Below are 451,248 nucleotides of genomic sequence, written 5' to 3'. Positions count from 1 at the left end.
GACGCTGCTCGTCTACATCGTGTTCGGCGAACAGTTCGCGAAAGGCGTCGCTGGAGAATAATCACGGAGGTATTCACAATGGCACAACTCACACTGGACGAGGTAACGAAGACGTTCCAAGACGACGACGGCGAAATCATCGCGGTCGACAAGGTATCGGTCGACATCAAGGACGGCGAGTTCCTCTGTGTCGTCGGCCCATCGGGCTGTGGGAAATCGACGACGCTGCGGATGATCGCGGGGCTCGAAGACATCACACGCGGTGAAATCAGGCTGGACGGCCAGATCATCAACGACCAGCCGCCGGCCCGCCGGAACGTGGCCATGGTGTTCCAGTCCTACGCCCTGTACCCACACATGACTGTGCGGGAGAACATGGCGTTCGGGCTGGAGGAGTCGACAGATATGCCCGACGACGAGATCAACGAGCGCGTCGAAAAGGCGTGCAAGGACATGGGCATCTTCGATCTCATCGACCGCAAGCCCGGCGAACTCTCCGGCGGCCAGCAACAGCGCGTGGCGCTCGGTCGTGCTATCGTTCGAGACCCCGAAGTGTTCCTGATGGACGAGCCCCTTGCGAACCTGGACGCGAAGCTCAAAGCCGAGATGCGGACCGAACTCCAAGAGCTCCAGCAAGATCTGGACGTGACGACGGTGTACGTCACCCACGACCAGACGGAGGCGATGACGATGTCCGACCGCATCGCAATCCTCAACGACGGCGTCCTCCAGCAGTGTGCGACGCCGCTTGAGTGTTACCACGAGCCGAACAACCTCTTTGTCGCTGGCTTCATCGGCGAGCCGTCGATGAACTTCTTCCCGACGACGTTGGAGGGGTCGACGCTCAAAGGTGAGTGGTTCGAGTACGAACTCAGCGACGAGACGGTTGCCGCCGTTGAGGGCACGACCAACATCACGCTCGGCATCAGACCCGAAGACATCGAGTTCGTTCAGAGCGACGCCGGTCCGAACGTGTTTGATTCGACGGTCCATGTCGTCGAGCCACGTGGGAACGAGAACACGGCGCACCTGCAGTTCGACGAATCGATGGATGATCAGTTCATCGCGACAGTCGGTGGGATGAAACAGCTCAAATCCGGCCAGCGCGTCAAGGTTCGATTCCCCGAAAACGCCATCCACCTCTTCGACACGGCCAGTGGAGAGGCCATCCGGAACCGTACGCTCGACGAGATCGAAACGGTCGAATCCGTCGTCTGAGCGGAACCCGTCGTAGCCGTCCTTATTCTGCTGTTGGTCGCTCGTGAGCGTCTGCTGTCACGCCCAACGGTCGAGTCCGGTCTGGACGACCGAGTCGTCAATACGTTCGAACCCGCGGGCGACCTCGTCGGCGTCGACCTCCCACTGCTCGGTGACGAACGCACGGGCGGCATCGATATCCGGCTCGATGCCGTCCGGAATCTCGTAGTCGTCGGTCACTGCGGGGTCGAGAAACAGGTCCCGGATGCGGTCTGCGTGGTCGATGTGTTCCCCGCGGGCCGCAAGCACCGCGTAGAGGTCGCCATGCTCGTGGAGGTCTTTGACGGCTGTTTTGGGGCCGATACCTGAGATCCCCTCGTTGAAGTCCGTCCCCATCAGAATCGCCGCGTCGACCAGTTGCTCCCAGGAGAGGTCGTGGTGCTTGAGTGTGGCCGCAAAATCCATCAGTTCGGGATCGCCCTTCGAGGTAATCTGGCGGAGCGTCATCGGCGCACCGAATAGGAGCGCGTCGTAGTCTTCGGTCCCGACGTAGTCCACGTCGCCCCGCCGGGCCATCACCGACGCCTGCCCCTCGCCTTCTGCTGGGGCATCGACGATAGGCACGTCGAGCAGTTCCAGCAGGTCCCGCGTCGTGTCGACGATAGTGTCGGTCAGCCGTTGCGTGCGAGAGTCAAGCTTGGCGACGCGGGTGCTGTCGCCCGCTTCCCGGGCCGCCTCCAACTCGGATTCGTATTTCTCGCGTTGCTCGCGGCGCTTCTCGACCTCGTCGTCTTTGAGGTCCGTGACCGCGCCGTCGAAGACGAACACCGGCGTCATGTCGTGCTCGAAGAACTTCGGCAAGCCCTGCACGACGCCGATGAGGTTCGCCACCTCCTCGCCGTTGCTGGTGGTGTACTTCGACTCACTGGTGAACTTCACCGTCGTCGTCAGATAGCGATAGAGCCAGTTGTGGGCGTCCACGGCGACGACACTCCCGCCGAGATCGTCGAACGACACGTCCGACAGGGCCGCGAGCGACCGCAAATCAGCGTTTCCCATTGGCAGGCTTTTGGCCGACAGCGGTTTGAATCTCTCGGAGACGACGTGTTACTTCGTGATGGCACACAGTCAGCGTCGGTCGGGTGGCTCAGTCGGTCCGTGCGGACGGCTCCTCAGCCCACTCGTTGAGGACCGTTGGCGGGTCTGCGTTGGCCTTTGCCGCGAGGAACGACTCCTCAGCGGGCGAGAGGTCGCGCTCCCGAAACAGGTCCAGCCCGGCCTGATACCGGCCGGTACTGCGGTCGCCCGGCCAGACGAGGTCGAGTTCGGCCATCCCTGACTCCGCGCCGCTGAAGCAGAACCCGGCCCGGTAGGCGGCCTGATACGAAAACGGATTGTTGACGCCGATGGACACACGTTCGAAGCCCCGTTCCGTGGCCCGCTCCCGAACGAACCGGAGGAGACGGGCACCGAGCCGGTCGCCCTGCCAGTCCTGCCGGACGGTGATGTACCGGACACAGAGGGTGTCCGGGTCTGTCCGGTCGGCGTCGAACGCAGCTGCGGCCACGACGCCGTCGTCCCCGATGACAGCCTTCCCGGTCGAGGTCATGACGAATTTGCCCGCGTACGCGAACTGCTCGTAGTCCAGCCGGAGCCGGTGGCCGTCCTCGGGCCAGCCGAGCAGCGTGAACTCCATAGTCCAACTGAACGGGCCGCCGACTGTAATCAGTACTGGTCCCTGTTTTGTCACACCAACCGCCGTCGTCGTTGAATCCGGGAGAGGGAAGTGCTTGGAGTCGGAACTCCCTGTATGAGCGTCTCGACGGTGGGGAACGGTCGTATCGAACTGTCCGCTCGGACGGCGCTGGTCGCCGTCGGTGACCTGCTGGCGATTGCCCTGTTCGTCGGTGTCGGCGAGCTAACCCACGGTACCAATCCGATACTCAATCCAGGTCGGTTCGTTGGGGCGCTGACGCCCTTTTATATCGGCTGGCTCCTCGTTGCAGGACTTGGAGGACTGTACACCGCCGCCGCGACCGCGACGGTTCGTGCGGCTCTCGGCCGCACTATCGTTGGATGGGTGCTGGCAGTCGGGATCGCACAGGGACTTCGGTCAACGGCGATGTTCCCCGGTAATGCGGCGCTGACATTCGCACTCGTTTCCGTGCTTGTCGGTGGCACGCTGCTGTTACTCTGGCGCGGCGTGATTGCAGTCGCAAAATAGAGCGGCCTGCAGCAGGGCCACAGTGTCGATGACGGACTATCGCAGGTCGGCGACTTCGAGCGACTCTGTCGACTGAATCCATGCCTGGTGGTTCTCCCGGTCGTAAATTACGAACTCCTCGTCCCCGATGTTCAGTTCGGCGTATCGTCGTTCTTGGTCGTCGGTCGCGGCGTCCGTCGTGTTGTCCGTTGCGTTCGTGCTCATTGTCTCGTTTGGGAATCGGCGTTCCGTTTTTCTCCGATTTAACGTATCTTGGCGTACCTAATAAGCACACGGACCCAGTTATCATCGTAGAAAATAGAGGCCATTATCACACCCCGAACCCCCTAATCACGTTCTCAAATTCTGAAACCGGTAGTTAGGAAGTTCTATCCCGAGAAACAGATAACCGTTACAGCAGTCATCGTCTACCGGCTAGCAAACACCGCATTCCAGCTTTGTGGTGAAATCACATAGCCTGCGTTCGGCTGCGGGCCAACAACAACAGGTCACCCTTGCCCTTATATTGTGAACTGTTCACAGAAATAGCATCATATTAATCTTTCCCCCATATCCAACTCATAACTTATGAGATTGTTACCCAGCAGGTACTGAGTAAATTTGCAGGGGCCATTGAGTGTATTATCCCGTATTTTAGGGAAACATTCATATACTACGCTACCATAGAGTAGTTTATACTTATGACGGGATATTACGACATCATTCTCGGGCTCATTCCGCTCGCCATGGCCGGCATCACCGCCTTTCTGTTCGTTGCCGGCTTCGAACTGACGACGGCGATTCCGATGGCCTCTGTCGTAACAGTCGGTCTCATCGGCCATGCGATGTTCGTCCGTGCCCCCGTCGACCCGGTTCCGAACGACACGTCGACTCAGCAGGGCGCGCAGTCGGACCCGGTCCAGACCGCGGATTAGGCGCTGTCCCACCCGTCACATCTCCTGTTTTCGGTAGACTTCCCGTGACTGTGTACCCAGTTGAACAGACTGGCCCCCGCCGGGCAGTATAAGAGTCGGTCGCCCAAACGACGGAGTATGACGACAGATGCGACAGCGCTGTTCCTGCAGAGCGACGAAGTAGCTGACCTCGCTGAACCCACCGAGTACGTCGACGCCGTCAGAGATGGGTATCGCCAGCGCGGCGAGGGTGCCCCAGCGACTCCCAGAACGACGCTGTTCTCGGACGAGCCCGCGGGAATGTTGACGGGCTATCTCGCGATTCTCCCCGACACCGGTGCGATGGGCGGGTACACCTACGCGGCCGGTTTCAGCGGGCGAGACGCACACTTCACGCTCCCTATCTTCGACTCCAACAGCGGCGACCCGCTCGCCGTCCTTGACGGTGCGAGCATGAACCCCCACAAGACCGGCGCGGCCGGGGCGGTCGGTGTCGACGCACTGGCCCGCCGCGACGCCAGCGACCTCGCAGTCATCGGCAGTGGAGCACAGGCCCGCGGTCAGGTCCGTGCGACGGCGACAGTCCGAGACTTCGACCGCATCGAGGTGTACTCCCCGACGGCCAGTAGCCGGGAGTCCTTCGCCGCGGAGATGAACGACGCGCTGGACCCGACGGTGGCTGCTGTCGCGTCCCCAGCCGCAGCAATCGAGGGGGCCGATGTCGTTATCACCGCGACCAGCGCGAGCGAACCGGTGTTCGACGGCGACCTGCTCGAACCGGGAACCCACGTGACCGCGATGGGCCAGTACCACCCCGAGAAGAACGAACTGGACGCGACGACAATCGAACGCGCCACGTACGTTCCGGACCTGCGCGAGCGGGTGACACAGGACGCCGGATCGTTCATCAATGCCCTCGATGCGGGCGTCGTCGACGAGGATCACGTCCACGCGGAACTGGGTGATATCGTCGCTGGAAACGCCTCTGGGCGGCAGTCACCTGAGGAGATTACGGTCTTTGACTCCGGCGGCACGGCCATCGAAACCGTCGCTGCGGGCCATATGCTGTACGAGCGGGCGAAGGCAGACGGTCGCGGCGAGGAGATCGACTTTGCGCCCGCGAGCAAAGCCCTGACCGGCCGATAGCTGTCGTGAGAGTGCAGTTTAGAGGTACGGGCCGAGACCGAGAGCGTCGACCAGACTGATGCCCGCGGCGAGTGCACCGACGATGTAGCCGGCGATGGTCCCACCGTTCAAAAGCGGAAGTCCTGCGTGCGCACGTCCCTTCAGCACCATCCAGAGCAGTATCGTCAGGCCGACGTAGGACCCGACCATCGCGGTCAGCGCCGGCAACGGAACGCCGAACACCGACAGCACGTCCGATGAGGCGAAGAACGCGGCGCTGGCGACAAGTATGGACGGAATAATCGCGTCACCGAGGCCAATAAACAGCGCGTCGCGCTCCAGTGGGTCGGCGTGAACGTCGTCACTTTCGTCTGCTTTGCCAGTCTCTGTCGCTTCGTCGGGACGTTCCGCCGGCTGGCTCCCATCCACAACCGCCGGACCGCCCGCGTCAGTCTCGGATGCTGTGGTCGCCGGCTCCTCGGCCGCGTCGTTCGCCGCTGCCGATTCGTCGCTTTCCTCGGATTCCGCCGTTGGATCCGGCGCTGTTGCGTCGAGATAGGAGTACGACAGCGTCATCGGGATCACGAGGACGACAGGGACCTTGAGGTCCATGACGCCCGATGCCAGCGTGAGCATGTGCTCAGTTCCGTAGACGCTGATCGCATCGTACACGGCGAGGACAGTCAACAGGACGAGCGCCGGCAACACCCCGAAACTGATACCGAACAGGCCGGCGGCAGCAGCCCCCATCACGGCACCGGCGCTGTCGATGACATACCACTCGGGATAGACCAGCAGTGCCGTCCCGAGGCCCAGCGCTAACAGGACGGCACCGACGTTGAGGCCGGCGTACGTGAACACCGGCGGCACAAGCACCTGAAACACGTACAAAGAGAGCCAGGCCGCCGAGAAGACGATGAGTCCGCGGATGAGCTGGTCCACGTCGTAGCGGAAGGCAAGCAACATAACCGCCGTCGCAACCAGAATCGCTCCGATATACATGAGGCTGTTCGTGGGATCAGACGGGTCCTCGACAGCCTGGTAGCCAGCCGATTCGAAGGGCTGAACCAGCGCTAATGCGCCGAGTTGGACGAACAGGAAGATACCAGCAATAAGGCCACAACCGCCGAGGATTCGCCACCGTCGCTCCATGCACACACGTCCTGCAGGAACCGGTTTGAGCGTTACGAAGCAGAGGTGGACAGGCGTCGGCGGTTCGGAGGACTGTTACCGCGCGTACAGGACCGTGCCGACCAGCGCTGGGAGATGCACGCTGTCGCTCGGTGAGACTGCGAGGTACGGGCGTTCGACCGGACCGAACACGTCGACAACGGAGCCAACCGTCTGGAGCTCCTCGTCGACCACGGTGGTTCCCACTGACGCGTACTCGTCGTCAGGTGCCCGGACGACGGCCAGTCCCTGTGCGACCCGCGAGACAGTGCCGATGCGTTTCATTCACGGAGTGCCTGCATGTAGGCCGCTACGGCCCCGAGCAAGTCGCTTTTCGTCGCATCGTCCGCATCCTTGACGACGACTCGCCCGCGGCCTTCGTACTCGCGTGGATACGTCTTGTCCCGTTCGATGACCGCGTCGTAACCGACCTGCTGGACGGCTTTGGCGATCTCGTCGACAGTCGGGTCCTCCACAGCTAGATCCAGTGACACACGACGCCCATCGCTTCGCGAACGGTTGGCGTCGAGTGCCGCCGGCCAGATAACGTTCTCGACCATACCGGCAGTGGCCGCCCGTGGCATATATGGGTTATCGTCACCGTCGACAGTCGGGAACATGAACATCAGATGAAATATATGAAGAATCAAGCTTACATACCTCTGTAATCTATCCGTAGTATATGGTAAAGAAAGGGTTACTTGCTATCGCCGCCGTGGTGCTTCTCGTGGTTCTGGGGACGGGGGTCCTAGTCGGAGCACAGTTCGCAGGCGGGACAGCGGAGACAACGACACAGACAACCGATTCACAGAGCGGCGATGGCGGCGGTAATGACGATAGTTCAACGGCGACAGCGGGCAATAGTACGACGCCGACACCAACGGCAGAAACAAACGGAACAGCGACCGAGACAGCGACCCCACAGCAGGAGTCGATTCCGGCGCGGGAGTTCAACGAACAGAACGTCTCGGACTACGTCCGGCAGTTCCTTAACGAGGAACGCAAGGCTGCAGGCGTCCCAGCGTTCGAGTCGGGACTCCGGACGGAAAAGGATCTCAACGAGATGGCAAAGAGCCACAGCGAGCAAATGGCCGTCGAAGGGCAGGCGATCCACAAGGTCGACGGCGTCTCCAGTAAGGACCGGTACAAAAACACCGGCCTTTACGACCGGTGCACGTTCGACTCTGCAGAAGGCGAGTACATCGAGCAACCGGACCGAAACCGGTTCGAGGCGGTTGAGAAGACAGTCGCTGGACAAACGTACGAAGAGGGTGGCAAAGAGCGATTCCACGCTACCGACAAGGAAGTCGCCAGAAAGATCGTTGATGACTGGATGGCGTGGCCAGACTACCGCGAACGGCTCACGCTCCGCAACGCTAATCTCGTCGGTGTCGGTGTGGAGATAACCGATACCGGCAACGTGTACGTGACTGCCAACATCTGCGGCTAACGGCTGGACGGGCTAATCGGTACAGCGACTGTTCTGATGGCCGGGCCGTTTGTGAGCAGTGTCTTGCCGCCACCGCTCCACATCTCTGCTCGGGTTCTATATTTTCCCCAAATGCGAGCGTGTCGTCGTTCCCCCGCTTCTCTCTGTGGTGAACCGTTTGGAAACCGCTGGTGGCAGTACTCACTCAGTCAGCAGAGCTCCTCAACGTAATACTGTCTCTTGTGGGTGAACCGGAGGCTGTTATCCTATCTCTCACAAGACACTTACACAACCCATTTTACCAGCTATTATGAATCGTCGACAACTCCTCTCAATCTCAGCACTTTCCATACCTCTCTCGGGTTGTGTCGAGTGGGATTTTGATGGCACAACCGAAAATAACTCACCAGCACCGAAGGCGACAGATACGCCGAGCAAAACCGCCACTGAAACCGGGACGCCGCCTTCCGAGGTATCGACACCGGAATGTTGGCCATCGATGTGTGAAGGGTCGAAGCTCGTGGAAGTCCAAGTTGTCGGCGGGTTCTCGGGTGCCGTTGTGATAATAGCCATATGCCAGGACAAGGAGCTTTCAATTCACCCAGGGCAATCAGTCCAGATTAACCGCGATACGGATGCGCAGACCTGTCGAATTGTGTTATCTGTCGACGGCAAGCAAGCATTCAGTGAAACGGTCAACAGCCACCAAAGCGTGAATCTGACAGTGGATTCGGACGGCGAAGTAACTGAAAGATGGATCGTTCAGTAACGGACAGGCCCGCTTCAGTTCGCTCTCTTGTGGTACTTCGATTTGGTCGTGACTCCCGTTCCGTACGGAAACGTACGGTGTGCCGGGTGAACGTAATATTCCGTAGTTCGCCAGTTCTCGAAGCGAAAAAGCCGCTCAGTTACCGCGCTACTCGCCGCTGCCTTCGGAGCCGTTACCGCCGCTTTTCTGCTCTGCCAGCCAGTCCTCGTACTCGTCCTGCGGGACGACCTCAACGGTCCCGAGCATCTGTGAGTGGCCAGAGCCACAGTACTCGGCACAGTAGAGCTGGTATGTCCCGGTGTTACCCGCGTTGGTTCGGAGGCGGTTGTACTGGCCGGGGAACGCGTCGGATTTCAGCCCGAGCCCGGGAACGTGGAACGCGTGTAGCCAGTCAGTCGACGTGATCCGCAAGGATACGTCCTGATTGGCCGGTATCTTCATGTCCGTCGTGGTAGTCACCTCTGCCTCGCCGTCCCAGCTCGATTCGTTGTAGTAGAACGTCCAGCCGTACCGCTGGGCTTCGACGGTGATGAGTTCAGTGTCCTGTTCCTGTAGTTCGGCCTGGTCACCGGCCTCGGCGGTGACGTACGGGCTCGCCATCACCTGGTAGGAGGCGACGCCGACGAACAGGAGAATGATCGCCGTTGCGATGGTCCAAGTGACTTCGAGTCGGCGGTTCTCCTGCGTCGGAAGCGCCTCTTCCTGATTACGGAATCGCCAGACGGTGTAGATCAGAATCCCCTCGACGAGGACCGTAATCGGGATAGCGACGTACAGGAGGTTCATGTTCAGCCCCCAGATGAGGCTATCCGTCGTCGAGTCCTGAATCTGTGCGGCGGCGGCCGGCTCGGCGGCGAGCGCGAGCAACGCAGCACCGAACAGAGCGACCAGACCGGCGCGTTTCCGGGTCATGGATGCGGCTTAGGATTTCGGGGATAAATAACTGCTGTCTTCGCCGCAGGCTTCCGATTTGCAGCGATAGGGCAGCGGAGCGGCTCCGGACGGAGACAGCGGAATCGCGAGGTCTAAGTGGCCAGCATCGAAGGATACAATAATGGCAGAGAGCCGGACCTTCACCGGGCTGCTCGCCGCGACCGCTGTCGGCGTGTACTTGCTAGTTCTCGCCGGCGCGACGACAACGCTCACCGATGCGGCAGCAGCCTGTACTACTTGGCCGCTGTGTGACGGACCGGTCGACGTGACGAACACGGCCCTGTTAGTCGCCTGGGGGCATCGGCTCGTCGCAGCAGCCGTGGGACTCCTGGTGGTGGCTATGGCTGTAGTCGGGCTCCGATCCGGCTGTCGTGGCCGTGTCAAAGCAGCCATCATTCTCGGGGCTGCGCTGTACCCGGTCCAGATAGCGCTCGGCGCGATCGTCGCGACGAGCACCGAGACGGCACTCCCCGGCGCCCACCTCGCTCTGGGAATGGGCATCTTCGGCTCGTTCGTGCTGGCTCTGGCGTGGCACCTCGAAGCTGAGACGGGCAGTGATGACGAGACACCAGTGAAGAACCCGACACCCGCGCCGGAACCGACCGGAGACGACACCCCCGACCGGACCCCAGCGCTTACGTTCCGCGAACGGCTCGTCGGGACCGCGTCAGCGTACTTCCGTCTGATGAAGCCCCGGCTGATGTGGCTCCTGTGTCTGGTCGCTGCGGCCGGGATGGCACTCGCCGCCGGGCAGACGCTCACTGTTCGGACAGTGCTGCTCACGCTCGGGGGCGGCGTCCTCTCTATCGGCGCGTCGGGGACGTTCAATCACGTCCTCGAACGGGACATCGACAAGCGGATGGACCGGACCTCGGACCGTCCCATCGCGACCCACCAGATTCCGGTCCGGAACGCACTGGCTTTCGGCCTGCTCCTGTCGTTTGCCTCGCTATGGCTGTTCTGGCAGGTGAACGTACTCGTAGCGGTCCTCGGGCTGACTGCGATTGTGTTCTACAGCATTATCTACACGCTCGTCCTGAAACCCAACACCGTCCAGAACACCGTCATCGGCGGGGCCGCTGGCGCACTACCGGCGCTTATCGGCTGGGTCGCCGCCGACGGGTCGGTCGGCCTCCCGGGCGTCGTCCTTGCCGTCGTCATCTTCCTCTGGACGCCGGCACACTTCTATAATCTCGCGCTCGCGTACAAGGACGACTACGAGGCGGGCGGCTTCCCGATGATGCCGGTCGTCCGCGGCGAGACCGAGACGCGCAAACACATCGTCTACTATCTCGGGGCGACACTCATCTCAGCAGGTGTTCTGGGTGTGCTCACGCCGCTTGGCTGGCTGTACGCCGTCACGTCGGTGTTGCTGGGTGCGGTGTTCCTCTGGGCCGTCATCCTGCTCCACCGCGAGCAGACCGAAGCGGCGGCGTTCCGGGCGTTCCACGCGTCGAACGCCTACCTCGGGGCGGTCCTGATCGCCATCGTCGTCGACGCACTGGCACTATGAGCACCACGACAGCGACTCTCAGAGACGCGATACCGGACACGCGCTCGCTGGTAACCTGGGCAGCCGTATTGAACGCGGAGTTCATCCTTATTCTGGGCTACGTCGTCAACACGGCCCAGCCCGCAACGGGCCCGTTTCTGCTGGTGTTCCCGTTCATCTGGCTCAACATCGCCGGTCTCGTTGCCCTGCGAGTGCGACCGGAACTGACCAGCCGCCGCCGGACGGTCGGCAGTGCGGTTATCGCTCTCGGCTATCTGCTCGTGTTGGGGTACGTTGGCGGCGTGTACGGCACGGGCGGTCAGGGGACCGGTCTCCGGCTGGTCACGCAGGCCCCGCCCGGGTTCTCGCCGACGGTCGTGTTCAGCGGCGCGACCCTCAGTGTGGTGCTCATCCCGTGGAAAGTCGCCGGCTACCTGGCGCTGTCGTATCTGGTGTTCGTGACCGCTGTCGACGCAAGCGGCGGCGCGGTGGGCGGGGTCGTCGGCCTCTTTTCGTGTGTCTCCTGTGTCCTCCCGATTATCGCGTCGATACTGGGCGGGTTCGTCGGCGTCGGGGCGACGCTGTCACAGGCGGCCCTGTCCCAGTCGTACGGCCTCTCGACGGTGGTGTTCGTCACCTCGGTCGGGTTGCTGTACGGCGTCCACCGCTTCGACGTGACGCTCGTCGGCCGGCTCCGGGCACTGATCGACCGGCCATAGAGCTTTCAGGCAGACAGCCGTGAAAGCCGATATGAGCTCTGTCGAAATCGAATACTGCGTCCCGTGTGGGTTCCGCGAGCGAGCAGTACACGTTCAGCAGGCGATTTTATCCGGACTTGAGCGGGAACTCGACAGCGTCCGGCTCGTCATGGGCGACCACGGCGTGTTCAGAATCAGTGTCGACGACGAGACCGTCTACGACAAAGCCGAGGCCAGCGAGGAGTTCGACGTGGACGCTATCGTACGCGAGGTCCGATCGCACGTCATGTAACAGGGCATCGTGGTGCTGTCAGCGCAATCCCGTGGCGAGGCTGCCATCGGTTTGAGACGATTTACCGCACAACAAACTATTTATTGTTCTGCTGTGACATCTTCGGCAAATGGCGACGAAAACCGAGTTCTGTGACCACTGCGAAGACACCCAACCAGTCGTCACGGACAAGCCGTGGCTTCCGGCCGTCTGTCTGAGATGTGGCCGTAACGTGTAGCCGATAGCCGCGCGAGAACGGAACTGCTTTCGGCCACCCGACCGGACGAGGGCGCATGGACGAGGTACTGGTCGCGTCGGATGTCGGGCGGCGCTACGGCGATACGGTCGCACTTGACGGCGTTTCGCTGACGGCGACCACTGGAGAGGTGCTCGCGCTGGTCGGTCCTAACGGGGCTGGCAAGACGACGCTGGTGCGGGCGTTGACCGGAACAACAGATGCGACTGGCGAGGTACGGCTGTTCGGCCAGTCGCCCAGAACGGTCGCCCGTGACCGAATCGGGCTGTTGCCACAGTCGTTTTCGCCCCACGAGCGACTGACGGCGCGGGAACTACTCGAGTATTATGCTGGTCTGTACGACGATACCCGCGACGTCGAGGCTGTTCTCGACGATGTGGGTCTAGCCGACACCGCAAGCACGACATACGAGAACCTCTCGGGCGGACAGCAGCGGCGGACCTGTGTCGCGACGGCGCTGATTAACGACCCTGACCTTCTCGTGCTGGACGAGCCGACCACCGGCATCGACCCGTCTGGTCGTCGTGACCTCTGGCGACTGCTGGAGGGACTCGCCGACCGCGGCGTGACGATACTCGTCACGACACACTACATGGAGGAGGCCCAGCGGCTCGCGGACCGCGTCGGCCTCCTCGCCGACGGGACACTCATCGCACTTGACTCCCCGGAGCAGCTCGTGGCCGAACACGGCGGCGACAGCCAGCTCATCGTGGATGGGTCCTTCGACGAAGCTGCCGTCTCAGCCATCGACTACCCGGCGGAGACGGCGCTTCGAAACGGCCGGCTGGTCGTCTACGGTATCCGGCCGGAGTCTATCGGCAACATCACTGAGCAACTGGGGCAGGCGGGCATCGAGTACGACAGCCTGACCTGGAAACAGCCAGACCTAGAGGACGTGTACCTCGAACTCACCGGGACGGCCGTCGGCCAGCGCGGTGAACCACAACAGACGGGGCCGGTCGCGGGTGGTGCCCAATGAGCCGGCTGGGACGACTCACAGCGGAGACGCGCGCAGCGTCGCTGGCCTTCCTCCGGCGACGGACGGCCGTCTTCTTCACGTTCTTTTTCCCGGTCATCATCGTCGTCATCTTCGGCGTGCTAGTCCAGACCCAGCCGGGCGGTGGCGGGCTGTTCACGGAGCCGCCGAGCTTCTACGCTCCGGGGTATCTGGCCGTTGTCGTCCTGTTTACGCCACTCTCCCGCGTCGGTAGCGAGGTGGCCAGACACCGGGACGGCAATCGCTTCGAGAAATTGGCGACGACACCGCTGACCCGGACCGAGTGGCTGCTGGCACAGACGCTCGTCAACGTCGCCATCATCGGCATCGCCGGCCTGCTGATACTCGGCATGATGGTGTGGCTGACCGGCGCGACGATCCGCCCCTCTGTACTCCTGCTCCCCTTTGTCGGCCTCGGCGTCGCGCTGTTCTGTGCCGTCGGTGCGATGCTCGGCAGCCTTGCGGACTCACAGGACGGCGTCATTGCGGCGAGCAACGGCCTCGCGCTCCCGCTGCTCTTTCTCTCGGAGACGTTTGTCCCACAGACACTTCTGCCCGCGTGGCTGCCGACGTGGCTCTCGCCGCTGACGTACTTCTCGCGTGGCGTCCGTGCGGCGACGACTGGAACCGGCGAAGCGCTCGGCCCACTTGCTGTCCTCACAGTCTGTGCCGTCGTCGGCTTTGTAATCGGTGCGCGACTCCTCCCGCAGACGGACTGAGCTCCACCGGGACCTTTTACAGGCGTGCGACTGACGACAGCAGACCGGACAGCTCCGCTTCAGTCGCGTTCCCTGCTTCGATAGCGTCTTTGGGGTCACGACCCATCTCCTGAACGGCCTCAATGGCGCGGTCGGGGCCGTAGTCGTAATGATACACCAGCCACGCGGCGAGCACCTGTCCGGTGCGGCCGATGCCGGCCAGGCAATGAACGACGACCCGCTCTTCTGTTTCACAGGCGTCAACCAGGAACGGCAGGATCTCGTCGTGGAGGCGGTCTTGGGCGATAAGTCGGTGGTCGGGAACCGGTACGTGGCGGACTGATGACGCTCCGAAGGCCTCCCGATAACGCCGGAGATTGGCCCCAGCGTCGTCGAGCTGTTGCCCGGGAAGCAGACAGCAGATCCGCTCAATGTCGTGTGCCTGCATATGTGCGATCCAATCATCGAGCGCGTCCTGATGCGTGGCGGCCGTATGCCAGCCCGGCGCACAGGACCCGTAGACGTACTCTTCGTTGGAGGCTGCAGGCGCGAAGCGGTGTGGATTCACGATGGGCATAGCACCCGTTACCCTGCCTATCCTACCGATACCCTTCACTCTACCCACCCAATTCTCAGCTGTGATTCTCTGAATAGAACACTGTCTCCGCCAGACTGCTCTCCAGCTCCGACCAGTTTCAGTGGCCACGTTTATACTGTCAGTTCCCCCTACGTCGAGACATGGTGACGTTTCTTGCCGGCGGGACGGGAACGCCGAAGCTCCTCGCCGGTGCCGACGACGTGTTTTCGCCGGCGGCGACGACTGTCGTCGCCAACACCGGCGACGATATCGAGCTCGGAGGCCACCTCGTCTGTCCGGACCTCGATACCGTCCTGTTTCTCGATGGTGAGGTCCTCGACCGGGAGACCTGGTGGGGTATCGCCGACGACACCGCTGAGACACACACCGAGCTGACGCGGCTCGCCGACGCCGCCGGGCTCGACGGCGGACCGCGATACCTTCCCGATGACGCGCAGACTGCGGGACGGGACATCGCACGCTGGCGGCGCTTCTCCGGCGTTGCGGAGTTCATGCACATCGGCGACCGGGACCGCGCGGTCCATGTTACGCGCACCTCGCTGCTCGACGAGGGTCGCTCACTGACAGACGTAACGCGGACGCTCGCCGATGCATTCGGGCTGGAACGGACGCTGTTACCGATGAGCGACGACCCCGTCGCGTCAATCATCCATACGCCGAGCGGTCCGATGCACTTTCAGGAGTGGTGGGTCGGTCACGAGGGGGAGCCGCCGGTCGAAGATGTCGAGTTCAGGGGCGCAGAACAGGCCAGCGCGACGGACGCCGTTCTGACGGCGCTTGACGATACTGTTGTCATCGGTCCGTCGAACCCCGTGACCTCGCTTGGGCCGATGCTCGCCATCGACGACATCGAACGAGCACTGCACGAGACAACGGTCGTCGCCGTCTCACCGTTCATCGAGGATACGGTGTTCTCGGGGCCGGCGGCGGACCTGATGGCCGGTGTGGGGCTGGAGCCAAGCACTGCCGGCGTGGCCGAAGCCTACCCCTTCGCTGACGCGTTCGTGCTGGACGAGGGGGATTCGACGACACTCGACGTGCCGGTCGTCCAAACCGACACGACCCTCAATGATGCGGCTGACGCTAAACGGGTGAACCGTGCCGTCGAGACAGCTCTTTCGGAGGTGGCCTGATGTTCGAGCCACGCGTCGCCCTCGCAAGTCTCAGCGGCGAGGCTGACGCCTCGTGGGCCCGTGCAGTCGAGTCTCACGTCGGGTGTGCGTTCCTCGGCGGTATTGCGCTCGACGACCGGACCCGCGAGGCTGCACGAGTGATGACGGACCGCGACCGCTCCGAGTTTCTGCCGGACGATCCGGTCGCGTTCGTTGACGACCAGTTGGCTGCGCTTGCGGACGCACCGCTACGCCCGGCGTTCAATGTCCGGAGCGCGACGCTTGGCCCTGTCGAGCGTGCCGCCGCCGTCTGTCAGCGCCACGACGCTATCATCGAAATCAACGCTCACTGCCGGCAGGACGAGATGTGCGCTGCGGGTGCCGGTGAGTCGTTGCTTCGGGAGCCGGAGCGACTGGCGGCGTTCGTGGAAGCAGCAGCGTCGACAGGGGCGACGGTTTCGGTGAAGGGCCGTGCCGAACTCGACGGCGTCTCGCTCCCGGCCGTTGCCCGAGCCATCGAAGATGCCGGTGGTGATGTATTCCACGTCGACGCGATGGACTCGGAGTCAGTCATCGCCGACGTGGCTGACGCCACTGGCCTGTTCGTCGTCGCGAACAACGGCGTTCGCGGGACGGTGACCACACGAGAGTACCTCTCGTACGGTGCTGACGCCGTCAGCGTCGGTCGCGCGAGCGACAGGCCGGAGCTACTCGAGGAGGTCCGGGCGACGACAACGGAGTGGTTCGCATCGGAGGTGTCACCGTGAGCGAGCGGTCGGTCGGACAGAACGCCCAGTTGGCACTATTACTGGAGGTCTCCGGCACGCCGAAGCCCGGTAATGTCGACCGCCAGCGGGAGTACGACGACCTCCGGTTCGAGCACTTCATGGCCGGCGCTGTGGGCGCACGGAGGGGGCTTGACCGCGCGGCTGCGGGCGACCCTATCGGTCCTGCGTTCGAGACCGCTGTCGAGGGGATGGCCGGTCAATCCGGCGGGAACACCCAGTTCGGGGCACTGTTGGTGCTCACACCGCTGGCGGCCGCGGCGAGTGATGGCCGACTGTCGCCTTCCGGTGTCGATGCTGTGGTTCGTGGAACGACGGTTGAAGACGCTGCGGCCTTCTACCGCGCCTTCGAGCACGTCGATGTGGCCGTCGAGGACCCGCCCGACGGGCTGGAACCGCTCGACGTTCGCCGCGGAAGCGACGCGATTCCGGAAATCCGCGCGCGCGAGATGACGTTGTTCGACGTGATGGAGTCCAGCGCCGATACCGACGGCGTGGCCGCCGAGTGGGTCTCCGGCTTCGAACGCGTGTTCGAGGCCAGCGAGTGGTTACTGGATGGGTCTGGTCCGGTCGCCGACCGCGCGTCCGAGGTCTTCCTCGAACTCCTTGCGGCGGAGCCGGACACCTTCGTCGCCACGCGGCAGGACCGCGAAATCGCTGTAGAGGTTCAGGAGCGGGCACAGGCCGTTCTCGACGGTGACGAAGACGCAACGGATCTCGCCGAGGAGTTCGTCAGGTGTGATATCAATCCCGGAACGACTGCCGACCTCGTTGCGGGGTCGCTGTTCGTCGCGCTCGAACGGGGGCTCGAAGTGTGACCGGCGGCCCTTCGGCAGGCGATGGTCCCGAATCCAGTAATTCCGAGACACAGTGGCCTGTCACGCTCGCCGGCGTCTCCGAGACGGTCGTCACCACGCTGGGGCCGAACGAGCGCTGGAACGTCGCCGCACTTGGTGTCCATGCACCGGATGACGATGGGCCAGCTACGGCGACGACGTGGGGCCGAACCCGGACTTGGCGGAACTTTCGGGAGCGTGGTAGCGGCTACGTCCAGTTCACGCGCGACCCGGTCGATTTCGTCGAGGCGGCGCTGTCGGTTCGCGAGGAAGACGACCCTGTTATCGACAGCGCGGACGCCTGGGTAGCGGTCGATGTCGAACGGCGTGACTCCGGGAGTGAGGGGGACACACAGTGGGTCGAGTGGGCGCTACACCCCGTCGACAGCACCGTCGAGCGCCGTGTCGTCCCGACGACGAACCGTGGCCACGCCGCCGTCGTTGAGGCGACTGTCGCAGCCTCGCGGCTGGATGTACCAAGCTACGACCGTGAAACGCTGCTGGAACGACTCGCGTACTTCGAGTCCGTGGTCGAAACAGCCGGTGGTGAGCGCGAGCGGGCAGCCTTCGAGCGCGTACGCGTTCTGGTCGACGCCGACTGGTAGGGGACTCCGACGGAATTTGGGGCATACAGGCGACACACGACGGTCTGAGACAGGCTGTGTCGCACTCTTACAGGACCTGCCACAGTGACGCTCAGCGCACGGTTGCGGGTCGTCCCACCCCTACTGATAAACATTCGCGTGCGTAGTCCGTTCCGAACCCTTTTTGAGTGCGACCAAGCAAGTAGCGCGCATGGCAATCAAACCCGCCTACGTCAAGAAGACCGGGACGCTCCTCATGGAGCGATACCCTGACGCCTTCGGTGCAGACTTCGAACACAACAAAGATGTCGTCGAGGAACTGACCAACATCGAGTCCAAGGGTGTCCGCAACCGTATCGCCGGCTACGTCACCCGGAAAATGAACAACCCGGTCGAAGCGTAACTCGGTTCTTTCTCTCTGTCTCCCGCGGTACCTGAGCTACTGCTCTCTTCAGTCACAGCCCGCTACTGCTCGGGCTGAGCGCGCTGGCTGTCGCTCTGGCGTTTTCGGTGGATGATGCCCTGCATATTGGCGGTCCGGGCGGCGATGTCGCGGAACGACTCGCCAACGTCGCTGTCCTCGTCAAGCACAAGCGGTTCGCCAGTGGCGCCGCCCTCCCTGACTTCGGGGTCGAGCGGAATCTCGCCGAGGAACGGCATCTCCGTTTCGTCGGCAAACTCGCGGCCGCCGCCGCTCCCGAAGATGTCGTGTGTCCCACCACAGTCTGGACAGACGAACGAGGACATGTTCTCAACGATGCCAAGTACCGGCGTCTCGTGGCGACCGAACATCCGGAGTCCCTTCCGGGCGTCATCGAGGGCGACTTCCTCCGGCGTGGTGACGATGACGGCCCCGGAGACGGGCACCTGCTGGAGCATCGTCAGCTGCGTGTCCCCGGTCCCCGGCGGCAGGTCCACGACCATGTAGTCGAGTTCGCCCCAGAGCACGTCATCCCAGAGCTGCGTGAGGACGTTGTCGACCATCGGACCGCGGAAGATAACTGGGTCGTCCTTGCCGACGAGGAAGTCCATACTCATCAGCCGAATCCCGTGTTTTTCGACGGGAATTATCTCTTCGTCCTCTGTCGCCTGCGGCTGTTCGTCAGCGTCGAGCATCCGCGGAACGTTCGGCCCGTACACGTCGGCGTCGAACAGGCCGACGCGAGCGCCGAGCCGTGAGAGGCCGGCGGCGAGGTTCACCGCGACGGTTGACTTGCCGACCCCGCCTTTCCCCGAGGCGACTGCGATGACGTTCTTGACCTTCGGCAGTGGGTCCTCTGCTTCCGGGACACCGCGGTCGACGCTCGCCGAGAGGTCGATCTCGCGGTCAAGGTCACCCAGCGCCTCGCGGACCTCGTTCGCGATGCTCGTCTCCGTCGGCGAGTACGGCGCACCGAGCGCCAGGTCGATGCTGACTTGATCGTCGGTCACGTCGATGCTGTTGATCAGCCCGAGCGAGACAATGTCGTCCCCAAGGTCCGGGTCCTCGACCGTTCGCAGGCGCTCGCGTACGTCGTCTGTATTCATGCACGTGGATAGGCTCCGGAGATGCGATAAGGATTGTGACGCAGGGAAAGCGATGCCGACCAAAGGGAGGCGTCTCGGACCGAGCCGTGCGTCGAAGCAGCACTAGACCCTGGCCTGGACGTTGAAGCTGAACATGGTTGTCTTCGAATCCACCGCGGGGTACGTCCCCGAGATGGTCGACCACGTCGCCGCGAACGACGGACTCCAACTCAACTCATCGAGTACATGCCGGACTCGTCAACCGCCTTGAGTGGGCCAGTCGATGAGCCATTGGCCGCCGCCGACGACTGAGTCCCACCCACTAGCTACCTCGACGGCCGCCGGAAGGTGTAGCTGACCGCGTTGTCGTCGGCCGAAGCCCGTATTTCACCGCGCTTGTGGTCGAATCGGAGGCTGTCGACCGGTCCGTCGAACGCGTGCAGGGGCATCTCACCCTCGACGCGGCCCTCGGGGTCGACCGAGAAGTACGTCGACCCACTGAACTCGGCGGTCAGTGTCCCGTCCTGCGCTTCGGTCACCCGATCCTCGCCGGCGAACTGTTCGAGATGTTCTCGGAGCGCCTGGCGGTCGGTTGGGCCGACTGTGGTGCCGCCGTCAGTGGCGAATCGCGGTTCCATACTATGGAGAGGGGCACTGGCCACTAGTTGCTTCCGTTCGGGGTCAGTGTACCCTCACGGCTGTGAAACCCGATGCAATGATTTTATTACCAATAGAAAAAGAGAAAATATAAATCTCATGTCGGAAATAGATGCTATAGTACAGCGGTATCAGCGGCTTGAATATCTGGCCAACGCCGCGATACTAGTCGCCGTGCTGTCGCTGTGTTGGTTGATCTGGGAGTTCACTGCCCTCCCGGGTGCCGGTTTCTTCATCATGGCTCTCGGGGTCGGGCTACTCGTTCGACTCGTCAATACCGACGGGCAGACCGAATTCGTGACGGACAAATCACCGGAGTCGGTCCGCTCAGAGTTTCTCGGTCCGAAGCCGCCGACCATGGCACTCACCTGGGGACGGGCCACTGAAGTAACTGAGACCGACGATGGCTACAAATACACGGTCTCGCCGTTCGGACGGTCCCACGTCGCCAGATACGAGACGGCCGACACCGAGGACGGGCTGACGATTACGACGACGTACGACGGGGACCACTACGCAACTCAGGAGATCTCTATCCGACGCGAGGACGGCCACACTGTCGTCTCGGTTTCAGGGTCGACAAAGAAGCTGCGGGCGACTGAGTATCTACTGACGCTGCTTCAGGACATATACGGTAGGAAATCTATGGCGCAACTGGGATACGAGGTACTGTAGTAGCCATTGAAACTCAATGCACACCCGATCGCACGACAGCAGTGCGATTGGTGTGTAAACCATGTCAATTGTTACTATAGCTGTCGACGGCTATCTGACTGTGCGTCACTCTCACGCGCCCGGCCCCCTTCGTTGCGTTTAAATACAACCCCGGAATAGAATCGGATAGACTCGTGTAGGGGGGTCGGCCCCCGAGTCCGCGTGCTGCGGGCGCGAGTGTCATAGAACGCGTGTCGTGGTAGCCAAGCCTGGCCCAAGGCGCAGGGTTGCTAACTCTGTGGCGTACAGCCTCCGGGGTTCGAATCCCCGCCACGACGCTCACCCATCAGTACCTACATATGAGTGCAGAAGACCCCAACGCGGGCGAGGACGCGGATGCCGAAGAGGAGGAGGACATCCGCTATTTCGTCCGTATCGGACAGACAGACCTCGACGGGACGAAATCCGTCGAGCGAGCACTGACAGAACTGAACGGTATCGGCCACCGGGCCGCCCGAATTATCGCCCAGAAGGCGGACGTCGACCGGCGCGCTGTCTTCGGCAAGCTCGACGACGACGTCATCGAGCGCGTCGTCGACCGCGTCGAGAACTTCGCCGACGATGTGCCCGAGTGGATGACCAACCACCAGAAGGACTACTTCACTGGTGAGACCACCCACGAGACCGGTAACGACCTCCAGCTTACCCGCCGGCAGGACATCAACCGCATGAAGATGATCGACTCCTACCGCGGTGTCCGACACAAGCGCGGCCAGAAGGTCCGTGGACAGCGTACCAAGTCCACTGGCCGGACGGAGGGAACCATCGGCGTCAACGTCGAGGCGATCAAGGAAGAGCAGGCTGAGGAAGCCGCTGCGGAGGATGACGAATAATGGCGCTTGGTTCAAACACGAAGTTCTACGAGACGCCGAATCATCCCTTCCAGGGCGAACGTATCGCCGACGAGGCCAACCTCATCGGCCGCTACGGCTTGAAGAACAAAGAAGAGCTCTGGCGCGCACAGTCCGAGCTTCGTGGCTACCGCCGTGAGGCACGGAAGCTGCTGGGCAGCGCCGGCGAGCACGAGACCGAGTCCGAGGAGTTCCTCGCTCGACTCAAGCGCTACGGCATCCTCAACGAGCAGGACCAGCTTGACGACGTGCTGTCGCTTGACGTGACTGACGTGCTGGAACGCCGCCTGCAGACGGTCGTTTACCGCAAGGGCTATGCGAACACGCCCGAGCAGGCCCGCCAGTTCATCGTCCACGGACACATCGTGCTGGACGACGCCCGTGTCACCCGACCCGGCATGACGGTGGAGACCGCCGTCGAGAGTTCGGTCGGCTTCGACGAGCACAGTTCGCTGTCGGACGAACTCCATCCTGAGCGCGCGGAGGCCCAAGAATGAGTGAAGACACCGAAGACATCTGGGGCATCGCCCACGTGCACGCATCGTTCAACAACACGATCATCACCATCACCGACCAGACCGGCGCGGAGACGCTCGCAAAGAGCTCCGGCGGGACGGTCGTCAAGCAGAACCGCGACGAAGCATCGCCGTACGCGGCGATGCAGATGGCCGAGGTCGTTGCGGAGAAGGCCCTCGACCGTGGCGTCGAAGGCGTCGACGTTCGGGTCCGCGGTCCCGGCGGCAACCTCCAGACCTCGCCCGGTCCGGGTGCGCAGGCGACGATCCGCGCACTCGCCCGAGCGGGCCTGGAGATCGGTCGCATCGAGGACGTCACGCCGACCCCGCACGACGGCACTCGTGCACCCAAGAACTCCGGATTCTAACCAATGACACAGGACTACGAGGTTGAGTTCGTCGAACGCGGCGAGCGCGAGGCGCGGATCCTCGTGCGCGGCATCACGCCAGCCTTCGCCAACGGCATCCGGCGAGCGATGGTCGCGGACGTACCGACGTTCAGTATCGACACCGTCCGCGTCATCGAGAACACCAGCGTGATGTTCAACGAGCAGATCGGTCTCCGACTGGGACTGGTCCCGCTGACGACCGACCTCGACGACTTCGAGATCGGCGACGAGGTGACGCTGTCGCTGTCCGTCGACGGGCCGAGCACGGCCTACTCCAGCGACCTCGTCTCCTCGGACCCGATGGTCGAGGCCGCCGACGACAACATCCCGATCATCGACCTCAAGGAGGGCCAACGTCTCGAAGTCGAGGCAGACGCCATCCTCGATACTGGTCGGGAGCACGCCAAACATCAGGGCGGCGTGGCCGTCGGCTACCGACACCTCCAGCAGGTGGAGGTCGTTGGCGACCTCGGCGAGTTCGAGGACGACGATCCGAACATCCTGCGTGGCGTCATCGAAGAGCAGGCGGCCGAACACGCCGCCGGCGACGCCACCAACGGCGAACTCGTCGCGACAGATGAGTTCGACAACGACCTTCGGAACCGCTACCCCGGCAAGGACGTCGAGGTATCGGACGTGCCGAACGCGTTCGTGTTCCACGTCGAGACGGACGGGTCGTTCACCACCGAGGAACTGGTCCTGCGCGCGGTCGAGACGCTGCGTGACCGCGCGACCGAACTGAAAGACGCAGTCCAGCTGTAACGATACAATGCCCCGACACACCCCACCACTACCGATGACCGCCCGCTCCCCGAGCGCGAGGACCGAAAGGGGTTTTACGGGGCACGCAAAACGAACAATCGCGCGCAGGGATAGCCAAGTTTGGCCAACGGCGCAGCGTTCAGGGCGCTGTCCCGTAGGGGTCCGCAGGTTCAAATCCTGCTCCCTGCACTTTTCCCACAACGGAGGAATCATATGAGTAAGACGAACCCGAGACTCAGTAGTCTCATCGCCGACCTGAAGTCAGCCGCCCGCAGTTCGGGCGGTGCTGTCTGGGGCGACGTCGCCGAGCGCTTAGAAAAGCCACGGCGCACACACGCGGAAGTCAACCTCGGCCGTATCGAACGATACGCCCAGGAAGACGAAACCGTCGTTGTGCCCGGCAAGGTGCTTGGCTCCGGTGTCCTGCAGAAGGACGTCACCGTCGCCGCTGTCGACTTCTCCGGAACCGCCGAGACGAAGATCGACCAGGTTGGAGAGGCTGTATCACTCGAACAGGCAATTGAAAACAACCCAGAAGGCTCCCACGTCCGGGTGATCCGATGAGCGTCGCAGAATTCGACGCGGATGTCATCGTTGACGCCCGCGACTGTATCATGGGCCGCGTCGCATCACAGGTCGCCGAACAGGCTCTCGATGGCGAGACGGTCGCCGTCGTCAACGCCGAACGCGCCGTGATCACCGGCCGAGAGGAGCAGATCGTAGAGAAGTACGAGAAGCGTGTCGACATCGGTAACGACAACGGGTACTTCTACCCCAAGCGACCGGACGGCATCTTCAAACGCACCATCCGTGGCATGCTGCCCCACAAGAAGCAGCGTGGCCGCGAGGCGTTCGAGAGCGTCCGTGTCTACCTCGGCAACCCGTACGACGAGGACGGCGAGGTTCTAGACGGCACGTCGCTTGACCGACTGTCGAACATCAAGTTCGTCACGCTGGGCGAGATCAGCGAAACGCTTGGAGCGAACAAGACATGGTAACGAACACGTCTGGCAAGAAGAAGACCGCCGTCGCCCGCGCAACCGTTCGCGAGGGTGAGGGCCGCGTGCGTATCGACTCGCAGCCGGTCGAACTCGTCGACCCCGAGCTGGCGCAGCTCAAGATGCTGGAACCGTTCCGCATTGCCGAGGACGACCTCCGCGGCGAGGTCGACGTGGAAGTGTCCGTCGAAGGTGGCGGCGTCATGGGGCAGGCAGACGCCGCCCGAACCGCCATCGCTCGCGGACTTGTCGACCACACCAACGACGCCGAACTCCGTGATGCGTTCATGGAGTTCGACCGCTCGCTGCTGGTCAACGATGTTCGCCAGTCCGAACCCAAGAAGTGGGGCGGCCCCGGTGCGCGGGCCCGCTACCAGAAATCGTACCGCTAAGGTGATACAGGTATGATGGTACCGGTTCGGTGTTTCACGTGCGGTAACGTCGTCGGCGAGCACTGGGAAGAGTTCAAAGCACGCACCCGCGAGGCCGAGGAGCCTGAGGACCCGGAGAAGGTCCTTGATGAACTCGGCGTCGAGCGGCACTGCTGTCGCCGGATGCTCGTCTCGCACAAGGACCTCGTCGACATCGTCTCACCCTACCAATGAACGCACAGGAAAGCCGCTACGAGAAGGCCCGCAAACTCGGCGCACGAGCGCTGCAGTTGGCCCACGGTGCTCCCGTGCTCATCGAGACGGAACACACCCAGCCGATACTCATCGCCGCCGAGGAGTACGACGCTGGCGTCCTACCGTTTACGGTCAACAGGAGTGATTAACGATGACGCTCATCACTGACATCCGACTCCGCCGCGTCCTCGACTCCCGCGGGAACGCGACTGTCGAGGCCGACGTTCTCACCGAGAGTGGGGGCTTCGGTCGTGGCAAGGCACCGAGCGGCGCAAGCACGGGCGAGTACGAGGCCATCGAACTCCCCGCCAACGAGGCCATTGCCAAGGCCCGCGAGGAGGCACTCCCGCGACTCATCGGTGAGGTCCACGCCGGGAACCAGCGTGACGTCGACGCGGCGCTGCACGCCGCCGACGGCACCGACGACTTCTCCGGCATCGGAGCCAACAGCGCCGTCGCCATCTCCATGGCGGCCGCAAAGGCCGGTGCTGACGTGCTGGGCGCACCGCTGTACCAGCATCTCGGCGGCACGTTCCGGGGCAACGAGTACCCGACGCCGCTGGGCAACATCATCGGTGGCGGCGAGCACGCCGCGGATGCCACGAACATTCAGGAGTTCCTCGCAGCCCCCGTCGGCGCACCGAGCGTCGAAGAGGCTGTCTTCGCCAACGCTGCGGTCCACCAGGAAGTCCACGACATCCTGGCCGACCGCGACCTGCCAGCGGGCAAGGGCGACGAAGGAGCCTGGGCACCGTCGGTTTCGGACGACGAAGCGTTCGAGATCATGGACGAGGCCGTCGAGACCGTCGCCGACGACTTCGGCTTCGCAATCTCGTTCGGCCTTGATGTCGCTGGCGCGGAACTCTACGATGACGAGGCGGACGGCTACGTCTACGACGACGGCGTCAAGTCCACCGAAGAGCAGATAGAGTACATCGCCGGGAAGGTTGAGGAGTACGACCTCGTCTACGTCGAGGACCCACTCGACGAGAACGATTACGAGGCCTTCGCGGACCTGACCGCACAGGTCGGTGACCAGACGCTCGTCTGCGGCGACGACCTGTTCGTCACCAACGTCGAGCGCCTGCAGGCCGGTATCAACGCCGACGCCGGGAACTCCATCCTGATCAAGCCCAACCAGATCGGGACACTTACCGACGCTGTCGACGCCATCGAACTGGCAACGGCAAGCGGCTACGAGTCTGTCGTCTCCCACCGCAGCGGCGAGACGGAAGACACGACGATTGCACACCTCGCTGTCGCCACTGACGCACCGTTCATCAAGACCGGCGCGGTCGGCGGCGAGCGCACAGCCAAGCTGAACGAACTAATCCGTATCGAGGACAACGCAGTATGAGCGGCAACGAAAAAGAAGGTCTCGACGCGTCCGATTCCGACTTCGACCCGTCCGACGAGGACGACGAAGCGGTCGACGCGGAGACCGAAACGGAAGCCGAACAGCCCGCCGACGACGCCGAAGAGGCGACAGAGGCCGAACCAACTGATGACGACGCGGACGCCGACGAAGCGGCCGACGCCGACGAGGCCGCCGGCCCACAGCTGGACGAGGACGTCATGCCCGACGAGCAGTCGGAAGCCGACCTCCTCATCCCTGTCGAGGACTACCTCGGTGCCGGTGTCCACATCGGGACCCAGCAGAAGACCCAGGACATGGAGCGGTTCATCCACCGCGTCCGGACCGACGGGCTCTACGTGCTGGACGTCTCGATGACTGACGAGCGCATCCGCACCGCCGCGGACTTCCTGTCCAACTACGAGCCGGAGCAGATCCTGGCCGCATCGTCGCGCCAGTACGGCCGGTTCCCGGCCGAGAAGTTCGCCGAAGCGATCGGCGCGCGCGTCCGCACCGGTCGGTTCATCCCCGGCACGCTGACCAACCCCGACTACGACGGCTACATCGAGCCTGACATCGTGGTCGTCACCGACCCGATCGGTGACGCCCAGGCTGTCAAGGAGGCCATCACGGTCGGCATCCCGGTCATCGCGATGTGTGACTCCAACAACACCACGTCGAACGTCGACTTGGTGGTCCCGACGAACAACAAGGGGCGAAAGGCGCTGTCGGTCGTCTACTGGCTGCTGGCCAACGAGACGCTCGACCGCCGCGGTGCCGAGCCGACGTACGGACTCGACGACTTCGAGTCCGACATCTAACGTCGCTGAACTGTTTCGTTTTCCGGCCCGTTGCCGCACAAGTGGCGACGCCGGTGTCGCCAACACAAAACATACCATGAGCCCCGGAGTAGCTCCGGGAAATGGCAGAAGGAGACACGTTCGTCAACGCTATCATCGGTGCTGTCGCGACCGCACTGCTGAGTGGGTTCGTCCCGCTCGCACCGCTCCTTGGCGGTGGCATCGCTGGCTATCTCGAAGGCGGCGAGCGAGACGACGGCGTCCGTGTCGGATTGCTGTCCGGCGTCGTCGGGCTGGCGATATCGCTGGTCTTCTTCGTGGTCGTGTTCGTCTTCCTGACCGTGGTTCTGGCGCTCGCTCCCGAAGCGCTGGGCGTGTTCGGCGCGATGGGGCTGCTCGTGCTCGTTCTGGGAACGCTCACAACGGCTGCGTACTTCCTTGGTCTGAGTGCCCTCGGCGGCTGGCTGGGCAACTACGTCAGATACGACACGACCATCGGCGATTGATCGGCCAGCCGCGCTGGCGGTAACTACATCACTGGGGATGCAACTACTACGAACGTATATGCGTGAGTCGGTGACCAGCGCCGGTATCGGGGCTCTCGTCACGGTTGCGCTGTCGTTCATCCCTTTTTCATCGGTAGCTGGCGGTGCCGTGGCCGCAGCGAACCACGGCGGCGGCTACCGAACCGGGGTCTGGCTGGGAACGCTGGCCGGCGTCTGCGCGATGGTCCCCCTGCTTGCCCTCTTCATTCCAGCGCTGTACATCGCCGGCCTCCTCGGGTTCGGAATTCCGCCCGGAGCACCCGGATACGACCTGTTTCTGGCGCTCGTGTTCGCGTTCTTTCTGCTGTACACTGTCGGCCTCAGCGCCCTCGGTGGTCTCGGCGGCGTCTGGGTAAGGGGACACACCGACTGGAACCTAGACGCCGACCGCTGGCTCTAAACGTGCCTGAACCACGCTCTTTTCGACATTTGGCATACCATTCAAGCGTGTTCGACACTAACAGTAGCTGATGTCAAAGACGCCGCCCGGACCGAAGGGCGAACCGCTGTTCGGCAGTAGTCGCACGTACGCTCGGGACCCGTTCCGATTCATCTCGGCGCTAGAGCGGGCCTACGGCGACGTCGCCCGATTCGACATGGGGCCGATGGATACGGTCATGCTGTGTGACCCGACGGCGATCGAGCGCGTGCTGGTCTCGGAGGCCGACCAGTTCCGCAAGCCCGACTTCCAGGGCGACGCGCTGGGGGACCTGCTGGGTGACGGGCTGCTGCTGAGCGAGGGAGAGACGTGGGAGCAGCAGCGAAAGCTCGCGAACCCCGCGTTCTCGATGGCGCGACTGTCGGGGATGGCCGACCGCATCACCGACCACGCGGAGGACCGCATCGCCGACTGGTCCCACGGCGACGTCATCGACGCCGAGCAGTCGATGACCCGGGTCACGCTGGACGTGATTCTGGACCTAATGATGGGTGTCGAACTCTCAGAGCAGCGAGTCCAGACTATCGAGGAACAACTGCTGCCGCTGGGCCAGCGGTTCGAACCGGACCCGATCCGGTTCGCCATGCCCCAGTGGATGCCGATGCCCGACGACGCTGAGTTCGACCGCGCCGTGCGGACGCTGGACGAGGTACTGGACGACATCATCGCGGTCCGTCAAGAATCACTTGGGACGGCCGAGGACGGCCCGATGGATTTCCTGTCGGTGCTCTTGCGCGCTCGCGACGATGGAAACCAGTCGCCCGAGCAACTGCGCGACGAGATGATGACGATGCTGCTTGCGGGCCACGACACGACGGCGCTGACGCTGACCTACACCTGGTTCCTGCTGTCGGAACACCCCGAGGTCGAACAGCGCGTCCACGAGGAACTCGACGATGTCATCGGCGACGACCGGCCGGGGATGGAACACGTCCGCGAACTGGACTACCTCGAATGGGTAATTCAGGAAGCGATGCGGCTCTACCCGCCTGTGTACACCATTTTCCGGGAACCAACCGAAGACGTGACGCTGTCGGGCTACGATGTCGAGTCCGGGACGACGCTGATGGTCCCACAGTGGGGAGTCCACCGCTCTGAACGGTTCTACGACGACCCCGAGGTGTTCGACCCGGAGCGCTGGAAGCCCGAGCGAGCGAGCGAACGCCCGCGGTTCGCCTACTTCCCCTTCGGCGGTGGCCCGCGCCACTGTATCGGGAAGCATCTCGCCATGCTCGAAGCGCAACTCATCACTGCAACGACGGCCAGCCAGTACCGACTGGAGTTCCAAGGGGACACGCCGCTGGAACTGTTGCCGTCGCTGACTGCCCATCCGCGACAGAAAATGTCGATGCGCGTGCAGGAACGGTAGCGCAGACCCTGACGTGGCCACTCCGGTGTCGCCGTCGTCCCCCAGTACGGGATCGATGTGACAGCGACTTGGTCATCAGCTATTTACTGCAGAACCTCGTGTGAGCGTGCAGGAACAGCGGACCTGAACGTCTCCCCGGTGACCGATTTCAGCCACGGTCACTGTGGGAGAACTCCGTTCATAGCCGACTACTTGACCACCATGACACTGCTGCAGAACATCACTGGCGGCAATCGTCCCGCGCTGTTTGCAGTTGTCCTGCGACCGGACCTGTCCCAAAACAGTTTCCAGAGCCATATCGCTCCGGCTACTCTTGACCAGTGGAGCGACGTCTATCCCGGCGAAACGGCCGGACTCGAATGGGATACCGAATGACGTCTGAGACCGCTGTCAACGGGGACGACAGGGTTCAGGTCCTCTACGTCGGCACCGATTCGGAGGACGCCGAAACGCTGTCAACGGCGCTTGAACGCGAGAACGGCCGTTTCACGGTCGAAACGGCGCGCTCTGCTACCGAAGCTGTGGCGAGGCTGGCTGACGATACCGTAGACTGTCTCGTCTCCGACTACGCCCTGCCCGAACGGAACGGCATTGACCTTCTGGAAATGGTCCGCGACGAGTACCCGGCCCTCCCGTTTATTATCTACACCGCACAGGGGAGCGAGGCAGTCGCCAGCGCGGCAATTTCGGCCGGTGTGACAGACTACCTCAGGAAAGAGCCGGGTTCCGAGCAGTATGCCGGGCTGGCGAACCGAATAACGGACGCCGTCGACCACTACCGCTCACAGCAGGCTACCAGCGAGCAGAACCGAGCGCTCCAGAGCTACGAGCGGATGGTCAACTCCATGCAGGAGGCGGCCTGCATCTACGACGCCGAGGGCCGGTTCGAAATCGTCAACGAAACCATAGCAGAGTGGTACGACACGACGCGCGCTGCGCTCGAAGGACAGACCAGTAGACTCGTTCCGCGTATTCGAGCCGAGGGTAAGACAGACTGGTACCAGGAACTGCTCGACGGAACGCGGGAGCAACTTAGCGGCGAAATCGAAGCAGAGTTCCCCGGCCACGGACACGCGGTGGTCGCGTACCAGCTAACGCCGCTGGTCGTCGATGGTGTTATCGACGGCATCGTCTGCGTCGCTCGGGATGTCACCGATCGGAAAGAGCGTGAGCAGAAGCTACTCCGGAACAAGCGCGCGATAGACGAGGCTCCGGTCGGTGTCGTTATCACCGACCCCGGCCAGACGGACAATCCGCTGATATACGCCAACGACCACTACCGCGACCTGACTGGCTATTCGCTTCCGGAGTTGCTCGGGAAAAACTGCCGAATGCTACAGGGCGAGAACACCGATCCGGAGTCCGTCGCTACAATGCGGGACGCCATTGACGCGGAGGAGCGGGTGACGGTCGAACTCCGGAACTACCGGAAAGACGGGACCGAATTCTGGAACAGGATTCGGATCGCGCCGGTTCGCGACGACGGGACGGTCGTCAACTACGTCGGGTTCCAGCAGGATATCACGGAGCGGAAACGACGCGAGAAACGGTTAGAAGAAACGTCGTCGCGGCTGGAAGCCCTCTTCGAGAACTCACCGGACATGATCGACGTGCTTGACGCCGACGGAACGATCTGTGACGTGAACCAGCGGTTCTGCGCGGAACTGGGGTACGACGAAAGCGAGGTGCTTGGACGGTCGATCTGGGAGTTCGACCTGCTGTTCGACGCAGAGGACGTGCAGACCCAGCTTTCCGGGTTCAGTGTCGACGAGCGCCGCAAGTTCGAAGGCCTGTACGAACGCCGCGACGGGTCGACGATGCCGGTCGAAGTACATCTGCTCCGACTCAGCCTCGACGGCGACGACCGGTTTCTGGCGATCAGCCGCGATATCACGGAGCGCAAGGAACGCGAGCAGGAACTCGAACAGCAAAACGAACAGCTCGAACAGTTCGCCAGCGTCGTCAGCCACGACCTGCGGAACCCGCTGACCGTCGCGCGCGGACAGCTCGAACTACTGCGTGAGGAGTCCGATAGCGAGCATATCGACGCCATCGACGGGGCACACCAGCGAATGGATACGCTCATCGACGACCTGCTCACGCTCGCACGCGACGGCGCGTCACCTGCGTCGCCCGTCGTGGTCGACCTCGAACCGTTCGTCCAGACGTGCTGGCAAAACGTCGACACGAAAGCCGCGTCGCTCCGCACTGACATAGCCCGACCCATCCGCGCCGACGAGAGCCGCCTCCGCCAACTGTTCGAGAATCTCGTCCGCAACGCGATCGAACACGGCGGTGACGACGTGACTGTGATCGTGGGCGAACTGGCCGACGGCTTCTACGTCGCGGACGACGGTCACGGCATCCCTGTGGCCGACCACGGAGACGTGTTTGACGCCGGTTACTCGACGGCGGTAGAGGGAACCGGATTCGGCCTGAGCATCGTGAAACAGGTCGCCGACGCCCACGGCTGGACGGTCCGTATCGAGAGCGGGACCGACGGCGGCGCACGGTTCGAATTTACCGACGTTGCCACTGTGTCCGAATAGGGCTCCGACAGTCGTCCTGACCGGCGACTCCGAAAACGCCTAACGCCCGGGGTGCACACGAGCGGGTATGGTCACGTCGAGCGCTCCCGGGAAGGTGTACCTGTTCGGGGAGCACGCGGTCGTCTACGGCGAGCCGGCGGTGCCCTGCGCCATCGAGCGGCGGGTGCACGTGACGGCAACCGAGATCGACGAGGGATTACGTATCCACGCGAACGACTTGCAACTGGACGGCTTTACCGTCGAGTACTCCGGTGATGGGGAGAGCCATCCGGACGTGGATGTCGCCGAATCGCTCGTCGAAGCTGGGATGGGATACGTCAACGAAGCGGTCGCACAGGCCCGTGACGCGGCCGATGCGCCTGAAGCGGGCTTCGAGATATCCGTCGAGGGCGACATCCCGCTCGGGGCGGGGCTGGGCTCGTCGGCCGCGCTCGTCGTCGCGGCGATAGACGCGGCGACGAGAGAACTTGGCGTCGAACTGCCGGCGAGCGAAATCGCCGACCGCGCTTATCAGGTCGAACACGCGGTTCAGGACGGGCAAGCCTCACGGGCGGACACGTTCTGCTCGGCAATGGGCGGGGCGGTCCGCGTGGAGGGCGACGACTGCCGGCGGCTGGAGGGCATCGACACCCTCCCCTTCGTCATCGGCTACGACGGTGGGGCCGGCGATACTGGAGCATTGGTCGCCGGCGTTCGGGACCTCCGCGGGAGGTACGATTTCGCCGCCGACACCGTCACGGCAATCGGCGACATCGTCCGCGAGGGTGAGTCAGTGCTGGGAACGGGCGACTACGAACGGCTCGGGGAGCTGATGGATTTCAATCACGGACTGCTCTCGGCGCTGGGCGTCTCCTCGCGGTCGCTAGACTCGATGGTGTGGGCGGCCCGCGACGCCGACGCCCACGGCGCGAAACTCACCGGGGCTGGTGGCGGCGGCTGTATCGTCGCGCTGGACGAGACGGATGACGCACTCACGGCGCTGAAGTACACACCGGGGTGTGAGGATGTCTTCCGGGCCGAGCTGGACACCGACGGAGTCCGGCAGGAATGACAGTCGTCCTCAAACTCGGCGGGAGCGTCATCACGGAAAAAGATGAACCCGAGACGGTCGACCGAACCGCACTGTCGGCCGCGGTGTCAGCTATCGCCGACTCGGCAGTCGGCGAGGACATCGTCATCGTGCACGGCGGCGGGAGCTTCGGCCACCACCACGCCGCCGACTACGGCGTCAGCACGACCGAGGGAACTCACGACGTGGCGGGCGTACAGGCCATCCACGGTGCGATGTGCCGCCTCAACGCCGCTGTCGTAGATGCACTCTCCGAGGCAGGAGTTCCGGCTGTTCCGGTCCACCCGTTCTCGGCGGCCGCACGCGACGCCGACGGCGACCTCTCACTGCCGACGGCGCAGGTCACGACGCTGCTTGATGAGGGGTTCGTCCCAGTCCTTCACGGCGACCTCGTCGTACATACCGGCGCGGGCGCGACGGTTCTGAGCGGCGACGAACTGGTCGTCGAACTCGCGCCCGCTGTCGATGCTGACCGCGTCGGCGTCTGTTCGACCGTTCCTGGCGTGCTCGACGAAGACGGGGTCGTTATCGACCGCGTCGAGGCATTCGAGGCTGTAGCATCAGCCCTTGGTGGGAGCGATGCGACGGACGTGTCGGGCGGGATGGCCGGCAAGGTCCGTGCGCTGCTCGCACTCTCGGCCCCTGCGCTCGTGTTCGGCCCCGACGCGCTCTCTGCGTTTCTCGCCGGTGAGAGTCCGGGGACGACTATCGCTGGTGATGACGCTGGCTGACGGGACTACCAGTCTTGTCGTCAGTGAACTCTGCTCAGAGCGCGATTACTCGAAGTCAAACTCAAACTGGCCGACGGAGCGGTATCACTGCTTGCTCTCGACGGACAGGTAAGCTAAATATCACTTCCTCAACCGTCGTAACATATTTGTCCTCTGTTATCAATTATGCGACTATGTCTGCAGTAGGTCTGACCGACGTCTATCGATACGGAACGAGGTTTCTCGGGACATTACTTGTCGTCGCCGGCGTCGGTGGCGGCCTCATCGCTGCAGGGTACGTGTTGATACAGAACGGCTCGCTCGGCTCGCTCTCGGGGAACGCGGGCTATCGTGCGGTACTCGGCATCGTCGTCGGTGCGCTCGGTGGCCTCCTGTTGCTCTCCGGCGTGCTCGGCTTGACCCACAAGCTCATCGCCGACGCGACGATGGCGGGCACGCTCGCGGCCCAGACAGCACGGCGTGATACGAGTGATATGGCGGCCGCCAGTCCTCCAACAAGCGATCAGGCAGCAACTGAAACTGTCGATGGTAGTGCCGCAGCGGCTACCGAACCGACTTCGGAGTCCGACGAGCCGACGCCAGGGCCGGCTGGGCCTGAGCCGGCGGTTTCTCAGGATACCGAGCCGGCTGCTGACCCGGCTGCTGACCCGGCTGCCGAGCCGGCGACCGGCGAGTCTGAAGTTTCGGAACCGGTCGCGGACTCCGAGCCGAACACTGACTCGGCCGGTGACTCGGGAATCCACGCGCCCGCACAGCAACACCCTGACCCATCCGACGCAGCAGCGCCGTCTGCTTCCTCCGACACTGCAACGGCCGGGACTGACGACGCGCCGGTGACGGCGGCCGACGACGATCCGCTGGCAGATGCTGACCCAGCGACGGATGCTGGCCCGGTGACGGACGACGGCCCGGCGACTGATGAGGACGCTCTTGGAATCGACGACACACGGGAACCACCGTTAGCGGACGACGCGATGGACCCGGTGACGGACGAAGACGCGGTAGAGACAGCCCCGGCGGAGCAGGACGAACAGATATTGAACCAGCAGCCGGCCGAAAACGTTGCCGGACCAGAACCTGAAGCGGTGGACGACACCACTGCGGAGCCATCACCGTCGGACTTCGCCGGTGACTCGGAAACGGTAGAACCGCAGTCCGAACCCAGCGCGCAGTCGGATCGAGATCTGCTCGCTGAGGACGCCGCCGAGGAACCGGAGCCGAGCACGGAACCACAGGAGTGGACTCCGCCGGACCCTGCGGAGTTCGATACACGGAGCGAGGAACCCGCGGCGGCTGACGACTGGGGAGCGGACGAACCAGCGCCAGCCGACGACTGGGAAACCGAATCTGACGCCGATACCGAACCCACTGGTGCCGGCACGCCGGATACCGACGAGGCGGACCAGCATGACGCCGTGACTCAGGACACCCGATTACTCGACGAATCTGGTGAGAAAGACACGTCCGGTGGCCCGCGGACGACGGACGACCTGTTCGGTGGCGGCACTGGTGACGAGCAATCCGGCTCCGGGGTCGACGAGAGCGTGCAGGGCGAGGCGGAGCCTCAGGACGCGGACGCGACTGACGACGAGGACGCGACGCTCGCGGACGACGGTGTCACTGGCTTCGACGTTTCCAGTGACGACGACCCGCTCTCGGACCCCTTAGACGACGAGTAGCGACGAACCCACACCGTTTTAAGAAGCGCCGTTGTAGTCCGAAGTAACCGAGCGCACGGCCGCCCGTGGACTGCGGTTTGGCGGCCGGCAGACGGCGGATGTAAGTTGCGGGACGGAAGTCCCTCCCACTGCGGTTGCACAGGCTACGGGCGTACCCGACTGGCCTGGAGCGCCGACGCGGACGAAGTCGCCTACATTGCAGATACCGTCGTTGCCGTGCCCCACCGGATGCCCGCGGCCGGCTTTCCACTCGGAGCTACAACCATGGAAGTCGAAATTGCGACAATTGGCGGTTACGAGGCTGTAGGCCGACAGATGACGGCCGTCCGTGCAGGGGACGACGTCGTCATCTTCGACATGGGCCTGAACCTCTCGAAGGTACTGATTCACGACAACGTCGAAACGGAACGGATGCACTCGCTGGACCTCATCGACATGGGTGCCATTCCGGATGACCGGGTCATGTCCGACCTGGAAGGCGATGTGAAGGCTATCGTCCCGACACACGGTCACCTCGACCACATTGGTGCGATATCCAAGCTCGCCCACCGCTACGACGCACCGATCGTCGCGACGCCCTTTACTATCGAACTCGTCAAACAGCAGATCAAGAGCGAGGAGAAGTTCGGCGTCCAGAACGACCTCGTCAAGATGGACGCTGGCGAGACGATGTCCATCGGCGAGCGCAACGAACTGGAGTTCGTCAACGTCACGCACTCCATCATCGACGCCATCAACCCTGTCCTCCACACGCCGGAAGGCTCGGTCGTCTACGGGCTGGACAAGCGGATGGACCACTCCCCGGTCATCGGCGACCCAATCGACATGAAGCGGTTCCGCGAGATCGGCCGTGAGGGCGAAGGTGTCCTCTGTTACATCGAGGACTGTACGAACGCGGGCAAGAAGGGCCGCACGCCCTCCGAGTCCGTGGCGCGTCGCCACCTCAAAGACGTGATGGACAGCGTCGCCGACTACGACGGCGGTATCGTCGCGACGACGTTCTCCTCACACATCGCTCGTGTCAAGAGCCTCGTCGAGTTCGCCGACGACATCGGCCGTCAGCCGGTGCTGCTCGGTCGCTCGATGGAGAAGTACTCCGGCACCGCCGAACGGCTTGACTTCGTCGACTTCCCCGAGGACCTGGGGATGTACGGCCACCGAAAGTCCGTCGACCGGACGTTCAAGCGGATCATGAACGAGGGCAAGGAGAACTTCCTCCCGATCGTCACCGGCCATCAGGGCGAGCCACGCGCGATGCTCACCCGCATGGGCCGCGGCGAGACGCCCTACGAGCTAGACGACGGCGACAAGGTCCTCTTCTCGGCTCGGGTCATTCCAGAGCCGACCAACGAGGGCCAGCGCTACCAGTCCGAGAAGCTTCTGGGCATGCAGGGCGCACGCATCTACGACGACATCCACGTCTCGGGCCACCTCCGCGAAGAGGGCCACTACGAAATGATCGACGCGCTTCAGCCGAAGAACATCATTCCGGCTCACCAGAGCCTCGAAGGCTTCGCACCGTACGTCGACCTCGCCGAAAACATGGGCTACAAAGCCGGACGGGACCTCCACATCACCCGCAACGGCAACATGATCAAGCTCACCGAGTAAATCGATGTCCGAACGCCATCAGCAGGTCGAAGACGCGATTGTCGCCCGACGAGACCGGGTCAACGATGCCCTCCCAGAGGACCTTCCGGTACAGAAGCCGGACCACCTCTACGAGGCGTCGCGCTACCTGCTGGACGCGGGCGGGAAACGGCTCCGCCCGACGGTCCTGCTGCTGGTCGCGGAGTCGCTGCTGGATGTCGACCCGCTGACGGCAGACTATCGTGACTTCCCGACGCTCAGAGGCGGGCAGGCCGACATGATGTCGGCCGCCCTCGCCATTGAGGTCATCCAAACGTTCACGCTCATCCACGACGACATCATGGACGACGACGCGCTCCGGCGCGGGGTGCCCGCCGTCCACAAGGAGTACGACCTCTCGACGGCGATTCTCGCCGGCGACACGCTGTACTCGAAAGCGTTCGAGTTCCTGCTCGAAACGGGTGCGGCCCACGATCGGACCGTCGACGCGAACAAGCGACTCGCAACGACGTGTACCCGCATCTGCGAGGGCCAGTCCCTCGACATCGAGTTTGAGCAACGCGATGTCGTCACGCCCGAGGAGTATCTGGAGATGGTCGAACTCAAGACGGCCGTGCTGTACGGCGCGGCCGCCTCGATTCCGGCCACGCTGCTCGGGGCCGACGAGAAGACGGTCGATGCCCTGTACAACTACGGACTCGACGTTGGGCGGGCGTTCCAGATCCAGGATGACCTGCTTGACCTGACGACACCCTCGGAGAAACTCGGCAAGCAACGGGGCTCGGACCTCGTCGAAGAAAAGCAGACGCTGGTGACGCTGCACGCTCGCCAGCAGGGCGTCGACGTGGGCGACCTCGTCGACACGGACTCCGTCGAGGCCGTTTCGGAAGCCGAAATCGACGACGCCGTCGAGCGCCTGCGAGAGGTAGGGTCAATCGAATACGCCCGCCAGACCGGGCAGGACCTCATTGCGAGCGGCAAGCAGAACCTCGAAGTCCTGCCGGACAACGAGGCCCGCTACCTGCTCGAAGGCATTGCGAACTACCTCGTCGAGCGCGACTACTGAGCATGGACCAGACCCGGCGAGCCGTTCTCGCCGGTGTCGCCGGACTTTTCGCTGGCTGTGGAACGACGAGTCAGCGGACCACAACACCACGCCCGACAGCAACGGTGACCAGCACCACGGAGACGGTTCGCTACACGCATCTCCAGCCCTCCGGCAATCGTCACATTTCAGGTTCGGGCCGGTTCGACGCCGTCGACCCGATAGACATCGCCATTGAGGGCCACCCGAAGTGGCTCGTTGGATTGCCTGTCGAAGGCGGGAGTCTCTGGGTTGTTGTTCCAGAGGCAGGGGCACCAGAGGCGGTTCGGGTGGGTCAGGACCGAGTTGAATCGGTTGTCATCGAATCCGACCTGCCGGCGGGCCAGCCACCAGCCGTGGTTGTTCAGGACAACGGCGTTCGGTTCCTCACTGCCGATGAGACAGGACCCAACACCCACGCCGTCCAGTTTCCCGATGGTACCATCGCGACGGTGACCAAGTCCGGGGCCGTCCGCGTGGACGGTGACCTGCTCATCGAGGATGCTCTGCCCGACGCCCGAATCGTCTGGCAGGACGATGTCGCTGCTGTGCTCGCCGGTGCGACGGAGCGATACGACCACGGAGCGCTCGGTGACAACGTTGAGGCTAGCGCCATCGTTCTGTTTGTCGCAGACGGAAGTGGGACCATCCGCCGCCGAGTTCAACTGCCTGAACCAACGGTCGTCGAAGGTGTAGCACCGATTCTCGCGGACATTGACGACGATGGTGACCCCGAAGTACTCGTCACCGTCACCGGGCCCGATGAGGGCGCTCGGGTAGTCGCCTACGGACTGGACGGCGAGCGCGTCGCGACTGGGCCCGCAATCGGGACGGGCTTTCGTTGGCGCCACCAGCTCTGTGTCGCGCCGTTCTCCCCCGACGGGGCGCCCGAAATCGCCGTCGTTCGCACCCCACACATCGGCGGGACGGTGGAGTTCTACCGTATCGACGGTGCCCGGCTCTCAATCGCGGCCCGCTACGACGGCGTCTCCTCGCATGCATTCGGCTCGCGTATCCTCGACGGTGGACTCGCCGGAGATCTGCTCGGCGATGGCCGACAGACGCTGGTCGTTCCGACTCAGGAGCGCCGGAAGCTCGTCGCGCTCCAGCGGCAGGACGGCGTTCGGCAGGCAGCCCAGCGTGACATCGGCGCGCCGCTCGCCTCGAACGTTGCGGCGACACCGACTGGCGACGGCGGCTTGAGCATTGCCGTCGGTCGCAGTGACGGTGTCGTCCGCGTCTGGCAGTAGGGCGGCTGTTGACCCTGAATGGTGCTGGTCAGCAACTAAGACGTATCAGTTCCTAGGCAGTCGTGTGACTCGGTTCCTTCTCTACGGCGGCAAGGGCGGGGTCGGCAAGACGACCGTGGCCGCGGCGACTGGCTATCGGCTGGCGACGGCGGGCCACGAGACACTCGTTGTCTCCACCGACCCCGCGCACTCGCTGGCCGATGCCGTCGAGACCGAGGTCGGCGGCGACCCGACGGAAATCCGGTCGGGGCTGTGGGGCGTCGAGGTCGATCCACAGACGGGTATTGACCGTTACCGGTCACTGTTCGAGGCGCTGGCGTCGGAATTTTCCGATGCCGGCATCCGGATGGACGAGGAGGAAATCGCTGACCTGTTCACGACCGGCGTAATGCCCGGTAGCGACGAACTGGCGGCCATCGAGGGCATGGCGACGTACATCGAGAGCGACCGCTGGGACCGCGTGGTGTTCGACACTGCGCCGACCGGTCACACGCTTCGCCTGCTTGACCTCCCATCGGTGATGGACCGCGGCGTTGCCACGGCGATGGACCTCCGGGATCAGGTTCGTCGGAAAGTCAACACTGCCCGGACGATGATGTTCGGCCCGATGGCGAGCCGGCGCGACGACGGCCCGGACGACTTCACCGAGATGCGCACGCGGATGGAACGGGTCGGCACAGTGCTTCGAGACCCCAAACAGACCGCGTTCCGGGTCGTCACGATTCCCGAAACGATGGCCGTCCGCGAGACGGAGCGGCTGGTCGCGAAGCTCCGCGAGTTCGACGTGCCGGTGACGACACTCGTCGTGAACAAGGTCATTGAGGATGCTGGTGACTGTCAGCGGTGTCAGGGCAAGCAGGCAGTGCAGGAGGCGGCTATTGCACAACTTCGGGAGTCGCTGCCTGAACTGGCTATCTGGACGATTCCCGATCAGTCCGGTGAGGTGACCGGGATTGAGGCGCTGGAACGGGTCGCGGACTCGTTGGGTGCTGTTGAGTGACCACTCTTCGTTTGCGGGGAACCGTCCTGCGTAGAACACACAGCCCGTCTGCGAACCTACCAACCGGAAAACACATGCGGCCAGAGATGAGTTGCTTGCGTCATGAATCTGCGTCCGCTTCTTGCGGTGTTTCTCATTATCACTGTCGGCATCGTAGCTTCGCTACTCCTGTTTCCAACTCTTTCTGCCCACAGCGGCCCGCCCGATGTAACGACGACTGACACGCCGACGATTGATCCATCTGTTCCAGCACCATACCAAGGAACGAAAGCCGACCCCTCTGTCGTCATCCAAGTCGGTACAACTGGGAATGGGTTGCCGATTCAGGTTTGGAATGCTAGCCCGATGAATCAAACCGTATCCGTCGAACTAGTACATAATGACAGTGACTCTTCAGTCGTAACCCGTACAGAAACACTCCCACCGAACGGGACACTTTGGTTAGAAATTCCGTCTCCAGGGTACCTCCTCACAGTGACGGACGAGTCAACACAGACGACTGGAACGTACCCAGTAACAACTGACCACTTCGACTGTAATTCCCGGTTTGCAGAAATCCGTATCGATAGCAACGGAACAGTCGATCCTCGGACCGTCTCCACAAGTATGGGCTGTTGACGGTGCTCGCTGTACTAACCAGTGTGTCTGCACCCCGTACTGAGTGAAACGAATCGTTGTCGACATAGGGCTACGTGAACTGCTTGCTGACACCCCGCCCCCCATAGCTGGCCCAACCCGACGGCGTTTTGACCCTCCCAGTCGCAGGTCCCGGTAATGGACGACGAGCTGCGAGACCGAATCACGGAGGCGGCGGAGACGAGCGCCCTCCTCAACGCGGTCAAACACGACAGCGAGGCACAGGTCGGCGCAATAATGGGCCCGCTCATGGGCGAGAACCCGGAGTTCCGCGAGTACGGCGACGAGATACCTGGCGTTATCGCGCCGGTCGTCGAGCGAGTCAACGGGATGGATGCCGAGGAGCGCCGCGAGCGGCTGGCCGAACTCGCTCCGGAGAAACTCGAAGAGCTGGAGGCCGAGGACGAGGGCGAGGACCACCCACTGCCGGACCTACCCAACGCCGAAGAGTACGACACCGTTCGGATGCGCGTTGCGCCAAACCCCAACGGCCCGTGGCACATCGGCCACGCGCGGATGGCCGCCGTCGTCGGCACGTACAAGCAGCGCTACGACGGGGAGTTCATCTGCCGCTTTGACGACACCGACCCTGAGACCAAGCGACCGGATCTGGATGCCTACGACGCAATTCTGGACGCAATCGACTATCTCGGCTTCGAACCGGACGACGTGGTCAACGCCAGCGACCGCGTCGAGACGTACTACGAGTACGCTCGCAAGCTCATCGACAAGGGCGGGGCCTACACCTGCTCGTGCCCGCAGGGTGAGTTTTCGGACCTGAAGAACAACGGCGAGGCCTGTCCCCACCGGGATAAGGACGCCGAGACCACGCGCTCGGAGTTCGAGGCGATGGTCGACGGCGAGTACGACAGCGGCGAGATGGTCCTGCGGGTCCGGACCGACATTACCCACAAGAACCCCGCGCTGCGTGACTTCGTCGCGTTCCGGATGGTCGACACGCCCCATCCACGCGAGGCGGCCGAGCAGTACCGCTGCTGGCCGATGCTCGACTTCCAGAGCGGGCTGGACGACCACCTGCTGGGCGTCACGCACATCATCCGCGGCATCGACCTGCAGGACTCCGCGAAGCGCCAGCAGTTCGTCTACGACTACTTCGACTGGGAGTACCCCGAAGTCATCCACTGGGGCCACGTTCAGGTCGATGAGTACGACGTGCCCCTCTCCACATCGAGCATCGCCGAACTCATTGAAGACGGCGAACTGGCGGGCTGGGACGACCCGCGAGCGCCGACCGTCGCCAGCCTCGAACGGCGCGGCATCCGCGGTGAGGCCGTCGTCGATGCGATGATTCAGTTGGGGACGTCCACCTCGAACGTCGACCTGGCGATGTCGTCGATCTACTCGAACAACCGTGACCTCATTGACGACGACTCGGACCGGGCGTTCTTCGTCCGGGACAGCGACGACCACGGTGGCCTCGTCGAGCGTCAGATCGTTGGCGGGCCGGACGCCGGCGAACCGCCGTTGCACCCGGACTACGAGGAGCGTGGCCGCCGCGAGATTCCGGTGACGAACGGCGTCGCCGTCGAAGGTGACGACCTGCCGGCCCACGGCGAACGGATCTGGCTCAAGGGATACGGCTGTGTTCGCCACACTCGCGATGCCTTCGAATACACCGGCGACGACATCGACGCTGTCCGCGAGGAGGGCGTCGACGTGATCCACTGGACGCCGGCCGACGGCCCGCGGCTCCGCCTCCGGACGATGGACGGCGACGTGTCAGGTGTGGCCGAACCGGGACTGCTCGGCTACGACACTGACGACGTGGTCCAGTTCGAGCGTATCGGCTTCGTTCGACTCGACGAGGTTGCCGACGAGGCCGAAGCGGAGTCCGTCGCGTACTTTACACATCCCTGAGGCTGTCGTCGCGGTCCGTGGTCGGGTCCTCTGTCTCGACCCCGCTGAACTCGAAGCGAGCACCGCCGTCTTCGCTGTCGGTGACCGTTAGCTCCCAGCCGTGGGCCTCGGCAATCGTCTCTACTATCGCCAGACCGAACCCAGTGCCGTCGTCGTCGGTACTGTAGCCCGATTCGAGGACGTCGTCGCGCTGGTCCGGCGGAATCCCCGGGCCGTCGTCGGCGACGTAGAACCCCTCTGAGGTTGCGCCGAGCGTGATGGTAACCGTCCCTGCACCGTCGGTCGCCGGGCCTGCTTTGGGCGTGGAGTCGTCCCTGCCGTGTTCCACGGCGTTCTGGATGAGGTTCTGGAACAGTTCGGCCAGGCGTTCGCGGTCGGCCAGCACGCGTTCTGGCGGGTCCTGAACGCGGCGTTCAGCCGTGCTCGTGGGCGCGGCGTTCCACGCCTGTACGAACGTCTCCCGAAGCGCCACCGGTTCGGGATCGCTGATGTCACGCCCCTCGCGGGCCAGCGTCAGGGTGTGGTCGATAAGTCCCTCCATCCGGTCCAGAGCCTCCGCCGCGGCCGTTATCGACTCGCGAACCTCCGAGCCGGCGTCCTGCGAGGCCAGTTCCAAGTGGCCACTGGCGACCTGCAGGGGGTTCCGGAGGTCGTGGGAGATGAGGCTGGCGAACTCGTCCAGCCGTTCGTTCTGGAGTTCCAGTTGTCGCTCCCGACGCTTCCGCTCGGTGATGTCCGTCACCACGGAGACGCTGCCGACCACTGAGCCACTGAGGTCGCGAATCGGGGCGGCGGCAAGGCTCACGTCGACACGGCTTCCGTCTTTTCGTTCGAGTTCCGTCTCGTGGCCCGACAGGCGCTCGCCTTCGAGTACCCGGGCGTGACGTTCGGCCGTCCGCCGTCGGTTCTCCTCCGGGATAACCGGAACCTTGTCGCCCAACACTTCGTCGGCACGCCAGCCGAACAGCTCCGTCGCGGCGGGGTTCCAGACCTCGACCGTCGCGTTGGCGTCAAGTGCAACGATCGCGACCGGGGCAGCCTCGACGAGCGTTTCGAGCCGCTCAGTCGTCACTGCGAGTTCGGACTCGATTTCCTTTCGCCGCGAGATATCTCGGACGATACCGACGCGGCCGGACTCACCGCCGGCCAGCTCGATGTCCGCCGCGTCGACTTCACAGGGGACCTGTTCGCCGGATGCGGTCCGGATCAGGAACTCCCCCGACCCGTCGTCCATCGGTTCGGTTTCCATCTGCCCCAGCACCGTCTCGAAGCGTTCGCCGACGAGGCTGTCCTCGACGGTGCCGACCAGCTCGGCGAACGGGTCGTTGTACGTGACAAATTGGTCGTGCTCGTCGAGGACGTAGACGGGTTCGCTGACGCCCTGGAAAATCGTCTTGTACTGTGCCAGTCGCTGTTCGTGTTGTTTCCGCTCCGTGACGTCCCGGAGGACGACAAGCTGGCCAACGAGTCCGTCGAACCGGTCGGTAAACGGGGTCACTTCGAGTTCGACGAACCGCTGCTGACCGTCCACGGAAAGCGCGAGTTCCGCCCAGTCTGATTGCCCGTCGTCGACCGTGAGACCGTCCCAGGTCGGAATAACGGCGTCTACTTGCTGGCCTACGAGTGATTCTGTGGGGCCAGCGAGGAGGGTCTCGGCCGCCGGATTTGCATGGCTGATGCAGCCGTCGGTGTCCACGACGAGCGTTCCGTCGCCCATCTGCTCGACGATAGTTTCTTGCGCCGCCGGCACCGGGTCGAGTGTCTTGAACGTGTAGAGGCCGGTCGTCATCGCTATCCCGGAGACGCCCCAGGCGAAAATCGTGGCATCCTCAGGAATCTGCAGGAAGTACTGCTGGGTCAGTGCAACGGTCCACGGGGCCAGCGCCGCGATGAGAACAGCCGCGGCCTGTGTTCGGTACAGGTGTCGTGAGCGGACGAACAACTGAATAAGAACGATTGTCCCGGCAAGCGCCGCAATCAGAATCGTCGCTATGTGGGCGACGAACACTGCTGTGAGCCCAGCCCCCGGAGCCACCACCAGTGACCCCACAGAGCCGCTGGGCGGGAGGTCGAACAGCGATACGCCCGGGAAGACGAACACGCCCACAAGCACCAACAGGTCAAGCGATAGGAACCCGACAGCTCGCCGCGTCACCGACCTGTCGAAGTCGGCGTACTGCAACGCGGCGTACAGCCAGGTGATGGCGACTACGCCCTGGGCTATGGTCGCGACCTGCCGAGCGAGCAACTGGGTCGACAGCGCCATTGCAGTGATGTCGACGGCGTAGCTGGCAGCACCGACTGATAGAGCGAGGTGAAACACCACCATCGGCGTCCCGCCAGGGTCCTCCCGCTTGCGCCACGCGAGCAGTGAAAACACCGCGGAAAGGCCTGTCAGGACCCACAGGGCCGTCACGAATCGGCCGTACATCGTTCCGCTGAATATCGTCGCATCGTCACTTTATTTTATTGGTTAAGGGCGCATTGGTAGTAAAGAAGAACGGCTGTCTGTAGTCGGCTCCGTAGCACCCAGATTTGGCGCTTTAGTTCAACTGGGACCTGCGTGCGGTCGTTGCTCTTGAGCCCGCGGCAAGCAGATCGAAATCGAAGGCTGACCGTCTGGACGCAGGCGTCCCGCCCGATAACCGACTCTTTCGCTTTGTTCGGAACGAGGCACCTGACACTCAAGCCAGTTCCCAACAGACCGCGGTGCCGACGCGTCGTTCGACTCCGGGGCCGAGAGCTGATAGCGTCGGGCTTATGTCCGCGACGGCCCGACCAATGCCCGTGACAGAACGCGCCCCGGAGTCAGTGACAGTGCAGCGCGACATCCCGTTCCACGAGGTGGACGGTGAGACGCTGACGCTCGACCTGTACGACTCGCCAGCGGCCAGCGGCCCGAAACCGGTCGCCGTGCTCGTCCGCGGCGGCGCGTTCACGTTCGGCGACAAGGGCGAGTTCGCCCGGCACGCGCTCGACCTCGCCGCGGACGGCTTTCTGGTCGTCGAGCCGCAGTATCGACTCGCGCCGGAGTGGACGTTCCCGGCGGCGCTCGTTGATGTAAAGGCCGCTATCGAGTGGGCCCGGACGGAGGGAGAGGGCTACGGCGCGGACACCGACCGAGTCGTCGGTGTCGGCCACTCAGCAGGCGCAAACCTCGTCGTCCTGGCCGGGTTGACGGCGGACGAACCCGGGTTCGAACCCGAACTGTACCCCGGCGCGTCTTCGGCGCTGTCGGCCGCCGTCGGCTACGCCGGCGTCTATGACTTCCACGCGCTCGATACCGCGACTGATGTCCCAGCGGGTGAGGGCCATCGCGCGTATCTCGGCGGTGGACCCGACGACGAACCCGCGGCCTACGACCTCGCCTCGCCGGTCGGGCAGGTGAACGCCGACGCCCCGCCGACGCTGTTGCTCCACGGCACCGACGACGACGTCGTGCCGCCGGCCCAGTCCGAGTTGCTGGCCGACGCGCTCGGTCCGATGACCGACGTGGTCCACGAGACGGTGCCGTCGGACCACGGGTTCCCGTTCCACGGGGCCCACTACGATGACGTGTACGAGCGGACTGTCGAGTTCATCCGACGAATCGGTGTCGGCGGTCCGGACACTGCTGACACGGCCGGTACAGGCGAGAAAACCGGCTTACCCGGAGGCGACCTGCCGGGACCGACCGACCGCATCGACGACCTCGGACCGGCGGACACTCGTGGACCGGATCGCCGCGACGGCCCCGGATTCTGACGGTCAGGTCGAAAAGTTAAGTAGCTCCCAAAAGTGAGATAAGATACCAATGGCCATAGACCCGGAGTTCGAGGAGAACCGCGACGTTGTCGAACAGCACGACGGACACGATGTCTGGGGACCGGTCGACGAGCCCGAGGAACTGGGCATCCACGGGACACACGTCGCCGTCGACTTCGACATCTGCATCGCCGACGGCGCGTGTCTAGAGGACTGCCCCGTCGACGTGTTCGAGTGGGTCGACACGCCGGACCATCCGGAGAGCGAAATCAAGGCCGACCCGGCTCACGAGGACCAGTGTATCGACTGTATGCTCTGTGTCGACGTGTGTCCGGTCGACGCCATCGACGTTGACCCAGGCCGCGCTGGTCGTATCTGAGCTACCGGACTGTCCTGTTTTCGCGGGATTGCAGCATTCTACACCTCAAATATAACTGCACATAGCTGTCAGCCTGTCGTCATACAGCGTGTTGTCCAGATTCTACCGCCCCTGAGACAGCGCCGCCTACCTGTCATCCAGATTTGTAAACATACATTTATTATAGATTCTTGTGTGAGATACACTCACGAGGGTCGTGATACCATGCATACAGTCGTCATGACAAAGGGCGTACCGGACTTCCGCGAGGGACAGGTGTCGTTCGACGAGGATGGCCATCTCGAACGGGGGAAGACACCGACAGTGATGAACCCCAACGACAAGCACGCGCTCCGGGCGGCGTTCCAGACGAAAGTCCGCAACGGCGGGCACATCTCGCTGATGAGCATGGGACCGCCGGGGTACAAAGAGGTCTTACAGGAGGGAATGCGGGACGTGTACGCCGACGACCTGTACCTCCTCTCGGACCGTGAGATGGGGGCCGCAGACACCTGGGCCACCGCGATGACCGTCGCCACCGGCCTCCAGAACCTGGACGAACAGCCGGATTTGGTGTTTGCCGGGTTCAAGACGGCCGACGGCGAGACCGGCCACACTGGCCCCCAGACCTGCTGGTGCCTGGACTGGCCGATAATCACCCACGTTCTCTCGCTCGATATCGACGAGGACGCCGGTACCGTTCGGGCGAAGCGGCTGGTCGACGGCGACATCTCCGAGATTGAAACAGTCGAAGCGCCGATGCCGTGTTTCATCGTCGCCGACCCCGAATTCGAACCGACCTACCGGAAGGCGAGCCATCGGCTGAACCACAAGGACCTCCGCGAGGAGACCCAGCAGCGGGCCGAGGAGTACGAGGACCACCTCACGGTCTGGGATCACGAAGACCTCAACCTCGATCCGGACTACATCGGTCTGGACGGCTCGCCGACCATCGTCTCCGGCGTCGACCCGATTCCCAAGGCTCCTTCCGAGCGGGAGGCGACGATGATCGAAGCCGACGAGCGTGAGGGATTAGAACCGGTGCTGGACGAACTTACCCCCTACGCGGCGGGTGACTGACCATGCCTGAAATCGACCCCACAGAACACGAGATCGCCGAGCTAGGCCCGAAACTCAAAGACGTCGACGACGCCGACGAACTGCGGGCGATGCTGGAACTGGAGGAAGACGGTGAGGATCGGGTCCCGGTCAAGACGCTCATCGAGGATCGCATTGAAAAAGTCGAAAGCGAGGACGACGGCGAACTCGATCCGGAAGCCGTCGACCTCTCCGATCTCACCGTCGCCGACGTGGCGAACATGGTGCGAGAGGTCGACGACGCGGATGTCCTCCGGGACTTGCTCGAACGCGAGAAAGCAGGCCAGGACCGCAAGACGGCGAAATCCCAGATAGAGAGTCGAATCGAGTCCGTCGAGGGGACCGAAGAGGCTGAGGGCGAGGCGGTGACAGAGGTCGAGTACGTCCCGCCGGAAGAGAAGTACCCCGAACTCGACCACCCGACCAACGACAAGCAGTGGGTCGAGGGAACCGACGGCGCGGAGTACCGCGATATGTGGGTCTACTGTGAGACGCAGGCCGGCGACCTCGTGGACGTTTCGAAGGAGATGCTCGGGAAGGCTCGCGAACTGATGGACGACTACAACGCAGCGTACGATGAAGAGGAGCGCGTCGTCGCCGTGCTCATCGGGGCCGACGCCAGCGACCACGTCGAGGATGTCATCGCCTGTGGCGCGGATCTCGTCGTCTATCACGAGGACGACCGCCTCGACCGCTTCCGCCATCAGCCTTACACCGAAATCTTCTGTGACATGGCCAGAGCAGGCGGCGATCTGGCCGCCGAAGGCCGTGAGGAGGTGGCGTGGAAGGACTACCACGAGCCGCGATACACCGTCTTCCCGGCGACGAACAACGGTCGGGACCTCTCGGCGCTCGTTCAGGGCGAACTTGACTCCGGGCTGGCCTCCGATTGCTCGGGGCTGTACATCGAGAGCGCGATGATATCCAACCCCGCGAAGGTCGGCACCGCCGGCGACAAGAAGGAGTTCGAGCGCGTGCTCCACATGAAGCGCCCGGACTTCTCCGGGTTCGAGTACTCGACGATTCTCTGTATCGACAAACCCCACCGGGATTTCCACCCGCAAGGGGCGTCGGTGATTCCGGGGAGCTTCGAGATGCCCGACCCGGACTACGAGCGCGACGGCGAGGTCGTCGACTACGAGATGGACCTTGACGACGACTGGTTCACAGTCGAGGTCGAGGAGTACGACCGCCTCTCCGGCGGTGTCGACCTCACCGGCCACGACGTTATCGTCGCTGTCGGGCGCGGCATCGGCGACGACCCGACGCGGGGCATCGAGCAGGCGCTGGACCTCGTCGACGCCTTCGAGGACGCCGATCTGGGGCTCTCACGAGGCGTCATCACCTCGTCGTACTCCTTCGACGGCCACGTCGAGCAGTACGTCACCGAGGAGCGCCAGATCGGCGAATCCGGGCAGGAAGTCGAACCCGACGTGTACATCGCCGCAGGTATCTCCGGTGCCATTCAGCACAAGGTCGGCTGCGACGAGTCCGAGACAATCATCGCCGTCAACACCAATCCAGACGCCGACATCCGGGACTTCTCGGACTACCTCATCGAGGGCGACCTGTTCGAGGTGTTGCCGCAGTTGACTGAGGCGGTCGAAGCCGGGGAACTGGGTGCGATGATGGAGGCCAGCGATGACTGACACCTACGAGGAGTACGAGGCAGTCGTCGTCGGCTGTGGCCCGGGCGGGGCCGCCGCGGCGGCGACGCTCGCCCGAAACGATGTCGAGACGCTGGTGCTCGAACGCGGCGTCGACGCCGGCTCGAAGAACGTCTCCGGCGGACTCATCTACGCCGAGGAGTCGGCCCCCTACACTATCGACGGACTGTTCCCGGACTTCCGCGAGGAGGCGACGGAGCGACCGGTGACGGAGAACGTCATCCACAACATCGCCGGTGACAGGGTGAAATCCTTCGACATCGGCGACTTGCATCACCACGACACGGCGTGGGCCGACGCGGTGTTGCGCCGGAAGATGGACTCGTGGCTCGCTCAGCAGGTCCACGAGCGCACCCGGGAGACAGGCGGCGGTTTGCTGACCGAGGTCCACGTCACCGGCCTGTTGCGCGAACGGGGCGAAATTGTCGGCGTGACGACCGAGGAACTGGACCCGATCAAGGCCGACATCGTCGTGGCCGCCGACGGCGTCAACTCCGAACTCGCCCGCGATGCCGGGCTGATGGACTGGGACGAGCCCGAGGAGTGGTTCCAGGGCGTCAAGGCCGTCGTCGACATGGAGCCGGAGGTCATCAACGACCGCTTCGACGTGGCTCCCGATGACGGCGCGGCCCACCTGTTCTCCGGCGACCTGTTCGACGGCGTCCGCGGCGGCGGCTTCCTCTACACCAACGAGTCCTCGCTGTCTATCGGCACTGTGTTCCACCTGGATTCCATCGCCGAGGAGCGGGCGGAGCCCCACGACCTGCTCGACAGCCTGCTCACGCATCCGCTCATGGCCCAGTGGCTCGGCGACGAATACGACGAGCGGGAGTACAGCGCGAAACTCGTCCCGGACTCGAAGAAGGCGGCTCATCCATCGCCCCACGAGGACCGTCTCGTGCTGGTCGGCGACGCCGCCGGTCAGATGCAGGCACAGGGACCCATTATCAAAGGGATGAACCACGCGGTCACTGCCGGGGCGCTGGCCGCCGAGGCGTTCGCCGACGCGAGGGCGCGGGGCGACCCGTCCCAGGCCGGCGAACTGTACGAGAAGAAGCTCCACGATGAGGGCGTGATGAACAAGCTCCGGCCGACCGGATACACGGTGTTCGGACAGCTCGGCGAACTCGGCCCCGTCGACGACCTCTCGAACGCTATCGCCGAGTCCACCGTCGGCCGGTTCGGAGTCCGCGCGGCGGCCGGACTGCTCGAACGTGCCTACTCGTCGCCGCGCATGGTGTCGATGATTCCCGACACTAAACTGCCCTACGTGACGCTGCCGACGGTCATTGCCGAGGAACTGGGTGAGCCGGTGACCGACGAGAACACCGTCTCACCCCCCGATCTGGGCGACCGCATCGGCGACTTGACCTACGACGTGGGTGACCCGCACATCGAACTGGTCGACAAGTCGTTCGAGGCCTCGGGCACCGCCGTGACGGCCTGCCCGGTCAGCGCCGAGGACTTCGGCGGCGGCTGTTACCGCGACGAGATGGTCCAGACCAACGGGAGCGAGGAACACCTCGTGAGCCTCGACACCCAACCCTGCGTCGAGTGTGGCACCTGTGCCATCGTCGCCGACACCGAGTGGGAACACCCCGCTGGCGGGAAAGGCGTGGAGTTCAATCAGGGGTGACCCGTTCGGTGATGAGTGGCCAGTACGACGACCGCCTTCGGGCGCTCTCCCGCCGAGCGGAGCAGACCCGCGAGTCGCTGGACCCCGACCCGCCGGACGAGGAGCGCGCGATGGAAATCATTCGGGACGGGTTCGGACCCACAGTAGCTCTGTACTGTGAGGCCCGGACGGGTGAGTCGTGGGTCCGCTTCTCCGAGGCGGAGTTCGAGCGGCTGGAACGGGCGATGAACGACTGGCTTGACTGCTACGCCGCCTGCTACGGCGTGGAGTTAGCCGGCACCTACAGCGTCAGAGCGGCCGCAGAGCTGCTCGTGGATACGCATAACGCCCCTGACGTGGCAGTTCTTTTGACCGGTGTTCCGGAGCAGTAGCTGCCGTTTACTGAGAAGTACATGGTTTTTGATAAAGGATTAAGTACTGTGTCGTGGTAGCAGATAACATGGAGCTAACAGAGCCACTGCATTTCGACCACGAGGACCGACGGGACATCTACGAGTACGTCGAATCACACGGGTCTGTCGAACCGAGAGCGGCTCGGTCGGCGCTACAGATGGACCCGCGGCCGTTCGGCCACCACGTCGCGATACTCAAACGCGACGGCGTACTGGAGGAGATTGACGGGCAACTCCGCGTCGCCTACAACGATACCGTCGAAGAAGAGTTCGAGGCCGACGACATCGAGTTCACCATCCGTCAGGCGCGACAGGAGGACCTGACCGGTCTTGTTGGGGCCATCCGGGCCGCAATCGGCGGCGGTGAGTACGTCGACGCGGAGACCGTCGCCGACGTGGTAGACAGCGAGGGTGTGTTACTCCGGCACAACGAACTGGAGTCGCGCATCTTCTTCGTCGCCTGCATCAACGACGACGTGGTCGGGTGGGTCCATCTCAAACATCCGGAAGTCGAGAAGCTCAGCCATACGGCAGAGCTGACGCTGGGCGTCCTTGACCGGTATCGCGGCCACGGTATCGGCTCACAGCTGCTCGCCCGGGGCACTGAGTGGGCGGCGTCGAACGGCTACGAGAAACTGTACAACTCTGTCCCATCGACGAACGAGGATGCGATCGAGTTCCTCGAAGGCCACGGGTGGGACACTGACGCCATCCGCGAGGATCACTACAAGTTCGGCGACGAGTACGCCGACGAGGTGATGATGGAAATCGACCTTTAACTCGGCCCCAGCGTCCGAATCGTCTTCCGAGCCAGCTCCCCGTCGACCTGCTGTGGCACAGTTAGCAGAAGCCGGTCGATGACATCTCTGTCCGCAATCTCATCCCGTTTCTCCCGCGCCTGTTCCGGCGTTCCGGCGATGCCGAGGTCAGCCGTCATTTCGTCAGCGACGAGCTCCGTCGCTTCGCCGCGGTCACCCGCCTGCCAGGCGTCGGCGATGCGTTCCGCCCGGTCTGGATACGTCTCCGCGACAGCACGGCGATACCCCTCGCCGCTGCCGACGTAGTAGGCGATGTGCTGCCGGAGCTCCTCGCTCGCTCGCTCTGAATCCTCGTGGACCACTGCCGGCACGTACGGCGCGACGGTGATGTCGTCCGGGTCGCGGTCAGCATCGTGTGCCGTCTCCGCGATGTAGTCGAACGCCGACTCTAGTTCGGAGAACGGGATCATGTGTGGGAGCCAGCCGTCGGCGAGTCTGGCGACGACGCGCCTGTTCGCCGGCCCGAGCGCGGCGTGGTACACCGGTACGTCACGGTCTAGCGGCGGCACCCCCCTGACCGAGACCGCCTCACCGTCGTAGGTCACCCGCTCGTCGCCCGTCATGAGCTGTTTGATGATATCGATCGTCTCGTGGGCGCGACGGACCGGTCGCTCGAACTCCATGCTGTGCATATTCTCGATGGACCGGGCTGTACTCGTCCCTAGCCCTAGCACTGCCCGCCCGTCCGAGACCCGGTCGAGGGTCGTCGCTGTCATCGCCAGCACGGCTGGTGACCGCGAGAAGACGTTGAGTATCGCGCTGCCGATCTCGATGTCGTCGGTCCGTGTCGCGATATCCGTGAGTTCGACAACGGAGCTAGCGCCCCACAGTTCGTTCAGCCAGACTGAGTCGTAGCCGTGGTCTTCGGCTTCGACGGCTAGGTCGATTGTGCTGTGGTCATCAACGCGTGGCACGACGACTCCTAGATGCATGGTGTGACCGACTGTTGGAAACCTAATAAAGAATCGTGTTAATACCGTCCCAGCGCCTCACAGCTACCGCCGCGCTCACTCCTGGCCGATCATCCGCTCCTGCTCTTGCCAGTACTCTTCGCGGAGTTCGTACTTCTGGATTTTCCCAGTCGCCGTTTCAGGAAGCGAGTCACGGAAGTCGATGCCTGCGGGGATCTTGTAGCTCGCGACGCGTTCTCTGAGGAATTCGAGGATATCCTGTTCAGTCGCGTCGCCGTCGGCCGTCGGGACGACAATTGCCATCGGTGTCTCGCCCCAGTCCTCACTCGGAGCCGGAATGACCGCGGCTTTCAGCACATCGGGGTGGTCGTACAGTTCGTCTTCCAGTTCGATCGAGGAGATGTTCTCGCCGCCAGAGATGATGATGTCCTTCCGGCGGTCCATGATCTGTATCATCCCGTCCTCGTCCCACGCCGCGAGGTCCCCAGTGTGGAAGTACCCCTCGGCGCGGTCGTTGAATGCTTCCTCGGTGATCTCGGGTTTGTTGAGATAGCGGTCCATTACCTGGTTGCCCTGCACCACGACCTCGCCGATCGTCGCCCCGTCGCGTGGCACGTCGGTCCCGTCCTCGTCGACGATTCGGATGTCGGTACACAGCGTCTCTGAGCCCTGCTTGACCTTGAGTTCACGGCCCCGTTCGGCGATGCGCCGCGGGGAGTTGCTGGTCGTGATGATCGGGGCCGTCTCGGTCAGGCCGTAGATGTGGAGGATGCGCCAGCCGAACTCGTCTTCGACGCGCTCGATGGTCGCCGTTGCCGGGGCACTGCCGGCTGTCGCGATTCGCACGTCGCGGTCACCCTGCGTCACGACGTCGCCGTCGTTGGCCCGGTAGTGCTGGATGAGCTTGTTCAGCACCGTCGGCGCACCGCACATGAACGACACGTCGTACTCACGGACCCGGCGGAAGGTATCCGCGGCGTCGAAGGTCCGCTGACAGACGTGCGTCCCGCCGGTTCCGGTGATGGCGTAGGTGTGGCCCCAGCCGTTGCAGTGGAACATCGGGAGCGTCCAGAGGTACGTGTCGTCGTCGCGTATCTCCATGTGCTGATTGAGCACCAGCGAGTGCCAGCTTTCGGTCCGGTGGGTCCTGACCACGCCTTTCGGGTCTCCCGTCGTGCCGGACGTGTAGTTGATGCTGGCGTCGTCGTCCTCGGTCATCTCCGGCCGGTCCGGTTCGACTGTCGGCTGGCCGTCGAGGACATCGCCGTACCCCTCCCAGTCCCCGTCGATACGGTCGGGCTCGTAGCCGATGAACGTCTCCGCAGGGATGTCGTCCCGTACCGGCTGGACCTTCTCCGCGAAGTCGTAGTCGGCGATGACCGTCGCGGCTTCACAGTCGTTCAGAATATACTCGATTTTCGCGGGGTCGAGCCGGTAGTTCAGCGGGACGAACACCGCGCCGAGTTTGTTCGTCGCGTACAGCGTCTCGATGAAGTAGTGTGTGTTCGGCGCGAGGAGGGCCACGCGACTCCCCGTCGAGACGCCCCGGTCCGACAGCGCGTGTGCCAACTGGTTGACCCGCTCGTTTACCTCAGCGTACGTGTACTCGGTGCCGTCATGGGCGACGATACCGGTCACGTCGTCGTAGATGTCCGCTGCACGATCGATGAAGTCGGTGGTGAGCATCTCGCGTTTCATGATAACATGACTCAATTGTCGTATTCAAACCCAATTATTATTATATTTTCTTCGTGAACGTTTGACACCCTCTTAGTTCGGTACCTACGTGTGAATTAAACCGCCAATTCCGACGCCAGCGGCCTACGGCCACCTGTCCTCGTGGCCGTCCATCGGCGCGGGAACGACGCCGTCTTTCTGCGCCCAGACACGGGCGTGGGCCGGACACACGTCTCGGTTCGCGTCCCACGGGATGTGGAGTTCGACCGCGGCCTCGTTTTCGCAGCCGTCCTCCGCACACTGTGTCATAGAAGCGCGACGGCAATCATGGTGACCAGTATCGACGCGGTCAACAAGGCCTGAACGACGCCGGAAGCCAGCATTCCGACGGTGGTTACCAGCGCAGCCTTCGCGCTTCCTCTGGCGTCCTCCTGCCGATAGAACTCGACGACGAACACCGTCCCGGCGACGCCCAGCAGGATGCCGAGCGGGCCGGTGACGAAAAAGAGAACGAGCGCTACGACGCCGGCGAGGGCTGCTGTCCAGTTCGATGCCCCACCGACGCGCGCGGCGACGGCTCCGCCCGCGATATCGACGGCCCACGTCAGCAGTCCGACCAGCGTCAACAGGGCTAGCAAGAGCGTCCCGGGTTCGGTCATGCCGCTGGCGACCCAGTACAGGTACACGCCGGCGAGCGAGACGAGCGCGCCGGGGACCTGCGGTGTGAGGCTGCCGATGACGCCGCCGACCAGCAGGGCGAACGCGAGTACAAACAACAGCGTTTCGAGGCCGAGCAGGCTCATAGGTGTCTGTCGAGTTCCTCCTGTACCCAAGGGTCGCCGTACAGACGCGTCAACCTTTCGACTATTCCGCCGAGCGTGCGCATACACTCACGTTCGGAGACGAACGCCAATTCCTCGGCGACAGCTGACCATGGATGTGCCTGCAAGACCTTTCGGACAAGCAGGCGTTCCTCCCGCGGCGAGAGCGCGGTCCCGTCGGCCGGGTCCGACAGGTGTTGGCGGGTGAGCTGACGGAACGGCTCCGGATTCGTGTCGAGGACCGACGCGCCGCCGGGGACGCCGGCGACCAGTCGCCACTCCCACTCCGAGAGCGATACCGGCCGCTCGCCGTCAGTCGCTCGAAGTACGGCCCGAACCACGTCGGGGCCACAGTCGTCGAGTGGGTCCGACAGCACCGCCGCGATTCGGTCCTGAAACCACTCTCCGTGGCGCGTCGCGAGCGCCGCCCCGTCGTCGGAACAGGGGTCGAGCATCACGACGGAGTACTCGCCGCTCGTCGCGTTCCGCGAGGTTGCGAGGTGCACGGTGTTGTAGCCGTTGTCCGCCCAGAAGCGGACGAGTTCCGGTGTTGCACCGTAGCTGACCCCGAGCCAGTCCATGTGGTTGGCGAACTCCGCCCTGATTTCCGAGAGGAGTTCGGAGCCGAGTCCACCGGACCGGACCGCGGCGTGGGTCGCGATGCGGAGGACTCGCTGGCCGACCGGAACCCCGGCGGCTTCGTCCCGGAGTTGCGTCGACAGCACGTCCGGGAGCATATTCCCGCGGACCCGTCCACCCTCGTACATCGTGGCCCGGGTCGACGCCGAGAGCCCGCCTTCCTGTGCCAGCAACGCCACTGCAACGACGTGGCCTTCGTGGGTCAGCGCCCGGACGGTGAGGTTCGGTGCATCGAGCAGTCGGGCCAGGTCCGAGGGTTCCGTCCGGTAATGGGCCAGCACGAGCAGGCCGAAGACCTCCCGGAGCAGGTGCTCGTCAGCGAGCAGGTCGGCTGCCGAGAGCCGGCGGTACTCCACGGTCTCCGGCGTTGCATCCGCAATTAGCTGGTCGACCGGCGGGCGAGCGTCCAGCAACAGCGCCCGGAACGCCCACACCTCCACGGGGTCGGCGTCCCCGTATCGAATGGGCGTCGTCATCGACACGTCGGTGAGGGCGTGGTCGCTCTCGGAAAGCCGGTCACGGAACCGGACGGAGAATCCTCGTCCCGCGCCCTCGTACCCGTGGACCGTCGTCGTGAAGGCGACCGCCGGGGCGTCGAGGAACTGTTCGAGCCGTCTGACCGACAGGGCTGCGGCCTCGTCGACGACGACCACGTCGGGGTCGTCCGGAAGCAATGCCGCTTCGTCCGGCGGCGCATACCGCACACAGCCCGCCCCTGCAACGCTGAGCCGCTGGGGGTCTGACGAACGGTCGCGCGTGAAGTCGACGCCGAGCGTCTCCAGCAGGTGTTCCGCCCGCGTGAACACCTCGGCGGCGCTCCGGTACTGCGGCGCGGTCACCAGTACGTCCGTGCCCGCCGCGGCAAGGTTTCCGGCTGCCAGGCCGGCGGCGCTTGATTTGCCCCGACCACGGTCCGCTTCGACCACGACCGCCGCACCGTCCTCCCGCAGAGACTCGAACGCCCGCACCGCGTCCCGCTGGTCGTCGGTGAGACACTGGGCGTACGTCTCGGAGCGGAACCACGCGTCGGCGGGCTGAGTCGGGTTCGGAACTGGACGGCTCTGTGGCGGGTCCGTCAGACCGTCCTGCTCGACGGTGCCCGTATCGGTGTCGACGATAGCGACACCTCGGTGTGCTCGCAACGTTTCGACGAAGCGGCGGCGGAAGTGGCCGCTCACGTCCTCGACGCCGAACGGCGGGACTGCGAGCGAGGCGTCGAACCCGTCGCGTTCCTCGGGCCACGTCTCCAGCGGCGGCGTGAGGAGGACGTAGAGGCCGCCGCCGTCGACAGCACCGACGGTCCGCCCGACTGCGTCCGGCCGCAGTTCCTCGTGCGCATCAAGGACGACAGCCGTCCGCGTCCGACCGAGAAGCTCCTCGGCGCGGGACTGCTCGTGGTGTTCACAGTCGAGGAACGGCTCCGGCCCGACGACAGTCGTCTCCGCGCTGGAGATGTCTGCCGCGTCGAGCGCCGCTGCCGCTCGCTCTCGCGTCCGGTCGGGGTCGCCCGCCAGCACGAGCAGCCGGCGCTCGTTCGCACGGCGGGCCTCCGCTCGGAGCGAGCGCGCGATGTCCATACCGGAGGTGGCGGACGCGCCAGTATGGACCTGACGGTCACGGCGCTCCCCAGGTGCGCTTTTTATTGGACCGGACACAGTGGCCGGCATGGCTCCCCTCCAGACCCCGCTCTGTTCCGAGATCGGTATCGACCACCCAGTCGTGCAGGCACCGGTCGGGAGCGTCTCGACGCCGTCCCTGGCCGCGGCGGTCGCTGACGCGGGCGGCCTCGGGATGCTGGCGATGTCGTGGCGCGAGGCCGACGCAATTCGTGACGCGTACACGGACGCTGCAAACGCGACTGACGGCGTGGTCGGCGTCAACGTCGTCCTCGATGAGTCGACGGGCGTGCTCCCACCGTCGGCGTGTCTCGATGCCTGTCTGGACGCGGGCGCGTCGGTCGTCTCTTTCTCCTTCGGCGACGCCGAACCGTACGTCGACCGGGTCCACGAGGTCGGCGGGACGGTGATGGTCACGGTCGCGAGCGCCGCCGAGGCCAGGGCTGCCGTCGACGCCGGGGCCGACGTGGTGGTCGCACAGGGCCGGGAGGCCGGTGGCCACGTCCAGAGCGACGTGACGACTTTCGCGTTGCTCCCGCGGGTGGCCGACGCGGTTCCGGTCCCGGTCGTCGCGGCCGGCGGTCTCGGCGACGGCCGCGGCCTCGCGGCGGCGCTGACGCTTGGAACAGATGGCGGTTGGTTCGGCACTCGGTTCGTGGCGACCGAGGAATCAGGCGCGCACGAGGCATACCGGCAACAAATCGTTGACGCGCCAGAGACGGCGACGCGGTTTACCGACCTGTTCGACCGGGGCTGGCCGGACCAGCCACACCGAGTCCTCGAAACCGACGAGGTCCGACAGCAGGCAGGACATGACTTAGATGAAATCGACGACGCCAGCGACCCCGAACAAATTGCACAGATGCCCGACGGCGAGCCGATTAGTCGGTTTGCTGATATGCCCCCGCTTACGGGGATGACTGGCAATGTCGAAGCCCTCCCACACTACGCCGGCCAGAGCGCCGGCCTCGCACAGGACGTACGGCCCGCCGGTGAGGTGGTGGCCCGTCTCGTCTCGGACGCGCGGGCCGCGCTGGCCGATGCGTCGGCGGCCGCGGAATAGGCAGACCCCCCGACAGCACCCGTGTGGCGGGCTGGCACGGGATTTCGGCTTCGAAAGCGCTTTTAGGGCCGGTAGCACAGAATGGGGTACAGCCTGCGCCGAGTTGATGATGCTCCCAGCCTTTTCAGGATACACACCATCACGGTGTGACGGGCCTCGCGGCCCGGACATGGCGGGGGAGCCTGAGCTCGCGCGCAGGAGGTGAACATACAAATGCCAGTATACGTAGATTTCGACGTTCCCGCGGACCTCGAAGACGACGCCCTTGAGGCGCTCGAGGTTGCCCGGGACACAGGCGCAGTAAAGAAGGGTACAAACGAGACGACCAAGTCCATCGAGCGCGGCTCCGCTGAGCTCGTCTTCGTCGCTGAAGATGTCCAGCCCGAGGAAATCGTCATGCACATTCCGGAGCTTGCCGACGAGAAGGGCGTTTCCTTCATCTTCGTCGAGCAGCAGGACGACCTCGGTCACGCCGCCGGGCTCGAAGTCGGCTCGGCCGCCGCAGCCGTCACCGACGCCGGTGAGGCTGACGCCGATGTCGAGGACATCGCCGACAAGGTCGAGGAGCTTCGGTGAGGTGACCTCGGATGAGCGCTGAGGAATCCGAAAGCAGCGGTTCCACGCCCGCCGAGGTTATCGAAGTCGTGGGCCGGACGGGGATGCACGGCGAGGCCATGCAGGTCAAGTGCCGCATCCGCGAAGGCGAGAACCAGGGGCGCATCATCACGCGCAACGTTCTCGGCCCGGTCCGCGAAGGTGACGTGCTTCAGCTCCGCGAGACGGCTCGCGAAGCCGACACCATCGGAGGGCAGTAACCATGCCCCGGACACGCGAATGTGACTACTGCGGCACGGACATCGAACCCGGCACGGGCACGATGTTCGTCCACAAGGACGGCGCGACGACGCACTTCTGTTCCTCGAAGTGCGAGAACAACGCCGACCTGGGCCGCGAGGCCCGCAACCTCGAATGGACCGACACCGCCCGCGGTGACGCCGGTGAGGTCGAGGACGAGGTTGAGGACGAAGATGAAGAAGTGGAAGCGGACGCTGACGAGGCAGACGCCGAAGAGGTTGAGGACGAGGCTGCCGAAGCAGACGCTGAAGAAGCTGATGCCGACGCCGACGAGGCCGAAGACGACGCTGACGAGGAAGCTGAGGAGGCTGAGGCCTGATGTCCGAACACGAGCGCACGTTCGTGATGGTCAAGCCTGACGGCGTCCAGCGCGGCCTCATCGGGGACATCGTCTCCCGCTTCGAGGACCGCGGCCTGAAGATGGTCGGTGGCAAGTTCATGCAAATCGATCAAGAGCTCGCCGAGGAGCACTACGGCGAGCACGAGGACAAGCCATTCTTTGACGGGCTCGTCGACTTCATCACCTCTGGGCCCGTGTTCGCGATGGTCTGGGAAGGTCAGGACGCGACCCGGCAGGTCCGCACCATGATGGGCGAGACGGACCCCGCCGAATCGGCTCCCGGCACCATCCGTGGTGACTACGGGCTCGACCTCGGTCGGAACGTCATCCACGGCTCCGACCACGAGGACAAGGGCGCAAACGAGCGCGAAATCGAGCTGTTCTTCGACGACGACGAACTCGTCGACTGGGACCAGATCGACTCGTCTTGGCTGTACGAGTAACGCCAGGTCGACCGCCGCGTTTTTTCGAGCACAACCACCTTGAGGACGGCGTCCGTATCGCCAGTATGAGCCTGACGCTCTACCAGCTCGACGGCTGTCCGTATTGTGAGAAGGTCGCGGACCGACTGGACGACCTCGGAATCGAGTACGACAGCGTCTGGGTCGAGGCGCTACACTCGAAACGCGACGAGGTGAAGCGGGTTTCCGGTCAGCGAGGGGTCCCGGTTCTGGTTGATGAGGACCGCGGTGTCACGATGGCTGAGTCCGACCGCATCCTCGAGCTTATCGAGACGACTTACGCGCCTGAAGCCCAGTCGGCGTAGAGATAGCGAGCGGCCGCGCCGAGGCTCGCAAACACCAGCGGGAGGAAAAACAGCAGAATGAGCAGCCATAGCACCGCAGGCGCGGCCTGTCCCTCACCGCCGCCATCGAACATGACCGTCCGGACGAACACGAAGCTCCCAGCGAATCCCGTTGCGACATAGCCGAAGCCGATGCCGGTTCCGACGAGCGCCGCTTCCTCGAGCAGGCTGTCCGACCGGGCATCGCCGCGATAGCGCTCGAACAGCGCGCCGACGACGAGTAGCGAGACAATCGGAATCAGGAAATAGACTATCGGCGGGATGCTCGCTCCCTGTGCGCCGTACAGGACGTTCCGGGCGGCAGAGCCGTACACTTCCGCGTCCGATGCCGTCACCAGCGTCGGCACGTGGTGGGCGTTGTATAGTATGAACCCGTACTGGACCAGCCGGTCCGACAGTTCTGGCAGGTCGACCGACGACGGGCCGACGAGAAACAGCAGGGCGACGAGCAGATACTCGACAGCCAGCGTCCCGGCTGCGACGCCGGCCGCGCGGAGCCACGGAAACGTTCGGAGGCTTTCGGCTAGCAGGTGACTCTCCGGCTGTGGCTGTTCGGCGGTCGCAGTCGGTGGTTCGTCGACCAGCGACTCGTCGACCGATGCTCCGGCCCCGTCGTCGCCCGCCTCGTCGGTCCCATGTTCAGTCACGTCTAGCCGTATCAACTTCAATGACGAAAAAAAGGGTTCCGGTGGTCGCTACTCTGACTCGAAGTCAAGCGCCGCGCCGTTGATGCAGTACCGCTTCCCGCTCGGCTCCGGTCCGTCGTCGAACACGTGGCCCAGATGACCGCCACACTCGGCACAGACGACTTCCGTTCGCTCCATCCCGTGGCTGTTGTCCGCCCGTGTTTCGACGTTGCCTTCCTGATACACGTCCCAGAAGCTCGGCCAGCCGGTTTCTGATTCGAATTTCCTGTCGCTATCGAACAGTTCCGTCCCACAGCCGGCACAGGTGAACACGCCCTCGTCTTCTACGTCAATGAGGTCGCTGCTGAACCGCGGCTCTGTTCCGGACTCGCGGAGGATTCGGTACTCTTCGTCGGAGAGTATTTCGCGCCACTCTTCGTCGTTGTCCGGGAGTTCTTCTTCGGATTCACTCATGCTCTGCCGTACGCCCTCCAGCGGTAAAAGCGTAAAGCCAGGGGTGGGATTTGAACCCACGAACTCTCGATTACAAGTCGAGTGCTTGGACCACCCAAGCTCCCCTGGCACGGTTGCATACCTGCGTTGTGTGGGGACCGTTTAGAGAGTATCGTTTTCGGTCGGCTTTTCGAGCTCGATCCGGTGTGGTGCGTAGCCGTGTGCGCGGTAGAACTGTCGGGCGGACTCGTTGTCTGCCATCGCTTCCAGCGCAAGGATATCTGCACCGGCCTGGTGGAGTAGCTCTTCCCCCGTAGCGAGCAGTTCGCTACCGATTCCCTGGTTCCTGTGGACCGGTTCAACGAAGATATTCTCGATGATGCCCCGCGTCTCGTCTTGTTCGTACCGGCCGCTGTCGATGGTCACCATGACGAACCCGACGACGTGCCGGTCTATGCGAGCGAGACAGACGTTCTCGGCGACAATGCGCTGTACGACCGTCTCTCGGACCGCGGTTCGGTTCCGGTCCCCGAACAGATGTGACCCGTGGGCACGCTGGCTCTCCGCCAATTGGACCCACAGGTCGACGATGGTGTCCACGTCATCCATCGAGGCGGTGGCGATTTCCACGGTGTTATTCCGTGTTGTACGGTCAAAACAGTTCGGCTACGCCGCAGTATCCGTCTGTTGCGGTGAGAGAAATCGGCTGAAGTGGCTCAGACATCCCGGCAGTCCGCACAGAGGAGTTGCCCGTTGAACGAGGCGAGATTCCGCGTAAACGTGCTACAGGCGGAACAGATGCCCTGACTGTCGAACGAATCCTCGGCGGCGGACTGCATTCCGTCGGTGGTGGCTTCCTGACCGGTCGTCGCAACTGTCGAGGTCTGTTCGACGACCTCTGTCGACTCGCTCTCTAATCTCGCAGTCGAGAGGATATCGTGCTCGGTCAGTGTCCCGAGCGGCTCTCCGTCAGCCGTTACCAGAAGGAACTCGGCGGAGCGTGTCGCCATCCGGTCCCGTGCCGCCGGGAGTCCAGCATCGGGACCGATTGTCGGAATGGATTCACGCATCACGTCACCGACAGTGGCAGTCTCCGGGTCGCCACCGTCGACGATGTATCCCAGCACGTCTCTGTCCGTCGCGACGCCGACTGGTTCGTTCCCCCGTAATACGAGAATCGGGTGCTGATCCTCCCGTATCAGTAGCTCCGTCGTTTCAAGGAGGTCATCGGACTCGCTTGCGCCGACGTACTCTCTGTTCATAACCTCCCGCACAGTGACCTCACCGTTCATGTGCCTAAGTACCACACGACCGGTCTAAAAGATACCTCCACTACGTTTATATCGCGTGGTTCACAACTTACTCGGTTGTCTCGGTTTCGATGGTGACGGCCTCACCGGTCGCCCGACAGGTCTCTAATGCGTGCTTGGCGTCCATCCCGGCCGTAGCTGCCGTCCGCCCGCGTCCGACACCGACTTTCAGCTCCACGTCGACTTCTTCGCGAACGTGGTTGATTGCGTCGTGGTAGTCCGCTTCGTCCAGGTCCGGACAGACCGCGATGACGTTGTCGCCGCCGACGAAAAACGACAGCGAGTCGTGGGCCTCGCGCATGTACTTCATGAGGGCTGCGTAGCCCTGTTCGATCTGGATGAACGTGTCGAACTCGTTGAGTTGGTCGGTGTACTTCTCGGTGGCGTCGTCGACATCGAAATGCGCGAGCTGTACGTCTGTGGGCTTCCGGAACTCCTCGTCGATCGTCTGTCCGCGTAACACTTCACGCCGGCCCTTGTCCTGTGCGCTACCGGCCTCCTGTAGCTGCTCCGTCGCCGTTCCCAGCGCCGAGACAGGTGTCGTTCCCGTCGCGACAGAGAGGCTCATCGTCACCGGGTAACGATTGCCGACGGATTCCTGAATGAGTGCGTGTGCTGCCTCGTCCAATCCGTTCGTTACGGCGATCATGTTGTCGAACCGCGAGAAGAAGATGTAGCCGTCGCGGTTCCCGACCAACTGTGCGAGGTCAGCGTACAGCCGGGACTGGAGCGTCTGTAGGTCGACTTCACGGCGGGGCTCAGGCGTCACAGTCCACGGCCCGTAGTTATCAATCTGTATATGGGTGATCTGGGTGTTGGTCACTGTCCATCGTTCGTTTAGAAGCAACGGGTATTGCTCTGTCGAAATTAACCGGCAGAGCGGACTGAAGGCCGGTCCGACCGGTGTCGGATCCCAGACATGGGAGCCGATTCAACGGGGGTCAGTCGGCACCGCGTCGGGGCGCTGTATCTCGACGGTTCCGATCATCGAATCGTACGCGACGACGTCCGTTGCCGTTAGTTTCGGGAGGTGCTCGGTGAACAGTTCCTCGGTGAGCTCGTCCCTCGCAGTGTCCGGGACCGCTGCTGGCTCGATGTCACGCTCGACCGCGAGAACCGCTGCCGCGAGGTCTGACACGACTACTGGCTCATTGCGGTCAGCCAGTATCGAGAGCGCGCGCCGACGAGTGTCGTTCGACAACAGGTCAGCAACAACCTCCTCGGGAAGCCCGTGTCCGGTGCGGTCACCGTTTGAAGATGTCGTCGCCATACGCGACGCTACACCGGCCTCCCACAAGTATGTGTCGTGCCCACACACTACACAGTTAGGCCTGTTCGAGTCTGTACGGCCACCAGTCCGCCTCGCGTAGCGCGCGCCCAAGCGATTTGTGGAAGTCCGGGAAGTCCTCGAACTCCTCTTGATCGACATAGTCGAAGATGTCCGCCACGCTGACGACCGTCTCGTAATCGATCCGAACCGGGTGGTCTCCGTACTGTTCGACGTACTCCTCGGCGGTCAGCGGGAAGTCTTCGTCCTCGTTGACTTTCTTCGCCAGCACAGCGTGGCCGTACTTGCGCCGGCCCTCGCTTCCTTCCTCGCCGTCCGGATCGTGTGGCCAATCCATACGCGAGTCTCTGGACACTGGCACAAAAAGGGTTTCTCTCCCCGCCTACAGTTCGAAGCCGCTGTCGTTCCGGCTGCCACCCCGTCGGAGGAGCGCGATGACGACACCGAACAACAGCAACGCACCGAGGAGTCCGCCGATGACCAGCATCGTGCTGATACCCATGACTGTCGCCGGAAGCGGTCCGAGTCCGCTGTCACCGTCAACTGCGGGTTCGGTCTGGACCGCTGGCTCCGTTCCCGTCGGTTCCGTTTCTGGTTCAGCGCCGCCGTTTCCATCGGTCTGGACCTGGCTCTCGGTTACCTGAATCTCGCCGGCGTTGACATCGTTGAAGCCGATCTGGAACGTCCCTGGCGTCGTCACGACCGTCGACAGAGTCACTGTCTGTTCGGTGTCGGCCGGCACAGTCACCGCTGTTTGGTTGACGACCTCGTCGTCTACCCGCATCTGTGCGTCGTACGTGCCTTCGATACTGCCGTCGTTGGAGACCGTCGCTTCAACGACGACCCGTTGCCCCTCAGGGGCCTGCTCGCTGACGACTGATGTTCGCGTGATGCTGAATGCAGGCTCGATCTTCCCAATCGCGTAGGCCGATGCGCCCGCCGTGTCCGCCTCGTAGACGACTTGATCGGACCGCTCCTCAACAACGCTCGTCTCAGCGGCTTGCCACGATCCGTTCACACGGTGATACACGCGGACCGCCGAAGCATCGATGCCGGCCGACTGGAGGTTCGAGCGGTTCAACACGAACTGCATCGACGACGGCTGAACCCCTGCTGACGAGCCAACGGTAACCATACCGAACACCGATGCATCGTCGTTATCGGGTACTGTGATATCTGCGTCCGTGGGGTCTGTATACTCGGTTACGTTCTGTGTGAACGACCGCTGGGATGCGTTTACGGTCCACGTCTGGACAGCGAACGTCCGGTTCATCGCACCCGGCATCTCGACTTCGTATGGCTTCGCCGTTGGCACTGCGCCGCCACGGACCTCGGTTTGTCGGCTGGTCGCATCCTGTCGTCTCGTCATTGCAGTCGCCTTCTTGACTTGAAGGCGCCCAGCCGACCGCTCTGGACCTTTAACCGTAATCTGATATGTCCCAGGCGTGTTAAACGTTAGCGCCCGTGTCCGCTTGGCCGATGACCCGGAATCGACGGCCACCCGCTCAGTCGCTTTCGTCGTTCCGTTCGCCACATACTCAACGCTCATCGCACCCCCGGAGCTCCCAGTGTTCTTGACCGTCGCGGTGACGTTTACCGATTCACCGGCCAGTATCGTGTCTACTTCTTTCGATGCGCCGGATACGAACAGTCGTGGTGCAGCAGCAACAGGACCTGCCACCGTCGCTGCGAGGAGGAGGGCAACGACACAGACCGCGATGAGGCTCGGAAGATGCTGCTTTGGGGGCCTCTCTTCACGTACCATTACTCAAATATAATCCAGACCATCGACATAAAACCGCCCGATTGCCTCGATTCGGTAAACGGTCCCTACGAGTCAGAAGGCAGCGGATTCTGTAGCTTCCCGTTGCAGCGTCTGTTACTCGCACAGTCTGCTGCTACGGGTTTCGGTTTAATCCAGACAAGACGGTCGCACTCACTATGTTCGTGCGCTGCGACTTGCAGGGCTCAAATCGCCAGTGTGTACCGATGGCTCCTCGCGTATTCGCTCGGAGCAATACGGTGGGACTGGGATTTGAACCGAGCCGAGACGGTCCTGCTCACGTCGTTGCGCGGGCTGCGACTCGTCGGCTTCAAATCCCAGCTGGCGTAGTTGCCACTTACGGTTTGTTCGTGGCAAAATACGGTGGGACTGGGATTTGAACCCAGGAATCCGTGAGGATACCTGCTTTCAAGGCAGGCGCAATAGGCCGCTCTGCCATCCCACCGCAGTCAAGCATATTCGGTGGGCCTTCTAAGACCTGTCGGTCTCTCGGACCACGCTCGGCTCCCCGTCCTCGTCGACAACACGGACTCCGAGGTCATCGAGGAACGCTGTCGTCCGTTGCGGTACGACCCGACCAGCCCGGTTCCGGGCCCGGAGCAGCGGCACGATGGTTTCGAGATCCGCTCGGGTTTCGAGGACGGCTGACGGCGGGAGAAAGTCCACGTCGAGGCCGGCATCCGCAGCACGCTCGCCGATCGTTTCGACCGTTGGGGTGGCGTAGCTGTCCTCGAAATCAATCGGCTCGCCGAAGCCGGCGTAGTAGACGCGGCCGCCCGCAGCGGGGCCAAGAACCACGCCGCTAGACCGGAGTTTCATCGCCGCGCTGTCGATGAGTTGCCGGTTCAACAGTGCTGCTGTCGGTTTGACGGCGGCGACAGTTGCGACATCTTCTTCATCAAGGAGGTGCGTCACTGTGTTCCCGACCCGACCGGCGAACGTCGAACCGACCTGAACCTCGAATCGGGCGTTACCCGGTGATTCAAGAGCTTCTGTCACTGGCTCCCGCACCGCAGCTTCGGGGTCGACGTCGTCCGGGACCTGTTCCGAGGGACGGTAGTTCACCAACAACTCGGCACCGCTGATCTCCACCGCACGACAAACGTCAAGCAGCATGGCTTCGTATAGCTCGGCGGCCTCGGCGTCGTCTACAATGCCGCCCGCCAGCTCCTGTAACACGAACCCTTCGACTGGCGGGTCAGCCAGCACAGTTACCGTAGTCATACTGTCTTCTCGGCCCGACTGTGATTAGTCGCTTGTGTTCCGACGCAGCTACAGAACAATTATAAGATGTGAGCAGTATTTGATATCTAAGAGAAACTATATGGAGGAATCCCAGACCTACAGATGCGATGGATGTGGGTCGGAGTATCGGGTTCTCGGGGAACCACAACCCAAGATTGTGTGCCGCGACTGCGAACGCGAAGCCACGCTGTCCGGGACCGCAGCGGCACAGCGGGCGTACCATGTCGGCTACATGCGGTATCGTGAGGCACGCCGCCAGCTATCCGATGCGCTGGCGACCGTCGAAGACGAGGAGATGGCGCTCGCTCGTGGGGGGTTCGACAGTGCCGCGTCGGACTTCGAGGAAAGCGTCGAGGAGTTCACGACGGCTGTTCGCGAAGCGGACGACGACTCGCTGGCTGAGTTGTCGGAACGGGCGCGTAAGAAAGCGACCTGCCTCTGGCAGGCCGCCGAGTGGCTCAGCGGCATGACTTACGCCAGCGAACAGGGTGAATCGACACAGGCGAGCCAGTACCGCCACGACGCCGAAAACCGGTTACAGGCAGCAACTGAGTACGGGACAGTGTCGAGCCCGGAAGAGTTGCTCCAGACCACTGACACCGAAGTCCAGTCCGATACCTGACTACCGCCCGCGTCGGCCCTTCGTTTGCCGGTAGTCCTGTCCGAGCGTCTCGCTGAAGTGTTCCAGAAAGGCCGTCCGCTGTTCGTCGGTCTGTTCGCTCGGCGGAATCATCGGAAGAATCTCGAACCCGCGGCCGCGGATCGTCGTCGCGTGACGGTCCTCGATGTCGAGTTCGTCCTCGCTCATCGTCGTGTACTCGAAGGCTAGCTCTTCGAGCGGCCGTTGACCGACCGGCAGCAATATCTCGGGGTTGATCATCCGTATCTCGCTGTTGAGATACGGCTCACAGTTGACGACCTCCTCGTCAGTCGCCTCCCTGTCGGGATGGCGACAGCGGGTGACGTAGGTCAGGAAGGTGTTCTGTAACTGCGGTCTGTCGGCGTCCGGGTCCGTGCACATATCGACCGCGGCGAGGATGTCGAGCAGTTCGCGCTCGCTCTCCCCGGTGAAGGGGAGACCGGACTCATCGGCGCCGACTGCGGGTGAGTCGCCGAGGACGATGAACTCGGCACCCACGTCGCCGTAGCCGTGGACGACGTTCTCGCGCGTCTCACACAGCGCGGGGCAGTTCTGGCACTCCTCGTCCATCCCGAACGGGTTCGATTTGGACTCCTGTTGTGCGTCCATCTTACTCGTCGTCGATGGTTTTTGCGTGGGTGTCCGCGTCCTCTGGGTCGTTCTGTGGGCTGGACGGGTGGTAGTCGGTGTCGTATTCGCCTGGCCGGTCGTCGAGTCGGTCGGGATTGATGCGGCCGCCGAGCAGCATGAAGTCAAGGACTGTACAGGCGAGCATGGCCTCGACGACCGGGACCGCCCGCGGCGGCAGGACCGGGTCGTGGCGGCCGGTAACGGTAATTTCTTTGCCTTCGCCGGTCTCCCAGTCGACAGTCTTCTGGGTCTTGGGAATCGACACCGGCGCGTGCCACGACACTTCGCCGTAGATGGGCTGGCCGGTCGTGATGCCGCCCTGGATGCCGCCGTGGTCGTTGCCGACGGGCGTGGGGTGGCCCTTCACTCGCGGCTCGTCGCCGCTCGCGCTCTCCGAGGCTGTTGCCTCGCTGTCGTCGAACTCCCAGTTTTCAGTGTACTCACTGCCCTTGGTCGTCCGAGCCTCGCGGCCGATGCCGTACTCGAAGTCGTTGACCGCCGGGATGGAGTACATGGCCTGGCCGAGCCGTGACGGGAAGCTATCGAACCGGGGTGCGCCGAGGCCGGACGGGACGCCGCGACACTCGAAGTAAATCGCGCCGCCGATGGAGTCGCCCTCCTTCTGGTGCTGGTCGGCCACGTCGCGCATCTCCTCGGCGGCCTCGGGGTCGGCACAGCGGACCTCGTTCTCCTCGCTGTGTTCGAGCATATCCTCGAAGGTCACCGGACCAGCCTCCACGTCACCGATCTGGCAGACGTGGGCCTTGATCTGGACATCGTAGTCGGACTGTTCGAGCACCTGCTTGGCGACGCCGCCGGCGGCGACCCAATTGACCGTCTCGCGGGCCGACGAGCGGCCGCCGCCGCCCCAGTTCCGGGTCCCGAACTTCGCGGAGTAGGTGTAGTCGCCGTGTGACGGCCGCGGAGCTGTGATGAAAGGTTCGTACTTCCCCGAGCGGGCGTCCTTGTTCTGGATGACCATCCCGATAGGCGTCCCTGTTGTGTAGCCGTCCTGAATCCCGGAGTTGATCGTCACCTTATCGGGTTCGCCCCGGGAGGTGGTGATCATCGACTGGCCGGGCTTGCGCCGGTCGAGGTCTTTCTGTATCTCCTCCTCCGAGAGTTCGACACCCGCCGGAACGCCGGAGACGGTACAGCCCATCGCCTCCCCGTGAGATTCTCCATAGGTCGTCATGCGGAACAGACGACCGAACTCGTTACCGTTCATTACAGTGGTGTCGGGGTTGGGGGCATTTGAACCTTGTAGATGCGCCCGTCAGTCGTCGAGCCACCTGACACGGTCGAGGAACTGCACCGTCTTCGCTCCCCTGACCTGTTTCTCGAAAACCGCATCGAATACCTCGTCTGTGTCGTCAGGCCGGGGCTCCCAGGTGTACCGTACCAGCGTTACGTCCGGATACTTCGCGTTGACCGCACGAGCGAAGTTGCCCTCTGACGAGGCAGTGCGCCGGCGTCCGACCACCACGCAGTCGAACTTGCGGTCGGCCAGCACTGTCATCGCCCGGTCGGTGTTCGGTGTCGTTACTAGTTCGACTGCCTCGCGCTCGTCGGCAATATCGGCCTGCAAATCAAGCAACAACTGGTCGTCATCGACGTAGAGGACTGTCATGGGGGCCGCAGTGGACTGTTCGGAAGCGCTCGTTTGATTCACAACGTGTGTTGTAAATACCTCTCGAAACGTATAAGCTCACTCATTTATCAAATTAACAATACTATTTCATTACAAAAGCTGACGCGCTGGTGACCCGATACCTTACCGCTCGACAGCAGCGCCGAGCGATTCGAGCACGTCGAAGAAGTCCGGGAAGGACACGTCGACGTGCTCCGCGCCGGTCACCGTCGTCTCGCCGTCGGCGACGAGACCCGCCACGGCCAGTGACATGATAATGCGGTGATCCGCGCAGCCCTCGACGGTCGTGCCGACGAGGTCGCTGTCCGCACCGTAAACGAACAGTTCGTCCTGGTGTTCCTCCACCTCTGCGCCCATCTTCGTGAGTTCCTCGGCCATCGCACTCACGCGGTCAGTCTCCTTGTACCGGACGTGCTCGGCGTCGGTAATCCGGGTGACGCCGTCGGCAGCGGCCCCAAGCGTCGCGATGGTCGGCAAGAGGTCCGGCGTGTCCTCGACGCCAACCTCGATGCCGGTCAGGTCTGACTGTGAGACGGTGATTTCGCCGTTTTCCCTGTCCCAGTCGAGGTCGGCCCCCATCCGGTCGAGGATGTCGACGATGGCGGCGTCGCCCTGCGCGCTGGGGAACGCCGAGGTGACGCGCAGGCCGTCCTCGGCGGCGAGTGCGCCGGCCGCGAGCAGATAGCTCATCGACGAGAAGTCCCCGGGGACGTTGTAGTCGCCGCCCGCTGGCGTGTAAGACTGGCCACCGTCGACGGTGAACCCGGCGTCGGTCTTCTCGGCGTCGACGCCGAAGGCTTCCAGCACCTCCAGCGTGATGTCGACGTACGGCGACGACTTCAGCTCGGTCGTCAGGTCGATGTCGATGCCGTCCGGCGAGACAGCACCGGCCATCAACAGCGCAGTGATGTACTGCGAGGATACGTCGCCGGGGATCTCCACTGCGCCGCCGTCGATGCCGCCGCCAACCACGAGCGGGGCCTGCCCGTTCCGGCGCGTCGACTCGGCGTCGCCGTCCAGTTGTTCGACGGCGTCGAGCAGTGGCCCCTGCGGGCGCGACCGGAGGGACTCGTCACCAGTCAGTACCCCGAGGTCGTCTTGCAGTGCGGCCGTCGCGGTGACCAGTCGCATCGTCGTCCCGCTGTTGGCACAGTCGATGACGTCGTCCGGCGTGCTCGGCCGGCCGTCGAAGCCCGTGACCTCGACCGTCGATTCGTCCGCTGCCAGCGAGACGCTGCCGCCGTAAGCCTCGACCGCTCGCATCGTGGCCTTCGTGTCCGCACTCACGAGCGGGTCGTGGACCACTGCGCCGTCCGCGTAGCCCGCGGCCAGCACCGCCCGGTGCGTGTAGCTCTTCGATGGCGGCGCTTGCGCCGTCCCCGCGACCGTCGATTCGGCAATCGTGATGTCCATGCCCGGTCGGTAGCGGGCGTTCGACAAGAGACTACCGCTCCAACCCAACCAGGGTGAGAGCAACGACCTTGTGGCTGGCAGCGGTACCACCGCTATGGCCCCAGCGATGGACAGCGCGACCGCTGTCGTCACAGGTGCGAGTAGAGGTATCGGCGAGCAGATAGCCCACGCGGTAGCGAGTGCAGGCGCACATACGGTCATCTGTGCTCGCGATGCCGAGGCTCTTGAGCGGGTCGAAGCTGATATCCGGGACGCTGGTGGCTCCGTGACCGCGATTCGCACGGACGTACGTGATGAGTACGACGTTGAACGGCTGGTCGAAACTGCCATGCGGGAGGGAGGCGCAATACAGTACGTTGTCGCCAACGCCGGCGTCTACCACGGAACCGCCGGCGAGACGCCGCTCACCGAGGAATCCTACACTGCCTTCGACGACCATATCCGGACGAACGCCCGCGGTGTGTTCTCAACGATTCGGGAGGCCGTTCCGCACCTCGGCCCGGACGCCCGCATCGTCGTCCCGACGGGCGTCGTCGCCCGCGAGGGGATGCCCGGCTACGGTTCCTACGCGGTTTCGAAAGCTGCCGCAGAGGCTATTGCTCGCGGATTCGCGGCCGACCTCGATACGCCAGTCGGCGCAGTCGACCCCGGACAGGTCGCCACGGACCTCTCCGGTGGCGGCGGGCGTGACCCAGAATCAGTCGCCGAAATGGTTCTCTGGGCGCTCCGCGATGCGGACCCGTCAGCGCTGGACGGCGATGTCCTCGACTGGGGCGACTATCGGTCAGCGACGCGGTAGCCGCCACCGATGGGTTTATTAGTAACAGGCGGGTGATTGTAGATAATGTCTATTAACTCAAACTCGATTTTTAATAATGCTGGCCGGATATCCACCGCCGGCATCGCGAGTGTCGTCGGTCTGGTGATCCTGTCCGGCGTCGCAGTCACCGGCGGGGCGAGTAAGGTTCTGGTCATCTCCTGGGTCGCGTTTGTGGCGATGGCACTGGGCGCGTGGCTCGGAGCACGGGCCGACGAAACGAATCCCTACCGACTGGTCTGGGGCTACGGCCTCGCGAGCGGAGCGATGGTCACGTCGGCGGCCATGTTCCTCGTCCCGCAGGCGATGGGACTGGGCGGCCAGGCCGGCGCAGCGCGAATCGGCGGCGTCGGCATCGCCGCTGGACTGGTCACCGGCTACGGCACCCACACTATCGGCCACCGACTGACCCACGTCGAGACCTCGTTCGACATGACGACGCTCGCCATCGCCGCCCACGCCCTCTCGGCCGGGCTGGTCATCGGGCTGGTCTACGCCTCGATGCCCGAACTGGGTATCCTGCTCGGCCTCGCCATCGTCTCGCACAAAGGGCCGGCCGGCTACGCCGCCGCCCGGCGGCTCGGACGTAGCGACAAGTCCACGACTGCCCTGTTGCTCCCCGCGGCCGGCGTCGGCCTGACGGCGATCCCGTCCGCGCTCTTCCCAATCCCGGAGTCAGCGCTTCTCAACGCGGTCGTCTTCGGGTTCGCCGCTGGCATCTTCCTCCACGTCGCAATGGATTTCCTGCCGAACTGCGAAGCCGGCAGCGAGATCGATGAGGTCTGTGAACTCCACGACCACTCGCACGACCTGCTCGACGAACTCCGGACACACGCCGTCGGGTCAACAGTGGTCGGCGCGGCCGTCATTGTGCTGGCGTGGGTCGCCATCTGAACGCGTGGTTGTCGTCACCGCACGGGCATCGTCACGGCGACACTTGTCCCGTCGGTATCAGCCCGGATATCGATATCGCCACCGACGTAGCTGACGAGCCAGTACGCGAACCACAGCCCTAGCCCGGACCCGTGTTCGAGTGGCTTTTCTTCCGCCGCTTCGATGACCCGGCGCTCCTGGTCCGGGACGCCCGGCCCGTTGTCCGATACCGTCACTGTCGCTGTCGTGTCGTGGCGCTCCGCCCGGATTGTCACTCGCGGTGCCGATGCATCGGAGTGCTTGATACCGTTCTCGATGAGTTCCTGTAACGCCGGGACAACCTTTGCATCTATCGTCGATGACGGGAGCGAGTCGTTTTCGACGACGAACTCGGCGTTGGGGTATGCTGCGGCCAGCCCGTCTGTGATATCGCTGAGAACGGCTTCGAGTTCGCGCTCGACATCGTCGGTAACCGAGTCCGCGAGCAGTTCCTGCACGTGGTGGGCTTTCTCGCTGATATCGAGCAGGGACTGAACGTTCCCTTTGATCGTCTCAAGGTGGGCAAGCGCGTCGTCGTCGTCGACTAACTCTGAAAGAATATCTGCACGTCCGCTGATCGTCGTTCCGTTGTTCCGGAGATTGTGCCGAAGAATCCGATGAAAGACGGTGAGTTGTTGCTCGCGCAGTCGACGGCCGGTGATCTCGTCCTGCATCCCGACGAACCCCTGTATCGTCCCGTCCGCGTCTTGGATCGGAGCGATGGTCTGGTTGATGATGAACCGCTCGCCGGACTTTCGCTCGTTTACGATCTCGCTCGTCCAGACCTCGCCGCGACAGATCGTGTCCCAGAGCCGCTCGTAGAACTGTTCGCCCTGCTCACCGGATTTGAGTATCCGTGGCGTCCGACCGATCGCTTCCTCAGCGCTGAATCCGGTGAGTTCCTCGAACGCCGGGTTAACGTACTCGATAATGCCGTTCGTGTTCGTTATCAGGATCGCATGCCCCGCGTGCTCGACAGCGTTTCTGAACCGCCGGAGTTCGTTGTTTTGCTCCCTGAGGTTTTCGGCGAGGTCCTCGGTATGGCTGCGCCGCGCGAGGAGGTTCGCGATAGTTCGAAAGAGCGCCTGCGTATCCACCGGCGCTGTCACGATATCGTTTACCACGAGTGGCTGTTCCGCAGCGTCGATATCGGGGAGGTCAATCCTGACCGGGGTCTCCTCGCGACGGACCAGAATCACGGGGCAAAACACCGGATCTGCCCGGCTTTTGTACTGTTCTATCGCTGCTCTGTATTTCGGAAACGACGACTCATCGACGATGTGGAGATCGGCCTCCCGGAACTCGTCGTCTGTGATCGGCGTGTGGTGTTCGGCGATGACGGAGGCGAGTGCGTTCCGGTTACCATCGCCGGCCAGCAGTAACTGGATGTCAGCCATCGGTGGTTAGCGAGTGGACGACTGATTGTTGCCGTCGCCATGCTGTTCAGGGACGCCCTCAAACACGCCGTGTATTCCTGAGACGGGGTTGCCGACCTGTAGGCCGTCGGCGGTTATCTCGAACCGGCGAGGCACGGTTTCGAACCCACCGACGCGCTTTTTCAGTGCGCCGACGACGCGCTGGAGTTCGCCTGCGACCTCGATGTAGTTCTGGAAGACGATGTTGTCAGCGAGGTAGCTGACGTTCTCGCTCGTCGGCTCGTGCAGCCCGGTCACGTCTCTGCGCTGGTCGATCAGGATTACAGCCGTGTTCCCGCGCGTGAGCTGCTGTGTCAGGGCGTGGAGCCGCCGACGCAGTTCCACGTCGTCTTGGCCGCGCTTGATCGCGTTCTTGTAGCCCGCGATGCCGTCGATAACTACGAGTTCGGCCCCACGCTCCTCGGCTTGGGCCTTGACGCGGTTTGCGAACTCCTCGGGCGACAGCGCCAGCGATTCGACCTCCTCGACGAGAAGTGTCCCCTCGTCACGTAACTCCGAGAGCGGTATCCCGAACGTCTCACAGCGGTGGCTGAACGTATCGATTGACTCGTCGAACAGGTACGCGAGCGCTGGGGACCCGTCTGCCGCTGCGGAGGCCAGGAACTCCGTCGCTGTCGTCGACTTGCCGACACCAGAGGGGCCGCTAAGAATCGTCACTGTCCCGCGTTCGAGTCCGCCATCGAGGAGCGAATCCAGTTCCGGAACCCCGGCGGAAAACTGCGTGGGGTCGAACGACCGCGTCCGCTGTTCCGGTTCGAGCGCCGGATACACTTCGACGCCGGAGTCGCGTATCTCCAGTCCGTGTGAGCCGTCCTGCTGGCCGATGCCGCGGTGCTTGCGCAGTCGAATCCGCCGACCTGCCTTCTCGTCGCCGTAGCTGAGTGAGATAATGCCGTCGCTGAGCGACCTGAGTTGCGTGTCCATCTGATTGCTCGGCGTCTTGGTCGCCAGCACGGTCGTCTCCCTGTCCTGCAGGAAGCGCGCGAAGGCGATGACGCGCTTGCGAAACTGGTACTCGGTCGGTTCGAGATACTGGAAATGCGTGATGGGGTCGATGAGAACACGGTCCGGGTCAACCCGCTCGATAGCCTCGCGGATATCCGAAATCAGGTGCCCGTCCTCGATGTCTTGCGGCTTGACCACGTCGTACGACTCGGCCTCCTCGAAGAACTCCGAGTCGGGGCCGACATCGAGAAACGTCGCGTCGCCGATATCGATGCCGAGTTCGGCAGTATTCGCCAGCAGATCGGCGGCAGACTCTTCAGCGTGAATGAACAGCACGTCGTCGCCGGCTTCGAGCCCTGCTTCGAGAAACTGCGTGCCAAGTAGTGTTTTGCCGGTTCCGGGCGGCCCGATAACGAGATAGAGCCGCCCTTCCACCAGCCCGCCTCTGAGAAGCGAATCAAGGCCGGAGATACCGCTAGAAAGCTGCGTGAACTGCCGCTCGGAAGAGGACATAGAAGGAGGTATCGGACGGCCGGTAATAAGCATCTCGCGAGAATACCGGCGTGACAACCGGGGACAGTCCACGAATCATCGATTTGGTCGCCTCGCTTTTTCCCCACTCGCGTCGCTCGTGGTCGACCTAGTCCTCGCCAAGCAACTGCCTCGCCAGAATCGGGACAAAGGTCCCGATGTCGGTGACCATCCCGACTGCCTGTGCGGAGCCGCGGTCGAGGAGCTGTGTCACCGTCGCGGGGTTGATGTCGACGCAGACGACCCGTGTCGTCGAGGGGAGGCAATTCCCGACGGCGACCGAGTGCAGCAGCGTCGAGAGCATCAGCACCATGTCGGCTTCGTGGGCCTGCTCTCGGATGGCGTTCTGGGCCTCGACGGCGTCGGTAATCGTGTCCGGGAGCGGGCCGTCGTCACGGATAGAGCCCGCGAGGACGAACGGGCGGTCGTTATCGATACACTCGTACATTACCCCGGACTCGATGGTTCCGGATTCGACGGCCTCCTCGATACCGCCCTCACGGATGACCTCGCTGATTGTGTAGATGTGGTGCTTGTGGCCGTGGCGGGGATGGTCAAGGCTCTCGGTGTCCATCCCGAGCGATGTGCCGTAGATGTCCCGCTCGATGTCGTGGACGGCGAACCCGTTGCCGGCCGAGAGCATGTCGACGTAGCCCTCTCGAACGAGGCGAGCAAGGTCCTCCCGCGCCCCGGAGTGGATGAGCGCCGGCCCACAGACCGCCATCACATTCCCGCCCTCTTTCTTCGTCTCCTCGATTGCGTTCGCGATCTTGCGGATGGTCGACTCCGACGGCCGCTCCGAGGAGACGCCGCCCTGCATGAAGCCGAACGCGCCGCCAGAGTCGCGGGGCCGCTCCGGCGGCTGGACCTTGATACCGGTCTCGTCGGTAACGACCATGTCGCCCTCTTCGATGGCGTTGAGAACTTTCGTGTAGGCACGGGGGCCGTCTCGCGGCGTCTCGTCGCCGCCGCTCGACTGTTCCGAGGCGCGTTGCGCCTCGCTGGCGTCGCCGTCCTCGACAACCACAGCACAGTCCATCTCCACGTCCTCGACCTCTATCCACTCGCCGTTGTGGCGGATGAACGTCGGATGGTTCGTCGTCGAGTAGAATCCATGTGGGACGACCTGGTCGTCGGGCGCGGGGACGAGCGTGGCGTCTTTCGGGTCCGAAGGGTTGACGCCGTGCTGGTGGAGTTCGTGGACAATCGACTGTAGTTGGGCCTCGTCGTCGGCCTCGACGAGCATTCGGGCGTAGGACTCCTCGTCTTTGTGGCGGCCGATATCGAACTCCTGGACGGAGAAGGAGCCGCCCAGGTCCATGATGATGCCGAAACAGGACTGCATCATCCCGGAGTCGATGATGTGGCCCTCTAGCTCGACTTCGCGAGAGACGGTCATGGCCAAGACATGGAGGCAGGTGTGTAAGACGGTTTTGGGTCTGCGCGACCCCGTGGCCCGGCTACTGCCCGTCAACGTGTCGTTGCACAGCCCACGATCCCCCTGCGCTGGTCTCACACAAGCGATCGAAGAAGCGCTGTAGCCCGTCGGACTCCGTGGTCGGCAAGACGTGCAGTCGGACCGTCCCGTCGCGGACCGCGACGCGGAACACGTCGGTCGTCTCCTCGTCGCGGACCAGCCACAGCGGCATCGGCAGGTCGTGGAAATCACCGTAGCGGTACGGCCCAGCCGCAAGAATGTCGACGACTGTCTCGGCGAGGTCCGGCGTCGCCTGCTCCTGTTCCGGGATGAGTCGGAACTCCGTCCCGCCCTCGTATTCGACCCCGCTCCCGTGGGGAAAGCGCCGCTGTGGGTGGGCTGGGATGCTGAACGAGGGGTCCGTGGTCATCTGTCACGTAGTTGGGCGCTTTCGGATTTAAATTCGCGGGCCGTGCAGGGCCCGGTAGTATATTCTCCCCTGCGACTGTGGCGACCCGACGTGGTCTCGGGTCTAGCATGACCGGTGGCGAACTAAAGTCATGAGAGTGAATTGTCTTCGGAGTGAGGAATCAGTATGCGCGTTAGTCTGGCGGTGGTAGACCGTCTCGTCGCGAACGGTATCGATACCGTCTTCGGAATCCCCGGAAAGCAGTCCCTCCCGCTGAACGAGGCCATCGGCAACCGGGACGACATCCGATTCGTCGTGGCACGACACGAAACGGCGGTCTCACATCAGGCCTGGGGCTATGCAGAAACGAGCGGGGAGATAGCGAGCACGGTTGTCGTCCCCGGCCCGGGCGATATGAACGCGATGAACGGCCTGAAAAACGCGCTGAACGACTGCACACCGCTGGTGCATTTCGCCATTGAAACCGAGCCGGCGCTCCGGGGCGGCGATGCGATCCACGAAACCCCACCGGACACCTATGACAACGTCGTCAAAGAGAACATATTACTGAAAAACCCCGAAACGACAGCGGCGACGATCGACCGGGCAGTACAGATCGCGCAAACACCTCCGAAGGGACCAGTCAGAGTCGGGCTTCCAAAGAACTACCTGCAGATGGATGTCCCGCTGGCTGGTGCAAGCACACCTTCGGCTCCGTCTTCCAGCACCGTTCCGGAGCAGGAAGTTGCGACAGCCGCCGAGCACCTGCTTGCGGCCGAGCGGCCCCTTATTCTGGCCGGCGGTGGTGTGCGAGCGTCGGGTGGGACGGCGGCGCTCCGAAGCCTCGCCGAGCGACTCGACGCGCCTGTCGTAACGACGTACAAGGGCAAGGGCGTGTTCCCCGAGGATCACGACCTCAGTGCCGGCGTGTTGGCCGGCAGCGCGAGCCCAGAGCTACTGGACTGTCTCGCCGATTCCGACGCTGTGCTGGCCGTCGGCTCTGACCTCGACGCACACGGGACACGCGGGTGGTCGGTCGAACTGCCTGAGACACTCATTCAGGTCACCATTGACGCTGACGACCTCGGCACGGGCTATGACCCGACTGTCGGCATCCTCGCAGATGCCGCGGACGCGATGACGGCGATTGAGAACAAAATTGCGGCGGCTGACACCGCTCCCGCCTCGAAGACGGACGGGACCGAACGCGCACAGGCTGTCCGTGACGCCACAGCGCGTCGAATCGAACCGCTCGTGGATTCGGAACCGCCGCTGACCTCCGTCCATGTGCTGCAAGTCCTTCGAGACGCACTCCCTTCGGATGCCATCACAGCTGTCGACGCCGGGGGGTTCCGCGTCTGGGCGCTGAACACGTTTGCGGCGTACGGCCCACGCAGCTACGTCAACCCCGGGTCGTGGGCGACGATGGGAACGGGACTGCCGTCGGCGATTGGGGCACAGCTAGCGAACCCGGACACGCCGGTCGTTGCACTGACCGGTGATGGCGGCCTCATGATGTGCGTCCACGAGCTCCATACCGCAGTCGCTGAGAATCTCCCAATAACTGTCGTCGTCCTCAACAACGATGATTACGCGATTATCAGCGAGGAGGCGGGGCGCAGCTACGACCTCGACCAGCAGGCGTACGGATGGGACAAGACGCCGATTGATTTCGAGACTGTCGCTGCCGGAATGGGGATGGAAGCCATGCAAGCCGACACGCCGTCCGAAATCCGCACGGCGGTTCGTGAAGCGGTTCAGACGGATGCGCCGACGCTCATCGAGGTCAGGACCGACCCGACGGAGCCACAGGCAAGCGAGTGGATGCGCGAGTAGTGGGTTTATCCAGCGGGACCGCCAAACGCAGGTTATGTGTGGCCGCTACAGTTTGTTCTCCCCTCGCGAGGAAATTGAGACGCGGTTTGACGCCAAGTTTGCCTTCGACTACGAGTCGCGATACAACGCCGCTCCGAGTCAGGACCTGCCGGTCATCACCGACGAGTCACCGGGCACAATCCAGCGGATGGAGTGGGGCCTGATTCCGACCTGGGCCGACAGCCGAACGGACCACGGGCACATCAACGCCCGCGCCGAGACGCTGGCGGAGAAACGGTCGTTCGCTGAGGCGTACGAGTCCCGGCGCTGTCTGGTCCCTGCTGATGGGTTCTACGAGTGGGTCGAGACGAGCGGCGGCAAGCAGCCGTACCGCGTGGCGCTGCCGGACGACGACCTGTTCGCGATGGCGGGGCTGTACGAGCGGTGGAAGCCGCCACAGCGACAGACTGGGCTGGGAGAGTTCGGTGCAAGCGGCGGTGATTTGGGCGATGAAGACGATATCGTCGAGTCATTCACAATTGTGACGACCGAACCGAACGAGGCCGTTGCCGACCTCCATCATCGAATGGCCGTCATCCTTGCCCCCTCGGAGGAGTCGACGTGGCTGCGCGGCAGCGCCGACGACGTGGGCACACTGCTTGATCCGTTCGACGGACCTATGCAGACCTATCCGGTTTCGTCAGCGGTCAACAGTCCTGCTAATGACTCACCGGAACTCATCGAACCGGTCGGATAGCGACGGCGTTACTCGCTTGGCGTGTTCTGGCGCTTGAACTGGTGCAGCATCTTCCAGAGCGTGTCTTCCTCGACTTGGTCTTCGGCGGCGGATAGCTGTCGGTACAGCCCCTCAGAGACGGTAATCTCAGGCATTACTGAGACGATTGGATGGAGACAACATAAGCTTCTGGAGACTCGGAACCGAGTGAATGTATCCGACCCGCAGTATTCGGGGAACCCTGTTACGGGGACTAATCGTCTTCTCCCGGTGTATGCAGTCGTATGCCCAGCGAGATGACGGTACTGTCGCGTCCAGTGTGACTGCGCTCATCGGCGACACGCCGCTGGTCTGTCTCGACAGCTTTGCGGACAATCTGCTCGGCAAGGTCGAAGCGGCGAACCCCTACTCGGTGAAGGACCGCATCGCACTGTACATGGTCGACGCAGCCGCCGAGTCCGGTGCCCTCCCCGACGACGGAACGGTCGTCGAAGCGACCAGTGGTAACACCGGCATCGGGTTGGCTGCTGTCTGTGCTGCACGGGGGTACGACTGCGTGCTGACGATGCCCGAATCGATGAGCGAGGAGCGCCGGCAGTTGCTGTCGGGGCTCGGCGCGGACCTCGAACTCACACCAGCTGCCGGTGGTATGAGCGGCGCAATCGAACGCGCGAACGAACTCGCGGACGCGCCGGGCACCGTTCGCGCTCGGCAGTTCGAGAACGAGGCGAACCCGCGAGCACACCGCGAAACGACGGGTCCGGAGATCTGGAACGACACCGACGGCGACGTAGACGCCGTCGTCGCCGGCGTCGGGACCGGCGGCACAATCACCGGCATCTCGGAGTACATCGAGGAGGAGGTCGGCGCGGATCTCACCTCGGTCGCCGTTGAGCCGGAACAGTCCAAACTGCTCTCGGCGGACGACCCCGATAGCCACGATATCCAGGGTATCGGTCCCGGGTTCGTACCGGACATTCTCCGGCGTGACCTCGTCGACGAGGTTCGGACCGCGAGCAAGGCAGAATCTATCGACGCGACTCACCGACTCGCCAGCGAGGAGGGCATCATGGTCGGGATTTCATCGGGTGCGGCGCTGCACGCGGCGACAGAGTACGCTACCGAGAACCCCGACGAGACGGTGGTCGCCGTCCTGCCGGACACCGGCGAGCGATATCTCTCGACGGATCTCTGGGAATAAGGAAGAAACGTAACTGCGCCGCGGAGAAGCTTCCTTCAGGCGACTCGACCGAACGCCAGCGTGCCGCTGATGCTCTCGATGTAGGCTTCGACAACCTGGCCTTCGCGCGCTCCGGAAACGAAGATGGTGTACTTCCCTTTCTCGGCGACGCCGTCGCCCTCGCGGCCGGTGCCGGTGATCTTGACCTCGTAGGTCTCGCCCTCTTCGAGCGTCGGTCGGTCCTGCTGCGTGTTCGAACTCGCACCCTTGGCGACCGGACGGAACGCACCACAGGCCTGACAGCGCAGCATGTCGACGCCGTCCTCGTTTTTGAGGACGGTGTCGGGCAGGCCACACTCGGAACAGGTGACGTACTCGGCGATGTACGCGTCAATAGCGGCCTCGAAATCGCTGGTGTCGAACGAGCCGTTGTAGCGGGCTTCGCCGCCGTCGAACTGACCGTTGGTCCCGAACTCGCGCTGGATGGCTCGGTGGAGATGCTGGGCGTCCCGCGAGACTGCGTCGGCGATTGCCTCTAAATTCGTCAGGCGTGTGAACGCACCGTCAGTCTGTCCTTCGGGGTCCGGAATCGAGAGCCGTTCACCCGCCTCCCGGGGCTGGTCTGGTAGCACGTCGTACGCACGCTGTAGAGCGGACTCGTAGTTCATACATTTTAGACGGTGCTGGCACGTAAATGGATTCCGTCACATCTGTGACTAACTACTGGCCAATGATATTAATACCGAGAGTGGATAATTAATTGACATGGATCAGCACGAACAGCCCGTGGAGACGCCGGGACTCTCGTCCGAGCGACTCGATACGCTATTACGGGTGCTGGCAGCCGAGCCCCGGCGAATGATATACACGCACCTTGCCGAACACGACTCGGCCTCAATCTCGGAACTCACTGACGTGGTCGTGGGCTGGTCAAGTGCACGTGGCCGAGACACCGACGCCTGCAACTGGGATGATACCCGCACTGCGCTCCACCATCGTCACCTTCCCGTTCTCGATGACGCTGGCATTGTTAGCTACGACGCTGCCCAGCAGACCGTGACGCTGGCATCGCTGTCGCCATCTACGGCTGAGGTTCTGGCGACGATAACCGATCTGGATACCGCTGAGACAGACCACGAGGACTGATCGTGGGCCAATGACAGTTCGGACCCTCCTCCGGCGCTTCGAGGACTCGGACGTGACGATAACTGTGTACGGTCCGCCCGCAACGAAGACTGTGGGCGAGCGGCTGGCAACTCAGGGGATCGACGCCACTTGGCGGAAACTCCCGACCGGACACCAGAACGCGTTTGCCGTCATCCGTCGGGACGGTGTGTTCGCCGAGGCAGTCCCGCTCACAGCGATGGAGACATTCCTGTGCGATCCGATGGCTGGTATCGGCGACAGCGGCACCCCTGACAGTGACCCGGGCAGACAGCTTCTTCACTCGGCGCTCGCGAACACGCTCCTGTCATCGCTCACGCCGGCACAGTTGCTCGCAACGTCCCACGAGTTCGAGGATAGAGCGTACCGCGTCGGGGCGGGAACCCTTCGAGTGAGCTTCCAGTCACTGTCGATATTCCGCTCGCAGCGCGCCCGATACGAGTCGCTTACCAGCGACACGGACCTCGACATCCACGTGTACGGACAGGACGACTGGGAGCCGCCGGCGATTCCTGGAATCTCGTTCCATCCGCTCACGAACGACACCCTCGAACAGGTCTGGCTGCTGGCGTTCGACGCTGACGGTGACGACCAGAACAAGTGTGCGCTCGTCGCCGAGGAAACCGAGGACGGAGCGTTTCGGGGTGTCTGGACGTACAACCCACGGCTGGTCGACGAGATCATGGCGGCGGTTGTGACTGTCGACGAGTAGCAGCCGACGACGAGCCGCCCAGAAACACACAGCGGATGCTATGTCGGACACGACAGCGGGATTCGAAGTCCCCGGCCGTCGCGCTCGATAGTCGTTCCGAAGGGCCGAGAGCGTTCTCGTACTGTCTTACGAAGCCACTCGGCCACCGCGTCGTCGGCGTATCCGACCTGTGTGTACGCGTTCTCGACCGGCGTGAGTTCGAGCGCGGCCAGCCGCCCGTCCTCGATGTGCAGTTCGAACAGGAAACTTCGGTCGTTGCGGTAACCGGTCTTGATCGCGTAGTCGTCAACGAAGTTGCCGGTGTCGTACATGATGGGGCGACCGCGGTACACCTCGATACCCTGGACGACGTGGGCGCTGTGGCCATGGACCACGTCCGCACCATTGTCTACCAGCCAGCGGGCGAACGCCTGTTGTGTCTCGCTCGGCTCGGTCACCCAATTCGGTCCCCAGTGGGCGGTGACGACGAGCAGGTCTGGGTCGGCGTCACGGGCCGCCGCCAGCGCGCCCCCAACACGGCGGCGAGTTAGCGGGTGGTTCGGGTCAAGCGGTGCGTAGGCCGTGCCGGGGCTGTCGCCGTCGGCGGCGTAGCTGGGCGACTGATCGGTGACGGCGACGACGGCGATAGAGAGGCCACCGATGTCGACGACCGCTGGCTCGAACGCTGTCTCTCTATCGACGCCGGCCCCGGCTGCGGCGATGCCAGTGTCGGCGAGGTGAGCCGGCGTGTCCGTGAGCGCCGCCGGTCCGAAATCGAGCAGGTGATTGTTCGCCAGTCCAGCACAGGAGACGCCGGCGCGGTCCAGCGCGGCCACTGCCCATTCCGGGCTCGCTCGGAAGTGGAACGTACGCCCGGGCCGTGGTTCGCCGCGGTCGGAGAGACAGCATTCGAGGTTCGTCACCAGCCCGTCGAGCGACTGGAGTCGGTCGAGCATTGACCCCCAGACGGCGGTCGGACCGTCGGGGGCATCGCGCCAGCGTTCGTCGACGCTCCGGCCCAGCATCACGTCGCCGACGAACCCGATGCGTAGCGACGCGTCTGTCGGGACCGACGGCGGACACGACACGTCTGCATCGCCGGCAGCACCCAGACAGCCTGAAACAGCGGTGAGGCTTCCGAGAGCGGGGCCGCCGCTGGCGAGGACGGTTCGGCGAGTCGGAGCCACAGTAGGTTCACTGTCGGTTGGGACTCTCTTGAATACCGGTGAGGTAAGAATAATTCTCGACCCTGTCAAGACACACTACGTCCGGTCACCAGTCGCCACGCCCGCTGTCGGGGCGTGTCAAGTGACACCACGACTGAAACTCGCGCGCGCAGGCCGCGTTGCCGACCGGCCTATTCGAGGTGGTGGTAGTCGAGTTCGTAGCCGACATCGACCGCCTCGCTGACTGCGTCGCTCGGTTCTGCGACGCCGCGGGTCGTCAGTTCGAGTCCGGTGTCACCCTGGTCCACGAGGATGTTCCGCCGCCACTCGGGGTCCACGTCGGGCGCGTCGGTACGGTAGTGTGCGCCGCGGGACTCGTCGCGCTTGCGCGCACCAAGCAGCAACGCTTCGGCCACCGTGAGGCTGAACGAGAGGTCGACGGCGAGTTCGAACGACAGGCTGGTCCGGTCGCCGTCGACGCCGATGTCCCCCGTCCGCTCGCGGAGGTTTCGGAGCTTCTCCAGCCCTGCCGACACCGACTCGTCAGTGCGGAGGATACCAGCGTGCTCCCACAGCAGGTCGCCGAGGTCCGCAAGGAGCTGTTCGGGCGTCTCATCGCCGTCCGATGCCTCTAGTTCCCGCAGCGACCGGAACTCACGCTCGGCGATAGCGCGCTGTCCAGCCGGCAGGGCCCCGTTGCGGTCGTCGCCTGTCACCTGCGTTGCGACGTGGTCGCCGACGAGTGCGCCGATGGCGACCGTCTCAGCGAGCGAGTTCCCGCCGAGTCGGTTCGCACCGTGCACGCCTGCGACCGTCTCGCCGACGGCATAGAGCCCACTGACGCCGGTCTCGCCGGTCTCGAAGTCGATGTCGACACCGCCCATCGAGTAGTGGGCGGTCGGTGCGACTTCCATCGGCTTCTCGGTGATGTCGACGCCAAGGTCCATGAACCGCTCGTACATCCGCGGGAGCCGCGATTTAATGTACTCGTCGTCACGATGGGAGATATCCAGATAGACGCCGCCGTTCTCGGTTCCGCGGCCTTCACGGAGTTCCTGCGCGATGGCGCGGGCCACCACGTCCCGCGCGTCGAGTTCCATCTGGTCCGGTGAGTACTCTTCCATGAACCGCTCGCCATCGGCGTTGAGCAATCGACCGCCTTCGCCGCGGACCGCCTCGGTGACGAGGCGGCCGTCCCAGTCCTCGCCGTAGCGGTCGCCGACCATCCCCGTCGGGTGGAACTGGACGAACTCCATGTCCATCAGCGACGCGCCGGCTTCGAGCGCCAGTGCCGGGCCATCGCCGTTGTTCTCCTCGTCACGCGAGGAATGGCGGTTGTAGAGGGCAGAGGAGCCACCCGCCGCCAGAACGATGTGGTCGGACTCGAAGAGAATGAACTCGCCGCTCTCCATGTCGTAGCCGGCCGCGCCGTAGACCTGATCGCCGTTCGAGAGCAGGCGGGTAATCATCACGTTGTCGCGGTAGGGGATTCCGAGGCTCTGGGCCTTGTCGACGAGGGTATCCAGCATCGCTTCGCCCGTGCGGTCGCCGACGAAGCAGGTCCGCCGGAACGACTGCGCGCCGAAGTACCGCTGATTGATTTTCCCGTCTTCGGTGCGGTCAAACGGCATCCCCCAGTCGTCGAGTTCCCGGATGCGGTCGGGCATATGCTTGGCCGTCAGTTCGACCGCTTTCGGGTCGTTGATGAAATGCCCCTCGTCCAGCGTGTCTGCTGCATGGATGGTCCAGTCGTCCTCGGGGTCGAGTGACCCCAGCGAGGCGTTGATACCGCCGGCCGCCCACGTGGTATGGGCGTCGCCGTGGTCACGTTTGCCGATGACCAGCGGCTCGACACCGTTCTCGGCAAGTCCAATTGCGGCCCGCGCCCCGGCAGCGCCAGCGCCGACGACCAGCACTGGGACCGACACCGTCTCGTAGTCGACCGCCGGGCCTGCGTCGCTCGCCCGACTATCGGCGGTCTGCTCGCCGTCAGCGGATGGCTTCTCTGGTGTCATCATTCAATATAGGGGCTGTGGACTTATGAGGGCTTCGCGCACACGCGCACGCGAGAGGCACAGCTTTCAGACATCGTCAGAAGACGACTCCCAAATGTGGTCACGTATCCGCTACTGCGGGCGGTCCAGGGCCGCTTAGTCTTCGCCCGCTGCCACCGACCCGGTGCCACCGGACTGCGTGGCCGGTTCTTCGCTGTCGGCTCGGTCTGCATAGACGATCTGCCAGCCGGTCACCCCCATGAATAGGAGCACGAGCGGCGAAAGAAAGCCGAAGAAGTAGTACGGCGCGTATTCCAGCGTCGAGACGCCGAGCGTTCCGGCCATGAACAGTCCGCCGCTGCTCCACGGGATAAGCGCACTCGTCGTCGTTCCAGACGCTTCGATGGCCCGGGAGAGGTTCTGACTCTTGAGCCCCTGTTCGTTGTACAGATTACCGAGCGTCATCCCCGGCACGACGATGCTCACGTACTGTTCCGCCGCCAGAATATTCATCGAGACGGCGGACACAGCGGTGACGCCCGTGAGGCTCGCGACGCTGTGGCAGAGTCGCCCGAGATGGTGGGAGAGCACCGCGAGCACGCCGGCCCGTTCGAGCAGGCCGCCCAGTGCGAGCGCGGCAATCGCAATCGTCACAATCCATGCGCCGCCGGTCAGCCCGCCACTCTCTAGGAGTCCGTTCACGAGCTTCATGCCCGTCTCCGGGGCTGTCCCGGACTGTGCCGCCGACCAGGCTGCGCCAAATCCGGTTCCCTGCACGAGCATCGCGGTCCCGACGCCTGCAAAGACTCCCGCTCCCAGCGTCGGCAGTGCGGGGACGCCACGTAGCGCGAGTCCGAAGGTCACGACGACCGGCAGAAACACGAGCGGCGAGACGACGTACGTGCTCTCGATAGCCGCCTGAATTGACGCAACGCGGTCAGCGGGAATGGCCCCAGCGGCCCGCAGCCCGAGGCCAGCGTACAGGACGACGGCAATCGTGAACGCGACGAGCGTTCCGGCCCGCATCGCGTTGATGTGCTCGTACAGGTCCGTGTCTGTCACTGCGGCGGCCAGATTCGTCGTATCCGAGAGCGGAGACTGCTTGTCCCCCGTGTAGGCCCCGCTGAGAATCGCGCCAGCGGTCATCGGCTCTGAAATACCCAGTCCCGAACCGATCCCGATGAGCGCGACCCCGAGCGTCCCGGCCGTCGTCCATGAGGAACCGACGGCGAAGGAGATCACTGCGGAGAGGATCGCTGCTACCGGGAGAAACACCGTTGGCGTGAACAGCTCCAGCCCGAAGTACATCAGGCTTGGAATCGTGCCCGCCTGAATCCACGACGCGATGAGCGCATAGACGGTGAACATGATGAGAATCACCCGCATGCCCATGAGTAGGCTACTGGCAATGCCGTCGTACAGGTCTTCCCACGAGAGCCCGAGATGGTACCGGGCGAACAGGCCAGTGAAGGCAATCCCCCAGAACAGCGGGAACTGTGGGTCTAAGTCGAAGGCAATGAGGCCCACGCTGAGGAACACGATCATTCCCGCGATCGGCACGAGTGCGGCACCCAGTGACGGCCGCTCAGACGGGTCGATCTCGTCGAACAGCCGAGGTTCGAACTCGACCATCACTGACCCCCGTCGCGCCTATCTGGCCGGACTCCGGCGTGGCTCCAGTCTGGAAACGCCGACTCCCGCCAGCCCTGTCGACACGCTCCGATACGCCCGTTTCGACCACTTGCGACGGCACCGCGTGTCATATTGATATCGGCGATAACCACAGGTGGGTTAAAACAGACTTCATTCCGGTGTCGGCGTGGGGATTGGTAGCTTACGGCTGCCTGTCGACGATGTGTGCGTCCGCCGGGGCAAAGCCGACTGTCACGGTGCCGGTCGGCGGGTTCTCGGCTCGCAACAGGAGTTCGCGTCCCTCCCAGTCGAGGTGCACACGCGTCGTCTCCCCCAGGAACTCTGCGCTCGTGACCGTCGCCGTCAGTGTGTTTTGATCGGCGTCGACAGCGAGCCGTTCCGGCCGAACGCAGAACGTGAGCCGGTCTCCGGACGAAACAGCCGAGGTCGGGTCGCTGTCGCCATTCAGGGCCACTGAGAGCGTGGTGTCGTTGACCGTCACGTCCGCGATGGGCTGTCCACTATCCCCGGCATCTGTGGCATCGGTCGACCGTACCGCCGTCACATCGCCACTGAGAACGTTGTTGTCGCCGACGAAGGTGGCGACGAACTCCGTCGCCGGCTCGCGGTAGATGGTCCGTGGCGGCGCGACTTGCTCCGGCGTCCCGTCGCGCATGACCGCCACGCGGTCAGATACGGCCAGGGCCTCTTCCTGGTCGTGGGTGACGTAAATCGTCGTGATACCCAGTTCCTGCTGAATCTCGCGGACCTGCACGCGGAGGCGCTCCCGGAGCTTCGCATCGAGGGCGCTCATCGGCTCGTCGAGCAAGAGTACGTCGGGGCCGGGAGCCAGTGCCCGGGCCATCGCCACCCGCTGCTGCTGGCCGCCGGAAAGCGTGTCCGGGTCCCGGTCCGCCATGCCGCCGAGGTCCACCAGGTCAAGCAGCTCACGCACCCGTGCCTCGTCGCTGCCGCCGCCCGGGGGGTCGGTGAACGAGAGTCCATAGGCGACGTTCTCCCCGACGGTCATGTGCGGGAACAGCGCGTAGTTCTGGAAGACGACGCCCACGTCGCGGTCCTCTGGGGGGACGCCGGTGACGGGCGTCCCGCCGAACCGGACTTCGCCGTGTGTCGGGTCCTCGAAGCCGGCGATGAGCCGGAGCGTCGTCGTCTTCCCACAGCCGGAGGGGCCGACCAGCGTGAAGAACTCGCCGTCCCGAACCGACAGCGAAAGGTCCTCGACGGCGGTCGTCTCGCCGTAACGTCTGGTGACACCGTCGAGTTCGACAGCCGGCTTGACGGTCCGGTTCACGGCAGCACTGTCTGTGGGGGGCTCCTTAGAACCCAACCTCGTCACCTCCCAGCCGGTCGATGAGCAGGAAGCTCGCGCTGGTGACCACGAGCAGGACGACCCCCATCGCCGTCGCGGGGCCGAGCCGGCGGCCGATGAACCGCTCGATGGCGATGGGCATCGTGAACTGGTTCGTTCCGGAGGCAAGGACAATCGTCGCGGAGAACTCCCCGATAGAGATGGCGAAGGTAAAGGCGGCTCCAGCGATGACGGCTGGCCACACGAGCGGCAGTTCGATGTCCAGCAGCGCTCTGGCACGCGGCGCACCGAGCGCGCGGGCGGATTCGACCAGCGTGTGGTCGATACTTTCGAGGCCGGGCGCGACCGTCCGGACGACGAACGGGTAACCCGCGACGGCGTGGGCGGCGACGATGGCGAGGCCGCCACCGACGGCGAAGTGGGAGCCACCCACCTCGACACCGAAGACGAGGCCCCGGAGCAGGCCGAGGCCGACGACGATGCCCGACACGGCGAGCGGAGCCATTGCGACGGCGTCAACGAGCTTCCGGCCGCGGTAGTCCCGGGTCGTGAGGACGGCCACGACGACGCCCATCGGCAGGGCAACGGCGAGCGAGGCGACGCCGAACAGCAGTGAGTTCCGGACGGCGTCCCACGGCTGGACCTGGAACGACGCGCCGGTCGTCTGGCGGTCGATGAGGAACTGATAGTTCGCCAGCGTCAGCCCCTCCGGTCCACTGAAGCTCGCCACAATCATGCTCGCTATCGGCGCGACGAACACCGCCAGCGCGACGAGGGCGTAGACGGCGAGTCCCATTCTGGGGAGCAGTTCACGGACTGAGAGCGACGGCGGCCTGAGTGGTCGGCGGGGCAGCGGTCGAATCCCCCGTGACTGGACAGTATGTCTGGCCTCGTACTGGAGATACGCGTACAGCAAGCCCAGCGAGATGCCGAGTTCAATCAGTGCGAGGGCGGCCGCCTCGGCGTACTCCAGGTCGCGGATGAGCCGATAGACGAACACCTCGACGGTCGCCAGCTGGAACCCGCCCAGCGCGAGGACGATTGGGAACGTGCTGAAGGTGAACACGAACGTCAGCGCCGCGCCCATCAGCACCGACGGATACAGTTGCGGGGCGACCACGTCACGGAACGCTCGGAAGGGACTCGCACCGAGGCTTCGGGCCGTCTCGACCGCGCTGGCGTCGACGGACTCCCAGGCGGCGGTGGTCACACGGGCGACGAGCGGGGCGTTGTAGAACGCGTGAGCGATGACGACGGCCTCCAGCGTGAACAGGAGCTTCACCTCTCCCAGACCGAGCGCGCCGAGTACGGCGTTGAGCGTCCCGTTCCGGCCGAACGTGGCGACGAAGCCCACCCCGACCATAATCGACGGGAGGACGAAGGGGAGAATCGTCAGCGACCGGAGTGTCCGCCGACCGGGGAACTCGTAGCGCGCCAGCAGATACGCCGCCGGTAGGCCGAGGGCGACGCTGGCAACGGTCGAGAGGGCTGCCTGGTATGCCGTGAAGCCGATGACACCCAGCCGCCGGTCCGGCGACAGGACACTCTCGATAACGGCACCCACTGGTTCGCCAGCGAGCAACCGCCCGGGCTCCCCGAAGTAGAACGGGTCCTGCAGTATCGAGACGAACACCCGGCCTGTCCAGCGACCGTCCACGAGGACGCTGTCGATAAAGACTGTCGCCACCGGGTAGTAGAAGATGCCGAGCAACAGCCCGATAGTGGCGACCGCGAGTCCGACAAGTCCCCACCGTTCGATAGTGTCGCGGACGATTCGGCCTCGCTTGCGGGACGGACTGCTCGCTGCCTCTGTCGCCTTTTCGCTGTCGTCGCTGTCGGAATCATCCGCGCCGCCGTCGAGATCTCGGGCCACAGTCCGTCGTCGTTAGTTCGAGGCGAACTGCCGTTCCCAGTCGGAAATCCAGCCCGAGACGGAGCCCTTGAGTTCGTTGTAGCCGAACGTGACCGGTTCTGGCGGCTCCTGAGCCAGTTCGGCGTAGTCTTCAGGGAGGTCGGCTGATTCGGTCGCCGGGAACTGGACGTTTCGGACGGCGATTTCGCCCTGAATCTCCGGGCGCAGCAGGAAGCCCATGAACTCCCGGGCGAGGTCGGGCGTGTCAGCCCCGTCGAAGACTGCCATCCCTTCCGGGTTAGCGTAGCCCTGGTCGTTCAGGAAGCGGATCTGGTGTTCTTCCAGATTGGCGTCGTTCTGGTCTGCGAACACCTGGTCGGTGGAGTAGGAGACGACCATCGGCGCTTCGTCGCCCGACCACGCGCTGTAGGCATCGCTCCAGGAGCCAAGCACTCGAACGTCGTTGTCCTGCAGGTCGCTCCAGTAGTCCAGATAGCCGTCCGGGCCGAACTGCTTGACCGTGTGCAGCAGGAACGCTCGCCCGGTCGCTGAACTGGCAGGGTTCTGTGTGATGAGGTCGCCAGCGTGTTCCTCGGCAAGGAGGCTGTCGAAGGTATCCGGCGCTGTGGTCGCTGTGCCGTCGAACACCAGGCTGATGTAGCCAGTGTCGTAGGGAATCGCCCGCCCGTCGGGGTCGAACTGCAGCCCCGGTTTGATGTCGTCTTGCCCCGCCACGTCGCCGACATCGGCGAACAGCCCGTCGTCGAGGTTCTCGTCGACTCGGACGAGGTGGTCCGTGTTCAGTCCAAGGTACATATCGGCCTCAATGTCGACGCCGGCGTTCCGGCGCTCGATGTAATGGTTGACCTCGTTGCTTGGTGTCTGCCAGATCAGGCGGGCGTCGAACTCCTCCTCGAAGCGCTGTTTCACCCACGCGCCCGGACTCGTCGACGGCGAATCGACGAACGCGCTGTAGGTCCCGACGACCAGCGTCTCGTCGGGACCCCCGGTGTCGCCGGTACTCGTCCCGGATGCGGTTGACTCGTCCGTGTTCGACGCCTCAGTGCTCGCTTCGTCGCTGCCGCCCAGCCCGGCACAGCCGGCAAACGAGACGGACACCGTCGCGCCGGCCGCTGTCAGGAAGGAACGTCTATCCATTACCCCGTGGTCACACCCAGTGGTACTTAATCCCGCTGTTCCTGAATTCTAAGGTTTCACCCCTTCAAATACCCGCAGCAGCCGTTATTACCCCGCGGTACTGCAGGATGGTGACTGAGTTGTAGGCGACGACCACGAGTGTCACCACGGCAAACAGGGCAAGAAAGATCGTCGCGTTGCGCTCGGAGAGCAGTCGCCACCCGACGACCAGCCACAGCATCGCCCCGAACTTCACCAGCCAGAGGCCAGCCAGCCCGAACTCCGCAAGCATCGTGCTGACGACGGCGTTCCCCTCCTGTAGGCCGACCGTGAGCCCAGTCATTGTCAGGAGGATATCTCCGACTGTTGCGACGAGGATGACGGTCCAGAGCACCGCATGAGTGTGCGATAGGTGGTGATCCGGCCAGAGCGTCACCCGCTCACTGTCTGCCGCTGGCCCCTCTTTGCCGAGCATCATGAATACGTTGGGCGGACACGCCATGAATTATACGGCTCAGTTATGATAATGAAGGGACTGTTTTATTTTCGCCGTCGTGAAAATCACGATAATGAATCTTGTCGGCAAGTGCCCGCCGACCCCGGCCAAGCTAGACGCCGCGGCCGATCGGGGCTTTGATAGCGTAGAACTTCACTTGCGGCCGTCAGACCTCGGTGACGTACCGGCTACAGCGGCAACGGTCGAAGCGTCACCCGTCTCCGCGACGTCGGTCCACACGCTTCATGCCCGCCCGGATGACCCGGACCCGTTCCGCCAGAGCGATGCGCTGGCCCAGCGACTCGACGCCTATCTCGTGGTCCACAGCCAGTACGCACAGCACACGCATACTACCCAGCTGGACAGCTACGACTTCACCGCTCCCTGCGGCTACGAGAACAATCCCGGTGCGAGTCAGTTCTCGCTGGCAAACCTCCTGCTCGACCGTGGCCACGACCTGGTGCTCGATACAGCACACCTGTTCATGTCCGAGCCAGCCTATCTGGAGTCGCTGACAACCCTCCTGAGAGACTACGGCGACCAGATTCAAGTCGTTCACTTCACCGACAGCACAGTACTGACGGACGGGCTGGCATTCGGCGATGGTGACATTCCGCTCGAACGGACTGCCGGTGTTCTCGATACCCACTTCGACGGCGCCGTCGTCCTTGAAGTGATGCCCGACGATCAGGCTGACGCCCGTCGGCGCGTATTGGAGTGGCTTGGCTGACCGGAGCCGAACACAGCTTTTTGACGGTCGTCTCCGAGTGTAGGGTACGAAATGACACAGGACGTTCTCAATCGGGCGCCCGACGACCGGGTACAGGCGCTCGATTCAGACGGCGAGATCGTCGACCCAGACCTCATTCCGGACCTGTCCGATGAGTCACTGGTGTCGATGTACCGCGATATGCGCTTTGCCCGCCGGTTTGACGAGCGGATGATAAGCCTCCAGCGACAGGGCCGACTCGGCACCTATTCTTCACTGGCGGGCCAAGAGGGGTCACAGATCGGGTCGACGTACGCGCTGGCCGATGAAGACACTATCTTCTATCAGTACCGGGAACACGGCGCGCTCGTCGCCCGCGGGCTCCCCTGGGAGTACGTCCTCTACTGGATGGGCCATGAAGCAGGCAACGCCGCTCTCGGCGACGTGAACGTGTTCCCGCTGAACATCTCCATCGGCGCACATCTGCCCCACGCCGTCGGCTGGTCGTGGGCGGCAAAAAAGAAGGGCGACGAGCGGGCGGGCGTCGTCCACTTCGGCGACGGGGCCACCAGCGAGGGGGATTTCCACGAGGCGATGAACTTCGCCGGCGTGTTCGAGACACCGACGGTGTTCTTCTGCAACAACAACCAGTGGGCTATCTCGGTCCCGCGGGAGCGCCAGACTGCCAGCCGGACGCTGGCGCAGAAAGCCGACGCATACGGCTTCGACGGCGTACAGGTCGATGGGATGGACCCCCTGGCGACCTACTCCGTCACCGAGGCCGCCAGAGAGCGGGCTGTGGGAGCAAACGGCGGCGAGCAGGAACCAATTTTCATCGAGGCTGTCCAGTACCGCTTCGGCGCGCACACGACCGCCGACGACCCGGACGTGTACCGGGACGACGCGGAGGTCGAAGAGTGGCGCGAACGCGACTCGCTGGACCGCATGGAGGCGTTCCTCAGAAACTGCAATCTGCTGGACGACGAGAAAATCGATGTGATGGACGACACCATCGACGAGCGACTCGGCGAAATCATCGACAACGCTGAGGCCCACGCACCGGACCCGACGGACCTCTTTACCGACGTGTACGACGAATCGACATCGAACATTGACGAGCAGCGCGAGTACTTCGAGGGACTCCGCGAGCGCCACGGTGACGACGCGCTCCTAGAGTCCGAGTAGCCGACCGAGCCTGTTATTGCCGTCCCGTCGCTTCCGTCTACTGTGACAGAGTGGCCACCGGTGGACCCCGCCGACGCAACGGCCGTTGCACAGCAGCGTGACGAACTGGTCGCGGCGGTCCGGGACCACGCCGGACAGGTCGCCTACCAGCTTGCCCGACTGGAGGGCGGCGACTACGGACAGGCGGACATCGAGACCGACCGCGGCGAGTGGACCGTCAAGTACGAGGGCGGCGACCTGGAGTACCTGCGGTTCTCGCCGTCCCGGGGCTCGGATACGTACGTCATCTCGACCAAGCAGCCGCCAGAGCCGGAGCCGCTTGCGGCCGCGCTCGCCGACTACGACGCCTTTGTCGAGGGGTTCAACGATTACGTCGCATCGCTCGACGGCGTGCTCGACGACGTGTCGACAGAGTTCCCGGAAATCGCGACGACCGACGGTGTGGTGGCCGAACGCGACCGCGTCCTCGGCCGTATCCGCGAGATCTGCGACCAGATCGCGCGGGAACTCCAGCGCTACGAGGGCGGCGACTACGGGACCTTCACCGACCGAATCGGCGGCACGCGCTGGGAACTCAAATGGGACACCGACGGTGCGTCGTACCTCCGGGTCGGCGGGAGCAACGGACTCTATCTCCTCTCGCAGTACGAACCCCCTTCGGCAGCCGACATCCGTGAGTACGCCCCGCAGTTCGCGGATTTCGTCGACGCGTACAACGACCACGTCGACGAACTGGAATCGGACCTCGGGACCGTCGAACTCTGAGTTGGCGCAGTCTGAACTCCTTCTGGTAGCGTTCCGCCCGGTGAGCGCGTGATATACTAATTCGGCCAGCGTTGCCATTTTCGCATAATCGCAGTACAGCAGTCGAATTACCGTAGAATACCACCGAACAATATGTCGGCAGTGTTTTCAGGGGGCCTCACCCAAGCCGGAGGTATGAGTTCGACCGAAACCGTCGATAGTTCGGCTGTGAGCAGCGGAACAATCAGTGATTACGTCGAAGCGATGGGACCGTCCTGGATTGCGGGCGCAATCGCCGCCGGCCCGGCGACGATAGCCAGCCTCGTCACTGCCGGGGGTGCGTTCGGCTACAGTCTCCTGTGGGTCGTCGTCCTCTCTGCAGGAGCGGGAGCGCTGGCGCAGTATCTCGCGATGCGGTTGGGACTGCTGACCGAGCGTGGCATTGTCGCCGTCGTCGAGGACCACCTCGGCGAAACGTGGGCGTGGCTGCTGGTCGGGGACGCAGTACTCGCCGCCGGCGTGGCACAACTCGTCATTATGAAGACCGTCGCTACGGTTTCGGCGACAGTAACCGGTATTGATGCACGCATCTGGGGCGTCGTCTGGGCGCTCATCCTCGCAGCGGGGCTGGCCGGTGGCGGCTACCGGTTCCTTGAACTGGCCGCGAAAGTGCTCGTCCTGCTGGTCGTCGTCGCGTTCGTCGCCAGTCTATTCGTCGTGCCCATCGACGCCGGTGCGGCGGTGGCTGGACTGGTCCCCTCGGTCCCGTCCGGGAGCGCGCTGGTCGCGGCCGGCATCCTCGGCGGCGCGGTTCACATCACGCTCATTACGATGCACTCCTACACGATGCGGGCACGGGGCTGGACCCGCGAAGACTACGACCTCGCGACAGTCGACGTTGGGGCATCGATGCTGGTGGCTTTCGGCATCTACAGCCTCGCCATCTTCCTCGTTACGGCGAGCGTGCTCACCTCCGGCGACCTCACGACGGTCGGCGCTGCGGAGGCCCTCGGACCGCTGGTCGGCGACAGCGCCCGCTGGCTGTTCCTGCTCGGCCTCTGGGGTGCTGCTGTGTCCACGCTTGGCGGTAACACCATCGTTCCGCCGTTCCTGCTCGCCGACAAACTCGGCTGGGGCACCACTATTGAGGACAACCGTTACCGCGGCCTGCTCGCCGCCGTTGCGCTGCTGTCTGCACCGGGCGCGTTCATCGGCGGGAACGTCCTCGGCCAGCTCGTCCTCGTGCTCGCGCTTGGCACGGTCGGCACGCCGTTCGTCATCGCCCTCGTCCTCTATCTCCTGAACTCCGACGCGGTTCCGGAGTCGAACTCGTTGCTCGCCAACGTCGGTGGGCTGGCCCTCATCGCTGTGTCGGGCGGGTTGGCCGCGAACTTCGTTGTCGAACAGCTCGGCGGCGGTGTCGGCCCGCTCTCCGGGTTCGTGCTGGCGTTCGCTGTCGCGCTCGGTCTCGCTATGGCTGGCCTCGGTGGGAAGTTCCTCCGGGAGGAACTCCTCGCGTGACCGGCCTCCAGTTCCCGCTCTCGGGGTCGACGCTCGTTACCGGTCCCTCCAACGTCGGCAAGACGCGGACGACCGCTGCCGCCCTCGACGCCTGGCTCGACAGCGAGGGCACCGAGGACGTTGTGGTCCTCGATTTCGCGCCTGAACTCGAACGCGACGGGACCATTCTGGGGGGTCGAATCGACCAATTCATCACCATCCCAGAGCCGGTCTGGGTCGGCCGGATCGATGCCAGTGCGCCACGCGCTGAAAGCCAGACAGACGATCAGGCGGTCGCGCTCGCCCGGGAAAACGCGCGCCGTGCCGAGCAACAGCTGGACGCGCTTCCGGAGACTCCTCGGGCGGTGTTCGTCAACGACGCGACGATTCCGTTCCAGCACGATTCTGTTGCAGTCAGCCGGCTCACCGAATACTGTGAGAAGGCGGACGTAGCCGTCCTCAACGCCTTCGACAGCGACGAGCTGGGCGTCGATGACTCGGTGTCTCGGGCCGAGCGGGACGCGCTCGACCGACTCCGGCACTGGGCCGACCGGACCGTCGACCTGTCGTAGTCACCGTCGGTCGCATCCCGGACGCGCCAGCGGCTCGCTACTGCCCGCCGCGTTTCCGGAACCAGACGCGCTCGCCGACCGGACTTTCGTCGTCGCCGATGTCTAGCCGACTGACGAACAGGTCCCGAATGGCCATGGTGACGACGAGCTCAGCTGGCTCACTGGACTCGTCCTCGACAGTGACGACACAGTGGCCGTCTTGTTCCGCTAGCTCGGTGATTGTGCCGACTGTCCAGCGGTCGCGGTGGTGTGACGGCTCCTGTGCGTGAATGCGGTCGTGATTCATGACGACTACCCCGAGTTATCTCAGCGGTTCCACTCGTAGAACCACCATGCGCCGCCGAGCACCATCAGGCCGATCCCGAGTGTCGATGTCGCAGGTTCCGGGATGATGAACAGTACGAGGCCGATGAGTACCATCCCGACCGGTTCGAGTTCGTCGAGATACTGGGTGATGTCCATACGTGATGCTTCACCCGCTTGCGGTATAGAGGTTTGTTTGATTACTGACAGCGAACCGAGAACAGCGACCGGATCAGCGGAAGCGGAACGTTTCGAGGTTCTCCGGCGCGAAGGTCCGGATGTTCTGGTCGTGATACAGCGACGAGGAGAGGTCCTGTGTCGCGGACTCGTCGCCGTGCACACAGAGGATTTTCTCGGGCCGTGGGTTCATCGTCTTCACGAAGTTCTCTAGGCCCTGGCGGTCGGCGTGCCCGGAGAAGCCGTCGACCGTTTCGACGGTCATCTCTAGCGGGACCGTCTCGCTGCGTCCGCTGCCGCCGACGGGCACCTCGTCGATGCCGCGCTGGATTCGCTTGCCGAGCGTGCCCTGCGCCTGATAGCCGACGAAGGTGAGCGTTGAGTCCGGGTCGGGGCCGAGCTGTTCGAGCCAGGACATGGCTGGGCCACCGGTGAGCATCCCGGACGTGGAGAGGATGATAGAGGAATCACCGTCGGCGATCTCCTGTCGCTCCTCGTCGCCGCCGTCGATAGGGTTGAACTGGTCGGCCAGGAAGGGGTTCTCGTCTTCGTCGAAGATGCGGTCCTGTAGGCCGTCGCGGAGATACTCGGGATAGGTCGTGTGAACGGCTGTCGCCTCCCAGATCATCCCGTCGAGGTGGACCGGCATTTCGGGGATATCGCCGTTCCGCATCGCCTCTTCGAGGACGAGCATGAGTTCCTGGGCCCGTCCCACGGCGAAGGTCGGAATGAGGACCTTTCCGTCGCGGTCGTAGGCGTTCTGGATGATCTGTTTGAGCTTTCGCTCCGAGTCTTCTTGGTCGGTCTGGTAGTCGTTGCGGCCGCCGTAGGTCGACTCCAGCACGAGCGTCTCCACCCGCGGGAAGTCGTTGACCGCGCCGTCGAACAGGCGCGTGTCGTCGTAGTGGATATCGCCGGAGAAGGCGACGTTGTACAGCCCGTCGCCGACGTGGAAGTGACACACCGACGAGCCCAGGATGTGGCCGGCGTTGTGCAGCGTCAGCTTGATATCGGGCGCGATGTCGGTCACGTCGCCGTACTCCAGCGGGATGGTGTGTTTGATCGCCTCGCGGACCATCTCGGAGTCGTACGGCGGAGTCCGGCCGTCGTCCGCGACGGTATCGAGGTGATCGAGCGTCAGCAGTCCCATCAGGTCTCGCGTCGGCTCGGTGCAGTAGATGGGGCCGTCGTAGCCGTACTCGAACAGCAGCGGGACCAGCGCTGAGTGGTCGAGATGTGCGTGGGTCAGAACGACAGCGTCGATACCATTGGTTCCAGCCCCGAACGCCTCCGGAATGTCCAGATACGGCTTTTCACCGTTCGAGCCGGGCTTGTTGCCACAGTCGATGAGGATTCGCGTGTCCGGCGTCGAGAGGATGAACGCGGCGCGACCGACCTCACGACAGCAGCCCAGCGTCGTAATACGGACGTACTCGTCGTCCGACATCGGCTCGCGGTGGATCTGCCGGCCGACGCGTTCGAGGACGTCACGGCGGTCCTCGCGCTCCTGTTTGAGGAAGTTCCGGACGTTGTCGACCGTCGAGGACTCGATGGGCGGCGTCCGAACGACTTCGGGCGTCCACCCGACTTCCTGCGTGATTTCGCGCAGAGTTGCGCCACGGCGGCCGATGACGACGCCGGGCTTCTGTGCCTGAATGACGACTTCGCCGGTGTCTGTGTGGAAGTTCAGGTCCATGACGCCGGCTTCCTCGGGAATGAGCTCCCGAATCGCCTCCTCAGCCTCGGCTGGCGGGGCCAGTACGTCCGGGTCCGGGCGGACCGTGATGCGTTTCCGAAGCTTCGATGCGAGCCGGCGAACGAGGTCGCTGTTCGCGGCGAACTCCTTCGGGTCACGCGTGTATATGACGAGTTCCGGTCCCTCGTACGTGACATCCGAGACGGAGATACGGCGCGGGACTTCGTCGTCGATCGTTGCCTTCACGTCTTCGAGTTGCTTGTCTACAGTGCTCATAGCTCAAAACGGGGTATCATCCCGGTAGCGGGGCCGTCCACGGCTGGTACGGGCCGACCTGGCGCCGCGGGATGTACGCTCTCTAATAAAGTCATCAGTTATCGGTGAGTTGCCTCCGGACGTGGAGAGATGTCCGGAAAACCGTCCTCTATTTCTCAGTATTCCCCTCGTGTTATAAAAGCCTTCGCAATACGGAGGTCGGAACTGTCCCGCAGTCGCCGCTCTGTGTGCCCACAAGCGGTAAGCGGCCTCCACGTGAGACACCGGCATGCGACTGACACCTGAAACCGTCCACGAAGAGTACGACTGGGTGCAGGAACGGGTCGATGACGTTGTCCCGCTAGTAAACGAAACGCGGGCCTATCTGGGTTCGCAGTTTGGTGTCGACGTTGACACGCTTACAGACGACGCCTACACGGCTGCTATTGATGAGGTGTTCGCTGACGGCGACCGGGCGGTCAACGTCGCTGCGCTGGTCCGTTTGCTCCGAGAACTGGACGTCACAGGCGATTACCCGGGTTTTGTCGTCGACGAACTTCTCGGGCGCGAGCTGGCGGCTATGATCGCCGGTGAGCAACCGCTTCGGCTGCTCGCGGAGGCAACTTTCCACCTCGCTGACGTGCGAACCCACGGAGACGACACAGCCACCGCGGGTGCTGACGATCTCGATGCCGCGCTTGCGGCGGGGGTCCAGACACGGGTCCCGGGCTGGCCGTGGCAACAGGCTGAGAGTCCGTTCGCTGTGGAGTGAGCCGCGTTTCTATCCCGCAACCGAACTACTGACTAACGGAGTTAGTTGCCGGAAAACGAGAACGAGGGCGTCGTCAGGAACGCTGTCTCGTATCCCTCGTGGCGAGACACCTGTGGCGGGGCAACGACGTCGACACCGGCAGACGGCGCTTGCGCTGTTGTCTCGACGATTGCACCGTAGTGATATCCGAGGTCGGGGTGGACCGCGGCGGTCAGCGCGTCGTCGAACACTGTCTCGCCGTCGGCCTCTACGGTTCCGTCGAGGGACATCATCGGGAGGGGAACGCGGTTGTACGGCGTCCGAGTCGAGACGGCGAGGTACGACTCACCGTCGGCGAGGAACGCGGCGTCCTGCAACCAGGTGACGGCGTAGACGCCGTCGCTTCCCTTGTCCGTCCCGAGCACGGTCCCGGGCAGGGCCGACACCTCGGGGACCTGCGATGTCGGCACCATGTCCATGTTCATCAGGTCAACCGCCCCGCGCTCGCCCTGTGAGTCCGGGAACTCCTCAAAGGAGAGCTGGTCGCGGGTGCTCTGTGCGAAGTCGAATTCGACCGCCGCTTCGCCGGCCTCGTTGAACCGGCCTTCGAGGGCACCCAGCCGGCGCTCGCCCATCCCATTGACGCGGACCGAGAGTTGATAAACGCCGTCGCCGTCGAGCGCGTAGTTGTCGCCGTAGTGAAACCCCATGTTCTGAGAGATCATCGGCCACGGGGACTTGTCGGCGACCGTCTCGCCGTCTCGCTCGATAGTGATCGAGAGGCCGGCAGACACCGGGAGCACCATCTCGGTCTCGGGGTCCCAGACGGTCGCCATCAGGTGGACGCTGTCCTCGCTCCGGATGTCGACCTTTTCGGCTGTCGTCCCGGTTACCGTCCAGAAGCGGTGGGGAAAGGAGTAGCTCAGTCCGACCATGTACTCGCCCGCTTGCGCCATTCCGGCCATCCCCATTCCCTCAGCGTGGGTTGGGCGGTACGTGGCGTCGGGGCGGTTCTCGACCAGCGGTGGAGCGCGTGTCGACTGGGAACTCAGCGAACCACACCCCGCCAGGACCGTCGTGCCGGCGAGACCGGTACTGGCGAGGAACTGTCGGCGATTCATGCACCGCCTTTGGGTCCTCATCTGAAAGACCGTTCTGGTACGGCGGCCGAAAGCAAGACGACATGGTTCCGCCTCCCGCTCACACGTCTGGGTTCGCTGGCGGGAGTGCCCGCAGGTCACGCGGCGGGAGCAGGTAGTTCCCGCGTCGCGTGACCGTCATGTACTGAAGGATACCGTTGTTCACCCGCTGCCCGACGGCGGAGTCGTTCGCGACATCGGTTCCGTTCATCGCCTGTTTCGTCGCGACGAAGTCGGCGATAGACCGCTGTAGCGAGAGGAAGTGCAATCCCGCTTCACCGCCGTCGGTCGAATCAAAGTCCCGGCGGAGAATGGTCGGTGTCCCGTCTTCCCTGACGCGGGACATCTTCTGTGCGTGGCCGACGACCCCTTCGCGCCGGCCGCTGTCGACCACGTCTTCTGGGCACTCACCGGCACCGTTGTCAGTACCGAGGTTCTCGCCGATGCCCTCGACCTTGTCCTCGGCGGCGTGGGCCGGACAGAACATCTTCGAGACGCGCTGGTCTCGGGAGTCCTGTTCGTACCACTGCTGGAGTTGCAGCCGGATTTTCGAGAGGTGCTGGGTCGCGCCGCCGGCGAACGGCCCCGAATCGACCGTTACCCGGTCCTCGGAGGCCTGGTTCTCCTTGAACCCGGATTTGAATCCCATGAACAGCGGGGCCTCCTCGGGGACTGGTTCGGAGTCCGGAACCCCGTCGACGTCTTGATTCTCGGCGGGCAAACCGGCACCAACGAATCCCGTCCGGCGCTCCGCCTCGCGCAGGGCACCCTCGAAGGTAGCGCTCATCTCGTGGTCGTTGGCGCTGTCCCGATTGCCTTTCAGCGCTTCCTCAGCCGCGATAACGGCCCGCTCGTCGTCGCTCGCGAGATGCAGGAGCGCGTCGGGCGTGTCGAGTTCGGGGTCTTCGAAGGGGGCAAGCGCCATTGGCTCGGGCAGGTCGACACCGGCTACGTCGGCCTCGAAGCGGTCGAAGTAGGTCGGACTGTACCCGAGTGTGAACAGCAGCCCCTCGTTGCTCCACTCGTAGGCTCGTTCGAGGTCTCGAAGCGCCGATTCGACCTGCTCGCGGTCGGCATCCGTCGGCGTTCCGTCGCCGGTGTAGTCCAGCAACAAGAGGACGTGGTGGCGCGACAGTCGGTGGTTCCCCGCGTCGTCGGTCGCCAGCGACGCGTCCCAGGCGTGCTGACGCGCCGGGAGGGACGAGGGGTCGTCGGTTCCCTTGGGGACGGTCCCCGACCCGCGGTCGAGACAGGCGGCCAGCGCCGCGGTGCCGCCGATGGCGACGGCGCTCTTGGCGAACTCGCGTCGGGAAATCCCGCGTTCAGTCATCACCCACACTATGGGCTGCCCGTGCAATTGGGTTGTGGTACAGGACTCGAAAGCACCCGCTGCCCGCGGTAGCCGGACTACTCGCTTTCGAACAGGCGGTCGAGTAACCGGGTGAAGCGGTCCGACAGGCGGTCGGGGCCCGCGGGGTCGACCGCCGCGAGTAGTTCGACCGTCAGGTCCGGCCGACAGAGCGCCAGTGTCACCCGGCCACTGTCTCGGCGCTTTTCGACGATATTGTGCTCAACCAGACCGCTGAGGTGGTGTTCGAGCGTGCTCCGTGCGATATCAAGATGGTCGGCCACCTTGCCGGGGCGAGCAGTTTCGCGCTGTATGAGCGTAATCAGAATGTCTCTCGCCGTCTCGCGACGGAGGAAGGCGATTGCGCGGCGTTCCCAGGGGTCAAATGACGACGCGTAGTAGTGTGTACGCCCATTGACCGACTCGCTGTGAACGCGGTCAAGCCGGGACAGGTGGTACTGGACCTGTCCTGTTGCGAGGTCCAGCGCCCGTGTTAGTTCTCGGAAGTGAACGCCCGGATTCGACTCGATATGCCGGTGGATTCGGGCTCTGGTGTCGCTCATAGTCCCTCCTCATCGAGGCGTTTCTCGACTGTCCGGGCGTAGTACACTGCGCCGAGGACGAGCACGACAAAGACGGTATCGAGCGCGTGTTCGAGGAGATGGTGGGTCGGCGCTGAAACCACTGAAAACCCAGATAGCAACGCAATGAGTGGGCGGACGAACAGCGCGGTGAGTGCGAGCGCAATCAGCAGATATGCACGCGTCCCGCGCTGTCGGTACGCGGCCAGGGCGAGTCCACACAGGACTGCTCCGGCCACGGCGGAGAGGACAACGACGGCGACGATGTCCCAGCTCTCGGCACCGGAATGCCCCCCAATACTGAGCAGGTTCATCAGGCCGTCACTTCGCAACCACGGTGCCTCAGTCGTTCGGTTTTGCGCGACTTTTTTATCGGACCGCTGAGACGTGGCGGTATGGACTGCATCGGCTTCATCTGTGAGCCTGAACACCCGGTGTTTGGTGCCGTCGCAGAACGGCTCTCCGCTCGGGGGTTCGACGTCCAGTTTCTCCGCCCCGGAAACCCGGTGGCCAAAGCCGATATCGACGACCTGGCCGCACTTGTCAATACGACGCTCGGGCCGGAGTCATTCAGCGCCCTTCGGTACGCTGACAGCGTTGGCGTTGAGACGTGGAACGGGTTCCTGCCGACGACGGCGCTGTCCTGCCGACTCGTCGCCCTGCACGGGCTGGAACAGGTCGGCTGTCAGGTGCCGACCGTCTGGCTTGAGAAGCCCGATTGCGATTACATCCCTCGCACACGCTACTCCTGGGACGGTGTGCCGGCAAATAGCGACGAGGGCGATTTCTATCAGGCCTGTGTTCGGGAGGAGCCGGTGGAGTACAAGTACTTCGCCGTCAACGACGGCCGCGAAACCCACCTGCGAGCGATTCAGGTCCGGTCGGAAGTGTCCGGGCTGGACCACATCATCAGCGAGGAGACCGTCGAGGTGACGCTTGCGGCCCGCGTCCGGGAGTTGCTGGACCGCTTCGGTGCGCGCGCACTCTGTGTCGAGTTCGTCGAGAGCGAGTCGGAGTTCTACGCACAGGGTGTCGACCCCGCGCCGGGGTTCACCGGGACGGGGATGGAACGCCGTGTCGCCGACTCTATTGCCTCGCTGACGACAATCGGTGCCTGAGTACCGGCGTCGTCAGGGACGCTCAATAGCCTTTCATCTGGTACCAAGGCACAAGATTATACAGGCGTACCGACGTGGTAGCGACCGGAGCTTCACATGAGCACGTTCGTTCATCTTATCGCGGATTACGGCCCGGCCGACCCGGCCTTCTCAGAAGTCGTCCATCGTCTCACTGCCGCTGACCCGACGATGACCGTTCAGTCGGCCGAAATCAAGCCATTCTCGACGGTCGCCACTGGATTCTGGATTGCGCAACTCGGCGTCCACAATCCGACGTTCGACGACCTGCTGATTTACTCGAACACCGCGCCACGAACGACAGAGTCGACGCCGGAGCGAGCCGACGCCGGCGGGGCGCTCTGTTATCTCGAATTGGACAACGGCGTCCCCATCGTCGCCGTCGATGCCGGCTACAACCTCTCGTTTATTGCTGACCACGCTACGACCTTCCGCGAAATCGAACTGCCGGCGGACACCGGCCAGTTCCGGTCGCGGGACGTGTTCCCGCGCCGCGTCGCTGAAATCGCAAACGGGAATCACTCGTCGCTCGGGGCGGAGCGGTCACTTGACGACGTGCCGGCCCCGCCCGACTCCGTGGTCTGTCACGTCGACGGCTACGGGAACGTCAAGACCTCGATCCGCCATTCGGCGTTCGCACCAGGGAGCGACACAGTCACTGTCGAACTCAACGGCGAGTCCTGTGAGGCCGTCGTCAGGGACGCTGTGTCGAACGTTCCGGAAGGGTCCCTCGCTATCGTCCCGGGGTCAGCAGGCGGGGACGACCCGTATCAGGAACTGTTCCTTCGCGGCGGGTCCGCGGCGTCAGCTTTCGGCAGTCCTGAGCCCGGAGATGCCCTCTCCATTCGGGCTGAACAGGTCTGAGACCGGCCCCGCTACAATGGTCCTCGCGGCGCGGAGCGGGGCATCGAACTGGGCCGGTCGGCGTGCCAGCGGCTCACCACCCTTCGGGGAGTTTATTACCGCCGTGGGCCACGACACACCTAATGAGTGGCGAGCAGGAACTCGGCATCACCGAGAGCAAGGAGCATTCACCCGGCGAGTGGTACGCCGAGGTTGTCCAGAAGGCTGGCCTCGCGGACTACGCCCCTATGGGCGGATTCATCGTCACGCGCCCACGCGGCTACGCTATCTGGGAGCGCATCCAGAACAACCTCGACGGCTGGTTCAAGGACACTGGCGTGCAGAACGCATACTTCCCGCTGTTTATCCCCGAGAGCTATCTTGAGAAGGAAAAAGACGTCGTCGAAGGGTTCGACCCCGAAGTGGCGTGGGTAACCCACGGCGGCCACGACGAACTCGAAGAGCGCCTCGCGGTTCGGCCCACAAGCGAGTCCATCATCGCGCCGTTCATGGCGCAGTGGACCCGCTCGCACCGAGACCTCCCGATGCGGCTGAACCAGTGGTGTTCGGTCGTCCGATGGGAAGCAACGGAGACGAAGCCGTTCTTCCGCACCAAGGAGTTCCTCTGGCAGGAGGGCCACACTGCCCACGCCGACGAGGACGGCGCGTGGGAGGAGACGATGACCCGTCTGGACCAGTACGCTCGCCTCTACGAGGAGGTCATGGCGATGCCGCCGCTGAAGGGACGCAAGCCCCCTCATGATAAGTTCCCCGGCGCGCACACGACGACGACCATCGAGACGCTGATGCCCGACGGTAAGACCGTGCAGGCTGCCACCTCCCACTACCTCGGGACCTCCTTCGGCGAGGCGTTCGACATCACCTACGCCGATGCCGACGAGGAAGAGAACACGGCCCACACGACCTCGTGGGGACTGTCCTGGCGTGCGATGGGCGCGCTCATCATGACCCACTCCGACGACCAGGGCCTCGTGCTTCCGCCTGCACTCGCGCCTGATCAGGTCGTCGTCGTCCCCATCTGGCAGGAGGACAACAAGGACGAGGTTATCGACTACGCCGCCGACCTCGCCGCCGAACTGGACGAGGCCGGCGTCCGCGTCGAACTCGACGACCGCGAACACCGCAATCCCGGCTTCAAGTACAACGAACACGAACTCCACGGCGTTCCGCTCCGGGTCGAAATCGGTCCCCACGAGGTCGAGGACGGAGAGGCCACGCTGGTCCACCGACCCGACGGCGAGACCGAGACGGTCGACCGCGACGGCATCGCCGACACCGTTACCGACCACCTCGACACTGTCCACGCCAAGCTATACGCCGACGCCGAGGAGACGCTGGAGGGCGAAATCCGCGAGGCCGAGTCCCGCGAGGAAATCCTCGGTACCATCGGCCAGCACGGCGGCTACGTGAAATGTGGCTGGTGTGGCGACGCGGACTGCGAGGAACCGATCAAAGACGCTATCGCGGCCGAAATCGTGATGGTGCCCCTTGACCGCGACGAGGAGCCGATCCACGACGATTGCGCCATCTGTGGCGAGGACGCCGAGGAGACGGCGTACTTCGCGAAGAGTTACTGAACGGGCCCGAGCGGAGCGAGGGACCGCAGTTTTCGCCGACGTTTTAGGACGAGCGGTGCGCGAGTATCACGAGCGCACCCGAGGAAGTAAAAGGTCGGAGCGAGACAGCGTACTTCGCGAAGAGTTACTGACCAGGTGGTTCGGTTACGGCCTCCGACACCCGCTCCAGAAACGCGTCAGCTTCGGCTCGGCCCGTTTCCATGAGGTCCTCGATGAACCGGGGGTCGCGGTCGCGTTTCGAGGCTGCTGTCAGCTTTTCATCGAGCGTCAATCGCCGGATCTCTACGTGTTTGAATGTGTCCGGGAGATACCCCTTTTCGACCCAGTCGTTTACCTTCCGGACGAAGAACAGTTCCTGATTCAGCGATAGATTTCCGGACAGTTCCTGCCGGCGGTCGGTGATCTCTGCCAGCGATGTCGGGCGGTCGTCGCGGGTCTGTGGCTCGATCTGGATGACCCAGATCTCGTCCGGTTTCGGCCGGTCGCTGGTCAGGAATTCCCGAATCGGCGGGTTCTGTGAGAACAGGCCGTCCCAATGCCAGTGGCCGTTCAGCTCGACGGCTTTGTACAGCAGCGGGAACGCGGCCGAGGCCAGCACCGCCTTCGGTGTGATGGCAGCGTCGCTGAACGTCTCGAACACGCCGTTGTTGACGTTGACTGTGCCGACGGTCACGTGTGGCGGGGCCTCCTCGACGAGGCTGTCGAACTCCTCGAACGGGATGTGGCGGTCAAGCAGCGACAGGTACCAGTCCTGGCCGACAGCGCCCGATGCCGCGTAGGGCGAGATGTCAGCCACAGGGAGCATGAGGTTCTGTAGTCGCTTGCGCCACACAAGAGACTCGTTGAGCAGGAACGAGGGCGGCGTCGTGGCGGCGATATCACACCAGACATCCTCCAGTAGTTTCCCGGCATAGTGGGGACTCTCACTGAGCAGGCCGTACCAGGCTGTGACTGCACAGAGAGCGCCGCCGGAGGTGCCACTCAACCCCACGAGATCGTACTCGTCCTCGACCGCTGGCAGGAGTCGTTGCAGCGCACCGGCGGTAAACGCGCTGTGGCTGCCGCCGCCCTGACAGGCGATGGCGACGCTGGGGCCATGACTAGACATGGTTTAATTCATATACGATGAGCTTGCATAGATAACTGCCGGCCCACCGATACTGCCGGCTGTGATCCGGTGAAGTGTCTTGCCACCTCTGGGTAGCGAGCCTCTTCACGAAGGGACAGCTAGCAGTCTGAAGGAAGGATGGGGTCGGGGAGCGTGTGACATTTTCCTCCGTGCCCCCGATGATTACTGCTGTCCCTATGTATATAAATCGCCGTCAGACTACAGTCATACAAACGCCAAACGGCGAACAGATACCGTCGTAGGAAATATAGTTCTACAGACAGTTTACGGCAGCAATGGAAGGCCGACAGCCCCGATGCAACCGACCAGTTGGAGTGGGATCTCGGAGACAGGGGGCGAATAGTTGAAGGGGTGCATACATCATAGCGGGCGCAGAATATTAAGACCTTATATATTTCTCTGTCGCCGCAATCGGTAGATGTCCGGAACCAACACGGTTATACCTCGTCCTATGTTATCGGCTGTCATGGAAGACGTGTTTGTCGGACGAATTATGTCATCGCCTGTCACCACTGTTGCCGCCGATGCGAACGCGAAAGCGGTCGCCAAGCGGATGCTCGACGAGAACATCAGCTCCGTTGTCGTCGTCGACGCTGACGGGGACTTGTTAGGAATTCTTACCTCCACGGACTTCGTCGAAATCGCCGCAAAGGGTGGCGATACGGCGGGGTTAGACGTGTCCGAATTCATGACGACGGATCTGGTTACAGTAACGGCAAACGACCCAGTCGAGGCAGCCGCAAGCGTGATGCTGGACCACAGTGTCCACCATCTCCCGGTCGTCGATGAGACGGAAGGTGTCGTCGGGATGTTAACTACGACTGACATGACAGTATACGTTTCGGGTATCGAGCAGTCATCCGCACCCGTACTCGGCTGAACAGCGTGTGAACCGCCAGCCAGCGGACCATCACTTATTAACCATGATACAGTTTCAACAATGGTGATAAATATATACTCCCTAATGTGGGGTTAAACAACACTAATACCATTAGGATTACCCTCTTATAGTGGCATCCCCAGTCGTGAAACACATGGTTGAGCGACAGACAGGTCTCTCTGCAGGCGACGCCGGGCTTGCAGATCCCACGGACGAACGGTCGAACTGTGGTGTCGGGGTCGTCATGGACCTCGACGGCGACAGCGACCACTGGGTTGTATCGGACGGACTCGAACTCCTCGACAACCTCGAACATCGAGGGACAACGGGTGCCGAGCAAGATACGGGCGACGGAGCGGGCATCATGCTCCAGATTCCACACGAGTTTTTCGCTGCCGAAGTCGACGCCGACCTGCCACCCGCTGGCGAGTACGCCGTCGGCACGCTCTTTCTCCCGCAAGACGACGAGGTCGCCGAGAGTCTGAAAGACCTCGTCGAGACGGAACTCGCCGCTGAGGGCCTCGATGTCCTCGACTGGCGCGACGTTCCCACGGACAACAGCGACCTTGGCGCAACGGCGCTCGAATCCGAGCCCGATATCGTCCAGTTTTTCGTTACCTCTGCGACGGGCAAGACCGGCGACGCTTTCGAGAATCAGCTGTACATCGGCCGCCGGGCGCTCGAAAACACTGTTGAAGAGGAAAAGCCGGCAGGCCACGAGCGGTTCTACGTCGTCTCGCTCGCAACCGATGTCGTGGTGTACAAGGGCCTGCTCAAGGCCGAACAGCTCGAAGACTACTATCCCGATCTCGAAGATGAGCGGATGCAGTCGACGTTCGCGATGGTCCACGCCCGGTTCTCGACAAACACGCTGGGCGCATGGCACCTCGCCCATCCGTATCGTCGCGTCATCCACAACGGTGAGTTCAACACGATTCAGGGGAACATCAACTGGATGCGCGCTCGGGAGACCGACATCCAGAGCGACGAGTTCGAGGGAGATCTGGAGAAGATCAAGCCCATCATCGACGACCCCGAGCAGTCAGACACTGCGAGCGTTGACAATGCGCTCGAACTCCTCCTGCAGGGCGGCCGCGACCTCCCCCACGCCCTCCGGATGCTTATCCCCGAGGCCTGGCGCGGCGAGATGAACGACGTGACCGGTGACCGGCGTGATTTCTATGACTACCACGCCTCGCTGGTCGAACCGTGGGACGGCCCGGCGCTCGTCGCAGCCACCGACGGCGACCGTATCGGCGCTGTACTGGACCGGAACGGTCTCCGCCCGTGCCGCTATGACGTGCTGGAGGACAACACGCTCGTGATGTCCTCAGAGGCCGGCGCACTGGAACACGACGCTAGCGAGATTCGGGAACGGGGCCGGCTTCAGCCCGGCCAGTGTTTCCTCGCCGACCCCGAAGAGGGTCGCGTCATCCCTGACGAGGAAGTGTTCGACGACATCACCGACGACAAATACGGCGAGTGGGTCGCCGAAGAACAGGTCGACATCGACGAGGTTGCCGACCGCGAAGACAACGCACCCCGGGACCCCGCGGACGCGCTCCGGAGCCATCAGGCCATGTACGGCTACACGTACGACGAGGTCGACCACCTCATCGAGCCGATGGCCGAGAAGGGGAAAGACCCCGTCGGCTCCATGGGTGACGACACGCCGCTGTCGGTGCTCTCGCAGTTCAACCGCCCGCTGTTCACCTACTTCAAGCAGCTGTTCGCCCAGGTGACGAACCCGCCGCTTGACTACATCCGCGAGGAACTCGTCACCTCGCTGGAGTCCCGGCTGGGCCACCAGCGCAACATCCTCGACGAGAGCCAGGGCCACGCCCGCCAGCTCGTGCTGGACTCGCCGATCCTCACTGACGAGGAGACGCAGTCTATCAAGGATCTGAACGCCAACGGCATGTCCACGAAGGTCATCGACATCACCTACAAAGAGGGCGGCGACCTTCGCCAAGCCGTGGAAGATGTGCGGGCCGAGGCTGACGCCGCAGCACAGGAACACGACATTCTCGTGCTCTCGGACCGTGCGGCCAGCGACGGCCGCGTGCCGATTCCGAGCCTCCTTGCCGTCGGTGGAATCCACCACCATCTCGTCCGCAACGGCCTCCGCAATCACGTGGGGCTCGTCGTCGAGTCCGGTGACCCGCGTGCGGTCCATCACTTCGCGACGCTGATCGGCTACGGAGCCGGGGCCGTCAACCCCTATATAGCCTACCAGACTATCGATGACTTGGTGGCTGGACCGGACGGCGCGGACCTGGCCGACGCCATCGATGCCTACATCACTGCCGTCGAGGACGGCCTCCTGAAGACGATGGCCAAGATGGGTATCTCCACGGTCGAGTCCTATCAGGGTGCCCAGATCTTCGAGGCCGTCGGCCTCTCCTCGGACTTCATCGCGGAGTACTTCGAGGGGACGACCTGCCGAACCGACGGTATCGGCATCGAGGAAATCGAGGACGACCTCACCCAGCGTCACGAGGTCGCTTGGAGCGAGGAAGAGCCCGATATGCCGCGGCAGGGCGAGTACGAGTTCCGCTCGAACGGCATCCACCACCAGTGGAACCCCAACACGGTCGGCAAAATCCAGCAAGCCGTCCGGATGGGCGACTACGATACGTACAAGGAGTTTGCCGAACTGGTCAACGACCAGAACGAGGAGCTCCAGACGCTCCGGGGGCTGCTCAAATTCGACTCCGACCGCGAGTCTATCCCCATCGAGGATGTCGAGGCGGTTGACGACATTGTCGAGCGCTTCGAGACCGCGGCGATGTCACTCGGGTCGCTATCGCCTGAGATGCACGAGAACAACGCCATCGCAATGAACCGGCTCGGGGCCAACGCCAACACCGGCGAAGGCGGCGAACCGCCAGAACGGTTCGACACCGAGAAGGAGTGTACGACCAAGCAGGTCGCTTCCGGCCGCTTCGGCGTTACCTCCGACTACCTCGCGTCGGCTGACGAACTCCAGATAAAGATGGCACAGGGGTCAAAGCCCGGCGAGGGCGGCCACCTGCCCGGCAAGAAGGTCAACGAGATGATCGCCCACGTGCGGTACGCGACGCCGGGCGTCGGCCTCATTTCGCCGCCGCCGCTGCACGACATCTACTCCATCGAGGACCTGAAGCAGCTCATCCACGACCTCAAGGCCTCCAACCCCGAAGCCGACATCAACGTCAAGCTGGTCTCCGAGGACGGCATCGGGACCATCGCGGCTGGCGTCGCCAAGGCCAACGCCGACGTGGTCCACATCTCGGGCCACGACGGCGGGACCGGCGCGTCACCGAAAACGTCGATCAAGAACGCCGGCCTCCCGTGGGAACTGGGCGTCTCTGAAGCCAACCAGATGCTCCGGGCAACCGGCCTGCGTTCGCGCATCAAGGTGACCGCCGACGGCGGCATGAAGACCGGTCGCGACGTGGCTGTTGCCGCCCTGCTCGGCGCCGAGGGGTACACCTTCGGGACCGCCTCGCTTGTCACCTCGGGCTGCGTGATGGCCCGGCAGTGCCATGAGAACACCTGCCCGGTCGGCATCGCCACGCAGAACGAGAACCTCCGCGAGCGGTTCCCCGGCGAGCCACAGCACGTCATCAACTACATGACCTTCGTGGCCCAGGAACTGCGCGAGATCATGGCTGAACTCGGCTTCGAGACCATCGACGAGATGATCGGCCGACCGAGCGTCCTGAAACAGCGCGACGACGTGAGCCAGCCCAAGGCCCAGAAGCTCGACCTCTCCTCAGTCATCGCCGAGCCGGCCAACAACGACGGTCGCTACAAGCAGCGCGAGCAGACCCACGAGGTCGACGAACAACTCGACTGGGACCTCATCGACGCCGCCGAGGACGCCATCTACAGCGGCGACCCGGTCGCTATCGACACCGACATTAGCAACGTCGACCGTGCGGTCGGGGCGACGCTTTCGAACCGCATCTCCCGCGAACACGCCAGTGACGGCCTCGCGGACGACACCATCCGGGTCGACTTCGACGGCACGGCCGGCCAGTCCTTCGGCGCGTTCCTCGCACAGGGCGTGACGATGGAACTGACCGGGACGGCAAACGACTACGTCGGGAAGGGTCTCTCCGGCGGGAAGCTTATCGTGAACACGCCGGATCAGGCTCCCTTCGACCCATCGGAGAACATCGTCATCGGCAACGTCGCGCTGTACGGCGCGACGCAGGGCGAGGCCTACGTCAACGGCATGGCTGGCGAGCGGTTCGCCGTCCGGAACTCCGGGGTCAAAGGCGTCGTCGAAGGCGTCGGCGACCACGGCTGTGAGTACATGACCGGCGGCGCTATCGTCGTGCTGGGCGAGACGGGCAAGAACTTCGCGGCCGGGATGTCCGGCGGCGTCGCTTACGTCTACGACCCCGACGGCGAGTTCGCAGCGAAGGCAAACACCGGCATGGTGTCGCTGGCCGAGACGCTCGAAGGCAAAGACCGCCAGATGATTACCCGGCTCGTCGAGAACCACGCCGCCTACACCGACTCTGACCGAGCGGCGGAGTTGCTCGACGACTGGGACGCTGAGGTGGAGAACTTCACGAAGGTGATGCCCGACGCTTACGCCGAGGTCATCGCCGACCGCGAGCGCGACGACGTGCGCAACGAGCCGCCGGCCAAGGCCGCGCCGAGCGCCGAAGCCGCTGAGGCTGACTTCGCCGCCTCGACAGACGACTGAAACGCCACTGTTCGGCGTTTTTGTATCTGTAGTCGGTCATCACCTGTTTTTGCGCCCACATTCGAGACGAGTGCTGGTCGTCGTAATGTAACGCTGTGACAATCAACCGCTGGCCCTATAGCTATCGGGCCAAAGTGCTGGACATGGTCCCCGTACAACCAACCGTCGTATCGCATCGGAGCACAGCATGAGTGACATCCCCGGTCCTGACCCCGATTCCGGGTCGGACATCGACATCGATGTTGGCCGCGGTCTTCGAATTGCCGTCAGCGTCGTTGTCGCCCTCGCTGTCGCAACGGCGCTGTTCGGTGGCTATCATCAGGTCCCCGAAGGCCACGTCGGCGTCCAGAAATCGTTCGGCGCGGTAACCGGCGATCAACTCCAGCCGGGCGCACACATCATCGTGCCAGTCAAGGATTCGGTCCAGGACGTGGAAATCCGACCCCGGACCTACACCATGGCCAACACTGAGGGCGAAGGCGACAGACCGTCACAAGCCGATGCGGTGACCGTTCAGACCATCAATGGGACGACGGTCGACATCGACATCACCGTCCGGTACAAGATCGAAGAAACAGACGCGTCGGGGTTCGTCACCGAATGGCGGACCGTCGGCCAGGCGGAGGAGCGACTTATCCGACCGTCCGTCCGGTCGCAGCTCCGTGATGAGGCCGCCGGTATCCAGACGAGCGAGATATACACCAACGACGGCCGCGAGCGACTCGGCGATGCGGCACAGCAGAAACTTGAATCCGCATTTGAGGACGAAGCGCTCGTCCTCGAAGAGGTCCAGGTTCGTACCGTCGACCTCCCGGACTCGTACGATCAGGCGCTCAACGACAAGGAAATCGCAAAACAACGCGTCGAAGAGAAGAAATTCGAGATTCAACAGGCCCGACGCGACAAGGAACGGCAGGAGATTCAGGCCGAGGCCGACGCCCGAGTTATCGAGATTCGCGGTGAGGCGCTTCGGGACAACCCGGTCGTGCTGAAACAGCAGTACGTCCAGAGCATCGACGATTCGGACAAGGTCATTCTGGCGACTGACGATGATGGAACACCCATCATCCTGCAGACTGGCCGGAGCAGCGGCGGAAACACTTCCAGCGCCGATACTGGGTTCTCGACGAACGTAACGAACGCGACGGCCGGCAACTGATCACAGATACGAGGGCACGCCTCGTTCGTTTTTTCCGCCGCGCCGTTCGTTAAAAATGGCTGCCGGTTTTGCGCAGTGGCAGATCGATATCGGGACACAGCGTACCTGTCGAGTCACGCAGTTAGTTGCTGCTGGATAATAACCGCGTTTGACGGGGTGTGCACGACTCGGACGGTCACTGTATCGCCCGGCTGCAAGTCACAGTCCCCGCCCGCTATCCGGAAGACGATCACATCTCCGGGACGGAACTCGTCTGTAACCAGAGCCCCGGTATCATCAGCACCGCGCTCCGTGAGCGAACCAGTGCTCTCGTCGAAGATATCGTCGCCCTCGATGTTGTCACTCTGTGGCCGGTCACCGGATTTCGCCGGGAGGTTGACTAACCGTCCGTGTTTTTCAGTTCCGTCACCGCTACAGTCGGCGCTGACTGCCACTTCGATATCCGAGACACGGACGACATCTCCAGCAACGTGCGTGATACGGACGATGCCCCCGTCGACTCCATCCTGTGCGGTGAACTCACCGCCCGATTGGCCGATCACAGGCGCTGTGTCATCCAGTTTCTCCGCGAGGCCGAGCGTCGCCACTGACAGCACTGCTGCGAGAACGACAGTTACCGCCACGAGGAGGATAACCGAAATAACTGAAGAGACAGCACGCAACTTACCTGTCACTGCATCTGTTACTGCCCGACTACGTAAAAATATCCGCCCCCTGAGATGTCGTCTTGCACCGTACATTGCCGACTCTATCGCCCGTTCTGCTGATGGGGTGTCGGTCGTCATGCCACCTCGGTAAACACTCGGTGTCAACTGTCGGACCGCGGCAGACGCTGGCGGTGAGCCACACTGTTTTGCTGGTCCCGTTCGAGCACAGCGTATGGACAGTGTCCTCGTCATCGGCGGCGGTCGGTTCATCGGCCGGCACACAGTCACCGAGTTCCGCGACGCGGGCTACGACGTGACGATGCTCACCCGCGGCCAGCGCTCGAATCCGTTCGCGAACTCCGATGTCGCTCACATCAAGGGCGACCGGAACGAGCGGGACACACTCGAAACCGCTCGCAAGCAGGTCGACCCGGACGTGGTCGTCGACTGTGTGGCATACTTCCCGGAGGATGTCCGGGTGGCGACCGACGTGTTTGCCGATGTCGACGCGTACGTGTATATCTCAAGCGGCGCGGCCTACGGCGCCGAACGGACGCCCAAGCGGGAGGGGGAGACGCCGCTTGCAGGCTGTACTGCCGAGCAGGCTACAACCGACAGCGCGGAGACCTACGGGCCGCGGAAGGCCGAAGGCGACCGTGAAGTGTTCGCCGCCGCGGAGGACGGCGTGCGGGCGATGAGCGTCCGGCCGACCGTCGTGTACGGTCCCTACGACTACACCGAGCGGTTCGCCTACTGGGTTGACCGCGTGGCCGAGTACGACCGGATCGTCGTTCCCAGCGACGGCCTCAGCCTGTGGCAGATGGCCTACGTCGAGGACGTGGCCAGCGCGCTCAGACTCGTCGCGGAACGAGGAACGGCCGGCGAGGCCTACAACGTCGGTGACGAGCACGCGCCGACGCTCCGGGAGTGGGTCGACCTGCTCGCCGGCGTACACGACACGTCCGTCGAGACCGTCGGCGTCGGCGAGCGTGAACTCGCGGCGGCGGGGCTTGCCCCCGACGACTTCCCCATCTACCGTGACTCGCCGCATCTGTTGTCGACGGCAAAGCTCCGCGACCTGGGCTGGTCGTCGACGCCCCACGAGACGGCGCTGGCCGTGACTGTCGCCGAGCATCGGGAGAACGACCGAATCGGCCGGGAGTTCGGACCGGACCGGGACACGGAAGCAGCGATTGTCGGACAACTGACAGAATAACAACGAGCTGCAGCGGTGCGCAACCTGTTCGTCATCGCCAGCGCGAACTGAGGCCACCTGTTTCCCCTTCGTCGCACCTAAACTGTTTTCACGCGTGCCCGGAGACAGGCAACCATGTTCGAGAAACGCACCTGGATCCGTCTCCCCCGGAACGTCGTGGTCGGGCACGGGGTCCTCGGGCGTACAATCGAGGCCGTGAGCGAGCTCCACCTGACTGGCCGGCCGCTCGTCGTTTCGAGTCCGACGCCATATGATGTCGCCGGCAAGCGGGTCGTCGAACAGTTCGAGGACGAGGGGTACGACCCTTCCGAGATTGTCATCGAGGAAGCCAGTTTCGACGCCGTCCAGCAGGTCATCGACCACGCCTCGGAGATCGACGCGGGCTTCCTGCTTGGTGTCGGCGGCGGGAAAGCTATCGATATCACGAAGATGGCGGCCGATGACCTCGGGCTGGGGTTCGTCTCGGTGCCGACGGCCGCGAGCCACGACGGCATCGTCTCCGGTCGCGGCTCAGTTCCCGAAGGTGACACGCGCCACAGCGTCGCTGCCGAGCCGCCACTGGCGGTCATCGCCGACACCGAGGTACTGGCGGAGGCCCCCTGGCGGCTGACCACTGCTGGCTGTGCCGACATCATCTCGAACTACACCGCGGTTCGGGACTGGCAGCTCGCCCACCGACTCAAAAATGTCCACTACTCCGAGTACGCCGGTGCGCTCTCCCAGATGACCGCCGAGATGCTCGTCGAGAGCGCCGACTCGATAAAACAGGGGCTGGAGGAGTCATCCTGGATTGTCGTCAAAGCGCTCGTTTCATCGGGCGTTGCGATGTCTATCGCCGATTCCTCGCGTCCGGCAAGCGGCGCGGAACACCTGTTTTCCCACCAACTCGACCGGCTCGTCCCCGACGGCGCGCTCCACGGCCATCAGGTCGGTGTCGGCTCGATCATGACCGAATACCTCCACAGCGGCCAGAAAGGCAAGTGGAAGGACGCCAGAGACGCGCTGGCCGCCATCGGCGCGCCGACGACGGCAGACGAACTCGGCATCGACGATGAGACCGTGATCGAGGCGCTGACCACGGCCCATCAGATCCGCGACCGCTACACGGTTCTCGGGGACGGAATGAGTGAAGAAGCGGCCATCGAAGCGGCGACGGTCACCGGCGTTATCTAAACCAGTTCTGCGACCGCGACATCGCCCGCGTCGTCCCATCGGATCGACGCTTCGGCCTCACCGGTCGTCTCAACGTCACCGCTTTCGGCCGCGGTGCTTTTGATCTCCGCGTCGAATACGATACTGAGTCGATACACCGTCTCAGCGCCCTGATCTGTCTCGTTTCGCACGCCACAGATGGTCGCCCGAACTGCATCCCGAATGGTACACGAGACGCCGGCTGTTTCGGTGACGACTCGTTCGGCTGCTGCCGCCGGTCGCTCGGACCCCTGTGTCTGTCCCTGCGGGACCTCCCAGGACCCGTCGGCGTCGCTGAGTAACACGTCGCCCGACTCGTTGTGGACGAACGCGTGTACGTCGACCTGCCCCTCCCGTGAGCGCTCGACAGCACGCTGGTACGCCTCCGCACCGACCGAAAAGGTGGTCTGGTCCACCGGCGTCGAGCCGAACTCCTGTTCGAGACGGGCGAGACGCTCTTGCACCCGTGCTCGCGAGCGCTCGGCTATTTCCATACGAAACGGTGCTTCGGGAGCATAATAAATCCGCCTGAACACTCTCACGGTTTGAAACTACCCGGTAGGCCGGCAACGACAGCCGTACAAGATATGCCAGCCACAGAGTTTTTCAGGTCGCTCAGACGTGGTCGTCGAGGAATTCGACGACAGCGGTGTACGCCTCAATGCGGTTCTCCCGCTTGCTGATGCCGTGTCCCTCGTCATCGAAAACGAGTTTCTCCACGGGAACTCCCTGTTCGGCCGCCTGCTCGGCGATTTGTTCGGCCTCGCCGACCGGGACGCGGGGATCGTTGGCCCCGTGAAGGACGAACAACGGCGCGTCGATGCGGTCAACGTTGTTGATCGGCGAGATAGATTCGAGGAACTCGCGGTCCGTTTCGAGAGACCCGTACTCGGCCTCGCGGAGTTCCCGCCGCCAGTCACCAGTGTTCTCCAGAAACGTCACGAAGTTGGCGATGCCGACCACGTCGACGCCGGCTGCCCAGGTGTCCGGATACTCGGTCAGTGCCGCCAGCACCATGAAGCCGCCGTAAGAGCCACCCATCGCCACGATTCGGTCGGGGTCGACAGCCGGGTGGTCGTGGAGCCAGTCGACACCGGCCCGCAGGTCCTTTACGGAGTCCATCCGCTTTTCGACGTCGTCAAGGTGCGTGTAGGCCTTCCCGTAGCCCGTCGACCCGCGGACGTTGGGTTCGAAGACGGCGTAGCCCCGCGAGAGGAAGTACTGGGTCAGGCCCGAGAACGAGGGGCGACGCTGACTCTCCGGGCCACCGTGGATGTCGACGATGACGGGCGTGTCCCCGTCAGCGCCGGTCCCGGTAGCTGCACCGTCCGGCAGCGAGAACAGTGCCGGAATCTTTCGCCCGTCGAAGGAGTCGAACCGGACGACCTCTGGCTCGATGAACGTCTCACGTGGGATGCCAGCTGTCGAGGCGGCCGTCCACTGCTTGCTCTTGCCGGTCTCGGTCTCCACGACGAACACGTTGGTGTTGACCCGTCGCCCGGTGACGCTGACGGCGAACCGTTCGGCGTCAGGTCCCCACGAAACGCCCCCGGCCAGCCCGCCCGGCAGGTCCGGCGTCGGGAACGTCTCAATGGTTGTCGGCCCCGTCAGTTCGCCGACGGTGAGTTCGTTGTAGCCGTCGACGTTGCGCGAGTACACGAGACGGCCACTGTCCTTGTCAAGCGCGACGCCGTCGATGTTCCACTGGTCGTCCGAGCGGACGATGTCGAGGTCGCCCTCAAGCGAGAGGCGGGCGAGTTCGAGCGTGTCGCTTTCGCCGTCGGTGACGAGATACACCGCCTCGCCTTCCGGTCCCCACGACGCGCTCGTGTAGCGGACCTTCCCCTCGTGTGGCGTGAGATGGCTGCGGTTCCCGCTGTCGATGTCAAGCACGTAGATGTCCTGGTCGAAACTGGAGTGGGCTTCGCTGACCAGCAGGCGCTCACCATCAGGCGAGAAGCCGCCGACGGAGAACCAGCCGTCTCCCTTCCAGATTAGTTCCGCATCGTCGCCGGTCGCGTCGCGGTCCTGTACGTAGATGTCGAAGACAGCCTCATCACGACGGTTCGACGCGAACGCAAAGCGCTCGCCGTCGGGCGACCAGCCGCCCCAGCGGTGTTTCGCGTCGGGCATCCCGGTGAGTTCGTGGACGCGCCCGTCCGCGTCAAGCCGGTATAGCTGCGCCCGCTCGTTGCCGCCCTCGTCCATGCCGAAGACGAGTTCCTGGCGCTCGGGCGAGAAGTCGACGAAGCTCACAGTGTCGTCGTAGAAGGTCAGTTGCTCGGGCCAGCCATGGGGCTCGGGAAGCGACCAGAGCTGGGCAACGCCGGTCGTGTTCATCAGGAAGGCGAGCGTCCCGTCCGGCGCGAACGAGCTGCCGTAGGCGCTCCGGACATTGAGATAGCGAGAGAGGTCGTACGCGGTCACAACCGGAGGGAGGGCAGGCACGGCCAAAACCTTTTGTTGCAAACGGGGGCTTTTTGAGCGGCCACGTCGTCGCCCCTGTATGCGTGTCGCGGTCGTTGCCATGGAGACGAGTCAGTACCGGGACACAGTGGGCCGGACCCGGCTGGAGCGGGTGGCTACCGAACTCGCCGCTGCCGGCCACGACGTGACCGTGTTCTGTTCGCAGTGGTGGCCGGGGTTCGATAATCAGCGCGAGCGCGACGGCGTCACGTACCGCGCCGTCACCGTCTCGCCGACTGTCCCTTCTTTCTGTGTCCGCCTGCCGGCCATGCTCGCGCGATTCCGACCGGATGTCGTCCACGTTCACCCGACGCCGTCGTCGGTCGCGCTCGCGGCCAAGACCGGCGCAACGCTTTCACGCGCACCGCTTTTGACGGAGTGGTTCGGGGACGAGGACGTCCCCGAAAACCGCCGGACTAGCCTTGCGCTTCAGGCGTCGGACTGTCTCATCACCCCCTCTGAACTCGTCCGTACGCGGGTCCGAGAGCGGGGGGCGACGGCGGACCAGACCACGATACTCCCACAGAGCATCGACATGGATCTCGTTAGAGAGGCCGATGCCGGCGAGGAGATCGACGTGGTGTACGCCCACCGACTGGACGGCAGTGCGAACGTCGAGTCGCTGCTGCTCGGGCTGGCAGAACTCAGGCAGAAGGGTTGGTCGGCGACGATCATCGGTGACGGGCCGGAACGAGCGCACTACGAACAGGAGGCGGCCGACCTCCGTATCGACGACCGCGTGACCTTCGCCGGCGCGTGCGACACCGAAGAGCGCGTCTCGATTTACAAGGGTGCGCACGTGTTTGTCCAGACAGCGTTCCGGGAATGCTTCGCCACGGACCTCCTCTGGGCGATGGCCTGTGGCTGTATCGGCATCGTGGAGTACCAGGCCGAGTCGTCGGCCCACGAACTCATCGAGCAGCGCGACCGTGCGTTCCGAGTGACGAACCCGCAGGAAATCGCCGACAAAATCGCCGAATCGGCCGGCTTCGAGCGCCGGAGAGTCGACGAGTCCTGCGCCGAGTTCGACCATGCGCAGGTCCGGGCGAGGTACGAGGACCGCTACGAGAAGCAAATCGAGGATACCGGCCTTTTGTAATCGGCACGAGGCTCAGACGCGCTGAGGATGGGGACAAATCGCCACCAGTCAGTACGGGATGACGCGGAAGCCTTCTGGAAGCACCAGCCCGAACACGAGGAACAGCGCGGCCGCGATACCCGCCGCCATGAGGGCGTAGGGTGCCTGACTCCTGACGTGGACCATGTGGTCGCTCCCGCTGGTCGACGACGCGAGAACAGTCGTGTCGCTGATTGGCGAGGTGTGGTCACCGAAGATGCCACCGCTGAACACCGCGCCGAGGACCAGCGGGAGGTTCGCGCCCGTCGAGAATGCCAGCGGGATGGCGATGGGGAACATGATGCCGTAGGTCGACCACGATGACCCATCGGAGAAGCTGACGAAGGAGGTTACGAGGAAGACGCCCACCGGAATGATGAACGCCGGCACGCCGCCAAAGACGTTCGTCACGAACGACGAGACGCCGAGTATCGTCACCGCGTTCTGGATGGAACTGGCGAACATCAGGATGACGGCCGCAAGGAGGATGCCCTTGAAGCCGACCATCATCGCGTCGGTGGCGTCGTCGTTCGACGGGATGTCGCCCTTCCAGCGATACAGCAGGAAGCCGACGATGAGTGCTGAGAACGAGGCGAGACCGAGCTGGACGCCGCCGATATTAAACGCCCAAGGACCGCTCGGCGGCGTGATTAGCTGCCAACTGCCGAGCTGGAGCAGTGTAGCCCCCATCCCTTCCTTCCCCTTGACGTAGATGACGGGGCTGGCCCGCCAGAACATCGCGCCGAGGCCGACGACAATCATCGTGAGGATCGGCCAGGCGAAGTTCCGCCAGTCCGGCGTGGCGGTTTCGGACACCTCGTATTCGTCCATCTCCGCGGAAATCATCGGGTCAGCGTCGTCGCCGACGACCTTCCCTTCGTTTCTCGCTCGGGACTCTTCGGTCCCCATCCCGTAGATGTTTGGCACGACTTGCCACGCGACGAGGCCAGCGAGGCCGAGCGCGATCCACGAGTAGAAGCCGGTAAACAGCGTGTTGAAAAACAGCGGCCAGACGGCGCCGGTCGCCGCGGTGACCTGCTCGCCGCCGGTGTTCACGAAGTTTGTCATCCCGGACGGCAGCGTTCCCTGACGCTGTGCCTCGACGAGGCCACCTCCGATGAAGCCAACCATCGCAGCGCCCCACGTCGAGTAGAACGCAAGTCGGGACGCTGGTGACCCCGCTGAGTCGACGTAGTAGGCCAGTTTGGCCCGTGACACGTCGAACTTGTCCGTCAGCGGCCGCATCATCGAGCCGACCACGAGGCAGTTGAAGTAGTCGTCAATGTGGATTGCGATACCCGCCAGAAACGCGGCTTTTTCCGCGTCTGCGGCGGAGTCGGCTCGCGCCACCAGCGCCTCCAGCACGCCCTGAATCGCCCCGGCTCGGATCATCAGTCCGATCAGCCCGCCGATGGCGAAGATGGCGAGCAGGACGTTCTTGACGTACCACTCTCCGAACAGCGGGGCCGTGGCGATGATCTCCGGAACGAGCTTCAGCCCAAAGATGCCGCCAAGCACGATGCCACCGACGCCGACTGTCCAGGGACTGCCGTCCTCGGCCTGTGGCTGGACGGTCGCCACCTCACCGCCAGCGGTGATCAGGTCCGACGGGACCCCCACTGCCTGTGGGTGTAATGCGCCGACAAGCACGCCTGTGATGACGATACCTACGAACAGCCCGATAAGCGCGTCTCGGGTGTACCAGGCGAGACCGATGGCGACGAGCGCTGGAACAATCGACCACGGTCCAGCCGCGATTCCCTCAACCATGCCGGCAGGTCTAGGTGGCGCTATATTAAGGTATGTATTCACACCCACATCAGAGATGGTCCAGACGAAACCCGTTTGAGCGTCGGCCCCCTCCATTCGGTAGTGACAGACGAGGAGCCAGCCGACCGAGACGACGAATCTGACTCCACCCCGGAACTCGAACTCGACGCCGTCTACGACGCCATCGACGCCGTCGGCCGTCCGCATCTGACGGCGACGGAATTCTCCCGCAAAACGGACCTGACGCCCGACGAGGCACGGGCGGCACTGGAGCGGCTCGCCGACGACGGCGACATCGAGCGCCAGGACGTGTCCGAGGTCGAGTCCGTGTGGTATCCGACGGACATCGCCGAGGTGACCGACCGCGAGCGTGTGGTCCTGTTTCCCGACCGCCGAGAGGTCGTCGTCGAACACCCCGACCAGTTCACGCGAGCACAGCTCTCGCAGTTCGCCCGCTTGCAGGACACCAACCGCTCGGGCGGCTACGTGTACGAACTCCGCGAGGAGGACATCTGGGCCGCGCCCCACGAGTCCTTAGACGACCTTCTGACGACGATGCGGGACGTGCTGGGCGAGCGCTCGCCCCACCTCGAAGAGTGGGTGACGAGCCAGTGGGAACGCGCCCGGAAATTCCGCCTGAAGACCCACGAGGACGGGTATGTCGTACTCGAAGCCGACAGCGATGACCTGATGGGCAACGTCGCCCGGCCGAAACTCGACGACGACCACCTCCGAGCCCCTATCTCCGACTCGGAGTCGTGGGTCAACGAGGACGCCACCGCCGAAATCAAGCGGACGCTGTACGAGGCAGGCTATCCGGTCCGTGACGACCGCGACCTCGAAACGGGTGACGCCATCGACATGGACCTTCGCCTGCGCCTGCGAGACTACCAGCAGGACTGGGTGGAGCGGTTCACGGAACAGGGCTCGGGCGTGTTCGTCGGCCCGCCCGGGTCGGGCAAGACCGTCGCCGCGATGGGTGCGATGGCCGCTATCAGCGGCGAAACGCTGATTCTCGTCCCCTCGCGGGAACTTGCGACTCAGTGGCACGACGAACTGGTCAGACACACCTCGCTGACCGACGACGACATCGGCGAGTACCACGGCGGCGAGAAGTCTATCCGCCCCGTTACCATCGCCACCTACCGAACCGCGGGAATGGACCGGCACCGGAAGCTGTTCGACCAGCGCAAGTGGGGCCTCATCGTCTTCGACGAGGTCCACCACGTCCCCTCGCCGATTCACCGCCGGAGCGCGGACCTCCAGACCAAACACCGGTTGGGATTGACCGCCACGCCGACCAGAGAGAGCGACGACGAAGAGGAGATATTCACGCTCATCGGCCCGCCAATCGGGACGGACTGGGGCAAACTGTTCGACGAGGGCTACGTCGCCGAACCGGAGGTCGAAATCCGTCTCGTGCCGTGGGGGAACGAAACGGAACAGTCCGAGTACAGTTCGACGTCGGGCCACGACCGCCGACAGGCCGCCGCCAGCAACACCGGGAAAATCGACGAGATACGCTACGCGCTAGCCGAGAATCCCGCCGCGAAGGCGCTGGTGTTCATCGAGTACCTCGACCAGGGTGAGGCCATCAGCGAGGCCATCGATGCGCCGTTTATCAGCGGCGAGACGCCACACGCCCGCCGGGAGAAGCTGTTCGACGAGTTCCGCCGCGGCGAACTGACCACGCTGGTCGTCTCCCGCGTCGGCGATGAGGGTATCGATCTGCCGGACGCCGAACTCGCTCTCGTCGCTTCCGGACTGGGTGGGTCCCGTAGACAGGGCGCACAGCGGGCCGGGCGGACGATGCGCCCTGCCGGCGACGCCCGGATGGTCATTCTCGCGACGCGAGGGACGACCGAGGAAGACTTTGTTCGCCGGCAGATGCGCCACCTCGCTTCGAAGGGCATCCGCGTAACCGAGACGGAGGCCGAGGCCGTCGAGCCGCCAGCCAAGACGGAGTGAGCAGGCGAGGGGCTACGCTCGCGCCCGGAAAAACGCGAACACCCCACCGAGTTCGTCGTCGACGGTCTCGATGTCGGTGACGGAGAAGCCGGCCTCGGTCAGTAACTCGCGATTGCGCTTGCGGCCGTGGAAGCTCCAGGCCATCTCGGTCCCGGTCTCCAGCCAGTCCTCGTTGTTGCCTTCCCATTGTTCGTTGCCCAGCGCGGCCAGTAGTCGACCGCCCGGTTTGAGCACGCGCTCGAACTCGGCGAAGACGGCGGCGTGTTCCGCTCGCGGAACGTGGATGACCGCGTGCAGTGAGACAATCGCATCAAACGTGTCTGCCGGAAACGGTAGCGCTGCCAGATCCCCCTGACAGAGCCGCGGTCCGGGGACCCGCTCGCGCGCCGTTCGTAGCTGCTCGCGAGAGATATCCAACCCCGTGACAGTGTGGTCGGCTGCGAGAACGTCCATCGCGGGCGTCCCAGCGCCACAGCCGGCATCGAGGACCCGACTCTCGGCGGGCAGACGGTCCGCGAGGTCCGCGACCAGACCGCGCTCGCGACCCTCGCCGTCACGCTCGGCCGCGTAGGTTGCGGCGATATCGTCGTAGCCCTCGCGGACGATGTCGCGTCGGTTCATACGCGGTGCTCTCGACTGTCCGGAATAGGTTTTTGGGTGGTGTGTGAGCGGGGACACTCCGGGCTCGTCCCCGCATACGCGGCTGGCCGGCGATTGAACTTCCGTCGTATAATCGAAGTTACGCCGTATCTGTGTCGAGTCGACGCGCGGTTTCGGCCACGTCCTGAATCTTCTCCGTCTGCTGTTCGTTCGTCGCTGCGAGGTCGTCGAGCTGTGCCGACATATCGTCAATGCCGCTCGACAGTTCGTCGATCATGCTGGCGACCTCCTCGGTCGACGCCGCCTGGTCGTCGGTCGCGGCCGATACTTCCTGTATTCCCTGTGATGCCTCGTTGACTGCCGAAACAATCTCTTCGAGTTGTTCGGCCGCCGTCTCGACCTGATCGATGCCCTCAGTCACCTGCTCGGTCACAGTTTCGAGGCTCTCGACGGCGTCGACGGTCTCGTCCTGAATCTCCGTGACGGTGTCTTCGATCTGGTTCGCGTGTTCCTGTGAGTCCCCGGCGAGCGTTTTGATTTCGTCGGCGACGACGGCGAACCCGTCGCCCGCTTCCCCGGCGCGGGCAGCCTCGATGGAGGCGTTCAGCGCAAGCATATTGGTCTGGTCCGCGATGTCGTTTATCACTTCGACGATGTCGTCGATCTCGTCGGCCTGTTCCTGTAAGCCCGCGATGTCAGCCGACACCGTATCGACGGCGTCGTCGACATCGTTCATCATGGCCGCGGCCTGCTGTGCGGCTTCGTTCCCGCGTTCAGCTTTCTGCTCGGCCGATGTGCTGGTACTCGCGACTTCCTCGGCGGTCGAGGCGATCTCTTCGATTGTCGCGCTCATATCCGCGACCTCGCCCGCCACTTCGTCCATCGACTCGGACTGACTCTCGGCGGCGGCGTTGATCTGCTTGTTCGTCTGGGCGACCGCCTCGGCGGAGGTGCTCAGTTCGTCGATAGGCTCCTGCAGTCCGCTTTCGACGTCTTGCATCAGCGTTTGCTGGTCATCGATTGCCGATTCCAGACGCTGGCTGTACGAGTCGATGTAGGTGTCCATCGCGACCTGCTGGTCGAGGTTCAACAGTTTGAACACTGACAGCGCCCGCGACTGCATTTCTTCGAGCGCCTCGTCCCGGGCATCGTCGCCCGATTGCAGGTCTTCGACGATTGTCCGCAGGAAGTGTTCGAAATAGATGGTGTAGGCCCCGAGATAGATCTTCGGGCCGAGGTCGAGCATGTCGTGAATCTTCCCGATACGGGCCCTGTTCTCGAAGTACTGTTTGTCGTAGGTCCCGGCAACGAGGTCCCGGAGGTACTGTGACTGCGTGTTTTTCAGTTGGTCGACTGACTTGGTTGACCGCCCAAAAATCTCGACAGTCTCGTCGAACGACTGCAGATGCTCATAGAAATCGTCGACGACAGATTCCGCCCGGGCGTTCGTCTCATCTGCCATCGCGGTGAGATTATCGACATCAGACTCGTCGAATCCGGTGAACTCCTTCCGCCAGCGTATCTCCCCGGCGTCCAGTCCGATACGATCGGTCAGTGTCCCGCCGTCGACGCCAGACCTATCAGATTCAGTGATACGTTCCCGAGAGCCCGTACTCTCGCTCTGGAATGCCATGCCGAGAGTCAAACCACACTGGGGTTATATGTTCGCCCCTAATTCTCACCATTGAGAAATATAAAAATGGTGGCCAAATATTCGGGGTTGACGGTCACGTCTGTCGATTATCCGGCCGCCTGTTTAGCAGTCTGAATCAGTCCGTGAACTTCTGTGGATCACGGGCCGCCTCGGCCACGCGAACGGCGGCAACGTTCTCCGGGACGTCGTGGACGCGAACGATGTCGGCCCCCCGTTCGGCTGCCAGCGTTGTCCCGGCGATGGTCGCTTCCAGACAGTCGCCCGCCTCCTGGCCGACCAGCCCAAACAGCGACTTGTGAGAGTGTCCAACCAGAATCGGGCAGCCGAGTGCCTCGAACTCCGGGAGGCGGTCGAGCAGTTCGAAATCTTCTGTGGGCGATTTCCCGAAGCCGGTGCCCGGGTCGACGATAATCTGGTCGCGGTTGAGCCCGGCCTTCTCCGCGAGCAGAACGCGCTCGGTCAACTGGTCGATGCAGTCCTGCACCACGTCGTCGTAGTGGATGTCGCTGTCCGGGTCGACTGGCGTCTCGATGGAGTGCATCACGACCACCGGTACGTCGTACTCGGCGGCGACGAGGCGCATCTCCGGGTCTTCGAGCCCGGACACGTCGTTCAGGATGTCCGCGCCGGCATCGAGTGCCGCTCGCGCGACAGGGGCCTTCCGCGTGTCGACGGAAATGGCGACGTCCAGCTCCGAGAGCGCCTCGATAACCGGGACGACGCGGTCAATTTCCTCCTCGACCGGGACTGGTTCGGCACCGGGGCGAGTCGACTCCCCGCCGATATCGAGGATGTCCGCACCGGCCTCGACCATCTGCTCGGCGCGGGCGACGGCGTCCTCGACGGCGTTATACTCGCCGCCGTCGTGGAAGGAGTCCGGCGTGATATTGCAGATGCCCATGACGGCTGTCCCGTCGTCCCAGGGATACGTCGTCGATGTGTCGGGCTCTGGCTGCTGGATAGACAGCGCCGACCGCAGTTCGTCGGCGAACGATGCGAGCCCGTAGGGCTGGCCGTCGAGTTTCCCGGCAAGCCGCCTGTACTGAGCCATCGTCGCCATCGTGACCACATCGAGTGACTCCTCGTCCTGACTGCTCAAGCCGGAAATCGCACATTCCCCGCCCAGCGACAGCAGTTCCTCCTTGAGGTACTGAGCCTGTCGCGGCTGGACACGGGTACGCAGGACGCGGTGGACGCCCTTTCCTCGCATCCGCTGGGTCCCGGCCGCGGTGACGTGGGCGCTCTCGATGGCCTCGCGGGCTTCGGCCAGCGAGTCGACCTGTTTGGGGACCAGCGAGCGCGACCAGTTGGTTCGGGCCTCTCGTACGGCGTACAGCGATCCCACCACGAGGACCGCATCGCCGGACTCAGCGGCGTCGAGTGCGATGTCGAGCGCCCCTGCAACGTCGCTGCGCGTCTCGACCGCCGCGTCGGTCGCGTTCTCCACTGCGGTCGCGACAACGTGGTGGGACTCCGCCCGGTCGACGTTCGGCCGGCAAGCGACGACGTGGTCCGGGTCCGGCAGCGCCGCGGCGATACGTTCGTGGTCCTTGTCCACCATCGCGCCGATGACAACGTGGAGGTCGTCGTAGTCGAACGACGACAGCGTCTCCGCGGTGCGCTCGATGCTTCCGGGGTTATGAGCCCCATCGAGGACAACCAGCGGCGACTCGTTCATCACCTCGAACCGACCGGGCCAGTGGGCGTTTCGCAGACCGCGTTCGAGTTCTGTCTGTGAGATGTCCGCGACTTGCTGGCACAGTGTGGCTGCGATTCCGGCGTTCTGTGCCTGGTGTGCGCCAAGCAGCGGGAGGTGGGTATCGACGCGCCAGTCGGGACCGTCGACCGAGACTGCCCCTTCCAGCCCCTCGCGGCCGCCGTACGTGGCCGTCACATCGGCGTCGTCGCCCTCGCCGACAGTCACAACGTCGTCGGCGACCTCGCGGACAGCGGCCAGCGCGTCGCCGGTCGTCCCGGTCACAAGCGGCGTGTCTTCGGGGGCGACGTGGGCCTTGTCGTGGGCGATTTCCTCGACGGTGTCGCCGAGGATGTGGGTGTGTTCGAGTGTCACGGACGTGACGGCGCTGGCCTCCGGGTCGACCACGCTTGTGGCGTCGTATCGGCCGCCGATACCGACTTCCAGCACCGCGACGTCGACGTCCTGACGGTCGAACTCCCACAGCGCCAGCGCGGTCATCGTCTCGAAGAAGGTGGGTGAGTCGTTGGCCGCGCCCTGTTCGGTCACGTACGTCCGGACCGATTCGACGAATTCGACGAGGGCGGCCTCGGAGAGTTTCCGGCCGTTGATACGGATCCGCTCGCGAACGTCGTCGAGATGCGGCGAGGTGTACAGTCCGACATCGAGGCCGGCTTCCCGTAATGTTCGTTCGACCATCCGCGCGGTGGACCCTTTTCCGTTGGACCCCGCAATCTGGACGCAGCGAAGCCCCTCATGTGGGTCACCAAGCGACGATAGCAGGTCCTGCGTGGCATCAGTACCGGCTCGCGGGGCGAACCGGCGCAACTCGAAGAGGAAGTTCGCGGCCTCGTGGAACTCCATGGTCGGGCTATCGGAGCCGTTCGCTTTAGCCTGTCGGACTGTTGCGTGTCTCCGGCGTGAAGACGCCTCGAACAGCCCGCTTCCCTAACTATCAGGGTGTCAGACAGCTCTTCACAAGGTATTGATTTCAGTCAATGTAGCCTGAATTGACCGCACAATCGAGCGTGCGTACTGTCCGGATGGCCGTGAACGGTCCCACTACTTTGTGAGGGCCTATCCTTCGAAACAGGCCACTGGGTTCCCGTCTGCCCAGGGGTCAGGATCCAGTGCATCGATCCCCTCGAAATTGTGCAGCGTCGTTCTGGCCCGGACGACCCGTGTCGAATCAACATAGTACGTGACATACTGGGTAATGTAATCGAACTCCGGGCCATAGTGAAAAGTTCCGGAGCCAATGTACTGCAGTCGGACGACGACCGAATCAGAGGGGCCCGCGGCGACCCACGAGTTCTGGATGGAGATGTCGAACCGCGTCAGGTAGGTATCGAGCTCGCCGTCAGTCGTCACGTCGGTGTTCGCTCTCATCTTGGCGTTCTGCCGGTAGGCCAATTCGAACGTGGTGGCATACTCCACCGCAGCCTCGCCCGCTAGTTCCGATGGCGGTCGTCCTGGATACTCGCGGGGTGCAAGCGCCCCCTCGCGGTTGACCGGCTCGGCTATCGGTCGCGAAACGGCTTCACAGGACACTTCCGGGGGCTTCTCCGGAATCTCAGCGGCCCATCCAGCGGTCGCCGTCGGTGTCTCTGTCTGCGTATCTGTGCCTGCTGGGGTTTCTGTCTGCATATCTGTGTCGCTTGGAGTCTCGTTTGCGGCAGTATCATCGAAAGCAAGACACCCAGCTGACGAAAGGGCTGTACCACTGATTCCGAGTGCCTTCACGAGGCCACGACGCGTGATAGTCATTGAACACGTGACAGTTCCGTCTCCGATAATAAATGGTTTCACGATGGTCAAACACGGATTTGAGCGACATCGCTGATTGGTGTGGAAACAAGATTGGCCCATTCTGCGTGGGGCAGCTCGGGAGAAATCAGGCCCAGTTGACCAGTTGAGAGACGCATCTCAATAGTCAGCGCTCCGCTGACTACACACTCTGTATTGAGCGGGCGGGGGAGAGCAGAACGAGTATGCGAACCGTTGTATGACACCCTCTAACTATAGTAGTCATTGAAAATCATTGCACACCCGATCGCGGGATGGCACTGCGATCGGTGTGTCAATCGTTCCAGTTGTTACTATAGTGCCACTGCCTCCCGGCGACAACTACGCCTGGTCGCTCCGGTCACGCGTGGCCCACCGACCGAGCGCGCTCGACAGAATCAGGAACGCGGCACCCAGCAGCGGTGCCGGGTCGATCTTCGCCCCCGGACGCTCGTCCGCGTCCGTCTCAGTGGGCTCCGGCTCCGCTTGCTCCAGAGTGTCCATCTCGGTCGCCGACCCGGCAACGCTGGCCGGTTCGGTGTCTCCACTGCTGTCCTGCTGTCGGTACCCGGACTCTGTCTGTGGTCTCTCTCCGGCCAGCGCAGTTTCCTCCGCCTCTGGAGTCTGCGTGTCCTTGGTCTCTTCTACCGCTGCTGGTGGCTCGAACTCCGTGTCGGTCGGCGACGGCGTGTCAACGGCTGACCCGGCCGGTGATGCTGTCGCATCCGGGCCTTCCGTGTCCCATTCCGACGCGTACTCGTCGGTACTATCGACATCGGTTTCGTCAGCGTTGCGGCGACGGTACCACCAGAGGCCGACCGTAGCCCCGCCGAGCGCGATGAGAGACAGCCCCGTGCCGAGCAGCCCCCACTGTCGCCACAGCGACCCGAGGCGGTTCATGAGACTGGGACCGGAATCCTCCGTTTCAGCCAGCCCTGCTGGTCCCGATGATGGGACAGCAGCGTCGTCGTCGACAACAGCGACGCCGGGAACAGCGTCAAGCACCGAGGCGACGGCGTCCCGCTCCACCTCGACTTCGAGAAACGTGGGTATGTCCATATCTGACCTGTCGTCGGGCGCGTATGTAAAACCCGCTCAGTATTATTCCCGGGCCGGCTCGTACTCGGTGTCGGTTGTCGTGGTCCGCGACAGTTCGGTCTCGATATCCGCGTCGTCCTGTAGTTCAGTCTCCGGGGCCTCTTCTTCGCCGAGAAGCGCCTGCAGTTCCCGCTCGTACTCGGCTTCGGAGAGTTCTCCCTCGACGTACCGGCGCGTCAACGCCTCGTGTCGCTCCTCGATTGTCGGCTCCGGCGGTGCGAACACGTCCGAGAGGCCGAGCGAGGCCAGCGGTGGCACGACGGATTCCAGACGGTCGAGCCCACCAGCGACGCGCTGGCTCTTCGGTACCGACGCCCGCCGGGCCAGCGCACGGACCAGCGCGACCGAGAAGACGATATCGACGCCCACGAGCAAAAATGTGCCAAGCAAGAACCCGGCGAAGGTCTGGATGACTGCGCCGCCGCCGAGAAGCGCCCCGACCGTCGCGACGACACCGACGATTCCCAGCCCGACAGTCCCCAGCGTCGTCAGAACGACGGCGGCAAACAGAAGCAGGAGTCGGTTATCTCTCACCCAGTTCACACCAACGATAGCCGGAGGGCGTTGAAATGGTTTGTGTCAGCGCTCGTTCTCTCGCGACTCCGGATCGCTTCGGGGAATTTCGTCGGTCGCCGGCACGTACGAGCGGCCCGAGGCGGACCACCCGCCCCAGATCCACTCCCGGATGGTGAGCTGGCGCTTAGACCCCTGATCCCGCGCCGTTTCGAGCCGCCGTTCGGTCGTATGGAAGTAGTTGACGACGGTCACGAGGACGACGCCGCCGACGGAATTGCCGAGAAGTACTGGGAGAACGAACTGCCAGAGACCAACAGACAGCGCCAGTTCACCGATGAACACCAGGTAGAACATCTCCGTCGCGGAGACGACGACGTGGTAGAGGTTCCCAAACGGGATCGCCAGAAAGGCGATGTAGATCAACATAAGCCGAGAGATACTGTCCCGCAACGAGTAGTCGACCCAAACGACGCCGGCGACGATGAGGCCGGCGAACACCGCCTTCGAGAACAGCGTTAGCTGTGACGTTGCGATAGCTTTCTGTGCGAAGCCGGCGGCGGCCGCCGCCGCGTCGTCGGAAAGAACGTCGGTCGTCGCCAGTGCGAGCGCGCCGAGCATCCCACCAAAGACGTTCGAAATCAGGACGACACCCCAGATGCGAAGCAAGGAGGGGAGGCTCGCCAGCCGTTCGAGGACGAGCGCGACCGGCGGGAGCGTGTTTTCGGTGTAGAGCTGATAGTCCCCGAGAATGATGAAAACAAACCCGAGCGGATACAGGAGTGCGCTCAATATCGGGTCGCCACCGGTTTTCGCGTACAGCGACGCGTACAGCATGAACGTCACGGTGATAGCGAACCCGCCAGCGATCCCGGCGAAGAACAGCTCGCGGGTCCCAACTGTTACCTCCTCGTCTGCCGCGACAATGATGCGCTGGAATATCTCGTCGGCGGAGAACCGGTCCCGGATGACACTCCCACCCGCCGGCGCACCGCTTCGAGAGACGTCCACAGCGTCGCGGACAGCCTCCTCCCTGTCTTCATTATCTGCCATCGGTCCGCTGATTCGGTATCCGGTGTCAAACTTCTTTGGTTGTTGCTAGTAGCGCCGTAGAGAAGCCCGCAGTCAGCGTGTCTGAACTTCGATAGGTTGCTGCACTCTATCGATTCAGACACCCTTCGCTGTTGCTCAGTCGTGTCTGAACGACCGCTGGCCGGTGAACACCATCGCGATGTCGTGTTCGTCCGCGGCCTCGATGACGCTTTCGTCGTTCTTCGAGCCGCCGGGCTGGATGACCGCCTCGATACCGGCGTCGGCGGCCTCCTCGATACCGTCCGGGAATGGGAAGAAGGCGTCCGAGGCCATCACAGCGCCCTCGGCGTCTTTCCCTTCGGCGTGTTCATCGGCTTTCATCGCGGCCAGCCGGACGGCGTCGACCCGGGACACTTGCCCCATCCCGATGCCGACCGTTTCCGTCCCGTCGGCGAAGAGGATGCCGTTGGACTTGACGTGTTTGAGCGTGTGCCAGGCGAACAGCATCGACTCGATCTGCTCGTCGGTCGGCTCGCGCTCGGTGACGACTTCGAGGTCGTCGGCCGAGAGGTGCTGAGTGTCCCGTTCCTGAACGAGTCGGCCCCCGACGAGGGGCTTCTCGGTCAGGCTGTCGGTGACCTCGAAGTTCTCGCTTACGTCTAGCACGCGGAGATTGTCCTTCTCGAACAGCACGTCGAGCGCGGCGTCGGTGTAACCGGGCGCGACGACGACCTCCTTGAAGGAGTCGATAATCTGCTCGGCGGTGGCGGCGTCACACTCGCGGTTCAGCGCGACGATGCCGCCGAAAGCGCTCATCGGGTCCGTCGACAGCGCCTTCTCGTAGGCGTCGGCCACGGAGTCGGCGGTCGCACAGCCGGCCGGGTTGGTGTGTTTGATGACCGCGGCGGCGGGCTCCTCGAACTCCTTGATGAGATTTAGCGCGCCGTCGGCGTCGTTGTAGTTGTTGTACGACAGCGCCTTTGCGCCCTCGTTTAGCTGGTCGGCGTGGACGACGCTGGCCTCCGAGACGGTCGTGTCGGTGTACAGCGCGGCGTTCTGATGGGGATTCTCCCCATAGCGCAGACTCGATGCAAGGTCATCCGAGACGATGCGGCGGGCAGGGAAGTCCCCGCCCTCGTCGCCGTCTACCGAGACCGTCCCTTCATCCCAGTCGACGGTGACGCGGTCCTCGGCGAACCACTCGATGACGCGCGGGTAGGCGGTGAACTCGCCTTCATAGAGCACGCGCTCTTTGAGGCTGTCCTCGTCGTCGCCCTCGAAGACGGGAATCGGTTCCTGCGTGACGATGGGGCCGCCGTCGACGCTCTCGTCAAGGACGTGGACCGTACAGCCCGTCACCTTCACGCCGGCGTCGAGGACCTGCTCGTGGGCGTTCGCCCCGGTGAAATTCGGCAGGAGACTCGGATGGACGTTCAACGCGGTCGGTGTCCCTTCGAGGAACGTCTCGCTGAGGACGCGCATGTAGCCGTCCAGCGTGACGAGGTCGAAGTCGTACTCCGAAAGGGCGTCGAGAACGCGCTCCTCGTGGGTCTCGCGCGATTCGTCCGCGTCGCGCTCGACGACTTCGGTCGGGATGCCGCGTTCGGCGGCTGCTTCGAGTACCGGCGCATCTGCGTCGTTAGTCAGAACGACGGCGAACTCCGCCCCGCCCGGGGCGCGGTCCGCGATGTTCATGAGATTTCGGCCGCGGTTACTGGCCATACCGGCGAGTTTCATGTGGGACTGACCGACCGGACCGTGCAAAGTTGTTGCGAAACCCCCGGCTGGCCTGTTGTGTGCGACCACGCCACACTATTTATGTCTGTGTTGTCGGCGTGTACCGGTTCGGTGCGCATTTGTAGCCCGCCGCCAACTCGCCCGTATGGCGAAGCTACGGTGTCAGCGCGCGGGTGCGGTCGCCGCCGTCGGTGGTGTCGTCTGGGTCGGCTGGGCCGTGGCGCTGTCCGTGACCGGTCAGACCGAAATGAGTACCCCCATCCTCGCCGGAACCGCCCTCTCCGCACTCGGCGTCGTAGCTGGTCACTATGCCATCGAGGATTTCTACGGCGCGCGGATGAAGCGGCCAGGGACCATCGGCGCGTGGGCCGGCGGCCTCGGTGGTCTCGTCTTCGCAGTTGGACAACTGGTTCGCTTCCTCACCGATGGTGGCGAGGCGGTCATCGGAATCGGTGTGCTCGTGCTGGTCAGCGGATCATTGCTGGTCGCCGCTGGCCTCGTCAGGACACGTATCCAGCCGCCGTGGCTGGGCGTGTTGCTGGGAGCCGGGACCATTGCGTTTCTCGGGTTCGGGATCCAGCCAGCGACGGCGACTGTTTACGGCCTCGCGTGGGCTGCACTCGGTCAGGATCTCTACCGCTTCGACCCGCCAGACGGCCGCTTCGGCGACGCCGAGGCCGACTACGGCTGGCTGACCTGAGGATTGACCGCCAGCGGGACCATCTTCTCACTCTCTTTCGAAGGAACTTCGATGAGGATATCAAAGATATTTGATAGGTTTCGACGGATTTGGCAACTGTGGATGGGTATCTGGAAGTAGTCTGAACGTATCTTGTAAGAACTACCGCCCGTCAAAATGAGGGTATGGTCACCTCTCGGCGACACATATCTTGTATTTCAAAAACCACAATATTCATTGGTAAGATATCCTATGTTAGTAGTGTAATGCAAGCAGTACTACTAGAAGAGTTTCAGGAACCGCTAACAGTACAGGATGTCGAACGCCCCGAGCCGGAGCCGGACGGTGCCGTCGCCGAGGTCATCGGCTGTGGTATCTGTCGGTCCGACTGGCACTGCTGGCAGGGGGACTGGGACTGGTTCGGCTACCGGCCTGACCCGCCACACGTCCTCGGCCACGAGCCGACAGGCCGGATTGTCTCTGTCGGCGAAGACGTGGAAAACATCGAGGAGGGACAGGAGGTCGCCATTCCGTTCAACTTCGCCTGCGGGAACTGTGACCTCTGTCGGAACGGGCGGGAGAACATCTGTGAGAACCACATCGGGCTAGGGTTCATGAACCAGGCACCCGGCGCGTTCGCCGAGGAGGTCCACATCCCCAACGCTGACCTCAACGCCGTTCCGCTCCCGGACGACATTGACGCGGAGTCAGCCGCCGGCATGGGCTGTCGGTTCATGACTTCCTTCCACGCGATGGCCCACCGGGCACCGGTCAGTGCCGGCGACGACGTGGTTATCCACGGCTGCGGTGGCATCGGGCTCTCGGCGGTCCACATCGCGAACGCGCTTGGGGGCAACGTCATCGGCGTCGACCTGATGGACGAGAAACTGGAGCGCGCGGAAGACCTCGGCGCTGTCGCCACCGTCAACGCACAGGAGGTGGACGACCCCGCAAAGGCGGTCAGGGATATCACTGACGGCGGGGCCGACGTATCCGCAGATGCCCTCGGTATCGCAACGACCTGCCAGAACGCCGTGAACTCGCTCCGCAAAGGCGGGACGCACGTCCAGATCGGACTGACCACCAGCGAGGAGGCGGGGATGGTGTCGCTCCCGACCGACGAGTTCGTCGCCAAAGAAATCGATTTCAAGGGGTCACTCGGGCTCCAGCCGTCGCGGTACAGCGAAATGCTGGACATGGTGGAATCGAGCAAACTCGACCCGACCGCGCTGGTCGAGGACACGGTCGACATCCATCAGGTGCCCGATGAACTGGCCGCGATGAGTGACTACAACACGGTCGGTATCCCGGTCTGCAACGAGTTCAGCAACTGACGGCGCGGCCTCCTTTTTCACCCGAACCCCGACACTCCACCCTTCCCGCCGTCACGCCACGCGTCGCAACTGCACCGTGTCGCGGTTGCGGGAGAACGACACGCTTTTTCGCGCCTCCCGCGCACACTCGGGTATGACCGAGAGAGGGCCACTGGCCGCTGTTTCGCCGCTCGACGGCCGATACGCCCGATACACCGAACCGCTCGTCCCGTACGCCAGCGAGCGGGCGCTGATGCGCGCCCGCGTCGAAGTCGAAGTCGAGTATCTCATCGCGCTTGCAGACCTCGATGTTACCCCACTATCCATCGGCGACGACCAGCGCGCGACGCTCCGGGCGCTGTACGAGGAGTTCGACGATACGGACGCGGGCGTTGTCAAGCAACTCGAAACTGAGGGGTACGGGGAGTATTCGGCGACCAATCACGACGTGAAGGCCATCGAGTACTTCATCCGGCTGGGGATGCCCGACGACCTCGACGCCGCCAACTGGATTCACTTCGGGCTGACCAGCGAGGACGTGAACAACCTCGCCCAGCGGCTGCTGGTCAAGCCCGCCGCTCAGGAGGTGCTGATTCCCGAACTCCGCGAGATTCGGGATACGCTGGTGGAGATGGCCCACACCTACGCCGACGTGCCGATGCTGGCCCGCACACATGGTCAGCCTGCGACGCCGACGACGTTCGGCAAGGAGATGGCCGTCTACGCCTCGCGGCTGGGGCAGGCCATCGGTCGCGTGGAACGGGCCGCCGAGAGTCTCTCCGGAAAGCTCGCTGGTGCGTCGGGAACCTACGCGGCCCACGTCGCCGCCTACCCCGACGTGGACTGGCCGACGTTCGCAGAGTCCTTCGTCGGCGACCTCGGACTGGAACACGAACCGCTGACGACGCAGGTAAACCCCTGTGACGACCTCGCGGTCCTGTTCGACGCGCTCCGAGGCGCGAACAACATCTTGCTTGACCTCGACCTCGACGTGTGGCTGTACGTCTCGGACCGTTATCTCGGTCAGGAGGCCGTCGAGGGCGAGACAGGCTCCTCGACGATGCCTCACAAGGTCAATCCTATCGACTTCGAGAACAGCGAGGGGAACCTCTCGAAAGCGAACTCCGACCTTCGCTTCCTCGGCGACTACGTCACGAACTCCCGGCTCCAGCGGGACCTCTCTGACTCGACGGTCAAGCGCAACATCGGGGCCGCCTTCGCCCACTGTCTCATCGGGTACAGCAAGTGCCAGAACGGGCTAGCGAAGGTCGTCCCCAACGAGCAGGTAATGGCCGATGACCTTGCCGCGACGCCGGAGATCATCGGCGAGGCGGTCCAGACTATCCTCCGCCGCGAGGGGTACGCCGACGCCTACGAGCAGGTGAAGAAGGCCACGCGGGGCCGCGAGGTTACTATTCAGGACTTCCACGATATGTTCGCCGACCTCAACGTGAGCGACGAGGTGCGGGCCGAACTGGAAGCGCTGACGCCGGCCGACTACACGGGCATCGCGGAGCAGCAGGCCGACGACAGCTGAGGAGCGCTGTCTGGCCGCCACCGTTTTCGGGTCGACAGTCCCCCCGCGGTAAACGCAACTATCACGAGTGTGGCCGCCTTCGTTGGCAATAGATGGTCCTCGGCACTGATACGCGAGTCCTGACGCTCGCGTTCGCCCGGATGGCGGACGCGCTGGGAAACTCGTTTCTCATCATCGTTCTCCCCCTGTACATTGCCAGCGGACAGGTGTCGCTCGCCGGTATCGCCGGCCAGCAGGTACTCGGCTTCACGCTTCAGACGGAGACGCTTATCGGGCTGGTGCTCTCCCTGTTCGGTCTGCTGAACAGCTTCGGCCAGCCGTTTACCGGGCGGCTCTCGGACCGGACCGGCAAGCGCCGGGTTTTCGTTCTCACCGGCCTGGTACTGTTCGCTATCGGAAGCGCGGCCTACCCGTTCCTCTCTTCGTACTGGGCGGTCCTCGCTGCGCGGGCGTTTCAGGGCCTTGGTGCAGCGTTTACGATTCCGGCGACGGTCGCGCTGGTCAACGATTACGCCGCAAGTGACGCCGAGCGGGGCGGGAACTTCGGCGTGTTCAACACCTTCCGGCTCATCGGCTTCGGCTTCGGGCCGATAATCGCCGGCGTCGTCATCACCGGCGGACTCGCCGCGAACGACGTGGTGACCTACCGGGTTGCCGGCACTGCTATCTCCGGCTTCACCGCCGCCTTCGCTATCGCCGTGTTGGGCGCTGTTGTGAGCCTTGCCCTCGTGTGGGCGCTGATCAGGGACCCGCCGTTCGAGGCAGAGGCGGGCAAGGACCTCTCGATAGCGATTCTGGACCGAGACGGCGAGGGGCTGGATTCGGTGTTCGTCCTCGGCGTCGGCACGTTCATGATGGCGTCCACTATCGCGCTGTTTGCCACACTTGAAGGCCCGGTTCGAATGCGGCTGGACGAGTCGACCCTGTTTTTCAGCGTCCAGTTCGCCGCCGTCGTCATCGCGAACGTCGTCTTTCAGGTGCCCATCGGGCGGGCGAGCGACCGGTTTGGACGCCGGCCGTTCATCGTCGCCGGGTTCGTCATCCTCGTCCCGTCGGTGTTCGCACAGGGTATCGTGACAGGCCCGTGGCTCATGCTTCTGGCGCGGTTCATTCAGGGCATCGCCGTTGCACTGGTGTTTGCCCCGTCGCTCGCTCTTGCCGGTGACCTGGCCGGTGCCCGCGGGTCCGGAACGACGCTGTCTGTCCTGACGATGGCATTCGGTCTCGGCGTCGCTATCGGGCCGCTGGCGTCGGGCCTGCTGTACAACTTTGGGTCGTTCAGTACGCCCTTCACCGCGGGTGCCGCGCTCGCGTTCGTCGGACTTGTCCTGACGTACACGCAGGTCGAGGAGACGCTAGACCTCGGACAGGAGTCGGACCAGCCGGCACCGCAGGACTGAGACCGAGGACTGCGACCGACTGCTCAGCCGGCCGTCAGCCACGAAGACCGCTAACCGGAACGATTAGGATGTACGATTCCATATAGTGTGGTATGTTCACAGACCGCTCGGATGCGGCGCAACAGCTCGTAGCCGCGCTGCGCCAGCGGGATGTCGTCGGCGATGTCGTCGTCACGCTCGCACCGAACGGCGTCCCGGTCGGCAACGTGGTCGCTGACGCGACCGGACTCCCGATGGATGTCATCGTCATACAACGTATACGCGCGCCAAATCACCCTGAACTGACTATCGGCGCCGTCGCGCCCGGCGGCTTCTCGTGGATTAACAGCCCGATGATGCGGTTCCTTGACGTGAACTGGGAGTACGTGCAGGAGGCGAAGACGCACGCGAGCGACACTGTTGAGTCACGAGCGGTCGACTACGGCGAGACGTGGGGACCGCTTGACGTGGCCGGCAAACGGGTTCTGCTGGTCGATGATGGGATTCCGACGGGGGCGGCGATGCGTGTTGCAATTCAGCGTCTGCGAAAGGCAGGTGCGAACGAGGTTATCGCCGCTGCCCCCGTCGCACCGCCGGACGTGCTTGATGAGGTGCAGCGGTGGGCCGACGACGTCGTCGTCCCGCTAAAACCGGCGGCGTTTCAGGCCACCGCGGACTACTACGAGGAGTTCGACAGCGTAACAGACGAAGACGCGACCACGGCGCTCTCTGACCTCGTCCAGCGGCGGTCGGCGTAGGCCAGCCCATCGGCGAGTCGCGGCTCAGACCAGTCGTTCAACCGTCTCCCGCACAGCTCGTGCGGCGGTTCGAACTTCTGAGAGCCGGACGTACTCGCGTTTCGAGTGAGCGACAGCACCCGTTTCGTCGCTCAGGTCACCGGGGCCGAACACCACAGTCGGCCCGTTGTTTGCGAAATACGAGGCTTCTGTCGCGGCCCCGAACTGTCTGACCCCGCCGCCGCTAGCTTCCTGCAGTGTGCGGACCAGTTCCGCGTCGGTGTCGGTCGCAAACGCCTCGGGAAACGGCGTATCCGGGCGGATGAGGTCCACGGTGAGGCCCATCGATTCCGGGAGCCACTGTTCGAGGTGGGCCTGCAGGTCCACACAGAATGACTCGCTGGTCTCCGGCGGGACGCTCCGCCGGTCGAACGTGATAGTGCATTCGGCTGGGACCTGATTGGTCGCCTCGCCGCCTTCCACCATTGACGGCGTCAGAATAGGGTGGCCGAGGGTTTCGTGTTCGCCCGGCCCTTTCTTTTCCTCGTAACTCTCCATCGCCTGCAGAATCGGCGCAGCGGCCCGAATCGCGTTGTGGCCGCTGCCGGGGTCGGCGGCATGGCCGCTCTCGCCGTGGATGGTGACGGTCCCCTCGAACTGGCCGCGGGCGGCCGTACACGCATCGAGGCCAGTCGGCTCGCCGACGATGTAGCCGTCGGCGTCGATAGTGTCAGCGAGGTGTGCGCCGCCGGTCTGTGTCGTTTCCTCGTCAGTGGAGATCGCCAGCGTGACTCGGCCGTCGTCGGGCGCCACGGTGAGGAACGCATCGAGGAGCGCCGCGAGCGGTCCTTTCGCGTCGCAGGCGCCGCGGCCACAGACGATGTCGCCGTCCCCGTCACCGCCAGTGCCGTCGATAGTCTCGTCTAGCCCCGGCGGCTCCGTCCGTCGCTCGTAGGGCAGATGCGGCGGCACGGTGTCGATGTGCGTGTTGAGCAGGATATGCGTTCCGTCCTCGTCGCCCCGCGAGACGACGATATTTCCGAGGTCGTCAATCTCCGGGTACTCGCCGGCGTCTTCGAGTGTGTCGACCAGCAGCGAGCGCATATCGTCGACGTGCTCGTCTGACCGCGTTTCGACGGCCCGCCGGTGGAACGAGGGAATGTCGAACGCCATTACTGTTCCATCCGGGTCACGTCCGCCAGCGTCTCGCGCTCCCGTACGACTCGCGTCTCGCCGCCTTCGAAGGCAACTTCTGCCGGCCGTGGCTGGGAGTGGAACTGGTTCGCCAGTTCGTAGCCGTACGCGCCGGCGTTACCGATAGCCAGCAAGTCGGTCCGCTCGGGTCGAGCGATGGGTCGGTCGGTACAGAACACGTCGGCGCTCGTACAGCAGGGACCGCCCACGGACACCGGTTCGGCCTCCCGTCCCGGCGCGGTGACGTTCCGGATCGGGTGGTAGGAGCCGAACATCGCTGGTCGGATGAGCGTCGCCAGTGAGGCGTCGACGCCGACGACGGTCGCCGCGGGCGTCTCCTTGACCGTGTTGACCTCCGTGAGGATACACTCGGCGTCGGCGACGACGTACCGGCCGGGTTCGAGTTTGACCTGCGCGTCGAGGTCCCCGACCGCTTCGCGGACCTTCTCGCCGACGATCTCCATGTCTAGTGGCTCGACGGATTCGCGGTACGGCACGCCGAAGCCGCCACCGAAGTCGACAAAGTCCAGCTCCGCGCCGTCGGCGATGACCTCCCGGCCCATGTCGGCGACTTTCCCGATGGCCCGACAGTGGTCGTCGAGGTCATCGTGGAGGACGCCGCTGCCGGCGTGGGCGTGCAGGCCGACGAGGTCGAACCGCTCGCGCACGTCGGCCGCGACCTCGGGTACCTCGTCGTAGGGGATGCCGAACTTGGCGTCTTTCCCTGTCGCGACCTTCTCGTGATGGCCCGTCCCGATGCCGGGGTTGATGCGGATGGCGACCCGGCCGTCGTAGCCGCGCTCCTCGAGGCGGTCGAAGGTGTCCCGCGCACCCCCCGTAATCGTCAGCCCGGGGTGCTCTGCCGCCAGCTCGACGGCACGGTCGAGGTCGCGGTCCGGCGGATTGACGGCCGTGTACTGGAGCGTGTTCGGGTCCGCGCCGGCGTCGATAGCTCGCTGGAGTTCCCCCCAGGCCGCACATTCGATGTCAGCGCCCGTCTCAAGCAGTTTCGAGAGGACAGCCTGACCGGTGTGGGCCTTCGCAGCGTACATGACGTGGGCGTCGGGAAACGCCGCGGCGAACCGCTCGTAGTTCTCGGCGACGCGGTCGAGGTCAACGACGTACAGCGGCGTGCCGTGCTCGGCAGCTACCGCCTCCAGACGCTCGTGGTCCCAGTCCGCGAGGCGGCGGACCGGCGGCGAGTCGTGGCTCATTGGGGAAACCACGGTGTCGGCGGCTAACAAGGGTTCCGTTTCGATACACACAGTGCCTAACTGGCCATCTCGCTATCGGGCGACGGTCGGCTCCGGACGGTGCTGTATCAATGACTCGTCTGTCGGGACTCAACGATGCGTCGGTACGTGCGCCATGTACTTCGATTCACGCAAACAGTACTGTCGCCGGACGCTATCTCTGGTCACTCTGTGCGTTCTGCCGACCGTTCTCGAACGTGTACGACACCGTCGTTTGTCACATCAATGCGGAGCGGCACCTGCACCGTGTCCTGCTGAACCGCACCATCGACGGCGTCGTCGATGAGTTGCAACAGATTCGAGGAGCCGTAATTGACCTCGACACCAGCCTCATCACAGGCGGCGTACACCGTCTGCGGAACATCATAGATGTCGGTCCCGACCGCAATATCGACACGAACGGGTGCGGTCAGGGTGTTTGCGAAGACGATTGTCTGGCGTGCCTTCTTGACGTTCTCTCTCGCATTGCGCTCGATACTTGAAATATTCGCGCGCGACGTGCCAAGTAACTCCCCGATATCACTCTGACGAATATCATGTTCGCGGAGCGCAAGCACCTCCGCCTGCCGGCGCGTTAGCACGCTTTCGTCTGCATCAAAGCCGACAGCAGCGAGCAGTTCGTCCGGATCGATTCGCTCATCCATAGCCACAGGTCGGTAGCTGGACTGAAAACAACGTTGTTGCAAGCCGCGAGCGGCCATCCCTGGCCGTACTAAGTAAGGTGGATCGACCCTGAGCGACAAGACTGCTGACTGCTGAGTTCACTGTTCGGTAACGGACACAGCGCCTATTGACTGCCAGCGGGTCACGTCGCCGCTTGGGTGGCGCGCCATGACAATCGACTCGGCGTCGTGTGACCGGGCAAACCGCTTTAGGACGGCAGTTTCGGCGAAGTCATCCGGAGCGTCGATGTACACCCGTCTGGTCAGCCCATCCGTGTGCAGTGACACCCACCCGGCCAGCGCCAGTTCGGTTTTGGGGTCCAGTGTCCCCTCAGCAGCGTCGGGCACCACCGCCCGGCACAGCCGCTCGTGCATCCCTGACGGGACGACGTATTTCGTCCCGTCGGGGGCGATGGACACGTTGGCGGCTTCAATCTGTCCGGGCGGGACTTGCGGGAACGGGACGGTCACATCAATCGAGTGAAATATTCACTGTCTTCGTCTGCGTGTAGTGGTCGATTGTCTCCTGTCCAATTTCTCGACCGATTCCCGACTGTTTGTATCCGCCGAACGGCTGGCCTGCCGGGAAGTCGTTGTAGGTGTTGACCCAGATGTTCCCTGCCTCGATGTCTTTTGCACACTGGTGCGCCTTCGAGAGGTCTTCTGTGAGGATTCCTGCTGCGAGGCCGTAGTCGACATCGTTAGCCAGTTGGATCATCTCATCGTACTCGCTCCAGCTGAACACTTCCTGAACCGGACCGAATATCTCCTCCTGGACCGCTTTGCTGTCGTGGTCAATCTCGTCAATGAGCGTCGGCGCGACGAAGCACCCATCCGAAAGGGCCTCGTCGTCCGGCTGACTTCCCCCGGTGACGAAGGCTGCCCCCTCTCGTTCTGCCTCCTCGATGTAGCCCAGCGTGCGCTCGACCTGCTCCGCGGTCACTTTCGGGCCGAGGTCTGTCGACTCCAGCAGTGGGTCGTCAACGGTTAGGTCCTCGGCTGCAGCCGCAAGCTCATCCAGGAACTCGTCTTTGATGTCTTCGTGCACGAACAGCCGTGACCCGACACAGCAGCACTCACCGGTATTAAAGAAGATCGACGTAATCGTCGTCTGGACGGCCTGTTCCAGGTCTGCATCAGGGAACACAACGAGCGGACTTTTTCCGCCCAGTTCCAGCGTCACGTCGGTGATGCTTTCGGCGGCGCTTTGCATTACTTTACTCCCGATTTCTGTCGATCCAGTGAATGCTAGTTTCCGGATGTCAGGGTGTTTCGAGAGTGGCTCTCCTGCTTCCGGGCCGAACCCGGTGACGACGTTAACGACGCCGTCAGGAATCACGTCCTCCGTGATTTCCATCAGTTTGAGAATACTCAGCGGCGTCTCCTCAGCGGGCTTCAGTACGACCGTGTTCCCGGCCGACAACGCCGGAGCGAGCTTCCAGGCCGCCATCAGGAGCGGGAAGTTCCACGGGATTATCTGTCCGACAACCCCGTACGGCTCCCGGAGTGTCTGGACGTGGCGGCTGTCGTCAGTTTCAATAGTCCGTCCCTCGCCCGACCGGGCGAGACCTGCGAAATACCGGAAGTGGTCGATAACAAGGTCAATATCGATCCGAGCCTCGGTAATCGGTTTCCCGTTATCTAAACTTTCGAGCTTTGCGAACTCCTCGCTTCGCTCCGCAATGGCGTCTGCGATACCGTCCAGCATCGCCTGACGTTCGCCTGTGGATAGCTCGCTATACGTCTCATCATATGCGTCCCACGCGGCTGCAACCGCGCTATCAATATCCCCGGCTGTGCCGGCTTGCACTTCTGCAAGCGTTTCACCGGTTGTCGGGTCTATTGTTTCGAATGTCTCCCCGCCGCTGCTCTGGACCCATTCGCCACCGATGTACAGCTCCCGCCGATCCGGCAGCACCTCGTTTGCCGCCTGTTCGTGCCGCTTCTTTATCGCTGACTTCCGCTCTGTGGCGCTTTGCTGCTTGCTGTCACTAGACATATCTACGGCCAACATTTCATGCCGTTAACACTTAAATCTGCATGGTGGTGTAGCCAGTAGCAATTACAAAAGACCGGCTTTTCGAACTAGTGTAACTATTATAGGTTTCTCTCTGTTCAACACAGTCCTAAATTACAATCGACCTGTCGCCCGGGATACCGCCGAAGAGCGTTGTCGGGAACCACTGTCGACCTATCTCCAAAATGTCGGATAGCCAATACAGAAATGCTCGCTCGGGTCCAATCTCAGCGGCCGATGCCCACGTTCCGAGTGCCGATGCTCCGCGCACTCCCGCTACTCCCTTCGGGTGGTATTCTCGCTGCCTGATAGTGTCAGCATACGCTTATCATCTTGCCAATAAAAACGAATCGTATGTCTTCCAGAGTTTCAAGCGGTGGCCTCAGGGTCGCGACACTCGCGGTCGTATCGCTCGTTTTGCTATCAACTGTGACCGGGACCGTTGCCGCGCAGTCGTATCAAGGAGCAAGCGGAACGATGATCGTCGGACCCGACGAGACGGTCGATAGCATTGAGGGGGTCGCTGGAACGGTCATCGTCCGCGGGACAGTGACCGGCGACATCGCAACCGCGGCGGGTACTGTCCACGTCACCGAGGCCGGCGAGGTGGGCGGGAACCTCGAAGCCGCAGCGGGGACCGTCCGTATCGACGGTACTGTCGACGGCAACGTGAGTGTCGGTGGCGGCACGGTCGAAATCGGCGAGACCGCGCAGATCGGCGGAAACCTCGAAGCAGGTGCGGGCTTCCTCGCGATTCATGGAACGGTCGACGGGACCGTCCGCGCTGGCGCAGAGGAGTTCGCCCTCGGACCGACGGCGTCGGTCGGCGGCGATGTCCGCTACGATGCCGCGACGTTCACCCGCGACCCTGCGGCCGCTGTCGGCGGAAGCGTCATTCAGGACGAGAGCATCGGCGACAGCGCCGGGCCGGACTCCGGTGGGTTCGCGCTCCCGTCGTGGCTCGGCGTCGTCTACGGCCTGTTCGTGAACCTCCTGCTGGGCGCGATCCTACTGGCCATCTTCCCGTCGTTCTCGGCGCGCGTCGCCGGCCACGTCGCGGAGCGCCCGGCGAAGTCCGGGGGCGTCGGCCTGCTGGCGCTCGTCGTCGTGCCCATCGTCCTCGTTGTCCTCCTGTTCACCCTCGTCGGCATCCCGCTTTCGCTGGTCGGTGCCGTCGTTTTCGGCGTCGCGGCGTGGGTCGCGGTCGTCTACGGCCAGTTCGCCATCGGGTCGTGGGCACTCTCACTCGCCGACCGGGAGAACCGCTGGCTTGCGCTCGTCGTCGGCCTCGTCGGCTTCGCTCTCCTCGGCGTGATTCCAGTCCTTGGCGGCCTGCTGGAACTGGCTGCGTTCCTGCTTGGCCTCGGCGCGCTGGCGCTCACGCTCCGAGAGTCCTACCGAAACCGCGGCGCGGAGCCATCGGGCGGCCGGCAGACGACGCTTGACGAGAGCGCCGGCGACACCGCTGCGACGTGAACGCCGACTGATCGGGGGCGACGACCGTCACGCCTCGCTCGCCACGCCGTCGGGAGTTCTGTGGCCCCTGGCTGCGGCGTAGGTCCAGCCGAGGAGCAACCCGTAGGCGAGGTGGGCGACGCCGACCGACGCCACGACGAGGGCGCTCCCGAGCGTGCCCGGCAGCGGGACTAGCGGTTCGGGGAACGACTGGACACCCAGCGCGCTCATCGAAACCGGGAGCAAGAACCCTGTCGTGAGCAGGCCGATGGCGGCCGCGAAGACCACGCCACCCGCGACGCTTTCGCCGACGGACTCGATATGGCCGTGAAACACCGGCCGAGAGACGACGAACGCGAACAACAGGCCGGCGAGGACGCTGTTCAGCAGGTGGACGACCCACCCGCCGAGGACGGACGGCCAGCCGTACAGTGCCCCGATGAACGGCATGAGGTTTGCTCCGGCGTGGAACACGATGCCCATGCCGACGCCGGCGACCAGCCCACTCGTACCGCCAGCGACCCATCTGTACCTCGTCACCGCTGAGACGCGAGAGACGGTGTGTCCCTGGCTCATGCGACAAGGTTTGTCGTGTGGTAACAAATATACAGACGATTGTTCACGCCGCGGTAACGAGTGCTTGTTCGCATGGCCACAGCAGCACACCCTGCGACGGTGGCCACCGTCACCCGGATACAGTACTTGACGGCTCACGACGTTTGCTCTTCCGAGAGCCGCGGTCCGCGTACCCTTCGCTACTCCACGGCTCCCCTTGGTCGCCGTTCCGCCGAGGTTCTTCACTCCGCTCAGAGCCTCGCTACTCTCGGGTCGCTTCGCTCCCCGCTCGTTATTCGAGGCGCGAGCGCCTCGCTACTCCCGAAGTGCGTCCTCTCGCTCTGTCGCTTCCAGCGTCTCCTCCTCCACATCAGTCGCCACGACGGCTGGCTTGTACGCCCCGCCGGGGATCAGATCGTTCTCGCCGACCGAGGAGTCGACGAAGCGCTGGAACGCACGGCGCTCCGGCGGCAGTTCACCGTACAGCACCTCGTCCTCGACGAGGTCGTACACCGGAATCCGCGGCGTCAGCAGCGTGTTCTCACCGACGATGGAACCCTCACCGACGACGAAGCCGCTGGTGACGCGACAGCCAGCGCCCAGCGACACCTCGTCCTCGACGATCACCGGCGCGTTCTCGACCGGTTCGAGGACGCCGCCGATGAGCGTGTTCGCGCCGAGTTTGACGTTCTCGCCGATCTGGGCGCAGGAGCCGACGGTGTCACAGGAGTCGACGAGCGTCCCGTCGCCGACGTAGGCTCCGATGTTGACGAAAGAGGGCGACATCATGATGCAGTCCTCGCCGAGGTACGCGCCGCGGCGGATGGTGGTCCCGTCCGGGGTGTTGCGCGTTCCGCGCTCGCCGAGATCCGCGGTCTCCCGGAGTGGGAGCACGTCGTGGTAGTCGACGCCGCCGTACTCGCGAGCGACGGTCTCGCGCAGGCCGAAGTTCAGCAGAATACCCTGTTTGACCCAGGCGTTCGTCTTCCACTCGCCACCGGACTTCTCCGCGGCGCGGACCTCGCCGGCCTCCAGCGCCGCGAGGAACTCTGCAAGTACGTCGAGGTGGTCGTCTGTTGCGTCGGTCGCTGAGAGGCCGTCCTGTTTCCGCTGCCAGAGGTCGTCGATGTCGGCTTTGAGACTCATACCACTCGGTTGCGACGCCGAGGGCTTACCTATCGGGGTTTCGAGATGGGTGTGCTACCACGCGGCACTTTTTCGGTGTCGTTCTTTCAGTCGGACCCGCGCCCGGAAATGTACCCGCATTCCTGACACATGCTGATACGTGGCGCCGTCGCTTCGAATTCACTGGAACATCGTGGACAATCGGCTGCTGGGAGTTGTACCCGCTGGTTCGTAGCCATACACGAAACTCAGCAATTCCGGCATATAAGGCTGACCGTAGTATTGGGAGAGGTCTTCGAGTGTGTATTATCACATATTCATACTTCTCGGACAGCACGTCTCAGTATGTGTCGCCGTTTTCTGCGTCGTCTAAAACAACAATCAATTGCCAAGTGCGCCGCGAAAAACCGTCTCTGTTGTCTTCCTGCTTCCGTTCAAGCGTCCACGACGTCACCAAACTCGTACCAGCCGGCGTCGCGGCCGACGAGCCACGCCGCCGCATCGAGTGCGCCGGCGGCGAACACGCCGCGGTCCTCGGCCCGGTGGGAGAGCGAGAGGACTTCGTCGTTGCCGGCCAGTACGAGTTCGTGTTCGCCGCGAACGTCGCCGGCCCGGCGGGCGAACACGCCGATTTCGTCGTCGTCGCGCGGAGCGTGGCCCTCGCGGCCGTACACTGGCTCCACGTCGCGCTCTTCCTGAATCACGTCGAGGATACTGCTGGCAGTTCCTGACGGCGCGTCGACTTTGCGGTTGTGGTGGGTCTCCATGAGTTCGAGGTCGTAGTCATCGAGCGTGCCGACTGCCTCGGTGATGAGACGCTGGAGGACCTGAATTCCCTGCGAGAAGTTGGTTGCCTTCAGCAGCGGAATCTCCTCGCTGGCGTCTTGCAGGCGGGCCAGCCCATCCTCTTCGAAGCCGGTGGTTCCGACGACTATCGGGACGCCCGCTTCGACGCAGGCCTCGGCGACGGTCAGCGCACCCTCAGGGACGGCGAAATCGACCACAACGTCCACGTCGTACTCCCGGAGCGCAGCGGCGGCCGCAGCCGGATTGACGACAGGGACTCCGTCCACCGTGTCCGTCTCGCTGGTCGCGAAGCCGACCACGACCTTGCTGTCGGTGGCGGCCTCGATGACGGCCCTGCCCATCTGGCCGGTGACACCGTTGACCGCCACTCGCGTCATCGCTCGGCCTCCGCATACTCGTCTTCGAGGTCCTCGGTTTCGAGTGTGGCGAGCACCTCACGCAGGTGGTCGAGGTGTTCGTCTGAGAGGCGAGTGAGTGGGGAGCGGAGATACGCCGGGCCGTAGCCCCGAATTCGCATGGCCTCCTTGACCGGGATGGGGTTTGTCTCGACGAACATCGCACGGAACAGCGGCCCGAGTTCGTGATGAATTGCCCGCGCTCGCTCGAAGTCGCCGGATAGCGCCGCACCGACCATTGCGCAGGTGCGCTCCGGTTCGATGTTGGCTGAGACAGAGATACAGCCGGTCCCACCGACTGACAGGACCGGCAGCGTCATGCCATCGTCACCGGACAGCACCGCGAAGTCCTCGTCTCGCGTGCGTTCGATGATCTCTGAAATCTGGTTCATGTCGCCGCTCGCGGCCTTGTATGCGCGGATGTTCGGGTGCGACGCGAGTTCGACCGCCGTGTCCGGTTCGATGTTCTGGCCCGTCCGCGAGGGGACATTGTAGACGATCTGTGGCAGGTCGGCGGCGTCGGCCAGCGTCGTGTAATGGTCAATAAACCCCTGCTGTTCGGGCTTGTTGTAGTACGGCGAGATGAGCAACAGGGCATCAGCGCCGGCCTCGGCGGAGCGTTGCGATAGCTCCAGCGCTTCCTTGGTGTTGTTCGACCCTGAGCCGGCGATAACCGGCACGTCGTCGACGGCGTCGATGACCGCCTCGACGACCTCGATGTGTTCGTCGTGGGAGAGCGTCGCCGACTCGCCGGTCGAGCCGACGGGAACGAGGCCGTCGACGCCAGCGGATTCGAGCCGTTGAGCGTCGTCTCTGAGTGTTTCGAAGTCGATACTGCCGTCCTGATGGAACGGCGTGCACATCGCTGGGAACACGCCGTGGAAGTCAATCGCTGTCATTGCTGTGTGTCTGGTGTCGCTGTGGGTTCGGTTGTTCGATCGGAAACGGTTCGATGGCCGGCCGATACCGCCGGCTGTTGTGTGTGTCAAACGACTTGACCCGAGACGGAGTCGCCACGTCCGCCACGAGTCGCTAAAACGTCGGCTTGCGCTTTGCGCGGACGACGCCCTCTCCGGGGAGCCACGAAGCGGTTCCGGACTGACGGCGTCGTCGCATGGTCGAGTAACTGCGTGTGACCGACTTAGCTTTTGTGTTCTCGCTGTCGCTGTTCACAGTGCATCGAAGCGCGTTCGAATCGTCGCATGGAGCCGGCGGGACCCTACATCGTGTGGCAGTACGCCAGCGTCCCCTTCGGCCTGTCTGGGAGACGCTGCTGGAGCAGGCGCGACTGCATTTTGGTATTCGGGTCCCGTCTGAAGCAAGCGGTCAGAGGTGTACACATTACACTCTGAGGATAACACACAAGTATCGCTCGCAAAACATATACTACAAGGTATATAATATCGGCAGGTATGCGTCGAAGACACTATCTTTTAGCCACCTCCAGTGTCCTCGGATTCGCCGGCTGTTCGAGTACCAGCAGTAATCCGACCGAGACAGCTGCAAAAACGGAAACCGAGAACACTGCCGAAAAAACAGCTGGAAATACCGAAGAGATGACAGAGCGTCAACTCAGTGATCATGTTCGGCCAACTGAGAGTCCCAGGTCCCCGGTGAAAGAATTCTCGTGTGAGAAGGGCAACTTCTCTCGCCACCCGCCAATGTACGACGAAGGCTCCGTTCCGTGGGGAGATACTGGGTATGTATCACTACGGATTGATGAGACAGAGTTTGAACACGGTGACACAGCCCAAATTACGCTGATGAACACGTCTGATAGCACCCTCACTCTGGGTCTTAAGTATATGTATCAAATCGAACTTCTCACTGAAGATGGCTGGCAAGATGTCCGTGGACAGACCGGGGACGATGAGTTTCAATACGTAGATCTGGGTACCGAGGCAGCGCCTGGAGAGGTATTTGAATGGTCACTCCGTCTGACCGAAGAAGGGGTTGTTCCTGACGAGAAAGATTTTACTGTGTGTCCTGAACTCGTCTCCGGTCGGTATCGGTTCGTCTACTGGACATCGACTCCGGTAGCAGTTGCGTTCGACCTCCAGAAGTAGGCTGTTCTGCGCTTGTCTGGGTGAAACACAGTAGTCACTAAGTAGACTGCACTCCTCGATAGTCCGCCCCTTTTATTGACAGATTTTATCTGTGCCTAGAACTGCTGAAGCTACAACAACTGGTTAGTTGGGGCATAATTACGCCGTTCTTTCACGTTTGTATCCCGAAAGCATATTCGGGCCGATAGCCAATACCTGATATGACAGTTTCCCAGCCGGGGCAGCGCGTGGCCGTACTGGCCGACGCGCAAAACCTCTATCACACTGCCCGGAGTCTTTACTCGCGGAACATTGACTACGAGGCACTACTGGAAGAGGCCGTTGACGGCCGCGAACTGACCCGCGCGATCGCCTACGTCATCCGAGCGGACTCGCCCGAAGAAGAGTCGTTTTTCGAAGCGCTCGTTGACATTGGCTTCGAGACACGCATCAAGGACATCAAGACATTCCAAGACGGATCGAAGAAAGCCGACTGGGATGTCGGGATGAGCCTCGACGCCGTCTCGCTGGCGAATCACGTCGATACAGTAGTGCTCTGTACCGGCGACGGGGACTTCGCTCGCGTGTGCCGATATCTCCGCCACGAGGGCTGTCGCGTCGAAGCGATGGGCTTCGAAGAGTCGTCCTCCGAAGACCTCAAAGCGGCCGTTGATGGATTTATCGACATGAGCGACGATTCCGATCGGTTCCTGCTGTAGCCGACCCAGTGTCTTGGGAGTCGCTCTGCCGCTCTGTCCACTGCTGGTTCACCCACGTAGCCGACATTCTCCCGCAGTTTCTTGCGGTTCGATGGACTCACAGCTACGTGTGTTTGGGTTGCTGTCGAAGAAAAAGACTCTCGGCGGTTAGACCGGGCGACCGTCTTCTGACGTTCCAACGAGGAGGGCTCCGGCGGCCAGCCCAAGTGCAGCCAGCGCTCCGGCAGCGGCCGGGATGCCGATGTCGATTGCCCCTGTACCAAGGATGAGCACGGTACTGATCGCCAGCAGCGCAGCACCCAGAATCACTTTTCGCGTGTCTGTAGCCATGTCATCCGTCACTTGGAAGTCATCCGGTATAAATTTCCCCAAAATCGACGGAGGAAAGTATGGCACTGGGCAGCAATGCCCATATTTCTCCTGAGAGACGTCACCGCTCCGGCCCGACAGAACGGTATTTCCAGCCCACCTGCATAACTGAAGCAGCAAACACATCCCCCTGTAGTGCCCCCGACCAGTTGGGTCACAGAGACGGCGTGTTGCCACGTGCTGAGGATAGTTGGGACACCTCGCGCTCGTCACGGAACAGGCGCGAGACGGAGACCCACTGCAGTTCCAGGCGTTGTGGTCGGATCACTGACCACGGATCGGATACAGAGGCACGCGCCCCGTGTACTCGGGCCGGGGCGACTGACGGAGCGAACCAATGGCATTCCGGTTCGGGACTCCGTCACCCATAGGGCCGGACCGTTGATTCGGGACGGATTGGGGGGAGTGGCATTCACCATCGCCACACGATTTCGGTCGGCCGTGGTTCGGGCAGCCACGGTCGGGCAACCATTTCATTTCGGACTGCGTCGAACAGTGGCACGAGCAGAACCGAAAGGCGGTTTATCACCCGGCATCGAACACGGGCAATGAGTGACGACGAGTTCCGCGGACTCCGGCGTGCGGCCGACTACCAGTTCGGCGGTGGCGGCGGGACGGCGCTGTTCGCCGATGCTGACGCCCTCGACGTAACACATACTAGTTCCGGCCGGCCGCGACAGGTCCATGCCACGGACGGCCGCATCGCCACGTACGGCGACGACGGACGCTTCCGACTCGGACTCGCCGGCGGGAGCAGACTCCTCGATGCGTTCGACGGGCCGCGACACCGCGTGGTCGTTGGCGACGAGAGCGAGCCGTTCATCCGCGAGGGCCGCAACGCCTTCGCGAAGTTCGTGCAGTCCGCCGACAGCGCTCTCCGTCCGGGCGACGAAGCCCTCGTCGTCCACGAAGACGGCTATCTGCTCGCCGTCGGCCGTGCGGAACTGCCCGGCAGCGGCATGGACGACTTCGAAACGGGGATGGCTGTGAAAGTCCGGCAGGGCGCAGAGGACTGAGACAGAGTGGCGTCGTGACCGCCCGGTACGCGCCAGCCACCGGGGTGGCACTTTCCGGACCTGCTCGGCACCATCCCGTATGACAGAAAGCATTTGCTGCTCCCGTCGGGACGAGCGATATGCGCCGCCGCACCCTTCTCGCCGCGCTCGCGCTCTCCCCAGTCGCCGGCTGTGTTGCGCCCGGTGACGACACGGCCACGAACGGCTCGACACCATCGACAGCCACAGCGACGCCAACGGAACAGTCGACAACACCGGTGACCGAAACACCGCAGGACACGCCGACACCGACAGTAACGCCCGCTCCCGACGACCCGATCCTGTTTGTCGTCGACAACGACACGGACAGTGAGCAGACTGTCACACTCACCATCGCACGGGACGAAACGACGGTTCTCGATGAGACGGAGACGCTGGCCGCTGGCGAGTCCGTCGAGTATGACCCGATGATCGGTGCGACCGGAACATACACGATTACCGTCGCGGTTGCTGGCGGTCCTAGCCGGACTATCGAACGGACTATCGGCCGGTTCGCGGTCAGCAGCGGCTCAAATCACTTTGTCGACATTACCGCTGACGAGATCAGGATATACTGGGAAGAGTAGTCACAGCACCAGTCCCGACTGCAGCAGCCACACCAGCAGTGTGACCGTCACCGCGCTGGCGACAGTCGTCAGGAACACGGTCGCGCTGACGAGTTCGCCCGGTGACTGGTCCCCTGTCCCGTGGCTGAACGCGCCAACGAGGATGATGGTCGTCACGCCGGTCGGCGTCGCCAGCAGGAGCACGACCACCCGCGCAACCGTCTGGTTCTGGAACCCGACCGCGAGCACCGCAGCGAACGCGAGCACCGGTGCCAGCAGGAGTTTCAATGTGCTGGCGATACCGACGGACCGGAAGTCGCTGTCCCCGTCGACGTTCGATAGCTGGATGCCCAGAATGAGCAACATCACTGGAATCGACGCGTTGCCAAGCAGTTCCAGCGTCTGCATCACCGTCGAGTCTGTGGGCGGTACTGCGCCGACCCACCGCAGTGCCAGCGCCACGACGACGGCGTAGACGAGCGGGACGCCGAACACGCGACGCATGTCCGCGAGCGGGCTGCCGCCGCTGCCCCGGGCGGCGATGTAGATGCCGACGGTGTAGAGCAACACGCCCTGCAGTGCAGTCACGAGAACGGCCGTACTGCGCCCGGTCGCACCGAAGGCGAAATCCGCCAGGGGAATCCCGTAGTTCCCGGTGTTGGGGAAGATAGAGACGAGGACGAACGCGCCCAGAAGCGGTTCAGAGTGCCCCGTGAGGCGGCCGACGCCCTCCGCGACGAGGAGCATCGCCGCGGTGAACAGCACGACGGCGAGGACGACGCTCAGGATCGTGTCGCCGGCCAGCGTCGACGTGGTCAGGCTGTGGACCACCAGCGCGGGTGCGAGGACGTATACCGTGATGGTGTTGAGTGCGTCAGGGTCGGTGCCTTTCAGTCGGCCGAGCGCGAAGCCGGCCGCAGCGACGGCGACGACGGGGAGGATCGCCGTGGCGAAGATAGACAGCAGTGACACGGCGGGGATGCACGGGCGAGCCTTAGAATCGTTACGAAGCCGTGGGTGCGTGCCGGTTTCGTCCGGGCAGCAGGCCGCTCTCGCAACGAACGTCGGCCCGATCCCGGGTCGCTACGCTTTTCTGCCCTGCCCCGCCAGTCCTACGTATGTTTGGCGGAGGCGGCGGGATGAACCCGCGCAAGATGAAGCAGATGATGGAACAGATGGGCATCGACATGGAGGATATCGATGCGCAGGAAGTAATTATCCGCACCCCGGACGAGGAACTCGTCTTCGACGACGCGGAGGTCCAGCTCATGGAAGCCCAGGGCCAGAAAACGTATCAGGTCGTCGGCGAGCCTGAGAGCCGCGAACTCGGCTCCGGCGAAGGCTCGGCCGCGGCATCTGTGGACGATGCCGACGAATCCGAGAGCGATTCCGGCGTCGACGAGGATGACGTCGAACTCGTCGCCATGCGGGCCGGCGTCGACGAAGACACCGCGCGAGAGGCACTCGAAGCCAACGACGGCGACCTCGCGGACGCGGTCGACGAACTGGAGTAACGTGGCGTACCTCTTCGTCCACGAAGACCGCGAGTACCTGCTGGACCCCGGCGAGCGGTTCGAATCCGACCTCGGCATTCTGGAGGTGCCCGAGGACGTGGAACCGGGCGATGTCGTCGAGACGCATCTGGGCACCGGCTTCACGGTCCGTCGACTCCGCGGCCCGGACCTGTTTACCCACCTCGAACGCACCGGCGCGCCGATGATGCCCCGCGACGTGGGGCTGGTCGTCGGCAAGACCGGGGTAGCCGCTGCGGACCGTGTCCTCGATGCCGGGACCGGGACCGGCATCCTCAGCGCGTACATGGGCCGTATCGGCGCTGACGTGGTGACCTACGAGCAGGACCCCGAGTTCGCAGAAGTCGCGCGCCAGAACATGGAGATCGCCGGCGTCGCGGATACTGTCGAGGTCCGGACCGGCGACATCACCGATGACCTCGATGACCTCTCGGGCTTTGACGTGCTGACGCTTGACACTGAGGACGCCCCCACTGTGGTCGAGCGAACGCCCACGCTGCTGGACCGTGGCGGGTCACTGGCGGTGTACTCCCCGTTCGTGGAGAACACGCGCGAGGTCGTCGCCACGGCCGCCGAGGTCGGCCTCGACGGCGTCGAAACGCTTGACACCATCCAGCGGGAGATGGACTTCGACGACCGCGGCTCCCGCCCATCGACCGGCGGCGTCGGTCACACCGGCTACTTGACATTCGCGCGGCGGCCCTGACGGCGTCCATCGGTCTGCTCACCCCCTCTTGTTGGGGTCGACTTTAAACATGTAGGAGTGCGTATGGTACACTGCATGAGCGAATCAGAACCGCCGATGGAGACGACAACCTGGCCAGACCTCGCAATCGGGCTTTACGACCGGCTGACTGGGCGCAATGCCGAAATAACGTACGACTTCGAGGACATGGAAGTCGATGTCCCGAGCAAGGCCGGCGAGGACGCCGAGCACGCTCGCTGGCGGGTCGACGGCACGCTGACCATCACGACACGCGATAACGACTGACAGTGGTCACCACGGCGAAGGCGGTCGGTGATCTGTTCGACCTGATCGAGCGAAAGCCGGACCTCCTCGTCGACGCCGACCTGACCGTCGAGCGGGACGGGGTCGCGTTCACCGTCAGGGGATACGATGACCTCGTCGCCGTCGACCTGCCGTCGTTCGGGGCGGCGTTCGGCCTCTGGCGGGATCGAGTCGTCGAGGGAAAGAACGCCGCCACGGCGCTGGCTGCTGCCGGACTGACGGCCGAAATCCGCGTTCGTGGAGCGCCCGTCGCCCGCCTCGGTGCGGACGCCGTGCCGAGTTCGCTCGCGAAGCGACTCGGTCTTGGCCCGATCCAACTGTTCCTCGACGGTGCGCTGCTGGCGATTACGCCACGGCGCGAATGAGGGCAAGCAGTTCGGTCCGGTAGTCCGACGGCGTCCGCTGCAGCGGTTCAGGCGGGTTTTCCACATTCAAAAGTGTCGCCAGTGACCGGTCGGGATACGCGCCGGCGGCGATGCGAAAGCCGTCGCCGTGCCAGACTCCGACCCAGCCGGTAATCGACAGCGTCGCGTCGGTCGCTTCGAGGTCGAGTTCGGCGCTGTAGGTCCGGAGCCGCGCCCGGTCGCCGCTGTCGACGCGGACTCGTTCTTGCCGCCCGCGTTCGATGGACTCGAACCCTCTGTCGGACAGTTCCTCAGCGAAGGCCGACTGTGCTTCCGAGCGGACCGTCGGGAGAATCATCGCCGGTCCGATGCCTGGCGCAAGCGGCGGGGTAAACGACAGTGCGGTCGCGAAAAAGAACCGCCACTGGTGGTCGAGCCCGATTGCATCTCGGACAGCCTCACGCGTCTCGGCAGCATCGAACACCTTCGTCGCCCCCTCGACGCGGGCTGTTGGTAATTGAAAGACTGTTTCGACGCTCTCGTCGACGAGCTCCCAGCCACCATCGCGCAACTGGTCGGTAGGCACGTCCGGGTACGCGGGGTCAGTGGGCACGGGCTGGCCTCAGTGGTCGTCCTCTCGCCACTTGTGTTCGCACTCGGTGCAGGTGAAAAAGCGCGTCTCGGACTCGTCGGCCGCGCGGATTTGCTTCATCTCGTAGAAGGCCCGCTCGTTCCCACACTCGGGACAGCGGGCGCCCGTCGTCGGCCCCATGTCTTCGGCATCGACCTCGGAGGTGTCGACGACTTCTGACTCCTCCTGGCCCTGCGTGGTGACAGCCATCTCCTGTTCGGTCTCGGCGTTTCGAGCCTTCTCGTAGCCGCAGCTACCACAGACCCAGCGCTCGTCGTCCGTTTTCATCATCGAACCGCATTCGTCGCAAAACTCCATTGTAGTACCACCGTTTGCTTGCCGACCGTGTTAAACACCCGGTTTCGCCTGGGCCGTTCTCTCTCCGTGTTGCCGTGTAGTGCGGAACGAGCAGCAAAATCAGCGTATCGACCCTCTCAGTCGTTTCGAACCCACGCCGAGCAGGCTTCCATGTCATCCATGACCTCGCCGTGGAACGAACAGTACGGTTCGATGTCGCCGTCCTGCATCACGTATTCGAAATGCCGGCAGTTTCCGCAGTAGGTGTCCGGTTCGCCCTGATGGACCGCCGTCTCGGTAATCGCATCGCGTCCCGTCGTTGCCGTACCGCCGTCAGTCGACGTGGACGCTTCCGGGCCGGCCTCAGCTATTCTCGGGTCGAGCGCGTTCTCCGAGGGACCAGTCTGGCCCGTCCCACTCGACGGAGTGTTTTGCTGCCCGGTACTTGAACGACTGTTCGCCTGACGGCTCGACTCTCGCTCCGTCGCTGTGTCGCTGCCCGACTGTCGCTTGGACCGCGTACTGCGGTCAGACTGCGTGTCCCCCGTCGGTTGCCGACGGCGGCTATTGGCCGTGCGTGTATCGTTCGAGCGCTGTCCGGTCCCGCCGTCGCTGACAGCGCCCTCGGCACCTGTCCCCGGCCGGTTTGTCTGCGTCTCGACTGCGCCGTCCGGGTCCTGTCCGAAAAATCCGATGCCGCCCAGCCCCGGGAGCGTTCGGGCTTCCTCGACGAGGCGAATCGTCCCTTCTTCGGTCACCTCCATGCGTGCCGTCCCACCAGGGTCGTTTCGCGTCTTGAACGTCGCAAGCGACGCGAACAGGCACCAGAACGTCGTTACGATACCAGCGAAGTAGACGACGCCGGTAAGCAGTGCCAGCAGCGGGTCGCTGCTGGTCCAGCTGTAGGGGTACAGCGACCGGAACAGGCCGACGCCGACCGCTGCGACACCTGTTCCGCCGAGCGCAGTCAACCGAATCCGACGACTGGCCGGCAACACCGCGAACACGCCGAGAATAACCGACGGCAGTCCGAGCCCGGCGATGATGCCGGCGATTCGTCTGGCTGCGTAGGCGTCCAGCCCGTATCTGCTTCCGATGCCGGTTGTTGCGAGCGCGATTGCCCCGACGAGTCCGGCAACACCAACGAGAAACAGGGTTGTCCCGACGAGCTGCTGGCGGCGCGATGCGACGCGCCCAACATCCCCTTCGTACACGTCGGTGAGACTAGTCATGCAGTACACTACTGCTACATCCGATAAAACTACCCGTCAGACAGATGCATGACGCGGGCACGCGCGTACGCACCCGACAGACACGCGAGTCGTTCCGAAAGCACTAATCGGACCCACGGGCACTGTTCGGATATGAGCGACGACGAAAGCGAGGACGCGGAGGAGCCGGCTGTCGAACTCGGCGACGGACCCGACGTTGCCGGTGCGCCGCTTTCCCGCGTTTCGGCTCGGCTTACCTGGGGCATCGAACACAGCACTATCGTTGACCGCGAGGGAGACACGACGATCCGGACGCCGGACGGCGCGCAGGAACTCGCAACGGTGCTTGAGGAGGTCGACGTCCCATATTTCTCCGACCGCCAGGAGTTCGAGAACGCGGTCCGGGACGTCATCGGGACTGGCCCCGTCCCGACCGAGTAGGCTGGGCAGCGGCCTCGTGTCTGGCCAAGCATCGCCACGCTAGCTGGCCCAGCAGCGGTCCATTTGACGACATAGCTCGTGTGGCACCTGCTGTCCACGCGGCAATCTGCCATCGTGTTGAACCACAGGGTTTGATACCGTCTGTTGTGGAGACAGCGTATGTTCCGTAGTGGTCTGTCCTGGAAAGAGCGAACCGGATTCGCTATCTGGGGACTCGGGGTTGTCGTCGTTCTCCGAACTCTGTACGATGTATTCGGCGTGGCGGGGCGCGAATTAGCTATCGTCGCCGTTGTTCTGTTCTTTGGCTCGTTCTACGGCGTGTTCATGCCAGTCTGGCGGCGGGTCTCAGCGGAGTGAAGCACAAGAAGAACAGTTGCGCGGTCACAGCGGGTCAGCGGTCCGGCGCAGTACGGTTCGTTATCGTCGCTCCACAACACAACAGCTTGCGATCAGTTACCGCATATTTTCGAGCGCATACACCGTATCGGAGATAATCCACTCCGTCTCACAGTCGGCGTGCTCGATACTGAGCGCGTTGAAGGTCTCTCGTCCGTCATCGACCGTTATTTCGAACGCTCGGCTACGGAGCGACTCCGGATGGGGACTCGGTGGGGACACACATCCTCCTCGTAGGGTGGGACCGATAAACGAGTCGATTCGCGGCGAGAGGGCCGTAACACGCCGATTGGCCGCCGTCTGGCGATTGGTCAGGATTCGGCTCGGTCGCTCACTTCGGCTCTGCCGCGGCGCTTCCCGAACAGGTACGCGACGACAATGAGTCCGAGGGGAACGACGAGAAACAGCCCCATCATGACGAGAATGACGAGCAATTCGACGCTGCCCGGCATCCCGGGAAACAGGAGGAGGGCCATACCCGTCGTACATCCGCCCGTCGCAAAAAGCCACCTGTCAAGCGAGCGCTAGGACTCACTCCCGCGGTGTCCGACTCAGACGTGTGGCTCCGGCAGGAGGTCGTCGAACGCTTGCGCGTCCAGCCACTCACAGAGCCTGACGAGCTGTTCGGTCGCGGCCTCGAACATCTCCGCGCCCTTCTCGGCCGTGGCGTCGGTCTGGTCGCCCAGAACGCCGTTGTCGGTGTTATCGGCGGCGTCGTAGAAGGTCCGTGAGCCGTATTTGTTTGTCCCTGCCGCCTCGACGCTCGGAATCCCGCCGTCCCGTGCGTCTTCGAGGCGGTCGTCGTGGACCAGTTCGGAGTGGAGGTATTGAATCATGGCCGTCTCTTTCGGCCCGCCGTGTGGCCCGTTCTGCTCGAACAGGTCGTCCACCAGGTCCGGGATGCTCTCGTCCCACATCCACTCGATAGCGTACAGCACTTCGTCGTCCCGGAGCCGGCGGCCGACCTCTCTGAGGTGCTCGATATTCCCGCCGTGGGCGTTCACGTAGATGACCCGGTCGATGCCGTGGTACGCAAGGTTCCGTGTGAACGACTCGACGTAGTCACGAAACACCGGCGCGTCGACCCACATCGTCCCGTTGAACTGTCTGTGGTGGGGGCTCACGCCAACGTTGATCGTCGGGGTGCAGAGGTAGCCAGTCCTGTCGGCGGCTTCCCGGGCGAAGGCTTCCCCGATGAGGTGGTCCGTCGCCAGCGGGAGATGCGGCCCGTGTTGCTCGGTCGACCCGAGCGGGACGAGCGCGAGCGACTCCGTCTCGAAATAGTCGTCGAGGTCCGGCCAGGTCTCGTCGGCAAGATACATACCCCGTGCTGGTGACGGGCGAGCCTTCAATCTGTGCCTCGCGACGACCTTTGCAGTGGGATTCAGGAAGAGAGGAAGTACTCAGTCGAATAGCTCGTAGACGCGAGCCTCGTACGGCGCGAGCGTTACCGTTCCCGGGTCCGTGTCGTCACAGTCGTAGTTGCCCTCGAGCAGCGTCGCATCGGCGTACTCGACAGGCAGGTCGACGGTTTCCGTCGCGTCGTCGAAGTGCAGGACAACGAGGACCCGCTCGGTTTCCGAGTCCGCCGACAGCGACCGTGTGAAGGCGAAGACGGGTTCGTGGTCGGGGAGTAAGTCGGTGTAGTCCCCGTACACCAGCACGTCCCTGTCGGCGCGCAACTGGATGAGCCGCTGGTAGTAGCTGTAGACGGAATCCCCATCGGCTTGCTGGTCGGCCGCGTTGATATCTGTGTAGTTCGGGTTGACCTGAATCCAGGGGTCGCCGTCGGTGAAACCGGCGTTTTTCGAATCGTCCCACTGCATCGGCGTTCGAGCGTTGTCGCGGGTCCGGTAGCCGACGATGTCTTTCACGTCATCGTACTCCGCAACGCCGTCTTGATCGAGTAACTCCCGCGCGTGGTTGATAGCGTCCACGTCGCGGAGGTCGTCCATTGTCTCCCAGTCGGCGTTAGTCATCCCGAGTTCCTGGCCCTGATAGATGTATGGCGTGCCACGGAGCGTGAGGATGAACGTTCCAAGTAGTTTCGCCGATTCCCGGCGGTAGTTTTCGGGGTCGCCGTAGCGGGAAACGCTCCGCGGCTGGTCGTGGTTCTCCCAGTACAGCGTGTTCCAGCCGTCCGCCGCCAACCCGTTCTGCCAGCGGTCGATGATACGCTTCAGTTCCGGCAGGCTCCAGTCGCCGACCGACCACCGCTTGCCGTCAGCGTAATCGAGTTTCGTGTGCTGGAAGTGAAACGCCATATCCAGCGGGCCGTCTGTGTCGGCGTACTCGAGAGCCGACTCGACGGTGAGCTGTGGCATCTCCCCGACGGTCATCACGTCATAGTTCGACAGCACTTCCTCGTCCAACGCCGTCAGATACGACAGCATCTCCGGACCGTCGATGAAATGCTCGGCGCCGACCCACTCGCTGTCCGGGTCGCCGTCGGGCAACCCTTCGACTTTCGACAGGAGGTTGATTACATCCATCCGGAAGCCGTCGATACCCTTCTCCAGCCACCACTCGATGGTGTCGAAGATGTCCTGTCGGACGCCGTCGTTGCGCCAGTTCAGGTCCGGTTGCGAGGTGTCATACAGGTGAAGGAAGAACTCGCCGCGCTCCTCGTCGTACTCCCAGGCGGAGCCCCCGAAGAAGGACTCCCAGTTGTTCGGTGGCACGGGCTCGCCGTCGTCATCTGTCCCGCCCTCTCGCCAGATGTAGTAGTCCTCATACTCCGGGTCGCGCTGGCGGGATTTACGAAACCACTCGTGCTGGTCCGAGGTGTGATTGACGACGAGGTCCATGACGAGCCGCATATCCCGGTCGTGGACCTCCTCGACCAGCGTTTCCCAGTCGGCCATCGTCCCGAACTCGTCGTAGATGGCCTGATAATCGCTGATGTCGTAGCCGTTGTCCTTCTGGGGGGAGTCATACACCGGGTTGAGCCAGATGACATCGACGCCAAGGTCGGCGACGTAATCCAGGCGCTCGATGATGCCCTGCAAGTCGCCGACGCCATCGCCGTCGCTGTCATTGAAGCTCCGGGGATAGATCTGGTAGACGACTGCTTCCTTCCACCAGGCGCGCGCTGCGGTCATACACAGGGGTAGCCTGACGCGTCGCTTAAATCCACGGGTTCGTACAACACCCGTTGTAAACTACTCGCCCTTACCGAATAACGGGAGCACCAGTACCGCTACAGTTCCAGCACCGTGTGTCGCGGCAGTTCGAGGTCGTAGCCGACCGCCGAAACCGTCTCAGTCGGCCAGTCGCCGGTCCCAGACAGCAGTTCGATGTCGTCGTCGGAGACGAGATACGTGTCTTCGCTCTTTGTCCCGTCGATAGTCGGGTTCCAGGCGTACCCATGTGGCAGCACGACCTCGCCCTCGTGTCCGGGCGTGGCGATCCATTCCCGGCCGGCGAAGCCTGTCGCACCGCCTTGGTGATGGTTCTGCCACTCGCCTTCCCAGCCGACCTCGGCGTAGGCGTCCTGAATCGCGTCGAACACGTCGCCTGCTGTGCCACCACTCTGACCGGCTGCCTGTGTCGCGGCCAGCGCAGTGGTCTCGACTCGGGCAGTCTTGTGGGTTCGCTCCATGAGCCACTCCGGCGGGTCGAACGCGACCGCCCGGGTGGTGCTGACGTGGAGCCCGTCCCGCTGGACGGTCACCGATATGAGCGCGTAGTCGCCGAGTTCGGTGTCAGTCGAGGTGTAATGGCGGTAGGATTGTGCCCGCTCGGCGCTGCCGACGAGCACGACGGGTGTGGCGATGCCCCGGCCTTCGAGTTTCTGCCGGAGCACCGCGGTCACATCGAGTTCAGTATGCGAGGGCTCGACTTTCCGTGCGACAGCCTCAACTGCCGCAGCCGTGTCCTGTGCGAGGTCACGGCACTGTTTCATCTGGGTTTCGGTCAGCGGCTGGCGGAGCTGTGTGGCGTCGACTGACTCGAAGCCGGGGACATCGAAGTCCGCTGCCGCTGGGGTCGGATTCGTTTCTGCGACCGCTTCAGCCAGTGACTCCGCGTGCCAGTCGAACGTCTCAACGGTCACATCGCCGTCGAGTTCCTCGTCACGAAGCCGTGGCGCCTCGATGTTATTAGTGATGACCCGTACTCCGTCGCCGTCGTAGCCCGCAGCGGCGACGCCGATGTCACCCTCCCGGTCGACGACATTGTCGCCTCCCCCTGTGAGCCATGCGAAGGCGTTCGGTCGGGCGAACCAGACGGCTTTGAGTCCCGCTGTCCGGAGGTACTGGTCGAGACGGTCTGTGAGCGTCATACCCTGACATCCCGCCGGCCTCCAGTAAAAACCAGGGACAACACGCGGCAACAGGACTGGTGCCACAGGTCTCCCACAGCGGCAATTACGACACACACCTTGCTCCTATCGTGTTCGACGCCGCTCCTGGCTCACTCGGCAACGCCGCTATCAGGGTCTCGGGACTGGAGCAGCGAGTACATAACTGACTGGAAAGCGTCACTGTCGACGGACTCCACAACGTGGGTGTTTGGTTCGCCGTCGGTCACCCCGTTGATGTCGACGCTTGTGTACCCGCGAGTGAGTCCATCGCGGTCGTCCACCGCGACGTGGTACGTCGACACCGCCTCGCGGAGTTCTGGATACGCCAGCAGCGCGGCGGTGACGCTGTCCGGGAGTGCCGTCCATCCGGGATCGTCGGGACCCTCGCTGTTGAACGCCCGAGCCTGCTCGGTTACCGACTCGAAAAACGACGCCAGTTCAGTGTCGAACGTCGATACCGTCTCGAACTCGGGCGAGCCGAACACCGCGTCTCGAAGGCACACGCCCCAGTCGACGAGCGTCACCTCGAAGGCGTCGAACACCCGTTTGGCAGCGTCGGGGTCGACCCACAGATTGAATTCCGCGGCAGGAGTGACGTTCCCCTCACAGTTGACGTTCCCGCCCATCACCCACACCTCATCAACAAGCTCCGGAAGGTCTGGCTCGTGGGCGTACGCCAGTGCTATGTTGGTCAGCGGGCCGATGCAGAGCAGCGTGATTTCACCTGGGGCCGCTCGACAGCGGTCGACGATCTCATTGGGGCCAAAGCCCGTCGCTGATTCGATGTCCGTTTCGGGAAACAGGTCCCCGCCGAGGCCGTCCTCGCCGTGGATATACGCCGCGTGTTCGAACTCCTTGAGAAGCGGCTGCCTCGCCCCTTCGTAGACGGGTATGTCGAGGGAATCGGCGATATCGAGCGTGTACTTCGCGTTCTCGACCTCTCTGTCGAAGGGCACGTTGCCGGCGACGACCGTGACCGCTTCGACGGTAACTCGGTCACTGAGACAGGAAAGGAGAATCGCCTGTGTGTCGTCGCCCGCCGTGTCCGTATCAATGATGACGCGTCGCATACCCGCTCATCGCAGGGCCTATACAAATGTCCCAGGCCGCAACTGTGTGCCACATCGGCACTGTGGCACTCGATAGCGACGGGAGAACGACCAACCGACGCCGTGAACCGCCGGGATTACACCATTTCGAGGCGGTGTCCGCTGTCGTCACCGAGCGATTCGTACACGATACGTGCGGCAGCAATGTCCTGAATCGCGAGGCCGGTCGAGTCGAAGACGGTAATCCCGGACAGGTCCTCGCGACCCGGTGCGTTTCCGACGACGATTTCGCCGAGTTCGGCGTCGATATCCGGCTCGTCGATTTCGCCCGTGCTCCATGGGACGTTTATTTCGCCGGAGTGGGTCGTCTGCTCGAAGTCGTCGATGACGAGGGTCGCTTCGCGGACGACATCGGTGTGGAGTTCCTGCTTGCCTTCGGCGTCAGCACCCATGGCGTTGACGTGGGTGTGCTCCCCGAGGTCGTCGAGCGTGACGATAGGATCTTCGACCGGCGTGACCGTCGACAGGACATCACACTGGGCGGCCTCCGAAATCGTGCCCGCTCGGACATCGAACTCGTCGCCGAAGGTGTCAATGAACCGCTGGACGCGGTCCTCGTCGAGGTCGCTGACGACGACAGACTCGATTGGTCGCACCTGCGAGATAGCCTCCAGTTGCGTGTAGGACTGGACACCGGCACCGATGATACCAAGCGAAGTCGCGTCCTCGACGGCGAGGTGGTCCGTTGCCACGGCGGCAGCCGCACCGGTTCGCTTCATTGTCAGCGTCGTCGCGTCCATCACGGCAACCGGGAAGCCGCTCTCGGGGTCCGTGTACACGAGCGTCCCCATCACGGTCGGCAGGTCGAACTCGTCGGGGTTGTCCGGGTGCACGTTCACCCACTTGATGCCCGACGCTTCCCAGTCATCCGTTTCGAGGTAGGCCGGCATCGACCGGAAGTCCCCGTTGTGCTGTGGCAGGTCGATGTAGGACTTCGGCGGCATCTGCGCCGTGTCGTTTTCGTATGCGGCGAACGCGGCCTCGATGGCCGGCACGAGGTCCGCCATCTCGACGGCCGCCTCGATGTCCGTGCTGGGGACGATAGTCGTCTGGTTGTCCTGTCGTGCTGTGGAATATAGTGAATTGCTCATAGTGTTGTGAATGTATTATATCGGGTTATTTGACCGTGCGATACTGATTCAGTGGCTGCTCGGCTCTCTGTGGCATTCCTAGAACGACCCCTGAGACAGCGTCTTTCTGTGAGTGACACGGCCGCGGTGCTCGCCGTCGTCGAACGATTCGACCTTCGCGAGCACACGACAGCCAACGATATCCGCCTCGCCGTTTTCGAAGTGAAGGCGAGTCTCGCCGACCTGTGCGACCAACTCGCCGGATTCTTCGTCGAGTTCGGTGACGTACACCTCTATCTCTTCACCCGCCTCAAACGTCGGCGTGGTCGACCTGAAGGACATCCCGGTAAGGAACTTACTGAACATGCTCATAGACGGGTCACATCCTTGGATTTGCGGTCAGTGGTGTACTCGAGCCCGAAGCCGGTCAGCGCGGAGACGAGGAACACACCGAACAGGAACCAGCCGTGGAAGACGTACGGCCACACCTGTACGGGATTGACAATCATTGCGCTGGTGAACCACTCGTACTGTCCCGGGAGGCCCTGTAGCGTCGCGAAGCCGATGAGGACGCCGCCGCCCCACGGGAAGATGTATCCGAGCGCCGAGGTGTTCGCGTCGAGGATGTTCGCCCGGCGGTAGCTGTTGATATTGTACCGCTGGCCGATGCGGGCGATGTACGGCGCAATCGCGATTTCTGCCGCCGTGTTGATCGTGATCATCGAGTTGACGAGGGCAGTGCCGACCACCATCGTCGTCTCGGCCTTTCGGACGCCTGTTGCGACGTTTTCAAGCAGCCATTCCTGTATTGCTTCGAAGCCACCGCCACGGATCATAATCTCTGACCCGGCGACGATGAGCAACACGAGCACGATGAGCGGGAAGAAGCCGGCTGCACCGTTGTAGATAGAGCCAGTGACGCCGGCGTTCTCTGCCGCAACGACTTCCGCGATTGGCAGTCCGCCGGCCCAGCTCGCGGCTGCTGACGTTTCGGGAACCTTGAACAGCAACACGTCACTCAGCGGCGCAAGACCAAACACGACGTTGAAGACAACCGCAACGATGAGTCCCCACGAGATCGCTTCGACAATGTGTCGACCCATAACTGCCGTCACAATGACGACGAGCATGGAAATGAGATGCAGCAGTCCCGCTGGTTCACTGTTCTGAACGAACAGGTCCTGTGCTTGCTGGGAGATGTCCAGCCCAGCCATCGCGTTTCCGGCGAAGACGTACGCCGCAAGCGCCAGTACCGCCGCAACAACGGCGTATTTGAACCGCGAGGCGACGACGCCGCCGATATCAGCGTCTTGGGTCACCGCGCTCACGATTGTCGTATCACTGACTGGTGCGAGGTTGTCCCCGAAGACGGCCCCGGAGAGAATTGCCCCGAACAGCAACACCGGGTTCGCACCGAGCAGGATACCAGCCGGGAAGAACAGCGCCGAGAAGGCGACTGCCGCGCCGTAGCCGGTCCCGATACCGGTCGTGAACAGCGCTGCGAGGATGAAGGTGGCGGCGGGGAACAGCGCGCCCCCGACCTCGGCCGCGTTCGCTGCCCAGACGAGTCCACCGACGAAGCCACCTGCCTGGAGCGTGTTCGAGAACATTCCTGCCCAGAGCCACGCGACCACCGCTGTCGCGGCGACCCGCTTCGTCATCCCATCGAAGATGGTGTTCGCGTAGTTCTTCCAGTCTCCTTTGGCGAAGAACATCCCGACGATGAGCGCCACGAGCATCCCCGCGACGAGTCCAGTCGTGTCCCCGATACCGAACAGGCCACTCTGGACAATCGCCCACAGGATGAACAGTCCTATGGGAATGACACTCATCCATCGTCCGCCGTAGAACTCGATTGCTTCGACGTCCGGACCAGAGATCTCCTCGATCTCTGTCCCATCGCCACTATCCGTGTCTGACATGCATTCTGTGCCTCGTCAGATACACACGCAAAAGATCATGATAATAACTATCTCTCCGGTAACAAATCACAGGAGCCGCCTCTGGTGAAGTCTTGTCTCGTCCCGACCGCTGTGGATATATAAAAGTCCACTTCTATTGGATCTCGGACGGCGTCCTAACCTTATATATCGCACAAAATCCGGGAAGACATACTAATTTTGGGTATGAGATGATAAAATATAACCAAGAGTGATTAACTCTCAGTAGATATCACCTATACCTATAATATCCACCGAGCCTGTTCCACTATGACCGGACCTTTTTATACTATTATCAAGTCCACAGTGGTATGGACAGCTCTAGCGGTCGTCGTCTCCAGACGACCGAAACCTCCCTTGCGATCATCGATGCGGTAAACGAGATGGGGGAGGCTCGAATGAGTGAGCTTGCGGACCGGCTAGACCTCTCGACGAGTACGATTCACGTTCACCTCAAGACACTGCTGGACCAGGAATATCTGGTCAAACGAGGTGAGCAGTACCGACTCGGCATGAAGCTGTTCCACCTTGGGGAGGGCGCTCGAACCCGCAATGAGTGGTACGAGGTCGCCCGTCGCAAAACACACGAACTCGCGGATAGTTGCGGTGAGGAGGTCACGTTCGCTGTCGAAGAGTACGGGCGTGCGATAACGCTGTTCAACGTCGTCGCCAACGTCCCGTCGAAAGGGTTCCAGGTGGGGCGGTACTACTACCTGCACAACTCGGCAGTCGGCAAGGCAATCCTCGCCGCGTTGCCGGAAACCCGAGTCAACGAGATCCTCGACCGGTGGGGACTGCCCGAAGAGACGGAGTACACGATCACCGACCGCGAAACCCTTCTGGAAGACATCGAACGCACGAACGAGCGCGGCTATTCGGTAAACGATCAGGAAGCGGTCGAGGGGCTTCGCTCGGTCGGCGTGCCGGTCACCGCCCCACACGGCGGCGTCCTCGGCGCACTGGACATCTCCGGCCCGCTGTATCGGCTGCCACCGAACGAAGAACTCGCGTCGATGCTGCAAGACGTCGTCGATGAACTGGAGTCGGAACTCGGGGTACAGTAGCGCTCGGTCGGCCCTGTCATCGCGGGCGGGCAACGACTGTGTGACGCCGGGTCTACGACAGCAGACACGACAGATGCAATGCGGACCGAGACACCGTACCGTCGTCAGTTCCGGTCAGCGTCTCTCGGGCCGAGCAATGTGGCCTCGACTTTCCGGAGGTGTTCGTGAAACGTTGTCTTCGCGATACCGAGTTCGTCGGCCAGCTCGCTCCCGCTTACCTCCCGTGGGTAGTCGTAATAGCCGCGCTTGCGGGCCAGTTCGAACACGTCGCGCTGCCTGTCGGAAAGCTGCCGGACCGCCAGCTCGTCCCGCTCCCTGCTTCCGGTGGTCGCGGACGTAATCTGGGTCACGGTGATTGTCGCGTCTTTCTGTGCGCACACGGCGTCGAGTTTCTCTTGTATCGTCGCCCGCGATTCGTCGATAGCGACCGTCCAGTACTCGGTCCCGTCGCGGATTCGGATCGGCTCCTGGTTCATGAACCCGTGTGAGACCAGCGCATCGTGGATGCTCTCCTCGGGGCCGTATTCGACGAGAAGCGTGCTCGTCGCTTTGTTTACCGGTGCCGATATTCCGCCGAAGCTACGACGGGTATCCATTTCCGTGACTGCGTGGGTGTGGTCGGACGCCCGGGTCGCCGCAACGAGCGCCTCGACCGCGTCCGCCGACTCCGCGTAGGCGACGACGTGGGCCTTGACCTTCCCGTCGACCAGATACGCCGCATTGACAAGCAGTCTGGCCGAGGTGGCCGCCGTTACTTCCCGCATCCAGCAGTCGGGATGCTCCAGTTCGAGTGTCAACTGGAGACCGCCGCTGGACGGGGCAGCGGTCGTATCGGAGCTGTCAGTGTCCATTCTTCCTGGGCTCTGCGACGTGGTCTCGCTCGCCTGTTCTCGCTCTCATTACGGGTTGTCGTCCTCCACCGACGGTAACGATGCCACACATGTAAGGCTCTGGTTTGTCAGTCACGCCCGCGGTGTGCATCAGTATGGACTTACGGCGAAAATACGACGAGGGCACGCCCGCCGTTGTACTCGCAGAGGGGGCGTTCGGACAGCCGGAAGGCAAGACGGCCAACGGTATCGTCATGCACGGAGAGCTGTTCGACGCGCAGGCCGTCGTGGACTCGACGTGTCCGAGCCCCAACGCCGGCGCGGCCCTCGATTGGCCTGACGCCGACGATGTCCCGGTCGTCGAGACCGTCACCGAAGCGCTGGATCAAGCCCCGGACGCGGCCGTCCTTGTCATCGGCGTCGCGCCCGCTGGCGGTGACCTCCCGGACGCCTGGGTTGAGGCTATCCAGCGCGCGATGGAACAGGGCTGTGACGTTGTCTCCGGCCTGCACGTCTTCCTAAGCGAGCGCCCAGACTGGACCGAGCGCGCACAGCAACACGGTGTCGACCTCGTCGACGTTCGGAAACCGCCGGCCGTCGCTGACCTGACGCTCGGTGACGGCCGCGGGGACGAGGCCGACGCAGATGTCGTCCTGACGATGGGTACCGACTGTGCGGTCGGGAAGCGAACGACGACCTTCGAACTGTACCGGGCGGCGACCGAGGCCGGACTCAACGCCGGCTGGGTCGCGACAGGACAGACCGGCATTCTCGTCGGCGCGGACCGCGGGGTCGTCATCGACCGGGTTCCGGCCGACTTTGTCTCGGGCGTCGTTGAGGACATGGTGCTCGACGTCGCGGCGGACCACGATATCGTGTTCGTCGAAGGGCAGGCCGCCCTCACGCACACCGCATACGGTGGCGTGACGCTTGGGTTGCTCCACGGAGCGGCCCCCGACGCAGTCGTGCTAGCCGACGACCCCTCGCGGGAGGCCCGGTCCCATTTCGACGACCTCACCGTGGCCGGCGTCGAGGCCGAACGCCGCGCGATTACCGACCTCACAGAGACGACAGTCGCCGCCCTCTCCACGTGGGGCGACCCGGAGGCGGAAACCGCCAGCACAGGGCTTCCGGCGGCGAACATCTACGACGATGACGGCCCGGAGACACTCCTTGGAGCCGTCTTGGGGGCGCTATGACTCGTATCGAGCGCGTCTCCGTCGAACCGCTTGACCACGAACTCCGCGAGCCGTTCGAAATCTCACTCGGAACCCGAGAGAAAGCACGGAATCTGGTCGTTGCAGTGGAGACTGACTCAGGTATTGTCGGCCACGGGGAAGGGTCCCCGTTACCGCCAGTGACTGGCGAGACGCAGGCAGCTGCCGTGGCGACCGCTCGGTCGGTCACGTCGGTGCTTGAGGGGGCGGCCCTCGCCGACTACCGCGAACTTGTCAGTGACCTGCGGGCCGCAGTGCCCGGAGCGGTTTCGGCACTGTTCGCTGTCGAGACGGCACTGCTCGACGCCTACTGTCGCGACCGCGGCATCCCGCTCTCGGAACTGTTCGGCGGCGCGCCGACTCCCGCTACGACGGATATCACCGTGCCGATAGTCACGCCCGACGCGGCAGCCGAACGAGCCACGCGTGCCGCGGCTGCGGGCTTCGACCACATCAAGGTCAAGACCGGCGGGGCGGTCGACGACGACGTGGCTCGGACCGTTGCGGTCGCGGACGCTGCACCCGACGCGACGATTACGGTGGACGCGAATCAGGGCTGGATGCCGAAGGCCACAGAGCAGTTTGTCGACGAGGTGACCGCAGCCGGGGTCGACCTCGCCTTGGTCGAACAGCCGACGCCGAAGGACGATATCCGCGGTCTCGCGAGGACGCGCGACAGACTCTCGGTCCCCGTCGCCGCGGACGAGGCCGTATTCACGCCGGCGGACGCAACGGCCGTGGTTCGGGACGGGGCTGCCGACGTGATCAACGTCAAGCTCGGGAAGTCGGGGCTCCTCGGGGCAGCAGCAATTGTGAACATCGCCGAGGCTGCCTCGCTCGATTGTATGCTCGGCTGTATGCTCGAAGGGGCAACCGGGATCGCGACGAGCGCCCACCTTGCCGCTGGGCTCGGTGCCTTCGACTACGTCGACCTCGACGGGCACCTGTTGTTTGAGGAGTGCCCGCCATCGATGTCGTCCGGCCCGCGTATCGATATCGACGGGCCGGGACACGGCGTTTCACCGCCGGCGGCTGTGTCAGAGGTGACTGAGAACTGAAGCTGCGTGGCTCGATTTCACACGCAAAATAGCGTCCGAGCGCTTACTCTGCGGACTCTGCTGCCTCTTCGACGTCGGGACTGTCCTCGGACGTGTCGCTGCTAGTCGCTCCGTCTGTATCTCCGTCGTCAGTTGTCGCACTGTCCACAGTGGCAGGGTTGTTGTCGGCCGTATCGGCCGCCGGCTCGGTATCGTCAGAATCGCTCTGTTCGATGGCTGGCTCCGTAGTGTCAGTGTCAGCTTCGAGCGATTCGGCCATTTCCGCCATCGCCGCAGCGGATTCGTCCGGCCGGTCTAGCACGGCCTCGGTGTGCATCCGCATCTCCTCGCTGGTGCGAATCGTCCCGTCGACCGTCGCGTTCTCGTGGAGTTCGACAGTCGTCCCCGAGATGTCGCCCCAGATTTTCGCACCCGGGCCGACGCGGACGGTGCCGCTGCGGGTCGTTACGTCCCCTTTGATCTCCGTGCCCCGGCCGACCACGATATCGTCTTTCGCGCGCAGGCTCCCGAAGACGACCGTGTCACGGCCGACTTCGAGGGACTTCGCGCGGATGTTGCCGTGGAGTCGGCAATCGTCGCCGACTGTCGCCGGCGTCGAGACGCGCCAGGCGTCGTCCGAGACGCTCGCACCGCGTGGAATCAGAACCGGGTCGTGCTCGTCACTCCCGTCGTCTAACATCTCGTCGATTACTTCCTCGGCCGCGTCTTCCTCGCCGATACGGAGGAGTTGCGAGAGGTAGACGAACAGAAAGACGATGGTCGGCATCGGATTGCGGATGACGATCCAGCCGTTCGCCTCGAACCCGTTCTCGATGTCCACGTCGTCGCCGATATCCAGATCGCCCGCGACACGGAGTTCGCCGCCGATATGTACCCGTTCGCCGATGTAGGCGTCCTCGCCGACCAGCACGTTGTCCGCGACATCGCACCACATATCGAGCCGACAGTCACCTTCGGCTTCAATGTGGCCGCCAAAGCGGACTCGCTCGTCGGCGATGACTGTCCGCCCGCGCACCCCGAACTCCACGGTCGACTGGCCGCCGACGATGACGTCACCGTCGGTCACCAGGTCGTGTTCCTCGACAGTCGTCCCGTCAGGAATGTCGAGTTCGGACAGCGGGTCGGAGCCGAGAGGCACGGTTTCTATAGCGGTTTCGTTCATATTAAACCCTCATGACGTGCATGACGGGCGTCTGACGCGGGTCAGACGGGAACGGCATCGCCGTGGTTTCGCGCTGGTGGCATAGTCGGTGGTGGGTATCGAATCCCGGTAGGTGCGAGAACATGACAGCTGAGCGGCCATAACGAACTAGTTCACCGATACAGTGGCTCTGGTATGTTACTCGAACGCCGCCACCTCTCGCTTGCACTTGTAGTGCTATTGATAGCATCCGCTGGCTGTAGCGGGCTGTTCGGCTCTGGAACAGGTACGGGCACATCTGAGACACCGACCTCGGCCGATGCCAACGGCCCCGCACCCGGTTCGTCCGGCTTCGACGCGGGGACCATCGAACGTGGACACTTTGAGACGCTGTCGAACTCGTCGTTTACCACCTCGCTGTCGTTCCAGCTCTCGACGGTCCGGGACGGCGAGAACCGGTCGGTGTTCATCAACCGAACCGTCGCTATCGACCGTGAGAGCGACCGGTCGCTGGCCAGCGGTGAACTGGTCCAGGCCAGCGGTGACACGCTGGTGACGACGACCTATACGGCCGACGGGACCACCGCCGAGCGGCGAGTCCTCACCCGCGGTGACGAGGAGATGACGGACTACCGCGCCGCGTCACCGCCGTACGACGGGCCGGTCCAGCCGGTCAACGAGAGCAGCGTCATCGACCGCTCACTGCTCCAGTCGCTCGGGTCGGACATCAACTGGACCTACGCCGGAACCGAGACGGTTGACGGTGACAGCGTCTCGCGGTTCGAAGCGACCGGGAGCAATGTTACCGGCTTCACGGCCGACAACGCTGTCTCGACGAACGTCTCGGCCAATGGGACGACGGACGCGGCCAGCGCAACGGTTCTTGTTGATGCGGACGGCGTCGTCCGGTCGTTCCAGTACCGCGTGACCACCGAGCGGGACGGCCAACCGGTGACGGTGACGCTGTCGCTCTCTGTCTCGCAGGTCGACGACACCACCGTCGCGGAACCGGATTGGCTGTCAGAAGCAGAAAACTGACGAACGGCGGCAAAAACTACAGCGACTGCCCGGCGCTGAACTGTCTGGCGACCCACTGTGAACTGTCGAGCGCCTCGACGCCGTGCTGAAGACGCGACAGCCGATCACGTGTTTCCGCTTCGTCCAGTTCCAACGCCTGCTCGATGGCATCAGCAATCGCGTTGATGTCGTGTGGATTGACCGTTAGCGCGCCGTCGAGATGGGTCGCCGCACCGGCCAGTTCGCTCAGCACGAGCGAACCGTCGCCGTCGACACAGGCTGCCGGGTACTCGTGGGCGACGAGGTTCATCCCGTCGCGGTGTGGCGTCACGACCGCGACCTCGGCAGCCCGGTACAGCCCCGCGAGCGTTTCGTTGTCGAGGTTGGCCTCAGTGTAGACGATGGGCTGCCAGTCGTTGGTCCCGAACCGGTCGTTGACGCGTTCGATGGCAGCAACGACATCCGCTCGGTACCGTCGGTAGGCGGCGATACCTTCTCGCGTTCGGCTCGCCTTCTGCACGTACGTGAATTCGCCTCGCAGGTCCGGCCGCCGGTCCCAGAGGTGTGACAGCGCCTCGATACGTTCGGGGATGCCTTTCGAGTAGTCGAGCCGCTCGACGCCGAGCGCCAGGCGGATGGACGCGTCCGAGCGGCTCCCGCCCAGAACGGTATCACGGATACTGCCCACGTCGGCGGTCCGTGCCCGGTCCCGAACTCCTTCGACATCGATACCCAGCGGGTTCGCGACGACTCGTGTCGTGTCGCCGGCGCGAGTAACTGTCCCGCTGTCCGTGTCGATGGTCGCCGCGGGGAACGCGCTGTCGACGCAGTGCAGGAACTGCTCGGCGTACCCTGCCGTGTGAAAGCCGATGATATCGCAGGCCAGCAATCCGTCAAGCAGCGCGTCGCTGTGGGGGCAGTGCCGAAACACCGACGGCGCAGGCCAGGGGATATGCCAGAACTGTAACAGCGTCGCACCCGGCCGTCGCTCCCGGACCAGTCTGGGCGCGAGCGCGAGATGATAATCCTGGAACCAGACCGGCTGGCCCGCGTCGGCGACCGTATCGACGGCATCGGCGAACTGCTCGTTGACGGCGCGGTACTGGTCCCAGTAGGCCGGTTCCGCCCACATCCGGCCGGTGTCCTCGTGACAGAGCGGCCAGAGCACTTGGTTGGCGTAACCGTAGTAATAGCCCTGAACTGCCGCGTCGGAGAGCGGGACGCGTTTCAGGTCGTATGTGGGGGCAGACGGCGGGACTTCGACGATACCCTCGTCGGCGACAGCCATATCGGCGTCGCCGCTGCCCCAGGCGACCCAGGTGCCACCCCGTGACTGCATCACCGGGTCGAGTGCGCTCGTCAGCCCACCCGCCGCGGACTGGACCCGTATCTCGCCGTCGTCGTCCCGCTCGTGGCTATACGGTTCGCGGTTCGAGACGACCACCAGCGAGTCCGGAACGGCACCGTCTTGCGCGGTTACTGACACTCCCCGGCCCATTTGCCGCCCGTAAGGACTGCCCCGTCTTGAGGCTGTCGTGGAGCGCTGGTGTAGCTATATAGCGTAACAAGTCATTGCTGCCTGTGAAGCCCGCCATCTGTGTCTGACGGTAAGAGAAAACTTATACCGGAGGCCTCGAAAGAAAGGGGTGAAAGCCGAAAGGGCACCCGGGTAGGGGTACACGGACGTGCCATTTCGGCTCAACTCGGTTTATCTGAACACGAATCCGGTAGCGACAGCCACGCTGTGGGGCGTTGTAGTGTGGAAGCGATGTGACTGGCTCGGTGAATAAGACAGAAACACGCCCACCGCGTAGTGCCTGGCAAGAGATGGAATTTCGCACCTGGGAACCAGTGTACGAGGCTATCCTCGACGACTTCGGCTACCCTCGTGACGGTGACGAGCGCGCCTGTGACCGCTTTGTCGAATTGCTCGGTGACGACGGGACGTACGACCCGGCGAGTCTTGGACTCGACGGTGCAACGGTCGCCATCGCCGGGGCCGGCCCGTCGCTGGAAGCCGAGGCAGACCGGGCAGTCGACGCCGACGTGGTCCTTGCGGCGTCCACGGCCGCCGACCGCCTCCGGGCGGCAGGTGTCGCCGTCGACTGCATGGTTACGGACCTAGACAAAAACGCCGACACCGGGCGGGAACTGACGGCTGCCGGGACACCGGTCGTCGCCCACGCCCACGGTGACAACATCCCTGCACTGGAAACCCACATTCCGGCCTACGACAGCGAGTTCGTCGTGCCGACGACACAGGCAAGCCCCGTCCCGCCGGTCCGCAACTACGGCGGCTTCACCGATGGCGACCGCGCCGCGTTCCTTGCGGACCACTTCGGCGCTGCCTCGCTGGTGTTCCCCGGCTGGGACTTCGACGACCCGTCCGTGACTGCCGAAAAGCGACAGAAACTCCGCTGGGCCGAGCGCCTGCTCCGCTGGCTGGAACAGCGCCGCGGCAAGCGCTTCGACGTGCTCGACGGCCGACGCGACGACATCGAGCCAGTGGCGACTGACTGAAAACGACTCCCAGACTCAGGGCGCTAACACGTCGATGGTCGTGTCGATAGTGTCCGGTTCGGCAGCGCGGGGGAACGAGATGTTGATCGCGTCCACGCCATCGATATCCTCGAACTGTGCGATGTGGTCGCGACATTCCTCGGGCGTACCGGCAACAGCAATGCTATCCAGTAGTTCGTCGCCGATCGCGTCGACAGCGGCCGCTTTGTCGCCCGAGCCCCACTGCTCGGCGATCTCGTAGGCGGTGTCCTCGTACCCCTGCCGGGCCAGCGCGTCGCGGTAGAACGTCCCCATCCCACCGATGTAGAAGGCCACGTGCTGGCGGGCCAGTTCACGGGCCTGCTCCCGATCGTCCATTGCACAGCACGTCAGCGACAGCGTCACTCGTTGGTCGGCGCGGTCGCGGTCGCCGAGGTCTGCGCCGTGCTCGAAGTCTTCCAGTCGGTCCCGGAGGCCGTCGGCGGTCAGCATCAGCGCGTGCCAGCCGTCGGCGAAGCGGCCGGCGAGTTCGACCGACTTCGGGCCGAGGCCGCCAGCGTCCACGGGCGGCGCGGGTTCGGGCGGTTCACAGCGCAGTCGGAACCCGGACAGCGAAAAGATGTCCCCGTCGTAGTCGACGGTCTCGCCGGAGAGCACCAGTTTCATGATGTCGACGGTCTCCCGCGTGTACTTGAGCGGATTCTCGAAATCACGGCCGTGCCAGCCCTCGATGACGATTGGCCCGGATGGTCCGACGCCGGCGCGGAAACGGCCGTCTGAGACTTCCTGTAGCGTCGCCGCGGTCTGGCCGAGCAGCGCCGGCGACCGCGAGTACACGTTCAGAATCGAGGAGCCGAGACCGACCGTCGACGTGTGTTCGGCGATGCTAGTCAGCGTCGTCACCGCGTCTCGTCCCCACGTCTCCGGGAGCCAGACTCGGTCGTAGCCACTGTCCTCGGCCTGCTGGCTCATCTCGACCAGCGTGTCGACCGACGGCTGTGCCGCAACCGGGAGATACACGTCTCGCGCTGTCATCTGTCGCCCTCCACGCGTCGAGAGCTGAGTAGCTGGACGCCTGTTAGCGACTGGAACGTATGTGCCTGAGACATGGCTCGCAGTGCGGCCGCACGGGAGATAAAGCCACATGAGAGGGGGAGTGTCGCCCGTTGTCCGCGGTTTATTCACGGGACGGTGACCGGGTTGTCACCGCCTCGGGAGGGGCTACTCGGCAACGCGACGACAGTGGAAATGTATATCGGCTGTCCTCGGCGTGTACACGACCGGCTATATGAGGCATCCGCTTCTACGGGTGCCTATGCCGTTCGACCCGGACCGCGTGACGACGATCACATTCGACTCGTACAGCACCATCGTCGATGTCCAAGCGGCCCAGAAAGCCCTCGCCGACCGGGTAGACGACCCCCAACCGGTTTCCCGGCTCTGGCGCTCCCGCTCGCTGGCGTACACGTTCCTCGCGAACCAGATTGACGCTTACAAGCCGTTTTACGAGATGAACCGCGACGCGCTCCAGTACGCGCTGGACGCACACGGCGTCGACATCACGACGGAGGAGCGCGACGAGATTCTCGCGGTCTACCACGAACTCGACGTGTTCGACGACGTTCGCGACGGCATGAACAGGCTCTACGACGCCGGCTACGACCTCTATGTCGTCTCGAACGGCAACCCCGAGATGCTCGACTCCATGGTTGATTTCGCCGGTATCGGCGGCTTGCTCGAAGACACTGTCAGCGCCGACGAGATCCAGACGTTCAAGCCAGCAGCAGCGCTGTACCGTCACGCAGCGGAGCGAACGGCGACCGATATCGAGGAAATCGCCCACGTCACCGCGGGCTATTTCGACGTGTACGGGGCGATGCACGCCGGGATGCAGGGTGTCTGGGTCAACCGCGACGACGGGCCGTGGGACGCCTTCGCCGGCGAGCCGGACCTCACTATCGGGTCGTTCCACGACCTTCACGACGAACTGATGTAAGGAGGAAAAAAGGCATCTCGCGGTTCTGGTTCGGTGGTTACGTCAGGAGATACCGTCGCAGGCGTCTCACGGAAAATGCCGGCTACTCAGAACAATCGCTCAATCAGGCCACGGTCGCGGCGTTTCTCCGCCAGCAGGACTGAACACTCCACATCGTCGACAACGTCCAATACGAGCGACTTGGAGACGAGCCGGCGGAGCAGCCCCTCCTCTGTCGCGCCGATGAGGACGAGCGTCGCGTCGGTGGCAGCGTTCCGGATAGCAGTCTCGACATCGCCGGACTTGACGAGGCGCTCTGCGTCTTCCAGCCCCTGCTCGGCTGCCCATTCTTTGAGGAACTGCTCGCCTGCCTCGCGGTCATCGTCGACGTTGAGCAGCGTCACGTCGGAGTCGTACTCGGACTGCAACAGCTTCACAATAGCAGCTGATAGCTCAGAGTCCGGCCCACCGGCGGTCGGGAGCAAGATGCGCGATGGGTCGAACCCGCGGTCACGGAGGACGAGGAAGTCACATGGGACCGTCTCTGTGAGTTCGTCCATGGCCGACTCCGCCCGCCCGGGCGAGCCGTGTGCGTCCGGCCCCCACCCCATCACGACGAGGTCCGCCGTGTGTGTGCGAGCAGCGTCGAAGATAGCCTCGTAGGACTTGTGTGAGAGGATGGTGTGTGTTTCGACATCGACGCCGAACGTCTCGGCGTCCTCGCGGGCGCTATCGAGCAGTTGCTGTGAGTTCTTGTCTATCTCATCGGATCGATCGGCGGCAGCCGAAAGCGCCGTCTGGTCGGGGACGGTGACGACGTGGGTCGCGATCACGGTCCCGCCGCGCTGTTTGGCGATGGCGCTGGCGAGCGTGATGAGGTCCTGTTCGTGTTCGGGGTTGGCCAGTGGCACCATCACGCGGTACTGCCCGCCGTCGGGCTGGACGCCGGCGGCAGCGCTAACGGCCGCGTCGGGCATTTCGTCGGACCGCGAAATGATGTGTTTCGACAGAATTCCCTGTTTTTCCGTGCGTGAACGAGCGTAGAATCCGTACCACAGTATCGCCGCAGCGGCGATACCGAAAGACAGCAACAGCGCGTCGGTAGCGACGAACACCAGTAGTGCGAAGGAGAGCACAACACCGAGAATCGGTAGCAGGGGATACAGCGGAACCACGAAATCCGGCGTGTACTCTTCGGGGTTCACGTACCGCATGACGATGAGTGCGACGTTGAGCAAGCCATAGATGATGAGATGCAGTCCCGACGCAGCGCCCGAGAGGAGCGTCAGATCCCCGATGACGATAAACAGGAGAATCAGGCCGCCGGTGATGCCGATCGCCCTGTACGGCGTCCCGTAGCGGGGATGTATCTCATTGAGGGCCGGCGTGACAATCCGGTCACGTCCCATAGCGAAGTTGATACGCGAGGACGCGAGGATAGAGGCGTTCGCGCTGGAGGCAGTGGCGAGCAAGCCACCGAACAAGAGCGCACCGCCCATTGCGGCCCCCTGAATGTAGCTCCCGACCTCGACGACGGCGATCGGGTTCTCGGCGTCGGAACTGATGATGTCCGCGATGAACCCCTGTGGGACGGCCGCGCTCATAATCACGAGGACGAGCGCGTAGATGACGGTCACGATGACGACGCTGCCGATGACTGCCCGCGGAAGGTTCTTTCCGGGGTCTTTGATCTCCTCGGCCACGCTCGTAATCTGGACGAAGCCGAGGTAGGAGACGAAGATGAGTCCCGTGGTCTCCAGCGTGGTAACCACGTCAGTAGCGGCCGGCAGGTTCGACGGCTCGGCCCGGAGCGTTCCGAGGAGTGTGAACACAGTGAGGATGGCGATAAGCAGGACGACGATGATGTTCTGCAGCCGGCCGGTCTCTTTTGCGCCGACGTAGTTGATAAAGACGAAGAACGCGCCACCGGCGAGTGCGACCAGCTTTACGACGGCAATCGATACCGGGCCGACAGCGACACTGCCGGAGAGGCCGAAGATGCGAGCAATGTACCGGCCGAACCCGACCATATAGAAGGCGCTGGCGAAGGCCAGACCGAGCCAGTTGGCCCAGCCGGCGACCGAGCCGAACATCGGCCCGAGCGCGTGGTTGACGTAGTAGTAGGCTCCGCCGGAACGAGGCATCGCCGTGCCGAGTTCGCTGGCCGACAGCGCCGTGAACATGGCGATGACGCCGCCCAGAACGAACGCAACTGATGCCAGCGACCCCGCGTTGAGGATGGCCTCACCCGGCAGGACGAAGATGCCAGCACCGATCATTGTCCCGACGCCGATGGTCAGCGCCGCCAGCGGCCCGAGGTCCTTGGCAAGGTCTTCCTCGCTCATGTTCCATCCTCTCGGGGGAGGGCGATGACGGGGCGGTCCGCATTTGTCACCAGTTTCAGGGAGATGTCACCGGAGAGAAACTGCATGACCCGGTTCCCACCACGGGACCGATAGGCAATGGCGCTGGCATCCACTTCGTCAGCGGCCTCGAATATTTTCGCCACGACATCCCGGCCGTACGCGGTATGTTCGCTGGCGTTGGGGAACACTGATCGGACGGCAGCGTACGCTTCTTCGGCCAGTTCTTCGGATTGTTCGACCGGCGTCTTGTCCGGAACGCCACCGCCCTTTTCGACGACGTGCAGGGCTGTCACGCTGCTCGGCTCGTACGGTTCAAGCGCCTTTGCTGTCGCCAACGCATCGTCTTCGGTAGCGACAGGAAGAACTACGTGGCCGAGGAGACCCTCGTCCGTGGGCTCACTGCTCATAGTGGTGAGTGAAGCCACTCGCTGTTAAGCGTGTGTATCCACTTTCTCACATATGAATAAATAGCAAGACACGGGAGGGACCAGCCTGACAATTCGGCTTGCTACCCGCGCATGAGCTTCAACACTTCGTCGACGACATCGGTTTCGACGGCGAGAATATACTGCTCCTCAGCCTCCAGAACCGTATCAGCTCCCGCGAGTTCCGTTCGGTCCGCCGTCGAGATCAGCAGACTGCCGGACGGCAGCGCGATTTCGTCGAGACGACGCCCTGCCACGGGAGCGGACGGGGCGACGGTCACCTTGATGATATCGAGGTCAGCGGTCGGATAAACGAGCGTCCGGATGTCTTCACCGGTCAGGATATCAGCCGCGTGGTCGCCACCGAGATACTCGGGCAGCAGCGTCGCATCGACGACTTCGTCGTACTCGTGATTTGCCTCCGTCTCCGCTCTTGCGATGGTTCGAATCGAGGGCGCGTACTGTTGGGCCTCCATGCAGATGGCGAGGTTCGTGCCCGGTTCGTCAGTGAGTGCGGCGATAGCGTCGGCCTCGGCCAGATTGGCCTGTTGCAGTATCGACGGTCGCGTGGCGTCACCATGGATGACCGGCCCGATATACGCATCTGACAGCGCCTCGACGCGCTCCTCGTCGGACTCGATCAGCAGTACGTCGTGCCCCTGATCGACGAGGTTCTCGGCGGTCTGTTTCCCGACGCGTCCGCCGCCGGCGATGATGAATCGCTTTGTCCGGGCCATTAGCGTACTGTTGAGAACGTGCCATCTTCAATGCCCCGACAGTTCCAGCCGACTGAGAACATGGTCGACCATACTGAGGGGTCAGTCAGCAGAAGCTTTTATCAAATCCCCTCACAGTTCCTACAATAGAAGAATTTACCCTGGTACTCAAATGGACCGAACGGAGTACATACAGCGTACGATGGACGGCGTGCCAATTACAAACAGGATGCATGAGTAAGAGCCAGACACGGTCGCCCGAGGCTGAACTCGGGCTACTTGACGCGACGATGATCGGGATGGGGGCGATGATCGGGGCCGGTATTTTCGTCTTAACAGGGCTGGCCGCCGAAATCGCTGGGCCAGCCGCGATTCTCGTCTTCGCACTGAACGGTGTCGTGACAGCGTTCACAGGCCTTTCCTACGCGGAGCTTGCCGCTTCGATCCCGAAGAGCGGCGGTGGCTACGCGTTCGTGCGGGAGATATTCGACGACTTCGCCTCGTTCATCATGGGCTGGATGCTCTGGTTCGCCTACATGATTGCGGGGGCACTGTATGCGCTGGGCTTTGCGCCAAACTTTCTCGAACTGTTGCACGTCTACGGCGTGGTTCCGTCACCGGACGAGATCGGTGCTGTTGCAGTTCCGGTCATTGATATCGGGCTCCCACCGGCCTTCTTGCTTGCGTTTATCGCGGTTCTGGGCCTTGTGGCGCTCAACGCCGTCTCGACGGCTGCAAGCGGTAGTGTCGAGACGATTTTCACCATCATCAAAGTCTCCATTCTGGTCGTGTTCGTCGCGTTCGGACTCACGTCACCGATGTTTTCCGGGGCCGAATTCCAGCCGCTGTTTCCGGAAGGGAGCGGGGCGGCTGCCGTCCTGCCGGCGATGGGGCTCACCTTCATCGCCTTCGAGGGGTACGACCTCATCACCACTGTCACGGAGGAAGTACAGAACCCGCGGGAAAATATCCCCAAAGCGATTTTTATTAGCCTCGCTGTGACTGTCGTGGTCTATCTGGCAGTTGTAACAGTTGCCATCGGGACGCTCGGGGCCGAGGGGCTTGCCGACGCTGGCGAAGCTGGCATCGCCACGGCAGCGACATCGTTCATGCCGACTGGCCTACCGATTATCCAGAACGGTGGGGCACTCATCGTCTTTGGCGCTGTGTTCTCGACGCTCACCGCTCTCAATGCCGTCGTCATCGCGTCGTCACGCGTCGCGTTCTCGATGGGGCGTGAAGGGCAGTTACTCCCTTCGATTGGCCAGATCCACCACCGCTACGGGACGCCGTTCGTTGCCATCCTCACCAGTGCCATCGTGATGCTTGGCTCAGTCGCATTGCCGACGCAGAGCGCCGGCAATATGTCGAGCCTGTTTTTCCTGCTTTCGTTCATTATCGTCAACGTCGCGGTCATCAGACTCCGCAGGGAACGACCGAACATGAACCGGCCGTACGAGATGCCGTTCTACCCGGCACCGCCGATAATCGGTATCGCACTCAATCTGATTCTGACGGGGGTGCTGATAGAGTTCCTGCTCCGGACGGATCCACTGGCACTGGGACTCAGCGTCGCATGGATCTTGCTCGGCGCAGTCGTGTATTTCGCCCTCAAACGGATAAAGCAGCAATCGGACCGCGAGCAAGCGACTGCCGCCAGCGAAATAAAACCCGAGGCTGAAGACTAACTCATGACCCGAACACTCGAGATTATCATCGCAGGTGGTGGGCGCGTTGGTTTCCAGACAGCCGAGATACTCGCCGACCGCGGCCACGATGTGACGATTATCGAACGTGACGAGCGGATGGTTTCGGATATCGCCGATCAGTGGGTAGCGACGGTTATCCAGGGCGACGCGACGGACCCGGACATCATCGAACAGGCAGGCATTGAGCGAGCGGACGCAATTGCCGCGCTCACGGGTGAAGCCGGGCTGAACCTTGCGGTCTGTTTAGCTGCTGCGGAGCTAACACCCGAGATCCGAACGGTCGCGCGTATCGACCGCACAGCCGGTGAGACGTACACCCGGTTTGTCGACGCGGTGGTCTTTCCCGAACGGGCCGGTGCGAGGGTGGCAGCAAACGAAATCCTGGGGAGCGATGTCCAGACGCTTGCCGACGTGACTGGGACCCTCGACATCATGCTCGTCCGCGTCGCTGACGGCGCCCCGGCTGCCGGAAAAGCACTCACAGACGTCCGCTTTCCCGAGGGAACCCTCGTTGTGTCCGACGATAACGGTGAGAAGATCGCCCGTGCAGACACAACCCTGACACCGGGGAGACGCTACGTTATCGCCGTTGAACCTGATGTCGTCGATGAGGTACTGAACTTGATGCGCGGCTAATGACTTGTGATCAGCCCTGCTCTCCCAGACCTCTCCGCGTGATTCGCTTGGTCCCACGAATAGCCATCGGCGGTCGGGACGCGACACAGGGAGGCGTGAAAATCCGTCGCTGTAGTACGACCAGCCGCGGCACTTAGACGCGCCGGGACAGCGACGCTCGGAGTTCGCCGGCAAGCTCCCGGTGCCCGTCTTCGGCGAGGCTGTCGGTGACGACCTTCAGCGCAGCCGCGGAGCCGCCGACGTAGAGACTCCCGCCGTCTTTCTCGACCACCACTACGTCAGTCACTTCGGCGACGGCCCGGAGGCTTGCCCGGGCGTCGTCGGTCACGTCGCCAAGCAGGAACGTGAGCGTCGCGCCGTCGTCGGTCCCCCCGGCGACCGTCTCGCCGAGCGCCTGATGGCGCGCCACTTCCCGCAGCGTCACGTCGGTCAGTTCCGCTACGGTGGGACCGGAGTCGGTCTCCGGTCGTGTCGTCCGCTCGTCGCCGAGCGCGTCGGCCACTTTGACCACGTCGTGGGTTTCACGCGTATCGTGTGTTCGGATAATGTGTGCGCCGCGCTCGGCTTCCATCGTCGCCGCGGCCAGTGACACGGCGAGCTGGTTCTCCGTTTCGGGCTGGTCGGCCAGATCGCCGAGGAAGTCCTCGCGGTTGGTTGCGGTGAGCATCGGCCGGTCGAAGGCGCGGAATTCCCGGAGGCGGCGGAACATCTCCCAGTTATCCTCGAACTCCTTGCCGTCGTACCAGCCGCCGAAGGCCGGATCGATGATGGTCTTGTCCGTGAACCCGTCTCGCTGGAGCGCCTCGAAGATGTCGTCGATAGTTTTCAGCGCACCGGGACTGGCCAGGTCCGGCGGACTGGCCATCTTGACAACTGGCATATCGTGGTCTTCGATGACGCCTTTCATGTCCGGGTCGGCGAAGCCACACACGTCGTTGATGAGGTCGAAACCGTGGCCGATGGCCTCCTCAGCAACCTCGGCATAGCGCGTTTCGAGCGACAGCGGCACGTCGGCGTCGAGTTCGTCGACGAGCGGCGCGACCTCTTCGAGCCGGTCTTTCTCCATCTCGACCGGCTTGGACTCGTATTTGGGGTTCGCTGACTGGAGGCCAACATCAATGATGTCCGCGCCGGCGGGGACGAGGTTCTCCTCGATAGCCTCGGCGGCCTCCGCGGGGTCCAGATACACGCTCGGCTTGTACCCGGAGTTCGAACTCATGTTCAGCACGCTCATGACGCGTGTCGGGTGCCCATCGCCCACCGGGAGGCCGTCGATTTCGACCGTTCGCATACCGCTCTCTGAGGACTGTGGATACAAAGGTCCCGCGACATCGGTGGAACGACGACGCTATATTATCGATCAGTGACATCGAATCTCGGAGTTTTATATACAACCTTGCATGATTTGTACGGGATGGGTGGGGAATTAACGGTCGCATTCGATCTCGATTCGTTCGAGGCCGTAACACAGCAGTTGATCGCTGCGGAGTCCGAGCGTGAGATATGCGAGATCGCGATGTCGGGGATTTCGTCCGTGTTCGACGTGCCACTCGGAGCGCTGTGGCTGTATGACAGTGACGCTTCGGAACTGCAGTTGGCGGCGTCGACGGAGCGGGCGGACGAGGTATTCGACTGGCCGGTTACCTACAGACCCGGCAACAGTCTTTCCTGGGAGGCGTTCGAGCAGGACGAAGTTCGGACGTACTCCGAACTCGACGACGAGCGGCGCCAGTACAACGAGAACTCGCCTGTCAGCAGCGAGATCATCTTGCCGCTTGCTGAGTACGGCGTTATCAACATCGGCTCGCTTACTCCCGTTACGTTTGACGGCGAAACGCTTCGATTCGCCCGGATGTACGCGACGCACGTGCAGGCGGCACTGCAGAAAGCCGAGCGCGAACACGACCTCCGCGTCCAGCGCGACCGGATGGAACAATTCATCGGCGTCGTCTCCCATGATCTCAGAAATCCGCTCCACGTTGTCGAGGGGCGGCTCGAACTCGTGCGCGAGACCGGTGACCTGTCCCATCTCGAAGATGCGGAGGAAGGTGTGGCTCGCATGGAAGCGCTCATCGACGACCTGCTGACCCTCGCAAAGAAGGGGTATGCGGTCGAAGACCGAACTGCGATTTCGCTCGATACCATTGTCGAACAGACCTGGGAGATGGCCAGAACGGACGACGCGACGTTGCAGATCGAAGGGTCCGCCCCGGTGTTCGGTGACCAGAACCGCCTCAAACAGGTGTTCGAGAACCTCTTTCGGAACGCGGCGGACCACGCGGGCGACGACGTGACCGTCTGGGTTGGTCCGATTCTCGACGACGGGACAGCCGAGATAGATAGTGAGGACGAGCGAGCCGAGGGCCGCGTGACAGGCTTCTACGTCGCTGACGACGGACCCGGTATCCCATCCGACAAGCTGCACGACGTTCTCTCGGTCGACGGCTTTTCAGGCGGTGACAACGGCCTCGGCCTGTCTATCGTTGCACAGATCACCGACGCCCACGGCTGGGACATCTCGACGACAGAGAGCAGGGCCGGCGGCGCACGATTCGAAGTGACTGACGGGACAAAACCGGTCTCACCCTTCCACTCCTGGTAGTGCGGATACGGCGACCGACAGCACCCGAACTGGGAGCCAGTGCTGTCCGCGACGGGATTGACAGATTTATTTGCTCGCCCACTGTATGGTACGTCAGTGCAGACCCCGGAACAGGACATCGAGGCCGTGCTGAAGGAGTCAGGCCCGGATTACGAGGGGTTCCAGTTCGAGACCCCGGGAGGGGGCCACCAGAGCGATGTCTACATGGTGACACTGCGCCACAACGGCGAGGCGTACGAGGTGGTCGTGAAGTTCAAGCCACAGGGCGATGTCCCGTTCGCCGTCGAACCCTGTCTCCACGACTTCGTCGCCGCCCGGACCGACGTCCCTGTTCCACGTATCCTCGTCTACGAAGACGACCCCGACGCCGACGTGCCGCCGTATTTTGTCACCGAACGCATCCATGGCGAAAATCTGGCCGAAGAGTTCGCCGGGCTTTCGACCGAGGACCGACGGCGGGTGCTAGCCCAGTCCGGTCGGATACTCGGCGATATGCATTCCGAGATCGGGTTCGAGGCGTTCGGTCGCCTCACGCTCCACGACGACCGGATCATCGTGAGTGACTGGATGGGCAACTGGCGGGAGTACTTCGAAAGTCTCACCAGATCCCACCTCACTCACCTTGATGGGACGCCCTTCGAGGACATGACAGACCGGGCGTGGGACTGTATCGAACCGGCCCTGAGTATGGTGCCCGAAGACGGCGTTCCGCGGCTGGTACACGACGATTTCAGGCCGGCGAACCTGATGTTCGAGCAGACGGAGGATGCGCCGATTACAGCTGTCCTCGACTGGCAGGACGTGCTCGCGGCGCTGCCGGAGTACAATCTCGCACAGACCGAGTTCCTCTTCATCGACTCGTCGTTTCAGGACCCGGAACTGCGCGAATCGCTCCGAACAGTGTTCCACGAGGGCTATCAGGAGATGCGCCCAATGGAGTTTGACGAGGGGTACGAGCAGCGACGGCCCCTCTACCAACTCTCGACGCTCCTGTGGCGGATGGCCGGCTTTGAGGCCGTCTTCGACGACGAGTCCGGCCTCGCCGCCGCTCGGGCTGAAGCCCAGTACCGCCAGCAGTTCGAGCGGCTCGTCGAGGAGATACAGACGAATTAGGCCGTTTCGGGCGGTTGGCCGCTGTCGACAAGCTCCCACACGGACTCCCAGTCGAGTGTCGTCTGTGCGCCGGGTGACTGCGCTGCGAGTGCACCACAGGCGTTGGCGACTGCGAGCGCACGCTCCGGGTCGGCCGCCTGTGCGTTGGCGAGAAGGTACCCTGCCGCGAACGCGTCCCCCGCGCCTGCGGTGTCCACAGATTCTATGGGATACCCGGCGTTCGTGACTGTCCGGTCGTCGACATAGGCCGTCGCGCCGCGGTCCCCGTGTTTGACGACGACTGTCGGCACTGTGTCGAAAAGGCCGCTGTCCTCGGCGTGGTCGGCCTCCCGGTCGTTGCAAAACAAGATATCCGCGTGTGAGAGCACCGCCGAGTAATCGCGGTACGGGAGCCGGCGACCGGGGTCGAAGCTCACCGGAACGTCCGCGGCCGCGGCGTCGCGTGCAAGCGTCGCAGCCGTCGCGGGATCCTGGCCGGTCAGGTGGAGGTGGTCGGCCTCGGCCAGGGTCTCGGCCGGGAGGTCCGACGCGTTGAACGCCTCGTTGGCCCCGTCGTTTCCAAGCACGGCGACGTCGCCGTTTTCGTCCACAATGAGGTATTTCACGGCCGTCGACTCGTCCGACTCGACCAGCAACGTCTCGACGCCGGTGGCTGCCAGTTCGCGCCGGGCCATGGTGCCGTGGTCGTCCCGGCCGACGCTACCGAGGACCAGCGGGTCCGCATCAAGTCCAGCCAGTGCGACGGCCGCGTTCGATGCGCTCCCCCCGCTAGACTGTGACCGGTCAGTGATGCGCCCCTCGCCGTCGGGCTCCGGAAGGTGGTCGACGTGGAGCGTCACGTCCCAGTTGACGTGGCCGGCACAGATGACGCGCATATCCACGGCTGGGTGGGGCGGTGTGATAGCAGTTTCCCACTGGGATATATGCAGCATGTTTAACACTGACCGGAACGGACCGGCGCACATGGCAACGGTCCCCGATAGCGTCCTCCCGATGAGTTGTCGGACCGGCATACGATTACTACAGCCAGAGGTGACTGCGTGATGCGTCACGGTGTGGCTGTCCTCGCCTGCTTGGTCGTCGTCGGCTCGCTTCCGCTGTCAGTCGCCGGCGCGAGCGTCAACGCGTCAATCTCGAACGTCGATGTGTCGCCGTCATCGCCAGCACCGGGCGAAACTGTTACGTTCGACACGACTGTCCGGAATCTTGAGAGTAGCGATGCCCCGCTCGAAATCAACGATATTGCAATCCGGAAGTCGGGCGGCAGAGGCATCACAGAGTACGAACGCGTCTCGGACCTTGGCTCGATTTCGCCGGGTAGCACACTGGAAGTACCGCTGACTGCCTCGTTTGATTCGGCCGGAAGCAAGGACCTCCGCGTCATTGTGTATGGTCGTGACCGCGGGACCGGCGACAACGTCGAACTCAAATATCCGGTCCAGTTGAACGTTCAGGAGCGTCACCCGCAGATGGATATCACGGCCAACGACTCCGTCGCCGGCGTTGAGTCGACCGGCGACGTCACCGTCGCAAACGGGCTTGACACCCAGATAACGAACGTTGAGGTTGTCGTCGAAGGCGATGGCGTCAAAATGACAAAGAGTCGGACAGTCAGATCAAGCGTCGCAGAGAACGGCTCGATTACAGCCCCGTTCCGGTTCCGACCCGAATCCGCCGGCGAACACTCGCTGACCGCAACAATCAGCTACACGGTTGACGGAGACACTACCCGTAGTACGACGCGGACGACAGTCATCGATTCTGACCCGCTCCGGAACAGCGTGGAACTCGATACGACTGCGGTCGGCAGCGGCACTGACCGCGCGTTGCGGGTCGCGGTTTCGAACGGGGCCAACGCTCCGCTCTCGGATGTCATGATCAGTGCAACGTCGGAGAACGCGTCGTTCCAGCGTGTCCTGCTTGAGAACATCTCAGCCAGTACGACCCGGCAGGTGCGACTGAACGCCACGATGGACGAACCCCGCGCGGATGTCACCGTCACGGCTAACTACGAACTCGGGACCGAAACGGAGCAGATGACGACCGAAACGACGCTCCGATCCGTCCCGGGAACCATAGACCTCACCGGTCTGGACGTAATCCGACAGGGGGGACGCCTCCAGATTTCAGGGAGTGCAAGCAACGTCGGGTCGACGGATGCGGACAGCGTCCTCGTCAGCGTCGTCAATACCGAAAGCGTCACTCCGGCGACCCCGAATCGCGATTACTTCGTCGGCACGGTCCCAGCCAGCGACTTCGTCTCCTTCGACGTGTACGCCCGAACGACGGGGAACGTCACGTCGGTGCCACTGGAGGTGACCTACCTCGTCGACGACACGCGGAAGCGACAGACGTTCGACGTCGATATCGACCGGCTGGGTGGTTCGGCACAGCAGGCGGACCAGAACGACGACAGCGAGGCCGGTGACCAGAACAGTATGTTACCGGTGTTCATCGCCGGCGGACTGGCGCTACTGGTCGTCGTCGGTGTCCTCGTGCGTCGCTACCGCCGCGGTGACGACGATATCGAGGTATGACGGTCATCGACGCACAGGGACTGGTCAAGCGCTACCGCACCGGCGGCCAGACCCTCTACGCACTGGCGGGTATCGACTTCGCCCTCGAAGCCGGCGAGTTCGTCTCGATTATGGGCCCCAGCGGCAGTGGCAAGACAACCCTGCTGAATATCCTTGGACTGCTGGATACGCCGACGGAGGGGACCGTCCTGCTTGAGGGGCAGGACGTGACTGGACTCGGCGACAGCAAGCGGACCGCGCTCCGCAAGCAAACGATCGGGTTCGTGTTCCAGCATTTCTATCTCCTGCCGACGTTGACTGCCGTCGAGAACGTCGAAGTACCACTGCTGTTGGACAGTGACCCGCAAGTCAAAAAGCGGGCCAGAACGCTCTTAGAGCGGCTTGGGCTCGGTGACCGACTGGGCCACAAGCCCGACGAACTCTCCGGCGGCCAGAAACAACGCGTCGCTATCGCCCGCTCGCTCATCAACAGCCCGAAGGTCGTTCTCGCCGACGAACCGACGGGTAACCTCGACAGCGAAACCGGGCGGCAGATACTCGACGAGTTCCAACGTATCGCCGACGAAGACGACGTAGCAATCGTCGCAGTCACCCACGACGACCTGGTCAACGAATACGTTGACCGGACCGTCCATCTGGTTGACGGCACCATCGGGAGGGAACGAAAAAATGGCAGGTAGGTTCTTCCCGGCCGCACTGATGGCGCGGCGCAACCTCACGCGAACGAAGATGCGGTCGTTGCTGGCGTCGCTGGGTATTGTCATCGGTGTCGTTGCCATCGCTTCGCTGGGGATGTTCGGCGTCGCGCTCCAGTACTCGTTTACCCAGAACCTCGGCAACGTCGGAAACCAGCTCACGGTGTACCCGAACTCCGGCGAAAACATCACTGAACTCACCGAACGCGATATCCGTACGATCCGCAGAGAGGCCAGTCCGACAGCAACTGTCTCGCCGGTAAAGACTCGCGTGGAGCCGGTGTCGTACAACCGCGAGGACGCAGTTAGGGAAACAATATACGGCGTTGAGAACCCGGCGGAGTTGTACGAGGCCAAGGAGGGACGGGTATCGCCGTTCCGATCCGGTGCGCTTGTCGGCTCGAACGTCGCGGAGGAGCACGACCTGCATCCGGGGAGCCAGATCACTGTCAACGGGACCAGTGTCCGTATCCGGGCCGTGCTCGAAGAAGGTGACCCGTTCTCCTCGACGAACCCCGACAACCGAGTTATCATGCCGGCCACGTCGTTCAGCCAGCGTGGCTACTCGGAAGTGTACGTTATCGAGTCCACCGGGACGCAGGCCAACGAAACGGCCATGGGGATACGCAACTCCCTCAACGACCGCGAGGAGCGAGTCTTCGTTCAGGAACTGGGCTCTCTCGTCGATACCATCGAGGAGCAGTTCCAGATCATCAACACTGTCCTCGCCGGCATCGCATCTATTTCGCTGCTCGTGGCCGGCATCTCGATTCTCAACGTCATGCTGATGTCCACTGTCGAACGCCGGGAAGAAATCGGCGTCCTCAGAGCTGTCGGCTACCAGAAGCGGGATGTCCTCAAAGTGATGTTGATGGAAGCGACGCTGCTCGGGTTCCTCGGCGGCATCGCTGGTGTCATTCTGAGTCTCGGTGCCGGGCTGGCGATAAACCACTACGCCGTCGGTGACGCGATGGCCGTCTTCAGGCTACCGAACGCCTGGTACGTTGGTGCGGCGTTCGCCTTTGGGGTGCTGACGAGTATTGTTAGCGGGCTGTATCCGGCTTGGAAGGCGGCGAGCGAAGAGCCAGTCGACGCGCTACGCGGTTAAATCGTCGCGTTGACGCCCGGTTCCAGCAGCGGGTCGGTCCGGTCGACCGACAGGGAGTCGAACTGCGCGAGCCAATCCTCGTCGCCGCGCTCGAAGGCCTCCAGCGCGTCACCGACAGTGTAGGTCCGTTCCGTGTCCGAGCACGGGAACACGCCTTCTAGGTCGTCACTGTCGTAGATCGCCAGCGAGACGACCGGGAACACGACCACGTCGTCGACACGGTCCATCCCGACGTAGCTTCGGTTCCGCCGCTCGAACGCCGGTTCGAGCGAGTGGCCGTTCTGGCCTGCCCAGTCTGTGAACTCCTCGTAGGTCCGGATGGCTTCCGACCGCTTGTCTTCCGCCATCGTCCTGATCCGCTGCCACTCACCGGCCAGCATTGACTCGCTGAACACGCCGTTGGCCTCCAGTCGCTTCACCCGATTGAGCACCTGCTGTTGTGCGTCGAACGTGCCGTACGTATCTCCACGAAGATACAGTTCTGCCCGAAGATGTGTGTCCCCTGTCATAGCTTTCTCATCGCTAGCTTCTCCAGAGACCCTCAAAACTCTTTCCCAGACTTATGTGCTAACACACGGCACGAATCTACATTCGAGAATCATTGGTTTGAGGGGCTCTATATCCATAATATAGAGTATTCACCTGAATATAGAACACCCTTATACTATTAGTACATCAACAATTATATTCCTCTTGGGTCGATGTTAGTTTCGATATCTGTCGAACAAACGTACGGTGTGTCTCTACCAGTTTAGACGGCAAATTTACAAATTTATAAGAAAGTAAATAGTTGTCTGTCGGGAGCCTTGGTGCTCAAGCGTTCCCGTGACGGACAGTTCGAGATCGCGCTGGTCGGGGCTCCACAGTTCTCGGTCGACCCCCGCACCCGATATGGTCGCCAGATGTGTCTGCTACATTTGCCGGTTCAGGGACCGCCGCGTGCGAGAATATTCGATAGCTGCCGAAATCGTAGCCCACCTTCGTCGAAATACAGTCAACCGTGCACCGTGAGCAGACTCCTGTCGGTCACTCACATCGCGCTGCTCGCTGGGCGCTCCGTGCACGGCTTCAGGTGCTCGCTACTCGTCCGCTACAAAAACGGCTGATAGTTCGCAGCCGAGACTGCTCGCTGATTCAATCGTCCGCTACACAGACGCTTGACAGTTTGCAGCCGAGACTGCTCACCGATTCAATCGTCTGCGTGCGCTTCCGCACCACTCGCAACAACGTCAATCTCGCCGGCATCCAGCTCCTCTTCGATTTCCCGGGCGGCCTGCACCATGTTCTCCATCTTCCCGCGGGCGACCTCACGAGGCAGGAGCTTCACGCCACAGTCCGGCGAAACGGTGAGTCGCTCCGGGGGCACGACTTCCAGCCCCTTCTTGATGTTCTCCTTGATTTCCGCAACGGATTCGACCTCCGCGGTGTGGGCGTCCAGCACGCCCATTGCGAAGTCCTTCGTGAACTCGTGCTCTTTGAACACGTCGAGCTGGTCGTAGTCGCCGTTGGCGAGTTCCAGGTCGTACTCGTGGACCGGGTAGTCCAGAATTTCGGGGTAGATGCGCGAGTAGTCGCCGTAACAGACGTGCAGGCCCAGACGCACGTCGTCGGGAATCTCGTCGACGATGCGTTCCAGACACTCGCCGACGATGGCGTGGTCGTCCGGCGTCGTGGCCAGTGCCGGCTCGTCGATCTGGATGTAGCGAGCGCCAGCCTCGACCAGTGCCTCGATTTCCTCGTTGACGAGGTCCGCCAGTTCGTAGGCTAGCTGCTCCTCGCTGTCGTACACTTCGTTGAACGACCAGTTGGCGAGCGTGTACGGCCCCGTAATCGGGACCTTGACAGGTCGCTCGGCGACCTCGTCGGTAAACTCGAACTCCTCGACGAGCCACTGCTCGCCGTACTCGACCTCGTCGGCGACGCTCGGCTTGTCGAAGTAGTTGTGACCCCACACCTTCACGCGGCCGTTGAACTCGTAGCCGTCGATGCGGTGAGCGAAGTACTCCACCATCTCGTTGCGGCGCATCTCGCCGTCACAGATGACATCGAGGCCTGCACGCTCGTGCTCGTGGGTAATGAGCCGTGAGGCGTCGTCTTTCGATTCCTCCCACTCGTCCTCGCCGAAGTCAGCGTCCTCGTCCTCGAACAGCTCTCGGGCACGGTCGTGCCATTTGGGCTTGGGGTAGGAGCCGACGACGGTCGTCAGCAGGAAGTGGTCGTTCGGGTGGTCCGCCGGTTTGAACTGGTCTCGTGGTCCTGTCATCGTTTATGCCTCCGCCGCCTCCAGGTCAGCGGCGTTTGCGAGTGCTTCGAGCTTGTCTTCGAACTTGTTCACCGGGAGATAGAACGTTTCCGTGTTCGCTGTCGCGTAGACGGTGTCGTAAGCGGTGTTGGTTTGCTGTTCGAACCAGTCGATGCGGTCCCGAATCGTTTCGGGTGACTCGACGAGCGTGTTCTGGCCGTCGACGACGCCCAGTGCCACGTCGTCCTTGGTGCCGTACTCCTGCACGTTGTAGACTGTCTGGTCGTGGTTCGCCACGAGGTCGAAGCCGATGGCGTCCACGTCGGCGTCCATCAGGTGCGCGTAGGCCTTCTCCTCGATTGCGCCCCAGTAGGTGTGGGCGACGACCTCGGCGTCGGCGGCTGAGGCGACGGCGTCGATTGCTTCCGCGGCGCGCTCGTCCTCGCCATCGGCGGGTGCGTTCTCGACCAGCGACGGCTCAAGCAGGAACAGCGTCTCGACATCCGGGAACGCGTTCACTTCCTCGACGAGGAAGTCGGCGATGGCGTCGAGGAACGCGGCGTCGTCGCCGTAGTGCTCGTCCGTCGCGAGGTCCGCAAGCGAGTACGGGCCAGGGAGCACGGCCTGAAGGCCGTCGTCGACGTGGTCAGCCGCGGCATTGAGGTCCGCGGCAACGTCGCCGCCGTCGGCGGAGAGGTCGCCCTGCACGACCGGGTCTCGGTAGAAGTTGTTGTTGTCGTAGTAGCGGACGATGCCTTTCGTCTCCACGCTGTCGTGGACCGCGAGCGGGTGTGCGAGCATGTCGTCCCAGCGGAGTTGACCCTCGACGACGCGGTCGAGTCCGGCGTCCTGCTGGACGGCGATGACGTCCTCGCGGGCCTTGTCGTAGGCCGCGACAACCTCACCGGATTCGTCGCCCGAGATGAGGTCGGTCTTCTGATGGCCCTTCAGATCTGCCAGTTCGTCCTTGGCCCAGTCCGGGAGCGGAAAGAGCCCAGGGGTCGTGGCGATTACCTGTGTCATTGCCAAGGAGTAGTCAATGACGGGCTTTAATATTTCCTATTCACTAAAATGCTTAACAGTAATTAAACTCGATAGAACCGCAGGACGACGAGGGCCTCGTATGGGTGCTTTTCACTCGCAAGCTGCTCGCTCGCCAGCCCGTGTTCGCTCGCGTACGCTCGCACTGCAGCCGGGTCCGTGAGACTGCTGACGAGCATGAGCGCTTCGCCGCCCGGGGCCAGCACGCGGTCGACGGTTTCGAGAAACGGGTCGACGAGTCGCCGTCCGTCGTCGCCGCCCGACAGCGCGTGTTCCATCCAGTCGTCCCATTCCTGCTCAGGCGGAGTCGGCAAATAGGGCGGATTGAACGCTACAAGGTCGAAGGCCGCTGTCTGAAACGGCTCGACGAGGTCGCCGCGGACGACCGGGACGCCGTTGTCGGCTGCCTCTCGACAGGCCAGCGGGCTCACGTCGACGCCCACCGCCCGTGCCCCGGCGTCGGCGAGCGTCGCGGCGACGTACCCGGAGCCCGTCCCCACGTCGAGGACGGTGTCGTCTACCCCGACTCGCTCCCGGGCCGTCCGGGCAAGTAGGTCCGAATCCTCCGCCGGCTGGTAGACCGACTCGACGCCCCGCTGGTCGGCCAGCGAGGGGCGGTCTTCACCGTCACTCATCTCAGGCCTCCGGCTGACCGACCTCGTACGCGAGTGTCGCCAGCGTGGCGAAGTCGGCCGGCGTGAGCTTCCCGGCGCGGGCGCTCATGAGGTCCTCGTCGGCAGCCTCGACCACCGCATCGGGGTCGCCCAGCCCGGAGATGTGGGCGGTGTTGCGGACGGCGTTGCGCATCGTCTTCCGGCGCTGGGTGAACACCGCCTTCAGGAAGTCCATGAAGAACTCGTCGCTGGGGACGGTGTAGTCGGGTTGCCTCGGCGTCGTCCGGACGAGCGCGCTCGTCACGCGAGGCTGGGGGTCGAACGCTTCCGGCGGCACCGTCTCAACGACCTCCACGTCGGCGTAGTGGCCCGCTGTAACCGACAGCCGCCCGTAGTCGTCCGTTGCCGGGTCGGCGGCCATCCGCTCGGCGAACTCTTGCTGGAACATCAACAGAAGCGGGCGCTGTTCCGGCAGCAACCGAAACGCGATCTCCGAGGATGCGCCGTAGGGCAGATTCGAGATGCTGGCGGTGAACTCGGGCAAGTCGACTTCGAGCGCGTCACCCTCGACGATAGTGAGCCGGTCCGCCGCGACTTCCTCGGCAAACTCCTCACGGAGATGGGCCGCAAAGTCCGGGTCGCGCTCGACTGCAGTCACGCGCTCGGCCACCGTGAGCAGGCGGTCGGTCAGCGCACCCGGGCCTGCGCCGATCTCCAGAACGTGTGAGAGGTCAATGTCGGAATCGGTCGCGTACTGCGGAATCCTGTCGAGCACCCGGTCGTCGACGAGGAAGTGCTGGTCCTTTCGGGTGTCGGCCCGTTTGCCGGCCCGCCGGACGAGCGCGTCGGGGTCCCGACTCCCTGTCTCGGTCGTAGTCATTAGCGAGCCGTAGCGGGTCGCGGTAGAAAAGGGTCGCCTTATACTGGTGGCTGTCAGCTTCGCTTTGCAGCCGACAGTGCTACGAGGACTGCTCCTCGCGCCGGACGAACAGCCGGTACTTCAGGTCGTCGTCCTGTAGTTCTTCGAGTATCCGCTCAACAAGCGTCTCCTTGGGGCTGTGGAGGCCGCTGACGCGCTCTTCGAGGTCCTCGAAGCTCTGGAAGGGTTTTCGCTTTCGCTCGTCGAGAAGCGTGTTCCGGAGCTTCTTCCCGATGCCCGGCAGGAGGTTCAGCTGGTGGAGCCGCAGCGTGATCGGCTGGGCGTCGTTGTAGAAGTCGACGAACCGCTGTTCGTTCGCTTCGACGATCTCCTCGACGGCGTAGTCGAGTTCCGAACGGGCGCCGCTCGGGATATCCTCGAACTCGACTTCCGTCACGCGGCCGAACTCCGTCAGATCCACGCGGTCGCCGAACGCGATGTCAACGTCCTTGTCGTCGAGCTGGAGCTCATAAATGTAGAACTCATCGATGTCGAGCGCATACGCGAGCGGCTCCTTCTGGTGCTGTGGCCGGTCGTCTCCGGGCCGCCCGTGTGGGAGGACATCGAGGACAGCCGCCATCATAGAGTCGCCGCCGCTCTCCGATTCAGTCATGTCTGGCAGTACGAGCACAGCACACTTAATGCCGGTGGATGCCCCGAACCGCGACACGGAGCGCCGTCGCTATCTTCGCTTCCGGTCCAGCGACAGCAAAAGGTGACTCTCGATCGCGTAGCTGGTCGTCGGTGAAAGTAGGGATAGAGCGGCGAAGAGCCGAACTGATGATTGTCCTCGCTACGCGTACTGCTTGACGATATTGAGAATATCGTCGAGTTCGTCGCCGTCGAGCGTGTACCGCTCCTGAGCGAACACGGCGCGGAGCTCGTCGCGGTCCAGCGGCCGCAGGTTCGCGATCTTGTAGGCCGTCGGCGTGTCGACCTTTTCGAGTTCTTCGAGGTCTTCGACCAGCTGCAGCGACTCCTCGGGGTCGAGGAGGGCGAAGCGGTTGACGTGCTCAATCGCCCGCTTGAGCTCGTAGCGCATCTCGCGGTCCTCCTCGGCAGCCCGCTCCATCTCGAGGTCTTCGAGTATCTCCTTGGTCTCCGCGACCGTCAGGAACTCCTCACTGACCTTCTCTTTGAATATCGTCATTCTTGCCGGCGCAGGTGCGCAGCGGTGACGATGATGGTCTTCTCTTTGCCACCGTCGACGATATCGACCTTGTACGCGTCACCCTGTTTCCCCTCGACGGTTCCGGTCTGGCCGTCGAACCGCGGGTGGAAGCGCCCGTTCGGCACGGACGGGTCGATCTTGAGGTGGACTTTTTCGCCGTCGTCGAACTCTTCGACGGCGCGCTGAGGCGGTGAGGTGCCGCGGTCGCGGGGCTTGTTCTTGAGCTTGTCTCGTGTTCCTTCGAGAGGTCCGTTTGAACTAGGCATTCTTGCTCTCCGCTAATCCGGTCGCCCTAATAAAACGTGCGTTCCGTGACTGTCGCCAGCCACGCGTTTGCAGTTGCTACGGAGCCGAGTACAAAACGATAGCGACGAGTCGATTACAGGCGACCGGTGCTCTCGATGGAGACCGACTCGACGTCATCGACGTTCGCAAAGGCCTCTTCGACGGCTTCCGTGCCACCAGTGTCATCAGGGACGATGACTGTCGGCGTCAGCGCGACGAGGCCGAAGGCGACATCCTCGCGCTCGAACCCGTTGATCTTCGTTCCTTCGGGAAGCACGCCCTCGAGACGCTCCTGCAGGTCGTCGAGGTCGACTTCGGGACTCTCCGGCATGACCTTGATCTTGGCTGCTACTTTCCCCATTGTTATGGCCCCATGAAGCCGCAGTCCGGGCATTTGTAGAGGTTGCTCTGCTTCCGGCAGGTGGCACAGCGGTAGATCTGCTGGCCACAGTCCGGGCACTTGAACGCGGCGGCGTTCGTGCCGGCGATGTTGATGCCACACGAGACGCACTTGCGCGCCTGTTTCTGTTGGCTCTCGCTCATACCACTCCGTATCCGACCGCGGCTTTTAACGATTGCCAAACGCGACCGTCACCGCGAGTGACTGCCATGGCCCTAGTTCCCGGGCAGAATGTCCCCGAGCGCAGCGCCGATCGCCATCGGAACGAACGCCACGGCACAGATGCAGGCCGATTCGTAGACGACCGCGGGGTCGGTCGACCACTCGACGAGCCCCCACCCGGTAAGGAGCGCGACGGAAACGACAAGTGCCGTTCCGGTGACGCCGACAAGCCGCCGCGGCACGATCCCCAGTATCCGGTTGGCCACTCGAACATCCTGAAAGTCGGCGACGTACAGAATCGAGATGACCAACGCGATGGCGATGGCGACTGTCGCGACGAGATACAGCGGGTGCTGGGCGATATGCAGTCCAGCATCGACCGTCCCGCCTTCGACGGCCATCGGAATCCCGAACAACAGCGAGCCAAGCAGCGCTTCCGCGAGGTCGGACCGCCCGAAGCCCCAGACGACCCGACCAAAGGTCGCAGGCTCGTGGTCCTGTGAATCGGCGGCCGCACGCATTGCATCCCGGACCTGCCGTCGCTCGTCTTCGGAGTCGACGAGCTGCTCTAGCTCTTGCAGTTCGTCGAACAGCGTCGCGAACTCGTCGTCCTCCCTATCCGGTTCGGCCGGGGGGTCCTCCTGCGTGCTCATCTGAGGTCGGGCTCGCTATCTCGCGTTGGCACGTCCGGGTCGGGGTCGGCACCGGTCGTCGGTGTGCCGTCTTCCCAGACGTAGAACCCCTCGCCGGTGACTGCGCCGCGTTGCCCGTCTGCGACCTTCTGTCGGAGCAGCGCGGGGGGCTCGAACCGTTCATCGAGCCGCTTGGCGAGGCCTTCGAGTGCTGTGAGCACCGTTTCCAGCCCGTGGCGGTCGGCGCGGACGAGCGGCCCGTCACGGTCCGACGCGCCACGCTCGAACGTCCGGTCGATGTCACGAACACCGGCGACACCATCCTCGACCATCCGGATCGCTTCGGCGATGGTAGCGAGTTCGAGGCGGAGCGCGGCGAACCCTGGCGTGTCCCGCACGACGACCGGCGACGCGTCCAGACTCTCGACGAAGTCAGTGACGCGGTCGCGGGTCGCTGCCGTCGTCTGCTCGGCGATGACGACCTCGACGATAGCGCCGTCTGGCGGGTCGACGAGGTTGAGGCCGACGGCACGGTCCGGACTCCGCAGACCAGTAGCGACGGCAGTCACCGACAGTGACGTGTCGCTGACGGCGATGAGCGTCTCGTCCTCGACCATCGTCTCAGTTTCGGCGACCACCTCCCGATGGCTCTCCATCCCGCCAGCGGTTGCATCGATAACGATATCGCTGCCGCTGACGGCGCTTTCGAGTCCTGTGGTTCCGTCGATACCGGCCGAGAGGTCCCCGTTGAGTGCGCGCCGAATCTCGTCGACCCGGTCCATCACGTCCGACGCATCCGTTCCCCGAAGACGCACTTCGTGGCCCGCACGGACACATCGCTGTGCGACATCCCGCCCCCGCTGCCCGGTTCCGAGTACGGCCACAATCATGACAGTACCACCGCACTCCCGGCGTTAATCCTTTACGCCGCGGTCTGCCCTCTCCGCCCTGTACCGCTTGTGGGCTGGACGGCGAGACCGAAGCGACGGCAGTACGCTTTTTTCGACACCGGCTGTACCGCAGAGCATGGACATTGGTGTACTGACGGTCCCTTTGGGTGGGCAGTCACTTGACGAGGCGCTGGCGTATATCAGCGGTCTAGGCGTTGATGCGGTCGAACTGGGGTGCGGCGGCTTCCCTGGCGACGACCACCTCAACCGGCAGACGTATCTCGACAACGAGGAGAAACAGGCCGAACTTGAGGCGCTTCTCGACAAACACGACCTCCGGGTGAGCGCGCTGGCGACACACAACAACCCGCTCCACCCCGACGACGAGCGCGCCGCTGAGGCCGACCGGGAACTCCGGGAGACGATTCGGCTGGCCGACCAGCTCGACGTGAACACTGTCACAGGGTTCTCAGGCTTGCCCGCGGGTGGCCCGAACGACGAGGTCCCGAACTGGATTACCGCCCCGTGGCCGACCGAGCACGCCGACGCCCACGAGTATCAGTGGCGCGTCGCCGACGAATACTGGTCGGACCTCGCGGCCCATGCGGGCGCACATGACGTAGATGTCGCCATCGAGATGCATCCCAACATGCTGGTGTACGAACCCCGCGGGCTACTGGAGTTGCGCCGCCGGACGAACGACCGCATCGGCGCGAACTTCGACCCGTCGCATCTGTACTGGCAGGGTATCGACGTGACAGAGGCCATCCGACTGCTTGGCGACCACGACGCCATCCACCACGTCCACGCCAAGGATACGAAAGTGTACGAGTCAAACGCCCGCGAGAAGGGCGTGCTGGACACTGCGCCGTACACGGACGAGGCGGACCGGTCGTGGCTGTTCCGCTCCATTGGCTATGGCCACGACGAGTCCCACTGGAAGGACGTGGTGTCGACGCTGCGGATGGTCGGCTACGACGGCGCGCTCTCTATCGAACACGAGGACTCGCTCACCAGCGCCCGCGAGGGGCTGGAGAAGGCCGTCGACGTGCTCGACCGCGCTGTTTTCGAGACCCAGCCCGGCGACGCCTACTGGGCTGAGTAAGCAATAGAACCAGCGAAGCGGCCTTTTCCGACACTTAAGCTTATATAGTGTCTGTGAGATACTACGACTGGATTATTCCATCCAGTGACAGTTATGGACATCGAACTCACACACAAGCCCTCGTACACGCTCGTCCGCGCGGCCCTCGACAGCGGCGAATCGATACTCGCCGAACCCGGCGCGATGGTCAGCCACTCACCGACTATCGAAATCGAAACGACGACCAGCCGGGACGGCCTCCTCAGCTCTGCGAAGTCGATGCTCGGCGGTGAATCGCTGCTCGCAAACGAGTTCACCGCCAAGGGCGGCTCCGGAACCGTGACCCTCGCGCCGCCGACGCCGGGCGACGTTCATCATCACGAACTCACCGGCGAGACGCTGTACGCCGTCGACGGGGCGTTCCTCGCGTCCGACCCCGGCATCGACATCGACTCCGAGTTCGGCGGTATCAAGTCGCTGCTGGCCGGCGCGAGTATCACGCCGCTGGCGCTAAAAGGGACCGGGAACGTCCTCATCGAGGCGTTCGGCGGACTGGAGACCGTCGACCTCGACGCCGGCGAGTCCTACACCGTTGACAACGACCACGTCGTCGCCTGGGAAGGGTCGGTCAACTTTGACGCCCGCCGCGTTGGCGGGCTGAAGTCGACGCTACTCAGCGGTGAGGGCCTCGTAATGGACTTCACCGGCCCCGGGACGGTCTGGTACCAGACGCGCGGCCTCGCCTCGTTCACCTCGGCTATCGCGGACGCGCTGCCCGGAACAGGTGACAACGACGGTAACTCAACCGGCATAGACGACTTCATCTGACTGTCGAAAGCCCGCCGGAGAACAACTCCCCTCAGGAGAGCGCTTGCGTGATGTCCGTCGACGACACCATGCCGACGTAGTCCTGATGCTCGTCGATGACTGGGAGGTGCTTGATGTCGTAGGTCGTCATCATCGCGGCGGCCTCGCCCAGTTCGAGCGAGGTCGTCACCCGCTCGACCGGCGACGTCATCACGTCGCCGACGGTCGCCGACGAGAGGTCCTTCCCGCTTGCGACGGCATCAACGATGTCCGTGGTCGTGATAATGCCCGCCTGTGCCCCCGGCACGAAGATACCGTTGATGTTCTGCGCTTGCATCTGCGTCGCGGCCGCTTTGACGGTTTCGTCGGCAGAAATCGTCTCTAACGGCGTCGACATGATGTCCTCAATACGGACGGTCGTTTCAGTGGCCATGCAGTGTCAACACGGGCATCCGGTTTTGGCTTTTCCCTCGGGGCGGCCCGCCGCCCTGCCGTCACCATGAGCGTTATTTCGGCTCCGAGTGAACAGCCGGCTATGACCCTCGATATCGGCATGCTCGGCTATCGGTTTATGGGCAAGGCTCACGCAAACGCGCTGGACCGCCTGCCCATGTTCTTCCCCGAAGCGCCCGCCGTCAACAAGGACGTGCTCGTCGGCCGCGACGAGGACGCGCTGGCCGACGCAGCCGACCAGTTCGGCTTTGACCGGACCGCAACGGACTGGCGGGATATCGTCGACGAGGTTGACGTGTTCTACAACCTTGGCCCGAACCACGTCCACGCCGAGCCGTCCATCGCGGCGCTAGAGGCCGGTACGCCGACGTTCTGCGAGAAGCCACTCGCACCGACGCTCGATACGGCTGAGGAAATGGCCGAGGCCGCTGCTGACGCTGACGTGCCCGCAGGCGCGGCGTTCAACTATCGGTTCGTCCCGGCCATCCAGTACGCGAAGGGACTCATCGACGACGGCGTGCTTGGCGAGATTCACCACTTCCGCGGCCAGTACCTGCAAGATTGGCTGGTCGACCCAGAGGCCCCGTGGTCGTGGCGTAACGACGAGGAGATGGCTGGCAGCGGGGCGCTCGGCGACCTCGGGTCGCACACGATTGACCTAGCCCGGTTCCTGCTTGGCGACACTGCCGGCGAGATAACCGACGTGAGCGGTCACCTCCGAACGTTCACCGAGGAGCGCCCTGTGGAGGGCAGCGACGAGACGCGCCCGGTGACTGTCGACGACGCCTACAGCGCCCAGGTGGCGTTCGACAGCGGCGCAATGGGCACGCTCGAAGCGTCACGGGTCGCCAACGGCCACAAGAACGCTCACACTATCGAAATCGAGGGGTCGAAGGGCGCAATCAAGTTCGACCTCGAACGGCTGAACGAACTGCAGGTGCTCACCGAGGGCGACCGGGGCTTCCAGCAGGTGCTCATTACCGATGAAGACGACCCCTACGTCGACCACTGGTGGCCCCCCGGCCATGTCATCGGCTGGGAGCACACGTTCGTCCACGAGAATTACGAGTTCCTCTCGGCCGTGGCCGACGGTGGGCAACAGGAGCCATCTTTCGCCGACGGACTCGCCGCACAGCAAGTCCTCGACGCTATCGAGCGAAGCGACGACCGCGGCGAGTGGGTCAGCCTGTAGGGCCGCGAACCGAAACCCCCTTTCGGTGGCCACTGGTAGGTCCTGCCATGCTCTCTATCGCGCTGGCCGGGAAACCGAACGCCGGCAAGTCTACTTTCTACAAGGCGGCGACGATGGCCGACGTGGACGTGGGGAACTACCCGTTCACGACCATCGATGCCAACCGCGGAGTCAGCCACGTCCGAACGGAGTGCCCCTGTCTCGACCGGGAGGAACGCTGTGGTGACGACAACTGCCGGGATGGTAAGCGCTACGTCCCGGTGGAGCTCATCGACGTGGCCGGCCTCGTTCCCGGCGCACACGAAGGCCGAGGCCTCGGGAACCAGTTCCTCGACGAGCTGTCGACCGCCGATGTGATCCTCAATGTCGTCGACGCCTCCGGCGGGACCGACGCCGAAGGTGAGCCGGTCGAGGTCGGCGAGCACGACCCTGTCGAGGATGTCCACTTCATCGAAGAGGAGATGGACCTGTGGATCGCCAGCATCGTCGAGCGCAACTGGGAGTCAATCGAACGCCAGTCCCGCTCGCCGGATTTCAAACTCGACGAATCGCTCGTGGACATGCTGGCCGGCGTCGGAGCCTCCGAACTCGACGTGGCGCGGACGCTGCGGGACTTGGAGTATCCCGAGGACCCCATCGCCTGGACCGACGAGCACCGCGAGGCGCTGGCGACGGAGATCCGCCAGCGGACGAAGCCGCTCGTCGTCGTTGCGAACAAGGCCGATATCGCCCCAGAGGGGAACATCGAGGCCCTGCAGGGGGCTGCTGACGTGGTCGTGCCCGCGACGGCCGACGGCGAACTCGCACTGCGCAACGCGGCGCAGGCGGGGGTCATCGACTACGACCCGGGCGACCCGGACTTTGACATCGTCGGCGACGTGAGCGACCAGCAACGCGAGGGGCTGAACCGCATCCGCGACGTGATGGACGAGTGGGGCGGCACCGGCGTTCAGGGCTCGCTTGACACTGCTGTTTACGACCTGCTTGACCATCTGACGGCCTACCCTGTCCAGAACGAAACGCACTGGACCGACGGGCAAGAGAACGTCCTCCCTGACGCGTTCTTGCTACGGCAGGGAGCAACTCCGAAAGACCTCGCCTACGCCGTCCACTCGGACATCGGCGACGGCTACATTCACGCCGTCGACGCCCGTGAGAACCGGCGCATCAGCGATGAGACGGAACTGGAGGAAGGAGCGGTCATCAAAATCGTGAGCGACGTGAACTGAGTCCGTGCGAACGGCGTTACGACCGCTTTCTCGGCACCTACTCCGGAAGCAGGTCCCGAAGCGTCGCCCGTATATCCTCGCTTCCGGGACTCTGTGGCACTTGCCCGAGCACGTCTTGACCGAGTCGCTCCGTCGCCGCACCGACTGAAAGCCTGTCCAAGAGCGACCCGTATTTCAGCGCCAGCCGCGGCGACACGTCAAACAGCAGGTCGCGCTTCCCGATGAGCGAGTGGGTTATCGACAGAATTTCGACGGCGTTGCCGACGTACTGCTGTCTGGCGTCGTCGTCACCGTAGCCAGCCAGCGCCGCCAGCAGGAACTGCTCCAGTTCGGCCTCCCGGTCGTGGAGCGCCGGCGGGTCCGAAAGCACGGTCGTCCCGTCGGGCCGTTCCGGGAGCATACTCCGGCGCGGCGCATACGAGAGGACAGCACCAGTGGTGGGCGTGGTTGCAGCGGGTAGTGGCACGGCCAGGCGCTTCGAGGGGTTCGTATCGGTGAAGACGACGTGGAGGTTTGCTGGTTCGCCGCGTACCGGCTCGTCCCAGCCGTCGGGAGTGTGCGTGTAGCCGCGTCGGAGCGCCTCCCGGAGCGTTCGTTGAATCCGTCCGCCTTCGCCCTGTAGGTCCAGATGGAGTACGACGGGGCCGTCCCCGCTCTCGTCGATGAGGGACCACAGGGCCGGAAGCGCGTCCGCAGCGCCGGCCGAGAGTTCGTAGCAGGCCGCGCCCTGCTCTGCGGCCAGCAGTCGGGCGAGCGTGGTCCCGCGCCAGCCGGTCAGGTCGGCCACGTAGAACCACGGAAGCGTTTGTATCGGGCCGACTGCGGCGTCCCCGGCCGCCGTGTCGATGGTCGGCGGGACCGTTTCAAGATAGCTATCAATAGTCGCTAGTTCGGGGGCGAAATATTCGGTCGTCGCCGGGGGGAGGTCGGTTGTCCGGCGACGATGATCGTCGACTGAAGCCATACTCTGTGTAGGCCCGAGTACCGGAAAACGGTGACGAGAGAGCGACTGACAGTGAGTCGAACATTCGCGACAGGCATGTGCGTCCCGACAGCCTCTAATTCTGAAGTCACTCTTGCCCGACGAATCGGTCCCTCTCTCACGCACTCCGCTTTATCGCCGTTATCGGCCGACGAAGGGAAACCCGTTTTTTGCCCCGTCCCGAACCAGGCGTATGAACGTACGGACGATAGCCGACCTTGGTCCCGACGAACGGGCCGCCTTCTTCGACCGCGACGCCGGTGTCGACGCAGTCAGAGACGATGTCCGCGATATTGTCGCGCAGGTCCACGAGGAGGGCGACGTGGCGCTGCGGCGCTTCGCTGAGGAGTTCGACGGTGTGTCGGTGGGCAACATCGACATCACCGACGCCGCCGAGCGGGCCTACGAGGAAATCGACGACGACGTGTGCGAGGCCATCGAGGACGCCGCGGCGAACATCCGCGCGTTCCACGAGCGACAGGTCCCAGAGGACTGGCGTGACGATTTCGATGGGCGCGAACTGGGCCGCCGGTTCCGCCCGCTCGACAGCGCTGGCGTGTACGCTCCCGGTGGTACAGCAGCCTACCCCTCCAGCGTGCTGATGGGCGTCATCCCGGCGAAGGTCGCTGGCGTCGAGCACGTCGCCGTCGCCACCCCACCGGCCGATGAGGTCAACCCCGTCACGCTGGCTGCCATCCACGTGGCCGGGGCCGACGCCGTCTATCAGGTCGGCGGCGCACAGGCCATCGCAGCACTGGCCTACGGGACCGAAACCGTCAGCGCGACGGACATCGTTGTTGGCCCCGGCAACCGCTGGGTCACGGCGGCGAAGGCCGAGGTCCGTGGCGACGTGGCTATCGACTTCCTAGCCGGTCCCTCCGAAGTTATGGTCGTCGCCGACGGCGACGCGGACCCGGAACTGGTCGCGGCTGACCTCGTTGCACAGGCCGAGCACGACGAGAACGCCTCTGTCGTCGCCGTCACCGACGACGTGGACCTCGCCGAGCAGGTCGTCGATTCCGTTGACGAGCAGGCCGACGGCCGGGAGCGCGAGGCAGTCATCCGCGCCGCACTGGACAACGATGCGTCCGGCGTTCTCCTCGCACGCTCGATGAGCGAGGCCGTCCTCTTTGCCGAGGAGTACGCCGCCGAACACCTCTCGATTCAGGCCGCTGACGACGAATCACTTCTCGAACGGATTCCCTCTGCTGGGTCCGTGTTCCTTGGCCCGTACAGCCCCGTTGCGGCCGGCGACTACGCGACCGGGACGAACCACGTCCTGCCGACCGGCGGCAGCGCGCGGGTCTCCGGCGGTCTCTCCGTGGATACGTTCGTCCGGTCGACGACGGTCCAGCGCCTCTCCGAGGACTCGCTGGACGATATTTCGGACACGATCACGACCCTCGCTGAAGCCGAAGGGCTGGAGGCTCACGCCGAGAGTGTCCGTAAGCGATTCGAGGAGTAATGCGGTCTCCGGGGCTTTCCTGCTGAGCAACGCAGACGTATTTTTCCGAACTGTCCCACCGGCGTCACTGTTAACACGTTCGGGCGTCCACGTAACTGTATGAGCAGCACAGCGGACGACGGCGATCCGAACCTCGGGGGCGAGGACGTCGCCGTCACCGAGCAGGCAGCGGGAGAAGCACTGGACCTCCTCGAAAGCGAGGGAATGGACGTCGACGAATCCGGACTCCGCCTGTATGTCCAGCAGGGCGGCTGTGCCGGACTCTCCTACGGGATGCGGTTCGAACACGCACCCGAGGAAGACGATGAGGTGTTCGAGCGCAACGGGCTCCGCGTGTTCGTCGACGACGCCAGCATCGACTATATCGAGGGGTCAGTACTCGACTACGAGGGCGGCCTGCAGGGAGCCGGGTTCCACGTCAAGAACCCGAACGTGGTCAGCGAATGCGGCTGTGGCGAGTCCTTCCGGACGTAGCTACTCTTCGAGTTCGAACGCCACGACTACCTCAGCCTGGTACTCGCGGCCCTCGACGCCGGCGATCTCGACGCCGAGTTCCTCCACTTCGACCCACTTGAGATTGTCAAGTGTCGCCTCCGCGCGTTCGATGGCGTCGTCGGCGGCTTTGTCGAAGCTTTCCGGACTGGTTCCGATGAGCGTGATTTTCTTGAAAACCATTTGCGTGAGACTTGTTCACACGGCCATGATATAAAAGTACGGACAGGTCACTGAGACTGTCGGTTGAGCAACGTCTCGACGTGACCGACCACGCCGGTGAGGTGTGCAGTCCCCCAGATCGCCACGATAATCGCACCGATAGCGTCGAACACGAGATCGAGCATCGTGTCGCTGAGACCGAACTGTGTCAGAATCGTGTCGTTCCCGGTTGCTGACGCGGCAAGGGTAATCGAGAACTCGATGACCTCCCAGAACACGCCGAAGGCCATCACGAACAGGAGGAGGAACACAAACATGAACCGCGAGGGAATCGAGATCTCGTCAGTGTGCTCGTCGAGCGCGCGAACCGTCGTGTACCCGACCGCGGCGACGACTGACGACGAGAGGGCGTGGGTGAAGTGGTCCCACCACCAGATGGTGACGTAGAAGTTCTCCTCGGCACCCGGGAGGCCAACAGTTCCGAGCGCGTGAAAGAACGCCGCCGAGGTAATCCACAGTGTCAGCGCGGGGTCGAGTGCAATGCCGTAGTCCCGTTCCAGCAGCGCCGGGAGTTGCGTGACGAGGATGGCGACGGCCGAATTGACGATGATACCGACGTTGCCCCGCTCGATACCAACCGCGAATAGGCCGATGAGAGCAAGTGACAGACTTCGGGAGAGCCGTTGCTGGGTCGCCGTGCTGATGCTGAAGCGGTCACGGACCCTCATACGTCAGGCTGGACCTCCTCGGGGACGCGGCTGGTCCCGGCCTGCCGGCGGACGTAGTACGCGAAAACCACGCCAGCACCGATGCCGGCGATAGTCGACGCGACGAACTCCCACATCACCGCTTCCTCGATGACGTGTTCGGACACCGTCGGATCGAGGATGAAGGTGGTCCCGAGAAACTGGTCGGCTACCCAGCGGACGACGGCCCAGACGCCGGCGGTAGCCATCGTGGTGATGGCCACAAAGACGACGGCGAACCGGGGCGTCATCCGGACAGGGGTAAAGAGCTGGAGTTCGACGGCGAGAATGAGCGCGATGGCGGCAACCGAGAGATACGTCGCGAGATTACCGGTCATCGAGAGCGTCGCAAACAGGCGGCCGACAACTGGCGACGCCGCCAGCAAGAGGATTTCCCAGGGCAGCATGGCGTCACGGTTGCGCAATAGAACTGGCGGAAACAGCGCCAACGCCGCAACGGCCGCCGCGAATCCGGCCCACAGCAGGTCGGCCTGAACGGCACTCGTTATAGAGACAGCGGCGAGCATAGCGACGATACACCACGCCGTGAGGGCGTTGATGCGCCTGTCCCGGAGCAACCGCGCTACGTCTCGGCTCATAGTGGCAGGTGAGCCGCGACTCGAAAAACCCTATCGACCGATGGGATGGACTGTTCAGATAGCCCCATACGCCATAGCGTACGCGAGCGCAGCGATGGTCACTGCCGCCAGCCCCGTCACGACTGTCTCCAGCCAGTCGACGCCGTCACTGAACGGCCGGGTCGGCGCGCCGACGACGCCCAGTGCGAGGACGCTGAACACGAAGTGCGCTGACTGTTCGAGCGTCGGTGCAGGCATGAACAGGACGGCTGCTGCATACCCCAGTCCCAGCGCTGCTCGGGGGCGGACGAGTCCCGTTAGCGTGTACCCACGAAGGTGGACGTACGTCCACACGGCGAGCCACACCGTCGCAAGTTCGATAGCGAACGCCGCCAGAAGATGCGTCGTCGGGTCGGGGTGGAGCATCACCCGCTCGGCGACGAGGGTCACGTCGAAGGGGTAGAAAAACGGGGGTGGGCCGCCGGTGAAGAGGTCACCGAACGGGTGGGACAGGAGTCCCAGTAGCGCCAGCCCGGTCACCGTCCGGGGGCTGATATCGCGGGACTGTGCGACTGTGGCGACACTCAGCACGGCCAGAACGAACACGAGCATCACGAGTCCTGCGATGGGACCGCTGACTGCGCCCGTGAGAACAGTCAGTACGGCGCCGATGGACAGCGACCCGATTCGAGTAGCCCGCGAATTACTGGCCCAGAGGCCGGCCGCGGCGGCGAGTGCTGCCCCTAACAGGAGTGAGTGCGTCGGCCCGCGGTGGACGACGTTCGCGGTTTCCCAGAAGCCGTCCGCCGTCAGGTTCTCGGCGGCCCCGACGAGCAGCCCGAAGGGGGCATAGACGATATCAACGTCGGGAACTGCGGCGAACAGGCCGGCGATGACGCCCAACTGGACCGCTCGCTCGCGGGAGAGCCCAAGCCACCACGCGGCGAGGGCTCCGAGGGCGAACGCAAGCAGCGCGTGCCCGACGAACATACCTCGAATATGATGGCGATAGGCTTAAACACCACGTGTGAACGGGTAGCGCGGGCCTCGACCTCGCTCAGGACTCGGATTCGACTTTCGTCCAGCGTTCTTCGATGGCCGCGTTGGCCCTGACAACGGTGTCACCGCCGACACGGAACCGCGTCTTCCGGAGTTCGATTGCGACTACCTCGCCGGTGGTGTCGCCGGCTTTGACGGTATCGCCGGGGTTGAAATCGGGGTCACGGAGGAGGTAGACGCCGGCAACAGCGTCCTTGATCATCTCCGAGAGCGCGTATGAGACGCCAAGCGCGAGAAATCCGGTCGCAGTTCCGAGAGACGCGGCGATGGCGGTCAGGCCGACGATAGAGAGGAACGACAGCGCCACGCCGAACCACAGGAACACGAGTACGATCACGGACAGAAACTGTCGGTACACGGGGGATTCGCCGGGCAGCGACCGTTTCAGAACGGCCCGGACGACGAACATGATAGCCTTGATGCCTACCGCAGCGATCGCAAGAAAGACGAACGCGGTTATGAGGCGCGGAAGTGCGTCAACAACGTTCGTAACTAGCTGTTCGAGCGCTTGATTGATGACACCGACTTGCACGCCGGATGGTGAAGGGAGAGGCCCCTAAGTGTTGGCGTCAGCCGACATGGCTGTGTCGCCGGGGTGACGGACCACCTCGTAGTCGCCGTCTTCGGTGATCCCGATGACGGCCCAGTCATAGGATACGTCGAGCCGATTGAGACGGCGGCTGAGATGCGTCGCGTCGCCCGTACGTGTGACGAAACAGCGCAAATCGCCGCCGTCAGGTATTGGGTCCTGCGAGTCGAGCACTGAGACAGTGACGACGCGCCAGTCGCGTTCCGCTCGCAGTTCGGTGCCAGTGCGCGACACGGTGTATCCGAGGTCGTCGAATATCGACCGGGCCTGCTCGTCGAGTGATGTGGTAACGGCCCCCATCTGAGAGTCAGTACCACCGGCTATCTGATAAACGTTCCCACTAGCTATGTGGCTGACAGTTCGGCCGGCGACACAGCCGTCGAAACACGCAGAACAGCGCGGGTCTGTCACCCGGATCGGACTGTTACTCGTGGGCCGCGTCCCACTCCTCGGCCTTACGGAGGTTCGAACAGTCGTTACAGCGGATTCGGCCCATCGAGTCCATCGCGTTGTTGAACGTCTCGCAGTTGCTACAGAAGTAGCCCCAGCGACGCTCGCGGTCGGCGTCGCGGTAGACGACGTAAAACGCGCCTTTGGTACCGGTGTCGCCGTCGCTCCGGTCGACGTACAGCGTCTCTCCGTCGGGACCGTCGAGTGCGTCCATACGGACGCATGACGCGCCAGCGGCTAAATCACTGCGGAAACCATTAGTCGCTGGTCCCCCTGAACTGCGGGTGTGAGTCCCCGGATAATTCAGTACTCCGACGTGGAGAAAGCGTACGATACACCTGAGCGAATCGGGCGGTTTGCGGGGACAGTGGCCGCCGCTGACGGCCCGGATGCGCTGGTGGTCGGCACCGGGGACAACACCGGGCCGGGGGTGCTGTCGCTGGTCACCGACGGCGAGCAGTCGCTCGACCTCTTCACCGCGCTGACGCCCGCGTTTGAGACGCTGGGGAACCACGACTTCGACCACGGCCTCGACGCGACGCGGGACATCATCGCCAGGTCCCCACAGACGTGGCTGACTGCGAACGTCGAACAGGACGGCGAGCGGTTCGCCCGACGACTGACCCGGCCGTGGGCGAGTCGGACCGTCGACGGGGTGCAGGTCGGATTTGTCGGTGTGACCGACCCCGATACCGCGTCGGCCAACCCACAGGCGACGACGCTGACGTTCACGGATCCGTTCGAGGCTGTCAGCGAGGCGGCCACCGCGCTTCGAGCGGACGGGGCCGACGTTATTGTCGTGCTCTCACACCTGGGGCGTACTGACGAGGAACTGGCCCGCACCTGCAACGTGGACGTCATCCTCGGCGGGCACGTCCACGAGCGCCGCATCGACCGCGTTGCCGGCACACTGCTCACCAGACCGGGAGCCAACGGCAAGACCGTCGTCGAGGTCGATCTTGGCGGGCCGGAACCGACCGCGGAGTTCCGCGAGACAGCCGACGGCCCCGTCGACGACCGCGTTGCAGGGGCTCTCGAGGACAGACTCTCGGCTGCGGGACTCGACGAGGTCGTCGGGCACGTAAACGAGCCGCTGGACCGGAGCCGGGAGACGACCTACGGCGGCGAGTGCCGCCTCGGCAACCTCGTCGCGGACGCGTACCGGTGGGCGACAGGCGCGGACGTGGGCCTCCAGAACAGCGGCGGCCTCCGGAATGACACGGTCCCGCTCGACGGCGCGCTGACAGTCGCCGATATGGTTTCTGTCGTCCCCTTCGAGGAGCCACTGACCGTCGCCGAACTGACGGGCGCGGAGCTCCGGACGCTGTGTCGACAGGGGAGCGGGCAACAGGTCGCGTTCGGAGAGTCGGACTGGTGGCACGCCCACTTCAGCGGCGTCGAACTGGTCTGGAACGATGATACACAGACCATCGAGCGGCTACGGGTCGATGGGCGACCGGTACGCGACACCGAGACGTACACGCTCGCGACGAGCAACTACCTCTACTACACTGAGCGGGAGTTCCCGGTTCTGACCGAGTCTCACCGGGTCAGTGTCGCCGACGTGCAGTACGAGGCGCTGGCCGACTACGTCCGCCAGACGGAGATCGCCCCGGCGGTCGATGGACGACTCACTCGCCGCTAGCGATTTAAACCTCGGCACGGTACATCTCGCCGATGCCACAGGTCGTCGTCCCAGTCAGATACCCGCTCTCGGAGAACTCCCGAGCCACGCTTGCGGAGGCCATTCAGATCGCCGACGAGGAGGACGCGGACCTCACCGTCCTCCACGTGAACCTCTATCAGAACAGCCACCGGGTCGACCGGACGGAACTCAAACGTGCCGTCGAGCAGTCGTTCGGTCACGTCCCGCGGACGCGGTACGTCGTCCGGTCGGGGATGCTCGTCGAAGAGACGATCCTCGACGAGGTCGCCGCACAGGACGCCGATATCGTCGTCATCGGGAGCAAACAGGCGAGTCGCTGGCGGCAGATGATCCGTCGGCTGGTCGACGACCCCGATGTCGAACAGTTCCTTCGCGAGGAACTCGACTGCGAAATCGTCACCGCCCAGCCGGATGCCCAGTCCAGCCGTCACTCGTCGCCGAGTTCATCAGGATCCTGACGCGGCGGGACGGGCGAGTCACCGGTGGCTGCGTGGCTCCGGCCACCGTTGTTCAGTCCGCTCAGTCCGTCGTTGAGTGAGACGTTCATCTCCCCGCTGGTGTCGTCGAAGTACAGATGCGAGTGGGGGTACGCGATCTCGACGTTTGCGTCCTCGAGCCGTCGCCAGACGTTCGTCTGGACTCTCGAGCGGGCAGCGAGCAGTTTGTACGGTTCGGTCACCCAGTACCGGAGTGTCAGCAACACGCCGTGGTCGGCGAAATTGTTGATATACACCGTCGGCGAAGCGGGATACCGGGCTGCACCGACGCGGATGTCCGGCCCGCCGGAGATGACGTTATCCACTTCTCGGGCCGCCGCTTCGGTGAGGCTCCGCGCGACGGCGATGTCACTCTCGTAGGTGACCATTACGTCGAGCGACAGCCGCGTCCGTGAGTCCTCCGCCGAGTAGTTGACGACATCTCGCTGGCGAATCTCCCCGTTGGGGATGACGAGAAACGTATTGTCGAGGGTGAATATCTTTGTGTGTCTGAGCGTGATGTCCTCGACGAACCCTCGCTGGCCGGTGTCGACGAGTTCAATCATATCTCCGATCTCGTATGGCTGGTCAGCCAGCAAGAAGACGCCAGAGATCAGACCCCCGAGAATCGGGGCTAGCACGACACCAACCACGGCAGAAAACACCGTGACGGAGAGTGCGATATCGCCTAGTTGCAGACCGTAAATGCCCAGAATGGTTAGCAACGCGAAGATGTACACACCGGCACGGATGCCGCGAAGGGCTGTTCGAGTGAGACTTGGCCGCCGGAACTGCTGAGCGACGCGCCGACCCAGAAGACGAACGAGAACGCGGGAAACGACGATTGCCAGCCCGATGACGATCAGGGATTCCCCGATGTTTACCACCCACATCGGGATATCGAAGGGCAACAGCCCGCCGATGTCGGTTGCCACTTCGGTCGCAGTTTCGGTCGGTGTCGGTGTGGGTGTCTGCAAGGGCCAGACGAGGCCAAAACGCATGACATGGATTCGACACCGCCGCGAGAAAAGGGTTCCCCTCCCGAACCACTTAGCCCTCGCGTCCCGTCCGAAAAATATCTCTTCCGATGACATCTCGGTGGTCCTCTCGGACGACCGACCACCGGTCGATACGCTGGCAGTCGGTGTCTCTGAGTACGACCTGGCCGGCCTCACGCCCGTCGATTATCTGGCCGACCAGGAGTCGATGCGCGAAATCGGCCATCTGCGGACGCCGGGACCGCCGGGAGAGAACTGGACGTTTCGAACATTACGATGCTCACCGGCGTCCCCATCGCGCACGGCCCGGACGACCACGCCCCGTTCTACATCGCAACGCCAGCGTATCAGGAAGCGTATCTTGACGACACCGACACATCCGCAAGCGCCCGACGCCGCAGCCGCGATCAGACTGCTCACTGCGCTGAAAGCGACCCATGCGATCCAGATCGACACCGGCCCGCTGGAGGCCTTCGCCGCAAACATCGAGGCCCACTATCAGGCGCTCGCAGAACGGATGGACGCTGCCGATACCGACTCACTTCTGGATGATCGAATGTACATATAATTCCTAATAATGGGGACACTCATCCACATTTTCGGGAATTAAAACTATACTAATTCCACATTGTGCGTGAACAATCAAACATTCTGCCGACACATTTTTGAGCCTACAGCACGTTCTTTTCTTTGATGACCTCCACCGAAATCTACACGACCAGCGCGGTCGATTCAGATCCACCACCACAGGCGCGGTCCAAGACATCACTGTTTTGTCCCGACTGCGGTCACGAGAGTGCAGTCACGGGCGACTGGACCACTGAAGCAACCGAGAACAGTTTACAGCTCCGGTGTCCCAAGTGTGACACCGTCGTCCAACAGCGGTAGAGTACGTATTTACCTCTCGTCCTCTGTAGACGCGGAACTTTCAGGGTTTTCAGCAGGCGGCTTCACTTTGATGAACCCCACGGCGAGATACACCACTGAGGCGGTGGCCAGTATGAGCAAGAAACTCGCTTCTGAAGGACTCTGCAGACTCACACCAACAGTGGCAAGCGTTGCAACGAGTACGGCGGTACACCGGCGGATGGTTTGACGAAGGAGGGCGGTGTCGTCCATATCTGGCTTCTTTACGGCCAGCAACAAGAATCTTCGAGCCCGCGTTCCGTTACCGGGACTCGTCTTGCTGGACAGTGATACCGGAACGAACGTACAGCGGTTCGTCTCAGTACTCGTGGACACCGTCGTCAGTGACAACCGTATCCAGCAGGTGCGTCGGCGTGGCGTCGTAGGCTGGGTTCGCGACTTCGAATCCGTCTGCCGGCTCCCGGAGGACCTCCGACGGTGAGCGAATCTCGTTTTCGAAGGCGAAAGCCCCGTCGACGTATTTCGCGGCGGCCCCGACGACCGTCACCGGAACGTCGTTGTCCGCCGCCGCCGTCGCAATCGGATACGTGCCGATGCGGTTGTACAGCGTGTCGTCGACGATGCAGTCCATGCCGACGAGCACGCGGTCGACCTCTGGCATGAAGTGGCCGGCGGCGCTGTCGACGATGAGCGTCACGTCGACCCCGTCCCGGTCGGAGAGGTGGCGCGTCATCTTTCGGCCGAGGAAGCGTGGTCGGGACTCCGTCACGTACACCTCGAAGCTGTGGCCGGCCTCGATGGCATCGTCGATGGCTGCAAGGACTGTCGATGAGAAGTCATGTGTCAACAGCACGTCGTCATCAGCGATCTCCGACACGGCGCGGGCAGCGGCGCGGTCTTTTGACGACTCCACCGAGTCGATAACGTCGTCGATAGCCTCGTTAGTCAGGTCCTTGGCGGTCGCCACGTCGTCTGGCTCCGCGTCCGAGACGGCGTTCACGATCCGGTGCTGGGTCGTATGGAGGGAGGCATGGGAGGGGTTCGCCCGCCGGAGGGCGCTGCTGTTCCGGTCGAGCGAGCGGAGGTAATCCTCAACCGTCGGGTACTCCCTGTCAGTCAGGTCCCGGAGCGCCTGAGCGGCTTTGACTGCGACCACGGAGGAACTGTGAGTCTGCATCTCCGAGATCTCCTCGACAGTCTCGTCTATCATACCGGTGGCTGTGAGTTGAACCGATATGTGTCTTCCCCTCGCCGTCGAACAGCATTTAACGCCGTCTCACATTAGGGCTGATAGACGGCTATGGGACGGTTCAGGACTGAGACGGTCGGGATGACAGAGGGCATCGGCGTCGCCGTACTCGTCGGGCTAACGCTACTCGTGACGGCTATCGTCGGGCTGAACGTCCTCGTCATCGAGGACGACGACGGTGGTGGCCCGCAGGCGAACTTCAGCTACGACTACGTCGAGGACAACGAACTGCTCATCGTCACACACGCTCGCGGCGACGAGTTCGAAGCTGGGAACGTCGAATTCGAAGGGCCGAGCAGAACGGTCACCTGGGCGCAGCTGGCGAACCGCGAGCCCGACGCGATGATCGGCCCTGGCGATATCGCACAGTTGAGCAGCGGTAACGCCTACCAACGGCGCGTAGGCGCCCGGGATACAATCACGATATACCACAACGCGAGTGGGAACCGGACCCAGCTGGATCAGTGGGACGGCGCGAACTGACCTGTAAGACTGCTCAGTCCACCGAAGCGACGGTCTCCCGGTTGCTCTGTGCCGGCCGACCGAACCAGTTATCGAACGAGAGCGGTCCGGCACCCATCGTGAACACCGCCGAGGCCATTCCGAACAGCGTGATGTGCGCGAGTACCGGGTCGTCCGGCAGGCCGAACAGCGTCGTGGTAAACAGGACAAAGGAGACGGCTGCAGCCCCGCGAGTCATGAAGCCAAAGATCAACACCAGCCCGACCAGCATCTCGGTCAGGCCGGCCCCGAGCACCCACATCCCAGGGTCCACGGGGACGACGGCGGTGAGGTTGTACTTTTCGACGACCAGGAGCGCCTGGCCGGGTTCGGCGAGCTTCTGGAACAGTCCGAGGTAAATGAACGTCACGCCCATGCCGACCCGGACGATGACCGGGACGTACTCGCGGTACGGTGCCGTCGCCGAGTCGAGAAATCCCTTGAGATAGTGGACCGGGTCGACACGGCCGTAGTAGGTCCCGTCGGTGCTGGCGACCTGCTGAAGCATATGGTCCGCGCTCGGGCGGCCACCACCCAGAATCAACAGTGCCAGAAACGCCGGCACGTACTCCATAGCGAGAACGACGCTTGGATCGATGGTCAGTGCCCATCCGTAGGTCACCAGCCCAATCGTCGTGACGATACGGGTCGCAAGTCCGAACAGGAGCGTGAACCCCAGCCCGATAAACAGGGCACGGACGAGCGGGTTCGTGGTCGGGTCAAACGTCACTGTCGGGGCGAACAGGTATCCCTGAAATCCGGCACCGACGAGTGGTAGCCCCACGCTGAGCCGGAGCATCCACGGGACGAGGTCCGAGTAGCCAACGAGTACGTCCCGAAGGATGACGATGTCCGTAATCGTCGGCCGAACCCAGAGGTACGTGGCGAGGCCGACGGTCACGGCCACTCCCGAGATACCGAAAACGGCCGCGTTCACCGGGTTCGACAGCACGGATATCGCAAACGCCACCGCGTCGAGGGCCTCGCCCGGCCCCTCGGTCACGTAGTCGACGTGTGCCGCCGCGGGTCGCGGAAAGAGAGTGAGAACGAGCGCGATAGTTCCGGCGAGACTCGGGATACGCGTGTCCATACCTGAGAATTCGTGCGCTATCTACCTAATCCTGTTCGTCCGGTCCGTGGAACTGGACGCTTAGACACCCCTCTCTGTAGGCGGTGGAATTATATCCACGCCTCCACTACTTATACGGCAGTGAGCGTCAACATCGAGACACAGATCGTCGAACGCGGGGACGACGAACACGTCGACGCGGCGTGGCGGCTCAAGGAAGACATCCGGGAGTCCGACGGCGTTCTTCGGCAGCGACGGGGGTTCTTTCGCGACGCCTACCGACGGTCGACCACCTATCTCTACATCGACCGCTCCAAAGACCGCCTCATCGGCTTCGCCGCGGTTCGACGCGACGGCTACATTCTCTTTCTCGCAGTCGGTGACGAGTACAGGGGCCACGGCTTCGGCAAGCGACTCGTCGCCCGCGTCGCCGAGGACTACGGCAGCGTGACCTGCCACGCTCGGGCGACGAATCGGGAGGCCATCGGCTTCTACAAACACATCGGCTTCGAGATTACGCGTCGCATCGACAACTACTACGAGGACGGCGGCGACGCCTACTACCTCAAGCTCGGCGAAGACTCGATTACCGACAAACTGTCGAAGTTCCTGCGCGGCTAAGCGAACGCTTTTCAAGGGACCTCCCCAACGAGGTAGCCGATGGAAGAGCGGACCCGCGCGTACCTCCGTGGCCGGTTCGGCGACCACTACCGACAGGCATCCGTAACGCCGCCGCCGGCCGCGAACGAACGTGAATGGGGGTTCATCCCGTGGACCGAAGGCCCCGGCGAGACGATGGTCCGTCATCGATCGCTGCTGGACCTCGGCGAGATCGAGGACTTCCTCGGCCGCCGGAAGCCCCGCCACGTCTACTTCTCCGCGGGCCGCTACGACGAACCAAGCGCCTCCACGATGTCGGACAAGGGCTGGCGCTCCTCTGACCTCGTGTTCGACCTCGACGCTGACCACCTACCCTCCGTAGTGCTGGGCGAGGACAGCTACGCCGAGATGCTCGCAAAGTGCAAGGACGCGTTGCGCAGGCTGCTCGACTTTCTGGAAGACGATTTCGGCTTCGAGGACCTGACCGTCGTCTTCTCCGGTGGCCGGGGCTACCACGTCCACGTCCGTGACGAGCGTATCCGCCATCTGGAGCGGGACGCGCGCCGGGAGGTCGTCGACTACGTCCGCGGCATCGGTCTGGAGTTCGACGAACTCGTCGACGAGGAGTCCGTCGCCGGCACGGCCGGCCGGTCCAGTCCGGCACAGAAGCGGACGCTCTCAACGGAAGGCGGCTGGAGCGCCCGCGCACACCGCCATATGCTCGCCGTCGTCGACGACCTGCTCGCGATGGAGGAGGCGGACGCGCTCGACCGACTGCAGGAGTACGACGGCATCGGTGAGGGGAAGGCGACGGCGGCACTGAACGCCGCCCGGTCGAACTACGAGCAGCTAGAGGCCGGTAACATCGACGTGCATCCGGCGTTCTACCAGCTGGCGAAGATTCTTCTCCACGAGGTCGTCGCGGCGGACAACGCACCGATCGACGAACCGGTGACGACGGACACGAACCGGCTCATTCGCCTGCCCGGTTCGCTCCACGGCGGCAGCGGGCTTGAAGTCCAGCGTATCGACCGCGACGACCTCGATGCGTTCGACCCGCTGGTCGACCCTGTCCCGGAGACGTTCCGGGGCCACGATATCACCGTTGAGGTGGCCGACGGCGGCCTCGTCGAACTGGATGGCGATAGCTTTACACTGGAGGCGGGTAATCAGACTGTACCAGAGCACGTGGGCGTATTTCTCATGGCCCGCGGGCGTGCCGAGAAGGGGAAGGAATGAACGTAGACGAGCTCCAATCCGTCCAATCGCGGGAACGCCAGACCGACCAGCTCCAGCAGCTGCGCGAGACGTTCTACGAGGACGCCGGACAGTTCATTCAACAGCTCCGGTCGGAGCGCGACCGCGCGGCCGAGCGCGCTGAGGACCCGTTCGACTCGCCCGAGGTCAATCGCCTGACAGACGACATCAAGACCGCCGAGCAGACCGTGGAGGCTGTGTACGAGCGGCGCGTCGGCAAAATCGTGAAGATGGCGTCGCTGGCTGCGGCGGATATGCCGACCGAGGACGACGGTCTCACACAGGAGGAACGAGACCTGTTCGAGACGATGGTTGAGGCCATCGAATCCAATCGGGGCCACGTCCTCGATGTGATTGCGGGCGAGGCTCCGACCGGCGCGGTCGGCGACGAGCCGAACTCGGGCGAGCGACAGGCCCCCGACCCGGACCCACGCCAAGCAGCGAACGACGCGACAGCCGGTGAGCCCGAGCAGTCGACGCCGGACACCGGCGTTGACGCGGCTGACATGATGGGCAGCGGTGGGGACCAGTCCCCGCCCGCGCCGGACTCTGACGCACCAACGCCGCCGCCCGAGCTGGACACAGGCAACAATCCCACAGTCGACGGCCAGTCCGAGCCGGCGGACGTGCCGCCCGGCGATGATGTTCCTGTCCCACCAGCCGAACAGAGTGCTGAGTCGACCTCCGGCCCGGTGGCGGACCCGACGCAGGCTGACGGCGGTACGCAGTCACCAGCCAGTGCTGGCACGGCCGGGGCCGCCGACGTAGACCGGCGGACGGTTCGCATCACGGACGACGTGGGCGAGATATTCGGCGTCGACCAGCGCGAGTACGACCTCTCGACCGATGACGTGGTGACCCTGCCGGCCGACAACGCCGACCCGCTGGTCGAACAGGACGCCGCCGAGCCCCTAGAATAAGCTCACGCAACGGGCTGGAACGGGCCGCTGTGCGAAGTGTCCCTCGACACTCTGTTCTGCGGCAGCGATGGACTATTTATATACAGTCGTTCAGTTGATACGTATGAACACGCACGTCCGCATCGTCGTCGCGCTGCTTCTCGGTGTACTCGTATTTGCTGTCACGACGGTCGCGGTAACCGCTGGCTTCGAGCCACAGATAGAGTTCTCGCTGCTTATTGGTCTTCCCGTGGGCGTGTCAGCCGGCCTGACCGCGCTGTTCGCCGGCTACGTCCTGCTGTGGCATCGCGACCGAGCGGCGGCGGGTACGGTCCCCGAGCGTGCGGTTCGCCTTCGGCTGGCAGCGCTGGCGACCATTGCGGACTTCGTCACGGTCACCGCGGCCGGCGTTGGGCTCTACGTGGTCCTCGGTAGGAGTCTCGGTATCAGCCTGCTTATTGCGGGGCTCCCAGTGACACTGCCGCTTGCCGCCGCCGTCGGCTACCTCGTGGCCGGTGGCAGCCGTAGCGAACAGGGTGAGGTCCAGACGCAGTAACCGCGGTCTGGGCAGCAGATTCGGCTGCCGACGTTCGTTACGGCTCCGGTCTGGTCCCGAGCGTGAGTTCGACTGTTTCCTGTGCGCCGTCGCGCTCGACCAGTACGTCGACCGTCTCGCCGGGGCTGGTCTCCAGTGCAAGAAAGCTCCCCAGCGCCTGCCGCGTCGGCGTCGGAGTGTCGTTCATCTGTCTGACCACGTCACCGCCAGTGGAAATTGCTGTCCCCGAAATCGTCGTCTCCCCGTCGCTTCCCTGCAGAACGCCCGCCGCCGGACCATCACTGACCACACGAGTGATATACACTCCCGACCCGGGGTCCAGATTGTTCGCCTCGGCGACTCGCGGCGACACGCTCCGGAGTCCAACACCCATGTACGGGTGGTCGTAGTCGCCGGTCTGGATGAGCGACGGCACGACGCGCTGTGCGAGCGGGGCCGAGATGGCGAATGCGACGTTGTCGCCGCCGCCCGAATTGATGATGCCGACCACGTCACCCTCAAGCGTGACGAGCGGGCCGCCGCTGTTGCCCGGATTGACCGGCGCGTCGGTCTGGACCGCATCGGCGATGGAGAAGTTGTTGGCGCTCTGAAGCGTGCGGTCGACGCCGCTGACGATGCCTGCAGATACCGAGCCGGAGAGGCCAAACGGGTTCCCGATGGCGACGACTTCGGTCCCGACTGTCGGCTCGGTCTCGACAAACGACAGTGGTGTCACGTCCGGCGTCGCGCCAATTTGGAGGACCGCCAGGTCGCTGTACACGTCTGCGCCGACGACGGAGGCAGCGCGCCAGCCGGTGTCAGCAAAGCGGACGTAGTATTCGTCCCCGCCCTCGACGACGTGTTCGTTCGTGACGATGTGCTCGTCGTTGATGAGGAAGCCGCTCCCCTGCCCACCACGGGAGTCTTCGGCGTACACTCTAATCGAGACGACGGCATCGGCTACCTTCTGATACACGTTGGTGTAGACGCTATCGGACTGTGCGACCGCGTCGGCTGACTCCGACTGTGCTCCGGTGTCACCACCCGAGTCGCTGCCGGTCCCGGGACTCTGACAGCCAGCCGTGGTCGCGACGGCTGTCCCAAGGGCCCCTAACATCGCCCGGCGAGTGAGAGACTGTTTCATACTGGGGCGTGGGTCTGAGCCGCGAAAAAGGCACGGTCAGAACTCTTTACCGCAACCAGAGTGCCTGATTGCCGTGCGCGCTGGCTTTCAATTCGGCCCCGCAAGCGGGCACAAACTACAATCGTCCCGATAGCATACGGGGGCGCATGGCAGAGGATTCATCGGGAACGAACACGCCGACACCGGGGTTCGTGTTGCCCGGACTGCGATGTGGTGTCGAGATGGCACTCGTCGGGACGATCGTCCTGCTCATTGGCCTCCCAACCGAGGAACCGATACGGCTGGGAATCGTCTTCCTGTCGGCGCTACTGGCGATGACAGTGGTACTGTTCTGGGCAGTCGGCCGGCATATGCGGCGCTGGATCCGGTACGCACAGGGGAAACCGACGCGGACGACGCCGTTTGACTGAGGGTGACGACCGTCCCGGCCAGATGTAGAGTCGATACTGCCCAATTTAACAACTCATCTGAGGTATCTTATTAACTTATCGCACTGTTGGCCCCGTTTTTAGCAGCCGAATTAATAAGACAGGGTAGCCTAGCGCCGGTAATGACAGAGTCCGGCGGTTGTTCGGATGGCGGTGCGTGTGGCGGCGCGAGTGCCGACGGTCCCCCTACAGCAACGCACTCGCACGATGGGGCCCACGTCGCACAGCTGTCCGTCCCGGAGATGGACTGTCCCTCCTGTGCGGGAAAGGTGGAGTCGAGCGTCCGTGAACTGTCTGGCATCAAGGCCGTTGACCCGCAGGTAGCGACGGGTCGACTCGCCGTTGAGTACGACGAGACCGAGACGAACGTGGACGCGATAGCGGCGCGCGTCGAAGCGGCGGGCTACACCGTCGCAGACGACGGCGAGACGCTACGGTTCAGCGTTCCGGAGATGGACTGTGCCTCCTGCGCTGGGAAGGTCGAAAGCGCGCTCGGTGGGGTCGACGGCATCAGAAGCGCCGAAACACGCCCAACCACCGGGACGGTCGTTGTCACGTATGACCGGAACACGACGACGGAAGGAGACCTCGTGGCGGCTATCGAGAGCGCCGGCTACGAGGTCACGGAGACGGCGGGCGAGGACGACATGGGGACCGGACAGTCCGACGAGAACGACTCAATCTGGACCAGCTCACGGGCGCTGAAGACGTGGGTCAGCGGCGTGTTCGTTGCCTTGGGCCTCGTTTTCTTTCTGGAGTTCTTGTTGCCCGGTGCGAACGCGCAGGTCGGACGCGTTCTGGGGACGCCGCTGTACGTCGACGACGTGCTGTTTCTCATCGCGGTAGCGACCGGCGGCCAGGAAATCCTACGTGGCGGCTACTACTCCCTGAAAAATCGGAATCTGGACATCGACCTGCTGATGTCTATCGCTATTCTGGGCGCGCTCACCGCCAGTCTGGCCTTCGGCGAGGCGCTGTACTTCGAGGCCGCGACGCTGGCGTTCCTGTTCAGCATCGCAGAGCTGCTGGAACGCTACTCGATGGACCGTGCGCGGAATTCGCTTGCGGAACTGATGGACCTCTCGCCCGACGACGCGACGGTCAAACGCGACGGGGAAGAGGAGGTCCTGCCTGTCGATGACGTACAGGTCGGCGATGTCGTCGTCATCAGGCCTGGCGAGAAGATTCCGATGGACGGCGAGGTCATCGACGGAACCAGCGCGGTGAATCAGGCCCCGATTACCGGCGAGAGCGTCCCGGTCGACAAGACCGAGGGTGACGAGGTGTACGCCGGGACAATCAACGAGGAGGGGTATCTGGAAGTGCAGGTCACGGCGGCGGCCAGCGACAACACCCTCTCGCGCATCGTCCAGATGGTCGAGGACGCCCAGTCCAACAAGACCGAGCGCGAGCAGTTCGTCGAGCGCTTCTCGGCGTACTACACACCGGTCGTCGTCGCCTTCGCCGTCCTCGTGACGCTTTCGTCCCCCGCTGTATTCGGGGTAACGTGGTCGACCGCCGTCGTCCACGGGCTGACGCTGCTAGTGCTGGCCTGTCCCTGTGCGTTCGTCATCTCGACGCCCGTGTCGGTCGTCTCAGGTATCACCAGCGCCGCGAAGAACGGCGTGCTCATCAAGGGTGGCAACCACCTCGAAGCGATGGGCGCGGTCGACGTGGTCGCATTCGACAAGACGGGGACGCTGACGAAAGGCGAACTGACCGTCACCGACGTGCTTCCGCTGCACGGGAACACCGAAGAGGAGGTCTTGCAGTGTGCCCGCGGGCTCGAACAACGGAGCGAACACCCCATTGGCGAGGCCATCGTCGCGGAGGCGGGAACGACCGGCGTCGAAAGCGCCGACGTCGATGACTTCGAGAGTATCACCGGCAAGGGCGTCCGGGCGGACCTCGACGGGACGCCCCACTACGCCGGGAAGCCGGGGCTGTTCGAGGACCTCGGCTTCGACCTCTCACACGTCCACGCGACCACCGATGGCGGTGTCGTCACAAAAACGGCCCAGCAGCTCTGTGAGCGCAACAACTGTCTGGACTTGCTGGAAGACGCCGTGCCCGAGCTTCAGGCCGAAGGGAAGACGGTCGTCATCGTGGGTACGGACGAAGAGATAGAGGGCATCATCGCCGTCGCCGACGAGGTGCGCCCGGAGGCGAAAGCCACCGTCTCACGGCTCCGGGATCTGGGCGTCGAGCGGACGGTGATGCTTACCGGTGACAACGAACGCACTGCGGGGGCTATCGCCCGAGAGGTCGGCGTCGACGACTACCAGGCCGAACTCCTGCCCGACGAGAAAGTCGCCGCTATCGATGACCTTGTCGCCGAGTACGAAGACGTTGCGATGGTCGGAGACGGTATCAACGACGCGCCGGCGCTGGCGAGCGCGACCGTGGGCGTCGCGATGGGAGCCGCCGGCACGGACACGGCACTGGAAACGGCCGACATCGCCCTGATGAGTGACGACATCTCGAAGCTCCCGTACCTGTACGAACTGGCGAACGACGCGAACGGTGTCATCCGGCAGAATATCTGGGCCAGCCTGGCGGTCAAGGCCGGCCTCGTGCTCGCTGTGCCGTTCGGCGTCGTTCCCATCTGGGCTGCCGTGCTGGCCGGCGATGCCGGCATGACAACGGCCGTGACCGGGAACGCGATGCGGCTTTCACGAGTCCGGCCGGAGAGCGGCGACGGTTAGATATCGCCGGCGCGAATGTCCGCGATTCGCTGGCGGTCATACAGCGTCTCTTCCTCGTCGAACTCGTCCGGGAACAGCTGTTTTGCGGCGCGCTCTGTCTTCGAGAGGTTGATAATCGGTCCCTGGTACATCCCGCCGGCCGGGTACACAGCACCGTTCTGCACGGCAGTGAGCTGGCTCGCTGTGTCGTGGTCCTGCAGAAACGAGCGGTACGTATCCTCGAACGCCGTATCCGGGAGATGGGTGTCCGTGTACAGCAACAACACCTCCGGATCGATTTCGAGGAGCAGCTCGTAATCGATCGTCCCTCGGTCGGACGTGAAACTCTGGATCTCGCTTCCGGCAAGCGCGTCGCTCACACCCAGGTCGCGCCAGTGCTTGTACGCCGTCCGGTCCCCGAGCCGGTACGGATAGAACGTCTCCGGCTCGGTCGACCCTGGCGAGAGGAGCGCGATCTCCGGGCGCTGGTCCTCCGGGGGGAGCCGTTCCTGCAATCGGTCGAGGAACCCTTCGTGGAGGCTTGAGAGTGCCCGGAACCGGTCCTGTCGCTGGAACACTGCGGCTACCTTCTCGGTCGCTTCGTACAGGCTGTAGTACGGATAGTCCTCGTGCCAGGAGTACGTCGAGAAACTGGTGTTCCCACAGAACGGGCCGATGCGTTCGTGCATCTCCTCGACATCCGACCGGTCCCAGTTCGGGATGAGATTCACCATGTAGTTGGGGTCGATGAAGTGAACACCGGCGTCGATTTCGAGTAGCAGTTCCTTCGAGATACCGTCCTGCCAGAGTGAAACCATGTCCTCTTTCGACGGTGAAAGTCCCGGCACGTCCTCGTAATGCCACGTGCGGTACTCCCCAGTGAGAACGACTGCACTGGGTTTGGTCAGGCCGAGTGCGACGCCCATATCGGCCCAACTGGCGTTTTCTGCGATCCACGTCTGTGGCACTGTCTCGAATGACACCTCCCCCACTGGTTCGACGGTGACGCGGTAGGGCTTGTCCGTGGCCGCCGTCTCCGCCGGTTTGGACTCCGTTGCTGTTGTTGTGGCCGTTCCCGTGGTAGTCTCTGAGTCCGGTGAATTCGGCGGGTCTGAGCCGCTGCTTCCCGTGCATCCGGACAGCAGTCCACCAGCGATGACTGTGCCGCTGCAGGCGACGTATTCGCGCCGTGTCAGCCCTGACTGGTCATTTGAATTACCTGGCATGATTTTAGGCTAGCCTAAAAATTATAAAACGGCTTCGGTTCCCGTCCGCTAGAACGTCCCATCAAAGCGTGGCTACCGGTGGGGCCAGTGCAGTCAAACGGACAGACAGGAAACACGCTGAAAGACCCTTCGGATACCCATCATGACTGATTGCTGCCAGCGGTGATTGGTGGGGAGCGGTCTCTCGATTGAACACCAGGAGGGTCGTCCACTGTAATATTAAGTAGACGCCACGAGTAGCGTGTATCCGGTATGGAACTCACATGGTACGGCCATTCGACGTGGCACGTGACAGTTGACGACACTGAGTTGCTCATCGACCCGTTCTTCGATAACCCACACACAGACACCGACCCCGAGGAACTGGACCCGGACTACGTGTTGCTGACCCACGGCCACGCCGACCACATCGGCGACGTGGACCGCTACGAGGGCTGTGGGCTCGTGGCGACGCCGGAAGTCGTGGAGTACTGCGAGGACAACTTCGGCGAGTTCGACGCCGTCGGCGGCATGGGGATGAACCTCGGCGGCACCGTCGAAATCGGCGACGCGTTCGTCACGATGCACCGGGCTGACCACACGAACGGCATGGAAACCAGCTACGGCGCGAGCGGCGGGATGCCGGGCGGGTTCATCATCTCCGATACGAAGCCGACGCAGGTCAGCGACGCGGAGTCGACGACGTTCTACCACGCCGGCGACACCGGTCTCATGACGGAGATGCGCGACGTCATCGGCCCGTTCCTTGAACCGGACGCCGCGGCGGTGCCGGTCGGCGACCACTTCACGATGGGGCCGATGCAGGCCGCCGTCGCCGTCGACTGGCTGGACGTCGACCACGCGTTCCCGATGCACTACGACACGTTCCCGCCCATCGAAATCGAGACGCAAGACTTCGTGAACGAGGTCAAAGGCACCGGAAGCGACGCCGACGTTCACATCCTTGACGGCGACGAGACCTTCGAGCTTTAATCCGGTCGTTCCACGTCGGTCACGGTAAACCGTGCGCCGCCGTTCTCGCTGTCACCGACCGACAGCGACCACCCGTGTTCTTTTGCGATCCGGTTGGCGATGTAGAGTCCGAACCCGCTGTTTTGTTTCTCTGATGCGTACCCCGCCTCGAACACCCGCTCCGGTGGCGAGACATTAACACCGGGCCCATCATCCGCGACGAAGAACCCAGACGACGTGGCACCGACGCGTATCGCAACGTCGGCGCCGCCATGTTCGACGGCGTTCGAGAGCAGGATCTCAACAAACAGGCGCATCGACTCCGCGTCCGCCAGCAGTCGCCTGTCAGATGTTACTTCGAGCGACGCGGCTTCGAGCGACAGCGAACTCCATACGTCCCAGACAACCGTCGAGAGCCACTGTTGTTCGGGCTCGAACGTCGGCGAGTCGCTCGAGGCCAGCGAGACGACTTTATCAACAATCCCGGAGAGTTGGTCGATAGAACGCTCGACTGCGTCGACGTGCTCGTCATCGGCCTCGATTTGGGAGAGATGGCCGGTCGATACCTGAAGTTCGTTTCGGAGTTCGTGTGCGGCCAGCAACGCCACCTTCCGGAGGCGTTCGTTCTGCTGTCTGAGAAGGCGTTCGTGTTCCTTCTGGTCGGTGACATCCTGCGTAATGCCAATAAGGCCGGCCAGCTCGTCGGTTTCGTCGTACCAGGGAACCTTCGACGTTCGGAGGTGTTTCCCCATCGACGGCGAGAACTCGTGGACATCGAGGATGTCGGTCCCGTCGTTGATGACCTGTAAGTCGTCGCCGCGTGCTGCATCCAGATACGTCGCCCCGGCGGGGAGCCCGTCTTCGTCTCGCCGGCCAAGCAGTTCCGGGGGTGCGTACGAAGAATCGTTGAGCAACAGATAGTGCCTGTCAGTGTCTTTCACGTACAGGTGTTCGGAGTTCCGTTCGAACATCGTGGCGAGGATCGTCTCCGGCCGGGAAGCCGGGCGTGCAGCCATTGTCTCACTGCTTTCGAGTGCCTCGCCGACTGCGGCTGCCAGCTCCGGCGAGCCCAGATCGTCGGCAGCAACCGTCTGAATATGGTCTCCGCGGTCCGCCTCACTGCCGTACATGATCACTGGGAGGTCCGGATAGAGGCCGGTAGCCGCCTCCGCCAGGTGTCCGCCCGCCATCCCCTCACACGTCACCGGGACGACAAGGCAGTCCACCGCAGTACGTAGCAGTGTCGTATCGACGCATTCGGGCTCAGCCGTATCGACGGTGGCGTCGATTGCTGCCTGTTCAAGTGCCGCCTGTAACTGCTCTCCGGCAGCAGTCTCGGCAGCGACGAGGAGGACAGTCGGCGGGGACATCAACACGCCCACGATTTGTACTGGGATTGTAAATATGTTTAGTAGTCATGATAACAATGCGACAGGAACCGACAACGGGACGAGCCCCTGTGACCAATACTGACTAGCGCCATCCGCAGTGACCGGTCGTCTTCTGTGTTGGCCCGCTAACTGGGCTGGCTGGTCGCTATACGGCCCTCTCGTATTCCGATGGCTGTCTCCAGACTAGAGAACTGTGTGGTGATTGCCGAGAGGAAGGGCCGTCGACGGGACAACCGATAGCCAGTAATGATACTCAAGTGAAAGGATTCACAACAACCGAGTATCCGGACAGCGTATAGCTAGGTGTGTCCGAAACGTACGTGTGCGCCCGATGTCAGGACGCCGTCGAGCGGAACTTCGAGGTTCGGTCGATCATCAGGACCTGCAGCGAGTGCGGCGAGAACGGGCGGTTCCTCCACAGGTCGCTGGTCGAGTCGCTCTCTGCAATCGCCACGGAGAATCGGCCTGACGGCTGGGACCAGATGACACTGGACGAGCGGTTCGAAGCGGCGCTCAAAGAGGGCCTCATTACGGTCACACGGAAATAAGTCTGTACTGCCGGGCTGACGGCTCCGTTCGGTCCGGTGAAAACTCTGACTCTCGTTTGGCTCTCAGTCCCACTTCGCACCAGGATTCGTCACCGCACCGCTAGCCACCCACCTTTTTCAGCGTCCCCCTTCCTCGCGCCATCGGCGCTGCGGGAGGGGTCCTCGAAAAACGTGGGCGAAAAAACCGGCCCTCACTCCGTTCGGTCCGGTGAAACGTCCGATTATTGTCGGTTTCTCACTTCCACTTCGCGCCGGGGTTCGTCACCGCACCATTGGCTGCGGAGCCGAAGTCGTTGTGATACTTGGCCAGCACGCCGCTGTCGTACGTCGGTTCTGGATCGTAGTCTTCGAGGCGCTGTTCCATCTCGTCCTCAGTGAGGTCGACCGACAGTTCGTGGTCGTCGATGTCGATGGTGATGGTGTCACCGTCCTCCAGCGCGGCGATTGGGCCGCCGACAAACGCCTCTGGGGCGACGTGGCCGATAGAGAAGCCGCGGGTCGCGCCGGAGAAGCGGCCGTCGGTAAACAGCGCCACGTCCTCGGCGTGGCCCTGGCCGGCGACGGCCGAGGTCACGCCCAGCATCTCTCGCATCCCGGGGCCGCCCTGTGGCCCCTCGTTGCGGATACAGATCACGTCGCCGGACTCGACGTGGCCTTCCTGCACGTACTCCATCGCCCCTTCTTCCTGTTCGAACACGCGGACCGGCCCCTCGTGGTGAAGGTGGTCCTCGCCGGTAATCTTGATGACAGCGCCGTCGGGCGCGAGGTTGCCCGAGAGGATACGGATTGCACCGCGCTCGTGAATCGGGTCCTCGACAGTGTTGAGATAGTCCACATCGAGGTCCTCGACCGTTGGCGGGTCGATCTGTTCGAGTTCCTCTGCGATTGTGTTGCCCGTGACCGTGAGCGCGTCACCGTGAAGCAGGCCGGCGTCGTTCAGGGCGCGCAACACGACCGGGACACCGCCGACCTCGTGGAGGTCGTTCATGACCCGCTCGCCGCCGGGCTGGAGGTCGGCGATTTTGGGCGTCCGGGCGCTGATTTCGTTGAACGTCTCGATGTCGAGGTCGATGCCGGCCTCCGCCGCGAGCGCGAGCAGGTGAAGGACGGCGTTGGTCGAACCGCCGACTGCGACCTGCAGAGCGATGGCGTTCTCGAAGGACTCGCGGGTGAGGAAGTCCGAGGGGCTACGGCGTTCCTGCACCACCTCGACAGCGAGTTCGCCGGCCCGGCGAGCCTCCTCGTAGCGGGATTCGTGTTCAGCCGGCGGCGAGGCCGACCCGAGCGGCGCGAAGCCGAGCGCCTCAGAGATAGACGCCATCGTGTTGGCGGTGAACATCCCGCCACAGGAGCCCGCACCGGGGCAGGCGTGGCGTTCCATCTCGTCGAGCTCGCCTTCGCTCATCTCCCCGTCGGCGACCGCACCGACGCCCTCGAAGACGTTCTGGATAGTGACCTCACGCCCGTCATGCTCGCCGGGCATGATGGAGCCGCCATAGAGGAAGACGCTTGGCAGGTCCGTCCGGATGGCGGCCATCATCATCCCGGGCATGTTCTTGTCACAGCCGCCGATGGTGACGATGCCGTCCATGCGCTCGCCGAAGGTGACGAGTTCGACCGAGTCGGCGATTATCTCGCGGGAGATGAGCGACGCCTTCATCCCCTCGGTCCCCATCGAGATGGCGTCGGAGATGGTGATAGTCCCGAACTCGATTGGCATCCCTTCGGTGTCGTCGATGCCGTCGTAGGCGGCGTCGGCCACGTCGTCGAGATGGACGTTACACGGCGTGATGTCGGCAGCGGGGTTCGCAACGCCGATCATCGGCGAGGAGAGATCCTCGTCGTCGTAGCCCATCGCACGGAACATCGCGCGGTGGGGGGCCTTCTCGTACCCCTCCGTTACCTCGGTACTCCGCAGGTCCGGGTCTTTTTCCGGACGTTCTTGCCGCTCCTGATTGCTCATATTTCACCGAAGCCATGGGCAACCTTAAATAACTTGTACTCACGCTAACGTCCAACATGAGAGCACGGCGAAACCCACCGGTGACAGCAGGTTCTTTTCCGTCGGGAACTTCCGCCGCGGTATGCCGACGGTCACGACCGCTGCGCGACTCCACTTCGGGTTTCAGAACCTCTCGCTCGCCCACGAGCGCCTTTATGGGGGCGTCGGGCTTGCCCTCGACGAGCCGCGGCTGACCGTCGAGGCGACACGGGCCGACACGGTGCAGTGTGATGACCCGGCGACTGAGCCGTACGTTCGGCGCGTCGTTGACGCGCTCGACGTGCCCGGCGCTGCTGTCTCTGTCGAAGAGCGGTTCCCGCGACACGTCGGCCTCGGGAGCGGCACACAGCTCTCGCTGGCGACGCTCATCGCCGTCGTTCGAGCCTACGACCGGACCGCTGACGCACGGACCTACGCGCCGCAACTGGGACGGGGTGGCCGGAGCGGCGTCGGCGTCGCCGCGTTCGAGTCGGGCGGGTTCATCGTCGACGGCGGGCACCCGACGGAGCGGTTCACTGCCGAACCCCCAGCGGAAGGTGACTGGGACGTGCCGCCAGTGCTGGCGCATCACGACGTGCCCGCACACTGGCGTTTTGTTATCGTTGTCCCGGACACCGACCCCGGCCAGAGCGGGACCGCGGAAGACCAGAGTATGCGGCAAGCCGTCGAGCGCGCCGACCCAGGCATTGCCGACGAGATTTCGACGTTACTGACTCGTCGGGTCCTTCCCGCGATTGCGACCAGAGACCACGACGACTTCGGACAGGCCGCGGCGCGGCTGGGCCGACTCAACGGTGCGTGGTACGCCGACGAACAGGGCGGGGTCTATCGCCCGCCCGCCGGCGCACTCGTCGATTCACTGGCGAGCGCCCCGGTCATCTCCGGGGCCGGCCAGAGTTCCTGGGGGCCGACTGTCTGGGGACTGACGACAGCGGACTACGAATCGGAGGCCCGTGACGCGGGTGTGCTGGCACTCGATGCGGCCGATGTCGACGGAACGGTTCGTGTCGTTGCGCCCCGGAACACTGGTGCGTCGCTGACTGAATAGGGTGCCTTGCGGCGGGGCCGTTCAGTATAAGTCACCGGCACAAGCGACGACTCTTGCAGCCGCCAGTGCGGTTATCCGTCTTGCCAGCAAACCCCCGTCGATGACTGCACTGTTCTCACCGCTAGAACTCCGCGAGACGACAGTCCCGAATCGCGTCATGGTCTCACCGATGTGCCAGTATTCCTGTGACGCCCGCGATGGCCTCGCCACCGACTGGCACCGCACCCACCTCGGCTCCCGTGCCGTTGGCGGCGCGGGGCTGGTCATGACCGAAGCGACCGCCGTCGAAGCTCGCGGTCGCATCTCCCCGGAAGACCTGGGTATCTGGAGCCACGAGCACGCGGCGGCGCTGGAGCCGATTACGGAGTTCATCAGCGAACAGGGCAGCGTACCGGGCATTCAGATGGCCCACGCCGGCCGGAAAGCTTCCGTTGAACGACCGTGGGATGGGCACGACCCGCTCCAGCCCGACGACGGGGGCTGGGAAGTCGTCGGCCCGAGTGACGACCCGTGGCCGTACGAAGACGACGAGGCCCCACCGACGACGGCGCTCGACCAGGACGGTATCGAGGCTGTCATCGATTCGTTCCGCACCGCCGCCGAGCGTGCACTCGACGCCGGCTTCGAGGTTGCAGAGGTCCACACTGCCCACGGCTATCTCCTGCATCAGTTCCTCTCGCCAGTGACGAACCACCGCGAGGACGACTACGGCGGCGACTTTGAGGGTCGCACGCGGCTGACACGGGAGGTCACTGCTGCCGTCCGGGAGGTCTGGCCCGACGACAAGCCGGTGTTCGTCCGTATCTCGGCGACGGACTGGCTCCCCGACTGCGACGCATGGACTGTCGAGGACTCCGTTCGCCTGTCGGACCGACTCGCCGACATCGGTGCGGACTTCATCGACGTGAGCGGCGGCGGCATCCACCCCGAATCCCGCCCCGACTACGCCGGCCCGAACTACCAACTCCAGTACGCCGAGCAGATTCGAGCGGAAACCGAGTCTGACATCGCCGTCGGCGCTGTCGGCGGCATCACGACGCCCGAACAGGCCGAGGCCATTATCGCTAACGACCGCGCCGATATGGCTATCGTCGGCCGCGAACACCTGCGGGACCCGTACTTCGCGATGACTGCTGCAAAAGAACTCGACGCGACCGACGAAATAGAGGGGCCGCCGCAGTACCGCCGCGCATGGGGCTTCTAATTGGCTTAGACCTTATCGAGGTCGAGGTCGACGGCGTACCAGTCGAGCACGAGCAGGAAGACCGCGCCGACGGCACCAGCGGCGACGAACGCGATGAGCACATCCGTCGAAAAACCCACTTTGTCCTGCACTTCCACGACGGGGGCGCGCAGCGCACCGACGACGAGCGCGACGAGGAAGGCCAGCGTGGCCCGGCGGTTGTAATCGAGCGCCCGACGGACGACGCGCGCGATGGTGAACAACCCGACGAGCCCGCCGACAATGAACGTCACGACCGGCACGGCGGTCGTGGTCACGTCTTCGGTTGGGCCGCCAGTAACGAGCGCGATGAGTGCGTCGACGAACTCCTTGAGGGCCTTCGTCATAGGGGTGTACTGGCCGAGGATGATGAGCAACAGCGACCCCGAGATGCCGGGCAGAATCATTGCGCTGACAGCGATCATACCGGCGAAGAAGACCAGTGGGAGACTGCCACCAGCTGTGGCGGATGTCGACACACCGGACACGAAGAACGCGATCAGAAAGCCAACGACGCCGGCCCCGACCTGGAACGGGGATTCAACAGTGAGACTGCGGAGTAGCACTACCGCTGAGGCGGCGATGAGCCCGAAGAAGAACCCGAAGAGGAGTGCCGGCGTCTCCTTGCTGGCGATGGTGACGATTCGCGACACGATGACAACGGCGGTGGCGACGCCAGCGACCAGCGCGAGGAGGAACCAGATATCTACTTCGAGAAGTTCGGAAAACGCACCACGGATGTCGACACCGCCGTCTACGGGAGCGAGTGCGCGTAAAAACCGAAGTATCCGTCCCGGCGTGAAGGCGGTAATTGCGGCGATAAGTCGCTCGTAGACTCCGGCGATAAGCGCGATCGTCCCGCCAGAGACGCCAGGGACGCCGTCGGCACTGCCCATACAGAGGCCGATGAGAAACGTTCGAATCCACGCACGGAGCGGCGGCACCGAGCCCCGAATCGTTGGCAGGTCGCTCGAGTCTCGGTCAGGATGGGTAGTCATCACTGAACGCTTCCAGTATCACGCTGAAATCCCTTGTGGAGTTGCGTCGTGTCATGAAATCATCACAACGGCGGAACAAGGGCTGGACAGGCAGTCAGCGACAGCGTTAGCTCCGCTGTGATAGCGTGAGCACGCCGTTCCTGAGTGTCTGGACTGCGCCAGCGGCCGGCAGGTCGATGTCGAACTCCGTCTGGAGGTGCGGGGCATCGACGGCAACGATGGCTTCCGTCCCGATGATATCGACTGTCACGTGGTCGTCGCTGACCTGAAGCGAGTCGAGGTCGACGGCGACCGTCCAGCCGTCGTCGTGGTCGGTGTGCGAGACGTGTAGCGGCGACCGTTCAGTTTGTGCGTCCATTCGTCACCCATGCGTATGTGTTACACACATAAAGCTCCACGTTCGGCGCGTGCCAAAGAGCGCGGTGCAAGATAATGCAGGCAGTCTGTCCGTACCGTGGTGAGCGTCGTCCACAGAGTTGCCACGCCGCCTGCTCAATACTCACTGGTCTGTTTAAATGAACTCGCTCTGGTAAGCCGAATCGTTTTAGTCCCCATCTGTAAATTGCCACGTATGACACGCGAAGAACTCGCGTCCGCGAGTGAACTGCTCGAATCGGCGGCCGAAGACACTGGCAGCGATGAGGCGAGCGAACGCCTCGCCGAACTCGCCGACCAGCTTGACAGTCTTGCGACTGACGAACGCGGCCCGGACCACGGTCGACTCGCCCGCATCCAGTCGGCGCTCAACGACCTCAGTAGCGGTGACGCCGAAGACGTGACTGGTGCTATCGAAGACGCCGACGACGCCATCAACGAGTACCGGTCCGACCTCGAAGGGGTCTGAGGCGGCACTCCTGCGCCAACGCACGGCTGCTCGGTGACTTTCTGCGACGAAAAGACGGCGTTCGAACCGATGGGCCGCTACGACTCGGTCACAGTTTCCTCGTCGACCGGCTTGATTCGGTGTGTCGCGTTGTTGTGATCTTCGGGGGCCCGGAGATGGTACGTGACTTCACGCGGCTCTGTATCGTCGACGTACGGTGTTTTACCTTCGCGCGTGATAGTATCTGTTTCTCCCGGCTTCAGTTCCCCATCAAACCGACCGACGGGCGCGTAGGCGACGCGCGGGCCGGCTCGGTTGAGTGCGATGACGTACCGCCCAGCGGTGTCGCCCGTGTTCGTGACCGTTATTTCGAGCGTCGGCATGGCGGGCTCAGTAACGCGCTCCGGGCCGTCGAGAGTCACGTCGAATGACGGTAACGGCGCTTTGAGCCTGTTCTGAACTGCCTCCGGCGGCGTCCACTCTCCGCCCGGCCAGGACAGTCTGGCGTCGCTGGCTGAGCCGGTTTCCGGGAGATCGAAGACCAGCGGCCCACCGGCCTCGGTGAACTGTCGGCCCCACTCGCCGTCGCGATACAGACCGTTCCTGAACGTCTCGGGGCTGTACGTCGACCCATTGAATCTGAGCGAGAACGCGCCCCGGTCTACGCCCGAGTCCTTGACGGTCGTCGTGAGGACGAGGAACTGGCCGGCTGTCGGTTCAACGCTGATAGAGTCAGTGCGGGGAATCACGACGCCCGGTACCACTACGGCGTTCGTGACGGCCACATCGGGCGGCGACCCAGTGTCGGTTTCGCTGACTTCTGGTGACGGCACCGGCGTCACTGTCCCGGTGTCCTCGGTCTCACCCTGACACCCTGCACCGGTGATAGCCAGTCCGCAGAGTGCCAGAACGCGACGGCGGTACATGGCTCTGCGTTGCCCTGCCCCGGATAAATGCTTTCAGAAGGGTTGGGTTCAGTTTTGACCGACCGTTTCCAGTCCGGTCCGGAATAGACGTGTCTCCTCGCTCTGGGTCGTCTGTGTCGCTGATGGAGCAGGCGACGTCAGGTTAAATAACATCTTAATTAATGTTTGTGGCTAACCAAAAGCTTTTGACAATTCCGTTGGTTTCAGTCAAATGTGTATCAGGTTGGGGGATCGGGTGGCGGGACCTTCCCTCCGTGGTGATATCAATGAGCAAATCAACGAACGGCCGAACGGCCCCCAAATCGATGCGTCACAAGCAAATACTCGATGTAGCGGCTGAGAACCCTGAAGCGTCTATCGCAGAGCTTGCGGCCGAGGTACCGAGTGCGACAGCGGAACTGGTCGAGCGAGTTCTTGAGGAACACGGCGACCCAGCTGAGGCCGACGAGACGGAAACAGCCGACCAGTCACAGAGTGAACCGTCGACAGAATCACAGTCATATCCAGCCCCTGCGGACCTCTCGTCGACAGAACGTGAGACGATCCGGGCGATTCAGCACCACCCCACTGCGTCCCAGCGGGACCTCGCGGAGAAGCTCGGCGTCACTGCCTCGACGGTGAGCAACCGCGTCAACGGGATCGACGGGTTCGACTGGGCGAACCGAGAAGCGTTCGCAAACGCCGTGTTCAGCGATGGAGAAGCCGAATCAGCGACGATATCGGACGAGACAGCAACCCAGGTACCCGATACCCAATCGCCGGAGTCAACAGACAACCCCGACGGAGCTGACAGTCAAGCAGGCCCTGATACTGCGCCCGACGACGGCAACCGCTCGCCAAGGGAGGTCGAGACAGCGGCCGGCGAGGTGAACACCACGCTGACTACGTTCCAGTCGACTGTCGAGGACCTCTCCGCACAGCTGGCCGAACTTGAAGGTCAGGTCGAAACCGTCACCGACGGCGGCGGCTCTCCACAGCCGTTTCAGGACCCGGAGCTTGTCCACAAGGTCGTCCACGCGTGTATGGACTCCGACAAAATATCCGAAGAGGAAGAGCTCCGGATTCTGGATTCGCTGCTCTAGTTGTACTCTCGCCACCGGTGGCCGACTCTTAGTACTTGAAAAGCCGTGTTACCGCAAATCATGCCCTCACACTGCTACATACCAGGCTCTCTACACACCGTCTGGGTAGCGAAAGTTGCGTTGAAACAGTCCTGTTTTAATACTCACAGAGCAGGAGTGGTCATATGGTTGATGGATTTGATAAAATAGGTGGTGAGTATCTACGTATCAAGCTGGCTCTTGTAGTATGGGCGTTTGTTACAATTTCTTCTTCATTAATAATTCAAATATTCACTGAGGATCTATACGGATTAGCTATCTCTTTGACACTGGGCGTCCTATTCGCCCTCTTTGTATATCGCGGAATCTAACGCTCTGAATTCTGGATTCACTACTAAGACATATCTGAGGAGAGGTTCAGTTGTACTCTCGCCATCGGTGGCCACATTCTTGACATTTGAAGAACCGCGTCGGCGGTTCGTCGGCTGACCCGGTCTGTTTGATCGTGTACCACGCTTTTCCGTGTCCGCATTCCTCACAGGTCACGTCGTCGGCCGTGGGCTTCCCCTCGAAGTTTGACCCTTCTTCGGTCTCTATCAGTTCGTCGCCGCTCTGTTCGTCCGTGCTGACGAACGCCGCCGCGCGGTCCTCGTCTTTCGCGACCCGCGCGCCACAGGACTGACAGACCATCTCGTCACCATCGGCGTGCATCATCGAACCACAGTCGTCGCAGAACTGCATACACGCTCGTCGGACACCGAAACAAAAAGCCGTTACTGCTCGTCCTCGATTTCGTGTTGCTCGGCGACGACCGGACAGTCCAGCAGTCGGACCGTCTCCATGTCGATGAACTCCATGATTTCGGTCCCGTCGTTCGTGCAGTGTGCGTTCGGCGGTGCGGAGAAGTGCTCACACTGCTCGCAGTAGCGGTGTTTCGACACCTCCGCGTATCGGCTCTCTGGCGTGGTTTCGCTATCGTCGTCCGCAGCGATTTCCGCCCACACCTTATCCGCGTCGATGTGGTCGACATCGACCCGCTCGAACGCGCTCTCGCCGCTTCCGAAGGGGTCCTCGCCGCGCTCGTCCATTCCCGAGAAGGGGTCGTCCGGGTTGGGTGACGACCCAGAAAGCGGCCTGTCAGAGTTAGTTGCCGAATCTGAACGAAACTCTTCGGTGTCGACGGCCGAGAGCAGGTCGTCATCATCACCATCGGTTGCACTGGGACCCGTCTCGGACGCCTCGTCGGTCGATTCGTCGCTCGATTCGATGTCGGTCCAGCCATCGTCGGGTGGCTGGCGTGCGTCTGTCGAGTCGTCCGCGTCGTCAGGCCCCGCATCGAGGCGCTCGAACGGGTCGCCCTCGCGGTCGTCGCCGGAATCGAGTTCTTCGAAGGGGTCTCGTTCGTCGTCACTCATTGGTCTCGCCCGGTTCAAGCTGTGCTGCGGCCACCAGCCGCGCCTTCGAGCGGATAATGCCGCCCTCGGGTCGCACGTCTGACACCGTCGTGTTGCAGTGCGGACACTGGGGTTCGGTCAGGAGCCCGATATCGACCTGCTCGTCACAGTTTGAACACCGTGCCGTCGAGATATTCTCCTGTGCCGCGGCGCGTTTCAGTCGGTCGACTGCTTTCTGGTTCTGGTCCCGGCCGCCCTGGTCGTCGCGGAGGTCGCTGACGACCCAGGCGACGCGGGTGAGTTTGTCTTCGACATCGTCGAGACGGGCGTCGATATCGGCGACTCGTTCGTCCTGCGTTTCGAGCGATTCGCTCAGGTCATCTTGAAGCGCGGTGAGTTCCGCCTCCATCGCGTCAATCTCCTGTGAGAGTGCATCGATGCGGTCGAACTCCTCGTGGCTGTGGTCGGCCGGTGCTTTCTCGTCAGTCTCTCGTTTGACCTGCACAACGCGCTCGCGAACGTCGTCGATTTTCGTCTGAAAGTCCGCTTCGAGCGCATCGAACCGATCGGCAAGCTGGCGTTCCACCGTGTCGACGATATCGGGGACCTGGGCACTCACAGCGCTCTTGGTCGCCGCTTCGACTGAGCCGTTCAGCTTCTCGTCCACGGTTGCGGCGACGACGGCATCCAGTTCGTCCGACGACGGCTGGAGGTGGTCGCTCATTTCGCCGTCCGAATCGGCTGTTGTCATGTATGCGGCCAGCAGTTGCTCCATGACGGCGTCGCGAGGCACGCCGAGTGCCTCGGCTTGCTCGGTCAGCCACTCGTCTAGATCTGCAGATAGCTCGACGTACACTCCCCCGTCATCAGTCGACTCGGAGGACATTACGACATCCTTGACGAACAACACTGATAAGGGTTTACCGCCGATTTCAGATACCGAGAGTGGAAGCGACCACGCAGCAGCCCTCTCGTTGTTCTGTGTCGACAGCTACAGCCAGTTGTTCCGCCGACTATCGCTATCGAATCTTGCGCACATCGCTGATGTCGAAGCCGGCATCGCCCAGTTCAGTCTCGAACTGAACGATGTCCTCGTCCTCGATCTGTGAGAGGACGCCACGGAACTGCTGGACGACGAGGGTTCGGGCGCGGGTGGAGCCGCCGGATTCCCACGCGAACTCCATCGTGCCGTGGGAGGCGTCAACGAGTTGCCCGTGTCGCACCGTCGACAGCGTCTCAGGATTAATGTGCAAGAGGAGCAGACAGCCCCACTGATGGGCCGCCTTCTGAAGCCCCTGAACGAGTGAGCTGATGTCCGACCACTCGATTTCCTCACCCATGGCGCTGACAAGATCCGATAGCGAGTCGATGACGACGAGGTTGTTCGCCGCCACCTCGTTCAGCACCATGCCGAGCGTCCCGAGCAGGTCCTCTCGCTCGTGCCGCGCCCGGAGGTCGGTAATCGATGCGGTTTCGCTGGCGTACCATTCCCGTGGCACTGGGCTGATGTGGAAATATCGCTCTGAGAGGTCGTGGAACTCGACCGCCCGGCTCCCCTTGTCGACCACATCGTCGTCCATCGCTAGCCGCATCTCGCTGACCAGTTGCGATTCGTTTGTCGTAAACGAAATGTAGTGGACCTCGTCCGGGGCGACAGCGTCGGGCGAGCGGTCGCCGTAGTAGAGGTCGTGCAGCTCCGTGTCTACCTGTTCGAGCCCGTTGATGAGTGCGCTCGTATGCATGAACTCCCGGGAGCCAGCGCCGGCCTCGCCGGAGAGCAGGACGACGCTCCCCGCAGGCGCTCCACCGTTGATGATGGAGTCAAGCTGGCGGATTCCAAACGGGATTCGATCCATACGTCCACCTACCTACGCGGTTGCTTAAACGCTTGGCCTGTTTCGGCGGTCGTGACAGGCGGGCAACAGCAAGCCACGAAGTCACCACCGGACAGCACGGCCGAGCCGGGTTTCCGAGAGGTCGAAGTCAAAGCGGTCCGTCCAGAGGAGGCCAGCCCCCAGCAGCGCAGCCAGGCCGACCGGCACCCAGTTCGCGTAAAAGAGGTTGATACCACCCCACAGCAGGACGAAACTCACCAGGTCATCGAGCATGAACGGGCAGTCCCGGAGTCGCTGGCGGAGCCCTGCACGGTCGAACCCGAGGTCAAACAGCAGGACAGCGACTGACCCCGACAGGAGCCACCCGGCGTAGTTCTGCCACGGGACGCCGTAGAACTGTGGCATCTCGTAAATCCAGAAGCCGATTGCCACGGCCCCCGGATCGAGCACGAGGTCGACGAGCATGACCGTCGCCAGCGTCGCCAGCAGCCGAACCGCGGTTGACGCCGCCCTGTTGCCAAGTAACAGCAGGACGAGCAGGTAGGCATTCAGGACTAGTGGGAAGAAGAAAACCGGGAGCCCGAACGGTACCGCACCGAGCAGCATTGGGCCGAGGTCGACGCCATAGCTGAACTCGCCGTAGGGCCAGCCGGTCTGGACGCCAATGAGTTCGATGCCGTACGAGTAGAGCGTCAACGCGACTAGCGCCAGCCCGGCCCGGCGGTCCACAAGCGGAAAGACGCCGGCGACTAGCGGGAGTCGCATCACGAACGTGCCAAAGAGGACGAAGTAGGGATTGAACGCGAGCGGGTCCGGCAGGAGTCCCTCGGCACTCGCGAGCAGGGTCACCGCGCCGACGAGCGGAAAGACGACGGCGATGGTAAATCGGTTCTCGGTGACGAACTGGTCGAACTGCGCGGTCGCGTCGGTTTTTGTCTCCGGGAGCGTCCAGCCCGCCAGCGTTCTGTCTTCGCCACTACCCATACAGCATCACCCACAGCGCGATGAGCGTGAAAACCATCCCGACAACGGTGTTGATCGCGGGATACCACCAGTACGCCTCGTCGATGTCGACGCCGATGCCGAGAATCCCGAAGACGAGGCCGGGATAGATGAGCAGTATCAGGCCGAACACCCAGTGTGTGTACGTGAATACGAACGCGGCCATGAGCCAGCACATCACGCAGTAGTAGTACGTGTTTGACTCGCCCAGAAACGTTGCCGTCGTCTGGATGCCAGCCTCGCGGTCGGGTTCGATATCGGGAATCGCCGAGAAGGTGTGCATCCCCATCGCCCAGAGCCACGCGCCGGCGACCGCTGTCGCTGGCGGGGCCACCCCTTCGATAGCGGCGTAGCCGATGACACCGGGCAGGATGTACAGGCCGTTCGAGATGGAGTCCAGAAACGGCGTCGTCTTGAACCGGAGCGGCGGGGCCGAGTACTCGATAGATAGCCCAATCCAGGCGAGCAAGGCCACGACCCCGAGCGTCGGCAGTCCGAGGACGAACAGTAACGCGAGCGCGCCGCTGGCGACGACGATGGCCGTGATAGCGCTGTCCCCACGGTAGCTGACTTCCCGGCCGTCGTCTTTCTTGGGATTGTGCTCGTCGATGTCGGCGTCGAAGATGTCGTTGACGCCATAGAGGAACACGTTCCCAGGGATGGTGAAGTACAGAAACAGCGCGATAGCCAGCAGCGAGAACAGTTCTCCCGGGCCGTCAGCCGCGTAGCTGACACCGACGATGACCGGGCCGCCGAGGTAGAGCCAGAATCGCGGCCGGGAGAGCCGCAGCAGGTAGCCCACAAGCGTCTCCTCCGGCGGAATGACGGCGGTAATGCGGTCGGTCGGGAGTTCGGGCATTACTCAGGCGATATCCTCGATGAGCGCCTCTGCGGTGTGTTCGCCGCTGATGAGACACATCGGCACGCCGATTCCGGGCGTCGTGAACGACCCCGTGAAGTAGAGCCCGTCGACGGCCGACGAGCGGTTGTTGGGCCGCAACAGGGCGGTCTGGCGGAGCGTGTGTGCCAGCCCGAGTGCTGTGCCCTCCGTGGCGTTGTACCGCTCGCCGAAGTCGGAGACGGCGAACTGCTTCTCGTAGACGATGCGGTCGCGCAGGTCGACGCCGGTGTTGTCAGCGATGTCGGCAAGCACTTTCTCGCGGTACTCCTCGCGGATTTCGTCGCCGTCGTGCAGGCCCGGCGCGATAGGGACCAGAACGAACAGGTTCGAGTGCCCGTCTGGGGCGACGGTGTCGTCGGTCTTCGAGGGCACACAGAGGTAGTACGCCGGGTCGTCGGGCCACGCGGGCTCGTCGAAGATATCGTCGAAGTGGGGGTCCCAGTCCGTCGGCAGGACGAGCGTGTGGTGTTTCAGTGGCTCCACGTCGCCCTCGACGCCCATGTACATGAGGAAGGCCGACGGTGCGTACGTCTTGTCCTCCCAGTAGTCGTCGTCGTACTGGCGCTCATGGTCCGGAAGGAGTTCCCGTTCGGCGTGGCCGTAGTCGGCGTTGACGACCACTTCGTCGGGGTGGGTCGTGTCGCCGTGGACCGTCTCGACGAGGAATCCATCCTTCCGCCGGGAAATCTCGTCGACCTCGGCATCGGTTTCGTAGGTAACACCGAGTTCGTCGCCGAGTTCGACGAGGCCATCGACGACCGCGCCGACGCCGCCGTCGGGGTAGTAGACGCCGAGGTTGAAATCGACGTGGCTCATCATGTTGTACAGCGCTGGCGTCGTCCGCGGAGAGCCACCGAGGAAGACCAGCGTGTACTGCATGATCTGCTGGAGCTTCGGGTGCTCGAAGTAGTCCTCAACGTGGCTCTGCATCGTGCCGATGAGTTGGAGGCCAACCGGCGCGGCAGTCATGACGTCGAGGTCGACCCAGTCGCGCAGCTCCGAGCGGTCCTCGTAGACGAACTTGTTCATTGCTGTCTCGTAGTGGCGTTCGCTGGTCGACAGATATTCTTCGAACGCCTCGCCCGCACCGGGTTCGTACTCCTCAAATTTCTGGGCCATCTCGTCGTTGTCGCCGGTCACGTCGATCTGGTCGCCGTCCTTGAAGAAGATGCGGTAGTGCGGGTCGAGCCGCTGGAGGTCGTAGTAATCGCGTGGCTCCTTCCCGAAGTACGCGAAGAACCGCTCGAACACGTCGGGCATCAGATACCACGACGGACCCATGTCGAACCGGAACCCATCCACCTCTAGCCGGGAGGCGCGGCCCCCAAGCTGCTCGTTTTTCTCCAGTAACGAAACGTTCGCATCTGCGTCCGCCAGGTAGCACGCAGCGGAGAGCCCACCGATGCCGCCACCGACGACAGTCACGTCTTCACCGGACAAGTCACTCATTACTAGTATTGAGGGGCTGGAACGTCAATAAATGAGCGGCCAAACTGCATCGGTATGACATTCGTGGTCATATACCGGGACATCGAGCGGCTCAGTGGGAGACGTATATGGGGATGGGGAACAGACTGACACGTATGGAACCTGATCTCTCAGCACTGGACGCATATCTCGATGACGCCGGCGTCGACGGCTACCTCCTCGATGCGGATTCTGAGGTGTCAGACCAGTACTACCTCTCCGGTTTCGACGCGCCGGACCCGTTCATCACGCTGTACGACGGTGACACACATCTGCTCTTCCCGCGGAGTCTGGAATTCGGCCGAGCCAAGCGCGAGTCGCGGGCCGAGACCGTCGAACGCTACGTCGATTTCGACCACCAGAGCAAAGTCGAGGAGTACGGCCCTGACGAGGCCGTTTCACACGTTCTCGCGGACTTCCTCGCGGCCTATGACGTAGACAGCGTGGCCGTCCCGCCGCGGTTCCCGCTCCGGACCGCAGACAGCCTGCGCGAACGTGGTGTCGACGTGTCGGCAGACACCGACGGTATCGTCACGGAGATCCGGGCAACCAAGACTGAGACAGAAGTCGACCACGTCCGGACGGCACAGCGGGCCAACGAAGCGGCGATGGAGGCCGCTGAATCGCTGCTCGAAGCGTCGGATATCGCCGAAGACGACACGCTCGAAGTCGACGGCGAGACGCTGACGAGCGAGCGGGTGAAAGAGGAGATCGAGGTGACGCTGCTCCGGCACGGCTGCTCGCTGGACGAGACCATCGTCGCCTGTGGCGCGGACGCTGCGGACCCTCACGACTCTGGGAGCGGGCCGCTCGTCGCTCACGAGCCGGTTATCATCGACATCTTCCCGCAGGACAAGGCGACGAAGTACCACGCCGACATGACGCGGACGTTCGTGAAAGGCGAACCAAGCGAGACGGTGCGTGAGTGGTACGACCTCACTGAGCGTGCGATGGAAGCCGCGTTCGACGCGCTGGAACCCGGCGCGACCGGCGCGGACGTACACGACGCGGTCTGTGACGTGTACGAGGATGCCGGCGAACCGACGCTGCGTGACGACGACCGAACGGAGACGGGATTCATCCACAGCACAGGCCACGGCGTCGGGCTGGACGTCCACGAGCTTCCACGGCTGGCACCGAACGGCAGCGAACTCGAACCGGGGCACATCGTCACTATCGAGCCCGGCCTCTACGACCCCGATGTTGGCGGGGTCCGAATCGAGGACATCGCCGTCGTCACTGCCGACGGCTACGAAAACCTGACCGAGTACGAGATCCAGCTAATCGTCTGAGCCCGCCGTTTTAGAGCCGTTCCATCTGGCCGCCACAGGACGGACAGGCCGCTTTGGCGTCCTCGGTCCGGGTCCCACAGAGCGTACACTCATAGCGCATGCGAGTCGAATCGCCGCTGTCCGTGTCGAATAGTCCCGAAAGTCTGGGTAGCAGTTTCATTCTGGCCACCGTTTCAAGCTATGACTGCCTTTGTCAAGATACTTGTTACCATGCACCTGTATTTTCCGCAACTCCATCATGAACATTTATTATGAATGGGTCGAAAGGTGATGGTACTCAATGCTTGTATCCGACGTACGCCCTGCACGCGACCCCCACACTGCACTGCCCACGAACCACAGACGCCGGCCGACACGACCCCCAGGATGACAACACGAATCACGACCCCCCGAAACGAGGACTCGTACCCGACAACCACGCTGCCCTTTGACAACGCGGAGAGCAAGTCCCGCCGCGCGCCGAAAATGTTCTCGCCGACCAATCACGCCACGATGGGCCAGTTCGACACTGAGGCCAGGGACCCGCGCTAAACTGGGACACAACGCATATCCCGCAGGCAAACCTCCGTGTCGATATGGCTGATTACACCACAGTATCGATTCCGAAGGACCTCGCGGAGCGCGTCGAAGAGACCATCGAAGGGACGAGTTTCTCCAGTACGTCCGACCTCGTCCGGTTCCTGCTCCGGAGTATCGTCGTTGAACACCAGCGGGAAGGAGAACTGACCGAAGCGCAGTTTCAGGATATCACCGACCAGCTGCGGGACCTGGGCTATCTGGAGTAGTTCGGTCGCTATTGCGGATACTTCTCGGGCGGCTCGATGTCGAGAACCGTGACCTCCTGCGCTTGCCCGGCTCTGTCGAAGGCCCCGAAGGCGTCGATGTCCCACGGCGGGATGCCGACGAAGACCACCTCGTGCAGGTCGTCGGTCTTGCTAACACCCATGTATCCGTCGGGATGAGAGACGAACCGACCCTGCGTCTGGCCGGCCGGCGTCCCCAGATCGACGCCAAACACTGCATTCACTGAGGCCCCCGCTGACGGGAGATAAAAATCAGTGAATACCGGCGTCTCGTCCGGTAGATCCGCATCAGGAAGCTCCTCTGCAGGCGTGACGGCCAGCGAAATCGTCACCTCGTCAGGTTCGGCCTCGCTGGCGAGCCGTAACAGCGTTTCGACGAGTCCGCGTGTGACGTAGACCACGCTATGCTTTCGCACGGCCTGGGTAAAACGGCGTCGTTTGACCCGATTCAGCCGAGCACGAGCGACTTGAGGTTCTTCGCGTACAGCCCCGGCGTTCGGCCGCGGGACCCGCGAAGCGCATAAGCGATGGCCTCGGCGGCGTCTTCCATCACACCTTCTCCGTGCCCGACCAGCACTCGCTCGGGGTCAAGCCGCGTGAGTTTCTTGGGTGGGAACAGGCGCAACATCGGGTGGACGCCGAGGCGTTCGTCACCGGCGAGGAAGTAGTCCGCCGCCCCGACCGCTTCGGGGACGACCAGCGTGTCGTCCTCGTCGCCGTACAGCGCGGCCTCTTGCCAGAACGTGTTGTCGATAATCTTGTGGACGCCGTAGTCCGTGCCCGGTAGTTGTTGATGCATACGTTCGACCGGTGCGTCGATATCTTCTTCGACACCCGACATCCAGTCAGGGATATACACCGGCACGTCGTGTCGATTCGCAACGGCGGCGCTGTCGCGTTTGTGCCGGTCTAACAGAATGACGACGCCAGCCACCTCGCCGAACTCCGCGAACAGGTCGTCGATACCGTCGACGTCTATCGGGTCGGCGACGAACACGCCGGCATCCGTCTTGAGAACGTGACTCGCCCGGACCATCATCTCGTCGGGATAGGGTATGTAGCTCACACCGCGCTCCCAGCGGTTCGTCTCCATCCAGCCTGCGGTTTCGTCCTGATCTTTGAGTGGCATACGCCTCTGTACGAGCCTGACGCGAATAAATGGTTGAGAACGGGAAACACGCGAGCTGGGATTGTTTTGCCTGTGTACCAGCCTCCACAGCGGCTTTGTCGGTGGCGGTCGAAGCGCCGATATGCTCTCATCGCCCGCCTGGCTCACGCTAGAGGTGAAGTACCCAGACCGTGCGACGGCGTTCTACGAGGCCTTTCTGGAACTCGACGTCGTTTCAGCGACGCCAGACGAGGCCGTGCTCGCGGCCGGCGACACCGAACTCAGGCTCCGCGCGCCGGGAACAGTTCCACGCGGCGGGCTCCACACCCACTATGCGCTCACGATTCCCGAGCGGGAGTACGACGACTGGTCCGACCGGCTGGACGAGCGTTTCGACCTAGTCGAACACACCTTCGGGGACGCGCGGTCGCTATACTTCTATGACCCGCAGGGCAACTGCGTGGAACTCGGCGAGCGGGCGGTCGACGGCGCTGGCGTCACTGGCCTGTTCGAACTTGTCCTCGAAGTCGAGGGGCTGTCCTCGGCGGTGGAGTTCTACACCACGCTGGGGTTCGAACTGGTTGATGACAGCCGTGACGAAGGCCGGGTCAGGCTGTCGACCGGCGACCTCGACCTGGAACTGTGGTCACCACGGCTCGGTATCGCCGACGCCCGCGGCGGCGTCCACGTCGACTTCGGCCTCGTCGCCGAGGACCCGAAATCGACGGCCAGAGAGGTCGCTGACGACGCGCTCTCGGTCACATCGGTCGAAGAGGGGGTCCGAATTAGGGACCCGGACGGCCACTACCTGACGCTGGTGTCAGCGTAGGCGGCCGCTGGTGTCGGCGTGGCCGCCCAGTGATACTCGGGGATGCACTCGCTGGGTGCGAATATAATGACCATCCCCTGTACTAGTAGCCGTATAGGGCCCTCATAGGTAGGTTCTTTTCGTATCGAGAGCCACGTTTGAGTCGAGGATGTCCCCGACTGACTCCCGGACTGAACACGATGTCCCCGCGAAGGCGACGCTGTTCTGTCCGGACTGTGGGCACCAGAGCAGGTACGACGGTGACTGGGCTGTGGTCGAACGGCGTGGTAGCACGCACTACCGCTGCCCGGAGTGCCACACGCAGATTACGACCCGACCGCGCCACACTGACAGTGGTTCACCCCAGTTCTTCGACACCTACTGGCAAGCGTGGAACCACGGCATTCGCGTGTGGAACGGACTGTTGCAGCGACTTCTCTCACCGTAGTCGAATCATAGGTGGACCGTCCAGACCGCGTCTATTGTGCTGAACGGTCTGTCTATTTGTCGTTGCCCGGCAAAAGGTCGGATGTTAGATACTTTTATCGGCCGGAGTTGGCTACAGCCTGACTGTCCAGATGGTCCCCGCTCCTCCAACGCTTAGCCGACGGCGACTACTAGGTGGTCTCGGGAGCCTCTGTGCTGCGGCGGGTACAGTCGCCGTCGGCCTCACAAAGCCGGCAGCACTGCCGGATGTCCTGACCGATGAGGCGACGAAACACTACCCGACGCCGCCGGAAGTGTCCGCCCACTGGCAGCCGACGGTGACTGAGTCCCACGCACAGGAAGCCATTGACCTGCTCGCAGAAACCACCGAAGAGGCTGAACAGCTCTGGTCGCAACTCGACACGAACCAGTATTTCAGCGGTGCTGGGGGGTGGCTGGAGGACGCACGCCAAGCACTCCGGGACGGCAACACGAACGAAGCGCTCTTCGACGCAACGTATGGACTCCAGTTCGCGGCAGAAGGCCTCGGCGAGGCCCGGGCCAAACTTGGGAACGCTGACCTCCAGGCGCGTGCGGCCCAGGCGATTGCCCTCCGAGACCGGAGCCAAAAGGTGGTAAGTGACATCACGCCGTACCTCGTCGACGACCCGGGAACTGACCTGGCGTGGTATCTACGTATCGAACAGGAGGCCATGATGGGTAAGCACCTGGCGACCTGGGACGGTATGGAGCCCGTGGCTAAGGGCGTCGAGAACAACAACGCCGGGAGCTTCAAGCCGCGCGAGTACGGCACCCTCATGGCCAACGTCCGGAGGGCACAGGTCTACGTTCGGACCGCCGAGCGGTTCCGGGGCCTGCTGGCCGAGACGCGTAGCGGGTCCGCCACCCCCTATGCAGAGCAACTGAAAACAGCGGCAGACCAGTTCCGGACCCAACTTGAGGGCACACCGACAACCCAGGAAGTAGAGTCCCGATACGGGGTCAGCGACCCGGAGTCGGTCGGTCCGTACGAGGTCGCCCACAGGGACCTCGCTAGATGGTGCTTTGACTCCGGCGTCCCGATTCCGTGGACCATCGATGTCGACGACGAACTGCTCGTCAGCACTGCTGTGGGGCTCTCGAAAGGTGTCGCCCGGATTCGGGCCCACGAGTTCGCGGTGGATCACCTCGTCGTGGAGCAGGGCGACGAGGGGTTCGATTCGGGGCACGCCCTCGCCGAGAAGCGTCGCGCCCGCCGCGTCCACGAGCAGGTCATCGGCTCGAACCCGCCACCCTTACTTACCCGCCAGGCGGCCCGGGCCATCGAGGACCTGCAGGTCGCTGTCGTCGGATTTGCAGGCAGCTACGAACAGCCGATGTGGCGCGAGCGACTCGATGCGTACCTCTATGCGCTTCTCGGTCGAGCGAAGCTCAAACAGTATCCCGCCGTGTACCGGACAGTCGTCGGCGAGGAATGACTCCCATACGTAGCTGGCAACGTCACAGTCTGCACAGCGCGTCTCGCCACCAAGTGGGCGGCCGCTGTCTCACTCTAGCCGCTCGGAGTCGATACTGACCCCCGGCGGCGTCACAATCAGGAACCCGCGGAAGTGCATCAGCTCGCCGCCGGCCTCCCGGACCGGTCGGGCGAACCCGGCGGCGAGTTCGTTCAGGTCACCTTCGACATTGAGGACCAGTACGGACCCGTTTTCGATGGTATCGATCCACTGGTCGGGCGATTCCGACCCGTCAAGGACGCCGAGCACGACGCGGTTGCTACCGGCCCCATCACGGTCCTCATCCATCTGGTCCTCCACGGCCTGCAGGTCAAGGCCCTCGAAATCACTCATGGACACACACACGCGCGGATGGAGCAAAAATCCTCCCCAAGCCGTCTGACGCGCGGCAGTCACGCTGGCCGCGGTTGTTCCTGTGTGCCGTGTGCACGCATCACCGCCTTATGAACAAGTATAAATAGTGGAAGCATCCAGTTACGGGTGCTTATGTCCAACAACGAGGGCACGTCGGAATCTCCGGCGGATCGAGTTCTTCCAGGGCACACTGGATTCCACGTCTGAGATAACAGACGCACGGATTTTCGACACCACGCTGCGCGATGGTGAGCAGTCACCACGTACGTCGTTCAACTACGAGGACAAACGCGAAATAGCCGCGCTGCTCGACGAGATGGGCACCCACGTCATCGAGGCCGGGTTCCCCGTCAACTCCGACGCGGAGTTCGAGGCAGTGCGCGACATCGCCGAGTCCACGCGAGTGACGACCTGCGGACTGGCGCGTGTGGTCGAGAAAGACATCGAGGCGGCCTTGGATTCTGGTGTGGACATGGTCCACACCTTCGTCTCGACGTCGGACGTACAGTTGCAGGATTCCATGCACGCGACCCGTCAGGAGGCACTCGACACTGCCGTCGACTGTGTCGAGATGATCAAAGATGCGGGCGTCGAATGCATGTTCTCGCCGATGGACGCCACGAGGACTGACGAGGACTTCCTCGTCGAAGTCATCGAGGCCACGTCCGCGGCGGGGGCGGACTGGATCAACATTCCGGACACGTGTGGGGTCGCCACGCCGCGGCGGTTCTACGACCTCATCGAGATCGTCGACGACTGCACCGACGCCTATATCGACGTGCACACGCACGACGACTTCGGACTGGCGTCGGCCAACGCCATCTCCGGCTTTGAGGCCGGAGCCAGCCAGGCGCAAGTGTCGGTCAACGGCATCGGCGAACGCGCCGGCAACGCGGCCTACGAAGAGGTCGTGATGGCGCTGGAGTCGCTCTACGACGTTGACACCGGAATCGACACCACCCGCATCACGGAGCTATCGCGGATCGTCGAGGAGAAGTCCGACATCGGGGTGCCGGCGAATAAGCCCGTCGTCGGGCGTAACGCCTTCTCCCACGAGAGCGGCATCCACGCTGCCGGTGTCATCGAGAACTCCGACACGTTCGAGCCGGGCGTCATGACTCCCGAGATGGTCGGCGCCACGCGTGAGCTTGTGCTCGGCAAGCACACCGGGGCCCACTCGGTTCGGGAACGGCTCGTCGATGCCGGCTACGACCCGACCGAGGCGGAGGTCCGCGAAGTGACTCGCCGCGTCAAGGAGTACGGCGCGGAGGAGCAGGTCACCATGTCGGTGCTTGAACGGTTCGCCGAGGAGATCGGCGTGACCGAGGAGAGCGAGGAGGTCCGGGCGTAGGCCAATGACCTCGCTTCCGGCCGTCACTACGAGTGAGCAGCCACCGGTGAGTACCCGGTTTCGAACGGCTGCCCGCCAACAACTATCACAGAACGTTTATTATTCGGGACGAACTGCATTCGGATGTGATGACCGCGGCTGCTGGGCGTCAGGTTCGAACCTCCGCCAGCACCGCGACCGCTATTCTCGGCGTGCGTATTGTAGGGGCACTATAGCCCCTCTCTTTACCTTTTCACCCCCGGCCGAATCGATTCGTCATACCACCACAGAGTCATCAGTCATGCACGCAGCACACACATCACCGCGGTATCGACCCCGAACACGAACAGACGGAGGGATGACACGATGAGCGAACGCGCATCCGTCCCCAAGGAAGAGGAAGAAGCGGAGCCAGAAACCGAACAGGAGCCCGTTACGACGGGCGCGCAGTCGGTCATCCGAGCGCTTGAAAACGCCGGGACCGACTACGTCTTCGGCGTTCAGGGCGGCGCGATCATGCCCGTCTACGACGCGCTGTACGACTCCGACATCAACCACGTCACGATGGCCCACGAACAGGGGGCCTCACACGCGGCGGACGCGTACGGCGTCGTCACCGGCGACCCCGGCGTCTGTTTCGCCACGTCCGGCCCCGGCGCGACGAACCTCGTGACCGGCATCGCCGACGCCAACATGGACTCGGACCCGGTCATCGCACTGACCGGGCAGGTCCCGACAGAGTTCGTCGGCAACGACGCGTTTCAGGAGACGGACACGGTGGGCATCACCCAGCCAATCACAAAGGAGAGCTACTTCGCCGCCGACTCAGACACCGTCGGCGACGATGTCAGCGAAGCGTTCGCGCTCGCTGATGCCGGCCGGCAGGGACCAACGCTGGTCGACCTGCCAAAGGACGTGACCCAGGGCGAAACCGAGGTCGAACCTGGCTCCTCTGAGACGCCGGAGACCTATGAGGTGCCGGAGGAGGCCGACGACGAAAACGTCCAGGAGGCCGCAGAAGCTCTAGCCGAAGCCGACCGCCCGGTCATTCTCTCGGGCGGCGGCGTCATCAAGGCAGACGCCTCAAACGCGCTCCGTGAGTTTGCGAAGGAGTACGAGATTCCGGTCATCACGACGATGCCCGGCATCGGAAGCTTCCCCGAGGACCACGAACTCTCGCTCGAGTGGGCCGGGATGCACGGCACCGGCTACGCCAACATGGCGATTAGCAACACCGACTGCATGCTGGCCATCGGGACGCGCTTCGACGACCGCCTGACCGGCGGCGTCGACTCCTTCGCCCCCGATGCGGAGGTCATCCACATCGACATCGACCCCGCCGAAATCAGCAAGAACGTCTACGCTGACTACCCGCTCATCGGGGATGCCCGGGAAGTGCTCCGGCAGCTGTTCGACGCGATGCCGCGCGCGCCGGACGCCGACGAGTGGCGCGACCAGTGCCAGACCTGGAAAGACGAGTACCCGATGGACTACGACACGCCCGACGACGAGCCGCTGAAGCCACAGTACGTCGTCGAGCAGTTCTCTGAGATGACGCCGGACGACACTATCGTCTGTACCGGCGTCGGCCAACACCAGATGTGGGCCTCCCAGTTCTGGGAGTACACCGAGCCCCGGACATGGGTGTCTTCCCACGGTCTCGGGACGATGGGGTACGGCGTGCCCGCTGCCATCGGCGCGAAACTTGCCGCACCGGACCAGGAAGTCGTCTGTTTCGACGGTGACGGCTCGTTCCTGATGACCGTGCAGGGACTGTCAGTCGCGGTGCGCGAGCAACTCGATATCACCTACGTCGTCCTGAACAACGAGGCGGTCGGGATGGTCCGCCAGTGGCAGGACGGCTTCTACGAGGGCCGCCGGATGGCCTCCGAGTACCCGTGGATCCCGCAGTTCGACAAGCTCGCCGAGGCCTTCGGCGCACGCGGGTTCACGCTCGAATCCTACGACAACGTCGAGGAGACGATACAGGAAGCACGCGAGTACGACGGCCCAAGCGTCATCGACGCCCACATCGACCCCGGGGAGAACGTCTTCCCGATGGTCCCCAGCGGCGGTGACAACGGCCAGTTCGCGCTCAACGAAGACCATCTGGACATGATCTAACAATGACTGGAGGAATGCCAGGCCCCGCGCCGGACGAACGGATGCGCCCGAAGGGCCGACGCAACACGCAGGGAATCCGCGTCGACCCCGAGGCCGAAGTGACCCACGAACCGCGACAGGCGGTGCTGTCCGCGCTGGTCAAACACCGGCCGGGCGTGCTGTCGGAAGTGTCGGCGCTGTTCAGCCGACGGCAGTTCAACATCGAAAGTCTGACCGTCGGGCCGACAGTCGACGACGACACAGCCCGGATGACGATTCTCATCGAGGAGCCGGAACCGGGGATCGATCAGGCGAAAAAGCAACTGCGGAAGCTCGTGCCCGTCGTTTCGGTCAGGGAACTCGAAGGCGAGGCCGTCCGTCGGGAGCTCGCGCTGGTGAAAGTCAGCGGCGAGAAGCCCGACGACGTCAACGCTGTCGCTGATATGTACGACGGCCAGGCCGTCGACGCGTCGACCGACTCGGTCACCGTCGAAATCACGGGTAGCAAGCAGAAGATCGACGCCGCCATCGAGGCGTTCAAGCAGTTCGATGTGCAGGAAATTGTGCGAACTGGTGCCGCCGCACTGGAACGCGGCCCGAAAACACTAGAGAAAGATGTCTGACGAACTTACCACAACAGTCTACTACGACGAAGACGCTGACGTATCGACCATCGACGACGAGACCGTAGCCGTGCTGGGCTACGGGTCGCAGGGCCACGCCCACGCGCTGAACCTTCACGAGTCCGGCGTCGACGTAATCGTCGGCCTCCGCGAGGACTCTTCGTCGTGGGCCGACGCCGAGGACGCGGGCCTCCGTGTCGAGACGCCCGACGTGGCCGCCGGTGAGGCGGACCGCGTCGTGATGCTCGTCCCTGACACGATCCAGCCCGCGGTCTACGAGGCCATCGAGGACAAACTGGACGCCGGCGACACGCTCCAGTTCGCACACGGCTTCAACATCCACTACGGCCAGATTGAACCGCCGGAAGACGTCGACGTGACGATGGTCGCGCCCAAATCGCCCGGCCACCTCGTGCGCCGGACCTACGAGCGCGGCGAGGGGACGCCAGGCCTCATCGCGGTGTATCAGGACGCGACCGGCAACGCCAAGCAGGAGTCGCTGGCCTACGCGAAGGGCGTCGGCTGTACCCGCGCTGGCGTCATCGAGACTTCCTTCCAGGAAGAGGTCGAGACGGACCTCTTCGGCGAGCAGGCCGTCCTCTGTGGCGGCGTTACCGAGATGGTCAAAGCCGGCTTCGAGACGCTGGTCGACGCCGGCTACGCGCCGGAGATGGCCTACTTCGAGTGCCTGAACGAACTCAAGCTCATTGTCGACCTGATGTACGAGGGCGGCCACATGGGGATGTGGAACTCCGTCTCTGACACCGCCGAGTACGGCGGGCTGACCCGCGGTGAGGATGTCATCGACCGCGAGGGCATGGAGAAAATCCTCGAGGAGGTCCAGAACGGCGAGTTCGCTCGCGAGTGGATCAACGAGAACCAGGCCAACCGGCCCGCCTACAAGCAGTACCGCGACGCTGAACAGAACCACCAGATCGAAGCCGTCGGTGAGAACCTGCGCGACCTGTTCGCGTGGGGCGAGGACGCCGACGCAGAGAAGACAGAAGCCCCAGCAGATGACTAACGAACGTACAAATCCAACGGACGGCGAACAGAGCGACTCACGCACAACGATGGGGAGCATTGAGCACACGCACCCCGAGACGAACGGAACCTTCGGCGCGGTGTTCCGCCGCGGCCCAGTTGTGGCCGCTGATGGCGGCGAACGCGACGCAGAGGAGGGGGAGGAGACTGACGAGAAGATGGAGGACATCGACCACGAAGCGCCCGACGAAGGTGTCACCCGCGCGTACGAGCGTGGAACGGAAGGACGGGACGAGTCAGTATGAGTTCGGGAACGCTGTACGACAAGGTATGGGACCAGCACAAAGTCACGACTCTGCCGAACGGCCAGGACCAGCTGTTCGTCGGGCTGCACCTCATCCACGAGGTCACCAGTCCGCAGGCGTTCGGGATGCTCAAGGAGCGCGGCCTTGAGGTTGCGCGCCCTGACCTGACTCACGCAACGGTCGACCACATCGTCCCGACCGCCAATCAGGACCGGCCCTACAGTGACGACGCGGCCGAGACGATGATGGCCGAACTCGAAGAGAACGTCCGTGACGCCGGTATCCAGTTCTCTGACCCGACGACGGGCGACCAGGGTATCGTCCACGTCATCGGCCCGGAGCAGGGCATCACCCAGCCCGGCAAGACCATCGTCTGTGGTGACAGCCACACCTCTACCCACGGCGCGTTCGGCGCGCTCGCGTTCGGTATCGGGACGAGCCAGATCCGCGACGTGCTGGCGACTCAGACTATCGCGATGGAGAAACAGAAGGTCCGAAAGATCGAGGTCACCGGCGAACTCGACGAGGGCGTCGAGGCCAAGGACATCATCCTCGAAATCATCCGTCGGCTCGGGACCGAGGGTGGTGTCGGCTACGTGTACGAGTACGCCGGCGAGACCATCGAGAACCTCGACATGGAAGGTCGGATGTCCATCTGTAACATGTCCATCGAGGGCGGCGCTCGTGCGGGCTATGTCAACCCCGACGAGACCACCTACGAGTGGCTCGAAGAGACGGACTACTTCCAGGAGCACCCCGAGAAATTCGAGGAACTCAAGCCGTACTGGGAGTCCATCCGCTCGGACGACGACGCCGAGTACGACGACGTGGTCGAAATCGACGCCAGCGAACTGGACCCCGTCGTCACGTGGGGGACCACGCCCGGCCAGGGCATCGGCATCGACGACCCGATTCCGGCCCCAGAGGATCTGGCCGACGACAAGGTCGACACTGCCCGCCGTGCTCAGGAGCACATGCGCGTCGAGCCCGGCGAGACGATGGAAGGGTACGACATCGACGTTGCCTTCCTTGGCTCCTGTACCAACGCTCGGCTGCCTGACCTCCGCCGTGCGGCCCGCATCGTCAAGGGCCGCGAGGTCGCTGACGACGTGCGAGCGTTCGTCGTCCCCGGTAGCCAGCGCGTTCAGCGCGCCGCCGAGGAGGAAGGCCTGAAGGACATCTTCGAGGAGGCCGGCTTCGAGTGGCGCAACGCCGGCTGTTCGATGTGTCTGGGCATGAACGAGGACCAGCTGGAAGGCGACGAAGCCTGTGCCTCTTCTTCGAACCGGAACTTCGTTGGCCGGCAGGGCAGCAAGGACGGTCGAACCGTTCTGATGAACCCTCGGATGGTGGCCGCCGCGGCGATCACCGGCGAAGTCTCTGACGTGCGCGACCTGAAGGAGGTGACCCTAGCATGAGCGACGCGACTGAAGACATCCCCGAAGTCGACTACGTTGAGGGGTCTGGTATCCCGATCCGCGGGAACGACATTGACACGGACCAGATAATCCCCGCGCGGTTCATGAAGGTCGTCACCTTCGACGGGCTGGGCGAGTTCGCCTTCTTCGACCTGCGGTTCGACGACGAGGACAACGAGAAGGACCATCCATTCAACGAAGAGCAGTTCCAGGACTCGAACGTGATGGTCGTCAACAACAACTTCGGCTGTGGCTCGTCCCGCGAACACGCGCCACAGGCCCTGATGCGCTGGGGCATCGACGCTATCATCGGCGAGGGCTTCGCCGAGATTTTCGCCGGGAACTGTCTGGCGCTTGGCATCCCGACGGTTACCGCCGACCACGAGACGATCAACGCGCTCCAGCAGTGGGTCGATGACAACCCCGACGGCGAGATTGAGGTCGACGTACGGGCGGAGACTGTCACCTACGGCGACAACGAAATCAATGTCAGCGTCGACCGCGCCCAGCGCGAGGCCCTCGTCGAGGGCAACTGGGACACGACGGCGCTGATGAAGGCCAACCAGAACGCTATCGAGGAGACGGCCTCGGAGTTGCCCTATCTCGATCAGACGCGGTCGGATATCGAAGCGGACGATTGACGCGAGGTCGCTTCGCGACCTCGGTTTGTGCGAACGGAGTTTCTGTCTCGGAGATGGCAAGACCAATAGCTATGCGGGGCGCGTTCTTCCTGCATGGACCAGATTCGGGAGATACACATCGCGCCGCTGGGGCACGAGCGTGACCGAATCGCCGAGCCGATTCACCAGCACAACGCTGACGACGTGTACCTCCTCACAGCGACCACAGAGCCGTCACGGTTGACGCCGTACCAGCAGGCACTCGTCGAGGAACTGGACGCCAACGGCGTCAACGTCGAACTACATCGAGCGGATTTACACGACCTCTACGACGTGCTGGCCGAGGTCACGACGCTGACAGCCGACCATCCGGAAGACATCGTGCGCGTCAACGTCTCGAGCGGGCCGAAGGTGGCGGCTATCGGAAGCGCAATTGCGTGTATGGCGACGGCGGCGACGGCATACTACGTCCATCCCGAGGAACACGTCCCATCGGTCTCTGCGGAGCCACTCACCCAAGGGATGGAGCGCGCGGAGGTCCTCCCGTCGTATCCTATTGAAGCTATTTCTCGTGACCAAGTTGCGGTGCTGGACTATCTCAAGCGGACAAACACGGACACCTACACCGCAAAAAAGTCGGACCTCATCGGGTTTGCCGAGGACGCCGACCTTTCGTTTATCACCGATGCCGACCCGACAAACGAGAAGGCGAAGTTCGCGCTGTTGAACGCCAACATCGTCGACCCGCTGGTTGAGGACGGCTACATCGCGGTCAGCGATGTCGGCCGGACAAAACAGATCGAACTGACTGAAACCGGCGAGAATGTCCTCCACGCCTTCCGACACAAGCTCTGAAACGGGTGTCGGTCTCGCTGTCACTACTTCGGCGGCGGCAATACTCGATGGACGAATAGTATAGATAGTAAAATCACCATCTGTAGTATCTATAGTATTGATAGTATTGAGGTAGTAAATACATATGAACCACCACAATACTCGGGTGCGCACGGTCCCCGGCGACGCGCTGTTCCCGTCGCTTCGGCCCTCCACCAGTTCGATGCGCTCGCTGGGGAGCCGTGCCACCGCGCTGCCATCCCTGTCTCGACCCGGAGCCGTCCTCCGGCTCGCCGGGTCGGGACGGTCCACCGCTGACGCACTGTACGAGCATGGCGCTGCCTTGGACCCGAGTCGGCTCCAGCAATAACCGATTGCCGGACCCCGATACCTCCCGAGTAGCCTATGGAACCAGCGAACCGAACCACTTTCACCAGCCGGCTACGTGCCTCCCGCTATGACACACGAGATAGCCGTTATTCCGGGCGATGGAATCGGACAGGAGGTCACGCCCGCCGCGGTCGAAGTGCTGGAGGCCATCGACGCCGTCGACTTCGACTTCGTCGAGGGTGAGGCCGGCGACGCAGTGAAGGAAGAAACCGGCGACGCGCTCCCAGAGGAGACACGCGAACTGGCGGCCGACGCCGACGCGACGCTGTTCGGCGCGGCTGGTGAGACAGCGGCCGATGTCATCCTGCCCCTCCGGCAAGTCGTCGGTTCCTTCGCCAACGTCCGCCCGGCCCGCTCGTATCCGGGGCTCGACGCCGTCCAGCCCGACACGGACATCGTGTTCATCCGGGAGAACACCGAGGGTGTCTACAAGGGCATCGAGAGCGAGATTTCAGAGGGCGTCACTACCTGCACACGGGTCATCACCGAAGACGCCTCTGAGAAAATCGCCGAATACGGGTTCAGCTACGCGAAGCAGAACGGCTACGACGACGTGACGATTGCCCACAAAGCCAACGTCATGCGCACTACGGACGGGTTGTTCCTCGATGCGGCATCGGCGGTCGGAGAGGACCGCGACACGTCCTACGATACGGCGCTCATGGACGCGCTTGCGATGCATCTGGTCATGAACCCACAGGACTACGGCGTCGTCATCTGTCCGAACCTCGCCGGCGATATGCTGTCGGATCTCGCCGCGGGCCTCGTCGGCGGCCTCGGTCTGCTGCCGTCGGCCAACATCGGCGAGGAGAACGCGCTATTCGAGCCGGTCCACGGCTCTGCCCCGGACATCGCCGGCGAAGGCATCGCCAACCCCTCGGCGATGATTCTCTCCGCAGCGATGTTGCTCGACCACCTCGGCTACGACGAACAGGGCGATGCAGTTCGAACAGCCGTCGAGTCCGTACTCGACTCCGGGCCTCGAACGCCGGATCTGGGCGGCGACGCATCCACTGAGGACGTGACTGCCGCGGTTATCGACGAACTGTAGACGGTTTTCTCGCGTCCTATCTGGGCAGAAACAAGCACGGCCCAATAGAAAGAGGTAAAACCGAAGCGAAACAATCACAGCCGAGAGAATGCTCCCGGCCGAGCGAAAGCGCACTATCGTCCAGTTGGTGACAGAGCGAGACGGCTGTTCAGTGTCGGAGCTGGCCGCGGAACTCGAGTTCTCGAAGGCGACGATACGCCGTGACCTCCGAGACCTGGAGTCGCAAGGCCGCATCAAGCGGTCCCACGGCGGTGCAGTACCGGCGTCCTCCGCCGGGACAGAACGACCGTACGGCCAGCGCGAGGTTGACCACTACGCGGAGAAACAGGCCATCGGCGAGCGGGCTGCACAGGAAGTCCGTGAGGGCCATGTGATCTGCTTCGATGCGGGCTCGACGACGATGGAAGTCGCTCGCGCGATTCCGGATACTGACTACGTCGCGGCAACGAATATGCCGGAACTCGCCACTGAAGTGGCCGAGCGAGACGTCGACGCGAAGCTCACCGGCGGGAGTCTCCGACCGCGGACCCGGGCGCTCGTCGGACCGATGGCCGAGCGAGCCATCGGACGAATGAACTTTGATCTGCTGTTTCTGGGGACGAACGCCCTCGACAGTGCCGCCGGGCTGTCGACGCCAAATGAAGACGAGGCGGCCGTCAAGGAAATGATGGTCGAGCGCGCCCGCCGAGTCGTGCTGGTCGCTGACGCGTCGAAGTTCGGCGACCGGAGTTTCGTCAGCTTTGCCGATCTGGAGCAGGTCGACCTGCTGGTCACTGACGCCAGCCCGTCAGGGGCGCTCGCTACGGCACTTGCGGACGCCGACGTGACTGTCGAGGAGGTCAGCACATGATCGTCACCGTCACCTACAACCCCGCGGTCGACCAGACGATCCAGTTCGACGAGCAGATGGCTCCCGAGCGTGTCATGCGGGCCGACAAAGCGCAGTTTGACGCCGGCGGGAAAGGCATCAACGCCGCGCAGTTCCTCACCGCGATGGACCGGCCCTGCGTCGCGACGGGCCTGTTGGGTGGGTTCACCGGCTCGTTCATCAGAGAGACGCTGCAGGACGACGGCGTCGAGACGGCCTTTGTCGACGTGGACGGAACGACCCGGCTCAACACCACTGCCATCGCAGCCGCGGAGGAATACAAGCTGAACCAGGCCGGACCAGCCGTCGACGAGTCGGTCGTCGACTCACTGCTCGAACAGGTGCGAGCGCAGTCCCCCGACCGCATACTCATCGGTGGGAGCCTGCCGCCGGGGCTGTCCCCCGATGCTATCGACCGCATCGCGGCCGGCGGCGACTGGGAGACCATCGTCGACACCGGCGGCGACGTTCTTCGAGAACTTGACGCGCAGTATGGGCTCTGTAAGCCGAACCGCGCCGAACTCGGTGACGCGACCGGGGCCGACGTCTCTACCGTCGAGGGGTGTGCGGACGCGGCGGACGCGTTCCGGGACCGGGGCTTCGACCGCGTGCTGGCTTCCCTCGGCGGGGACGGCGCGGTCCTTGTCGGCGACACAGGCCGACTGTACGCGGAGGCGCTCGACATCGATGTTATCGACACCGTCGGGGCCGGTGACGCGCTTCTCTCGGGCGTTCTGAGCGCCTGGGAAGCCGGCGCGGACGACGAGACGGCGCTCCGGACCGGTGTGGCCGTCTCCTCGCAGGTCGTCCAGCGGGCCGGCACGGCCGTTCCCGACCTGAACGACATCGACTCACTCCGGGATGGCGTGACGGTCCGACAGCTGTAGCGGGCAAAAAGAGTCGTAGAAAGCGGAGACAGCAACTCAGAACTTTTCCAGGTAGTCGTCGACGAACGCATGTACGTCGGCCAGCGACGGCTGGTCCGCGGTCCGAACGAAGTAGCCGGCGACGGCGTTGCCGACGACGACGGCAGCGGTGGGCGGGAGGTCGGCAATGCGGGCCAGCCCCAGTCCGGCGTTGAAGTGGTCCCCGGAACTGGTCGTCAGTTCCGGGTCCGAGACCGCGGGGACAGCCACGCTGTCGGTGCCGTCCGCAGTGACGACGACCGAACGCTCGACGCCGTGACCGACGAACCAGGTCGGTTCCAGCGCCGCGAACACCGCCTCGGCGTCCTCGGCAAACGAGCGCTCGCCGTCGCCGGCGTAGGCGTCCGCGAGGACGCCCGTCTCGGCGCGGTTCGCGGTGACCACTACATCTGTCACCTCGTCCAGCCGGCCGATTGCCTCCCGACCGGCGTGCAGGCGGTCGGCGTCGAGCTTTCGCACGTCGCCGGGGTCGACCAGCACGGTCTCAGGCGGGGCGTCGATATCATCCCACAGGGTACAGAGGCCGTCGAAAACCGTCGGTAGGTCTGGCGTCTCTGACCAGTAGCCAGTTCCTAACAGGCTCGCGCCGTCGAGTTTCTCGGCCAGTCGGTCGTGGCCGAAGGCCGCGTCGAGTTCGGCCCAGTCAAGCGCCATCGTGTCACCGATTTCCGTGAGCATGAGCTTTCCGTCGTCGAACTCGACGGCGTCGGTGACTCCGGGTTCACCCAGCGAATGGAGTTCGTACTCGCCGAACTCCGTCTCGAAGGCGTCGTGGACTGGGTCGCCGTACATCCCGACCATCACGGGGTCGAACGACCAGCCGCCGAACGCCCGTGCGAGGTGGCTGGTGTGGCCGCCGGTTCGACTGCCCTGCTGGAGCCACTCGAAGGAGAGGGAGCTGTCGGCGGCGACGGAGCGGTCGATGCGGTCACCAAACCCTTCCAGCGTGGCAAGGCGCTCGTGGCTCTCGGGGTCGATGCGGTCAGCGACGACCTCCCGGACGCGGTCGAGGTAGCCGTCGAAACCAAAGACGACCCGCCCGGTATCGATAGCGTCGGGAAGCGCGTCGCCGGGTGGCAACGCCTCGTCCGCTGTGGCGACGGCTCGGCGCGTCTCCTCGTCCATGGCCTACAGGACGTCGTCGGCTGTCGCGTCTTCGAAGATGACGCCTTCGAGCTTGTCCAGAATGTCGTAGGGGTCATCGCGCTGCCAGACGTTGCGGCCGACCGCGAGGCCGGCGACGCCGACGTCCATGCAGTCCTCAACGAGTTCGAGGAAGTCGCGGTCCGAGGTCTTCGACCCGCCGGAGAGCAGGACGCGGTTGTCAGCGGCTGAGCGGACGGCGTGGGCCATCGCTTCCTTGTCGCGCGGGTACTTGACCTTCGTGAAGTCAGCGCCGAGTTCGAGCCCGATGCGGGCCGCGTAGGCGATGGTCGACGGACTGCGGTGCTCCTTGATGGCCTGTCCGCGCGGGTACGACCACATCGCAATCGGCAGGTCGTGGTCGCGGGCGTTCTCCTGCACCGGGCGGAAGTCCTCGAACATATCGGTCTCACGGTTGACACCCGGGTAGACGGTGTAGCCGATGGCGTCAGCACCGAGTTCAGCCGCGTAGTCGACTGACCAGTTCTGGGGCGAGTACGGATCGCCCATCCAGAGGTCCGAGCCGCCGTTGAGCTTCGCCAGCAGGTTCACGTCGTCTTCGTAGCTCGGGTAGTACGTTTCGGCGAGGCCCTTCCCGACAGCCAGCGCCGTCACGGCGTCGTGGGTCGCCATCTCGAACACCTCATGCGGGTCGAGGCGCTCCTCGACGCCGCTGAACTGCTTGGGACCGTGTTCTAGCCCGTGGTCGTGAGCCAGCACGAGCGTCTTGTCGTTCCGTACGAGCGGTGAGTCACCCAGTGGTCGCATATGTCGTGTTTCTACCCAGAACGACCATTAACCGTTTTCGGTTCTGATTTGTTACTACTGTTCGCGTTTGTTTTTGAGCGAGGGCGGGAATTAAGTGTGTTCCAGTGAAAGGTTCGGCTATGCCATCCGTTGAACTGGACGCCGAAACAGTGGAGCGTCTTGACGACCTTCGTGTCGAGGACGAGTCGTACGACGACATCGTGACGGAACTCATCAACATTTACGAGGCTGAGGAGCTAACACTGTTTCACAGCGGCGACTAACCCTGGGCCTGCTCGCAGACGGACTTCCAGCGCCCGTTCGACTCCAGTTTCTCCTGCAGTTGCTCAGCGTACGCCTGTGCGAGCCGTGCTGCCTCTTCCTCCTGTTGTTTGTTCCCGCCACCGGACCCACCTAGTCCAAGGGCGTCCTTGACACCTGAGAGGAGGCCGCCACCTGAGCCTCCGGACTGGTCACCGCCGGGACCGCCCATCGGCCCTTGATTGGCGACCCGTTCCATCTCTGGCATGACGCTAGAGAGCTTCGACGTATCGGCGACGATCCGAGCGGCGTCCGGGTCACCCGGGTTCTCGATCTCGAACTCGACGGCAGTCATCACCAGCCCCCACTGCTGGCTTGAGAACGACGACGCTTTGACCTGTTCGTTGAACCGCTGGTCGACCGCCATCCGTTCGCCGGCGATGCGGTCGGTCCAGTTTGAATCGCTCATAAACTGGTGTTTGCGGGCCGGCGGTATGAGCGTTTCCCGCTCCGTGTGGTGTTCTACAGTAAAACGTACCATTTCTGGGCTGACTGTCACGCCACCGGCTGCCGCGACCGCTACGTTTTATTGTCTTCAAAACGGTTCCAATATGTTAAGTTAGCTCACGATATACTTGTATCTCAATGAGTACTGAGTTTGGGACAGGGCAGGCGACGGGGGATTCGGGAGATGCAGCAGCGATGGACGCCATACGGGAAGCTATGGCCGACATCTCGGCCAGCGAACCGGACTTCTGTCAGATCTTCTGCTCCCCGGCATATGATTACGATGCGGTGCTATGGGGTGCGCGAAGTGTTGTCGGTTCAGATACCGAAATCGTGGGCTGTTCGTCTTCCGGAGAGTTCACTGAAACCGGCTCGGGGAACGGGACTGTTACAGTCGGCGTCGTCTCGTCGGACTCGATGCGGTTCTTCTCCAGCCTTTCGACTGAACTCAGCGCTGATCCCGAGCGCTGTCTGTTCGAAGCGGTTCATGACCTCCCTGCGAGCGAGGACCCTGCTGTCGATGGGTATCCGCATCGGACGATCATCAACCTCCACGACGGCATGGCCGGAATCGGAAACAAGGTCACGCGACTCACCGAGCAGTACCTCGACGACGAGGAGACGCCTGTCGTCGGGGGGTCTGCGGGTGACGACCTCCAGTTACAGCAGACCCACGTCTTCCGGAACGACCGCGTGGAGACGGATGCCGTCGTCCTCGTGCTCATTGCCTCAGAGGATCCACTTCCGGTGACAGTCAACCACGGCCACGAGCCGATATCCGAGGCGATGACGGTAACCCGAGCGGAGGGAAGCACCGTGTACGAACTCGACGGTAGACCGGCCTTCGAGGCCTGGCGGGACGCGATTCGAGAGGATGCGATGGAGACATACGATATCGATGTCGACGAGCTGGAAGCAGGGTCCGAGGACCTCGTCATGTTGCTCGGCCGCTACGAACTCGGTATCGAGTCGGAACCGGACGCGGATGCAGACGGACTCGCCTCCCGGATCAAGACCTTCATCGAGAGCAAACTCATCTCAACGAAGGGGTACAACATCCGGTGGCCGGGTCATACAACCGACACCGAGGGGCCGCTGGATTTCGCTGTCGCCGTCTCCGAAGGAACGGAAGTGGTGGTGACACATAGCAATAAATCCGACCAGGTGTATGCTGTCCGGAACGCCGCAACCAACGCTGTCAACGAACTCCGCGGCGGAAACGTCGCGGGTGGGTTCGTGTACGACTGCGCCTGCCGTGCGATGATACTCGGCGAGGATTTCGATGAGGCCGTCGAAACGATTCACAGCGCTATCGACGCGCCCTTCGCCGGCTTCGAAACCTACGGCGAAGTCTGTTCGGCCGACGAGGATTACACGGGCTATCACAACACGTCCTCAGTCATACTGCTGTTCCCGGAGTGACGACGACAGGCCTGCTACCAGCGAAAAATAAACGTCGCCTCCTGTTCCTGCCTGCTCAGACGCCGGACTCGATGGTGATTTCGGCGTGCAGTTCGTCCTGCAGCGCCGAGTGGACGTGACAGATGTCCTCGGCGAGTTCGACGATGTCCTGTTCCTCGTCGGCAAGCGATTCCTCGACCTCGACGTGGAAGTCGATGTACTCCAGGTCGTCGTCCTCGTCGAGACCCGCCGCGACTTCGACGTCGACACTGCCGATGTCCTCGTGCCCGTACTTGTCGGCGGCGACGCGCAGTGCCGGAATGTAACAGGAGGCGTAGTCGGCGGCCAGCACCTCGTTCGGCGACGGACCGTTCTCGCTCAGTGCGTCGACGATGAGCTCCCATTCGCCGTTGATGACGCTCTCTACCGTGTAACCTTCCTCGCATGTGCTCTCGACTTCGATATCTGCCATAGCACTCCTGTGGACACAGCCCTCCCCCTAAACAGTTCCTGCATGGCATTTCTGCCGGCGGGCGCGAAAACCAGTGACTCACCAGCGTGGCACCGGGATACCGCGGGTAGACCGACGGTCACTGCCGAAAGATAATACACCTCCAGCCCGTACAAACGGGCAATGGAACACCTCGCACCGTCGAACGTGCCGGTGTACGCCACGCGGGACCACCAGCGCGAGATCTGGGAGCGGTGTCGGGACCGGGGACAGCCAGTCCTCGCTGTCAGAGACGCGACGCGGGGGTGCATCGTCCGGTACGACCTCCAGCACCTGTCCTACGAACTCTCGGACACTACCGTGCAGGCGCTTCGTGACCGTGTCCGGTCCCGCCGACCGTACCCGACGACCACGGACCCGATCTCGGAGACCGAGGGCGTCGGCGGCGAGGCCGGCCCGGTGTCCGGCGAACTCCACGCGGACACCGAACAGGCTGCCAGAGAACTGGCCTCGCACATCTCGGGGTTCGTGCTGGACCGGTCGAACTGGCGATAGTACCGAAACAACGCGGATGGGGATTTTTCCCACAGCCGCGCCTTGAGTTCGTATGGCAGTCGCCCGACACGAGAGCGGTCCGTTCGCGACCGTGAGTGCCCTGGCCTCGCAGGTTCACCCGGTGTTTATGCTGCCACCGCTTGCGACCTCGCTGTTCGGGGGGTTGCTCTCCGGCGGGTTCTGTCCTCCAGTGGCAGCGCTCCACGCGGGCGCGATGTTCTTCGCCGTCTACACGGCCCACGTCAAGGACGGCTACATCGATTTCCACGTGCGAGGCGAGGACGACGACCATCCCCTCACTGGTGCTGGCTGTCGCATGGCGCTAGTCGGTGCTGGTGTCGGCTTCGCGCTCTGTACGGCGGCCATCTGGCTGCTGGTCGGTCCCGACGCGGCGCTGCTGACGCTTCCGACCTGGGTTATTGGGTACACCCACGCGCCGCAACTGGATATGAATCCCATTGGTGCGACGATGGGCTACCCGACGGGTATCGCGCTGGCGCTGCTGGGCGGCTACTACGCGCAGGTGACGACGCTGACGCCGCGTGCCGTCGGTCTCGCGGCCGTGTTCCTCCTGTTGCTGACCGGCATCAAGATCATTGACGACGAGCAAGACTACGACTACGACCGGTCGATACAGAAACGGACCGTCGCCGTCGTCCTGGGCCACCAACGTGCCCGGCGGCTCGCGTTCGGCCTGTTCGGAGCAGGCCTCCTCGGAATCGTCGGGCTGTCCGTGGCATTGCCCGGCATCCCGCCGAGTGCTGCGGCGGCCGCGCTCGTTTTCGGGGCGGTCGCGGCTATTGCCCAGCGAGGTGACCCCGAAACTGCGACGATGCTTTTGATTCGCGGGTCGTATCTCCTGTTGGCCGTCCTCGTTACCGCTGTCTGGTTCCGGCCGCTATCGTGAGGGTAGGGCTGTTCGGGCAGTCATGTGTCCGGTGCTGTTCGAAACTGCTATCGCTCGAAACCGTCCTCGTCGGTCAGCCCGACACGTGTGTGAGGACGTGGGTTGCGGAGACGACCAGCGAAATCGTCACCATCGAGACAGCCATGACACTGGCGACGACCGGTGAGAAGTTCCCAGTGAGGCCACCGACTGCGAGTAGTACGGCGGCAATGATAGTACAGACCAGCAGTGCCAGATGGACGAACAGCCACGGGCCGACACGTCGCAGTGAACCGAGCAGCGTCTCGACTCCCGACGACTGCGTCGGCCGGACTCGCTGGCCAGGCCGGTAGTACTCCGCGGCAGTCCCGTAGCCCGTGCTTCCTCCACGGGTCTGGGTGGGCCGCTGTGTCGCTTTCGCCGTTGCCTCGTCCGTCGTTTCTGCGTCGACCCGCTGGTCAACGTACTGCTGTGCGATGTCACTGACACCACCTGTGGCTGTTCCTCCGCCCGCGCCGCCGTCGACGTGCCTGTTGACGTATGCGTCGTGACCGAGCCGGTCGTATCGCGCTCGCTCGGCCTCGTCTGTGAGCACGTTCTTCGCCTGCGTGAGTCGCTTGAACCGTTCTCCGGCGGCAGGGTCGTCACTCACGTCCGGGTGATGCGTTTTCGTCTGCTCCCGGTAGGCGCGGACTATCGTCTCTTCGGTGGCATCTGGGTCCACCCCCAGAATACCGTAGAACGTCGCTTCCATACACACCCCTGTGTATTTATCCAGTTGGACTAGGCGTATAATAAGGTATTCACTCCCTCACGCCACGATATCGCGCGTCTGTCGCCGAGTCGCCGGACTGAAACTGCGTGGCCACCACCGTCTCCGTATGGACGAAGACACCGAGGACTGGGAGACACAGTTGCAGGCCAACCGAGACGAGAAAGACCGCTTCTTTGCGGAGCACCGCCAATCACCGATTCCGCCGGAGGAACGCGACGATTTCGACGGACTCAGCTACTTCGACCCGGACCCCGACTATCGGGTCGAAGCAACGGTTACGGTCCACGAGACACCGGAATCGGTCGATCTGGAGACGAGCGACGACCGAACGGTGCGCTATCTCCACGTCGCAACGCTCTCGTTCGACCTCGACGACGAGTCCCGCGAACTCCATGCGTTCCGGCAGGCCGCCGATGAGTCACGGACGCTCTTTGTTCCGTTCCGGGACAAGACGACCGGGCAACAGAGCTACGACGGCGGCCGATACATGGAGCTGGAACCCGACCGCGACCTGAGCGACGGCGACGAGATTACGCTGGATTTCAACCTCGCGTACTCGCCGTTCTGCGCCTACAGCGACACCTTCTCCTGTCCGCTCCCGCCGGAGTCAAACTGGCTCGAAACCGCGGTGACGGCCGGGGAACGGATAGACTGAGGCGTCTTTGCTGGCAGTCATGACACCAACACCAAACGAATTGTTTACACATCACCACGACCAAGGCAGTGTATGGCAACGGCGACCCGCGACCGTCCGATTTTGCAGGCCTTCCAGTACGGGTTTACGCTTTTCTCGGCCCTTTCGCTGGGCGTGATAGGACTCGGGTTCGGCTCGGTCCTGCTCCTCACCATCGCTTTTTCGCTGTCACTCGGCGCAGGAGTACAGATTACCGAAGTACAGACGCTGGTTCTTGGGCTGATAACGATTCAGGGAATCGGCTGCCCGGCCATCGCGTACACGTACATCAAACTCAGGCCGGTAATCAAAGCGAAGCTCCGCGAGGTGTTCTCGTATGCGCCAGACACCGGTGCATTCAGTATCGGCATTTCTGTGCCGAGCCTCCGTGAGGCCGGCATCGTCGTGTTGGGCTACGCGAGCGCGATGGTCGGGCTCGTGGTAGTGGCCGCAATCATCACTAGGCTCGTCTCGATGTTCGGGATAGAAACGGCGAGCAATCAGGCGGCTGAGATCGGAATGGAGAACCCCGATGTCCTCCTCCTATTGATTCCAGCCTCGTTCCTCCTCATCGGCCCTGGCGAGGAACTGCTGTTCCGCGGCGTCGTTCAGGGCCGCATTCGGGACTACTTCGGCCCGATTTCGGGCGTCACCATCGCGAGTGTCATCTTCGCCGGCATTCACTACCCCGCCCTCAGCGGTGGGTCGGTCACGGGGAAACTCGTCGGGGTAGGTGGCCTCCTCATTCCGTCACTCATCCTCGGCACAACCTACGAGTACACGGACAACATCGTCGTCCCGTCACTCATCCACGGCGCGTACAACGCCACGCTGTTTACTGGCCTGTATGTCACTGTCAAATTCAGTGGTGAACTCTCGTCCGCTGCGGGCGTCCTCAGTAGCAGCGGGTTCTGATCGACCACTGTCCCACCAGGTCCGCGATATAGCACGTTTGTAAATAATGCGACCGGTCAGACATACTTGTATAGGCAGGGGAAGTTGACAGCTATACATCCTGGCGATTTCTAAAAGAGCATTTTCCGCACTTATACACCACCTAACTGTCATTCTAGTCTCTATCGCACACCATCATTTTTAAATAGTGCTAGAATATGCGTTGGTTATACTACTTTAAAATGACAAGCGTCTTATTACCGTTTTATTCACTGTATAAACAGATGGTTGTCTCAATTCGCGTTTTGCATGTCGATGATGAACCAGGATTTGCCGATATAACGTCAGAATATCTCGAGAGGGCCATGGATTGTTTCGATGTCGACACCGCGGTGCGGGCCGACGAGGTCATCACGGACCGCCCGCAGGACACGTATGACTGTATTATCAGCGACTACGAGATGCCTGGAATGAACGGGCTGGAGTTCCTCGAACGGATTCGCGAGGACGCACCGAAGCTTCCGTTCATCCTCTACACCGGGAAGGGCAGCGAAGAGATCGCGGCCGAGGCAATCTCCGCAGGTGTCACGGACTATATTCAGAAGGAACCGGGAACGTCTCAGTACACGGTGCTAGCGAACCGGGTGCAAAACGCCGTCGAAGCCCGCAGAGACGAACTGCAAGTCACGCGTGGGCATCGCGCAATGAACGCGGCCTGGGACGGCATCAGCACACTGGACAACGAGGGTCGGTTCACCTATCTGAACGATGCCTACGCGGCCACGTTCGGCTACGAGCGCGACGAGCTTCTGGGCGAACACTGGCAGAAAATCCACTCGGCAGAGAGCCTCAAAACGGTTGACGATGAAACCCTCCCGACTGTCAACGAAAACGGGACGTGGACGGGTGAGACACTGCTCGAACGCGCCGACGGGACACAGTTCATCGGCGAACACACCGTTGCGAGTCTCGAAAATGACGGCGCTGTCTGCGTGGTCCGTGACCGGACTGACCGCGAAGAACTCGACAAACAACTGCGACACGAGCGCGAGCGGTTCCGGCTGCTTGTCGATGCAGTCGAGAATTACGCGATGTTCCTGCTCGACCCCGACGGTCTCATCCAGTCGTGGAACGCCGGTGCGAAACAGCTCACCCAGTACGAGGAATCTGATATCCTCGGCGAGCATTTCTCGGCGTTTCACACCGAGAAACAGATAGCCGATGGCATCCCCGAGCAACTGCTGCAAGAAGCCGGTGAGTGCGGTAAGGCCACCGACCGCGGCCTCCGGGTTCGGAAGGACGGGAGCACGTTCTGGGCAGATGTGGTCATCACTGAACTCCGGGAAAACGGCGACGCCCGCGGCTTTGCGAAAGTGATCAAGGACATCACGGAGGAAATCGAACGGGAGCGGCTACAGGCGACGGCCGAACGCTACCGAGAGAAACTCTACGAGATCACGAACGATACGGACCGACGGTTCGAACAGCGGTTAGTCGATGTACTGGAACTCGGTGTCGAGTATCTTGACGTCGATCAGGGCCATCTCGTCGCAATCGATCCCAAGGCGGGAACACATGAAATAATCGCTACCAGCGGCGAACCGTCTCTCACCACTCCCGGCGACATCAGGTCGCTCTCCGAGACCTACTGCCGGCGAACTATCGAATCCGACGGTATGCTTTCGGTCTACAACGCCGAGCAGCAGGGTCTGGATGATGACCTCGCATACCAGCAGTATGGGATCGGCTGTTACCTCGGTGCGAAAGTCGAAGTCGACGGTGAGCTGTTCGGGACGGTCTGTTTCGTTGCCCGTGACTCCCGGTCGGGCCAGTTTAGACAGGACGAACAGGCCTTCGTCGAACTACTCACCCGCTGGCTCAAATACGAACTGAGCCGACGTGATGGACAGATCCAGTGGCCCCTGAAGACGTGAAAATCTGGAGATGAACCCGTTGGGCTACGGATCGTGCTGACGTACGGCCTGATTGATCGCGGGCAGGTCAGTCATCGACTGCGGCCTGTTCGGGCTGTCCGGTTTCGGACTCGGAACCGTATCTCACCTCTATGTACAGCAATGCCAAGATCGTGAGTGTTGCGACGGCCTGCACGGCAACGGTCATCGGCACCAGTGGAGCGAACATCGCTGCTCCCGCAGCCACCAGTAGCCCGGCGCGATTCGGCAGCCTGAGTTGGCCTGAGAAATAGTTGACAATGGCTGTCACGGTGGCGACGAGAGCAACACCAACGACGACGAACGTAATCGGTGTTGCCGGAACCGACCAGAACAACAGACTATCGTTGACGACGAAAATGTACGGGAGAACAAACAGCGGCGCTCCGAGCACGAGCGACTTTCCGGCGGTCCGCCAGAAGTTCCCGCCTGCGACCCGTGCCGTGACGAGGCAAGCGATGGCAACCGGCGGCGTCAGCGCCGAGAGAATTGCGAAGTAGAACACAAAGAAGTGGGCAGCAAGCAGGTCGATACCGGCCTCGGTCAGTGCCGGTGCGATCAGCAGCACGGCCGTGATGTAGGCTGCGACGGTCGGCATCCCGAGACCAAAGAGAAGTGCGGCGACCATCGCGAACATGAGCAACAGCGCGAGCACGCCCCCCGAGAGTTCAACGAGGCTGGAGGCGAACACCTGCGTGAATCCGGTGAGGTTCAACACACCGACAAAGATGTTCATCACGCCCAGCGATACCGCAATCGGGGCCGCGTTTTCCATCCCGCGACCCAGGCCATCCATAGTGTCCACGAAAAAGTCGCGGCTCCCGTAGCCATCGCGGAAAAAGATCCCCTGGACGAACGCAGCCGGGAACGCGGACATTATCGAGAGAAACCCTGCGTACAGCGGGTCGTACATGAGGACGACCAGTGCGTACAGGAGAACGCTCAGCGGGACCCACAGCGCGAGTCCTTCAACGATTAGGTTACGAACTGATATCTGTCCGAACGAAACAGCGGTTGTTGTCCGACCGAAGATCCTATTGAGTGCGTTTTTCCGATCCCTGTCGACCGTCTCGACGTCGGTCAGTTCTTCCTCGTCAATCTCGCTCGTGAGCCCTTCTTTGATGGTTGTCAGATGGACGCCGATAGCGACCGTTCCGTAGAACAGGAGTGCCGGCAGGAACCCAACGACGATGATCTTCAGGTAGCTCGTCCCGGTGATCTCGGCCATTATGAATGCCGCTGCACCCATGATCGGTGGCATAATCTGGCCGCCGCTGGAAGCCACCGCCTCGTAGGCCGCTGCGGTATCTCTATCGAGTCCGTGACGCTTGAGCAACGGGATGGTAAACGCGCCCGTCGTCGCCGCGTTGGCGGCCGCGCTGCCATTGACTGACCCCATGCCCATGCTTGCGACCGTTGTCATCTGCGCTAACCCGGACCGGACCCGCTTGCCGATCAACGTTCCAACCTGGACAAAATACTCCAGCGCACCATACGCTTCCAGCAGTCCCGCAAGGATCATGAAGATAATAATGAACGTCCCTGAAACCTCGACAATGACGCCGAAGACGCCGCTGCCGAACTCAACTGTCAGACCCTGCACCAGTCGTTCGGCCTGAACCCCGTTGTGGTTCAAAATCCCTGGAAAGTATGGGCCGTACAGTGCATATGCAAGGCCAACTACACCGACCAAGGACAGCATCGGACCGTAGACCCGCCGGCAGACATCCAACAACAGCAGAATGATCAACAGCCCCATGAACAAATCGAGGTCGGTGTATATTCCGAGTTGCTCGTAGACGATGCGGTTGAAGGCCGTAAAGAGGTAAACGGCGACGACAGCCGAGAGAGCGGCCTCAAGTAACGTCGCGTAGTTTCCGAACCGCTCCCGGCGCGTCTCGGGTTCGGGGTTATACGCGAGGACAGCCGCCCCGACGAGCATGAATCCGAGGTGGGCGATCTTGTGCTGGTCCTGTTCGAACGGGAACAGCTGGGTGAACCAGAGATGATAGACTGTCGAGGCGACTCCCAAGGCGATCAGGAACCCGTACTTGGCCATGCGTACCCGGGACGGGTCGACCCAGCTGCCGGTTGTGTGTTCCCCCGTCATGGCTGGCGTTGATGGGGTGGCCGGACGGTGTACGGAGAGCTCGAACTACCCCTCATACTCCTCAAGTGTGGTTAGTCCGTCCTTCCACAGATCCTGTTCCTTGTAGTACTTCTCCGCACCGGGATGGACGGGTGCGTTCGCCGAGGGAAGTAAGAACTCCTGCGCGAAGTCCGGGCCGGCGCGCGAGAGCACTGAGCTCGCCTCACGGACCGCATCAATGTCTTCCATGACGGTACGTACGAACTCGTAGCCCAGTTCCTCAGATACGTCGGCCGGGAAGATCGTCTCGTAGCCGACACCGACCGCCGGAATGGAGTCCATTCGAATATCCTGGCCGTCCCAGAGGCTGGCCGGCGTTTCGATGTACGTGTAGGGCAGATCGGAGTTGGCCAAATCTGACTCGTCGAACTCCCAGTTGACGACCGCGACGTCGGCCTGTGCGCTGGCCTCCTGCGCCCATCCGGTCAGGACCTCGCGACTGACCCCGTAGACCATCATCATATCGAGACGACCGTCAGCAAACTGCGCCCCCTGATCTCCCCAGCTCATCGACTGGAGGTCGTACTTGTCCTCGACATTGTCGATACCGGACAGTCGGAACCCGTCAAGGCCCGCGAAGTAGTTCGTCCCGCCGCGCTGGCCGAACGCCATCGAGACCGACCCGTCCTGCGGAATGTCCGACACCGACTCAATGCCTTCGAGTGCGTCGTCAGTCCGCCTGACGAGGTAGTACTCCAGGGTCATGAACGGTAACACCTGCGTCATCGTCTTCCCGACCGGTTCCCCGTAAGGGTCTCCCCCGCTGTTTGAGCGCGCGACTGCCCAGTCGGTACTCTGGGCAATATCGATGTCTCCTTGGGCGATCAACCGAGGGTTTGCGGCAGTCCCGCCGGTCGTCTGTGCGCTCATGCTGATGTCGTCGGACTTTTCGGAGAGCAGCTGTGCCATCGCTACCCCCGACGCGTGAGTCGCTGTCTCCGGCCCCGACGTCCCAATTGTCCAATTTGCACTGCCATCACTACCATCACTACCATCACTGTCGCCACTACCACCGCTATCCCCGCCACTACCCTCGCCGCCACCGCTGCCGCCACTACTGCCGTCCCCACTACAGCCAGTGAGGCCTGCTAGGCCAGCTGTACCTACCATTTTCAAGAAGCTACGCCGCTCGGAAATCGAACCATCTTGATCGTTTCTGAACATTAGTTAAGCTACAACTATGGTGTCAACCAACCTATATTTAAATGTTACTGCAAATATTTTTGTCATACTGACATCGGCTGCGGAAACATACAACGCAGCCCCGACCGAATCTTCAAACCTCGGGCAAGAGTGACCACTCAGCACCATTATCGAGACTGTAAAAATGGGCGATGAGTGTCCACTCGACAGCCCCGGTCTTGGGAGCGCCGCGATCAATCAATCCCGAAGACCCGGCCAACAGGGTGCAACTACGGAGGGACCTGTCTCAATGACACAGTAGAGCCAATGTGGACAGTGTCTGTATTATTTTAACGGTATTCAATGGTACTGGAAATGTACGCTCAGGACACTACCGAATGAGACTCTACTAGTACCGTCGGTAGAAGTGAGCGGTATTCTCTACAGAAGGAGGGGACACATCGTAGTTACTCCGTATCGAGAAGGTCGTGTTTAGTTAAGCGTGAAAGGTGAGGCGGGAGAATTTCTTGCTGGTCTATGGCAGAAATCGCCCGCCTCACCGGTCATAGAGACTGGATTGATTTGGATTTTGTGGAGCGCGAGCGGACACCCGAGCCAGCGATGGCACTGGGTATTCAATCGTACGTTGCGGGGCTGTCGCTGTCGAATACCGTCGAATTACTCGATTCGCTGGGTGTCCAACGAAGTCGAAAAGCAATCCATGATTGGGTGCAGAAAGCCGATTTACAGCCTGAATCCGGGAAATCACCGAATCAGATCGCGCTCGACGAAACAGTGATTCGGATCAACGACGAGCAGTTCTGGCTGTACGCCGTCCTCAGAATGGCAGAGCCATTCTGATGGGCTGCACAAGAGCTGTGCTCTTGTGAACGCCGCCGATCCGCAGTCGAACGAATTGCTTCACGTCCGGTTGTTTACGACAACTACGACCGCTCTCACGGAAATTTTCCTGCGCGAACTTCAGCAAAAGCACGATGTCGAAACCGCCGTTTTTCTTGTTGATGGCGCTCAACACCTCCAAACTGCACTTCAACGAACTGGACTCCGATTTCAGATGTGTCGCCACGGAAATCGGAACGCTGTCGAGCGGATTTTTCGAGAACTGAAACGCCGAACTTCCTCGTTTTCGAACTGCTTCAGCCACGTCGAACCGGAAACAGCCGAAAATTGGCTCCAGAGTTTCGCTCGCTGGCACAATGCTCCAAACTAAACACTACCATCGAGAATGTCCGAATCATTATGATGTTGGTCACGGACGGCACTAGCGACCCGGTGGACGAGTCCCAGCGAGATCGTTTCGTCATTTTGGAATGTTATCGCTTCGGTCATTCTGTTTCCCTACTGTCTATTTCGGGCGTAAACGAGCTCCGCTCGATATAGAGGAACTCTACCGCAAAGATCCTCCCGATCCAGAGCAGACTCTCCACGTCTGTTCGATATAGGTGGTAGAGCCCAACCGGGAGTGCGACCCCTGTGCCGACCAGACCGGGTACTGGGATGTCGGAGACGGCCTCGGCGAGTGCGACCTCCCACAGCGCCGTCAAGATAGTCGATGGTTCCTAACGGAGTGTTAGTAGCGATATACACTTAAATCGAGGAATGCGAAGTTACTACCGTTATAATACTAATAGCAGAAAGTCGTCTCCGTCGAACTAAGTGGTCTCAATGGCTGTAGATGGATCTGGACCAAATCAAGCGCACCTTGCCCCGGAAGCTCTTAACCAAACTTACCTAACAACTCCTTCGGAACACTCGCTATTCTATATCTCAACAGCGGGTATTGCGAGGCAAGTTTGCCAGTTGCCCATGCTGACTCTGATGAAATATTCCGACGGGCGGGTCGGACGGTTTTGACGGCGGGGTTCGCTTGTATTCATCTTGTATCGCCCAGTGATTCTTCGCCACACAGGAGATCAATTTCAACACTGATCCGAGTTCTTGGTCAATCAAAACGATGCTCTTTATTCAGTTTCGCTCGCAGTGTGTTTTGATGCCAACTTGGCGAAGGCGTACACTCCAGATCCTACCACTACTCGGCCTTGTCTTCGTCATCGGCGTTCACTGGTTGTATTCGCCAGCAATCATATTTGAAGGGCTTGATGAACGTGGATGGATGCCCATTGTTGTTGGACTTACTATCTTTTATTTAATTCGTCCTTTCGTACTCTGGCCGCTGACCCTCGCATCTGTCTTCATAGGGTATCTCGTCGGATTCCCAAGCGGGTTGCCGTTCGTCTTGGCCGGAACAATGGTCACGTGTTTACCGCCGTTCCTTCTGGCGGACTACTTTCATGACATGAATGGTTACGTATCACAAATCTCCGCGACTGGTCAATCAATTGTGACCACGACGGGCGAACTTCGGGGAATGGTTGCCGCTCGGCTATCACCAGCACCCGCAGATAGCATCTCTATCGGCGCTGGCTTGGTCGGTGTTTCCAGTTGGAACTTTGCGCTCGGGACTCTCATCGGTGAACTACCTTGGGCCGTCTTTTATCTCACCATCGGACAGTCACTCCGGGGTTTTTCGTCAGACTCGGCTCAGACGGTCAATGTAGAGTTCCTGCTGGTCGTCAGTAGCGTTGCGTTGCTTCTGTTAGCACGACCCATCTACCGATATATATGTGAAAGCGAGGACGAATCAGTTTGAATCAGTTGCTAAGGCTTGTGACCTGAGCCTGATTTCTCACAAACCGGTAGACAACGAAAACAAATGTCCCCAAGATTGCTCCATACCAGAGCGTGCCAACCCGGATAATTACTGTCGCACTCACCGCAATTGTCTGGGTGTATCCCAATACGACGAGCATCCCGACCATACTCGCTTCCGCGGCCGCTAATCCACCTGGAAGGAGGCTGGCCGCACCAATTACTGATCCTAGCCCGAACACGAACAACGCGGCGAGGAGAGTCGCCTCTGTGCTAAATCCACTCAGCACCACCCACAGCGCAACTCCCTCTAAGCCCCACGCCACGAGGCTAATGAGAAACGCGATACTGAGTGGTCGTACCTGAAACAGCGTGTACGTGTTTTCGTAGAACTCCTCTAATTCAGTTGCGTACGACCCGACAATCGGGAGCGTTTCCAACCAACCCAAAACACGCAGACAAAACGTCCGCCACTGAAGCAGACTGATGGCAAAAAGAAACAGGAGAACCACGCCGATCAACACGACGGATGACCGCTGATAGATTAGTAGCCCTAGAAATGCGAATGCCGAAAGTGCAACCAGATCGGTCACTCTCTCAGCACCGACCACGGACGCTGTCTGACTGACTGGTATATCACGGAGGTCACGGAGGAACCATGCCTTCCAGACCTCTCCTGCTTTCCCAGGAGTCACAACCATCATCAGGCCACTGAAAAACACGATCAGACTCGTCTTGAGTGGAATATTAATGTCTAAGTGGCGGAGATAGTACTCCCACTTGAGAAACCGTACAGCGTAACTGATCGTCGCAAGGAGGAACACGACGCTGACCCGCCAGAGATCAACCGCAAGGAGGGAGGAAACAACTTTCGAGGCGTCACCGACGACGAACAGCCCAAAGAATACGGCAACCGTCAGGAGTGCCGTGATCCAGAGCCCATGTTGGTGGATCGCTCGTTGGACTGTCGAGAGGATGCTCACTAGAGATTCACCATCCTAAGTGCGTCATTCAGCTTCGTTGCCGTATGACCCGAGAGATAACCGCCTCGTCCGGCCGTCCGGGTTGCTGTAGATTCGATTGCCTCCCGAAGTGGCGAACCACAAACTGTCGTAGACCGGCCCACCTCCATCGGAAAGTGGGCATCGCTTCCGCCCGTGATTGCTAAGTCGTGCTGGGTGGCATACTCCCGAGCGCGACGGTTGAACCGGGGGAGCAGACAGCGTGAATTTTGAACTTCGACGGCATCAACGCGTGAGGCAATCATTTCGAGATCGGTGTCGAAATACTCTCGAAACCGGTCAAATGGATGCGAGAGGATTGCAATCCCATCTTGTTCGTGGACGTGTTCAATGACCGTTACTGGATCGGCTTGGGGTGGTTCATCTTTGACATACAAAGCAAGAAGATGGCCCTCTGTCGTCGTTACTTCTACACCGGGGATCACAGTTAGGTCAGTAGGCGCAAGATCGTCGACCGAATCATATCCCTCCAACGTATCGTGGTTCGTGATGGCAATTCCATCTAATCCCGCATCAACAGCCGCATCAACGACGTCAGCGGGGGAGGCTCGTGAGCATGGTGAGGCGTCGGTATGGACTTGAAGATCGTATCGCTTCACTGAACCACCTCAACAGCCATCTCTGGGATGTTGTAGAGGACAGCAATAGCGACGATACCCCAGAGAATAAGATTCACTACTGAGGGGCGATCCGTAAGGAGATATTCGGGCTGACCAGCAATGTTCGTTGTATGGACGAGATGGTGATAGCGGAAGACGGCAAAGAACGCAAACAGGAGGGTGGCCATCATCGCCGGGTCCGTTCGCGAGAACGTGTATAGTGAGTACGACATCAGCAGAGTGGCCATCACCATCACCAAGAGTTGATCAATATCATTCACCGAATATTCACGCAAGACAGCCCGTGTTTCCTGTGGATTAGCCGCTATCTCAAGTTCATTGCGGCGCTTTCCAAATGCGAGTACCAACGCAAGGAGAAATGTGCACACGATTAACCACGGGCTCAAGAACACGTTGATAGCGATGACTCCCGCGATAGCGCGGAGCACGAACCCGATAGCGACGACCAGTACATCAACGAAGACGAACTGTTTTAGAACGAGTGAATACAGGACGTTCTGTGCGAGATAGGTGAGTAGGATTGCGAGAAAGAGTGGGCCGAGACTGTAGGCGGCTCCGAGTCCGATACCAGCTAAGAAGAGGCCGAAAACCACGGCGACCGTGACGGAAACTTGTCCACTTGCAATCGGTCGGTGCTGTTTTTCGGGGTGATGACGGTCTTCTCCCAGATCACTAATGTCGTTGAAAATGTATGTAGCGCCGGTAACTCCTGTGAACGCTGCAATACCAATCAAAAGACTAAGCCAGGCGTCCCAATTCAGAAGGTTCTGAGAAAAGACGATTCCGAGGAGCATTACACCCTGCTTGTACCATTGCCACGGACGAATCTCCCAAAGCAGTCCAGTGAGTGTGGCTACTGGATTAAGTGTCTCCGATGAGCCGACCATTCAGTTCCTAATACAGCGAACAACAGGATAATAAATAAATACTGTTAAGTTGTGTCGTTGCGGAGCACGAACCTATTCGTTGGCTAATATAGGCGTCTCTGGTTCGCATATCCGCGGCGAGATGCATAAGGGTATGCGTATAGATGTAACGGTCGTGACGAGGACTAAGTACTCACTAGTGTATCATGCTAGTCCTAGTATAGTCATAGCTTTCACCAGTAGTTGTGTTTTACTGATCTTCTGGTCTCCGTAAGATTGGGTTAGATCTGCTTAGCCAGTGAACTGAATAACAGCTGTCGAAGCTTATCGATATGCCAGAATAGGAAGTATAAATACAGTACGCTAATCTTCCCGACATTATGGGTAGACTGAACAGATGGAATCCACGGATAGCCAGTATGATTCTGTTGTTGTCACTGGTGGGACTGGCTTCCTGGGACTTCACACGTGCCAGTACTTTGCTGAGCAAGACTTGGACGTAACGGCGGTTGATCTTAAACCGTTCAACGAGGAAGACGATACAGACGACATCGAATACATAGAAGGAGACGTGCGTGACGAAGAAAGAGTGTCCGAGGCAATCGAGGAAGCAGACGCAGATGTGATCGTCCACAGTGCGGCGGCACTTCCTCTGTGGGACGACGACGAGATCTGGGAGGTAACAGTTGAGGGAACTCGTTCGGTGTTGTGGGCCGCAAAAGAGCACGACGTTGAACGAGTGGTCTATATTTCGTCCACGGCTGTCTATGGCACACACGATACACATCCAATCACCGAGGAATCTCCGTTAGACGGTGTTGGACCGTAGGGGACGCAAAGATCGAAGCCGAGAATGTTTGTAGAGACTTCCGACGGATGGGGATGTGTGTACCTATTATTCGCCCAAAGACGTTCATCGGGCCACAGAGGCTTGGCGTGTTCCAGGTCTTGTTCGATTGGATTGAGGATGGGGCGAACATCCCGACGGTCGGAAGTGGGAACAATGAGCACCAATTACTTCACGTTCAAGATCTCGTTCGAGCTATCGAAATGATGTTCACCTTAGACAAAACTGACGTGAATGACAGCTTCAATGTGGGTGCGACGAAGTACGGGACAATGAAAGAAGACTTCCAAGCACCAATTAATGCGGCCGGGACGGGCAAACGTGTAATCGGGACTCCGGCCCCCCCTCACGCGGTTCGCGTTGCGTGTACTAAATGAGTTCAGTCTCTTGCCGCTGTATCATGGGTCTACGAAACAGCACACGAAGACTCATATGTTTCAGTTGAGAAGCTCCGTGAGTTGGGCTGGGAGCCTAAATATTCGAACAAAGAGGCGTTAGTAGATACATATCAGTGGTACTTAGAAAACTACGAAGATACCCAGTCTGAAACTGGAAGGGACCCCGAGTTGCCTGGGATCAGGGCGCATTAAGACCCATAAAGTATTTTCCAAAATTATTTGATATGACCAGATAAAATAACACTCATATAAAAGAATAGATAGAAAACCTCATGCTATGATCGTTCTTGGCTTCTCCCTGCTGTTTTTATGTATTAATTAGCAAAGCTACCCACGCAGAACACATTCAAATCCATACACTTTCTCGCGGTCAACTCAATGATCCAATTCCGCTGTTTACGTTAGTCGGGAAGTACTGTGTGTAGGGACGTAACCAATTGCTCATGTTGAGAGTCGAAAGAGGGAGGAATAAGTATGGTGAGGGAAAGTCTGTGCCACAATGATTATGTCAGAACAGACTCCGAGGGAAGGCCAGTATGACTCTGTTGTCACACGAGTGAGACAGAACGTTTTGATCTCTACACGTATTATAGTACTTCACTGGCCACGGCAAGGATGTCACAGTACTTGACTTGAAGCCGTTGGATGAGAGGGATGACAAAGTGGGCATCAAATTGCTTAGAATCAGATTAATTTCCGAAGAATAAAATATGCACTCTAGACGGTTTGATATATGATAAGATTTAATATAGTGTGACTATTGCAGTTGTGTGAACTATAATAACTAAAATGCTAAAATATGTTAAAAATAGATGGTTTCTATTCGCGTCAATAGTTTTCATAATCACGTACTATGGAATATCTCAATTACTACCACCATCTGCTTGGGTGTATCCAGCACGACGCATCTTTGTGAATTTTGGTTTGGTGTTATTTATCATTAGCATATTGGCAACATACCGGTTTAGTCATCATCTTTCCAATAGTTTCTCATATAATTCGGTTATATTATTTAGCTCGTTCGTAACTTGCACGCTCATCTATTTATTTGCAACTACAGAATTTGGAATGGGTGGCATTTCCGGGGATGCTGCCTTCCACACGGCATACATCACGAAATTCTCTGAAAAATGGGGGCTTATAGACTATTATTACAAAGACCTGCCTTCCTTTTATTCTCCAGGATATTTTTATATTCTTGGGAAATTTGCGTGGGTTTTCGGATTAGAGCCGTACCATATGATGAAGTGGGGTGCCATATTCGCGGCATGGTCACTTCCAATTGCAAACTATCACTTTTGGAGATTCATTGCTAATGGCTGGGATGCGGCAAAGATTACGTATGTTATTTTCCTTACGCCAACTTTATTCCTCAATCTTATACCAAATACATATACAGTACTAAGTTATGTCATATTCGTTCCTTGGTGGATCTATTACGTAAATGGAATTAATGTACGCAACAATCGTAGAAGTCTCACCTTCTATATCATCGGTGCCATAGTCGGATCAATAGTATTCTTAATTGACTACTATCCTTTTTTAATTGGGGGTGTATCTCTCATCATATATAGCATCTACACTCGTTCAGTTGACCAAATTAAAAAATCAGTTCCAATGCTTCTGATAACCGCAATTTTCGCTTCTCCATTCTGGTCCCCACTACTTTGGAATCTCTTGACCAAACCATCAACTGTTCAACATAGTCGATTTTTGAAACAACAATTCATTAATATACCGCTCCCATTTATTCCAGATCCAGAAACCAAAGCAACACTCATAATCAGCTCTCTGTTTTTACTAGGCGTCTATAATCTCTTGATCAATACTCGGAAAGATTTACACCAGTCTCTATTGGTTCTTATCTTATCATGTTATGTGTGGTATCTGGTCGGATATATTGGTATAGCCATCGGTCGGCCTCTAATGCACGTAAGAGCGGATCTCCTCATATTAGTCATACTTAGTATCTCCGTTGGAACAGTACGCCCCGATATTGAAAATATCGTGGAAAAAGATACGATAATCAAAATTTTGGCTAGCACAATAATAATATTTGCCGTCATGCAGACATCAATGATTGGGATTATCGACAACCCCAATTATAAAGAATCATTGTATGAAGACAACCCGTCACCGGAGCTTGAACAGACAATGAGCAGCCTCAACACCACAAATTCAGTCTTCTTAGCAAACCACGAGATTTTTTCGTACTACCCTGTCTACAGCTACGTATCATATAAGGCATACTATAGCCATCCGAATGGACAGTTCTCTGATCGAATAAGTTACTTACGGCAAATATCAAGCGCTACATCTGGCTGTGAAGCATTTTCATTATTTCGAGCGGCCCCATATGATAGAATCGACTATATCCTATTAGAATCCAACAATGGAGCGTACAGAATGTACATTGGTTTAGATGATTTTCCTAGGGGCTCAACCGGCGATCAATTGCGTTTCTCCCCGTCATTATTCGAAAATAAGTACTTTATACAACAATCCGCTGGAAAATATACTCTATTTGTGCCAAGATATAATCAATTTGAGAATAGATCCTGTTGAAGGTCATACAGAATATGGGGTTTAATTATCGACGCTTCGATCTGGTGCACTTCATCAACAGCGTCCATTCGGCCGTCGTCACCCTTGGTAAGTTGATGTTGTAATCCGCGATCCTCTCGCGCTGTTCCTGTGTCCGTTCCTCCAGCTTCTCAACGCGCTCGGATGACACTAAGTTCCACGCTCCACCTGCCCCTAGCACCAAGCGTTCATGCCAAGTGCGATTAGTTTACAGAGTCCCTCGCTCCACTGCGACTCATCACCCTTACGGACGAGACCCCATCTTGGTCTTGATGAACTCACCACCTCTTTCTTGCTGGCTTCATTTCACCGGGCCGACCGAAGCAGAGACGAACCATTCGGCTTTGTAGGTTCGTTTTCTAGCTCGTGTACCGTATTATCGTCTCAAACTTCAAAGACCATCTATAATATTATTAGCCTCGCCTGGTAGCGTTCCGGGCGAGACTCTACTAGTCGGCTTGGTGGACCTGAAATCGAACGGTTTAGATCCATTACATCGAACATGCACCACTATAGTCTGAACCCGATATTGCAGATAGGCCTCTGTGAGGGACTGGGTTTAGGTGAGCTGTGACCTACCGTATGATGTTCTGCTGAGACTCCGTCAAAACCAGTCTATTGAATACAGAGGTTGAATCTCTCGGAGCGTCGACCACGGACAACAGTTTCACCGGTACAGGCTGCGGTACTTGATAAGTTTGGCAGTAATCTCTCGACTCTCCAGTAGTGCGAACCCGGCGACGATGATCCCGAAGCCGACAAGCGTCAGGGGCTGGATGCGCTCGCCCAGTAGTACCCACCCAATCGCCAGGGCGACGATAGGGGTAAGATACGTCGTCAGGTTTGCTTTCAACGGACCCACCTCGCCCATCAGTGCGAGGTACATCACGAGCCCGAACACCCCGGTGAAAACGCTGAGATGGACTACCATCGCCACTGCCAGCGGTGTCGGTTGAATGCTCGCAATCGATTCGCCGACTGCAATTGCGAACACGACGTGGACGGTCCCCTCAAGCACCATCGCCCAGCCGATGAGCGTTGGGATTGGCATGGAAGTCCGGCTACGTCGGACAAGGACGGCTCCGAGTTCCGAGTCAAGAAGGCTCGCCGGATCCGGACGGATGACGACGGCGATTCCGACGAAACCCAAGAGAACACCGGCGTAGTCGCGGCCGCTAAGCCGCTCTTCCGGGAGCAGCGGCCACGCGAGCACTGCCGTGACGATGTGGGCAAGACTGAAGATGATCGCAGCGACGCCGGCGGTAATGAATTGCTGGGCGATGAACCCGATACCCGTCCCACCGACCAGAAACACGCCCCCGGCGAACACCGCTGTCACGTCCCGTCGAGAACGAGGATACCAGTACTCCATCGTCCGCCAGCGTAGACTAATAGGAGAGCGGCGCCAAGTAGCTCCGGGCTGCTGCGAACAGCAATGGCAGGATGAATGACAAGCCAGTCTTCACTGCCGGGAAGGCTGTCCCGAACAGGAGCGTGACGAGAAGGAACAGGCCGAGAGTCCGGTTGCGAGACAAGCTAAAAGCTTATTTCTTGCCGACACATAAAATATGATTGTCCGTTTCTTTCTGGTAAACGACTCCTATCGACCAACCAAGAGGTGCCACATACGCGCTGTGTATGCAGCATAGCCACGCGAACTTCTCAGATATAGTTTCCTCCTGCTAGACACCATTCCATGCTCGTCATCACCGACTGTCTTCCCGAGAATACGACGAGAATGTGGCTCAGCAGCGGATACTCTGTCTCAACAGTCGGCTACAGTCAGAGTTACGTGTATTATTTGCAAATAATTCTAATGGCATATTCGAAATGTACGCCCGGAACACTATCGGCCGAGAATCTACTAGTGGGCTCGGTGGAACTGAAAGGGAATGGTCTGGGACCCATGCATCGAAAAGACGTCATACTGGTGTGAATCCGATATTACCGGTAGGTCTCTGTGAGAGGACTGAGTTCAGGTGAACTATGACCTGTCACATGATGTTCTATCGAGATTCCGTTAGAACGGGGCTGCTGAATACAAAAGTTCAGCATGGTGGGTGTATTCTATAGACAAATACGACTCTGAATCAGCTATAAAGTACGAGTGCGTATCAATAACGAGGGGGGATCCGTGGTCACTGAACGAGAAGAGTAGGGGCTGGGGAAGAGGTCCGATTCGGGGACTAGCATTGAAGCAGTCTGTCACCCCCACAGACCGGCGATTCCACGGGCAAGCTAGTCGTCGTCGGCCTTGATGATGCTGTCCTCGTGAATATCCTTGAACTCCATTTCTCCGCACTGTGAGCACTCCTCATTTATTGGGACTCGCTTGCTGTCTTCCATCATGGCCTGTGTAAAACCTCCACAAGACAAACACATCACCATCTCCATTATGCGGCCTCAAGCGGTTCACTGAACTCCAGCAGCGGATGGTCTCGACTTCGAACGGTCTTCGTCTGTGGGTAGTAATCGAGAATACCTGCGTCTGCCATTTTCGGTAGTCCAGCGTGATGGAGATGGACAGTGACCTGCTCCAACGATTCGAAACCACTGCTGGTTCCTTCGGTGGCGACGTAGTCAGCAAGTTCGCTCAACGTAGCAACCGACTCGGACGATTCGCGGAAGTAGTTCAGGACGCCCCGATTGTGTTTGTGAGCGAGTGCCGACAGTATCTGGTCGACTGTCTCTGGTTCGAACTCAACCTCAAGAGTAGTGGTCTCCATCGTTGGATGTGACGAAGCAACAAACGGCCAAAGCCCTCTCTATTGTTCGAACAACTCATTTAAATAGAGGAAGATTACTCTATGTTCGTCGCCGACGTGAGGAGGGTTTCGGTAAGGACTTGCTTGTTCCCCCGACGAATTCGGTTCGACATGGCCTGTTGGGTGATGCTCAGTTCGTCAGCGAGTTCACTCAGGCTTACCTGACTTGGTGTGTCGAAGTAACCTTGATGAAGGGCCAGTATGAGGGCTTCCCGCTGTTCGTTGGAGAGGCCAAACTGCTTGACGCTCTCAGTCCGCTCGGTCAGCGTGTAGGTTCGGTTGATATGAATGCTGATATTCTGGTCTGTACAGTAGTTGTAGAACTGCGAGAGCCGATCATGGTCGTTAAATCGAATGTGGAACTCCCAGCTACCGTCACTGTTGAACGCCTCCAGAACTGTGCCTTCTGCCTCGGTGATACCTCGAATTATATCATTGTGGTCGCCTCGCCACGTAATGCGATAGAGAATCCCGTCATCGACCTTGTCGAGTGCAACGAGGTCATCGACGCTGTCCGCCGCGAGTACCTTCCGTTCAAAGGACTCGTACTCGTCTCCGTTGACCCACAGAAACGGCATCACGGCGTCGCCCGTCGGAACAATTCGCTCAAGCTCGATGTCCATGGCTGGTGGTCCCGATAGCACTTGCCCGAGCCTGAACTGGTCGTTGTCTACGGTGAACTCCAAGATGACGCTCATGAGAAACCAGAGGGGAGCCAGCTATCTATGTATGCTGCCTGTCGATCTCGACTGGGGAGGCATCCTGCCGGTAGATACAACCACTGTATCTACCGGTCTGAATGTTTCCGTCCGACCCTAACTCAATGCGAGACTCGCGCTGTGTATTCTGTACGGACATTCAAACCAGCCAGATATGCTACACCATCGTCAGACATCGTTCTAGGCTCGTCATCATCGACTGTTCCCCGAGAACGCGACGAGGATTGGGCTCAGTGGGGATAACCTGTCTCAACAGTAGGCTACAACCAAATCCACATATGTTATTTGAGGGGGATCTTCGTATTATACTTAAAATGTACGCCCGGAACACTAACGTCCGGCATCATCCTCGGCGGTGTGCCACGTCAGCCGGCAAACCCTCGTGCCGGGCGGGTCGTTGAATAACGACCAAATGCGCAAGCGGCGTCAGCCGCGAGCGCGGGTGATTACGGCGTAATCACCGAACGCCCAGACGGTGCAACCGTCTGGCGGGTCGTCGAATGACGACCAGATGCGGTGTGAACCGCGGTCATGTCGCGTGCCCGGGTTCTCCGGGTCGTCATTGTCCCGGTGACGGGTCTCAGTCGGGGATTAAAGGCACGCAGCCGTAGTTAGCCGGTCGCACACCTAAGGGTGACGTTCAGACGGCGTAGTCGTCTTCGCGCAGCTGGACGTACTTGCCGTTGCGGGAGGAGAACTTCCCCCATTTGTAAGCCAGAACCATCTTGATACCGTTGTAGCCGCCACGAAGCGCCGCATCGGCTTTGATTCCGCGGGCGTCCATCAGGTCGTTGGCGGTCCTAAAGGCCCGGTCCCAGTCGCCGGGTCGCCAGTCCCGAACCATGTCCGCGAAGGTAACGTTCCGGAGGATTTCGTCGCCGATGGCGTCGTGCCAGGCGTCGTTGTACCGTTCGAGGCGGTCGTTCGCGGCGAGGCGGCCGGCGATTTTCCCGGTGCGAACGGCGACGTGGTCGCCACCCTCGTGGAACGCCGAGGTGGTCCCCATTGCCCCACCGGCCACAGCGATGCCGGCACCCACCGGGGACTCTATCGGCCGGGTCGAGGAGATAGGGTACGTCTCCGTCCCCTTCGATTTCCCGCGGTCTTCGACGAGCGGGAAGTCGTCGAGATCGTACGCCTGAAACTCCCGTTCGAGCAGTCGCTCGATGTACTGCCGGCCCTGCGGGATGCTGTCGTCGCTCGCGTTGAGGAGGTCCCACTCGCTGCTGTCGTAGGCGTCGATATCCAGCCCGATGGGCATCGTCAGACCGATGCGGGCGACGGGGGCGTCGTTCGGGAAAATCCACGGGTACGCCGTGTGGCCGGGCATGATGCCCCACCAAAACTCGATGAACTCCGGTGTGAACAGCTCCTCTGGCATCCGGCGGTGTTCCTGATAGGCGATGTGGTTGACCTCGTTCGAGGGCATGATATCGGCCATCGTCTGTCCGGCCGGAAGGAACTGGTCGAGCGTGCCGCCGGTGATAGTCCGCTGTGGGCCGTCGGCGAGGATCACGTACTCGGCGGCGATATCCTCGCCGTTGGCCAGCCGAACGGTGTGTCGCGGCGAACTCCGAAGGTCTGTCTCGACGCCGGTGACGCTGACGCCGATGCGGTAGTCCGCGCCCGCGTCCGTCGCCCGCTCACGAAGCCAGTCGTCGAACCGCGCCCGGTGGAAGGTGATGCCGAAGCCGTCAGCGCTGGAACTGATACCGGTCTCGGTAAGCGTCATCTCCGTCGAGGGGCCGTAGAACTTCGCCCCGTCGAGTTCGCTCAGCACCACGTCTTCGGGGAACTCTGACCGCGGAATACCCATGATGTCGAACCAGTAATCGAGCAGCCCGGCGGCGTCCGTCGAGTCCGGCCCCGTCCCCTCGCGGTCGGCTCTGGGGACCCCCTTTTCGAGGAGGACGGCGTCGGCCCCGTGGTCGGCTGCAGCCTCGGCCGCCGACGACCCGGCCGGGCCACCACCCACAATGGCGACGTCTACGTGTTCCATACCCGCTACGGTGTCCCGCGCCCGCTAAAACCTATTGTCTTGCATCGAAACTGGGGTCTGACGCGCTCACCTGACTGAACTGGAACGCACTGTGCGCTACGGTTCGGACACTGTGTCGGCGAGTGATACGTCGTGTTGTTCCAGCCGTTCGACGGCCCGCTGGTACGCGTCGCTCTCCGCGAGCGCTGTGGCCCGTACAGCGTCGGCAACTGTTGCCCGGCGGTCGGCAAGTCCCAGGAGCTCCCGGCGTTGCGTCTCGTACTCGCATCGAGCACGAACTGTCGAGAGCACCGACAACAGGGTATCCCGGTCAGCGGGCTTTCTGAGATACGAATCGACGGGAATATCCAGAATATCCACGTCCGGCTTGACGCTACTGATCATAACGACAGCGGGGGTAACTGACCGCTGTCGGAGCCTTTCGGCGACCGTTTCGCCGCTCAGTTCCGGCATCTGCCGGTCCAGCAGTACTGCATCTATTGAGCCGTCGATTTGCTGTAACCCCGTACGACCGTCACCAGCCTCTATAACCTCGTATTCCTCCGGAAGCCAGAGCTTGTAGAGCTGTCTAAAGTCTTCGTCGTCATCGATTACCGCAACGCTCGTCGATTTCCCCATTCCTTGAAACTCGTACGCTGGCCATCCTACAAATATGCTAAGATATCGGCATACTATTACTACAAATTTTACTAATTCAGGCTGGTATTTCTACCGTTCTCTAACTATAGAAATAGTAACACTATCTCTGGCGGACCATCAACAGACTGCCGGCACCGTTTTGAGGCCCCCGCGTGGAGCAGACGGTATGGCTCCGCACGCCACAGGAGAGGTTCAATGGCCAACATCGTCGTGACGCGTTACGGTGTTCACGGAATGCCAGTCGACCAGTACGTGACAGCGCTCCGGGAACGACTGCCGGAGTGGGATGTCGCCGTCGCAGAGACGCCCGAAGCCGAGCGGGACTTGATTGCGGATGCGACAGTCCTGACTGGGAATGATGTCTCGCCAGAACTGGTCGACACTGCCGACTCGCTGCAGCTGTTTGCAGGGACATACGCTGGATACGACCACCTCCCACTCTCGGACCTGGCGGACCGTGACATCGCGCTCACGACGGCCTCCGGTGTCCACGGCCCGAACGTCGCCGAGAACGTCGTCGGGTCATGGCTCGCCTTCGCCCGGGGCTTCTTCACTGCCCGTCGCCACCAGCGCGACCACGTCTGGCAGTCGTTCCACACCGACGACTTCGCCGGCAGCCGTGTCTGCATCGTCGGCCTCGGCGAGATCGGCGAGGCCATCGCCGACCGCGTGCAGGGATTCGACGTGGAGACCGTTGGCGTCCGCTACTCGCCGGAGAAGGGTGGCCCGACCGACGAGGTGTACGGCTTCGACGAGATCCACGAGGCGGTCACCGATACGGAGTACGTCGGGCTTGCCTGCCCGCTCACCGACGCGACGCGCCATCTTATCGACGCGGAGGTGTTCCGGACGATGCATCCCGACGCCGTGCTCACCAACGTGGCCCGCGGCCCAGTTGTCGATACCGACGCGCTGGTCAGTGCGCTCCAGCGCAACCACATCGGCGGCGCGGCCCTGGACGTGACCGACCCCGAACCGCTGCCCAGCGGCCATCCGCTGTGGGACTTCGAGAACGTCCTCATCACGCCACACAACGCCGGCCACACGCCGAGCTACTACGAACGGCTTGCTGATATCGTCGCTGAGAACGTTCGGCAGGCCGAGCGAACCGGCGAGTGGGACGGGCTCAGGAACCAGATCGAGCTGTGAGTGCTACGTTGAACCGAGACTCGACAGTCCTTACAGATAGCCGCGTTTGTTCAGCAGTTCGCCGTTCAGCACGCTCGCACCGGCGGCACCGCGCATCGTGTTGTGCGCCAGACAGTTGAACTGGACGCCGTCGTTCGTTTCGCGGAACCCGCCGACCGCGACGCCCATGCCGTCCTCGACGTTGCGGTCGAGGCGGGGCTGTGGGCGGTCCGGTTCCTCGAACACCGTGACGAGTTTCTCCGGCGAGGACGGCAGGTCGATACCGGTCACGGACTCCATCGCGGCCTCAGCGTCGGCCGTGGAGATGTCCTCGGCCGTGTCGGCCCAGACGTTTTCGAGGTGGCCGTCGAGCGTCGGAATGCGGTTACAGGAGGCGGCCACGTCCATCTCGTTGAGCTGGACTTCCGCGCCGTCGAACGAGCCCAGTAGCTTGCGTGATTCGCTCTCCATCTTCTGCTCTTCGCCGCCAATGTGTGGGATTGCGTTGTCGATGATCTCCATCGACGTAACGCCGGAGTAGCCCGCGCCGGAGACGGCCTGCAGGGTCGAGACGCGCACGTCGGTCAGGTCGAACTCGCGGTCGAGGCCAGCAAGCGGCGGGACCATCGTAATCGTCGAGCAGTTCGGGTTCTTTAGGAGCGCGCCATCCCAGCCGCGCTCGTCGCGCTGGACTTCAAGAAGGTCGACGTGATCGGCGTTGACCTCGGGGATGATGAGGGGCACGTCCTCGTCCATCCGGGCATTCGAGGAGTTCGAGGAGACAGTGTAGCCGGCCTCGCAGAACTCAGGTTCGACCTCCGCGCCGACGCTCGACGGGAGCGAGGAGAAGATGAGATCGACGTCGTCGGGCACCGAATCCGGGTCGGTGGCGCGGACCTCTGACCCGGCTACGTCCTCGGGAATCGGGGAGTCGACGCGCCACTTGGCGGCGTCCTTGTATGTCTCGCCAACGCTTGCGTCGCTGGCGGTCAGTGCTGCGATCTCGAACTCGGGGTGGGGGTCAAGCAGTTGGATAAGTCGCTGCCCGACTGCGCCAGTCGCACCGAGCACACCTACGCGTACAGTCATCGCTTGACACACGGCTACGGGTGGTCAAAACAGTTTGGATACGAAGCCATACCGCCGCCCTCGCAGGGTTACTCGTCTGCAGTGTCTTCGAACACCCATTCGATGACGCGGGCCTCGACGAGGTCCCGCTCTTCGACATAGGGGTCGTCGCGATTCGCCAGCGCCTCCTCGGCCTCGGCGCGCATCTCTGCCTCGATTTCCGTGTGGTCTGGCTCGTCCCGGATGTCGTTCAGCAGCGCCTCGAAGTCCTCTCGGAGATCGAAGGAGGCGCGGGCGGCGTTACACCGGGACAGCGGGCTCATTCCAGTCTCCAACACGAGGTCCCGCACCGTCTCCCAGTCGGAGCCACAGAAGTAGATGGACACCTCGCCGACGATGTCCTGCCAGGCGATAGGGTCGGCGTGCTTGAGCAACGGGACCGCCCGTGGCGGCAGGTCCAGACGGGTCTTCGTGTCGGGATTCCCGCACAGACAGCAGGCTTTCTCCGTTTTCCCCGTGTACATGTGAGACAGTTGGGTCGGACGTATTTGGACCCATCGCAGCCGGACGGTAGCTACCTACACCGGAATGAACTCGGGGTCCACGTCGTTCAGGCGGTCGGTGTTCGAGACGAACTGATAGAAGTCGCTGTAGAGGTCCGTACACTTCCCGTCCGCGTCGTAGCGGAGCGTGTGCCAGTCAGCGATGACGGCGCAGTACCGCTTCGCTCGGGTGAGTGCGACATTCAACCGACGAGGGCCGTCGACCGGTCGCCCGAGGAACCCGACGTTCCCCTCGGCGTTGCTCCGGACGAGCGACAGGACGATAGCCGTCCGTTCGCCGCCCTGAAACGAGTCGATGGTGTCGACGGTGACGCCGTCAGCGGCGTCAGTACGCTCGGCGAGTATCTCCCGTATCTTCGACACCTGCGCGCTGTACGGTGTGATGACGCCGATTTCCTCGGCGGGCACGTCCGACAGCAGGTCCTCAACGAGATGCGCGACCAGTCGGGCTTCGGTGGGATTGGACTTGGAGTGCCCGACGGTTTCGACCCGGCCGCCGACGTTGTACCCCTCTATCGCTGGTCGGTCTGGAAGCGGGTCGACGGCCCGCCCGTTCCGCAGCGTCCGGTCGTAGAACCGCCGATTCGGGAAGTACGCGATGTCCCGGTGCATGCGGTACTGGGTCTGTAGCTGGAGGCCAACACCATCGTAGACGCCGCCGTTGGCGTAGAGATGCTCGAACAGCGAGTGGCCGTAGCTCGACTTCGGCGGTTCGTCGCTGGCGCTGTAGGGCGGGAGCTGCCGGTGGTCGCCTGCGAGCACGGCGCGGTCGGCCCGGACTAGCGGGATACACGACGCCGCACAGGTGGACTGGGTCGCTTCGTCGAGCACCACCAGGTCGAACTCACGGGCGAGCGTGGCGGCGCTGTTGTTCGTTACTGCCACTACGTCGGCCCGCCCGGGCACGTCGCTGTAGGCGCGCCGCACAACGTCGTTTGCCGACTGGCTCGCGTTCACGCGGTCGAGCGTGTAATCGCGGTCGCCGTGCTGGCCGTAGGCGTGCAGTGACTGCGGGTCCGCCGCGTCGCCCGTCGACGACCCCGCCACGAGGTTGTCGACGGCCTGATTCGAGTCCGCACACACCAGCACGTCCTCACCGGCCTGTGCGGCCCGGCGGACGATTTCGACCAGCGTCCGCGTCTTCCCGGTCCCCGGCGGTCCGTGAATACAGAACAGGTCGTCGGCCAGCAGCGCGTGCTCGACAGCCAGTTGCTGCTCCTGATTCAGTTCCGCGTCAAACTGGTCGCTCCGGGCGGCCGCCCCATTCGAGAAGGTTATCGGCCGGTCGCCGGCGAGCACGTCCCGGAAGCGGTGGTCAGCCAGCGGCTCGACCGCCTCCCGTTCGCGGTCGAACGGAACGGGATTGAGCAATGCTGTGAGCCCGTAGGTGGCGTCACCGTCGGTGAGTGCGCTTTCGAGCGTCGTCGCACCATCGATATCGGCCCAGTTCACCGCGAGCCAGACCGACCGTCCGCGGATGCGCTCGACTGTCGCCGGGACCGGAAGCGGGCCGTCTCCTCGGGTCCCGTCCACGTCGTGAACCAGCACCTCGTTTCCCTCGTGGATACCGAACACGGATTCCACGACGAATGCCCAGTCACCGTCCTGCCTTGCGGCGACGTCAGCGGGCGGGTCGACGCGGAACCGATACATTCCGTCGTCTCGGCCCCGCGCGTGGAGTTCGGGGACTGCGTCGCCACCGGCCTCGTACACCTCGTCAGGTGTGCGCCCCTCGGCGCGCTCTCGGTTCTGCTGGCGAGTCGCCTCGCGTTCGCGTTCGACGTGAGAACGCAAGCCGTCGAGCAGTTCCGCCGACGGGATCGGATTTCGGGGCGGTTCGCTGTCGTCTATCGGTGAGTCGTAGGAGGGCGGGTACGTTTCCGGGACGTAGTCGGAGTGCCAGAAGCGGATCCGGTCGGCCAGTCCTGTGGCTCTGAAGGCGTCCGCATCGACGAAGTCCCGCTCGCCGTCGCGCTTGAAGACGAAGATCTGTCCGTGCAGGGAGTGGTCGGTGAAGGCGACGAACTCGTCGGTGACCCGCGCCGAGTCCGGTTCGTGCAACGGGATACAGACCCAGTCCTCCTTGGGATGGGCAAGTTCGTCGTGATGGCCCGCGAACTCGGCGACCGGCCGCGCGGGGACGACATCGCCGTGGTCGTCGAGGGCGTCGTCGTCGGGGACACACAGCGACGCGTCGTCAAGGTCGAAGGACCCGATGACGTGGTCGAACAGGAGGGACATCTACCCCCGACTGTGCCCTGCTGTCATAAAACAGTACGGCCCACCTCGACAGCCCGTCACACCGGACAGGAACGTTTTAATCGCCGGACCGGCCACACTGCGGTATGGATACCGCCGAGCGACTCGATCTGGTGACGCGACACACCACAGAGGTCGTCACCGAGGATGAACTGCGGACGCTGTTCGAGGAGAGCGACCCGTCGGCGTACATCGGCTACGCGCCGACCGGCGAGATGCACATCGGGCACTTCACGACGATGCGAAAGCTCGCGGACTTCCTGCGGGCCGGCGTCGACGTGACGGTCCTCATCGCGGACCTGCACGCCCACCTCGACGACAACAAGTCGCCCTTCGACCTGCTGGATGCCCGCTCGACCTACTACGAGACGGCCATCGAGGGCATGATTGAAGCGGCCGGCGCGGACCCCGAGGACGTGACCTTCGTCCGCGGGACCGACTTCCAGCTCGACGAGGAGTACACGCTGGAGATGTACCGGATGGCCGCCGAGACGACCATCTCGCGCACACAGCGCGCGGCCAGTGAGGTCGTCCGTGAATCTGAGAGCCCGAACCTTGGCGGACTCATCTACCCGCTGATGCAGACGCTTGACGTGAAGGCACTGGACGCTGACATCGCCTACGGCGGTGTCGACCAGCGCGGCATCTATATGCTCTCGCGTGAGATTCTGCCGGACCACGGCGGCGAATCGCCGATCTGTCTGTTCGCGCCGCTGCTGTCGGGCCTCTCCGGTGGCAAGATGAGCGCCTCGGACGAAGCGTCGAAGGTCAACCTCACCGACAGCCCCGACGAGGTCGACGAGAAGATCAACCAGGCCTACTGCCCGGCCGGCGAGGTCGAGGAGAACGGCGTGCTGGAATACCTCCAGCACCTCGTCTTTCCGGTGCTGGACGTTCGCGGCGACTCCTTCGTCGTCGAGCGCCCGGAGGAGTACGGCGGCGACCTGACCTACGAGAGCTACGACGAGGTCGAATCGGACTTCGTCAGCGGCGAACTCCACCCCGCCGACCTGAAGCCCTCGGCCGCCAGCGCCATCTCGGACGTTATCGACCCGGTTCGGGAGCGACTGGCCGACGAAGACGAGCTGCTCGCCGAGGCCTACCCCGAAAAGTACGGCGCGGAGTGACGCGGTCGACCGATGCCACCCTCCGATTCGAGCGGCGACAGTGACGACCCGGCGCGTTCGCGGGCCGCCGTCCGCCGGACCTACGAGGACATCGGTGACCACTTCTCGAAGACCCGCGAGTACGCCTGGCCGGAGGTCGAATCGTTCGTCGACGAGTTTGGCAGTGCTGGAACCGCACTCGATGTCGGCTGTGGCAACGGCCGCCACGCGGAACTGCTCGCGGGGGTCGCTGACCGCGTCGTCGGCCTCGACGCCAGCCATGCGCTCCTGCGAGCGGCGACCGACCGCGTCGGCGACAGCGTCGCGCTGCTGCAGGGCGATGCAACGCGGCTCCCGCTCACAGCCGGGTCCGTCGACCTCGCGGTGTACGTCGCGACGTTGCACCACCTCCCGTCGCAGGCCGCCCGCCGCGCCAGTCTGGACGAACTGGCCCGCGTCCTCGCGCCGGACGCTCGGGCGCTCGTCAGCGCGTGGAGCACGGCGCACGACAGCTTCGACGCCGACCCCGAGGCAGACGAGGGGTTCGACACGACCGTCGACTGGACGCTCCCTGGCGGCGAGACGGTCCCGCGGTTCTATCACATCTACGCGCCGACCGAGTTCGAGCGTGATGTGGCCGACAGCGACCTCCGACTCGTCTCGATGGAGCTGTCAAGCGGCAACTGTTACGGGGTTGTCGAGCCAGAAGGGAAACGCACTTAATTGCCTTCCATCTATGAGGGTATACGTTCGCACTCGGGCGGAACAGTCCCACTCGGGACTGCATCTCTGCGCGAGTGAGCGGCGGTGGTGAGCAAATCCGATGGATTTGCGAACGACGCCGCGCGCGAACGAAGTGAGCGTGCGGCGGTGGCGAGCGATTCCAACGGAATCGCGAGGCACGCCGCGAAGACGCGAAGCGATGAGCGGCGGTGGTCTAGTGGTAGGACCTGAGCCTTCCAAGCTCATGGCCCGGGTTCAAATCCCGGTCGCCGCACTTTCCTGCGAGTACATCCGCGAGCAGCAAATGCTTCATCGGGAGATTTGAACGACGGAAATCCGAGCGACAGCGAGGATTTGCAGCCGAGTTCAAACCCCAGTCGCCGTACTGTGCCACAGACACTGACGACCAGCCGAAGCGTTTGAAACTCGCCGCGTTCGTCCTCTGTCCGACTCCGTAGCTGTCGGCACTTTCACTCCGGTTCGACGGCGGCCTGCTCGAACTCCTCCCAGTCGTCGCCCATCCACTCCTGCAGGCGGTCGGTGACCCCGGCGAAGTCCTCGCCGTCCTCGAAGGACTCGACGACGACCCAACCGTCGCCGTTGCGGTCGTAGCCGAGACTGTAGCCACGGTCGCCGTTGATGATGACGACGAACGCGGCCACTACATCGAGGTCAGGGAAGAACCCGACTGGCGCGAATCCATAGTCCTTGTGCTGGGCTTCGAGGGTCGAGATTTCGCTCGTCGAGAGCGGTCTGTCCGGCAGCGAGTCCGTCAGTTCGGTCATTACGTCGCCGTCGTGGAGAGAGGATTGAAAGCGTTTCGAGCGGGATGCGGTCATGGAACTCCAAAGTGTGAGACAAACATAACGTCGGCCAACATTGAAGTACTATCATGACTTTTGTTAACATGGAGCTTCCTACGCTCCCGGCGGGAACGACCGTCGTACCATCCGGGATTGGCATCGGCGGACGATCATCGCCGGTGGAGGCTGGCCACTCCACCGGTCACGTATCGCTTTGAAACCAACGGCAGACGGAGCAGCTGACACCTCACCCCCACCCCCACCACTTTCCCTGCTCCCGTTTTTCGAGGTGTCTCCGATACAGCAGTCCGTACGTTGTCCTGATAGGGCCGGCGAGGGCCGGTGGGGTTTTCTGCCAGTACGCGTAGCGTCGGGTATGGACGCTGCGCGGCTCCCCGGGACCAGCGGCCCCGAGCAGATAGTCGCGCACGTCGACATGGACTGTTTCTACGCCGCCTGCGAACAGCGTCGGGAGCCGGCACTCAGAGATGAGCCGCTCGTCGTGGGGATGGGCTACGAGAATGGCGCGACCCACGGGGCCGTGGCGACAGCGAGCTACGAGGCCCGAGAGTACGGTGTCGAATCAGCGATGGCTATCTCCGAGGCACTGGAACGCCTTCCACGCAAGGTCAAGGCCGTCGAGGACCCGGACCTCGATGTCGAAGACGCCGGCCTCTACCGCCCAGTCGACATGGATTTCTACGAGTCCGTCGCTGCGGATGTCCGGGACATCCTCCACACGGAAGCGGACGTCGTCCGCGAGGTGAGCATCGACGAGGCGTATCTGGATGTAACTGAGCGGGTCTCGTGGGAGACTGTCGAGTCGTGGGCAAGAGATCTGAAAGACACAATCGAATCAGCGGTCGGCGTGGTCGCGAGCGTCGGTGTCGCGCCGACGATGAGCGCCGCGAAGGTGGCTAGCGACCGCGACAAGCCGGACGGGCTGGTCATCGTTGAACCGGGGGCCGTCCGGGACTTCTTCGCCGATCTGCCCGTCGAGGACGTCCACGGCGTCGGTCCGGTCACCGCCAGAGAACTCGCCGCACTCGATATCGAAACGGCGGGGGACCTCGCGGCCGCTGACCCGGAACTGTTGGCCGAACGCTTCGGCGAGCGCGGTCGTGAAATACGCCGTTACGCCCGCGGCGAGGACGAGCGCTCGGTGACGCCGAAAGGCGACCCCAAGAGCCTCTCGCGGGAGTCCGCGTTCACTGACGAGACGACCGATATAGAAGCCAAGTGTCGACAGGTCCGCACCCTCGCCGATGCCGTCGCTGACCGCGCCGAACGAAAAGGCGCGCGCTACCAGACCATCGGCATCAAGGTCGTGACGCCGCCGTTCGATGTGAATACGCGGGCCCGGTCGCTCCCCGGTCCAGTTGAAGAACCCGAACTGGTCAGACGCATCGCGCTGGACCTGCTCGGCGAGTTCGTTGACGACCCGGTTCGGAAGGTCGGCGTCCGTGTTTCGAACCTGGACTTCTCTGCCGGCGAACAGGCCAATCTGGACGGGTTCGGCGGCGACAATGGTTCTGAGGAGGCGTCCGGTAGTTCCCGCACCAACAGTACCCCAGCGGCGGCCGACGAGTTAGACGACGACGGGCAGGTCGGACTCGGGACGTTCGTTGCGAACGACAGGGATACTGAGGCTGCCGAAGACACGGCGGGCGAGGGAACAGACGCCAGCGAGACGCATATCTCACTCCCGCCCGGTCAGACCACGCTCGCAGATTTCTAGGCGTTCTCAGGCGACACCGTGTTCCAGATTCTCCAGTAGTTTCCCGACGAACAGTCCGGCTCGCGGGGAGATAGTGTCGTCAGCCGGCACGTCCGTCGGGTGTGCGGCCAGCGTGTCGACGAACCGCTGGCTGTGGGTCATTGCGTGCAACATATCGACCACGTCGACCACCAGCCCCTCGTCGCTGGTGTTCATCCCAGCGTAGCGTTCTTTCTCCGCCTCGGTGTAGGTGATCGTCCAGGCCGGCCCGCCGGCGGCCGCGACGATGTCCTCCAACGGGGCCACTTCGAGCGGGCCGTCGTCGCTCCCGACGTACACCGTTCCGTCCTCGACGAACGTCTCGTATCTGTCCATGGCCAGCCCCAGCCGAACAAGGATGTCAACGTGTCCCACCGCAATAGCCGTTACCCCGTCTCAGACTGGCTGGCAACACTCGCCGTCTGTTTCGTGTTCGTATCTCACTGCACCTGAGAGTCCGCTGGCCAGCACAACCGGTATACAACTGTCGTCTGTCACGGAATATATGACTGAGTTCGGCCCCCGCGACCGCGAAGCAGTGTACAAATCCATCTATTCGCGACGGGACATCAGACAGTTTGCTGGCGACCCAGTTCCCGAAGAGGTGTTGGGACGAATCTTAGATGCCGCCCACAACGCGCCCAGCGTCGGGTTCTCGCAACCGTGGGATTTCGTCGTGATCGAGGACGAGCAGACGAAATCAGCGGTCGCAGCGATTGCCGAACGGGCGATAGCCGCCGCACGCGAAGGCTACGAGGAGCCGCGCAAATCAGATTTCGGCCAATTGAAACTGGAGGGGATAACCGATGCGCCGGTGAATATCTGTGTTACCTGTGACCCCACTCGTGATGCGCCACACGTTCTCGGCCGGAACACGATGCAGCGAATGGACGTTTATTCGACGTGCCTTGCCGTCCAAAACCTCTGGCTCGCCGCCCGTGCCGAGGGTATCGGTGTCGGCTGGGTCTCGTTTCTGTATCCCCACGAACTCCGTAATGTGTTAAATATCCCACACCACGTCCAACCCGTAGCCTACCTCTGTGTCGGCTATCCCGAAGACGGCTTCCCTTCCGAACCGGTACTACAACAGGAAGGCTGGCGCAGTCGTATCGACAGAGCGGAACTGGTCCACCACGATGAGTGGGACCCCAGTCGGACACCCGAAACGCAGTCATAACGGATTCAGTGAGAGAACCCTCGCCGAAAGGACACGAACTCGCGAAGCCGACCGAGCAAAGCCCCCGCGTCGTTCCGAGCGGTTCTCCCCTGTCCCAGACTTGTACCACAGTTGACGGTCGTCTGACGGAGAGTTATGGGGCCTGCGCGTCTCCGTTCTGACAGAAACGCATGGCAGAGACCGAACAGATAACTGTCGCGACGACGAGCGCGGGGCCGGGTGGGACCGGAGAGCCGGGAGAGACTGTCAATCTCCCGGTGGTGGAACTGCTGACTGGTCGGGGGTTTATTACCGGCAAGAGCGGGTCTGGGAAATCGAACACGGCGAGCGTTATCGCCGAGAAGCTGCTGGACAACGGGTTCGGACTGCTTATCGTCGATATCGACGGCGAGTACTACGGTCTAAAAGAGGAGTACGAGATACTCCACGTCGGTGGCGATGAGGAGTGTGACATTCAGGTCACGGAGGACCATGCCGGCAAGATCGCTTCGCTGGCGCTGGAGCAGAACGTCCCCATCATTCTCGACATCTCGTCGTTCCTTGACGAGGCGGAAGCAGAGACGCTCCTGACCGAGGTCGCCAAGCAACTGTTCGCGAAGGCGAAAAAACAGAAACAGCCCTTCCTGATGCTCGTCGAGGAGTGCCACGAGTGGATGCCGGAGAAGGGGTCGATGGGCGAGGTCGGGAAGATGCTCATCAAGATCGGGAAACGCGGCCGGAAACACGGGCTTGGCATCGTCGGCATCAGCCAGCGCCCGGCCGACGTAAAGAAGGACTACATCACCCAGTGTGACTGGCTGGTCTGGCATCGCCTGACCTGGAACAACGACACGAAAGTCGTCGGGCGCATTCTCGACAACAAGTACGCTGACGCCGTCGAAGACCTGGACGACGGCGAGGCGTTCATGATGAACGACTGGGCCGAGCAGGTCAGCCGGGTCCAGTTCCACCGCAAGCAGACGTTCGACGCCGGCGCGACGCCGGGCCTCGACGATTTCGAGCGCCCGGAACTCAAGTCCGTCAGCGACGACCTCGTCTCCGAACTGGAGACCATCAGCGAGGACCAGCAAGAGACGGAGAACCGAATCAAGGAACTTCGCGAGGAACTGGACAAGAAGAACTCCCGCATCGCTGAACTGGAGGCGGAACTGCAGGACGCTCGGGACCTCTCTCGGATGGCCGAGCAGTTCACCGAAGCGATGCTGGATCAGGCCGAGGACTACAACCCCGGTCGGACAGAACAGGAGAAGATGCGCCGCCAGCGCGAACGGTTCGCCGATCAATCTTCGTCGGACAGCGACGCAGATGCCGACAGTGAGGCGGACGCCGACGATCCCCGCGACGAACAGCCCCCGGAACCGGACGAGACCGCTGATGCCACGTCCGGCGGCGGGTTCGGCGACGCGTTCAGCGCCTTTGCCGAGGACGGAGCTGCGATGAACGGCGGCAGCGCCAGTGGCAGCGCAGACGCGAATGGTAGCAGCCCGGACGTTGAACCTGAGTCGGATGCCAGCAGTGTGGACGCCGAACCGGCGTCGAACGGTCACGCTGAGAACGGTGCTGTGGCGACGAACGGGGCCAGCCCAGACAACAGTGCGGCGGCCGTGCCAGCCAACGGCCAGGCTGAGACAGACACTGCTGAGACTGATGACGAAGATCTGAGAGCGGCTATCGCCGAGGCTGTCGAAGCTGAGCAGTCGGACGGGGCAACTGAAGCCGCCGAAGACGAGATGTCGTCCGATGCTGATGGCCCCGCTGTCTACGCCGACCTTCGAGCCGACATCGAAGAACTGGACCGAAAGACCTGCCGGATGCTCGCGTACTACCGCGAGCAGGGTCCCGGGACGCCGCTGAACGCCCATTTCTCGGCCGGTGGCTCCGGCGACCGGACGGCGGCTTACGCGCGAAACAGGGAGCTCCGGCTCCGCGGCCTGGTCGAACACGTCGGCCGTGGAAAGTACGACACGCGGCTGGCGGCGCTGGTTCAGGAGGAGAGCAACCGCCGACTCGACGACGACGAGGTCGAGTCAGTTGTCTCCCGACTCGAATCGGCGTTTCTGGACGGGGACAGCGAGTAAAAACTCGTAGTGCGATACCGGCGATTTTACAGCAGCGGTTCGACGAGGTCTTCGAGCGCCGCGCGCGGGTCGTCAGCCTTCGCAACGCCGCTGGCCAGCAGGACGCCGCTCGCGCCGAGGTCGCTCGCCGAGACGAGGTCTTCGCCGGTCGAGATGCCAGCACCACAGAGCACGTCCACGTCGCCGTTAACGCGAGCGGCGGCGTCGACTGCGCCGGTCACGATATCTGGGTCAGCCTTGCTGACGGGTGTCCCGGTCCCAATGAGTTCCGGCGGCTCGACGGCGACGCCGTCGGGGTCGAGCGCGGCGGCAGCGCCGATCTGTGCGGGGTTGTTCGCACAGACGATCGTTTCGAGGTCTGCGCGGTCAGCGGCGTCAAGCGCACCGTCGATGTCCGCGAGCTTGAGTCGGTTCTCGGAGTGGTTCAGCAGCGTCCCGACGGCACCGGCGTCCGCAGCGGCCTCGGCGAGGGTACTGCCGGTGTGACTGCCGTGCTCGACGGCGCTGACGTGCTGGGCCCACGTCTCGACGCCGGTCTCCGCCACAGCGCTGATCTGTGCGGCCTGTGGCGCGACGGCGACACGAACGCCGGAGTCGTCGCTCACGTCAGCAGCGGCGGTCGCTACTTCCACTGGATCACACGGGTACGCCTTCAGATTGACAAGGACGAACATACGAAACGCACCGGCTGCTGTGGGGAAATAGGTTGCGAAGCCGCCGTTTGGCGTCCTTACCCCTGTGCCGTCGATCCATCTCGGTCCGGCGCTCGGGGATGACAATTATTACGCTTCGGCCGAGACAAGAAACGAGACAAGCCGTGACAGCAGGGGATGACGACACACCGACCGTTCTGATAGTTGAAGACGAGCAACATCTGGCCGATCTGTACACCGATTATTTATCCGACCAGTATCACGTCCAGACGGCCTACAGCGGCGAGGAAGGACTGGAACTGCTGTCGCCCGACATCGACGTGGTGCTGCTCGACCGCCGGATGCCGGTCGTCTCCGGCAACGAAGTGCTCGCACAGATCGAGGAGAAGGGCCTTCGATGCCGCGTCGCGATGGTCACCGCCATCGACCCCGACTTCGACATCATCGAAATGCGCGTCGACGACTACCTCGTCAAACCCGTCACTCGCGACGACCTTCAGGAGGTCGTCGACCGATTGTACAAGATCCGGGAGTACAACGACAGACTCCGGACACTCACGTCGAAAAAGCTCAAGCGCAACGTCCTCCGCGTCGAGAAGACCGACCGGGAGCTACAGGACAGCGACCGGTATCAGGAACTCCAGGACGAGATCGAGCGTATCTCGTCGAACGTCGAGTCGCTCGCGGACGAACTCGACGTAGAGAAAGACGACCTCCAGTTGTAACCTAGTCTTTCCGTTTCACGACATCGCCAAGCGTGTATTCCCCGTCGCTGCTCCCGCCGGACCACTCCGTCTCGTCGGCGCTACCGCCAGCGCTCAGGGAAATCTCAAGCGCGCTTTCGAGTTTCTTCTGGACGTCGTCGCTGGGTAGCGAGTTGCCCTGTTCGAGCTTCCGGATCAGGCTCGCCTTCTCGTTGAGTTGCTTGGCGAGTTCCTCCTGACTGAGACCCTGGGATTCCCGACCCTTGCGGATACGGTCGTGGTAATCCTGTGCGATCTCGTCCATCTCGTCGAACATATCCCGACGGCGGCCACCGGACCCGCCACCACCCGAGGAACTCGACGAGGAGGACGAACTCGACGACGATGACGAGGAGGACGACGTCGAGTACTTCGTCGACGTGGACGACGTCTCCTCCGTCTTGACCTCCGTGCCGAAGTCGGTACACTCGTCACAGACGTCGAGTTCGGCTCCCTCGATTTTGACGCGGTTCGGAGACGAAACCTCCGTTCCGCACATCTCGCACTGAACCATACCGACGGCTTGGACGGGGCGCGGTATAAATGGTGCGCTGGCCGCCTCCTGTTGTTATCAGTGTTTTTGACGACTTCGTGGAGAGCCAACTGCCCTTTCGGCCCCACCCGTAGCCAGTTGCTCAATCTATGCTGGGTGGGACTGAAAGGGGCCGTGCTATCGGCGAACTTCGGCGAAGTAAGCACTGGACGAGCGAACGGCGGGAGCGAGGAAGCGCGCAACGAGTCGCGGGAGTCCGATAGCACGGGGGCTTTCTGGCTGGTCGAAGGCAGAGCTACTCCAAAACACACTCCTGCTAATCCAAAGCGCCCATCGCGTGATAGAACCGCTGGGCGGCGGTAACGTGGCCGACAACGGCGAACACGACCAGTAGCCAGCCGACCAGCGTCAAGCCGGCCAGCGCGGTCGGGACGAACGCTGCGACGCCCGTCACGACACCGACGAGTGCGAGCCGGTCGGCGCGACCGAGCAAGCCACCGTACACGCGGTCGAGACCGACCGCCTGCGCCTGCGTCCCGAGATAGGAGGTCATCAGGACGCCGGTGACGGCGGCGATGCCCAGTTCCCACTGGCTCACGCCGGCGGCGAGGCCGACGATGATGCCGATGTCGGCGTAGCGGTCCAGTACGTGGTCCAGCAGATCACCGCCCGATGACGCGACGTTGAGTTCCCGCGCGAGCGCCCCGTCCACGAGGTCGAGCCAGCCGTTCAGAAAGACGAGGACGGCGCCGCCGAGATACAGCAGGGGTTCCTGCGCCGCGACAGCGTACACCCCGCCCGCACCGAGTGCCAGCAGGAACGCGATGACGCTGACGCCGTTGGGTGAGAGGCCGGCCACCTTGGCGGCGCTGACGAATGGGCCGAGCGCACGGTCGGCCAGCGGGCGGAACTTGTCGAGCGTCATAGCCAGTCGATGTAGGAGACAGTCCCCGCGCTCGGCTCTCGCTCGCCGTCCACGACGGCTTGAATCTCCTGTGCTACCTCGTCAGGATCTCGATCCGTCGTCTCGATCTCGTACACCGACTCCATGCCGTGCTCCTCGACGGCTTCCCCGAGGATGACATCGAGCGCTTCCGACTCCGCGTTCTCGTAGGCCTTCGAATCGTCGTCGCCACGTTCACGGAGCCGTTCGACGACGGTTTCAGGATGTGCTCGCAACACGATCACCCGGTCAGCGTCGAAGTGATGTGCGAGGTGGGATTCGAACAGCACGTCGTCGCGGCCGTCGAGCCACTCGGACAGCCTGTCGAGGTCGGCCACGAGGCTCCCGCGATCCTCGTCGATACCCGTCGAGAATCCCTCGTCCTTGATGACGTCGTTGAGATGGAGAACTTCGAGGTCTGTGTCGAGGTGTTCCGCTGCCGTGGTCTTGCCCGTCCCCGGCGTCCCGGTAACGGCGACTCTCACGCCTTGACCTCCTCGATAACCTCGTTCAGTACCGAGACGGCGCGTTCCGTGTCCTCGCGCGTTCCGCAGGTGATACGGATGCATTCAGGGAGCCCGAACGAGGAACAGTCGCGGATGATGACGCCGCGCTCTTGGGCGGCATCCGCGATGGCCGACGCGTCGCCGACCTCCGCGAGGATGAAGTTCCCCGCGCTGTCCCAGGTCGGCGCGTCGAGTTCCTCGGAGAGGTACTCCCGGGCCCACGCGGCGGTGTCGACCGACCGCTCGACGTGCTCGTCGTCGTCGAGCGCCGCCAGTCCGGCCCGGCAGGCGAGTTCGCTGGCCGAGAACGGCGTGTTGATGCGGGCGTACGCGTCGGCCCAGTCCTCGGGAACGACCGCGTAGCCGAGTCGAATCCCCGCGAGTCCGTACGCCTTCGAGAACGTTCGCAGGAGCGCAACGTCGTCGCGGTCGGAAAGTAACGGCCGTTTGCTCGGCTTTTCAGTGAACTCACCGTAGGCTTCGTCGACGACGACGAGGGTCTGCTCGTCGGTTTCCTCGGCGATAGTCCGGACCGCGTCGGTCGTGAACTCCGCCCCGGTCGGGTTGTGCGGGCTGGTGAGGTAGACGATTCGCTCGCCGTCGTAATCTTTCAGGACGGTGTCGGCGGTCTGAGCGAAGTCGTCGGCCTTCGAGAGCGTGTATTCATTGACCTCGCCGTGGTGATAGCGGGCACTCATCGCGTAGTACGCGAAGCCCGGCGACGGGACGAGCACGTCTTGGTCGGGGTCGAGCATCGCCCGGGCGAGGCAGTCCAGCGCGCCGTCGCCGCCGTTGCTCAGCCACACCTGTTCAGGCGTTACGTCCCACAGTGCCGCCAGTTTCTCAACAAGGTCGGCGTGGGAGGCCTTCGGATAGGAGTGCATCCGCTCGGCAGACCCGCGAATCGCCTCGACGGCGTCCGGGCTCGGTCCGAACATATTCTCGTTTGACGCCAGCTTCACCATGTCGTCCGGGTCGAGACCGAGTTCCCGGGCGACCTCCTCGATACCGCGACCTGCCCGATAGACAGTGTGAGCGGAGAGGTCCCGTGGTTCCATGGCTGTGCAAAACGGACGGGGCGGCTTAAGCGTGCTCACATCGGGCGTGGCCGTGGCTCCCCAGCGAGCATCGCACAGAAATTCGATGGCGGCTTCCCGTGAGAAACCCGTCGATGACGGGTAAGGCACGGAATAGCACGCTCCCCACCGAAGCCCTGTCAGTCAGTGGTAATGAGCGTTACGGTGGGCCACTGTCCAGTCGCCGACAGCTGTAGCCACCGAAAACGGTAACACACCATAGGTCCTGATAGTGTGCAATGCCGCTTCTCATCGATATTCGGAAACTCACGCTCATCACCAGACTCATTCAGGATGGAGCCGAGCAGGTCGCCGATTCGCTGGCGACGCTGGCCGGCGTCGACGCCGCCGTCGAGATCAAGAGTCTCTCGTTTGTCCAGCCGGAGGACATCGCCACCGAGATGGGCGGCGGAAACATCTACAGCGCTCGCGTTCGGTTAACAGAGCCACCGTACGGCGTCTTCCTGATGACGTTCGAGACGGAGACGGCCGCGGAGATCGCGGAGCTGATGACCGGCTCCAGCGTTGACGACGGGTTCACACAGCTCCACGAATCCGCGCTGCAGGAGATGTGTAATATCCTCACCTCAGGCTTCATTGACGGCATCGCGAACACGCTGAACGCGACAATCAATATGGGGACGCCGACGGTCGTACAGGACGACGCGACCGAGATTGCCGACAAAGCCCTCTCGCACGTCCGCCGGGACTCGCTGACTATCGTACTCGACTCGCTCGTCGACATCAAGGAGAGCGATGTCGCGTTCTCGCTCCGCATCTTCCTCATCCCCGACCCCGGCTCGTTCGTCCATCTCATCGACCAACTGGACTACGACACCGACCGCGAGACGCACATCTCTGCCGACACCGACGCGGTCAAAGAGCTCGATATGTCGGGTGATGCGGACGCCCTCGATGCCTTTGATTCTTCGGAGTAACTGTACCGAACCCACGACGTTGAAGGGGGTCGCGTCCAACCGCCGCATATGAGTGTCGTAAACGCGGCTGTCTTCGGGGTGCACCTGATATTCGCCGCGCTGTGGGCTGGAACCGTGTTGTTCATGACCTACGCCGTGCTCCCGACGGCGATGAACGGCGATTCCTCGCCGGGACCGCTGTCGGCGATTACCGGGAAGCTCAAGACGGTGTCCCGGGCGAGTGCAACGCTCCTGTTCCTGACGGGTGGGCATCTGGCAGCGACCCGCTACACTGCCGAATCGCTGACGGGAACCGGTCGCGGGCACCTCGTCATCACGATGATCGTCCTGTGGTTCATCCTGGCCGGCCTCGTCGAGGTCGGCGCGTCGAAGCTCAGCGACGGTTTCGACCAGCAGAAGGTGCGCGAACCCGCGCGGAACGCACGGCCGTTCCTGCTGGGGGCGTCTCTTGTGTCAATCCTCCTGCTGCTCGACGCTGGCGCCATTCTCGGTCTGTACTGAACGGCCGAGACATCAGTTACCGCTTACTCCTCACGCATACCTGTATCAGCAGATACAAATCACTATCCGGCATATCAGCACACAATGTGGCCGTGGGGACATCTCGCCGCCGCCTACCTCGTCTACGTTGTGTACACCCGGTTTGACCCGACCCGTCGCCAGACAGCGGCCACGCTGACCGCGCTGGCAGTAGGGTCACAGTTTCCGGACCTGATCGACAAGCCGTTCGCCTGGACGTTTGGCGTCCTGCCGTCCGGGCGGTCGCTCGCTCATTCGCTGTTCACACTCCTCGTTCTCGCCGTGGTCCTGCACCGACTCGCAGTTCGATATCGCCGAACGGACCTCTCGACAGCGTTCACGCTCGGTGCGTTCGTGCACACGCTGACGGATATGAGCCCGACGGCGGTGGCAGGGCTGCTCGGCGGTGACCTGACACAGTTCCAGTGGCTTCGCTTTCTCGTCTGGCCGCTCCAGCCGCCGCCGCCGTACGCCAATGATGCCTCTTTCGCCGAACACTTGGTTGCGCTCTCGTTCGACCCGTACGTCCTGTTTCAGTTCGGACTGTTCGGCCTCGCTGTCGCCGTATGGCTCGCCCACGGCGCGCCCGGGCTTCGGTCGGTCACCCGGCGGAGCAAAGCAGTGTTCACAGACTCTGCAGACTAGAGTCGTTCAGAAACGTGGTCAGCGCATTTTAACGCGAGCGCGGCGATGGTCAGCGTCGGGTTCATCGACCCGGCAGTGACGAACACCGACGAGGACGCAATCGAGAGGTTCGCCACGTCGTGGGTCTGCAACTGTGGGTTGACTACGCTCTTGTCGGAATCCGTTCCCATCCGCGTCGTACCCATGTGGTGGTACGCCGGCCCGGTGTCGGCCGGCCCGACCGTCCACGAGATGTCGACGCCCAGCTCCGATAGCACGGCGCGTTGTATCTCGTTCGCGCGAGCCAGCGATCGCTCTATCCGGTCACCCCACGACCATTTGATGTCCGGCACCGGATTCCCGTGGTCATCTGTCGTTGACGTGTCCAGCGTTACGCGGTTTTCCTTCCGTGGCGGTTGGCCGACCAGTCCGCCCATCGCAATGCTGTTTCCGTAACTCTCGCGGAGGCTCGACAGCAGCGTATCGCCCCACTCCTCGCCGGAGAGCGCGAGTTCGACCGGCGACGGACCGGCGTAGTTCAGGAACTCCAGTTTCAGCGGCGACAGCGTCTCGTCGGTCGCCGCAACGACCGTTTCGCCGTCCGCGATATGCTCGACTGCCTGCCCGGGGTCGTCGTAGAACTGGTGGCACTCGCTCGTGAGAAAGCCGACGTGGTTCTGGCGCGTTTCACGGTCGAGCGTGCCGCCTGCCCCGGCGAACAGGTGGTCCATGAAGTAGTGCCCCACCAGTCCCGAACTGTTCGCCAGCCCGTCCGGGTGGTCGTCGCTCGCTGACAGGAGAAGGAGTCGCGGCGTCTCGACGCCACCCGCTGCGATGACGAACTCACGGGCTGTCTGGCGGTGTTCGGTCCCGTCCGGCGTTGCGTAGACGGCCGCCTCGATGCGTCCGTCGGCGTCGGTAACGAGGCGCTGGACCGGCGCGCGGTCGATCACGCTGGCTCCCTCGGCTTCGGCGTCCTCGATGTGGACGCTTGCGTCATACTTTGCGCCAGAGGGACAGACCGGCTGGCAGGTCCCGTAGCCCACACACGGCCCCCGCCCATCGTACGGTTCGGAGTTGCGAGCGTTAGGAACGGAGTGCATCGTGATGCCCAGGCGCTCACAGGCCTCGGCGAACAACGAGTCGCTGTACGACGGCGGGAATCCGGGCAACGGATACGCGCTGTCTCGCGGCGGTGCGAACGGGTTGTCTGCGTCACCGGCGACACCCAGCGCCCGCTCGGCGTCGGCGTAGTACGGCCGCAGGTCCTCGTAGTTGATCGGCCACGCTGGGTCGTCGGTGTCGTGGCTGCCGTCGAAATCCGAGGGGTGCAGCCGCATCACCATCCCCTGCCAGTGCAGCGTCGACCCGCCGACGCCTTTCACTCGTGAGATGTTCAGCGGGTAGTACCGCTCGCCGCTCGCACTGAACGCGTCGCGGTCGCCGCCCATCTCCCAGACGGACCCGTGGTCGCCGGGCCGGATCGCTTCTTCCATCTGCTGCTCTCGCTTCGACCTGTCGAACCGCGGCCCGGCCTCTAGCACGACCACCCTTTGTCCGTCGCTGGCGAGCCGGCTCGCGATAAGTGCCCCTGCCGGCCCGGCCCCGATGACACAGACATCCGCCCGCTCGGACGGCTCCCGGTCCATTTCAGCAGGAGTTAGGTCAGCCTAAACTTATACGTTGGCATCTCAGGTGCTGTGTGCGGCGACTACGTCGCCACCCAGTCGTCTCGGGCCTTCTCCGCGCGACAGTACGGTCGGACGTGTTCACTTTGCTGCGTGCGACCCCCCTGATTAGAACCCCGGCATACCGGCTCGCTCTCTTCGGTCGCTGCACGGGCGTGGCGGGACTGAGCGAAACCGCAGGTTTCGCGAAGGTCGCCACGGCCGCGAGTGTGTTTCGAGCGGACGCGAGAAACCACGAAGCGGGCGTGGCGGGATTCGAACCACGGTCGGACGTGCTCGCTTCGCTGCGCACGACCTCCCTGATTAGAATCCCGCCATGCCGGTTCGCTCACTGCGTTCGCTTCACGGGCGTGGCGGGATTCGAACCCGCGTTCTAGGGGTTAGGAACCCCTCGCCCTGGTCCACTAGGCCACACGCCCTACCGGGTGGTCGATTGAGCGGTGAAAAATCCTTTCGTTATCACTGTGGCCCGCTGAAAACGGAGAAGTGGTCGAGATTACGTCTCGGTTTCCGTCGCCGTTTCGGTCGACTCGGCCGAGTCCACGGTGGACGCATCGGTCCCTTCTGCAGCGCCATCGCGCATTTCTTCGAGTTCTTGCTCGACTTCTTCGCGCCCCTTCTGGAACTCGCCCATGGCTTCGCCAGTCGACCGCGCTAGTTTCGGAATCTTGTTCGCGCCGAACAGCAGGACGGCGATGAGGAGGATGACCATCATCTCCGTCGTCCCGGGCATCCCCGGGAACAGTACTCCGGATGTCCCTAACATTGTATCCGAAGGTTACGTGGTTGCTATTATAACCTTTTTGCTCAGGACGGCTTGGCAGGCGAGTCACTGCTGTCGAGACCGACTCTCCAGTACTGGCTGGCGTGGGCAGCAGACCGACCGGTAGTCACAACTGAGCCGTGGCCGCTCTGTCTGTCGAAACGGCCTCGCCGGGAACCGACGGCGAGGCCTGACACAGGGAACGTGGGCAATGGGTGTGGCTCGGAAGCGGTAACACGAGGCACTGGATCTCTGACTTCCCGGTGTCGCTGGCTTGGGTTGGCACGTCGATGGGTAGACTGCAGTATGTCCACGGGACTGTGTCGATAGCTGGGGCTGTTCAGGTGACACGATTTCCGTGGCCATGTCTGGCATACATGGTCTGCCTGCGTGCGGGTTCGCACCCGCAGTACCGGCTACGCGCTTGTGTCAATTTATTATATTCTTGTTAAGCCACTGCTCACCAGCCATAGCGCAGGACGGGCACACTCTCCGCCCGGAGATATAACTACTGTCGGGCGCTCAAAGATACCAGATGACGGCCGATAGTCACACAATGGAAGTCAGGAGCGGAGAAGAGGTAACGATCCGACCGATCAAGCCCGTCGGGGAGGACGTCGTTCGAGTCGATATCGAGGCTGACGGGGTGTGGCGACTCGATATCACGCGTGAGGGCGAAATCGCTGATGTCGTCACGACCCGTGACGCTGACGGGACACTTGCGGACCGCGACCTGCCGGAGTGGATCGATGAGGTCACGGCGAAGTTTGCACAGTTCTGAGCACGCCCGGACTCGGTCAGGTCGGAAAGGGTTTTACTCGCCTGGGTCAACTCGGCAGTATGGTATCAGTCGGAGACACTGCACCCGATTTCACGGCACCGATCGCAAACGGCGACGTTGACGAAATAACGCTGTCCGAGACGCTCGACGACGGGCCTGTCGTGCTCGCGTTCTTCCCGGGCGCATTCACCAGCGTTTGCAGTCACGAGATGAACTCATTTCAGGACCGACTCGACGAACTCACTGAAGCGGGGGCGACGTTGTACGGTGTCAGCATCGACACACCGTTCTCACAGAACGCGTTCCGGGACGAACTGGGACTCGAGTTCGACCTCGTCAGCGACTCGGGGCGTGAGATCGTCGATGACTACGACATCTCGATGGACTTCGAGGCACTCGGCGTTCCGAACGTAGCCAAGCGGGCCGTCTTCGTTATCGATGAAAATCAAGAAGTCACGTACGCCTGGGTCAGTGACGACCCTGGCGTCGAACCGGACTACGACGAGGTTATCGACGCCGCCACCTGATCGCGCCGGTGGGGGATTTTTCGCGGTGGATCGTCTGGGTTGTGGTATGAGCGTTGATAGCGACGATACCAGCGGCCGTATCTACGACCCCGAGGCGGACCATGCGTTCCCGGACGAGCGACTGAACGCAGTTCTCGACACCATCACGGCTGACGAGGAGATCCAGGCGTATCTCGAAGCCCAGAACATCAACCCCGTCGCGCGCAAACAGTACAACGACCACGGCGCGAAACACATCGGTATCGTTCGGAACCGAGCGCTGTGCCTGTATGACCTCCTCAAACAGGGCGGCGTCGAGTTCAACGGTGCGGCCGACCACGGCCTCGACGAGGCTGACGAGGCCGTCATCATCGCACTTGCGACGACGCTGCACGACATCGGCCACGTCGTCCACCGCGATTCACACCCGTATTATTCGATCCCACTGGCAGCCGACCTCCTCGATGACCTGCTCGATGAGTTCTACGACGTTCGACAGGCGGTTCAGGTAAAAGGCGAGGTGTTACACGCGATTCTCTGTCATCACACCGAAGAAAACCCGCTGACGCTGGAAGCCGGCGTCGTTCGCGTCGCCGACGCGCTGGACATGGAGCGCGGTCGGTCACGCATTCCGTACAAGCGCGGCGGCCGCGGTATCGACACCGTCTCCAGCCAGGCTATCGAGACGGTGACGCTGAGTCCGGGCGACGACTATCCCGTCCTCGTCGAAATCGCGATGAACAACGCGGCCGGCGTCTATCAGGTCGATAATCTTCTAAAAGCCAAACTCAAGCACTCTGGACTGGAAGAACACGTCCGTATCGTTGCGCTCAACACTCGAGAAGACGGCAATCAGATCGTCGAGCGAATCGAACTCTAAGCGGGAGCGACACAACGGTTTTGTACCGTGCTTCCCTAGCTATGCCCATGAGTCTCACACCCATGGATGAGCCACGGGGTGCCCGGGCCAGGACGGACGACGGCGACGTGCCGCCACCCTCGCTTCTGGACCGGGTCAGGTACCGCGTGCGCTCAGCCATTGAGACCATTTCACTTGGGGAGAGGTGTGTTGAGTGGCTTGATAGACGTGGTCGAGACAAACCACAGTCGACGATTCACACGGATGGGTTCGCTGACGATGTCGTTGCGCCGCCGGAGTGTCCGTCGATCAGCGATCTTCCGACACGGTCACGACCATTTACGTACCCGACGCGGAATCACACGGAGAGCAACACTGTCGACCTCATTGCAGTCGAGGGCGGGGACCAGCTCACCATGACGCATCCGGACAACTCGGACGCGAAAATAACATCTGATATGTGGATGGACGTCGAACAGTAATCAGCGGAATCGTTGCTCTCTTTCTCCTCCACCATCGCTATTTCTCTCGTTGGAACGCTTTCATACTCGCTGTAACCGACAAAGCAGTAGTGCATTCCTTGCATCGGAAAGCCTACTGATTGGCTGCCGTTATTATAAATGGTTAAATATAGCTATATAAACTCAGGCGGGCTGCTATTATCGATTTTGATGCCATGGGCGAGAAACTTTTTTAAATGGAATTGCTTGACCAGACATGGTCGGTATTGGCCCATTCGGAACACTGGAAGTTGTCGGTCTGCTCGTTGCAGTAATCGGCTTAGTACCCGTTCTCTCACAGTATCGGGAGGAGACTCGGTGGTTCACCGCCGGATACGTCCTCCTTGTGGTTGGCATGATCGCAACGAACCTCGAAGCGGTCATTCTCGGTGATGTACTGAATCTCGTTGAGCACGGCGTTGGAATCGGTGTTGCTGGGCTTACTTTCTTCCTGGCAGCCTACTTTCGTCGTGAGAACCGGATCAAAACTGAGGGCTAACAATGGTCGGAATTACACCCATCTTCGACGGTCTGGGCGCGCTGGGCTTTATTGCTGCAACGGCGCTTGGCTGGCTCAATTATCGGGACACTGAAGCCGAGTCGGCCTTCTGGCTGACGTTCAGCTTTGCATCTACGCTTGGGGCCGTCTGGACATTCAGCCTCATGCTGGAGAAGGCCGGCATCTACGTAGAGGTGTTCAATCTGGCAACAGGGCCGTTGATGACATCAACCGTTGCCGTCTTCGCTATCGGAGGGACAGCCACCCTCTCGCTTGTCACGGAGATGCAAGAACTGGTCGACGAGGCAGAGACGAAAAGACAAGAGGCGGAGCAAGCGAAACAGAAGGCGAACAAACAGCGCGAGCAGGCAAAAGACGCACAGCGTGAATCCGAGGAGGCACGCGCGGAGATCAAAGAACGTGAGGCGGAGCTTGAGCAGTTGACCGCAGATCTGGAATCGACTGCCACGTCCTACGGCCAGGCGATGGAACGAGCAGCGGCTGGGGATCTTACGGTCCGGGTAGACGCAGATAGCCAGAACGATGCGATGGCAAGAATCGGGTCAGGGTTCAACTCGATGATGAACGAACTCCAGACCGTTATCGCCGAGATTCAATCATTCGCACAGCAGGTTGACACAGAAAGCACAGAAGTCACAGGCGGAGCTTCGGATATCCGGTCCGCCAGTGCAGAAGTCGCCGAGAGCACCGAAGAGATTTCTGCCGGAACGGAAACACAGAGCGAGAAAATCAACGAAGCGAGCAGCGAGATGAGCGACTTATCGGCGACGATTGAGGAGATCGCCTCCTCGTCTGAAGAAGTCGCTACCCAGTCACAGCAGGCCGCAGAACTAGGTCAAGAAGGCGAAGAAGCGGCTGGGACAGCTGTGGAAAAGATGGCCACGCTTGAAGCCCGGACTGATGAAACTGTCTCAGAGGTAGCAGACCTCCAGAACGCTGTCGAGCGAATCGAGGAGGTTGTGAACCTGATAAACGACATCGCGGAACAGACGAATATGCTCGCACTCAACGCGTCGATTGAGGCCGCACGCGCCGGCGAAGCCGGTGAAGGATTTGCCGTTGTGGCGTCCGAGATCAAGACGCTGGCCGGTGAGACTGCTGACGCAACCCAGGAAGTCGAGACGCTCATTGAGGGAATCGAGGATTCCACGGAAAGTGTTGCCGACGATATCTATGACACGCAGTCAGAGGTCGAGGAAACGCGGGAAACGATCGACGAGACAGCCACCGTACTGAACCGAATTGTCACCGAAGTCGAGGAGGCCAGCAGCTCAATCCAGTCGATCAGCCAGGCCACCGATCAACAGGCTGATTCCGGGCAGAAGGTCGTCACGATGCTGGACGAAGTAACATCGATTAGCGACCAGACAGCCGAACAGGCACAGGAAGTATCGGCGGCGACTGAGGAGCAGACCGCGACGATTCAGGAAATCGCGACCAGTGCTGACTCGCTGTCAGACAGTGCAGAGCGACTCCTCTCCCTTGTCGCCCAATTTGACGTACAGGAGCAACAGGCCCAGTCAGGGGCCGTGAGTACGGGAGTGACGACGGACTAACAGAGAGACAACGGCTAAAGATCGTACTGCGCGATGTCACCGGAGCCACACACTGGGCAGGTCGAGCTATCCGTTTCGATGGTGGTTCCACAGCGTCGACACTCCAGATGTGACTGCTGTTGAGTCCCCACGACACGGCGTAATCGCTCGATCATATTGCCAGGCAGGGAGCCAGGCCGTATATAACCGGGTAATCCACAGTGAAAGTGAAAACCGCAAGACAGAGGGTCGATTCCGATGGGCCGTCAGCCGGACGACAGACAGCACTATCACGCCATCCGGGACGCCAGTCACGACAGTTACGCGCGGGTCTGCTCTCGCCGGTCCCGCTTGCCGGACGCGTACAGAAGTGCCAGAAACAGCCCAACTGCGAACAGCCAGACCACCACCAGCCAGAGCAGTATCGATTGGACTCCACTCCAGAGCATGGGCTGTAAGCGTCACTATCGGTACTTAATTAGTAGCACTGTATCGGGAACGGATACAGTGACACAAGTGGATTATACCTCGGATAACCGTGACACCGGCGTCGGTAACCCCCTACACCGCCCCTACTGACTCGGCACGCACGAAGACTGCGCTCCTGTCGGCCGTTCAGTCCCGACACTCGTCTGTCCCGGGCCGCCCAGACGTTTTTGTTCACGCCGACGTAGCCACGCCCGATGACGGGAATAGCCGCGTCCGAGCCCACTGTGACGACCTTCACGTCGACCGTCGACCGTATCGATACGACCGCTGTCGTGCTAACGGAGACGTACTTCTACGCCGAAGGCGGCGGACAGCCGGCGGACCGAGGAACTCTCGGTGGCACCGAAGTCGTTGATGTCCAGCATCGAAACGGCGAAATCATCCACGAACTGGCCGAACCGCCGGCGTTCGAGCCGGGCGAGACAGTCGAAGGCCAGATTGACACGGCGTTTCGGACGTACTGTATGCGTGCCCACACGGCCAGCCACGTCCTCTATGGCGCTGGTCGCCGGCTGCTGTCGAATCTCGGCTACGGGGGCTTTGACATCAGCGCGACGGTCCCTGACAACGCCGACGACGACTTCGGACCGGCTATCTCCGGGAAGGTGCGTGTAGATTTCGAAACGACGACCGAAATCGACGACGAGACACTCACCGAACTTGAGCGGCTGGCCAACCGCGCCGTCTGGGAATCCTACGACGTGACTTGGGAAGAAATTCCGCGGGACGAGGCACTGGACCGCGACGACATCGCGTTCAACACGAAGACCGAAGAGGGAATCGAGGGTGAGACGGTCCGTGTCGTCACCATCGAAGACTGGGACGTGGCAGCCTGTGGTGGGACACACGTCGGGAACACGCGGGAGATCGGGCCAGTGACCGTGCTCGGTCGGTCCAACCCCGGCGAGGGCCTGACTCGCGTCGAGTTCGCCGTCGGTCCGCGAGCAATCCGCCAGCGCGCGACCGAGCACGAGCGGTCGATGGCTGCCGCCCAGTCGCTGGATACGAACGTTGCCGAACTCCCGGATGCTGTCGACGGACTCCAGTCGGAGCGCGACGACCTCCGAGACACGGTATCGGACCTTCAGGAGCGTCTGGTCGATTCCCGTCTCGCGGAACTGCGTGACAACGCCATCGAAGTGGACGAGCAGCAATGGCTCGTCGGCACCGTGGCCGGCCTCGACGCGAACGCGCTCGCTGACCGGGCGGAGTCCGCCGTCGGCGACGAGATCGACGTGGCTGCACTGGTCGACGCCGATGGGCAGTATCTGGGTGTCGCGACGACCGGCGGCGTCGACGCCGGCGAGGTGGTCGATCAGGTGACTACAGAGTTCGGTGGCGGCGGCGGCGGGCGACCGACAGTTGCTCAGGGCGGTGGACTCGGTGCTGACGGGGACGAAATCGTTGCGTTCCTCCGGGATGTATCAGAGGCGACAGACCACGGCGACTGACTCAATCGCCCCGATTCGGCGTCCCGCTGAACCGTGCGACCTCGTTTCGCAGCGCGTCCCGCTTCAACAGCCCGAACCCGACGAGAATACAGGAGAATCCGACACCCGTGTAAACCGTCGGCGTCTCGCCGAGGAACAGCAGTCCAGTGGCGGCAGCGACGACAGGCGCGGCGTAGGAGACGAGGTTGATCTCGATCGGCCCGAGTCGCTCCAGCAGGTCGAAGTAAATGAGGAATCCGAGCGCGCTGGCGACGACAACCAGATACAGCAGAGCCAGCACGGCTTCAGCAGTCCACTGAACATTGGCAACCGATTCGGAGACACCGAAACTGATGCCGTGCATGAGCACCGCACCGAGCAGCATCGACCACGCTTCCATCGTCTCTATCTCTAGGTTGTCCTCGAACCGACGGGTCAGCACGCTCCCGAGGGCGAAGGACGTGGCCGCGAGGAACACCAGCACTAGCGAGATGGTTCGGGGGTCGAGCAGGTTCCCCGGGTCGGGGTTGCTGAGGACGCCGACACCGACGAACCCGACGAGCAGACCGACGATTCCTAGCGTCGTGAGACGCTCGTCCGGGAGGAGCGCACGCGCGAACCCGGTCGTAAGAATCGGCGAGAGGCTCACGACGATAGCGGCGGCGGCACTGGTGGTTCCCTGCTCGCCGACGAACAGGAAGATGTGGTACGCGGCGATCATGAGTGTGCCACTGATACCCACAACGATCCAGTCGGTTCGACCCTTCGGGACCCACTGGTCGGTAGCGTACACCGCGTAGCCGAGCATCAACAGCCCAGCGAGGTCGTACCGGAACGCCGCAAACAGGATCGGCGGGAAATACTCTAGCCCGGCTTTGATCGCGGTGAAGGCGCTGCCCCAGGCGATTGCGAGCGCGACGAAGAGGATGGCGTTGCGGAACCGCATTGTCCGCTCAGTCGGCCGCCTCGCCGCTGTCGCCCGGCTCGTACGTCTCTGCGATGGCGTCCAGTGCTTCGTGGTGCTCCGTCGTGTGCGGCGCAGTCAGCGGCGAAACGCTGACCTTTCCGTCGACGACGGCGCGACGGTCGGTCCCCTCGGGGTCGGGAATGTCGCCCTCGGCCATGTGTTCCCAGATCCGGTCGTGGAGCGTTACAGCGTCACCATCCTGCACAGCATCCATCTCGTAGAGGTGAGACGGCCGTGTGACCGTCATCTGTGCGTCGCCCCACTCGGCAACGGGGGCGTTGATATTCAGGTAGTCGCACTGCTCGAACACACCGGCGTCGACGGCGTGGTCGGCCAGATAGGTCGTTGCTTTCGCTGCCTCGCGGTAGCTGTCGCCGTTGGCCTCGATGTCGGCGAAGGCGGCGTCCTCACGGACCGGGATGTACATCGAGACGGCTATCGCCGGCACGTCGAAGAAAGTGGCCTCGACGGCGGCGCTGACGGTCCCCGAGCGCCCGAGAACGTACGCGCCGAGGTTCGCCCCGCGGTTACAGCCCGCGACGACGAGGTCGGTGTCGGTGACGAGCGCTTCCAGCCCCGCCACGACGCAGTCCGAAGGAGTCCCTTCGACAGCGTAGCCAAGTTCGTGCTCGTGGACGGTCACTTCGTGTGAAATAGCCCGACCGACCGCGCTCTGGTCCTCTGCCGGGGCGACCGCAGTCACGTCGCCGACTGTCGAGAGACCGTCGTACACCGCCCGGAGGCCGGCGCTCTCGATGCCGTCGTCGTTCGTCAGCAAAATCGTCGGCTCGTCCATACGCCTCGTGGGGCCGTCTGTGAGAAAAGCCCACCGCTAGCGCGCTCGATCGACGACCGTCTCGCCGTCGACGACGACGTTGTACGCCTCCTCGTCGTCGTTCCACAGGACCAGGGCGTTCTCGAAGGACAGCAGGTCGCCGTAGTCGGCTTTCCGGATGTCCTCGTTCAGTATCGACGCTTCGGTGAGCACGGCGAAGTGGTCGACCTTCTGACTCCCATCGCCGAGCAAGTACAGCGGGTTCGAACCCTCCCGTTCGGCGAGGTCGTGGCTGAGTTTGACCCCGAGGAAGTTCACCCGGTCGGTGACGTAGTTCTCGGCGTCGGCCATCGGCGCGTGGATGCCCCGGTCCGGTGTTACATCGTGCATCCGCTTGCCGTCGGTTCGCAAGACGCTGTAGGCGAACTGCACGTCCGTGTTGACGAACTCGCCCGTTCCGCCGGCAGGGTCGTCGAGGCGCTGTTGCATGGTTGGCACCTCGATATCCGGTTTGCGGTCGAACGACCACGACTCGCTGTCGGGAGACTGGTGGGGCCAGAGCCGCACCGTCGGCCCATACACCGTCGCCGGGCCGCCATCGGCCACCTCGCGCTCGACTGTTCGGAGCTGTATGGCTGTGTTCCGGTCGGCCGGAGCCAGCGCCAGCAACGTCCCGTCGTCGGCAAGCGCCTCGACGTACCGGTAGAGGGTCGCCGCCGCGTCGTCGAGTTCGCTGAGGACGTTGCCGAAGATGATGAGGTCGTATCCCTCGCTGTCGTCGCCATCGCCACCACCCGCTCCACCGCTGTCGTCGCCAGCAAGCGGCGACGCCGGGTCGAATTCCTCGGCGAGCGACCGGTGGATCTCCCAGCGGACATTCTGGCCGCTATCTGCCAGTAGGCTCTCCAGCACATCCGCGGCAGCGCTCGGCTCGACGGCGTGGTAATCCAGCAGGGCGTCGTCGGGGAGTAGGTCGCGCAGGGCGAGTGCAGGGCCACCGACGCCGGCCCCCACGTCAAGCACTCGAAGCTGTGACGGAAGCAGGCCGTCAGCGGCGAGGTCCGCGAGGACGTATTTCGCCACGGCGTAGTAGTCCGGCAGGTGGTAGACGGCATAGCCCAGCGCGGTCAGTTCGTCGTATTCGACGGCCTTGCCCTGGAGGTACCGCTCCTTGATGTCGCGGATACGCTCACGGAGTTCGTCACCGCTGTCACCGCTGTGCCACTCCAGTCCGCCCCACTCCGTCAGCAGGTCGATGACCTGCTGTTCGTAGCTGTCGGGGAACCGTTCGACGCCGTCGAACGTTACCGACAGGCGACCCTCCGGTGCCGGCACGAAGGTCCCGTCATCCTGCTCGACGATGCCAAGGTCGAACGCTTCCTCTCGGAGCACCTGCTTGACGACGGCGGGGTGGGGCTGGCCCTCGACGTATTCGTGTAGCTCCTCGGGGTCCAGCGGTCGGACGTTCCGGAGGTACTGGGCGTTGTCGCGTATCTGCTGGCGTGTGTCCTGGTTCATGAGAGTTGCTCGTAGAGCTGCTCGAACGTCTCTGCGTCGGCGTCGGCGAGTTCCCTGGCGGCGTCGGCGACCGCGTCCGCGCCGTCGAATGTCCGCTGAATATCGGCATACACCCGCGAGTCGCCGCCGGTGACCTGCCCGACGAGGTCGAACAGGCCGGCCGAAATCGGCGTCTGAAACTGCTCGGGCACGTCGGCGGCGGCCATCGCGAACGCGAGTACGGCGGCGTGAGCGCTGGCCTGGACCGTTTCCATGGCTTCGTCGTGTTCCGACACCGTCGTCTCGAAGCAGTTGTTTCCGGCTGCAGCGATTGCGTCGACGACGGCTTCGGTTTCGGGCCCCGACCCGTCAGCGACGACGGCGACGTTCCCAGGCGCGTTCTCGGGGGCAAACAGTGGGTGCAGGCTGAGTCGTTGGCCATTGGGCATCGCGTCCCGCATCGCTGCGACGGGGCCTGCCATGCTCCCCGTTACGTCAACGATTGCGTCCGTAGCACACGGCGCGAACTCGTCGATAGCCGTCTCGGCGACGGGCATCGGCACTGCGATACAGACGACATCGAAAGTCTCGGCCGCGTCGCTGGCGACAGCGCGCCCGCCGACCGCGTCGGCAGCGGCTTCGGCGGCCGACTGGTCGAGGTCCGTGAAGGCAACGGTCGCGTCGGCGTGGGTCCGGACCGTGTGTGCGAACCACTGGCCCATCGCGCCGGCGCCAACGACGAGGACGTTCATCGGCCCAGCGTAGCCCGTCCCGTCTCAAAAGCCGTTCGGTCACACGCCTGCTCGCCGCGACACCGCAGGTGACGATGGCCGGGTAGACAACCGTCGAACAGCCCGCTGTAGTCCGGTTTCCCCCTCCTAAACGCTTATCTGTCGGCCCTGAGAGAACGGTGACATGAAGCGCGTTCGATTCCGTGATACTGGGGGGAACGTTCGCGGCGGTCGCTGGACCGTCGAGGACGGCGAGCCCGTCGTCACCGCCGCCGCCGGACCGTACGGCCGTATTGCGTTCGGCGACGAGTCCTACGACCCCGACGAGGTAGATATCCTCCCGCCCTGCGAGCCGACGAAAGTCGTCTGTATCGGGCGCAACTACGCCGACCACGCCGAGGAGATGGACTCGGAGCTCCCCGACAGGCCGATGCTGTTTCTCAAAGCCCCGAACGCCGTCGCGTCCCACGGCAAGCACCTCACGATGCCCTCCGGGAAGGAGCGCATCGACTACGAGGCCGAGCTCGGGGTCGTCATCGGCGAGCAGTGCCGGAACGTCAGCGAATCGGGCGCGATGGACGTCGTCGCGGGCTACACCTGTGTCAACGACATCTCTAACCGCGACGACCAGCGGCGGGAACAGAACTGGGTCCGCGGGAAGGCCTTCGACAACGCCTGCCCCATCGGCCCGCTCGTGGCCACACCGGAGCACGTCCCGGAAGACGCCAGTATCGAACTCCGTCTCAACGGCGAGACGAAGCAGTCCTCCTCCCGTGAGCACCTCATCTTCTCAGTCCCCGAACTGATCGCGGAGATAACCTCGTATATGACGCTCGAACCCGGCGATGTCATCGCTACGGGGACGCCCGAAGGGGTCGGCCCGATGGAAGACGGCGACGAGGTCGAAGTCGAAATCGAAGGAATCGGGACGCTCAAACACAGCGTCAAGATACCATAGGCCGGCAGCCGGTCAGTTCGGACACTATTCCACGGCGATCGCTACTCGACAACGATTGCGCCTCTCATCCCGAGACTTTTGTGTGGCATACACGAGTACAGGTAGGTCCCGGTCTCCTCGAAGGTGTGTTCGTAGGTGTTCCCTTCTTCGGCGACGAGTTCCGAGTCGAGCGGGCCATCGCCTTTTGAGACGATGTTGTGTGGCCCACCGTCGCCGGTCCACTCCCAGCGGACGGTCGTCTCGGTCGAGATTTTCAGCGCTGGGGGGTCGAACGCGAACTTTCCACCGTTGCCTTCCGCACCGGCCGTAACAGTTGCGGTGTCAGTGTCGGTGCGGTCGACAATGGTGCCCTCGAAGTTACTCGCCGCTGCGAGCCACTCGTCGACTTTTGTGTTGCCTGAACTCGGCGGTTCCTTCACAATAATCGCACCCTTCATGCCCTCATCGCGATGCGGTTCGGAGACGTAGCGGTACTCGCCGGGCTCCTCGAAGAAGTAGTGATACATCGTCCCGGACTGGGCGTTCGTCCGGCCGCTGTCGAAGGTGCCGTCGAGCGCGACGACGTTCTGCTGACCGCCGTGGCCCGTCCAGTCCCACCGAACGTTCGTCATCGGCGGAACTTCGATGGCCGGTGGGCTGAACGCCAGTCCACCGTCCGTCTCCTCGCCAAGCATAATTGTTGGTCGGGACTGCGGGCCGTATCTGTGGGTCTCGCCGTCGTAGCCGTTGGCATCATCAAGCCAGTCGTCAAGCGACTCGGGCGTCGATTCAGGTGTTTCGGTTGGTGTCGCAGTTTCAGTTGCCGTCGCGGTTTCGGTTCCGGTTTCGGCCGCTGGTTCTGAACTACTTCCCGAGGACACGCACCCGGCGGTAACGGCAAGCGCTGTCAATCCTGTGCCTGTGAGAAACTGTCTGCGAGTGGAGGGCCGTTGCATAGCAAGCTAGTTGTTGTTATTCGGTGATAGAAAAGTGGGTGTGCCCTTTCCAGATTCTGGAAATGAGTCACCGATTGCTGCGCTATTCGACGACGACCGCACCTTTCATACCGAGGCCTTGGTGCGGTTGACAGGTGTACAGAGATACCCCGGTTTCCTCGAAGGTGTGCTTGTAGGTACTGCCTTCCTCTGAGACGAGTTCTGAATCAAGTGGGCTACCGTCGGTCGAAATGACGCTATCCGACGCCATCTGACTTCCGTCAGTCGAGAATACGTTGTGTGCTGCGCCAACGCCGGTCCACTCCCAGGTAACCGTCGTTCCGGTTGATATCTTGATGGCGGGCGGGTCGAACGCGTACTGACCGCCGTTGCCTTCTGCGCCCACGGCAACCGTAGCTTCGGACCTCCCGGTTCGGTCAGTAATGGACCCATCGAAATTACCCGTCGCTCCGAGCCACTGGTCGATGGCTGGATATCCTGAAGATTCCCGTTCCTTGACGATGACTGCCCCTTTCATTCCCTCATCGCGGTGGGGCTCGGAGACGTAGCGGTACTCGCCGACCTCGTCAAAGATGTAGTGGTAGCTCGTCCCCAACTGAGCGTTCGTCCGGCCACTGTCGAAGGTCCCATCAAGCGCGACGACGTTCCGTTGACCACCGTGGGAAGTCCAGTCCCATGTGACGTTTGTCATCGGCGATACTTCGATGACTGGCGGATCGAATGCCAGGCCCCCATCAGTTCCCTCACCGACCATGATTACTGGCTGTGAGCGTGGACCGTACGTGCGGGGCTCGCCGTCGTAGCCGTTGGCGTCGTCGAGCCAGTCGTCGAGGGACTCGGGCGTCGATTCAGGCGTTGCAGTTTCGGTCGCTGTAGCGGTTTCGGTTGCAGTCGTGGTCTCGGTGCCGGTTTCCGGGGCTGGTTCCGAACTACTCCCCGTGGAAACGCACCCGGCGGTGACGGCAAGCGCTGTCAACCCTGTGCCTGCAAGAAACTGTCTGCGAGTGGAGGGCCGTTGCATAGCAGGCTAATCGTTGTTATTGGATGATAGAAAAGGCGGTGTGTCCTTTCCAGATTCTGGAAACAAACGGTCGCCCTTTATCTGAGGGTGTTTTATATTTCCGACACTGGCCGGGGGCTGCTACCGGAGGACCGCGGGACACTGTGATCGCAGTATCCCACAGGTTTCACGTCGCTGCCCCGTCATATCGAAATCGAACCGCGCGCAGAACCACCTCCACCCGTCCCCTGAAGGGTCCGCCGTGGCACACAACGACGCGAGCAAGACACAGGCGCTGTTCGACGCCCTCGCTGACCCTGACTGTCGCGACATACTCAGGGTGCTCGACGAGCCGCTGCCAGCCAAGGAGGTCGCCTCGGTCTGTGACCTCCCCCAGACAAGCACGTACCGGAAGCTCGAACAGTTGAGCGAGGCCGAACTGGTCGCCGAGGAGACGGAGGTGCGTCCCGACGGCCATCACGCGACGGCGTACGTCCGGGACTGTGGCGGCGTGTTCGTTGGCGTCGACGCCGACGGCGCGTTCGAGATCGACGTTCTGCCGGCCGAGGAGCGGCCGAGCGAACGGCTCGCACTCCTGTGGTCGCGCGTCAGCGAGGAACTATGAACGGAGACATCCCACTCATCGTCATCGGATTCAAGACTGTGACAGTGTTGCTTGGCGGGCTCATTACTTACTTTGCCGCTCGCGCAGCGTTGAAAACGAGGGCCACCGGACTCACCTATCTCGCCGTTGGATTCGCGACCATTACTGTCGGGTCGCTCACCGCCGGTGTCGCGGACCAACTGTTCGGTCTGAGTACCAACGCTGCACTGATCTTCGAAAACGCGCTCACTGCGGTCGGTTTCGCGGTCATCGCGTATTCGCTGTACGTCACCAGTCGCTCCGCGCTAGTAAAACGATAAAAACGGCTCGTCGACTGTCGCGTTACTCGACGACGACTGCGCCGACCATCCCCAGCGCCTTGTGCGGGACACAGTTGTAGAGGTAGGTGCCGGTTTCCTCGAACGTGTACTCGTAGGTGTTTCCTTCCTCTGAGACAGCCGAACCCGAGTCGAGCGGGCCGTCGCCTTCGGACTTGACGTTGTGGCCGGCACCTTCACCGGTCCACTCCCAGACGACCGTCGTTCCGGTCGAGACTTTGATCGCGGGCGGATCGAAGGCGAACGCGCCGCCGTTCCCCTCAGCGCCGACTGCAACGGAGACCTCGTCCTGATCAGTCATCACGACCGTGTTGCCGTCGAAGTTGGACGACTCGCCGACGTAGTCCGCCACTTCGCTTGACGCTTCGACGGTTTCCATCCCACCGCTGCTCTCGGTGTCCATCTCCTCGGCTTCAGTGGTCGCCATCTCCTCTGCTTCGGTGGCTTCCGTTTCGCCGCTGCCACCATCGCCGCCGGACCCGCCACAGCCAGCAAGGAGTCCAGCGCCTGATACGGCTGCCGTCGTGCGGATGAACGTCCGCCTGTCGAGGTCGTCTGTCATGCAACTAGAGTTATGACTCTGCACTTATAAGCAAGTCGTTTCTGTCGTTTAGACGGGAACAATAATTGAGGATTGTACCGCCCTGCGGTGTGGCGATACCAACACAGTTCGGACGGGGATTGATGCGGATACGGGCCCACGATATAGCCAATGGGAGTGTCTGTTCGCAGATGACCGTCTGGCTTCGTGGCGACCACCTCCTCCGCCGGTCCGGCCCCGTCGACAACCGACCCGACGAACCGGTGCTTCTGATAGAGGCGGAGTCGTTTGCCCGCAAACTGCCGTACCACCCACACAAGCTGATTCTGCTGTTTAGCGCAATGCGGCATTTTCGCGACGACCTCCGAGACAACGGTCGGACGGTCCAGTACCGCCAGACAGAGACCTTCGAGGACGGACTGGCGGCACACTTTGAGGCCAACCCTGACGACACGCTCGTGACTCACCGACCGCAGACTGAGTCCGCACGGGCACGTCTCGAATCGCTGGTCGCCGAGGCAGGCGGAGCCGTCGAGTTTGTCGCCGACGAACGGTTCCTCTGCGCACCGTCCCAGTTCGACGAGTGGCGCGGCGACGGCCGCTACCGCCACGAGGACTTCTACCGGTTCATGCGCCGGGAGACGGGCTACCTGATGGCGGACGGCGACCCAGTTGGCGGCGAGTGGAACTACGACGACCAGAACCGTGAGACGCCACCCGACGAGTGGACACCACCGGAGCCACCGCGGTTCGAGCCCGACGCCGTGACCGAGGACGTTATCGAGTGGGTCGATTCGACGTTCGAGGGAAGCTACGACGAGCGGCCGTACGGCGGCGACTGGGCCGACCCCGAACCGTTCCGCTGGCCTGTCACTCGCCGGCAGGCCGTCCGTGCGCTGGACCACTTCGTTATGGACCGGCTGACGGAGTTCGGGCCGTATCAGGACGCGATGCTGGACGACGAGTGGGCGATGAGCCACAGCCTGCTTTCCACGTCGCTGAATCTGGGACTCCTCGGCCCTGCGGAGGTCATCGAGCGCGCTATCGCCGCCTACGAGGACGGCGACGCGCCGCTGAACAGCGTCGAAGGGTTCATCCGGCAGGTGCTCGGCTGGCGCGAGTTCCTTCGGCACGTCTACCGCCGGGAGATGCCGGATTTAGCTGAGGCGAACCAGCTCGGCGCTGGTGAGGCCTTGCCCGACCTCTACTGGGACGGCGACACCGACATGGCCTGTCTCTCCGACGTGGTGGACGGAGTCCGGGAACGAGGGTATTCACACCACATCGAGCGGCTGATGATTCTCGCGAATTTCGGGCTCATCTACGGCGTTGAACCGGCACAACTGAACCGCTGGTTCCACGCCGGCTACGTCGACGCCTTCCACTGGGTGACGACCCCGAACGTCGTCGAGATGGGGCTGTACGGCGCGGGCGTGTTCGCCACCAAACCCTACGCCTCGTCGGCGAACTACGTGGACAAGATGAGCAACTACTGTTCGGGCTGTCCGTACTACAAGACGAAGACCACCGGCGACGGAGCCTGCCCGTTCAACGCGCTGTACTGGGACTTCCTCGACCGTAACGAAGACACGCTTCGGTCGAACCACCGGATGGGACTGATGTACAGCCACGTCGACAACAAAGGCGACGAGGAACTCACGGAGATACGCGAACGGGCCGAAGAGATCCGCAAAATGGCGGCCGAAGGCGAACTCTGAGGGCCGCTGTCTCGTGGGAGACCGTCGACACTGGTTACTCGTCTCCGTCCGCGGCGTCAGTTGCCTGTCGCTGTTGCATCTCGTGACGGGTGAACTGTGGCGAGGACAGCGCCGGCCCGCGCCGTCGGCGGAACGACCACGCGAGAATTCCGAGCACCGCCGCGCTCCCGCCCAGCGCGAGGCCTGCTGGCTGAAGCCCGCTCACGGTGTAGAGGTAGGCACTCACCGGCACGCCGGCGCTAGCGACGATACCGAGCAGGAGCCGCTTGGCAAGCACCCGACTCAGTCCGTCGGAGTCTTCCAGGACGGTCTTGACAAGCAGTTCTTCGCGCTCGACCCTGTCGAGTGCGTCCTCTAGCTTCGGCGCTGCTCGCACCGCTGACCGGGTCGAGCCAGTCACTGTCTCTTGGATTTCCGTCTTGATCTGCTCCCGAACGTCATCCCCGGCGCCTTGCTCCATGACGTACTCGGAGATGATCTCGATGAAGTCGAACTCAGGGTCGAGCGTCCGACAGACGCCCTCAAGCACCGTTGTCACGCGGACCACCAGCGCCAGGTCCTGTGGTAGTCGCATCGGGAACTCGTACAGTTGCGCCTCGAACTGGCCGACGAGCTGTTCGATGCGGTACTCACTGATGTCCTCGCCGCGGAACTGCTCGATGACGATGTCGAATGCTTCCCGCATCACCTCGCGGTCGGCCATCGGGTCCAGCGCGCCCATCTCGACGAAGGCGTCCATCACCCGGTCTACGTCGTCTGTTGCCAGTCCGACATAGAACTCAAGTAGCTGGTCCTGTGTTCGGGGACCAAGGTAGCCGGTCATCCCGAAATCGTAGAAGACGAGCGTCCCGTCGGGCTGGACCGCCAGATTGCCGGGATGGGGGTCAGCGTGGAAGAGGCCGTCCTCGACGATCATCTGGATGTACACCTCTTCGAGCCGGCGGACAAGTGCCGGCCTGTCGATGTCGAGTTCGTCCAGCCGCTCTACGTCGTCGATTTTCACGCCGTCGAGGTACGTCATCGTCAGCACGCGGTCCGTCGAGTGGCTCCCGACGACGTCCGGGATGGCGATGTCGTCGTCGTTTGCGAAGTTGTCGCCGATTTCCCGAAGCATTCGCGCCTCGTGGCCGTAATCCATCTCCCGGCGGACCGTCGTTGCGAACTCCTCGGTGAGATTCTCCAGCGTGAACGCCTGGCCCGGGTCTGCGCCGTAGGTGAGCACCGGTAGCAGCGTCGACAGCACGCGCAGGTCGGATTCGACGCGCGTCCTGATGTTGGGTCGAAGCACTTTCACGGCGACCCGCTGGCCGTCGACCTGTGCCTCGTACACCTGGCCCAGCGAGGCCCCGGAAATGGCTGTCGTGTCGAACGCCTCGAACAGCGTATCGATATCGTCGCCCAACTCCCGTTCGATAACTGGCTCAATGGTCGCCCACGCGTCCGGTGGGACGTTGTCCTGTAGCTCCGAGAGCACGTCGACGTACGCCCGCGGCAGGGCGTCGGGCCGGGTCGAGAGCATCTGTCCGAGTTTAATGAACGCCGGGCCGAGGTCGACGAACGTATCCTTCAGGTAGCGGGCGCGCCGCGTCCGCGTCTCGGGGGCCACTGACCGGGACCGACCGAACAGGAGGAACCGTTTCCGGTCCCGGCCCCACTGCCAGAGCAGCGGGACGAACTGCCAGACGATGACGAGCGCTCGCCAGAGGGCCCGGAGCCGAACGCCGACGCCGCCCGGCTGTGACACTGTCTGTCCCGTCGGCTCATCGGCGGCACGCTCCTCACTTGTCACTGTTCGCAAGTGAGGCCCGGCGACAAATGAGTCTGCTGGAGACGGGCCCCGCTCAGCGACGGAGGAAGCCGAACAGGCGGTACTCCGAGTCCGGTGTATACCGTCGGAACGCGAGACTGTTTGCGAGCACCGACACGGACGAGGCGGCCATCGCCGCGGCGGCAAGCACCGGCTGGAGGAGTCCCAGTGAGGCCAGCGGAATCATCACGGTGTTGTACCCGAGCGCCCAGAAGAGGTTCTGCTTGATCTTCTGGAGCGTGGCCTCAGATATCCGGATAGCCTTCACTACGTCGGCGGGGTCGTCCCGGAGTAGCGTCACGTCGCCGGCCTCGATCGCCACGTCGGTCCCCGAACCGATGGCACAGCCGACGCTCGCGGCTGCGAGTGCCGGCGCGTCGTTGACGCCGTCACCGACCATCATCGCCTGGTCGCCGTCGCTCTGGAGGTCGTCGACCGCGTCGGCCTTGTCTTCCGGCAGTACGTCGGCCATCACGTTGTCGGGGTCAATACCGACCTCTTCGGCGACGGCGCGGGCAGTCCGCTCGTTGTCGCCGGTGATGAGCCAGACGCCGAGTCCGCGTTCTCGCAGCCCACTGACGGCGGCCTTCGCGGACTCTTTGACCGTGTCGGCGTCGGCGACGATACCGATGAGCCGGTAGTCCGGGTCGCTGTCGCCCTCGGTGCCGTCACCGCCTGCGTCTTCGGCCAGCGCGACCAACATCGCCGTCTTGCCCTCGCGTTCGAGCGTGTCCATCCGCTCCTCCGCCGGCGCGGTGTCGACACCGACCTCGGACAGCAGTTTCCGGTTGCCGACGAGGACGCGACCGTGGCGCGTCGTCGCTTTCACGCCCTGTCCGGGGACGTTTTCGAATTCGTCGGGGTCTTCGACCTCGATACCGCGGTCGCGTGCCCCCTCGACGATAGCCTCGGCCAGCGGGTGTTCGCTGGCGTGTTCGGCGCTGGCGGCGACTTCGAGCACGAACGCCTCGCTCCGTTCGCGCTCGGGCTTGAGCGCCCCGCCGTCCGTCGCGGGGCCGACGACTTCCACATCAGTGAGTTCCATCTCGCCTTTCGTCAACGTCCCCGTCTTGTCGAAAACGACGGTGTCGACCTCGTGGACGCGTTCGAGCACGTCGCCGCCCTTGAACAGGACGCCGTTGCGCGCACCGATTGCCGTTCCGACCATCGTCGCCGCGGGCGTTGCCAGCCCGAGTGCGCAGGGACAGGCGATCAGGACAGCGGACGCGAACACGACGATAGCGAACTCGCTTACGCCGACGCCAGTCGGGCCGCCTGCGGCCAGTCCCCACAGCGGGAGCGCGTCGACGACGGCCGCCAGCGTCTCCGGCGCGACCGCCCACAGTACCCCCCAGAGGACGGCGTTGCCGATGACAGCCGGGACGAAGTACGCCGAGATGCGGTCGGCGACGTTCTGGATGTCCGGCTGGCGCGACTGGGCCTGCCGGACCCGCTCGGCGATCTGCTGGATGGCGGTCTCCGAGCCGACCTTCGTCGCCTCGACTTCGAGGACGCCGTTCTGGTTCACCGTTGAGCCGATGACCTCGTCGCCCCCACCTTTCTCGACCGGGACCGACTCGCCGGTAACCATCGACTCGTCGACCGCCGAATCGCCGTCCACGACGACGCCGTCCGTCGGAATCTTCTCTCCGGGCCGGACTTTCAGCCGGTCGCCGACCCCCACTTCGTCGATGGGCATCTCTTCCTCGCTGCCGTCGTCACGGACGACCGTTGCCGTGTCAGCCTCCATCTCGAGCAGTTGCTGGATGGCGGCCCCGGCCTGACTCTTCGAGCGGGCTTCGAGGTAGTTCCCGAGCGTGATGAACACGAGGATCAGCGCGGCCGTGTCGAAGTACAGCCCCGTGCTCGCGATCAGTCCAGACAGCGCGGCCACCGAGTAGAGGTACGCTGTCGAGGAACCCAGTGCGATGAGCACGTCCATGTTTGCCCGCCCGTTGTTGACCAGCGCCTTGTAGGAATTCTCGTAGAACGGCTTGCCCAACAGTATCTGGACCGGCGTCGCCAGCGCGAAGGCAACCCAACCCTGTGGTACTCCCAGCACCGTCTCGCCGAGGAGACCGAGCGAGAACAGGTGGTCCGCCATGAACAGCAAGAGCGGGGCCGACAGTACCGCTCCGAACAGCGTGAGTCGGAGCTGTCTGCGCGTCTCCTCGTTGCGCGCGGCGGCACGGCGGTCAGCGCCGGATTGCTCATCACCGGAGCCGTCGCCGTTTGCACTCCCACTGTCCTCCCTCACGGGCGTATAGCCGGCTGACTCGATGGCGTCGTAGAGGTCCGCACGCGACACGTCGGCCGGGTTGTAGGTGACCTGGGCCTCGTCGGTGGCGTAGTTCACGCTGGCGTCGATGACGCCCGCGGTCCCTTCCAGTGCCTCCTCGTTGGCGTCTGCACAGTTCGCACACGACATGTCGGTGATGCCGACAGTCACCGTCTCCGTCGCCACGCCGTAGCCAGCGTCCTCGACAGCGGCGACGATATCGGCCAGTGACACCACGTCGGGGTCGTACTCGACGCTCCCCCCGTCGGTGGCGTAGTTCGCGTCGACGGACGAGACCCCGTCAAGCTCGCCAACCGACTCCTCGATAGTGCCCGCGCAGTTGGCACAGCTCATCCCCGTCAGTTCGAGCCGGGTGGTCTGGTTACTCATCTTGTTTCATTATACGCCCCCCGTATTCATGCGGTTTGTCCCTTTGATTCGAATCTCAAAATAGACTCTTAGGCTGATATCCAAACCCACGCCGCCGGAAAGTCAGCAATCAAAAGAGCGCGTCGTGGTTCAGGCACCATCTTTCAGCGACTCGTACTGGTCGACGAACCGCTGTGCACAGGAGCCACAGCAGAAGTAGTGCCGCTCTCCGTCGAGCGTGCGCTGCTCGCCTTCTTCATCGACACTATTGCCACACTCCGCACAGTCGGGCGCGAACTCCGCCGCACCCAGCCCGGCGGTCCACTCGCTGTCCGCAATCATCCGCACCTCGTAGCGGTTCACGTCCCCAAGGTCGACGTGTTCGGCGAGGAGTTCGCTCGCGTCGGACTGAGGAACGGTCGCCGCCAGCACGACCCGGCCGCCAGCGGTTCGATAGACCCGCTCGACGGTGTCGGCGTCGCTGACCGCCCCGGCGATATCGGTGGCCCGACCCGGTTTCGCATCTACTTCGATCAGAACGGGTACGCCGGCCTGTAACAGCGAGCGGTCGACATCGACAGTAAACCCCTGTATCAGTCCCATTTCGACGAGTCGGTCGACGCGGTCGGAGACCGCAGGGGCCGAGAGATCTACTCGTTCGGCGATGTCGCTGTAGGGCCGTCTGGCGTCTTCGAGCAGCAATCGGAGGATTTCGTGGTCCGTGTCGTCGAGTCCGGGCATATCGGACCAACTTCGAGCGCCGGTTTATGTGTTGTGTCCGCCCGTGTCTGTGCCGCAAAGTGGAGTTCAGGCATGAGCAACTCAGTGATTAGATTAGTCTAATTCTTCTATTAGATAGAAACTATTATATTCCGTTCCGACAGCAAACAACACATGGCAACCAACCAACCCTGCGATGATCAGACGTATAGAGTCACCCGCAGGCAGGCACTCAGTGCCGGGGCGGGAGTCCTTGCATCCGGCTTTGCTGGCTGTCTGACCGGCGGCGGGACGGAAGCGGGATCGAATAGCAGCGACAGTACCAGCGGTGCGGACGGACCGGTCGCGGTCGCGTCGTTCTTTAGTTTCTACGACTTCGCCCGCAAGGTCGCACGCGGGACGCCGATAACGGTCAAGAACCTTATCCCGACCGGACTACACGGCCACGGCTGGGAACCGGACGCCGGGATCACGCGAGATATCATCGACGCGGACGCGTTCATCCACGTCGGCCCAGACTTCCAGCCGTGGGCTGACCGCGCGATTCAGACGCTCAAAGACGACAACGTCGATACCGAACTCATCAACGTCCGCGAGGGTATCGAACTCGAATCGCTCGCGGCGAGTCTCGACCGCGACGAAGAAGGCGTTGGACAGGATAGGGCCAGCGACCCTCATTTCTGGCTTGACCCGCAACGCGCGAAACAGTCGGTCAACAATATTACCGAGGGGCTGGTCGCGCTCGCACCGGACGCCGAAGATACGCTTCGGGACAACGCCGAGACGTACAACGCGGACGTTCTCGACCGCATCGACGCGGACTACGCCGATATTTTCGACCGGGCCGACAGGAACGTGGTCCAGCTCGCGGCGCACAACGCCTTCCAGTACATCGGCTCGCGGTACGGCGTTGAGATGCGCCCGCTCGTGGTCAACCTCGCAGCCAGCGGTGACGTGAAACCCACGGACATCACTGAGGCGAAAGCGGTCATTGAGGACAACGACATCCGGTACATCGGGGCCGGCGTCTTCGAGACGCGCAAGCCTGCAAAGCAGCTACTCGCCGAGACACCGGTCGAAGCCTACTACCCCGTGACACCGTATGCTGGCGTCCGTGAGGAGTGGGTCGAAAACGGCTGGGGGTACGAAGAAATCGCCTATCAAATAAATATGCCGACGTTCGAGGTCGTTCTGGGCAATATGGCACCTGAAGACGCGGGCCCCGACGGCTGGAGCGAGGAATGGCGGAACTTCGAATAATAATGACGATGCGTTCACCCCATCGAGACGGTGCCGACGAGGCGACGACCGAACCAAACGAGAGCAGGCCAGCCGTCGTCGAACTCACAGATGTATCATTCGGGTACACGTCTACGCCCGTCGTTGAAGACATCAGTGTCAGTATCGACGCCGGGGAGTACGTCGCCGTGGTCGGCCCGAACGGCTCCGGCAAGTCAACGCTCATGCAGTTGTTGCTCGGGCTTCTAGAACCGGACAGCGGAACTGCGGAGCTGTTTGGCGTCGACGCGACGGCGTTCGACGACGGGGCCAGAGTCGGCTACGTCGCACAGCGTGCCGGGACGAGCCGGGAGATGCCCATAACGGTCCGCGAAGTGGTGAAGATGGGCCGGTTCCCACACGTCGGGTTCGGGCGTCTCTCTGCGGCCGATTGGCGTATCGTCGACAGAGCCATCGACACAGTTGGGATGTCGGCGTTCGCCGACCGGCGAATCACCCAGCTCTCTGGCGGGCAGCGCCAGCGGGCATTCATCGCCCGGGCGCTGGCGGGTGAAGCCGACCTGCTCGTTCTGGATGAACCGACCGTCGGCGTGGACACCGAATCGGTCGACGCCTTCTACGGACTGCTCGAATCGCTCCACGACAACGGCATCACTGTCCTGCTCATCGAACACGACCTGCAGGCCGTCATCGAACACGCGGAGCGCGTCATCTGCCTGAACCGCGAGATATACTTCGACGGGCCGTCGGCGGAATTCACCGACAGCGCGGCGCTGTCCAGAGCGTTCGGGACGGGTGCGCAGACGCTGACCGGAGGCAACCGATGACGCTTGCATTTGCTGCTGGCGGCGTCTACGAGACGTTCGTCCCGGTCCTCGAAGCGTGGTACTGGCTCCTGACACAGTTCTACCATCTGACCGGACTGGAACTCATCAACCCCGAGTACACATTCATGTACCGGGCGATACTCGTCGGGCTGTGCGTCGGCGTCATCGCGCCGTTAATCGGGACCTTCCTCGTCCACCGCCAGCTCGCCCTCATCGGGGACGCACTCGCCCACACGGCCTTCGCTGGTGTCGCTGTCGGGCTGTTTCTCAATGCCGTCCTCGAACTGGGCGTCTCGCCGTATCTCACCGCCGTCGTCGTGGCCGTTATCGCGGCGTTGCTCATCGAACTCATCTCCGAGGCGACCGACGCCTACAACGACGTGTCGATGGCGATTGTCCTCTCGACGGGGTTCGCGCTGGGGACGGTCCTCATCAGCCTCAACGCGGGCGGACTGGCTGTCGGTATCAATCAGTACCTCTTTGGTAACCTCTCGACGGTGTCCGCCGAGAACGCGGTCATCATGCTTGGGCTGTTCAGCGTCATCGTCGGGACGGTCGCGCTCACCCGCAACCAGTTGCTGTACGTCACGTTCGACGAGACCGCCGCCGCCGTCTCCGGACTGCCGGTTGCCTGGTACAACCGGATCATGGTGATGCTGACGGCGCTCGTCGTCGTCGGCGCGATGCAGATCATGGGCGTCATCCTCGTCGCGGCCATGCTGGTCGTTCCGGTCGCCGGCGCGACGCAGGTGTCCCGGAGCTTCTCGGAATCGCTGCTGGTCTCGATTGTACTGGCCGAACTCGCCGTCGTACTGGGGATCGGTATCTCGTACTACGCCGGTGCGACAGCCGGCGGCGTCATCGTTCTCGTCGCAGTGGGGATCTATGTCCTCTCAGTGGTTGCCGGGAAAGTCCAACAGACGGGTGCGCCGGATGAGACGCGGGAACTCGACACTATCAGCCAGGACTGAACGACGACCTCGACTGAGGTCGATGGTCGCGACTGAGAGCCACGGCTGGCGACGAAACGCTGGCCGATGAGCGAGTCACTGGAATGCGTCACAGTCGCTGCTCCCGCTCTGCCAGTGGACTACGTTGTCACCGGTGTACTCGACAATGACATCGTAACAGTTGTCATCGTCGAACGTCGTCTCCTCAGAGATATCGGTCCCGGCGATGGCCGTCGCTATCGTTATCCTCCCTTGCTCGTCCGGAAGCGCATCATCCAGTTCCACGGTTGCGCCGTCTTCGTCAGCCGCGACGGTATGTGTCTCGTCGTACACCGTTTCGCGGTCAACCGTGACCGTGAACTCGAACTCACGTGCCACCGACCCGGTGTTCGTCAGCCGTACGCCGGCGAGCTGAGCGCTCGCAGTACTGAGCGCTGAACATCCCGAGAGTGCGAAGAGTGTCCCTGCTGTGAGAACGGTGCGCCTGGAGGGCATCATCCAGAACTGTTCGGCCGTTCTGGAAAAGTCTTCTGTCGCTCACACAGCAACCGATATCACACCGGCTCAGGCGCCCATCTGTGCCGCGATACCCGAGATCATCGTTTCCCACAGCGAGAACCCCATCGTCACGCTCAGGGCGAAGTCCGCGGCGAAAAACAGGAACAGCCCTGCGCCGACGAAGTGAGCTTTCCGCAGGTTGAAACGATGAGCGAACCGGTGGAAAAACAGCGCGTTGGCGAGGCTCACCGGAATGATGGCGAGCATCTCGCCGGTCCAGATAGCGCTGGCGTGGGCGCTGTATTGGGCGGCGAGCGTGATTGTAATGAGCTGGGTCTTGTCGCCGAACTCGCCGAAGGCCATCATCGCGAAGATGGGCAGGAAGCCGCCGAGCTTGTTCGGCACTTGCCAGTCGACGACGGGAACGCGAACGTCTAGCTGTCCGCCGTCAGTGGTGAAGCCGGACGCGGGCTCCTGTTGCGCTGCGCCGGCTGCCGGGGCACTACGGAGCAGTAGTATCGCGAACAGCAGGAACATCCCGGCGGTGAGGCTTTCGAGGACAATACCGGGTAGTAGCGATGTGATTGCGGAGCCGAACCAGATTTCAAGCGCCGTCCAGCCGGCGAAGGCAGTACCCGCGGCACTGACAACGAGGAACGGATTGAACCGCGTCGACAGGCCGGCAATGATGAACTGGACTTTCTCGCCGGGAAGGACCGCGAGCTGCGCACCGGCTGCTATTGCCACCACCGTCAGCCACGTCGCGTCGCTCACGCTTGGCTCACTCCGTCTTCGCCCTGCGTATCCGGTGCGCGGACCTGAATCGCGTCGGCGATGTGGTCCGGGAGCGACACCGACGACCCGCTCTCTAGCTGGACCGTCACCATCCCGATAGGAGCAACTTCCTCGACAGTCAACACGGTCCCCGGCGTGATGCCGGCGTCGGAGAGATACGTGAGTTCGTCGGGATCACGGTCCCGGACCCGTGCAACTTCGAGTCGCCCCCCTTCACTGTGTTCTGACAGCGCCGTCGCGGACTCGTCGTCGATGGGGTCCAGCGAGTCGCTGGGAATTGGGTCCCCGTGAGGGTCGAACTCCGGCTCGTCGAGGACAGCCGCGACCCGGCGCTCGAACTCCTCGCTGATGTGGTGTTCGAGCACCTCCGCTTCCTCGTGGACCTCGGCCCAGTCGTACCCCAGCTGCTCGGTGAGAAACGTCTCAAGCAGGCGGTGGTGGCGGATAATCTCCAGCGCCACCGTCTCGCCTTCCGGCGTTGTCTGCACGCCCTTGTACTTCTCCCGTTCGACCAGCCCGCGGTCAGCCAGCTTCTCGACCATACTGGTGACCGTCGGTGCCGTAACGTCCAGCATCTCGGCGATAGTAGACGGAGCAATCGGCGGGTCGCCGTCCCGCTCAAGGCGATAGATGGCCTTCAGATAATCCTCCATCTTGGCACTCAACATACACCAAATTAGACGAATCTAACCCAAAAGATTGGCGATTCCAACAACTTTGTGCGCGCCGGCCATATTCGGCCGACCGCTGTCACTCGTCGGCAGCGTACGTTTCGCGTCGGTTCCGGGTCAGGAGCCACAGGAACAGATAGCCGATGGCACCCAGAACGAACAGCGTTGCGGGGATGAGAAACGGTCCGAACGTCCGAACAAGCGTCTCGATCCCCGGCAAACCGACCATACGCTGATTAGGGACGTTGCCCTGATAAACCTCAAGGGTATGCCGGAACGGCTACCGACTCGTCCGCCCGGGAATCTCGCGAGTTATCGCACGGAATCGGTGAAGCGGTCGGGAACCGGTGTGGCCCGCTCAGATGAGGTCTTGGTCTTCGAGCGAGGCCATGACGTCGTCGACGAACGCGTCGACGTTGTCGTATGGGAACTCCCCGTTGAGCTTCGTGTTCAGTTCCATTGCTGTCATCGAGAAGTCACCAGACTCGAACTTCGTCGACGGGCCGCCCGGAAGTGCCGGAACGAGGTCCATCGGACTGGAAATCGGGTAGTCTGCTTCGCCGAACGCATCAACGAACTGTGAGCGGAGGTCTTCTTTGTCAACCATGATCGGACGTTGTGCGAGTATTCTCATAAAAGGTTCGACATCGGTACACTTTCCCATTGTTTTGAGTTTATTTGAGGCCTGCGCCGCTCTGGACCCTCGCGGTGCTGTACCGATGTATGAACAACTCACCCCTACCATTCGATGGGACAGCCTTGGAGTACTCACCGGACTCGACTTTCGTCGTCCGTATCGCGCCGGGCAAGCCGTTCGGCGGTCTCACGGTCCGTCTCGACGCGTTGATCGTGCTCGCTTCGGACCAGCGCGTACAGGGCCAGCGGTGCGGCCACCGCGAGCAACATGACTACGAGGAACAGCCCGGTCGTGGCAGGCATCGTTAGCCGAGGAAAATGTCTGCTAGGTCACTGCCTGCGGACCCGGTGTCCCGGTACAGTTCCGAGTAGCCGCAGTTCGTACACGTGACGACCTGAAACTGGTTGGTCTGGATGTCGAACATCTTTGAAAGGCCGCCGCCGGTGGTCGAGATGCTACCCACGTCGGTGCCGGTGTGGCCGCACTTCGGACAGCCGCGGTCGTCGTCCTGTGGTGAAGTGTTGGAGGGCATTGCAGTCGACGTTTTGTGCCCCTGTGTAACAAATCTGGTGCTACCCTGTCGAGAGTTACGATGACCGCTGTAAAACGAGGCGGGCGAACGTAATGGTGCACTATGCCAGTTCCCACCCGCCTCAACGGAGGGAAACGCCCACGTTATTTGTTTGTTATGAATCCCTCCAAACTTCTATGGCCTCAGTCGTCAGCGGGAATCGGCTCGCCGTGGGACACGTCGTCGCCAAGGAGCGTCATGAACTGTGCGAGCCACTCGGGATGGTCGGGCCAGGCCTGCCCGGTGACGAGGTTGCCGTCGGTGACCACTTCGTCGACCCACGAACACCCGGCGGCCTCACACTCGGCGCGACAGGCCGGGTACGACGTCATCTCGTAGCCGTCGAGCACGTCGGCGGCGGCGAGAATCTGCGGGCCGTGACACAGCGCTGCGACCGGTTTGTCCTCCTCGAAGAAGTGCTGTACTGCGTCCAGCACCTCGTCGTACGTCCGGAGATATTCCGGGGCACGCCCGCCGGGAACGACGAGTGCGTCGTAGTCACTGGGATTTACGTCGGCCATCGTCGCGTTCAGGACGAAGTCGTGTATCGCTGTCTTAACTGTCTCTTCGGCCGCTTTGTCGGGACACACCGCGTCGACCTCGTGGCCAACCATCTGCAGCGCCTGGAACGGCACCATTATTTCGTAGTCCTCGACGAAATCGCCGGCGATCATGAGAATGTCTTTGCCCATTGGAAACACCACTGAAAGCTACGGTCGCCGTCGAAATAAAGTCGCAGGTGAATTACCAGCTCTATGTCACTCGCCGAGCGATGCCAGCACTTCTTCGATGTCCCCCAGCGAGTCGATGACGTAGTCAGGCGTCACGGCACTCCGTTCCAGTGACCGCTCGTTGGACACGCCGGTCCGGACGAGAACAGTCGTCATCCCGTTCCGCTCGCCCATCGCGATATCTGTCTCCAGTCGGTCACCGACGATAAGACACTCTGCCGGGGCACAGTCCAGCCGTTCCAGTGCCGCCTGAACGGCAATCTCCGATGGCTTGCCGAGTATCCGGTCCGGATCCCGCTCGATGACGCCGGCAACGGCGTTGATTATCGCCCCGGAACCAGGGACCGGGTCGCCGTCTTCGCCGGGGAACGTCCGGTCCGGGTCAGTCCCGAGGAAGACGGTTTCCTCGTCGATGGCCCGGAGCGCGTCGACCATGTCGTGGTAGTGGAAGCCGTCCGTCCAGGAGGCCAGTAACACGTCAGTCTCGGCAGGGTCTTCGACCAGTTGTGCCTCTGTCCCCATGACCATACTCCGGAGCGGGTCGCTCCCGATGACGAACACGTCGTCACCCGCATGGGACCCGTTGAGGTACTCGCGGGTGACGACACCGGAGGAACAGGCCTCACCCTCGCGGGCGTCGACGCCCAGCCCCCGCAACCGCTCAACGTACTCGCTCCCGTCGTGGATAGGATTGTTCGAAAAAAAGCAGATTCCCAGGCCGCGCTCTCTGAACACGTCGATTGCTGACGCCGCGCCCGGCAACAGCGTGTCTCCATGGTACACCGTTCCGTCCAGGTCGATGATAGCCCCCGCAACTGTCATTACCACCACTCGGGACCCGGCAGTAAAAAGTCCGTCTCAGTCGTGAAGTTCGACGCCCGACACCTCAAAGCGCGCCCCGCCGCTGTCGCTCTCGGCCAGTGACACTTCCCAGCCGTGGGCCTCGGCGACCTGTTCGACGATAGCCAGGCCGAACCCGGTTCCGTCCTTCGTCGAGGAATAGCCCATCTCGAACACGTCGTTAGCGTCGCCTTCGACTCCGTCGCCGTTGTCCGCGATGTAGAACCCGTCGTTGGACTCCAGCAGTCCGACCTCGATTTCGACGTCGCCGTCGTTGTGTTCGATGGCGTTCCGGAACAGGTTCGCCAGCAGGTCCTGCACGCGCCCGCTGTCGGCGGCGAGTTTCGTGCTCGATTCGACCGACATGGACGCCTGTTCCGCCTCGATCCAGGTCCACGCGGTCGACGCCAGCGTCGATAGTTCCGTCTCCTGTGGATCACTGACTGTCTGGCCTTGTCTTGCCAGCGTGAGTACGTCCTCGATGATACAGCCCATCCGGTCCAGCGACCGGTCGATCTTGGCGACCAGTTCGGCCTCCTCGCTATCGTCTGGCTCCGTGAGCAGGTCAACCGCGCCCTGCGCGACGTTCAGCGGGTTCCGCAGGTCGTGACTGACGACACTGGCGAACTCTTCGAGTCGCTCGTTCTGGCGTTCCAGTTCGCGCTGGCGCTCGACGCGTTCAGTGATGTCGCGTGAGACCAACTGGAAGGTATCTGACTTGCGATGGCTGTCGACGGGGATATACTGATTGTGATAATGTCGGCCGCCGACGGCGTCCTCGGAGCGTGTCGCAGTCCCGTTTTCGACCGCGCTTTTCCCGGCTTCGAGACGCTGGCTGGCCGCCTCGCTGTCCATCACTGCGCTCAGTTTCTGGCCGACGAGCGCATCAGGGTCGGCACTCAGTCTGCGTGCCATCGAGGGATTCACTGAAAGGATGGTTCCGTCCGTCGTCAGGTGGACGATACCGTCCGGCGAGTCCGAAACAAGTGACTCAAACTTCTTGCGGGTACGTTCCTGCGAAACGACGTTTTGGATCCGGTTTGCCAGCCGACCGTACTGTTTGTCTTCGACGACTTCGAGCTTCAGGAGGTAATCAGCGACGCCCGCCGCAATAGCAGCGCTCGCCGTCTCTTCGTCTCCACGCCCGGTCAGTAGGATGAACGGGATCGACGGGTTTGTCTCTCTGATCTCTTCAAGGAGTTCCAGCCCGTCCATTTCGGGCATTTCGTAGTCACTGACGACGCAGTCGAACCCGCCCCCGTCGAGCCGCTCCAGCGCTTCCGCAGCGCTGTTTGCCGCGACGGACTCAATGCCGTGTTGTTGCGTGAGCGTATCAGCGGTCATCTCCGCGAAAAAATCGCTGTCGTCAACAACAAGCGTTCGTATATTAGTTTCAGATGTCATATGGGCGGCAGGGTCCTTGTTCCCCCAACGGTCTGTCCATACTTATATTTCAAGGGAGCTAGGTTGCCCGCTGGTCCCGGCTAAAGCGGTACCGGTGGGGCAATCGAAACGCGGAGGCCAGGACTGTGATGGATCAGTGGGGCCGAGTTACGGGCCGATATGTCAACCAATGCGAGTACAGAGCCGGTTACACTGGCGTCAACACGGTCGAGTCGCCACGGGTCGTGGCCGACGCTACCCACGAGCCGTGTCCCAAAACGCCCTGTTGTGAAGTATCGCTGCCGGTCGACGAGGAAGGAAGCCAGCGAGTCCGGTGGAATCGCTACTGGCTCACCATCAGTCGTGTACCGACACTCGAACAACCGGCGGTCGCCAGCGTCGAGGACCCGGCGACGGTCAGCCGTTGAGAGCATCCGCGGGACGGCATCTCCCACTGTGATGCGAAACAGTTCCGAGACTGCTGTCGCCGTCCGCCTGTCGTCACCGAACAGCCCGAGCACGCAGACCCCACGCTGACCGGTCGGGCCGCGGACGTAGGTCCGAACCGTGAGCAACTCAGACGGCCCGGCGACCTCGATACCAAACGTCTCGACGCGGTCGACAGTCGCCACGACGGCCGACACCCAGGCGTCACCGTCGGCCGTCTCGACGGTGAGCCAGTCGGGAACTGCCGCTCGTACCGCTGCCTCGGAGACCGGCCAGTGACAGAAGCACACGTCGTCGAGCGTGACCTGCAGCGGACGGAGGGCAACCACACAGTCATTGAGGGCGACACGCTAATCAGTGTACTGGGCGGCCCCGTCAAGCCGGTGGAGCCGCCCCGCAGTCACCGGAATCTCGGCGCAGTAGTGGACGAGCGGGTCGCCGTCGGGCCTGTCGAACCCCGACGCGGCAAACAGGCCGTTCGTCCGGATATCTGCCTGCCCGCGCTGAAGCGGCCACGGCTCGTGGTCGATGTCGGCGTAATACACCGTCTCGTCGTCGCTGGCGGCGTAGAAGCGGTACCGCTCCACCAGGAACGACTCCACCGAGCCCGGTTCGGGTGCCGACGGTGCCTCGGTCGGCTCGTAGGTGGCGTGGAAATCCGCCGGTGGCGCACGCGAACTGGTCCGCCGGCTCCGGAACTCGACGCTGTCGCCGTCGGTCCGGATCTGCATCGACGCCCTGTAGTAAGACAACTGGAACAGCTTCCGGGCCAGCGTGACGCTGAGGCGGTCGTCGGCGTCGAGGTTGTAGAAGTACACCCCCGGCGTCCCGTCGGCGACCACGTAGGTCCGGAGGTTTAGTTCGCCGAAGGAGCGCCCGATTGGACTGCCGCGCGGTCTGATGTCCGCCATCTGGAACGGGACCACACTGAGCCATGCCTGCCCGTCGTACGTGTCGACATCGAGCCCGTCCGGCAGTGTCGTCTGGACACTGTCAGGCTCGACCGGCCAGTGCATGAACCCCACGTCCCGCCACGTCATCGTCAGCAGGTCCATACTTACCCGTAGGAACTAGACGGGTTTCTGCCTGTCGTGGGGCGCGGTGACAGACACCAATTGAAATGGCCGGTCGTGTCAGCACTAAAACTTTGTCAGTGCCGCTCCCAGCATCGCATATGAAGTTCGAGGTAATCCAGGGCGACATCGCTGCACAGTCGGCGGACGCACTGGTCAACGCGGCGAACACGAGCCTGCGGATGGGCTCCGGCGTCGCGGGGGCGCTCAAGCGTGCGGCCGGGTCGGGCCTGAACGACGAGGCCGTCGCGAAAGGGCCGGTCGACCTCGGCGGTGTTGCCACGACCGACGCCTACGACCTCGACGCCGAGTACGTTATCCACGCCGCCGCGATGCCGCCGGGTGGTCAGTCAACCGCTGAAAGCATCCAGAACGCAACCCAAAACACACTGGCGGAGGCGGACGCGCTAAACTGCGAATCAATCGTTTTCCCGGCCATCGGGTGTGGCATCGCCGGGTTCGACTTCGAGGAGGGTATCCGAATTATCTGCGCTGTCATCGATGAGTATCAGCCTGACTCCCTGACAGACGTGCGACTCATCGCCTACTCCGACGACGACTTCGAAGGGATGCGACGAGTCGCGGCTGGTATTCGCGACTGACTGTCCGCTACAGCAGGTGGACGCGCCCGGCACGCCACTCCCAGGCGACTTCCAGTGCGATCCAGCAGACGAGCCATATCGCGGCGAAGCTAAACACCAGCCACGTCGGCCCGAGATACGACGTGGTATCGGCGACAGACTGTAGCCACGGATAGGCCTGTATACCGACGATGAGCGTCGCGACGAGTCCCAGTATCCCGGTCATGTAGTGTTCGGCTGCATTGCCTATCGAGCAAACGCAGGCGTCACCGCCCGTCGTCTCCTCGAGTGTTTCGCTGCTCGGTCCCCGAGCGTTGGTCATTGTTACCTTTCCTCAAGCTAGAGCTTGATTTCACTGTGGCTTAACAATTTCGGCGGTTCACTCGTGGCCTGACACCCGAACTGGCTCGTAGGGGGCCTCCAGCCACTCCACGTCGCTCTCTGAGAGGTCGATTTCGAGCGCCGCAACCGCTTCTTCGAGGTGTTCGAGGCTACTTGTCCCGATAATCGGTGCGTCGACCCAGCCCTTGTCGAGCACCCATGCCAGCGCTATTTGTGCCATCGAGGCGTCGTACTCGTCGGCCAGCTCCTGCACGCGCTCGTTGACCTCGCGGCCGTTGCCCTCGTAGTAGGGGTGTTCGCGGGCGTAGTCGTCCGTCTCCCCCCGGACCGTCTCCTCGACCTGCTCGTGCGGCCGGGTGAGATAGCCCCGGGCCAGCGGACTCCACGGGATGACGCCGACATTCTCCTTGTCACACAGCGGCAGCATCTCGCGTTCTTCCTCGCGGTACAGCAGATTGTAGTGGTTCTGCATCGTCTCGAACCGCTCCAGCCCCTCGCGCTCGCTCGTCCGGAGCGCATCCGCGAACTGGTGGGTCCACATCGACGACGCACCGACGTGCCGCGCCTGTCCCCGCCGGACCGCGTCGTCCAGCGCCCGGAGCGTCTGCTCGATGGGCGTGTCGTAATCCCAGCGGTGGGTCTGATAGAGGTCGACAGTGTCCATCCCGAGTCTGTCCAGCGAGTTCGACAGTTCCTGTTCGATTGCCTTCCGCGAAAGCCCGCCGGAGTTGGGGTTGTCCTCGTCCATCTGGAAGTACCCCTTCGTCGCCACGACCTGCCCGTCGCGGTCGTAGTCGTCGAGAACGGTCCCGAGGACGCGCTCGGACTCGCCCATCGAATACATATTGGCCGTATCGAAGAAGTTGATGCCGAGGTCGATGGCCCGCTCGATGACCTCACGGCTCTCGTCTTCGTCGAGCACCCAGTCGCGCCACGCCGAGGTTCCGAAGCTCATACAGCCCAGACAGAGCCGGCTGACCTCCATGCCAGTCGACCCGAGTGTCGTGTACTCCATGCTCAGGTTCCCGTCCGCGCTGGCGAAAAAGGTTCGCCGTCGGTTACAGTGATTCAGCTGCGACTCGCCCGATGTACACTCTGGCCGCGGCGTAGCCGGCAACTGCTAGCACGACAGCCCCGCCGATGTGGCTGTAGGTCAGTAGGGTCGGACTATCGACCGCAAGCTTCGCCACCGTCGTTGCCGGGTGTTCCGGGAGGAGTACGGCTCCGCCAAAGAGCACGAGGGTAAGCACGGAGAACAGCAACTGCGCCGGGCGACGGTTCTGGAGCGTGATGCCCAGCACGACCCCGAGCGTCACGACGACGACGGTGACTGCGGTGATGAACAGCAGAATCGCCGCTGGGTTCGAAACGGCGATACCGTTCGTCGACAGCAGCGCAAGCCACATGAGCGCCTGTGCGGGGGCAAGCAACACCATTCCCAGCGCCTTCCCGTCGATGATGTCAAGCAGCGACACCGGAGCCACGCGGAGCAGTTCCATCGTCCCGCGCTCGAGTTCCTCGGTGACGGTGTCGACGGCCACAGAGCCGCTGATGAACGGCGGGAGGAACAGCAACAGCGGAATCAGAATGGTGTAGGTGAACCCGAAGTACTGGCTCGCGCTGACGGTGTCCGGGAGCGGCACGGGCGGCTGGTCGAGATACGGCGTCCGCTCCAGTCGCTCTTGGCGCTCTAGAGCGCTGAGGACCCGGCGCACTTCGACGACAATAAGCGTCGACCGGATGCTTCCTTCGGGAACGATGGCCGTGACTGCTATCTGCTCCCCCGGCCCGCGCGTCGACGGCACGTAGTCACCGCGCAGTATCGCGTCTACCCGGCGCTGGTCGAACGCCCGCTGTGCGGCGGTTTCGTTCTCGAAGGCGGTGACGCTGGTCCCGTCCTGTTCAGCGGCCGCGGCTTCCAGTTCCTCGCGGGCATCGCCGGTGACAGCCATCTCCACCTCGCCGGCCGCGACCGAGCTGGGGTCGTACAGCGATGTGAGGCCGACGACGAGGAACGAGGAGAACCCCGCGACGAACAGCTGAATGAGCAACGCCAGCACGATGGTCTTCTCGCGGGAGAGCGACCGGATATCCCGCCGGGCTATGACGACTCGCGGGTCGCGCCAGAGGGGGCGGTCCTCAGACAAGGGTACTCACCACCGTGAAGTTGTAGGCGAAATGGACGACGATAGCCACAGTCAGCGCAGCGACGTAGGCCCGTCGCCCGCGGCTCGCGCCGACCGATGAGATGGCCGCTGTCACCGTGTGCAACGCCAGCGGAAGGAGGAACAGCAGCCCCGCAACCCACAGCGGCAGGCCGGCGGGCAACGTTGCGCCCTGTAAGGCTGCTTCACCGATAGGCAGGCTCTCCAGGTCTGAGAGCCTGGCGATAAGCAGCCCTTTCTCCCCGATGAAGAAGCCGAGTCCGGAGAGCGCACCGACGCCGAGCGCCGACCGGAGCGTCCGCTCGTAGCGGGCGTGTTCGTAGCCGGCGTAGACGTGCAGGCTCTTAGCCAGTTCCTCGATGACGACAATGACGCCGAGCACGAGGACGATACCGAGCGACTGGTTCGTCCCGAAGACGTTCAGCGATACCGAGTCAAGGACGAACAGGAACGCGATGGCTGCCAGTTCGGCGACGATGACCAGTGGCAACAGGACGATACTCATCTTTAGCGCGCTCCGGCGGGAGTTGATACCACCGGCCAGCGCATCGAGCACCTTCAGCGGAATCGGTCGCTGAGTGAACATATCCTCTTCCCGGTACAGACCGGCCCCCAGACCGAACAACACCAGTCCGGTCAGGAGTGGCGGTGTCGTCGAGAAGACGAACGACGAGAGCCCGACGGACTGGCCAGTCAGGTCAAGCACGACCAGCGTCAGCGGCGAGATGAGTGCAATCGGCGTCACGTCGGTGAAGATGGCCGGGACGAACGCGTAGGAGGTCAGCGTCACCGTAATGGTCACCGTCACGAAGGTGAGCTCCTTGAACGAGCGGGCGAACATCGCCCCGCAGAACGTCGCCGAGAGGAAGAGGACGACGAGCGGGACCACCGCCAGCACCGCGACGTAACTCCCCGCTGGCGCGATGTTCCCGAACCGTAGCGCCGCGGTGATGAGCGCCGCCACGCCGACAGCGCCCGCGAGGTACGGGAGCGTCTTTCCGCCGATGATGTCGCCCCGCGAGGCTGGCGTTACCAGCAGGAGTTCACCGCGGCGGTTCAGCCGTTCCGAGAGCATCGACGAGCCGTAGGCCTGAATAACGAAGTTCATCGGCACGATGTAGAGGAAGGCAAGCACGAGCGACTCGAAGGGGAACGGCGGCGAGATATCGGAGGGAGTGCCACCCTGCACGTCGCCGGTCAACCGTGCGCCGATAGCGCCGAGGTTCGCGCCGCTGCCGCCGGCGGTTCCACCGTCTCCGCCGCCTGCGACTGACCCACCGGTGCCGCTCGTATCCGACCCGTCACCGCTGCCGCCGGTACTCGTCCCACTGCTGTCCGAGGAACTTGACCCATCGCTGCTGTCGTCGCTCCGGGGGTCAAGCTGGCTGCTCCCCGACTGTTGCTCGTAGACAAGCGTCACAGAAACGGGGAAGGCGGCGGTCTGGTTGTCGTCCCGAGCGAGTGTTCGGTCGTTGTACTGCGCTGTGCTGTCGCGGAGTTCAGTGAGTGCGGCCCGCTCTTTGGCCGTCCGTGGAACACTCTGTAGCTGGGTCCCCCGGTACAGGAGTTCTTGTTGGTGTCGCTCGACGGCAGCAGGGTCTGGCTCACGGATATCGAACGTCCGGTCATCGGCCGCGACGCCGTAGTACGGGCTGTCGTCGTCGACGCCGATCCGGTAGATGCCGTCGTCCATGCCCGCACCAGTGCCGCCGCTGACGGCTATCGCGGCGACCGCCCCCATCGCAACAAGGGACAGCGCCATCACGACGATAGTCCGCTTGTCGACGCCGCCGGCGTTTTTCGTCACCTCCCACTTCGCGACGCGCAGGAGCTTATCCAACTGCATCTACTCCGCGTCCTCCTCGACGTACCGCGTGCCGCGAGTGCCGGCCTCGGCGACGTTGAGGAACACCTCCTCCAGGCTGGACTCCTCCGTCCGTATGTCGACCACGTCACCGCCGTTTGACTCCGCCTGTTCTCGCGTTGCTTCGACTTCCTCCATGCTCTCGACGACGCGCTTGTACGACCCGTTTTCCTTGGCTGCGCCGGGCACGTCGACGGTCGTGTAGACGTGATACCGCGTGTGGCCGTACTCGGCCTGGAGTTCTTCGAGGTCGCCGCGGGCGACGATTTCGCCCTCGTTCATGATGACGACTCGGTCGCAGATAGATTCGACGTGAAAGAGGTTGTGCGCCGAGAAGACGATGGTTTTCCCCTCTTTCGCCAACTGCTCCGTGAACTCAATGACGTAGTTCGTCGTCAACGGGTCCAGCCCCGACGCCGGTTCGTCGTAGATGAGCACGTCGGGGTCGTTGATCAGCGAGCGAGCAATGGCGACCTTCCGTTTCATCCCCTTGGACATATCGCCGAGCTTTCGGTCGCGGTGTTCGAGTTCCAGTTCGTCCAGCGTGTCGTGCATCCGTTCCTCGGCCACGTCCGGGTCCACGTCGTAGAGATCGGCGAAGAATTTCAGGTAGGAGATCGGCGTCATCTCCTCGTACAGCGGCGATTCCTCGGGCAGAAAGCCCAGTTGCTGGCGCATCTCCGCGGTCTCGGTGTCGAGTCCCGCTATCTCAGCGGAGCCGCTCGTCGGCTCCAGCAGGCCCGCGAGCATCTTCAGCGTCGTCGTCTTGCCGGCCCCGTTCGGCCCGATGATACCGAACACCTCACCACGGTCGACCGAAAACGAACTGCCCTGTACAGCGACGAAACCGCCGTACTCCTTCCGAATGTCCCGGGCGTCAATCATCTGCCGATTGATTGTGGGTGAACTAACCTATACCTTGGCTCCGGCCTATTGCTTCTGATAATGGCTCTCGAACTCGGCACGAACAGTGTTTCGCTCGGTAAAACACCGGACGGGCGACGGCTGATCGTCCTGCATGACGTCGATGCGTCGGTCGACACAGTGTGGGATGTTCTGACCGACACCGACTGCTGGTCAGACTGGGGGCCGTCGGTCACGGCCGTCGAGACGACGGATCGGCACATCGATGACGGGACGACCGGCCGCGTTCGCGTTGCCGGCGCGATGTGGCTCCCGTTCGAGGTGACTACGTGTGCACCGTACCGCTGGACGTGGAATGTCGCTCGGCTCCCTGCAACCGGCCACTTCGCCGAAGAACGGGCTACCGGCTCCGTCGTTGGGTTCGAGATTCCTCTGTTGGCGACTGGCTACGCTCCGGTGTGTGCCCGAGCGTGCCAGCGAATCGCCGCTCTGGCACAGCAACGCGAGGCATAGGCAGCGACCGCGCTGACTCATCAGGGCTGTATCGGCGTCTTCGAGCGCGTGTAGGTGTCTTCCTCGGAGCTATCCGTCCTCGTGATGTCCGTAATCTCGAAGCGTGTCCCGCCCCCGTCGCTTTCGGTCACGTCGATTTCCCAGCCGTGGGCTTCGACGATTCGCTGGACGATTGCCAGTCCAAGCCCGCCTTCGCCGTCGGTGGTGGTGTAACCGTCGTCGAGCACCGCATCACGCTTTTCGGGCGGGATTCCGGAGCCGTCATCGGCGACATAAAACCCCCCAGCCATCTCGCCGGCACGAATCGTCAGGTCAGCACTGCCACGTTCGAGGGTGTCATCAGCCGCCGGCCGACTGCTTGTAGAACCATGTTCTACACTGTCGTCGGACCGTGTCCGACTGCCCGTGGAGCCATGCTCCACGGCGTTCCGAAACAGGTTCTCGAACAGGTGACGGAGCCGATCCGGGTCGGCGTTGATGACGGCTGTTACTTCGTTTTCGAGCGTCGCATCCGCCGTCGGCACGGCCTCCCAGCAGCTATCGACCAGTTCTGCGAGATCCACGGCCTCCGTATCGCTAATGACGTGTCCGCTTCGAGCCAGCGTCAGCGTCCGGTCGATGAGCGTTTCCATCCGGTCCATCGCTGTTGCAGCCGTCTCCAGGTGTTCCGAGTCACGGTCCATTCGTTCGAGTTCGAGCTGACCTGATGCGACGTTGAGCGGGTTCCGGAGGTCGTGTGCCACGACGGCCGCGAACTCGTCGAGGCGTTCGTTGCGCTGCTCGATGGCCTCCCGCTGGAGCCGCTGTCGCTCGACCTCGACGGCTCGGGATATCGCACGCGCTTCGAAGATACCCATCATGAGGCCACCGAAGCCGCCGACGATAGCCGCAAACAGCGCCCAGCCGATGTCTTCACTTAGCGACCCCGTCGGCCAGGTTAGAATCATCGCCACATTCAACAGCAGAAAAGAGACGAGTCCCCCAGTGAACCAGACCCCGATACGCCGATAGTGGTCCGGATTGATCTCCGAGTTACTGAGCCAGAACCCACCGACGATGATCGCCGCTGCAAACGGAACGATTGCCAGCATACTGACAACGAAATCAGCAGTAAAAAGCGCTGACAGGCCGGAATCGGAGAAATAAAAATAGTTAGCGACCCCTCCGAGAAGGAGCAGCCACCCGACTCCCTGAATAAGGGCTGGCAGGCGATCTGAGCGGCGATCTGGGTCTGTCACTTCCGCATCGATTTGTTAGACGTGCATTTACATCTGCTGGCCACCGGAACAGGTGAGCGGCGTATTTCCCGGTCTGTCGTCCGCGGTACTGCCGGCTCTGCCCGTTCTTCTTGCCAGTTACTGTTTGGTTACGCGTGCGTCCGATACTTTGTGGATGTCGTCGTCGATTCCGGTGCCGTCACAGTCGTCATTCGGACATCGATAGTGCCAGCCGTCCTCCGTCGCCGCTCGCTCGGTGAACCGGTCGCCACATTCGTCGCAGTAGAGCTGTCCGTCCGAACACGTGTCGCGGTGGAGTTCGAGTTCGAGTTCTGTGCCGAAGGTCCGCTTGCAGTTCCGACAAATATGAGGCATATTCGAAACTACAGATTCATCCCTTATAGCGATACCGGAACGTTCACGGCCGCTTCTTTCCGTTGACGGAAGGTTCGGGTCGGCCGCCGTCCGTCGGTTTTCGGCACCACATACATCTCATATCTTGGACAGTAATGGTTGAGGGGGCCGACTAGCTACGTACACATCTCGGAAACAGCCAGTTCGGGACCAGAGCGGCCGCCGTCTTCCAGAGACCGACAGCGATTGTGGGTGAGAAAACCGCTAGGCTGTCGTCACGTCGATCCGCGTGCCGCCGGATTTGCCGCTCCCGACCGATACTGTCCACCCGTGGGCGCGCGCCGCAGTGTCGACGAGGAACAGTCCGTATCCCTCCCCCTCCCGTGTCGTGCCGAAGCCCTGGTCGAACACTTCGTCGCGGTCCGCTTCGGGAATCCCCGGGCCGTCGTCGGCCACGTAGAACCCGGACTCGGTGGCCCCGATGGTGACGGTTACTGGTCCCTCACTGTGTGTGACCGCGTTGTCGAACAGTTCGCGGAGGAGCAACTGCAGTCGGTCGTGTTCGGCGTCAATAGCCGCGTCCGTCTGTACTTCGAGCGTCGCGTCCTCGTAGCTTGCTGCGGCCCAGACCTCAGTGGCTACGTCAGCCAGTGCAAGCGAATCGGTTTCTGAGACGGGACACGCGACGCTTCCGATGCGAGAGAGATCGGTCAGCAGCGATTCGACTCGGTCGACGGACCGAAACAGGGCATCTTCGTGGGGCTCGCCGATGTCCAGTAGCTCTAACCGGCCCATGACGACGTTCAGCGGGTTCTTCGCGTCGTGGGAGACGCCGCTCGAAATCTCGTCCCACTGTCTGGCACCGACTCGCCAGTCAGTTGGCCACCGGGTCGCGTACGCTTCAAGCTTCGCGGCCAACAGGGATGCCGGCGTTTCTGCGGTCACATACTCGGTGACGCCGGCCCGGAGCGCCTCGGTGACCCGGTCCGGTTCGGGGTCGCTTGCAACGAGGACAATCGGAATATCGGCCCCTGTCGCCCGCAGCTCCTCGAATACCGCAACCCCGTCGTACTCACCGTCGTCATTGAGGACGACACCCCTGACGTCCCCGTCGTTCAGCCGGTCCTGTACGGTGCTCGTGTCTCGGACGGCCTCAGCTGTTGTCCCGTCCGTGGTCAGTGCTTCGGAGAGTGTCTTAGCCAGATCAGTCGCTTCGGTACCGGCCACGAGATAGACGGTGCCACGGGCAGGCGTCATTTGGTAACACTACGAAAACAGGCGATAAGAAACCGACGGTGCCCTACAGCAGGTCTTCGACGTGGTCGGCGACTTCTTCCGGCGTGTCGCCGACAGGGACGCCGTTGTCCTCTAGCGCGGTAATCTTCGACTGCGCGGTCCCGGTACCGGAGCCGGAGACGATAGCGCCGGCGTGACCCATGCGCTTTCCGGGCGGGGCCGTGCGGCCGGCGATGAAGCCGGCGACTGGCGTGTCCATGTGCTCGCCAATGTAGCGGGCGGCCTCCTCCTCGTCCTCGCCGCCGATCTCGCCGCACATCACGACGGCGTGGGTGTCGGGGTCGGCCTCGAACTGTTCGAGCGCGCCGATGAAGTCCGTCCCGATGATTGGGTCGCCGCCGATGCCGATAGCCGTCGACTGACCGATACCGCGGTTGGTGAGGTTGTCGACGACCTGGTAGGTCAGCGTCCCCGAACGGGAGACGAGACCGACGTTCCCCTCGGAGAAGATGTTCCCCGGGAGGATACCGAGCTTGGCGACGCCGGGCGTGATGACGCCGGGGCAGTTCGGACCGACAAGATGCGTGTCGGTCTCCTGCAGTTTGCGGTAGACCCGGGCCATATCCTGCGTCGGGATGCCCTCAGTGATGGCGACCACGAGGTCGATACCCTTCGCATCGAGCGCCTCGAAGCAGGCGTCGCCGGCGAAGGCCGGCGGGACGAACACGACGGCGGCGTTCGCGTCGGCCTCGCGAGCTGCGCCCTGCACCGTGTCGAACACCGGCACACCGGCGACTTCCTGCCCGCCGCGGCCAGGCACTGCGCCGGCGACGACGTTCGTGCCGTACTCCAGCATCTGTTCGGTGTGGAACTTCCCTTCACCGCCGGTGATTCCCTGTACAACGATGCGTGTGTCTTCGTCGACTAGAACACTCATGCTTCCACCTCCTTTGCGTACTCAACCGCACGCTGGACGGCGTCCTCCAGCGTGTGCTCGACCGTCACCAGATCCTCGTTCAGAATCTCCATTCCCTCCTCGGCGTTGGTCCCTGCGAGTCGCACGGTGACCGGCTTCGGAATCTCGTCGAACTGCTCCAGCGCCTGGTTGATACCGTTGGCGACCTCGTCACCACGGGTGATACCGCCGAAGATGTTGAACACGACCGAATCAACGTTCTCGTCGGAGAACACCATATCAAGCGCGTTTGCGATACGGTCGGCCTTCGCGCCGCCACCGACATCGAGGAAGTTGGCGGGCTCGCCGTCGTAGTAATCAACGAGGTCCAGCGTCGTCATCACGAGGCCCGCACCGTTGCCGATGATGCCGACGTTGCCGTCGAGTCGGACGTAATCGAATCCGTACTCGTCGGCCTTCTGTTCGAGTTCATCGCCTTCCGCCGCTTCTTCGCCCATCTCTGCGATTTCGGGCTGGCGGAACAGGGCGTCACCGTCGACGTTCATGACAGCGTCGGCCGCGATGACCTCGTCGTCGCTGGTAATCATCAGCGGGTTGATCTCCGTGTCAGCGCCGTCACGGTCGTCCCAGAGCTGGTACAGCGTCGTGAGGACGCTCGCAACGTCGTTTGCGACCTCGCGGTCGACGCCGGCCTCGTAGACGACTTTCCGGGCCTGGAACGGGTGCATTCCGAACGCGGGGTCGATGTGCTCGCGGGCGATGGCGTCGGGGTCCTCCTCGGCGACCTCCTCGATGTTGACGCCGCCTTTCGTCGAGACCATTGCGACCGGGCGGCCCTCGCCGCGGTCCATCGTCACGCCGACGTACAGTTCGTTGACGAAGTCGACGGCTTCCTCGACGAGCACTTTCGAGACGTGGTAGCCCTTGAGGTCCATCCCGATGATGTCCTCGGCAGCCTCGCGGGCCTCCTCCTTGGACTCGACGAGCTTGATGCCGCCAGCCTTGCCACGGCCGCCCACGTGGACCTGTGCCTTGATGGCGACCGGATATCCGATTTCCTCGGCCGCGTCGACGGCCTCATTTACTGTCTCGGCCAGCTGCGAGGCGGGCGTCGGGATGCCCGCGTCAGCGAAGACTTGCTTCGCCTGGTATTCGTGCAAGCGCATGTCATGCAGAAAGGCGAGCGGTGACGTTTTAAATCCGTCCGTTTCTCTTCTTGCGACCAAGCAGGTAGTCCCAGTTTACTGTGGGTTGCCAGAGCGAGCGAGTCGCACGCGGTGGTATAGCTGTAGTATGGATGCTTGGGACAAGAGGGCGCGTCCATTGCTGTCCCTGTTGTCTTGTTCATCCAGTTCGGGTACCCCAATCCGATAGACCCACAGCATCGCACTCCGAAGCAAGCGTATGGCCGACGACAGGCACGGGATCGACGATATTGACGGCGAAACGCTCGATGCGGTGGCCGAGGCGCTTCGCGCGGCTGAGACTGCTGTCGCGCTCACCGGCGCAGGCGTCTCGACAGCGTCGGGCATCCCCTCCTTTCGCGGCGACGACGGTATCTGGGAGCGCCACGACCCGGCGGACTTCCACCGCCGTCGGCTCGACGCCGACCCAGCGGGCTTCTGGGCGGACCGACTCTCGCTTCGAGAGGCTATCTACGGCGACATCGACCCTGAACCTAACACTGCTCACGAGGCACTGGCGACGCTCGAATCCGCGGGGCAGCTCGACGCTGTGCTCACGCAGAACATCGACGGACTGCACGACGCTGCCGGCACGGAGCGAGTCATCGAACTCCACGGGACCCACCAGCGCGTGGTCTGTGACGACTGCGGTCACCGTCGGGACGCCGAGGCGGTATTTGAGGAAGCTGCCGAGAGCAGCGATCTGCCGCCGCGCTGTGACTGTGGCGGCGTCTATCGGCCCGATGTGGTGCTGTTCGGCGAACCCATGCCCGACGTGGCGATGAACGAGAGCCAGCGCCTCGCACGGGACAGCGACGTGTTCCTCGCCGTGGGGTCGTCGCTGTCGGTCCAGCCCGCCTCACTGCTTCCGAAAATCGCGGCGGAGGCGGGCAGCACGCTGGTCGTGGTCAACTACGAGGAGACGCCGCGTGACGCGAGTGCGGCGCACGTGCTTCGTGCGGATGTCACGCGGGTTCTTCCGGCGATTGTCGAGCGGGTGTAGCAGCGCGGAAACGGCTTACAGTTCGACGCTGCCGGGAATCAGGCTCTGCCCGCGCAGGAGGCTCCCGTCGTGGTCGTAGACGAGTAGCGTCCGCAGTTCGTAGGTCCGTGACTCGCTCTCGCTGTCGGTGAGGCGGACTGTAAACTGTGGGTCTTCTTGGGCGTCCGCCGCGGAAACGAGCGCGTCGACGTCCGCCGTCGGTGCTGTCGCCTCGAAGACGTACTCGCCGGTGAGTCGGTTCGTCAGCGAGAGCACGCCGTCGCTCTCTGGCTGGCGGCGGAAGGTCACGTCGATATCTTCGCCGTCGAGTGTGCCGCCGTCTACTTTGCTGAGGCGTTCACGGAGCTCTCCTGTCGGCCCATCGTATACAATCGCGATCGTCGGGTCGTCGTTGTCGGTGGCCGAAGCCTGGATGTCGACGGTGAAGTAATCACGCCTCATTCCGGTGTTTACAGGTACGTGGCCTGGCCAAATGAACGTAACGGCGCACCGACTGTTGGTATCGGTAGCTTTTACCGGACCGGCCCACCCTCTGACAGTAGTATGGCCTGGGTGAAATCAGAGTACGCGGGCGAGTTCGCGGTGCTTGCGACGTGGCTCGTGGGACTGGCCCCGTGGTCGGTGTCGCTGTTCGAGATTGAGGGAGTGACTGTCGTCGGGCTTCGCTTTCTCCCCTTTCGGTTCCAGTTCATTTTCGGTGCGACGCTCCCCGGCGAGCGGCCGTTTCTCTGGGCCTGGCAGGTCGCCGCGTTCCAGGAGTCGGAGCCGCTTGCGCTCGCCGGGACACTCGGGGTCGCGGCCCTGGCCGTTTTCCTGTTCCCGCTCGGCCTCAGCCTCTATTACTACGCCGCTGAGGACCGCGTCGAAGCGAGCCTGCCCGTCGACCCTGTCCGACTGTTCGGCGGGCTGCTCGGACTTGTGGGCGTCCTCACGCTCGCGGCCAGCGGGCTATTCATCACGTCGTTCCCCGGTATCACCGTCCCCATCGGGGCGCTCGTCGCCCTCGTGTTCGCCTATCTGCTGCTGACCGTCGACCGGGCGTAACAGCCAGTCCGGTCTTGTTCGTCCGACCGCTGGCGATTATACTCCTGATAATTTGGCGAGCGAATTTAAGTAGGTGGATACGATAGCAGAGGTATATTCCGCGGAGCACCGTGTGCTCCCCACTGCACCACCGATGTCGAACCCAGACTCTCCCGAACCCGGTGACTTCGTTTCGGACCCGCTCGGCCACATCCAGTCGTGGCTTTCGCGGACCGCAACGGTGTTGAGCGGGTCAGCAGTTCCGACGGCGAACTACGACCCCAGTCGCCACGGGACACTGGTCGAATTCGACGGTCTGGACGGTTACAACGAGGTCGACCGCTACTGGCTGAACGCCCCGTTCGCCTTCGCCTCTCTCAATCACGATCCCGACCGCGACGAGCACCTGTACCACGTCGTCGAGCCGTCGCTTTCCGACATCGAGCGGGAACTGCTCGACCGCCTGTTCGAGGACATCCGCATCCCGCTCATCTACCGCGACGACGTCGACGCCGACCCGGAGCGCGTCCTCACCGAGGAGCTCGAAGCCAGGCTGGAGGAGTACGGCGTTGTCATCGAGCCCGAGACGTTCTACCGCCTGTTTTACTACCTGCATCGCTCTTTCCAGGGCTACGGTCACATCGACCCTCTGATGCACGACCCTGACATCGAGGATATCTCCTGTGACGGAGCGAACCTTCCCATCTTCGTCTACCACGACGGCTACACGGACATCGAGACGAACATCACATACGACGCCGACGAACTGAACGACTTTGTCATCCAACTGGCACAGCGCTCGGGGCGACACGTCTCCGTTTCGGACCCTGTTGTCTCCACGACGCTCCCGGACGGCTCCCGTATTGAACTGGCGCTCGGCGAAGAAGTGACTCCACGTGGCTCCGCGTTTACCATTCGGAAGTACGCCGACGAGCCGTTCACACCCATCGAACTGCTGGAGTACGGTACGTTCTCCGTCGAGATGCTGGCCTACCTCTGGCTCGCCATCGAGTCCAACAAGTCGCTCATCTTCGCGGGCGGGACGGCGGCCGGCAAGACCACGTCGATGAACGCGCTGGCGATGTTCCTCCCGCCCCGGTCGAAGGTGCTGTCAATCGAGGACACCCGCGAGCTATCTCTGTATCACGACAACTGGCTCTCCTCGGTCACCCGCGAGCGCCTGGGCGATTCGGACATCACGATGTACGATTTGCTGCGGTCCGCGCTCCGGCACCGCCCCGAGTACATCATCGTCGGCGAGGTTCGTGGCGAGGAAGCTATCACGCTGTTTCAGGCAATGAACACCGGGCACACGACCTTCTCAACGATGCACGCGGACTCGGTCCAGACCGTCATCAATCGGCTGGAGAACGAGCCGATCAACGTCCCACGGCCGATGGTTCAGAGCCTCGATATCCTCTGTGTGCAGGTGCTTGCCCGCTCGGGCGATGAGCGCGTCCGCCGTGCGAAGACGCTCGCCGAAATCGAGGGTATCGACCAGCGGACCGGCGAACTGGACTACTCAACGACGTACAACTGGCGGGCCACCGAGGACCGCTTCTCCGAGAACAACAGCGAGCTACTGGACGAAATCCGCGAGGAGCGCGGCTGGACGCAGTCAGAACTGCTGACCGAACTCCGCAACCGTCAGCGGTTCCTCCGCTATCTCCAGTCCGAAGGTATCACCGACTACCGGAAGTTCACGGCGATGGTCAACAAGTACTACGCGGACAAAGAGCAGGTCATAGCAAACATCGACGACGACGCGATAGCCTGACATGGCGCTGAACCCGCTCGGTCTGGCACCGCTCGCCGTCGTCGTTGGGATTCTCGGACTGGTCGGCTACAGCACCGTCAACGAGCGCTTCGACCGCAACGTCACGCGGCTGTCCCGACGGCTCTTCGGCCGGTACGTAGGCCAGTCGCCCGAACGGGAACGCCAGCTCGAAGCCGCATACGTCGACGAGACGTACCGCGGCTACGCTGCCAGAACGCTGGTGTACGCCTGTGTAGGGGCCGTCGCAGGCGCTATCACCGGCGCGTACGCCATCGGCGGTTTTCTACTGGTCCTGCCGGCGCTGGTGAACCTCGCACAGGGACTCCCCTCGACGATGGTGAACGCCTTCGGCCTGCGAACGTTCGAACTCGTGTTGACGCCGACACAGACGCTGTACATCCTCATCGGTGGCGGGGTGCTTTCGGGCGCAGCAACGGCCGGCCTCACGTACCTCTACCGCTGGGAACGGCTGAAAAATCAGGCAGACGTGCGGAGCCGGAACATCGACGAGGGGATGGCCCGCACCATCGCCTTCATGTACGCGCTCTCCCGCGGTGGAATGTCCTTCCCCGACGTGATGCGTGTGCTGGCCCGGAATCAAGAGATCTATGGCGACACGGCCAGAGAGGTCGGCGTCGCCGTCAGAGAGATGGACCTGTTCGGCCGGGACATGATCACGGCGCTCGAACACGTCTCCCGGCGGACTCCCAGCGAACAGTTCAAGACCTTCACCGAGAACCTCTCCAGCGTCCTCCAGAGCGGCCAGTCGCTGGCCCCGTTCCTCCGCGAGCAGTACGAACGCCATCAGGAGCAGGCCGCCGAGCGGCAGGAAGACCTACTGGAGCGGCTGGCAACGGTCGCCGAGGCGTACGTCACCGTGTTCGTCGCCGCCGTCCTCTTCCTGATGACGATTCTCCTCGTCTTCGGCCTGACGACGACGGACACGCTCTGGCTATTACAGATGATGGCGTATCTCGTTATCCCGCTGGCTAACGTCGGGTTCATGGTATATCTCGATAGCAAGCTCCAGTCGCTGGGCATCGGGAACGGCGGGACGACAGATATTTTGGACCGGTACGAAACGGCGACGTTGGGGAAACCCAGCTTGGGGACCAACCGCCTCGGCCTGCCCGACGGTGGCGTCGTTCCGGCCGACGAGGCAAACTGGGACCGGCTCAGGTTCCACGACCGCGTGAAATCGCTTCGGGAGCTGCTTAGCTCCCCGATTCAGTCGCTGGTCTGGAACCCGGTGTACGTCCTCTACCTCACCGTGCCCGTCGCGGTAGTGCTGTTGCTCGTCCGTGCCCCACCTGCGTTCCAGGCGTCGACAGTCAACATCCGTTTGCTTGATGACCTCGTCATCCAGTCGGTCCTGCTGGTTCTGGGGCCGTTCGCGCTGGTGCGGTTCATCTACACGCAGCGGCTGTCCCGCATTGAGGACGCGACGCCGGACCTGCTCGAACGGCTGGCGAGTCTGAACGAGGCCGGAATGACCGTCGTCGAGAGCCTTCGACGGGTCCGGGGCAGTGACATCGGCGTCCTCACGCAGGAGATGCACCGTATCTGGGCCGACATCAGGATGGGCGCGAACGTCGACGACGCGCTCGTCCGGTTCGGTCGTCGGGTCCAGACGACGGCGATTACGCGCATCGTGACACTGTTGACCCACGCGATGCACGCCTCGGGCCAGCTCGGCCAGGTGTTCCGCATCGCGGCGACCCAGTCGCGGGCCGACCTCCGGCTGAAACGGCGGCGGCGCCAGCAGATGCTCACCTACCTCGTCGTCATTTACGTCGCCTTCCTGGTGTTTCTGGTCATCATTGTCGCCGTGCAGGAAGTTCTCGTCCCGAGTCTGCCCTCCAGCGTGCCGACGCCGGCCGGGGAGTCGAACCGCCTCGGCGTCAACGTCGACCAGTTCGCTCGCTTCGGCCGCGTCGACAAGGCCGCGTACACGCTTGTTTTCTTCCACACTGCCCTCATTCAGGCGGTTCTGACGGGCTTCATTGGCGGTCAACTCGGCGAGGGTACGCTCAAGGACGGCGCGAAACACGCCGCGATTTTGCTGGGCGTCGCGTACATCGCGTTCATTCTCCTCTCCTCGCCGGTCGCATCAATGACGGTCACCAGCCCAGCCGTTTCCGGTGACCAGATAACGGTCGAATCAGCGTCTCTTTCGGAGGGTGGGTTCATTGTTGTCCGGGAGTTCGAGGAGGATGGAAGAGTGCTTGGAACTTCCGAGTACCTCTCCTCAGGGTCCCACGGCGACGTCCAGATAACGCTTGACAGGCCGCCGTCGACCGGCCAGTCGCTCGTGCTCGTCGCCCATCAGGACACTAACGGGAACCAGCAACTCGACTACCGCTTCGGCGACAGTTCGGGGGCCCCGGACCGGCCATATGCGTCGTCGACGGCCGGCGAGAACGTCACCGTCGAGTACACGGTCGAGTGACGCTGGATTTACAGTGCCCAATCGGGTAGGAGGCGCTGATGGAGTTCGCCGCCTTCGCCGACCGCGCCGAAGCAATCGAAGCCGAGAGTGCCGACACCGCGATAACCGAGGCGGTGACCGACCTGTTCACCGACGCGGGGCCGGACCTCTCGACGCTCGCTCGCTTCGTACAGGGGCGGGTGTTTCCGGCCTACGAGTCCCGCACGCTCGATATCGGGCCGCGGCTCTGCTACGAGGCGATTGCCCGGGCGGCGGGCCAGAACATCAGTGCCGACGATGTGGAGCAGCGCCTCGCCGACATGGGTGAAATCGGTGCTGTCGCAGCCAGCTACGACCTCGGCGGCCAACAGGGACTCGCCGCGTTCGGCGCTGGTGGCGGGAGTGACGCCATCACGGTAGCGGAACTCGACGCCGAGCTACGGAACTTGGCCGCCGTCGACGGCAGTGGGAGCCAAGGGACGAAAGTCGATATCCTCTTTGGCCTGTTCTCGCGGTGTTCGTCGACGGAAGCCGGCTACCTCGCTCGACTCGTCCTCTCGGAGATGCGAATCGGCGTCGGCGAGGGGACGGTCCGGGACGCCGCCGCGGCCGCTTTTGACGTGTCAGTCGAGGCCGTCGAACGGGCCGTGCAGGTGTCGAACGACTACGGCATGGTCGCCGAAGTGGCCCGCGACGAGGGGGAGTCCGGACTGGCGACCGTCACCCTCGAAATCGGTCGCCCCGTTCAGGCGATGCTGGCACAGGCGGGCACGGTCGCTGGAGCGCTCGAAGACTGGGGCCGCGCTGCCGTCGAGTGGAAGTACGACGGCGCTCGCGTCCAGGTCCACTTCGACGGCGAGGACGCGCGGCTGTTCTCCCGGAACATGGAGGAAGTCACCGACCCGCTCCCGGAGGTCGTCGACACCGTGGAGTCGACGCTGGACGCACCGGCAATCCTCGACGGCGAGGTGGTCGCTGTCGACGCCGACGGCGACCCGCTCCCGTTTCAGGAGGTGCTGCGGCGCTTCCGCCGGAAACACGACGTAGCTGCGGCCCGCGAGGACGTGGCCGTCCGGCTTCACGCATTCGACTGTCTGCACGCCGCCGGTGAGGACCTGCTCGATGCCCCACTGGAGACGCGCCACGACCGTCTCAAATCACTGTTCCCGGCCGAAAGCGATGTTGTCTCCCAGATGTGGCTCTCGGACGACCCCGATGAGATTGAAGACCTGGAAACGGCGGCCCTCGACGCTGGACAGGAGGGTATCATGCTGAAGGACCCGACGGCGGCGTACTCGCCCGGTAAGCGGGGCAAGCACTGGCGCAAGCGCAAACCTGACGTGGAGACGCTCGACTGCGTCGTCACCGGCGCGGAGTGGGGCGAGGGCCGCCGGGCGAACGTCCTCGGGTCGTTTGAGCTTTCTGTCCGAACTGACGACGGCTACGCCACCGTCGGCAATGTCGCGACCGGCATCACCGACGAGGAACTGGACGACCTGACGGAGCGCTTCGAATCACACATCCGACGCGAGGATGGCCGCGACGTGGTGCTCGACCCAGCCGTCGTCTTCGAAGTCGGTTACGAGGAGATCCAGGCTTCGCAGTCCTACGCCTCGGAATATGCGCTTCGGTTCCCCCGGTTCCTCTCAGTCCGCGAGGACAAGACGCCTGACAGCGCTGACTCGCTGGAGCGCGTCGAACGGCTGGCGGCGTCACAGTAGCGCCGACGGGACCGTTTCGGGACGGACCGACACGCGTAATGGGCGTCTCCGAGAACACCCGTTCATGACAGTCCGACACGACGGCATCACCGCGGAGTGGCTCGGCTACGCGACGCTCCGGCTGGAAGGCGAGGACACGGTGGTCTACTTCGACCCCGGTCGGTACGGCGTCCTCACAGGCGAGTGGGAACCGGACACGCCCGGCATCGGTCATCCACCGACGCGGGACTACGCTCCGAAAGACGGCGACATCGTCTGTGTGACCCACATCCACCACTACGACCCCGACGGCATCCGCCGTGTCGCAAGCGAGGACGCCACCGTCGTCGCGTTCGAGGGCATCAACGTCCACGCGACCGACCGCGACCTTGACCGCCTCGCCGACCTCGACTACGAGGTCCGCAAGGTGTCGATGGAAGCCGATGTGCTGGTCCACGACGTTCCCATCTGGACCATGCCGGCGTACAACCACGAAGACGGCCGGAACCTGAAAGACGACGGCAGCCCCATCCACCCGAGGGGCATCGGCTGTGGCTTCCTCGTCTCGCTGGACGACACCCACGTGTTCTGGCCCGGCGACACCGACGTACTGGACGGCCACGCCGAACTCGACGTGTCGCTGTTCGTCCCCTCTATCGCCAAGAACTACACGATGAACCGCCACGAGGCCGCCGACCTCGCTGAAGCGATGGACCCCGACCTCGTGCTCCCGATGCACTACAACACGTTCACGTCGCTGGAAGCGGATTCCGGTGCGTTTGCCGAAGACGTCGCCAAACGCGGCGTCCCGGTCGTCCTGGACGAGAACTAGCTGGTGCAACAGCCAGACCGTGACCCGAGACGCTAGCTTTTCTGCTGCATCTATCAGTCAAAACAATATTAAATCGGTCACAGGAACACCACTGTGATGGAACGTTCCAGCGAGCGAGCAGGGGAGGCACGTTCCTCGGCCGACCGAACGCCTTCGTTCGGGCACCTACTGCTGGTCTGGGTCCTCGTTGGGAGTTCACTCTGGTCTTTCGGTGCTGCAGTAGCTGATGCGATTCAGGTCGAACTTCCGCTATCAACGATGGGGACAGGCTTGTTGTTCGGAACGATCATCGTTGTGTCGTTCTGGAGGGCCGGCTTTCGACCCTCACTCGCGGCCAGTCTCGGCTATTTCATCACCGAACAGGTGATCTACTTAATCCTACTTTTCGGTGCCATCTTTCTCTTTGTTCCGCCGTCTACACCATGGGCCACGGCTGTGCTCCAGTTCAGTTCTATTTGTCTCGCTGTGACGCTGGTGTTTACGCCCGTTGGGAAGCAGATACGGAACTCTTTCTGGCGATCTGTCCGTTCCGTGCTTAAACTACCGCCGGAGGACCAGTCGGCTAATCACGATTGATGGGTCGCCACGCCGGGCGAAACGCAGTTGGATTCGCCACCACTCCGATGGTAAATCAATATACGCCTACGACTACACTGATTTCACTCGGCAGAAAGTACTTACCGAGCGACTGGAGTTAGATTGTCAATGCCCTCCTCTCGTCGGCGATACCTTCGTGGCTGTGCCGCGGCCCTTGGACTGGCAACCGCTGGCTGTCTTGAGTCGAACGAGTCAACGGACACGACACCGGCGAAAACCAGTACAGCGACGGAATCAGAGACTGGGACTGCCACCTCCACACAGAGCGGGCAAACGGAATCGTTTGTCGCCTGGCAGCAGTCGCTCGAATCTAAAGTCACGGCCCAACCAGCCAGTACAGATGACAGCGTCTACGTCGGCACAAAATCGGGAACCGTCAAATCACTCGCAACTGCAGGCGGGAGCCAGCAGTGGTCGTACGACGCGAGCGATGGCATCCGCTCGCAGCCGATACGCGTCGGGAGCAGCGTATTCGTCGTAAGCGGGAAAGAGGGGTTGTACAAGGATCACATCGTCGTCGCACTCGACACCGAAACTGGTTCGAAGCAGTGGACGTTCTCGCCCGGAGAGTGGTGGCTGGAGTTGCTTGGTGTGACCGAGGATATGGTGTACGTCGGGACAAACACCGACGCCCCGTCGAAGCAGGGGCGAACGCTCTACGCGCTCGCTGTTTCTGATGGGTCGGTACAATGGTCCGGCGAAGTCGGTGACCAGTACGAGGGGGTCGTACACAACGGGAGGATATACGTGGCGTCGTACGGCCGGTTCTACGCGTACGACGCTGAGACCGGTGAGCAACGGTGGACTACTGACGTTGCCGACTACTACTCCCAGACGATGGTCGCCACCGACAGTACTCTCTGCTATGCCGCCGACGTGGACGAGACCCACGGCACGCTACTCGGTGTGGCCGCCGACACTGGCGAGACGCTCTGGACTCACGAGGAAGGGTCCATCGCATCGACGACGCTCCACGACGGGACCCTCTACGTCGGCGGGACACACGTCGCCGCGCTCGACCCGACGACTGGCGAGCAACGGTGGCGAACGGATCAGTCCGGGTACGTCAAACAGGTCCCGGTTCAGAACGGGACTCTCTATACGGGTGGCGACGTGGTTCGCGGTCACGACAGTAGCACTGGCGAACTGGACTGGACGTGGAGACCGGAGACGAACGTCAAAGGGGTGGTGCCGGCAGCGGTCGTTTCCGACTCTCTGTACGTGGACTCGTGGTCGGATGGTGATCCACGGAACCGATTCAAGTTCGCGCTGGATACGACGGCAGGAACGAAACGGTGGGCGTTCGATGTCGAACGCGAGCTGACCGACCTGTCTTTCGGGAAACAACGGGCGTACGTCGCCGCCGAAGACACTGTGTACGCGCTAGAATAGCCGGAAAGCCGTCCGCCGATGCCGCGTCTACAGCACACCCATCTCGTCTAGCCGCTCGGGCAGGTACGTCTCCGTCACGAAGTCAAGCCCCCGAGACGCGAGCGCCTGCTGCTCGGCCTTCTTGTTGATGTCGAGCTGGAGTTCGATCTGTTCCTCCCAGAAGTCTGTCTGGAACCGCGGGTCCTCCAGTTCGCTCTCCAGGGCGTTGACGTCGGAGTCCGACAGCGGGTCCGTCGGCAGTTCGTACTCGACGATGTCTTCCGGCCGGATGCCGATGAACTGCGCTTCGGGTGTCGCTAAGTACTCCGAGAGGTGTGCGCTCTTGATCGAGCCGTAGGAGACCGACCCGAAGATGCGGTACGACCACGGGTCACCGTCAGTGAACACCGTGACCGGGAGGTCGAGTTCGTCGTGGAGGCGCTTGATGAGCCGCCGGGTCGCTCGCGCTGGCTGACCGCCGAGGTGGACGACCAGCGCGTCGTACTCGTCGTCGAAGCCGTTCTCGACGAGTCGGTCGCGCATCCCACCGGTCTCCACACAGAGGACGAACTTCGCGTCGTTGTCGAGGAACTCGATGGTGTCGGGGTTGTTCGGGATCTGGTAGCCGCCCTGTCCCACGTCGTCCTGACAGTGGATTTCGCGGTCGCCGCGGTTCGTCTGCTCACGGAGGAGGAGCGGTCCCATCACCTTCGCTCCGGATTCTTCCGGGCGCATGTGGAAGTCCTCACGCTTGACGTCGGAAACGATTTCTAAGTCCTCTATGAGGTTGTTCGACTCGTCCTGCGTGTTGAACTGGGCCTCGTCGAGGTCCCAGGACTCTGAAAGGTAGTACAGTTCACGCAGGGTCGATGAGCGGTCTTCTTCCAGTTGCTGTGAGAGGAAATCGATAGTGTAGACGGCTTTCAGGATCTTCTCGGCCCCGGATATCGTCTTGGCTGACCGCGTGGAGTTACGGTCGCCGTACACCCAGACCTGCTCGTCTTCGTCGAAGACGATGTTGGACTTGGTCCGGGTGGGGATGGTCATTGTCGGCACCTCGCCGTCGGCGAACTGGTCGTAGAACTCCGCCGCGAGGTCGATGAGTTGCTCGCGCGCTTCCTCTGTGTCGGGTGTGGTGTCTGAGTCGGTGCTCATATCAGGCGTTCACCGTGAGTTTCTCCTCTTCGATGCCGTCGACCGAGACGGTGAACTCGGCCTCGTCGGTCACGCTGTATTCGAGGACAGCGGTCTCGCCGGCTGCCACTGTCGGGGACCACTTGACGAACCACTCGCCGTCCATCTCGACGACCGATGCGCCGTTGGTGACCTGTGGTTCGGCGGTGACGATATCGGTCAGTTCCACGTCCGCGTTCGTGTCGTCGTTGTTCTCGATGCGGACCCGGACCGTGTCGTCCTCGACCTCGCGCTCGACGAGGACGTTGTTCATGATGCGGGCAAGCGAGTCGTCAATGTGTAGCTCGTCGTTGTCGGTGACTTCGGTGAGCTTTTCGGCCATCTCCGGCAGAATAGTCGCGAGCTTGTCCTGTTTCTCGCGGCGCTGTTGCATCGAGCGGCGCTTGTTCAGGTAACTCTTGAGTTCTCGGGCGGCCTCCCGGATTGCGAGTTCGATTTCGTCTTCCATCTCGGGGACGTTGGCGATGGCGTCCTTGGACTCGCTGGTGAAGGGCACGTTCGTCGAGGCGACGTGAACCATGATGACGGCCGGCCCCTTGGGGATGCCGGAGCCGCCGGGCTGGTCGAGGTTGTAGTTGCGCCAGCGGATGGACTTCACTACGTCCGTCGTCGCACAGGCCCCGCGCTGGTACACCAGCGGGACCCGGTTGGCGAACCGCATCACGTCGACGGTCCCCTCGCTTTCGAGTTCACCGCCGTAGGCGATACCGGCTTCAACGATGAACGGGTCGCCGCCGTGGACCGACGCGTCCCGCGTCGACGCGGCGTAGAAGTCCGCGTCGAACTCCTTCCGGAGTCCTTCCTCGACGAGTTCCGCGCTGATGGGGGAGAGACAGTCCGTCGGCGGCGCGATGATGTCCGTCTCGCGCATCGCCGACAGCAGTTCGCTCGCCGTATCGCGGTCGTCGGCGATGTCGGAGACCTTCGGCGGCTCCTCCGGGACGCCCTCGGCGGCCGTCCAGAGCGCCTCTAGCACGTTCTCGCGGGCCGTTTCACCGAAGGTGGCGTCATCTTGCTCCTCGGTCATGTCGGCCGCGCGGTCGATGTAGCCACGGAGTTCATCGCGGGTCAGCCGGTGGCGGCCGTCGTCGTTGAACTTGTCGGCCAGTCGGCTTGACAGCCCCTCGATTGCGGCGTCGCCTTTGCGTTTTGTCGTCACATCATCGACAAGGGCGTAGAGGTCGCTCGATAAACTGTCGCTGACGGCGTTCCAGGCGGCATCGACGGCGTTCTCCCGAACCGTCGTGCCGAACGTCGTGTCGCCGTCCGCTTCGGCGTCTTCGGCCGCCGAATCGACGATGGATTCGACCTCGTGGTACGCGACCCGGTCGCGGTCGTGGATGGCGTCGGAGACGGCGGCGGCGAACGTCGCAGTGGTTTCAGCACCCTTGTTCGCCACGGCGTCCTCGACAGCGCGCTCGATGTCGGCGTCCTCGTTGACCTTCGGCGGCTGCCAGGCCATGCCGCGGCCGTAGTGCCGGTCGTTGAAGTTCGCGATGACGCTGTCGGCCGTCTTCCCGCCGACGCGGGTAAACTCTTCCTGCATGAAGCCGGATACGGAGTACGAATCCGTCGCTTCGAGCATCTTCAGGAGCGTCCCCAGTTCGACGCCGTGGGGGTGCGGGCGGATCTCTTCTGTCTCGTCTGGGAGTTCGGCGCGTTCGGCGCGCTCGAACTTCAGGGACTCGTCCAGCCCCGGTTCGTCGAACTCGACGCGGGCGTGAGGGTTGACCACAGCGGTGTCCTGAATGTAGTCCCGCAGCGTCGACCGGGCCCGCATGTTGGCCTCCATCTCCAGTTCGATTCGTGTCCCGTGAGGTCGCTCCCACGTTGTCGTCTCGTCGACGCTAATTTCGGGTTCATTGGTGTCCGTGTCGACGATGAGCTCGAAGTACTGTGCCTCGTCCTGACCCTTCGGTCGGGACGTTATCTTTGCGGGCTTGCCGGAAGTCAGCTGCGAGTAGAGCACGGCCGCGGAGATACCGATCCCCTGCTGGCCGCGGTTCTGCTCTCTGGCGTGGAATCGGGAGCCATACAGGAGCTTCCCGAAGATCTTCGGCGCTTGTTCCTTCGTAATCCCGGGGCCGTTGTCCTCGACGACCAGCTTGTAGTAGTCCCCGGACTCCTGAATCTCGACGTAGATATCGGGGAGAATACCGGCTTCCTCGCAGGCGTCGAGCGCGTTGTCGACGGCTTCTTTGACGGCCGTAACGAGCGCCCGGGCCTCCGAGTCGAAGCCCAGCATATGCTTGTTCTTCTCGAAGAACTCGGCGATGGAGATGGCCCGCTGGGATTCGGCCAACTCCTCAGCGATCCCCTCGCCCTCGCCGAGTTGCGACTGATACGAGGTCATTGTCGTGCGGTACGTACCCGCGTCGGGGTTAAAAGGTAATCGCCACCGGAGTGAAAGTAAACCCTACCTCCAAAACCGCAGTCCCGCGCGCGTGCGGGAGCTTTATACGTTCCCCTCTATTAGGACGGGTAAGTTCCTATGTCAGGAGAGTCTGATGAGTACGGCGCAAAGTCGATCCAGACCCTCGAAGGGCTGGAAGCCGTCCAGAAGCGGCCCGCGATGTATATCGGGTCGACGGACGCTCGTGGCCTCCACCATCTTGTCTATGAGGTGGTCGACAACGCGATCGACGAGGCGCTCGCCGGCTACTGTGACAACATCGACGTAACGATTCACGACGACGGCTCCGTCTCTGTCAGCGATGACGGACGGGGAATCCCCGTCGATACCCACGAAGAGCACGGCCGCCCGGCCGTTGAGGTCGTGATGACGATCCTCCACGCGGGTGGGAAATTCGACAACAAATCCTACCAGGTTTCCGGTGGTCTCCACGGGGTCGGGGTGAGCGTGGTCAACGCGCTCTCGAAGTGGCTCGAAGTCGAAGTCAGGCGCGACGGCGCGCTCTGGAAGCAGCGCTTCGACCACGGCAAACCGGAGTACGACCTGAAGAAGGTCCGCGACCTCGAACCCGACGAAGAGACCGGAACGACGGTCCGGTTCTGGCCCGACGACGAGATCTTCGAGACCGGCGAGTTCAAGTTCTCGACGCTATCGTCCAGACTGCGCGAACTCGCCTTCCTCAACTCCGGTGTCGCCATCTCTATCGACGATGAGCGCGACGGCGACACGGAGACGTTCGCCTACGACGGCGGCATCCGTGAGTTCGTCGAGTACCTGAACGAGACCAAGGACCCGCTCCACCGGGATATCATCTACTTCGAGGACAAGGAGGAAATCGCGGAGGGGCCGGTTCAGGTCGAGATTGCCATGCAGGGGACCGACGACCTGCAGGGCTCGATCCATGCTTTCGCCAATAACATTAACACACGCGAGGGCGGGACACACCTCACAGGATTCAAGACATCACTTACACGGGTCATCAACGATTATGCGACCGACAATAATCTGCTGAAAGATCTGGACGATACACTCAAAGGCGACGACATCCGCGAAGGGCTGACGGCCGTCATTTCTATCAAACATCCCGACCCGCAGTTCGAGGGTCAGACCAAGACGAAACTCGGTAACAGCGAGGTCCGTGGCATCGTCGAATCGGCGATGCACGACGGGCTGGCGACCTTCTTCGAGGAGAACCCCGATACGGCCGAGGCCATCGTCGGAAAAGCTGTCGAAGCCGCGAAAGCACGGAAAGCCGCACAGAAGGCCGAGGAGCTTACCCGGCGGAAGTCAGCGCTCGACTCGACCGCACTGCCCGGAAAGCTGGCCGACTGCCAGACGCGAGACCCCGAGAAAGCAGAACTGTTCATCGCCGAGGGTGACTCCGCGGGCGGTAGTGCCAAACAGGGCCGCAACCCGGATTTCCAGGCCATCCTCCCCATCAAGGGGAAGATCCTGAACGTCGAGAAACACCGGCTGGACCGGATTCTGGAGAACAACGAGATACGGAACCTCATCACCGCGCTGGGAACCGGTATCGGCGACGAGTTCGATATTGAGGACCTGCGCTACGAGAAGATCATCCTGATGACCGACGCAGATGTCGATGGGGCACACATCCGGACGCTCCTGTTGACGCTGTTCTACCGGCACATGAAGCCGCTGCTGGAAGCAGGCTACGTCTACGCTTCCCAGCCGCCGCTGTACCGGATTCGCTACCGCGGAGACACCTACGACGCGATGACGGACGCGGAGCGCGACAAAATCATCGAAGAGAAGTGTAACGGGAACCCCACTCAGGTTCAGCGGTTCAAGGGCCTCGGTGAGATGAACCCCGATCAGCTCTGGGAGACGACGATGAATCCCGACAATCGGATCCTCAAACAGATTACTATCGAGGACGCCGCGGCCGCCGACAAGATGTTCAACATCTTGATGGGCGACGCCGTCGAACCACGCAAGGAATTCATCAAGGAGCATTCGCCTGAAGCGGAGTGGGTCGACATATGAGTTCCGACATCACGGACGATGCGAACGCGCCGGCAGAACAGATCAAGCATGTCCGCATCGAGGACGAGATGGAGCAGTCCTACATCGACTACGCGATGTCAGTCATCGCGGGACGGGCGCTCCCAGACGTTCGGGATGGTCTCAAACCTGTTCATCGGCGCATCCTCTATGCGATGCACGAGATGGGTGTCTCCTCGAACACCGCTCATCGGAAGTCCTCCTCGATTGTCGGCGACACGATGGGTGACTACCACCCGCACGGCGACTCGGCCATCTACGACACGCTCGTTCGGATGGCACAGGACTTCTCGATGCGGTATCCGCTGATCGACGGGCAGGGGAACTTCGGCTCGATGGACGGCGACCCGGCGGCCGCCATGCGGTACACGGAAGCACGGATGGCCCCTATCGCCGAGGAACTGCTCGAAGACATCGAGAAAGACACTGTCGACTTCTCCAGTAACTACGACGACCGACTGCAGGAACCCGACGTACTGCCGTCGAAGGTGCCAAATCTTCTGTTGAACGGGTCTTCCGGGATTGCTGTCGGCATGTCGACCAACATCCCGCCGCACAACCTCGGCGAACTGGTCAACGCGACGGTCCACCTGCTCGAAAACCCCGACTGTACGGTCGAAGATCTGATGGAGCACGTCAAAGGGCCGGACTTCCCGACCGGCGGCAACATCGTCGGCCGCGACGCCATCTACTCAGCGTATGCGACCGGGCGCGGCCGCTTGCGGGTTCGCGCCGAGTACGAGGTCGACCCAGAGGAGGGCCGCATCATCATCAGCGAACTCCCCTATCAGGAGAACAAGGCCCGCGTCGTCGAACGCATCGCTGACGACGTGAACGAGGGGAAAATCGAGGGCATCTCGGACCTCCGTGACGAGTCCGACCGCAACGGCGTCCGTATCGTCATCGAACTCAAGCGCGGGGCGAACGTCGACGTGGTCGAGAACCGCCTGCTCGACCACCACCTCGAATCCACGTTCGGCGTCATCAACCTCGCGCTGGTCGATGGCCAGCCGAAGGTCCTCTCCCTGAAGGAGAGCCTCCAGCACTACATCGACCACCGCCGCGAGGTCGTCCGCCGTCGCTCCGAGTACGACCTCGCCGAAGCCGAGGACCGCGCCCATATCCTCGAAGGTCGGCTGAAGGCGCTCGAAAACGTTGAGGACGTAGTCGAACTCATCCGTAACAGCGAGGACCGAGATGCCGCTCGAACCGGGCTGCAGGAGTCCTTCGAGTTCTCAGAGGATCAGGCTGCCCACATTGTCCGGATGCAGCTCGGCTCGCTCACCTCGATGGAAGCAGCCGAAATCGAAGACGAGTACGAGGACGTGCAGAGCACGATCGACTACCTCGAATCCGTCCTCAACAGCCGCGAAAAGCTCGACAGCGTCATCGCCGACGAACTTCAGGAAGTCAAGGACGACTACGACGACGACCGCCGGACGAGCATCATCGAGGACGAAGGGCAGGTCACTCACGAGGACCTCATCCCCGAAGAAGACTGCGTCGTCGTCATCACCGAGGACGACTATATCAAGCGGATGCCGGTCGAGAACTTCGACCCGCAGAACCGCGGCGGCAAGGGGATCATCGGCGCCGACCCCAAGGAGAACGACCGCGTCTCGAAGGTCTTCCGGGCCAACAGCCACGACTACCTGCTCTGTTTCACCAATCAGGGGCAGGTCTACCGGCTCAAGACCTACGAGATTCCGGAGATGTCCCGCACCGCACGGGGCAAGTCCGCAATCAACCTCATCGACCTGGACGACGGCGAGGAACTGACCGCCGTCGTCTCAACCGACGAGTTCGGCGACGACGAGTGCATCACGATGGTGACCCGGAACGGCTACGTCAAGCGGACCTGCTGTTCGGAGTTCGAGAACATCCTCTCGACGGGTATCATCGCGGCCAAACTCGAAGACGGCGACGAACTCATCGATGTGGACGTCACCAACGGCAATGGCGACCTCGTCATTGCCACGGAGGCCGGCATGACCATCCGCTTCAGCGAGAGCGAAGTCAGCGAGATGGGCCGGTCCGCACGCGGTGTCAACGGCATCAAACTGCAGGGCGACGACAAGGTCGCGGCGATGGTCGCCACTGACGACGACGATCCCCGGTCGCTGTTGACCGTCACGGAACACGGCTTCGGGAAGCGGACCAAACTCGACGAGTACCGCACTCAGTCCCGCTACGGCAAGGGCCTCATCGACATCAAGACCGACGACCGCAACGGTCGCGTGTCGACCGCCAAGGCGGTCACCGACGAGGACCACCTTGTCATCATGTCTGAACAGGGCCAGATCATGCGCATCCGCGCCGGCGACGTGTCCCAGGTCGGTCGGAACACAAAGGGTGTGACGATTATGGGACTCGAAGACGACGACCGCGTGGCAAGTGTGACAGTTGTGCCGGCAGAAACCGAATAGCAGCCGCGAACGAAGCGAGCGGCCTTTTTCGCCACCGAAAGACTCGTTCAGCTCGTCTTTCGAGCCTTGCTTCGCGCTGCTCAGCAAGACCACGTTTTTGCCGCGAATTGTGGCCTCCGGCCACCCGAGCGGGAAAAAGGTGGAAGCGGGGTGACGATTATGGGCTCGAAGAGGATGACCGTGTGGCAAGTGTGACAGTCGTGCCAACCGTCACTGAAGAATAAGGCCCGATTCCCGGTCGCGCGGTTTAGATTGCCTTCTTGCCGTCTAAACAGTCACAGTACGCGCTTGCCGAAGGCACTGGCAACGAGTTCACAGGCCAGTTCGGCAGTGCGGTTGTGCTCGTCGAGAATCGGGTTCACCTCGACCAGTTCCATCGAGCGCAGCTGGTCGTGCTGTTCGGCGACGTACTCCATCGCGATGTGGGCCTCGCGGTAGGAGACACCGCCACGAACCGGCGTCCCGACGCCGGGGGCTTCCGTCGGGTCGAGCCAGTCGAGGTCGAGCGAGACGTGTATCCCGTCCGTCCCATCAGTGGCGATTTCCAGTGCCTCGTCGACGACCTCCGGTGCGCTCCGGGCATCGATATCAGACATCGTGTATGCCGTGATGTCGCTTTCTTCGATCAGCCGGCGTTCCTCGTCGTCCACGTCTCGAAGCCCGACGATGACGATGTTTTCCTCGCTCACTGCCGGCGTGTGCGCCCACTCGTGGTTCGAAAACTCACCGAGACCGAGGACGGCCGCCAGCGACATCCCGTGGATGTTCCCGCTGGGTGTGGTCTCCGGTGTGTTGAAATCGCCGTGCGCATCGAACCAGATGACGCCCAGTTCCTCGTCCTCGCGGGCCGCACCGGAAATGGTACCGATGCCGATAGAGTGGTCGCCGCCCAGAACGAGCGGGAACCGTCCCTCCCGCAGGGTCGCATCGACCGCCGTCGTCACGTCCTCACAGACCTCTTTTGTCTCTCTGAAGAACTTCGCGCGCCCGCTTTCCAGCCCACCGGCATCGGGGTCGCGCTCCTCCGGTCGTGGCACGGCGATGTCGCCGCCGTCGATGCAGTCGATACCAATATCCGACAACTGGTCGGCGAGGCCGCCGTACCGTATCGCTGATGGTCCCATGTCGACGCCGCGCCGGTCAGCGCCGAGGTCCATCGGCACGCCGAGCACGCGAACCTGTTGTTCCATACTATCGCCTCCACGGGCGGCGAATAAAGACCCAGCGTTGGGACGACGACCGTCACCAGTTCCCTACGTATACGGCGCACAGACCAGCTCGATGCCCTCTTCGAAGCTGATCTCCGGTTCCCAGCCTGTCGCCTCGTGCATCTTCGAGAAGTCGGCACAGGTGTCGTGGACGTACACGTCCTCGGGGATCGGATTCTCCACGTACTCCGGCTCGATGTCCGTCCCAAGCTCGTCGTTCAGCATCTCGACGACAGTGTTGAAGTCGTAGGCCTCGCCGGTACCGAGGTTGTACACGTCGTTTAGCTCGTGCTCGGCGGCCAGGACGAGCCCACGGACGATGTCGTCGACGTGGGTGAAATCGCGAGTCTGCTCGCCGTCACCGTATAGTTTCGGTGCGTCGCCGCTGGCAAGGTCGTCGGCGAACTGGGCGATGACGTTGGCGTATTCGCCCTTGTGTTCCTCTGCGCCACCGTAGCCCTGATACACCGAGAAGAAGCGCATCCCGGCCAGTGTGAGGTCGTAGTGGTTCTGGAAGTACTCCGCGTACGTCTCTCGGGCCATCTTCGATGCCTCGTAGCCGGTGTTGACCGTCACGTCCATGTCTTCCGGCGAAGGCTCCGTCCGACTGCCGTAGATGGAGGACGTCGAGGCGTAGACGACGGTGTCACAGCCGTCGTCCCGGGCCTGCTCGACCGTGTTGACGAACCCCTCGACGTTCACGCGAGCGCCGTGGGTCGGGTTGTCCTCGTGCATCGCGTAGGAGGAGAGCGCTGCGAGGTGGAACACAACGTCCACATCGGTCGGCAGGTCGTCGTCAAGGACGCTCTGTTCGACGTACTCTACGTCTTCTGATACGTTCTCAGGCGTGCCAAGATAGCCGTCATCTAGGGCGACGACATCGTTGTTCTCGGCCAGTTTGTTCGCGAGGTTTGCCCCGATGAACCCCCCACCGCCGGTCACCAGAACGCGCTGATTTTCCATATCTGTGTCAGGTCAGCGCTGGAATAAAGTACTAACGTTTTCCGCGATTCTAAGACGGTTCCAGACGGTTTACCGTCGCATTTAAGGACGGCTGTACCGAACAGGGCATTATGTCATCTATCGAACTGACACCCAGTCAAAAGAACATTCTGCAGGAACTGGTAAATCTCTATCGGGAAAGTGAAAGCGCTGTCAAAGGCGAGGACATTGCCGAGAAAGTCGACCGGAACCCCGGCACGATTCGAAACCAGATGCAGAGCCTCAAAGCCCTGCAGCTAGTCGAGGGCGTCCCCGGCCCCAAAGGCGGGTACAAGCCCACCGCCAACGCCTACGACGCGCTCCAGATTCAGGACATGGACCAGGCCGCGGAAGTCCCACTGCGACACAACGGCGAGCTTGTCGAACACTCGAACGTCGAGGAGATCGACCTGACCAGCGTCCACCACCCCGAAGAGTGCCGCGCGGAGATTCAGTTGCAGGGCACGATGTCCGAATTCCACGAGGGCGACTCGGTGACAGTCGGACCGACACCGCTGTCAAAGCTCCAGATTATCGGGACCCTCGAAGGCAAGGACGACACCAACAACAAGCTCATCCTCGCTATCGACGATATGCGGGCACCGGCGGGCGAGCCGGAACACTAGTACGTCTCACTGGTCTTTTGAATTGTTTTTTGCGGTCACCGGGGCCGCATCGTACCGCTCTGACGATGAGCAGCGCTGGGGAATTGTTCCCCCGCTGAGAGGGATTTCAAAGGGTTTGTATCAGTCGGTTGCGGAATCTCCGATATGACAGAGAACGTAGTGGTGCTCGGTTCGGGGTATGCCGGCGCGGGGGCAATAAAGAGTTTCGAGGACGAGTTAGATGGCCAGACTGACGTTGATGTCACCTGGATCTCTGAGACGGACTATCATCTGGTCTTGCACGAGTCCCACCGTTGCATCCGGGACCCGAGCGTGCAGGAGAATATCGCCATCCCCGTCCACGAAATCAAGCAGCCCTCGACCAACTTCATTCAGGACGAGGTTGTTGGTATCGACACCGACGCCCAAGAGGTGGACCTTGCGGACTCCGACACCGTCGAGTACGACTACCTGCTCGTTGGGCTGGGCTCCCAGACCGCCTTCTTCGGCATTGAGGGCCTCAAAGAGTACGCCCTGACGCTCAAGAGTCTCGACGACGCGCTTGAAATCCACGACAAGGTTCAGCAAGCGGCCCGCGAAGCCTCCACAAACGACCCCGCACAGGTCGTCATCGGCGGCGCTGGCCTCTCCGGCATTCAGACCGCCGGCGAGGTCGCCGAGTTCCGCGACGAACACAACGCACCTATCGACATCCATCTCGTCGAAGGTCTCGACCAGGTCCTGCCCAACAGCGACCCGGAACTCCAGGGCGCCCTGCGCAAGCGACTGGAGGCCGCCGACGTGAACATCAAATGCGGCGAGTTCATCGGCGAAGTCGACGAAGAGACGGTCTACATCGGCGACGAGGACGAACTGGACTACGACGTGCTGGTCTGGACGGGCGGCATCACCGGCCGCGATTGCATGCAAGAGGTCGATCTGGACAAGGACGAGCGCAACCACCGCGTCCACGCAGAAGGGAGCTTCCAGACCGATGACGAACACGTCTTCGCAATCGGCGACTCGGCGCTGATTGACCAGCCGGGCGACCAGCCCGCCCCGCCGACCGCCCAAGCCGCCTGGCAGGCCGCCGAAGTCGCCGGCGAAAACCTCGCTCGCGCCGTGCGAGGCCAGCCACTGAAGACCTGGACCCACAAGGACAAGGGCACGGTCGTTTCGGTCGGCGAGAAAGCCGTCGCCCACGACGTGGTGAATATGCCTATCGAGACGTTCGGCGGGATGCCCGCAAAACTGCTGAAGAAAGCGATTGCCGCCCGCTGGATTAACGATATGACCGGTGTCGGTCGGGCCGCCAAGGCCTGGCCCGACATGTAGCGAGTACCTTTTTACTGCAGGGGGTTTTCCTCGCGCCTCCGGCGCTGCGGGAACCCCCCTTTGCAAAAATCTACGCTAAAAACGACCTTCTCGCTCCCGCTGGTCGCGAGAAGTGAAACCGCTCGCCACTGGCGAGCGGTATGCTGTCTCCTACCGCTCCGCGACTGCACAGCGTCCGCTACCGCACTACTTCTATACTGCAACAGCGGCCGCTCGCGGCTATCGGGTGTCGAGAAGCCTAGCGGTCGATAGACAGGCCAGCGTGCCACCCGTCGGCGTCGGCTTCCTCGACAGCCGCGTCCATCTCCGCCAGATACGAAACGGCGAGGCTGGCACATTTGGCCGCTTTGCGCTCTCCTTCGGTGCGGAACTCGCCGGTAACGCGGTTGGCGTACACCGTACAGACAGCGCCGGCCCGCAGGCCGTACAGGTTCGCGAGCGTGAGGATTGTGGCGGCCTCCATCTCGAAGTTGAGGACGCCGGCTTCCTGAAGGGCCGCGATGCGTTCGTCGCTGCCGCTGGCCTCGAAGTCCTCGAATCCGGGGCGTGACTGCCCGGCGTAGAAACTATCGGTCGAGCAGGTGACGCCGAGGTGGTAGTCGTAGCCGAGTTCCTCGGCGGCGGCGATGAGCGCCGAAACGATCCGATGGTCGGCGCTGGCGGGGTAATCCTCGCGGACGTACTCCTTGCTGGTCCCCTCCTGTCGCACCGCGCCGGTCGTGATGACGAGGTCGCCGATGCTGGCTTCCTCCTGAATTGCGCCACAGGAGCCGACCCGAATAAAGGAGTCAGCGCCGACGCGGGCCAGTTCTTCGAGCGCGATAGCGGCCGATGGACCGCCGATACCGGTCGAGGTCACGGAGATTGGCGTGCCGTCGTGATTGCCCGTTGCCGTGCGGTACTCGCGGTGTTCGGCCACGATGTCGTGGTCGTCCCAGTAGTCGACGACCTTTTCCACACGCTCTGGATTCCCCGGCAGCAGAACGCTGTCGGCCACGTCGTCCGCGCCTACTTCCAGATGGTACTGTACGTCGTCATTCGGGTCTTCACTATCGCTTGTCATTTGTCGAGATGGTCGCTGGTGATTGTCGTCGGCAGGAGCTCCCCGAGCTCGTACACCGTCGGCTCGTCGCCGTCGGTGATGATTTCGAACGACTCGTCACAGAACTCGCTGAACGTCTGTCGGCACATCCCACAGGGAGTGACGCCGTCGCGCTTGCCAGAGGTGACAGCGACGCGTTCGAACGACTGGTGCCCGTCGCTGACAGCCGCACCAATGGCCACTTCTTCGGCGTGCAAGCTGTTGCTGTAGTTGGCGTTCTCGATGTTACAGCCGGTGTAGACGGTACCGTCGCTCGTTTCCAGCGCCGCGCCAACGGTGTACTCCGAGTATGGCGCGTACGCCTCGTCGATGGCGTCTCTCGCTGCGTCGAGGAGGTCCTCCATGCACTGGGCGTCGAAGGGCCGTGTAGAAATTCTATCGGTCTCGGTAGCAGTCGGTGCTCGGACGTCAGGCGTCGGCGGCACTGACGGCCGCGACGGCGTCGCGGACCGCCTGTGTGGTGTCGGCGACCAGCGCGTCGATATCGTCGCTCTCTGCGTACACCCGGACGTACGGCTCGGTGCCACTCGGCCGGACGAGCGTCCACGACCCGTCATCGAAGGAGAGCCGGACGCCGTACTCCGTCGAGACGTCGGCCTCGGGGAACGCGTCCGGCAGGTCGGATTCCAGTCGCTCCATCGTCTCGGCTTTGGCGTCGTCGGGGCACTCCACACTCACCTTTTCGTAGGGTCGCTCGGAGATGACGGCCCGCCTGTCGCCCACGCTCTCCCCGGCAAACAGGCGCGTCAGCACGGCCGCGCTGGCAACGCCGTCGATCCAGCCGCCGAAGGCGGTGTGGATGTGTTTCCATGGTTCTGCGGCGAAGACAACCTCGGTTTCGTCGGTCGCGCCCGCCCGAACATCGGCGATTCCGACGTGGAGCGAGCCAAGGTGGATGCGTTCGACGCGGCCGCCCGCGGCCTCGACCCGTTCGTCGATGCGACCGGAGGCGTTAGGCGTCGTTACGACCACGGGGTCCGAAACGTCCGCGGCACGCGTGTAGTGTTCGGCCAGCATCGCGAGTATCGTATCCTCGTGGATGACATCGCCGTCGGCGTCGACGACGACGATGCGGTCGGCGTCGCCGTCGTGGCCGAACCCGAAGTCGGCGTCAGATTCGGCGACGAACTCGCGGAAATCGGCCAGTGTCTCCGGCGTCGGCTTGCTCTCGCGGCCGGGGAAGGTCCCGTCGACGTTCGCCTCCGTCGCGAGTACGTCGGCACCCAGTTCCCGGAGGACCTGTGGCGTCGCCACGCTGGCCATCCCGTTCCCGCAGTCAACGGCGACTGTCAGCCCCGACGGGTCGCCACCGAGCGACTCGGCGTAGTCGGCGACAGCGCCTCGATACTCGTCGAGGTAGTCAACCGACTCCGTGTCGCCCCAGCCGTTCCAGGCCGTCGGTGTCGAGCCGTCCTCGATTCGGCCTTCGATGCGCGTCTCGTCGTTATCGCCGTACTCGGTGCCGTCCGCAAACAGCTTGATGCCGTTGTCGGTCGGTGGGTTGTGGCTCGCGGTAATCATCACGCCGTGGCGGCCCTGCGAGGCGTATGCCAGCGTCGGCGTCGGTACGCGGCCGATTCTGACGACACGCGCGCCAGCGCTTTGTAGTCCCGCAGCCATCGCATCAGCGAGCGCTGGCGACGTTACACGCCCGTCGTACCCCAGCACGAACGTCTCGCCGTCTCGGCCAGTCGCCTGTCCAACTCGCAGTGCAAGGTCCGGCGTCACCTTCGATACGACATCACCGCGGATTCCCGCGGTCCCGAACAGTTCCATACCGGCGATGCGGAAGCCGACCGTATAATTCTCTCGTTCGGTCCTCACTTCTTCCCGATAAGGAATGTGTCGCCCTTGCCGTCACGGATGACTCGCTTGGTCACAGCAAAGCCGTGTCCCTCCAGTCGACTCCGGATGCCAGCAATGGAGTGGCCGTTGGTCTCGAGTCGGTTTCCGTGGACTTCACAGTACACGAGTCGGCACGAGGGCTGGTCGAGCGTTGCCGACAGACCATTGAGAACAGCGCCCTCCGTCCCTTCGACATCGATTTTGATCGCAGTCGGTGTCGGCAGTTGGTTGTCGGCGATGAACTCGTCGCCGTGTCGCTTGCTAATTGTGATTGTCTCGTGTTCTGTCGCTGTCGTCACCAGCGAATGCCCGGCTGAACCGACCTTTTCGAGCGTAATGGAGAGTTCGGCTTCACCGTCCTCATCGACTAGCGCGTGTTCGAATAGCGAAATATCGGCGCGGTTGTGTTGCATATTCTGTCGCAACCGCTCGGCGTTGTCGGGGTGTGGTTCGAATGCGATGACCGGATTGTCGGTCACCTCCGATGCCAGACAGGCATACAGACCGATATTAGCCCCGATATCGTAGAACACGTCGTCGGGCCGGAGTTCCTCCAGCAGATCAGCGAGTACCGGCCGTTCGTCTATCTTCCAGAGGTCAGTAAACTCATTGTAGGTTGGTATCAGGAACTCTGTGCTGACATCACCGACTGTGACCGTGTATGTATCGCCAGCAAGGCGGTACGAGACTTCACGATACTGGTTGTAACACCGGTTGAGTAGCGGTTTGAATCCGGTCTGGGATGCAAGCTGAACGACGGCGTCTGAAGATATCATTTAGATAAGTTATTCAGACCAACTATCTATACTTGTCGTTTCATGGTCACATTACACGGTTGCGTATATCTACAGCTTAGACAGAGTGCGCCAGTCGTCGCCTCGTAGTCTCTCACTGCGGCGGAACAAAGCCGACCTCGGCACGAAAAACGTCTGGGCCGAGACCCGACCGCAACGATTGTTTCGTGTGGCTACAGCAGTTCGTCGAAGTCGTAGCCGTTGATGTCGACGCCGTCAGCGGTGACATCAGCGAGGTAGATCCCGTTACCGGAGCCGGTGTCACGCTCGGCAGCAGCCTTGATGGAGGCAGCAGCGACTTCTTTGGCCTCGTCGTTGGTCATGTCTTCCTCGTAGCGGTCTTCGAGGGTCCCGTACGCGACGGTGAGCCCGGAGCCGGTTACAGTGTAGTCGTCTTTCATGACGCCGCCGGCCGGATCGATGGAGTAGACGTGGTGGCCGTCGTCGTCGACGCCGCCGAGGATGGGGTTGATAGCGAAGAAGGGACCGCCGCGGGCGAAGTTACCGGCCAGCGTCGAGAGGGCTTTCATGCTGATGTCCTCACCGCGTCGGGCTTCGTAGAGATTGACCTCCGCCCGAAGCGTCCGGATGAACGACTGTGCGCCGCCGACACTCCCGACAAGGGTGAGCGCCGCCGTGGGGTGAATCTGCTCGACCTTCTGGACGTTCTTGTTCGAGACGAAGCGACCGCCGAGCGAAGCGCGCATATCCGTCGCGATGACGACGCCTTCGGACGTGCTGATACCGATAGTGGTCGTCCCGGTCTTGTTCACCTTCTCCGAATCCTGTGCGGACTGTTCGGGGAGTTCGCCGACTTCGGGCGCGTACGGGTCGCTCTGGAACTCGTCAGCAGCCTGGGGTCCAGAAAGGTCCGGCCCCGGAGTCATATCTCGCATTACTGTAGGGTACTAGTCGGGCGCTGATAAAACCTCTTTTCCTGGTGAACCTGACCGCCACCACTGCGGGCATTTAGCCGGCTGGTCCGTCTTACGCGCTCGCCTGATCGTAGGCCTCGTTGAGTCCCGACACGGCCCGGTCCATCGGCAGCCGGAGTCCGAACTGCTCTGTGAGCATTGCCACCGGCAGCAGCATGATGCCCAGCAGCAGGGTGAGTTGATACAATGCGAACAGCGTTGCGGTGTACAGTCGAGCTACCATCTTCCTCGGTCATTCCAGAGTGAGTCTGGTATATAAGTCTTGTCGCCACATTTCAGTTCAGCATCATCGATTGTGATGAACTAATGGGCCGCTGTCTTGCGGTTTGCTGAGACACCTGAGAAACCAGACCATTACCCGAAGGACTTCCCGATCAGACATAATGGGGGTATGAGTCAGATGGCTGGTTCGCATAAGTTATAGAGATAGTAATGGTGACGTGCGCAACAAAGGCGAATCAAAACTATCGAATAGTCGGACCACGAGAGTTCGTGTATGAACTACCTCGTGGCGATGGAAGCAGCCTGGCTGGTTCGTGACGTAGACGACATAGACGACGCTATCGGTGTCGCAGTGAGCGAAGCGGGGAAGCGACTCAACGAAGCCGAGATGGACTACGTTGAGGTCGAAGTCGGTGCGACCGGCTGCCCGGCCTGTGGCGAACCGTTCGACTCGGCGTTTATCGCGGCCGACACGGCGCTCGTCGGACTGGTACTCGAAATGGATGTGTTCAACGCCGAATCCCCCGAGCACGCCCAGCGGATCGCCAAGAGCGAAATCGGCGGCGCACTGCGGGACGTCCCGCTGAAAGTCGTCGAGGTCTTCGAGACCGAAGCCGACGAGGACGAAGCCGAAGCCGAGGCGTAATCGGCGCTTCACTTGGTTCGCCCGCCGCAGCAGCCGTGGGCTTTTTATATTACCTCTGGTAATTAGCGGATATGGACTTACCGACGCCACAGGACCTGCGGGAGCGCCGCAACGAACTTGGGCTGACCCAGAGCGAACTGGCGGAGCGGGCTGACGTCTCTCAGCCCCTTATCGCTCGTATCGAAGGTGGTGACGTGGACCCGCGGCTGTCGACACTCCGTCGGATCGTGACTGCACTGGAGGAGGCCGAAGGCGGCATCATCAAGGCCCGCGACCTGATGAACTCTCCCGTTGTTGGCGTCGCGCCCGACGATTCCGTCCACCAGACGAAGGCCGTGATGGACGAGAAAGGGTACTCGCAGGTCCCCGTCATCCGAGACGGGGCACCACAGGGGCTCATCGGCAACTCCGACATCCGCCAGCGGCCCGAAGAAAATGTGGGCGACCTTCCAGTGGCTGAAGTGATGAACGAGTCGATCGCGACCGTCGAACCCGACGCACCCATCGACGAAGTCGACGCTTACCTGAACCACAATGCCGCTGTGATGGTTGTTGAAGACGGGGAAACTATCGGTGTCATAACTGAAGCGGACATCGCGCGTACGGTCAGCTAACTCTAATTCTCAGAAGCGCGAACTGCGATAGTGGCCGCGTACTACCCGTAGGAGGGGCTTAATACTGAAAACAGTGTCAGGGGTATATGTCTATTCTCACTAATGAAAGACCTACTCACATGCCCAATCCCAGCGACCCACTGTATGCCGAACTCGAAAAGGCACTTGAGAACGCCGAAAGCGAGGCGGCCAGATACCACATCCGGCAGGCGCTCCAGATACGGATCGCGGAGGAGACAGCCGGCAAAGACATCCTGTCCGCCTGATCCTGCCTGACCGGATTCTGTCAGCGCTCCCAATCACTTACTCGGTGAGTTCGAGATTTCGGATCGCGACTGCCTCGTCCCCGCTAGCCACTTCACCGATCACGCGAGCGTCCTCGCTGTCGGCGACGATCTCGTCAGCGTCGGCTTCGGGGACCGCAGCGACGAATCCAGTGCCCATGTTGAACGTCCGGTGCATCTCTTCGTCAGAGACCTCGCCTTCCGCCTGAACGAACTCGAAGACGGGCTGGGCCTCGAAGGGGTCCGTGATCTCGTACCGGTGACTCCCCATCCGCGTGAGGTTGGTCCAGCCGCCGCCAGTGACGTGTGCGGCCGCGTGCGCCTCACTGGCTCGGAGCGGCTCAAGCACCTCGCTGTAGATCCGGGTCGGCGTCAGCAGTTCCTCGGCGATGGTCCTGTCGGGGTTCGGCGGGAACGGGTCAGTGTACTCGTGGTCCTGCGTGACCGCCTCGCGCGCGAGCGTGAGCCCGTTGGAGTGAATCCCAGAGGACGGCCAGCCGACGATGGCGTCACCGGGTTCGGCCTCGCCGGGGAAGACAGCGTCTTTCGGTGCCAGTCCGGCACAGGTCCCGGCGATGTCCAGCCCCTTGATGACATCCGGCATTACGGCGGTTTCGCCGCCGACGAGCGCCACGCCGGCCCGCTCGGCTCCCGTTCGGAGCCCCGCACCGATGTCCTCGCTCGTCTCCTCGTCGGGCGTTTCGACTGCGAGGTAATCAACGAAGGCGACCGGCTCGACACCAGTCGCGATGAGGTCGTTGGCGTTCATCGCGATGCAGTCGATGCCGATAGTCGAGTAGTCGTCGACAGCCTCGGCGACGAGGAGTTTGGTGCCGACGCCGTCCGTTGCGAGCGCGAGGTACTGGTCGCCGATGTCGACAAGGCCCGCGTAGTCGCCCTCGAATTCGCCGGCCGCGCCGATGAGCGCCTTCGTCGCCGCCTCGCTGGCGTCGATATCCACACCGGTTTCTGCGTAGGTCAGTCCCTCCTCGCTGTCGGCGTCGTCAGCCTCGGACTCACTGTCGGTCATACCCGAGAGCGTGCGTGGCGGGGGCAAAAGAGCGTCGTTCCGGCGCAGGAAACGGTGTTTGATAAAAAGAACAAGTGTGTGAACAGCCAGAAAGCCCCCGTTCTCTTGACTCCCGCGGCTCGCTGCGCTCCAGTAGGTGCTTGCGTCGCCGAGGTTCGCCAAGAAAACGGCCCCTTTCAGCCCCACCCATACTGGATGACCAACCGGCTATGGGTTGGGCTCAAGTACCGTCTTCAGTCAGGGCATCTGAGGGAGGAACAGCAATCCGATTATCGCGAGCAGAATCGATGGCACCGCGACGGCGAGAAACACCGGCGTGCTCCATTTTCGGACCGTTCGGCCGTCAAGCGGGCCGAAGGGCAGCATGTTGAAGCCGGCGAGCAGGAGATTGATCTGCAGGCCCATCCGGGCGACTTCCCAGAGGAAGCCACCCGTGCCCGACAGCAGTGCCGCGACGAACGGGACGAGGAACACAACAGCCAGCGCGAGGTTCGTCACCGGTCCGGCGACGGCAATGAGACCGTGTTGCTTCGCCGTGAGGCGGCCGCGGTGAACGACTGCCCCCGGTGCGGCAAACAGGAAGCCGACGAGGCCACCCAGGACTGCGAATCCGAGCATCCGGTAATCGGCCTTAAACGCGGCAATCTGACCAAAGCGGACAGCAACGACCTTGTGAGCCAGTTCGTGCAATAGAAAACCAACGCCAACCGTCAGCAGGCTGACCGCGAATGTGCTGGCGATTTCGGCACCCGAGAGGCCGCCGAACTGGCCGAAAACGATGCGGCGGAACTGTCGTTCGAGGAAGAACGTAAACGCCAGTCCGAGTGCAAGCCAGGCGACGAGGAGGTCCCGGAGTTCGCGCTGGCTGAAGCTGAGGCCACCGATAGTTCGCTCCGTGGTGGTTCGCTGTCGGCGACCCGCCATTAGAGGAACCCCAGAAGTATTTGTGTTCCTTCGTCGACACCCTGCCAGAGCAGGCGCGAGACGCCCTGCATCCCGCCGATGTCCGACGAGATGTATGGGATCAACACCGGGAACACGACGTAGGAGGCGATTGCGCTGCCGACGTTCGTCAGCGCGACGACGAGGATCAACCGAAACAGCGGTACCGCACGCATCCGGCTGACAAGGTCCATCACCGGTGATTCCTGGTCGTTGAGTATCTCATTGAGCGTCGCGATATCGCTGATATTGACGGAGATGTACCGTAGTTCGACGTAGCCCGCGAACCAGCCGGCCGCGAGCAGCGGAAACAGGCTCGTCAGCCAGCCGAACGCGCCGGCGGCGGCCGCACTTGACCAGTGTGCGCCGGCCACCTTCGCCAGCCCACCGGCCAGCACGGCGTTGACGGCGACCAGCGCGACGAACAACTGCAGTAGGACGGCCTGGCTTGCGCCGCCAAGGATGAGCAGGCCGAAGAAGACGAGAAAGACGACGCCGAAGCCGTAGCCGACGAGTTTGTACAGCGAGACTCGCCGGCCACCCTCGGTTCCGGTGAGCGACTCCATCGGCGGGAGCGTCTCCGGGTTGTCGAGATAGCCCTGAATCCCCTCACGGTGGCCGGCTCCGACGACAGCGAGGACGTGATAGCCGGCCTCGCGGAGGGCGATAAGTCGGTGGGCGATGAATGCGTCGCGTTCGTCGATGAGCGCCTCCGCGCCGCCGGGGGAGAACTGACGGAACTCTTCCATCATCGCACTGACCACGTCGGTATCGGTCAGTTTCTCCATGTCGAACTCCTCGACATCGGCTTCACCGCGGAACCGGACTAGCAGTGCGGCGATAGGCACCCCGATACCGGCCGCGGCAACACAGATGAGCAACAGCGTATCGAGGAGACCCTCGACCGTCCCACCGAGGCCGCCCGGCAGAACTGAAAGCGCTCCGCTCGGGACGATAAACGGACCACCGAAGGCCCCGGCGACGACCGCAAACAGCCCGCCAAAGACAGAACCGACGGTCAGTCCGACGGTCAACGGCGGCCCCATCTCGGCCGCGAGACTGCCGACCAGTTTGAGCTTCTCGACGGCCGTCAACCGCGCCCAGAACCGCTGGACGGTCGTCTGAATGTCCCGGTCGACGAGTGCAACGCCGAGGCCGAGTCGTTCGGCGGTGTCGATGCCCGCTTTCATGTCCGCACCCGGCTCGATATCGAAGCGGTCGCCCAGTCTGGTCTGGATGTACGACAGCATCCAGTACGCGAGGAACTGAAAGACGGTGTTCCCGCGCAGGAGGTCGCTTGCATCGAGGTCGTCTGGCGTTTCGCCCTTTATTTGCCGATAGCGCCCCTCGTCAAGCTCGACGGCGACGATATCGGGCTCGGATTCCTCAATCGCTGATTCCACTTCCGTGACGCTGTGCTCGGAAACGTGAGCGGTTCCGACGACATCGACGCGTCCCGCTCCTGACGGTTCCGGGAACTCGTCTGCCGCCGACTCCGCGTGTTCGGTCATCACCCGCGTTACACATTCGTTTCCTTTACCCTTGTCGGGTCCGGGTGACTGCCGAGAAACGGCGGCCGAAATCATGTTTGCGGCATTGTATGTTCCCGTTACGCGGCGAAGCTATTAGCGACTCTCGTGTTAATACAGCCACAGATGCCGTGGTAACTACTGGACAGTGGCGGGATTTGTAAATGCGCAATATATTTGCCGATTCAAAAGACTGATATGTACAGGGTCAAACTGTATCGGATATAAGATGTATGACCTGACTGGATTCCAGCGGGACCTGCTGTACGTCATTGCAGGCCTTGACGAGCCCCACGGGTTAGCAATCAAGGAAGAGCTCGAAAACTACTACGAGAGCGAGGTCAACCACGGCCGACTGTATCCGAACCTTGACACGCTCGTCGAGAAGGCACTCATCGAGAAGGGCGAACGCGACCGCCGAACGAACTTTTACACGCTGACCAAGCGTGGCCAGCGCGAACTCGATGCCCGGAAAGAGTGGGAAGCGCAGTACGTTTCGGCATAGTCACCTTTTCGAACTCCGTTCGACAGACTCAACCCCGGTGCTGGCCAACCTCGCGCCATGCCAACGGTACTGGAAACCTATATCGAGAACCGCTGGATGGTCCAGCCCAACCATTCGAACCACCTGGGTTCGACCCACGGGGGAAACGTACTGAAGTGGATGGACGAACTCGGGGCGATGTCGGCGATGCGCTTTGCCGGCGAAACCTGCGTTACCGCGCGGATGGACCAGGTGAACTTCAAGCGGCCGATACCTGTCGGTGACACGGCTCTCATTGAAGCGTTCGTCTACGACACTGGCGAAACGAGTGTCAAAGTTCGGCTCCGAGTCGCCCGAGAGAACCTCAGAACCGGCGAGACAGAGTCGACAGCGGAGTCGTACTCGGTGTACGTCGCAGTCGACGAGGACAGGAACCCGGTTCCTGTCCCCGACGTGACGACCGAGACTGAGCGCGGTGAACAACTGCGACAGCGCGCCCTTGACGGGGAAGCGAACCGCTGATACTGTCTGCTGTGGTCACGTGAAAGGTATTGCACCACGGAGTGGGAATACCGTCAGGAAGGAGCAGCCAACAGTATGAGCTTTATTCGGCTCCACCACGTACCACGATTATGACACTCGATGTCGAGACGCCGGAGCGCCCGGAGCTGTCCACCGGCGTCGCTGCCGACGAGTACGATGACGCGGAGGTACAGGGCGACGAATACCGACGTGAGGAGCTCGCCGAGGCCCTCGACGAGGGCGCGTGGACGGACGCGTTTGAAGAATGGGCCACGGACGCGTCGCTCGATTCCGACCAGTGGAAGATTGTCACGGATCTGGGGCTCATCGAAGAGTTCGATTTCTTCTGGGACTCATTTGCAGGTCGTGTCGGCTACCACGCCCCGGGCCTGCCCGAGGACTGGCGTGAGCGGGAGATCCATCCGGACATCGACTCATGGGGCACTGTTTCAGGTATCAATGCCGGACTGACCGAATTCGGCCAGGTCGTCTGCGAGGTACTGGCCGACGAGTACCTCGATTGGGAAGCGGAGGAGGTCGACGCGGACGACCTCCCGGACTTTTAAGCACTGCAGCGGTTGCACTACCTAGCGTCAGCGTCGGTGCAGCACTCTCACGTCGTCGGCTGTGAATCGTTCCGATGGACCAGTCAGGGACCGGCAGCCTGATAATCACCCACGCGCTTGCACCAGATATGGCTGAAATCGTCACCCCACGCAAACGCGAATGTGAGCGGTGTGGGCGGGTCGACGAGTGGGACCCGGACCAACACAGTTGGCGTATCGTCACCGACGACGGCACCAAACAGTCCGGCGACCCACACTGTCTCCACGAGTGGGACATCAACGGCACGTTCAATCCGCTGGCCGAGTGAGTTCGCCGCTCCGCTGCTATCGACTTTTTGACTGGTAGGGTGTCGCCGTTAGAACGTACTCCGCTGACGGAATCCTACAAAGAGTCTCGGGCAGATCAAACATCGGTCAGCCAGCGAACGACCGCTGGGACTCCGCTATGCGCCCGCTTCAGCTGCGCCTTCGGTCATCGGTGCGCGCGATTCACCGCTGGTCCCATTGCCCTGCTGAATCGTTACCGGTTCCAGTTCGACGGTTGCGGCGGCGGCGTCCTGGCCGATGACCTGCCCTTCAGTGACCTCGGTCGCGCCGGTAAAGCCGGTCCGGGTGCCGTTGTTAGCCCCGACTGCGCTGAACTGATACTGGGTCTCGGCACGGACGCTCACGTTCGTGTAGCCCTCGTCAGTCCCCCAGTCGTCGTACCCAGTGGTCGAGTAGGGAACAGTCATCTCGAAGTTCCCATTCTGATCTGTCTGGGTCCGCTGGCGGTAGACGAACGTCTTGTTCGTGGCCGGGTTGCGCATCTGTACGGCGGTCCGGACTGTTGCGTTCGCCGGTCCGGTCCCTTCAATTGTCGCACCTGGGACGCGCTCGAATATCTTTGCCCAGGCGGAGTGCTGATACCGCGGATTGTTCGGGAACGCCTCAGTCTCACTGGAACCGACCAGACGGTAGTGTTCTAATGCTGAAACCCGCTCGGATGGGTTGTCGCCGAACCCACCGATCTGTGAGGTCGCGTCTTCTTCAACGTACTGACGAGCCTGCTCCATGCTCTCGAACTGTCGGATGACCCGTCCCTGTTGCTGGCCTTCTGGTTCCTGTTCGTTGGTCGGCGCACCGCGGTACTGGCCTCCCTGGCGTGTCTGCTTGTTCTCCCAGTCGATGACAACCGGCTGCGGGTTTTTAGCGCTGCCGTGGAACCGATACAACCGAGCGGTCATCGTCTCGTAGTAGGCCTGCTGCTGGAACGTTATCGGTCTGGTACTGCCGCTCTGGGACTGGATGTACATTCGGCTGTAGTAGTCACCAGGACCCACGCCGTCAGCGTACGTCGCTGGCGCGAAGAACTTCCCACGGTAGGGTCTGTTCCCGTTTGTCTCTGCCATCTTCCAGTCGACAGCGACGTATCTGGTCTTCGCGTCGTCCTCGTTTGTGTTGTCGAGGATATCGTTTGCCTGCGTTTCATTCTGTGCGACCAGGAACGGAGCGACGATCTCCGTTCCCTGCTGGAACGGGTTCGCGTTCGGCACACGTTCTGCTCTGGTTGTAATCCAGTGTCCGTAGTCCCACCACGACAGAACACCGTACTGCCCTTCCTGATAGTCGAAGTCCTCTTGTCGCTCATAGGTGCCGTAGTACTCGAGTGTCGCGTCACCGCCGGAGCCGTAAGCTCCTTCCGCAGGCGTGTTCCCTTCCATCCACTGCAGGCTCTCATCCCAGCCCTGAATACTCGGCCCGGGACCGGTCGAACCGGCTTCGACCGGCGATGTCGAGCCGAAGGCGAACAGTGGGACGACGATGACAAGCAGCACTGCGAGAATCGTCATGACCTGATAGTACTCGATACCATCGTCGGCGCTGAAATCGAACCAGCGGATGAATCGGCCGACAACCATTCCCGATAGCACTGCAATCGGCGCGACGAGATAGTAGGCGAACCGTCGCTGGGTAAACGTTGCCAGCAGAATGAATACCGCCCAGACCACGACCAGTAGTTCTTCCGCAGGCGCGTCGTCGGAGAGGAACTGTTTTCCGAGCAAGATGAGGCCGCCAATGCCTGCGACGACGACAGCGAACCCGTGTGCCCTGAACAGGACGCCGACGCCCGACAGCGGGGTGGCTTCGCCGACGGTTTTGGCCGTTTCACTGGTTGTGAGCCCGATTACCCGCATCACGTTGTTTGTGAAGAAGCTCCACAGATCGGGGGTCAACACTGCCATCAGAACGGCCCCGAACGCGAGGATTCCGAATACGGTCGCCGGATACACGTACTGGCCGTACTCTCGTTGCTCCATGAATCGAGCTAGCCACGCCATGAACACACAACCGAAGGCAACAGCTAACGCCAGCCCGGGCTGTAGCAGCGACTGAGCGGTTGCTGTAATTTCCAAAACGTTGATTCGCGACGCACTCACCACAGCGGTAGTCGCCATCGTGATTGCGCCCGCGATGGCCGTGTGTTCCGGGCTGCTGTCGTGAACATATTCCAGACACAGTCGGAGCAGGAAGAAGACACCAAGTATCCCGAGAAGAAGCACACCGGGCGGCCAGACCCAGAGATACATTGCGATTGCCACACCGGCCAGCATGGACCAACTGATGGTATCCCGGAGTGCGCCTATGTCTCGCTCGATAAACTGCTCATAGATCGGCTTGTCCCGCGCGGCGACGCTGACAGCCACCATGACACCGAGGACACCGAGTATCTGGAAGAGCGCTTCAGCGACGTGGTGGTCGGAGAACCCGACGCGGCTCCGCTGCAGGAGAAACCCCGTCGAGAAGGCCATCACAGTAACCGCAGTTACGCCGCCGAGGCGGCCGCCGAGTCGGCGTCCGATGAGGTACGTCGGAACCGCAACGAGCGTCCCGAGCACGGCGGGGGCAAACAGGAGCGTCATCGCAACAGTCTGGTCGCTGGGGGACCCCAGACCGATAATCAGGGCAACTGTCGCGACGATCTGATCGAGCAGCGTCCCGAACTGCCCCGTGCTGGTTCCATATGGGAAACGCGTCCAGGGGTCGAACGGCATCGTCGCGGGCCAGTGCTCAACGACATACTGGGTCGAACGGTAGTGATACCAGGCGTCGTTCCCGCTGAAGAGCACCTCGCCGTCAACAATGAAGTTCTGCCAACTTCGGACGCGATTCCACAGCATGAACCCGAGCAGTACCAGGAGGACCGGAACGTGGTACCAGCGCTCGGCCCACTCCAGGGCGGACTCGAGTTCGGGGTTGTCATCAAGATAGCCCCGTGATTGACTCATTGCACGGAAAAACTGCCAAGGCGCGCATAAGCCTTTTGACCTCTATTCGAGCGCAGGATGGAAACGCCTAACAGCACCGGTGGCACACCACCGACCATGCGAGTCTCGGTCGTGCTCTGTACGCACACGATGGAGCGATATGACGACTGTCGAGCGGCGGCCGAGAGCGTCTTAGCCCAGACCTACGACGACGTGGAACTCGTACTGGTCTCAGATGGGAACCGGGACGTGTACAAGCAGTACCAATCTGACTTCGGCAATCGCGACGATGTCCTGACTCACTGTAACGATGCAAACATCGGACTGCTAGAGAGTCGGAACAACGGGGCCGAGGTGGCTACCGGAGACGTTGTCGCGTTCATCGACGACGACGCGATCGCTGACGAGGAGTGGGTCGCGGCGCTAGTCGATGCCTACGAACAACACGACGCGCTCGCGGTCGGCGGCCGAATGACGCCGGCGTGGGTCGCCGGGAAACCCAGTTTTCTGCCCGCGGAGTTCTACTGGCTCATCGGCGTCACCCATCGCGGGTTCGGACCGAACGGCGACCCCGACGAACCCGGCGTCGTTCGCAACACCTTCGGCTCGAACATCTCCTTCGACCGAGACGTGTTTCTCGAACTGGGCGGCTTCGACGACGACATCGGCGGCCGCCAGGGCGAAAAGAATCTCCAGGGCGGCGAGACGGAACTCTGCGCGCGCCTGCGAACTGAATACGACGAAGGCGTATACTACACCCCGGACGCGCTTGTCGCGCACAAGATATTCGACTACCGGACTGATCCCGGCTGGCTGTTAGACCGGGCGTTCTGGCAGGGGTACTCGAAGCGCGGCATGGAGGTGTTCGTCCCCGAATCGACCGGCGAGGAGTCCGATTTCCTCGGCGACCTCCTGTTCCGGTTTGCCCCCGAAAGGCTCTCGGGCCTCGTTCGCGCTCCCTCTGTAGCCGGCGTGTTACAGTTCGTGTTCCTGTTCGCTCTCACCGCATTCGTTGGCTTTGGCTACCTGTACGGGATGACTGTCTGGAGGTAACAGATGACGGACCCAACACGTCAGCAAGAGTGTGAGACGGAAACACAGGAAGCGGACCTGTCGAACGTCTGTGTCGTCACGCATCCGCTTGCCGCGGCCGGCGAGAACGCCACACGGAGCCTGCTGGATATCCTCTCTGCGATCACATCGGTCGCGCTCGTGACGGCTGATTTGCCAGCCGATTCTGAGATCCGCGACCGGCACGAACTCGTTGAACTCACGCGGAAAGGCGCGGGCGACTCCATCGTCACCGCCGCGTTCCGGTTTCTGCTGAACCAACTCCGAATGTGTCGCGTTATTGCTGATCGTGACGAAGACGTGGTCCTGTTTTTCGGCGCAACGTCGTACCTGCTACCCATTATTGTGGCTCGGTTACTCGGGAAGACTGTTCTCGTCGAACCCCGCGGCGACGTGCCGCTGACGCTCCGGCTGAACTGGGAACAGCAGTTGCCGGACCCGGTGGCTGCCGGGCTCGCCGGTGCCGTCCGTGCACTCGAACGAGCTGGCTTCGCCGCGGCCCACGGCGTCATCACCTACACGCCCGAGATGGCTCGCCAACTGGACCTGCATCCGGAAGCCCCGACCGTGTATCCGACAGGGGCGCGCTACGTCCGGACGGACGAATTTCGCGTCCGGCAACCCTACGCTGACCGCGACCGCGTCGTCGGGTTCCTCGGACGGCTCGACGAAGAAAAAGGCGTCCGGGAACTGGCTGCAGTTGCCACGCAACTCCCTGATGACATCACCTTCCGGTTCGTCGGGGACGGCGACCTCCGAGAGTGGCTGGAAGAAGACCTCGCCGCAGATATCGAGGCCGGTCACGTGGAACTGACCGGCTGGGTGGACCACGATGAGGTCCCACACGCTCTGAATGACCTCGAACTTCTGATACTGCCCTCCCAGCCGACCGAAGGGCTCCCGACGACTATTCTGGAGGCGCTGGCTTGCGGAACGCCAGTATATGCCAGCCCGGTCTCAGGTGTCCCGGACGTGGTCAGAGACGAGGAAACCGGTTTCACCATCGACTCGCGCGAGCCCACGGCACTGGCGGCGGGTATCGAGCGGATTCTCGACAGGGATGATCTAGCAGTAATCAGCGAGAACGGACGCGCCCTGGTCGAACGCGAGTACAGTTTCGATGCGGCCTGTGAGCGATACCGCGGTATTCTTCGTTCCGTCGCCAGCTACTCGTCGTAACCCAACCGTCGGAGCCGTTCCTTGACATCCTCATCCATATCCGGGCGCTCGACGTCGTCCGCCTCCGTTGCCCGAACGAGTTGCCGGTGGTCATTGAGCTGTTTGCGGAGCCGCCGCTCCTGAGCTGGATGGTCCTCGATGACGTTTACCTGCTCTTCAGGATCCGCTGTCAGGTCATACAGCTCGTCATCCTTGTCCTCGTGGGCAATGAGCTTCCACTCGGGCTCACGTACGCGGACGTGTTCGTCGCCGTCGTCATCGCGGTAGCCGCCCAGAATCTCGTTGCGATCCCACTCCCCGTCGAAAGCGAGTCGCCGGAGGCTCTGTCCGAACCAGTTGTTCGGCACATCGAGCCCAGCGGTGTCGACGAGCGTGCAGGGCAGGTCAGTCAGCCCGACTAGCTCGTCGTAGCTTCCCGTATCGTCCCAGCCGTTAATCAAGAGCGGGACGTGGTTTTTCACGTCAAGGAGGCGGGCGCCGCCGAAGTAACCGTGTTCGAGGAAGTGGTCGCCGTGGTCCGCCGTCAGCGCCATCACGTAGTCGTCTCCCCACGTTGACTTGACGGCGTCCATGAGACGGCCAACTTCCGCGTCGTTGAACCGTATCTCCGCATCGTAGAGGTCGATGAAGGTCTGGTGCTCTTCCGGAGTCACTGCCTCGGGCTCCTCGATATACTTGCGACGAAGTTGGATCGATTCGTCGTCGGACACTGGCTCATCCCGGAACTTCCGCTGGTATTCCTCGGGTGGGAGGAACGGATGGTGGACGTCCATGTAGTGTGCCCAGACGAACGTCGGCGTCTCATCGTCGCTGTCCTCGATGAACTGGATCGCTCGGTCTGTGATTTCATCGGCCGGGACGTGATAGGACCCGACATTGATTCCCTGTGAGGACTCAAGGAAGTCGTAGCCCCGCCGCAGGAGGGAGAGCAGTGTGCCGTCGAGGTTCGTCTTGGCCCACTTGCGGAGCTTTGAGGTCGCCGACTCGTCGGGGGCCGAGTCGTAGAACTCGTCCCACCCCCGGTCATAGCCGAACTTCCCAGAGACGTAGAGGTTCGAGTGAAACCCGCCGGTGCGGTAGCCGGCGTCGTCGAACACCTCGGAAATAAGGGTCTGTTCCTCGGAAATGCGCTCGTGGCCGCCGTACATCATCGGCGTCACGCCCGAGAGGATGCCGGGAAATGAAAAGCGGGTGCCGCCGACGTGGGAAAAAGCGTTCAGGAACGTGCTGCTTTCTTCGGCGTAAGCGTCAATATGTGGCGTGGTATCTCGCTCGTACCCATGGTACCCCATGTGGTCCGCTCGTAGCGAATCGATAGTAACGAGGAGGACGTTGTTCATGCTACTGCGTCCGCCAGTGGCACAATTAAGGATTGCTATAGTGTCGTTTCCGGCATAACCAATCGGGCCTTCGCACGGACCCGCGACGAGATGGCTACGAGGACGACAGCGTAGACGACCCCGCCGAAGCCGGCGAGCAGCAGCGTCCCCAGCCGACCCGGAGGCATCAGCGTGGCAACGGGAGAGACTGCAGCGGCCATCACCGTGGCAGCGGCGACCTGGGTGCCGAGTGTCCGGTACGGAATTTGGATGGATCCGACGATGTTCCCGAGCACCCAGTAACTGATTAGCGCTCGAAGTAGCGACGACAGCGCGGTAGCGATGGCCGCACCTGTCCAGCTGAATTGCCAGATGAGAACTGCGTTCAAAATCACGTTAGAGGCGATAAAAACCATGTTGACACGGAACGCTGCGTCAGGCCTGTCGACCCCGTTGATGACGTTTGTGAACTGGGAGGCGAACGCGTCAGCAAGATATGCTGCAATGAGGATGAGCAACACCGTCCCGCCTTGGCCGAATTCCGGGCCAAAGAACCGAAGGACCCGTTCGCCGATGATGGCCGCACCGACGAGTCCCGGAATGACGAGGATACCGCTGAACGCCAGTGCCTCGTCGAGGTAGTGAACGATGCGGTCGTAGCCGTCCGCCGTGCTCAGATCGCTGACCTCCGGAAAGAGCGTCTGGCTGATCGAAGAACTTGCAATCGCAAGCATTGATCCGATACCCCACGCCGCCTCATAGATACCGATGAGAGATGCACTGACGAAAAACGAGAGAAAGATAGTGTCGAGCCAGCCGAAGACTCGGCCTCGGAGTGCCCCCATCCACGCATACTTGGCGTAGTTGATGAGGCTCCGGAGCTGGTCAACGGTGGGCAGCGCCGGCCGCCGCTTACTCAGCAAGAAAGCAGCCCCGGCGGCGACGGCTAGGGACAAGGCGTGGCCCAGCGCGATGCCGGCCACCCCCATCGCCGCCAGAAGCGCCCCGACCTGTAGAGCGGTCCGCGTCACGCGCTCGCCAGCCTTGAGCCAACCGGTCGCAGCGACTCGTTTCTGTCCCTGCAAGCTTCCCTGTGTCGTCCGGTATGCCACTGCCGCGATCAACATAACCACGATCTCCACGTCGTAATCGATGAGGACCCGCATGAGCTCGCGGTTACGGGAGACAATCCCTCCGAGGAGTTCGCCGGCCGCCAAGACGAGGACGCCGAGCACGGCAGTCGTAATCGCGTTGAGCAGGATACCGCCGCCGATGAAACCGGCAGGACTGTCACCCTCGCTAATCCGTTTTTTCATCGCGTTCGCAACAGCGTTACCCGGAATCACCAGCCAAAAGAAGCCCAGCGCGACGATAACAGAATACTGTCCAAGACCGCCTGCACCCAGAACGATAGCAATGAGCCATCTTGCGGCGAAGCCGGCCAGCGTGACAACGGCCTGTGAGACAAAGTGTGAGAAGGCGGTTTTCCCAAGCTTCATTCCATGTAGCCAAGGTCCCGAAGTTGGCGCTGGACCGCACCAGAGAACTCCTCTTGTTGGCCCCCCGATACTGGCTGGCCGTTCGCCTCAATCCAGTCCGCTAAATCGGACTGTAGCGACTCGGCCACCTCTGGGTGCGCCTCACGCACGTCGGTTTCCTCATCGGTTACCTCGAACAGTTCTGAACCTGCTTCGCTCTCCTGATAGCGCCACTCCTCTGTCCGGAGCCCGCTCAGCGTCGCGGTGTGGAACGCTGAGTAATCAAAGTCAGGGTTGTGTGTGAGTAGTTCTTCGTAGGTGTTCGGGCCCCGCTGGGAAACGGCGAACTCACGACCTTCCTCACGGAGGTCGACTCCGATGGTATCTGAACCGTCCACGCCGGCGACTTCAAGCAGCGTCCGCATTATGTCGCTATGCTGGATGATGTCGTCGTCGTCGACGGCTAACGGATCCTCGAGTCCGTCAATAACGAGCGGGACGCGGGTAACGGCGTCGTTCAGGACGTAGCTGTGCGAAAGCAATCCCCACTCGCCGAATAATTCGCCATGGTCGCCCGTAATCACGATGATGGTGTCTTCGAGGTTGAGCGAGCGCAAATTTGAGACAAGTTGACCGACCATCTCATCGGTGTAGGCGATCTCCGAGTCGTACATCGCACGCAGGGCGGCCCACTCCTCGTCGGTCAGCTCACAGCCGTTTGCGATGATTTCATCGAGGTTGTAGTGGATCTCGAGCGCACGTTCAGCGGCCTCACGTCCGGACATTTCAAGATCATCAGTAAAGGTATCAAGGTATTTTCCCGGCGGATAATAGGGTCGGTGGGGTTCATTATAATGGAGATAAAAAAAGAATGGCTTGGACTCGGATTCGAAGTCGCCCAGCCATCGCTTCGCAACACCGTTCATCAGCAGTGGCGACGCGTGTTTTGACGTGTCCATCGTCAGCCCGGCCGAGTGGCTCCGGATGTTCCAGAGGTACGAGGCGAGGGTCTTTGCACCGGCCTGATGAATTGTTGAGGATGCGAGCCACTGAAACCGATCGAAGCCGCGGTCAAGATTGGTCGCCGAGCTCAGATAGGAGTTGCGCGACAGGCAGGCCGTCCGGTAGCCGGCGTCTTGGAACCGTTCCGCGACAGTAGTAATGCTGTCAGGGACTGCGTTCCCCTCGATGCCGATATTCGTGTGGGTTGGAGCATAGCCAGTCAAGATGGCGCCACTAGAGGGCAGTGTGGATTTACTGTGAGCGATGCACGTATCGAACCCGTGGCCCGAAGCAGCTATATCGGCCATCTCCGGGGTCGTGTCGCGCTCGTATCCCCCGATCGTCGTGTGATCCGACCGAAGGCTGTCGAGAGTTATCCAGACGATGTTCGGCGTCGACATACGGTATACCGTTGTTGATTTGCCCTCCAGTAATTTATATTCCGGTTCCAGACAGAGAAGGTGGATTACTGACGTATTGTGAGATCTGGAGACACACCAGAGAGCATGACGGCAGACACCAGCGCTAGCGAGAAATTTCCTGCTGGCTCAGGAAGTGTGCCTCCAGCACGTCACCTCGACTGCCGGCGCAACAATATACGAACACCCTTCGAAGGTGGGAACTCGACCACTGACGGCTGTCCCGTGGGTCGGGTTCGAGTCCTCCCAGCCTGAGACGGCCGACGACAGGACTGTCAAAGACCGTTTGGAGACCTTGGGCTATGCTGAGTAGTCAAAGTAAATAAGTATTAAATATACACGTAGCCGAAGTAAGACAATCATGGTGCTGGTCGTTCTTGGTATCGACGCGCTGGATCCGGAGCTGGTAGACCCTGCGGACCATCCGAACCTCACGCTCGATAGCTACCGATCTATCGAGACAATAAACAGCGTTGAAGGGGAGCCAAGTACCCACGAACTGTGGCCGACGATTATCACCGGTCTTTCTCCCGAAGAGCATGGGCTCGAACTCGAGGACGGTGTGGCCTGGGAGAACCCCTTGCTACGGTACGGGAGCGCGGCCGCGAGCTACCTGCTTCCCGACGGGATTCAAACCAGAATTGGTGCGTGGCTGCTCAACAATACCGGCGAAGACGCGTTCCGTGTTCCAGCGACCTACTACCAGAACGAAGGGATATCGACGGTATTCGACGGTCGTGAGGCCGCGACCATCGGCATCCCGAACTACGTTGTCGATCCCGATATCGAGGACCGAGAACACAGCCTTCGGCGGAACCTCGGAGACCTGTTCGAACGCGACCAGAGCGCCCGGGGTGGTCATACCTCATCCGACCCGGTAGCGTTCTACGAGCAGTGTCTGGAGATGTCAATGATTCGCCTCGCCCGGGCGCGAAGAGCACTCAGAGGCGGCCAAAAGAGTCTGGTCTTCGCGTACACGAGCGGACTTGACCTTATCGGCCACGTCACCTACGACCAGCCGACTCTCCAGATGCAGGCCTACGACGAACTCGACGAGTTCGTGGGTGAACTGCGGGATGACCTCCACGAGGACGATGAACTCCTTCTCGTGAGCGACCACGGGCTACAGGACGGCGTCCACACCCACGAGGCAATGGTCGCGGCGACGGACAACCGTCTCGTTGACGATGTCGGGAGCGTACTGGATGTCCGTGCGGCCATCGAGTCCGAACTGGACGCTCACGACCACGACGGCAGCGGCCGCGGGCAGCGACTCTCGATGGGGCAGAATGACGCCGTCACCTCGCAGCTTGAAGATCTCGGGTATATGTAACTCAGTCCACTAGCTCGCCGTACAGCTCCCGATACGCGTTCGCAACAGTGCGTATCTCGTACTTCTCTTGGACCAGCTCTCGACCCGCGGTGGCGAGACGTTGGCGTCGCTCGATGTCGGAGGCCAGCGTGACCAGATGGTCTGCGAGACGGGTGGCGTCACCGGTCGGGTGGAACAGCGCCACGTCGCTGTAGGGCTCGGTGAACGGTGGAATCTCAGAGAAGACAGCCGCATTGTCGGTGGCCAGACCCTCGACGGCCGCGGCACTGAACCCCTCCCATAGCGACGGCATCGCGTAGATGTCTATCTCGTCGAGCATCTTGTAGACGTATCGACGGTCGAGATAGCCGAGGAAGTGGACGGCGTCGGTGACGCCGTGTTCTGCTGTGACCGTCCTGAGGGCGTCTTGCTCCGGACCGTCGCCGGCAATGACCAACTCGATAGGGGTGGCCGAGCGGTCGCGGGCAAGAGCGAGCGCGCGGACGAGCGTCGCCTGGTCTTTCTGTTCGGTGAGCATCCCCGCGGTACCGACGAGAGCGGTGTCGTCATCTATGCCGGCCACCTCGCGGGCGCTCCAATCGACTGTTCGACCGGCGTCGATTCGGGCGAAGTCAACGCCGTTTGGGATGAACCTGACACGGTCTTCGGGGAGTAGGATGTCCTCCCAGCGAGTAAACGAGTCGTATACCGCCCGTGAATTACAGACGACGCGGTCAGCCAGCGGATTCGTGAATCCGTTCGCTACCCTCCCCAGTCTGTTGAACCCCTTCCGCATATTCCCCTCTCGGGATACCGACGGGACCCCGAGATACCGTGCGATGGCCTTCGCGAACGACCCGGAGTGGTTGTGGTGAGCCTGTACGACATCGTACTCGCGGAGTATCGACGCGGTGCGTCTGACGGTTTGTACGTCTGCCCCGACCGTCGTGTCCGGCGCGTCAAGACAGGTGACACCTACCCGGTCGTCGCCGTCGAAGGACTCGGCGTCGAACCACGCGAGGATGTCCACCTCGGCATCGGTGTACTTCACTACCGCCGTAGCGATATCGGCCGGGACGCTCGTCTCGCCGACTGCGTTGACGACGAAACAGACGCGTGGGCTGGTCCCGGTCATGTTCACTCTTCGGCGTACCCCAATGCCGCCAGTCGGTCCGAGACGTAGTCGGCGGCCCCGACAGGGGTATCGGGCTCGAAGACTACCCCCGGCACCGTCACCAGCGGGTCGTTCCAACCGCTAGCGTGGACCGAAACGTGCTCGCAGTTGGGGCTTGGCGACCCTAGGTCGGAGTCCGGGTTCGCACAAACATAGGTGGTATCTTCGAACCCCGCCGACTGTACGGCCTGTATAAACTCCCACGTCGCACTCGCCGGTGACCGATCATGGCCGACAACGGCGTCTGTCACCATCTCCGACAGCGTGTCGTACCGACACATACTGGGGATGATGAGTCCGTCCCAATCGACTGCCTCTAACTGTTTGAACAGACGCAGAGAGCATGTCTCCGGGAGGTGTTTCGAGAGCCACGTCCACGCCCGATAAGTCAACGACTCCCGTAAAGAGTCGGAGGCCGGTGGCTCGTCAGTTCCAAACAGCTGGTACGTGTTGAACAGTATCTTCCCTAGCATTGGTCTACATAGCCGATGGGCTTCAGAGGGCTCCTGACAGACATCGGTTACTGCAGCGAGTGAACTCACACTACGGCCCACTCCAAGCGGACGTTCGCAGTTCGCGATATCAAGCGTCTACTGGCCTTGCCGCAGGAAAATTCTTAACCGTTGTGGTTCAAACCACACGAGAGCGGCGTCTCAGTGTGGCGTCTGACTGCCGAGAGTGCCCGCAAACGGCGGACGACACCGACAAGGTGGCGAGGAAAACAGAGTGTTTTTTATATTCGTGTTGTAGCCAACTAAGTATGCATCTGGGTATCGTTCCCGCCAATGATGGGTCACATCACGACCCGAGTGCCTGTCTCGTCGAGCGGGGCGAAGTACGGGCATTCGTCGAACAAGAGCGGATGAGTCGGGACAAACACGCCGAGGGGCAGTTCCCGCTTGAAGCCATCGAAGAGGTCCTCTCTATCGCGTCTATCTCTATCCGCGATGTCTCGACGATTTCGCTTTCGCGGAACTACGACAACCGACGGAAAGCGCTTGGCCGTCTCGCCCGTCGGGGGTACAACTCGACAACATCGGGCCGTTTCGAACGGCTCTACGACACTGTCATGTTACCGCTCAAACAGAGCATGCAGTTGACAAACGAGAAACTCCGGTCGCTGACGGCCTCGAAACTGAGCACCCATTTCGACATCGATCAGTCCGAACTCCCCGAGATTCGCTGCCGCAACCATCAACACACCCATGCGACGAGCGCGTTTTTGCCCAGCGGATTCGACGAAGCACTGGTCGTCTCGTTGGACAACTACGGCGGTCACCTATCCGGTGGCGTGTACCACGGTGAGGGGTCTCAACTGCGGATGTTGGAGTCGTTCCCGCGGTTCAACTCTCTGGGTCGGTTCTTCGGTGACTTCACCGCCTTCCTGGGCTTCCGTCGGTCCAATGGCGAAGGGAAAGTCATGGGACTGGCCCCCTATGGAGAACCGAATGAACACATCGGTTCCGTGGTGGAGTCCTACTACACCGTCGAGGATGGGCACTACGATGTCGAGGCGTTGACCTATCGTAAGCCCAGCGACGCTGTCGCGAAACTAGAACGTGACCTCGGGTTCGACCAGCGATACTGGCGCGACGAAATCGAGCAACGTCACAAAGACGTTGCGTTCCACTTACAGCGAGCCGTCGAGGACATCGTCTCGCAACTGTCCGAGTTCTATCTCGAGCGCGAGGGCCTGTCGAAGGTCTGTTTGGCCGGCGGCGTCGCACTCAACTGCAAGATGAACAAACGAATTCGGGAGCTAGACGCCGTCGAGGACATGTTCGTCCAGCCTGCAGCCAACGATGCGGGCGGCGCACTCGGTGCCGCTTACATCGACAGCGTCGAGGCAGGCGACAGTATCGCCGAGATGCACCACCCGTACTTCGGGACGGCGTACACCACCGAGGAGGTGACAGCCGTTTGCGATGAACTGAAAGTCGACTACGACGTAGTGGATGACCCACCGGAACGGGCCGCAGAGAGACTCGCTGACGGCGAGCTGGTCGGCTGGTTCCAAGGCGGAATGGAAGGCGGTCCCCGGGCGCTCGGCAATCGGTCGATACTGGCGGACCCGCGGTCACCTGACTCGCTTGACCGTGTCAATCGGTACGTGAAACACCGGGAGGAGTGGCGACCGTTCGCCCCATCGATGCTGCGCTCGGCGGGCGAGCAGTATCTCGAAGGCGAACTCTCGAAGGCCGCACGGTTCATGATAGATACCTACGAGACAACTGCTGCCGCGAGAGAATCGATTCCGGCGACTCTACACCCGGCGGACGACACCACCCGGCCACAGATCGTGACGGCGGATGCCAACCCCCGGTATCACTCGCTCATCTCTGCGTTCGAGGACCGAACTGGCGTCGGTGCCGTTCTGAACACCAGTTTCAATGACAGCGGCGAACCGATGGTCCGGTCGCCACAGGAGGCGATACGTGATTTCTACTCCATGGGACTCGACGTACTGTTCGTCGAAGACGTGATGATCGAAAAGTGACCGAGGGCGGCAATTTGTCTACGGCCACCCACGAGGGCACTGATTGACGGACCAAGCCACTCAGTTCTGGACGAGTCGTGTCACTATCCACTTTCGCTCGATTCACTGGGAGTCCGCGACACTCTCGTACTCCCACACCAAATCGAAGTACCGCTTCATCCCGGCGACGAAGGAACCGTTCTCGGTCAAGGCGGCCTGCCGCATATGGTTGGGGACATCGGGTTCCTCGACCAGCAGAATAGCTTCCCCGCCTTCGTAGTCCATACTGGGGTCCATCAGGGTGCCGCGCCAGGGCAGTTTCTCGGGGCTGAAGCGTACGTCTACGGCGGGGAATTTTGTAGCCAGTCGGTCAACGATATTCGACTGTACTGCGGCCTTCTCCGGCGGAAGATTGTCCGGGTGCAGGAAGAGAACAGAGACGTCGACGCCCCTCTCAAGAGCGTCTTCCAGCGCCCCGCTGACGCTGTCCAGATAGGCGAAGCTGTTGGTGATAACCCGAAGCGTCTCGTCGGCGTCGTCGTACAGCCGTCTGGTCTCGCGTTCGCTCGGTTCGCCGACGTCGACGACGTGGAACAGTTCGGCCGTCGGTGAGATATCCTCGCTTGCCTGTTCAAACCGCGGTTGGTACTCGGCGAGGAAGGCGTCGCGGTAGGAGTCCATGTCGGCAGCGAACGATTCATATGATTGCCTGCGGTTTTCGACGGCCCGGTCGAGGATGTCGCTGGGAGATTTCGGCTGGTACTCCTTGGGGCGGCCGGGTATCACCTTGATGAAGCCGCGGTCGGACAGTGACTCCAGCACGCCGTAGACGCGGGCCTTGGGGATACCGCTCGCTTCCGCGAGATTCGGGGCCGTCGTTCGGCCGAGCGAGAGCAACTGTTCTAGCGCCGTCGCCTCGTATTCAGTCAGCCCAACCAAGTCGAACACGTCCGCAGGGTCGCTCATATACGCCCATGTGTGGCACGGGATGTAAAACGCGTCGCCCGGCGCCGGAATCTATTAGTGGGTGGCAGCAAGTAGTTACTCGCAGAGTGAGTAACATGACTGCGACATCCCAGACCGAAGAAGACGAGCACCTGGCAGACATCGAAGACGGCTGTGGCTGCGCGGAGGTCTGGGAACACATGAGCGAGCAGCGCGACGACTGAGGTCAGACCCGCATTTATTTGCCTTCGCGTGGATGACGTTGAGTCAATGGCCGACCGAGACGACGTCTGTATACTGTTGCCGACATTCAACGAGGCCGAGACTATCGAGTCGGTCGTGTCCGGGTTCCGCGAGCAGGGCTTCGACAACGTCCTCGTCATTGACGGCGGGTCGACCGACGGGACACAGGACATCGCCGAATCGGCCGGCGCGCGGGTCGTCGAACAGTCCGGTTCGGGGAAGGGGCAGGCCGTCAGAGAGGCGGTGACGCGCCACATCGAGCAGCCGTACGTCCTGATGGCCGACGGCGACGAGACCTATCGGCCCGACGAGGCGGACAGGCTACTCGAACCGCTGTTGTCGGGCCAGGCCGACCACGTCATCGGAAACCGATTTGCGGATATGCAACCCGGCGCGATGACGAAACTGAACCAGGTTGGCAACCGTATCATCAACAGGTCCTTCGAAACGATTCACGGACGGGACCTCACTGATATTCTTTCAGGGTATCGCGCGTTCACGCGCCAGTCCTTCCAGCGGAGTTCGCTGACGGCGTCGGGATTCGGTATCGAGACGGAGATGGCCGTCGAGTGTGTCAAACACAACATCTCGACGGCGGTGGTGCCGATCACCTATCAGCCCCGCCCTGACGAGTCCGACACGAACCTTCGCCCGTTCCGGGACGGCGCAACGATCATCCTGACGCTGTACCAGATGGCAAAGACCAACAATCCACTGTTTTACTTCGGGAGCGTTGGCCTCGGGAGCACTGTGGTCGGGTTCCTCCTCGGCGCGTACGTGGCCTACGACTGGGTTGTCAACAGCATCTCACACGAGGTGATTGCAGTTGTGGGCTCCTTTGCTATTCTGCTGGGAATCCAACTCCTCATGTTCGGCGTCCTATCGGATATGCTCGTAGCGGTGAACCGCGAGCAGACGCGCCGGCTGGAGGACATCGCCGTCCAGCTCACACACGAGAGCCGAAATCAGCCGGCGGACGTGTTTGACGACCAGCAGGTCAGCGGCGCGGAGGGCACCAAAGATAGCGACACAGAGACAGAGCCGGCGGTATCTCCGAACCAGTCCGAGAAGTAATTTAGAACGGGACCAGCGCGCGTAGCTGGGAGAGAATACTGTTTCTGGTGGCTTCCCGTTTCCGCTCGAATATCGGATGCAGATCGTTGAGTAGCTCCTGCTCGTTGTCGAACTGCGTGGCGTTCGTTTCGTCGAGCGCCTCGGCGACGGTCATCGAGTGGCCCGACGCGTCGAACGGGACCGCGATGTGTCCGGCGGCGTCCCGGACCTCCCTTGCTGTCGCGGGATACTCGATGTCCACGTCCGACAGGCGGGCGTCGAGTGCCGCGATACCGAACTCGATGACGTCTGGCTCGTCACTGTTATCGGCTGGTGGCCGTACTCCCATTGGTAACGTGATGGGGCCGGGGGATAGAAAAGTCTGCGTTGTCGGCCTAATTCTCGCAACCGGCCAGCCACTCCTCGGCCCAGCCCTCGATTTCGGCGAACACCGGACAGAGGGATTCGCCCTTGGGCGTGAGCTGGTAGTACGTCGCGACGGGAGCGTCCTCTTCGAGCCGCCGGTCAACGAAGCCCATCTCCTGGAGGTCGTCGAGGACCCGCGAGAGGGTGCGAGAGCTGGCGTCGGTGGCGCGTTTGAGTTCGTTGAACCGCTGTTCGCCGTTCTGGAGTTCGTGGAGTACGACAAGTCGCCAGCGCGACCCAATCTGTTCCAGCGATTCGATGACGGCACACGGCCCGCTTTCTTCCTCCTCTTCCGCGGCAGTGAATACTTCAGATGACATCGGTGCTACCTGGTATCTTCTTTGTCCGGGAACGTACAAATAGGTTCGGATACGAACCAAGTAACGTAATGAAACCACCAATCGTGGTTCGACAGCTTCGTCACGAAACGACCACTGCTCCGGCGGTGAGCGCCTGATGGCGTTTGAGTCTGCCGGGGCGAGCGAACTATTCCTGCTGGGCCGACTCCTGTTTGGCGGGGTACTTGCCTTCATGGGCCTGAACCACTTCCAGAACGCCGGGCAGATGGCCCCCTACGCGGAGGCAAAGGGGCTCCCGGCACCGGTGGCGTCGGTCTACGGGAGCGGCGGACTGCTCCTCGTCAGCGGTATCCTCGTCATCCTCGGTGCATACCCCGCCATCGCGGCCGGGGCGCTGGCGACGTTCCTCGTCGCTTCTGCCGTCATGATGCACGACTTCTGGGCGGTCCCGGACGACCAGGTACAGGACGAGATGACGCAGTTCCTCAAGAACATCGCCCTCGCCGGCGGCGCGGTGTCAGTGCTTTCGGTGGCCGGCACGTCGTGGCCATACAGCGTCGGTATGTCTCTGTTGTGAGGTGACGCATTCGCTGGACAGAGTTGCCTAACCGTGGCCCGTTCCCTGTTTGTCACTGTTGGAGAGTGACACCTGCCGTCATCCATAAGCCGTCCCGTACCTGAACTGTGCGTGAATGATGCAGTCGCTGCCGACGCCGGCCATGCCTGCATGGCTCCCGTGGCAGGAAGCGGTCGTCCTCACCGTGGTGCTCGCTGTCCTCCTTGCCGTCCGACGCTTCTCGGATATGCGGCTTGGCGACGGCTTACGGGGACGACTACTCCTCGGAGTTCCGTGGGGAACACTGCTGACGATGGCCGGCGTCCTGACGGTGTACCTGTTTCTGCAGGGCGCGTGGTGGCACCCGCGGAACCCGCTTGTTACCCCGTTCCGGACGTGGTCGTACTTCTACCCGTTCGGGATGCTCACCGGCGCGTTCACCCACGGCAGTCAGGGGCACATCACGGGGAACCTCATGGGCACACTGGTGTACGGGACGGTCGCGGAATACGTCTGGGGACACTACCCTCGCAAGCGCGGGGTGCAGACCTTCACGTCGCTTCGGACGAACCCGTTTACTCGAATTCTGGCCGTTCCCGTCGCCATGTTCGCTGTGGGCGTGTTCTCCGCGGTGTTCGCTATCGGACCGATTGTGGGGTTTTCCGGCGTGGTGTTTGCCATTGCCGGGTTCGCGCTCGTGACGCGGCCGACGCTGTTTCTCGGTGCGTTTCTCGGAAACCGCGTGCTCGACCTCCTGTATTCGGCGCTTCGCTACCCCGTGTCGACGGCCTCTGGTCAGACCCGCTTTGTGACGCCGTGGTGGTCCAACATCGCTATTCAGGGGCATGCCATCGGCATCCTGGCAGGCGTCGTCGTGGCACTCGCGCTCCTGTGGAGTCGAGACGAACGCCCCGACACGCTACGGGTGTTTTTTGCGACGCTCGTGTTCGCTGTCGCCCAGGGACTGTGGGCGGTGTACATACCGCTCGGCGGCGGCCGATTTCGGCTGTTCCGGTGGGCCGGGACGGCACTGGTGTTCGTCCTCGCGCTCGTCGTCGCCGCGTCGACCGTCGGTTCTGACCGGAGTTTTTACCCGTCGTTCGACCGCCGCCCGGCGTCACTCGCAGTGATGGTTCTGCTCGTCGTCCTCGGGGCACTGAGTCTCGCTGCCGTCCCGACGAACGTCGTCGACCTGCAGGCGGACCAGCTCCCCGAAGACGGGATCGAAATCAGAGACTACGTCGTGACCTACGACGAGAACGTCCCGAACGCGTACTTCGAAGGTATCTGGGTCCCAACACAGCGGGGCGGGGCGAGCGTCAACGAAAGCGGTGTCATCGTCGCCAGCGCTGAGCGGGAGGTCTGGATCGCCGCTATCCAGCCGGGCCGGCTCGCCGTCAACGGTAAGGAGCGGGTCACAGTCGGCGGGCCGACCTGGCGCGAATCGGTGTATGCGAACCGAATAGACTGGTCAGTACTCGGCAATTCCAGCGTCTACCGGGTCCAGCTCAGGCGCGAGGGCGACCAGCTCCGGACGGCGTACACATCAGCGCCGTCAACGGCGGATGTGATGCTCGACGGCCGGAACGTGACAGTGGCGGCCCGGCAGAACGGGTTCGACGTGGTCGTCACACGGGGGAATGAAACGGTCGGGCAGGCACCGCTCCCGGCGAACATGACGCGGACGCGGATCGGCGGACTGACCTTCGAGCGGAACCGCTCGAAGCTGTACGCACGGACAGATGGTACTCGTGTCAAGATCGCCGAGCGTCGCCAGCAAGCAGCGCGGGGCTAGGTCCAGTCGATGCGGTACACTTCCGCAGTAATGGCCTGTCGGTCCGACTCGTGGAAATCGAACTGTCGCGGCAGGTCGAACTCCGTCTCGAAAGCGTGGGTTACCTCGCCACCGTTGTCGTCGGTAAAGGATTCGACAAACGATTGGCTTCCGTCGTTGTGAATCGAGTACGAAACGCCCGCGATGGATGCGGCAGTTTCGAGGAACCGACGGTCAGCGTGTTCGTTGTCCGACTGCGCGCCAAAGGGCGGGTTCATCACGACTGTAGTTTCTCCGGCGGACGGACACAGCGGGGCTGTGGTGGCATCCGCTCGAACCCACGACACTGGCGTCGTCGACCCGACCTTCCGCTCGTTTTCGCGCGCCGTCGACAGCGGTGCGGGGTCGATATCTAGTCCGACCACCCGCGCCGGCGACCGTAGCGCCGCCCCCAGCGCCAGCATCCCGGTGCCACAGCCGAGGTCGACGACTGTCTGTCTCTGGATATCGTTCTGGAGGTCCGCAGTATGGACCAGATGCGCCGCCAGATCCGGCGGTGTCCGGTACTGTTCGAGACTGGCTCGCGGGTTGTCGAACCCGGCGACAACGGCGAGTTGTTGGGCGAGCGCACTCTTTGTCGGCATCACTCGTTATACGCAGAATTCATTCAAAAGCGTTTGGAAATACTCAGTAGTTATTCTGACGGGAGCGCAACGACGAACTCACTGCCGCCGAAGTCGCTCTCTTCGACCCAGATGGCGCCGCCATAGCTATCGACCATCACCGACACGAAGTACAATCCGAACCCGGTCCCAGTCGACTCGGTTCCACGCTCCCCCTTCTCGAAGATTGTCTCGCGCTCTGCGGGTGGTATCCCGGGCCCGTCGTCAGCGATGTGAAGGTGAACCATCGAACCAACGCGTTCCGTCGTTACCTCGATTGTGGTGTCTGGACCGCCATGCTCGACAGCGTTCGTCAAGATGTTCCCAACAACATCGTCGAGAAGGTCGTCAGCCACGACCTCGATACCCTCGTGGATGTCTGTTTTGAGCGTACAGTTTCCATCCATCGAGGCCGCCTTTCTCGTTGCCCCTTCGATGACCGGCCCCAGTTCGATCGTCTCTGCCTCGGTCAACCCATCGTTTGACATCGTGCTCAGGACGCTCCGGACCTTCTGTGTGAGGTCGACGATGTCCTGACTCCAGTCCAGAATCGTCTCTGCGTAGGTCGCTTGCGTGCCGTCAAGTGCGTCTGCAAGCGTCTCTGCGCGCGCTTCGATGACGGTCATCCCGTTGAGGATGTCGTGTCTGAGAATGCTATTGAAAAACTCCATCTGCTCTTCGCGGCGCTTGAGATCCGTGATATCTGTCCCCTCGACGATTATCTTTCGGACAACCCCGTCGGCCGTTACCGGTCGGGCCACGACGGACGTCGAGATACGCTGGCCGTCCATGCCGATATGCTCGGCCTCGAACCTGACCATCTCCCCCTCTCCCGCTCGCTCGACAGCATCTCGACAACGACGTGCTGTCGTCGCATCGTGGTCCCACCAGGGCGTCTCCCAGATCGCGTTTCCGGAGATGTCTTCAGCGTCAGCCTCGATGAACCCGAGTGCTGTTTCGTTTGCCCTGATGAGAGTTCCATCGGCCTCAAGGATGCCGATGAACGTCTCCGGTGAGTTGAACGTCGCTTCTAACAGCCGCTGGCTCTCCTCTTGTGAATCGACAGCGATCTCGCGTTCAATCTCCGCTTCGACCCACTGCGTCAGATGCTCAAACAGCGTCTGCTGCCAGTCTGAGAACTCCGAAATCGCCTCGTCGTCGTTGACGAAACACAGCGTCCCGTATTCCGAGCCGTCCGCCCGAAGCGTCGTGCCGACGTACGCTTCCAGTCCGGCCTCCTTATATGCCGGGTCGGCAGCCATCGATTCGCTCGCGTTAGTGATGATGTGAATCCCGGAGTCGTTGAGGGTGTGCTTGCAGTATGTCTTGGAGAGTGGGCGTTCGACGCCCGCTGCAATCGTTGATGGCAGACCACTACTGGCGACGACTTTGTGTTCGTCTCCGGAGACGACCGTGATGTGGCCGTTCGGGAACCCCAGATGCTCTCGCCCGACGGCCAAGACCGGTTCTACACGCTCCTGAAAGGTAGTTCCGCTGGCCGCCATCGCCGCAGTGAGGTCCTGCATAGCTGCCAGATAGCGATCTCGCTCCTCCAAATCGCTACCCTCGTTCCCGTCCAGCGGATCATCCATAGCAGGTGAGTCGACCTCCCCGGAATTGAAGATTCGGACCCGTTTCTCAGAAGCTGAAATGCGGCCGAGCAATAATGGTGTGACGATCGGCCATCCCTACAGAGTCGCGTGCGGCAGTTCAACATAGAACGCTGCGCCGCCGAGGTCGCTGTCCTCGACCCAGACGTCGCCGCCGTAGCTCCGGACCATCGTGTCCACGAAGTAGAGGCCGAAGCCAGTCCCGCCGGACTCAGACCCCTTCTCACCACGCTCGAAGATACGGCGAGCGTCGCTGCTCGGAATCCCGTCCCCGTCGTCCGCAAGACAGACAGTCACGGTGCCGTCAGCAACCGTCGTCGTCACGTCGATAGTCACGTCGTTGCCACCGTGTTCGACTGCGTTGAGAAAGAGGTTCCCGAACACGTCATCGAGTAACTCGTCAGCGACAACAGTGACCGCCTGTGGCTCGATTGTGACGGTACAGTCGTCGCTGACCGACCGGGCGCGGTCCGCCGCATTGTCGAGGACGGCCTGTATCTCCCGGTGTTCGTGGTCCCGACCGTCCTCTTCGGTGACCGTCTCCAGCACCGACCGGACCTTTTCGGTGAGTTCGATGAGGTCGTCGCTCCACTGGACGATTGTCGACGCGTACTCGCGTTCCTCGCTGTCGAGCGTGTCTTCGAGGAGTTCCCCCCGCGCCCGAATGACGTTCATCCCGTTGAGGATGTCGTGTTGCAGGATGCTGTTGAAGAAGTCCATCTGGTCGGTCTGGCGCTGAATGGCACGCTGCTGGCGGCTCCTGACGACTGCGTACCGGAGTGCTCTCACGAGTCGATCGCCGTCCAGATCCGCTTTCGGCAGGTAGTCCTGTGCACCCCGGTTGATCGCTTCGATAGCCACCTCCCGGTCTTGCATCCCGGTGAGGACGATGATCGGCACCTCATCTATCATCTCGGTTGCCCGGTCGAGCGTCGCAAGCCCTGTTGACTCGGGGAGTCCGAGGTCAAGCAGTACCACGTCGTAGGCTGCCCCCGACTGTTCGTCAACCGGCGCTAGCGACTCAACGTGGGAAATCGTCACGTCATCGACAAAGTGCGCCACCGCCGGCGAGTTCAGGTGATGCTCAACGAGGCGGGCATCGCCCGGGTTGTCCTCGACGAGGAGCACGTCGAGATGTACCGACTCAGCCATCGTTATTTCGGCGGCCGCTTGACGACCGTGAGGAAGAAATCTTCGACGCTGCTCACGATGTCGACGAAGCCATCGAAGTCGACCGGTTTCGTCAGGTAGGCGTTCGCGTGGAGGTCGTACGATTCGATGATGTCCTCTTCCGCCTCGGAACTGGTCAGCACGACGACCGGAATCCGCCGGAGCGACTCGTCGTCTTTCATCTCTTCGAGGACCTCCTGTCCGCCTTTACGTGGCATATTAAGATCGAGCAACAACAGATCTGGCCGCGGTGCGTCGTCGTACTCACCTTGCTGCCGGAGGAACGCCAGTGCCTCGACGCCGTCGTTGACCACGTGAAGATTGTTCAGCACCTTCCCCTTCTCCAGCGCTTTCTCGGTCAGCTTGACATCGCCGGGGTTGTCCTCCGCCAGCAGAATCTCCACTGGCCGACCTTCGGCGGACTCAGTCATCGCCACTCACCTCCGTCACCGCGGGCAGCGTAAATTTGAATGTCGCGCCATCGTCCGACGGTTCGACCCAGATACGCCCGTCGTGGCGCAGGACGATTCGCTGGCAGACGGCCAGCCCGATGCCGGTTCCCTCCGTGTCGTGGGCCCCGGCGCGGTGGAAGATGTCGAACACCTCCTCGTGGTCCGCCGCCGGAATCCCGGGTCCGTTGTCCGAGACGGTGAACGTCACCATGTCGTCGTCTTCTTCGGCGCTGACCTCGACGCGGGGTTCGATATCGGCTTCCACGGCGTACTCGATGGCGTTTTCCAGCAGATTCTGGAACACTTGCCCGACCTGGTTCGGATCGGCTTCGACGGGTGGCAGTGACTCCGCTGTGATGGTCGCGTCCACCTCCGCTATTCGCATCTGCAAGGCGTCTCCCGTCCGGTCGAGCACCGCCTCCGGGTCTGTTTCCTCGAAGTCACCCGAGTTCGTCTCGACTCGCGAGTACCGGAGTAAGGCGTTGACCATCTCCTGCATTCGGCGAGCCCCGTCCACGGCGAAGGCCATGTACTCGGCCGCCTCGTCGTCGAGATCGTCACCGTACTCACTGTCCAGCAGATCAACGTAGCTCGATACCATCCGGAGGGGTTCCTGCAGGTCGTGTGAGGCGATGTAGGCGAACTGCTGGAGCGCCTCGTTCGACCGCTCGAGCTCCGTCTGCTTGGATTTGAGCCGCGTCTCCCGTTCGACCCGGTCCAGCGCAGCGGCCCCAGTACTCGCAAGGATCTCGAGCAAGAACCGGTCGTGGCTGTCGAAGGATTCGACAGTCGGCGAGCCGATACACAGTATCCCGTAGTCCTCGAGGGGGAGAAACAGCACCGTTCGCAGCGGTGTCTGAGGGACTGATGGGTTCGATAGCGTCTGGTAGTCCTCGACGACGGTCGGACTGCCATCGTGGAACAGGCGGTTTTCGTCGCTTTCGGGACCCATCGGTGGGAGGTCAGATGCCGTCTCCACCGCCGCGAAGTCTGCCGCCTCGCTTGTTGCACCGATCGGATAGAGGGTGTCGTCGTCGCTGTCGTAGGACCACATCGCCGCCAGCGGCTGGTCGATGATGCGCTGTGCGATCTGCGTCACCGTGTCCGCGACCGCACGCTCCGTGCGAGTGTACAGCAGTTCGTTCGTCGCCTCGCTGAGTGTTTCGATGCGTGCTTCGCGCTGTTTGAGGTCAGTGATGTCGCGGGCGACGCTGACCACCTGCGTTAGCTCTCCGTCGTCGAACACCGGCCGATACCACGTCTCGAAGACGAGGCCGTCGATCTCCTGGGTCACCCGGACCTCTTCCCCGTCCAGCGCTCGCTCGACGGCAGTGATGATGTCCGGATACTGGCTATAGACCTCGAACACAGAGGCCCCTTCGAACTCGCCGGGTTCGATCCCGAGTTCGTCCAGTCCCTTCCCAGCCGAGTAAGTAAAGACGCCGTCAGGGTTGAGCGTGAACACGACGACCGGAAGGTTCTCGATCAGCGTCTGGAGTTGCTTGCTCCGTTCAGTGTGTTTGCGCTCCTGTCGGCGGATCTCGGTCACGTCGTGAATGAACGCCACAACGCGGGTTGTGTCGTCGATGACGGCGCGTTCGAGCGACACTTCGACCAGCCGGCTCTCACCGTCCGGACCCTGTGTCGACCACTCGACCTGTGCCGACCCCGATGTGGCTGCCTCCGTAATCAGAGCGTTTGCGTCTGCCGTCGAAAACCCCGGCGGGCTGAACTCGCCGACGTGCATCCCGACGACATCTGCCGGCGGACGCCCGAGCAACGCGCCCGCTGCCTCGTTCGCTCTGACGACAGTCCCGGTGTCGGCGTCGTGGATCATAATCGGGTCCGGATTCGCCTGGAACACGTCGCGGAAAAGAGCAGTGTCCTCCGTAGAAGCCATACGTGTGGTGCGCTGGCAGGCTACAAGACTGTACTCCCGCCGTTCTCAGGTGTGAGAACGCTACCAGGTGCCGTGGAAGGTGTCGAACTCCAGCGAATCGAGCGGCTTCTCGCCGATGGCGATCTCGTACTCGCCGGGGGTGAGCATCGGCTTCTTGAACTGCGGGCCGTCGTCGGTGGTAATACGCGGACAGCCAGTGTTGACGTAGGCGTCCATTCCGAAGTTCGTCAGCCGGTCCGGCGTCACCTCGTCCATCGTGATGAGGTAGGCGTTCTCGTTGTTTTCGACGATTTCCTCGGCCTGATCCCAGCGGCCCTGCCCGATCTTGGTACAGAAGATGACGCCCCATGACTCGGCGTCCATCGCGCGGTGGACCGCGCCGTAGCGCTGCTTCATGAACTTCTCCGTGTCGGCGACGGTGACGACGTTGTTCACGGGGTCGGCGATGACAACGTGTTTGTCGGGGTGCTCCATCGCCAACCCGAGCGGGTGGAACTTCCCGCCACCGACGTACAGCATCTGGTCGGCGTCAACGTCGGCGCTGGCGTAGTTACAGCCGAGCACCTGTCCTTCGTGGGTCAGTCGCTCGTCGCCGCGCCGGGTATGGACCGTGTAGCCACGCTCCTCCAACCACTCGCGCATCTCGTCGAACTTGTTCATGTGCTGGGCCGTCGTCACCAGCCCCACGTCGGGGTCTTCTTCGGGGTCGGCCAGTTGCTCCTCGCGGGCCTGTTCCATGATTGGGAAGACGTCGACGTTGGAGAACAGCGGGACGTAAATGATCTTGTCCGATTCTTTCATCGGTGAGTGGCCGAAGTGGACGAACACGTCCGTCCGGCGCATCATGTACGTATCGAGGTCACAGGCACCGTAGCAGGGCTGGCCCGAGAGCAGTACCGTCACGTCGTCGGGGAGGTTCTCGCGGAGGTCATCGGCCACGGCCGGGCCGCGGCGCTTCAGTCCCTCGGGGAACTGCAGGCCCACTTTCTCGGCGTCGCGTTCTTCGACGGCTTCGACGATTCGGTCGAGTTCGTAATCCCACTCGCGGTCGTGCTTGAGCGACAGTCCGGTGTTCCGGAGGTCGCCGTCAGTCCGCTCTTGACTCATTGCAACCCTGTATCGGTTCGAGCGGCATAACCCCCGTGTTTCGGTGAGCGGCAGTCACTCCATAATTTCGGCGAGTCGGCGCTCGACCCGCTCGACGTTCTCTTCTAAGTCTTGGGCCATCCGGTGCTGGGTCTCGTTTGCGCCAGCCAGCTCGTCGATGGACTCGGACACCTCGGCAGCACGCTGGGCGATTTCGTCGATCATGCTAGCGATCTCTTCGGCGCTTGCAGCCTGGTCATCCGTCGCCGCCGCAACCTCGCCGATACCCTGTTCCGTCTCTGAGGTCGCGTCGACGATTGCCTGCTGGTTGTCGAGCACCGTCTCTAAGTCAGTGAGCGCCTGCTGAATCGCGTCCGTCGTCTCCTCGACGTTCTCGGCGGTGCTGTCGGCCATCTCACGGACCTCCCCGACGATTCGCTCGACCTCGTCGGCGTGCTGTTTCGATTCGTCGGCCAGCTCTTTGATTTCGTCGGCGACGACCGCGAACCCGTCACTGTCGCTGTTGCTCCGTGCGGCTTCGATGTTGGCGTTCAGCGCCAGCATATTCGTCTGGTCCGCGATGTCGTTGATGACCTCGACGAACTCGTCGATCTCCTCGATGTGGCCCCGAAGCTCCGTCGAGTCCGACGCGACCTGTTCGGCGGACTCCGTCGCGTCCTCGACGCGTTCGATTGTTTCCTCGGCCGTCTCGACGGATTCTTCGGCGAGTTCCCTGGCCTCGCCGCTCTGACTGCTCACTTCCTCGGCGCTGGAGGCGATTTCCTCGACGGTCGCGCTGAACCCGGAGACCTCGGACTGGACCTCGTCGAGGTTGTCGGATTGCTCGCCGGCCATCTCCTTGATTTCGTCGGACTGCTCGGTAACGGCCGCGGCGGAGTCGCCGATTTCACCGACAGCTGACTCGACGTCCGTCGCCATCTGTGACTGGAGGTTCTGGAGCGCCTCACGCTGTTCGACGATATCGCTGAAATCGATCAGTAGCTCTAAGGCACCGATAGCGTCTCCGCCGGGACCCATTAGCGGAATTGCCACTGCACGCGCGTGTGCCATCGTCCCGTCAGGTCGCTCGGCCGAGCGGAACTCGTCTTCGCGGACTGGCTCGCCCGTTCTGATGACTTCCTGAGCGAGCGTTTCGTCCTGCCCCTCTGTGCCGAACACGTCGTATGCGTTCATCCCGACCGCCTCGCTCGCCGGGAGTCCGAGCATCTGTCCAACCGTGTCGTTCCAGTGTGTGATATCGCCGTCCGCATCGACCACGAACGCAGCTTCCGGTAAATCCGCGACAAGCGATTCGAACGCGTGGAGCCAGAACTCCCCGCTGTCGTCGACAGACTCCGGTAGCAGACTGTCTTCGGATGCAGTTTTTGCCATTGTAAGGTCTATCTTAGAAACTAATATACCGTTTTCGACTGATTATATCAGCTGATAACTGGTTTGAGCGAATCTCGCCAGGAGCGAAGCTACAGAGCGACCAGTATAGCGGCGCTCCGGCAGACCACAACAACTGCGACAAACACGGCTTCCCGATTCAACGTTGAACAACTGTCGGCCCGAGAATCCGATGCGAGCGACAACACGGCAGGAACGCTGCCAGGGACCGATATCCCGCATAGAACAACCCGGTTTCGGCAGGCCTATACCGCCCGAGTCCATACCAATCGGTGATGAGCATCGAGACCGATACCGCCGCTGATATCGACGGTGACCACGTCGAGGCGCTCGCTACAGAGTTCGGCGAAGCGATCGCCGAGCTACCGGTGTACCAGCGATTCAAGGAGACGAAAGACGCTGTCGAGAACCACGACGAGGCGCAGGCGGCCATCAAGGAGTTCGAGCAGATCCGCGAGGAGTTCATGCTCGCCCGCCAGACCGGAAACGCCTCTCAGGAGGACCTCCGGAAAGTCCAGCAAAAGCAGGAGGAACTCCACGACATCCCGGTAATGAGTGACTATCTGGAAGCCCAGAACGAACTCGAACTGCGCCTGCAGGAACTCAACGAAATCGTCTCCGAGGAACTGGCCGTCGACTTCGGCCAGAAAGCCGGCGGTTGCTGCGAGGACTGAACAGCGATACTTCTCGCGGTGCGTTTTTCTCTGACTCCGAAGCCATCGGTCAAGAACGTCGATACCGCCGACAGCTACCATCCGTCAGCTACACTGTTCCGCCGACAGCTACCATCCGTCAGTGACACATTCGACCGACTGGGCAGTTACTCCTCGACTTCGGTTTTCACCACGACCGCTGGTCGTTCGCTTAGCCTGAGCACCTTGTCCGTGATGCTGCCGAGGAGACTGCGGTACTCCGCCGGCCGCCGCTTCGTCCCGAGCACGAGCAGATCGACGTCCACCTCGTCGGCGGTTTCGATGATGGATTCGGCCGGCCGTCCGTGTTTCAGGGTCGTCGTCACGTCGACGCCGGATGCCTCTGCATCGGCCTCTATCCGGGCCAGCGTCTCCTGGCCCGTCTCTTCGAGGCCGTGCTCCGGTCCCTCCGATTCGTCGACGTACTCGTCACCGCTGTAGGCCGTGTACACGTCCTCGTCGACGACATACAGCACGTGGAGAGCCGCGCCGTGTTCCGCTGCGAGGGCAATCGCGTGGGATTCGGCGTTGGTCGAGGCTTCTGTCCCATCTGAGGCGAGGAGGATGTGATCGTACATACAGGTCGTATATCTCTCAGGTAGGAAATAAACCGAGGGTTCCGTTCTCAGATAGCGGGAGACGGCCCGGCGTCTTCGAAACATCTTAGCGACCGGGCGTGGCATCTCCCGACATGACAGTCGAATCCGACTGGGACGACTGGCTCCCGCGTGCGGTGGAGTCGGCGACACCCGACGGACTGGCGATCTGGTATCTGGGCTGTAACGGCTTCATCGTGAAATCCAGTGGCGGGACGACCGTCTTCATCGACCCGTATCTCGGCATTGGCGACCCGCCGCGAACCGTTCGGATGGTCCCAGTGCCGTTCAACCCCGAGGACATCACCGAGTGCGACGCGGTTCTAGGTACCCACGAACACACCGACCACGTTCACGGGCCGTCCCAGGCCCCGATTCTCGCTGGGACGGGCGCGGACTACTACACGACCGACAGCGGTCACGACGTTATCCGAGAGGAGGCGTGGCTGGAGAACTACAGCGTCACCGACGACCAGCTCCACGAAGTCACGGAGGGGGACACGCTCGAAATCGGCGACCTGACAGTACACGTCGAACCAGCCAACGACCCCGACGCCGAGCATCCAGTGTCGTACGTGTTCGAACACGACTCCGGCACGTTCTTCCACGGGGGCGACGCCCGCCCCGGCGAGTTCGAATCCGTCGGCGAGCGCTACGATATCGACGTCGGCGTCCTCGCGTTCGGGACTGTCGGAATGATTGACGACAAGGAGACCGGCGAACCCACGCGAACGCAGTGGTACAACGACGAGAACATGATTATCGAAGCTGCAAACGAACTCCAACTGGATACCCTCATTCCAACCCACTGGGATATGTGGAAGGGGATGACGACGGAGCCGACCGTTCTGCACAACCATGCCAACAGCTTCGCGCACCCTTCGACGCTTTCAATTGTTGAAATCGGCGACCGGTACGATCTCGACTGAAAACGGCTTGCCAGTACCGCCCGGACGGACTGTCCGTCTTTGCTGGCTCACGTCCTGTTCGTGTTACTGAGGTTACGTCTCTAGATTATATTAATCGGTATCGTATAGAAAAAAGGTGTAAATGTTGGTCAGGTACGTACCTTTAATACTATTGCTGAGACCATACAGACCATGAGCAATTCGCAAGCCTACGACGAAGTCACTGTCGCCGCAGATGGCGTGACAGTGACCAAGCGGTTCGAGGCGGACGAGTTCCCCGTACCCGCGATAGCGTTCAATCTCACTTCGCGACGGTCCGTTCCGGTGACAGTCAGGCTAGTCGACACTGTTCCAGACGACGTGGCAGTCGAAGATCTTGGCTTCCACCCCGAGTACGGCAGCGAGTACTGGGATATCAACGAAGACCGGATCGCGTTCGAGAAGGAACTCGAAGCCGAAGCCGACTACACGACCGTCTACGGCATTCGTGCAACGGGCACTGACGATGTCGAGAAGTTCCTGACGGAACCCGAAATTGAGGGTGTGGACCCGCCACTGGATGAAGACGAGGAGGACCTTGTCGGAGGCGGCGACGAGGCCGTTCGAGATGTTATCGCTGGCGACGCCGACAGCGTTCCCGGTCTCGAAGACGATGACGACGAGGATATCGAGACGCTGGACCTCTCAGACCCGAACAACCCGGACTCAGGCGTCGAAGCCCCCGAAGAGAGCAACGCCGCGCCGGCAGACTCCGAGGTACAATCCGGCGCTGTCGTCGCGACAATGGCACAGGAAATCCGCGATCAAAACGTCTCCCCCGAAGACGTGAAGCTCCTCAAGCGTGCGCTCGACGCCGTCTCCGAAGATGACAACGACAGTGACGCCGGCGGCGTCAACGACGCCCGGATCCAGCGCATACAGAGCGATGTTGCAGACCTCCGTGCGTACACTGATGCCCTCGAAGAGTTCCTCGAAGAGAACGGCACTGGCGAGGACATGATTCAGGAGTTCGGCGAGCGCCTCGACTCTTTCGAGGAGGCTCTGGAGGGTTTCCAGGACGAGGTCCAGTCGGCGACGGATACAGCCACGTCCGCCTCCGATCAGGTCGACGACCTTTCCGAGGAAGTCGAGAGTGTCGAAGGGCAACTTGACGACCTCGAAGACGATATCGAAGCCGTCCGCGAGGAGATCGACGACGGCGAACTCGCGGACCGGATCGACGATACCGAATCGGAGATCGAAGAGCTCAAAAAGTGGCGTGAACAGCTGTCGTCGGTTATCGGCGGCGGCGAATAACCGAACTCGTTTTACCGGTCCCCCGTCTGTGCCTGCATAATGACGACGACGAGAGTGGCCGTTCCGCGCAAGGGCCGGCCCCTCGAAGCAGTGCTGGAGCGACTCGCCGGACGCACAGGGACGACCGACCTGGCCGACGATATCATCTCGACGCTTCGCTACGAGAAGGCTGTCACCAAGGGCAACCAGGACGCGGTCGCCGACGTGTACCATCGCATCAGCGACTACTCCTCGCTCGATGAGCCGTACGAACCAGAATACACACTGCTCCGTGACGACCGCGACGGGATGCCCCGACGGATCGTCTTTGACAGCGTTACCGTGCCGACCGAATACGGTGATGTCCAGCTGGTCGGCCGCGAGGAACCGTTCCGGGCGCTCCGGACCCACGAGTTCGCGCTCGGGTTCGACAGCGCCGACCTCGTGCTCGAAGAAGTCGTTCAGCTTCGAGACGAACCGCTGACCGCCATCCACGAGATCAACGACCGCATCGATCCGCTGGACACGGACGTACGGGTCGTGACCGGGCTGGGGGATACAGTGTACCACACGCTGCTGGCGACGCCGGAGGTCATGGACACACAGGACGGGCCCCTCGACCGGGCCTTCGTCACCGACTACGAGGGCGAACTCTGTATCTCACCGCGGTACGAACGGCTTGTCGAAGCCGTCCTCGGGACGAGTGCGCTCGATGGCGTCTCCTTTACCTATCCCACGGAGGGCGGCGAGGAAGAGGCAGACATCGCGGCGACCGGCCTCGGCGTCTACCTCACCGTCACGGGGTCGACTGCTCGCGATCACGGCCTCGAACTCGGAGAGCAGCTGTTCCCCAGCGAGACTGTCCTTCTGGAAAACGCCCACGAGCGTACCGAGACGACGGAACGGGTCGCCAGTCTGTTCGAGGAACCAGAAGAAACAGCGCTGCAGTCGATTTAGCTTCAGAGACGCCGCCGCTGAATGAGTTTCGCGGCGACGCCGACGGGCACGACGACCCACGCGACGAGTCCCGCGGCGACCATCGGCGTGGTCAGCCCAGCCTGGGCCAGCACACTTCCGAACCCGCCGGCGACCACGTCCACCTGCGAGAGCGCGAGCACGCGGAAGCAGTCCACGGGGTTGAGCGGTATCGCCGCGGCGATAGCGCCGGACCCGAGGTCGAACCCCGCGACGGCCCCCAGCGCCACCAGGTCGTGCAACAGTGCGACCCACAGCCAGATGGCCAGTGCGGCACCCAGCGCGTGTGTTTTGGTCCGAGCGACCGTCGAGACAAGCACCGCCACGCCGAGCATCGCACAGGCGGTCAGGACCGCGGCGAGGGCGACCGCCGCGTACTGGCCGACGCTGGCGAGACCGATGTAGCGGACGGTCAACAGTGCGCCGGGAACGAAGCCAAGCAACATCGCGCCGGACAGTACCGCTGCCCGGCCGATGGCAGTCCCGACGACGACACGGCCTTTCGTCACCGGGAGCGCGAGCATGAGTTCGAGCGACCCGCGCTCGTCGGCCCCGACGATGGCGTCGTAGCCGACCGCCAGCGCGGTCAGGGGGACGAGGTAGACGCCGAGTTCCGCGATGGTTGCAATGACCGCGTCGAAGCGACCCGGACCGACCGAACTCGCGCCAAACTGGACGACTGCGGTGGTAAAGAAGCCGAACAGCAGCGCCACGCCGAGCGCCCACCGGCTCCGGACGGCCAGCCGGTACTCCCGACGAGCGATGGTCAGCAGACCGCTGTCGGCAAGCCGGACGAGCGCTGATTCGTTGGTCGTGTCCGTCGCCGTCTCCGTCTCGGTTCCGCCATCGTGCAACCGGGTGGCCGGCGTGTCAACTGCGACGACGCCGCCGTCGGGGGCCGGGTCCGTCGATGATTCGTCCTCGCTCATGCCGGCTCACCTCCCGAGTCTTCGGTTGCTGCCTCCGCAGCCGCTGCCGCAGCCGTGCTGTCGGAGGCGGGGTCATCGCTGTTATCCGCCCCGACGGCCTCGTGGAACGCGGCTTCGAGTCCCGGTTCGCGAACTTCGAAGCGGTCGATGTCGTACCCCTCACCGACGGCGGTCAGGAGGTCGTAGGCCTCCGCTGGCGTGGTCCGTGCCGTCACGTCCGCGCCTGAACGACTGACGCTGGACACTGCCTCGTGGGTTCCGAAGTCGGTTGCCACATCGCTCGCAGCCGCCTCCGACGCAAGCGACAGCGACACTGTCACCTCGTCGGCAGCGGCGCGGCGAAGCTCTTCGACCGGGCCCGCAGTCGCCACCTGTCCGTCGGCGATGATGACCGCCTCCGAGCAGAGCCGCTGAATCTCCCCGAGCGCGTGCGAGGAGAAGACGATAGTTACGTCCGTCTCGGCCGCAAGGGCTTCCACGACCTCGTGGAACGCCCGGATGCCGTCGGGGTCGAGCCCCGCGGTCGGCTCGTCGAGTATCAGCACGGCCGGCTCGCCGACGAGCGCGGTGCCGAGGCCGAGCCGGCGGTTCATCCCGTTGGAGTAGCCGCCGACGCGGCGGTCCGCGGCGTCCGCGAGCCCGACGGTGTGCAAGATACGCTCGACGTGGTGGTCCCTGTCTTCCCGGGGCACCGAGCGCATCCGGGCGTGGAAGCTGAGTATCTCGCGGCCAGTCAGGCTCGGCGGGAAGCCGGCGTGCTCGGGAAGATAGCGCACTCGTTCACGGACGGTGGTCCCATCGGTCGGGTCCGCGCCGGCGACGGTGACGCTGCCTGCGTCCGGTCGGTTCAGCCCGACCAGCAGTTTGAACAGCGTCGTTTTGCCGGCCCCGTTCGTGCCGAACACGCCAAGGGTGGCTCCCTGTTCGACAGACAGAGTCAGTCCGTCGAGCGCCTGCACATCGCCGTAGGCTTTCGATACGTCGTCGACATCAATCACGTTCATAGTAGCTCCTCCAGTTCTCGTGGGGTGGTTCGGTGAGCGGACGGGCATCGACCACGCCGGGCGACTGGACGACTGGGACAGATGACTCGGCCAGCCGAACGGCGTCGAAGGCCGGGCTACTGGCGAACACCCGCGCAGCGGGCTTTTCGGCGGTGATCTGCTGGACGGTCCCAGCCGGCTGGTAGCGAGTGTCGCCGACGCCGTCATCGTCAACGTCCGTCGGGTTCGCCCGGGACCAGTAGTTCCCGACGCTCTCGTTCCAGTGGACCTGATCGCTCATCACCGCGAGTACCGGTCTGTTGTTGCGGATGAAACTGTTCTCGGTCACGGTGCCGTCGGTACTCCCCGCGGCGATGTGGACGCCAACGTCGTTGCCGACGATGAGGTTGCCGACGATGCGGTTGCTGACTGAGTTGTAGACGAACAGCCCGTTCTCGTTGTCAACGAGGTGGTTGCCGCGGATGTCCGTGTCGTCGATGCTCTTGACGAGGATACCGTGGCCGGACTGCCCGCTGTTGTTCACCGCGATGTTGTCCTCGATGACAAGGTGTTTCGACACCATCAGCGCATACCCGACGTCGTTGTCGAAGGCGGTGTTGTCCCGCAGGTGCGAGTCGTCCGAGTACATATAGTGGACGCCGTAGCGGAGGTCCCACATCGTATTCCCGCTGGCGTTGACGTCTTTCGCCCAGTTGAAGTAGAGCCCGTCCCGGACGGTGGTGATGTCGTTGTTCCGGATGACGCTATCCTCGGTCTTCCAGATCTGGATGCCGTTGCCGCGTTTGGTCAACTGCGTTATCTCCTCACGACCGACGATGGTGTTGTTCCGGATGTCGGCGTCATCGACGCCGTCGAGCCAGATGCCGAATGTCATGTCGGTCACGCGGCTGTCGCGAACCGTGACGTCGCTGGCGTTGACGAATATCGCGGCGTCATTCGTTGCGGTGTCGTAACCGCTGTTGCGGACCCAGAGGTCCGCCACGGTCACACCCTGTGCTTCGACGGCGAGCACGTCGCCTTCGCCGTCGCCGTGCAGCAGCGTCGACCCGGGACCGTTCCCGGCCAGTGTGACGTTCGGCGTCCTGACGACGAGCGTCTCGTTAAACTGACCGTCGAACGTGACGGTGTCGCCGGGGTCTGCGGCGTCGACCGCCGCCTGCGCGCTGTCGTACGTTTGGCCGTCGACCGTCGCGGTGCCGTCGGCCGACAGGGTGGTGAACAAGTCGGTGTCGGGCACGCCGGGGTCGAAGGCGAGGTCGTCGCGGGTGCCGTCGGCCTCGCCGGCGCTGGCCATCCCGACAGCCATGACCGACAGCACGAGCAGGACCGCGGTGCCGACGGCGAACGCGCGCTCGAAATCGTGGGACAGTGGGCTCATGAGTGGGTTTCCGGGTGGTCAGGTTCGGCCGCGGTGGTCGTGGGGCGGTGCGGGGCGTCCTCCTCGTCGTCAGTATCGTCGTCACGGTCCCGAACGGCGTCGGGAAGCCCGGCGAGTCCGTCGCGCAGTCGGCCCGGAAGCTCACTGAACGTCGCCGTCTGATCGCGGTAGTAGTACGAAACCGCGAGCAGTCCGACGGCCGTGGCGGCCATGTACGCGCCGAGGCCGAACCGGGAGACGCTGGTGATGTTGGCGACCTGATACTGCCCCCACAGCGGCGGCGTGAAACCGGCGACGCCCATTACCGGCGCGCCGGGGTCGAGGGTGTGGCCGGCCTCCCAGAGCCGGTACTGGATATCGGCCAGCATCACGGTGAACACCAGTACGGTGCCGCCGAACTGGTATTTCAGGCCGCGCTTAAGCTTGTCGACGGTCGGTGCGACGGCGACGAACACTGACAGCAGTGACACGCCGATGAACGCGACGGGCCCGAGCGACCACTCGGGTACGTCGATGGCGTTCTCCTCAACGGGGAAGTTGGGCTCGACTAACACCGGGTCGGGGAAGTAGAACCCGACGTAGTGGTTCAGCCGTGCCATCTCGATGAAGTCCCCCGTCAGGTGAGGGTAGGCGTACAGGGAGACGCGGAGCGTCGTGCTGGGGTACTGGACGGCGTCGACACTGATGCGCCACATCGGGAACGCGAGCGCCGCGACGAACAGCAGCGCCGCTATCGCGGGGAGGCCCCGCCGGATCTCACGGAAGTCGTCGATGGTGGGTCGTTGCATGGCTGAACACCTCCGAAATGGTTGTGGCGCTACCCCTCCGCCGGCTCGACGATCATCCGGCTGCGCATCTCCAGGTGCAGGGCGCTACAGAAGTACGTGCAGTAGATCCAGTACACCCCGGGGTCGTCAGCCGTGAAGGTGACCTCCCGGGTGTCCTGTGGCGCCACGGCGTAGTTGATGTCGTGCTCGGGGATGGCAACGCCGTGGATGATGTCCTGCACGCCCTCGATGTTGGTCGTGGAGAGCTTCACCTCGTCACCCTCCTGAACCGTGAAGTCCGGCAGACCGAACTCCGAGCGCTTGGTCGTCATCTTGACGTGGACGCTGTTGTCGCCCGTGCGCTCGACGCCGGAGTCCTCCTCGGTGATGTAAGTCTCCTCGTAGTCGTCCTTGTCGTAGACCTTCTTGGCGTCGATCTTGTCCTTGTGGGCGAACACGCAGTCGTGTGGCTCGGGGTAGGCCGGGTGGTCCGCGACCAGTTCCATCTCCTCCTCGCCCTGCCCGATGTGGATGAGCTGGTCGTTGTCGGGCATGATCGGGCCGACAGGGAGGAACCGGTCCTTCGAGAGCTTGTTGAGGCTGACGAGCCACTCCCCGTCGGGGTCGGTCGTCATCGCCTCCAGCGCCTGAATGTGACCGGGGTTGTAGTGGACGTCCTGCTTCTCGATGATTGGGTCCTCCGACCCTTCCTCGGCCTCGACGGCCGCTTGGATATCCCATTTGGACACCTGAGAGTCGATGAACAGCGACGTGTATGCGTGGCCGTTGCCGTCGAAGGTGGTGTGGAGCGGGCCGAGTCCGACCCGCGGTCGCCCGGCGACGACCTCTTCGGGGTCGGAGGAGTCGGCCAGTGCGTTCAGGTCGAGCATTGTCACCGTCGGGGAGAGCTTCCCCGCGATGAAGGCGTAGTCGCCGTTCGGCCCGACCTCGACGCAGTGGGGGCTTTTCGGCGTCGGGATGTACTTCACGACAGGGCGGTCGCCCTGATTGAGCGAACTCCCCTGCGTGCCGTCGACGATGGGGATGCCGTTGACCTCTTCGTAGTTGCCGTTCTCGACGGCCTGCTCGATGGCCGGGATGTCGAAGGCCTTGACGTTGTCCCGGTCGTCCTTCGTCATGCCCTGGATGTCGGTGGCTTCCTCGCTGTTGTACGCCGAGGAGATGGCCCACCGCCCCTCTTTGCCGGTGTCAACGATATCGAGATTGCCGTCGACCTTGACCTGCCACTGGGTCTCCATCGACTCAGGGTCGACGGCGACGAACAGCGACGTGTAGTTGTCCGGGTTCTTCAGGTCGGTCCCGTCGTTCGGCAGCGGTGCGCGGAACTCGCCGTTGCCCAGCACGTACTTGGTGTCTGGGGAGAGGACGGTACAGCCGTGGATAGCCTGCATATTCGGGACGTCCGTGATGGCGTCCGTCTCGAAGTACGTGAGGTTCACGCGGGCGATGCGGCCGTTGGCCTTGTCGTTGACGTACAGATACTCGCCGTCGTAGTCGCCATCCGTCTCCGAGAGGTTCGGGTGGTGGTTGTCACCCCAGCTGTAGCCACCGCCTTCCTCCAGCATCTCCTGCGTGCCGTCGGTGTACCCGTACCCCGACGCACAGTCGGTGTTAAACACTGGAATACGGGTGAGTTCGCGCATCGACGGAATGCCGATGACCCGCAGTTCGCCGGAGTGACCGCCGGACCAGAAGCCATAGTACTCGTCGTGCTCGCCGGGTTCGACCGCATGGCTCGCGCCGCTGCCAGAGGGTGTCGACTGGCTGCCGGCGCTGCCATCGCCGCCAGTCAGCGCTGAACACCCGGCCACCGACCCCATTGCACCGGCGGCGACGCCGGCCTTCATGAAGTCCCGACGGCCGAGCGAGAGGCCGGGCAGTCCCAGCGAAAGGTCGTCGTCCTCAGTCGTTTCGTCCGGGGACTCGACCTCCGCCAGCACCGAGTCAAGCGTTTCTTCGTACTCTTCGAGGACTTCGTTCGGATCGCGTGGGGTTTCGTTTTTGCTCATATCAGACCACCTTGATTGTGCCGACCATCCCGTTCATCTCGTGAGGGATGCAGTAGTACTCGTAGGTCCCCGCCGTCTCCAGCGTGACCTCGTAGCTCTCGCCTTTCGGGATGTTGCCTTCCTGCCCGTTGCTGTAGCCGTCTTTCGCGGCCTGCAAGGAGTCGAACCCGCCGGACGCGAAGTAGTCCGCGCCGTCGGGGATCTTGTCTTCGTAGGCCGTCACCGTGTGGCCGATGCTGCCGACGTTCTCGAACGTGACCGTCGTCCCTGCTTCGACCTGGATTTTCTTCGGCTCGTATGCCAGTTCGTCCGTCATTTCGACGGTGCTCGTCTCGGTCCATTCGGACCCGCTCCCGCCGTCGCTGGACTCGGTCTCGCCGCCGTCTGATCCGTCACTGCCGCTACCTGAGTCGCCGTCACCGCTACTGTCGGAGCCGCCGCCCGATGAACAGCCAGCCAGCGCAACTCCGGCCGCGAGACCTAGACCGCGTACGAATGTTCTACGCGTTTCCATGGTAGCTCACGGCTGCAACTCGAAGACCTACCTGTATATATAGGGAACCGCACTCTCAGCTCGCAGGAAGTGGGGCGAATATGTTCGCCGCCACATAGTGGATGGTATCTCGTCGTGAAGACTACCGCAGAATACAGCGATTGTGCAGTCGTCTCCCCCAAGTTGGGTGGCAGGTGCCGGCGTATCGTCCACTGCGGTCCGGTGATGCCTACAACTGCCTGTTTCGGGGACCGCCTTTCAGTCAACTGTCGACAGATTCCTGTAGCCGCGCGAGACTGGTCAACACCGGATACGTCCAGAGTTGCTCTTCGTACATATACGTGCAGAACTCGTGGGTCTCGAACCGGTGGACGCTTGAGTGGAGTTGGTCCTGTCGCTGCTGTAACAGCGCAGTAACGTCGCTCTGGAACGTCTCGCGATACCACTCGGGGACGACTGTGCTGTCGAGCGTCTCGATGATCTCCTGCAGACTGCCGCGGTACTCCTGCATTGACTCCTGTTCGATCTTGACAGCGCGGTCTAGCGAGGTCCGTTCGTCGATTGCTTGCTCGGCCGCGGCCACCAGTGAGCGTTTGAGCGGCGGTGAGAACCCGACGTTCGTCTCGGGATGAAACAGCGCTGCGTAGTCCGGCCCGAACTCGATAGCGACGTTCTCGATCAGCGATTCGTCGTACACTGACTCGTAGTGGTCGACAGCCAGCATCGTGTCGGCGTAGGCGTCCCGGAGCGCTTCGACGGGGTCTGATGCGGACTGTCGACTTCGCGCACCGACGGGGGAGGAGGGCTGTTCGGCGGGGTCGACGGCACGCAGGCGCTGGAGGAAGTCCTCGAGCCCGTCTTGCTCGGCTGCAAGCTCGGTGTGCTCCCTGTCGAGCACTGTGAGAGCTGTCTCTACCGGCTCGAGAATGTGGTCTCGCCATGTGTGCAGGAACCACTGCGTGCCGTCCTGCGCAGGCGTCGTTGACATGCTAGTGTCTCGTTCAGTAACAACAATAAGTGTTTTAGTTACCCGTCAACACCACCGTGTTCTGGACGATTATTTATAAAGGCACTCGGGACAGCAGCGTTGCGTTCGCGGTGTGTCTTGCGGTCTCGGTGCATCGGCAATTCCAGTTGGAATGGAATAGCATCTGGTTCCGGGACCAAGACTCACACTCCAAATTTGCCTATAAATATGTGCCATGTGAAACTATACGAGGGCAAAAATCCATCACTGAATTAAAATAGGCACATCTGTGGTTATATTTGTGCCCAAATACATCTATACATTCAAATTATTGATGTATAATGGCGGTATCGACATTTAGATACTGTCTATCTGCACAGACAATATTAAAGACATGGATTTGGATGCGTTTTCACCGCCAGTATTTCTATATACTGGTACTCGTACAGTCACATTGTGTCGGGTATTGATAGGTGTCGGTTGCCAGCGGCCGTCGGTTGGTCCGGCCGCTCATCGCTTACATCTGGGTTTTAAATAATGACGGCAACTCTACTCGGTAATGACCGACGACGCCGACACACAAAACACGGGCCGGCGGATACAGTCCGTGGAGAACGCCTGCGAGATCATTGAAGCCGTTCAGGAGTCAAACAGCGCGACGTTGCAGGAGCTGAGCGAGCGAATCGAGCTCTCCCAGGGAACGCTGCACACATATCTTGCGACGCTGACCGACTGTGGCTTTCTCACGAAGGACAACGATACGTACCAGCTTGGCTTTCGGTTCGTCACGATGGGCGAACACGTCCGCAACGAGACGGAACTCTACACCGCTGGACAAGAGGAAGTCGACAAACTGGCCGACAGGTCCGGTGAGTACGTCCATCTGGTCGTCGAAAACGACGGTCGCGAAGTCGCCATCTACGAGCGGCGGGGCGAACACGCCGTCGGGATGGACTACCACCTCCAGTTGCGGGAGGCCCCACAACATCTCCACGACAGCGCTTCGGGGAAGGCAATCCTCTCGTGTCTCCCCGACGAGCGCGTCGAGAAAATAATTGACCGGGAAGGCCTTTCGCGACAGACACAGCACACGATTACGGACCGAGAGACGCTCCGCGACGAGCTAGAAACTATCCGGGAGCGGGGATTCGCGACCAACGACGAAGAAGAGATCCGCGGCCTCCGGGCGATCGGTGCGCCGATCCTGGACAACGACGGGACCGTCGTCGGCGCGGTCAGTGTGACTGCACCGACCAGCCGTCTGAAAGGGACTCGCTTCGACACTGAAATCCCCGAGATGGTGATGGAGGCAGCGAACCTCATCGAAGTCAATCTCGAAATGACCTCATTCGACCGGAGCACGTAACAGCGTCGTCAGACGCTCGTCGCTGTGTGTCGGCGACGATCACTACCCGACGACGGCATCCGGCCTCCAGCATTTGGATAGCTCAAATATCGGCTGCGCTACTGTGACCGTCGACCGGAGCGATTCACCCGGCAAATGAGCCACAATAACAGTCGTACCATCGTTAGTAAGTTCGCGGAGATAGCGTATCAGGCCCGATAGTTATGCCTACAGGCTATTTTCGGCGGGTTGCCGCGGAACGTACACCTGTCGAGGGTGGTCTCTCCCAGTATAGTGCTCCGCCACTGCCATGCCAAGTCTATTTTGAGATAGTCAAAACACGGGGTAATTCTTTGTTCAGTATCAGGTCATGGTATAGCACGGCTACATCGATATTTGTACCATCTGGCGCGGCTCCATCTGACCAGTGTGGCCTCATCTATATTGAGTATATCAAGTCCATATTTGTGGAATATTCCGCAAATGAGCCGCTGATATGGCTCGTAATACCCTACAAGCGACCAATATGGATTCCTCAATGGTTTTGCTATGTTCAAACTATTCCTCCCGCAGACGGTCCCAAATATTTATTAACAATACCGGTATTGGTGCCGATACACTGTCTCACTCCAGCCGTCGGATGTTGACAGTACATACGGACACAGCGTGCTGAACAACCCAGCGTACTCGCCCCATTGGTCCCGAAGCGAGTGGGCGTACGCACCGCCGAACCTACAACCCAATCATGAGCACACAGAAGGAGCCATCAGAGCAAGCGACAGACGAGGACGAATCGCCAATCGCGACTGCCCGCCACCAGCTGGAGCAAGCAGCTGAACACCTCGACCTTTCTGAGGGGATGCTTGAGCAGCTCCGCCACCCATCGAAAACGGTCGAAGTATCTGTTCCGATCCGCCGAACCGACGGGAGCGTTGAGGTGTTCAGCGGGTATCGCGTCCAGCACTTCGAGGTCCGAGGGCCGTACAAAGGTGGTATGCGATACCACCCAAGCGTCTCCGCCGAGGAGTGTACGGCGCTGGCGATGTTGATGACGTGGAAGTGTGCGGTGATGGACCTGCCCTTCGGCGGCGCGAAGGGCGGCATCGTCGTCGATCCGTCGACGCTCGATGCACAGGAGACCGAGCAGTTGACCCGCCGGTTCGCCGAGGAACTACGCGAAGTTGTCGGGCCGACGAAAGACATCCCCGCACCCGATATGGGGACCGACGAGCAGACCGTCGCCTGGTTCATGGACGCGTATTCGATGCAGGAAGGCGAGACGGTCCCCGGCATTGTGACCGGCAAACCGACGGCAGTCGGCGGGACCCACGGCCGCGAGGAAGCACCTGGTCGGAGCGTCGCTATCGTTGCCCGCGAAGCACTCGACTACTACGATGGGAGCGTCGAGGGAGCCACTGTGGCTGTACAGGGCTTCGGCGCTGTGGGCGCGAACGCCGCACGCCTCCTCGATTCATGGGGCGCTTCTGTTGTCGCTGTCAGCGATGTCGACGGCGGTATCTACGACGAATCCGGCCTCGATATCGAATCCATTTCCGCCGATGGTGACGAGCACGGCCAGCTGGGGGCTGTTGACGCACCACGGCAGCTATCCAACGCCGAGCTACTGGAACTCGATGTCGATGTCCTCATTCCCGCAGCAGTCGGGAACGTCCTGACCGAGGAGAACGCTGCGGACGTGCAGGCAAGCATCATCGTCGAAGGGGCGAACGGCCCGACAACGACAGCGGCCGATACAGTGTTCAAGGAGCGCGACATCCCAGTTATCCCGGATATCCTCGCCAACGCCGGTGGCGTCACCGTGAGCTACTTCGAGTGGCTCCAGCACATCAATCGCCGGAGTTGGTCCCGCGAGGAGGTCAACGAAGAACTCGAAGCCGAGATGCTCGATGCCTGGGAGGCCCTTCAGGCCGAGGTTGAGGACCGTGACGTCACGTGGCGAACGGCTGCCTACATCGTCGCGCTCTCGCGAATCGGTGACGCTATGAACGCCCGTGGGCTATGGCCGTAGTAACGGATGTCGCTTCAATCTACCCACTCGCGAGACCACAGTCGCCCAGTGTCACCCGTCGCGGTGCTCGGTGTTCCGTTCGCGCTCGGTGCCGACCGGCGTGGCGTCGACATGGGACCGTCGGCGATTCGTTACGGCGGCCTCAGCGCCGCGCTCGACACGGCCGGCGTCGACTACACTGACGTGGGGGACCTTTCACCGCCGACGCTACAGTCCCAACCGGCGTCCGCCGACGCCAGTGCGAAGTACCTCGATGCTATCGCGGAGATGACCGACACCCTTGCCGACCGGGTGGCGACAGAAATAGCCGACGGGAGCGTCCCGCTGGTGTTAGGCGGTGACCACTCTATCGCGATGGGCACGATGCGCGGTGCGGCTCAGGCGTCCGAACTCGGCGTCATCTGGTTCGACGCGCACGGGGATTACAACACCCCGACGACCTCGCCCAGCGGCAACGTCCACGGGATGCCGCTTGCGGCCGCTCACGGTTACGGCGACTTCGCAGAGATGCCGTGGGCGACCGCCCCAAACGTCGCCGAGGAGAACACCATCATCGTCGGCGCGCGGAGCCTCGATGCCGACGAACGAGCAGTCCTCCGCGAGAGTGACATCTCCGTCTTCACGATGGAAGACATCGACAGGCGGGGTATCGGCCCAGTCACCGACGAAGCGCTCGACATCGCGACCGACGGCGTCGACGATATTCACGTCAGCCTCGACCTCGACTGGCTCGACCCGGACGACGCGCCAGGGGTCGGGACACCAGTCCCAGGCGGCGTCACCTACCGGGAGGCACATACGGCGATGGAACGGGTCGCCGACCGCGACGCCGCCGAATCGGTGCTGCGCTCGCTCGACGTCGTCGAGGTCAATCCCATCCTCGACCAGCGCAACACGACGGGCGAGCGAGCGGCCGAACTCGCCGCCAGCGCGTTCGGCAAGCGGATCCTGTAGCCCAGTTTCGAACCGCAGTAAGGACTCAATTGCGTGTCCGCAACGCGGGGCCGGAACACAGTGATTTATTACCAATGATTGCCTTTATGTTAGCATGGACCGCGATACTGCGGAGCCGCGTGTCGATAGCCTTCCTGGCCCACGGAGCAGCGAGTGGGTCGAGTACCACCACGAAACCGCCGCGCCGAGCACGTACGTGTATGATTTCGTCTGGGACATCACTGAGGACGCAATCGGTCCGTTCTGTACAGACGCGGACGGCAACGTCCTGCTCGATTTCACCTGCCACGTCGCCGCGTCGCCGCTCGGCTACAACAACCCGAAAGTGCTCGACCGGGCCGACGAGTTCGACATGGTCGACCCGCTGAAAATCGCCGGCCAGGACTTCTACGTCAGCACCGGGGGCTCGCCCGACGAAACGTCGCTGCCGGGTCCTGCTCACCTGATGGATCGGTTGACCGACATTACTAGCCACTACGACTTCGACACCGTCTTCCTCTCGAACTCCGGCGCAGAGGCCGTCGAGAACGCGATGAAGATCTGTTACGACAACTGCGAGACGCCGAAGTACGGAATTACCTTCGACGGTGCGTTCCACGGTCGGACCCTGGGAGCGCTCTCGCTGAACCGTTCGAAGTCCGTCTATCGACGGAAATTCCCCGAACTCAGCGGGATTCACGACGTGGAGTACTCCGAAGCCGGCGTCGAGCGCCTCCGTTCGAAACTCGACGCAGACACCGGCCACATCCCGCCCGAGGAAGTCGCGTTCCTCATCTTAGAGCCGATACAGGGCGAAGGCGGCTATCGCGTCCCGAGCCCCGAGTTCCTCTCGGCCGTCGACGACCTCTGCCAGGAACACGACATCCCGATCATCGCCGACGAAATCCAGTCGGGAGCCGGTCGCACGGGCGAAATGTGGGCCGTCGACCACTACGACATCGAGCCGGATGTCATCACGAGCGCCAAAGCGCTCCGGGTCGGCGCGACCATCTCCCGCTCGGACATCTTCCCGTCGGAAACGTCGCGGCTCTCCTCGACGTGGGGGGCCGGCGATATCCTCGGCTCGATGCGCGGCGCGCTGACGCTTGCCGCTATCGAGGACCACGACCTACTGGACAACGCCGCCGAGAAGGGGACGTACTTCATGGATCGGCTCCGCGAGATCTCGGCGGACCGTCAGCTGGTTGAGGACGTTCGTGGTCTCGGCCTGATGATCGCTCTGGAGTTCGATACGGCCGACCGCCGCGACGCCGTGATGGAAACCGCGCTCCAGCACGGCCTCCTCACGCTCGGCTGTGGCCAGAAATCACTCCGACTCCTCCCGCCACTCGATGTCACCGAGCGCGAACTGGAACTCTGTCTCGACATCCTCGATTCGGTGTTTACCGAGGTTGCAGACCCTGTCGCGTCGGCCTGACTCTCGCGACTTCTGCGGTAACCGCAATGTTAAAATATGATTAATTCGATTGTGGCACTATGCCACGAGAGGCACGCGTAGACAGACGGAGGTATCTGCAGGCAATCGGTGGCACTGTCGCGACCCTGTCGGTCGCTGGCTGTCAATCGGGCAGCGGGGACTCACAGACGCTCACCGCGGGCACAGCGCCGGGCTTTCCGCCGTTTGAGATGAAACAGGACGGCGAACTCGTCGGCTTCGACGTCGAGTTGCTGGAGGCCGTTGTCGCGGCGACGGAGTACGAACTGAGCGGCTGGGAAGAACTGGAGTTCAAATCACTCATCCCAGCGCTGAACAACGGTAACGTCGACGTCGTCGCGGCGGGCATGACTATCAACGACGACCGTGACGAAGCGATCGATTTCTCCGACCCGTACTACAGTTCGAATCAGGCCATCATCGTCCGGGAGAGCGGGTCGTTCTCGCCGTCGTCGCTAGAGGATCTCTCCGGGGCGACGGTCGGGGCACAGAAGGGGACGACTGGTGAATCCGTCATCAAAGACCAGCTCATCGAAGCGGGGACGATTCCGGAGTCTCAGTACAACGCGTACGGCAACTACGTGCTCGCCGTCGAGGATTTGCTGAACGAAAACGTCGACGTCATCATCATCGACGTCCCCGTCGCGAACTCGTTCGTGGCAGATCGCCCGATCAAGTCCGCGTTCGTCCACGAAACCGGCGAGCAGTTCGGCTTCGGGATTCAGTCCGGTAACGATGACCTCGCGGACGCGCTCAACAGCGGGCTGACCACCGTTGAGGACGACGGGACGTACCGTGACCTGACCGAGAAGTGGTTCGGACAGAAGTGAGGCCATGGCAGCACTCCTACTCCAGGCCGCCGACTGGCAGTTCGTCGTCGACAACATGGGCCTGTTGCTCGGGGGGACAGTCGTCACTATCGCGCTCACCGTAGCCAGCATTCTCTTGGGATTCGTCGTCGGGTTTCCGGCCGGTGCGATAGAAGTGTACGGCTCGGACAGATCCCGGCGGCTGGTCGAACAGGTCGGGGTTGTCCTCCGTGGTACCCCGCTGCTGGTCATCATTATGATCCTGTACTTCGGCCTCTCTATCTCCAGTAGCGCGTTCGTCACGGCGACTATCGCACTCGGCCTCCGGAGCGCCGCCTACCAGTCTCAGATCTTCCGCGGTGCGCTCCAGAGCGTCGACGACGGGCAGCTGGAAGCGGCACGCGCCGTCGCGATGTCCCGATTCGAAGCGATTCGGCACGTCGTCGTCCCGCAGGCACTCCGTCGGAGCGTTCCGGGATTCCAGAACGAGTTTACCATCGTCCTCAAGGACACAAGCATTGCCATCGTCATCGGTATTGGCGAACTGCTGACGACGGGCCAGAACCTCTACGAAGGCGGACAATCGACCGCAGCGCTGGAGATATTCCTCGCCGTCAGCCTCGTCTACTTCGTGCTGACGTTCGCGACAAACCGGTCGCTCGACAGACTCAGCGACTACTACGCAGTACCGGAGGGAACGACATGACACAGCCATTACTCTCAATCGACGATCTGCACAAGTCCTACGGGAGCGAAGAAGTACTGGAAGGCGTTGGCCTCGAGATGGACCAAGGCGACGTGACAGTCCTCATCGGTCCCAGCGGTTCGGGCAAATCCACGTTGCTCCGATGTGTGAACCGGCTAACCGAGATCAACAGTGGCCGGATTGCGCTCGATGGGGACGACGTGACTGGGGCAGACACCGACGTCAACGAACTCCGAAAGCAGGTCGGCATGGTGTTTCAGGATTTCAACCTCTTTGCGCACCTGACCGCGCTCGAAAACGTCACGCTCGGCCCGAAAAAAGTACTCGGCATGGACGCTGCTGACGCCGAGGCGGCCGGACGGAACCACCTCGAACAGGTCGGACTGCTGGAACAGGCGGACTCCTACCCCGCTGAACTCTCCGGCGGGCAGAAACAGCGTGTCGGCATCGCGCGCGCACTCGCGATGGACCCGGAACTGCTGCTGTTCGACGAGCCGACCAGCGCCCTCGACCCCGAACTCGTCGGTGAGGTCGTCGAGGTGATGCGCGACCTCGCAGCGGAGGGCATCACGATGCTCGTCGTCAGTCACGAGATGGACTTCGCCCGGTCGGCCGCGTCTGACATCGTGTTCCTCGACGACGGCGAGATCGTCGAACACGGCCCACCGGAGCAACTGTTCCAGAACCCCACAGCGGACCGAACCGAACAGTTCCTGAGCAGATTGCACGCACACGAGGAGACGGCATGAGCACGGCCGAATCGACAACGTCGCCGAATACAGGGCTGCGTGACCGCGTCGGGACGGTCTTTACCGTCCGTCCACTTACAGTCGGTCTGGCACTGTTCTGGGTCTGGGTTCTCGCCCGCTGGACCACTGATTTCGTCCTCGCAGGAGTCTCCGGATTCGACCGTGGCACACCGTTTCTCCCGGCGGCCCCGTTCCTGACAGCAGCGGATACCGTCGCATCGCTCGCCGCGCCACTCGGTGCTGCCGGAGCGCCGCTGGCATGGGTCGCTGACACACTCCGATTTGCCGCTGACGCGACAGCGTACCTGCCGGCGCTGGCACACGGCATCTGGACGACGGTTCTACTGACGGTCTTCAGTGTCTGTCTCGGGTTCGCGCTGGCGCTCCCGCTCAGCGTCGTTCGCGTGTACGGCGGGCGGTGGGCCCGCTGGCTCGCTCTGTCGTACACGGAACTCATCCGTGGAACGCCACTGCTCGCACAGTTGTTCGTCCTCTACTTCGCGACCTCACTGACGCAGGTTCTCAGGGGCGTCCCGGGAGTCGGTGTCGGCTTCGTCCCGGCACAGGCGTTCTGGGTCGCCGTCATCAGTTTCACGCTGAACAGCGCCGCCTACCAGTCCGAATATCTGCGCGCGTCACTGGACTCGGTCGACGGCGGCCAGTTGACTGCCGCACGCGCAATTGGGCTCTCGAAGCTCGAAGGGATACGGTACGTCGTCGTTCCACAGGGTCTGCGACTCGCGCTTCCCAGCTGGACGAACGAACTCGTGTATCTCATCAAGTACTCCTCGCTGGCGAGTTTCATTACGGTTCAGGAACTGTACGGCAGGACAAGCACCCTCGCTAACGAGACGTACCAGTATACAGAACTGTTCGTGCTGGTAGCGATACTGTATCTGGCTCTGGTCGTATCGGCATCAGCACTGATGGACCGCGTCGAATCGCACACTGCAACCGCCGGTGTTGGGCACACTAGACAATGACCACTCTCTTAGGGCCGCCGACCAATCATTTCAGCACACCCCATGAGTCACACTGAAAGCGCCGGCGCACGACTGACGCTCGACCTGTGGCACCCGAACTGCTGGGCTATCGAAGCAACCGACCGCACCGATGGCGGTATCCTGGCACACACGGTGCAACAGACCGCCCAGTCGCCAACAGCATCGGTCAACGGCGTGTTTACGGCGTACGGCGCCACGAAGTCGGCCGTCGAGGACTGCCTCGACGCAGTGCGCGCGTCGTCCCACGCCGGGGAGATACAGGAACTTCAGGCGCGTATCGGCCACAAGCGCGATGCGCCGGGCACCGTCGTCAGGCAGTTCCTGCTGGAGTACGACCCGGGCGAGTTGGTCTGTCCGACGCTACTTGAACACGGGTTCGTCCACAGCGCCCCCGTTCGCATCGAAGACGGCCGCGAACGGTGGCAGGTGAGTTTCACCGGCGAACGGCCCGAGATTCAGCCCGCACTCGATGCTGTCGAGGCTGACGCCGACGCTGACGTGTCGGTCGAATCCATCGTCACGCCGGACAGCGATACTGAGCGGTCAGTGGGTGGGCTGCGAACCGACTCGCTAACGCCGGCTCAGCGACGAGCCTTCGAAGCGGCCCGCGAAGCAGGCTACTACCAGTGGCCGCGCGGGATTTCAGTCCGCGAACTCGCCGCTGAGATGGACATCTCGAAGACCACGCTCCTCGAACATCTCCGAACCGCAGAGTCGAAACTTTTGGACCCTGAGTAGCCCTATCAGTACTTCATCCGGGTAGGTAGCCCCGAGACGTGTGTAGTCTTGGCGTCTTCGGTCTCTGGGGTACATTCCGTTCGCGACGGTGATACTCTTGTCGTATGCGGTCACTGAGATCGTCCATTGAGATAGCACAGCTGCGAAGCAGAATCCGACTGTTTCTATATAGCGGCATATGATTTACGAGTGTCACAGCCACCATTCACACTGTCGCTGTAGTGTTAGATAAATAATATAACAATCACAGTAGCGAGTAGATTTCGGCCTCGTACACATCCCTGACGCGAGTCCCCCATTCGTGGGTGTACGTATCGATGACGTCCTGTGCCACGTCGCCTCTGAGGTATTTGACGACGCCACGGTCGCCGGTCCGATCCCGGAGATGCGTCGTGAAGAAGTGCCGGAAGTAGTGCGGCGTCACGTTCTCTTCGGCTCCGCCACCATCCGTGTACCAACCGAACTCGCGGGCGTGGGATTCGACGATATGGTGTACCATGTTCGGCGTGACCCGCTCTCCCCAGCTGTCGCTTGTAGACACAAACAGCGGCGCTGCCGGGGACTGTGTGTCCGGCCGAATCGCGAGCCAGCGTCGCAGCACGGATGCCAGTTCGGCGTCGACTGGAATCGTCGTCTCCCGTTTCCGCTTGTTGGATGCGGTCCGTTCCTCCCCGTTGCTGGCCTCGCCACGGGCCGGGTCTGCGGCCACAAACAATGAGTCCGGACGTCCGTCGAGCCCCGCTCGGACCGGGATCTCCGGTCTGGGCCCGGGGGTTTCGAGGTTGAGGTCACGGATATCGAGGTTACACAGCTCGCCGGCCCGCATTCCCGTCTTCAACAGTGTCACTATGATCGCTCGCTCTAGCGGGTGCGAGACGCTGTCGACGAACGCACGCATCGACTGGAGGTCTATCTCTCGGCGGGTCGGGTCGGTGTTGATGGACTCGTCCATCTCCTCCATGACCAGCGTCATCGGGTTCGATTCGAAGACCCCCACCTGGGTCATGTACGCGAAAAACCGGTGTAGATAGGATGCATACGTTGCGACAGTACTTTCCTCGACATCTCCACGAAGACTGTGGACATATGCCATACAGTCCCGGTGGGAGGCCTCCCGGACGGGACTGGACTGGTGGCCGTTCGCGAGATAGGACTCGAAATCCCGAAGGACGCGCTCGTAGGAGGCACGAGTCCGGTCGCTCTTTCCGTGGTACGTGATGTCATCAAGGAAATACCCGATCGGGTCCGACTCGGCGTCCGGCGTGCCTGTTTCCGTGCTCATTCGTCTCGAACGTACCCCCCGTGTCGCCCGCTGTACTGCACTTCGTTGTTGGACTGCAGTTCTTGCAGCGTGTCTTCGAGTCGCTCCTCGATATCGTCGGTCAGCTCTGCGAGCAGGTCGTCCCACTCGTAGTAGTCCCCGTCAGCAAGGATCTCCTGGACCCGGTCTTTCAGCCCGTCACCCCCAGGGGTAGCGTCCGGAGAACCGGGTTCCTCACTATTGCTCTCAGCGGCGTCTGATTCAGTTGTCTCGGAGGCTGTTGACTCGAATCCACTTCGGCCTGCCTGTACCATCGTCCGGACGAACTCGCTTTGACTCATATCCAGTTCCTCGGCGTGGGCCTGCCACTGTTCTTTCTGGTAGGCCGGAATGTACGTCCGAACCGTCGTTCGCTCACTGTCACTGGACACATTTCACCCTCGGACGCCGGGAACTTCAATGTAGTCCCATACTCAGAGATAAAAGCCTTTATTTGGGTGTATAGTACCCTATTCCACCGGTATTTGCCGCGTTACTGCAAAAAATTCTACACTCCATCGCAGAGTAAGCACACGTTCACAAATATTAAAATGGTCGCAGATTGCCGTACTCTCTCTGGTTAGCTCACCTGCCCAGCAAGATTCAGGTGGACGAAAGCAGACTACCGCCTGTCGACAGGGTATCAATATTCGGTTTGGTGCAGTGAACGGCCACGGGGTCGAGGCCGAGACTATACAGGCCTGATCCACTACTCGCCGAAGTCGAACCTATAGAGCTGGCAGTCTGTCTACCTGCTCGGTCTCACTGATTTCCCTACACGGTTGGCTCCTTGACCTTCCCACGCCACGTAGCATCCGCAGTCCCTCGGATGTGGTATGTGTCACTGTGGCTGGCATCCTCTCAGCGGAGAACGGCGGCGGTTTTCCTCCTGGAGTCTTGGCCGGTATAGTGTTCCCGGATACGATACACCGGTCGCGCTGGACCGTATTCAGGTCTGTGCGCCGTCCTTCGAGACAATAAGGGGTTGGCCTCCAACCAAGCGTGGTAGTCCTGCTCAACCCCACGAGCCGTATCGTCGGCTCGACTGCTGTTTTGCGTGCCACTCCAGAGCTGCTTCTGACACCGTACGGTCGGCGTGGCCTTTGATATCCACCGACCGTGAGCGTGGTCTTGATTTCCCGTCGGTCGGCCTGTGTCGCCCGCTGCAGGCACTCCTGACAGGCCCACGCTTCTGACCGAGATACACTGTTCCAGCCGTCCTCGTCTAGTCGTTCCAGCAGGGCGCGACATAGCGCTTCTCGAGCGTGACGGCGGCGTCGGGTCCGCTTCCGGGACAGTTGCCGGAAACGCTCGCTACTGTATTGGCCTCCCTGTAGCCGTCCGGAAAACTCCGCCTTCCGTGGTTCCGAGCGATTCCGTTTCTCGGACAACTTGGACTGTCACTGGGCGCTTTTCTATCGTCTTACGGAACCGCTGGACCAACTCACAACCTTCGTACAGGTCTGCTCGCCGGTCGTGGTAATGCAGGCGACGAGAGTGTGCACACCAATATCCAGAGAGGTCGTTTCGTCGGCCAGTGGCGTGTCCCAGGGCTCGTCAGAAACAGTCAGGGTTACGAGGCTCGGAAGGTGCACCCAGCCTCGTCATGCCACAGCCAGCCCTCCTTCTGGTCGTCAGGGCAATTCGGGCCGCCAGCGGTTTCGAGATGGAGACATCTAGTGTAGTTGTATCAGTCTTTCAGCTGGCCCCGTCTAGCACCTCAGACTCGGCCTGCCCGTCTCATTCGACGATGTGTGATGTGCTGCGAATGTTCCTTTGCGTACTCGCGAATAACTATTGTTGCTACGGAAGTCCGGCGGGTTCGGTGACCCGTGACCGACGTATTCGGCTCGTCACGAGACCTGTTCGTATCGAAGAACCTGCGTAGCGCTTCGCTGTCTTTGTGTATCATCTGGAGAGTGGTAGTGCACCGAGAATAGCCTTGTATTGGCTCCTAGCTACCCTGTCTCGGCGTGGCACCTCCGCGCACGTATCACCAAACACCTCTAATAGATAGACTCCAGTATAGACGAGTACTGTGGAGTGTTGAACCGAAACCCTCCTACATTAGCGTGTCGAGGCTGAAGCTATCGATATGCGTTCCCGACGACACGCGTTCTCTCAGGAGAGTGAGTCCGGTGGCTAACGACGCACTCGTCCTTTTGTTCATGATTGCGATTGTACTGGTAGCCATGGTTGTCACGCTTATTGGCGGGTTCTATCTGGTCAAATACCTCGTCGAGCGTACGTTTAATTCATAAGTTCGGGCCTGCAGGGGATTCTGACTGGCTGATATTTCCGCGGGTAGTCTATTCTTCAATTACTCATAGTAATCACCATGCTACAGCCTCAGCGATCCATTCCGAACAAATAAACTGTATATGGCTATATTGAATTCGAGTTAGCAACTACCTATTCGAATCAGAAATCAGTCCCTCGGCGAACGATGTGCTATCTCCGTTGGCACGTCAACTGACTCTGGAAACGGCTGAGCCGGGCTTCTACCCCGTAGAAGCAGCCCCTGTCCGCGAACTACTCGCATTCAGCGTTGGACCACCGTGAAAACGATGGCTGTCAGCAGAAACCGCTGTATAGCCGCCTGTTCATTGTCCCGGGTTTCAATGTAAAATCAGTCGTCTCCATTTTCTCCGGTCGCCGCTCCCAGAATCGTCGTCTCGGTGTCGAAATACGTCGGTGCATCAGTGTCAATTTCGAATTCAAGAACAGTCTCAAGATCGCCGGAGCCCTCGGTGAGTTGTTCTGCAAGATCCGTATATCCCTCAGCGAGCGTTCGGTATTCATCTAGTTCTGCCTGTTTCGCCTGCGCCTGCTCCTGCTTGGCCTCAATGTCCGCGACAGTCGCCTCCGCACTGGCGTCCGGTCGTTCGGGACCATTAGTTAATGACGCGCGAGCGTCGGCAGTGTCCTGTTCGATCTCCGCCAGTAACTCGGAGAGCTCCGCACTGCGCTGGTCCAGATGACCAGCAAGAATCGCAGCCTGGGTTCGACAGTACTCGGCGAGTTCCGCTTGAGAGATGTCTCCTGCGTCGTCGCTCATTCCAAGGAGTACGTCGCCAGCGCGAAAATCGGTTTCGGTGAACCGGATTACTCTTCTTCCTCTTCGCCAAGGCTCTGTGACGGACCGCCCGAGAAGACGAACTCGTGTTCGGCTTCGGTCTCGAAGCGGTTCAGGATGTCACCGAGTGGCTTCGCGTAGCGTTTGAGCTGTTCGGCTCGCGAAGACACTTCGTTGAGCTCTGCGGCCTGCTCTTCGGCCGCCCCAGCGACGGTCTGGGTTTCGGCCATCATCTGGTCGCTCGTTTCGGCGGCCGACTGTAGCGTCGTCGCCACGGTCCGGAACCGTTCAAGCGAGTCGCCCAGATCGATGTCCGGATTGTCCGCTTCCAGTTCTTCGAGCGTGTCAACGAGGGTGTCGAGGTCCTCCGAGATGGTCGCGAGGCGGTCCTTCTGGTCGTAGGCATCGTCGGAGATCTTCTGCGTCGATTCGGCGACCTGCTCGGACGCGTCACGAACGGACTCCGCACTCGACAGAACGACATCTCCGGATTCCGCGACTTCGTCGGCGAAGCTGTTGAGCTGACCAATCGTCTTTTCGAGTTCGTCAACCATGCCGTTGAACTCGCTGGCGATACGGTCCATCGACTCGTTCTCGCCGTCGGTTGCCATCCGCTCGGTGAGGTTTCCAGCGGCTGTCTCCTCCATCACGTCGGAGAATTCTTCGGCCTTCTTCTGGAGGTATTTGTTGACTTCAAGGGCTTCGGCCCGGGAAACCTCCGCCTCTTTCTGTGCACGCTCGGCCTCGTTGATCTGTTGTTTGAGCGCGTCGCGCATATCAGCGAACCCGCTGTACAGGCGGCCGATATTGTCGATACGACTGGTGGCGATCTCGACGTCGAGGTTCCCCTGTCGCATCTGGTCCGTTTTTCGGGTCAGGCGGTCGATTGACGTTGCCGTGTTGTACCCGAGTATCGCACCGACACCCGCGATGAGCAACACCATCAGTGCCGTGCCGATAAGTCCGTACTGCTGGACGTTCTGGACGAAGCCAAAGACCGCGGAGTTGGGTGCGTGTACGAGAACGACCCAGTCAGTGCCCTGAATCGGTGCATAGCCGACAGTGTAGCGCTCGTTGAGTACGTCAGTCGCCGGCATGTTAGCGGTGACGCCGGATTGCGGTTCCGAGGACCGAAGATTGTTCGCCTTACCGATTGGTTCGGTGGCTTGGTTGTTTTCGCTGTACGACTGCAGCATGTTTTCGCCGAGGCCGCGGCTCCCGTCTCTAGGTTCGTCGACCATGACGATCGCCGATCCGTTGACGACCTGCGTGAATCCGCCTTCGGCCCTGTTGTTCCCCTGAAGCGAGTTCGCGATTTCGTCAAGCGAGTACTCGATGAGGATATACCGGTTCTGGGAGGCATCGACTGGACTGGCGAAGCCGACGACCGAGCCGGAGTTCGTCTGGTACACGTCGGAGACAACGACATCGCTTGCCGTTTCGAAGTTCGCACCGGTAAGCCAGGCCCTGCTCGTCGATTCGAGCGGTGAGTTAGTCAGCACCTGTGAGTTAGATGTGCTGGCGACAACCTGGGATTGGCCGGCATTCTGTTCGACCAGATGGATGTCGGCAGCATCTGCGGACAAGGCGGCTTTCCGATTGTTAAGTTCGATATTGATATCGTCGGTATTACTACTGGCCCAGATGTCGTCGGAAGAGACGAACTGGGTCGATAGCCGGTTTCGGTCAACCCACTGTGACAGGATATCAGCCTCCTGTGCGGCGGCGTTTTCGTAGTCGCTCAGAACCTGTTGTTCCGTGTAGTTCTTGACTTGCTCTGTCGCAGCAAGGCCGATGAGCCCAACCGATAGCGCCATAACGAAGAGGACAATACCGAATTTGAGTGCGAAGTTTCGCCGGATAAAATCCGGGACGACTGTCGCCAGA

461 protein-coding genes, 6 tRNA genes and 4 pseudogenes (2 of these 471 running past the window's edge) are annotated in these 451,248 nt (G+C 62.5%); 229 read left to right on the top strand and 242 right to left on the bottom strand.

Features of this window, described 5'->3' with window-relative positions; all coding sequences use genetic code 11:
* Positions 1-61, top strand: partial view of a carbohydrate ABC transporter permease gene (locus AV059_RS19160; RefSeq protein WP_058997095.1) — the 3' end only. 869 nt of this gene lie to the left of the window's left edge; only the last 61 of its 930 coding nucleotides appear in the window; its start codon lies beyond the left edge, outside the window; its stop codon occupies positions 59-61.
* Between the two features lie 17 nt (positions 62-78).
* The gene (locus tag AV059_RS19155) at positions 79-1,218 is read left to right on the top strand and encodes an ABC transporter ATP-binding protein (protein WP_058997093.1); all 1,140 of its coding nucleotides are present in this window, start codon (positions 79-81) and stop codon (positions 1,216-1,218) included.
* Positions 1,219-1,275: 57 nt separating this feature from the next.
* On the opposite strand, the gene fen is transcribed toward AV059_RS19155, so the two are convergent.
* Positions 1,276-2,256 carry a flap endonuclease-1 gene (gene fen / locus AV059_RS19150; RefSeq protein WP_058997091.1) on the bottom strand — a complete coding sequence of 327 codons (981 nt, stop codon included), beginning with the start codon at positions 2,254-2,256 and terminating at the stop codon, positions 1,276-1,278.
* Positions 2,257-2,344: 88 nt separating this feature from the next.
* Entirely contained in the window at positions 2,345-2,893 is a 549-nt protein-coding gene (locus AV059_RS19145; RefSeq protein ID WP_058997088.1) for a GNAT family N-acetyltransferase, read from the bottom strand.
* A gap of 114 nt (positions 2,894-3,007) precedes the next feature.
* Between AV059_RS19145 and AV059_RS19140 the strand changes: the two genes are divergently transcribed.
* Entirely contained in the window at positions 3,008-3,421 is a 414-nt protein-coding gene (locus AV059_RS19140) for a DUF3054 domain-containing protein (RefSeq protein WP_058997087.1), read from the top strand.
* A gap of 36 nt (positions 3,422-3,457) precedes the next feature.
* Here AV059_RS19140 and AV059_RS22545 read toward each other — a convergent pair whose 3' ends face one another.
* Entirely contained in the window at positions 3,458-3,625 is a 168-nt protein-coding gene (locus AV059_RS22545) for a hypothetical protein (protein WP_004518770.1), read from the bottom strand.
* A 476-nt stretch (positions 3,626-4,101) separates the two neighbouring features.
* Here AV059_RS22545 and AV059_RS19135 point away from each other — a divergent pair, with 476 nt between their 5' ends.
* Positions 4,102-4,335 (top strand): hypothetical protein, encoded by a 234-nt coding sequence (locus AV059_RS19135; RefSeq protein ID WP_058997085.1) that lies wholly within the window; start codon positions 4,102-4,104, stop codon positions 4,333-4,335.
* 117 nt (positions 4,336-4,452) lie between these two features.
* Complete coding sequence (locus AV059_RS19130) at positions 4,453-5,460, top strand: ornithine cyclodeaminase family protein (RefSeq protein ID WP_058997083.1); 1,008 nt, start codon at positions 4,453-4,455, stop codon at positions 5,458-5,460.
* A gap of 18 nt (positions 5,461-5,478) precedes the next feature.
* Here the strand turns inward: AV059_RS19130 and AV059_RS19125 are convergent, their stop codons facing one another.
* From AV059_RS19125 to srp19, 3 genes are all read right to left on the bottom strand, one after another.
* Entirely contained in the window at positions 5,479-6,591 is a 1,113-nt protein-coding gene (locus AV059_RS19125; RefSeq protein ID WP_058997081.1) for a presenilin family intramembrane aspartyl protease PSH, read from the bottom strand.
* A 75-nt stretch (positions 6,592-6,666) separates the two neighbouring features.
* Positions 6,667-6,894: an H/ACA ribonucleoprotein complex subunit GAR1 gene (locus tag AV059_RS19120; protein ID WP_058997078.1), complete on the bottom strand. Its 228-nt coding sequence runs from the start codon at positions 6,892-6,894 to the stop codon at positions 6,667-6,669.
* Positions 6,891-7,169 (bottom strand): signal recognition particle subunit SRP19, encoded by a 279-nt coding sequence (gene srp19, locus AV059_RS19115; RefSeq protein WP_023843155.1) that lies wholly within the window; start codon positions 7,167-7,169, stop codon positions 6,891-6,893. The genes AV059_RS19120 and srp19 overlap by 4 nt, the downstream gene beginning before the upstream one ends.
* A 122-nt stretch (positions 7,170-7,291) precedes the next feature.
* Here srp19 and AV059_RS19110 point away from each other — a divergent pair, with 122 nt between their 5' ends.
* Both AV059_RS19110 and AV059_RS22145 read left to right on the top strand, forming a co-directional pair.
* Positions 7,292-8,059: a CAP domain-containing protein gene (locus AV059_RS19110; protein WP_058997077.1), complete on the top strand. Its 768-nt coding sequence runs from the start codon at positions 7,292-7,294 to the stop codon at positions 8,057-8,059.
* Between the two features lie 289 nt (positions 8,060-8,348).
* Complete coding sequence (locus AV059_RS22145; RefSeq protein WP_154021046.1) at positions 8,349-8,807, top strand: hypothetical protein; 459 nt, start codon at positions 8,349-8,351, stop codon at positions 8,805-8,807.
* A gap of 147 nt (positions 8,808-8,954) precedes the next feature.
* On the opposite strand, the gene coxB is transcribed toward AV059_RS22145, so the two are convergent.
* Positions 8,955-9,719: a cytochrome c oxidase subunit II gene (coxB, locus tag AV059_RS19100; RefSeq protein ID WP_058997074.1), complete on the bottom strand. Its 765-nt coding sequence runs from the start codon at positions 9,717-9,719 to the stop codon at positions 8,955-8,957.
* A gap of 142 nt (positions 9,720-9,861) precedes the next feature.
* Between coxB and cyoE the strand changes: the two genes are divergently transcribed.
* The 5 genes from cyoE (at position 9,862) to AV059_RS19075 (ending at position 14,173) form a co-directional block, all read left to right on the top strand.
* Positions 9,862-11,253, top strand: a complete 1,392-nt coding sequence (gene cyoE, locus AV059_RS19095; RefSeq protein WP_058997071.1) for a heme o synthase — start codon at positions 9,862-9,864, stop codon at positions 11,251-11,253.
* Positions 11,250-11,951: a hypothetical protein gene (locus AV059_RS19090; protein WP_058997068.1), complete on the top strand. Its 702-nt coding sequence runs from the start codon at positions 11,250-11,252 to the stop codon at positions 11,949-11,951. The genes cyoE and AV059_RS19090 overlap by 4 nt, the downstream gene beginning before the upstream one ends.
* A 31-nt stretch (positions 11,952-11,982) precedes the next feature.
* Positions 11,983-12,222 (top strand): SelT/SelW/SelH family protein, encoded by a 240-nt coding sequence (locus AV059_RS19085; protein WP_058997066.1) that lies wholly within the window; start codon positions 11,983-11,985, stop codon positions 12,220-12,222.
* 272 nt (positions 12,223-12,494) lie between these two features.
* The gene (locus AV059_RS19080; protein WP_058997064.1) at positions 12,495-13,436 is read left to right on the top strand and encodes an ABC transporter ATP-binding protein; all 942 of its coding nucleotides are present in this window, start codon (positions 12,495-12,497) and stop codon (positions 13,434-13,436) included.
* Positions 13,433-14,173, top strand: a complete 741-nt coding sequence (locus tag AV059_RS19075; RefSeq protein ID WP_058997062.1) for an ABC transporter permease — start codon at positions 13,433-13,435, stop codon at positions 14,171-14,173. Before AV059_RS19080 ends, AV059_RS19075 begins: the two co-directional genes overlap by 4 nt.
* Before the next feature lie 16 nt (positions 14,174-14,189).
* Here the strand turns inward: AV059_RS19075 and AV059_RS19070 are convergent, their stop codons facing one another.
* Positions 14,190-14,729 carry a dual specificity protein phosphatase family protein gene (locus tag AV059_RS19070; protein WP_058997060.1) on the bottom strand — a complete coding sequence of 180 codons (540 nt, stop codon included), beginning with the start codon at positions 14,727-14,729 and terminating at the stop codon, positions 14,190-14,192.
* Positions 14,730-14,890: 161 nt separating this feature from the next.
* Here AV059_RS19070 and cofD point away from each other — a divergent pair, with 161 nt between their 5' ends.
* From cofD to AV059_RS19045, 5 genes are all read left to right on the top strand, one after another.
* Entirely contained in the window at positions 14,891-15,883 is a 993-nt protein-coding gene (cofD, locus tag AV059_RS19065) for a 2-phospho-L-lactate transferase (RefSeq protein ID WP_058997058.1), read from the top strand.
* A complete protein-coding gene (locus AV059_RS19060; protein WP_058997055.1) occupies positions 15,883-16,629 on the top strand; it encodes a tRNA-dihydrouridine synthase in 747 nt (248 codons plus the stop codon). The genes cofD and AV059_RS19060 overlap by 1 nt, the downstream gene beginning before the upstream one ends.
* A complete protein-coding gene (locus AV059_RS19055; protein WP_058997054.1) occupies positions 16,602-17,465 on the top strand; it encodes a triphosphoribosyl-dephospho-CoA synthase in 864 nt (287 codons plus the stop codon). Before AV059_RS19060 ends, AV059_RS19055 begins: the two co-directional genes overlap by 28 nt.
* Positions 17,462-18,088 carry a DUF447 domain-containing protein gene (locus AV059_RS19050; RefSeq protein ID WP_058997052.1) on the top strand — a complete coding sequence of 209 codons (627 nt, stop codon included), beginning with the start codon at positions 17,462-17,464 and terminating at the stop codon, positions 18,086-18,088. The genes AV059_RS19055 and AV059_RS19050 overlap by 4 nt, the downstream gene beginning before the upstream one ends.
* A 190-nt stretch (positions 18,089-18,278) precedes the next feature.
* Entirely contained in the window at positions 18,279-18,470 is a 192-nt protein-coding gene (locus AV059_RS19045; RefSeq protein WP_004516807.1) for a 30S ribosomal protein S17e, read from the top strand.
* 62 nt (positions 18,471-18,532) lie between these two features.
* On the opposite strand, the gene AV059_RS19040 is transcribed toward AV059_RS19045, so the two are convergent.
* Positions 18,533-19,594 carry an Mrp/NBP35 family ATP-binding protein gene (locus tag AV059_RS19040; RefSeq protein ID WP_058997050.1) on the bottom strand — a complete coding sequence of 354 codons (1,062 nt, stop codon included), beginning with the start codon at positions 19,592-19,594 and terminating at the stop codon, positions 18,533-18,535.
* Between the two features lie 90 nt (positions 19,595-19,684).
* On the opposite strand from AV059_RS19040, the pseudogene AV059_RS22835 reads away from it, so the two are divergent.
* Positions 19,685-19,828 (top strand): annotated as a pseudogene (locus tag AV059_RS22835) (GTP 3',8-cyclase MoaA); the annotation flags it as partial.
* Between the two features lie 71 nt (positions 19,829-19,899).
* Here the strand turns inward: AV059_RS22835 and AV059_RS19035 are convergent.
* The gene (locus AV059_RS19035; protein WP_058997048.1) at positions 19,900-20,211 is read right to left on the bottom strand and encodes a hypothetical protein; all 312 of its coding nucleotides are present in this window, start codon (positions 20,209-20,211) and stop codon (positions 19,900-19,902) included.
* Between the two features lie 118 nt (positions 20,212-20,329).
* Here AV059_RS19035 and AV059_RS19030 point away from each other — a divergent pair, with 118 nt between their 5' ends.
* From AV059_RS19030 to AV059_RS18900, 27 genes are all read left to right on the top strand, one after another.
* The gene (locus AV059_RS19030) at positions 20,330-20,905 is read left to right on the top strand and encodes a hypothetical protein (protein ID WP_058997045.1); all 576 of its coding nucleotides are present in this window, start codon (positions 20,330-20,332) and stop codon (positions 20,903-20,905) included.
* 232 nt (positions 20,906-21,137) lie between these two features.
* Positions 21,138-21,222, top strand: a tRNA-Ser gene (locus AV059_RS19025).
* A 21-nt stretch (positions 21,223-21,243) separates the two neighbouring features.
* Complete coding sequence (locus AV059_RS19020) at positions 21,244-21,777, top strand: 30S ribosomal protein S13 (RefSeq protein ID WP_005535607.1); 534 nt, start codon at positions 21,244-21,246, stop codon at positions 21,775-21,777.
* Positions 21,777-22,292: a 30S ribosomal protein S4 gene (locus tag AV059_RS19015; RefSeq protein ID WP_004593562.1), complete on the top strand. Its 516-nt coding sequence runs from the start codon at positions 21,777-21,779 to the stop codon at positions 22,290-22,292. The genes AV059_RS19020 and AV059_RS19015 overlap by 1 nt, the downstream gene beginning before the upstream one ends.
* Complete coding sequence (locus AV059_RS19010; protein WP_005535604.1) at positions 22,289-22,678, top strand: 30S ribosomal protein S11; 390 nt, start codon at positions 22,289-22,291, stop codon at positions 22,676-22,678. The genes AV059_RS19015 and AV059_RS19010 overlap by 4 nt, the downstream gene beginning before the upstream one ends.
* Positions 22,679-22,681: 3 nt before the next feature.
* Positions 22,682-23,461, top strand: coding sequence for a DNA-directed RNA polymerase subunit D (locus AV059_RS19005; RefSeq protein ID WP_058997043.1), 780 nt, complete (start codon positions 22,682-22,684; stop codon positions 23,459-23,461).
* A gap of 104 nt (positions 23,462-23,565) precedes the next feature.
* A tRNA-Leu gene (locus AV059_RS19000) sits at positions 23,566-23,650 on the top strand.
* Between the two features lie 24 nt (positions 23,651-23,674).
* A complete protein-coding gene (locus AV059_RS18995; RefSeq protein ID WP_004516800.1) occupies positions 23,675-24,025 on the top strand; it encodes a 50S ribosomal protein L18e in 351 nt (116 codons plus the stop codon).
* A complete protein-coding gene (locus AV059_RS18990; RefSeq protein WP_004593558.1) occupies positions 24,022-24,459 on the top strand; it encodes a 50S ribosomal protein L13 in 438 nt (145 codons plus the stop codon). The genes AV059_RS18995 and AV059_RS18990 overlap by 4 nt, the downstream gene beginning before the upstream one ends.
* The gene (locus AV059_RS18985) at positions 24,453-24,851 is read left to right on the top strand and encodes a 30S ribosomal protein S9 (protein ID WP_004516798.1); all 399 of its coding nucleotides are present in this window, start codon (positions 24,453-24,455) and stop codon (positions 24,849-24,851) included. Before AV059_RS18990 ends, AV059_RS18985 begins: the two co-directional genes overlap by 7 nt.
* Positions 24,852-24,863: 12 nt before the next feature.
* Positions 24,864-25,064, top strand: coding sequence for a DNA-directed RNA polymerase subunit N (locus AV059_RS18980; protein WP_004516797.1), 201 nt, complete (start codon positions 24,864-24,866; stop codon positions 25,062-25,064).
* Entirely contained in the window at positions 25,061-25,234 is a 174-nt protein-coding gene (locus AV059_RS18975; protein WP_004516796.1) for a DNA-directed RNA polymerase subunit K, read from the top strand. The genes AV059_RS18980 and AV059_RS18975 overlap by 4 nt, the downstream gene beginning before the upstream one ends.
* Before the next feature lie 2 nt (positions 25,235-25,236).
* Complete coding sequence (eno, locus tag AV059_RS18970; RefSeq protein ID WP_004963339.1) at positions 25,237-26,442, top strand: phosphopyruvate hydratase; 1,206 nt, start codon at positions 25,237-25,239, stop codon at positions 26,440-26,442.
* Positions 26,439-27,260: a 30S ribosomal protein S2 gene (gene rpsB, locus AV059_RS18965; RefSeq protein WP_058997041.1), complete on the top strand. Its 822-nt coding sequence runs from the start codon at positions 26,439-26,441 to the stop codon at positions 27,258-27,260. Before eno ends, rpsB begins: the two co-directional genes overlap by 4 nt.
* A gap of 101 nt (positions 27,261-27,361) precedes the next feature.
* Positions 27,362-27,745 carry a DUF5518 domain-containing protein gene (locus tag AV059_RS18960; protein WP_058997039.1) on the top strand — a complete coding sequence of 128 codons (384 nt, stop codon included), beginning with the start codon at positions 27,362-27,364 and terminating at the stop codon, positions 27,743-27,745.
* Positions 27,746-27,803: 58 nt separating this feature from the next.
* Complete coding sequence (locus AV059_RS18955) at positions 27,804-28,184, top strand: DUF5518 domain-containing protein (RefSeq protein ID WP_058997038.1); 381 nt, start codon at positions 27,804-27,806, stop codon at positions 28,182-28,184.
* 70 nt (positions 28,185-28,254) lie between these two features.
* Complete coding sequence (locus AV059_RS18950; RefSeq protein ID WP_058997035.1) at positions 28,255-29,592, top strand: cytochrome P450; 1,338 nt, start codon at positions 28,255-28,257, stop codon at positions 29,590-29,592.
* Positions 29,593-29,793: 201 nt separating this feature from the next.
* Positions 29,794-29,967 carry a hypothetical protein gene (locus AV059_RS18945; protein ID WP_228841842.1) on the top strand — a complete coding sequence of 58 codons (174 nt, stop codon included), beginning with the start codon at positions 29,794-29,796 and terminating at the stop codon, positions 29,965-29,967.
* Positions 29,964-32,141, top strand: coding sequence for a PAS domain S-box protein (locus AV059_RS18940; protein WP_058997031.1), 2,178 nt, complete (start codon positions 29,964-29,966; stop codon positions 32,139-32,141). Before AV059_RS18945 ends, AV059_RS18940 begins: the two co-directional genes overlap by 4 nt.
* A 67-nt stretch (positions 32,142-32,208) precedes the next feature.
* Positions 32,209-33,192, top strand: a complete 984-nt coding sequence (gene mvk / locus AV059_RS18935; RefSeq protein ID WP_058997029.1) for a mevalonate kinase — start codon at positions 32,209-32,211, stop codon at positions 33,190-33,192.
* The gene (locus AV059_RS18930) at positions 33,189-33,941 is read left to right on the top strand and encodes an isopentenyl phosphate kinase (RefSeq protein WP_058997027.1); all 753 of its coding nucleotides are present in this window, start codon (positions 33,189-33,191) and stop codon (positions 33,939-33,941) included. Before mvk ends, AV059_RS18930 begins: the two co-directional genes overlap by 4 nt.
* 173 nt (positions 33,942-34,114) lie before the next feature.
* Entirely contained in the window at positions 34,115-35,620 is a 1,506-nt protein-coding gene (locus AV059_RS18925; RefSeq protein WP_058997024.1) for a hypothetical protein, read from the top strand.
* Between the two features lie 264 nt (positions 35,621-35,884).
* Complete coding sequence (locus tag AV059_RS18920) at positions 35,885-37,231, top strand: ribonuclease J (protein WP_049939126.1); 1,347 nt, start codon at positions 35,885-35,887, stop codon at positions 37,229-37,231.
* A 4-nt stretch (positions 37,232-37,235) separates the two neighbouring features.
* Entirely contained in the window at positions 37,236-38,276 is a 1,041-nt protein-coding gene (gene idsA3 / locus AV059_RS18915) for a geranylfarnesyl diphosphate synthase (RefSeq protein ID WP_058997023.1), read from the top strand.
* A gap of 2 nt (positions 38,277-38,278) precedes the next feature.
* Positions 38,279-39,544: a hypothetical protein gene (locus AV059_RS18910; RefSeq protein ID WP_058997020.1), complete on the top strand. Its 1,266-nt coding sequence runs from the start codon at positions 38,279-38,281 to the stop codon at positions 39,542-39,544.
* 64 nt (positions 39,545-39,608) lie between these two features.
* Complete coding sequence (locus tag AV059_RS18905; RefSeq protein WP_058997018.1) at positions 39,609-40,544, top strand: ArsA family ATPase; 936 nt, start codon at positions 39,609-39,611, stop codon at positions 40,542-40,544.
* A gap of 774 nt (positions 40,545-41,318) precedes the next feature.
* Positions 41,319-43,058, top strand: a complete 1,740-nt coding sequence (locus AV059_RS18900; RefSeq protein WP_058997016.1) for a glutamate--tRNA ligase — start codon at positions 41,319-41,321, stop codon at positions 43,056-43,058.
* Here AV059_RS18900 and AV059_RS18895 read toward each other — a convergent pair.
* Positions 43,045-45,489: a PAS domain S-box protein gene (locus AV059_RS18895; protein WP_058997014.1), complete on the bottom strand. Its 2,445-nt coding sequence runs from the start codon at positions 45,487-45,489 to the stop codon at positions 43,045-43,047. The two genes, AV059_RS18900 and AV059_RS18895, sit on opposite strands and share 14 nt — an antisense overlap.
* A gap of 350 nt (positions 45,490-45,839) precedes the next feature.
* On the opposite strand from AV059_RS18895, the gene AV059_RS18890 reads away from it, so the two are divergent.
* The 7 genes from AV059_RS18890 (at position 45,840) to AV059_RS18860 (ending at position 52,732) form a co-directional block, all read left to right on the top strand.
* Complete coding sequence (locus AV059_RS18890; protein WP_195156679.1) at positions 45,840-46,802, top strand: alpha/beta hydrolase; 963 nt, start codon at positions 45,840-45,842, stop codon at positions 46,800-46,802.
* A 49-nt stretch (positions 46,803-46,851) separates the two neighbouring features.
* The gene (locus AV059_RS18885; RefSeq protein ID WP_004516778.1) at positions 46,852-47,181 is read left to right on the top strand and encodes a ferredoxin family protein; all 330 of its coding nucleotides are present in this window, start codon (positions 46,852-46,854) and stop codon (positions 47,179-47,181) included.
* A 204-nt stretch (positions 47,182-47,385) separates the two neighbouring features.
* Positions 47,386-48,240: an electron transfer flavoprotein subunit beta gene (locus AV059_RS18880; RefSeq protein ID WP_058997012.1), complete on the top strand. Its 855-nt coding sequence runs from the start codon at positions 47,386-47,388 to the stop codon at positions 48,238-48,240.
* Between the two features lie 2 nt (positions 48,241-48,242).
* The gene (locus tag AV059_RS18875) at positions 48,243-49,907 is read left to right on the top strand and encodes an electron transfer flavoprotein subunit alpha/FixB family protein (RefSeq protein WP_058997009.1); all 1,665 of its coding nucleotides are present in this window, start codon (positions 48,243-48,245) and stop codon (positions 49,905-49,907) included.
* The gene (locus AV059_RS18870; RefSeq protein ID WP_058997007.1) at positions 49,900-51,561 is read left to right on the top strand and encodes an FAD-dependent monooxygenase; all 1,662 of its coding nucleotides are present in this window, start codon (positions 49,900-49,902) and stop codon (positions 51,559-51,561) included. The genes AV059_RS18875 and AV059_RS18870 overlap by 8 nt, the downstream gene beginning before the upstream one ends.
* Before the next feature lie 11 nt (positions 51,562-51,572).
* Entirely contained in the window at positions 51,573-51,932 is a 360-nt protein-coding gene (locus tag AV059_RS18865; RefSeq protein ID WP_058997005.1) for a hypothetical protein, read from the top strand.
* A 68-nt stretch (positions 51,933-52,000) separates the two neighbouring features.
* Positions 52,001-52,732, top strand: coding sequence for a GNAT family N-acetyltransferase (locus AV059_RS18860; RefSeq protein ID WP_058997003.1), 732 nt, complete (start codon positions 52,001-52,003; stop codon positions 52,730-52,732).
* Here the strand turns inward: AV059_RS18860 and AV059_RS18855 are convergent.
* The 5 genes from AV059_RS18855 to tmcA form a co-directional block, all read right to left on the bottom strand.
* A complete protein-coding gene (locus tag AV059_RS18855) occupies positions 52,729-53,703 on the bottom strand; it encodes an LLM class flavin-dependent oxidoreductase (protein ID WP_058997001.1) in 975 nt (324 codons plus the stop codon). The genes AV059_RS18860 and AV059_RS18855 overlap by 4 nt on opposite strands.
* Before the next feature lie 75 nt (positions 53,704-53,778).
* Entirely contained in the window at positions 53,779-55,380 is a 1,602-nt protein-coding gene (locus AV059_RS18850; protein ID WP_058996999.1) for a class I adenylate-forming enzyme family protein, read from the bottom strand.
* A 123-nt stretch (positions 55,381-55,503) separates the two neighbouring features.
* On the bottom strand, positions 55,504-55,668 hold the full coding sequence (locus AV059_RS22540) for a hypothetical protein (protein ID WP_195156678.1): 165 nt from the start codon (positions 55,666-55,668) through the stop codon (positions 55,504-55,506).
* On the bottom strand, positions 55,665-56,162 hold the full coding sequence (locus AV059_RS18845) for a DUF456 domain-containing protein (RefSeq protein WP_058996996.1): 498 nt from the start codon (positions 56,160-56,162) through the stop codon (positions 55,665-55,667). The genes AV059_RS22540 and AV059_RS18845 overlap by 4 nt, the downstream gene beginning before the upstream one ends.
* A complete protein-coding gene (gene tmcA / locus AV059_RS18840; protein WP_195156677.1) occupies positions 56,159-58,486 on the bottom strand; it encodes a tRNA(Met) cytidine acetyltransferase TmcA in 2,328 nt (775 codons plus the stop codon). The genes AV059_RS18845 and tmcA overlap by 4 nt, the downstream gene beginning before the upstream one ends.
* Here tmcA and AV059_RS18835 point away from each other — a divergent pair.
* The 6 genes from AV059_RS18835 (at position 58,485) to AV059_RS18810 (ending at position 61,459) form a co-directional block, all read left to right on the top strand.
* The gene (locus tag AV059_RS18835) at positions 58,485-59,498 is read left to right on the top strand and encodes a nitronate monooxygenase family protein (protein ID WP_058996992.1); all 1,014 of its coding nucleotides are present in this window, start codon (positions 58,485-58,487) and stop codon (positions 59,496-59,498) included. The two genes, tmcA and AV059_RS18835, sit on opposite strands and share 2 nt — an antisense overlap.
* 213 nt (positions 59,499-59,711) lie before the next feature.
* A complete protein-coding gene (rpl7ae, locus tag AV059_RS18830; RefSeq protein ID WP_058996990.1) occupies positions 59,712-60,074 on the top strand; it encodes a 50S ribosomal protein L7Ae in 363 nt (120 codons plus the stop codon).
* Between the two features lie 11 nt (positions 60,075-60,085).
* A complete protein-coding gene (locus tag AV059_RS18825) occupies positions 60,086-60,313 on the top strand; it encodes a 30S ribosomal protein S28e (protein ID WP_004516764.1) in 228 nt (75 codons plus the stop codon).
* Positions 60,314-60,315: 2 nt separating this feature from the next.
* Positions 60,316-60,672 (top strand): 50S ribosomal protein L24e, encoded by a 357-nt coding sequence (locus tag AV059_RS18820; RefSeq protein ID WP_058996989.1) that lies wholly within the window; start codon positions 60,316-60,318, stop codon positions 60,670-60,672.
* On the top strand, positions 60,672-61,136 hold the full coding sequence (gene ndk, locus AV059_RS18815; RefSeq protein WP_058996987.1) for a nucleoside-diphosphate kinase: 465 nt from the start codon (positions 60,672-60,674) through the stop codon (positions 61,134-61,136). The genes AV059_RS18820 and ndk overlap by 1 nt, the downstream gene beginning before the upstream one ends.
* Positions 61,137-61,201: 65 nt before the next feature.
* Entirely contained in the window at positions 61,202-61,459 is a 258-nt protein-coding gene (locus AV059_RS18810) for a glutaredoxin family protein (RefSeq protein ID WP_058996985.1), read from the top strand.
* Here the strand turns inward: AV059_RS18810 and AV059_RS18805 are convergent.
* From AV059_RS18805 to AV059_RS18755, 11 genes are all read right to left on the bottom strand, one after another.
* Positions 61,432-62,145 (bottom strand): hypothetical protein, encoded by a 714-nt coding sequence (locus tag AV059_RS18805; protein ID WP_058996983.1) that lies wholly within the window; start codon positions 62,143-62,145, stop codon positions 61,432-61,434. The two genes, AV059_RS18810 and AV059_RS18805, sit on opposite strands and share 28 nt — an antisense overlap.
* Positions 62,146-62,193: 48 nt before the next feature.
* On the bottom strand, positions 62,194-62,598 hold the full coding sequence (gene msrB / locus AV059_RS18800; protein WP_004593495.1) for a peptide-methionine (R)-S-oxide reductase MsrB: 405 nt from the start codon (positions 62,596-62,598) through the stop codon (positions 62,194-62,196).
* 35 nt (positions 62,599-62,633) lie between these two features.
* Positions 62,634-62,707 (bottom strand) — tRNA-Thr (locus AV059_RS18795).
* 32 nt (positions 62,708-62,739) lie between these two features.
* The gene (locus AV059_RS18790; protein ID WP_195156676.1) at positions 62,740-63,207 is read right to left on the bottom strand and encodes an N-acetyltransferase; all 468 of its coding nucleotides are present in this window, start codon (positions 63,205-63,207) and stop codon (positions 62,740-62,742) included.
* 86 nt (positions 63,208-63,293) lie between these two features.
* Positions 63,294-63,869, bottom strand: coding sequence for a CBS domain-containing protein (locus AV059_RS18785; RefSeq protein WP_058996981.1), 576 nt, complete (start codon positions 63,867-63,869; stop codon positions 63,294-63,296).
* A 67-nt stretch (positions 63,870-63,936) separates the two neighbouring features.
* Positions 63,937-64,710 (bottom strand): GTP cyclohydrolase III, encoded by a 774-nt coding sequence (locus AV059_RS18780; RefSeq protein WP_058996979.1) that lies wholly within the window; start codon positions 64,708-64,710, stop codon positions 63,937-63,939.
* A gap of 108 nt (positions 64,711-64,818) precedes the next feature.
* Positions 64,819-65,157: a hypothetical protein gene (locus AV059_RS18775; protein ID WP_058996976.1), complete on the bottom strand. Its 339-nt coding sequence runs from the start codon at positions 65,155-65,157 to the stop codon at positions 64,819-64,821.
* 55 nt (positions 65,158-65,212) lie between these two features.
* Complete coding sequence (locus tag AV059_RS18770) at positions 65,213-65,512, bottom strand: DUF5785 family protein (protein ID WP_058996974.1); 300 nt, start codon at positions 65,510-65,512, stop codon at positions 65,213-65,215.
* Positions 65,513-65,557: 45 nt separating this feature from the next.
* Positions 65,558-66,940: a PGF-pre-PGF domain-containing protein gene (locus tag AV059_RS18765; protein ID WP_228841841.1), complete on the bottom strand. Its 1,383-nt coding sequence runs from the start codon at positions 66,938-66,940 to the stop codon at positions 65,558-65,560.
* A 379-nt stretch (positions 66,941-67,319) separates the two neighbouring features.
* Positions 67,320-67,403: transfer RNA gene (locus tag AV059_RS18760), tRNA-Ser, on the bottom strand.
* Positions 67,404-67,429: 26 nt separating this feature from the next.
* Positions 67,430-68,182 (bottom strand): hypothetical protein, encoded by a 753-nt coding sequence (locus AV059_RS18755; RefSeq protein ID WP_058996972.1) that lies wholly within the window; start codon positions 68,180-68,182, stop codon positions 67,430-67,432.
* Positions 68,183-68,282: 100 nt separating this feature from the next.
* On the opposite strand from AV059_RS18755, the gene AV059_RS18750 reads away from it, so the two are divergent.
* A complete protein-coding gene (locus AV059_RS18750) occupies positions 68,283-68,825 on the top strand; it encodes a hypothetical protein (protein ID WP_058996970.1) in 543 nt (180 codons plus the stop codon).
* On the opposite strand, the gene AV059_RS18745 is transcribed toward AV059_RS18750, so the two are convergent.
* The 4 genes from AV059_RS18745 to aroA all read right to left on the bottom strand — a co-directional run bounded on the left by AV059_RS18745 (position 68,826) and on the right by aroA (position 72,537).
* Entirely contained in the window at positions 68,826-69,452 is a 627-nt protein-coding gene (locus tag AV059_RS18745; protein ID WP_058996968.1) for a uracil-DNA glycosylase family protein, read from the bottom strand.
* A gap of 1 nt (position 69,453) precedes the next feature.
* Positions 69,454-70,701 carry a chorismate synthase gene (gene aroC / locus AV059_RS18740; RefSeq protein WP_058996966.1) on the bottom strand — a complete coding sequence of 416 codons (1,248 nt, stop codon included), beginning with the start codon at positions 70,699-70,701 and terminating at the stop codon, positions 69,454-69,456.
* A 48-nt stretch (positions 70,702-70,749) separates the two neighbouring features.
* Positions 70,750-71,103, bottom strand: coding sequence for a hypothetical protein (locus tag AV059_RS18735; RefSeq protein WP_228841840.1), 354 nt, complete (start codon positions 71,101-71,103; stop codon positions 70,750-70,752).
* 144 nt (positions 71,104-71,247) lie between these two features.
* The gene (aroA, locus tag AV059_RS18730) at positions 71,248-72,537 is read right to left on the bottom strand and encodes a 3-phosphoshikimate 1-carboxyvinyltransferase (protein ID WP_058996963.1); all 1,290 of its coding nucleotides are present in this window, start codon (positions 72,535-72,537) and stop codon (positions 71,248-71,250) included.
* A gap of 94 nt (positions 72,538-72,631) precedes the next feature.
* On the opposite strand from aroA, the gene AV059_RS18725 reads away from it, so the two are divergent.
* Together AV059_RS18725 and AV059_RS18720 are read left to right on the top strand one after the other, a co-directional pair.
* Positions 72,632-73,336 (top strand): SDR family NAD(P)-dependent oxidoreductase, encoded by a 705-nt coding sequence (locus AV059_RS18725; RefSeq protein ID WP_195156675.1) that lies wholly within the window; start codon positions 72,632-72,634, stop codon positions 73,334-73,336.
* A gap of 45 nt (positions 73,337-73,381) precedes the next feature.
* Positions 73,382-74,248: a ZIP family metal transporter gene (locus tag AV059_RS18720; RefSeq protein WP_058996958.1), complete on the top strand. Its 867-nt coding sequence runs from the start codon at positions 73,382-73,384 to the stop codon at positions 74,246-74,248.
* A 14-nt stretch (positions 74,249-74,262) separates the two neighbouring features.
* On the opposite strand, the gene AV059_RS18715 is transcribed toward AV059_RS18720, so the two are convergent.
* From AV059_RS18715 to AV059_RS18700, 4 genes are all read right to left on the bottom strand, one after another.
* Complete coding sequence (locus tag AV059_RS18715) at positions 74,263-75,663, bottom strand: PAS domain S-box protein (RefSeq protein WP_058996956.1); 1,401 nt, start codon at positions 75,661-75,663, stop codon at positions 74,263-74,265.
* Positions 75,664-75,669: 6 nt separating this feature from the next.
* Positions 75,670-77,160: an ATPase domain-containing protein gene (locus AV059_RS18710; protein ID WP_058996955.1), complete on the bottom strand. Its 1,491-nt coding sequence runs from the start codon at positions 77,158-77,160 to the stop codon at positions 75,670-75,672.
* 127 nt (positions 77,161-77,287) lie between these two features.
* A complete protein-coding gene (locus AV059_RS18705; RefSeq protein ID WP_058996952.1) occupies positions 77,288-78,577 on the bottom strand; it encodes a hypothetical protein in 1,290 nt (429 codons plus the stop codon).
* A gap of 61 nt (positions 78,578-78,638) precedes the next feature.
* Positions 78,639-79,025: a hypothetical protein gene (locus AV059_RS18700; RefSeq protein WP_058996950.1), complete on the bottom strand. Its 387-nt coding sequence runs from the start codon at positions 79,023-79,025 to the stop codon at positions 78,639-78,641.
* 165 nt (positions 79,026-79,190) lie between these two features.
* Between AV059_RS18700 and AV059_RS18695 the strand changes: the two genes are divergently transcribed.
* Together AV059_RS18695 and AV059_RS18690 are read left to right on the top strand one after the other, a co-directional pair.
* A complete protein-coding gene (locus AV059_RS18695; RefSeq protein WP_058996948.1) occupies positions 79,191-80,840 on the top strand; it encodes a thiamine pyrophosphate-binding protein in 1,650 nt (549 codons plus the stop codon).
* A 34-nt stretch (positions 80,841-80,874) separates the two neighbouring features.
* Complete coding sequence (locus AV059_RS18690) at positions 80,875-81,576, top strand: SOS response-associated peptidase (RefSeq protein WP_058996947.1); 702 nt, start codon at positions 80,875-80,877, stop codon at positions 81,574-81,576.
* An 8-nt stretch (positions 81,577-81,584) separates the two neighbouring features.
* On the opposite strand, the gene AV059_RS23040 is transcribed toward AV059_RS18690, so the two are convergent.
* Positions 81,585-81,710, bottom strand: a complete 126-nt coding sequence (locus AV059_RS23040) for a hypothetical protein (RefSeq protein ID WP_005535496.1) — start codon at positions 81,708-81,710, stop codon at positions 81,585-81,587.
* 119 nt (positions 81,711-81,829) lie between these two features.
* Here AV059_RS23040 and cysK point away from each other — a divergent pair, with 119 nt between their 5' ends.
* Positions 81,830-82,756, top strand: a complete 927-nt coding sequence (gene cysK, locus AV059_RS18685; RefSeq protein ID WP_058996945.1) for a cysteine synthase A — start codon at positions 81,830-81,832, stop codon at positions 82,754-82,756.
* Positions 82,757-82,791: 35 nt separating this feature from the next.
* On the opposite strand, the gene AV059_RS18680 is transcribed toward cysK, so the two are convergent.
* On the bottom strand, positions 82,792-83,403 hold the full coding sequence (locus AV059_RS18680) for a translation initiation factor IF-2 subunit beta (RefSeq protein ID WP_004963147.1): 612 nt from the start codon (positions 83,401-83,403) through the stop codon (positions 82,792-82,794).
* Between the two features lie 97 nt (positions 83,404-83,500).
* Between AV059_RS18680 and AV059_RS18675 the strand changes: the two genes are divergently transcribed.
* Both AV059_RS18675 and AV059_RS18670 read left to right on the top strand, forming a co-directional pair.
* Positions 83,501-83,881: a transcriptional regulator gene (locus AV059_RS18675; protein ID WP_058996944.1), complete on the top strand. Its 381-nt coding sequence runs from the start codon at positions 83,501-83,503 to the stop codon at positions 83,879-83,881.
* A 10-nt stretch (positions 83,882-83,891) separates the two neighbouring features.
* The gene (locus tag AV059_RS18670; protein WP_058996941.1) at positions 83,892-84,611 is read left to right on the top strand and encodes a DICT sensory domain-containing protein; all 720 of its coding nucleotides are present in this window, start codon (positions 83,892-83,894) and stop codon (positions 84,609-84,611) included.
* Between the two features lie 38 nt (positions 84,612-84,649).
* On the opposite strand, the gene AV059_RS18665 is transcribed toward AV059_RS18670, so the two are convergent.
* The 7 genes from AV059_RS18665 to AV059_RS18635 all read right to left on the bottom strand — a co-directional run bounded on the left by AV059_RS18665 (position 84,650) and on the right by AV059_RS18635 (position 94,179).
* Positions 84,650-85,777, bottom strand: a complete 1,128-nt coding sequence (locus AV059_RS18665; protein ID WP_058996939.1) for a CapA family protein — start codon at positions 85,775-85,777, stop codon at positions 84,650-84,652.
* 170 nt (positions 85,778-85,947) lie between these two features.
* On the bottom strand, positions 85,948-87,771 hold the full coding sequence (locus tag AV059_RS18660; protein WP_058997676.1) for an L-aspartate oxidase: 1,824 nt from the start codon (positions 87,769-87,771) through the stop codon (positions 85,948-85,950).
* A gap of 135 nt (positions 87,772-87,906) precedes the next feature.
* The gene (gene nhaC, locus AV059_RS18655) at positions 87,907-89,382 is read right to left on the bottom strand and encodes a Na+/H+ antiporter NhaC (protein WP_058996937.1); all 1,476 of its coding nucleotides are present in this window, start codon (positions 89,380-89,382) and stop codon (positions 87,907-87,909) included.
* A 202-nt stretch (positions 89,383-89,584) separates the two neighbouring features.
* On the bottom strand, positions 89,585-90,694 hold the full coding sequence (locus tag AV059_RS18650; protein ID WP_058996934.1) for an ABC transporter ATP-binding protein: 1,110 nt from the start codon (positions 90,692-90,694) through the stop codon (positions 89,585-89,587).
* Positions 90,695-90,719: 25 nt separating this feature from the next.
* Complete coding sequence (locus AV059_RS18645) at positions 90,720-92,585, bottom strand: iron ABC transporter permease (RefSeq protein WP_058996932.1); 1,866 nt, start codon at positions 92,583-92,585, stop codon at positions 90,720-90,722.
* Between the two features lie 12 nt (positions 92,586-92,597).
* Entirely contained in the window at positions 92,598-93,722 is a 1,125-nt protein-coding gene (locus tag AV059_RS18640) for a thiamine ABC transporter substrate binding subunit (protein ID WP_058996930.1), read from the bottom strand.
* Between the two features lie 64 nt (positions 93,723-93,786).
* Positions 93,787-94,179, bottom strand: coding sequence for a DUF5658 family protein (locus AV059_RS18635; RefSeq protein ID WP_058996928.1), 393 nt, complete (start codon positions 94,177-94,179; stop codon positions 93,787-93,789).
* 91 nt (positions 94,180-94,270) lie between these two features.
* Between AV059_RS18635 and AV059_RS18630 the strand changes: the two genes are divergently transcribed.
* From AV059_RS18630 to AV059_RS18610, 5 genes are all read left to right on the top strand, one after another.
* On the top strand, positions 94,271-94,927 hold the full coding sequence (locus tag AV059_RS18630) for a sugar phosphate isomerase/epimerase (protein ID WP_058996926.1): 657 nt from the start codon (positions 94,271-94,273) through the stop codon (positions 94,925-94,927).
* A 51-nt stretch (positions 94,928-94,978) separates the two neighbouring features.
* On the top strand, positions 94,979-96,091 hold the full coding sequence (pdhA, locus tag AV059_RS18625) for a pyruvate dehydrogenase (acetyl-transferring) E1 component subunit alpha (protein WP_058996924.1): 1,113 nt from the start codon (positions 94,979-94,981) through the stop codon (positions 96,089-96,091).
* A gap of 60 nt (positions 96,092-96,151) precedes the next feature.
* Positions 96,152-96,856 carry a hypothetical protein gene (locus AV059_RS18620; RefSeq protein WP_014039820.1) on the top strand — a complete coding sequence of 235 codons (705 nt, stop codon included), beginning with the start codon at positions 96,152-96,154 and terminating at the stop codon, positions 96,854-96,856.
* Positions 96,857-97,030: 174 nt separating this feature from the next.
* The gene (locus AV059_RS18615) at positions 97,031-98,356 is read left to right on the top strand and encodes a divalent metal cation transporter (RefSeq protein WP_058996922.1); all 1,326 of its coding nucleotides are present in this window, start codon (positions 97,031-97,033) and stop codon (positions 98,354-98,356) included.
* The gene (locus AV059_RS18610) at positions 98,353-98,907 is read left to right on the top strand and encodes a hypothetical protein (protein WP_058996920.1); all 555 of its coding nucleotides are present in this window, start codon (positions 98,353-98,355) and stop codon (positions 98,905-98,907) included. Before AV059_RS18615 ends, AV059_RS18610 begins: the two co-directional genes overlap by 4 nt.
* 37 nt (positions 98,908-98,944) lie before the next feature.
* Here the strand turns inward: AV059_RS18610 and AV059_RS18605 are convergent, their stop codons facing one another.
* The 3 genes from AV059_RS18605 to AV059_RS18600 all read right to left on the bottom strand — a co-directional run bounded on the left by AV059_RS18605 (position 98,945) and on the right by AV059_RS18600 (position 101,359).
* Positions 98,945-99,193, bottom strand: a complete 249-nt coding sequence (locus AV059_RS18605) for a hypothetical protein (RefSeq protein WP_058996918.1) — start codon at positions 99,191-99,193, stop codon at positions 98,945-98,947.
* Between the two features lie 20 nt (positions 99,194-99,213).
* Positions 99,214-99,369: a hypothetical protein gene (locus AV059_RS22535; RefSeq protein ID WP_170083780.1), complete on the bottom strand. Its 156-nt coding sequence runs from the start codon at positions 99,367-99,369 to the stop codon at positions 99,214-99,216.
* Positions 99,370-99,442: 73 nt separating this feature from the next.
* Entirely contained in the window at positions 99,443-101,359 is a 1,917-nt protein-coding gene (locus tag AV059_RS18600; protein WP_058996916.1) for a beta-CASP ribonuclease aCPSF1, read from the bottom strand.
* Positions 101,360-101,627: 268 nt separating this feature from the next.
* Between AV059_RS18600 and AV059_RS18595 the strand changes: the two genes are divergently transcribed.
* Positions 101,628-102,110 (top strand): hypothetical protein, encoded by a 483-nt coding sequence (locus AV059_RS18595; RefSeq protein WP_058996914.1) that lies wholly within the window; start codon positions 101,628-101,630, stop codon positions 102,108-102,110.
* A 41-nt stretch (positions 102,111-102,151) separates the two neighbouring features.
* Here AV059_RS18595 and AV059_RS18590 read toward each other — a convergent pair whose 3' ends face one another.
* The 4 genes from AV059_RS18590 to AV059_RS18575 form a co-directional block, all read right to left on the bottom strand.
* Positions 102,152-103,210, bottom strand: a complete 1,059-nt coding sequence (locus tag AV059_RS18590) for a hypothetical protein (RefSeq protein ID WP_058996912.1) — start codon at positions 103,208-103,210, stop codon at positions 102,152-102,154.
* Positions 103,211-103,289: 79 nt separating this feature from the next.
* Positions 103,290-104,558 carry a Tat pathway signal protein gene (locus AV059_RS18585; RefSeq protein WP_058996910.1) on the bottom strand — a complete coding sequence of 423 codons (1,269 nt, stop codon included), beginning with the start codon at positions 104,556-104,558 and terminating at the stop codon, positions 103,290-103,292.
* Positions 104,559-104,635: 77 nt separating this feature from the next.
* Positions 104,636-105,139, bottom strand: coding sequence for a helix-turn-helix domain-containing protein (locus AV059_RS18580; protein ID WP_058996907.1), 504 nt, complete (start codon positions 105,137-105,139; stop codon positions 104,636-104,638).
* A complete protein-coding gene (locus tag AV059_RS18575; protein WP_007188293.1) occupies positions 105,136-105,471 on the bottom strand; it encodes a hypothetical protein in 336 nt (111 codons plus the stop codon). Before AV059_RS18575 ends, AV059_RS18580 begins: the two co-directional genes overlap by 4 nt.
* 81 nt (positions 105,472-105,552) lie before the next feature.
* Between AV059_RS18575 and AV059_RS18570 the strand changes: the two genes are divergently transcribed.
* From AV059_RS18570 to proS, 3 genes are all read left to right on the top strand, one after another.
* A complete protein-coding gene (locus AV059_RS18570) occupies positions 105,553-106,275 on the top strand; it encodes a hypothetical protein (protein ID WP_058996905.1) in 723 nt (240 codons plus the stop codon).
* A 96-nt stretch (positions 106,276-106,371) separates the two neighbouring features.
* The gene (locus AV059_RS18565) at positions 106,372-107,157 is read left to right on the top strand and encodes an S-adenosyl-l-methionine hydroxide adenosyltransferase family protein (RefSeq protein WP_058996903.1); all 786 of its coding nucleotides are present in this window, start codon (positions 106,372-106,374) and stop codon (positions 107,155-107,157) included.
* Between the two features lie 122 nt (positions 107,158-107,279).
* Entirely contained in the window at positions 107,280-108,734 is a 1,455-nt protein-coding gene (gene proS, locus AV059_RS18560) for a proline--tRNA ligase (protein WP_058996900.1), read from the top strand.
* 124 nt (positions 108,735-108,858) lie between these two features.
* Here the strand turns inward: proS and AV059_RS18555 are convergent, their stop codons facing one another.
* Positions 108,859-109,842, bottom strand: a complete 984-nt coding sequence (locus AV059_RS18555; protein ID WP_058996898.1) for a patatin-like phospholipase family protein — start codon at positions 109,840-109,842, stop codon at positions 108,859-108,861.
* 487 nt (positions 109,843-110,329) lie between these two features.
* Here AV059_RS18555 and AV059_RS18550 point away from each other — a divergent pair, with 487 nt between their 5' ends.
* The 3 genes from AV059_RS18550 (at position 110,330) to AV059_RS18540 (ending at position 116,604) form a co-directional block, all read left to right on the top strand.
* Positions 110,330-110,743: a CBS domain-containing protein gene (locus tag AV059_RS18550; protein ID WP_058996896.1), complete on the top strand. Its 414-nt coding sequence runs from the start codon at positions 110,330-110,332 to the stop codon at positions 110,741-110,743.
* Between the two features lie 154 nt (positions 110,744-110,897).
* The gene (gltB, locus tag AV059_RS18545) at positions 110,898-115,445 is read left to right on the top strand and encodes a glutamate synthase large subunit (protein WP_058996895.1); all 4,548 of its coding nucleotides are present in this window, start codon (positions 110,898-110,900) and stop codon (positions 115,443-115,445) included.
* A 187-nt stretch (positions 115,446-115,632) separates the two neighbouring features.
* On the top strand, positions 115,633-116,604 hold the full coding sequence (locus AV059_RS18540; RefSeq protein ID WP_058996892.1) for a prohibitin family protein: 972 nt from the start codon (positions 115,633-115,635) through the stop codon (positions 116,602-116,604).
* Between the two features lie 113 nt (positions 116,605-116,717).
* Here AV059_RS18540 and AV059_RS18535 read toward each other — a convergent pair whose 3' ends face one another.
* A complete protein-coding gene (locus AV059_RS18535; protein ID WP_228841839.1) occupies positions 116,718-117,278 on the bottom strand; it encodes a type IV pilin in 561 nt (186 codons plus the stop codon).
* A gap of 205 nt (positions 117,279-117,483) precedes the next feature.
* On the opposite strand from AV059_RS18535, the gene AV059_RS18530 reads away from it, so the two are divergent.
* Both AV059_RS18530 and AV059_RS18525 read left to right on the top strand, forming a co-directional pair.
* Positions 117,484-118,467: an NAD-dependent epimerase/dehydratase family protein gene (locus AV059_RS18530; protein ID WP_058996889.1), complete on the top strand. Its 984-nt coding sequence runs from the start codon at positions 117,484-117,486 to the stop codon at positions 118,465-118,467.
* 114 nt (positions 118,468-118,581) lie between these two features.
* Positions 118,582-119,640, top strand: coding sequence for an NAD(P)-dependent glycerol-1-phosphate dehydrogenase (locus AV059_RS18525; RefSeq protein ID WP_058996886.1), 1,059 nt, complete (start codon positions 118,582-118,584; stop codon positions 119,638-119,640).
* Here the strand turns inward: AV059_RS18525 and AV059_RS18520 are convergent.
* Together AV059_RS18520 and AV059_RS18515 are read right to left on the bottom strand one after the other, a co-directional pair.
* Positions 119,637-120,152 (bottom strand): NUDIX hydrolase, encoded by a 516-nt coding sequence (locus AV059_RS18520; RefSeq protein WP_058996884.1) that lies wholly within the window; start codon positions 120,150-120,152, stop codon positions 119,637-119,639. The two genes, AV059_RS18525 and AV059_RS18520, sit on opposite strands and share 4 nt — an antisense overlap.
* Before the next feature lie 121 nt (positions 120,153-120,273).
* Positions 120,274-122,085, bottom strand: coding sequence for a S9 family peptidase (locus tag AV059_RS18515; protein ID WP_058996882.1), 1,812 nt, complete (start codon positions 122,083-122,085; stop codon positions 120,274-120,276).
* A gap of 79 nt (positions 122,086-122,164) precedes the next feature.
* Here AV059_RS18515 and AV059_RS18510 point away from each other — a divergent pair, with 79 nt between their 5' ends.
* Positions 122,165-123,223: a glycosyltransferase gene (locus AV059_RS18510; protein ID WP_058996879.1), complete on the top strand. Its 1,059-nt coding sequence runs from the start codon at positions 122,165-122,167 to the stop codon at positions 123,221-123,223.
* Positions 123,224-123,271: 48 nt separating this feature from the next.
* On the opposite strand, the gene AV059_RS18505 is transcribed toward AV059_RS18510, so the two are convergent.
* Complete coding sequence (locus tag AV059_RS18505) at positions 123,272-125,011, bottom strand: Na+/H+ antiporter NhaC family protein (RefSeq protein WP_058996877.1); 1,740 nt, start codon at positions 125,009-125,011, stop codon at positions 123,272-123,274.
* 102 nt (positions 125,012-125,113) lie between these two features.
* Here AV059_RS18505 and AV059_RS18500 point away from each other — a divergent pair, with 102 nt between their 5' ends.
* Complete coding sequence (locus tag AV059_RS18500) at positions 125,114-126,979, top strand: DEAD/DEAH box helicase (protein WP_058996876.1); 1,866 nt, start codon at positions 125,114-125,116, stop codon at positions 126,977-126,979.
* A gap of 12 nt (positions 126,980-126,991) precedes the next feature.
* On the opposite strand, the gene AV059_RS18495 is transcribed toward AV059_RS18500, so the two are convergent.
* The 8 genes from AV059_RS18495 to purH form a co-directional block, all read right to left on the bottom strand.
* Positions 126,992-127,600, bottom strand: a complete 609-nt coding sequence (locus AV059_RS18495; RefSeq protein WP_058996874.1) for a class I SAM-dependent methyltransferase — start codon at positions 127,598-127,600, stop codon at positions 126,992-126,994.
* 118 nt (positions 127,601-127,718) lie between these two features.
* Positions 127,719-129,212 carry a globin-coupled sensor protein gene (locus AV059_RS18490; RefSeq protein WP_058996872.1) on the bottom strand — a complete coding sequence of 498 codons (1,494 nt, stop codon included), beginning with the start codon at positions 129,210-129,212 and terminating at the stop codon, positions 127,719-127,721.
* Between the two features lie 136 nt (positions 129,213-129,348).
* Complete coding sequence (gene folP / locus AV059_RS18485) at positions 129,349-131,793, bottom strand: dihydropteroate synthase (RefSeq protein WP_058996870.1); 2,445 nt, start codon at positions 131,791-131,793, stop codon at positions 129,349-129,351.
* A 213-nt stretch (positions 131,794-132,006) separates the two neighbouring features.
* A complete protein-coding gene (locus AV059_RS18480; protein WP_058996868.1) occupies positions 132,007-132,696 on the bottom strand; it encodes a hypothetical protein in 690 nt (229 codons plus the stop codon).
* A gap of 360 nt (positions 132,697-133,056) precedes the next feature.
* Positions 133,057-133,773 carry a hypothetical protein gene (locus tag AV059_RS18475; RefSeq protein ID WP_058996866.1) on the bottom strand — a complete coding sequence of 239 codons (717 nt, stop codon included), beginning with the start codon at positions 133,771-133,773 and terminating at the stop codon, positions 133,057-133,059.
* 42 nt (positions 133,774-133,815) lie between these two features.
* Positions 133,816-134,355: a hypothetical protein gene (locus AV059_RS18470; RefSeq protein WP_058996863.1), complete on the bottom strand. Its 540-nt coding sequence runs from the start codon at positions 134,353-134,355 to the stop codon at positions 133,816-133,818.
* A 36-nt stretch (positions 134,356-134,391) separates the two neighbouring features.
* Positions 134,392-135,378 (bottom strand): formate/nitrite transporter family protein, encoded by a 987-nt coding sequence (locus tag AV059_RS18465; protein ID WP_058996862.1) that lies wholly within the window; start codon positions 135,376-135,378, stop codon positions 134,392-134,394.
* Positions 135,379-135,513: 135 nt separating this feature from the next.
* Positions 135,514-137,094, bottom strand: a complete 1,581-nt coding sequence (purH, locus tag AV059_RS18460) for a bifunctional phosphoribosylaminoimidazolecarboxamide formyltransferase/IMP cyclohydrolase (protein WP_058996860.1) — start codon at positions 137,092-137,094, stop codon at positions 135,514-135,516.
* A gap of 145 nt (positions 137,095-137,239) precedes the next feature.
* Here purH and AV059_RS18455 point away from each other — a divergent pair, with 145 nt between their 5' ends.
* From AV059_RS18455 to AV059_RS18435, 5 genes are all read left to right on the top strand, one after another.
* Complete coding sequence (locus tag AV059_RS18455; protein WP_058996858.1) at positions 137,240-137,794, top strand: hypothetical protein; 555 nt, start codon at positions 137,240-137,242, stop codon at positions 137,792-137,794.
* Positions 137,795-138,039: 245 nt separating this feature from the next.
* Positions 138,040-139,107 (top strand): zinc-dependent alcohol dehydrogenase family protein, encoded by a 1,068-nt coding sequence (locus AV059_RS18450; protein WP_058996856.1) that lies wholly within the window; start codon positions 138,040-138,042, stop codon positions 139,105-139,107.
* 133 nt (positions 139,108-139,240) lie between these two features.
* Positions 139,241-140,623 carry an adenylosuccinate lyase gene (gene purB, locus AV059_RS18445; protein WP_058996854.1) on the top strand — a complete coding sequence of 461 codons (1,383 nt, stop codon included), beginning with the start codon at positions 139,241-139,243 and terminating at the stop codon, positions 140,621-140,623.
* Positions 140,624-140,715: 92 nt separating this feature from the next.
* Entirely contained in the window at positions 140,716-142,023 is a 1,308-nt protein-coding gene (locus AV059_RS18440) for an MFS transporter (RefSeq protein WP_058996851.1), read from the top strand.
* Positions 142,024-142,115: 92 nt separating this feature from the next.
* Entirely contained in the window at positions 142,116-142,760 is a 645-nt protein-coding gene (locus AV059_RS18435; RefSeq protein ID WP_058996849.1) for a phosphoribosyltransferase, read from the top strand.
* 24 nt (positions 142,761-142,784) lie between these two features.
* Here the strand turns inward: AV059_RS18435 and AV059_RS18430 are convergent, their stop codons facing one another.
* The 5 genes from AV059_RS18430 to AV059_RS18410 all read right to left on the bottom strand — a co-directional run bounded on the left by AV059_RS18430 (position 142,785) and on the right by AV059_RS18410 (position 147,847).
* On the bottom strand, positions 142,785-143,912 hold the full coding sequence (locus tag AV059_RS18430) for a M20 family metallopeptidase (RefSeq protein WP_058996847.1): 1,128 nt from the start codon (positions 143,910-143,912) through the stop codon (positions 142,785-142,787).
* Positions 143,912-145,147, bottom strand: a complete 1,236-nt coding sequence (gene lysA, locus AV059_RS18425) for a diaminopimelate decarboxylase (protein ID WP_058996846.1) — start codon at positions 145,145-145,147, stop codon at positions 143,912-143,914. The genes AV059_RS18430 and lysA overlap by 1 nt, the downstream gene beginning before the upstream one ends.
* 203 nt (positions 145,148-145,350) lie before the next feature.
* Positions 145,351-145,887 carry a Tfx family DNA-binding protein gene (locus AV059_RS18420; RefSeq protein ID WP_079990801.1) on the bottom strand — a complete coding sequence of 179 codons (537 nt, stop codon included), beginning with the start codon at positions 145,885-145,887 and terminating at the stop codon, positions 145,351-145,353.
* Positions 145,888-145,947: 60 nt separating this feature from the next.
* Positions 145,948-146,319: a hypothetical protein gene (locus AV059_RS18415; protein WP_058996842.1), complete on the bottom strand. Its 372-nt coding sequence runs from the start codon at positions 146,317-146,319 to the stop codon at positions 145,948-145,950.
* Position 146,320: 1 nt separating this feature from the next.
* On the bottom strand, positions 146,321-147,847 hold the full coding sequence (locus AV059_RS18410; protein ID WP_058996840.1) for an aldehyde dehydrogenase: 1,527 nt from the start codon (positions 147,845-147,847) through the stop codon (positions 146,321-146,323).
* A gap of 372 nt (positions 147,848-148,219) precedes the next feature.
* On the opposite strand from AV059_RS18410, the gene AV059_RS18405 reads away from it, so the two are divergent.
* Positions 148,220-149,341, top strand: a complete 1,122-nt coding sequence (locus tag AV059_RS18405; protein ID WP_058996838.1) for a polymer-forming cytoskeletal protein — start codon at positions 148,220-148,222, stop codon at positions 149,339-149,341.
* A 27-nt stretch (positions 149,342-149,368) separates the two neighbouring features.
* Here AV059_RS18405 and AV059_RS18400 read toward each other — a convergent pair whose 3' ends face one another.
* The 4 genes from AV059_RS18400 to dapA all read right to left on the bottom strand — a co-directional run bounded on the left by AV059_RS18400 (position 149,369) and on the right by dapA (position 153,101).
* Positions 149,369-149,896 carry a hypothetical protein gene (locus AV059_RS18400; protein ID WP_058996836.1) on the bottom strand — a complete coding sequence of 176 codons (528 nt, stop codon included), beginning with the start codon at positions 149,894-149,896 and terminating at the stop codon, positions 149,369-149,371.
* A gap of 294 nt (positions 149,897-150,190) precedes the next feature.
* The gene (locus AV059_RS18395) at positions 150,191-151,021 is read right to left on the bottom strand and encodes a 2,3,4,5-tetrahydropyridine-2,6-dicarboxylate N-succinyltransferase (RefSeq protein ID WP_058996834.1); all 831 of its coding nucleotides are present in this window, start codon (positions 151,019-151,021) and stop codon (positions 150,191-150,193) included.
* A 413-nt stretch (positions 151,022-151,434) separates the two neighbouring features.
* A complete protein-coding gene (gene dapB, locus AV059_RS18390) occupies positions 151,435-152,184 on the bottom strand; it encodes a 4-hydroxy-tetrahydrodipicolinate reductase (protein WP_058996833.1) in 750 nt (249 codons plus the stop codon).
* The gene (gene dapA / locus AV059_RS18385) at positions 152,181-153,101 is read right to left on the bottom strand and encodes a 4-hydroxy-tetrahydrodipicolinate synthase (protein ID WP_058996831.1); all 921 of its coding nucleotides are present in this window, start codon (positions 153,099-153,101) and stop codon (positions 152,181-152,183) included. The genes dapB and dapA overlap by 4 nt, the downstream gene beginning before the upstream one ends.
* Before the next feature lie 762 nt (positions 153,102-153,863).
* Here dapA and AV059_RS22830 point away from each other — a divergent pair.
* Both AV059_RS22830 and AV059_RS18375 read left to right on the top strand, forming a co-directional pair.
* Complete coding sequence (locus tag AV059_RS22830) at positions 153,864-154,268, top strand: hypothetical protein (protein WP_228841837.1); 405 nt, start codon at positions 153,864-153,866, stop codon at positions 154,266-154,268.
* Positions 154,269-154,468: 200 nt separating this feature from the next.
* Entirely contained in the window at positions 154,469-154,966 is a 498-nt protein-coding gene (locus tag AV059_RS18375) for an NYN domain-containing protein (protein WP_004516675.1), read from the top strand.
* A gap of 147 nt (positions 154,967-155,113) precedes the next feature.
* Here AV059_RS18375 and AV059_RS18370 read toward each other — a convergent pair whose 3' ends face one another.
* Positions 155,114-155,296 carry a hypothetical protein gene (locus AV059_RS18370; protein ID WP_008310160.1) on the bottom strand — a complete coding sequence of 61 codons (183 nt, stop codon included), beginning with the start codon at positions 155,294-155,296 and terminating at the stop codon, positions 155,114-155,116.
* Between the two features lie 587 nt (positions 155,297-155,883).
* Between AV059_RS18370 and AV059_RS18365 the strand changes: the two genes are divergently transcribed.
* Together AV059_RS18365 and AV059_RS18360 are read left to right on the top strand one after the other, a co-directional pair.
* Positions 155,884-156,351, top strand: coding sequence for a PUA domain-containing protein (locus AV059_RS18365; protein ID WP_058996827.1), 468 nt, complete (start codon positions 155,884-155,886; stop codon positions 156,349-156,351).
* A 119-nt stretch (positions 156,352-156,470) separates the two neighbouring features.
* Positions 156,471-156,956: a hypothetical protein gene (locus tag AV059_RS18360; RefSeq protein WP_058996825.1), complete on the top strand. Its 486-nt coding sequence runs from the start codon at positions 156,471-156,473 to the stop codon at positions 156,954-156,956.
* Here the strand turns inward: AV059_RS18360 and AV059_RS18355 are convergent, their stop codons facing one another.
* Positions 156,957-157,907, bottom strand: coding sequence for an AEC family transporter (locus tag AV059_RS18355; protein ID WP_058996823.1), 951 nt, complete (start codon positions 157,905-157,907; stop codon positions 156,957-156,959).
* A 146-nt stretch (positions 157,908-158,053) separates the two neighbouring features.
* Here AV059_RS18355 and AV059_RS18350 point away from each other — a divergent pair, with 146 nt between their 5' ends.
* The 4 genes from AV059_RS18350 to AV059_RS18335 all read left to right on the top strand — a co-directional run bounded on the left by AV059_RS18350 (position 158,054) and on the right by AV059_RS18335 (position 159,841).
* On the top strand, positions 158,054-158,449 hold the full coding sequence (locus AV059_RS18350; RefSeq protein ID WP_058996820.1) for a nascent polypeptide-associated complex protein: 396 nt from the start codon (positions 158,054-158,056) through the stop codon (positions 158,447-158,449).
* Position 158,450: 1 nt separating this feature from the next.
* A complete protein-coding gene (locus tag AV059_RS18345; protein ID WP_058996818.1) occupies positions 158,451-159,173 on the top strand; it encodes a methyltransferase domain-containing protein in 723 nt (240 codons plus the stop codon).
* Positions 159,174-159,248: 75 nt separating this feature from the next.
* The gene (locus AV059_RS18340) at positions 159,249-159,458 is read left to right on the top strand and encodes a hypothetical protein (protein ID WP_058996816.1); all 210 of its coding nucleotides are present in this window, start codon (positions 159,249-159,251) and stop codon (positions 159,456-159,458) included.
* A gap of 2 nt (positions 159,459-159,460) precedes the next feature.
* Positions 159,461-159,841, top strand: a complete 381-nt coding sequence (locus AV059_RS18335; protein ID WP_058996814.1) for a hypothetical protein — start codon at positions 159,461-159,463, stop codon at positions 159,839-159,841.
* On the opposite strand, the gene AV059_RS18330 is transcribed toward AV059_RS18335, so the two are convergent.
* From AV059_RS18330 to AV059_RS18320, 3 genes are all read right to left on the bottom strand, one after another.
* Positions 159,822-160,433: a hypothetical protein gene (locus AV059_RS18330; protein ID WP_058996812.1), complete on the bottom strand. Its 612-nt coding sequence runs from the start codon at positions 160,431-160,433 to the stop codon at positions 159,822-159,824. The two genes, AV059_RS18335 and AV059_RS18330, sit on opposite strands and share 20 nt — an antisense overlap.
* A 9-nt stretch (positions 160,434-160,442) precedes the next feature.
* Positions 160,443-160,769 carry a transcription factor S gene (locus tag AV059_RS18325; RefSeq protein WP_005535365.1) on the bottom strand — a complete coding sequence of 109 codons (327 nt, stop codon included), beginning with the start codon at positions 160,767-160,769 and terminating at the stop codon, positions 160,443-160,445.
* 116 nt (positions 160,770-160,885) lie between these two features.
* Positions 160,886-161,980, bottom strand: coding sequence for a hypothetical protein (locus AV059_RS18320; protein WP_058996810.1), 1,095 nt, complete (start codon positions 161,978-161,980; stop codon positions 160,886-160,888).
* A 132-nt stretch (positions 161,981-162,112) separates the two neighbouring features.
* Between AV059_RS18320 and AV059_RS18315 the strand changes: the two genes are divergently transcribed.
* Together AV059_RS18315 and AV059_RS18310 are read left to right on the top strand one after the other, a co-directional pair.
* Positions 162,113-162,400 (top strand): DUF5789 family protein, encoded by a 288-nt coding sequence (locus tag AV059_RS18315; protein ID WP_058996808.1) that lies wholly within the window; start codon positions 162,113-162,115, stop codon positions 162,398-162,400.
* A gap of 159 nt (positions 162,401-162,559) precedes the next feature.
* Positions 162,560-162,757: a hypothetical protein gene (locus AV059_RS18310; RefSeq protein ID WP_058996806.1), complete on the top strand. Its 198-nt coding sequence runs from the start codon at positions 162,560-162,562 to the stop codon at positions 162,755-162,757.
* 96 nt (positions 162,758-162,853) lie between these two features.
* Here the strand turns inward: AV059_RS18310 and AV059_RS22530 are convergent, their stop codons facing one another.
* From AV059_RS22530 to AV059_RS18275, 9 genes are all read right to left on the bottom strand, one after another.
* The gene (locus AV059_RS22530; RefSeq protein ID WP_005535361.1) at positions 162,854-163,018 is read right to left on the bottom strand and encodes a hypothetical protein; all 165 of its coding nucleotides are present in this window, start codon (positions 163,016-163,018) and stop codon (positions 162,854-162,856) included.
* Positions 163,019-163,107: 89 nt separating this feature from the next.
* Complete coding sequence (locus AV059_RS22525; protein WP_195156674.1) at positions 163,108-163,272, bottom strand: hypothetical protein; 165 nt, start codon at positions 163,270-163,272, stop codon at positions 163,108-163,110.
* Between the two features lie 75 nt (positions 163,273-163,347).
* Positions 163,348-164,118 carry a creatininase family protein gene (locus AV059_RS18305; RefSeq protein WP_058996804.1) on the bottom strand — a complete coding sequence of 257 codons (771 nt, stop codon included), beginning with the start codon at positions 164,116-164,118 and terminating at the stop codon, positions 163,348-163,350.
* Between the two features lie 81 nt (positions 164,119-164,199).
* Positions 164,200-165,897 (bottom strand): alpha-glucosidase, encoded by a 1,698-nt coding sequence (locus AV059_RS18300; protein ID WP_058996802.1) that lies wholly within the window; start codon positions 165,895-165,897, stop codon positions 164,200-164,202.
* A 98-nt stretch (positions 165,898-165,995) separates the two neighbouring features.
* Positions 165,996-167,078: a Xaa-Pro peptidase family protein gene (locus tag AV059_RS18295; RefSeq protein ID WP_058996800.1), complete on the bottom strand. Its 1,083-nt coding sequence runs from the start codon at positions 167,076-167,078 to the stop codon at positions 165,996-165,998.
* 131 nt (positions 167,079-167,209) lie between these two features.
* The gene (locus tag AV059_RS18290; protein WP_058996798.1) at positions 167,210-168,169 is read right to left on the bottom strand and encodes a nucleoside hydrolase; all 960 of its coding nucleotides are present in this window, start codon (positions 168,167-168,169) and stop codon (positions 167,210-167,212) included.
* 116 nt (positions 168,170-168,285) lie between these two features.
* Positions 168,286-169,299, bottom strand: coding sequence for an ornithine cyclodeaminase family protein (locus AV059_RS18285; protein WP_058996796.1), 1,014 nt, complete (start codon positions 169,297-169,299; stop codon positions 168,286-168,288).
* Between the two features lie 78 nt (positions 169,300-169,377).
* The gene (locus AV059_RS18280; protein ID WP_004962897.1) at positions 169,378-169,650 is read right to left on the bottom strand and encodes a hypothetical protein; all 273 of its coding nucleotides are present in this window, start codon (positions 169,648-169,650) and stop codon (positions 169,378-169,380) included.
* Complete coding sequence (locus AV059_RS18275) at positions 169,647-171,200, bottom strand: Na+/H+ antiporter NhaC family protein (protein WP_058996794.1); 1,554 nt, start codon at positions 171,198-171,200, stop codon at positions 169,647-169,649. Before AV059_RS18275 ends, AV059_RS18280 begins: the two co-directional genes overlap by 4 nt.
* A gap of 329 nt (positions 171,201-171,529) precedes the next feature.
* Here AV059_RS18275 and AV059_RS18270 point away from each other — a divergent pair, with 329 nt between their 5' ends.
* Positions 171,530-172,282 (top strand): IclR family transcriptional regulator, encoded by a 753-nt coding sequence (locus AV059_RS18270; protein ID WP_058996792.1) that lies wholly within the window; start codon positions 171,530-171,532, stop codon positions 172,280-172,282.
* A 104-nt stretch (positions 172,283-172,386) separates the two neighbouring features.
* Here AV059_RS18270 and AV059_RS18265 read toward each other — a convergent pair whose 3' ends face one another.
* On the bottom strand, positions 172,387-173,133 hold the full coding sequence (locus AV059_RS18265; protein WP_058996790.1) for a helix-turn-helix domain-containing protein: 747 nt from the start codon (positions 173,131-173,133) through the stop codon (positions 172,387-172,389).
* Between the two features lie 134 nt (positions 173,134-173,267).
* On the opposite strand from AV059_RS18265, the gene AV059_RS18260 reads away from it, so the two are divergent.
* Positions 173,268-174,311 carry a DUF1611 domain-containing protein gene (locus AV059_RS18260; protein ID WP_058996788.1) on the top strand — a complete coding sequence of 348 codons (1,044 nt, stop codon included), beginning with the start codon at positions 173,268-173,270 and terminating at the stop codon, positions 174,309-174,311.
* On the top strand, positions 174,308-175,387 hold the full coding sequence (locus AV059_RS18255) for a dipeptide epimerase (protein WP_058996787.1): 1,080 nt from the start codon (positions 174,308-174,310) through the stop codon (positions 175,385-175,387). Before AV059_RS18260 ends, AV059_RS18255 begins: the two co-directional genes overlap by 4 nt.
* A 43-nt stretch (positions 175,388-175,430) precedes the next feature.
* Here the strand turns inward: AV059_RS18255 and AV059_RS18250 are convergent, their stop codons facing one another.
* Positions 175,431-176,549, bottom strand: coding sequence for a polymer-forming cytoskeletal protein (locus AV059_RS18250; protein WP_195156673.1), 1,119 nt, complete (start codon positions 176,547-176,549; stop codon positions 175,431-175,433).
* A gap of 174 nt (positions 176,550-176,723) precedes the next feature.
* On the opposite strand from AV059_RS18250, the gene AV059_RS18245 reads away from it, so the two are divergent.
* Positions 176,724-177,566: a hypothetical protein gene (locus AV059_RS18245; RefSeq protein ID WP_058996785.1), complete on the top strand. Its 843-nt coding sequence runs from the start codon at positions 176,724-176,726 to the stop codon at positions 177,564-177,566.
* 16 nt (positions 177,567-177,582) lie between these two features.
* On the opposite strand, the gene AV059_RS18240 is transcribed toward AV059_RS18245, so the two are convergent.
* Positions 177,583-179,043, bottom strand: coding sequence for a trehalose-6-phosphate synthase (locus AV059_RS18240; protein ID WP_058996783.1), 1,461 nt, complete (start codon positions 179,041-179,043; stop codon positions 177,583-177,585).
* Positions 179,044-179,372: 329 nt separating this feature from the next.
* On the opposite strand from AV059_RS18240, the gene AV059_RS18235 reads away from it, so the two are divergent.
* On the top strand, positions 179,373-180,065 hold the full coding sequence (locus AV059_RS18235) for a 6-hydroxymethylpterin diphosphokinase MptE-like protein (RefSeq protein ID WP_058996781.1): 693 nt from the start codon (positions 179,373-179,375) through the stop codon (positions 180,063-180,065).
* A gap of 15 nt (positions 180,066-180,080) precedes the next feature.
* Here AV059_RS18235 and AV059_RS18230 read toward each other — a convergent pair whose 3' ends face one another.
* Positions 180,081-181,079, bottom strand: coding sequence for a TIGR04024 family LLM class F420-dependent oxidoreductase (locus AV059_RS18230; RefSeq protein WP_058996779.1), 999 nt, complete (start codon positions 181,077-181,079; stop codon positions 180,081-180,083).
* A 280-nt stretch (positions 181,080-181,359) separates the two neighbouring features.
* On the opposite strand from AV059_RS18230, the gene AV059_RS18225 reads away from it, so the two are divergent.
* Positions 181,360-182,040: a haloacid dehalogenase type II gene (locus tag AV059_RS18225; protein ID WP_058996776.1), complete on the top strand. Its 681-nt coding sequence runs from the start codon at positions 181,360-181,362 to the stop codon at positions 182,038-182,040.
* Positions 182,041-182,126: 86 nt separating this feature from the next.
* Here AV059_RS18225 and AV059_RS18220 read toward each other — a convergent pair whose 3' ends face one another.
* The 3 genes from AV059_RS18220 to AV059_RS18210 form a co-directional block, all read right to left on the bottom strand.
* Positions 182,127-184,364: an amino acid permease gene (locus AV059_RS18220; protein WP_058996774.1), complete on the bottom strand. Its 2,238-nt coding sequence runs from the start codon at positions 184,362-184,364 to the stop codon at positions 182,127-182,129.
* Positions 184,361-184,792 carry a universal stress protein gene (locus AV059_RS18215; protein WP_058996772.1) on the bottom strand — a complete coding sequence of 144 codons (432 nt, stop codon included), beginning with the start codon at positions 184,790-184,792 and terminating at the stop codon, positions 184,361-184,363. Before AV059_RS18215 ends, AV059_RS18220 begins: the two co-directional genes overlap by 4 nt.
* A 101-nt stretch (positions 184,793-184,893) precedes the next feature.
* The gene (locus AV059_RS18210) at positions 184,894-185,547 is read right to left on the bottom strand and encodes a TrkA family potassium uptake protein (protein WP_058996771.1); all 654 of its coding nucleotides are present in this window, start codon (positions 185,545-185,547) and stop codon (positions 184,894-184,896) included.
* Positions 185,548-185,759: 212 nt separating this feature from the next.
* Between AV059_RS18210 and AV059_RS18205 the strand changes: the two genes are divergently transcribed.
* On the top strand, positions 185,760-187,214 hold the full coding sequence (locus AV059_RS18205) for an APC family permease (protein ID WP_058996768.1): 1,455 nt from the start codon (positions 185,760-185,762) through the stop codon (positions 187,212-187,214).
* Positions 187,215-187,217: 3 nt separating this feature from the next.
* Positions 187,218-187,871: a TrkA family potassium uptake protein gene (locus AV059_RS18200; protein ID WP_058996765.1), complete on the top strand. Its 654-nt coding sequence runs from the start codon at positions 187,218-187,220 to the stop codon at positions 187,869-187,871.
* A 133-nt stretch (positions 187,872-188,004) separates the two neighbouring features.
* On the opposite strand, the gene AV059_RS18195 is transcribed toward AV059_RS18200, so the two are convergent.
* Positions 188,005-189,162: a dihydropteroate synthase gene (locus AV059_RS18195; RefSeq protein ID WP_058996763.1), complete on the bottom strand. Its 1,158-nt coding sequence runs from the start codon at positions 189,160-189,162 to the stop codon at positions 188,005-188,007.
* Between the two features lie 123 nt (positions 189,163-189,285).
* Between AV059_RS18195 and AV059_RS18190 the strand changes: the two genes are divergently transcribed.
* Both AV059_RS18190 and AV059_RS18185 read left to right on the top strand, forming a co-directional pair.
* Positions 189,286-190,473 (top strand): HAMP domain-containing sensor histidine kinase, encoded by a 1,188-nt coding sequence (locus tag AV059_RS18190; RefSeq protein ID WP_058996762.1) that lies wholly within the window; start codon positions 189,286-189,288, stop codon positions 190,471-190,473.
* Between the two features lie 96 nt (positions 190,474-190,569).
* Positions 190,570-191,586: a phosphotransferase family protein gene (locus tag AV059_RS18185; protein ID WP_058996760.1), complete on the top strand. Its 1,017-nt coding sequence runs from the start codon at positions 190,570-190,572 to the stop codon at positions 191,584-191,586.
* Here AV059_RS18185 and AV059_RS18180 read toward each other — a convergent pair.
* Positions 191,583-192,461: a carbohydrate kinase family protein gene (locus tag AV059_RS18180; RefSeq protein ID WP_058996758.1), complete on the bottom strand. Its 879-nt coding sequence runs from the start codon at positions 192,459-192,461 to the stop codon at positions 191,583-191,585. The two genes, AV059_RS18185 and AV059_RS18180, sit on opposite strands and share 4 nt — an antisense overlap.
* A gap of 168 nt (positions 192,462-192,629) precedes the next feature.
* Between AV059_RS18180 and AV059_RS18175 the strand changes: the two genes are divergently transcribed.
* The 3 genes from AV059_RS18175 to AV059_RS18165 are packed head-to-tail and all read left to right on the top strand — an operon-like array spanning position 192,630 to position 195,926.
* Positions 192,630-194,123 carry a hypothetical protein gene (locus AV059_RS18175; RefSeq protein ID WP_058996755.1) on the top strand — a complete coding sequence of 498 codons (1,494 nt, stop codon included), beginning with the start codon at positions 192,630-192,632 and terminating at the stop codon, positions 194,121-194,123.
* Positions 194,120-194,803, top strand: a complete 684-nt coding sequence (locus AV059_RS18170; protein ID WP_058996753.1) for an ABC transporter ATP-binding protein — start codon at positions 194,120-194,122, stop codon at positions 194,801-194,803. Before AV059_RS18175 ends, AV059_RS18170 begins: the two co-directional genes overlap by 4 nt.
* Complete coding sequence (locus AV059_RS18165; protein WP_058996752.1) at positions 194,793-195,926, top strand: ABC transporter permease; 1,134 nt, start codon at positions 194,793-194,795, stop codon at positions 195,924-195,926. The genes AV059_RS18170 and AV059_RS18165 overlap by 11 nt, the downstream gene beginning before the upstream one ends.
* Here the strand turns inward: AV059_RS18165 and AV059_RS18160 are convergent.
* The 12 genes from AV059_RS18160 to AV059_RS18105 all read right to left on the bottom strand — a co-directional run bounded on the left by AV059_RS18160 (position 195,923) and on the right by AV059_RS18105 (position 204,282).
* The gene (locus AV059_RS18160) at positions 195,923-196,435 is read right to left on the bottom strand and encodes an HTH domain-containing protein (protein WP_058996749.1); all 513 of its coding nucleotides are present in this window, start codon (positions 196,433-196,435) and stop codon (positions 195,923-195,925) included. The genes AV059_RS18165 and AV059_RS18160 overlap by 4 nt on opposite strands.
* A 680-nt stretch (positions 196,436-197,115) precedes the next feature.
* A complete protein-coding gene (locus tag AV059_RS18155) occupies positions 197,116-198,189 on the bottom strand; it encodes a methionine synthase (protein ID WP_007188356.1) in 1,074 nt (357 codons plus the stop codon).
* A 3-nt stretch (positions 198,190-198,192) separates the two neighbouring features.
* A complete protein-coding gene (locus tag AV059_RS18150) occupies positions 198,193-199,191 on the bottom strand; it encodes a 5-methyltetrahydropteroyltriglutamate--homocysteine methyltransferase (RefSeq protein ID WP_058996747.1) in 999 nt (332 codons plus the stop codon).
* A 62-nt stretch (positions 199,192-199,253) separates the two neighbouring features.
* Entirely contained in the window at positions 199,254-199,844 is a 591-nt protein-coding gene (locus AV059_RS18145) for a HemK2/MTQ2 family protein methyltransferase (protein WP_058996745.1), read from the bottom strand.
* Between the two features lies 1 nt (position 199,845).
* On the bottom strand, positions 199,846-200,703 hold the full coding sequence (locus AV059_RS18140) for a 16S ribosomal RNA methyltransferase A (RefSeq protein ID WP_058996743.1): 858 nt from the start codon (positions 200,701-200,703) through the stop codon (positions 199,846-199,848).
* 79 nt (positions 200,704-200,782) lie between these two features.
* Positions 200,783-201,355, bottom strand: coding sequence for a DUF655 domain-containing protein (locus AV059_RS18135; protein ID WP_058996741.1), 573 nt, complete (start codon positions 201,353-201,355; stop codon positions 200,783-200,785).
* A 180-nt stretch (positions 201,356-201,535) separates the two neighbouring features.
* Complete coding sequence (locus tag AV059_RS18130; RefSeq protein WP_058996739.1) at positions 201,536-201,892, bottom strand: RNA polymerase Rpb4 family protein; 357 nt, start codon at positions 201,890-201,892, stop codon at positions 201,536-201,538.
* Positions 201,889-202,179 (bottom strand): 50S ribosomal protein L21e, encoded by a 291-nt coding sequence (locus AV059_RS18125; RefSeq protein ID WP_005535295.1) that lies wholly within the window; start codon positions 202,177-202,179, stop codon positions 201,889-201,891. The genes AV059_RS18130 and AV059_RS18125 overlap by 4 nt, the downstream gene beginning before the upstream one ends.
* Before the next feature lie 113 nt (positions 202,180-202,292).
* A complete protein-coding gene (locus AV059_RS18120; protein ID WP_004962801.1) occupies positions 202,293-202,559 on the bottom strand; it encodes an elongation factor 1-beta in 267 nt (88 codons plus the stop codon).
* A gap of 2 nt (positions 202,560-202,561) precedes the next feature.
* A complete protein-coding gene (locus tag AV059_RS18115; protein WP_004516620.1) occupies positions 202,562-202,741 on the bottom strand; it encodes an HVO_2753 family zinc finger protein in 180 nt (59 codons plus the stop codon).
* A 72-nt stretch (positions 202,742-202,813) separates the two neighbouring features.
* Positions 202,814-203,413: a DUF2391 family protein gene (locus tag AV059_RS18110; protein ID WP_058996736.1), complete on the bottom strand. Its 600-nt coding sequence runs from the start codon at positions 203,411-203,413 to the stop codon at positions 202,814-202,816.
* Positions 203,410-204,282 carry a 3-hydroxyacyl-CoA dehydrogenase family protein gene (locus tag AV059_RS18105; RefSeq protein WP_058996734.1) on the bottom strand — a complete coding sequence of 291 codons (873 nt, stop codon included), beginning with the start codon at positions 204,280-204,282 and terminating at the stop codon, positions 203,410-203,412. Before AV059_RS18105 ends, AV059_RS18110 begins: the two co-directional genes overlap by 4 nt.
* Positions 204,283-204,418: 136 nt before the next feature.
* Between AV059_RS18105 and AV059_RS18100 the strand changes: the two genes are divergently transcribed.
* Both AV059_RS18100 and AV059_RS18095 read left to right on the top strand, forming a co-directional pair.
* On the top strand, positions 204,419-205,387 hold the full coding sequence (locus AV059_RS18100) for a sugar phosphate isomerase/epimerase (protein WP_058996732.1): 969 nt from the start codon (positions 204,419-204,421) through the stop codon (positions 205,385-205,387).
* A 93-nt stretch (positions 205,388-205,480) separates the two neighbouring features.
* Positions 205,481-206,194 carry a TIGR00266 family protein gene (locus tag AV059_RS18095; protein WP_058996730.1) on the top strand — a complete coding sequence of 238 codons (714 nt, stop codon included), beginning with the start codon at positions 205,481-205,483 and terminating at the stop codon, positions 206,192-206,194.
* 31 nt (positions 206,195-206,225) lie between these two features.
* Here AV059_RS18095 and AV059_RS18090 read toward each other — a convergent pair whose 3' ends face one another.
* Positions 206,226-206,606, bottom strand: a complete 381-nt coding sequence (locus AV059_RS18090) for a cyclic nucleotide-binding/CBS domain-containing protein (RefSeq protein ID WP_058996729.1) — start codon at positions 206,604-206,606, stop codon at positions 206,226-206,228.
* A 102-nt stretch (positions 206,607-206,708) separates the two neighbouring features.
* Between AV059_RS18090 and AV059_RS18085 the strand changes: the two genes are divergently transcribed.
* Positions 206,709-207,818, top strand: coding sequence for a Gfo/Idh/MocA family protein (locus tag AV059_RS18085; RefSeq protein WP_058996727.1), 1,110 nt, complete (start codon positions 206,709-206,711; stop codon positions 207,816-207,818).
* A gap of 47 nt (positions 207,819-207,865) precedes the next feature.
* Positions 207,866-209,047, top strand: coding sequence for a redox-regulated ATPase YchF (locus tag AV059_RS18080; RefSeq protein WP_058996725.1), 1,182 nt, complete (start codon positions 207,866-207,868; stop codon positions 209,045-209,047).
* Positions 209,048-209,084: 37 nt separating this feature from the next.
* Here the strand turns inward: AV059_RS18080 and AV059_RS18075 are convergent, their stop codons facing one another.
* The gene (locus AV059_RS18075; RefSeq protein WP_058996722.1) at positions 209,085-210,011 is read right to left on the bottom strand and encodes a hypothetical protein; all 927 of its coding nucleotides are present in this window, start codon (positions 210,009-210,011) and stop codon (positions 209,085-209,087) included.
* Between the two features lie 211 nt (positions 210,012-210,222).
* On the opposite strand from AV059_RS18075, the gene hisD reads away from it, so the two are divergent.
* Both hisD and AV059_RS18065 read left to right on the top strand, forming a co-directional pair.
* Positions 210,223-211,494: a histidinol dehydrogenase gene (gene hisD / locus AV059_RS18070; protein WP_058996720.1), complete on the top strand. Its 1,272-nt coding sequence runs from the start codon at positions 210,223-210,225 to the stop codon at positions 211,492-211,494.
* 99 nt (positions 211,495-211,593) lie between these two features.
* Complete coding sequence (locus tag AV059_RS18065; protein WP_008310062.1) at positions 211,594-211,968, top strand: iron-sulfur cluster assembly accessory protein; 375 nt, start codon at positions 211,594-211,596, stop codon at positions 211,966-211,968.
* Here AV059_RS18065 and AV059_RS18060 read toward each other — a convergent pair whose 3' ends face one another.
* The 7 genes from AV059_RS18060 to AV059_RS18030 all read right to left on the bottom strand — a co-directional run bounded on the left by AV059_RS18060 (position 211,969) and on the right by AV059_RS18030 (position 215,784).
* Positions 211,969-212,169, bottom strand: a complete 201-nt coding sequence (locus AV059_RS18060; protein WP_005535273.1) for a dodecin — start codon at positions 212,167-212,169, stop codon at positions 211,969-211,971.
* Between the two features lie 47 nt (positions 212,170-212,216).
* Positions 212,217-212,876: a hypothetical protein gene (locus AV059_RS18055; protein ID WP_058996718.1), complete on the bottom strand. Its 660-nt coding sequence runs from the start codon at positions 212,874-212,876 to the stop codon at positions 212,217-212,219.
* Positions 212,873-213,493, bottom strand: coding sequence for a hypothetical protein (locus AV059_RS18050; protein WP_058996716.1), 621 nt, complete (start codon positions 213,491-213,493; stop codon positions 212,873-212,875). Before AV059_RS18050 ends, AV059_RS18055 begins: the two co-directional genes overlap by 4 nt.
* 54 nt (positions 213,494-213,547) lie before the next feature.
* Complete coding sequence (locus AV059_RS18045) at positions 213,548-214,462, bottom strand: metal-dependent hydrolase (protein WP_058996714.1); 915 nt, start codon at positions 214,460-214,462, stop codon at positions 213,548-213,550.
* Positions 214,463-214,529: 67 nt separating this feature from the next.
* Positions 214,530-215,063 (bottom strand): mechanosensitive ion channel domain-containing protein, encoded by a 534-nt coding sequence (locus AV059_RS18040; RefSeq protein WP_058996712.1) that lies wholly within the window; start codon positions 215,061-215,063, stop codon positions 214,530-214,532.
* 24 nt (positions 215,064-215,087) lie between these two features.
* A complete protein-coding gene (locus AV059_RS18035) occupies positions 215,088-215,420 on the bottom strand; it encodes a hypothetical protein (protein ID WP_058996710.1) in 333 nt (110 codons plus the stop codon).
* Between the two features lie 124 nt (positions 215,421-215,544).
* Positions 215,545-215,784 (bottom strand): DUF5816 domain-containing protein, encoded by a 240-nt coding sequence (locus AV059_RS18030; protein ID WP_004962750.1) that lies wholly within the window; start codon positions 215,782-215,784, stop codon positions 215,545-215,547.
* Positions 215,785-215,856: 72 nt separating this feature from the next.
* On the opposite strand from AV059_RS18030, the gene AV059_RS18025 reads away from it, so the two are divergent.
* Together AV059_RS18025 and AV059_RS18020 are read left to right on the top strand one after the other, a co-directional pair.
* Positions 215,857-217,215 (top strand): bifunctional UDP-sugar hydrolase/5'-nucleotidase, encoded by a 1,359-nt coding sequence (locus AV059_RS18025; RefSeq protein ID WP_058996708.1) that lies wholly within the window; start codon positions 215,857-215,859, stop codon positions 217,213-217,215.
* 32 nt (positions 217,216-217,247) lie between these two features.
* Complete coding sequence (locus tag AV059_RS18020) at positions 217,248-217,694, top strand: universal stress protein (protein ID WP_058996706.1); 447 nt, start codon at positions 217,248-217,250, stop codon at positions 217,692-217,694.
* Here the strand turns inward: AV059_RS18020 and AV059_RS18015 are convergent.
* Positions 217,664-218,713 (bottom strand): mechanosensitive ion channel family protein, encoded by a 1,050-nt coding sequence (locus tag AV059_RS18015; RefSeq protein WP_058996704.1) that lies wholly within the window; start codon positions 218,711-218,713, stop codon positions 217,664-217,666. The genes AV059_RS18020 and AV059_RS18015 overlap by 31 nt on opposite strands.
* Positions 218,714-218,789: 76 nt before the next feature.
* Here AV059_RS18015 and AV059_RS18010 point away from each other — a divergent pair.
* A pseudogene (locus tag AV059_RS18010) lies at positions 218,790-219,278 on the top strand (hypothetical protein).
* 125 nt (positions 219,279-219,403) lie between these two features.
* Positions 219,404-219,598 (top strand): hypothetical protein, encoded by a 195-nt coding sequence (locus tag AV059_RS18005; protein ID WP_058996703.1) that lies wholly within the window; start codon positions 219,404-219,406, stop codon positions 219,596-219,598.
* Between the two features lie 9 nt (positions 219,599-219,607).
* Here the strand turns inward: AV059_RS18005 and AV059_RS18000 are convergent, their stop codons facing one another.
* Entirely contained in the window at positions 219,608-219,829 is a 222-nt protein-coding gene (locus AV059_RS18000) for a hypothetical protein (RefSeq protein ID WP_005535249.1), read from the bottom strand.
* Between the two features lie 106 nt (positions 219,830-219,935).
* Positions 219,936-220,787: a translation initiation factor eIF-2B gene (locus tag AV059_RS17995; protein ID WP_058996701.1), complete on the bottom strand. Its 852-nt coding sequence runs from the start codon at positions 220,785-220,787 to the stop codon at positions 219,936-219,938.
* Between the two features lie 90 nt (positions 220,788-220,877).
* Here AV059_RS17995 and AV059_RS17990 point away from each other — a divergent pair, with 90 nt between their 5' ends.
* The gene (locus AV059_RS17990; RefSeq protein WP_058996699.1) at positions 220,878-221,309 is read left to right on the top strand and encodes a type IV pilin; all 432 of its coding nucleotides are present in this window, start codon (positions 220,878-220,880) and stop codon (positions 221,307-221,309) included.
* 13 nt (positions 221,310-221,322) lie between these two features.
* Here AV059_RS17990 and AV059_RS17985 read toward each other — a convergent pair whose 3' ends face one another.
* Positions 221,323-222,417: a DoxX family protein gene (locus tag AV059_RS17985; protein ID WP_058996697.1), complete on the bottom strand. Its 1,095-nt coding sequence runs from the start codon at positions 222,415-222,417 to the stop codon at positions 221,323-221,325.
* A gap of 120 nt (positions 222,418-222,537) precedes the next feature.
* Here AV059_RS17985 and AV059_RS17980 point away from each other — a divergent pair, with 120 nt between their 5' ends.
* The 4 genes from AV059_RS17980 (at position 222,538) to AV059_RS17965 (ending at position 225,708) form a co-directional block, all read left to right on the top strand.
* Positions 222,538-223,017: an N-acetyltransferase gene (locus tag AV059_RS17980; protein ID WP_058996695.1), complete on the top strand. Its 480-nt coding sequence runs from the start codon at positions 222,538-222,540 to the stop codon at positions 223,015-223,017.
* 39 nt (positions 223,018-223,056) lie between these two features.
* A complete protein-coding gene (priS, locus tag AV059_RS17975; protein WP_058996693.1) occupies positions 223,057-224,235 on the top strand; it encodes a DNA primase small subunit PriS in 1,179 nt (392 codons plus the stop codon).
* Positions 224,232-225,173: a hypothetical protein gene (locus tag AV059_RS17970; protein ID WP_058996691.1), complete on the top strand. Its 942-nt coding sequence runs from the start codon at positions 224,232-224,234 to the stop codon at positions 225,171-225,173. The genes priS and AV059_RS17970 overlap by 4 nt, the downstream gene beginning before the upstream one ends.
* Positions 225,174-225,276: 103 nt before the next feature.
* Positions 225,277-225,708, top strand: a complete 432-nt coding sequence (locus AV059_RS17965; RefSeq protein WP_058996689.1) for a hypothetical protein — start codon at positions 225,277-225,279, stop codon at positions 225,706-225,708.
* A 37-nt stretch (positions 225,709-225,745) separates the two neighbouring features.
* On the opposite strand, the gene AV059_RS17960 is transcribed toward AV059_RS17965, so the two are convergent.
* Positions 225,746-226,831, bottom strand: a complete 1,086-nt coding sequence (locus AV059_RS17960; RefSeq protein ID WP_058996686.1) for a S1C family serine protease — start codon at positions 226,829-226,831, stop codon at positions 225,746-225,748.
* Between the two features lie 146 nt (positions 226,832-226,977).
* Here AV059_RS17960 and AV059_RS17955 point away from each other — a divergent pair, with 146 nt between their 5' ends.
* Both AV059_RS17955 and AV059_RS17950 read left to right on the top strand, forming a co-directional pair.
* Positions 226,978-227,241, top strand: coding sequence for a hypothetical protein (locus tag AV059_RS17955; RefSeq protein WP_004962707.1), 264 nt, complete (start codon positions 226,978-226,980; stop codon positions 227,239-227,241).
* Positions 227,242-227,381: 140 nt separating this feature from the next.
* Positions 227,382-229,964 carry a heavy metal translocating P-type ATPase gene (locus tag AV059_RS17950; RefSeq protein WP_058996684.1) on the top strand — a complete coding sequence of 861 codons (2,583 nt, stop codon included), beginning with the start codon at positions 227,382-227,384 and terminating at the stop codon, positions 229,962-229,964.
* On the opposite strand, the gene AV059_RS17945 is transcribed toward AV059_RS17950, so the two are convergent.
* A complete protein-coding gene (locus AV059_RS17945) occupies positions 229,961-231,169 on the bottom strand; it encodes an ABC transporter substrate-binding protein (protein WP_058996682.1) in 1,209 nt (402 codons plus the stop codon). The genes AV059_RS17950 and AV059_RS17945 overlap by 4 nt on opposite strands.
* A 252-nt stretch (positions 231,170-231,421) precedes the next feature.
* Between AV059_RS17945 and AV059_RS17940 the strand changes: the two genes are divergently transcribed.
* Complete coding sequence (locus tag AV059_RS17940; RefSeq protein ID WP_058996680.1) at positions 231,422-232,141, top strand: metal-dependent hydrolase; 720 nt, start codon at positions 231,422-231,424, stop codon at positions 232,139-232,141.
* On the opposite strand, the gene AV059_RS17935 is transcribed toward AV059_RS17940, so the two are convergent.
* Positions 232,138-233,490: a hybrid sensor histidine kinase/response regulator gene (locus tag AV059_RS17935; protein ID WP_058996678.1), complete on the bottom strand. Its 1,353-nt coding sequence runs from the start codon at positions 233,488-233,490 to the stop codon at positions 232,138-232,140. The two genes, AV059_RS17940 and AV059_RS17935, sit on opposite strands and share 4 nt — an antisense overlap.
* 326 nt (positions 233,491-233,816) lie before the next feature.
* On the opposite strand from AV059_RS17935, the gene AV059_RS17930 reads away from it, so the two are divergent.
* Complete coding sequence (locus tag AV059_RS17930) at positions 233,817-234,059, top strand: hypothetical protein (RefSeq protein ID WP_058996675.1); 243 nt, start codon at positions 233,817-233,819, stop codon at positions 234,057-234,059.
* Between the two features lie 235 nt (positions 234,060-234,294).
* Here AV059_RS17930 and ilvD read toward each other — a convergent pair whose 3' ends face one another.
* Positions 234,295-236,022, bottom strand: coding sequence for a dihydroxy-acid dehydratase (ilvD, locus tag AV059_RS17925; protein ID WP_058996673.1), 1,728 nt, complete (start codon positions 236,020-236,022; stop codon positions 234,295-234,297).
* A 121-nt stretch (positions 236,023-236,143) separates the two neighbouring features.
* Between ilvD and AV059_RS17920 the strand changes: the two genes are divergently transcribed.
* On the top strand, positions 236,144-237,109 hold the full coding sequence (locus AV059_RS17920) for a beta-ribofuranosylaminobenzene 5'-phosphate synthase family protein (RefSeq protein WP_058996671.1): 966 nt from the start codon (positions 236,144-236,146) through the stop codon (positions 237,107-237,109).
* A gap of 100 nt (positions 237,110-237,209) precedes the next feature.
* Positions 237,210-238,313 carry an NADH:flavin oxidoreductase/NADH oxidase gene (locus tag AV059_RS17915; RefSeq protein WP_058996668.1) on the top strand — a complete coding sequence of 368 codons (1,104 nt, stop codon included), beginning with the start codon at positions 237,210-237,212 and terminating at the stop codon, positions 238,311-238,313.
* A gap of 5 nt (positions 238,314-238,318) precedes the next feature.
* Here AV059_RS17915 and AV059_RS17910 read toward each other — a convergent pair whose 3' ends face one another.
* Entirely contained in the window at positions 238,319-239,329 is a 1,011-nt protein-coding gene (locus AV059_RS17910; protein ID WP_058996666.1) for a DUF368 domain-containing protein, read from the bottom strand.
* 106 nt (positions 239,330-239,435) lie between these two features.
* Positions 239,436-239,687 carry a hypothetical protein gene (locus AV059_RS17905; protein WP_004962681.1) on the bottom strand — a complete coding sequence of 84 codons (252 nt, stop codon included), beginning with the start codon at positions 239,685-239,687 and terminating at the stop codon, positions 239,436-239,438.
* 213 nt (positions 239,688-239,900) lie between these two features.
* On the opposite strand from AV059_RS17905, the gene AV059_RS17900 reads away from it, so the two are divergent.
* A complete protein-coding gene (locus AV059_RS17900; RefSeq protein ID WP_058996664.1) occupies positions 239,901-240,173 on the top strand; it encodes a hypothetical protein in 273 nt (90 codons plus the stop codon).
* A gap of 77 nt (positions 240,174-240,250) precedes the next feature.
* On the opposite strand, the gene AV059_RS17895 is transcribed toward AV059_RS17900, so the two are convergent.
* Complete coding sequence (locus tag AV059_RS17895; protein ID WP_058996662.1) at positions 240,251-241,078, bottom strand: hypothetical protein; 828 nt, start codon at positions 241,076-241,078, stop codon at positions 240,251-240,253.
* Positions 241,079-241,383: 305 nt separating this feature from the next.
* Between AV059_RS17895 and AV059_RS17890 the strand changes: the two genes are divergently transcribed.
* Positions 241,384-242,160: a winged helix-turn-helix domain-containing protein gene (locus AV059_RS17890; RefSeq protein ID WP_058997672.1), complete on the top strand. Its 777-nt coding sequence runs from the start codon at positions 241,384-241,386 to the stop codon at positions 242,158-242,160.
* Between the two features lie 396 nt (positions 242,161-242,556).
* Here the strand turns inward: AV059_RS17890 and AV059_RS17880 are convergent, their stop codons facing one another.
* The 7 genes from AV059_RS17880 to crtD all read right to left on the bottom strand — a co-directional run bounded on the left by AV059_RS17880 (position 242,557) and on the right by crtD (position 248,720).
* Positions 242,557-242,880 (bottom strand): transcription factor S, encoded by a 324-nt coding sequence (locus AV059_RS17880; RefSeq protein ID WP_058996658.1) that lies wholly within the window; start codon positions 242,878-242,880, stop codon positions 242,557-242,559.
* A gap of 32 nt (positions 242,881-242,912) precedes the next feature.
* On the bottom strand, positions 242,913-243,554 hold the full coding sequence (locus tag AV059_RS17875) for a hypothetical protein (protein ID WP_058996657.1): 642 nt from the start codon (positions 243,552-243,554) through the stop codon (positions 242,913-242,915).
* A complete protein-coding gene (locus AV059_RS17870) occupies positions 243,547-244,419 on the bottom strand; it encodes an ABC transporter C-terminal domain-containing protein (protein WP_058996655.1) in 873 nt (290 codons plus the stop codon). Before AV059_RS17870 ends, AV059_RS17875 begins: the two co-directional genes overlap by 8 nt.
* 133 nt (positions 244,420-244,552) lie before the next feature.
* Complete coding sequence (locus tag AV059_RS17865; protein WP_007188402.1) at positions 244,553-245,389, bottom strand: HTR-like protein; 837 nt, start codon at positions 245,387-245,389, stop codon at positions 244,553-244,555.
* Between the two features lie 81 nt (positions 245,390-245,470).
* Positions 245,471-246,352 (bottom strand): bisanhydrobacterioruberin hydratase, encoded by an 882-nt coding sequence (gene cruF, locus AV059_RS17860; protein WP_058996653.1) that lies wholly within the window; start codon positions 246,350-246,352, stop codon positions 245,471-245,473.
* On the bottom strand, positions 246,345-247,229 hold the full coding sequence (locus tag AV059_RS17855) for a prenyltransferase (RefSeq protein WP_058996651.1): 885 nt from the start codon (positions 247,227-247,229) through the stop codon (positions 246,345-246,347). Before AV059_RS17855 ends, cruF begins: the two co-directional genes overlap by 8 nt.
* 3 nt (positions 247,230-247,232) lie before the next feature.
* Entirely contained in the window at positions 247,233-248,720 is a 1,488-nt protein-coding gene (crtD, locus tag AV059_RS17850; RefSeq protein WP_058996650.1) for a carotenoid 3,4-desaturase, read from the bottom strand.
* Positions 248,721-248,854: 134 nt separating this feature from the next.
* Between crtD and AV059_RS17845 the strand changes: the two genes are divergently transcribed.
* Complete coding sequence (locus AV059_RS17845) at positions 248,855-250,030, top strand: Xaa-Pro peptidase family protein (RefSeq protein WP_058996648.1); 1,176 nt, start codon at positions 248,855-248,857, stop codon at positions 250,028-250,030.
* Between the two features lie 10 nt (positions 250,031-250,040).
* Here AV059_RS17845 and AV059_RS22135 read toward each other — a convergent pair whose 3' ends face one another.
* Complete coding sequence (locus AV059_RS22135) at positions 250,041-250,190, bottom strand: rubrerythrin-like domain-containing protein (RefSeq protein WP_154021045.1); 150 nt, start codon at positions 250,188-250,190, stop codon at positions 250,041-250,043.
* Between the two features lie 206 nt (positions 250,191-250,396).
* Between AV059_RS22135 and AV059_RS22520 the strand changes: the two genes are divergently transcribed.
* Entirely contained in the window at positions 250,397-250,561 is a 165-nt protein-coding gene (locus AV059_RS22520; protein WP_195156672.1) for a hypothetical protein, read from the top strand.
* Positions 250,562-250,605: 44 nt separating this feature from the next.
* A complete protein-coding gene (locus AV059_RS17840) occupies positions 250,606-250,815 on the top strand; it encodes a ribbon-helix-helix domain-containing protein (RefSeq protein ID WP_004593281.1) in 210 nt (69 codons plus the stop codon).
* 8 nt (positions 250,816-250,823) lie between these two features.
* Here the strand turns inward: AV059_RS17840 and AV059_RS17835 are convergent, their stop codons facing one another.
* Together AV059_RS17835 and AV059_RS17830 are read right to left on the bottom strand one after the other, a co-directional pair.
* A complete protein-coding gene (locus AV059_RS17835) occupies positions 250,824-251,234 on the bottom strand; it encodes a hypothetical protein (protein ID WP_058996646.1) in 411 nt (136 codons plus the stop codon).
* A gap of 47 nt (positions 251,235-251,281) precedes the next feature.
* Positions 251,282-251,962, bottom strand: a complete 681-nt coding sequence (locus AV059_RS17830) for a hypothetical protein (RefSeq protein WP_058996645.1) — start codon at positions 251,960-251,962, stop codon at positions 251,282-251,284.
* A 121-nt stretch (positions 251,963-252,083) separates the two neighbouring features.
* On the opposite strand from AV059_RS17830, the gene AV059_RS17825 reads away from it, so the two are divergent.
* The 3 genes from AV059_RS17825 to AV059_RS17815 all read left to right on the top strand — a co-directional run bounded on the left by AV059_RS17825 (position 252,084) and on the right by AV059_RS17815 (position 254,653).
* Complete coding sequence (locus tag AV059_RS17825; RefSeq protein ID WP_058996643.1) at positions 252,084-252,770, top strand: VOC family protein; 687 nt, start codon at positions 252,084-252,086, stop codon at positions 252,768-252,770.
* A gap of 148 nt (positions 252,771-252,918) precedes the next feature.
* Positions 252,919-253,197, top strand: coding sequence for a hypothetical protein (locus AV059_RS17820; RefSeq protein ID WP_058996641.1), 279 nt, complete (start codon positions 252,919-252,921; stop codon positions 253,195-253,197).
* A gap of 130 nt (positions 253,198-253,327) precedes the next feature.
* The gene (locus AV059_RS17815; protein WP_058996640.1) at positions 253,328-254,653 is read left to right on the top strand and encodes a hypothetical protein; all 1,326 of its coding nucleotides are present in this window, start codon (positions 253,328-253,330) and stop codon (positions 254,651-254,653) included.
* A gap of 69 nt (positions 254,654-254,722) precedes the next feature.
* Here AV059_RS17815 and AV059_RS17810 read toward each other — a convergent pair whose 3' ends face one another.
* Positions 254,723-255,025, bottom strand: coding sequence for a DUF5779 family protein (locus AV059_RS17810; RefSeq protein WP_058996638.1), 303 nt, complete (start codon positions 255,023-255,025; stop codon positions 254,723-254,725).
* A 127-nt stretch (positions 255,026-255,152) separates the two neighbouring features.
* Between AV059_RS17810 and AV059_RS17805 the strand changes: the two genes are divergently transcribed.
* The 12 genes from AV059_RS17805 to pfkB all read left to right on the top strand — a co-directional run bounded on the left by AV059_RS17805 (position 255,153) and on the right by pfkB (position 266,459).
* Complete coding sequence (locus AV059_RS17805; RefSeq protein WP_014039970.1) at positions 255,153-256,397, top strand: LeuA family protein; 1,245 nt, start codon at positions 255,153-255,155, stop codon at positions 256,395-256,397.
* A 345-nt stretch (positions 256,398-256,742) separates the two neighbouring features.
* Entirely contained in the window at positions 256,743-258,500 is a 1,758-nt protein-coding gene (gene ilvB / locus AV059_RS17800; protein ID WP_058996633.1) for a biosynthetic-type acetolactate synthase large subunit, read from the top strand.
* Between the two features lie 14 nt (positions 258,501-258,514).
* Entirely contained in the window at positions 258,515-259,102 is a 588-nt protein-coding gene (gene ilvN / locus AV059_RS17795; RefSeq protein WP_005535182.1) for an acetolactate synthase small subunit, read from the top strand.
* Complete coding sequence (ilvC, locus tag AV059_RS17790; RefSeq protein WP_058996632.1) at positions 259,095-260,126, top strand: ketol-acid reductoisomerase; 1,032 nt, start codon at positions 259,095-259,097, stop codon at positions 260,124-260,126. The genes ilvN and ilvC overlap by 8 nt, the downstream gene beginning before the upstream one ends.
* Positions 260,119-260,391 carry a hypothetical protein gene (locus tag AV059_RS17785; RefSeq protein ID WP_058996631.1) on the top strand — a complete coding sequence of 91 codons (273 nt, stop codon included), beginning with the start codon at positions 260,119-260,121 and terminating at the stop codon, positions 260,389-260,391. Before ilvC ends, AV059_RS17785 begins: the two co-directional genes overlap by 8 nt.
* Positions 260,388-261,809 carry a 3-isopropylmalate dehydratase large subunit gene (leuC, locus tag AV059_RS17780; protein WP_058996629.1) on the top strand — a complete coding sequence of 474 codons (1,422 nt, stop codon included), beginning with the start codon at positions 260,388-260,390 and terminating at the stop codon, positions 261,807-261,809. The genes AV059_RS17785 and leuC overlap by 4 nt, the downstream gene beginning before the upstream one ends.
* Complete coding sequence (gene leuD / locus AV059_RS17775; RefSeq protein ID WP_058996626.1) at positions 261,806-262,450, top strand: 3-isopropylmalate dehydratase small subunit; 645 nt, start codon at positions 261,806-261,808, stop codon at positions 262,448-262,450. The genes leuC and leuD overlap by 4 nt, the downstream gene beginning before the upstream one ends.
* A gap of 93 nt (positions 262,451-262,543) precedes the next feature.
* Positions 262,544-263,284: a DUF6293 family protein gene (locus tag AV059_RS17770; protein ID WP_058996624.1), complete on the top strand. Its 741-nt coding sequence runs from the start codon at positions 262,544-262,546 to the stop codon at positions 263,282-263,284.
* A gap of 124 nt (positions 263,285-263,408) precedes the next feature.
* A complete protein-coding gene (locus AV059_RS22130; RefSeq protein ID WP_154021044.1) occupies positions 263,409-263,633 on the top strand; it encodes a hypothetical protein in 225 nt (74 codons plus the stop codon).
* An 87-nt stretch (positions 263,634-263,720) separates the two neighbouring features.
* Entirely contained in the window at positions 263,721-264,704 is a 984-nt protein-coding gene (locus AV059_RS17765; RefSeq protein WP_058996621.1) for an isocitrate/isopropylmalate dehydrogenase family protein, read from the top strand.
* Between the two features lie 88 nt (positions 264,705-264,792).
* Positions 264,793-265,554, top strand: a complete 762-nt coding sequence (glpR, locus tag AV059_RS17760) for an HTH-type transcriptional regulator GlpR (RefSeq protein WP_058996619.1) — start codon at positions 264,793-264,795, stop codon at positions 265,552-265,554.
* Positions 265,551-266,459 carry a 1-phosphofructokinase gene (gene pfkB / locus AV059_RS17755; protein ID WP_058996618.1) on the top strand — a complete coding sequence of 303 codons (909 nt, stop codon included), beginning with the start codon at positions 265,551-265,553 and terminating at the stop codon, positions 266,457-266,459. Before glpR ends, pfkB begins: the two co-directional genes overlap by 4 nt.
* 36 nt (positions 266,460-266,495) lie before the next feature.
* Here pfkB and AV059_RS17750 read toward each other — a convergent pair whose 3' ends face one another.
* Positions 266,496-267,623, bottom strand: coding sequence for a hypothetical protein (locus AV059_RS17750; RefSeq protein WP_058996616.1), 1,128 nt, complete (start codon positions 267,621-267,623; stop codon positions 266,496-266,498).
* A 3-nt stretch (positions 267,624-267,626) separates the two neighbouring features.
* The gene (locus AV059_RS17745) at positions 267,627-268,409 is read right to left on the bottom strand and encodes a class I fructose-bisphosphate aldolase (protein WP_058996615.1); all 783 of its coding nucleotides are present in this window, start codon (positions 268,407-268,409) and stop codon (positions 267,627-267,629) included.
* 119 nt (positions 268,410-268,528) lie between these two features.
* Between AV059_RS17745 and AV059_RS22515 the strand changes: the two genes are divergently transcribed.
* Positions 268,529-268,672, top strand: a complete 144-nt coding sequence (locus AV059_RS22515; protein WP_170083691.1) for a hypothetical protein — start codon at positions 268,529-268,531, stop codon at positions 268,670-268,672.
* Here the strand turns inward: AV059_RS22515 and AV059_RS17740 are convergent.
* A complete protein-coding gene (locus AV059_RS17740) occupies positions 268,669-269,118 on the bottom strand; it encodes a DUF5799 family protein (RefSeq protein WP_049944583.1) in 450 nt (149 codons plus the stop codon). The genes AV059_RS22515 and AV059_RS17740 overlap by 4 nt on opposite strands.
* 176 nt (positions 269,119-269,294) lie before the next feature.
* Here AV059_RS17740 and AV059_RS17735 point away from each other — a divergent pair, with 176 nt between their 5' ends.
* Positions 269,295-270,578, top strand: coding sequence for an FIST signal transduction protein (locus tag AV059_RS17735; RefSeq protein WP_058996613.1), 1,284 nt, complete (start codon positions 269,295-269,297; stop codon positions 270,576-270,578).
* Between the two features lie 55 nt (positions 270,579-270,633).
* On the opposite strand, the gene AV059_RS17730 is transcribed toward AV059_RS17735, so the two are convergent.
* Positions 270,634-271,029 (bottom strand): OsmC family protein, encoded by a 396-nt coding sequence (locus tag AV059_RS17730; RefSeq protein ID WP_050007744.1) that lies wholly within the window; start codon positions 271,027-271,029, stop codon positions 270,634-270,636.
* A gap of 162 nt (positions 271,030-271,191) precedes the next feature.
* Between AV059_RS17730 and AV059_RS17725 the strand changes: the two genes are divergently transcribed.
* Both AV059_RS17725 and AV059_RS17720 read left to right on the top strand, forming a co-directional pair.
* Entirely contained in the window at positions 271,192-271,563 is a 372-nt protein-coding gene (locus AV059_RS17725) for a hypothetical protein (RefSeq protein WP_058996610.1), read from the top strand.
* Between the two features lie 52 nt (positions 271,564-271,615).
* Positions 271,616-272,470: a UbiA family prenyltransferase gene (locus AV059_RS17720; RefSeq protein ID WP_058996608.1), complete on the top strand. Its 855-nt coding sequence runs from the start codon at positions 271,616-271,618 to the stop codon at positions 272,468-272,470.
* Positions 272,471-272,543: 73 nt separating this feature from the next.
* Here the strand turns inward: AV059_RS17720 and AV059_RS17715 are convergent, their stop codons facing one another.
* Complete coding sequence (locus AV059_RS17715) at positions 272,544-273,203, bottom strand: DnaJ domain-containing protein (RefSeq protein WP_058996606.1); 660 nt, start codon at positions 273,201-273,203, stop codon at positions 272,544-272,546.
* Between the two features lie 127 nt (positions 273,204-273,330).
* On the opposite strand from AV059_RS17715, the gene AV059_RS17710 reads away from it, so the two are divergent.
* From AV059_RS17710 to AV059_RS17700, 3 genes are all read left to right on the top strand, one after another.
* Positions 273,331-273,879: a DUF1684 domain-containing protein gene (locus tag AV059_RS17710; RefSeq protein ID WP_058996604.1), complete on the top strand. Its 549-nt coding sequence runs from the start codon at positions 273,331-273,333 to the stop codon at positions 273,877-273,879.
* 72 nt (positions 273,880-273,951) lie between these two features.
* Complete coding sequence (locus AV059_RS17705; RefSeq protein WP_058996603.1) at positions 273,952-274,812, top strand: CPBP family intramembrane glutamic endopeptidase; 861 nt, start codon at positions 273,952-273,954, stop codon at positions 274,810-274,812.
* A 263-nt stretch (positions 274,813-275,075) separates the two neighbouring features.
* Positions 275,076-276,725, top strand: coding sequence for a PAS domain S-box protein (locus AV059_RS17700; RefSeq protein WP_058996600.1), 1,650 nt, complete (start codon positions 275,076-275,078; stop codon positions 276,723-276,725).
* A gap of 67 nt (positions 276,726-276,792) precedes the next feature.
* Here the strand turns inward: AV059_RS17700 and AV059_RS17695 are convergent, their stop codons facing one another.
* Entirely contained in the window at positions 276,793-278,853 is a 2,061-nt protein-coding gene (locus tag AV059_RS17695) for a TRAP transporter fused permease subunit (RefSeq protein WP_058996598.1), read from the bottom strand.
* A gap of 45 nt (positions 278,854-278,898) precedes the next feature.
* Positions 278,899-280,056 carry a TAXI family TRAP transporter solute-binding subunit gene (locus AV059_RS17690; RefSeq protein ID WP_154021043.1) on the bottom strand — a complete coding sequence of 386 codons (1,158 nt, stop codon included), beginning with the start codon at positions 280,054-280,056 and terminating at the stop codon, positions 278,899-278,901.
* 495 nt (positions 280,057-280,551) lie between these two features.
* On the opposite strand from AV059_RS17690, the pseudogene AV059_RS17685 reads away from it, so the two are divergent.
* Together AV059_RS17685 and AV059_RS17675 are read left to right on the top strand one after the other, a co-directional pair.
* Positions 280,552-281,245, top strand: a pseudogene (locus AV059_RS17685) (IS6 family transposase).
* A gap of 744 nt (positions 281,246-281,989) precedes the next feature.
* Positions 281,990-282,685 carry a TVP38/TMEM64 family protein gene (locus tag AV059_RS17675; RefSeq protein ID WP_079990800.1) on the top strand — a complete coding sequence of 232 codons (696 nt, stop codon included), beginning with the start codon at positions 281,990-281,992 and terminating at the stop codon, positions 282,683-282,685.
* A gap of 1 nt (position 282,686) precedes the next feature.
* Here the strand turns inward: AV059_RS17675 and AV059_RS17670 are convergent, their stop codons facing one another.
* Genes AV059_RS17670 through AV059_RS17665 form a run of 3 tightly spaced genes read right to left on the bottom strand, consistent with a single transcriptional unit; the run spans position 282,687 to position 285,120 of the window.
* Positions 282,687-283,667 carry a lysylphosphatidylglycerol synthase transmembrane domain-containing protein gene (locus AV059_RS17670; protein WP_058996590.1) on the bottom strand — a complete coding sequence of 327 codons (981 nt, stop codon included), beginning with the start codon at positions 283,665-283,667 and terminating at the stop codon, positions 282,687-282,689.
* On the bottom strand, positions 283,667-284,305 hold the full coding sequence (locus AV059_RS21670; RefSeq protein ID WP_079990799.1) for a PHP domain-containing protein: 639 nt from the start codon (positions 284,303-284,305) through the stop codon (positions 283,667-283,669). The genes AV059_RS17670 and AV059_RS21670 overlap by 1 nt, the downstream gene beginning before the upstream one ends.
* Positions 284,302-285,120: a UbiA prenyltransferase family protein gene (locus tag AV059_RS17665; protein ID WP_079990821.1), complete on the bottom strand. Its 819-nt coding sequence runs from the start codon at positions 285,118-285,120 to the stop codon at positions 284,302-284,304. The genes AV059_RS21670 and AV059_RS17665 overlap by 4 nt, the downstream gene beginning before the upstream one ends.
* Positions 285,121-285,589: 469 nt before the next feature.
* On the opposite strand from AV059_RS17665, the pseudogene AV059_RS17660 reads away from it, so the two are divergent.
* Together AV059_RS17660 and AV059_RS21665 are read left to right on the top strand one after the other, a co-directional pair.
* Positions 285,590-286,673: pseudogene (locus tag AV059_RS17660) on the top strand (NAD-dependent epimerase/dehydratase family protein).
* A 553-nt stretch (positions 286,674-287,226) separates the two neighbouring features.
* Complete coding sequence (locus AV059_RS21665; RefSeq protein WP_079990798.1) at positions 287,227-289,002, top strand: arabinofuranosyltransferase; 1,776 nt, start codon at positions 287,227-287,229, stop codon at positions 289,000-289,002.
* Between the two features lie 685 nt (positions 289,003-289,687).
* Here AV059_RS21665 and AV059_RS17655 read toward each other — a convergent pair.
* From AV059_RS17655 to AV059_RS17635, 5 genes are all read right to left on the bottom strand, one after another.
* Positions 289,688-290,392 (bottom strand): DMT family transporter, encoded by a 705-nt coding sequence (locus AV059_RS17655; RefSeq protein ID WP_058996586.1) that lies wholly within the window; start codon positions 290,390-290,392, stop codon positions 289,688-289,690.
* A gap of 1,021 nt (positions 290,393-291,413) precedes the next feature.
* On the bottom strand, positions 291,414-291,746 hold the full coding sequence (locus AV059_RS17650) for a hypothetical protein (RefSeq protein ID WP_058996585.1): 333 nt from the start codon (positions 291,744-291,746) through the stop codon (positions 291,414-291,416).
* A 74-nt stretch (positions 291,747-291,820) separates the two neighbouring features.
* Entirely contained in the window at positions 291,821-292,483 is a 663-nt protein-coding gene (locus tag AV059_RS17645) for a bacterio-opsin activator domain-containing protein (RefSeq protein ID WP_058996583.1), read from the bottom strand.
* A gap of 661 nt (positions 292,484-293,144) precedes the next feature.
* Positions 293,145-294,503, bottom strand: a complete 1,359-nt coding sequence (locus AV059_RS17640) for an NAD(P)/FAD-dependent oxidoreductase (protein WP_058996581.1) — start codon at positions 294,501-294,503, stop codon at positions 293,145-293,147.
* Positions 294,504-294,599: 96 nt separating this feature from the next.
* Complete coding sequence (locus AV059_RS17635) at positions 294,600-295,121, bottom strand: response regulator (protein WP_058996579.1); 522 nt, start codon at positions 295,119-295,121, stop codon at positions 294,600-294,602.
* Positions 295,122-295,337: 216 nt separating this feature from the next.
* On the opposite strand from AV059_RS17635, the gene AV059_RS17630 reads away from it, so the two are divergent.
* Complete coding sequence (locus AV059_RS17630; RefSeq protein WP_058996577.1) at positions 295,338-296,291, top strand: D-2-hydroxyacid dehydrogenase; 954 nt, start codon at positions 295,338-295,340, stop codon at positions 296,289-296,291.
* A gap of 30 nt (positions 296,292-296,321) precedes the next feature.
* Here AV059_RS17630 and asd read toward each other — a convergent pair whose 3' ends face one another.
* The 3 genes from asd to AV059_RS17615 all read right to left on the bottom strand — a co-directional run bounded on the left by asd (position 296,322) and on the right by AV059_RS17615 (position 300,142).
* Positions 296,322-297,359 (bottom strand): aspartate-semialdehyde dehydrogenase, encoded by a 1,038-nt coding sequence (asd, locus tag AV059_RS17625; protein ID WP_058996574.1) that lies wholly within the window; start codon positions 297,357-297,359, stop codon positions 296,322-296,324.
* Between the two features lie 68 nt (positions 297,360-297,427).
* The gene (locus AV059_RS17620) at positions 297,428-297,862 is read right to left on the bottom strand and encodes a hypothetical protein (RefSeq protein ID WP_058996572.1); all 435 of its coding nucleotides are present in this window, start codon (positions 297,860-297,862) and stop codon (positions 297,428-297,430) included.
* A gap of 54 nt (positions 297,863-297,916) precedes the next feature.
* Positions 297,917-300,142 carry an AAA domain-containing protein gene (locus AV059_RS17615; RefSeq protein WP_058996570.1) on the bottom strand — a complete coding sequence of 742 codons (2,226 nt, stop codon included), beginning with the start codon at positions 300,140-300,142 and terminating at the stop codon, positions 297,917-297,919.
* A 104-nt stretch (positions 300,143-300,246) separates the two neighbouring features.
* On the opposite strand from AV059_RS17615, the gene AV059_RS17610 reads away from it, so the two are divergent.
* The 3 genes from AV059_RS17610 (at position 300,247) to AV059_RS17600 (ending at position 302,263) form a co-directional block, all read left to right on the top strand.
* Entirely contained in the window at positions 300,247-301,287 is a 1,041-nt protein-coding gene (locus AV059_RS17610) for a tyrosine--tRNA ligase (protein ID WP_058996567.1), read from the top strand.
* Positions 301,288-301,299: 12 nt separating this feature from the next.
* Complete coding sequence (locus tag AV059_RS17605; protein WP_058996565.1) at positions 301,300-301,989, top strand: class I SAM-dependent methyltransferase; 690 nt, start codon at positions 301,300-301,302, stop codon at positions 301,987-301,989.
* Positions 301,990-302,192: 203 nt separating this feature from the next.
* Positions 302,193-302,263, top strand: a tRNA-Gly gene (locus tag AV059_RS17600).
* A gap of 196 nt (positions 302,264-302,459) precedes the next feature.
* On the opposite strand, the gene AV059_RS17595 is transcribed toward AV059_RS17600, so the two are convergent.
* Positions 302,460-302,774, bottom strand: a complete 315-nt coding sequence (locus tag AV059_RS17595) for a hypothetical protein (RefSeq protein WP_058997670.1) — start codon at positions 302,772-302,774, stop codon at positions 302,460-302,462.
* A gap of 394 nt (positions 302,775-303,168) precedes the next feature.
* Here AV059_RS17595 and dinB point away from each other — a divergent pair, with 394 nt between their 5' ends.
* Complete coding sequence (dinB, locus tag AV059_RS17590; RefSeq protein WP_058996563.1) at positions 303,169-304,530, top strand: DNA polymerase IV; 1,362 nt, start codon at positions 303,169-303,171, stop codon at positions 304,528-304,530.
* 6 nt (positions 304,531-304,536) lie between these two features.
* Here the strand turns inward: dinB and AV059_RS17585 are convergent, their stop codons facing one another.
* Entirely contained in the window at positions 304,537-304,884 is a 348-nt protein-coding gene (locus AV059_RS17585; protein WP_058996560.1) for a hypothetical protein, read from the bottom strand.
* A gap of 169 nt (positions 304,885-305,053) precedes the next feature.
* Here AV059_RS17585 and bluB point away from each other — a divergent pair, with 169 nt between their 5' ends.
* Both bluB and AV059_RS17575 read left to right on the top strand, forming a co-directional pair.
* The gene (bluB, locus tag AV059_RS17580; RefSeq protein WP_058996558.1) at positions 305,054-305,725 is read left to right on the top strand and encodes a 5,6-dimethylbenzimidazole synthase; all 672 of its coding nucleotides are present in this window, start codon (positions 305,054-305,056) and stop codon (positions 305,723-305,725) included.
* Between the two features lie 170 nt (positions 305,726-305,895).
* Positions 305,896-307,803 (top strand): helicase HerA domain-containing protein, encoded by a 1,908-nt coding sequence (locus tag AV059_RS17575; protein WP_058996556.1) that lies wholly within the window; start codon positions 305,896-305,898, stop codon positions 307,801-307,803.
* Positions 307,804-307,829: 26 nt separating this feature from the next.
* On the opposite strand, the gene tpiA is transcribed toward AV059_RS17575, so the two are convergent.
* Positions 307,830-308,477 (bottom strand): triose-phosphate isomerase, encoded by a 648-nt coding sequence (tpiA, locus tag AV059_RS17570; protein WP_005535122.1) that lies wholly within the window; start codon positions 308,475-308,477, stop codon positions 307,830-307,832.
* 98 nt (positions 308,478-308,575) lie between these two features.
* Here tpiA and AV059_RS17565 point away from each other — a divergent pair, with 98 nt between their 5' ends.
* Entirely contained in the window at positions 308,576-309,181 is a 606-nt protein-coding gene (locus tag AV059_RS17565; RefSeq protein WP_023843197.1) for a response regulator, read from the top strand.
* 1 nt (position 309,182) lies between these two features.
* Here the strand turns inward: AV059_RS17565 and AV059_RS17560 are convergent, their stop codons facing one another.
* The 4 genes from AV059_RS17560 to hisC all read right to left on the bottom strand — a co-directional run bounded on the left by AV059_RS17560 (position 309,183) and on the right by hisC (position 312,199).
* Positions 309,183-309,713, bottom strand: a complete 531-nt coding sequence (locus AV059_RS17560) for a multiprotein bridging factor aMBF1 (RefSeq protein ID WP_023843198.1) — start codon at positions 309,711-309,713, stop codon at positions 309,183-309,185.
* Positions 309,714-310,008: 295 nt separating this feature from the next.
* Positions 310,009-310,617: a CDP-alcohol phosphatidyltransferase family protein gene (locus tag AV059_RS17555; RefSeq protein WP_058996553.1), complete on the bottom strand. Its 609-nt coding sequence runs from the start codon at positions 310,615-310,617 to the stop codon at positions 310,009-310,011.
* Entirely contained in the window at positions 310,614-311,120 is a 507-nt protein-coding gene (locus tag AV059_RS17550) for an adenylate kinase family protein (protein ID WP_058996551.1), read from the bottom strand. Before AV059_RS17550 ends, AV059_RS17555 begins: the two co-directional genes overlap by 4 nt.
* Complete coding sequence (hisC, locus tag AV059_RS17545) at positions 311,117-312,199, bottom strand: histidinol-phosphate transaminase (protein ID WP_058996548.1); 1,083 nt, start codon at positions 312,197-312,199, stop codon at positions 311,117-311,119. Before hisC ends, AV059_RS17550 begins: the two co-directional genes overlap by 4 nt.
* A 257-nt stretch (positions 312,200-312,456) precedes the next feature.
* On the opposite strand from hisC, the gene AV059_RS17540 reads away from it, so the two are divergent.
* The 3 genes from AV059_RS17540 to AV059_RS17530 all read left to right on the top strand — a co-directional run bounded on the left by AV059_RS17540 (position 312,457) and on the right by AV059_RS17530 (position 314,319).
* Entirely contained in the window at positions 312,457-313,155 is a 699-nt protein-coding gene (locus tag AV059_RS17540; protein WP_004515646.1) for a chemotaxis protein CheC, read from the top strand.
* Positions 313,156-313,203: 48 nt separating this feature from the next.
* Complete coding sequence (locus tag AV059_RS17535) at positions 313,204-313,656, top strand: hypothetical protein (RefSeq protein ID WP_058996546.1); 453 nt, start codon at positions 313,204-313,206, stop codon at positions 313,654-313,656.
* 84 nt (positions 313,657-313,740) lie between these two features.
* Positions 313,741-314,319 carry a metal-dependent hydrolase gene (locus AV059_RS17530; protein WP_058996544.1) on the top strand — a complete coding sequence of 193 codons (579 nt, stop codon included), beginning with the start codon at positions 313,741-313,743 and terminating at the stop codon, positions 314,317-314,319.
* Here the strand turns inward: AV059_RS17530 and AV059_RS17525 are convergent.
* The 3 genes from AV059_RS17525 to AV059_RS17515 all read right to left on the bottom strand — a co-directional run bounded on the left by AV059_RS17525 (position 314,316) and on the right by AV059_RS17515 (position 316,719).
* Positions 314,316-315,947 carry a GMC family oxidoreductase gene (locus AV059_RS17525; RefSeq protein ID WP_058996542.1) on the bottom strand — a complete coding sequence of 544 codons (1,632 nt, stop codon included), beginning with the start codon at positions 315,945-315,947 and terminating at the stop codon, positions 314,316-314,318. The two genes, AV059_RS17530 and AV059_RS17525, sit on opposite strands and share 4 nt — an antisense overlap.
* 384 nt (positions 315,948-316,331) lie before the next feature.
* A tRNA-Arg gene (locus AV059_RS17520) sits at positions 316,332-316,405 on the bottom strand.
* A gap of 77 nt (positions 316,406-316,482) precedes the next feature.
* Positions 316,483-316,719, bottom strand: a complete 237-nt coding sequence (locus tag AV059_RS17515; protein ID WP_058996541.1) for a twin-arginine translocase TatA/TatE family subunit — start codon at positions 316,717-316,719, stop codon at positions 316,483-316,485.
* A gap of 565 nt (positions 316,720-317,284) precedes the next feature.
* Between AV059_RS17515 and AV059_RS17510 the strand changes: the two genes are divergently transcribed.
* From AV059_RS17510 to AV059_RS17485, 6 genes are all read left to right on the top strand, one after another.
* Complete coding sequence (locus AV059_RS17510) at positions 317,285-317,530, top strand: hypothetical protein (protein WP_058996539.1); 246 nt, start codon at positions 317,285-317,287, stop codon at positions 317,528-317,530.
* 59 nt (positions 317,531-317,589) lie between these two features.
* Complete coding sequence (locus tag AV059_RS17505; RefSeq protein WP_058996537.1) at positions 317,590-318,057, top strand: peroxiredoxin; 468 nt, start codon at positions 317,590-317,592, stop codon at positions 318,055-318,057.
* A gap of 46 nt (positions 318,058-318,103) precedes the next feature.
* On the top strand, positions 318,104-318,916 hold the full coding sequence (locus tag AV059_RS17500) for an HD domain-containing protein (protein WP_058996535.1): 813 nt from the start codon (positions 318,104-318,106) through the stop codon (positions 318,914-318,916).
* Between the two features lie 62 nt (positions 318,917-318,978).
* The gene (locus AV059_RS17495) at positions 318,979-319,377 is read left to right on the top strand and encodes a hypothetical protein (RefSeq protein WP_058997667.1); all 399 of its coding nucleotides are present in this window, start codon (positions 318,979-318,981) and stop codon (positions 319,375-319,377) included.
* Positions 319,378-319,612: 235 nt separating this feature from the next.
* On the top strand, positions 319,613-319,894 hold the full coding sequence (locus AV059_RS17490) for a hypothetical protein (protein WP_058996532.1): 282 nt from the start codon (positions 319,613-319,615) through the stop codon (positions 319,892-319,894).
* 2 nt (positions 319,895-319,896) lie between these two features.
* Positions 319,897-321,471 carry a methyl-accepting chemotaxis protein gene (locus AV059_RS17485; protein WP_058996530.1) on the top strand — a complete coding sequence of 525 codons (1,575 nt, stop codon included), beginning with the start codon at positions 319,897-319,899 and terminating at the stop codon, positions 321,469-321,471.
* A gap of 299 nt (positions 321,472-321,770) precedes the next feature.
* Here AV059_RS17485 and AV059_RS23035 read toward each other — a convergent pair whose 3' ends face one another.
* Positions 321,771-321,899, bottom strand: a complete 129-nt coding sequence (locus tag AV059_RS23035; RefSeq protein ID WP_255356179.1) for a hypothetical protein — start codon at positions 321,897-321,899, stop codon at positions 321,771-321,773.
* 234 nt (positions 321,900-322,133) lie between these two features.
* Here AV059_RS23035 and AV059_RS17480 point away from each other — a divergent pair, with 234 nt between their 5' ends.
* Positions 322,134-323,390, top strand: a complete 1,257-nt coding sequence (locus tag AV059_RS17480) for a DHHA1 domain-containing protein (protein WP_058996529.1) — start codon at positions 322,134-322,136, stop codon at positions 323,388-323,390.
* Between the two features lies 1 nt (position 323,391).
* Here the strand turns inward: AV059_RS17480 and AV059_RS17475 are convergent, their stop codons facing one another.
* From AV059_RS17475 to AV059_RS17460, 4 genes are read right to left on the bottom strand one after another with little or no spacing between them, the layout of a single operon-like run.
* A complete protein-coding gene (locus AV059_RS17475) occupies positions 323,392-324,315 on the bottom strand; it encodes a DMT family transporter (protein WP_058996527.1) in 924 nt (307 codons plus the stop codon).
* A 7-nt stretch (positions 324,316-324,322) separates the two neighbouring features.
* Positions 324,323-325,132: a 5'/3'-nucleotidase SurE gene (surE, locus tag AV059_RS17470; protein ID WP_058996526.1), complete on the bottom strand. Its 810-nt coding sequence runs from the start codon at positions 325,130-325,132 to the stop codon at positions 324,323-324,325.
* A gap of 36 nt (positions 325,133-325,168) precedes the next feature.
* Positions 325,169-326,629, bottom strand: coding sequence for a small ribosomal subunit Rsm22 family protein (locus tag AV059_RS17465; RefSeq protein ID WP_058996524.1), 1,461 nt, complete (start codon positions 326,627-326,629; stop codon positions 325,169-325,171).
* Positions 326,626-327,360 carry a prephenate dehydrogenase/arogenate dehydrogenase family protein gene (locus tag AV059_RS17460; protein WP_058996522.1) on the bottom strand — a complete coding sequence of 245 codons (735 nt, stop codon included), beginning with the start codon at positions 327,358-327,360 and terminating at the stop codon, positions 326,626-326,628. Before AV059_RS17460 ends, AV059_RS17465 begins: the two co-directional genes overlap by 4 nt.
* Before the next feature lie 163 nt (positions 327,361-327,523).
* Here AV059_RS17460 and AV059_RS17455 point away from each other — a divergent pair, with 163 nt between their 5' ends.
* Entirely contained in the window at positions 327,524-328,297 is a 774-nt protein-coding gene (locus tag AV059_RS17455) for a fumarylacetoacetate hydrolase family protein (RefSeq protein ID WP_004962437.1), read from the top strand.
* 41 nt (positions 328,298-328,338) lie between these two features.
* Here the strand turns inward: AV059_RS17455 and AV059_RS17450 are convergent, their stop codons facing one another.
* Positions 328,339-329,157, bottom strand: a complete 819-nt coding sequence (locus AV059_RS17450; RefSeq protein WP_058996520.1) for a halocyanin domain-containing protein — start codon at positions 329,155-329,157, stop codon at positions 328,339-328,341.
* A 157-nt stretch (positions 329,158-329,314) separates the two neighbouring features.
* Entirely contained in the window at positions 329,315-330,253 is a 939-nt protein-coding gene (locus AV059_RS17445; RefSeq protein ID WP_228841829.1) for a halocyanin domain-containing protein, read from the bottom strand.
* A 241-nt stretch (positions 330,254-330,494) separates the two neighbouring features.
* Here AV059_RS17445 and AV059_RS17440 point away from each other — a divergent pair, with 241 nt between their 5' ends.
* Together AV059_RS17440 and AV059_RS17435 are read left to right on the top strand one after the other, a co-directional pair.
* Complete coding sequence (locus AV059_RS17440) at positions 330,495-330,857, top strand: helix-turn-helix domain-containing protein (RefSeq protein WP_058996516.1); 363 nt, start codon at positions 330,495-330,497, stop codon at positions 330,855-330,857.
* Complete coding sequence (locus tag AV059_RS17435) at positions 330,854-331,156, top strand: hypothetical protein (RefSeq protein ID WP_058996514.1); 303 nt, start codon at positions 330,854-330,856, stop codon at positions 331,154-331,156. Before AV059_RS17440 ends, AV059_RS17435 begins: the two co-directional genes overlap by 4 nt.
* A 22-nt stretch (positions 331,157-331,178) precedes the next feature.
* On the opposite strand, the gene AV059_RS17430 is transcribed toward AV059_RS17435, so the two are convergent.
* The gene (locus tag AV059_RS17430) at positions 331,179-331,736 is read right to left on the bottom strand and encodes a halocyanin domain-containing protein (RefSeq protein WP_058996512.1); all 558 of its coding nucleotides are present in this window, start codon (positions 331,734-331,736) and stop codon (positions 331,179-331,181) included.
* A gap of 170 nt (positions 331,737-331,906) precedes the next feature.
* Between AV059_RS17430 and AV059_RS17425 the strand changes: the two genes are divergently transcribed.
* Positions 331,907-333,433, top strand: coding sequence for a cryptochrome/photolyase family protein (locus AV059_RS17425; protein WP_058996510.1), 1,527 nt, complete (start codon positions 331,907-331,909; stop codon positions 333,431-333,433).
* A gap of 34 nt (positions 333,434-333,467) precedes the next feature.
* Here AV059_RS17425 and AV059_RS17420 read toward each other — a convergent pair whose 3' ends face one another.
* From AV059_RS17420 to AV059_RS17410, 3 genes are all read right to left on the bottom strand, one after another.
* On the bottom strand, positions 333,468-335,222 hold the full coding sequence (locus AV059_RS17420; protein WP_058996507.1) for an AarF/ABC1/UbiB kinase family protein: 1,755 nt from the start codon (positions 335,220-335,222) through the stop codon (positions 333,468-333,470).
* A gap of 52 nt (positions 335,223-335,274) precedes the next feature.
* Positions 335,275-337,908: a heavy metal translocating P-type ATPase gene (locus tag AV059_RS17415; protein ID WP_058996505.1), complete on the bottom strand. Its 2,634-nt coding sequence runs from the start codon at positions 337,906-337,908 to the stop codon at positions 335,275-335,277.
* 129 nt (positions 337,909-338,037) lie between these two features.
* Positions 338,038-338,628 (bottom strand): Lrp/AsnC family transcriptional regulator, encoded by a 591-nt coding sequence (locus tag AV059_RS17410; protein WP_058996503.1) that lies wholly within the window; start codon positions 338,626-338,628, stop codon positions 338,038-338,040.
* A gap of 153 nt (positions 338,629-338,781) precedes the next feature.
* On the opposite strand from AV059_RS17410, the gene AV059_RS17405 reads away from it, so the two are divergent.
* From AV059_RS17405 to AV059_RS17395, 3 genes are read left to right on the top strand one after another with little or no spacing between them, the layout of a single operon-like run.
* Positions 338,782-339,867, top strand: a complete 1,086-nt coding sequence (locus AV059_RS17405) for a metal ABC transporter substrate-binding protein (RefSeq protein ID WP_058996500.1) — start codon at positions 338,782-338,784, stop codon at positions 339,865-339,867.
* 2 nt (positions 339,868-339,869) lie between these two features.
* Positions 339,870-340,673, top strand: a complete 804-nt coding sequence (locus tag AV059_RS17400) for a metal ABC transporter ATP-binding protein (protein WP_079990797.1) — start codon at positions 339,870-339,872, stop codon at positions 340,671-340,673.
* Positions 340,670-341,644, top strand: coding sequence for a metal ABC transporter permease (locus AV059_RS17395; protein WP_058996496.1), 975 nt, complete (start codon positions 340,670-340,672; stop codon positions 341,642-341,644). Before AV059_RS17400 ends, AV059_RS17395 begins: the two co-directional genes overlap by 4 nt.
* Before the next feature lie 75 nt (positions 341,645-341,719).
* Here AV059_RS17395 and AV059_RS17390 read toward each other — a convergent pair whose 3' ends face one another.
* The 12 genes from AV059_RS17390 to AV059_RS17345 form a co-directional block, all read right to left on the bottom strand.
* Complete coding sequence (locus AV059_RS17390) at positions 341,720-342,118, bottom strand: hypothetical protein (RefSeq protein ID WP_058996495.1); 399 nt, start codon at positions 342,116-342,118, stop codon at positions 341,720-341,722.
* Positions 342,119-342,187: 69 nt separating this feature from the next.
* Positions 342,188-342,895, bottom strand: coding sequence for a TMEM165/GDT1 family protein (locus tag AV059_RS17385; protein WP_058996493.1), 708 nt, complete (start codon positions 342,893-342,895; stop codon positions 342,188-342,190).
* Positions 342,892-343,584, bottom strand: coding sequence for a metal-dependent transcriptional regulator (locus AV059_RS17380; protein WP_058996491.1), 693 nt, complete (start codon positions 343,582-343,584; stop codon positions 342,892-342,894). The genes AV059_RS17385 and AV059_RS17380 overlap by 4 nt, the downstream gene beginning before the upstream one ends.
* A gap of 82 nt (positions 343,585-343,666) precedes the next feature.
* Complete coding sequence (locus AV059_RS22510; protein ID WP_004515676.1) at positions 343,667-343,816, bottom strand: hypothetical protein; 150 nt, start codon at positions 343,814-343,816, stop codon at positions 343,667-343,669.
* 129 nt (positions 343,817-343,945) lie between these two features.
* Entirely contained in the window at positions 343,946-344,194 is a 249-nt protein-coding gene (locus AV059_RS17375) for an MTH865 family protein (RefSeq protein WP_058996488.1), read from the bottom strand.
* Between the two features lie 161 nt (positions 344,195-344,355).
* Complete coding sequence (locus AV059_RS22505) at positions 344,356-344,526, bottom strand: hypothetical protein (RefSeq protein WP_195156670.1); 171 nt, start codon at positions 344,524-344,526, stop codon at positions 344,356-344,358.
* 2 nt (positions 344,527-344,528) lie between these two features.
* Positions 344,529-344,756: a zinc ribbon domain-containing protein gene (locus AV059_RS17370; RefSeq protein ID WP_058996487.1), complete on the bottom strand. Its 228-nt coding sequence runs from the start codon at positions 344,754-344,756 to the stop codon at positions 344,529-344,531.
* 182 nt (positions 344,757-344,938) lie between these two features.
* Complete coding sequence (locus AV059_RS17365) at positions 344,939-345,487, bottom strand: DJ-1/PfpI family protein (RefSeq protein ID WP_058996485.1); 549 nt, start codon at positions 345,485-345,487, stop codon at positions 344,939-344,941.
* Between the two features lie 66 nt (positions 345,488-345,553).
* The gene (locus AV059_RS17360) at positions 345,554-346,348 is read right to left on the bottom strand and encodes an HAD-IIA family hydrolase (protein ID WP_058996483.1); all 795 of its coding nucleotides are present in this window, start codon (positions 346,346-346,348) and stop codon (positions 345,554-345,556) included.
* Between the two features lie 36 nt (positions 346,349-346,384).
* Positions 346,385-347,770, bottom strand: coding sequence for a response regulator (locus AV059_RS17355; protein WP_058996481.1), 1,386 nt, complete (start codon positions 347,768-347,770; stop codon positions 346,385-346,387).
* Between the two features lie 80 nt (positions 347,771-347,850).
* Positions 347,851-348,525 (bottom strand): DUF2071 domain-containing protein, encoded by a 675-nt coding sequence (locus AV059_RS17350; protein WP_058996479.1) that lies wholly within the window; start codon positions 348,523-348,525, stop codon positions 347,851-347,853.
* A 21-nt stretch (positions 348,526-348,546) separates the two neighbouring features.
* Positions 348,547-349,251 (bottom strand): YqjF family protein, encoded by a 705-nt coding sequence (locus AV059_RS17345; protein ID WP_058996477.1) that lies wholly within the window; start codon positions 349,249-349,251, stop codon positions 348,547-348,549.
* Positions 349,252-349,370: 119 nt separating this feature from the next.
* On the opposite strand from AV059_RS17345, the gene AV059_RS17340 reads away from it, so the two are divergent.
* On the top strand, positions 349,371-349,871 hold the full coding sequence (locus tag AV059_RS17340) for a macro domain-containing protein (protein ID WP_058996475.1): 501 nt from the start codon (positions 349,371-349,373) through the stop codon (positions 349,869-349,871).
* A 7-nt stretch (positions 349,872-349,878) separates the two neighbouring features.
* Here AV059_RS17340 and AV059_RS17335 read toward each other — a convergent pair whose 3' ends face one another.
* From AV059_RS17335 to AV059_RS17315, 5 genes are read right to left on the bottom strand one after another with little or no spacing between them, the layout of a single operon-like run.
* Positions 349,879-350,172, bottom strand: a complete 294-nt coding sequence (locus AV059_RS17335) for a hypothetical protein (protein WP_058996473.1) — start codon at positions 350,170-350,172, stop codon at positions 349,879-349,881.
* Positions 350,173-350,229: 57 nt separating this feature from the next.
* Positions 350,230-351,207, bottom strand: a complete 978-nt coding sequence (locus AV059_RS17330; RefSeq protein WP_058996471.1) for an aldo/keto reductase — start codon at positions 351,205-351,207, stop codon at positions 350,230-350,232.
* Between the two features lie 43 nt (positions 351,208-351,250).
* Complete coding sequence (locus AV059_RS17325) at positions 351,251-352,339, bottom strand: ABC transporter permease (protein WP_058996468.1); 1,089 nt, start codon at positions 352,337-352,339, stop codon at positions 351,251-351,253.
* Positions 352,332-354,203: an ABC transporter permease gene (locus AV059_RS17320; protein ID WP_058996466.1), complete on the bottom strand. Its 1,872-nt coding sequence runs from the start codon at positions 354,201-354,203 to the stop codon at positions 352,332-352,334. The genes AV059_RS17325 and AV059_RS17320 overlap by 8 nt, the downstream gene beginning before the upstream one ends.
* Positions 354,204-355,106, bottom strand: a complete 903-nt coding sequence (locus AV059_RS17315) for an ABC transporter ATP-binding protein (RefSeq protein WP_058996465.1) — start codon at positions 355,104-355,106, stop codon at positions 354,204-354,206. It lies immediately after the preceding gene.
* A gap of 60 nt (positions 355,107-355,166) precedes the next feature.
* Between AV059_RS17315 and AV059_RS17310 the strand changes: the two genes are divergently transcribed.
* Complete coding sequence (locus tag AV059_RS17310; protein WP_058996462.1) at positions 355,167-355,598, top strand: SRPBCC family protein; 432 nt, start codon at positions 355,167-355,169, stop codon at positions 355,596-355,598.
* Positions 355,599-355,618: 20 nt separating this feature from the next.
* On the opposite strand, the gene AV059_RS17305 is transcribed toward AV059_RS17310, so the two are convergent.
* From AV059_RS17305 to sucC, 5 genes are all read right to left on the bottom strand, one after another.
* The gene (locus AV059_RS17305) at positions 355,619-356,689 is read right to left on the bottom strand and encodes a HAMP domain-containing sensor histidine kinase (RefSeq protein WP_058996460.1); all 1,071 of its coding nucleotides are present in this window, start codon (positions 356,687-356,689) and stop codon (positions 355,619-355,621) included.
* A 264-nt stretch (positions 356,690-356,953) separates the two neighbouring features.
* Positions 356,954-357,190, bottom strand: coding sequence for a hypothetical protein (locus tag AV059_RS17300; RefSeq protein WP_004593153.1), 237 nt, complete (start codon positions 357,188-357,190; stop codon positions 356,954-356,956).
* 243 nt (positions 357,191-357,433) lie between these two features.
* Positions 357,434-358,426, bottom strand: coding sequence for an ATP-binding protein (locus tag AV059_RS17295; RefSeq protein ID WP_058996458.1), 993 nt, complete (start codon positions 358,424-358,426; stop codon positions 357,434-357,436).
* A gap of 43 nt (positions 358,427-358,469) precedes the next feature.
* Entirely contained in the window at positions 358,470-359,342 is an 873-nt protein-coding gene (gene sucD, locus AV059_RS17290; protein ID WP_058996457.1) for a succinate--CoA ligase subunit alpha, read from the bottom strand.
* On the bottom strand, positions 359,339-360,487 hold the full coding sequence (gene sucC / locus AV059_RS17285) for an ADP-forming succinate--CoA ligase subunit beta (protein WP_058996454.1): 1,149 nt from the start codon (positions 360,485-360,487) through the stop codon (positions 359,339-359,341). The genes sucD and sucC overlap by 4 nt, the downstream gene beginning before the upstream one ends.
* A 238-nt stretch (positions 360,488-360,725) precedes the next feature.
* Between sucC and AV059_RS17280 the strand changes: the two genes are divergently transcribed.
* On the top strand, positions 360,726-361,508 hold the full coding sequence (locus AV059_RS17280; protein WP_058996452.1) for an NAD-dependent deacylase: 783 nt from the start codon (positions 360,726-360,728) through the stop codon (positions 361,506-361,508).
* Between the two features lie 15 nt (positions 361,509-361,523).
* Here the strand turns inward: AV059_RS17280 and AV059_RS17275 are convergent, their stop codons facing one another.
* Complete coding sequence (locus AV059_RS17275; RefSeq protein ID WP_058996451.1) at positions 361,524-361,949, bottom strand: DUF5793 family protein; 426 nt, start codon at positions 361,947-361,949, stop codon at positions 361,524-361,526.
* A gap of 102 nt (positions 361,950-362,051) precedes the next feature.
* Between AV059_RS17275 and AV059_RS17270 the strand changes: the two genes are divergently transcribed.
* From AV059_RS17270 to AV059_RS17240, 6 genes are all read left to right on the top strand, one after another.
* Positions 362,052-362,552, top strand: coding sequence for a TIGR04206 family protein (locus tag AV059_RS17270; protein ID WP_058996449.1), 501 nt, complete (start codon positions 362,052-362,054; stop codon positions 362,550-362,552).
* 133 nt (positions 362,553-362,685) lie between these two features.
* Positions 362,686-364,308, top strand: coding sequence for a type II/IV secretion system ATPase subunit (locus AV059_RS17265; RefSeq protein WP_058996446.1), 1,623 nt, complete (start codon positions 362,686-362,688; stop codon positions 364,306-364,308).
* 1 nt (position 364,309) lies between these two features.
* Positions 364,310-366,757 carry a type II secretion system F family protein gene (locus tag AV059_RS17260; RefSeq protein ID WP_058996443.1) on the top strand — a complete coding sequence of 816 codons (2,448 nt, stop codon included), beginning with the start codon at positions 364,310-364,312 and terminating at the stop codon, positions 366,755-366,757.
* 38 nt (positions 366,758-366,795) lie between these two features.
* A complete protein-coding gene (gene ligA, locus AV059_RS17255) occupies positions 366,796-368,457 on the top strand; it encodes an ATP-dependent DNA ligase LigA (protein ID WP_058996442.1) in 1,662 nt (553 codons plus the stop codon).
* Between the two features lie 64 nt (positions 368,458-368,521).
* Positions 368,522-369,268, top strand: a complete 747-nt coding sequence (locus tag AV059_RS17250) for an MBL fold metallo-hydrolase (RefSeq protein WP_058996440.1) — start codon at positions 368,522-368,524, stop codon at positions 369,266-369,268.
* A gap of 705 nt (positions 369,269-369,973) precedes the next feature.
* Positions 369,974-371,257, top strand: a complete 1,284-nt coding sequence (locus tag AV059_RS17240; protein ID WP_058996435.1) for a PQQ-binding-like beta-propeller repeat protein — start codon at positions 369,974-369,976, stop codon at positions 371,255-371,257.
* Between the two features lie 27 nt (positions 371,258-371,284).
* Here AV059_RS17240 and AV059_RS17235 read toward each other — a convergent pair whose 3' ends face one another.
* Both AV059_RS17235 and AV059_RS17230 read right to left on the bottom strand, forming a co-directional pair.
* On the bottom strand, positions 371,285-372,391 hold the full coding sequence (locus AV059_RS17235; protein ID WP_058996433.1) for a DNA topoisomerase IV subunit A: 1,107 nt from the start codon (positions 372,389-372,391) through the stop codon (positions 371,285-371,287).
* A gap of 1 nt (position 372,392) precedes the next feature.
* On the bottom strand, positions 372,393-374,783 hold the full coding sequence (locus AV059_RS17230; protein ID WP_058996431.1) for a DNA topoisomerase VI subunit B: 2,391 nt from the start codon (positions 374,781-374,783) through the stop codon (positions 372,393-372,395).
* A gap of 138 nt (positions 374,784-374,921) precedes the next feature.
* Here AV059_RS17230 and gyrB point away from each other — a divergent pair, with 138 nt between their 5' ends.
* Together gyrB and gyrA are read left to right on the top strand one after the other, a co-directional pair.
* Positions 374,922-376,850 carry a DNA topoisomerase (ATP-hydrolyzing) subunit B gene (gyrB, locus tag AV059_RS17225; protein ID WP_058996429.1) on the top strand — a complete coding sequence of 643 codons (1,929 nt, stop codon included), beginning with the start codon at positions 374,922-374,924 and terminating at the stop codon, positions 376,848-376,850.
* Positions 376,847-379,294 (top strand): DNA gyrase subunit A, encoded by a 2,448-nt coding sequence (gene gyrA / locus AV059_RS17220; protein WP_058996427.1) that lies wholly within the window; start codon positions 376,847-376,849, stop codon positions 379,292-379,294. Before gyrB ends, gyrA begins: the two co-directional genes overlap by 4 nt.
* A 275-nt stretch (positions 379,295-379,569) precedes the next feature.
* Here the strand turns inward: gyrA and rocF (AV059_RS17215) are convergent, their stop codons facing one another.
* Positions 379,570-380,484 carry an arginase gene (rocF, locus tag AV059_RS17215; RefSeq protein WP_058996425.1) on the bottom strand — a complete coding sequence of 305 codons (915 nt, stop codon included), beginning with the start codon at positions 380,482-380,484 and terminating at the stop codon, positions 379,570-379,572.
* A 63-nt stretch (positions 380,485-380,547) separates the two neighbouring features.
* Positions 380,548-381,465, bottom strand: coding sequence for an NAD-dependent epimerase/dehydratase family protein (locus AV059_RS17210; protein ID WP_058996423.1), 918 nt, complete (start codon positions 381,463-381,465; stop codon positions 380,548-380,550).
* Positions 381,466-381,575: 110 nt separating this feature from the next.
* On the opposite strand from AV059_RS17210, the gene AV059_RS17205 reads away from it, so the two are divergent.
* Positions 381,576-382,109 (top strand): Rrf2 family transcriptional regulator, encoded by a 534-nt coding sequence (locus AV059_RS17205; RefSeq protein ID WP_004515710.1) that lies wholly within the window; start codon positions 381,576-381,578, stop codon positions 382,107-382,109.
* 144 nt (positions 382,110-382,253) lie between these two features.
* Complete coding sequence (locus AV059_RS17200; RefSeq protein WP_058996420.1) at positions 382,254-383,423, top strand: NAD(P)/FAD-dependent oxidoreductase; 1,170 nt, start codon at positions 382,254-382,256, stop codon at positions 383,421-383,423.
* Positions 383,424-383,661: 238 nt separating this feature from the next.
* Here the strand turns inward: AV059_RS17200 and AV059_RS17195 are convergent, their stop codons facing one another.
* The 6 genes from AV059_RS17195 to AV059_RS22500 all read right to left on the bottom strand — a co-directional run bounded on the left by AV059_RS17195 (position 383,662) and on the right by AV059_RS22500 (position 388,322).
* Positions 383,662-384,486, bottom strand: a complete 825-nt coding sequence (locus tag AV059_RS17195; protein ID WP_058996419.1) for a nucleoside phosphorylase — start codon at positions 384,484-384,486, stop codon at positions 383,662-383,664.
* Positions 384,483-384,869, bottom strand: coding sequence for a cytidine deaminase (cdd, locus tag AV059_RS17190; protein ID WP_058996417.1), 387 nt, complete (start codon positions 384,867-384,869; stop codon positions 384,483-384,485). The genes AV059_RS17195 and cdd overlap by 4 nt, the downstream gene beginning before the upstream one ends.
* A gap of 64 nt (positions 384,870-384,933) precedes the next feature.
* On the bottom strand, positions 384,934-386,301 hold the full coding sequence (locus AV059_RS17185; protein WP_058996415.1) for a phosphopentomutase/phosphoglucosamine mutase: 1,368 nt from the start codon (positions 386,299-386,301) through the stop codon (positions 384,934-384,936).
* 44 nt (positions 386,302-386,345) lie between these two features.
* A complete protein-coding gene (locus tag AV059_RS17180; protein ID WP_058996413.1) occupies positions 386,346-387,146 on the bottom strand; it encodes an FkbM family methyltransferase in 801 nt (266 codons plus the stop codon).
* A 191-nt stretch (positions 387,147-387,337) separates the two neighbouring features.
* Positions 387,338-388,060, bottom strand: a complete 723-nt coding sequence (psmB, locus tag AV059_RS17175; RefSeq protein WP_058996412.1) for an archaeal proteasome endopeptidase complex subunit beta — start codon at positions 388,058-388,060, stop codon at positions 387,338-387,340.
* 91 nt (positions 388,061-388,151) lie between these two features.
* The gene (locus tag AV059_RS22500; RefSeq protein ID WP_004593118.1) at positions 388,152-388,322 is read right to left on the bottom strand and encodes a hypothetical protein; all 171 of its coding nucleotides are present in this window, start codon (positions 388,320-388,322) and stop codon (positions 388,152-388,154) included.
* Positions 388,323-388,595: 273 nt separating this feature from the next.
* On the opposite strand from AV059_RS22500, the gene AV059_RS17170 reads away from it, so the two are divergent.
* The 3 genes from AV059_RS17170 (at position 388,596) to AV059_RS17160 (ending at position 389,847) form a co-directional block, all read left to right on the top strand.
* Positions 388,596-388,967, top strand: a complete 372-nt coding sequence (locus tag AV059_RS17170) for a DUF555 domain-containing protein (RefSeq protein ID WP_004515717.1) — start codon at positions 388,596-388,598, stop codon at positions 388,965-388,967.
* 71 nt (positions 388,968-389,038) lie between these two features.
* Complete coding sequence (locus AV059_RS17165; RefSeq protein ID WP_058996410.1) at positions 389,039-389,581, top strand: CBS domain-containing protein; 543 nt, start codon at positions 389,039-389,041, stop codon at positions 389,579-389,581.
* Between the two features lie 86 nt (positions 389,582-389,667).
* Positions 389,668-389,847 (top strand): hypothetical protein, encoded by a 180-nt coding sequence (locus tag AV059_RS17160; protein WP_058996408.1) that lies wholly within the window; start codon positions 389,668-389,670, stop codon positions 389,845-389,847.
* Between the two features lie 37 nt (positions 389,848-389,884).
* Here AV059_RS17160 and purM read toward each other — a convergent pair whose 3' ends face one another.
* The 3 genes from purM to AV059_RS17145 form a co-directional block, all read right to left on the bottom strand.
* Positions 389,885-390,895: a phosphoribosylformylglycinamidine cyclo-ligase gene (gene purM / locus AV059_RS17155; RefSeq protein ID WP_058996406.1), complete on the bottom strand. Its 1,011-nt coding sequence runs from the start codon at positions 390,893-390,895 to the stop codon at positions 389,885-389,887.
* A gap of 237 nt (positions 390,896-391,132) precedes the next feature.
* Positions 391,133-391,819 carry a site-2 protease family protein gene (locus AV059_RS17150; protein ID WP_058996404.1) on the bottom strand — a complete coding sequence of 229 codons (687 nt, stop codon included), beginning with the start codon at positions 391,817-391,819 and terminating at the stop codon, positions 391,133-391,135.
* Entirely contained in the window at positions 391,819-393,348 is a 1,530-nt protein-coding gene (locus tag AV059_RS17145; RefSeq protein WP_058996402.1) for a TraB/GumN family protein, read from the bottom strand. The genes AV059_RS17150 and AV059_RS17145 overlap by 1 nt, the downstream gene beginning before the upstream one ends.
* Positions 393,349-393,595: 247 nt before the next feature.
* On the opposite strand from AV059_RS17145, the gene AV059_RS17140 reads away from it, so the two are divergent.
* The 4 genes from AV059_RS17140 to AV059_RS17125 all read left to right on the top strand — a co-directional run bounded on the left by AV059_RS17140 (position 393,596) and on the right by AV059_RS17125 (position 395,246).
* Complete coding sequence (locus AV059_RS17140) at positions 393,596-393,871, top strand: PadR family transcriptional regulator (protein ID WP_004515723.1); 276 nt, start codon at positions 393,596-393,598, stop codon at positions 393,869-393,871.
* A gap of 57 nt (positions 393,872-393,928) precedes the next feature.
* Positions 393,929-394,372 carry an acyl-CoA thioesterase gene (locus tag AV059_RS17135; protein WP_058996399.1) on the top strand — a complete coding sequence of 148 codons (444 nt, stop codon included), beginning with the start codon at positions 393,929-393,931 and terminating at the stop codon, positions 394,370-394,372.
* Between the two features lie 110 nt (positions 394,373-394,482).
* Positions 394,483-394,938: a hypothetical protein gene (locus tag AV059_RS17130; RefSeq protein ID WP_058996398.1), complete on the top strand. Its 456-nt coding sequence runs from the start codon at positions 394,483-394,485 to the stop codon at positions 394,936-394,938.
* A 128-nt stretch (positions 394,939-395,066) separates the two neighbouring features.
* Positions 395,067-395,246, top strand: coding sequence for an HEWD family protein (locus tag AV059_RS17125; protein ID WP_004593110.1), 180 nt, complete (start codon positions 395,067-395,069; stop codon positions 395,244-395,246).
* Between the two features lie 135 nt (positions 395,247-395,381).
* Here AV059_RS17125 and AV059_RS17120 read toward each other — a convergent pair whose 3' ends face one another.
* A complete protein-coding gene (locus tag AV059_RS17120; RefSeq protein WP_058996395.1) occupies positions 395,382-398,207 on the bottom strand; it encodes an oligosaccharyl transferase, archaeosortase A system-associated in 2,826 nt (941 codons plus the stop codon).
* Between the two features lie 96 nt (positions 398,208-398,303).
* Between AV059_RS17120 and aglG the strand changes: the two genes are divergently transcribed.
* Both aglG and AV059_RS17110 read left to right on the top strand, forming a co-directional pair.
* Complete coding sequence (gene aglG, locus AV059_RS17115; RefSeq protein WP_058997666.1) at positions 398,304-399,239, top strand: glucosyl-dolichyl phosphate glucuronosyltransferase; 936 nt, start codon at positions 398,304-398,306, stop codon at positions 399,237-399,239.
* Between the two features lie 3 nt (positions 399,240-399,242).
* Positions 399,243-400,436 (top strand): glycosyltransferase family 4 protein, encoded by a 1,194-nt coding sequence (locus AV059_RS17110; RefSeq protein WP_058996393.1) that lies wholly within the window; start codon positions 399,243-399,245, stop codon positions 400,434-400,436.
* Here AV059_RS17110 and AV059_RS17105 read toward each other — a convergent pair.
* From AV059_RS17105 to AV059_RS17095, 3 genes are read right to left on the bottom strand one after another with little or no spacing between them, the layout of a single operon-like run.
* Positions 400,424-401,776, bottom strand: a complete 1,353-nt coding sequence (locus tag AV059_RS17105) for a sulfatase (protein WP_058996391.1) — start codon at positions 401,774-401,776, stop codon at positions 400,424-400,426. The two genes, AV059_RS17110 and AV059_RS17105, sit on opposite strands and share 13 nt — an antisense overlap.
* A gap of 35 nt (positions 401,777-401,811) precedes the next feature.
* Positions 401,812-403,254: a polysaccharide biosynthesis C-terminal domain-containing protein gene (locus AV059_RS17100; protein ID WP_058996389.1), complete on the bottom strand. Its 1,443-nt coding sequence runs from the start codon at positions 403,252-403,254 to the stop codon at positions 401,812-401,814.
* Entirely contained in the window at positions 403,251-404,636 is a 1,386-nt protein-coding gene (locus tag AV059_RS17095; protein WP_058996387.1) for a sulfatase, read from the bottom strand. The genes AV059_RS17100 and AV059_RS17095 overlap by 4 nt, the downstream gene beginning before the upstream one ends.
* Before the next feature lie 379 nt (positions 404,637-405,015).
* Between AV059_RS17095 and AV059_RS17090 the strand changes: the two genes are divergently transcribed.
* Positions 405,016-405,987: an alkaline phosphatase family protein gene (locus AV059_RS17090; protein ID WP_058996385.1), complete on the top strand. Its 972-nt coding sequence runs from the start codon at positions 405,016-405,018 to the stop codon at positions 405,985-405,987.
* A gap of 1 nt (position 405,988) precedes the next feature.
* Here the strand turns inward: AV059_RS17090 and AV059_RS17085 are convergent, their stop codons facing one another.
* Both AV059_RS17085 and AV059_RS17080 read right to left on the bottom strand, forming a co-directional pair.
* The gene (locus AV059_RS17085; RefSeq protein ID WP_058996383.1) at positions 405,989-407,101 is read right to left on the bottom strand and encodes a glycosyltransferase family 4 protein; all 1,113 of its coding nucleotides are present in this window, start codon (positions 407,099-407,101) and stop codon (positions 405,989-405,991) included.
* A gap of 2 nt (positions 407,102-407,103) precedes the next feature.
* Complete coding sequence (locus AV059_RS17080) at positions 407,104-407,613, bottom strand: hypothetical protein (protein ID WP_058996380.1); 510 nt, start codon at positions 407,611-407,613, stop codon at positions 407,104-407,106.
* A gap of 287 nt (positions 407,614-407,900) precedes the next feature.
* Here AV059_RS17080 and AV059_RS17075 point away from each other — a divergent pair, with 287 nt between their 5' ends.
* Positions 407,901-409,637 (top strand): carbamoyltransferase C-terminal domain-containing protein, encoded by a 1,737-nt coding sequence (locus tag AV059_RS17075; protein WP_058996378.1) that lies wholly within the window; start codon positions 407,901-407,903, stop codon positions 409,635-409,637.
* Between the two features lie 102 nt (positions 409,638-409,739).
* On the opposite strand, the gene AV059_RS17070 is transcribed toward AV059_RS17075, so the two are convergent.
* On the bottom strand, positions 409,740-410,582 hold the full coding sequence (locus tag AV059_RS17070; protein WP_058996377.1) for a TrmB family transcriptional regulator: 843 nt from the start codon (positions 410,580-410,582) through the stop codon (positions 409,740-409,742).
* Positions 410,583-410,831: 249 nt separating this feature from the next.
* On the opposite strand from AV059_RS17070, the gene aglJ reads away from it, so the two are divergent.
* The gene (gene aglJ / locus AV059_RS17065) at positions 410,832-411,878 is read left to right on the top strand and encodes an S-layer glycoprotein N-glycosyltransferase AglJ (RefSeq protein ID WP_058996375.1); all 1,047 of its coding nucleotides are present in this window, start codon (positions 410,832-410,834) and stop codon (positions 411,876-411,878) included.
* A gap of 1 nt (position 411,879) precedes the next feature.
* Here the strand turns inward: aglJ and AV059_RS17060 are convergent, their stop codons facing one another.
* Complete coding sequence (locus AV059_RS17060) at positions 411,880-412,206, bottom strand: hypothetical protein (RefSeq protein WP_058996373.1); 327 nt, start codon at positions 412,204-412,206, stop codon at positions 411,880-411,882.
* Positions 412,207-412,252: 46 nt separating this feature from the next.
* Complete coding sequence (locus AV059_RS17055; RefSeq protein WP_058996371.1) at positions 412,253-412,603, bottom strand: helix-turn-helix domain-containing protein; 351 nt, start codon at positions 412,601-412,603, stop codon at positions 412,253-412,255.
* Between the two features lie 136 nt (positions 412,604-412,739).
* On the opposite strand from AV059_RS17055, the gene AV059_RS17050 reads away from it, so the two are divergent.
* Both AV059_RS17050 and AV059_RS17045 read left to right on the top strand, forming a co-directional pair.
* The gene (locus tag AV059_RS17050) at positions 412,740-413,159 is read left to right on the top strand and encodes a DoxX family protein (RefSeq protein ID WP_058996369.1); all 420 of its coding nucleotides are present in this window, start codon (positions 412,740-412,742) and stop codon (positions 413,157-413,159) included.
* A gap of 115 nt (positions 413,160-413,274) precedes the next feature.
* Positions 413,275-414,933, top strand: coding sequence for a rhomboid family intramembrane serine protease (locus AV059_RS17045; protein ID WP_058996366.1), 1,659 nt, complete (start codon positions 413,275-413,277; stop codon positions 414,931-414,933).
* On the opposite strand, the gene AV059_RS17040 is transcribed toward AV059_RS17045, so the two are convergent.
* The 7 genes from AV059_RS17040 to AV059_RS17010 all read right to left on the bottom strand — a co-directional run bounded on the left by AV059_RS17040 (position 414,930) and on the right by AV059_RS17010 (position 423,184).
* A complete protein-coding gene (locus AV059_RS17040; RefSeq protein WP_058996363.1) occupies positions 414,930-415,556 on the bottom strand; it encodes an METTL5 family protein in 627 nt (208 codons plus the stop codon). The two genes, AV059_RS17045 and AV059_RS17040, sit on opposite strands and share 4 nt — an antisense overlap.
* A 50-nt stretch (positions 415,557-415,606) precedes the next feature.
* The gene (locus tag AV059_RS17035) at positions 415,607-417,166 is read right to left on the bottom strand and encodes an ATP-binding protein (RefSeq protein WP_058996362.1); all 1,560 of its coding nucleotides are present in this window, start codon (positions 417,164-417,166) and stop codon (positions 415,607-415,609) included.
* A 96-nt stretch (positions 417,167-417,262) separates the two neighbouring features.
* On the bottom strand, positions 417,263-418,336 hold the full coding sequence (locus tag AV059_RS17030) for an ATP-binding protein (protein ID WP_058996360.1): 1,074 nt from the start codon (positions 418,334-418,336) through the stop codon (positions 417,263-417,265).
* A 2-nt stretch (positions 418,337-418,338) separates the two neighbouring features.
* Positions 418,339-418,785, bottom strand: a complete 447-nt coding sequence (locus AV059_RS17025; protein ID WP_058996358.1) for a response regulator — start codon at positions 418,783-418,785, stop codon at positions 418,339-418,341.
* A complete protein-coding gene (locus tag AV059_RS17020) occupies positions 418,778-420,706 on the bottom strand; it encodes an ATP-binding protein (protein ID WP_058996356.1) in 1,929 nt (642 codons plus the stop codon). The genes AV059_RS17025 and AV059_RS17020 overlap by 8 nt, the downstream gene beginning before the upstream one ends.
* Positions 420,707-420,766: 60 nt before the next feature.
* Positions 420,767-421,813, bottom strand: a complete 1,047-nt coding sequence (dph2, locus tag AV059_RS17015; RefSeq protein ID WP_058996354.1) for a diphthamide biosynthesis enzyme Dph2 — start codon at positions 421,811-421,813, stop codon at positions 420,767-420,769.
* Positions 421,814-421,867: 54 nt separating this feature from the next.
* Positions 421,868-423,184 carry a methyl-accepting chemotaxis protein gene (locus AV059_RS17010; protein WP_058996352.1) on the bottom strand — a complete coding sequence of 439 codons (1,317 nt, stop codon included), beginning with the start codon at positions 423,182-423,184 and terminating at the stop codon, positions 421,868-421,870.
* A 293-nt stretch (positions 423,185-423,477) separates the two neighbouring features.
* Here AV059_RS17010 and AV059_RS17005 point away from each other — a divergent pair, with 293 nt between their 5' ends.
* The gene (locus AV059_RS17005; protein WP_008309674.1) at positions 423,478-423,876 is read left to right on the top strand and encodes a YlbF family regulator; all 399 of its coding nucleotides are present in this window, start codon (positions 423,478-423,480) and stop codon (positions 423,874-423,876) included.
* A 146-nt stretch (positions 423,877-424,022) separates the two neighbouring features.
* On the opposite strand, the gene AV059_RS17000 is transcribed toward AV059_RS17005, so the two are convergent.
* On the bottom strand, positions 424,023-424,472 hold the full coding sequence (locus AV059_RS17000; RefSeq protein ID WP_058996350.1) for a universal stress protein: 450 nt from the start codon (positions 424,470-424,472) through the stop codon (positions 424,023-424,025).
* 113 nt (positions 424,473-424,585) lie between these two features.
* On the opposite strand from AV059_RS17000, the gene AV059_RS16995 reads away from it, so the two are divergent.
* The 3 genes from AV059_RS16995 to AV059_RS16985 all read left to right on the top strand — a co-directional run bounded on the left by AV059_RS16995 (position 424,586) and on the right by AV059_RS16985 (position 427,630).
* Positions 424,586-425,419: an MBL fold metallo-hydrolase gene (locus tag AV059_RS16995; RefSeq protein ID WP_058996348.1), complete on the top strand. Its 834-nt coding sequence runs from the start codon at positions 424,586-424,588 to the stop codon at positions 425,417-425,419.
* Positions 425,420-425,590: 171 nt separating this feature from the next.
* Positions 425,591-426,694: a hypothetical protein gene (locus AV059_RS16990; protein WP_058996346.1), complete on the top strand. Its 1,104-nt coding sequence runs from the start codon at positions 425,591-425,593 to the stop codon at positions 426,692-426,694.
* 39 nt (positions 426,695-426,733) lie between these two features.
* The gene (locus tag AV059_RS16985) at positions 426,734-427,630 is read left to right on the top strand and encodes a hypothetical protein (RefSeq protein WP_058996344.1); all 897 of its coding nucleotides are present in this window, start codon (positions 426,734-426,736) and stop codon (positions 427,628-427,630) included.
* A 2-nt stretch (positions 427,631-427,632) separates the two neighbouring features.
* Here AV059_RS16985 and AV059_RS16980 read toward each other — a convergent pair whose 3' ends face one another.
* The 7 genes from AV059_RS16980 to AV059_RS16950 form a co-directional block, all read right to left on the bottom strand.
* Positions 427,633-428,577, bottom strand: coding sequence for an ABC transporter permease (locus tag AV059_RS16980; protein ID WP_058996342.1), 945 nt, complete (start codon positions 428,575-428,577; stop codon positions 427,633-427,635).
* A complete protein-coding gene (locus tag AV059_RS16975; protein ID WP_058996341.1) occupies positions 428,574-429,581 on the bottom strand; it encodes an ABC transporter ATP-binding protein in 1,008 nt (335 codons plus the stop codon). Before AV059_RS16975 ends, AV059_RS16980 begins: the two co-directional genes overlap by 4 nt.
* Complete coding sequence (locus tag AV059_RS16970; RefSeq protein ID WP_058996339.1) at positions 429,568-430,959, bottom strand: nitrous oxide reductase family maturation protein NosD; 1,392 nt, start codon at positions 430,957-430,959, stop codon at positions 429,568-429,570. Before AV059_RS16970 ends, AV059_RS16975 begins: the two co-directional genes overlap by 14 nt.
* On the bottom strand, positions 430,956-431,747 hold the full coding sequence (locus tag AV059_RS16965; protein WP_058996336.1) for a hypothetical protein: 792 nt from the start codon (positions 431,745-431,747) through the stop codon (positions 430,956-430,958). Before AV059_RS16965 ends, AV059_RS16970 begins: the two co-directional genes overlap by 4 nt.
* 29 nt (positions 431,748-431,776) lie before the next feature.
* Complete coding sequence (gene nosZ, locus AV059_RS16960; RefSeq protein WP_058996334.1) at positions 431,777-433,756, bottom strand: TAT-dependent nitrous-oxide reductase; 1,980 nt, start codon at positions 433,754-433,756, stop codon at positions 431,777-431,779.
* 1 nt (position 433,757) lies between these two features.
* Positions 433,758-434,270: a plastocyanin/azurin family copper-binding protein gene (locus AV059_RS16955; protein ID WP_058996332.1), complete on the bottom strand. Its 513-nt coding sequence runs from the start codon at positions 434,268-434,270 to the stop codon at positions 433,758-433,760.
* A gap of 241 nt (positions 434,271-434,511) precedes the next feature.
* A complete protein-coding gene (locus tag AV059_RS16950; RefSeq protein ID WP_058996330.1) occupies positions 434,512-435,237 on the bottom strand; it encodes a hypothetical protein in 726 nt (241 codons plus the stop codon).
* 538 nt (positions 435,238-435,775) lie between these two features.
* Between AV059_RS16950 and AV059_RS16945 the strand changes: the two genes are divergently transcribed.
* The 9 genes from AV059_RS16945 to AV059_RS16905 all read left to right on the top strand — a co-directional run bounded on the left by AV059_RS16945 (position 435,776) and on the right by AV059_RS16905 (position 444,985).
* Positions 435,776-436,582, top strand: a complete 807-nt coding sequence (locus tag AV059_RS16945) for an IclR family transcriptional regulator (RefSeq protein WP_058996328.1) — start codon at positions 435,776-435,778, stop codon at positions 436,580-436,582.
* 724 nt (positions 436,583-437,306) lie between these two features.
* On the top strand, positions 437,307-438,590 hold the full coding sequence (gene gdhB, locus AV059_RS16940; protein ID WP_058996326.1) for a glutamate dehydrogenase GdhB: 1,284 nt from the start codon (positions 437,307-437,309) through the stop codon (positions 438,588-438,590).
* Between the two features lie 6 nt (positions 438,591-438,596).
* Positions 438,597-439,544 carry an arginase gene (rocF, locus tag AV059_RS16935; protein WP_058996325.1) on the top strand — a complete coding sequence of 316 codons (948 nt, stop codon included), beginning with the start codon at positions 438,597-438,599 and terminating at the stop codon, positions 439,542-439,544.
* Positions 439,545-439,638: 94 nt separating this feature from the next.
* Positions 439,639-440,961, top strand: coding sequence for an aminotransferase class III-fold pyridoxal phosphate-dependent enzyme (locus AV059_RS16930; protein ID WP_058996322.1), 1,323 nt, complete (start codon positions 439,639-439,641; stop codon positions 440,959-440,961).
* Positions 440,962-441,020: 59 nt separating this feature from the next.
* Entirely contained in the window at positions 441,021-441,809 is a 789-nt protein-coding gene (locus AV059_RS16925) for a basic amino acid ABC transporter substrate-binding protein (RefSeq protein WP_058996320.1), read from the top strand.
* A 4-nt stretch (positions 441,810-441,813) separates the two neighbouring features.
* Positions 441,814-442,494 carry an amino acid ABC transporter permease gene (locus tag AV059_RS16920; protein WP_058996318.1) on the top strand — a complete coding sequence of 227 codons (681 nt, stop codon included), beginning with the start codon at positions 441,814-441,816 and terminating at the stop codon, positions 442,492-442,494.
* Positions 442,491-443,243 carry an amino acid ABC transporter ATP-binding protein gene (locus tag AV059_RS16915; RefSeq protein WP_058996316.1) on the top strand — a complete coding sequence of 251 codons (753 nt, stop codon included), beginning with the start codon at positions 442,491-442,493 and terminating at the stop codon, positions 443,241-443,243. Before AV059_RS16920 ends, AV059_RS16915 begins: the two co-directional genes overlap by 4 nt.
* Complete coding sequence (locus AV059_RS16910; RefSeq protein ID WP_058996314.1) at positions 443,240-444,226, top strand: amino acid ABC transporter permease; 987 nt, start codon at positions 443,240-443,242, stop codon at positions 444,224-444,226. Before AV059_RS16915 ends, AV059_RS16910 begins: the two co-directional genes overlap by 4 nt.
* A 42-nt stretch (positions 444,227-444,268) precedes the next feature.
* Positions 444,269-444,985: a helix-turn-helix domain-containing protein gene (locus AV059_RS16905; protein ID WP_058996312.1), complete on the top strand. Its 717-nt coding sequence runs from the start codon at positions 444,269-444,271 to the stop codon at positions 444,983-444,985.
* Between the two features lie 244 nt (positions 444,986-445,229).
* Here AV059_RS16905 and AV059_RS16900 read toward each other — a convergent pair whose 3' ends face one another.
* On the bottom strand, positions 445,230-446,267 hold the full coding sequence (locus AV059_RS16900; protein ID WP_058996311.1) for a tyrosine-type recombinase/integrase: 1,038 nt from the start codon (positions 446,265-446,267) through the stop codon (positions 445,230-445,232).
* Complete coding sequence (locus AV059_RS16895; protein WP_058996309.1) at positions 446,264-446,677, bottom strand: DUF5805 domain-containing protein; 414 nt, start codon at positions 446,675-446,677, stop codon at positions 446,264-446,266. Before AV059_RS16895 ends, AV059_RS16900 begins: the two co-directional genes overlap by 4 nt.
* Positions 446,678-448,423: 1,746 nt before the next feature.
* Here AV059_RS16895 and AV059_RS23030 point away from each other — a divergent pair.
* The gene (locus tag AV059_RS23030; protein ID WP_255356174.1) at positions 448,424-448,546 is read left to right on the top strand and encodes a hypothetical protein; all 123 of its coding nucleotides are present in this window, start codon (positions 448,424-448,426) and stop codon (positions 448,544-448,546) included.
* Between the two features lie 368 nt (positions 448,547-448,914).
* On the opposite strand, the gene AV059_RS16890 is transcribed toward AV059_RS23030, so the two are convergent.
* Both AV059_RS16890 and AV059_RS16885 read right to left on the bottom strand, forming a co-directional pair.
* The gene (locus tag AV059_RS16890; RefSeq protein ID WP_058996307.1) at positions 448,915-449,343 is read right to left on the bottom strand and encodes a hypothetical protein; all 429 of its coding nucleotides are present in this window, start codon (positions 449,341-449,343) and stop codon (positions 448,915-448,917) included.
* 47 nt (positions 449,344-449,390) lie between these two features.
* A protein-coding gene (locus tag AV059_RS16885) for a HAMP domain-containing protein (protein ID WP_058996305.1) crosses the window boundary here: on the bottom strand, positions 449,391-451,248 show its 3' portion. The gene runs 65 nt beyond the window's last position; 1,858 of the gene's 1,923 nt are visible here — the last part of the coding sequence; its start codon lies off the right edge, out of view — the gene reads right to left on this strand; its stop codon occupies positions 449,391-449,393.

This window comes from Haloarcula sp. CBA1127 (assembly GCF_001485575.1).
GTDB lineage: Archaea > Halobacteriota > Halobacteria > Halobacteriales > Haloarculaceae > Haloarcula.
This window is presented reverse-complemented; position numbering and strand designations above follow the sequence as displayed.

Coding starts and splice junctions, on each gene's coding strand:
- ilvC (WP_058996632.1), top strand. CDS start 259,095: ATGTCTGACGAACTTACCACAACAGTCTACTACGACGAAGACGCTGAC.
- AV059_RS18290 (WP_058996798.1), bottom strand. CDS start 168,169: ATGCGACGCGTCATCATTGATACGGACACGGCGGGCGACGACACACAG.
- AV059_RS18100 (WP_058996732.1), top strand. CDS start 204,419: ATGGACATTGGTGTACTGACGGTCCCTTTGGGTGGGCAGTCACTTGAC.
- AV059_RS18125 (WP_005535295.1), bottom strand. CDS start 202,179: ATGCCTAGTTCAAACGGACCTCTCGAAGGAACACGAGACAAGCTCAAG.
- AV059_RS18615 (WP_058996922.1), top strand. CDS start 97,031: ATGAGTTCGACCGAAACCGTCGATAGTTCGGCTGTGAGCAGCGGAACA.
- AV059_RS18510 (WP_058996879.1), top strand. CDS start 122,165: ATGCGTGTCGCGGTCGTTGCCATGGAGACGAGTCAGTACCGGGACACA.
- AV059_RS17055 (WP_058996371.1), bottom strand. CDS start 412,603: ATGTCATCTGAAGTATTCACTGCCGCGGAAGAGGAGGAAGAAAGCGGG.
- AV059_RS19155 (WP_058997093.1), top strand. CDS start 79: ATGGCACAACTCACACTGGACGAGGTAACGAAGACGTTCCAAGACGAC.
- AV059_RS17090 (WP_058996385.1), top strand. CDS start 405,016: ATGGTGCTGGTCGTTCTTGGTATCGACGCGCTGGATCCGGAGCTGGTA.
- AV059_RS18240 (WP_058996783.1), bottom strand. CDS start 179,043: ATGGGCCGGGGAGTGTCAGTAACCGCGCAAGACGGTGCCGTTCCGGAC.
- AV059_RS17740 (WP_049944583.1), bottom strand. CDS start 269,118: ATGAGCGATTCAAACTGGACCGACCGCATCGCCGGCGAACGGATGGCG.
- AV059_RS17610 (WP_058996567.1), top strand. CDS start 300,247: ATGGATACCGCCGAGCGACTCGATCTGGTGACGCGACACACCACAGAG.
- idsA3 (WP_058997023.1), top strand. CDS start 37,236: ATGTCCGAACGCCATCAGCAGGTCGAAGACGCGATTGTCGCCCGACGA.
- AV059_RS18085 (WP_058996727.1), top strand. CDS start 206,709: ATGACCCTCGATATCGGCATGCTCGGCTATCGGTTTATGGGCAAGGCT.
- AV059_RS17915 (WP_058996668.1), top strand. CDS start 237,210: ATGACTGCACTGTTCTCACCGCTAGAACTCCGCGAGACGACAGTCCCG.
- purH (WP_058996860.1), bottom strand. CDS start 137,094: ATGAAACTCGCCGGTATGGCCAGTAACCGCGGCCGAAATCTCATGAAC.
- AV059_RS18630 (WP_058996926.1), top strand. CDS start 94,271: ATGAATCTTGTCGGCAAGTGCCCGCCGACCCCGGCCAAGCTAGACGCC.
- AV059_RS18495 (WP_058996874.1), bottom strand. CDS start 127,600: ATGAACCGACGCGACATCGTCCGCGAGGGCTACGACGATATCGCCGCA.
- AV059_RS18750 (WP_058996970.1), top strand. CDS start 68,283: ATGGAGGAATCCCAGACCTACAGATGCGATGGATGTGGGTCGGAGTAT.
- AV059_RS18060 (WP_005535273.1), bottom strand. CDS start 212,169: ATGGTTTTCAAGAAAATCACGCTCATCGGAACCAGTCCGGAAAGCTTC.
- pdhA (WP_058996924.1), top strand. CDS start 94,979: ATGACACAGGACGTTCTCAATCGGGCGCCCGACGACCGGGTACAGGCG.
- cyoE (WP_058997071.1), top strand. CDS start 9,862: ATGGCAGAGAGCCGGACCTTCACCGGGCTGCTCGCCGCGACCGCTGTC.
- AV059_RS17000 (WP_058996350.1), bottom strand. CDS start 424,472: ATGTACGATCACATCCTCCTCGCCTCAGATGGGACAGAAGCCTCGACC.
- AV059_RS19090 (WP_058997068.1), top strand. CDS start 11,250: ATGAGCACCACGACAGCGACTCTCAGAGACGCGATACCGGACACGCGC.
- hisD (WP_058996720.1), top strand. CDS start 210,223: ATGAACGTACGGACGATAGCCGACCTTGGTCCCGACGAACGGGCCGCC.
- AV059_RS19120 (WP_058997078.1), bottom strand. CDS start 6,894: ATGAAACGCATCGGCACTGTCTCGCGGGTCGCACAGGGACTGGCCGTC.
- AV059_RS22505 (WP_195156670.1), bottom strand. CDS start 344,526: ATGCCTGCCACGACCGGGCTGTTCCTCGTAGTCATGTTGCTCGCGGTG.
- AV059_RS18715 (WP_058996956.1), bottom strand. CDS start 75,663: ATGGCTGACATCCAGTTACTGCTGGCCGGCGATGGTAACCGGAACGCA.
- AV059_RS16970 (WP_058996339.1), bottom strand. CDS start 430,959: ATGAGCCCACTGTCCCACGATTTCGAGCGCGCGTTCGCCGTCGGCACC.
- AV059_RS17785 (WP_058996631.1), top strand. CDS start 260,119: ATGACTAACGAACGTACAAATCCAACGGACGGCGAACAGAGCGACTCA.
- AV059_RS17315 (WP_058996465.1), bottom strand. CDS start 355,106: ATGATTGACGCCCGGGACATTCGGAAGGAGTACGGCGGTTTCGTCGCT.
- AV059_RS17400 (WP_079990797.1), top strand. CDS start 339,870: ATGACGATGCGTTCACCCCATCGAGACGGTGCCGACGAGGCGACGACC.
- AV059_RS18590 (WP_058996912.1), bottom strand. CDS start 103,210: ATGAATCGCCGACAGTTCCTCGCCAGTACCGGTCTCGCCGGCACGACG.
- gyrB (WP_058996429.1), top strand. CDS start 374,922: ATGTCAGGAGAGTCTGATGAGTACGGCGCAAAGTCGATCCAGACCCTC.
- AV059_RS17360 (WP_058996483.1), bottom strand. CDS start 346,348: ATGACAGTTGCGGGGGCTATCATCGACCTGGACGGAACGGTGTACCAT.
- AV059_RS23040 (WP_005535496.1), bottom strand. CDS start 81,710: ATGCCTGAGATTACCGTCTCTGAGGGGCTGTACCGACAGCTATCCGCC.
- dapA (WP_058996831.1), bottom strand. CDS start 153,101: ATGACAGCGATTGACTTCCACGGCGTGTTCCCAGCGATGTGCACGCCG.
- AV059_RS23035 (WP_255356179.1), bottom strand. CDS start 321,899: ATGCTCTGGAGTGGAGTCCAATCGATACTGCTCTGGCTGGTGGTGGTC.
- AV059_RS17725 (WP_058996610.1), top strand. CDS start 271,192: ATGGAACACCTCGCACCGTCGAACGTGCCGGTGTACGCCACGCGGGAC.
- AV059_RS17965 (WP_058996689.1), top strand. CDS start 225,277: ATGAACACGCACGTCCGCATCGTCGTCGCGCTGCTTCTCGGTGTACTC.
- AV059_RS18975 (WP_004516796.1), top strand. CDS start 25,061: ATGAACGCACAGGAAAGCCGCTACGAGAAGGCCCGCAAACTCGGCGCA.
- AV059_RS18080 (WP_058996725.1), top strand. CDS start 207,866: ATGCTCTCTATCGCGCTGGCCGGGAAACCGAACGCCGGCAAGTCTACT.
- tpiA (WP_005535122.1), bottom strand. CDS start 308,477: ATGTTCGTCCTTGTCAATCTGAAGGCGTACCCGTGTGATCCAGTGGAA.
- AV059_RS17060 (WP_058996373.1), bottom strand. CDS start 412,206: ATGGGAGTACGGCCACCAGCCGATAACAGTGACGAGCCAGACGTCATC.
- AV059_RS18950 (WP_058997035.1), top strand. CDS start 28,255: ATGTCAAAGACGCCGCCCGGACCGAAGGGCGAACCGCTGTTCGGCAGT.
- AV059_RS18300 (WP_058996802.1), bottom strand. CDS start 165,897: ATGACCGCAGCGCGCGCCTGGTGGAAGGAAGCAGTCGTCTACCAGATC.
- AV059_RS16995 (WP_058996348.1), top strand. CDS start 424,586: ATGACAGTCGAATCCGACTGGGACGACTGGCTCCCGCGTGCGGTGGAG.
- AV059_RS17180 (WP_058996413.1), bottom strand. CDS start 387,146: ATGATATCTTCAGACGCCGTCGTTCAGCTTGCATCCCAGACCGGATTC.
- AV059_RS18835 (WP_058996992.1), top strand. CDS start 58,485: ATGGCTCCCCTCCAGACCCCGCTCTGTTCCGAGATCGGTATCGACCAC.
- AV059_RS18845 (WP_058996996.1), bottom strand. CDS start 56,162: ATGAGCCTGCTCGGCCTCGAAACGCTGTTGTTTGTACTCGCGTTCGCC.
- AV059_RS18765 (WP_228841841.1), bottom strand. CDS start 66,940: ATGGTACGTGAAGAGAGGCCCCCAAAGCAGCATCTTCCGAGCCTCATC.
- AV059_RS18930 (WP_058997027.1), top strand. CDS start 33,189: ATGACAGTCGTCCTCAAACTCGGCGGGAGCGTCATCACGGAAAAAGAT.
- AV059_RS18195 (WP_058996763.1), bottom strand. CDS start 189,162: ATGCGAACGGTCGAAATCGACGGCCTCCCGGTGGGCGATGGGCACCCG.
- AV059_RS18190 (WP_058996762.1), top strand. CDS start 189,286: ATGGGTGGGGAATTAACGGTCGCATTCGATCTCGATTCGTTCGAGGCC.
- AV059_RS17535 (WP_058996546.1), top strand. CDS start 313,204: ATGAGTGTCGTAAACGCGGCTGTCTTCGGGGTGCACCTGATATTCGCC.
- AV059_RS18755 (WP_058996972.1), bottom strand. CDS start 68,182: ATGACTACGGTAACTGTGCTGGCTGACCCGCCAGTCGAAGGGTTCGTG.
- AV059_RS17125 (WP_004593110.1), top strand. CDS start 395,067: ATGGCTGAAATCGTCACCCCACGCAAACGCGAATGTGAGCGGTGTGGG.
- AV059_RS18900 (WP_058997016.1), top strand. CDS start 41,319: ATGGACGACGAGCTGCGAGACCGAATCACGGAGGCGGCGGAGACGAGC.
- AV059_RS17525 (WP_058996542.1), bottom strand. CDS start 315,947: ATGGACCGGGAGCCGTCCGAGCGGGCGGATGTCTGTGTCATCGGGGCC.
- rocF (WP_058996425.1), bottom strand. CDS start 380,484: ATGGAACAACAGGTTCGCGTGCTCGGCGTGCCGATGGACCTCGGCGCT.
- AV059_RS17310 (WP_058996462.1), top strand. CDS start 355,167: ATGGCTCTCGAACTCGGCACGAACAGTGTTTCGCTCGGTAAAACACCG.
- AV059_RS19075 (WP_058997062.1), top strand. CDS start 13,433: ATGAGCCGGCTGGGACGACTCACAGCGGAGACGCGCGCAGCGTCGCTG.
- AV059_RS17515 (WP_058996541.1), bottom strand. CDS start 316,719: ATGCCCGGGACGACGGAGATGATGGTCATCCTCCTCATCGCCGTCCTG.
- AV059_RS17950 (WP_058996684.1), top strand. CDS start 227,382: ATGACAGAGTCCGGCGGTTGTTCGGATGGCGGTGCGTGTGGCGGCGCG.
- AV059_RS17415 (WP_058996505.1), bottom strand. CDS start 337,908: ATGAGTAACCAGACCACCCGGCTCGAACTGACGGGGATGAGCTGTGCC.
- lysA (WP_058996846.1), bottom strand. CDS start 145,147: ATGAGCCACGACTCGCCGCCGGTCCGCCGCCTCGCGGACTGGGACCAC.
- AV059_RS18250 (WP_195156673.1), bottom strand. CDS start 176,549: ATGAACGAAACCGCTATAGAAACCGTGCCTCTCGGCTCCGACCCGCTG.
- AV059_RS17170 (WP_004515717.1), top strand. CDS start 388,596: ATGAACTACCTCGTGGCGATGGAAGCAGCCTGGCTGGTTCGTGACGTA.
- AV059_RS18450 (WP_058996856.1), top strand. CDS start 138,040: ATGCAAGCAGTACTACTAGAAGAGTTTCAGGAACCGCTAACAGTACAG.
- AV059_RS17130 (WP_058996398.1), top strand. CDS start 394,483: ATGACACTCGATGTCGAGACGCCGGAGCGCCCGGAGCTGTCCACCGGC.
- AV059_RS16985 (WP_058996344.1), top strand. CDS start 426,734: ATGACGACGACGAGAGTGGCCGTTCCGCGCAAGGGCCGGCCCCTCGAA.
- psmB (WP_058996412.1), bottom strand. CDS start 388,060: ATGCGAGATATGACTCCGGGGCCGGACCTTTCTGGACCCCAGGCTGCT.
- AV059_RS18215 (WP_058996772.1), bottom strand. CDS start 184,792: ATGAGCAGTGAGCCCACGGACGAGGGTCTCCTCGGCCACGTAGTTCTT.
- AV059_RS22135 (WP_154021045.1), bottom strand. CDS start 250,190: ATGAAACTGCTACCCAGACTTTCGGGACTATTCGACACGGACAGCGGC.
- AV059_RS22540 (WP_195156678.1), bottom strand. CDS start 55,668: ATGACACAGTGTGCGGAGGACGGCTGCGAAAACGAGGCCGCGGTCGAA.
- AV059_RS22520 (WP_195156672.1), top strand. CDS start 250,397: ATGACAACACGAATCACGACCCCCCGAAACGAGGACTCGTACCCGACA.
- AV059_RS16905 (WP_058996312.1), top strand. CDS start 444,269: ATGAGTCACACTGAAAGCGCCGGCGCACGACTGACGCTCGACCTGTGG.
- AV059_RS19035 (WP_058997048.1), bottom strand. CDS start 20,211: ATGGAACCGCGATTCGCCACTGACGGCGGCACCACAGTCGGCCCAACC.
- AV059_RS17585 (WP_058996560.1), bottom strand. CDS start 304,884: ATGGACAGATACGAGACGTTCGTCGAGGACGGAACGGTGTACGTCGGG.
- AV059_RS17095 (WP_058996387.1), bottom strand. CDS start 404,636: ATGTCGACGCCGAACATCGTCTGGATAACTCTCGACAGCCTTCGGTCG.
- AV059_RS17005 (WP_008309674.1), top strand. CDS start 423,478: ATGAGCATCGAGACCGATACCGCCGCTGATATCGACGGTGACCACGTC.
- eno (WP_004963339.1), top strand. CDS start 25,237: ATGACGCTCATCACTGACATCCGACTCCGCCGCGTCCTCGACTCCCGC.
- AV059_RS18090 (WP_058996729.1), bottom strand. CDS start 206,606: ATGGCCACTGAAACGACCGTCCGTATTGAGGACATCATGTCGACGCCG.
- AV059_RS18550 (WP_058996896.1), top strand. CDS start 110,330: ATGGAAGACGTGTTTGTCGGACGAATTATGTCATCGCCTGTCACCACT.
- AV059_RS22545 (WP_004518770.1), bottom strand. CDS start 3,625: ATGAGCACGAACGCAACGGACAACACGACGGACGCCGCGACCGACGAC.
- AV059_RS18200 (WP_058996765.1), top strand. CDS start 187,218: ATGACCCGAACACTCGAGATTATCATCGCAGGTGGTGGGCGCGTTGGT.
- AV059_RS17555 (WP_058996553.1), bottom strand. CDS start 310,617: ATGACGCTCGACAAGTTCCGCCCGCTGGCCGACCGTGCGCTCGGCCCA.
- AV059_RS17870 (WP_058996655.1), bottom strand. CDS start 244,419: ATGTCCTCCGAGTCGACTGATGACGGGGGAGTGTACGTCGAGCTATCT.
- AV059_RS18505 (WP_058996877.1), bottom strand. CDS start 125,011: ATGGTTGAGGGAATCGCGGCTGGACCGTGGTCGATTGTTCCAGCGCTC.
- AV059_RS17135 (WP_058996399.1), top strand. CDS start 393,929: ATGCCAACGGTACTGGAAACCTATATCGAGAACCGCTGGATGGTCCAG.
- AV059_RS18145 (WP_058996745.1), bottom strand. CDS start 199,844: ATGAGTGACGGTGAAGACCGCCCCTCGCTGGCCGACCAGCGGGGCGTC.
- sucC (WP_058996454.1), bottom strand. CDS start 360,487: ATGCGCTTGCACGAATACCAGGCGAAGCAAGTCTTCGCTGACGCGGGC.
- AV059_RS19135 (WP_058997085.1), top strand. CDS start 4,102: ATGACGGGATATTACGACATCATTCTCGGGCTCATTCCGCTCGCCATG.
- AV059_RS18565 (WP_058996903.1), top strand. CDS start 106,372: ATGAGCACGTTCGTTCATCTTATCGCGGATTACGGCCCGGCCGACCCG.
- AV059_RS18420 (WP_079990801.1), bottom strand. CDS start 145,887: ATGGCCGCTCGCGGCTTGCAACAACGTTGTTTTCAGTCCAGCTACCGA.
- glpR (WP_058996619.1), top strand. CDS start 264,793: ATGCTCCCGGCCGAGCGAAAGCGCACTATCGTCCAGTTGGTGACAGAG.
- AV059_RS18075 (WP_058996722.1), bottom strand. CDS start 210,011: ATGGCTTCAGTCGACGATCATCGTCGCCGGACAACCGACCTCCCCCCG.
- AV059_RS17675 (WP_079990800.1), top strand. CDS start 281,990: ATGCTCTTTATTCAGTTTCGCTCGCAGTGTGTTTTGATGCCAACTTGG.
- AV059_RS17460 (WP_058996522.1), bottom strand. CDS start 327,360: ATGAACGTCCTCGTCGTTGGCGCCGGCGCGATGGGCCAGTGGTTCGCA.
- AV059_RS17635 (WP_058996579.1), bottom strand. CDS start 295,121: ATGGGGAAATCGACGAGCGTTGCGGTAATCGATGACGACGAAGACTTT.
- AV059_RS18895 (WP_058997014.1), bottom strand. CDS start 45,489: ATGTACGGCCGATTCGTGACGGCCCTGTGGGTCCTGACAGGCCTTTCC.
- AV059_RS16975 (WP_058996341.1), bottom strand. CDS start 429,581: ATGAACGTGATTGATGTCGACGACGTATCGAAAGCCTACGGCGATGTG.
- AV059_RS18995 (WP_004516800.1), top strand. CDS start 23,675: ATGAGTAAGACGAACCCGAGACTCAGTAGTCTCATCGCCGACCTGAAG.
- AV059_RS17495 (WP_058997667.1), top strand. CDS start 318,979: ATGGATGAGCCACGGGGTGCCCGGGCCAGGACGGACGACGGCGACGTG.
- AV059_RS17595 (WP_058997670.1), bottom strand. CDS start 302,774: ATGACCGAACTGACGGACTCGCTGCCGGACAGACCGCTCTCGACGAGC.
- AV059_RS18045 (WP_058996714.1), bottom strand. CDS start 214,462: ATGTTCGTCGGGCACGCGCTGCTTGCGTTCGCCCTCGGAGCCCTCGCC.
- AV059_RS18955 (WP_058997038.1), top strand. CDS start 27,804: ATGCGTGAGTCGGTGACCAGCGCCGGTATCGGGGCTCTCGTCACGGTT.
- AV059_RS18265 (WP_058996790.1), bottom strand. CDS start 173,133: ATGGACACTGACAGCTCCGATACGACCGCTGCCCCGTCCAGCGGCGGT.
- cysK (WP_058996945.1), top strand. CDS start 81,830: ATGCAGTCGTATGCCCAGCGAGATGACGGTACTGTCGCGTCCAGTGTG.
- AV059_RS18065 (WP_008310062.1), top strand. CDS start 211,594: ATGAGCAGCACAGCGGACGACGGCGATCCGAACCTCGGGGGCGAGGAC.
- AV059_RS17830 (WP_058996645.1), bottom strand. CDS start 251,962: ATGCCACTCAAAGATCAGGACGAAACCGCAGGCTGGATGGAGACGAAC.
- AV059_RS17025 (WP_058996358.1), bottom strand. CDS start 418,785: ATGACTGAGTCCGCCGAAGGTCGGCCAGTGGAGATTCTGCTGGCGGAG.
- AV059_RS18770 (WP_058996974.1), bottom strand. CDS start 65,512: ATGGATTGGCCACACGATCCGGACGGCGAGGAAGGAAGCGAGGGCCGG.
- AV059_RS18990 (WP_004593558.1), top strand. CDS start 24,022: ATGAGCGTCGCAGAATTCGACGCGGATGTCATCGTTGACGCCCGCGAC.
- AV059_RS18095 (WP_058996730.1), top strand. CDS start 205,481: ATGGACATCGAACTCACACACAAGCCCTCGTACACGCTCGTCCGCGCG.
- AV059_RS18520 (WP_058996884.1), bottom strand. CDS start 120,152: ATGGAAATAGCCGAGCGCTCGCGAGCACGGGTGCAAGAGCGTCTCGCC.
- AV059_RS17735 (WP_058996613.1), top strand. CDS start 269,295: ATGAGTACTGAGTTTGGGACAGGGCAGGCGACGGGGGATTCGGGAGAT.
- AV059_RS16890 (WP_058996307.1), bottom strand. CDS start 449,343: ATGAGCGACGACGCAGGAGACATCTCTCAAGCGGAACTCGCCGAGTAC.
- AV059_RS17305 (WP_058996460.1), bottom strand. CDS start 356,689: ATGCTGGCAATCGTTCCGTTTGCAGCGGCGATCATCGTCGGTGGGTTC.
- AV059_RS18285 (WP_058996796.1), bottom strand. CDS start 169,299: ATGAGCAATTCACTATATTCCACAGCACGACAGGACAACCAGACGACT.
- AV059_RS18735 (WP_228841840.1), bottom strand. CDS start 71,103: ATGACAGTCCTCTACGTCGATGACGACCAGTTGTTGCTTGATTTGCAG.
- AV059_RS17110 (WP_058996393.1), top strand. CDS start 399,243: ATGACGGACCCAACACGTCAGCAAGAGTGTGAGACGGAAACACAGGAA.
- AV059_RS18260 (WP_058996788.1), top strand. CDS start 173,268: ATGGACTTACGGCGAAAATACGACGAGGGCACGCCCGCCGTTGTACTC.
- AV059_RS18530 (WP_058996889.1), top strand. CDS start 117,484: ATGGACAGTGTCCTCGTCATCGGCGGCGGTCGGTTCATCGGCCGGCAC.
- AV059_RS17445 (WP_228841829.1), bottom strand. CDS start 330,253: ATGCAACGGCCCTCCACTCGCAGACAGTTTCTTGCAGGCACAGGGTTG.
- AV059_RS18980 (WP_004516797.1), top strand. CDS start 24,864: ATGATGGTACCGGTTCGGTGTTTCACGTGCGGTAACGTCGTCGGCGAG.
- AV059_RS17810 (WP_058996638.1), bottom strand. CDS start 255,025: ATGAGTGATTTCGAGGGCCTTGACCTGCAGGCCGTGGAGGACCAGATG.
- AV059_RS17250 (WP_058996440.1), top strand. CDS start 368,522: ATGACAGTCCGACACGACGGCATCACCGCGGAGTGGCTCGGCTACGCG.
- AV059_RS17990 (WP_058996699.1), top strand. CDS start 220,878: ATGGGACGGTTCAGGACTGAGACGGTCGGGATGACAGAGGGCATCGGC.
- AV059_RS17465 (WP_058996524.1), bottom strand. CDS start 326,629: ATGAACCAGGACACACGCCAGCAGATACGCGACAACGCCCAGTACCTC.
- AV059_RS18295 (WP_058996800.1), bottom strand. CDS start 167,078: ATGACGCTCACAGACCGTCTCGACCAGTACCTCCGGACAGCGGGACTC.
- mvk (WP_058997029.1), top strand. CDS start 32,209: ATGGTCACGTCGAGCGCTCCCGGGAAGGTGTACCTGTTCGGGGAGCAC.
- AV059_RS18570 (WP_058996905.1), top strand. CDS start 105,553: ATGGACTGCATCGGCTTCATCTGTGAGCCTGAACACCCGGTGTTTGGT.
- AV059_RS17375 (WP_058996488.1), bottom strand. CDS start 344,194: ATGGTTGACAAAGAAGACCTCCGCTCACAGTTCGTTGATGCGTTCGGC.
- AV059_RS18880 (WP_058997012.1), top strand. CDS start 47,386: ATGCATACAGTCGTCATGACAAAGGGCGTACCGGACTTCCGCGAGGGA.
- AV059_RS17665 (WP_079990821.1), bottom strand. CDS start 285,120: ATGCTCCTCGGAATCGTCTTTTCTCAGAACCTTCTGAATTGGGACGCC.
- AV059_RS18695 (WP_058996948.1), top strand. CDS start 79,191: ATGCGCGTTAGTCTGGCGGTGGTAGACCGTCTCGTCGCGAACGGTATC.
- AV059_RS21665 (WP_079990798.1), top strand. CDS start 287,227: ATGCTAAAATATGTTAAAAATAGATGGTTTCTATTCGCGTCAATAGTT.
- AV059_RS17010 (WP_058996352.1), bottom strand. CDS start 423,184: ATGGCAAAAACTGCATCCGAAGACAGTCTGCTACCGGAGTCTGTCGAC.
- AV059_RS19125 (WP_058997081.1), bottom strand. CDS start 6,591: ATGGAGCGACGGTGGCGAATCCTCGGCGGTTGTGGCCTTATTGCTGGT.
- cruF (WP_058996653.1), bottom strand. CDS start 246,352: ATGGGTAGTGGCGAAGACAGAACGCTGGCGGGCTGGACGCTCCCGGAG.
- AV059_RS16980 (WP_058996342.1), bottom strand. CDS start 428,577: ATGAGCGAGGACGAATCATCGACGGACCCGGCCCCCGACGGCGGCGTC.
- AV059_RS17330 (WP_058996471.1), bottom strand. CDS start 351,207: ATGGAGTACACGACACTCGGGTCGACTGGCATGGAGGTCAGCCGGCTC.
- AV059_RS18270 (WP_058996792.1), top strand. CDS start 171,530: ATGGACAGCTCTAGCGGTCGTCGTCTCCAGACGACCGAAACCTCCCTT.
- aroC (WP_058996966.1), bottom strand. CDS start 70,701: ATGAACGGTAACGAGTTCGGTCGTCTGTTCCGCATGACGACCTATGGA.
- AV059_RS16915 (WP_058996316.1), top strand. CDS start 442,491: ATGACACAGCCATTACTCTCAATCGACGATCTGCACAAGTCCTACGGG.
- AV059_RS17510 (WP_058996539.1), top strand. CDS start 317,285: ATGACGGCCGATAGTCACACAATGGAAGTCAGGAGCGGAGAAGAGGTA.
- AV059_RS17410 (WP_058996503.1), bottom strand. CDS start 338,628: ATGCCCGGACTCGACGACACGGACCACGAAATCCTCCGATTGCTGCTC.
- AV059_RS17630 (WP_058996577.1), top strand. CDS start 295,338: ATGGCCAACATCGTCGTGACGCGTTACGGTGTTCACGGAATGCCAGTC.
- AV059_RS18690 (WP_058996947.1), top strand. CDS start 80,875: ATGTGTGGCCGCTACAGTTTGTTCTCCCCTCGCGAGGAAATTGAGACG.
- AV059_RS17855 (WP_058996651.1), bottom strand. CDS start 247,229: ATGCCCGAACTCCCGACCGACCGCATTACCGCCGTCATTCCGCCGGAG.
- AV059_RS17935 (WP_058996678.1), bottom strand. CDS start 233,490: ATGTCCCCGCCGACTGTCCTCCTCGTCGCTGCCGAGACTGCTGCCGGA.
- AV059_RS17560 (WP_023843198.1), bottom strand. CDS start 309,713: ATGGTTCAGTGCGAGATGTGCGGAACGGAGGTTTCGTCTCCGAACCGC.
- AV059_RS17900 (WP_058996664.1), top strand. CDS start 239,901: ATGACACGCGAAGAACTCGCGTCCGCGAGTGAACTGCTCGAATCGGCG.
- AV059_RS18140 (WP_058996743.1), bottom strand. CDS start 200,703: ATGACTACGACCGAGACAGGGAGTCGGGACCCCGACGCGCTCGTCCGG.
- AV059_RS19005 (WP_058997043.1), top strand. CDS start 22,682: ATGACACAGGACTACGAGGTTGAGTTCGTCGAACGCGGCGAGCGCGAG.
- AV059_RS17040 (WP_058996363.1), bottom strand. CDS start 415,556: ATGCCGACAAAGAGTGCGCTCGCCCAACAACTCGCCGTTGTCGCCGGG.
- AV059_RS18210 (WP_058996771.1), bottom strand. CDS start 185,547: ATGGCCCGGACAAAGCGATTCATCATCGCCGGCGGCGGACGCGTCGGG.
- AV059_RS17705 (WP_058996603.1), top strand. CDS start 273,952: ATGGCAACGGCGACCCGCGACCGTCCGATTTTGCAGGCCTTCCAGTAC.
- crtD (WP_058996650.1), bottom strand. CDS start 248,720: ATGAGTGACTTGTCCGGTGAAGACGTGACTGTCGTCGGTGGCGGCATC.
- AV059_RS18315 (WP_058996808.1), top strand. CDS start 162,113: ATGAGCGACGACGAAAGCGAGGACGCGGAGGAGCCGGCTGTCGAACTC.
- AV059_RS17640 (WP_058996581.1), bottom strand. CDS start 294,503: ATGGAACACGTAGACGTCGCCATTGTGGGTGGTGGCCCGGCCGGGTCG.
- ligA (WP_058996442.1), top strand. CDS start 366,796: ATGGAGTTCGCCGCCTTCGCCGACCGCGCCGAAGCAATCGAAGCCGAG.
- nhaC (WP_058996937.1), bottom strand. CDS start 89,382: ATGGTCGAGTTCGAACCTCGGCTGTTCGACGAGATCGACCCGTCTGAG.
- AV059_RS17030 (WP_058996360.1), bottom strand. CDS start 418,336: ATGGCTGAGTCGGTACATCTCGACGTGCTCCTCGTCGAGGACAACCCG.
- AV059_RS17240 (WP_058996435.1), top strand. CDS start 369,974: ATGCCCTCCTCTCGTCGGCGATACCTTCGTGGCTGTGCCGCGGCCCTT.
- AV059_RS17720 (WP_058996608.1), top strand. CDS start 271,616: ATGGCAGTCGCCCGACACGAGAGCGGTCCGTTCGCGACCGTGAGTGCC.
- cofD (WP_058997058.1), top strand. CDS start 14,891: ATGGTGACGTTTCTTGCCGGCGGGACGGGAACGCCGAAGCTCCTCGCC.
- AV059_RS17265 (WP_058996446.1), top strand. CDS start 362,686: ATGTCGAACCCAGACTCTCCCGAACCCGGTGACTTCGTTTCGGACCCG.
- AV059_RS17045 (WP_058996366.1), top strand. CDS start 413,275: ATGATGCAGTCGCTGCCGACGCCGGCCATGCCTGCATGGCTCCCGTGG.
- AV059_RS17085 (WP_058996383.1), bottom strand. CDS start 407,101: ATGACCGGGACCAGCCCACGCGTCTGTTTCGTCGTCAACGCAGTCGGC.
- AV059_RS18475 (WP_058996866.1), bottom strand. CDS start 133,773: ATGGACATACCCACGTTTCTCGAAGTCGAGGTGGAGCGGGACGCCGTC.
- rpl7ae (WP_058996990.1), top strand. CDS start 59,712: ATGCCAGTATACGTAGATTTCGACGTTCCCGCGGACCTCGAAGACGAC.
- AV059_RS19110 (WP_058997077.1), top strand. CDS start 7,292: ATGGTAAAGAAAGGGTTACTTGCTATCGCCGCCGTGGTGCTTCTCGTG.
- AV059_RS17160 (WP_058996408.1), top strand. CDS start 389,668: ATGTCTATTCTCACTAATGAAAGACCTACTCACATGCCCAATCCCAGC.
- AV059_RS18705 (WP_058996952.1), bottom strand. CDS start 78,577: ATGACCGTCTCTCGCGAAGTCGAGCTAGAGGGCCACATCATCGACTCC.
- AV059_RS18000 (WP_005535249.1), bottom strand. CDS start 219,829: ATGGACGACACCGCCCTCCTTCGTCAAACCATCCGCCGGTGTACCGCC.
- pfkB (WP_058996618.1), top strand. CDS start 265,551: ATGATCGTCACCGTCACCTACAACCCCGCGGTCGACCAGACGATCCAG.
- AV059_RS18810 (WP_058996985.1), top strand. CDS start 61,202: ATGAGCCTGACGCTCTACCAGCTCGACGGCTGTCCGTATTGTGAGAAG.
- AV059_RS18725 (WP_195156675.1), top strand. CDS start 72,632: ATGGCCCCAGCGATGGACAGCGCGACCGCTGTCGTCACAGGTGCGAGT.
- AV059_RS17455 (WP_004962437.1), top strand. CDS start 327,524: ATGAAGCGCGTTCGATTCCGTGATACTGGGGGGAACGTTCGCGGCGGT.
- rocF (WP_058996325.1), top strand. CDS start 438,597: ATGTCGCTTCAATCTACCCACTCGCGAGACCACAGTCGCCCAGTGTCA.
- AV059_RS17345 (WP_058996477.1), bottom strand. CDS start 349,251: ATGGACCTGCTGACGATGACGTGGCGGGACGTGGGGTTCATGCACTGG.
- AV059_RS18370 (WP_008310160.1), bottom strand. CDS start 155,296: ATGGCTACAGACACGCGAAAAGTGATTCTGGGTGCTGCGCTGCTGGCG.
- AV059_RS18850 (WP_058996999.1), bottom strand. CDS start 55,380: ATGAAACGCGAGATGCTCACCACCGACTTCATCGATCGTGCAGCGGAC.
- leuC (WP_058996629.1), top strand. CDS start 260,388: ATGAGTTCGGGAACGCTGTACGACAAGGTATGGGACCAGCACAAAGTC.
- AV059_RS18410 (WP_058996840.1), bottom strand. CDS start 147,847: ATGTCTAGTGACAGCAAGCAGCAAAGCGCCACAGAGCGGAAGTCAGCG.
- AV059_RS18130 (WP_058996739.1), bottom strand. CDS start 201,892: ATGACGATATTCAAAGAGAAGGTCAGTGAGGAGTTCCTGACGGTCGCG.
- ndk (WP_058996987.1), top strand. CDS start 60,672: ATGTCCGAACACGAGCGCACGTTCGTGATGGTCAAGCCTGACGGCGTC.
- gyrA (WP_058996427.1), top strand. CDS start 376,847: ATGAGTTCCGACATCACGGACGATGCGAACGCGCCGGCAGAACAGATC.
- sucD (WP_058996457.1), bottom strand. CDS start 359,342: ATGAGTGTTCTAGTCGACGAAGACACACGCATCGTTGTACAGGGAATC.
- AV059_RS18350 (WP_058996820.1), top strand. CDS start 158,054: ATGTTTGGCGGAGGCGGCGGGATGAACCCGCGCAAGATGAAGCAGATG.
- AV059_RS18155 (WP_007188356.1), bottom strand. CDS start 198,189: ATGACAGGACCACGAGACCAGTTCAAACCGGCGGACCACCCGAACGAC.
- srp19 (WP_023843155.1), bottom strand. CDS start 7,169: ATGGTCGAGAACGTTATCTGGCCGGCGGCACTCGACGCCAACCGTTCG.
- AV059_RS19040 (WP_058997050.1), bottom strand. CDS start 19,594: ATGAATACAGACGACGTACGCGAGCGCCTGCGAACGGTCGAGGACCCG.
- AV059_RS16945 (WP_058996328.1), top strand. CDS start 435,776: ATGACCGACGACGCCGACACACAAAACACGGGCCGGCGGATACAGTCC.
- AV059_RS19045 (WP_004516807.1), top strand. CDS start 18,279: ATGGCAATCAAACCCGCCTACGTCAAGAAGACCGGGACGCTCCTCATG.
- AV059_RS17505 (WP_058996537.1), top strand. CDS start 317,590: ATGGTATCAGTCGGAGACACTGCACCCGATTTCACGGCACCGATCGCA.
- AV059_RS17390 (WP_058996495.1), bottom strand. CDS start 342,118: ATGCCCTCCAGGCGCACCGTTCTCACAGCAGGGACACTCTTCGCACTC.
- AV059_RS18245 (WP_058996785.1), top strand. CDS start 176,724: ATGTTACTCGAACGCCGCCACCTCTCGCTTGCACTTGTAGTGCTATTG.
- AV059_RS18400 (WP_058996836.1), bottom strand. CDS start 149,896: ATGAGCCAGGGACACACCGTCTCTCGCGTCTCAGCGGTGACGAGGTAC.
- AV059_RS16955 (WP_058996332.1), bottom strand. CDS start 434,270: ATGGAAACGCGTAGAACATTCGTACGCGGTCTAGGTCTCGCGGCCGGA.
- AV059_RS18205 (WP_058996768.1), top strand. CDS start 185,760: ATGAGTAAGAGCCAGACACGGTCGCCCGAGGCTGAACTCGGGCTACTT.
- AV059_RS17985 (WP_058996697.1), bottom strand. CDS start 222,417: ATGGACACGCGTATCCCGAGTCTCGCCGGAACTATCGCGCTCGTTCTC.
- AV059_RS17395 (WP_058996496.1), top strand. CDS start 340,670: ATGACGCTTGCATTTGCTGCTGGCGGCGTCTACGAGACGTTCGTCCCG.
- AV059_RS22130 (WP_154021044.1), top strand. CDS start 263,409: ATGAACCACCACAATACTCGGGTGCGCACGGTCCCCGGCGACGCGCTG.
- AV059_RS18160 (WP_058996749.1), bottom strand. CDS start 196,435: ATGACAGGGGACACACATCTTCGGGCAGAACTGTATCTTCGTGGAGAT.
- AV059_RS18585 (WP_058996910.1), bottom strand. CDS start 104,558: ATGACTGAACGCGGGATTTCCCGACGCGAGTTCGCCAAGAGCGCCGTC.
- AV059_RS18855 (WP_058997001.1), bottom strand. CDS start 53,703: ATGCATCTAGGAGTCGTCGTGCCACGCGTTGATGACCACAGCACAATC.
- AV059_RS22145 (WP_154021046.1), top strand. CDS start 8,349: ATGAATCGTCGACAACTCCTCTCAATCTCAGCACTTTCCATACCTCTC.
- AV059_RS16965 (WP_058996336.1), bottom strand. CDS start 431,747: ATGCAACGACCCACCATCGACGACTTCCGTGAGATCCGGCGGGGCCTC.
- AV059_RS18985 (WP_004516798.1), top strand. CDS start 24,453: ATGGTAACGAACACGTCTGGCAAGAAGAAGACCGCCGTCGCCCGCGCA.
- AV059_RS19060 (WP_058997055.1), top strand. CDS start 15,883: ATGTTCGAGCCACGCGTCGCCCTCGCAAGTCTCAGCGGCGAGGCTGAC.
- AV059_RS18015 (WP_058996704.1), bottom strand. CDS start 218,713: ATGCGTTTTGGCCTCGTCTGGCCCTTGCAGACACCCACACCGACACCG.
- AV059_RS17530 (WP_058996544.1), top strand. CDS start 313,741: ATGTGGCCGTGGGGACATCTCGCCGCCGCCTACCTCGTCTACGTTGTG.
- hisC (WP_058996548.1), bottom strand. CDS start 312,199: ATGGAACCACGGGACCTCTCCGCTCACACTGTCTATCGGGCAGGTCGC.
- dinB (WP_058996563.1), top strand. CDS start 303,169: ATGGACGCTGCGCGGCTCCCCGGGACCAGCGGCCCCGAGCAGATAGTC.
- AV059_RS18230 (WP_058996779.1), bottom strand. CDS start 181,079: ATGACAGCGCGAGACGTGTATCTCCCGGTTGCGGCACAGCCGTCGGTC.
- AV059_RS18525 (WP_058996886.1), top strand. CDS start 118,582: ATGTTCGAGAAACGCACCTGGATCCGTCTCCCCCGGAACGTCGTGGTC.
- AV059_RS18660 (WP_058997676.1), bottom strand. CDS start 87,771: ATGACACCAGAGAAGCCATCCGCTGACGGCGAGCAGACCGCCGATAGT.
- AV059_RS17920 (WP_058996671.1), top strand. CDS start 236,144: ATGCCGACGGTCACGACCGCTGCGCGACTCCACTTCGGGTTTCAGAAC.
- AV059_RS22500 (WP_004593118.1), bottom strand. CDS start 388,322: ATGGTAGCTCGACTGTACACCGCAACGCTGTTCGCATTGTATCAACTC.
- AV059_RS18885 (WP_004516778.1), top strand. CDS start 46,852: ATGGCCATAGACCCGGAGTTCGAGGAGAACCGCGACGTTGTCGAACAG.
- dph2 (WP_058996354.1), bottom strand. CDS start 421,813: ATGAGTCAAGAGCGGACTGACGGCGACCTCCGGAACACCGGACTGTCG.
- purB (WP_058996854.1), top strand. CDS start 139,241: ATGACCGAGAGAGGGCCACTGGCCGCTGTTTCGCCGCTCGACGGCCGA.
- AV059_RS17485 (WP_058996530.1), top strand. CDS start 319,897: ATGGTCGGAATTACACCCATCTTCGACGGTCTGGGCGCGCTGGGCTTT.
- AV059_RS17655 (WP_058996586.1), bottom strand. CDS start 290,392: ATGGAGTACTGGTATCCTCGTTCTCGACGGGACGTGACAGCGGTGTTC.
- AV059_RS17435 (WP_058996514.1), top strand. CDS start 330,854: ATGAACGGAGACATCCCACTCATCGTCATCGGATTCAAGACTGTGACA.
- AV059_RS18925 (WP_058997024.1), top strand. CDS start 34,115: ATGTCTGCAGTAGGTCTGACCGACGTCTATCGATACGGAACGAGGTTT.
- AV059_RS18050 (WP_058996716.1), bottom strand. CDS start 213,493: ATGAGCCGAGACGTAGCGCGGTTGCTCCGGGACAGGCGCATCAACGCC.
- AV059_RS18820 (WP_058996989.1), top strand. CDS start 60,316: ATGCCCCGGACACGCGAATGTGACTACTGCGGCACGGACATCGAACCC.
- AV059_RS17275 (WP_058996451.1), bottom strand. CDS start 361,949: ATGAGGCGTGATTACTTCACCGTCGACATCCAGGCTTCGGCCACCGAC.
- AV059_RS18890 (WP_195156679.1), top strand. CDS start 45,840: ATGCCCGTGACAGAACGCGCCCCGGAGTCAGTGACAGTGCAGCGCGAC.
- AV059_RS18700 (WP_058996950.1), bottom strand. CDS start 79,025: ATGACCACGGACCCCTCGTTCAGCATCCCAGCCCACCCACAGCGGCGC.
- AV059_RS17035 (WP_058996362.1), bottom strand. CDS start 417,166: ATGGATGATCCGCTGGACGGGAACGAGGGTAGCGATTTGGAGGAGCGA.
- AV059_RS17970 (WP_058996691.1), top strand. CDS start 224,232: ATGAACGTAGACGAGCTCCAATCCGTCCAATCGCGGGAACGCCAGACC.
- AV059_RS17050 (WP_058996369.1), top strand. CDS start 412,740: ATGGCGTTTGAGTCTGCCGGGGCGAGCGAACTATTCCTGCTGGGCCGA.
- AV059_RS17280 (WP_058996452.1), top strand. CDS start 360,726: ATGGCCGACGACAGGCACGGGATCGACGATATTGACGGCGAAACGCTC.
- proS (WP_058996900.1), top strand. CDS start 107,280: ATGAGTGGCGAGCAGGAACTCGGCATCACCGAGAGCAAGGAGCATTCA.
- AV059_RS18280 (WP_004962897.1), bottom strand. CDS start 169,650: ATGAGCATGTTCAGTAAGTTCCTTACCGGGATGTCCTTCAGGTCGACC.
- AV059_RS17605 (WP_058996565.1), top strand. CDS start 301,300: ATGCCACCCTCCGATTCGAGCGGCGACAGTGACGACCCGGCGCGTTCG.
- AV059_RS18220 (WP_058996774.1), bottom strand. CDS start 184,364: ATGAGCGAGGAAGACCTTGCCAAGGACCTCGGGCCGCTGGCGGCGCTG.
- AV059_RS17845 (WP_058996648.1), top strand. CDS start 248,855: ATGGAACCTGATCTCTCAGCACTGGACGCATATCTCGATGACGCCGGC.
- AV059_RS18305 (WP_058996804.1), bottom strand. CDS start 164,118: ATGTATCTTGCCGACGAGACCTGGCCGGACCTCGACGACTATTTCGAG.
- ilvD (WP_058996673.1), bottom strand. CDS start 236,022: ATGAGCAATCAGGAGCGGCAAGAACGTCCGGAAAAAGACCCGGACCTG.
- AV059_RS22830 (WP_228841837.1), top strand. CDS start 153,864: ATGTACGACGAAGGCTCCGTTCCGTGGGGAGATACTGGGTATGTATCA.
- aglJ (WP_058996375.1), top strand. CDS start 410,832: ATGGCCGACCGAGACGACGTCTGTATACTGTTGCCGACATTCAACGAG.
- AV059_RS18575 (WP_007188293.1), bottom strand. CDS start 105,471: ATGAACCTGCTCAGTATTGGGGGGCATTCCGGTGCCGAGAGCTGGGAC.
- AV059_RS17890 (WP_058997672.1), top strand. CDS start 241,384: ATGCGTCACAAGCAAATACTCGATGTAGCGGCTGAGAACCCTGAAGCG.
- AV059_RS18120 (WP_004962801.1), bottom strand. CDS start 202,559: ATGGGGAAAGTAGCAGCCAAGATCAAGGTCATGCCGGAGAGTCCCGAA.
- AV059_RS19085 (WP_058997066.1), top strand. CDS start 11,983: ATGAGCTCTGTCGAAATCGAATACTGCGTCCCGTGTGGGTTCCGCGAG.
- AV059_RS18150 (WP_058996747.1), bottom strand. CDS start 199,191: ATGACACAGGTAATCGCCACGACCCCTGGGCTCTTTCCGCTCCCGGAC.
- AV059_RS17370 (WP_058996487.1), bottom strand. CDS start 344,756: ATGCCCTCCAACACTTCACCACAGGACGACGACCGCGGCTGTCCGAAG.
- folP (WP_058996870.1), bottom strand. CDS start 131,793: ATGGAGTTCCACGAGGCCGCGAACTTCCTCTTCGAGTTGCGCCGGTTC.
- AV059_RS18225 (WP_058996776.1), top strand. CDS start 181,360: ATGCCGTTCGACCCGGACCGCGTGACGACGATCACATTCGACTCGTAC.
- AV059_RS18375 (WP_004516675.1), top strand. CDS start 154,469: ATGACAGTTTCCCAGCCGGGGCAGCGCGTGGCCGTACTGGCCGACGCG.
- coxB (WP_058997074.1), bottom strand. CDS start 9,719: ATGACCCGGAAACGCGCCGGTCTGGTCGCTCTGTTCGGTGCTGCGTTG.
- AV059_RS17715 (WP_058996606.1), bottom strand. CDS start 273,203: ATGGAAGCGACGTTCTACGGTATTCTGGGGGTGGACCCAGATGCCACC.
- AV059_RS17205 (WP_004515710.1), top strand. CDS start 381,576: ATGTCATCTATCGAACTGACACCCAGTCAAAAGAACATTCTGCAGGAA.
- AV059_RS18175 (WP_058996755.1), top strand. CDS start 192,630: ATGCGTCACGGTGTGGCTGTCCTCGCCTGCTTGGTCGTCGTCGGCTCG.
- AV059_RS18340 (WP_058996816.1), top strand. CDS start 159,249: ATGAGCGAATCAGAACCGCCGATGGAGACGACAACCTGGCCAGACCTC.
- AV059_RS17185 (WP_058996415.1), bottom strand. CDS start 386,301: ATGGAACTGTTCGGGACCGCGGGAATCCGCGGTGATGTCGTATCGAAG.
- leuD (WP_058996626.1), top strand. CDS start 261,806: ATGAGCGACGCGACTGAAGACATCCCCGAAGTCGACTACGTTGAGGGG.
- AV059_RS19020 (WP_005535607.1), top strand. CDS start 21,244: ATGAGTGCAGAAGACCCCAACGCGGGCGAGGACGCGGATGCCGAAGAG.
- AV059_RS18055 (WP_058996718.1), bottom strand. CDS start 212,876: ATGAGGGTCCGTGACCGCTTCAGCATCAGCACGGCGACCCAGCAACGG.
- AV059_RS19070 (WP_058997060.1), bottom strand. CDS start 14,729: ATGCCCATCGTGAATCCACACCGCTTCGCGCCTGCAGCCTCCAACGAA.
- AV059_RS17820 (WP_058996641.1), top strand. CDS start 252,919: ATGTCCCCGACTGACTCCCGGACTGAACACGATGTCCCCGCGAAGGCG.
- AV059_RS18020 (WP_058996706.1), top strand. CDS start 217,248: ATGCCACAGGTCGTCGTCCCAGTCAGATACCCGCTCTCGGAGAACTCC.
- AV059_RS17480 (WP_058996529.1), top strand. CDS start 322,134: ATGACGGGAATAGCCGCGTCCGAGCCCACTGTGACGACCTTCACGTCG.
- AV059_RS17565 (WP_023843197.1), top strand. CDS start 308,576: ATGACAATTATTACGCTTCGGCCGAGACAAGAAACGAGACAAGCCGTG.
- AV059_RS17815 (WP_058996640.1), top strand. CDS start 253,328: ATGGTCCCCGCTCCTCCAACGCTTAGCCGACGGCGACTACTAGGTGGT.
- AV059_RS18670 (WP_058996941.1), top strand. CDS start 83,892: ATGACAGTTCGGACCCTCCTCCGGCGCTTCGAGGACTCGGACGTGACG.
- msrB (WP_004593495.1), bottom strand. CDS start 62,598: ATGAGTGAATCCGAAGAAGAACTCCCGGACAACGACGAAGAGTGGCGC.
- AV059_RS17940 (WP_058996680.1), top strand. CDS start 231,422: ATGGAACTCACATGGTACGGCCATTCGACGTGGCACGTGACAGTTGAC.
- AV059_RS18455 (WP_058996858.1), top strand. CDS start 137,240: ATGGCGAAGCTACGGTGTCAGCGCGCGGGTGCGGTCGCCGCCGTCGGT.
- AV059_RS17260 (WP_058996443.1), top strand. CDS start 364,310: ATGGCGCTGAACCCGCTCGGTCTGGCACCGCTCGCCGTCGTCGTTGGG.
- AV059_RS22535 (WP_170083780.1), bottom strand. CDS start 99,369: ATGGACATCACCCAGTATCTCGACGAACTCGAACCGGTCGGGATGGTA.
- AV059_RS18675 (WP_058996944.1), top strand. CDS start 83,501: ATGGATCAGCACGAACAGCCCGTGGAGACGCCGGGACTCTCGTCCGAG.
- AV059_RS17690 (WP_154021043.1), bottom strand. CDS start 280,056: ATGTTCAGAAACGATCAAGATGGTTCGATTTCCGAGCGGCGTAGCTTC.
- AV059_RS18710 (WP_058996955.1), bottom strand. CDS start 77,160: ATGTCCTCTTCCGAGCGGCAGTTCACGCAGCTTTCTAGCGGTATCTCC.
- AV059_RS17340 (WP_058996475.1), top strand. CDS start 349,371: ATGAAGTTCGAGGTAATCCAGGGCGACATCGCTGCACAGTCGGCGGAC.
- cdd (WP_058996417.1), bottom strand. CDS start 384,869: ATGGAGGACCTCCTCGACGCAGCGAGAGACGCCATCGACGAGGCGTAC.
- AV059_RS17150 (WP_058996404.1), bottom strand. CDS start 391,819: ATGGCGGGTCGCCGACAGCGAACCACCACGGAGCGAACTATCGGTGGC.
- AV059_RS18920 (WP_049939126.1), top strand. CDS start 35,885: ATGGAAGTCGAAATTGCGACAATTGGCGGTTACGAGGCTGTAGGCCGA.
- AV059_RS18580 (WP_058996907.1), bottom strand. CDS start 105,139: ATGAGCGACACCAGAGCCCGAATCCACCGGCATATCGAGTCGAATCCG.
- bluB (WP_058996558.1), top strand. CDS start 305,054: ATGACTGAGTTCGGCCCCCGCGACCGCGAAGCAGTGTACAAATCCATC.
- AV059_RS16950 (WP_058996330.1), bottom strand. CDS start 435,237: ATGTCAACGACGCCTGCGCAGGACGGCACGCAGTGGTTCCTGCACACA.
- AV059_RS18490 (WP_058996872.1), bottom strand. CDS start 129,212: ATGGCATTCCAGAGCGAGAGTACGGGCTCTCGGGAACGTATCACTGAA.
- AV059_RS18005 (WP_058996703.1), top strand. CDS start 219,404: ATGACCTCCACCGAAATCTACACGACCAGCGCGGTCGATTCAGATCCA.
- AV059_RS16910 (WP_058996314.1), top strand. CDS start 443,240: ATGAGCACGGCCGAATCGACAACGTCGCCGAATACAGGGCTGCGTGAC.
- AV059_RS17745 (WP_058996615.1), bottom strand. CDS start 268,409: ATGCGACCACTGGGTGACTCACCGCTCGTACGGAACGACAAGACGCTC.
- AV059_RS17235 (WP_058996433.1), bottom strand. CDS start 372,391: ATGAGCACCGACTCAGACACCACACCCGACACAGAGGAAGCGCGCGAG.
- AV059_RS18115 (WP_004516620.1), bottom strand. CDS start 202,741: ATGAGCGAGAGCCAACAGAAACAGGCGCGCAAGTGCGTCTCGTGTGGC.
- AV059_RS22525 (WP_195156674.1), bottom strand. CDS start 163,272: ATGGCCCTCCTCCTGTTTCCCGGGATGCCGGGCAGCGTCGAATTGCTC.
- AV059_RS18105 (WP_058996734.1), bottom strand. CDS start 204,282: ATGATTGTGGCCGTACTCGGAACCGGGCAGCGGGGGCGGGATGTCGCA.
- AV059_RS18605 (WP_058996918.1), bottom strand. CDS start 99,193: ATGAATCACGACCGCATTCACGCACAGGAGCCGTCACACCACCGCGAC.
- AV059_RS18940 (WP_058997031.1), top strand. CDS start 29,964: ATGACGTCTGAGACCGCTGTCAACGGGGACGACAGGGTTCAGGTCCTC.
- aglG (WP_058997666.1), top strand. CDS start 398,304: ATGCGAGTCTCGGTCGTGCTCTGTACGCACACGATGGAGCGATATGAC.
- tmcA (WP_195156677.1), bottom strand. CDS start 58,486: ATGCCGGCCACTGTGTCCGGTCCAATAAAAAGCGCACCTGGGGAGCGC.
- AV059_RS17500 (WP_058996535.1), top strand. CDS start 318,104: ATGAGCGTTGATAGCGACGATACCAGCGGCCGTATCTACGACCCCGAG.
- AV059_RS18465 (WP_058996862.1), bottom strand. CDS start 135,378: ATGGCAGATAATGAAGACAGGGAGGAGGCTGTCCGCGACGCTGTGGAC.
- AV059_RS18595 (WP_058996914.1), top strand. CDS start 101,628: ATGCGACTGACACCTGAAACCGTCCACGAAGAGTACGACTGGGTGCAG.
- AV059_RS18785 (WP_058996981.1), bottom strand. CDS start 63,869: ATGAACGGTGAGGTCACTGTGCGGGAGGTTATGAACAGAGAGTACGTC.
- AV059_RS18395 (WP_058996834.1), bottom strand. CDS start 151,021: ATGAGTCTCAAAGCCGACATCGACGACCTCTGGCAGCGGAAACAGGAC.
- AV059_RS17875 (WP_058996657.1), bottom strand. CDS start 243,554: ATGAGTGACGACGAACGAGACCCCTTCGAAGAACTCGATTCCGGCGAC.
- AV059_RS18910 (WP_058997020.1), top strand. CDS start 38,279: ATGGACCAGACCCGGCGAGCCGTTCTCGCCGGTGTCGCCGGACTTTTC.
- AV059_RS17490 (WP_058996532.1), top strand. CDS start 319,613: ATGGTCGGTATTGGCCCATTCGGAACACTGGAAGTTGTCGGTCTGCTC.
- AV059_RS17710 (WP_058996604.1), top strand. CDS start 273,331: ATGGACGAAGACACCGAGGACTGGGAGACACAGTTGCAGGCCAACCGA.
- ilvB (WP_058996633.1), top strand. CDS start 256,743: ATGAGCGAACGCGCATCCGTCCCCAAGGAAGAGGAAGAAGCGGAGCCA.
- rpsB (WP_058997041.1), top strand. CDS start 26,439: ATGAGCGGCAACGAAAAAGAAGGTCTCGACGCGTCCGATTCCGACTTC.
- AV059_RS17365 (WP_058996485.1), bottom strand. CDS start 345,487: ATGGGCAAAGACATTCTCATGATCGCCGGCGATTTCGTCGAGGACTAC.
- AV059_RS18440 (WP_058996851.1), top strand. CDS start 140,716: ATGGTCCTCGGCACTGATACGCGAGTCCTGACGCTCGCGTTCGCCCGG.
- AV059_RS18945 (WP_228841842.1), top strand. CDS start 29,794: ATGACACTGCTGCAGAACATCACTGGCGGCAATCGTCCCGCGCTGTTT.
- AV059_RS18405 (WP_058996838.1), top strand. CDS start 148,220: ATGTCTTCCAGAGTTTCAAGCGGTGGCCTCAGGGTCGCGACACTCGCG.
- surE (WP_058996526.1), bottom strand. CDS start 325,132: ATGGACGAGCCGACGATTTTGCTGACGAACGACGACGGCATCGAGAGC.
- AV059_RS17770 (WP_058996624.1), top strand. CDS start 262,544: ATGGACCAGATTCGGGAGATACACATCGCGCCGCTGGGGCACGAGCGT.
- AV059_RS17880 (WP_058996658.1), bottom strand. CDS start 242,880: ATGCAGTTCTGCGACGACTGTGGTTCGATGATGCACGCCGATGGTGAC.
- AV059_RS18180 (WP_058996758.1), bottom strand. CDS start 192,461: ATGCGCGTCATCTGTGCCGGCCACGTCAACTGGGACGTGACGCTCCAC.
- AV059_RS17300 (WP_004593153.1), bottom strand. CDS start 357,190: ATGCCTCATATTTGTCGGAACTGCAAGCGGACCTTCGGCACAGAACTC.
- AV059_RS17075 (WP_058996378.1), top strand. CDS start 407,901: ATGCATCTGGGTATCGTTCCCGCCAATGATGGGTCACATCACGACCCG.
- AV059_RS18870 (WP_058997007.1), top strand. CDS start 49,900: ATGACTGACACCTACGAGGAGTACGAGGCAGTCGTCGTCGGCTGTGGC.
- AV059_RS18170 (WP_058996753.1), top strand. CDS start 194,120: ATGACGGTCATCGACGCACAGGGACTGGTCAAGCGCTACCGCACCGGC.
- AV059_RS18480 (WP_058996868.1), bottom strand. CDS start 132,696: ATGACTATCACGCGTCGTGGCCTCGTGAAGGCACTCGGAATCAGTGGT.
- AV059_RS18325 (WP_005535365.1), bottom strand. CDS start 160,769: ATGGAGTTTTGCGACGAATGCGGTTCGATGATGAAAACGGACGACGAG.
- AV059_RS18775 (WP_058996976.1), bottom strand. CDS start 65,157: ATGGCGACGACATCTTCAAACGGTGACCGCACCGGACACGGGCTTCCC.
- AV059_RS17700 (WP_058996600.1), top strand. CDS start 275,076: ATGGTTGTCTCAATTCGCGTTTTGCATGTCGATGATGAACCAGGATTT.
- AV059_RS19130 (WP_058997083.1), top strand. CDS start 4,453: ATGACGACAGATGCGACAGCGCTGTTCCTGCAGAGCGACGAAGTAGCT.
- AV059_RS18235 (WP_058996781.1), top strand. CDS start 179,373: ATGGAATTTCGCACCTGGGAACCAGTGTACGAGGCTATCCTCGACGAC.
- AV059_RS19010 (WP_005535604.1), top strand. CDS start 22,289: ATGAGTGAAGACACCGAAGACATCTGGGGCATCGCCCACGTGCACGCA.
- AV059_RS17645 (WP_058996583.1), bottom strand. CDS start 292,483: ATGAGCGTCATCTTGGAGTTCACCGTAGACAACGACCAGTTCAGGCTC.
- AV059_RS18030 (WP_004962750.1), bottom strand. CDS start 215,784: ATGGACGCACTCGACGGTCCCGACGGAGAGACGCTGTACGTCGACCGG.
- AV059_RS17430 (WP_058996512.1), bottom strand. CDS start 331,736: ATGACAGACGACCTCGACAGGCGGACGTTCATCCGCACGACGGCAGCC.
- AV059_RS18255 (WP_058996787.1), top strand. CDS start 174,308: ATGACTCGTATCGAGCGCGTCTCCGTCGAACCGCTTGACCACGAACTC.
- AV059_RS17995 (WP_058996701.1), bottom strand. CDS start 220,787: ATGATAGACGAGACTGTCGAGGAGATCTCGGAGATGCAGACTCACAGT.
- AV059_RS17355 (WP_058996481.1), bottom strand. CDS start 347,770: ATGACATCTGAAACTAATATACGAACGCTTGTTGTTGACGACAGCGAT.
- AV059_RS17825 (WP_058996643.1), top strand. CDS start 252,084: ATGCTCTCATCGCCCGCCTGGCTCACGCTAGAGGTGAAGTACCCAGAC.
- AV059_RS17730 (WP_050007744.1), bottom strand. CDS start 271,029: ATGGCAGATATCGAAGTCGAGAGCACATGCGAGGAAGGTTACACGGTA.
- AV059_RS16920 (WP_058996318.1), top strand. CDS start 441,814: ATGGCAGCACTCCTACTCCAGGCCGCCGACTGGCAGTTCGTCGTCGAC.
- AV059_RS17955 (WP_004962707.1), top strand. CDS start 226,978: ATGGCAGAGGATTCATCGGGAACGAACACGCCGACACCGGGGTTCGTG.
- AV059_RS18635 (WP_058996928.1), bottom strand. CDS start 94,179: ATGATGCTCGGCAAAGAGGGGCCAGCGGCAGACAGTGAGCGGGTGACG.
- AV059_RS18960 (WP_058997039.1), top strand. CDS start 27,362: ATGGCAGAAGGAGACACGTTCGTCAACGCTATCATCGGTGCTGTCGCG.
- AV059_RS18825 (WP_004516764.1), top strand. CDS start 60,086: ATGAGCGCTGAGGAATCCGAAAGCAGCGGTTCCACGCCCGCCGAGGTT.
- AV059_RS17910 (WP_058996666.1), bottom strand. CDS start 239,329: ATGACTACCCATCCTGACCGAGACTCGAGCGACCTGCCAACGATTCGG.
- AV059_RS17100 (WP_058996389.1), bottom strand. CDS start 403,254: ATGAAGCTTGGGAAAACCGCCTTCTCACACTTTGTCTCACAGGCCGTT.
- AV059_RS18365 (WP_058996827.1), top strand. CDS start 155,884: ATGAGTGACGACGAGTTCCGCGGACTCCGGCGTGCGGCCGACTACCAG.
- dapB (WP_058996833.1), bottom strand. CDS start 152,184: ATGACGCGAGTGGCGGTCAACGGTGTCACCGGCCAGATGGGCAGGGCC.
- AV059_RS17195 (WP_058996419.1), bottom strand. CDS start 384,486: ATGACAAGCGATAGTGAAGACCCGAATGACGACGTACAGTACCATCTG.
- AV059_RS17945 (WP_058996682.1), bottom strand. CDS start 231,169: ATGCCAGGTAATTCAAATGACCAGTCAGGGCTGACACGGCGCGAATAC.
- AV059_RS17475 (WP_058996527.1), bottom strand. CDS start 324,315: ATGCGGTTCCGCAACGCCATCCTCTTCGTCGCGCTCGCAATCGCCTGG.
- AV059_RS17620 (WP_058996572.1), bottom strand. CDS start 297,862: ATGTACACGGGGAAAACGGAGAAAGCCTGCTGTCTGTGCGGGAATCCC.
- AV059_RS17210 (WP_058996423.1), bottom strand. CDS start 381,465: ATGGAAAATCAGCGCGTTCTGGTGACCGGCGGTGGGGGGTTCATCGGG.
- AV059_RS18275 (WP_058996794.1), bottom strand. CDS start 171,200: ATGTCAGACACGGATAGTGGCGATGGGACAGAGATCGAGGAGATCTCT.
- AV059_RS18165 (WP_058996752.1), top strand. CDS start 194,793: ATGGCAGGTAGGTTCTTCCCGGCCGCACTGATGGCGCGGCGCAACCTC.
- AV059_RS17650 (WP_058996585.1), bottom strand. CDS start 291,746: ATGGAGACCACTACTCTTGAGGTTGAGTTCGAACCAGAGACAGTCGAC.
- aroA (WP_058996963.1), bottom strand. CDS start 72,537: ATGGACATCACGATTGCCGAATCGACGGTCGCGGGGACGGCGCAAGCG.
- AV059_RS17120 (WP_058996395.1), bottom strand. CDS start 398,207: ATGAGTCAATCACGGGGCTATCTTGATGACAACCCCGAACTCGAGTCC.
- nosZ (WP_058996334.1), bottom strand. CDS start 433,756: ATGAGCAAAAACGAAACCCCACGCGATCCGAACGAAGTCCTCGAAGAG.
- AV059_RS17840 (WP_004593281.1), top strand. CDS start 250,606: ATGGCTGATTACACCACAGTATCGATTCCGAAGGACCTCGCGGAGCGC.
- AV059_RS19140 (WP_058997087.1), top strand. CDS start 3,008: ATGAGCGTCTCGACGGTGGGGAACGGTCGTATCGAACTGTCCGCTCGG.
- AV059_RS17540 (WP_004515646.1), top strand. CDS start 312,457: ATGCCGCTTCTCATCGATATTCGGAAACTCACGCTCATCACCAGACTC.
- AV059_RS19015 (WP_004593562.1), top strand. CDS start 21,777: ATGGCGCTTGGTTCAAACACGAAGTTCTACGAGACGCCGAATCATCCC.
- AV059_RS18135 (WP_058996741.1), bottom strand. CDS start 201,355: ATGACTGAATCGGAGAGCGGCGGCGACTCTATGATGGCGGCTGTCCTC.
- AV059_RS16925 (WP_058996320.1), top strand. CDS start 441,021: ATGCCACGAGAGGCACGCGTAGACAGACGGAGGTATCTGCAGGCAATC.
- AV059_RS19080 (WP_058997064.1), top strand. CDS start 12,495: ATGGACGAGGTACTGGTCGCGTCGGATGTCGGGCGGCGCTACGGCGAT.
- AV059_RS17335 (WP_058996473.1), bottom strand. CDS start 350,172: ATGACCAACGCTCGGGGACCGAGCAGCGAAACACTCGAGGAGACGACG.
- AV059_RS18680 (WP_004963147.1), bottom strand. CDS start 83,403: ATGAACTACGAGTCCGCTCTACAGCGTGCGTACGACGTGCTACCAGAC.
- priS (WP_058996693.1), top strand. CDS start 223,057: ATGGAAGAGCGGACCCGCGCGTACCTCCGTGGCCGGTTCGGCGACCAC.
- AV059_RS18865 (WP_058997005.1), top strand. CDS start 51,573: ATGAGTGGCCAGTACGACGACCGCCTTCGGGCGCTCTCCCGCCGAGCG.
- AV059_RS18110 (WP_058996736.1), bottom strand. CDS start 203,413: ATGAGCACGCAGGAGGACCCCCCGGCCGAACCGGATAGGGAGGACGAC.
- AV059_RS17105 (WP_058996391.1), bottom strand. CDS start 401,776: ATGAACAACGTCCTCCTCGTTACTATCGATTCGCTACGAGCGGACCAC.
- AV059_RS17165 (WP_058996410.1), top strand. CDS start 389,039: ATGGACTTACCGACGCCACAGGACCTGCGGGAGCGCCGCAACGAACTT.
- AV059_RS17960 (WP_058996686.1), bottom strand. CDS start 226,831: ATGAAACAGTCTCTCACTCGCCGGGCGATGTTAGGGGCCCTTGGGACA.
- AV059_RS17070 (WP_058996377.1), bottom strand. CDS start 410,582: ATGAGCGACCCTGCGGACGTGTTCGACTTGGTTGGGCTGACTGAATAC.
- ilvN (WP_005535182.1), top strand. CDS start 258,515: ATGCCAGGCCCCGCGCCGGACGAACGGATGCGCCCGAAGGGCCGACGC.
- AV059_RS17750 (WP_058996616.1), bottom strand. CDS start 267,623: ATGGACGAGGAGACGCGCCGAGCCGTCGCCACAGCGGACGAGGCGTTG.
- AV059_RS17405 (WP_058996500.1), top strand. CDS start 338,782: ATGGCAACCAACCAACCCTGCGATGATCAGACGTATAGAGTCACCCGC.
- AV059_RS22515 (WP_170083691.1), top strand. CDS start 268,529: ATGCCATCCGTTGAACTGGACGCCGAAACAGTGGAGCGTCTTGACGAC.
- AV059_RS17765 (WP_058996621.1), top strand. CDS start 263,721: ATGACACACGAGATAGCCGTTATTCCGGGCGATGGAATCGGACAGGAG.
- AV059_RS17895 (WP_058996662.1), bottom strand. CDS start 241,078: ATGTACCGCCGTCGCGTTCTGGCACTCTGCGGACTGGCTATCACCGGT.
- AV059_RS18435 (WP_058996849.1), top strand. CDS start 142,116: ATGTTCACAGACCGCTCGGATGCGGCGCAACAGCTCGTAGCCGCGCTG.
- AV059_RS17080 (WP_058996380.1), bottom strand. CDS start 407,613: ATGCTAGGGAAGATACTGTTCAACACGTACCAGCTGTTTGGAACTGAC.
- AV059_RS22510 (WP_004515676.1), bottom strand. CDS start 343,816: ATGGTCGGTTTGCCGGGGATCGAGACGCTTGTTCGGACGTTCGGACCG.
- AV059_RS18745 (WP_058996968.1), bottom strand. CDS start 69,452: ATGGACGCACAACAGGAGTCCAAATCGAACCCGTTCGGGATGGACGAG.
- AV059_RS17140 (WP_004515723.1), top strand. CDS start 393,596: ATGTATGACCTGACTGGATTCCAGCGGGACCTGCTGTACGTCATTGCA.
- AV059_RS17865 (WP_007188402.1), bottom strand. CDS start 245,389: ATGGATCGAATCCCGTTTGGAATCCGCCAGCTTGACTCCATCATCAAC.
- asd (WP_058996574.1), bottom strand. CDS start 297,359: ATGACTGTACGCGTAGGTGTGCTCGGTGCGACTGGCGCAGTCGGGCAG.
- AV059_RS17320 (WP_058996466.1), bottom strand. CDS start 354,203: ATGCAGTTGGATAAGCTCCTGCGCGTCGCGAAGTGGGAGGTGACGAAA.
- AV059_RS17695 (WP_058996598.1), bottom strand. CDS start 278,853: ATGACGGGGGAACACACAACCGGCAGCTGGGTCGACCCGTCCCGGGTA.
- AV059_RS18430 (WP_058996847.1), bottom strand. CDS start 143,912: ATGGCGTTCGACATTCCCTCGTTCCACCGGCGGGCCGTCGAAACGCGG.
- AV059_RS19145 (WP_058997088.1), bottom strand. CDS start 2,893: ATGGAGTTCACGCTGCTCGGCTGGCCCGAGGACGGCCACCGGCTCCGG.
- AV059_RS17425 (WP_058996510.1), top strand. CDS start 331,907: ATGACCGTCTGGCTTCGTGGCGACCACCTCCTCCGCCGGTCCGGCCCC.
- AV059_RS17230 (WP_058996431.1), bottom strand. CDS start 374,783: ATGACCTCGTATCAGTCGCAACTCGGCGAGGGCGAGGGGATCGCTGAG.
- gltB (WP_058996895.1), top strand. CDS start 110,898: ATGGTTGAGCGACAGACAGGTCTCTCTGCAGGCGACGCCGGGCTTGCA.
- AV059_RS18720 (WP_058996958.1), top strand. CDS start 73,382: ATGTCTATTAACTCAAACTCGATTTTTAATAATGCTGGCCGGATATCC.
- AV059_RS16990 (WP_058996346.1), top strand. CDS start 425,591: ATGAGCAATTCGCAAGCCTACGACGAAGTCACTGTCGCCGCAGATGGC.
- AV059_RS17380 (WP_058996491.1), bottom strand. CDS start 343,584: ATGTTGAGTGCCAAGATGGAGGATTATCTGAAGGCCATCTATCGCCTT.
- AV059_RS18555 (WP_058996898.1), bottom strand. CDS start 109,842: ATGTCTAGTCATGGCCCCAGCGTCGCCATCGCCTGTCAGGGCGGCGGC.
- AV059_RS17200 (WP_058996420.1), top strand. CDS start 382,254: ATGACAGAGAACGTAGTGGTGCTCGGTTCGGGGTATGCCGGCGCGGGG.
- AV059_RS18875 (WP_058997009.1), top strand. CDS start 48,243: ATGCCTGAAATCGACCCCACAGAACACGAGATCGCCGAGCTAGGCCCG.
- AV059_RS18860 (WP_058997003.1), top strand. CDS start 52,001: ATGGAGCTAACAGAGCCACTGCATTTCGACCACGAGGACCGACGGGAC.
- AV059_RS17295 (WP_058996458.1), bottom strand. CDS start 358,426: ATGACGCCTGCCCGTGGCACCGTCTATCTCGTGGCCGGTACCGAAGCG.
- purM (WP_058996406.1), bottom strand. CDS start 390,895: ATGACCGACAGTGAGTCCGAGGCTGACGACGCCGACAGCGAGGAGGGA.
- AV059_RS18640 (WP_058996930.1), bottom strand. CDS start 93,722: ATGGATAGACGTTCCTTCCTGACAGCGGCCGGCGCGACGGTGTCCGTC.
- AV059_RS18360 (WP_058996825.1), top strand. CDS start 156,471: ATGCGCCGCCGCACCCTTCTCGCCGCGCTCGCGCTCTCCCCAGTCGCC.
- AV059_RS17020 (WP_058996356.1), bottom strand. CDS start 420,706: ATGGCTTCTACGGAGGACACTGCTCTTTTCCGCGACGTGTTCCAGGCG.
- AV059_RS17270 (WP_058996449.1), top strand. CDS start 362,052: ATGGCCTGGGTGAAATCAGAGTACGCGGGCGAGTTCGCGGTGCTTGCG.
- AV059_RS17145 (WP_058996402.1), bottom strand. CDS start 393,348: ATGACCGAACACGCGGAGTCGGCGGCAGACGAGTTCCCGGAACCGTCA.
- fen (WP_058997091.1), bottom strand. CDS start 2,256: ATGGGAAACGCTGATTTGCGGTCGCTCGCGGCCCTGTCGGACGTGTCG.
- AV059_RS18310 (WP_058996806.1), top strand. CDS start 162,560: ATGTTCCGTAGTGGTCTGTCCTGGAAAGAGCGAACCGGATTCGCTATC.
- AV059_RS18320 (WP_058996810.1), bottom strand. CDS start 161,980: ATGACTAGTCTCACCGACGTGTACGAAGGGGATGTTGGGCGCGTCGCA.
- AV059_RS18035 (WP_058996710.1), bottom strand. CDS start 215,420: ATGGGGGCCGTTACCACATCACTCGACGAGCAGGCCCGGTCGATATTC.
- AV059_RS17575 (WP_058996556.1), top strand. CDS start 305,896: ATGGCAGAGACCGAACAGATAACTGTCGCGACGACGAGCGCGGGGCCG.
- AV059_RS17615 (WP_058996570.1), bottom strand. CDS start 300,142: ATGTCCCTCCTGTTCGACCACGTCATCGGGTCCTTCGACCTTGACGAC.
- AV059_RS19030 (WP_058997045.1), top strand. CDS start 20,330: ATGTCGGAAATAGATGCTATAGTACAGCGGTATCAGCGGCTTGAATAT.
- AV059_RS16930 (WP_058996322.1), top strand. CDS start 439,639: ATGGACCGCGATACTGCGGAGCCGCGTGTCGATAGCCTTCCTGGCCCA.
- AV059_RS18600 (WP_058996916.1), bottom strand. CDS start 101,359: ATGAGCACTGTAGACAAGCAACTCGAAGACGTGAAGGCAACGATCGAC.
- AV059_RS16900 (WP_058996311.1), bottom strand. CDS start 446,267: ATGAGCACGGAAACAGGCACGCCGGACGCCGAGTCGGACCCGATCGGG.
- AV059_RS18540 (WP_058996892.1), top strand. CDS start 115,633: ATGAGTGACATCCCCGGTCCTGACCCCGATTCCGGGTCGGACATCGAC.
- AV059_RS17905 (WP_004962681.1), bottom strand. CDS start 239,687: ATGGACGCACAAACTGAACGGTCGCCGCTACACGTCTCGCACACCGAC.
- gdhB (WP_058996326.1), top strand. CDS start 437,307: ATGAGCACACAGAAGGAGCCATCAGAGCAAGCGACAGACGAGGACGAA.